We start from the raw sequence: 455,670 nt of genomic DNA on the forward strand, positions 1-455,670 counted from the left end.
CACCTGAGCGAACACGTCAAGCGCTATTACAAGACCACCCTCGTGTGACGGAGTCCGGCATGTTGCTGACCAAGAAAACCGTTGCCGCGCGCGATAGCGCGGTGCAATCCAATTTCGTGCAAAGCCTGCGCCGCGGGTTGTCGCAGGCTTTGCCTACGATGGATCGCCGCACGTTTCTGCGCCGCTCGGGTATAGGCGTCGGCGCTGGGCTGGCAGCTGCTCCCCTGGCGCTGGTGAGGCAGGCGGACGCCGCCGAAACCAAGGAAGTCTTGACCGGCAAAACGAAAACGTCTGTGCACCGCACGGTCTGTTCGCACTGTTCGGTCGGCTGTGCAGTCGACGCCGTTGTGGAAAACGGCGTCTGGGTGCGGCAAGAGCCTGTGTTCGATTCGCCCATCAATCTGGGGGCGCACTGCGCGAAGGGTGCTGCCCTGCGCGAGCACGGCCATGGTGAACACCGCCTGCGTTATCCGATGAAGCTGGTCAATGGCAAGTACCAGCGCATCAGCTGGGACACGGCACTGACTGAAATCTCCGAGCAGCTACTGAAGCTGCGCAAGGACAGTGGGCCGGATTCCATTTACTGGATTGGCTCGTCCAAGCATAACAACGAGCAATCGTATTTGTTGCGCAAGTTTGTCAGCTATTTTGGCAGCAACAATTGCGATCACCAGGCGCGTATCTGCCATTCCACGACGGTTGCCGGTGTGGCCAATACATGGGGCTATGGCGCCATGACCAACTCGTACAACGACATGCAGAATGCCAAAGTCGCTTTGTACATTGGGTCTAATGCGGCCGAAGCGCACCCCGTGTCGATGCTGCACATGCTGCACGCGAAAGAAACCGGTTGCAAAATGATTGTGGTGGATCCGCGTTTTACACGGACCGCCGCCAAGGCCGATCAACACATTCGCATTCGGTCGGGTACGGACGTGGCTTTCTTGTTTGGCCTGCTGTATCACATCTTCAAGAACGGATGGGAAGACCAGGCCTACATCGATGCGCGTGTCTACGGCATGGATCAGGTCAAAGCCGATGTGCTGGCAAAATGGACACCGGACAAGGTTCAGGACGTATGCGGTGTCGACGAAGCCACGATGTACGGCGTGGCCAAGTTAATGCACGAAAACCGGCCCGGCACGTTGGTGTGGTGTATGGGGCAAACGCAGCACTCCATCGGCAACGCCATGGTGCGCGCATCCTGTATTGTCCAGTTGGCGTTGGGAAATATCGGCAGATCGGGTGGCGGAGCCAACATTTTCCGTGGCCACGATAACGTGCAAGGCGCCACGGACGTGGGGCCCAACCCGGACTCACTGCCGGGGTACTATGGCTTGACTGAAGGCTCGTGGAAACACTTCGCCAACGCGTGGGGTGTGGATTACGAATGGATCAAGAGCCGGTATGCCTCACCGGAGTTGATGACCAAGCCGGGCATTACGGTGTCGCGTTGGATCGACGGCGTGTTGGAAAATCCCGAGGTACTGGATCAACCCACGAATCTCAAGGCGGTCATCTATTGGGGTCACGCACCCAACTCGCAGACGCGCGGGCTGGAGATGAAACGGGCCATGGACAAGCTCGATCTGCTGGTCGTCGTGGATCCTTATCCGTCGGCGACAGCGGCCATGGCGGCCATGCCTGGCAAGCCCGAAGAGCTCAACCCAAATCGCGCGGTTTATTTGTTGCCGGCTGCGACGCAGTTCGAGACCAGTGGTTCCTGTACGGCCTCGAACCGCTCACTGCAATGGCGCGAAAAGGTCATTGAGCCGCTGTGGGAAAGCCGCAGCGATCACATGATCATGTATCAGTTCGCCGAAAAACTGGGCTTTGGCAAAGAGTTCGTCAAGAACTACGCGCTGCAAAAAGTCAAAGGCATGGACGAGCCGGTGATCGAGGACGTCCTGCGCGAGATCAATCGCTGCTGCTGGACAATCGGGTACACCGGTCAGAGTCCCGAGCGCTTGAAAGCGCACATGCGCAATATGCACGTGTTCGATGTGAAGACCCTGCGCGCCAAAGGCGGCAAGGACGCCGAAACAGGCTATGACCTGACGGGCGATTATTTTGGCTTGCCGTGGCCGTGTTGGGGCACCCCCGAGATGAAGCACCCGGGGACGGCGAACCTGTACGACACCAGCCTGAATGTGATGCAGGGCGGCGGGAATTTCCGTGCGAACTTCGGTGTCGAGCGTGGTGGCGTGAGCCTGCTGGCCGAAGACGGCTCGCATTCGAAAGGCGCGGATCTGACGACAGGCTATCCCGAGTTCGATCATGTGCTGCTCAAGAAACTGGGTTGGTGGAGCGAGCTGACCGATGCGGAAAAGACCGCAGCCGAAGGCAAGAACTGGAAAACAGACCCTTCTGGCGGGATCATCCGTGTGGTGATGAAGAACCATAGCTGCTATCCATTCGGCAACGCCAAGGCCCGTGCCGTGGTGTGGAATTTCCCGGATCCGGTCCCGCAGCATCGCGAGCCCATCTATGGCACGCGCCCGGACCTGGTCGCGAAATATCCTTCGCACAATGATCTGAAGACATTCTGGCGCGTGCCGACGTTGTATACGTCGCTGCAGCAAAAGAACGTCGCGGACAAGCTGTACGAAAAATTCCCGATTATTTTGACGTCGGGCCGCTTGGTCGAGTACGAAGGTGGGGGCGAAGAGACGCGTTCCAATCCATGGCTGGCCGAGTTGCAGCAGGAAGCTTTCGTCGAGATCAATCCAAAGGCGGCAGCGGATCGCGGCATTCAGAATGGCGATCGGGTATGGGTGCATACCCCCACGGGTGCGCGCCTGAATGTTCAGGCGTTGGTCACGCCGCGAGTGGGTCCCGACACGGCGTTTATGCCATTTCACTTTTCGGGTCATTGGCAAGGACAGGACATGCTGGCCAGCTATCCGGAAGGCGCAGCCCCGATTGTGCGTGGCGAAGCCGTCAATACGGGCACCACGTACGGGTATGACTCCGTCACGATGATGCAAGAAACCAAAACCACGATCTGCAATATCGCAAAGGCTTGAGGAGAGCGTTATGGCGAGAATGAAATTCGTCTGTGATGCAGAGCGTTGTATCGAATGCAATAGCTGCGTCACGGCCTGTAAGAACGAACACGAAATCCCGTGGGGCGTTAACCGCCGCCGCGTGGTGACCTTGAACGATGGCGTGCCCGGTGAAAAATCCATCTCGGTTGCCTGTATGCACTGCAGTGATGCGCCGTGCATGGCAGTCTGTCCGGTGAACTGCTTTTATCGCACCGAAGAAGGTGTGGTGCTGCACAACAAGGACACCTGTATCGGTTGCGGTTATTGCTCGTATGCGTGTCCGTTTGGCGCGCCGCAGTTTCCGTCCGAAGGGGCGTTCGGCGTGCGTGGCAAGATGGACAAGTGCACGTTCTGTTCGGGTGGTCCCGAAGAGCACGGCAGCGCCGCCGAATTTGAGAAGTATGGCCGCAACCGATTGGCTGAGGGCAAGCTGCCTGCGTGTGCCGAGATGTGTTCGACCAAGGCGCTGTTGGCTGGCGATGGCAACGTGGTGGCGGATATATTCCGCACGCGCGTCTTGCATCGCGGCAAGGGCGCCGAGGTCTGGGGCTGGGGTACGGCCTATGGCTCGCAACAGGCTGATCAGCCGCCCGCACAATCGCAGCCTGCGACGGACACAAAGGGTAAATCATGAGCTTACGTTTTGCCTTTGCCGTGATGGGTATCCTGGCGCTATCGGCCTGTACAGAGACGCCACAGGAAATGCATTCCAACGCCGGTCACGGCGTCCCCGAGTATGCGGGCACCGGCAGTAATTTTGTGGCGCCGGGCTGGACGCAGGGTGACAAGACCAGTTGGACCAGCGAGATGACCGCACGGACCCAGCGCGGACAGAACGAGTACAACAAACTTAACTGACCGGAGATCGCCATGTTACGGTCATTTTCCCAAGGTAAAACACGCCTCCTGGGGGCTTGGGGAGCGCTGTGCGCGGCGATGCTGACGGCTGTCGTATTGCTCGCGCCTGCCGCAGCACAGCAAGCCGCACCCGCCAGCGGCGGGCTGGGTGGCATCCAGAGCGCCAATATTTTTGAGGTCAAGCCTGATGCCAATGAGCAGCCAGGTTATGCCGAACAGACCAATGCCGAGCGCGCCAAAGTACAGCCCGGTAATAACGCACCCATGTGGCGCCAAGTCAATTCCGGCGAGCCAGGGTACAGCAGCTTGCCGCATAGCCAGGCGCCTGAAGCCGGCGTGCTGATTCAGCGCTTTGTGCAATATCCGGGATCGCAATACACCACGGCTGGCGAAGCCTGGCGTCAGGTGCGCAACAATTGGTTGATTCCCTATGGCGGCGCATTGCTGCTGATTGCATTTGTGGCGATCGCACTGTTCTATTTGGCCAAGGGACCGATCAAGGTCCATGGTGCGGAAACCGGCCGCAAGATCGAGCGCTTCACGTATTTCGAGCGCGCCGCGCATTGGGTGAATGCGACTGCGTTTGTCATCCTGGCCTTGTCCGGCATCGTGATGGCGTTCGGCAAGTTTTTCATGTTGCCGTGGATGGGGCCTGCCATCTTTGGCAAGCTGACCTGGTTCCTGAAAACGGCGCACAACTTCGTCGGCCCCGTGTTTGCCGTGTCCTTGATCGTCGTGTTGTTGACCTTTGCCAAGGACAACATCTGGCGCCGTTACGACTGGACGTGGTTGCGCAAGGGCGGTGGTTTATTGCGGCCCCAGCATGTGTCGTCGGGACGTTTTAACGCCGGTGAAAAAATCATGTTCTGGGGTGGCATGCTGTTCCTGGGCATGGTGGTGGTGGTGTCGGGCCTTTTCCTGGACCATGTCGTGCCCGGGCTGGCATATACGCGTGGCAATATGCAGATTGCCCATATGGTTCACGGTGTGTCGGTTATCCTGATGATGTGCATGCTGCTGGGGCACATTTATCTGGGTACGATCGGTATGAAAGGCGCATACAAGGCCATGAAGACCGGGTACGTCGACGAAACGTGGGCGCGCGAACACCATGACGTCTGGTACGACGATATCAAGTCGGGCAAGGTCCCGGCGCAGCGCACTGCCGATCGGGCGTCGAAACGGCGCAGCCATGCGATGGTACGTCCGACATCGGGATCACATTGAACCAGCGAGTGCCTGCGCAAGCGGGTCTTGCGCAGGCAGGTCCGAGCCATGCACGACATGGGAAGGAGGACAGTTGACTGTTCCCTTCCCTAAAGGAAAGGGATTCCCACTTCACAGAACCGAGCCGTTGTACATCATATGCACTCAGGTCTTACCGTTTCTCCATGGGCTAACACCGCCAGCCTGGCGGCTAATGGTTTGCATGCCCGAGATACTATCCAAGCCAAACCAGAAAACTGGATATTTATCCAGATGCCAACTCAAATCAGACCAATCTTGCAGCCTTGCGGCTGCGCCCTTTCCTCCCCGGCATGAATGCCGAGGTTTCTCGGAGCAATGGATGAAGACGAGATTCGCAGCATGGTCACTGGTGTTGGGTGTGTTGAGCACTCAGGCCGCTTGGGCTGCCGTCAGTGCTCAAGACGAAGCCAAGGCCGCTGAAGCCAAAGCTAAAGCCGCCTGGAGCACCAAGGTGACCGCCTATCAATTGTGTGCGGCTCAGGATAAGGTCGCAGAGGAATACCGCGCGCATATGAAGGCGAGCGGCAAAGATGCGCCCGCACCCGTGGCCACGCCTGCCTGTTCGGATCCGGGGCCGTTTGCGTATGCGCCTCAGGCCCGGGAGGGCTCTGGTGCGCACTCTCCCGCAGAAACGGCAACGCAACCGCCGAGTTCCGCCCAGCCTGATAGCGCCGGCAAGCCGTTAGCTAAGTGAGCGTAACCCCGTTGTTGCCCCGACTGACTCAGGCAAGTGCGCCGTTGACCCGTGAGGTGACGGTCGTAAACGAATTTGGCGCTGCCGAGACGGTGTCTATTCCGGCAGAGCGTCCGTTGACGATTTATGTCGATCGGCGCGAGATCGTGACCTTGATGACGTTAGGCGCCATGCCTGAATTATTGGTGCTGGGGTACTTGCGTAATCAACGGTTGATCCGTGAGGCCAGCGACGTACTGTCCATCATGGTCGACTGGGAGGTCAATGCCGCAGCGGTGGAAACGCGCCACGGTATTACGGATATCGATGCCCGGACTGCTCAACGAGTGGTGACGACTGGATGCGGGCAGGGCAGTGTATTCGGCGGCCTGATGGAGGAGCTGGATCAACTCCAGTTGGCGCCGCATGCACGAGTGACACAGACGCAGTTATATGGTCTGCTCAATGCCATTCGTTTGCAGGAAACCACCTATAAATCGGCAGGATCAGTGCATGGCTGCGCGTTGTTCCGTGGCGCCGATATGCTGATGTTTGTCGAGGACGTCGGGCGTCACAACGCAATCGATACCTTGGCTGGCTGGATGTGGATGCAGCCCGAGTCCGAGCAGCGGGGAGACGACAAGATCTTCTACACGACGGGGCGGTTGACCAGTGAAATGATCATGAAATCCGCGCAGATGGGCGTGCCGGTCGTGGTGTCGCGCAGCGGCATGACGCAGATGGGATACGAAATCGCACGGGACCTGGGATTGTGCACCATTGGCCGTGCCATCAATCGGCGTTTTGTTTGTTATACCGCGCCGGAACGCTTGGTGTTGCAGCCTGAATTGGCGGCGTCGCGCGTGGCTGCCGATAGCGTGAGCGTCGCAAGCGGATCCTGATCGCCAGCAACGCTGGCGCCTTACAGAGCAAAGGTGCGTCAGCCTGGCCTGTGCGCAGCGCTTTTTGTGGGTCGGCGTTGCCGGGTGGTTTTTTGGGTCGTGAACGTCCACCACGGCAATACCCGTTTCATCGAGAGTACTTGACCGCTTTGCAACGGGCCGTAGCCTGGCATCGAGGACAGCGCGGCTTGCCATTGCGGGCTGCGCAGAATGGCAAGCAAAGCCTGCGTAGAGGGCTGATCCAGGGTCGATTTCAGGCAGACCAGGAAATAGTTTTCCTGCACCAGCGGAACAAAATCCAGTGCATGCCCGAGCACGGCGGGCTCGATGCCGAGACCGGCATCTGCATGGCCACTCGCAATAGCGTGAGCTACTGCGTTATGTGAGGGTTCCGTGCGTTCGTATCCATTGATCGCCGCCGCCGGGATGTTCGCCTGTTCGAGCAGCTCGTCAAACAGCACACGTGTACCCGTACCGAGGGCGCGATTCACATAGCGCACCTCTGCGCGGCGCAGATCGGCCAGGGCGCTGATGCGTTTGGGATTGCCTCGCGCCACGATCAGCCCCTGGCTGCGTTGGGCAAAGCCGATGATCTTGTGCAGCCCCGGCTTGAGCAGGGGTTTGTAAATGCGTTCGGTCAGGGAGCCTGGCACGGGGTCCTGGCGGGTATGAAAGCCTGCGATGACGCAACGGCCCTCGTTGAGTCCGCGAATCGCATCGACGCTGCCGGCATAGCTGATGTCGAGATAGAGCTTGTCGCTGGCCACGGCGTGCTCGCGCAACGCGCCCAAGGCATCGTCATGACTGGCGTACAGCGGCACAACGTGGGCCGCGTCGTCAAATGCCATGGCGAAAGCGCGCTCCAGATCGGCGCGTAGCGCGTTGATTTGCGGGGCCAGCCGGGCTTGGGCCTGGCGTTCGGCCCACAGCAATTTTTCACCGAATTCGTTCAGCTGTGCGGGCTGCCCCTTGTCCCAGACGATCAGGGTGCGGCCCAGTGTCTGTTCCCATCGTTTGAGCTCACCCCATACATGGCGGTACGACAAGCCTAGCGCCTTGGCGGCGCCCGAGATTGAGCCGTGTTCGCGCACGGCGAACAGCAAGTCCATCAGCGCGTTGCCGATGATCGAGGGGGCGGCCGACGTGGAGCCCAATTGGTAGGAGAGGTCGATACGATGCACGGCGGAAGTATGCCCTAAATGCGGGTTGGGGACGTTCCTCTGCAGATAGTAAGTCATCCCTATGCAAAAGTATTCATATGGTGGGCCGCGTTTTGGTGAGATACCCTCAGCACATTGTGCAGCGGACGAGTGAGTTTTCGCTCTGAAGGCATGGGGCTGAATTCGCGGTTCGGCTCAGAATGCGTGGCGCCGCACGGATCGTAAATCCAGATAGAAAAATGACACTTTGCTCTCTGCTCGTCTTCCATGAATACCGTATCTGAAAGCGTATTGACGGCTTTTGAACTGATCGTGTCAGTTGATCCGGTGTTGCTGTCCATCGTGTTGCGTTCGCTCGCTGTGAGCGCCTGTGCCTGTGTGTTGGCGTGCGCAGTGGGGATGGTGGCCGGTGCATGGCTGGCGGTCGCACGATTTCGTGGTCATGGATTCGTGTTGGTGCTGTTGAATACCTCGCTGGCATTGCCATCCGTAGTGGTGGGGTTGGTGGTGTACTTGCTGCTGTCACACTCCGGTCCTTTGGGATTTCTGGGCTGGTTGTTTTCGTTTCAAGCCATGGTGCTGGCCCAAGCGGTGCTGGTTTGCCCTGTCGTAACGGCACTGGTGCGTCAAACGATTTCCGATGCCGAGCGGCACCACGGTGAGCAATTGCGCTCGCTGCGCGCGCGTGAATGGCTGCGCGGCCTCTTGCTGGTCTGGGATGAGCGTTTTGCGTTGTTGACGATTGTGATCACGGGCTTTGGCCGGGCGATTTCAGAGGTCGGTGCGGTGATGGTGGTGGGCGGCAATATCGAGGGTTACACGCGCGTGATGACCACTGCCATTGCGTTGGAAACCAGCAAGGGCGATTTACCGTTGGCACTGGCATTGGGATTGTTGCTGTTGTGTGTGGTGTTGCTATTGAATATGTTGGCTGCGGTGGTGCGGCGTTGGCGCGAGCGGCGTGATGCGGGATTGTCCGGTTTGTTTGACCGGGCGGGAGCCGGTGCATGACCTGTACAGCGCCTTTCGAGACCTTGTTTGATCTGCGCGATGTTGACGTGGATTTCGGCAACGTGCAGGCCCTGCGTGAGGTGTCGTTGACGATACGGCCGGGTGAGTGCGTGGCGCTGGTGGGCGCGAATGGCAGTGGCAAGAGCACGCTGCTGCGCGTGTTGCATTGCCTGCTGCAACCCTCGCGCGGCCAGGCCTCATGTGTGGCGCGCAAGCACCAGGCCATGTTGTTTCAGCAGCCGTACATGTTGCGCATGTCAGTGTTGAACAATGTGGCTTTGGGGCTATGGTTGCGCGGCATGCGTTGGCGCGATGCTCGCGCGCAGGCTGGGCCTGCATTGGCGAGAGTCGGTATGGAGGATCTTGCCACCCGCAGTGCCAAGGCCTTGTCCGGCGGACAGCAGCAACGATTGGCGATGGCGCGTGCCTGGGCCCTGAAGCCGGATGTGTTGTTGCTGGACGAGCCAACGGCCAGCCTGGATCCCCATGCCAAGCGTGAGGTCGAGCAGATGATGCATGACTTCGTGCAACCGGTGATAGCGAGTGAGGGGACGTCTGACGCTCGATCCGAGGCGAATCGCCGGCCTGCGATGGTGTTCAGCAGCCACAATCTGGGCCAGGTCAAACGGCTGGCGCAACGCGTGATTTATTTAGAACGGGGTCGCGTGGTGGTCGATCTGCCCGTTGACGATTTCTTTTACGGCCCGCTGCCCGAAGCAGCCAGTTTTTTCCTCAAAGGAGAACGCATCCTATGAAACTCTCGACTCTCTTGCGGCGCGTAGCGATGCCGGCTTTGCTCGTCGCCGCCACGTGGGCAGCGCCGGCGGCCCAGGCAGAAACCATTGTCATGGCTTCGACCACTTCTACTGAGCAGTCTGGCTTGTTCGCGCATTTGTTGCCTGCTTTTAAAAAGGCCAGCGGTATCGATATCAAAGTCGTCGCGCAGGGAACCGGTCAGGCACTGGATACTGCACGCCGTGGTGACGCCGACGTATTATTTGTGCACGATCAAGTGGCTGAAGAAAAATTCGTGGCCGAGGGCTACGCTACCAAGCGTTATCCCGTCATGTACAACGATTTTGTCTTGATCGGCCCGGCTGACGATCCTGCAGGGATAAAGGGCAACGATATCGTTCAGGCCTTGAGCAAGTTGGCCAAGGACAATGCGTCTTTTGTCTCGCGCGGCGACAAGAGTGGCACGCACGCCGCCGAGCTGCGGTTCTGGAAAGCTGCGGGTGTTGAGGACATGGGCAAGGGCTATAAAGCCTGTGGTTGCGGCATGGGGCCGGCGTTGAATATGGCCTCGTCGATGGGCGCTTATGTTTTGTCGGACCGTGGCACGTGGCTAAGTTTCAAGAACCCCGGCAAGCTGAAGATTCTGGTCGAAGGCGACAAGCGTTTGTTCAATCAGTACGGCGTGATGGTGGTCAATCCCGCCAAGTTCCCGCACGTCAAGGCCAAGGAGGCTCAGCAATTCGTGGACTGGGTGACGTCGTCAGCGGGGCAGGACACGATTGCCAGCTACAAGGTCAACGGGCAACAGCTGTTTTTCCCGAACGCGGAAAAATAAAGTCGAGCGTATGCTGTTTGCGTCATGTCAGCAGCGGGGAATGATTTAACGCTGCTGGGCTCGCATCGCGGATAGACGGCATATCAGTCAAATCAGGCTCGATGAATTCGAGCCTGATTTTTTTGCTGTCGTTTATTCCTTGGCGCTTTGCACCACCATGTCCAGCACATACACATAACGGGATGCGTCAGCTGGCACCGGGTTGCGTTCATAGCGTTTTACGCGCAGCACGTTACGTATGCCCGGTTGATGGGTATAGCCTTCGATTTCGCTATAAAAAGCCTGCCATTCGCCTTGGCCGGTCTGGATCCCGTTGGCATCGTATTGCACCTCGCGCACCTGCAGGCATTGCATATTGGGGATGCCAGGATGAGAACAACGTACTCGCTGCGAGGCGATTTCCAGGAACTGGGTTTCGCCTGCGCCACCATAGCGAGTCTCGTCAGTGGGCGTGCCTGTCAGCGTCCATTGCGCGCCGTCGGCGAAGCCCAGCGTCAATAGCGGTCCCGTCGGGCTCTGCGTGATCTGCCAGGTGGACGCTTGTGGCAAACGTTGGCCGAAGGCCTGTTCGTATTGCATGAGCGCATTGTCGTTGCAGGCCATCATCGTGCCGACGGCACCCGAGATTTTGATCTTGTTCGCGTCGAGGCTATAGCCTGCACCCAGCCGGTTGCACAGGCCGGATACGGACAGGCGTTGATCCTTGAAACTCAGACGCAAAGGCGCGCCATCGCGTGTTTTGGGTGGCGCCCATTCTGTTTGTGCGGTGCCGTTGGCGTCACGGGCTTCGCTTAAGTCCCAGTGATACGCCGATAGCGTCGAGGCGGCGGTGTTTGTGCCCGTCGTGGGCGCATCGGTAGTAGACGTTGTATTCGTGTTCATCGCGCAAGCACTCAGTACGCTGACCGTGGCGGTAAGTAGTAGACGAGAGAGCAAAGTGTTCAATGGCATGGCGCGTGGTCCTGATAAAGCAAGTTCAAGGCTTGATTATGGACTGAATTGATGCGGCGAGCTGTCATTGACGAGAATGCCGTGTGAAGAAGCGCTACGTAGTGACGATTTGTGTAATACGCTCGTGATTTATGTAACGTGTTCACGTTGTCCGCCAGACGCCAGAGCTGCCACGGCGATGGCTGTCGATCAAATGCGTGTCGATCATTCCCGTAGCCTCCATCAATGCATGCATGGTGGTTGGCCCGACAAAGGAAAAACCGCGCTTGCGCAGGGCTTTGCTCAGTGCAGTGGAGGCCTCGGATACGGTGGGGATCTCCGCCAGCGTACGGGGAGCGGGGGTTTCGGCCGGTTGAAATGACCAGATGAAATCCACCAGCCCGCCGTCGGCTCGCAGTGCGATGGTCGCAGCAGCGTTGTTGATGGTAGCCAGGATTTTGGCCCGGTTGCGTACGATGCCGCTATCGGCCATCAGGCGTACGATGTCTTTTTCACTGAACGTCGATACGACATCGGGATCGAACTGGCGAAACGCAGCACGAAAAGCCTCGCGTTTGCGCAGGATCGTCGCCCACGACAAACCCGATTGAAAACACTCCAGGCTCAACCGTTCGAACAACCCGTGTTCATCGCGCACGGGCATCCCCCACTCGGTATCGTAGTATTGGCGCATTAAGGGGTCTTGCGCGGCCCAGGGTGGGCGCGCCAAGCCGTCTTCACCGATGATGACGCCGGTGGGTGAGTTCATCTGTTGCTCCGGGAAACTTCGGCATGCATGCCGGAAAAAAAGGGCAGCGGTCATGCTGCCCTCACGGAATAATAAAACGTCTATGCGGCTGTGGCGCCATGCTCGAGGCCCAGCAGCAGTTCCTTCGCCGGTAATCCGCCGGCAAATCCAGTGAGAGCTCCGGATGCGCCAACAACGCGATGACAAGGCGCGATGATCGAAATCGGATTGCGTCCATTGGCGGCCCCAACGGCACGCACGGCCTTGGGCCGGCCGATCTGTGTCGCGATGTCGCGATAGCTGCGCGTCTGGCCGTAGGGAATGGTCAAGAGCGCAGCCCAGACCTGTTTCTGGAATTCAGTGCCAACAAAATCCAATGGCAGGTCAAAGCGTTCGCGTCGTCCCGCAAAATATTCCGTCAATTGCTGCTCGGTTTTTAACAGAGTGGGATGGTCGGCATCCTCTTGCATCGGCCCCAGGCGAACACGGCCTGGCCGGTCGTTTTCCCACAAAATGGCAGCCAGCTTGGCGTCCTTGGCGACGAGCGTCAATCGGCCCACGGGAGAGGCGATGGTCTTGCAGGCATAGGACATGATGGTTCCTTTCACAGATGGAGCGGATCTAGGTTTGTGGTGATGCCGGTTGTGCCGGTGCAAAGCATCGCCCTGCTGTATCACCATGTCTGTAGTCTAGGGATCACGCCTGAGTGGCGCACTCGTATTCTTGCCGTTGAACTGGGTTTTCGTGGGGAGCTATCACCCTCGAGGGCGAGGCGTCATTGCGTTTTATACAAGAAAACCATGGAAATAAATAATTCTCATTTATAAAATGGATGTTCCTTATCGAATCAACCGGAGACGCGGATGGACAGTGTGATCAATACGGTCGAGGCTCTGGAGTCTCAGGTGGGAGCGCGTGCAGGCGCTGTGGACCTGAAAGTGATCGATCATCTGGATGCCCATGCTCAGCGCTGGCTGGCCGTTTCGCCATTGGTGTTTGCGGGGTTCAGCGACACACAGCAGATCGAGGTGACGGTGGCTGGCGGCCGTCCGGGTTTTACGGTGGCATTGGATGCGAGCCAGTTGCGTATCCCGCGTGTGGCGCTGGATGATCCGCATTATGCCCAGGTGGGACGCGGGGCTGGCTTGTTGTTCCTGATCCCGGGGCTGGGAGAGACCTTGCGGGTGAATGGCGCGGTGGAGGCGGTGTCCGATGATGACATAGTGATTGCGGTGCATGAGTGCTATGCCCACTGCGCAAAGGCATTGCTGCGATCGGCATTCTGGTCATCTGACGAGCCGGTTGCGCGAACGGGTACCGACGATCTGCCAGGATTTCTGGCGGTGTGCCGTTTTATGGCCTTGGCGACAGCCGATACCGAATTGCGCACCGATTTGAGTCCCAAGGGCGATCCCGCGGGCTTGCTGATGCAGGGGGACTCAACGCAGCTTTGTTTTGCCGATCGTCCCGGTAATCGCCGGACGGATAGCATGCGCAATATGCTGGTGCGGCCACAGGCAGCCATCATGTTGCTGGCGCCTGGGTCTGCGCAGGTTGCCGTGGTGAGAGGACGTGCGCACATGACGGCAGACGAAGCATTGAGACAGCAGTTCGAAGTGCAGAGCAAGATTCCAAAGGTCGTGACGGTATTGGAATCACCGCATGTTGTCTTGCGGGAGAGTGCCGCGTTGCTGCGGGCACGGCCTTGGATGACCGCATCGGCGCCAGAGGACATTGATCCTGCTGCTGTTTTTGCCGCACACGTCAAACTGAATAAGACAGGGGGTTTGAGCGCGGCGATTGCGCGCGGGATGGTGTCGATTCCCGGGCTGATGCGTAAAGGACTGGATCAGGATTACAAACGGAATATGTACTGATCTGCACTTGGCTATACGTAGAACCCGCAGTGTGATAACTGCGAATATCGTGGGATGACGATGATGTGTACGCTTGTTTTTTTTCATGCGTATACAGGAGTCCCTCTTGCGTGAAATCTTCGATTGCGCCGTTCTGATGACCCCCGGCCATGAGGGCTGGGTACGGGATTGGGTAGATAGCCATCACGGACAATTCGGCCGTTTGCGGCTGTACGTGCTGGACGTCACCAGTGAGGCGCCTGCCGACGCTCAATGGTTGTCGCGCGCTCACTTGGCATTGCGGCGCTTTGATGGCTGTATATTGCCGGTGGCGCCTGAGTCGCTGTCCTGGGTACGTACCGTGCTGGCTAATGCCGAGGCGAGATTGCGCATCCCATTGGTCGCCGTCGTTTTCGATATCACTGCTCCAGGGATGTTGGACTTGTTGTCGCTGGGTGTTGCCGATTTTGTGCGGGCGCCTGTTTGTCCCGATGAGCTACGGGCGCGCCTGGTGCATTGGCATCGCCAGGCGCGGCCACATGGTCTGACAGAGGCTGCTACGGCGCTATCGTTGACATCATCGCCTGCTTCTGTGTCGGAGGGGGATCAGGCCCTTCGGCCTCGCAACAGGCGCCCCGGCGGGACCATACAGGAGCCTTTGCGCGCCTACGGCGGACTGCCAGGCAGCAAACACCTGTCACCCAGAAAGAAATCGCCTCGGCCGGCTGCCGCAAACGATGTTTTTGATATCGGGGCGATTGACCAGCCGTTTCGTCAAGCCAAGGCCCGGATGGTCGAGGATTTCGAGTGTGCTTATTTGCGTCATGCCTTGTCACGCCATTCCGGAAACGTCGCTCAGGCTGCGCGCGCCTCCAGCAAGCACAGGCGCGCGTTCTGGGCACTGATGCGCAAGCATCGTATTGACGCTGCTCATTATCGCGATAACGCTTCTTTGCCTGAGCCACCAGCCTGATTCGGGCATAGCGCACTGCCGGGGGGCGGGCACACCCAGGGGCAGGCGCCCGCTATGCGTTTGAGGCAGTAAAATCACGGCTTCCGAAATCGAAGGATCGCTGTGTCCGCTGCTTCCCTGAAGAACGATGTGTTTCTGCGCGCCCTGTTGCGCCAGCCCGTCCCGTATACCCCGATTTGGCTGATGCGCCAGGCGGGGCGCTATCTGCCCGAGTACAACGCGACACGTGCGCGGGCGGGTTCGTTCATGGGGCTGGCGCAAAATCCCGATTACGCCGCAGAGGTCACGTTGCAACCCTTGGCACGCTACGATCTGGATGCGGCCATTCTGTTTTCTGACATCCTGACGGTGCCGCACGCCATGGGCTTGGGGCTGGATTTCGCACCGGGCGAAGGGCCGCGCTTTGAGCGGCCGCTGCGCACCGAGGACGATGTGGCGCAGCTCGCGGTGCCCGATATGGACTCACTGCGTTACGTTTTCGATGCTGTGACGGTCATCCGCCGGGAATTGGATGGCAGGGTTCCTCTGATCGGTTTTGCAGGCAGCCCCTGGACCATCGCGTGTTACATGGTCGAGGGGCGTGGCAGCGCCGACTACCGCCTGATCAAGACCATGCTGTATTCGCGCCCGGATCTGTTGCATCGCATCCTGGATATCAACGCGCAAGCGACCCAGCAATACCTTAATGCCCAGATCCAGGCGGGGGCGCAGGCCGTCATGTTGTTTGACAGCTGGGGGGGAGTGCTGGCCGATGGCTTGTTCCAGCAGTTTTCGCTGGCCTATACCCGCAAGGTCGTGTCGGGCTTGATCCGTGAGCACGAGGGACGCCAAGTCCCCGTCATTGTCTTTACCAAGGGCGGCGGGCTGTGGCTCGAAGATATCGCCGCCTGCGGCTGTGATGCGGTGGGGCTCGACTGGACGGTAAACCTAGGACGCGCGCGCCAGCGCGTCGGCGATGCCGTTGCATTGCAGGGCAACCTCGATCCGATGACATTGTTCGGCAGCAGTGATGCCATCCGGGCCGAAGCCCGCCGGACGCTGGACGCTTTTGGCCCTGTCGGCGGGGCCGGGCATGTCTTCAATCTGGGACATGGCATTTCGCAGCATACGCCGCCCGAGGCTGTCACGGACCTGGTGGACGAAGTGCACGCCTACAGCCGCTCGTTTCACGCCTAAGTAAGTGTCCGCTAGCGTGCTGAAGGCCTAGTCTGTGTGCTGGTCACCCAGACTTGTGCACAGCAGCGAAATCGCTCCCAGCAGCACCGGCAATCTAGGATAAATTCTGGGATATTTTTATAAGTCATTGATTTTAAAATAAAAATACAATGTCAATAGTATTCGGGCATTTATTTTTATATTAAGCACCTTGACAGGAAATCAGGTTATTGAATGTTTTTCCCCAAAGTTATCCACAGGCTGTGTTGCCGTGGATATTTCGCGCAGATTTGACAGCCTGTTAGCTCAAAAATCGAGAATTCACTTTAACTTGTCCACGCCGACTACCATGCTTTTGATATCCACTGCCCATGTCTGACGTACCCGATGGCCTCCGTCCCAGCGTGGGGTGCTGGGTGCGCGTGGCACTGGATGTCCCGCTGCCGGGGCCTTTTGATTATCGGGCTCAGGCTGCTGTACCTGTCGGTGCGCGGGTGATTGTGCCGTTTGGCCGTCGCAAATTGGTGGGCGTGGTTGTGGATAACCCGGCCGAGCCGTCCATTGATCCAGCGCAGGTACGCGAGGTGGAGCAGGTCCTCGAGGATTTGCCCGCATTGCCTGCTGATTGGCTGCGTTTGGCACGGTTTGCAGCCGATTATTATCAGCGGCCGCTAGGCGAGGTCATGTTGCCCGCCATGCCACCGCCATTGCGCAAGCCCTCGGCTTACCAAGGCAAACGGTCGGGGCAAGGCCCGGTAGCACGTCTGGACGCACGCAAGGCCAAGCACGTTGTCGCGGCGGCCACGCCCGATCAGGCACCTGTACTGAATGAGGCCCAACAGGCGGCGGTAGATGCCGTTGCAGCGCTAGATGGGTTCAAACCCGTTTTGCTGCACGGGGTGACCGGTAGCGGCAAGACCGAAGTCTATCTGCATATTGCCGAACGCGTGCTGGCGGCGGGACGCCAGGTCTTGTTGCTGGTGCCCGAAATCAATTTGACGCCGCAGCTCGAGGCAGCGGTGCGGGCGCGATTGGAATCAGTGCTGGGGGTTGACGGCCTGGCCGTGATGCATAGCGGCCTTTCGGACGGCGAGCGCGTGCAGGCGTGGGCCCGGGCGCAGCGCGGCCAGGCGCGCATGTTGCTGGGCACGCGGATGGCGATTTTTGCGCCGCTGACCGAGCTGGGCCTGATCGTGGTCGACGAAGAGCACGATGCCTCGTACAAGCAGCAGGACGGCCTGCGTTATTCCGCCCGCGATCTGGCGGTATGGCGGGCGCGCGATCAAAATGTGCCGGTGGTGCTGGGCTCTGCCACGCCTTCGCTGGAGAGCTGGTATCACGCCGGGCGCAACCACTATTTGCGTCTGACGCTGCCGGGCCGTGCGCGGGCGAGCAGCTTGCCGGCGATCCGCTTGATAGACACTCGCCGTCTGGCGATGCGTCAGGGGATGTCGCCTCAGTTGATCGATGCGATCAGTCAGCGGCTCGAGCGTGGCGAGCAGTCCCTGGTGTTTTTGAATCGTCGTGGCTATGCACCCGTGCTGCATTGCGCCTCTTGTGCCTGGGTCAGCCATTGCCCTCGCTGCTCGGCCTTTACCGTGTTGCATCGAGCCGTAGGCCGCGGCAATCGATTGCACTGCCACCACTGCGGTTATCAGGCGCCTGTGCCACGGGCGTGCCCGGAATGCGGCGATCAGGACCTGGAGCCCATGGGGCGCGGGACGCAGCGCGTCGAAGAACACCTGGCAGAGCTATTTCCTCAGGCACGGATTTCACGTATCGATGCGGACAGCACGCGGCGTAAAGGCAGTGCGCAAGCCTTGTTCGCCGCCGTGCATGCGGGCGAGGTCGATATCCTGGTGGGCACCCAGATGGTCGCCAAGGGACACGACTTTGCGCGATTGGGTCTGGTCGGCGTGTTGAACGCGGACTCGATGTTGTTTGCCCACGATTTTCGGGCGCCTGAGCGGTTGTTTGCTCAACTGATGCAGGTCGCGGGCCGCGCCGGCCGCCACGCCAATGGGGGCGAGGTCTTGATTCAGACCGGCTATCCCGAGCAGCCCGTGTATCAGGCCCTGCTGCGTCACGATTATGCGGGCTTTGCTCGCCATGCCCTCGAGGAGCGCGAGACGACAGGGCTGCCGCCGTTTGCGTATCAGGCGTTGTTGACGGCCGAGGCACGCGAGTTGGCACAGGCACTGGCGTTTCTGCAAGAGGCTCGTGATGTCGCCGAGCAGGGCGGTTTCTCAGGCGTGTCATCGTTGACGTTGTACGATCCTGTACCGCTGCGCGTGGTGCGTGTGGCCAATGTCGAGCGTGCGCAGTTGTTGCTGGAAAGCACGAGCCGGCCCGCCTTGCAGGCGTTTTTGACGGAGTGGTCGGCACATCTGCCGACGCTTGCGTCACAATCGCGTGTCCGTTGGCAGTTGGAAGTCGACCCTCTAGAGATTTGAGTTTTCGTTTTCTATGTCTGATAGCGCACCCATAGGCCACGGCCTGAATCCCGCTCAGAAAGAGGCGGTGTTGTACCTGGACGGGCCATGTCTGGTCCTGGCAGGTGCAGGCAGCGGCAAGACGCGCGTGATCACGCAGAAAATCGCGTATTTGCTGCGCGAGTGCGGCTATATGGGCCGCAACGTTGTGGCATTGACGTTCACGAACAAGGCCGCGCGCGAAATGGACGAGCGTCTGCACTCCTTGGTCGATCGGAAGCTGGCCAAAGGCCTGACCATCAGCACGTTCCACTCCCTGGGTGTCAAGATGCTGCGCGAAGAGGCCCGCAATGCGGGACTCAAACCACAGTTTTCTATTCTGGATGCGGACGATGCCATGGCTATCATCCAGGAACTGCTGGTCACTACGGATCGTGGTCGTCTACGCACCGTGCAGTCGACGATTTCGCTGTGGAAAAACGCCTTGCTCAGTCCGGATGATGCCGCACGCGTCGCTGCGACCCCGGCCGAGTCAGAGGCTGCGACGGTATATCGCCATTACGCGGCGACCCTGGCGGCCTATCAGGCAGTGGATTTCGATGACCTGATTCGTATCCCCGCACAATTGCTCGATAGCAACGAGGAAGTCCGTACGCGTTGGCAAAACCGCGTGCGCTATTTGCTCGTCGACGAATACCAGGACACCAATGCCTGCCAGTATCGCCTGGTGCAGTTGCTGTGCGGCGACCGGGCGATGTTTACTGCGGTGGGCGATGATGATCAGGCCATTTACGCGTGGCGCGGCGCCACCATGGAAAATCTGGCCAAACTCACGACCGATTACCCTCAGCTCAAGCTCATCAAGCTAGAGCAAAACTATCGTTCGGTACAGCGTATCCTGGCAGCAGCCAATACGGTGATCGAAAAAAACCCAAAGCTATTCGAGAAAAAACTCTGGTCGGATCTGGGTGTCGGCGAACCGATTGTGGTGTCGCCGATGGATAACGATGAACACGAGGCTCAATCGATCGCAATGAAGATCTCGGCATCGCGTTTTGAACGTCAGGCGCAATGGAAAGATTTCGCGATTCTGTATCGGGGCAATCATCAGTCGCGTATTTTGGAACAAGCGCTGCGCAATCTGAAGATCCCGTACACGATAGCGGGTGGCCAGAGTTTTTTTGACAAGGCCGAGATTCGCGACATCCTGGCGTATCTGCGGTTGGTCGCCAACGATGATGATGATCCGGCTTTCATTCGCGCCGCCACGACCCCCAAGCGCGGCATTGGACAGGCAACATTGCAAGTCCTGGGCCAATACGCCGCGCAGCGCGAGGTCTCTTTGCTGGCGGCTGCGGCGGAGTCGGGGTTGGAGACTTTGCTGCAGCCCCGTCAGTTAGAGTCGTTGCGAACCTTTGCGGAATACATTCGGCGCCTGCAATGGCGTGCGGGGCGTGGCCGCACGGACGGCACGGGCTCTCCAGAGCCCGCTGGCGCGATTCTGGACGACATGCTGGGCGCGATTCAATACGAGCGCCATCTGTACGACACGCTAGAGGAAAAGCCCGCGCAGACGCGTTGGGAAAACGTGCTGGAACTCACCGGTTGGCTTAAACGCAAAGCCGAGGAGGACGGCATGTCGCTGTTTGATCTGGTGCAGCACGTCGCGTTGATCACCATGCTGGAACGCGGCGAGGAAGAAGAGCCCGACGCCGTCAAAATGTCGACGCTGCACGCGTCAAAGGGATTGGAGTATCCGCACGTTTATCTGGCAGGTGTGGAAGAAGGGTTGTTGCCTCACTTGGGTAAAGACGACGAGGATGGCGACCCCGCACGCGCTGCGGAAAACCTGGCCACACGGATCCAGGAAGAGCGTCGCTTGATGTACGTGGGGATCACGCGCGCGCAACGCAGTTTGAATCTGAGCTGGTGCAAAAAACGCCGCCGCGCACGTGAGGATCTGATTCGCGAGCCTTCGCGCTTTATCGAGGAGATGGGGCTGGGCGATGTGCGCGTCGAAGAAGACGACGCGACACGTGCGATGAGCCCTAAAGAGCGCTTGGGAATGCTGAAGGCGCTACTGAAAAAGTGAGCGCCGCGTTAAATCAGGCAAGCCCGAGCGATTACTCCAACACCCGGCCTTTGGTTTCAGGCAGCAGCAACGCGGTCAAGATCACGATGGCGTAGGCGCCCGTAGCAAAGGCGCCGATGGCCCAGGCCAGGCCATGGCTCTGGCTGAGAAAACCCACCAGACTGGGAAACAGCGCGCCGATTCCCCGGCCAAAGTTGTACGCGAACCCTTGGCCCGAAGCACGCACCTCTGATGGAAATAGCTCCGTCAGATAGGCTCCGATACCGCTGAAAATCCCAGAGGCGGCGAACCCTAGCGGAAAGCCCAGTATCAGCATCTGAGTATTGGTGAGCGGGACCAAGGTGTACACATAAACGCTCAGGGCTGATAACACCGAGAAAATCAACAGGTTGGCACGGCGGCCGAGTTTATCCGCCATATAGGCGCCTACGATGTAGCCGACAAACGATCCCACAATGATCACCATCAGATAGCCGCCGGTATTCAAGACCGACAGTTGGCGTTCGGTTTTCAAGAAGGTCGGCAACCATGTCGTGATGGCGTAATAACCGCCTTGCACGCCGGTGCAAAGAATCGCGGTCACGATGGTCGTCTTGAGCAGGCCGGGCGAGAAAATCGTCCAGAACGAGGGGCGCTCGCCGGAGGCTTGCGTTTTGGCTCGCGTACGTTGAAAGACCTCGGGCTCGGGCACGTGTTTGCGGATATACAGCACTAGAAATGCTGGCAGCACACCGATCCAGAACAAGGAGCGCCATGCCCATTCTGGTGGCAAGACCGAGAATGCCAAGGTGTACAAAATGGCGGCGGTTCCCCAACCTACTGCCCAACCGCTTTGTACGGTGCCCACGGCTTTGCCGCGGTGTTGAGCGCGGACAATTTCCCCCATCAATACTGAACCGACTGCCCATTCGCCGCCAAAACCCAGCCCCTGCAAGGCACGCAGGATGAAGAGCTGCTCGAAGTTCTGCGCAAAGCCGATCGCGACCGTGCATACCGAGAACCATAAAATCGTGATCTGCAGTACACGTACGCGACCATAGCGGTCAGCCAAAATTCCGGCCAGCCAGCCGCCTACTGCGGAAAACAGCAGCGTGACCGTACCGAGCATCCCTGCCTGGCCTTTGTCGATGCCCCACAGCTGAATCAGGGTAGAGATGACAAACGTAAAGACCATGAAGTCCAGCGCATCGATTGCCCAGCCACCGAATGCGCCGATAAAGGTCCGGCGTTCTGTTTGATTTAACTCTCTATACCATTGCATGGTTGTCTCTTAGAGGGAAGGGAAGCCGTAAAGGACTTGAGGATTCGTGACCAGGATGCGATGCCGAGTTTGTGCATCGGGTGCCCAGTCCGCGAGTTGATTACGCAGTTTGCCCGTGTTGACCATGGGCGATGTATGCACATGCAGCCAGTCACTGCCCCAGACCATGCGATCGGGAGCGGCAGCGATCAAGGCCTGAGCCCACGGGATGACGTCGGTGTAGTGATCGAATTGATCGCTGATGCGGTATGAGCCAGATAGTTTTACCCACCAGCCGTGATCCTGCACCATGTGCAGCAAGGCCTGGAATCCAGGGCTTTGCACCCCCTCGGCGACGGGCATGTGTCCCATGTGGTCCACCACGCCGGGCACCGGTAGCTTGCGCATGCGCGGCAGCAGTTCCGGCAGTTGGCGTGCGTCCATCAGGAATTGCATGTGCCAGCCCAGATCCTTGATACGGTGCGCCAGGGTTTCCATCGCATCAAAGCCGATGCCGCCGCCAAACAGCACATTGATGCGCAGACCGCGTACCCCCGCTTCGTGCATGTCTTGCAGTTCGCGATCGGTGATCGTCGGGGCGACGACACCGATGCCACGTAAACGATCCGGATTGCGGCGCAGGACTTCCAGCATGTAGCGGTTGTCCGTACCGTACACGCTGATTTGCACCAATACCCCGCGCGACATGCCGTTGGTGTCCAGCATGGCCAAATACGAGCTTTCTGTTGCGGGGTGTGGCGTGTAGGTGCGCTCTGGCACCATGGGGTACGCTATCGCGTCGTCAGCGACGACATGCGCGTGCGTATCGCAGGCACCGGGCGGGACTTCGAACCGTGCGGGTTCTTGTTCGGACAGGGGGAGGGGAGGAAGGCAGAACGGCACCTCTTGTTCGGGGTGCGCAGAGGGACTAGGCATGCAACGTGTCTCCGGAAGTGGTGCTTGCGATATTCCGGCGTTGCCGGATCACGCAAGCATCCGCACTACCGCGTCACGCCAGTTGACGCAGCAGCAATTCCCAGAATTTTACGCGCGTCTGCAGCGTGGAGATCAAGACGTACTCATCCAGTGTATGAGCCCCGTTGCCGTCGGCGCCCAGACCGTCCAGCGTGGGCACGCCCATTGCCGAGGTGAAATTGGCATCGCTGCCGCCCCCCGTCATGGGTGCTTCCGCCAACTCAAAGCCGGCCTCGCGGGCGTAGCCCTGTGCCATTTCCAGCAGGGCGACCGCAGCATCGCTGCGCACCATGGGCGGGCGGTTCAGTTCGACATCGATGTCCAGCTCCACATCGGGGCCGACCGCGCACAAATTGCGCATGCGGCGCAGCACGTCTTCGGCGGCCCCCATATCGGGAACCCGGAAGTCCACGACGCAGCGGCATTGTGCGGGTACGGTGTTGGTCACTGTGCCACCGGCGATAGTGCCGACGCTGACCGTGACGCCACGTTCGTAGTCGGTCATCGCTTCCAGGGCCAGCACCTGGTGTGCCATTTCGCGAATCGCGCTGCGGCCTTTCTCGTGTTGCATACCTGCATGAGCGGGGCGCCCCTTGACGTTCAGTCGCAGCATGCCGGTGCCTTTGCGCGCCGTGACGCAGCCGCCTCCATTGGGGCGGGCAGGCTCGCACACCAAGCCATATTTCGCATTGGCGGCATAGTGTTCAATCGACGCGCGCGAGGCGTGGCTGCCGGTTTCTTCGTCGGGCACCATCAGAAAATCCACGGGCAATTGTGTCGAGCCCGGTTTCACCAAATTCGACAAAGCCGTCAGCGCCAGATAAATGCCGCCCTTCATGTCGTAGCTGCCGGGGCCATATAGACGGTCGCCGTCGATGCGGCAGGGATTCTCCTGCAGCGTGCCGATCGGATGCACCGTGTCCAGGTGCGCCAACACCAGAATGCCTTTGCGGGTATCATCCGCCGCGCGGTTTGTGGCGTACAGCAGGGGGCCGGTATCAGCGCCCAGCGACGTCACTTCCACAGTCAAGCCCGCGGCGCGGGCCTGTGCCTCGACCAAGGCCGCCATCTTGGTCACTCCCTCAGGCGAGTTCGACGGCGACTCGCAGCGCACCCACGATTGGATGCCGGCGACCAGGGCTTCAGTAGACGGGAGGGCGGACATATCGGTATTCCAGATAAAGAATGAACAATAAGAAACTCAGGCGACGTGCTGGCCAGCCAGTTTGGCCAACTCTGCTTCGCTGGGCAGCTTGCCCTCGAACCACAGGCTCGCGCACGCGGCCGACATGACCCGGCCGTCGTGACCTATGCCAGGGACGACTTGCAGGGTCCAGTTAAATGGCACACCACGGCGTGCGGCCTCGCGTTGACCCGCCTCGAAATAGTGATGCGCGCGGGCAAAGCGATGCGGCCCTTGACGTAATGCCGCTGGTTCCGACGGCAGGTTGGGGTCGTTGGTGCTGATGTCTTGATCGCCCGCCAGGATCGTCATCGGATAGGCCAGCAGACGCACCAGGTGGTCTTCGGTCAGGCCCACGCCGTCCAGTCCCTCGGGAAAGCGATGCTCGAACGTGGGAAGGGTGTACCAGCCGGGATTGCCGGCGGTGACTGCGCAAAATGGTGCATGGGATTGGCTGCTCATCAGGCGATGCACAAACTGACCCCCGGCGGAATGACCGAATAAATGGGCCTGCTCTACCTCGGTGATGCCGGCTGCACGCAGGTCGGCAAATATCTTGCCGATCAATGCATAGGTCCAGCCGTCCACATGGCGCGGATTTCCGCCAGGGCTGAATACGCGGCCGTTGTTGTAGCTCTCGACGCCCGGCCAGATATCATTGGAAAACGTAGGCGCCACAATCAGCACGTTGTGCTTGTCGGCAGTGGGGATCCAGAAATCGCGATAGTCATCACCATTGCGCAGCACACCATGCTGCACGATCACGACGGGCCGATCGGGCGTATAGCCATAGGGCCGATAAGTTTGCAATGTGAATGGGCGATCGGCATTGCGATCGTCATCGACATAGACAAAGGCATTGCGGCCGGCATGGCCGAGTTCCAGCCCAATACGATCGACGTTGGTGAGTTCTGCTTTCATGATGATTCAGGCGTTCAAGTGGCAGGCCGACCAATGGCCGGGTGCGATTTCTTTGAGTTCGGGGACGGCTTCGCGGCAGCGCGCCGTGGCGTGCGGGCAGCGCGGATGAAAGGTACAGCCCGACGGGGGATTCAACGGCGATGGGATCTCACCCTGAATCGGCGTGAATTTGCGGCCGCGACGGCCGACGTCCGGTACCTCGGCCAATAGCGCTTGGGTATAGGGATGATTCGCACGCGCAAATATCTCGGATGCGGGGGCGCGTTCGACGATCTTGCCCAGGTACATGATGGCCACGCGATCCGAGATGTGTTTGACCACGCCCAAATCATGGCTGATGAACAGATAAGTAAAGCCGTGCTGTTCACGCAGATCCATGAACAGATTGATGACTTGCGCTTGAATCGAAACGTCCAGCGCTGCAACCGGTTCGTCACACACCAGGAACTTGGGCGACACCATCAGTGCGCGTGCGATCCCGACACGCTGGCGTTGCCCTCCAGAAATCTGATGGGGAAAACGGTCGCGATATTCGCGATCCAGGCCAACTTCAGACAAGGCACGGTCAATGCGCTCGGGGACCTCGGTAGCCGGCGCAAGCTTGTGTACTTTCAAGGCCTCGCCCAAAATCTGGCGCAGGCGTTGGCGTGGATTTAGCGAGGCTTGCGGATCCTGGAAAATCATCTGCACGCCCAGCGTATAGGCCAGGCGTTCGGCGCCGCGCAGCGTGGCCGTGGACTGTCCTTGGTACAGCAATTCTCCTTCCGTTTGCCGATGCAACCCGGCGACAACCCGGCCCAACGTGGATTTACCACAGCCGGACTCGCCGACCAGGCCAAGCACCTCGCCGCGCCGGATCGACAGGTCTACGCCGTTGACGGCATGGACGGTGCGGCGATCAATGGGTTTGCCGGTCAGCGCGAGGATGCGCTGGGCCAGATCGGGATGTTGCTCGAAACGCTTATGGACGTTGCGTAGCTCGATAACAGGCGTGTCTTGCGGGGTCATGCGGAGGCAGTCTCTAGGGCAATCGGGGCGTAGCAGCGGTAGCTGCGCGGGCCTTCTTGCAGGATGGAGGGAGCTTGTTCAGCGCAACGGGTAACGGCGCGGGAGCAACGCGGACGGAAAGCACAGCCCACGGGTCGGCCCGCGAGGCTGGGCGCCATGCCGTCGATCTGATGCAGCCGTTCGCCTGGCGCGGTATTCGCTGGCATGGAATCAAGCAGCCCTTTGGTATAGGGGTGACGCGGTGCATCCAACACCTGATTGACTGGACCTGCCTCGACGATGCGGCCCGCGTACATCACGGCTACGTGGTCGGCCAGCTCGGCGACCACGCCCAGATCGTGAGTAATCCAGATCAGCGCCGTATCGTACTGGCGACAGATTTCCTGCATGCGATACAGGATTTGCCCCTGAATGGTCACGTCCAACGCGGTAGTCGGTTCGTCGCAAATAATCAGATCGGGGCGATTCAACATGGCGATGGCAATCGCCACGCGTTGACGCATACCGCCGGAGAACTCGTGCGGATAGTTATCCAGCCGCTTTTCCGGCGAGGGAATGCCCACCATTTCCAGGGCTTCGCGGCAGCGTTCGCGTGCCTGGGCCACGGGCACGTTTTCGTGCGTCAAGATGGCTTCCATCATCTGCTCGCCAACGCGCAAGACCGGGTTCAACGTCATCAAGGGATCTTGAAAGATCATCGCGATGCGGTTGCCGCGCAGGCGCCTCATGCTTTCTTCGTCGAGTTTGCGCAGGTCTTGGCCTTGGAACAGAATCTCGCCCGAGACGACTTCCCCCGGCGGATCGATCAGACCCAGCAAGGAAAACCCCGTGACGGACTTACCAGAGCCGGATTCGCCGACCAGACCCAGGATTTCGCCGCGGCGCACGGTCAGGTCTACGCCATCAACGGCCGGCCAGGCGCCGGCTTCGGTATGAAATGCGGTGCGCAGGCCGCGCACCTGTAGGATGGTGTCGTTCATTATCGGCGCGGGTCCAGGGCTTCGCGCAGGCGGTCGCCCACGATGTTGATGGTCAGGATCAGCAGCAACAGTGCAACGCCGGGGAACATGCTGATCCAGTAATCGCCTGAAAGCAGATACTGAAAGCCGTTGGCGATCAGCAGACCCAGCGAGGGTTCTGTGATCGGCACCCCTACGCCCAGGAACGATAGCGTGGCTTCCAGCGCGATCGCAGTGGCGATCTGAATGGTGGCGAACACCATCACCGGCCCGATACAGTTGGGCAGCAGATGGAACACCATGATGCGCCATGCCGGAAAGCCCAGATTTGCGGCTGCCTCGACGTATTCCTTGCGGCGTTCCTGCAATGCGCGGCCGCGCATGATGCGGGCATAGTGCGCCCACTGTACGACGACCAACGCCAGGATGACCTTGTCGACGCCGCGGCCCATCATCGCCAGCAATACCAGCGCTACCAGAATCGTCGGGAATCCCAGGATAAAGTCGACGATCCGCATGATGAGCGTATCGACAAAACCGCCAACGTAGGCTGCGATCAGTCCCGCCATGCTGCCGATGGCCGTCGACAGCGCGACGGCCGACAGGCCCACCATCAGGCTGATGCGCAGGCCATACAGGATGGCACTCAACATATCGCGGCCCTGATCGTCCGTGCCCAGCAAATAAACCATGCCGTCCATCGAGGTCGAGCGCGGTGCGAGGCGGCCGTCCAGCAGATTCAGATTAGCCAGATCGTATGGGTTCTGCGGCGCAAAATAGGGCGCGACCAGTACGACGACCATCAGGATAGCCAGCGCAATCACCGATCCCGTGACGGTGGGACGGCCACGCAGTTTTTTCAGAATGGCGGCGCGGCGCGGCGTGTCTTCCAGCGGCTGGATGGTCCGCATGCGGGCGTTTTGAGTAGGATGAGCCATAGCGTTAATGCGAAGGAGCGACGAGTTGCACGCGCGGATCGAGCGCGGCATACAAGATATCGACAACAAAATTGACGATCACAAAGATGAGCGTGACCAGCATCACATAGGCCACGACGACCGGGCGATCCAGTTGGTACACGCTATCGATCAAGAGCTTGCCCATGCCGGGCCAGGCGAACACGGTTTCGGTGATGGTGGAATAGGCGATCAGGCTGCCGAACTCCATCCCGACTACGGTCACCACAGGGATCAGGATATTGCGCAGAATGTGCCGGCGCACAATGCGTCCCGGCTTCACGCCTTTGGCGCGTGCGAATTTTACGTATTCCTGGGTTTGCGCCTCGGCGACTCCCGTGGCGGTCAGGCGTAATACCAAGGCGATATTGGCGAGCGCCAAATTGATGGCAGGCATGATCACATGCGACCAGCCATCGACGGTCAATATCGACAGTGGGACACCCAGCACGCTGACCGTGTCGCCGCGCCCGGATGCCGGCAGCCAGCCTAGCCAGACGGCAAACAACAGGATCAGCATCATGCCCTGCCAGAAATTGGGCAGCGAAAAACCCAGCACCGACGTGGCCATGATGCCGCGCCCCAATGGCCGATCGCGGTATAGACCTGCAACCAGGCCCAACGGGATCCCGATAATACAGGTCAGGGTAATGGCGACCACCACCAATTCAAACGTGGCCGGCATGCGTTGCACGATCAGCTCGATCGCGGGGATACCATGTACGAACGACGTGCCGAGATCGCCGTGCAGCGCACGTTCCAGAAAGGTGAAGTACTGATGCCAGATGGGCTGATCCAGCCCCAGGCGGGCGATGGTGGCGGCGCGTGCTTCCACCGTGGCTTCAGGGCTGACCAGCAACTCGATCGGATCCCCCACGGCATACACCGCGAAAAACACCACGACCGAGACGGCCAGCAGGACGAACAGGCTTTGAATCAACCTGCGTAGGGTAAACAGAACCACGTTAGGCGTTCCTTACGACTTGCAAAAAAAGTCCTCATGCCGGGCCATCGATTGGCTGTCCATGAGGCGTGGCGCGGCGCGGGAACATGTCTCACGCTGCGCCTGGGGGCTCACCGTTCCAGAGGGGCGTTGTTACAGGCGACCTTAGGGAACGGATTTCACTGACGAAGCGAGAGTGTACTGGTCTGCGCGCCCTTCGTAGGTCAACCCCTTGCGAAATGCCCAGATGCTGCTCTCGAAATGCAGGGGAATACTGGGCAGATCGGCCAGTGTCAGTGTCAAGGCCTGCTGCAACAGTTTTTCACGTTGCGCGTCGTCTACCGTGGTGACCGCCTGGCGGAATATCTGATCCAACTCCGGATTCGAATAGCGGCCGTAGTTGCTGGTACCCATGCCCAACTCGGGCGCAAACGAGGTCACCCAGTACTGCAGGAAAGATGATGCCTCACCGGTTTCAGATGACCAGCCTCCCATCGAAAAGCTGAATTCCCGCTTGGCGCGCCTCGGGAAATACACCGAGCGGGTCATGGTGTCGACATGTGTCTTGATGCCTATGCGCGACAGATATTGCGCCACGGCCTGGGTGATCTGGCCATCGTTGATGTACCGATCATTGGTTGATGACAGGGTGAGTTCAAAACCATTGGGATATCCTGCTTCGGCCAGGAGTTTTTTCGCCCCCGCAGGATCGTAGGTCAACTGCGGCGGATGAGGCAGCGTTCCAAACATCCCGTCAGGCAAGAACTGATTGGCAGGCATGGCCATTCCGTCCATGATCCGGTCGACTATGGTCTTGCGGTCGATCGCCATGCTGATGGCCCGCCGCACGCGGGCATCCTGCAGGGGATTCTTGCCATTGCCGGCTTTCACGAACGGGCTGTTTTCGCGGCCGACGTCCGCCTGGAAATACACGACGCGCACCGAGGGCGTGACGACATAACCAAAGCCTGGCGTGCTCTTGATACGTTGCACGTCACGAGCAGCAGGGCTTTCGACGACATCGAAATCGCCGGCCAACAAGCCCGTCAGTCGAGGGCCGGCGTTCGGCACGGGTACAAACTTCACGTTGCGCCACTCGGGTTTTTGGCCCCAGTAATCCTCGTTGCGTTCGAGTTCAATCCCGCTGCCTTTCACGTACGATTTGAGCTTGTACGGGCCCGTGCCGATGGCATGCTTGCCATTATTGAAATCCGCGACTCTGGGCCAGCCGCCGGTGACGCCGCATTTTTTCTCCAGATCGAACGTAATGGGGCCGTGTTCGGCGATGCCGTTCCATATGATGCCCATCCGCGTGAGATCGTTGGGTAGCAGGGGATACGGTTTTCGCGTTTTGATGATCAGCGTATGGGCATCCGGCGTCTGGACATCGGCGAATTTCTGCACGACGGCTTCATACGAGCCCGCGATCGACTCTTCGTTATTCATGGCACGGCAAAACGTGAAAATCACATCCTGCGGCGTCAGCGGCTGACCGTTCGAAAACTTGACGTCTTTCTGCAGCTTGAATTCCCAGGTCGTGTCGTCCAGCGTTTTCCACGATGCAGCCAGGCCGGGAATCAAACTCATCTTGGCATCCTGAGCCACCAAGGTCTCGAAAATCTGCGACGCCATGGCATTGTTCGGCGTGGCTTGGTGGTAGTGCGGATCGATAGCGGTTGGCTCCGAGGCCAATGCGATGGTCAGGGATTGGGCGTGAGCGCCGGCAGCCAAGCCGAGCAGTGCAGTCAGGGTGGCCAAGCGAAGGCGAGAGACGATCATGGTGTGTTCTCTGGGCGAGGTTCTTGGGCGAATGCAAAGCGGGGAATACAGGGATCAGGCGTAGGCACGACAGCTACGTCTGGAGGAGGGGGACAATGAGGGAACGCTGAGGCGAGCACAATTCACCGGCTCTGTATCGAGCTGCTCGTGTCAAACCATGCGCGTGTGCCGGACACAATGGCCGGATTCGTGCCAGGATCACCGTTTTCCCCCTGGGAAAGGCCGCTGGCCTGAGGCTCGTGCGGCGCTGATTCTTATCTTGAGGCTGATTCTAGGGGCCTGTCAGCTTTCTCGACAATTAGAATATTTGCCACAGCATTTGCTTTTTTGGCAAAGCTGCAGGGAAAATACAGCCGTTCTAGCGCTCGGATCCCGACCCATGAGCAGAGGTTAAGCAGCCATGCACGGCATCGCATTGAAGTACTTTGTGGCTGTCGCCCAAGCAGGCAGTCTGAGCGGCGCGTCCAAGCAATTGCACGTCGCGGTGTCGGCCATCAGCCGCCAAATCGCCGGCTTGGAAGAAGAAGTCGGCTCCCCGCTATTCGATCGGGCGCCTCGGGGCATGGTCTTGAGCGAGGCTGGCCGGCTTCTGCTGGCTCATGCACGCCGTACGCAATTAGAGGCAGATGAAGTGCTGCGGCAGATCGCGGGGCTGCAAGGCGCGCCGCACGACGAAATCCGGGTCGGAGCATCAGAAGGCCCCGCACAGGGGTTTTTGCCCGTCGCGATGGTCGATTTTCGAAAGCAATATCCGCGCACGCGCTTTGCACTGCATGTCTTGACCCCGCCCGAGGCGATGCGCGCCATTGCCAACGGCGATATCGACGTCTCGGTATCCTTCAACGTCGAGCCCGCCCAAGGGGTGCAGGTATTGCACTCGTGGCGTGCACCCGTCTACGCCGTCATGGCCGTGAATCATCCCTTGGCGGCTCGCAGTCCGCTACATCTGGAGGAGGTGTTGGCTTATCCTTTGGCGTTGACTGACGACAAAAGCACTGCCCGGCGTCTCTTGAACCGCACATGTGCCCTGGAGGCTGTGCCTTTGCACGCAGCCCTGGTATCGAATTACTCGCCAGCGCTGCATGGTTTCGTACGGCATTCCAACGCCGTGATGTTCGCTGGATATATCTCTGTAGCGTGGCGATTGGTTCAGGACGGGCTGGTCGCGCGTCCCGTCGTCAGCGCCGAGCTGCAATCGCGTAATTTGCAGATCCAGACCATGGAAGGCCGTTTGCTGCCGATCGGGGTGACCCGTTTCATCGACCACCTGAAGGCGCGTATCGATGCCCTGGAGTCAACGTTGGAGTCATCACCGGGACGCTGACGTGGCGGTGCTGCCCTCACGGGCACTGTGGGTTGCCTAGCGAGAAAGCCCAAACGATAAAAACCTCATGCCACGCCGCCGGCGTGCCGTCTTCCGGGAGCTTTATCTTGGGAGCGGCCCAGCGATAAAAAGCCCCTCGAAACCGGATCGGAATCCCATTTTGAGGGGCAGATGCGCGATCGCTCGCGCACTCAGCCGCGTTATGCGACCAAGTCAGGCTTACTTGCCCTTTGCCGAATGCACCGACATGGCCAGCGTGTACTGGTCGCGGCGGCCTTCATAGTCCAGGCCTTTGCGGAACGCCCAGATGCTGCTTTCAAAGTGCAGCGGGATCAGCGGCAGCGTATCCAGCGCGATTTGCGTGGATTGCTGCAGCAGTTGCTTGCGCTTTTCCGGGTCGATCGTGACGATAGCCTGTTCATAGACCTTGTCGAAATCGGGATTCGAATAGCCACCGTAGTTGCTGGTGCCCAGACTGCGGTTCGAATCCAGCGAAGCCACCCACAATTGGAACAACGCCGAGGCCTCGCCCGTTTCCGCCGGCCAGCCGCCCATCGCGAAACTGAACTCACGCTTGGCGCGCTTGGGGAAATAAATCGAAGCCGTCATCGCATCGACATGCGCCTTGATCCCGATGCGCGACAGGTATTGCGCCACGGCCTGGGTAACCTGAGCATCATTCACATAGCGGTTGTTCGTGGATGACAGCGTCAGTTCAAAACCGTCCGGGTAGCCAGCTTCAGCCAGGAGTTTCTTGGCGCCTTCCGGGTCGTACTTGATCTCGGGCGCTTTGGGCAGGGCGCCAAACATGCCATCGGGCATGAATTGGTACGCCGGGGTGGCCAGCCCATCCATGATGCGCTGATTGATGGTTTTGCGGTCGATCGCCATATTGATTGCCTGGCGCACGCGCAGATCCTGCAGCGGGTTTTTGCCATCGGAGCTTTTGACGAAGGGGCTCGGGTTGCGGCCGACATCAGGCTGGAAAAACACCAGGCGCGTCGATGGGGTAGCGATAAAGCCGAAGTTGCTGTTGTCTTTCAGGCGTGGCAGATCTCGTGCCGCCGGGTTTTCGATGACATCGAAATCACCCGAGAGCAAGCCCGTCAGGCGCGGGCCGGCGTTCGGCACGGGGACGAACTTCACCGTTTTCCATTCGGGTTTCGTACCCCAATAGTTTTCGTTGCGTTCCAGCTCGATCCCGGTGCCTTTGACGTACGACTTCAACGTGTACGGCCCGGTGCCAATGGCATCTTTGCCATTATTGAAATCCGCCACCGTCGGCCACGGACCGGTCACGCCGCAGCCTTCCTTCGGCGCGAATTTCAGCGGGCCGTGTTCCACGATGCCGTTCCAGATGATGGGCAATTGCCGGGCCAATTCGGCCGGCATCAGAGGAAAGGGCTCTGCCGTCTTCAGAATGACGGTGTGCTCGTCGGGTGTCTGCACGTCCGTCAGCAGCTTGGTGACCGTCATGTACGACTGCGAGATGTTGGTCTCGTTGTTCAGCGTGCGGCAGACCGAAAACAGCACATCTTGCGATGTAAACGGCTGGCCATTCGAGAACTTCACGCCGTCGCGCAGCTTCAGCTCCCAGGTCAGATCGTCCAGGTTTTTCCACGATGTCGCCAGACCGGGGATGAGCTCCATGTCGGCATTGCGATTGATCAGCGAGTCATAGACATGCGCGGCGAACGCATCGTTCTGGGTCTGCTTGTGATAGTGCGGATCAGCAGAGGTGGGTTCGGACGACAGGGCGATCGTCAGCGACTGGGCCAGGACAGTCGGCGCGGCAGCAAGGCTGGCGGTCGCGGCCAGCAAGGCCAGGGAAGTACGCAATTTCATTGGGGCTCCGAATCGGCGAATGACTGCGCCACGATCAGCAGGGGGCCGAAAGTAGTAATCAATCATTGCAAGGGGGCGATTATCGGAAGCGATTTCGTGCGTTGTCAATGCGCACAGTCCGCTATTGCCGACCCAGATTTCCGTGCTCGCGACCCAAAAGCCCCGCGCTGTGCCTTTGGTGTTGTCTGCAAGGGGGAGTTTTATTTTGGGTGTCCGGGCAACAAAATATAAAGGCGCCGCGCCCCGCTTCGGGGTGCGGCGCCTTGGGGCGCATCGTGTGATACCGCTAGGGCATTGCCGGACTGCTACCGGGTTGCCTCAGTGTGCAAAGAACAGTGTTCAGCGGACTGCATCGCCACAGCATCGTGGCACGCGTGCGAAAGCCTTTGCGAGGCAACGGGCAAAGCCAGCGGATATCACCGCAAACGGGCAAGACTTTGCCGCCGGCCTCTTTTCAGAGGGGGGCGGCAAGTTGCCCGCGGATTACCACTGCGAGCCAGTGTAGTGGGCGCTGGCGGCGCGCGCGCGGTTCATAGCGTCATGGACTTCAGTGACGTAGTCGGCAAAGGCACCGACAGCGCGGGCGATCGCAGAGCCGGCTTGCTTGAGCAGGGCTTGCGGTTGGATGTTCTGTTGGCTTTCCATTGCGCCACGGAGCAGGTCGCGCTCGAGGGCATCGGTCAGGCGGGCGTTTTGGTTCAGGGTCAGTTCAGTCATGGTATTTCTCCAGTCCGTTTCGTCATGGGGTAAACCATTATAGGGATAACCCTAAGTGCATTGCAACATAAAACTGTGGATAAGTTGTAACTCCCTCTAACCGTGGTGGTTTCGCAACTGGCGTGCAGCGTTCGCCAGTTCTCCCGCTGTCAGTCCTATAGGGCCGACGCCGGCCGATACCAGCGCGTCGGCAGCCGCGCCGTGTAGCCAGACCGCGCCCGGCACGGCCTGATCCAGCGTGATGTTCTGGGCAATCAGACTGCCCATCATGCCGGCCAGGACATCTCCCGTCCCGGCCGTGGCGAGGCCTGGATTACCTGTGCGATTGATCCAACACCGGCCATCGGGCCGGCAGACGAGCGTGCCTGCCCCTTTGAGAACGACCCAGGCCTGATGCCGTTGAGCCAGGGCTCGGGCCGCATGCTGACGATTGGCCTGAATTTCCCGGCTGGTGCAATTCAGCAGCCGGGCAGCCTCGGCAGGGTGAGGGGTCAAAATCACCGTGCCGGGTCCCCACGCGGGCAATAGCCCTCCCGCCAGGAGGTTGAGCCCGTCGGCATCCAGGATCAGAGGGGTATTGCCCCGCAGCGCAAATAACCTGTTGAGGGTGTTCAATGCCTGTGTACCCGTTCCGAGTCCGCAGCCTGCCACCCAGGCGTCCACAGGGAGGGCGGCCTGAAAAAGCGAAGCGGCATCGCGCAACATCAACTCTGGCTGCAGCAAATCGCACGCGATCGGGCAGTCTGTTTGAGCAAATCCAATCAGTACCTTGCCAGCCCCGGTTTTCAGCGCAGCTCGTCCGGCCAGTAACGCCGCTCCCACCATGCCGGGGCCGCCGCCGATGATCGCCACGGTGCCAAATGTGCCTTTGTGAGCCTCGGTAGGGCGCGCCGCAAACAAAGAGGGCAAGTTCTCGGGACAGATCGAGGTGGGTTCCCCCTCTGACGCCGAGAGATTGGGAAGGGGACGGATATTGGTCTGGTGGTCGGGCATAGTCAGGCGGTATTCGCTAGGTTGAACTCCCGCTTGCTGCCCGAGAGCAGCGGCAGGCGACTATCCACTATAGTGCCCGGAAAGCATTCACATCGCACGGAGGAGATCATGTCCGATACATCGCTCGCGCATTACGCGCGTTACCAATCCCTGAAACTGCGCCGTCATCCGCAGGGCGTCCTGGAAATCATCATGGGGTCCCGAGGTGGCGTGGCGGGGAAACTGTCTACGGCCGACGAACATCTACATCGAGAGCTGGCCGATATTTGGCGCGACGTGGATACGGACCCGGATACCCGGGTCGTGGTGCTTCGTGGCGAGGGCAAGGGCTTTTCCGGCGGTGGGGATCTGGAATTGGTCGAGCAGATGGCCGATGATTTTCAAGTGCGGTCCCGCGTCTGGCGCGAGGCACGCGACCTGGTCTACAACGTGATCAACTGCAACAAACCCATCGTGTCCGCCATGCACGGCGCAGCCGTGGGGGCTGGTCTGGTCGCCGGGCTGCTGGCCGACATTTCCATTGCCGCTCGCGATGCCCGCATCATTGACGGGCATACCCGGCTCGGGGTAGCTGCCGGCGACCATGCCGCCATCGTCTGGCCGCTACTGTGCGGCATGGCCAAGTCGAAGTACTACTTATTATTGTGCGAAACCGTCAGTGGCGAGGAAGCCGAACGCATCGGCCTCGTCTCGTTGTGCGTGGATGAGGCAGAGCTCATCGCCAAGGCTTTCGAAGTCGCAGGCAAATTGGCCAACGGTTCTCAAACCGCCATCCGCTGGACCAAATATGCGCTGAACAACTGGCTGCGTATGGCGGGGCCCAGTTTCGATGCCTCACTGGCATTGGAATTCATGGGCTTTGCGGGGCCGGACGTGCGCGAGGGCATACAGTCCTTGCGCGAGCGGCGTCCGCCGAATTTCAGTGCGGACGCGCCGTTCTGAGTGGACGAGCCCGCGCAGACTGCGCGAACGGGTGTCGGTAGCCGGCGCTTGTTGCCTTATGTGGCGCTGCGTGGCGCCATCAACGTTTGTTCAAAAAGCGCGCGAAAGCGTCCTGCGCCTCTTGGGTTTTCAGGCGTGCCCGAAACTGCGTGGCTTCAAATTCCAGCGTTTCCGCAATGGCCTCGCGATCAGCGCGCTTGAGCATGTTCTTGGTCAGGCGCAGCGCTTGACGTGGTTGTTCGGCTAGTACCGCGGCGACTTGTTTCGCCATGGCCAACGCGTCGCCAGGGTCGGTGACAGCGGTGGCCAGCCCCGCATCTTGCGCCTCGTCGGCGCTGAACGCTTTGCCTTGCAGCAGCCATTGCGCAGCCTTACGCGCACCGGCCAGACGCGGCAGCAACAGACTGGATGCGCCCTCTGGACACAGGCCGAGCGCGACAAACGGAATCCGCAAGGTCGCATTGCGGGCAACATAGACAAAATCGCAATGCTGCAGCAGTGTCACACCGATCCCGATGGCATAACCCTCTACCGCCGCGATGACCGGCACGTCCGTGGCGATCAGGGCCCGCAGAAAGGTCATTCCCGCGCTGTCGCCCTCGGGACGGTCGGCCTGAAAATCATGCAAATCATTGCCGGCGGTGAAATGTTCGCCTGTGCCCGACAAAATGATGGCGGACAAGCCAGGATCCTCGGTTGCCTGACGCAGTTGATCCGCCAATGCATAATAGGTCGCGATATCCAAGGCATTGCGGCGTTCGGGCCGATTGAGCGTCAGTTGCAGAACCGAGCCGGCGCGTTCGACGATGAGGCTATTTGGCATGGTCTCAATCCTCAGTGACTCAATTGGCCAGTGTTTTGCCCGCCAGGCGGTCCTGACTCTGTCGATATTCCTGCCGCAGTGTCGCCACGATCTCGGCCGCTGGACGCACGCTGTCTATACCGCCTACTCCTTGTCCCGCGCCCCAGATGTCTTTCCAAGGCTTGACGCGGGTTGATCCAAAATTGGACGCGCCCGTATCGGGAACGGGCAGGTTGGCAGGATCCAATCCTGCCGCCGCGATGCTGGCCTTCAGATAGTTGCCGGGTATCCCGGTAAAGAACGGCGTGTACAAAATATCCGACGCACTTGCATCCACGATTGCCTGTTTATATGCCCCTGAGGCGTTGGCTTCGGCGCTCGCGATAAATCGGGTACCCATATAGGCAAAATCCGCCCCCATCGCCAGCGCACCCAATATCCCTGCACCCGAGGTGATCGCGCCCGACAAAATAATCGGACCGTCATAAATACGCCGCACCTCGGACAACAAGGCGAACGGGCTGAGCGTGCCAGCATGGCCGCCTGCACCCGCGCACACCAGAATCAGACCATCGACCCCGGCTTCCAGCGCTTTCTCGGCATGGCGCAGCGTCGTCACATCATGGAAAACCTTTCCTCCCCATGCATGAATTTCCGCGACCAGATCCCCGGGCGCCCGCAGGCTGGTGATGATAAAGGGCACTCGATGTTTACCGCAGCTCTGCAGATCGTGTTCCAACCGATCGTTGGACTGGTGAATGATCTGATTCACCGCAAACGGCGCTACCACCGCCGACGGATTGGCCTGCCGATAATCGGCCAGCCCCGCTTGTACCTCCGACAGCCAGTCGTCCAGCAGAGTCTGGGGGCGGGCGTTTAGCGCAGGAAAGGACCCCATCACGCCGCTCGTGCACTGCGCCACCGTCAATTTCGGATTCGACACAATAAACATGGGCGAGCAGATGACCGGCAACGTCATCTGCGCATAGAGCTGATTGACCAGGGAATTGGGCTGAGCTTCGTCGCGTGCGTTCATGATGAGGAGACGTAGTGGTTGAAAGAGGGGAGAACACGTGCTTATAATTACCTACCGGCTGTCCGGTAATTAATTTTCTTTCATTTAACGGCATGCGTCGCGGGCCTGTCAATGCAGGTTTATCGGTGTAGCCGGCCACGCCAGATTCAGGTCGCCATGTCTACTAGCCCGCTCGCTGCCAAACGCCCCCGTGCTGGCCGGCCGCCCACGATGGCCGCTCCTCGGGAACGCATCCTGGAAGAGGCTGCCCGGCTATTCGCCCGTTGCGGCTACGAGAGCAGCTCGATCGCCGATCTGGCCGCCGCCATTGGTGTGTCCAAGGCCGCCATTTATCACTACTACACGACCAAACAAGATATCTACGACGCCATCATTCTGGATGTGCTGGCTGGGCTGACCGCCGCCGTGTCGCATGCGGTCTCCCAGGCCACGGCAGCTCCAGAGCGTCTACGTCAATTCATGGTGGCTCACGCCCGTTATTTTGAAGACCACCACGCCCAGTTCGTCACCATGCTGATTGGCTATTCGGGGATGGCCATCACCGAACGCGAGGATGCTGCCCGCCTGCGCGATGGTTACGAACGACTGCTGCGCCAGATCATTGCCGATGGCATCGCGCGCGGTGAGTTCCGTTCCTTGGACGTCGCGGCCAGCGGCCGTGCGGTGTTGTCGATGTTGAACTGGATGGCGCGTTGGTACCAGCCAGGCGGTGCGCAGACCGCCGAGGCCATCGCCGCCGGCTATTTCGATTTACTGAGTGGAGGAATGAATGCGTAACGACCGCAAGCCTCGCGTTCACCAGACGGCTTTTTCTTTCTTATTCTTTTTGCGTTAACAGATCTCATCATGGCCCTCGATACTGAAACCTTGAACTTGTTGCTGGACGCGGTCCGCCGCTTTGTGACCGATCGGCTCGTTCCTGCCGAAGACGCGTTGGCGCATAGTGGTGAGATTCCCGACGACATCGTCGCCGAGATGCGAGATTTGGGCCTGTTTGGCTTGTCCATTGCTCCCGAATACGGTGGCCTGGGACTGACCATGGAAGAAGAAGTCCGCGTCGTATTCGAGCTCGGACAGACGTCTCCCGCTTTTCGCTCGCTGGCCGGCACCAATATCGGTATCGGCTCACAATCCATCGTTCTGGCCGGGACCGACGAGCAGCGCAGCCATTACTTGCCCAAGCTAGCCAGCGGCGAATTGATCGGCTCTTTTGCGCTGACTGAGCCCGATGCAGGCTCTGACGCGCTATCGTTGCGCACGACTGCCGTGCGCGATGGCGATCATTACGTCTTGAATGGCACCAAGCGCTTCATTACCAACGCCCCCATCGCGGGTCTGTTTTCCGTGATGGCTCGTACCGCGCCCGAACGCAAGGCCTCATCCGTCTCGTGCTTGCTGGTCGATGCCGGAACCCCAGGCGTGACCTTGGGCAAGCCCGACAAGAAAATGGGCCAGGCGGGCGCGCTGACCTGCGACGTGATTTTCGATAATTGCCGTGTTCCTGCGTCGGCCTTGTTGGGGGGCGAGGAGGGCAATGGTTTCCGTACGGCGATGCGCGTGCTCGACAAAGGCCGTCTGCACATTTCAGCGCTGTGCGTAGGTATCGCCGAGCGCCTGATCCGCGATGCCGTCCAATACGCCACACAGCGCAAGCAGTTTGGCCAGCCTATCTCCGAATTCCAACTCATCCAAGCCATGATTGCCGACAGCCAGGCCGAGCTCTACGCCGCACGCTGCATGGTCCTGGATGCCGCGCGCAAGCGCGATCGCGGCGAGAACACCACACTGGAGGCCGCATGCTGCAAGCTCTACGTCACCGAAATGGTCGGTCGCGTGGCTGACCGCGCGGTACAGATCCACGGCGGTGCGGGCTATATCTCTGAATACGCTGTCGAGCGCTTCTATCGTGACGTGCGTCTGTTCCGCATTTTCGAGGGGACGTCGCAGATCCAGCAGTTGGTGATTGCACGCGAGACAATCAAGGCATATTCGTAATGCCCATGGTCGGCGCGGCGCACGCGATACGATGCAAGCGGCAGTGCACAGCGTTTCATGTGCGCTATCGAACGCTTGCACCCTACCGCGCTGCGCTCCATGTGCGAAATACGCACAAGAACGTGCGGAAAACAGAATACGCCTTGACCGCGGCAGGGGCTAATATCCAAAGGCTTTTCCCTCTGACCGCTTGATCACGCAGCTACTGCATTTACCTATCGCTCACATGTCACAACGACCCGCTCCCCTGACCGGCATTCGCGTTCTGGATCTGACTCGCGTCCTGGCCGGCCCCTGGTGCACTCAGAATCTTGCCGATCTGGGTGCCGAAGTCATCAAAATCGAGCGCCCAGGCTCGGGTGACGATACCCGCGCCTGGGGGCCTCCCTACCTGCAAGACGCCGACGGCGCAGACACCACAGAGGCCGCCTACTACCTGAGCGCCAATCGCAACAAGTACTCGGTGGCGCTGGATATCGCCTCGCCGCGCGGCGCCGAATTAGTGCGCCAACTGGCTCGCCAGAGCGACATCCTGGTCGAAAACTTCAAGGTCGGCGGTTTGCGTAAATACGGCCTCGACTACGAGAGCCTGAAAGCCGAGAATCCGGCGTTGATCTACTGCTCGATCACCGGCTTCGGCCAGACCGGTCCCTACGCCAGCCGTCCGGGCTATGACTTCATGATTCAGGGCATGGGCGGCTTGATGAGCATCACCGGCGAGCGCGACGATCTGCCCGGCGGCGGCCCGCAGAAAGCCGGCGTTGCCGTTGCTGACCTGATGACCGGCATGTATTCCACTGTCGGCATCCTGGCCGCTCTGCATGAGCGTAGCCGCAGTGGTTTGGGCCAGCACATCGACATGGCCTTGCTGGACTGCCAGGTCGCCATGATGGCCAATCAAAACTTGAACTTCATGACCTCGGGCAAGGCCCCGCAGCGTGCCGGCAACGCGCACCAGAACCTGGTGCCTTATCAGGTCTTCGCCGCGGCCGATGGCCATTTGATCGTGGCTGTGGGCAACGATAGCCAGTTCCGCAACTATTGCCGCGTCATTGGCACGCCCGAGTTGGCCGAGGATCCGCGCTTTGCCACCAACCCGCAGCGCGTGAAAAATCGCGAAGCTTTGGTGCCGTTGCTCAGCGAGCGTATGGCAACGGGCAAACGCGACCATTGGCTGGCCGAGCTCGAGTCCGCTGGCGTTCCCGCCGGCCCCATCAACACGCTGGATCAGGTGTACGAGGATCCTCAGGTGCAGGCCCGCCAAATGCGGCGCGAACTGCCTCATCCCACGGCTGGCGTGGCCCCCATCGCCGCCAGCCCCTTGAAATTCTCGGATAGCCCCGTGCAATATCGCCGCCCTGCGCCCTTGCTGGGCGAGCACACTGAGCAAGTGCTCTCAGAGCGGCTGGGCTTGTCCGAAGCAGAAATCCAGGCACTAAAAACATAGGAGTAGACACGATGACAAGCGATATTCAAACCATTGCCGTGGTAGGTGCGGGCGCCATGGGCCGAGGCATTGTGCAAATCGCTGCTCAGGCAGGCGTGCAGGTCCGCCTGTACGACACGAGCGCCGATGCCGTGGCCGCCGCGCGCGAGTCCCTGCGTCAGTTGTGGGACAAACTCGCGAAAAAGGGCAAGCTCAGTCCCGAGCAGGCCGACGCCGCATTGGCACGCGTCGTGCCCGCCGCCAGCTTGCAAGATCTGGCAGACACGCAGCTCGTCATCGAGGCCATCGTCGAGCGGTTGGATATCAAGCGCGACCTGTTTTCTCAACTCGAAGCCATCGTCGGCGCTGACTGCATCCTGGCCTCCAACACCTCGTCGTTGTCGATCACTGCGATTGCCGCTGCGTGCAAGCATCCCGAGCGCGTAGCGGGCTTTCATTTTTTCAACCCCGTCGCGTTGATGAAGGTCGTCGAAGTCATCGACGGCCTGCGCACCGATCCGGCAGCGGGTGATGCCCTGGCCGCTTTGGCGCGCCGCATGGGCCATACGCCTGTCCGTGCCAAAGACATGCCCGGCTTTATCGTCAACCATGCGGGCCGTGGGATGAACATCGAGGGTTTGCGCGTCGCACAGGAAAACGTCGCGCCCTTTGCGCAAATCGACGCCATCATGCGCGAACAGGCGGGCTTTCGGATGGGGCCCTTCGAGCTGATGGATCTGACGGCGCTGGACGTTTCGCATCCGGTGATGGAATCCATCTACCGCCAGTTCTTTGACGAGCCGCGCTTCCGGCCGTCGCCTATTACCACCGTGCGCTTGGCAGGTGGCCTCATCGGCCGCAAAGCCGGCGAAGGCTTTTACGCCTACCCAGACGGTCAAAAGCAAGTCCCGGCCGAGCCACCCGTGCCAGCGGCCCAGGCAGGCCTGCAAGTCTGGATCAGCCCAGCGCATGCCGAGGGACACGCCCGTGCCCGCGCCTTGCTGCAAAGTCTGAACGCCAATCTCGTCGAGGCCGCCGAGCCGCCCGCCCAGGCCTTGATCATCGTGACGCCGTTCGGCGAAGACGTCTCCACCAGCGTTTACCAACAGCGACTGGACGCGGCTCGCACCGTTGGTCTGGACACGCTGCATCCCTTGGAAAGCGGCAAACGCCGTACGCTGATGCTTTCGCCAGCCACCCAAGCAAATTGGCGTGATGCTGCGCATGCCTTGCTGGCTGGCGACGGCGCACCCGTCAGTGTGATTCAAGACTCCCCGGGTTTTGTTGCGCAACGCATCGTGGCCGCCATCGTGAATGTGGCGGCGGAGATTGCCCAGCAGGCCATTGCAACGCCTGCCGATATCGATCGTGCTGTGACGCTGGGTCTGGGCTATCCCGCCGGCCCGCTCGCCATGGGCGACGCCTTGGGCGGTGAGCGCATTCTCGAAATCCTGCGCAATCTGCAACGCGTCACGGGCGACATGCGTTACCGCCCCAGCCTGTGGCTGCAGCGCCGCGTGCAACTAGGATTGCCGCTGCTGGCCGAAGCAGTTGCGTAAACCACAATGAGACGAGGCGCCTCTATCGGGTGCCTCGCCGTCTGGTTCTGATTCGACTGACTCTCAATGGCGTGATCGATCGCGAAACCGCCAGTCTTCAATGCCGCTTGCTGATTACTTAGCGGCATTCACCATATATTCGACCGCGGCCCGGATATCGTCTTCAGAGGCATTTGCCGCTCCGCCCTTTGGCGGCATGGCACCTTTGCCCTGCATGGCAACCTTCACCATCGCGTCGATGCCTGTCTTGATATAAGGCTCCCAGGCTGCTTTGTCAGCAAACTTGGGTGCGCCGGCGATCCCTGCGCTATGACAGGCGAAGCAGGTGCTTTTATAGAGCTTTTCCCCGGCCGGATTGACTGCAGCCTGTGCCTGCTGAGGGGCTGGCGCCGGGGCGGGGGCTGCAGCGGCTGGAGCCGGAGCAGGTGTATTACCGGCCGCTGGAGCAGGGCTTGGTGCTGCGGCGGCCGGAGCCGCTGGCGCTGCAGCGGGCTGTGAGGCTGCTGCCGAGGCCCCTGCTTGCTCAGGTGCCGCCGGTTCGTCAAACGACCCGCCTGACTGATTCGCCATGTACACCACGGCGTGAGCCACTTCGTAGTCGCTTAGTGCAGGGTTGCCGCCTTTTGCGGGCATGGCGCCTTTGCCATGCAACGCGACGTTCAACATGGTGTCGTAGCCACTCTGGATAAATGGCCCCCAGGCTGCCTTGTCTCCGAGTTTGGGTGCGCCAGCCACACCCGCGGTGTGACAGGCCGTACAGACAGCTTGAAAGACCTGTTCTCCGGTCTTGAAGACCTTGGGTGCATTGGCGTCGACGAGCTCGAAACCCGATACTGGGGCAATACGCTTATTAATGGCGTCTGTGGTTAGTGTGTCGGAGCCCGCACCCACTTTAGTGCCCGATGTGACCATATTCACGAGCAAAATAATGATGAGGATGGGGAGGACAAAAGCCAGCACGACCGTGACGATCAGCTGTTTGGGGGTCTTGATGGGCGAGGCGTGTTCTTCGTTGTGTTCCTGCTCGTTGCTCATAACCTATATCCTGCAAATCGGGTACCGGGGCGCCTAATGGCGGCAACAGACGACGAATCAACTACTACGCAAGGAGTGGTCGCAAAGCAAGACCGACCCCGCATGCAAACGCCCGATTATATAACGCATGTGAAACAAAAACAGGGACGGCAGGACATTCCATATGTCGCACCACCGCAAGAAGCAAAAACTTAGGTACAATACCGCCTCTTTGCGCCCGTAGTTCAATGGATAGAATGAGAGTTTCCGAAGCTCTTGATACAGGTTCGATTCCTGTCGGGCGCGCCAAGAATTCAACAGCTTGCTGATTTTTCTTATAAAAATTAATGGAATCGGCTGGTTCATCAGAACGATGACGACGGCCAATGCGTCGCCATCATCGTCTGGTCAGAGCTGTACACGCTAGGCTCTCATGCGAACTTATCTATCCTCTTTGCCTTCACCTCTCCCGGCGTTGGGCTAACGGTATTCGCTTGCTGGTCTTGCATTTTTTCAGTACGTTCTGCATCACTTAGTTGAGCGTAGGAAATCGTGTCTTTGAGATAATCGCGGCTCGGTCCCGCTGGCGACTCTTTTACGATATCGAGGGCACTTTTTCCGGTATGGTCCTTTGCGTTGACCAAATCGAGCCGTTGTCCAGACTTATTGGCAACGCCGATTAGCATGTCCACTTCCTCCTGGTTTCCGCTCGCGGCAGCCACATGCAGCAGCGTCTGCCCGTTTTTATCGGTAGCCATGACGTCGAATTTTTCGTCAGTGATAAATTTGTTGAACTCTGCCGGATTGTGCTCCTTGATCAAGTCAGATGCTTGCTTGAAAGAGTCTTTCTGTGGACTAATTAAATTGCCGATCGCACGGCCGACAGCGGTGTGTACAGGAAACCAATAGGAAAGTGCAGTCTTAACGCTTATGCTCATAGTGTGCCTCACCGTATAGAGAACTGACTGAATGGGAAAATTGCTGCATAAGCCCGCCAAGTCCACGAATCCCTGCTAATGGCACAACGGCAGCTACTACTGCTTAGTGAAATAAGTAGCCTGTCTATGTATGTGTATTCCTCGCAAAAATTCCTGCATGGATGGCCAGCGCGGTGAGTTCTGCCTCTGCCGCCCACGGCAGGGCAGATAAATTCCTGGTCTTGTCCGCTTCTTTTTCAATGCTTTTCGCGAAACCGGCCAGCGCTGATAGGGATTTGGAGCCGGGACGCTGCTGGGCTTCTATCGCACCCCTGGGTAGATCAATACCGCTGCGCTGCGCGCGCGTAATGAGCTCGCTGAAGTCTTCCTGAATGTGTTGCGGTACTGGGTGCTTCCTGGCAGATGTGTTGCGTGGCTTCAGGACGCGGCTCTTCGCGATGCCGGTGCCGTTCGGCTTTTCATGACATTGTTCGGGCCCACTAGAGAAACAGAAATCATGGATTGGCGATAGCTTCATGGAGAATCCTCAGTGTCACGACTCGCAGACAACGTACACCGCCATTTCTGATCAACAATGCTGACGGTGAATTGCGTCAGGTCATGATCGTGGCGTTAGCCGTTATTCAGCGCTGTGCTCGAGATGGCCTTTCGTGAATGATGAGTGCTCCAACCTCAGTGGCCTGCTGTGTCAGCGTCGTTCGTCCGGCCTGCCGTGCGCGTCAGGCCTTGTTCCGGTCACCTAGTAAAGGAGCCTTTCAAGCATGCTCGCTGCCGCGTGTCATTGAGGGCTGGTTTTAAGCCGGTTTGTTTTTGATTGCCGGACTGGGAAGCACGCTGGGCGGATGCTGATTTCCCCCTGGTTGCAGCGCGTAGAGCTTTGCCTGAAGGTCACTCATCACTCCACTGAGCGTCTTCAGTGGCTCTCCGACCGTTCCAGAGCGGTCTACGCCAGGATTCAGTTTTTTGCTTTGTTCGCCTCGGGCATTAGACGGATCAGAATTCAGCAAGGCGTCAAAGCGATCTTGCGCACTCTTGTCTGGCACGCTGGGAAGTGTTTGGAGTTGTGTGTGGGGCAGAGTGGGCGAAGAAGCCGGATTAATCGTCATGATAAGCACCTCGAAAAACAAAAAATACGCGGAAAGAACCGTCATTTAGAAAGGCTTGCTTGCAGGCCAAAATGATGATTCCAATATCCTCGACGGATTGAGATGACGCTAGAAAGTAGACCTACGGTGTAGTCGGGCTAGTACCATACCCTTTGATGAATTCCGAGGCTGTGCGGTGCACCCAACCAGCCGTACCTATTCGGGATTGCGCCGATGATGTTCTCACGTTCCGTATTGCTTCCAGTTCTTCTGCTGCCTCGTTGTGAATTTTTTTGGCTACGTTGACGAGATCAGCGATTTTTTTGGGCTCTGAGCTATCTCCAGCCTTAACGGAGCGCTCCGATAGCCCAAACCCAAATCTATGGGCACGCGAAATCAGTTCGTTGTAGTCGCGGGCGACTCCCTCAGGTAGACCCCGGTGCACCCCCGATGGTCTTGGGCGTAGTGTTTTCCCTGTGTGCGTTGTATTCGCCCTGGTTTCGTTAGAATCCTCGGTACGCTTTCCAGGCAGAATACTCAGCAGTGCGCTGACTGTGGCGTCACCCGCGGCGATCAAATTCGAAGTCACTGCGTTGAACAATGAGACCGGCAGCGTGGCGACATACCAGCCATACGTGGCTAAGCTCGAAAGGAAGCCTGCTTTGTGATTGGATGCGTTTTCTTGAGCTTTGCTGCCGTGCTCACCGTCCCCGGGTTCAATTCTTTTTCCGTGCAATGGGCCCATTCCGTCTACCGGGCCGTTCGTGGCGGCACCGCCATGAACGGGAGATGACGTTCCTGCAATATCATCGAGCGCCTCATGAGTAAAACGAAGCTCGGGGTATTGCACAGAATTATTGTCAGTTTTCATCATGATAGTTTTCCCCTGCTAAGGCTTGTTAGAAAACGCCAGGCGTTGCTCCAGGTCGCCTGGATGAGCAACCCGCTCCAGCGCGCCGTTGGTATATCGCCGCCAGAATGTGGCGGTTTGGGTAAAGGCACCGGCCACGTTGGCCAGCGAATGTGCATCCAACAAGACCAATGGGATACGTAACGACATGGCCAACGTGTTGCCGCTCACCCCTAACGTGGCGCCGCCAGTAGCGGCCCAGAGATAGTTGGCCTCCATAGCGACTTGCAGAATCTCGGCGGTACGTTCGGCCAAGATTTCGCCCAGCGCGGAAAACAGAACGACGTCTCCCGCCTGATCGTCTCCTTCGTAAAACAAACTGATGGTGATGCCATCGTTGATGAGTTCCTTCGTTTTCAGAAATTGCTCGATCGATGGCAATCCGATTTCGCCTGCGAACGCGGTCAACAAAGCCACATAACGGGAAGACATGGCACAGTCCTTTCAGTTTTAAGTAAGCTTGACGTCTTAGGTGTTGGCGGCCAGTAAGTTGGCAGCGATCGTGTTGTTATCCGTGTCGTTACGAGTGGCAGCAGGGATGGCCACCGCCGTCTCATCAGGCGCCGCAGCGAACGGACTGAGTCTGTTCCATAGCCCCGCCACGAAACCGCCAGTGGTCGTAGCGACCGATACTGCAGGGCTGAGCAATGCATTCGCGAGACCGCCCGCCGCCATGATCTGGTTGCTGGCCGACTGAAACTGAGTTCCTACAACTTCGGCGCCTGTTTGTACCGCGCTGCTTGCATAGCCCACCGCAGCACTGCCCAGAGACTGCGCGCCGCTTGACGCGCGGGTGACCATGTACTGAGCTACGATGAGCGCGCTATTGCGTGCGATCTGCACATACGAAATGTTGCCACCGAGAGCTTCCTGATTGTGATGAAGCAGTGCGGCTACGGCCTTATACTCGGGGACGTCGGGGTGCTTGAAATCACCCTTATCGATATAGGGACGCAGATGCTGGATGGCAAGCTTGACCGCTAATGTCGGGATGGCCCGTCGAACCCAGGAGCGTTCCTTGTTATCGGTTTGCGGGTCGCTCTGTGCCAGCGATTTTTCTAGGCCGTTTGCCGCCGCTGTCCCTGTCTGCGCCGTGTCCTGTTCGGGTTGTGGGTCAGGGATTCTTGCTGCCGCATTTTGGGTGTTTGGATTGTCCTTATCCCGTTGTATCGCATATTCGTCCGCCCGTCGTTGCGCGAGCTCCTGCAACTTCAGCGCTTTTTCGGCTTCTTCCGCCGCCTGTTTTACAGCCTCATTCTCCAGGCGTTCCAGGTTCTTCTCAACGGTATTAATCAGCAACGCTTCCAGACCATCCCAGCCGCCATATTCTGGAATGGCGACATACGTGCCAATAATACTCTGCGCAGGTAACTCAGTCGTTCTGGACAGGGTGGAGGCTAAAAGATGCTTGAGACCAAAGTCGGCCGGAATGGCTTTTAACAAGACATTCAAAGCATTCTCGATACGCTCAGCATTTCTTGTGTCCGGGTCGGTCATGAGCACCATGCCGATTGCTTCGCTTAACGCTTTGAATCGCACGGCATTTTCGCGGGCCTTTTCGATGCCCGCCTGGGCCTTCTCGTAGGCTTCCTGAGCATCTTTTGCATCTATCTGCTCATTGGTATCCATTATTACAAAGTCGCTGATATCGACGTCCTGCTTGGGTAAGTCAGTCAGCAAAACTTTGCTCTGAGTATCCGCTTTCGATGAGCCGACCAGAGCCGCTTTATTCTCGTCCATACCGTCATCCGATGCATCGACTAGCACGAAATCATCCTCGTCGTCCGCGATTGCATCGACCAGCACAAACTCGTCTACCTCCTTGTCTATTTCATCTTGCGCCGCGGTGGGTTCGGCCTCCTGCAGGGCAAGTTTGGCATTCGCTTGCTCTAGCGCGTTGCCGGCCTTGGCCAGAACTTTAACTGCGTTGAGGTGAACTTGCGCAGCCAGCGCCGTGGTCAATTCGGCCACGTTGCGGATGAATGGCTCATCGACCAGCGGCTTCGTGGGCGTGTAGTTGGTCAACGCTTCCGTACAATTCTCATCGTTAATCAGATACGCATGCAGGCACCCGGCTGCAAGTTTCAATTCCGGTTTCGTGTAGAACTCCTCCTTCAGCTGAAATGACGGGCTCTCCACGATTGCCCGGTCGACCAGGATTCGCAGGAAATCAGTGCCCACACCTACGCCGGCCAAAATCAAGCGATTGGTGTAAGTGAAGTCTCTGTCTGGAACGAGGGCATTTTGGATTCTGTCGGTGAGCGTATCCCAGCCATGATCGTGGGCATACGCGCCCAGGAGCTGGTGAATGGCTTGTTTGCCGATGTAGTTGTTGATCAGATTCTGCGCAAGATTAATGGCAGGTTCTTTGGCTTCATCAGGAATCTTGCCGGCGGTCGCTTGCTTGTCCAAGGTATGCGTCAGCAACTCTTTGACACTGGCAGAAAACTGCTCATCATCAGTGCCGCGCAGAATTTGATCAGCATATCCAATCAGCTGGGCGCCGGTGATGCCCGCAATGGACTCCGCATACTTGTCGACGGCTTTGTGGGTTCCAGCGATACTCAATCCCAGTCCGATCGCTTGGTGGAGAACGGCTTCGGCGAGCGTGTTGCGGGTGACTCGACCGCCAGTGATGCGTGAGACCAGGTCATTCAGGTTGTCAGCGTAATTCAGAGCACCGAACGCAGCGGTGTTCACCACGAGCGAGATAGATTGGTAGACAGGGATGTGCATGATAATTAACCAAAAAAGAAGTTAAAACCCCGACTGCGTCACGATGAGCTGGAAGGCAGCATTGCTGCGCCGAGATCAAACGCGTGAGTACTCAAGGCATGCGAACGAGCAAGGCTTATCCATGGACAGGCAGAGCCTGAGCGACGTTGACTGCGGCCTGTACGACTTTTTGCTCCCAGTCCTCGATCAGATGGGGCAAATAGGCAGCCCAGCGGCCAGCCTGATTAACGAGGGCTTCCAGTTGTGCAATCGCCGCGTGACTATCCAGATCCGCGAGTGAAATGGTCTTGAACAAAATCACCTGATCCTGCTGAGGTTCGAAGCCAAACATGCAGCCGTCTGTTGCGGCACCGAACATATGGGCTTGCAACAGCATGGCAAAGAACGCATCCCGATGCGTCGCAGGAGCATTGCTTAAGAAGCAATAGGCATGTGTGATGTCTTTGCTCTTGTCGTGATGGATGTTTTCCCGCAGCTTGCTGTCCATGTACATAAAGGCCGTTGCGAGCCGGCCCACTTCGTCCCTGTGCTGATCTGGCAGGGCGGCGATGTGATGAGGCACGTTTCCCTCGACCCGCAGTGCCTGATCAGGGAGTTGTCGTGCATACGATGTCAACCGTTTGAGAGGCTGTACGATGCGTGCGGCGAAAAACCATGCGCTCAATAGCGCAGCCAATGACATGGCGCCGAAGATCAGGGCCTGGCTGCGCAGCAGTTTGCGGGCCGGGGCGCTCAAGTCATTTTCAGGGACCGCCGCTACGATGGTCCAATGCAGTGGCGCATAGTGTGCGCTGTCAATTTTCCAAGGGCCTCGTGATCCGTCGACCTGCAGGCCGTGGAGATTTGCGCGAGTGGGGGCATTCAGACGTTGGCGTAATGTCTGGCCGTCGTCGAAGCGATTATCGAGAAAGCCATGATGTGTATCTGGGGGGGCGACGACGAAGCGCCCGTCATCGGCAACAATAAACACAAAACCGGAATGCGCCAGTTTCATTGGTAATAACGTCGTCCGCACGGCGTTCTCCATCTGTGTGCGGTATTCCTCAATCTGTTCGATGACATCTGCAGCACTGTCGCTGACGGCCAAGACCCAGTTCCACGGACCAAAATAATCGAAATAAGCGTAGCGTGAGTTGTCGTCGTCCCCAACCAGCGCCTGAAAGTCTTGCTGAATACGGCCGGCAGGCTCAGTCGAGGTCGGCCTGCGGTAGATCGCAAAGCTATAACCGGAATCGCGGCTTTCTTCGAGCGAAGACTGTGCAAGCGGCCGATTCTTGTAGTCATTTATTGACGAGAGATCGCGGCCTCTCATCGCCGGATATCCGCTGGCCAGCACGATGTATCGAGTATCAAAGACAAAGGCATAGCGATCGCCGTCGAAATGCAATTGGTTGATCCATTCCCGTGCCAGATCTTGAGCCATCGCTTTTGTGATGAAGCCCTCGTCGGCTAGCCTTGCATACGATTCCAGCGTAGCTTCAATGAGTTTGCCGGTTTGCATCAGCTGGCGTCTACCATTGCGTACGATAGATACTTTGTTGTTGAGCATGGCGCCCCAGCGTGCTGCTGCGTCGTGCTGGATGAGGTCAAGCACGTTGCTGATGGCGTGCTGCTCGCTGGTCATGACGGTATCGGTCACATTGCGTTGCGACGTCAGCATGACCACAATGGCGATCGCTGCCAGAATCGCAGTTACCAGCGCGAAAATCTTGCTATGTAGCGATTGGAATGACATGAATCGGTAAGTTAGCGCTCAAGCCGGTAAACAGCGCAGCGGCGATCGTGCCAGCATGGCGGGCGATTTCTTCGGCTGGTAGTTCGGCGGTGCCCCAAAGCGTGACGGGCATGCCCGGCTCGGCATGAGGAATGGGTGTGAGATCGACGGCCATGAGATCCATGCAGACATGGCCACACAATGTGGTTCGTATTCCATTAACCAGAACTGGCGTTCCTGTGCCGGCCTGCCGAGGGTAACCATGGACGTAGCCGCAAGCGACGATGCCTATGGGCATTGCGCGCGGGGTGACGAACGCGCCGCCATAGCCCAGAGACGTGTTGCCGGGTAAGGTCTGGATAGAGATCAGTTCGGACTGTAATAGCAAGGCTGGCCGCAATCCTAATTGGGGGCCGGCGCGATGCGCCAACGGGCTTGCTCCGTAAAGCATAAGGCCCGGGCGTACCCAGTCGTTTGTCGCGCTATGTTCCTGATGCAGTAGCAGCGCTGCAGAGTTGCTCGTGGAGACAGGGCCTGACAGGCCGCGAATGGTCTTCATGAACTGTTGGCTGGCACGGCGGATGCCGTCTACGCTATCTGATTGCGCGTAATGATTGAAATGGCCGACCATGCGAATCTGACCGGCTCGGCGCATGGCTTCAGCGATTTCATACGCCTGACGATACGTGCACGTATTCATGCCGGTGTAGTTGAGATCGCCCACATAACGCAGCCATACCGACGGAGGGTGATCAGGTGAGTGCGTTCGTAACCAGGAGAGTTGTGACGGATGATGAATGACTAGATGTAGTTCAGGGTCATGCAATGGCTGCACGTCGTCTATTGAAGCCAGGCCGTTCAACATGAGAATGGGGCCTCGCCATCCAGCACGCCGGCAGGCTTGCCGTTCGGCGTCGTTCGATACGGCCAGTCCATCAACCTGCGCCAGCCCCGCTATCACGTTGGCGATGCCGTGGCCGTACGCATCGCCTTTCACCGTTGCCCAGATACGCGGCGGATGATTACCCCGCAACACTGTACGTAAGCAGGCAGCGTTGTGTGCAACGGCGTTGAGGTCCACCTGCACACGTGTCAACCGGCTTTTCGAGGTCTCGGAATGGGGGGGGGAGTTCATGCAACAGGAACGGACGATCAATTGGCAATGCGAAATTACGGTTGGGCAATGAGCCTGAGTAACTTCAGACAAAAATTAGTTCCATGCGAGCAGACGCCAAGAATGACTGCTCATTGTTTACATCATGGGGCGGTTCATTAGGTCTGCCAGCAATGTCATGCAGTTTTTTTGATCGCGACGCACATAAGACATGCCTGATAAATAGTGGCGCATGAGACGCAAGCCATGTCCGCCTAAATGTGCTGCGTCCAGCGAGGTGGCCAATGGCGGGGTGATGGGTTGAGTGGGGTCATATGGTTGGCCATTGTCGATGATTTCGAGACGAACCTGGGCGGGCGTCAACGTGCAACGTAAGCGAATGGTGCGTGGTGTTGAATCGTCATTCGTGCGATGATTGCCATCGGCATGGTCAGTGGTCTGAAACGCATAGGAAACGATGTTGGTGAGCGCTTCATCCAGGCTGAGTGTCAGGGCAAACGCCACTGCTGATGGCCAGTTTTCACGACGACAAATGGTCTCCAGCCACTGAGTGGCCGACTTCACAGTGTTTCCATCGGGAATGAGGTCAAGCGTATCGGTCTGCGGGAACATGTTGACGTACCATCCGTCCCATGAATGATTGGTGGGCTTGCACTTAATGCGCATTTACGAGGCAATGAAATGGCGCTTGCAATCGAAAAAATCGAAGACACCGTGGTGATATCTGCCGAAGGGCAGATCAATAGCGGCAATGCGTCGGCGATCGAGGCAGAGTTGTTATCACAGGTCGATAAAGGTGAGCATCGGATCGTATTGGACCTGGCTCTGCTCAGCTATATTTCCAGCGCTGGATTACGCGTGGTGCTGTTGTTGGCCAAGCGTCTCAAACAGGTAAATGGAAAATTGGTCTTGTGTGCGTTGCAATCACGGGTGCGCGAGGTGTTTGATATCAGCGGGTTTCTGTCCATCCTGGCGGTGGTGGAGACACGTGAAGAAGCCTTGCGTACTACTGCTGTGGACTGAGCTTGTCCGTCGTTCCGTTCACGGCTGGTGAACGGACTGGCCAGGCGATGGCGCTCGTATGTGTCCGGGTAGATAGCGTCATGCAAAGGCAGGCTCAGCAGCAGTGCCGGGCGAAGACGGCGCTGCTAATTCGACGGCTGCCGTTCTTTCGATGAAGGGCTTCCACCGCAGCGCGATATCCACAAAGGCGCCGATCATGTCGGCGAAGCCTTTGGCGTGGCACAAGGGCAGTGGCGTACGGCCTGCGAGCAACACGGCGCCGGTGCCATATTGCAGACCCAAGGTACAACCTCCCGTACCTGTCCATAGCGCGTTGGCTTGCAGCATGAGGACGTGAAGCGATTCACTGTGGTCCGGAACGCCCAGATTGGTACAGAACACGATATCCCCGATATCGTCGTCGCCATCCAGCATCAGGCTGACAGTGATGCCATTGATCACTATTTCTTGTGTAGCCAGCAGCCACTGCACAGGTTCCAGACCCATGATGGCGGCGTAGTTTCTGAGTAGATGTTCGTAGCGTGACATGACGACCTCGATGGTGGCGAAAGGACGACGAGCGCGAGCCGCTCGGGAATGACAGCGAACGTTGGTAACGCCTGGCGGGTTCCTGGTTCCAATGACACGCTTGTGGGGAAAATTGCCGAGACGCTTGATGGTTCGTTCGCCGTGTACACATCGGAGGGGTGGCGTCGTTGTCTATTTGTACTGATTATGTTCGTTTAATAAAGGGTTTACCCTCATAAATGTGCAATATTGGCTGGAGTTACATATTGAATTGTTTTTTTATTGTATTTTTATGCGTGTTTAGATTGGATCAGCCGGAACAAAATGAAGATCGCGTTAATTGGTTGTGGTGAGGTGGGGCATTGTTATGCCCAGGCTTGGTTAGCTGCGGGGCACGAGATCGCCGCCGTGTGCGAATTGCGGCAGGATGCCGACATGCAGGCCCGTGTGCAGAGCTATGGAGCGGCGTTGCATGCGACGCCGGGGCCTTGGTTGGCCGATGTGGATCTGGTGGTATCGGCTGTGTTTGGCTACGCGGCTCAAGAAGTGGCTGCGCAGGCGTTGCCATATCTGGGCAGTAATGCACTGTTTGCGGATTTCACGACAGCCAGTGCGGCAGACATGCGTGCGGCTGCGGCGGTTGCTGCCACGCACGGCGTACCCTTTGCAGACGTCGCGATCATGGGGGCCATTGCCCTGCTCGGGGCGCGTACCCCGTTGCTGACGGCCGGGACGGGCGCCGCTGCCGTCGTCGAGTTTGCCCAGGCCTGCGATATTCCCGCCCAAGCGATCGATGGGCAGGCCGGCGATGCCGTGCAGTTGAAGCTCCTGCGCAGCATCATGACCAAGGGCATGGAAAGCCTGGCGGTCGAGTGCCTGGTCGCTGCGGAAAAGCTCGGTCTGCGCAACGCCTTGTATGACGTATTAGGAGATATCGACCGTACGCCGCTGACAAAATTTATCGATTCGTTTGTGCGTTCTCATGTGCTGCACGCGCCGCGTCGCCTGGCAGAGGTGCGAGAGGCGCGCGAACAATTGGTCGAAGCGGGCTTGCAGCCTTTGGTGCTCGATGGCGTCGAACGTTTATTCGCCCGTACGACACAAGGGATCAACGACGCCCGCGCGGCGCAAGGTGGCGCGCCGTTGGAGTTACCCGATACCGTGCAGGCCCGCTTGGCTTGGTTGACGCCTTTGGCCCAGGAAAAGTGATTTTACCGCCGCGCCTTGATGTAGCGCGCGGCGCAATGGATACTCACGCCAAGGTCGGCGCTACGCAAAGAATTACTACGCAAGGCCAACGCCGTGTTGGCGTGGCCCTGCTTACGATAGAAAGAGGAAGACAATGCAAGTCCTAAAGAAAATGATGGCAGCTGCCGTGCTGGTATCGTGCTCGGCCGCTGCTGTGGCAGCCGATATGGCGGGTTCACCTATTACGTTCATTTCGCCGTTCCCGCCGGGAGGCGGTACCGACACACTGACCCGTATGATGGCAACGGCCATCGGCCAGGATCAGGGTTGGAACATCGTCGTCGAGAACAAGCCGGGGGCGGGCGGCAATCTGGCGTTGGACGCCACGGCACGTGCAAAGCCCGACGGCCATACGCTGGTCATGGCGCAGACTGACAACATCGTGCTCAATCCGTGGCTATATAAAAAGCTGAGCTATGACACGTTCAAGGATTTCAAGCCGGTAGGATTGGTGGCCTCGTCTCCCAGCGTGTTTGTGGTGCTGCCCGATTCGCCCTATAAAACCCTGGACGATGTGGTGAAAGCAGCCAAGGCCAAGCCGGGGGAGGTGTCTCTGGGTATCCCCGGCATTGGCGGCAGCGGTGATTTGATCGGTTATCTGTGGCGCAGCGCCGCCGGTATGGAGTTGATGCATGTCCCATATCGTGGCTGGTCGCAGGCCTTTCCCGATTTGATGAGCGGCCGGATCGCGCTGTACACCGGATCCGTCGCGTCGCTGTTGCCGCAGATCAGCAGCGGCAAAGTGCGTGCGCTGGCCGTAGTTGCCGATGAACGTTCGCCAGCACTGCCCGATGTGCCGACGTTTGTGGAGAGCGGGTTCAAGACCATTAACCAAACGATTTGGTGGGGCTTGATGGCGCCGGGCCAAACGCCCGATGACGTGATTGCAACTTTGAATGGTGCGGTCAACCAGGCGTTGGGCAAGCCCGAGCTGGTCAAGAAACTCGAGCAGGCTGGTTATAGTGTCATGAAGGGCACACCCGAGGATCTGGCGAAACGTCATCGCACCGATCACGATGTCTTTGGCAAAGTGGTGCAGCAAGCCGGTATCCCGCAGCAATAACGATATTCTTCCCTATTTGGAGCGCTTTCATGATCGGTTTTGAAATTCTTTCCCGCAAGCGTGCTGTCAGCGCCGAGCTCGTCGAGAAATTTCGCAAGTTGCCGGTGGCAAATATCAGCGACTGCATGTCGCGTATGGCTGCAGGTGGTGCGCGCCTGCGGCCCATGCATGACGGTACGTTGCTGGCCGGCCCCGCGCTGACGGTGCGCACGCGTCCGGGTGACAACCTGATGGTGCACAAGGCGTTGGGTCTGGCTCAGCCCGGCGATGTGATCGTGGTCGATGCCGGCGGCGATCTGACCAACGCCATCATTGGTGAAATCATGACCTCGTATGCCGAGTCGCGCGGTATCGCGGGCATCATCATCAATGGTGCCATTCGTGATTCGGGCACCATCCGCCGGAGCGCCTTTCCGGTGTATGCCGCAGGTGTAACGCATCGTGGCCCCTACAAAGATGGCCCGGGCGTGATCAACGGCACGGTCGCGCTCGATGGCATGACGATTGAGCCGGGCGATCTGATTCTGGGTGACGAGGATGGTCTGCTGTGCATTCCGTTCGATCAAGCCGAGGAGATCTACCAAAAGGCCTCTGCCAAGCACGCGGCAGAAGAAGTCACGCTGGCAGAGATCGCCGCGGGCAAGCTGAACACGTCTTGGGTTGATGCGCGGTTGCAGGAATTGGGCTGCGCGCTGCCTGCTCAGAAATAAGCAGGCGGGTAGTCCGTCACGACGGCCTCGAAGTCCGCTATGCGGGCTTTGGGGCCGTTTTGCGTTGGTTACGGAACAGGCGATGGGTGGCAGCCAAGTGCAACCGCATCGCGCTTTCCGCATAGTCCGGGTCGCGCGCACGTATGGCAGCGATGATCTGATTGTGCTGTTCCACGCTGCTCAGCATATCGTCCCGGCTATAGAAATAGAACGATCCGATGATGATAGGCATGTCCAGCAGGCTTTCGACCAAAGTGCGTACGCGAGCGGATTGCGCAGCGGCCAGCAAGGCGTGATGAAAGCGATTGTTGTAGTGCTGTACTTCGGCGACGTGGTCTTCGTCTTGGGACTGGACCGCGTGCAGCATGCTGGCATTGATGCTCGTTAGGTCATTGATCTGCTCGGCACTGGCGCGCAGGGCCGCCGAGCGCGCGGCATAGGGCTCCAGCAGCAGGCGCAGCTCGAACGCCTCAGTGATGTCGCGATCCAGCCAACCCAGGACGATGGCGCCACGGCGTTCCTCGCGAGTGACCAAGCCATCATTGATCAGCCGTTCGATTGCACTGCGTACTGGCGTGCGGCTGACGTCGAGCTCGCTGGCGATGTGTTCCTCGCGTAGCCGCTCGCCGGGCAGAAAAGCGCCGGACATCAAACGGCGGCGAAGCTCTGCATAGACCAGATCGCTGGCGCTAGGCATGCTCGAAATCTCTGGCGGTGAAGGGGGGGCTCATGATCGTTGGTGCTTCTGTCGCGGCATGGGGGGGGGGTGATATGTGTGATGACGGTGATTATGACCTGCTCGTGCAGGCAAGAAAAGAGGCGTCTGCTTCGTCCTGTGTGCTTCTGCCTGTCTGAATCCCGTTGCTATGAATACCCTTTCGTCACGTCGAGGTGAAGGTGTACCAAGATAGCCAGCATGGCAATACCGTTTGCGCCCGTATCACACCATCAGCTGTCTGAAGTTCGGGTGTTCCCAGTTTTCCAGCTGCTCTAGCTGTTGCCGTTCGCTGTGGCCGAGCTTGGCATGGCGTGCGAGTTCTGCGATGACAGACGCACGTGCGGCGGCCAATGCTTCTTTTGACATGTTTTGATAATCGTCAGCCGCGAGGATGGAGCGATCCGCCTGGTGTACGCGGTGGGTGGCATGCAGGCGATTGGCGATATGATCGTCGTCTCGCAAGGGAATGATTGCTGGCTGTATGCCGAATGTGCCTGGGTCTTTTACCAAACGGATACGCAATGCAAAGGCGCCAGTATTTTCGTCTATGGTGCGTTCGAACTGTACGCCACGGCAGCCGCGCGGAAAGCCGGCATAATAGTCATGCAGCTGAAAGACACCTGGTTTCATGGCGTCATTCTGTTCTGTAGCATCGACCATGCTGACCGTATAGGTCGTCGGTGCCTGCATGAGGAAGTCATAAAAATGGCTGTGAGGATCGTCGATCAACAAGCTGTTGTCCGGCAAGCGGCGCACGGTCGGCGCAGCTGCGTCGCGAGCGACCTCTGCTGGATGGTCCGCCGCGGCATCGAGGTACCACGTCAAGGCGCGCGTGGTGGTTAGGTTGGAACTCACTGCCATCGATCCGAGGTCGCTTGAACATACGACAGTCCCTGGCGTGGGATCGTCGCTGATCACCAGCGCGTGGGCGATGTGCTGACCCATGTGGAGCTGATTGCGAACCTCAGCTTGCGGAGGGGAAAAACCGCAGGCTTGGCGGTACTGTTCTTGCGAGTTGCGAAAGCTGGCATTGACGATACTGGGCCCCTCGATGGGTGTAGTAAGGGCCCGGATCAGGGATTTGCCTTCTCCATTTTGATAGGCGGTCTCTGCCCGGTAGGCGGTATAGCGGTCTAACAATGTGCCGGGAATCGCGATGACGCGATGGATCGTTTGGCCCACACTAGATAGACCGTATCCGATGGCATTGCCGACAGTCGAGAGGTTGGCATTGACGGCGGCAAAGAGCTCTTGAAATGCCTGCTGGGCGCTGGCGAGCATGGACAGGGATTGTTGACGTTGTTCGCCATCGCCCATATTCAAGGAATCGATGCAGAGGCCGGCGGCATTGGCGTACTCAGTGCTTGCCGGGGCCGCGGGAGCGGTATTAATGGCCTCGGTGAGTGCGGTGAGTTTGCTTTCGAGCGTCCGGACGCGTTGTTGGCGTTCCGCTGCCACGGCGATCACACGGTCCATCGCATTTTTGCGTAGGGCTTCGTGTTGGATAAGCGGCTGGAGTTTGCGTTGACGTTGCTCGACTGCTTGCATGGCGTCTTGAATGGCCAGGTTGATGGCATTTTGACGCGCCTGATCGGGGAGGTTACGCACAGTGTTGAGACCGATATAGCCGCCTCCGAGCAGGGCTGCCGTTTGTGCAAAAAAATTCCCCGTCAGACCGGCGGCATAGGGCAGGCCTGCAGCCACGGCGCCCCAACCCACGGCAGAGGTCGCAGCGGCGCCGCCGCCTCGCAGAAAATAGCCCCAAGAGCGGACATATTCGCTATTGGTTTGTGCGTGTCCCGGCTGCAAAGACGGCGGCATGACGGGCTGGTGCTGAGGGTCTTGGTTGTGTAGTTCCCTGTCGAGCTCGCGTAGTACACCGTCGATCTCGTTGAGCAGCTTCTGGATCTCGGCACAGTTGCGCTCATAGAGCGACGGACGCGGGGCGGGGACCGCTGAGGTGGCTGATAGTGTCGCGTCTTCTTGGGCGGCATAGGGGGCTGCTGACCATAACCATTGAGCCCCCTGGGCGGCGTGGCGCGGAAGCGCGGCCAGACCGCTAAAAAGGAAGGCAATCCCGTTTGATACGTCGGATGCTTCTGGCGACGGCGCGGCTGCCGTGTTGGCGGCTACGCTGGATTCCTTTACCGTTGCGGATGGACGGCCTTCGACGGCGGCTTGGTTTTCTGGCTGACTAGAAAGATCGTCGCCATTCAAATCGAAGACGTCTGGCTCCAGGCTGAAGGTTGGGAACAGGTTGAGGATAGGGAGGACCACGTTTGCCTCGCTCGTGACAGAGGGAACCCGCGATCGGGCTTGTCGAGGAGCTCGGCCCGGCCGGTGAGGGATGCAATCCTTGGTAACTGTCAGCGAGCGTTTGGTTCCGGCCGCTGGCGGGCTAAGACAATGCGCTCAATATTTCCGAGGCGCTTTCGCGCAGATGCCAATCAGCATAGGCCTCACTGCTCAGTTGGCTGGAGAGTTCCGCAGCGCAATGCTGCAGGACTTCTACCTGGTGTCTGCGAGGCGGATTCGGAATATTTTGAATCGATCCCACGATGGACAGTGCTCCTGCCAGCTGATCGCCATTACGAAATATCGGCACGGCAATGGTGTTGACGCCGATCATCATCTCTCCGTCGCAGACCTCGTAGTACTGGCGCCGGATGAGTTCCAAACGCTGGCGGATCCGTGTTGGATCCGTGAGCGACCGGTCCGTTTCCGGGGGAAGCGATTCCGCCAGGCGGGCTTCTATGAGTGCGGGGGGCTGAAAGGCCAGGGTGAGCCGCCCCAGCGCCGAGCAATGGGGAAGCGGCCGGTTGCCGGGTTTGACACTGATCAGAATGCGGCCGTAGATGTTTTCCACGGTGGCAATCACCATGGGCGTGCCATTGATGGGCACCGCCAGCACGGCCGTTTCTTTCAGTTCATCTCGTATGCGGACCATATAGGGTTCGGCCCGAGCTCTCAGGTCGAACTGGTTCCCCGCGGCTTCGCCCAGTTGGAATACGCGCCAGCCTAGATGGTAGCGGTCTGTGGTGCGCTCCTGTTCGATCAGTCCCATCTCTTTCAGGGTGGAGAGATGACGGTGAACACGGGGCTTGGTTTCGCTCAGGGCGTCTGCGAGCTCTGTGACACCCATGGGTCGCTGTTGGGCAGCGAGCTCATCCAGGATGCGTACGGCGACTTTTACGGCTTCGACGGAGTTGGGGTTTTTTTCAATCATGTGGCGGTCTGAGCCGGGACTTAGCAGAGGATAGCGAGAATTTTGACGCATTTGAGCTCCGGAAGGGGGATCAGGCTGCAAGACAGTGTTTTGTTATGAACAGCGATATTTAATTTCTTCTAGCGTAACCGTAATTGCTTTGTTATGCTTGTTGAAATTAAATTTCGCTTGTCGTTATGGCTGGGTGAGATGGGCCAAGGCAGGCAAGATGCGTTTCAAGGGAGCGCGGTGCGTGTCTATGCGTATTGATTGCGATCTGCTGACGGGCTATTTGGGCAGCGGCAAGACCACTTTGCTCAATGCATGGCTGCGTTCGCCGCTATCGGCTGGCACGGCAGTGGTGGTCAATGAAGTCGGTGAGATCGGTATTGATCAACTCGTGCTGGCGCAGGTGACCGATAACGTCATGTTGCTGGAGTCGGGATGCCTGTGCTGCACCCTGAGCGGCTCATTGAGAGAGACCTTGTTGGATGTGTGCGCTACCGCGCGTGCGCACGGCGCGCCGTTGCGTCGCATCGTCGTGGAGACGACGGGGTTGGCGGAACCTCTGCCGATTTTGCATTCGCTGTTGGGCGACAAGATTCTGACTGAAACTATCCGTCTGAATCAGGTGGTGGTGACGGTCGACGGGCAGCAAGGGTTGCGGCAGTTGGTGACACAGCCGGAGTCCGTGCGGCAGCTGGCTGCCGCCGAGTGTGTGGTGATCACTAAGAGCGATCTGGCGCCTGAGCAGGATGTCCGTGAGCTGCGCGCGCTGATTCGTCAACTGAATGTGACCGCGGTAGTGTGCGACTCGGTGGCGGGCAGCCTCGCAGACGAAATCTTTACCGCATCGGCGGGCAGCCTCCAGCGTCAGGCTGTGTTGACTGCCATCGCCAAGGAGCGGGGAGGGCACCCGTCGCATCACTGCGATCATCACGGTGAGCATCGGCATGGTGCCGGACACGATGGTGCGCATCATGGCGATGATCAGGAGCACAGTCACGGTCAGGACCCGGATGCACATCGAGCCGATTCTGCTGTGACATCGCTGTTTCATTCCCGTGTTTCAACGCTCGGCTTTCATATTGACCATCCGATCTCATGGCCGGGGCTGGCTGCCTGGTGGCATTTGGTCTCGAGTCACTATGGCGATCAGCTATTGCGCAGCAAAGGCCTGCTGCGCATGTTGGATGCGGTCAGACCGTTTGTATTCATGCAGACCGTTGGCAAGGTTTTTCATACGCCAGACGTTTTGCAAGCATGGCCTGATGCGGATGAGCGTTCGCGCTTGGTCTGCATCGGTGTTGATCTGGATCGCGATTGGCTGGAGCAAAGTCTTTCCGCGCTTTTGATTGATGAGCCTGGGCTTTTACCCAGCTCGCTGGCTGAACTTTCTCATTTTGTTCCCTCTCATTCGGAGTAGCTGATGTCCCATGATTTCGTCTTGCGGGGTGGCATCGTCGTCGATGCGCAGCATGGCGAGCGCCCCTTGGACCTGTTGATTCAAGGCGGCCGTATTGCTGCACATCTGGTGCCGGGCACCCCTGTCGGGTCGGGCGTGCCAGAAGTTTCCGCACAGGGCTTGCATGTTTTTCCTGGTTTGATCGATGCGCATATCCATTTCGGCTTTGGCGAAAAAATTACCGAATACGAAACCGAGACGATCTATGCCGCGCAGGGTGGGTTTACGACGGTGCTGGGCTATTTTCTGAATAACGAGGATTACACGGACGTCTATCGGCGCGAGCAGGAATATGCCCGCACCCGTGCTCACGTTGATTATGGATTCCATTTCAGTGTCGCCAATGAAATGCATGTCCGGGAGCTGGCGGAGTATGTAAACAAATATGGTGTGACGTCTTTCAAGTACTTCATGAATTTCAAGGGGGAAGAGGGACGTTATCTCGGCCTGGATGGTACTGACGACGGCTATTTTTATGATCTGCTGGCTCAGGCCGCGCGATTGGGCGATGTCAAGGTCGTGTGCCATACCGAGAACATCGAGATTGTGAATCGCTTGCGCAAACGGTTCCAGGCGGAAGGGCGCGACACGCTTAAAGACTGGTCGGCCTCCAAACCCGCGTTTACCGAGGCGGAGAACTGTGTGCGGGCGATGATGTTTGCCGAGCATTTGAATGCCCGCATCTACATCCCCCATTTGAGTACGCGTATGGCGTTGGACGAAGTGCGCAAGTGGCGCCAGCGCTATGAGCATGTCTATGTCGAGACGTGCCCGCATTATCTGACGCATGATGAGAATGCCGATATCGGGCCATTGGGCAAGGCGAATCCTCCGTTTCGCTCGAGTGATGACGTGCAGGCGATGTGGGAAGGGCTAAACGACGGCAGCATCGATGTGGTGGCGTCCGATCATGTGCCTCGAAAAAAGTCGACCAAGGAACGTCCGCTCTGGTTGGCGTCGCAGGGGTTCCCCGGAACGGCCACGATTCTGCCGGTGCTGTTATCGGAGGGGTATCACAAGGGCCGGCTCAGCCTGGCGCGTATTGCGGCGCTGTTGACACAGCGCCCCGCCGAGATTTTCAACCTGGATCCGGACAAGGGCTCGTTGCAGATTGGTGCGCATGCGGATTTGACCTTGGTCGATTTGAATAAGGTTCGCACGGTCAAGGCAGAGGAGTTGGGGTCTTATTCGGATTACAGCCTATATGACGGCTGGGACCTGAAGGGTTGGCCGGTGCGCACGATCGTGCGTGGCGAGACGGTGATGCAAGACGGAAAAATCGTCGGGAAACCAGGCTATGGCCAGTATCTGATGCGCACATTGAAATCGAATCAAGGGAAGTCGCAATGAAACCGTGGGACAACATTATCAGTGACGAGGAACAGCGTGCCTATCGGGCAGCGGGTTTTGGGCGGCCATCTGGCATCGGCGTGCGCCCAGCGTTATTGATTATCGACGTGCAGTACCGCACTGTGGGGACAACGCCGCAGCCTTTCTGGGATTCGATCAAGGAATTCCCCACTAGCTGTGGTGAGGTGGGTTGGAAAGCGGTCGCGAATATTCAGAAGCTGCTGGCGGCCTTTCGCGAAAAAAATTGGCCTGTTTTGTATCCGCACGTCGCGCCGAAGAAGGCTACGGATGGTGGTCGTCTGGCCGAGAAAGTCCCTGCGATCATGAATATCCCGGCGCATGGATACGAGTTTGTGAAAGAGGTGGCGCCCCGCGAAGGCGATGTGCTGTTGCCGAAAAAACATCCCAGCGCCTTCTTTGGCACCGCGCTGGCCAGTCATTTGATCGATCTGCAGGCGGATACCTTGATCGTGACGGGCTGCACGACCAGCGGCTGTGTGCGAGGCAGTGTGGTGGATGCGTTTTCGTTGAATTTCAAAGTGATCGTTCCTGAGGATGCGGTGTATGACCGCAGTCAGGTGTCACATGCCGTGAATCTGTTTGATATGTCTGAAAAGTACGCCGATGTCGGTACGACGGCAGCGGTCATTGAAAAGCTGAACACAATCGGCGGTTGAACCGCCTGCACTCTCCCAAGGGGAATGACATGAAATACGCACGCAGGAAGATCGTTGCTGGACTTGCCTTGACCGCGACATGTTTAGGTTGGGCTGGTATGGGTTGGGCGCAAGCGGCAAATAAAGAACCGTTGAAGTTTGGCCTGGCAATGCCTCTGACGGGCTCGCAAGCGCTGTTTGGCGCGGATCAAGCGAAGGCCGCGCAATGGGCGGTGCAGGACATCAATGCGAAGGGAGGTGTCGACGGCCATCCTCTGGAGATGATCTTGCTGGATACGCAAGCGGATCCTCGATTGGGCATCAATGCGGTGAACCGTCTGGTGAATGTGGACAAGGTGCCCGTGTTTGGCACGGCGTGGAGCGCTGTTGTCAAAGCCGTGGCGCCCATTGCCAATCGCAGTCAGGTGCTGGGATTGAGCGTGGGAGCGAATTCGCCCGAGATCGCCAAGCTGGGTGACTACGTTTACACGACCTATCCGCTGGCCGATGTGGACGTGGTGGCACAGGCCCGCTATGCACGCGAAACGTTGAAAAAAGAACGAGCCGCGGTACTGTACATTCACAACGATAGTGGCGTAGAGGGCGCGAAAATTTACCGCGATGCCTTTGAATCGCTGGGCGGAAAAGTAGTCGCGTACGAGGCATATGACGCACAATCGACCGACTACACCGGGGCCTTGTTGAAGGTCCGGACCTCTAATCCGGACATCATTCATATCCAAGGCCTGGTCTCTGATCTGCCGCAAGTGATCGCGCAGATTCGTCAGTTGGGGATCAAGCAGCCCATCTCGACGTACTCCGCCGGCTATAACCCCAAAGTCATTCAGCAATTAGGCGCTGCTGCCGAGGGCTTGATGGTATCTGCTCTGGCGCCGTCGGCTGAACAGAATCCGCGTATTGCCGAGTTTGTTGAGCGCTGGAAGAAAACGGAGGGGCGCATTCCCAATGGTCTGCCGTACACCCAGTATCTGTATGACATGCCTTATTTGATCGCCGATCTGTACGGTCATCTGCTGAAAAACGGCAAGCCGTTGACGGGCGCCAATATGCGCGAAGCTTTGGTAGAGGTCGCGAACTTTGACTTGCCCATGACCGGGAAGCTGCAGGTCAGCGCTGACCATAGAGTGAAGAAGCCCGTTTATCTATTCGAAGTCAAAAACGGCGCGTTCGCGCCCGTGGCGACCGTCGAGTAAGCGGATAGGAACTGCGTCGATAAAAAAGGGCGGCGCGGGCCGCCTTGCTAGGAGCAGGAATGCTGGACTTCCAGACCTTATTGCAGATTTTCTGGACCGGCCTGGCCAATTCAACCTATGCGGTGCTGCTGGCAGCAGCGTTTGCATTGGTGCTGAAAGTGGTGAAGGTATGGAACTTCGCCCAGGCCGGCATGATGGGGATCGCGTACTACACGATGTACTGGGCCATTCAGAAGTTGGGGTGGCCCGCCTATGCGGCGCTGGCGCTGGGCGCCGGTGCCGCGATTGTTGCCGCGTTGGCGATGGAGATATTCGGGCTACAGACTTTTCGCCGTCGTCATTCGCCGCCGTTGACGTTCTTTATTTTCACGTTGGTGATCTCCGAGCTGGTGCAGTATGTGCTGGCGATGATTGCCGGCACGGAGCCGGTGTCGCTCGCCGCGAGCATCATGTCGACTTCTTATATTGTGGACGGTGTGGTCGTCAGTGAATGGGATTTGAAGGCTATTGCGGCAACCGTGGTCTTGATGTCGATGCTGTTCTTCGTCATGAGGCGGACTCGCCACGGACAGTACATGATCGCAGCAGCAGACAATCCGCATCTGAGCCGTCTCTATGGGGTCAATGTGCGTAAGGTCTATGCGTTGACCTTTGTGCTAGCCGCCATTTTGATCGCGGCAGGGATGTACTTGTTTGGTACGCGAGCCTCCATGGTGCCCAATACGCCTCTGGAGATGATGTTGTTCGCGGTGATCGCGGCATTGTTGGGCGGGATGGGAAATGTATTCGGCGCGGCGATTGCTGCGGTATTCCTGGGGCTGCTGCGTGCGTTCAGTATTCTGGTCATCCCGTCGGCGTGGCAGAGCCTGATCCTGTACGCGCTGCTTTTTATCACCATCCTGTTTTTCCCGAAGGGGGTGCAGTTGACAGGTTTGATGCGCAGAAAGCCGGCGGCCAAGTCCGCGGCATCTGGCGCCTGAGACACGGATCGGAGTCATACATGGAATATGTTGCATCGTTATTGGTTCTGATCGGGCTGTATATCGTTCTGGCATCCAGCTTTAATCTGATCATCGGTTTTGGCGGATTGATCAGCATTGCGCATCCGATTTTTTTCGCGCTGGGAGCCTATACGGTCGGCGTGCTGAGCACGCAGTTCGGTTTGCATCCGGTGCTGAGCATTGCTGCGGGATTTGTCGTGGCAATGCTGGCCTCGTTCATGTTGTCGCTGCCTTCGTTGCGCATATCAGGAGACTATTTGCTGATTACCAGCATCGGATTTCAGCTGGGACTGCTGGAGATCATCAAGAACCTGGATTTTGTCGGTGGGGCCAGTGGGTTGGGCGGGATTCCCAACGTTGTGCAGGAGAATCGCAGCTTGGTGTTCGCGGCCATTACGCTAGGGGTTTCTGTGGTTGTGGTAGTGGCTTTACGGGCGTTGGTGCGAGGCCCCTATGGCAGGGCGATTCAGGCCATGCGCGATGATGAGTTGGCTTTTCTGGCATTGGGTCGCAATGCCATGAATATCAAGATCGCCATTTTCGCGGTGGGCTCCGGTATCGCGGGGGTCGCGGGCGGACTCTATGCCTACTATTACCAATACCTGACGCCAGATCAGTTTCAGATCTTGCAGTCGGCCATGATTCTGACGATGGTGGTGGTAGGCGGTATGGGCTCGGTATATGGGCCGGTGGTGGGGGCGGTGTTGCTGCTCTTGCTGCCTGAGGCGATCACGTTCCTGAATTTGCCATCGGCCATCATGGGGCCGCTGCAAGGGGTGATCTTTACTTCGTTGGTGATTCTGTTCCTGTTCCTGAGACCTCAGGGATTAGTGCCTGCGAGCAAACGTCTTTCAGCCGAGGGTAGCCATGAGTAACGTACTCAGTCTGAATGGAGTATGCAAGCGTTTCGGCGGGGTGGTGGTGGCGGACCACATCACGTTGGAACTCAAGGCAGGTGAAATCCTGGGTCTGATCGGACCGAATGGAGCAGGAAAGACTTCACTTTTCAACTTGATATCCGGGGTGTTTCCGGCCGACAGCGGCTCGATGATGCTGGATGGGAAATCGTTGTCCGGGCTGCCTCTGTATGCGCGAGCCCGGGCCGGTGTGGCACGTACTTGGCAGCACATGCGTCTGTTTGGTTCGTTGAGCGTGCTGGAAAACCTGTTGGTTGCGCCAACTGATTATCCTGGGGAGTCGCTGTGGCGGTTGCTCACGGCGGGGCCATCGGTGCGGCGTGCCGAGCAGCAAGCGAAAGAGCGCGCCATGCATATCCTGCAGCGTATGAAGTTATCCGCCATGGCTGACGTGAGCGTCAATGACATCACATTTGGCCAGCAGAAACTCGTGGGGTTGGCACGCGCATTGATGAGCCAGGGACCATTGTTGCTGCTCGATGAGCCGATGGCTGGTGTGGAAGGTGCTGCCTACGAGACGATGCGCGAGATTGTGCGTGAGGAAGCCGCCTCAGGACGTGCGGTGTGTGTTGTGGAACACAATGTCTCGTTCATCAAGGATCTATGCAATAGCGCCGTGTTCATGGCACAGGGAAAAATCCTGGAGCGTGGCGATGTGGCGACCCTGCTCGAAAGCAAGACATTGGCCGAACTGTACTTCGGCCAATGATGGCCGCGCTTGGGGATATCGAATGCTGGAATTGAAAGATCTGAATGTGCACTACGGCAAACTGCATGTGTTGCACGACCTGAGTATTCAGGTGCCCGAAGGTCAGCGGGTCGGCATTTTTGGCCACAACGGAGCGGGTAAGACGACATTGCTGCGCGCCTGCATGGGTGATCTGGAACATATGCAGGGAAATGTGCAATACCGCGGGAACGCGATCCGGACCAATGAAGTGCATGTGAATGTCAGCTATGGCATGGCCTTTGTGCCGCAGGGTCACAATGTTTTCCGGGATCTGCAGGTGCAGCAGAATCTGAAAATTGCCGGCATGCGCCATGAGCCGGATGCTCGCAAGCAGGCATTTGACGAGGTGTATGCGTTATTTCCATTGTTGGCAGAGCGTAGCGAGCAGATCGCAGGGTCGTTGAGCGGCGGACAGCAGCAAATGCTGGCGCTGGGTATGGCGCTGATGACGCAACCGTCGATCTTGTTGCTGGACGAGCCCACAATCGGTTTGGCACCAGTGATTGTGCGGGATGTGTTGGCCAGTGTCAGCGAGATCAACCGCAGTCGCAAGACAACCATCGTCATCGTCGAGCAGAACGTTCAGGCGACCTTGCAGAACGTCGACCGGGCCATTGTGATCAAGTCCGGGCGGATTATCTACGACGGGAAAAGCGCCGATTTATTGAGCCAGGAGAGCTTGTGGGACCTGTTCTGAATCCAACAGTACCCGCTGATGCACGGCAGCAGGCTGCGGAGGGCTTTGAAGCGTGTGTGAGACGTGTTGTCTCAGTGGAGTGGCGAGACCTATCCGACATGGTGCGCCAGCGCGCAGCCATGATCGTCGCGGATAACGTCTCGGCCGCATTCAGCGCACTGGAAGAACCGCAGATCGAAAAGGCTCGCAATGCGGTCTTGGCGCGGGAGCAGGGCGGTCCTGCATCACTGCTTGTGCCGCATGGCAAGCGTGTCAGCGTCCATGCGGCGGCTACCCAGAATGCATTGGCGATGGGTTGGAACGAGTTGGACGAAGGCTACCGCAAGGCGGTTTGCCATGGCGGCTTGTATGTGCTGCCCGCTCTGATGGCCGTGGCCGAGCAAGAGGGCGCGGTAGCGCAGGATGTGTTACGGGCGTTGACGCTGGGATACGAACTGGTGACTCGGATTGCGCGAGCATGGAGTTTTGTACCTATGCGGATTCATCCGCATGCGTTGTTGGCTCCGGTAGGGGCCGCGGCGGGTATCGCCATACTGCGGCGCTTGCCTGTTGACGAGGCGCTCAGCGCTGTGGCAGGTGCTTGTGCGATGGGAATGGCCGGGCCTTTCAATCAAGCGCTGCAGGGCGTATTGGTGCGAAATACGTGGGCGGCGCAGGGGGCTGCCATGGGTATCCTGGCGGTTGAGCAGGCACAAGCCGGCATTGGAGGATGGGCGTCGACGCCGTATGACGTGTACGTTACCGCGTTGGGTGGCAGCACAAACGTGCCGGCTTTGACGGATGAGGATGAATGGGCGGTTGCATCCGGCTATCAAAAGATCAACGCCTGCTGCCAGTATGCGCATTCGGCAATCGAGGCGGTGCAGGCGCTGTTGTCGCGTGATGCGTCGTTGTTAGGCGGAGAGCAGGTCAGTGAAATTCGGGTGCATGCGCATCCCTTGGCCTATCCGTTGGACAACCGTTCACCCAGTACCACATTAGGAGCCAAGTTTTCCGTACCACATGCCGTAGCTGCGGCGCTGGTGCACGGACATGGCGGGGCAAAGGCTTTTGACAACGCATCGTTGTCCGATCCTCGCATTGCGCGGTTGCGTAACAAGGTGGTCCTGGAACCGTTTGCGGACGTGCGGGATTGGCCACAGGATCGCCCAGCGACCGTGACGCTGACCACGCCTGATGGGCAGATGACTGAGACATGCTGGAGCGCACGTGGAGGTCCGGACCTCCCGCTGGCGTCGCAGGATGTCTGGGACAAAATCCGCTCGCTATGCGATCGGCATACGCCGCACGCGATGTCGACGTTGCAGGCATTGGTGAGCTTGGCCGGTGGCTCCTCAAGTGGACGCACGGAAACACTGGATTTGCAGTGTTCGTGGAGTGATTGGATGCAGGCTCTGACGGCGGCGTAGCTGCCGCCGTTTGGCTCGCCTTCCACGCGCGGCTCATTAAGCGAGCGCGTATCGATAAGCCGTACCGGTGATGGCCGGAAATTTAGAGGAAGAACGCAGGTGATTCACGCTGTCATTGAAAAATCTCATCCCGATTTGGCATGGGATATGGAAGTCGATGTGTTGGTGGTCGGTGCTGGTGGATGCGGCTTGGCGGCGGCCATTGCCGCGCATGACGCCGGCGCGAGCGTGGCCATCCTGGAAAAACGCGAACGGCCGGGTGGCAATTCGTCGTTGAGTACGGGATCGGTGCCAGGAGCCGGAAGCCGCTTTCAGCGAGAGGCGGGGATTGAGGATTCGGCCGAGCGCATGGTGGCTGATCTGGAGCGCACCGCCGGTCATAGCGAGCTGCCCGCGTTGACGCGCCGTATGGCCGGCATTTCTGCCGGCTTGTGTGAATGGCTGGTGGATGTTGTGGGTGCGCGTATGGCACTGATCACAGATTACTGCCATGTGGGTCACTCCGTTCCGCGTTTGCATGCGCCGGTGTCGCGCCGTGGGCAGGATCTGGTGGACGATTTGTTGGCGGCCGTGTCAACGCGCGATATTCCGCTGGCAGTGAATAATGCAGTGTCCACGCTGTATGTCGATGAATCTGGCACAGTGGTCGGCGCAGCGGTGACGGGACCCGGCATCGAGGCATCGAAAATCGGTGCACGCAATGTGATTCTGGCCACGAACGGCTTTGCCGCCAATCGGGATCTCGTCAAGAAATACTGCACCGAGATTGCGGGCGCCGAGTATTTCGGTGCACTGGGCAGCGAAGGTGAAGCCATGATCTGGGGGGAACAGCTGGACGCCCAGTTGGCGAATATGCGGGCTTACCAGGGGTATGCAGCGGTCGCGTATCCGCATGGGTCGCTATTGTCGTGGACGACGATCGAAAAGGGCGGCATTCTCGTGAATGCGGCGGGCGAGCGCTTTGGCAATGAGGATTTAGGATACTCGGGCTATGCAAAACGCGTGCTCGCGCAAGCCGGACCTGTCTACGCGATCTTTGATGATCGAATCAAAGCGCTCGCCAGCAAAGAAGAAGAATTTCAAGAGTTGGTCGATCACCATGGAGTCAAAGGCAGCGACACTGTGCAAGGTCTGGCTGCGGTTTTCAACCTGCCAGAGGCTGCGCTGACCCGCACGCTGACTGATTACAACCAGGCTGCAGAAAATCAGCAGGACAGTGGTGCTAAAGACCCGCAGGGACGTCGGCATTTCGGGATGGCGCCGCTGACGGGAAAACTCTGGATTTGCCGCGTGACGCCCGGGTTGTTTCATACGCAAGGCGGTTTGGCCGTGGATGATATGGGCCGCGTGTTGCGTGCGGACGGTTCGATCATTCCTGGCTTGTATGCCGGGGGCGGTGCAGCGGCCGGTATCAGCGGCAGCGCAGGGGCCGAGGGGTATTGTTCGGGGAATGGCTTATTGACCGCAATCGGCCTGGGCTATCTGGCTGGACGCAGCGCAGCAGGGATATCTGCATGAGTACTGCAACGACTGCTGCCGCTTGGCGTATGGCGCAATTTGCGCGCCTGCTGACCCTGCAGGCTATTCCTCATGATGTGCAGATGCTGGCGCGTTTGCATGTGGCGGATGCAATCGGGGTGGGATTGGCAGCATCGAATGTGCCATCGCACCGCGAGTTCATGGCAAAGCTGTTGGCACAGTGTCCGCGTGGCGGAAAGTCCACGGTACTCGGTGCCAAGGACGCTGTATATGCCGACACGGCAGCGCTGCTCAACGGTACGTCCATACACTCGCTCGAATATGACGACACGCATATGCGTTCGATTGTGCATGGCAGTGCAGTGATTGTGCCGCCGGTTCTGGCAGTGGCGCAGGAGCAAGGGCTGCCGTTGTCCGAAGTGTTGCGCTTGACTGTTGTCGGGTGGGAGTTGCTCGTCCGGGTCGGACAAGCGGCGGCAGGCGCGTTTCAGCGGCGAGGATTTCAAGTCACCTCGGTTGGCGGCGCTGTCGTCGCCGCGATACTCGCAACGGCTGCCCGAGGGGCCGATGTGCAGACGATCGCGCGTGCGGCGGGGATAGCAGGCAGTCAGGCCAGCGGTATCTTTGAATTCTTGAGCGATGGGTCTAACGTCAAGGCCTTGCACCCCGGATGGGCCGCTCATGCTGGGGTGTGGGCAGCCAGCTTGGCTATGTCGGGTATGACGGGACCTGCGTCTGTATTGGAAGGCAAACACGGGATATACGCAGCCTATGCCGACGATCGCTCAGCGGGGGACCGTCTGTCGAATGAGCTGGACAGTCTGGAGGACGTTTGGACATTGCGTGAGGCGGCATTCAAGTTTCATCCCTGCTGCCACTACATTCATCCCTATCTCGAGGCCGCAGGCCAGTTGCGTGAACAGGCCGCGGGGATGGGATTGCGTATCGTGGGTGCGCATTGCCTGGTGGCCGCTGGTGCGGGATTGGTGATTGCGCAGCCCTGGGAAAGAAAGCAAGCACCACGCGATACCAATGATGCGAAATACAGTCTGCCTTATTGTGTGGCGTTGGCGCTATTGAATCTGCCCACCAATGTTGGAGCCATGACGACGGGGCCGTTGAATGAGCAAGCGCTGAATTTGGCCGCCCACATCAGCGCTGCGTCTTGGGAGGAGAGCGGTTTCCCTGAGCGTTTCGGTGCGGATGTGTCCGTCACGTTGGAGAACGGTGCGATCTTGCGTGCGAGTGTCCCTCAAGTGATCGGCAGTGCGCAGCGGCCTGCCACGGTTGAGCAGATTCAAGAGAAATTCTTGAACAACGCAGGTTCGGTGATGCCGCCGTTGCAAGTCCGGACATTGTGGGACGCTTTATTGAATGACGACGCTTTGCCTTCTTTGATACCGGCTTGAGCGTTCAGGGTGGCGGTCTGGCCCGCCACCCTGAACGGAGCGTTACTCGACCGATGCGCCTGAGGCTTCCACGAGTGCCTTCCAGCGTCCTACGTCTTGCTCGACGTATTGCTGAAACTCGGCATGTTGGTTGCCAATCGGGTCGGCGCCCATTTCTTTCAACTTGGTCTGCACCGCGGGCGTAGCGACGCTTTCGGCAATCGCTTTGGACAAACGTTCTACCGTTTCGGGGGGGGTGTTTGCGCGGACGAACAATCCGAACCAGGACCGTGCCTGCATGTCGGTGAATTGCGTTTCGGCAAAGGCAGGCACGTTCGGCAGGGCTGTATGTCGATTTTGGCCCGTGACGGCGATCGGGATCAGGCGGCCTCCCTGGACCTGGGACAGGACCTCCGGCAGGTTGGCGAACATGAACTGAACCTGGCCTCCGATGAGGTCATTCAATGCCGGAGCGCCCCCCTTGTAGGGCACATGAGTGGCTTGCCCGTGCGAAAGTGAGTTGAATTGGGCGCCCGCCAGATGGGCCGCTGTGCCGGTCCCCCCAGATGCGTACGCCATATGATTGCCGTTGTCTCGAATATAGGCGGATAGCTCTACCGCCGTACGGGCAGGAACTTGGGGATTGACGACGAGGAGCAAGGGCACGGATGCGAGGTTGGACAGGCCCGTGAAGTCCTTGGTCAGGCTGTAATCGAGTTTGCGGTACAGCGTGGCATTGATGGCGTGGCTGGAGGTCGCCATGAGCAGCGTGTAGCCGTCGGCGTCGGCGCGTGCGGCAGCTCCGGCGCCAATATTACCGTTAGCCCCTGCACGATTTTCTACGATAACGGGCTGCCCCAATTTACCGGCCATGGCTTGGGCGACGGTACGGGCGATGACATCGGTGGCGCCGCCCGCGGCAAACGGCACGATGATCGTGACAGGGCGTTCGGGAAAGGCGGCCGTGGCGATGTTGCACGCCAAAGCGAGCGGGGCGGCGCAGAGCAGAGAACGCCATAGGCGTGTGCGGAGCTTGGACATGAATGTCTCCTGAGTTATCGGTTTTCCGAAACTGTACGCAGAGACTGGACACAACCGTCAGGACAGATACGCGCTTGAGTTGTACTTTTTGGCGCAGCGAAGGTATTTGGCCCGCCTGTGGCCGGTGTGCTGCGCGGGTGGTTTGATGCGGGGCAGAGCCGTTTCCAGCAACGTTCAGGCGCGCAGGCTGAGATCGACCTTGCGGAATTCGCCGGGCGTCATTGCTGTGTGTTTCTTGAAAAATCGCGTGAAATAGGCGGGATCCTCGAAATTGAGCTGAAACGCAATGTCGGCAATGCCTGATTCGGTATTGCTGAGCAGCCGTTTGGCTTCCAGCAGTATGCGATCCTGAATCAGTTGGCTGGCCGTGCGTCCTGTGGCGCGTTTAGTGGCTTCGTTGAGCTGACGGGCGCTGACGTAGAGTGCGTTGGCATATTGCTGAATACTGTTGTACGCCAGATATTGCGTTTCGATTAATAAGGCAAAGCGCTTGACCAGAGGGTAGCTCGGACCGGCAGTACGTGTGCGGTCATCGATCGGATACACGCGGCGCAACTGGGTCAATAAGATCAGCAAGTACGATCGTATGACGTCGTAGCGGCCGGGTTGCCTGCCTTGTTGTTCCTGTTCCATCGCTTGGAGCAGGGGCAGCATGTCATCGTGCTGATCGCGTGTGAGATAGAGCACGGGATTGCCGCTGGTGGGGTGAAAAAACGGGAACTTGGCGATATCGTCCGCCCGCGGAAACATGTGCGTGAAGAAGGCTGTGCTGATATTCATCACATAGCCTTGCGGTGCAACCGATGAGGTCCAGGCGTGTAGCTGACCAGGGGTCAAGAAGAATACGGCGCCGTCACGGACTTCCAGGTGTTGAAAGTCCAGCATGTGCGTGCCCTGCGCTCGGGACATCCACAGGATGTGGTAGTAGGTATGGCGATGTGGAAAACCCCGTGGAATGCCTGGCTGATCCTGCAATCGCACCAAATCAAAATAAAACGATCCCTCGCCAGCGAAATCCGTGGATTCGAAGGTGGGGAAATCCGAGGCTGAGACGATTGCACCCGTCTCTGTGGCATGCGCCGTTTTCATGCTGAGCGGTTCAAAGGTCATCGGTAGAGGGACAGAACAAAAATTGTACGCCATGGGCATTTTCCCTGGCCTTGTTCTTGGGGCGACCCAGCGTGCCGAGGAAGCGGATATCCCGATAGTGACGGAGATCACCACTCCGGTTGACTTGAAATTTTTGATTCGAAGTGGGAACTCACCGTGTCGAATCGTTACTCATGCCGGTATTTGCAATGATTTCAACCAGATGTTGCGCGATCCGGATCGTGTGACACACCTTTACGGCCGGTACTCATGATGATTGCTAATTCTTTTGTCGCTGCCACCGATTCCGTCTCTGATCTGTTTGCCCGGTCGGGCATCGGGATGATCCCAGATGACAACGCCGAGATGGAGCGCGTACAGGCGCATCTCATGGTGTGCGTCTACGCCAAGGATGCATCCGGTGTGAGAGCCATATTTGCGAAGAACGATACCGAAAAACTAATCGCCAGCCTGAGAGCGCCCAGGTATTTCCCAGTGCATGCAGCGTCGGCCTCAGACAGTGGCGCGGTATTGAGTGCTTTGGTCGATATTCTGCCGGCAGAGGCACTGGATGTCCGGGATGAAAATGGACTGACACCGCTGATGTGTGCCGCGCGGCATGGCCACGTCGCGGCCATTCATACGTTGTTGGCAGGCAAGGCGTCCGTGGATGCGACGGATCAATCCGGCTACAGCGCTTTGATGTGGGCGGCCATGTCCGGGTTTGTGGATGCAGTCAAGGTCCTGTTGGGGTACGAAGTATACGCAGACGATAGTGCCCAGCCCGTGGGCGTCGACAGACAGGACAACAACGGCGACACCGCTCTGGTGCTGGCGATTCGTGCAGGGCATTACGACGTTGTAGAGTCGCTGGTGGCTCGCCGGGCAAACATCAATACTGCAAATGCTGAGGGGGAATGTGCACTGAGCGTGGCCGTGGCACTGGGGCGCCGCCGGGCGATCCGGCTCTTGTGTGAGCAAAGGGATATTGATCTCAACGCCATAGACCGCGCGGGCCTGACGGTCATGATGCGCGCTGCAGATTATGCAGACCGGACCTACGATTCGTCCATTTTGAATCTCTTGATCGGGCAGAACGCCCGGACCGATTTGAAAGACCGCGACGGATGTTCGGCGCTGCTGCGGGCAGCAAAAGGGCAATCGGATATCGCTATCGAACACCTGATCGCAGGCGGGGCGGATATCCATGCAACGGATTCCAACGGATGTTCTGCCCTGGCGCTCGCTGCGAAGCACAATAATCTGTATGGGCTGAGATTCCTGCTCAAGCAGCGAGGTGTGTGGGTAGATGCGCGCGACCACAGTGGGCGAACGCCGTTGTTTCATGCTGTCGAGAATGAAAACTATGACATGGTCAATGAGTTGATCATGCACGGCGCAAATAGCTGTCTGTCCTATACCGTCATCGACGGCACCGTGCTGACGCTGGCGCAGCGCCGTGGGGACCGGCGCATGGTGAAGCTCTTGTTGGACAAGGGCGCTGGCAACGATATCAAGGATATGGCTGCCCTGCCGGGTTAGTGCACTATTTCACGGATTTAGGCGCCTTCAATGCCGCGTGGTAATGCGCTACATAGGTATCAAAGTCGACCGTGTCGCTTTGTTCGAGGTGCGTTTGCTCAGCATGTGACTGCCGTGCCGCCTCGGCATAGGTCGCGGCGATGTCGGCAGGCAGAGGTTGTGCACGCAGAGTGTCTGCATGTCGGCGGCTGAGCTGCAGCGAGTAGTCGTGAAACGACAGGCCGCTGTCGTGCAGGTCGCTGAGCAGGCGTGCCGAGGGTGTATCGTCGGCGCGGTCGAGTTTGTCTCGTTGAGCTTGCAGGGCGCGCGTATAGGCGTCTCCACCTAAGGACTGGTCGTAGAGCGCCGCAAAAGGAGCGATCTGATCGAGCAGCTCGTGGCCCCAGACGGGTAATTCGATGGCCACGCCGTCGCGGTCGAGTTGCAAGCCGGGTTTGCGGCCTTCTTTGACGACGACGGAAAAGTTGTCTGCGCTACGTTGGCAGTAGCCGTTCTGCGGGAAATACGGGCTGTCCGACGCGGCACAGAACAACAAGAATGCGTCCATGAAGCGAGCCGTGTCCGCGGCGATGCCTACGGGCTGGCTGGGATCGATATCGAGGCAGCGGACTTCTACGTATTGCACGCCGCGCTCGGCCAGTGCGGTGATAGGCCGCTCGCCGCGGCCGGTAGCGCGCTTGGGGCGAATGCTGGAGTAGTACTCGTTTTCGATCTGCAGCACATTGGTGTTGAGCTGGATCCATTCGCCGTTGCGATGTGTTCCGATGGCTTGGTAGTCGGGCCAAGGTTGGGACACGGCCTCGTACAGGCGGCCCAGAAAGGTATCGAGATCGTTGTAGCAGAGCTTGAGCTGAGATTGGGCCTTGTTCTGATAGCCCAGGTCGCTCATCCGCAGGCTGGTGGCGTAGGGCAGGTACAGCGTGTCGTTGCCCAGGGGCTGCAATTGCTGAGCGTTGTCGCCCATGAATTGGCGCGACAGGGCGGGGGCGGCGCCGAACAGATACATCAGCAGCCACGAGTAGCGCGTGAAGTTACGGATCAGGCTGATGTAGCCGCGCGAACGCTGGTCTTGCGGATCAGGCGTGCCGGGATCCAGAACGCCCCACAGCGCATCGGGCAAGGAAAAGTTGTAATGCACGCCGGCGATGCATTGCATGGCTTTGCCATAGCGTTCGGCCAGGCCGCGACGGTAGACGTGCTTGAGCATGCCGGTGTTGGACTTGCCATACCAGGCGATGGGAATATCGGCCTCGACGGGCAGAACCGCCGGCATGGACTGATTCCAGATGAGCTCGTCATCCAGCACGCTATAGACAAAGCGATGGGTATTTTCCAGCTCGGTCAGCAGAGGGTCGACACGGTCATGCGTGCCAGTGATCAGCTCGAGCAGGGCCTCGGAATAATCGGTCGTGACATGTTGGTTGGTCAGCGCAGCACCCAGCCCGGCCGGATGGGCGGTACGGGACAGGCGCCCCTGGTTGTCGACGCGCAACCCTTCTTTTTCGATGCCACGCAGGGTCTGGGCAAGCAGGGCGGTATGGGCCTGTAGGCGGGCCAGGCGGCTGGCGGTGGTATCGGTCACAGTCATATGAATATTCGGATATTGAGGCCGGATTTTACGAGGTGTGGGCGATTCCTGCCGAGGTAACCTCTCTGAGAGCCGGGGATCGGTGACAATTCATCCATATCATTATGCGTGAGGGAGGGCATAACATGATGATTTTTCGGTTGTTTTGTCGTCGTGGGCCGCGTTCCGCGGTGTTGCAGCTGTGTTGTATGGTGCTGTTATTGGCTGGCGGGTGCACGCCGAGTTACAACTGGCGCGAGATGGTGGTGGCCGACGGGCATGTGCAGGCGGCTTTCCCGGCCAAGGTCGAGACGGAAACGCGTAACATTTCTCTCGGGGGCCAGGCGTTGGCATTTTCGCTGACTACGGCGCAGGTCGATCAAGCGATGTTTGCGGTGGGGTCTGCGCCGTTGCCCGCGGCGATTGCAAAGGATCGGGCGGCGCGGGAGGCATTGGGTCAAGCGTTGATGCGGTCTCTCTATGTGAACATGGGGGCTCCGGTGCCGTCGCCGCTGCCGAATTTTGGGGACGAGATCGTGGCACGGGGCCGTGCGGGGCAACAGCCGGCTTGGCTGATGGCCCGGGTATGGGTGACCGATACGATGTTGATCGATGCGGTAGCCGCAGGGACCGAGCAGAGTTTGCCTGTGGATCCGGCTCAGGAGTTCGTGCGGGCGGTGAAACTGAAGTAGGCGAGTCAGTGCGCGGAGATTCAGGGATGCGGCGTACGGTCGATGCGGTCCGCGTGGGTCGGACGGTTTTTTCTGGGCGCAAAGGCTGAGGCTCGGTGACTAGGACGGGCAGCAGGCGTCGTCTGACGGCGATGGCGATCGCAGCGCCTCGGTTGTTGACGCCGAGTTTGTGACAGGCATTGCCGATGTGGAAGTTGACGGTGCGCTCGGTGACCCCCAGGATGAGGCCGGTTTCCCGACTGGTTTTCCCCAGCGACGACCAGTGCAGGCACGCGACTTCGCGGTCGGAAAGATGACGTCCTTGCATAACATGTGCGGTGGCGCAGAGCTGCCGAAATGGTGAATTGCGAGAATTAGGTCGCGCGATTTTCCATGTGATACGCAGGATTTATAGCTAAGACAGGATCTGCGATGAGTTATCGGACTCATCTGAGCGTGTATCGGCCCGTTGATGCGCTGGCGCGGGGATGTCCCGGGAGCATCAGCCGCAGGGCTCCTGTCGTGTGACAGGCTGTGACTCGGCTTGAGAGTGCTAGAATCTCTGCTTCAAACCGGCGCCGATTTGCCTGATCCGCTTGCGGGCGCCTCTATAAATCCAGCTAAAGAGGTCGGTATGACCGCTCCTGCCTTGCATTCTGCCGAGGGGATTGCCCCCGGTTCCATCCAGCCATCCACTGAGCCGGCGCCCGGTTCGGTCGGTATGGTGACTCCGCAATTCATCCGATTTGATGAGCCGCTGCCATTGGCCAGTGGTCAGTCGCTGCCGTCCTATGAGCTGGCGGTCGAGACCTATGGCACGTTGAACGATCAGCGCACCAATGCGGTGTTGGTGTGCCACGCGTTGAACGCTTCGCATCATGTGGCGGGTATCGCTCATGACAATCCCAAGGATGTCGGTTGGTGGGACAACATGGTGGGGCCCGGCAAGCCGCTGGATACGAACGTTTATTTTGTGATCGGGGTGAACAATCTCGGTTCGTGTTTTGGGTCTACCGGGCCGGCCAGTATCAATCCCGAGACGGGGCAGCCCTGGGGCGCGGCGTTCCCCGTGCTGACGGTCGAGGATTGGGTTCACGCCCAGGCCCGCCTGGCGGATTATTTCGGGATCGAGCGTTTCGCTGCCGTGATGGGTGGATCTCTGGGCGGGATGCAGGCGCTCAGTTGGGCGATTACGTGCCCCGAGCGGGTGGCGCATTGCATTGTGGTGGCCAGTACGCCGCGGTTGTCCGCCCAGAATATCGGCTTTAACGAGGTGGCGCGGCGCGCCATTATCACGGACCCAGATTTTCATGGGGGCGATTATTATGCGCAGCATACGGTGCCCCGGCGCGGGCTGTCCGTTGCGCGGATGATTGGGCATATCACCTATTTGTCGGATGACGACATGGCCGAGAAATTTGGCCGTACGCAACGTGAGCCCGCCGAGGGGGGGGCGTATCGCTATGGCTACGATGTGGAATTCGAGGTCGAGTCGTATTTGCGGTATCAGGGCGAGAAATTTTCCCGGTATTTCGACGCCAATACCTATTTGTTGATTACGCGTGCGTTGGATTATTTTGACCCCGCTCGTAACACAGGGGGGGATTTGGCACGTGCCTTAGCACCAGCCACGGCAGATTTTCTGTTGGTGTCGTTTACGACAGATTGGCGTTTTCCGCCTGAGCGGTCGCGCGAGATTGTGCGCGCATTGCTTAAAAATGGCAGCCCCGTCACGTATGCCGAGATTGATGCGCCGCATGGGCACGATGCGTTTTTGCTGGATGACTCGCGTTACCACGCAGTCGTACGAGGGTATTACGAACGTATTGCGCGCGAGTTGGGGTTGGCGCAGGCGACGTCAGGCGAAAATGCCGCGTCGCCGGCACACGCTTTGTCCTCCACGGAGGACGCAACCCCGTCAGGAAGGATTGCAGAGGAGCCAGTATGAGTCCCGTGTCGGTAAAACCTGGGCGTACGCAAGGTATGCGTCCTGATCTGGTCAGGATTGCCAGTTGGATCGACCCAAGCAGCCGGGTCCTGGATCTGGGGTGTGGCGATGGCGCGTTGCTCGCGTATCTGCGTGACGAGCGTTCAGTGCGAGGTGCGGGAGTCGAAATCGACGATCAGCATGTGATCGCCTGCGTGCAACGGGGAGTCGAGGTCATTCAGCAGAACCTCGAAGATGGCCTGGCCCTGTTTGATGACAAGCAGTTTGATACGGTGGTGCTGTCGCAGACGCTGCAGTCGATGCATCGCACCGAGCACATTTTGCGCGAGATGGCGCGGGTGGCGCGCTATGGCATCGTGTCGTTTCCGAATTTCGGTTATTGGCCGCATGGGTGGTCGATCTTGCGGGGGCGGATGCCTGTGACGGGGCAGATGCCTTATCAGTGGTACAACACGCCGAATATCCATCTATGCACCTTGCGCGATTTCGAGCGGCTGGCGGCTGACCTGGGACTGCGGATCTTGGAGCGAGCGACGTTCCACGAGGGACGAGAGATCAAGGTATTACCCGGGTGGCGCAGTACCTTGGCGGTTTATCGTTACGCCGCGGAGTGAGGCGGGTGTTGGCTGGCTGATGGCGGTTGATGTCGACATTTGAGGTGGTGCGCGTCTAGGCGGCGCCGGGGAGCGGGGCCGCTATGTTTGCGATGTCCGTGTACGTGTGCACGCGGATGGCAACCGGGCTGCTATTGGTTAATATGCCGGATGTTCGGCGCTCGCAGCGCCATCGCCGTCAGGAGAGCCTTTATTACTGCCGCATCCCATATCTATTTCAGTCGTCGGGTGGCGCCGTTGCTGGTGTTGGGTTTTGCCAGCGGATTGCCGGTGGCGTTGACTGGAGGCACGTTGCAGGCGTGGGCCACGGTCGAGCAGGTTTCGCTAGAGGAAATCGGTTTCCTGACGCTGGTGGGTTCGGCATATACGCTGAAATTTCTGTGGGCACCCCTGCTGGATCGTTATGTGCCGCCTATTCTGGGCCGGCGGCGCGGCTGGATGCTGATCACGCAATTGTTATTGGCCGTGGCGATCATGGCGATGGGGCTGCTGTCGCCCGGATCGGCTTTGTTGCCATTGGCGTTGTTGGCCATGATGGTGGCGTTTTTGTCCGCTACGCAGGATATTGTTTTTGATGCCTATAGCACTGACGTGTTGCGTCGCGACGAGCGAGGGGCAGGGGCAGCAATCAAGGTACTGGGGTATCGGCTGGCGATGGTGGTGTCCGGTGGCTTGGCCTTGATTTTGGCGGACCAAAGGTTGGGTTGGGGGCCGATGTATGTCTCGATGGGCGTGTTGATGCTGTTATGTTCTGCAGCCACGCTCTGGGCCCCTGAGCCTGAGCAACCCGTGACCGCGCCGCGCTCGCTGCGTGTTGCGGTGGTGGAGCCGTTTCGCGAATTTTTTTCTCGGCGCGGCGCTTATACGATCCTGGCACTAATCGTGCTGTACAAGCTGGGCGATGCTTTTGCAGGGGCGCTGTCCACGACGTTTTTGATACGTGGCGCCGGATTCGATCCCACTGAGGTAGGCACCGTGAACAAGGTGCTGGGTCTGCTGGCGACGATTGTGGGGGCGCTGGCGGGTGGTTCGTTGATGGCCCGGTGGGGCCTGTATCGCTCGCTGATGGCCTTTGGTATTTTGCAGGCGATTTCCAATCTGGGTTATTGGGTGATTGCGGTCAGTCCGAAGAGTCTCTGGCTGATGGCTACGGCCGTCGGGGTGGAAAACTTGTGCGGCGGCCTGGGGACGGCGTCCTTTGTGGCATTGCTGATGGGGCTGTGCCAGCAACGGTTTTCTGCGACGCAGTTTGCATTGCTGTCGGCTTTGTCGGCGGTTGGGCGGATTTATCTGGCTGGTCCGTTGACGCCGCCGTTGGTGCACTGGCTAGGCTGGCCCGGATTTTTCTTGTTGACGGTGGCGATTGCCTTGCCGGGCTTGGTGTTGCTCTGGCATCAACGCCGGATAATCGATGCGCTGGAGTCGCCGGCCTGATGCGCTGACGGCTGTGCGCGGGCCGGCTGGGCTGCGAGCATCGCGCGGGTACGCAGCGGGATTTTGTTCGTAAGGTGCGTGAAATAACTATGCCTGTTGAGACGTCTACCGTGTTGTTGCACATCTTGTATCTGATCGCGATCGTGGCCGAGGCGATGACGGCGGCGCTGGCAGCCGGACGTCGCGATATGGACTGGATGGGCGTGTGCATCATCGCGTGCGTGACGGCACTGGGCGGTGGATCGTTGCGTGATGTGCTGTTGGGGCACTATCCGCTGACGTGGGTCGCGCATCCCGAGTATTTAGCGATGACTGCCGGTGCGGCATTGGTGACGGCGTTCATTGCGCCGTTGATGCGGCGGCTGCGTCGATTATTTCTGTGGCTGGATGCTGTGGGGCTGGTGGCGTTTACGGTCATAGGCTGCCAGGTCGCGCAGCAGATGGAGATGTCGACCAGCGTAGTGTTGATCAGCGGCATGATCACGGGTTGTGCGGGTGGGGTGCTGCGCGATGTGCTATGTAACGATGTGCCGCTGCTGTTCCGCAAAGAGCTGTATGCCAGCGTGTCGATTGTGACTGGGGCGCTTTACCTGGGTCTGCTAAAGCTGGACTGGGGCCTTAGTGCGGCAGTGCCGGTGGCGTTAGTGGCGGGATTGACGTTCCGGTTGTTGGCGTTGAGGTTCAACTGGCAAATGCCACGTTTTGTGTACCGTGATGATTGGCATTGATACGCGGTATCAACGGGCCAAACCCTGCTAGTGGACCCATCCCCATTGGCGATGTGCTTGCCAATGGGGATGCAGAGATTATTAGTCCACTACTTTAGCCAATTCAGGCGCGTCGCGTGAATGTCGGATTTTCCCATTGGTTCAATGCGGCCAACTGACGATAGTCGTCGTGAAGCAGCTGCGCCTGCTCTTCGCAAACAAGCGCCATGTCGTCCAGATATGCCTCTACCTCTGCAAGAGACATACCGGTGAAATCCGATGTTTCCACGGGCGTTTGCTCTTGTTCCGTCGCCAGCCTCTTTCGCTGATTCTTGATAATGTCCAATGCCGTAGCTTGATGGGGCCTGAACAGGGATTCGTCAGGTTGGTTCAAAAAGCGTACCGTCAAGACGTGGGCGCCGCTTTTGTCGATCTTGGGCTCGAACTCCATTTGGTTCGCGCCACCAGGGAAGGTGCGGCTATAGTCGGCAATGGTCATGCGTCCAATACCGGCATCGATCAGTTTTGCTGAGGGGCCTACGTCCGCAGTATCGGAGAAATTGGCGCGGGCCGTGGGGGCGCTTGCCAAGAAGCTGTAGAGTTTACGCTCCGGATCCGCAATGGTGTAAGAGCCGTCCTGGCCTTGCGATAAAGTGGGTGCCGTGGCTGCAGCAGATGGATTTCGAGCATTTGAAATGGCCTGCGCATCGATATATCGGGCAATCGACCTCACCGTCGTCAAATTGCTAGGAACGGCATAGTTGCGTTCATGCGCGCCTATTTTTGCCGCGTATTTGACAGCGCCAAAATTCGGGCCCGATGAGAGAATCGTACGAGTGAGATTTTGGCCAATTGCGATATCGGCCCGCAAAGCGGTGTCCGTCACCTTTGTCGAGGTACCGCTGTTTTCCAGGTTCTGGAGCGCGATCACGTCAACGTCAGCAGCGAGAGTACTGTTCTTGATGGTGGATAAGTCCAGGAGCAGGGCTCTGTGTGCATTTTTAAATGCCTCTTCGGCATTTTTTTCCGCTTTGGCATGAGCAGCTGCTTCGCTTACATGAAGCGTGAACAACATTCGTTCGCTCAGGGCATTGAATTCTTGGATGAGCGAGGCAATGAAGTTGTAGAGTGCATCACGCGTTTGTGCGAGCTGTGTAAGGACGGCGTTACGCGTCGGGTCGTCGCGGTGAGCTACTGATACGGGCATGCCATTTTCCAATTCGCAGGCCATTTCGATACGTGCTCGTGCTCTTACGGCTCCTATTATCTGCCGTTCCAGCGCGCCGCAGTGGTCATAGCGCTGCGAAATAGTCGCCATAATACGTTGTTGCATTGCCCAGCGATGTTGCTCTTGACCGATGATGGCGTCCAACTCGTCGAGGTCCTTTTGGATCTCGGGTAGTCGGTCGTTTAACACGTTTTGTACGCCACGGCTCTGAGCTCGCTCTGGAAATTTTCGCATCTCTGTCAGAGCGAGGATGGTTCCACCGCTCAACGCAGCGGCGCCGAAACCTATTCCCAATATGCCAGTCGCACCTACGCCTCCGATGGCCACGCCGGATGCGACGCCTACCGTAGTATCGAGAATTGCGGTGACAGCTCCTTGCGTACGCGCCGAGAAGTTTTGGAGAGAGTCCCACGTAGAGAGCTGGACCGAATCAATGCGGGCTGCGTCGGGAGTCGATAGTTTGATGCCGTGTGTTTTGCAAATACTCTCATCCAAACGTTGCAGCTTCACCTCGATTTGGTAAGCCAACTCTGCGGCACGTTCTATACGCTGACCCGGGGTGAGTTGTTGTATTGATTGTGGTGCATTATTTCCCACCCACCCCTGGACCGTACCAGTCGCTGCGTTATACATTCCAACCAAGGGGGCAGTGAATGCTGAGCGCCAGGAGCGGGGCGACTCAGCACTTATTTGAGTCGGATCGGTTTGGCCCTCCAGGCCTTTTCGGGTGGCCGTGCGCAGGGCGTCGAACGGCTGTTCTAACGTGCCGTGGGAGTCGATTTCAGTCGCTACCCAGCTATCTAATAGGGACTGTTCTTTAATCTCTACCCAGCTATCCAATAGAGACGGCTCTGCATTGTCAACCACCGCGGCTGCACACATTTTGACGGGGGAATAGTCCTCGCGAACAAAACTATCAAGGTTTGGGCGCAACGTATTGGCAGAGTCTTGAGACTTTTTGGATGCCTTGGGTGGCGCGTAGTTTTCGTGGAAATCAAAGGGCTTTAGAGCAGTAACAACAGTCATAATATGGGTTCCAGGGTTAGGGCGGCAGGCGGTTAGGGGCTCGGGATTTCTGAGCACCGTCGATGTTAGTGATCGGGCTGCCAATAGCTGCCGCTTTTTTGCAGGAGACCGTGTTTTCGGACCAATTTCCCTGGCGCCGCTGCCTTCTTCGGCAAAAAAATGTTAGTGCTTACCGCGGAACAACAAGGCGGCTCAGCATATCTACTACGCCTGCGGCGGGCAGCCGTTATCCCGCCTCCATGGCGAGCTCCGCTCGTGTGAACACCTCGACGATAGTCCGCACGTGCAGGCGTACCCTTGTGACTGGTTTTTAGTTAGCTCAGTCCGATTTTGTATAAGTTGTGATTGCTGCGGTAGGGCAATTGTTATGCTGACCAGCATATCGATTTTGAACTAGTGCGTCGTTGCCTATCGGCCGATGGATTCGTACCGTGTGGCTGCCCTGTCAACAGTGAGGTTTAAAAGATAATGATTAAAGTGTCTAGTGGTGTCGCATCCTATGTCAACCCGATCCCGCCAGAGTGCACGTACCTGGATCAGACCCCGATGGAGAGTTTGAAAAAGTACGTGGAGCAGGATGACGACGCGGCGATCAATAGCTTGCTCGATCATCAGGAAAACGTCGCGTTGATCGTAAAAGGGCTTAAAAATTCACCATACTCGTTGTTGCATCAAGCCGCGGCACAGCGAAAAGATAACGCGTTGATGGCGATGATGGAGAAGCTGCCCATCGAGGTGTGGAATTTTCGTACTAAAGAGGACCTTACCCACACGCCGCCCATCATTGGTGGGCGTACGCCGATCATGTTTGCGGCAGAGAGCAATAATGGTGAGCTTATCTCTAAGCTTTTCTACGCTGTGACTAGCTATATATATGATCGTCAGGATGCGTTCAGCATGTATGGCGCCTTGCCCAGCCAGGCGTCGCTTGAGGAGCTAGATGCAGTGAGGAAGGAGTTCAAATGTATGTACGGAAAGGTGGAATCTAACGAAATATGGTTGAAGATTCTCAACGCTCAAGATTACGAGGGAGACACCCCGTTGCTGCTTGCTGTCAAGAAAAACAGGTACGACAGCTTTTACCAGCTATGCATATTCGGTGCCCAGCCTGATATCCCAAACTGCCTGGGAGACAGCGCGCGAAGTGCCATTCTTGCCTTGCCTGCAAAATATGCCATACGCACGCGTTTTGAGGAATTTGCGGCGCCGCAATCGCGCTGTACCGTTTTATAGGCGCGTGTCATTCCTGAGGTGTTCAGTTTCTGGTTTTTGGGGGGCGTTTAAAACGCCCTGAAGTTGGACTGAGCTCCGCCATTCAAAAGGGCGTCAGAAAATGCGATGCTGCCGATCATCGGCAGCATCGCATCTAGTGCCTTCAGGCAGTGTCCACTCGAATGCGGTGCCTACGGATTGAGGGACTGCGCTATTCAACCAGCTAGCGTGTTGAGCGCAGGCCTGTTGTGTGCGGAGCGCAGGAGCTTGCTGCGCTCGGGAAGGGGTAACGAAAAAAAGCCCGCTGAACAGAGAGCGGGCTTCGGGGCTGTATGGGAACAGAGGTTCAGTACAGGCCTTGCTGGATCATGGCGTCGGCGACTTTGACGAAGCCGGCGATGTTGGCGCCATCCAGATAGTTGACGGCGGTGCCGCGACCTTGGCCGTGACGCACGCAGTTTTCGTGGATGTCGCGCATGATGGAGTGCAGGCGCTGATCGACCTCTTCGCGGGTCCAGGCCAGGCGGATGGCGTTTTGGCTCATTTCCAGGCCTGACACGGCCACGCCGCCAGCGTTGCTGGCTTTGCCCGGGGCGTACAGGACGCCGGCTTCGATGAAGGCCTTGGCGGCTTCCAGCGTGGACGGCATGTTGGCGCCTTCGGCGACGCATTTGACGCCATTGGCGATCAGCGTGCGTGCGTCGTCGATTTCGAGTTCGTTCTGGGTCGCGCAGGGCAGGGCGACGTCGACCGGCACGTGCCACGGGCGCTTGCCTGCGACGTAGGTCAATTTGAATTGGCCTGCATATTCGGCCAGACGGCCGCGCAGGTCATTTTTGATGTGCATCAGCGCGGCCAGCTTTTCGTGCGTGAAGCCGGCTTCATCGACGACCGTGCCGTCGGAGTCCGATACGGTAACGACGCGTGCACCCAGGCTCATGGCTTTTTCGATGGCGTATTGAGCCACGTTGCCCGATCCTGAGACGGCGACCCGCAGGCCGTCAAACGACAGGCCGGTGCGCTTGAGCATTTCTTCGGCGAAGTACACCGTGCCGTAGCCGGTGGCTTCCGGACGGATCAGGCTGCCGCCGAAGGTCAGGCCCTTGCCGGTAAAGACGCTGGCGGCCGAGTTGGAGATTTTTTTCATCATGCCGGCCATGAAGCCGACTTCGCGTGCACCCACGCCCATATCGCCTGCAGGTACGTCGGTGTCCGGGCCCAGGTGGCGATGCAGTTCGAGGATCAGTGCCTGGCAGAAACGCATGACTTCGGCGTCGGATTTGCCTTTGGGGTCGAAGTCCGAGCCGCCTTTGCCGCCGCCCATGGGCAGGGTGGTCAGCGCATTTTTCAGGGTCTGTTCGAAACCCAGGAACTTCAATACCGACAGATTGACCGACGGGTGAAAGCGCATGCCGCCCTTGTAAGGGCCGATCGCCGAGCTGTGTTGCACGCGAAAACCGCGGTTGACGTGGGGCTTGCCTTGATCATCCGTCCAGCAAATGCGGAACTGGATGACGCGCTCGGGCTCGACCAGACGCTCGAGCAAGGCGTGCTCGGCGTAATGGGGATGCTGCTCGATAAAGGGCCACAAGCTGGACATGACTTCGTGCACGGCTTGCATGAATTCGGGCTGATGCGGGTCGCGCACAGCGACCTGACGCAAAAAGTCGTCAAGACTTTGCAGTTTCAATGGGGTCTCCTGGGGTGCCGCAGACCGGTGCATAAATGCCCGGATGTGGTGCTATTCGGTCCAAAATAGTGCGCAATGGCACTGGCTCGGTGCGCAATTGTAGGGGTATCGGCGGGGGCGTGCAAAACGAATCATTCGCCGGAAACCCGCGCCAATATTGGGGCTGGATGTCTAGAAAAATTGGGGACGCAATGTATCAAAGGGCTCGTTCCAGATATTGTGAATTGCTCCTTTTACGCTGGTCAGGATATTTCTACCTGCGAGAGTTAATGCGTCACCATTTATTGTGGTGAAAGTTTCGCCCAGGGTTTTTTCGTTAATACATGCACTTGGGGACAAATCAGGGCCTGATAAATAGAGGAACAGGCAATTTTAATTATTAATGCGTCCCTATTTATTTTAAGGCCCTGGCAATCAGTTTTATGCGTGCTTTACAACGTTATGTCGTAGTCGATGGTCAGCGGCGCATGATCGCTGAAGCGTTCGTCTTTATAGATGGCTGTATTGCGCGCACGCGCAGCGATGCCCGGGGTCGCAATCTGGTAGTCGATACGCCAGCCCACGTTCTTGGCCCAGGCTTGGCCGCGGTTGCTCCACCAAGTGTATTGATCGGGGCGCTCGTCCAGTTTGCGAAAGACGTCGACAAATCCGCGTCGATCAAAGACCTCGGTCAACCAGGCACGTTCTTCGGGCAAAAAGCCCGAGTTTTTCAGATTGCCTTTCCAGTTTTTCAGGTCGATCTCTTTGTGCGCGATATTCCAGTCGCCGCAGATAACAAACTCGCGGCCGGTTTTCTTATGCTCGTTCATCAGTTCGTCGATCCAGGGGCCGAACACGTCCAGGAACCGGTATTTGGCCTGTTGGCGTTCGTCTCCGCTGGAGCCCGAGGGGAGGTAGGCGCTGATGACGGACAGATCTTTCCAGTCGGCGCGGATGATACGGCCCTCGGCATCGAATTCCTCGCAGTTCAGGCCGATCTGGACGCGTTCCGCCGCATTGCGCAGGTAAATACCGACGCCGCTGTAGCCTTTTTTGATAGCGTGGGAAAAATGCCCGGTGTAACCAGGGGGATGCCGCAGGTCTTCGGTCAGGTCGGCATCGGCGATCTTGATTTCCTGCAGGCAGAGGATATCGGCACTGTGGGTTTGCATCCAAGGTTGCAGGCCTTTGCGAAAGGCGGACCGGATGCCGTTGAGATTGAGTGAGGTGATACGCAGCACGACGAAGACTCCTGTATAGCGGTTGGCCATCCGGCCTAAAGACGGACTTTAACCGACTGAGGCCGGCTTGCCATGGACGAATGGCGTCGGTAGCGTTGCAGGGGACACGTTAAAATGCGTCCGATCTCCTATTGGAAGTCTCTAATCATGGCCGCTATTTCTACCGACTTTGTCCGTTTTGCCCTCGATGAGGGCGTGTTGCGTTTTGGCAGTTTCAAGGTGAAGTCAGGCCGTATCAGCCCTTATTTCTTTAACGCGGGCTTGTTCAACAGCGGCGCATCGGTGGGTAAGCTTGCCCAGTTTTATGCTCAGGCGTTGCTGGATTCCGGTGTCGCGTTCGACATGTTGTTCGGACCGGCTTACAAAGGTATCCCGCTGGCGACGGCGACGTCGGTTGCCCTGGCTGGGCATGCCGGCATGCAGGGGCGCGACGTGCCATTCGCTTTTAACCGGAAAGAAGCCAAGGATCACGGCGAGGGCGGTACGCTGGTGGGCGCGCCGTTGCAGGGCAAGGTCGTCATTATTGATGATGTCATCACCGCAGGCACGTCGGTGCGCGAGTCGGTAGAGATCATCCATGCCGCGGGAGCGGAGCCGGCGGCGGTGTTGATTGCGCTGGATCGTCAGGAACGTGCGGGCGCGGACGATGCGCTGTCGCCGCATTCCGCCGTGCAAGAGGTTGCGAAAACCTACGGTATTCCGGTCGTCAGCATTGCATCGTTGGCCGATATTCTGACGTTACTGCAGGACGATGACCAATTTGCGAGCCACCGTGAGGCGGTGTTGGCGTATCGGGCGAAATACGGGATTTTGTGATGAGTGGCGGGCTTGTCGCCCGTCATCGGAAGGAAAATGGGCCAGTTTGCACTGGCCCATTTTTTTTGGGGCGCTTTTAGCTATCCAGCTTTTGCTTGAGCAACTCGTTGACCTGCTGCGGGTTGGCCTTGCCCTTGGCGGCTTTCATGATCTGGCCGACCAGTGAGTTAAAGGCTTTTTGTTTGCCTGCACGGTATTCCGCCACGATAGCCGGGTTGGCGTTGAGCACGTCGTCGATCATGGCGCCGATTGCGCCCGTGTCGCTGATTTGCTTCAGGCCACGCGCCTCGATGATGGCGTCGGGCTGGCCGCCTTGTTCGCCCGCCCACATGGCAGAGAACACGTCGCGTGCGATCTTGTTGGAAATCGTGCCGTCGATGATGCGGCCGATGAGTGCCGCGAGAGCAGGAGCCTGGACCGGTGCGTCCGCGATGTCTTTTTCTTCGCGGTTCAAGGTGGCGGCGACCTCGCCCATGATCCAGTTGGCGGCCTGTTTGGCTTGGCCTGCGGGCAATGCCTGGGCGACGGCCTCGAAATAGGAGGCCATGCCGCGGCTGGCGGACAGCTGGGCGGCGTCATAGGCTGACAGGCCGTATTCGCGCACGAAGCGCTCGCGCAGTGCTGCGGGCAACTCGGGCATCTCGGTGCGTACCTGCTCGACCCACTCGGGCGATATCACGAGCGGGGGCAGGTCCGGGTCCGGGAAGTAGCGGTAATCGTGTGCGTCTTCTTTGCTGCGCATGCTGCGCGTTTCGTCGCGATCGGCGTCGTACAGGCGGGTTTCCTGGACCACGGTGCCGCCGTCCTCGATGAGCTCGATCTGGCGGCGAGCCTCGAACAAAATCGCGCGTTCCAGAAAGCGGAACGAGTTGACGTTTTTGATTTCCGTGCGGGTGCCGAATTCCTTTTGGCCTACGGGACGGACGGAGACATTGGCGTCGCAGCGGAAGGAGCCTTCTTGCATGTTGCCATCGCAGATGCCCAGCCAGACGACCAGGCTATGCAGCGCACGGGCGTAGGCGACGGCCTCGGCGGCCGAGCGCATTTCGGGCTCGGTCACGATTTCCAGGAGCGGGGTGCCGGCGCGGTTCAGGTCGATGCCGCTGGCCGGATTGCCGTTGGACAGGGTGAAATCGTCGTGCTGCGATTTGCCGGCGTCTTCTTCGAGGTGGGCGCGCGTCAGGTTGACGGTTTTTTCCTCCTCGCCGACAAAAAACGAGAGCGATCCCCCCAGCACGACGGGCAATTCGTACTGGCTGATCTGATAGCCCTTGGGCAGATCGGGGTAGAAGTAGTTTTTACGGGCAAAGACCGAGCGCGGTGCAACAGTGCCGCCGACGGCGAGCCCGAATCGGATGGCGCGTTCGGCCGCGCCGAGGTTCATGACGGGCAGGCTGCCCGGCAGTGCCAGGTCGACGACGTTGGCTTGTGTATTCGGAGCCGCGCCAAAGCGCGTGCTGCTGCCCGAAAATATCTTGGCGTCGGTGGAAAGCTGGGTGTGCGTTTCCAGGCCGATGACGATTTCCCAGTTCATTGCTCACTGCCTTGCTGGCCGGGCACGCGGCGGTGCCAGTCGGTGACTTGTTGATAACGGTCGGCGACGGCCAGCAGGCGGCCTTCGTCGAAATAGTTGCCGATGATTTGCAGGCCGACGGGGCGACGCTGGCCGTCGCCGCCGAAACCGCAGGGGACGGACATGGCGGGCAACCCTGCCAGGCTGACGCCGAGCGTGTAGATATCAGCCAGCCAGTCGGCGGTGGGATCGTCGCGGTTGTCGCCGAGGTTTTTGGCCACGGTGGGCGACACCGGCCCCATGATGACGTCGCATTGGTCGGCGTAGGCGCGCTGGAAGTCCTGGGCGATCAGGCGGCGCACGCGCTGGGCTTGCAGGTAGTACGCGTCGTAGTACCCGTGCGACAGCACATAGGTGCCGATCAGAATGCGGCGCTTGACCTCATCGCCAAAGCCCTCGGCGCGCGAACGGGCGATCATTTGGTTCAGATCGGTGTATTCCTGGGCGCGGTGGCCGTAGCGCACGCCGTCATAGCGGGCCAGGTTGCTGGAGGCCTCGGCAGGGGCGATCACGTAATAGGCCGGAATGGCCAATTCGGTGCGCGGCAGCGAGATCGATACGCGTTGTGCGCCCAGGGCCTCGAATTGCACCAGCGCGGCTTCGACCGCAGCGGCGACATCCGGGGCCAGGCCCGCGCCGAAGTATTCCTGGGGGACACCGATGCGCAGGCCCTTCAGGGGCAGGCTGCCGGCGGCGGCGTAACTTGCCTGCGCCGCGTCGTAGGCAGCGCGGATGCGGCCCGGGACGTTGGGCGCGCCGTCGCAGCTTTCGAGGCTGGTGGCGTCGCTGGGATCAAAGCCGCTCATGGGATCGAGCAGCTCGAGCAGGTCGCGGCTGCTGGGGGCCAGCGGGCCCGCCTGGTCCAGGCTGGACCCGAAGGCCACGATGCCAAAGCGCGAGACGGTGCCGTAGGTGGGCTTGATGCCGCTGACGCCGCACAGCGCGGCGGGTTGGCGTACCGAACCGCCGGTGTCGGTGCCGGTCGTGGCGGCGACCAGGCGGGCGGCTACCGCAGCGGCCGAGCCGCCCGACGAGCCGCCAGGCACGGCATTGGTGTCCCACGGGTTGCGAACGGCGCCGTAAGCGGAGTTTTCATTGGCCGATCCCATGGCGAACTCATCGCAATTGAGTTTGCCGATCGAGACGGCGCCGGCTGCTTGCAGGCGCTGGACGACCGTGGCGTCAAAGGGACTGGCATAGCCCTTGAGCATTTTGCTGCCGGCAGTAGTGCGCCAGCCGCGGGTGACAAAGGCGTCTTTGTGGGCAATGGGCACACCGGCCAGCGGACCCGCCGTGCCGGCGGCCAGGGCTGCGTCGGCTGCGTCGGCTTGGGCCAGGGTGAGAGCCTCGTCGATGTGCAGAAAGGTATTCAGGCCGCTGGCGGCTTGGGCGGCAGCAAGGGCGCTTTGCGCCAGCTCGCGGGCGCTGACCTGGCGCTGCACGAGCGCAGCGCGCAGTTCGGCGATCCCGCCGAATTGGGTGTGGAGGGCAGAAGTCGTCATGATTTATTCGATGACCTTGGGGACCAGGAACAAGCCGTCGCGGGCATCCGGCGCATTGGCCATCAGTTCGGCGCGATTCGCCTCGGAGGCGGTTTCGGTCACGGCGTCCGGCCGTAGACGCAGGGCGATGTCCTGATGGGCCGACAGCGGGTGCGCCAGCGGCTCTACACCCTGGGTGTCGGCGGCTTGGAGCCGCTCGATCAGGTGAAGAATGCCGTTGAGCTCGCCCTCGGCGAGCTTGAGCTGATCGGGGGTCAATTCAATTCTGGCCAGCCGGGCAATCCGGGCCACGTCTTGTTCGTTGAGCGCCATGTAGGGAGACTATGAGAAATCGAAGGGGCAGGCTGCTGGGCTCAGGTGCGGGTTTGTACGGTATCCGTCCCTGTGACAAAGCATGAATTACCAGCATTTTTGCGCTATTTTCAGGGAAATTATAAGTTATCATTCACGGTTTAATCGCTGCAGCAATGCGGCGGGCTCGTGTTTACCAGTCCGTCACCTGCAGCCCGGCATTATTTCTGAATCTCGCTGAGCCCTCATGTTCGGATTCCTGCGCAGTTACTTCTCCAGCGATATGGCGATCGACCTCGGTACCGCCAACACGCTGATCTACGTCCGGGGCAAGGGCATCGTGCTCGACGAGCCTTCGGTCGTCGCCATCCGCCATGAAGGCGGCCCCAATGGCAAAAAAATCATCCAGGCGGTTGGCCAGGAGGCCAAGCAGATGCTGGGACGGGTCCCAGGCAACATCGAAGCCATCCGCCCCATGAAAGACGGCGTAATTGCCGATTTCACGGTGACCGAGCAGATGCTCAAGCAGTTCATCCGCATGGTTCACCCGCGTAATATGCTGGCCCCCAGCCCGCGTATCATTGTCTGCGTCCCCTGCGGTTCGACCCAGGTCGAACGACGCGCCATTCGCGAATCTGCCCTCGGCGCCGGCGCCTCGCATGTCTATCTCATCGAAGAACCGATGGCTGCTGCCATCGGTGCCGGCCTGGCCGTCTCGGACGCCAGCGGTTCGATGGTGGTGGATATCGGTGGCGGCACGACCGAGGTCGCTGTGATTTCGCTGGGCGGGATGGTCTACAAGGGCTCCGTGCGCGTCGGCGGCGACAAGTTCGACGAAGCCATCGTCAACTACATCCGCCGCAACTACGGCATGCTGATTGGCGAGCCCACCGCCGAATTCATCAAGAAAGAAATCGGTTCCGCCTTCCCGGGTTCCGAAGTCCGCGAGATCGAAGTCAAGGGCCGTAATCTGGCCGAAGGCGTGCCGCGCAGCTTTACGGTGTCGTCCAACGAGATTCTGGAGTCGCTGACCGATCCGTTGAACCAGATCGTGTCCGCCGTCAAGATCGCATTGGAACAAACCCCGCCCGAGTTGGGCGCCGACATCACCGACAAGGGCATCGCTCTGACCGGCGGTGGGGCATTGCTGCGCGATCTCGATCGCTTGCTCCAAGAGGAAACAGGGCTGCCCGTCGTCGTGGCCGAGGATCCGCTGACCTGCGTGGTCCGTGGTTGCGGCGAAGCGCTCGAGCATCTGGAAAAACTGGGCGCGATTTTCATTAACGAATAAGTCTGTCCCGCCAGCGGGCGTCGCCATGCCGGCGATGTCCGGCGCAGTGGCTGCGGGCTGACGCCAAAGCTGGGTATTCATGCAACGACAAGGGTCTCCACCGCTGTTCAGGCGCGGCCCGCCGGTAGAAATCCGGTTGGCCGTCATGGTCGCCTTGTCGCTCGCCTTGCTGGTCCTCGACTCTCAGTTTCATCTGCTGGAGCCGTTGCGACGCGCAGTTTCCATTGGGTTGTATCCGTTTCAGCGCACCGTGATGGCGCCGCGTGATTTTGTGCGGCAGTTCAACGAGTGGGTCGATGCGGCCAACAATAACCGCACCGAAAACGAGGCCTTGCAGCGGCAGCGTATCGAGTTGTCCCAAGTCACGACGCATGCGGCTCAGCTAGCGGCTGAGAATGCACAGTTGCGCCGGTTGTTGGGTGTGACCGATACCGTCGATCAGACTGCGGTGGTGGTCGAGGTGCTGTATGAGCCGGCCGATAGTTTTCAGCAACGGCTGGTCTTTAACAAGGGCAGTCAGGCGGGGCTGGCGCCCGGCATGCCGGTGATTGACGAAGGCGGTGTGGTAGGGCAGATCGTACGTGTGACGCCACAGGCGTCCGAGGCCGCGCTGGTCACCGACGAACGAGTGTCTGTACCCGTTCAGGTGTTGCGCAACGGCCTGCGTTTGATTGCCTTTGGTTCGAATTCGCCGGGCCGCATCGAGGTACGCTTTCTGGCGGCTAATGCCGATATCCAGGAAGGCGACACGATCGTCACGAGTGGCGTGGGAGGCTTGTTCCCCGCAGGCCTGCCGTTGGCCAAGGTGTTGACGGTCGAACGGGATACGGCGTCCGGGTTTGCGCGAGCCGTATGCGAGCCTTTGGCGCATCCCGAGCGGCATCGCCATTTCCTGGTGCTCCAAGTCGATGTCGCTCGCGCAGAGTCTGATCTTCAAGAGGCCGAATCCGGTGGATCGCAATAACTCGTCGGCCCAGCAACCCCCGCGCCGTTTGGGCACGCCTCGCAACGTCCCTCCCGAGCATTTGTCGCGCCCGGCCAATGTGTTTTTTGTGTGGGGCTCAATCGTGGCGGCGTGGTTGCTGTCATTGTTGCCCTGGCGCGTCTGGGAAGGGGCACCCGATATTCTGGTGCTGGTCCTGGCCTTTTGGTGCGTGCACGAACCGCGCCGGGTCGGGCTGGTGGCGGCATTCTGCTTTGGCCTGCTGATGGATGTGCACGATGTCAGTGTGCTGGGTGCGCATGCGTTGTCATATACCTTGGTGGCATATGGGGCGGTGGCGTTGCATCGCCGGTTGCGGCATTTTGATCTCTGGAGCCAGGGCATACACATGTTGCCCGTGTTCTTTGTCGCGCGCTTGGTGCAACAACTCGTGCTGGCGTGGCTGGCCGGTCGATGGTCCGGCTGGGATTGGGGCCTGAGTGTCTTGCTGACGACGGCGATGTGGCCGTTGATAGGTTTCGTGCTGCACTTGCCGCAGCGAGGCACCGACGACGTTGAGTCCTCGTCGGTCTAGCGCCGGGTTGGATAGCGGCGCGCCATGTTTGAATTCAAAAAAATCGGCCAACAGCAAAAGCAGCGCTTTGGGCTGCGCGCCTGGGTGGGCGGTTTGTTTGCGCTGGCCTGCTTTTGCGTGTTGGCTGGGCGTTTCTGGTTTTTGCAGGTAGACCGCTACGAGGGGCTGTCCGAGCGAGCCGATCGTAATCGCATTGCCGTGGTTCCCATTGCGCCACGCCGTGGAGAGATCCTGGATCGCAATGGTGTGGTGATGGCGCGCAATTACCGGACCTACACGCTAGAGGTGGTGCCGGGCCAGGTCGGTGATATTGATGCCATGCTGGCACGCCTGACGCCTGTGGTGTATGTCAGCCCAGGCGATCAGCGTCGATTTAAACGCCGGGTGCAGGAATCGGGGCGGTATGCCAGTCTGATACTGCGCAACAACTTGAATGACACCGAGGCATCCTGGTTCGCGGCCCATGCTTTTGAGTTTCCTGGTGTGGAGTTGCGTGCTCGTTGGGTGCGCGAGTATCCGCAGGGCGCCACGGCAGGGCATGTGGTGGGTTACATCGGCCGTATTGCGGAAAACGATATCGAAGCGTTGGAAAGCTCTGGCGAGCTGGGCAATTATCGCGGCACCGATGTGATCGGTAAAAAGGGTATCGAGAAAAGCTGGGAAAAGGCGCTGCATGGCCAGACCGGGATCGAAGAGGTCGAGGTCAATGCGAGCGGCCGTCCTGTGCGGACGTTACAGCGTACTGATCCGGTGCCTGGCGTGGACGTCATGCTGTCCATTGATCTAGGCTTGCAGCGTGTGGCCGAAGAGGCTTTTGGAAATCACCGCGGCGCGCTGGTTGCCATCGATCCCAACACGGGCGAGGTCTTGGCGTTTGTCTCTAAACCTGCGTTCGATCCGAATCTGTTCATCGATGGTATCGACGTGGAAAACTGGCGCTTGTTGAACGAGTCGCCGGATCATCCGCTGATCAATCGGCCGTTGTACGGTACTTATCCGATTGGCTCGACCTATAAGCCTTTTGTGGCGTTGGCAGCGCTGGAACTGGGTGTGCGCGACGCCAAGACACGTATTCCCGATCCAGGCTTTTTCGAATTCGGGGGGCAGCGTTTTCGGAACGCTGGCGGTGCGGTTTATGGCATGACCGATATGCACAAGGCTATCGTCGTGTCTTCGGATACGTATTTCTATTCGCTGGGGCCGGAAATAGGCGTGAACCGGCTGCATGACTTTACCAAGCAGTTTGGGTTCGGGCAGATCACTGGTATTGACCTGGATGGCGAACGCAAGGGCGTGTTGCCCTCGACCGAGTGGAAACGCCAGGCATACAAGGACCGCAGGCAACAGCAATGGTATGCGGGCGAGACGATTTCGGTGGCGGTGGGGCAGGGGTATAACTCGTTCACATTGCTGCAGTTGGCGCAGGGGACATCGACCTTGGCTAACAGCGGCGCCTATCGGAAACCGCATTTGGTGCATGCGACGCGCGATACGCATACAGGCGTCGTGACGCCGACACCGTCGACACCGGAATATCGCATTCCGTTAAAGCAAGAGAATGTCGATTTCGTCAAGAGCGCGATGGTCGGCGTGGTGCGCTCGGGGACGGCACGACGAGCCTTTGCCGGTGCGGCGTACCAGGCGGCGGGCAAAACTGGCACGGCGCAGGTGTTCAGCCTGCGTGGATCCCAATACCGGGCGCATGAGCTGGATGAGCGTTTACGCGATCACGCGTTGTTCATGGGTTTTGCGCCGGCCGATAAACCGCGTATTGCCGTAGCGCTATTGGTGGAAAACGCAGGGTGGGGGGCGAGCGTTGCGGCGCCCATTGCCCGTACGGTGTTCGATTATTGGTTGTCGCGGCCTGCCAAGCCGACGGCTGGCTCGCGCATCATGCTGCCCTCAGACGTGGCGCCGTTGTCTGTGCCGGCGCAAAGCGAGACTCCCGTTCCTACGGGTGTGTCGGCGCCTGTGGTGCCTGGCGCGACGAGTTCAGACGATCTCGTGGAGCCGCCGCCGGGGGTAGTGCTGGATGATGCGCCGCAGGACGAGCCGCTGCCACCGCTCATTCCGGGCTCGGATAAGCCTCCCCCAAGCATGAGGCCCCGATCTGCACCCAAAGCGGCGCCCGCTCAGCAAGCACCAAGGGCGACGCAGCGCCCCTCTACCGCGCCAGCGCGGTCCGATTTGAACGACTTGTTCGAATCGTCTGGATTCGGAGTCAAGCAATGAAACGTCTGGGCGCTATCCTGGTCCGCGTCTTTCTCGCCTTTGACTGGCCGTTGCTGATCATTCTGGCGTTGTTTACCGCGTTGGGTCTGACGGTGATGCATTCGGCGGTGGGTAGTACCGACTGGCGTTTTGCCGATCAGTCGCGCAATTTTCTGATTGCGTTCTTTGCGATGTGGGTGGTGGCCTTGGTGCCGCCGCATATGTTGATGCGTCTGGCATTGCCGTTCTATATCGTCGGCGTTGCACTGTTGCTGGGGGTGGAGTTTTTTGGGGAAACCAGCAAGGGAGCCACGCGTTGGCTGAACCTAGGCATCACGCGTATTCAACCGTCTGAAATGATGAAAATCGCTGTGCCGCTCATGTTGGCATGGTATTTCCAGCGGCATGACGGCGATGTGCGTATCCGCGATTTTCTTGTCGCTGCGGCGATGCTGGCCGCGCCTTTTGGCCTGATCGTGTTGCAGCCTGACTTGGGCACGGCGTTGTTGGTGTTTGGCGCGGGGTTTTGCGTCATTTATTTCGCCGGGTTGTCCTTTAAATTGCTTGCCCCGATTGCGATTGTCGGTATCTTGGGGATAGGGACGCTGATCTATTACGAAGATACGTTATGTCAGCCCGGTGTGGATTGGGTGGTCTTGCATGATTACCAGAAGCAGCGGGTGTGCACGTTGCTCAATCCCAGTTCTGATCCATTGGGCAAGGGGTTTCATACGATTCAGTCGATGATCGCCGTGGGGTCGGGGGGGCTCTATGGCAAGGGGTATATGCAGGGGACGCAGACACACTTGGACTTTATTCCCGAGCGTACGACGGACTTTATTTTTGCGGTGTATGCGGAGGAGTTCGGGCTGTATGGAGGCGTGGCGATGCTGTTGTTGTACGCCTTGCTGATCGCTCGAGGGTTGACGATTGCGGTGCGGGCTACGACGCAGTTTGGACGCTTGATGGCGGGGGCGTTGACGATGATGGTGTTTATCTATGTGTTCGTTAACGTGGGGATGGTGACGGGGATCTTGCCTGTGGTGGGGGTGCCGTTGCCGTTCATGAGCTATGGGGGGACGGCGTTGTTGACGATGGGGATTGCTTGCGGGATTTTGATGAGTATTTCGCGGTATCGGGGGGATAAGGCCTGACGTGGGTAATTGCGTCGGGTGTCTCTAGATCGCGTCGGGTGTCTCTATTAAGCCGTCCGTGCCGCGTGCCTGGGTGCCGCGCCGGCCCTATCGCCGCGGCTCGGCCCATGAGCAGGGGCCTCGGCCTCGCTGCGCGAGGCTGAACCGCGGCTCAACGGGCCGGCGCGGCACCCAGGCACGCGGCACGGACTCACAGTAATGGCATGCGTGCGTCGCTGTTAGATTAGATTGCAGTAGTGCGTGTCTGCGCTGCCGGCGGGTGAGGTTGCAGTAGGAGTGGCTGCCTGCGTTGCTGTGGCATATCTAATGCGGCAATACCAGGATGCGGTTGGGCATGGTGGGGTGGGGCAGGATGTCGGTTTCGATGTCGTAGACGGTTCGCAGGTTGTCGCGGGTCAGTACGTCTTTGGAGGGGCCGTTGGCGATGACGGTGCCGTTGCCCAGCATGATGAGTTGGTCGCACCAGCGGGCGGCCAGGTTGATGTCGTGGACGATGATCAGGACGCCCAGGCCTTGGGTATGGGCTAGGTCGGCGGTGGTGCGCAGCAGTTCGATCTGGTGTTTGGGATCCAGGCTGGAGATGGGCTCGTCCAGCAAGAGGTAGCGCGAGAGGTTGGGGTCATGCTGGGCCTGGCACTGGGCCAGGACGCGGGCGAATTGCACGCGTTGTTGTTCGCCGCCGGACAGGTCGGGATAACGGCGTTGTGCCAGGTGGGGGACGCCGGCCAAGGCGAGCGAAGATGCGGTCAGTTCCTCGACTTCGACGGGGTCGAGTTCGGGGAAGGGGTAGGCACCCATGGCGACGACTTCTTGTACACCCAGATCAAATGTCAGTGAGGGCTTTTGCGGCAGGACTGCGCGTTGCCGGGCCTGACGGCGTGGCGGTATGCGGGTCAGCGGTGAGCCGTCTAATTCGATATGACCACGGGCGGGCGACAGCTCGCCGGCGAGGGCTGCGAGCAGTGTGGATTTGCCGGCGCCGTTGGCGCCCAATAGGCCCAGTACTTCGCCAGGCTCGATGCTGAGCGAGACATTGGAAAGTATGCGGGTCGAACCGCGTGATACGTCTAGGTCTATCGTACGCAGGCTCATCAGAATCGTCGTCCTCGCGCGAGCAACCACAAGAAAAAGGGTCCGCCGACCAGGCTGGTGACTAAGCCTATGGGCAGCTCGGCCGGGATCACGACGATGCGAGCCAACCAATCGGCCAGCGTGAGCGCCAAGGCGCCGGTCAGCATCGAGGCTGGCAATAGCCAACGATGATCGGCTCCCAGGGTCATGCGTACGAGATGGGGCACGACGAGTCCGACAAAGCCGATGCCGCCCGTGGCGGCCACGAGTGGACCCACGATGAGTGCGGTGGCCATGACGAGTTTGTAGCGGACCGTGACGAGGGCGAAGCCGAGATGCTGGGCTTCGCGTTCTCCCAGCAAGAGGGCGTTCATGGCGCGCCACTGGCGCATCAGCCAAAGGGACCACACGAGTGTCCACGGCGCCAGAAAGGCCAACAATGACCAACTGGCGCCCGCCAGGCTGCCCATGTTCCAGAACGTCAGGTCGCGCAGTTGCGCATCGGAGGCCATGTAGGTGAGCAGCCCGATCAAGCTGCCGGCGACGGTGTTGATGGCGATCCCTGCCAACAACAGGCCGGCGACGCCCGGAACGCGTCGCCCGACGGCATAGGCTGCCGCTGTGGCCAGCAGGCTGCCGGCAAAGGCAGCAGGTGCGGTGACGATGAAGCCGCCCGTGGTCAGCACGATGGCGGCAACGGCGCCCAGCGCGCCGCCTGCGGAGATTCCGACCAAGCCGGGCTCGGCCAGCGGATTGCGAAACAGGGCCTGCATCGCTGCACCGGAAATCGCCAACGCCGCGCCCGCCACGACGGCAAACAAGACGCGTGGTAATCGAATGTCCAGCAGCACGTTGCGCCATAACGTGTCATTAGGCTGCGAGGCGCCGGTGGTCAGCACGCGCAACGCGTCTGCCAAGGGAATATGGACGGCGCCGCTCAAGGCGGCTAGCAAGGCCACTGCCAATGCCGCAATACCCAGTCCGATCAGTACAGTGGGAGGATGCGCCCGCCTGGTCGGCGGTGCCAGGCGATCAGCCTTGGCGAGCGACACAAGCGGTCTCCTTGAGTGAGCGTATGGCTTGCGGCAGCCGCGGCCCAGTGCCTAGGGCAAGCAGGTCGTCCATGACGACGATGCAGTGATTTGTTGCTGCCGGCGTGGAGGCGATGCCCGGCGTAGCGCGGAATTTTTCCATGCCGCCCGCTGCCTCCAGCGACATGCGGGGGACGACGATGACTTGAGGGGCCAGTGCACTGAGCGCTTCGGCTGAGATGGGTTTGTAGCCTTGTTGGTCGGCGAGCACATTGACGAGTCCGGAGAGTTCCAGCACGAGTGCGGCTGCTGTGTCGCTGCCCGCGCCCAGGGGCGTGCCCGTGCGGTTCATCAGCAGTACAGCGCGCGCGTGGGACTCGGGCAAGGCTTGCGCTTGGCGCAATGCGGTCGCGACGGATCCAGCTAATTGCTCGCCGCGCTCTGGTACGCCCAGGGCTTTACCGATTTGCAGAATGCGATCGTTGAGCGATTGCACGCTGGGCTTGTCAGAGATGATTTCAAGGGGGACGCCGATTTCCTTCAGGCGCGCGAGTGCCGTGGGGGGACCAGATTGCTCAGACGCCAGCACCAGGTCCGGATTCAACGCGAGTACGCCTTCGACGGGCACGGCACGGTAATACCCGACGCGCGGTAACTTGGTCGCCGCCTCGGGATACAAGCTCGATTGATCGTCGCCGACGAGACGATCTCCTTGATCCAGGGCATAGACGATTTCGGTGACCGTGCCGCCCAATGTGACAACGCGTTGAGCGGCAGAAGGGGGATCATTCGCGGCTTGTGCGGCGCTGGTGACCCAGACTGCAGCGATTGCAGCGGCGATCGTCTTGGCTAGACTTGCGGCCATGGTGCTTCCTTGATGAGGCGTCGTGTTTCCGTACGGCGGATAAAGGGTCGACTGATCAGAGCGTCTTGGTGCTTAAGCTTAGCCGTTCTTGGCGGTGCTGAGTACGCGACACACTGATCATGTAGGGTGTTACGCCGCTAACGGCTCGGCGCAAAGGCTGCTCAATAGATTGCGCCATTCGGCAAGTTCTGGTTTGCCAGGCTTGCGTTCACCAAAGAACTGCACGATGAGATCCCCATGGGCGTTGTAGACCTCGAGCGAGGTGACCCAGCCATCGCTGGTGGGTTTGCTGACCACCCACGCCGAGTCGATAGCGCCGGTGTTCAGATGCAGATTGAATCGCGGATCGAGCACGTTGAACCAGGGGCCTGTGCGCAATAGTTTGGTGATCGGACCTGTGTGGATCTGGATCATGCCGGGGTTGCCTACAAAACACATGATGGACAGGCCTGACTGCGCAGCGGCCTCCAACATGCGTTCGGCGGTATCGGTCTCAACCTGCTGCGCCAGATCGGATCCTGCCGCCCTCAGCGCGGCCAGGCGGGAGACTTTGAATTTACGCAGCAGAGGAAAGAACTCGTGCGTATCTTGCATGGCCAGCCAGGCGGTACGCAGCGCGTCAGGATCACTGACGGTGTCGGATTCGTCTTTGGACGCATAGGGTTTGGTCTGCGGCCAGACAGGCTCGCCTGCGAAGCGTGCGACAAGCGCATCATAGGCAGCGACATCCGTGGCATCGGTACGATAGACCTTATGCACGGCAGCGCCTGCACAGTCAAAGAACTGCAGGCTATGCCGGCCGTCTTGTTCGACGGCCCAGGCTGAATCCCAGGTGCTGAAGAACACACGCAAATCAATGTCAGGTCCCAGGACGAGGCCGACAGGGCCTTCTGCCTGGATGGACTCGTAGCGCCCGTGGCGCTCATGGACACACCAGTCGTTGCGCGTCAACGCCATGACCTCACCCAGCGATCCCAGTTCGCGGAATATCGCTTGCGGGGACGCGGCGCCCGTCAGCGCGGTGGCGCGCAGCCCGTTGCATTCGGCGGCGACCCATTGGGCCTCGGATACGTTCAATGCTTGGGCGAGATTGCGCGCGCGTTGGCCCGGTTGCTCTGCGACCAGGGCGTCGTTACGAGCGCGCAATTCGGCGGCCAGTTGGGTGAAAGAAGTGTTGCTCATGGATGACTCCTCTGTCCGGGTACGGCGGGCGACCCATAGTCCCGGGCCGCCGCCTGGCAGGCCCGTGGTTCAGTATTGATAGGTTAGTGAGACGCGCACACTGCGCCCAGGTTCGGTGTACCAGTCTACCGGATGGGGCAGGGCAGATGCTCCTGCAGTGGGAACGTTGATGGCTTCCCAGTATTTTTTGTCGAACAGGTTGAACACCCCCGCACGGACTTGCAACCCCTTGACCGCAGCAGGTTTCCAGTAGGCCATCAGGTCCACGACGCCATAGCCGGGGGCGCGAAAATCGGGATTGGGCGCATCGGTGGTCGCGTCGGGATATTCGACTTTGTTGCGTTGTGCGGATAGCGTCCACATGGCGCTCGCGCCCCATTCGCTTCGGTCGTAGCCCAGGCCCAGAATCGCCTTGAAGGGCGGCACCGAATTCAGATATTGGCCGGTGCTTTGGTCTTTGCCGACAGTCCAGGCCAATGATCCCCAAGTGCGCCAGTTCGGGGTGAAACGCCAATGTGCCGAGGCCTCGGCACCGTAGATACGCACTCGGGCGCGGTTGGCTGCGGTGGTGACACCCAGCGGATACTGTTCGTCCCAACTGCCTTGCCATTGCGGATCGCCGGCCGTCACCGGTATTTGGGTATCGATGAAGTTTTGATAGCGTGTATCAAAGAGCGACAACGCCCCGCCGAGGTCATCGTTGCCCAGGCGAGCGCCTAGTTCCCAGCCGCGGCTGGATTCCGGTTTCAAATTAGGATTGCCGGCACGCAGATACGTGCCTGGTGCGCCGTAGTTCGTGTAAAGCTCGGTCGCGCTGGGGGCGCGATAGCCATACGCATATTGTGCGTAAAACGTGACCTGCTCTTGTGCTTTCCAGGTTCCCAGCAAGCTCGGCGAAAACCTGCCGCCACTCGATGAAGGCGGCAATGCGCCGGCATTGGGATTGCTCTCGTAGCTGCCGGTGTCTTGTGGTTTTTGCTCGTAATGGTCGTACCGGATCGAAGGCGTCAGCGTGTAGTGGCCCTGGGCAAAGGAAAACTCATCCTTTGCCCATAGAGCCCATTGGCTGCCTTTGATGCGCGGCATGTCCGCCTGGTTGGTGTGCAGCATGTCGCAGGAACGCGGGCCGAAAAGCGCGGGCAAGCCCGTTGGTATATCGGGGCAGTTGTCGTAGCCGTCAGAATATTGTTCGGTGCGATTACCCATCCATTCGGCCCCCACGGTCACGATTTGCGATACCGATCCCTCGATTCGCCGCGTGGCTTCACCGCTGAACCCGAACAGCGTTTCCTGAATCGAGTTGTCTCGGCCATAAGCCCCGTTGGGATAACCGTACATGAATGGGTCGCCAGGGATAATCGATGCACGCGTATCTGTGGTGCGTTCCCCGTCCAGCCCCTGATCGAGTCGCAGGCGCTGCCAGTACACCACGGCCTTGGCACTGTCGATCAACCCACCCGCATTGGGCGCCTGGTATTCGTAGTCCATCGAAACGCGTTCACGCTTGATCGTTTCGCTGGCTGTGTTCTCGCCAATTTCGTAGCTGGTGCCTGGGCCCTGCAGGTACTTGCTGTCGGTATCCGAATCATAGTGAAAGTATTCGCCCGTCAAACCGAAACGGTGGCCGCCTTCGATGCGTTGTTGCAGTTTCAGCATGACGCTGCGTTGTGTGTAATCCTCGGGATCGGGCTTGTCACGATTGTCGCCGTAGCCGCCATGGTCTGCGCGGTTGTCCAGTTCATGGCCTTTACGTATCCCGGCTTGCAATAACCATGTGGTGTTTTCGGCCAGCCGGCCCGCCAAGGCGGCATTAGCGGCCCGGCTGTTGTCCCCTGAGTCGTAGTCGCCTTTGACCAGTGCGCCAAAGTTGCGTCCGTCTTGCAAGAGATCGTCGGGATTGAGTGTGTGTAATTCCGCTGACCCTCCCAGCGCACCCGATCCGACAGAGGCAGAGTCCGTGCTGCGCACGATATCCAGGCTCGATAGCGAATTGAAATCGACTGCATTCAAGCCGCCTTTTACGCCGCGCGCGCCGTCGTCCAGCCACGGCAGGCGAATGCCATCGATGCGCGTCAGAACACGATTGCCGTCCATGCCGCGAATATTGATGCTGTTGTTCTGGCGATTGAAATTGACTCCGGCATCCATGCGTTTGCCTACGTCGTCCCAACTGCGTACTTGCAGGTTATCCAGGTCCTGGCGCGTATTGGTGCTGACCCAGGCCGGATCGGATCGCAACGCGTCGGCTTGCACCGTCACGGGTGTGAGCTGTGAGACGGCATCTTGGGGTTGCAATACGAATGCGCCGTTGCCGTGTTCGCGTGCGGCGAGTCCCGTTCCCGCCAACAGGCGCCGCAACGCTTCGTCGACAGGGTAGGCGCCCTGCAGGCCTGCACTCTGGCGGCCTTGGACCGTTTGAGGTTGGAACAGTACGGTGATCCCGGCCTGATCGGCAAAGCGCGATAGCGCCGCGCCCAGTTCGCCCGCGGGGACGTGATATACCCGTTGCTGCGTCACCGTCGCGGCAGATTGTGCCCAGGCGGGGGCGCAAAGCGCACCCAGGCTGCCAGCGATGGTCAACCCCAGCAGTGCACGGCTGATGGCGCACGCCAACGTGGTTCGTCGGGGAGAGAAACGGATATCAGGCAAAGCGGGCGCGTACAGCGTGTCCATGAGGTTCCTTTCGGACAGGGTCTTTGGATACAGGCCATGACAGCCTTTGACTTCCATGACCCCGCACGACACGAAACCGGACATTCACATCCAAAATTAAATGCAACAAAATAAAACTACGTCTGCGTTGCTGCCGGTCCGAGCGTGACCCAGTACGAGGTCCGGTAGTTCACTTGCACGGGCAATAGCGCTGGCAGGGCCTGCAACACCGCATCGGTATTGCTCAGCTGAAAAGTCCCGGAAATCTGCAGTGCGGCAATGGCCGGATCGCAACGTACGATGCCGGATCGATAGCGAGCCAATTCCGCCGCAAACACATCCAATCGCATCGCATCCGCGTGCAAGGTGCCTCGCAGCCAATCCGGGTCGCGCGTGTCCGAGGCCTGCCATGGGTAGACGGTATCGGCATCGAATGCCGCTTGTTGCGCCGCGCTCAGGCGGACACGGTGCGTTGTTGCCCTGGCGGGCAGGACTTCTACCTGACCGGTTATGACATTGACCTGGCACCGTTGGGCGTCGAGCCGGACGGCAAAGCGCGCCGCGGCGTCCGCGTGGATGGCGCCCAATCGGGTTTCGACGTGAAGTGCAGGGCGGCGTTGCGGCGAGGCTTGTACGTAGATTTCGCCGTCACGCAGCCATAGGGTGTGGTCGGTGTCGGTGAATGCTTCGTCGATTGCCGTTGCGGTGTTGAGCCAGACCCGCGATCCATCGGCCAGCACGACCTCGCGCCGTTCACCCACTGCCGTGCGGTAGTCGGCCCGCCAACGCACGGCGGGCGCTGCATTCCAGGTCGACCAGGCCACAGGCGAGGCCACTAGCAGGGCCACGAGCGTCTTGAGCGCAGCTCGGCGCGATTTGGCTGCCGGCCGGCCTAGTGTTGCCATGCCCACTTCGGCGGGGATCAGGCCAAATGTTCGACTTAATGCTTGCGCGCGTTGCCAGGCGCGTTCATGCTCGGTGCTGTCAGCGCGCCATCGGTCGCACGCGCGTACATCGGCGGCCGTGGCATGACCCGATCCCAGCCGCATCAGCCAACGCGCTGCTTCGCGCGCTACACCGCGATCCAGCGGCGCCTCGGCGGGAGTCACGAGCTCGCGAGCAGGCATTGTTCGTATCCTTGCACGATGTAGCGCTGTACCGTGCGTACCGATACCTGCAGACGCTGTGCGATCTCCTCGTAGGGCAAGTGTTCCAACTGCGCCAGCAAAAACGCCTGACGGGCGCGCGCCGGTAAGGCATTTAATGCCGCATCAATCTCGTGCAATGCCTCGAGTATCAATAACTGCTGTTCGGGCGAGGGGGCCAGCGGCTCCGGCATCGCAGCCAGCGCTTCTTGATAGGCTTGCTCCAGCGATTGACGCCGATAGTGATTCAGCACCAGGCGCTTGGCGATTGTGGTCAGGTATGCACGTGGTTCGCGAACCATTGCCAATTCGGCACGGTGCCGCAGCACGCGGACGAATGTATCCTGGACCAAATCCGCCGCATCGCAGGCGTTGCCCACCTTGCGCCGCAACCAGCCATCGAGCCAGCTTTGGTGGTCGCGGTATAGGCCGTGGACGGCGTCTTGCGAGGCGGGGAGGGAACGCAACATTAATGAATCTTAATGTAAATGAGAAATACTCGCATTTTAAATAAATCAGCTGAAGATGCAACCAGTTACCGATAATCGAATGTGAAATGAAGCGTTCGCTCTGGGCTACTATGGCTCCGGCTTTTCTATGAGGGTGTTACGTCGATGGGGCAGTCCCAAGAGCTGCAGTTGTTGGTCGAGCTGGTCCGTGCGGGCAGTCTGTCAGCGGCTGCGCGCGAACTGGGCGTGACCACGGCCGCTGTCAGCAAGCGCCTGGCTCAGATCGAAGACCGCCTCGGCGTGCGCCTGCTCAACCGCAATACCCGGCGCCTCAGCCCGACGGCCGAGGGCGAGCTGTATCTGGAAAATGCGCGGCGCATTCTGCGTGACATTGATCATCTGGACCAATTGATCGCCAGCCGGCAGGCGCAGCCGCGGGGATTATTAAAGGTGAACGCACCGCTGGGGTTCGGGCGCAGCTATATTGCGCCGGCCATCGTGCTGTTTGCGCGCCGCTATCCCGAGGTCGAGGTACAGTTGCAACTGACAGACACACCGGGCGATTTTGTGCAAGATGCGTTTGATGTCGCGATCCGCTTTGGTGACATCCCGGATGGACGTCTGATTGCCCGGCCTATTTCGCCGAACCGTCGTCTGGTCTGTGCGTCGCCCGAGTATCTGGAAAAGCATGGCCGCCCGCAGGTGCCGCAGGATCTGGCGCGCCACCAATGCATCGTGCTGCGCCAGAACGATGATACCTATGGCCTATGGCGCTTTACGCGGGGTACTTATGGTGAAACGATCAAAGTCCGTGGTGCGCTGAGCAGTAACGACGGAGAGGTCACATTGACCTGGGGCCTGGCCGGGCTGGGAATTTTGCAGCGCGCAGAATGGGATCTGGCGCGCCACTTGCGTGCTGGCAGACTGGAATTGCTGCTGCAGGATTACGCCTTGCCGCCCGCCGATATTCACGCTGTTTTTCCCGAACGTCATCACCTGTCGGCCAAGGTGCGCGTGTTTATCGATTTCCTGGTGGAATATTTTCGGGACAGGCGTAAAACCGGCAAGGGCGACTCTTGGTAATCAGTTGACCACGACGTTCGCTTGCTTGACGAGTTTGGCGTAGTCAGTGGTATCGGTCTTGATGCGTTCGGCCATTTGCGCGCTGCTATCGCCTATCGGTACGGCGCCGATCTCCGCCATCTTCTTGCCGAAATCCGGCGACTGGATGATTTTGACCATGTCGGCATTCAGGCGCGCGACGACCTCGGGCGGTGTCGTGGCAGGGGCCAGGACGCCGAACCATGTGCCCATATTGAAGCCTTTCAAGCCGGCCTCCTGCATCGTCGGGACATCGGGTAATGCCGCGGAACGTTTATCCGTCGTGACAGCCAATGCACGCAGTTTGCCTGACTTGATGTGAGGCAATACAGGGGTAATCGTGTCGAACGACATGTCGATCTGGCCGCCCAGCAGATCCGTTGTTAGCGGGCCGCTGCCCTTGTACGGCACGTGCAGCAGCGAGACGCCGCCGATCTCCTGGAACTGCGCGCCGATCAGATGTTGTCCTGTGCCGACGCCATTGGAGCCAAAGGTCAATTTGCCGGGCGTCTTGCGGGCCAGGGCCAACAGTTCCTGCACATTTTGTGCAGGAACCTTGGGGTTGACGACCAGTATGTTCGGCACCAACGCTACCGTGGTGACGGGTGCAAAACTTTTCTGAAAATCGTACTGCAGGTTGTTGTAGACGCTGGTCGCAATCGTATGATGGACTGCGCCCATCAGCAGGGTATAGCCGTCGGGGGCGGCCTTGGCCACGTAATCGGCGCCGAGCGTGGCACCGGCGCCAGGTTTGTTTTCGACGATCACGGGCTGGCCCAGGCTTTTGGCCAACTCTTGGCCGAGCGTACGCGCCAGCACATCGGTGGTGCCGCCCGCCGGGAAGGGCACGATCAAGTTCACGGGGCGCGTGGGATAGTTTTGTGCTGCCGCACTGCTTGCCAGTGTGATGCCGGCTGCACATAGCACGCCGGTCAGCGCGATGCGCAGACCATGCTTTGCAGTTTTCATGATGTCTCCTCGTCGTGGTTGTCGATCTGTGGTGATCATTTTTTTTTGGGCGCACAAGTTGTGCTGCTATGCATATGTCGCGCTTGCCCGTGCGCCGGCGACTGCACGCAGTGCCGCGACCGATGTCCGGTCACGGCGTTCTGCTTGTATTACGCAGCCTGGGCTTGCGTGGATGCCTGCTTCAGGTGGTGGCACACCGCCTCAGTGACTTGTGCTGTCGTGGCTTTTCCACCCAGATCGCCCGTATGCAGTGCGGGATTGGCGGTCACATGTTCCACGGCCTTCATGACACGCTGGGCTGCCTGATGTTCGCCGAGATGTTCCAGCAACATCACCACGGACCAGAACGTGCCGATCGGGTTCGCCAGGCCTTTGCCCATGATGTCGAAAGCCGAACCATGAATCGGCTCGAACATCGAGGGGTAACGGCGTTCGGGATCGATGTTGCCGGTGGGGGCAATTCCCAGGCTGCCGGCTAATACTGCGGCCAAGTCACTCAGAATATCTGCGTGCAGGTTGGTCGCGACAATCGTGTCCAGCGTCGCGGGTCGATTCACCATGCGGGCGGTCGCAGCATCGACCAGCTCTTTATCCCAACGTACATCGGGAAACTCGCGGCTGATTTCAAGGGCAATTTCGTCCCACATCACCATGGCATGGCGTTGTGCGTTGGACTTGGTGATCACCGTCAGTTGTTTACGCGGACGAGATTGCGCCAAGCGGAAGGCGAAACGCAGAATGCGTTCGACGCCCGCTCGCGTCATCATGGAAACATCGGTCGCGGCTTCGATGGGCTGGCCCTGGTGTACACGGCCGCCGACACCCGAGTATTCGCCCTCCGAGTTTTCGCGCACAATCACCCAATCGAGTTGCTCGGGCGTGCAGCGTTTCAGCGGTCCATCGATTCCGGGCAGAATGCGCGTGGGGCGCACGTTGGCATACTGATCCAGGCCCTGGCAGATCTTTAGCCGCAGACCCCATAGCGTAATGTGATCGGGGATGTCTGGATCGCCCGCCGAGCCAAACAAAATAGCGTCTTTGTCGCGCAAATCGTCGAGCCCATCGGCAGGCATCATGACGCCATGTTTGCGGTAGTAATCGCCGCCCCAATCGAAATCCTGAAACGCAAAGGCGAACGAGCCATCTGACTCGGCCAATGCCTGCATGACCTGTTGGCCGGCCGGGATGACTTCTTTGCCGATGCCGTCGCCGGGAATGGTTGCAATACGGTATGTTTTCACGTGCCTGACTCCTGCCGGCGCCGATCGCCAGCGTGTGTCAGGCACTGTACCCATCCCCGCACCGTATGGGTGCAGGAGCGATTCAAAGCATTATTAACTTCAGGTTAACGATGCGCCGCTCTCATCAAGTCACCGCGCCGCGCCGCGAAAACTCGGGCTGTTTCCAGATCTCGCTATCGAGCACGTCCGTCAAAATCTCTACCGCATCCCAAACATCGGCGTAGCCGAAGTAGAGTGGTGTGAATCCGAAACGCAGCACCTCGGGCTCACGATAATCGCCGATGACCCCGCGCGCAATCAGCGCCTGCATCACGGCATAGCCATGTGGATGCCGTAGGCTGACATGACTGCCGCGGTGGGCGTGCTCGCGCGGCGTGACCAGGGTCAGGGGATGGTGGGCACAACGGCTTTCCACGAGCGCAATAAACAAATCGGTGAGCGCCAGCGATTTCCTGCGCACCTCGTTCATGTCTGCCTGCAGAGAGATATCCAGGCCGCATTCCACTAACGACAGCGACACCATGGGCTGCGTGCCGCACAGATAGCGGCGGATACCGCCTGCGGGCTCATAATCGACGGCCATATCAAATGGCCGCTGATGGCCCCACCATCCTGAGAGCGGTTGCCAGAAATGATCGGTGTGATGCGGCGCTACCCAGATAAACGCCGGCGCGCCCGGGCCGCCGTTCAGATATTTATAGGTGCAGCCCACGGCGAAATCGGCATTGGCGCCGGTCAGGTCCACCGGCACGGCGCCCGCTGCATGGGCCAGATCCCAGATGGTCAATGCCCCGTGTGCATGCGCCTGCGCTGTGACGTCTGCCATATCGTACATATGGCCCGTGCGGTAATTCACGTGCGACAGCAGCAATACTGCGACGGAGTCGTCCAGCGCCTGCTCCAACGACAGATTCTCATCTACCAGGCGCATCTCGTAGCCTTGTTGCAGCAGATCGATCATGCCCTGGATCATGTACAGATCGGTCGGAAAATTATCGCGTTCCGACACGATGACTTTACGCTGTGGTGCGGCCTGCTGTTGAATGCGGATCGCGGCTGCCAGAGACTTGAAAAGATTCAACGAGGTGGTGTCCGTGACGACGACCTGGCCTGTTCCGGCGCCAATCAACCGGCCCAGCTTGTCGCCCAGCCGCGAAGGCAGCTCAAACCATCCCGCATCGTTCCAGCTGCGGATCAGCCCCTGGCCCCATTCCTGTTGGATGACCTGCGCGCTGCGTGCGATAGCGGCTTTAGGCAGCACACCCAGCGAATTGCCGTCCATGTAAAGCACGCCTGCCGGTATGTCAAACTGCGCTTTCAGTGGGGCGAGCGGGTCTTGTTGATCGGCTTGCAGGCATGCTTCACGGGTATGCATAGAAACTCCTTTATCGTCCTTGAATACTACACTGCCTGATCGGCAGAAAGCGGTATTCGCACCTCGACCGACAGTCCTCCACCATCGCGGTTGCTCAGCACCAATTTACCTCCCAGCACGGTGACCAGTTGCTGTCCGATCGCCAGGCCCAGTCCTGTGCCTCCGGTATCGCGATTGCGTGAGCCCTCCACGCGGTAAAACGGCTGCAGTACGGCGTCGAGTTCGTCAGAGGGGATACCCGGGCCACGGTCCAGTACAAAAATGGACACGCCCTGGGATCCATGATTTTGTACAGCGACTTCGGCTGCGTTGGCGAATTTCAGCGCATTGTCGATCAGATTGCCCAAGATGCGCCGCAACGCGTGCGGACGGGTCTGTATCAACCCGGACGACTGGTCAGCCGGGCTCGGCAACGTTACCTCGCGGCCCGTGTCTTGGTAATCACATACCAGGCTGTCCAGAAAGTCGTGCAAATCGATGCGAGCAGGCCTTTCCTGGGTGCCGTGTGCACTGCGCGCGTACTCGATGCCTTCGCGCACCAGCCGCTCGACTTCGCCGAGGTCTTGTGTCAGCTTGGTTTTATCCGTCGATTCGTCCATGAATTCCGCTCGCAGCTTCATTCGGGTAATCGGTGTCTGCAGGTCATGCGAAATCGCGCCCAGCAATTGCATGCGTTCTTGCAGATAGCTGGCGATACGCTCCTGCATGGCGTTGAACGCGGCAGAGGCTTGTGCGACCTCGGCGGGGCCACGCTCGTCCAACGGGGGACTCGTGTTGTTGGGGTGCAGCGTATCGGCGGCTTTTGCCAGCTGCGTCAACGGGCGAACGGCCAGGCGTACTGCCAACCAGGCGCACAGTGCCAGCAGCACCAATTGCAGGCCCAACACGACGGGTAGCCATACGGCCAGGGGGGGCATGGCCAAATGGATGTCCAGCACTACGGGATGGCCGTCCTGCAGCGTGATGCGAGCCTGAATATGGTGGTCGTTGCCCGCCATGGCGTGCACAACGACGGGATACCGGCCGCGTAACGTGTCTTCAATGGACTGGGCTGCCGTGTGAGCCTCCGCCAGGCGCAGTGGCTGGTCGGCGGTGCCGGGACCCAATAGATACTGGCGATGTCCGCTGGACAGGCGCGCCAGCCAATCGGCGCGTTCGTCGGCTGGCAGGCGGTTGAGGATATTGACGGCAATCGAGACATCGCGCTGCAGATCGTTCAGCATCATCGATTTGGTCGCGTCGTAGCGTTCATAAAACAGCAACGCAAACGACAAAGTGTGAGCCAGCACCAAACCTACCAGAAAGATCAGGAATAAGCGCGCGACCAGAGTTCGCGGCCAAAGGCGTATCGGAAATCGGCGGCGCGGCATTTTTTATTCTTCCTGGACCTCGACCGCGGCCGAAAACACATAGCCTTCGCTGCGTACCGTCTTGATATACATCGGTTCGCGCGCGTCTTCGCGCAGACGCTGACGTACGCGGCTGACCAGCAGATCGATGGATCGGCCAAACATGTCGGCATCGCGTCCCTGAGTCAGGTTCAGTAATTGATCGCGATTCAGGACGCGTTGTGGATGATCCAGAAAGACGCGCAGCAGCCGGTATTCGGCGCCGCTCAACGATACGATCGTATCTTCTTCGTCCAGCAGGTGGCGGGCGGTTGTGTCTAACCGCCAGGTGCCAAATCTGATCTGACGCCCCGGCTCGGTGATCTGAAAATTCGGGGGCAACATGCGGGTACGGCGCAGGATGGCCTTGATACGCGCCAGGAGCTCGCGGGCGACAAACGGCTTGACGAGATAATCATCAGCACCCATTTCCAGCCCTATCACACGGTCCATGTCGTCACTGCGTGCGGTCAACAGCAATATCGGGATTTTGCGATGCTTGCCGCTACGTAATTCGCGGCATAGCACCAGACCATCGTCACCGGGCATCATGATATCCAGCACGATCAGATCGACTTTCGTGCTTTCCAGCAGCGACTTCATGTGCCTGCCATCCGCGGCCAAGGTGACCTCCAACCCATTCCTTCGCAGGAAGTTGGCTGCGAGCTCGCGAATTTCTCTATCGTCGTCGACGATCATGATGTGGTCGATTTGGTCCATTCTTAGATGCCTTACGCCGTATATAGCAGGTTGGGGATCGGTATGAAACGGGGTTGCAGGATGAGACAGGGCAGTTTCGTCACGATCAGAAGTGTAGTCAAAGTACGGCTCAGTGAAAGCCGCGCATGTGTCGTAGTGTGTATAGCTCTGGACACGATACAAGAACTCAAAAAATGACGGTGCCGGCGGCACAGACCAGATACCTGGCACGGGCGAAATGGCGTTTCCTGACAACGGAAACACTCAACATGAATGCTATCAACGCTCCTATTGCGCTACTGGCTGGCGTTCTGACGATTGCCTCGCCCTGCGTATTGCCCCTTTTACCCATTTTGCTGGGTAGTTCTGTCGAACGCTCCAACCGCCTGCGTCCCTTGTTCATTGTTGCCGGTTTTGTCTGCTCCTTCGCCGGGTTGGGTATCGCGCTCAGCCTGCTATCCAACTTGAATGAAACCGTCCACGAGGCGGTGCGGTCTACCTCGATTGTGTTGTTGATGCTGTTTGGCCTGGTCCGTATCTGGCCGCGCCCGTATGACTGGCTGATCGCTCGTATTGGCGGGCCGATACAGCGCATCGCAATGCTATCGGGAAAGGCTGATAACGGTAATTCAGGCGGGTTCCTCCTGGGAATTTCGCTGGGTGCTGTATGGACGCCATGTGCAGGTCCGGTGTTGGCGTCAATCCTGGTGCTGGCCGCCAAGGCCCAGAACCTGGGGCAATCCAGTGTGCTATTGATCTTCTATGCCATCGGCGCGGGTATTCCCATGCTTGCCATTGCGTACGGCGGCAAGGCTATTGCCTCTCGTGTGGGCTGGTTGACTCGGCATACCCATCGTCTGCAGCAAGGGTTCGGTGTGTTGTTGGTGCTGACCGCATTGGCCATTTATTTCCAGTACGACGTTTTGTTTTATGCCTGGCTAACGGGGCTGTTTCACTGACCCGTGCCTGGATGACATCCCGTGTTTTCTGTTCGTGCTGGTTCTCTCTGACGCGATTCTATTTACTTCGCCAGCACTCTTTTTTGCTTGTTGATAAGGAGCTCATCATGTTCAAAATGTTGAAATCATTCGCAGCCGCCTCGGTATTATTGGTTTCAGCCGTACACGCGGCGCCTCAACCCGCACCGGTCCCCGCTCCGGAGTTTACGGGTATTGAAAAGTGGCTCAACAGCGAGCCGCTTACGCTGCAGTCGCTGCGTGGCAAAGTGGTGCTCGTCGATTTCTGGACCTATACCTGCATCAACTGCATCCGCACACTGCCGTATGTGACCGACTGGTATCAGAAATACAAAGACCAAGGATTGGTCGTCGTCGGCGTGCATACCCCCGAGTTTCCATTCGAGCGTTCCACTACGAATGTGACAAAGGCGCTGGATCGATTCGGCATCAAGTACCCCGTTGCACAAGACAATGGCTATGCGACCTGGGACGCCTACCGAAATCAATACTGGCCTGCGGCATACCTGATCGATAAGCAAGGGAACATCGTGTATCGCCACTTTGGGGAAGGGAAATACCAGGAAACCGAGGCCGAAATTCAGCGTCTGTTGGCTCAGCCGGGTTGATGCTGTTGGTGTTTGCGGCCGTTTTCCCGATACGTATCGGCTCGTTGGCATCCAGATTTGTCTCGCACTGTATCTAACCGTTCTACAGATACCTTGGGTACTAAAACCCCAGTCCCCGTGACATATCCGAGATACGCGACAGTCTTCTAATAACACTCATGGATAGACGGCACACGGCAGCAACCACGACACAATGCCTTGCTGACTATTCAAAGCGTGTTTCGTCGTTCATTCACCCATCAATCATTACTTTTTATCGAGACTTACTATGAAAACCCAATTCGCCATCTTTGCCATCGCTTTGTCCGCTTCGTTCGCCGGTACGGCCGCACACGCTGCAGAGGAAACCTATGTGCCGCCGAGTGTCTCGACGTTGTCGCGTGCTGAAGTCACGGCCGATCTGGCAGCTGCCAAGGCTGCGGGCAATGTACAGCCGGGCGATCAGACTTATATTCCGGTGTCGCCATCGACGCTGTCTCGTGCCGAGGTCAAGGCGGACTTGGCGGCATGGAAGCACGCCGGTTTGTCTAGTGAATGGCGCGGCAATGCGACGCCCGATATCTACAGCACAGCATACAGAACCAAGCTGGCTGTTTACGAGTATTCGGTGGCCTCACAGGCGAGCCGTGTCGCTTCTGTTTCGTGATGTCTTCTAAGAGGTTCTCGGATTCAGCACCGTCTGAAAACATCGGTCTGGCCGCGAATCCCGGGTTGTCAGCATATTGCTGCAGGTCGGTGGGGGGGGGATTCCACCCACCGACCTTGTCCTGATTAATCTTGACGATCAGTCACTTCGACCAGGTGATACCCGAATTGGGTCTTGACCGGGCCTTGCACCACGTTCAACGGCGCGCTGAACACGACTTGGTCGAATTCACGCACCATTTGGCCCGGGCGGAATGTGCCCAGGTTGCCGCCGTCGCGGCTGGACGGGCAGCTGGAGTTTTCGCGGGCGACTTGGGCGAAATCGGCACCGCCTTCGATAGCGGCCTTCAGTTCGTTGCATTTGGCTTCGGTGGACACCAGGATGTGGCGTGCGCTGGCTTGGGCCATGGAGTGCTCCTTTAATAAAAAATGACTACCAGCCAGATGATACTCGCTCGTGTGTGACCTACCAGCGATAGGTCGTACTCAATGTAACGAGACGTCCCGTGCCGTACGAGCAAGACCCCCACTCGGTGCACTGGCTGAAATACTCCTTGTCGGTCAGGTTGCTGGCGTTCAACGCCACGCGCCAGTGGCGATTTTCCCAGGCCACCATGGCGTCAAAGAGCGTGACAGATGGCGTTCTGGGCACATAGGAGCCGTCGTTGGGCTCGTCGACAAAGCCGCTCGCGTAATGCACGCCGGCGCCGGCGGTAAAACCGTCCAGATTCCCGATCGCGAACTTATACGTTCCCCAGAAAGCGGCCTGCCGCTTCGGCACCCCGGTCAATTCGCGGTCGACATTCAAATAAGTGAAACTGGCGTTGATGTCCAATTTGGGGGTGATCGAGCCCACCCATTCCAGCTCCAGCCCGGTGTTCCGGGTCTTGCCGCGTTGTGCAACCTCCGTCTGGGAAATTTCCACGGTACGGTTGGTCTCGCGTAGCTCAAATATGGCCGCCGATGCGCGCCAGTCTTGCTCTGGAGGCTGATATTTGAGGCCCGCTTCCCACTGTTTGCCGCGCAGCGGGCGCAGCTGTTGGCCATAATCCGTATTGGCCTGGGGCTGGAACGACTCGGCATAACTGACGTAGGGCAGCAGGCCTGGCACGATTTCGTACATCAGGCCCACTCGCACCGTGTTGGCCCGATCATTGCGGTCCGCCGCACCGTCTTCCCAGTTAGTGGATTCATCGTGCCGCCAGCCCGCCAGCAGGATCCATTGCCTCCAGCGCATTTCGTCTTGAATATAGACGCCTAGCTGCTTGACCCCATTCGCGGCAGTCGGCTCGAGATCCGGCCGCGTATAGCCGCTGTTATAAATAGGATTGAAGACATCGATCGGGGGAACGCCGCCGCCATCGGCCAGGCCGTAGTCATCGATGCCAGAACCCCTGACGCGATAGCGCATGATATCCAGGCCCACCAGCAACTGATGGTCGACGGAGCCCGTCGAGAATTTGCCCAACAGGTTCTGATCGGCGGCAAAGATGCGCGTATGTTTTTTCCAGAAATACGCGGCGCGATTCAGCACGCGCTCTTCGGCATCCAGATAGGGCGCATAGACGTCAAACGCCCCGTAATCGGTCTTGTTGTCTGTCCATCTCGTGTTCTGGCGAAACGTCCATTGCTCGTTAAACGCATGGCGGAACGACCAGCCGGCTTGCCAGCTGTCGGCATCGAAATAGTCTAAACCCGGCTCACCCACGAACGTATGCCGGGAAATCTTTCCATTGGGATTCGACAGGATCGTGCCGTTCCAGGGCAGCGTGCTGCCCGAATCGCCATTGGCCCGGTCTTTCTGCCATTTGAACCGTAACGTCAGCTCCGTGTTGGCGCTGGGAGCCCACGTCAGCGAGGGGGCAACTACCTGCCTGTCGTCCTGGCCGTAGTCGAGTTGCGTGCCACTTTCCCGGCCCAACGCCACCAGCCGATAGAGCAGGGTGCCGTCTTCATTCAACGGCCCGGTCAGGTCCGCCTGGATTTGTTTTTTGTTGTGATTTCCGACTTGAATACCGACTTCGCGTTGGGTTTCGGCCTGGGGCTGTTTACTCACGTTGTTGATCAGGCCGCCCGTGCCGCCTTGGCCATACAGCATCGAGGCCGGTCCGCGCAGGACTTCCATGCGTTCCATCAGATAGGGTTCGACACGCGCCGTGCTGTTCCAGTAATTCACCCGGTCTTTCAAGCCATCCAGGTAGATGTCTTCAATCTCGACCCCACGTGCTTGCACCGCATCCAGCCGGGAACTCGTGCCATACATCGACGTGCGTACGCCTGCCGTATAGGTCAACGCCTGATCCAGGGAGCTCGATCCGGTATCGCGGATCTGTTCGGCAGAGACGACCGAAATCGACTGCGGGGTCTCCACAATCGGCGTGTCGGTCTTCGTGGCAGTTTCGCTATTTCGTGCCATATAGCCGATCACCGGACCGGTACCGCTTTCAGTGCGGCCTGTGATCGTGACCGTGGGGAGTTCACTCACACTGGAGGCCGGCAGGGCCTTGAGTATGTACCGGTTATTGGCATCCGGTGTCGCCTGCAGGCCCGTGCCAGTCAGCACATTCGCCAAGCCTTGCGAGACCGTATAGTTGCCTTGCAGACCGGTGCTGTTTTTTCCATTGGCCAGCTCGATCGAGCCCGCGAGGTAAATGCCCGACTCGCTGGCAAAGCGGGTCAGCACGGTGCGCAGCGGGCCGGCGGGGATGTTGTAGCGGCGCTGTGCGGGCGCCGCCTGTGCGATGACGCCGTCGGCGGCATAGACGTGTCCCGGCATGCCGGTCCCCACCGCGATGACAGCGGTGAGGGCGCCCAACTCCATCCAGACCGCCCAGGGCTTGCGGGCAAATCGATTCTGCCGCGACCGTTCCGTGCCGAGACCCAATGGGGTCGATCGGGCCGAGCGGGACTGCGGACGGCGGAGAGCATGCGACGAGCGCCAAGGCATGAGAATTCCTCTTCACAAAGTGGGTGCAACAGGGGCCTTGTCTGTGCGAACACCTATCGCGACCTGAGACGTGCGGCCCTCTCTATCTCTAAATCAATCGAGAGGGCAAAAAGCGGAACTCACGCGGTAAAAAAAAATCAGGGGTGCTTTGTGCCCGGATAACAAAACGCTCAACGGGATTGAGCAGGAGCCGGCGTGGCGTCGCGGCTACTGATTGAAATCCACCATGGCAGCGGTTTACGCACCTGTAGCGACGCCACGTCCGCGAGCATGGCCAGCGCGCCATCCACATCGCGCAACGGAAATGTCCCGAATACACGGCGCCGTGCGACGGCCGGATCCAGTGCGATATGTCCTGTGTAATAGCGATTGAGTTCATGCACCACAGCCGCCAGCGACAAATCCCAGGCAATCAAATCTCCACGGCTCCACGCCTCTCGCGCGGGGTCGGCCTCCGTGGCATCGGCGATGTGATCCAGACTGAACCGCGTCTGTTTCCCCGCGGCAATGATGGTGGTCGTGTCGTTGGCCGCGGTTCGGATTTCGACTGCGCCGTCGTAGACGGCCAGAAAGGTTTGCTCAGGCTCGCACCGGACTGTGAAGCGTGTGCCCAGCGCGCGCAATTGCCCCTGCGGCGTCTCGACAATAAACGGACGAGTATCTCCGTGGGCTGTCGATACCAGGACCTCCCCGGCGATCAGCGTGAGCTTGCGCAAATTCGCCGACATATCGGCGTTGACCGCACTGCCCGCATTGAGCCAGATGCGCGAGCCGTCGGCCAACCTGATTTCGCGAATGTCTCCGGTGCCGGTGCGATAGTCTGCAGTCCAGGCTGCCAGGACCCCAGCGATCGGTGTGTGTGTCCAGCCTGTCCAGCCGATCAGGCCCAGCCCTGCCACGGTGCCGAGTCCTGCCAATACGCGTCGGCGGGATCGCTCGCGGGTATGCACGTCGTGGACCTTGGAGGCCAATAACGTCGGGTCGGGCGCATTCTGCAGAGGAGCCAGCACGCGTTGGCTGACTGCTTCCACGTAGGCCCAGGCGTGCCGATGTTGCGAGTTGGCCGCCAGCCAGGCCTGCCAGCGGGCACGGTCAGCCGCATCAGCTTCGCCGGAAATCAGCAGGGCATACCAGTGCGCGGCCTGTTCCATCGCCGCGTGCGAAGGGTCTTTATCTTGGCCGTGGCTGCCCGGTTGCGCAGAATCGATGGAGGACGTTGCAGGCATGGGGTTATGGCAGGTCGGTGAACACGCGCATCACACCGCGGGTGAGGTCCGCAGTTCAGCCGCGGTCTGGACTGCATGGGCCTGCATACAGCGCAGCATGGCTTGTGCGACGTACTTGCGCACCATGCGCGAGGATACGCCGAGTTCGCAGCCCACCTCCGAGGCCGTCATGCCGCATATGGTCGACATCAGAAAAGCCTGGGCCGCCTTGGCGGGCAAGCCTTGCAACAGCGTTGCGATCTCGTGCAGCGCCTCCAGCACGATTGCCTGCCGCTCGGCCGAGGGCGCGACATCCTGTGGCTGCGCAGCCAGTGTATCGAGCCATGCCTGTTCGATTTCTCTTCGACGCCACAGATTGATGCACATGCCTTGCGCCATGGAGCGCAAATAGGCGCGGGCCTCCAGCGGGCTATGAAATCCCCGCGGCGCGGGCTTCATGATCAATCGTAAAAAGGCTTCGTGTGCCATGTCGGCCGCGTCGGCGGCGTTGCCCAGGCGCCGTTGCAGCCACGTCCTGAGCCAGGAGTGGTGCTCGGCGTACAGCGTATCCACCGATGGTGGCGAAACGTAAGGGAGGGACGCGGCACTCACGGGCGGATTCCGGGGGTAAATTGCCAGGTGGAGGAATAGCAGAACTGATGATATTAATAGAAATCGTTCTTATCTTGAATTCGGGCTGACCCGTGGTAACGACAACGGCAGCAGATCGATTCGTGTCGTGGTCAAAATGTGGTCAAACTGCGCAGTGATCGGGCCTGAAGAAGCCGCAATGTGCTAGGGGATTTCCCGCATCAAGGGTCCATAATGGTGCGGTGCCGCATGAACAATGCGTTCTTTGATGGGTTTTTTATAAAACGATATAAGCCATTGTCATAAAAGAATAAAAACTCCACATTAGTGGACTGCGGTGTGACTCATGCCGGCTTATATTCATAAAAGGAATAAAACCATAGGCTTTTAATTCCCTTTTGGCGTGTCCGTGTTTTTTGCATGATCCAGTCTTCTGGAGACCGAACCCCATGCAAAACGCTTCGCCATTTACCCTCAATGCTGCCGCTCCGGTGCTTAGCGCCGAGTTGGCAAATGCCCTGCAGTCCATCGTGACCCCGCATCTGAGCGACAACATGCACCGCCAGAGCGGCGTTGTCGGTTTGAACCGCTACAACCGCAGCGGCAAGCTGGTCGGCAGCGCGCTGACGGTCAAGACACGTCCCGGCGACAACCTGTTCATCTACAAAGCCATGACCTTGATTCAGCCGGGTCACGTGCTGGTGGTGGACGCCGGTGGCGATCTGACCAACGCCTGCGTGGGCGAAATCATGAAGCGTTATCTGCAGCAGCGTGGCTGCGTTGGCCTGATCGTCGATGGCGCAATTCGCGACGTGGCGGCTTTCGAGAATGATTCATTCCCCTGCTACGCCCGTGGCCACGTGCACCGTGGCCCCTACAAAGACGGTCCTGGCGAAGTCAACGTGCCGGTCACCATCGGCGGGCAGGTCATCCAGCCTGGCGACGTGATTGTGGCCGACGAAGACGGCATCGTGTCGTTCCCGGTCGCTCAGGCTGACGCTTTGGTAGAAAAAGCCCGTGCTCACGCTGCAAAAGAAGAGCGCATCATGGCCGAGATCGACAGCGGTGCCGAGCGCCAAAGCTGGTTGCACGCCGTATTGGAATCCAAGAACCTCCTGTAAATCGCATCATGACTGCCAGCAACACGAATCAAGCCGTTTCTTTCCTCGCGCAACGCATGAGCGCGATCAAGCCGTCGCCCAGCATGGCGGCCAAACGCAAGGTCGATCAACTGCGCGCCGAGGGCCGGGAAATCGTCGACTTCACCATCGGCGAGCCAGACCTGAAAACGCCTGCGCATATCGCACAGGCTGGTATCGCTGCGATCAAAAGCGGCGCAGTGAAATACACCTCGTCCGCCGGTATCCGCGAACTGCTGGTGGCTATCCAGCAAAAATTTCAGCGCGAAAACAAGCTGTCCTTCGAACTGGATCAATTGGTCGTCGGCACCGGCGCCAAGCAACTGATTTTCTCGGCGCTGCAAGCAACATTGAACGCGGGCGACGAGGTCATCATCCCCACGCCGTACTGGGTGTCATATCCGGACATGGTGTTGTTGAACGACGGCAAGCCAGTCATCCTGCCGACGACCGAAGCACAGGACTTCAAGGTCACGCCCGAGGCCCTCGAGGTCGCGATCACGCCGCGTACCAAATGGCTGTTGCTCAATGCCCCCAACAACCCCTCAGGCGCGATCTACACCGAAGCCGAGCTCAAGGCCTTGCTCGCCGTGATCGAACGCCATCCGCAAGTCCTGCTGATGGTCGACGAGATCTACGAACACTTCTGCTACGACGGCAACTACATTTCGCCGCTGGCCGTGAATCCCGGCCTGGCATCGCGCGTCATGTTGGTCAACGGCGTCTCCAAGGCTTACGCCATGACTGGCTGGCGCATCGGCTATGCGGCTGGCCCTGCCTGGCTGGCAAAAGCAATCTCGACACTGATTTCGCAATCCACCTCGTGCGCCAGCCAGATTTGCCAAGTGGCCGCAGCCACGGCACTGACCGCAGACCAACAATGCGTGGCCGATACCGTGGCCATCTACAAAGAGCGTCGCGACACGATCGTCAGCCTGCTCAATGGCATCGAATCGATGAGCTGCCCCAACCCGGCCGGCGCATTCTATGTGTTTCCCAACATCCAGGGCTTCATTGGCAAGAAAACGCCAGATGGCAAGACCATTACCAACGACCTGGAGTTTGTGCATTACCTGCTGGACGCCGCCGGCGTTGCCGTTCTGGACGGTACCGCTTATGGCAACCCCGGCTATCTGCGTATGAGTTTCGCCACCGATCTGGAGACCATCAAGCTCGGCTGCGAAAAACTGGCGCAAGCTTGCCGCCAACTTCAATAACACTCAAGGAAGGAAATCATGGTCTTCAAAAATATTCTGAAGTGCCTGCCCCTGGTGGCTTGCCTGGGCATGGCAAACGTCGCGCACGCTGACGCGCTGTCCGATATCAAAGCGCGCGGCACCCTGGTGTGCGGCACGCTCGGCACCTCCGAGCCCTTTAGTTTTCAGGATCCCAAGACCCGTCAGGTCGTGGGCTACGAAATCGATCTGTGCAATAAAATTGCCGCCGACCTGGGCGTCAAGCTTGAAGTCAAAATGATCTCCGTGGCAGCCCGGATTCCCGAGCTGGCCGGTGGCCGCGTCGACCTGGTGGCCGCCAATCTGGGTTGGACTCCCGAGCGCGCGCAGCAGATCGACTACAGCTACCAGCACTACGTCAGCCCGCAAAAGATCCTGATCCGCCGCGACGATGCCGGTACACTCAAAACGAATGCCGATTTGGCGGGCAAGCGCGTCAGCGCCGTTGCAGGCTCCTCCTCGGAGTCGGGCGCCAAACGCCTGATCCCGGATGTCACCACCGTGACGTTCAAAGATCCTCCGACCGCCTTTGTCGCCCTGCAACAGCGCAAGGTCTCCGGCTTTGTCGGCTCGGAACTCATGCTGTTGAAGTTCAAGCAAGACGCCGAAAGCTCGCCCGTCAAACTCGATATCATCGAAGAGCCGTTGTTCGTCGAGCCGTGGGGTATCGGCATGCGTAAAGGCGAAGACGGCCTGCGCAATGAGGTGAACAAGGTCCTCACCAAGCTGGAGACTTCCGGCGAGCTGCAAACCATTTTCGACCGTTGGTTTGGCCCGGACACCAAGTTCCCGACCAAGCGCGTGTTCAAAGTCGAAGAAATCAAAGGTTGATCCCGGCAGGGCGGGTAGCTTATGAACTACACATTGGATTTCGGTGCGTTACTCAGTAACGGCTACCCGACGTTGATCTTGGGTGGATTGCTCACCACCCTGAAGATGACCTTGCTTGCCTGGGTGTTGGCGTTCGCGCTGGGCAGCGTGCTTGCCGTGTTGCGCATGCTCAACATCCGGGTCTTGAATTACCTGATCATTCTGTATGTGGCCTTTCATCGCAACGTGCCGATGCTGGTCCATATTCTGTTGTGGTATTTCGGTGTCGCGGCCCTCATGCCGGTCGCGGCGGACGACGTGATCAATGTCGTCGGCGGCGAGTTCTTTTACGCCACGATTGCAGTGGGACTCGTGACCGCTGCCTACGTCAGCGAGGATCTGCGCAGCGCGATTCGCGCCATCCCGCGCGGCCAGATGGAGGCCTCGCGCAGTCTGGGGCTGAGCTATCTGCGCACCATGCGCAAGGTCATCCTGCCCCAGGCCTTCAAGATCTCCATCCCGCCACTGACAAACCAGACCCTGCTCTTGTTCAAGAACACCAGCCTGGCGATGGCCATCGGCCTGATAGAGCTCACGGGGGCGGGCCGGGAAATTGAGTCCGCAACGTTCAAGACATTCGAAATCTACACTGTCGTGACGGTGTTGTATCTGGTGATCTCGCTATTGCTGATGCTGGCGGGCGCCTATCTCTCTAAACGGGTCGCGTACGTGGCCAAGACCCGGTAAGGCCGTCATGCTCGAGATACTTTCCGATAACTGGTTATTGCTGCTGGTGGGCCAATGGCCCAACGGCCCGATGGGCGGCCTCGTCGCAACCGTAGGCCTGGCGCTGGTCAGCCTGGCATTGGCGTTTCCGCTAGGCGTGTTGCTGGCCCTGGGCCGGATCAGCTCGCACAAAATATTCTATTGGCCCGCTACGGCGGTGGTGTATCTGGTGCGCGGCTTGCCGCTCATCATGTTCATTTTCTGGGCCTATTTTTTCCTGCCGCTGGCCATCGGCACCTCGGTCAGCGGTGTCGTGACCATGGCTGCCGCATTGATTTTGTACGAGGGTGCCTACCTGTCCGAAATCATCCGCAGCGGGATCCAGGCCTTGCCGGCTGGCCAAATGGAAGCCGGCCGCTCGCTCGGATTGAGTCATATGCAGACCATGCGCAAGATCATCTTGCCGCAGGCCCTGTACAACACCATTCCCAGCATGCTCAGCCAGTTCATCTCCACGGTGAAAGAAACCTCGCTGGGTTTCGTCATCAGCGTGCATGAGCTGACTTTTGCTGCCTCGCAGGTCAACAATATTCTGCTGACCAAGCCGTTTGAAGTCTTCGCGTTGTTGGCGCTGACCTATTTCGTGCTGAACCTGATTCTTACCGGCGCCGTCAAACTCGTTGAGATCCGCATGAGCGGGACCCGACCCGTCGCAGCCTAGGCTTACCCATGATCGAATTCAAGAACGTCAGTAAATGGTATGGCGAATATCTCGCCCTGGACAACATCAATGCCCAAGTGCAAAAAGGCGAGGTCCTGGTGGTGTGCGGGCCCTCGGGGTCAGGCAAGTCCACGCTGATCCGCACCGTCAATCGCCTGGAGCCGATCCAGAAAGGCAACATCGTTGTCGATGGCGTCGACGTCTACCACTGTGGATCGATCGACGATATGCGCAGCCATATTGGTTTCGTTTTCCAGCAGTTCAATTTATTCCCGCACATGAGCGTGTTGGAAAACCTGATGATGGCCCCTGTGCTGCTCAAGCGGCTGAATAAAAACCAGGCGCGCGAACATGCGGTGGCGTTGTTGGAGCGTGTAGGCATGGGGCACAAGGCCGATGCCTATCCGGGCCAGCTATCGGGTGGCCAGCAACAGCGTGTCGCGATTGCCCGCGCCCTGGCCATGAAGCCGCGCATCATGCTGTTCGACGAGCCCACCAGTGCCTTGGACCCGGAAATGGTCAATGAAGTCTTGCTGGTCATGAAATCCCTCGCCGCCGAAGGCATGACCATGGTGTGCGTGACTCATGAAATGAACTTCGCTCGCGACGTTGCCGATATGGTCTGGTTCATGGACGCCGGCCGCATCGTCGAACAAGCGCCGCCCAAGCAGTTCTTTGAGCAACCGCAGACTGATCGCGCACGCAAGTTCCTATCCGATATCAAGCATTGAGCCTCAGGCACCGAGTCCCGAGCGACAAAACTTCGATATCAAACCGTTGATGCCGACGGCCTGGCGTTATGCGCTGAGCCCGCCATACGGCTGAGAAAAATCGCACACCTCGCGCGCAATGCGCGCGATCTCCTGATAGAACATGGTGTTCGATTGCTTTGCATACATGGCGCAGTACAGCGACGAAGGCATGGCCTTCGTCGTGCGGGCGACTATCAGTTTGCGGCTCGCAAACAGCTCTGAAAAATAGTCCTCCGGCATGCACGCCACGCCAAACCCCGCCACCGCCATGCCCACCATCGCCTGCAGGCTGTTGATGGTGAACAAATTCGACTGCGGCGTATACGGGGCAAACCATTCGTCATAAATCGCATTCAGACCCGAATCCGGGTCCTGGCGAATAATGTTCAGCCGGGACAGGTCCTCCGGGGTATAGACCTTGGTCGGGGAGATCACATCCGGACTGCCTGCCCATGAAAAATTCACCTGTGCAATCGGCTCGGCCTCCAGAAACGGATTGCGTAACTCCCGGTGCAGGATCGCCATGTCCAATTGCCCTTGCAGCAAGCTCTGCTGCAATTGCCACGCCAAGCCGATTTTCGGCAATACGACCAGTTCGGGAAACAGCGTCCTCAGTTCCGTCATCAGCCTGGGCAGCCAGGTCATCGCCGTGATTTCCGTGATGCCCAGGCGCAGCGAGCCCGAGAAAGGCTTGAAGCCTTTCATCTTGAGCAGCATCTGATCGCGCCGTCCCAGCAGATCCGCCGCCATATCCAGCAGCTCTTCGCCCATGCGCGTCAATGTGGCCTTTTGGCCGCTGCGGTCAAAGATCTGGATACCGAAATTCGTCTCCAGTTCCTGAATCCGCTTGGTGATCGCCGATTGGGTGGTGTTGAGCCGCTCTGCCGCATTGGCAAAACCTCCCAACTGCACCACCCAATACAGGGCCTCGATCTGCTTGAAGGTCAGCATGGCAGAGCGTCAGTCAACCGACGCGCCCGATTTCTTGACGGCATTGCCCCATTTTGCGACCTCCTGGTCGACAAAGCGTTTGCCCTCATCGGGGGTGTACACCAACGGCTGGCCGCCTCGGTCGGCCAAGGCTTTTTGCATCTCCGGCGACTGCAGAATTGTGTTGATTTTTTGATTGAGGTACGTCACCACATCGGCAGGCGTCTGTGCGGGGGCAAACACCATGGCCCAGCCTACCGCCTCAAATCCCGGCAAACCCGACTCTGCAACGGTGGGCACATCGGGCAACTGAGGCACGCGTTTGCTCGTCGTGACAGCCAGTGCCACGGCGGCATGCGAACTGATGTGCGGCAACGCGGCCGTGACCGAGTCCACCATCAACGGGACATGATTGCCCAGAAAATCGGCTTGCGCAGGGCCGCTGCCTTTATAGGGAATGTGGCGGATCTCGACGCCGGCGTCGGCTTTGAACATCTCTGCCGACAGGTGCTGCGTGCCGCCGATCCCCGCACTGGCATACGCCAGTTCGTTCGGTTTGGCCTTGGCTTTTTCTATCAATTGCGGCAATGACGTGATGTCGCTTTTGGGGTTCGCCAAAAAAACCAGGGGAACGGTAAAGATACCGCCTACTGGCGTGAAGTCTTTCTGCAGCGAGTAACCGGGATTGCTATATAAGGTCTGGTTTACCGCAGCGGCGCTGCCGCCGACCACCAGGGTGTAGCCATCGGGCTCGGCGCGGTGCACAAACTGCATACCAATGTTGCTGCCGGCGCCGGCCTTGTTTTCGACCACCACGGGCTGGCCGACTTCTTTGGCCAGCTGCTCGGCCACCATACGCGCAAAAATGTCAGTCGCCTGACCCGGCGGAAAGGGCACGACGAGATTAATGGGGCGTTCAGGATAGGCCGCGTGGGCCGCTCCGGCGGCCGAGAGAACGATGCCTGCCATCAACGCGGCAAAGCGGGGAAGTCGCTGCGACATAAAAAAACCTATTTCTTAGAGGATTTAGAGGATTGCTGGGAGGTGTCCAACCGGCGCATATGTTCAGATAATAAAGCCACAAACGCAGAAGCCTCGGCGCTCAATGCGCGGCGAGGGTGAGTGACCCGGGCGATTTGGCGAATGAGCCGCGGTGAAACCACCTCATGGCATTTCAGCCGGCCCCGCTGTACTCGATTGCTGATCGCGACACGGGGCAGTAGCGTAACAAGTCGGGTGCGCTCTACGAGCTTGATGATGGACACAATGGAGTCGAATTCAAAGACTGGCGTCAGATCGATGTCCTCTGCCTGGGCGAAACTCTCCAGGATCAGCCGCAGCCCATGTTTGCGCGTTGGCAAGGCCAGGTCCAACGCAATGACATCACGTAACGGCACGCTCGCCGGCAGATGCTGGTGATAGTCGGCCCCCGTCACCAATACCATGTCCTCGTCGACCACATGTTCCAGGTTCAGTGCCAGAGGGCGGCGCGGTTTGTTGATGAACGCGGCGTCCAGCTCCCCTCCGGCGACGCGATCTGCCAGCGTAGCGCTATAGCCGTCGGTCACGGTCAATGTGACCTTGGGATGCTGTGCTGTGAATTCCTCTACGGCATCCGACAAAACACCTTGGGCCACAGAAGCGATGATGCCGATGTTGACGTGCCCATGCAGCTCGCCATCCTTGCGCAGGACTTGTTCACGGGCGTGCGTGAAATCACGCAATATCGGTAGGAACAGCCGGTACATCTGGCGTGCGGCCGATGTAGGCTGCATGCCTTGTTGGCTGCGCTCGAACAGCTGCTGCCCCAACTCGTCCTCCAGGCGCGCGATCTGCATGCTCAAAGCCGGCTGCACGATGTTGAGCCGGCGTGCAGCGCGCGTGACAGAGCCTTCTTCAAAGAGGCAGATGAAATATTGAATTTGCCGGAATTCCATAGGGTCCCCAAGACACGGTGTGCTCATGCACTGCGCAAAACTCAGATGCCTATTTCATCATAAATAGTGATTATTGTGATCATTAAAAATTAATTGACCTGATATAGGCCCATTTCTAGACTCTCCGCACAAATAAGGCAGGCGGCGCCGACGGTGTCGTCTTGCGCATTCTTTAACGGAGGGGGCACATGTTTCGAAAACTCAAACGTATTGCAGCCGTCATGGCGGCTGCTGGGGTGATGACTTGCGGCGCAACTGCGCAGGCGCAAGACTATCCGCAAAAACCTATCCATATCGTCGTGCCGTATCCGCCAGGCGGATTCAATGACACGCTGGGCCGCGTGGTGGCCAACAAGCTGAGCGCGGCGTGGGGGCAGCCGGTAGTCGTAGACAATAAACCCGGGGCGGGGACCATCATCGGTACCTCGATCGCGGCCAAGGCCGCGCCGGATGGCTATACCCTGCTGGTGGCGCAGTTTCCCTTTGCCGCCAATCCGGCGTTGTACCGATCCTTGCCCTACGACACGGCGAAGGATTTCGCTCCAGTGATCCTGGCAGGGCAATCTCCCATGCTGTTGGCCGTGCATGCCGACTCATCCTTGAAGAGTGTCGGTGCCGTGGTGGAGGCCGCGCGCGCTCGCCCGCGCCAGATCAATTATGGGTCCTCGGGCAGCGGGTCTTCGAATCATTTGGCCATGGCATTGTTCGAACGCATGGCATCAGTGGAAATGACCCAGATTCCCTACAAAGGCAGTACCCCAATGTTGACGGATCTGGCGGGCGGTCAGGTTGAGCTGGCCTTTGATGCGTTTCCGCACGTCTTGCCGTTCATCCAGTCAGGCAAGGTGCGCGCCATCGCCATTGCTGACGAGCATCGGTCACCGTTGATGCCAGATCTGCCCACCGTCGCTGAAGCCGGCGTTCCCGGGTATCACGTTTCGTCCTGGCATGGCTTTGTTGCACCTGCGGGGACTCCCGAACCGATTCTGCAGAAACTCAATACTCAGATTAACGCCATCCTGGCGACAGAAGAGGTCAAGAAAATATTTCGGGAGCAGGGTGTCGTCCCCACAGGAGGCACCCCAGCGGATTTTGCTGCTTTCATCACGGCGCAAATGGGCAAGTGGCGTCAGGTCGTCGTGGACGCTGCTATTCCTCTGCAATGAGGGCGTTGTCTTGTATCCATGCCCCGGTCGCAATGATCGGGGTTCATGCTGCCCGGAATCATCAATGGCAGCCAAGTCATCACTATATGTGATGAACTTAATAATTAAATATTAATTGACCTGATATTTGCCGCTATCTAGACTGCCCTCCTGACAAAACGAGGTTCACAAACCCGTACTTGATGGAGGCAGCAATGGCGCAACCCGCACACGAATCACAGACCCGTAGCCAGCAGCAGACCGCACAAGCGCTGAATCTGATCGCCGGTCGTTGGACGCCGGCATTGGGCGGGCGAGTGGGGGTCAGGCACGATCCTGCCACCGGTGCTGTCGCCGGGTACTACGCCGACAGTGACGCTCAGGATGCACACACGGCCATTGCGGCGGCACACCAGGCTTTTTATGGCACCGCATGGGCACAGAGCCCGCGCCGCCGTCAGATGGCGATGTTGCGCTGGGCCGATCAATTGGAATCGCAATCCGAATCGCTGGCACAGTTACTGACCCTGGAAAATGGCAAGGTCCTGGCGCAGTCGCGCGGTGAAATTGCCGCGGCGATTTCCGAGATCCGTTACTACGCTGGACTGACCCGCCACATTCCGGGCCATGTCTTTGAAGTCGAGCCGGGCGCTTTCGCGACGCTCTTAAAAGAGCCGGCCGGCGTTGCCGGTTTGATCATTCCGTGGAATGCGCCTGCGGTACTGCTCATCCGCGCCTTGACGCCCGCGATGGCCGCCGGGTGTACGGTGGTCATCAAGTCTGCATGGCAGACGGCGCGCTTGAGTGCCGCCTTGGTCGCGCCGTTGGTGGGCGACCCTGATGTCCCTGCAGGCGTGGTGAATCTACTGACAGAAAGTGGGAGCGAGGTGGCTCAAGTGCTGGTGTCCTCATCCGATGTGGATGTGATCAGCTTTACGGGATCTAACGCGGTAGGACAGCGCATTATGGCTGCCGCCGCGCCAACCATGAAAAAGCTCTCGCTGGAGTTGGGTGGCAAATCGTGCTGTGTGGTGTTCGATGATGTCGATGTGAAATGGGCTGCGCCGCGCTTGGCTGCGGCAGCCACCATCATCTCGGGCCAGCAGTGCACCGCTGCACGGCGTGTGTTGGTGCATGCCTCGCGCTACGAAGAAATGAAGCTCGCGCTGCGTGATGCTTTGGCTGCCCTGAAAGTCGGGCCAGGCGACGCACCGGGTTCCCAGATCGGGCCGTTGATCGACCCCAACGCGTTGCAGCAAGTACAAGCAGGCATCGACGCGGCTCAGCAGATCGCCGACGAGGTGGTGCTGGCGGGACATCGACTGCAGGGGGAGCTTGCCTCGGGCTGCTTTATGTCGCCCTCGTTGGTTGCTCATCGAGATACCAACGCCTTTTTCGTGCAGGAAGAGATCTTCGGACCCCTGCTGGTGCTGGAACGATTCGAAGACGAGGCCGAGGCTGTCGCGCGTGCCAATCACACCGAATATGGCCTGTCAGCCAGCGTGTGGACACATGACGGCGCGCGTTCAATGCGTGTGGCTCGAGCACTGCGCAACGGCACCGTGTGGATCAATGATCACAACAAACTGTTTGCAGAGGCCGAGACCGGCGGCTATCGACGCAGTGGCATCGGCCGTCTGCACGGCTTTGATGCGCTGATCGACTTCATGGAAATCAAGCACATCTACCAAGAAGCGGGCGTCGTAGGGCAATAGCGCTACCCGCGATCCGCACATTAAGAAAGGGCGAAAAAGCCCGCAACACGGAGACTATTGATGATTAAAACGATAGGGCGTTATGCCGCGGCAGCAATCTTGGGGTTGACGGCTGGGCATGCCACAGCGGTCCAGGCCGCCTATCCCGACAAAGCCGTACGCATCATCGTGCCGTACACGCCAGGCGGTTTCAATGACACGATGGCGCGCCTGTTCTCAAAGAAATTGCAGGAGGCGCTGGGGCAACCCTTTATTGTCGAAAACAAACCCGGAGCAGGCACGATTGTCGGCACCGAGCAAGGCGCTCGCGCCGCACCGGACGGCTATACGCTGACCGTCGTCGGCTTTCCTCTGGTCGCGAATACGTTCTTGTACCAAAAGCTGCCCTACGACGGGCAGCGAGATTTCTCTCCCATTATCGTCGGCGCCCAGACACCTAATTTTCTGGTGGTAAAGGCAGATTCACCGATCCAAACCCTGGCTGATTTTGTCAAACGGGCGCAACAGAAGCCTGGGCAGATGAACTACGCTACCGCAGGGATCGGAACGTCAAATCATCTGACCATGGCGTACTTCGAAGAGGTCGCCAAGATCTCGACCATGCACGTGCCCTACAAAGGCAGCTCGCAAATGGTCACGGCATTGCTGGGGGGCGAGGTGGACGTCATGTTCGATAACGCGCCCAGCGCTTTGCCGCAAATGAAAGCCGGTAAAGAACGAGCCTTGGCCGTGACGAGCAATAACCGCTCGCCGCTCGCGCCTGACATCCCCACTGTGGCCGAGCAAGGTTATCCCGGCTTTGGCGTATCCGTCTGGTACGGCCTGGCCGCCCCGGCAGGCACACCTGCACCCATTGTCGAACGCTTGAACGAGGTCTTGAATCAAGCCTTGAAATCGCCGGAGATTCAGAAAATCTTCGCGGATCAGGGCGTTGAGCCGGTCGGCGGTTCTGTGCAGAGTTTCCACGATTTTTACGCTCAGCAACTGAAGACCTGGGGCGCCGTTATCGAACGCGCCGGGATCAAGGCAGAGTGACACGTATGGAACATCTCCACGCTTGGTAACAGCAATATGGACGCAAGCAATCAATCGACGCTCGACGCGACACGTACGCATGTCGGAACGCGGCGGCAACGGGTAGAGGACCAGGCTATCCTGACCGGACGAGGTCTGTATGGCGACGATGCCGCGTTACGCCCAGGCACTCTGCATGCAGCCATCGTGCGTTCGCCGCATGCTCATGCGAAATTGACCGGCATTGACAGTACAAACGCCCTGGCCTTGCCTGGCGTGCGTGCCGTGTTGACCGGGCAGGATCTTGCGGCATGGTCACGCCCGTTTGTCGTCGGGGTAAAACAACCGATGGAGCAATGGTCGCTCGCCGTTGATCACGTGCGTTACGTGGGTGAGCCCGTCGCCGTTGTGATAGCGGAAAACAGGTACCTCGCAGAAGACGGCGCCGATCTGATCCAGGTCGCTTATGAGCCGCTAGGCGCAGTCGTTTCGATTGATGATGCCATTGCTGACGATGCGCCAGTCCTGCACGAAAAAGTCGGCAGCAATGTCGTGAGCGATCGATCCTTTCGTTATGGCGATCCGGAAGCCGCCTTTGCTGCTGCGGCACATCGGATAGCGTTGACGGTACGTTATCCCCGCAACTCCTGCACGCCCATCGAGTGTGCTGTGGTGGTGGCCGAGTATCTGTCGGTGCAGGACGGCTACGACGTGCAGTCCAACTTCATGGGGCCATTCTCGCTGCATACCGTGATGGCGTTGGCCCTGAAAGTCCCCGGCAATCGGCTGCGGCATCGCACCTTCGCGGATTCGGGCGGCAGTTTCGGTGTGAAGCAGGCAGTGTTTCCGTACGCGGTATTGATGTGCCTGGCGTCGCGCAAGGCGGGGGCACCGGTAAAGTGGGTTGAAGACCGGCTGGAACATTTGGCGGCCGCGACCTCGGCCACGGGGCGTCTGGCGCATATCGAGGCAGCAGTTAACGCGGATGGCCGCATTACCGCATTGTCCTTCGATCAATTCGATGACTGTGGCGGCTATCTGCGAGCGCCCGAGCCTGCTACGTTCTATCGCATGCATGGCTGCCTCACGGGAGCCTACGATATTCGCAACCTGGCCGTGCGTAACCGCGTGGTACTGACCAACAAGACGCCTGCCGGATTGGTGCGCGGCTTTGGTGGCCCGCAGGTGTATTTCGCGCTCGAACGCTTGATGCAGCGTATCGCACAGCAGCTGAGTATCGACCCACTCGTGCTGTATCGCCGAAACTTCATTGCGGCCGATGCCTTTCCCTATAGGGCCGCGGCTGGTGCCTTGATCGATTCGGGGAACTATCAGGGAGCGCTCGATTTGGTCCGCAGCGAAGGTGGATTGGATCAGTTGCTGGCGCGTCGTGATGAGGTACGCGCTCGTGGCGGGTTGTACGGTATCGGCTACGCGGCGATCGTCGAGCCATCGATCTCCAACATGGGCTATATCACGACGGTGATGCCGCGCGAGGCCCGCGAGAAAGCCGGTCCCAAAAATGGCGCCATTGCCGCCGCGACGGTGGCGGTGGATCCTCTGGGTGGCATCAGCGTGGTGATCGCGTCGGCGCCGGCGGGGCAGGGGCATAAAACGGTATGCGCGCAGATCGTTGCCGATGCGTTTGGTGTGGATCCGGATAACGTCACCGTCAACGTTGAGTTTGATACACAGAAGGACGGCTGGTCCGTGGCGGCAGGCAACTATTCCAGCCGCTTTGCAGGCGCCGTGGCTGGTACCGTACATCTGGCGGCGTGCCGGCTGCGAGACAAGCTGGCCGGCATCGCCGCATCGCAACTCGGTTGCCAGGCCGACGAGATTATTTTCTCCGAAGGAAAAATTGCGCCGCGCAATCGTCCCGAGGCGGCTCAGCCCTTTACCCGTCTGGCCGCCAATCCGCATTGGGCTCCGGCACTGCTACCCGAGGGAGTCGAGCCAGGTCTGCGCGAGACCGCGTTCTGGACACCGCCGCAGCTGACTGCGCCAGACGATCAGGACCGCGTCAATACCTCTGCCGCTTACGGTTTCGCTTTTGATGTATGTGCAGTTGAAGTCGACCGTATCACCGGACGCGTACGTATTGACCGCTACATCACCACGCATGACGCCGGCCGCATCCTCAATCCTGCATTGGCAGACGGCCAGATCCGCGGTGCATTTGCGCAAGGCCTGGGCGCAGCATTGATGGAAGAGTTCCGCTACGGTCAGGACGGCAGCTTCCAGTCCGGAACCTTTGCGGATTATCTCGTGCCGACGACCTGCGAAGTTCCAGAGCCAGTGATATTGCACATGGAAACGCCTAGCCCGTTCACCCCGCTGGGCGCAAAAGGCCTGGGCGAGGGCAACAACATGAGTACGCCAGTCTGTGTCGCCAATGCCGTAGCCGATGCGCTAGGCGTCAGTGATGTGACCCTGCCGTTGACGCCCTCTAAAGTCATGGCATTGATCGGTATGGCAGACCCGCCACCCTCCGCAGGGGCGCAGACAATACCAAAAGCCTCAGGCAAAGGCGGTAAATCTCTGTCGGCCCGCGGCGAAGTGAAACTGGCGGCAGCGCCCGAAGCTGTCTACGCCGTGATGATGGATCCCGCAGCGTTGGCCAAGGTCATTCCCGGCTGCAATGCGCTGACTCCGAACGGCGATAACCGCTATCGCGCAGATGTCACCGTGGGTGTAGGAATGATCAAAGCGCGTTATGCCGCCGAGGTCGCCTTGTCCGATCTGAATCCGCCGCATAGCCTGCGCCTGTCCGGGACGGGTATCTCCAGCGTGGGTACCGCCAAGGGCAGCGGCCTGGTGACGTTGACCGCCGACGGCGCCGGCACCTTGCTGAGCTACGACTACGAAGCTGAAGTCTCAGGCAAAGTCGCCGCAGTGGGCGGACGGATGCTCGAGGGCGCTGCCCGCATCGTGCTGCGCCAGCTTTTCGATCAATTGGGCCGGCAGGCCGGTGGCGAGACCCGGCTCTCCTGGTGGCGGCGGTTGCTCGGCCGTTGGGGGCGCAAATCATGAAGCCACAAGCCTTTGATTACCTACGCGCCGACAGCGCACAAGATGCCGTCGATGCCTTGGCCGAACTGGGTTCCGATGGCCGTATTCTGGCCGGCGGCCAATCGTTGATGGCGGTGTTGAACATGCGCCTGGCCCAGCCGGGTGCGTTGATCGATATTTCCCGCGCCGCCGATCTGGACTATGTCAAGGCGGAAAACGGTTGGTTGACAGTAGGCGCTGCCGCGACGCAGGCAAAGGTAGAGTGGCGTCCGGACCTGCATAACGAAGTGCCCATGTTGGCGCAGGCGATCCCCTTCATCTCGCATTTCCAGATTCGCAATCGAGGAACGGTCTGCGGATCCGTTGCGCACGCCGACCCCAGTGCGGAACTGCCACTGGTGTTGGCCGCTCTGGGAGGCGAGGTGTTACTACGTACGCGACGCAAGCAGCGCGTGCTGTCTGCGGAGGAGTTTTTCCAAGGCATGCTGATGACTGCGCGGGCCGCCGATGAAATCGTGGAGGCCGTGCGCTATCCCATGGCGCGTCCAGGCACACGCTACGCCTTTGACGAGTTCTCTTCACGACATGGCGATTTCGCCATTGTTTCCGTCGCGGCGGTAGCCGACGATAAGCAACTGACACTGGCGGTTGGGGGTGTTGCTGACAGACCTACCGTGCAGCGATGGCCAAGACTGCAGGGGGGCGATCTGGAGGCTGCCCTGAATGACTTTGCTTGGCAGCTGGATGCGCAGGACGATGCACACGCTTCTGCGATATTCCGCCGCCATTTGGTACGTACGCTGGGCGCACGTGCGTTGCAGAGAGTAGTCGAGCGTGGTGATGACGTGAGCGGGAGAAAACGATGAAACGATTAAGCAGCGCAGAGACCCACGTCGTGTCGTTCATTTTGAACGGCCAGCCACGCCGCGCAGCCTGCGAGCCGCGTACCTTGCTGTCCGATCATCTACGCCACGGATTGGGGGCGACAGGCACGCACGTAGGCTGCGAGCACGGCGTATGCGGGGCTTGCACGGTGCTCATTGATGGGGTGGCCGGGCGCGCATGCATGACGTTGGCCGTGCAGGCCGAGGGTCGCTGTATTGACACCGTCGAGGGACTAACCAGCGATGAACGGGGCCTGAATGATCTGCAGCTCGCATTCCGCCGGAACCACGCTCTGCAGTGTGGTTTCTGTACCGCAGGGATCCTGATGTCCTGCCAGGATTACTTGAAACGCAATCCCGACCCGACCGAACAAGAGGTGCGCGACATGTTGTCGGGCCATCTATGTCGATGCACGGGGTACACGAATATCGTCAAGGCGGTCCTGGAAACGGCGACCGAACGACGCGAAGCCTCACAGAAAGCGGAGTGAACATGCTGGATCTCGGAAGGACCTTTTTGCAAAGCGTCGAGCGCAGTCCCGGCGCGTTGGCTGTTGCCGATGGCGACAGAGTATGCAGCTATGCCCAATGGCACGACGATATTGCTGCGTTGGCCGCCGGCCTGAAGGGAATGGGTTTGCGCCAAGGCGATCGCGTCTTGGTCGTGCTGCAGAATCGCTATGAGATGGCTACGCTGCATTGGGCTTGCCAATTTCTCGGCGTAGTGGTGACGCCGCTGAATTGGCGCGCCAAAGAAGACGAGGTCGTCTATTGCATTCAGGATGCAGAAGTCCGCGCCGTATTCTTCGAGCCGATCAGCGCCGAGGCTGTCGTGCCGGCCGCCGCTCAAGGTAACGTGCCGATTGTGGCCGTCGGCGAGGTGGCGGCAGACTGCATTCGTTTCACGTCCCTGATCGAGGAGCATCGGGGCGCGGCATTAGTGCCAGAGGCGAACGCAGACGATTTCTCCCTGATGTTGTACACATCAGGTACGACTGGAAAGCCCAAGGGCGTGCCTCGTCGTCATCGCCACGAGCGTGCCGCGGCACTGGCTCATGTCGCACAGAATCTATATGGCCGCGGTGAACGCACATTGGGTGTCATGCCGCTGTATCACACCATGGGTGTGCGTTCGCTGCTCGCCATGGCGCTGGTGGATGGGCTATTCGTGTGCATGCCGAAATTCGATCCTGCCTTGACCTTGCAGGCGATTGAACAACATCGTCTGAGTTGTCTGTATTTGGTGCCCACGCTGTATCACGACATGCTGACCTGCCTGGAACAGCGCCAGACAGACGTCTCGTCCGTCAGCAAGCTGGGCTTCGCGGGTGCGCCGATGCACGACGCGTTGCTCCAGCGCCTGAACCGTGTTTTCGAGCCGAAGCTGTTCGTCAATCACTACGGTTCCTCCGAGGTTTACACCTTTGCCGTCGATGCCGATGCGACACGTAAACCGGGCAGTGCCGGCAAGGCCGGCATCAATACTCGGCTGCGTGTGATTACCTTGGGTGCCGACGACCCGGATACGCTCGCTGCCCCAGGAGAAGAGGGCCAGATCATTGCAGATCTCGCGGGCGATGAAGCGTTCGAGGGCTATTGGAATCGTCCCGACGCCGATGCCAAATCCATTCGCAATGGATGGTATCGCACGGGCGACACGGGCTACATCGATAAGGACGGAGATCTGTTCGTCACGGGACGCGTGGACGACATGATCATCAGCGGCGGGGAAAACATCTCGCCTGTCGATATCGAGTCGGTGCTGTCATTGCATCCGGCGGTTGACGAAGTGGCGGTGGCGGGCATGCCGGACGAGCGTTGGGGGCAGCGCGTCGTCGCCTTCGTCAAGCGCAAAGCTGCGGTAGACGCTACGGAGTTGGACGCGCATTGCCGCAGCTCCGATCTGCTGAATTTCAAGCGGCCGCGTGAGTATGTGTTCGTCAATGAAATTCCAAAGTCGCCCGTAGGCAAGGTGCTGCGCCGCAAGCTGACCGCGGGTGAGTACGTGGCGGATGCCACTGCCGAGTCCGGATCCAAATAATCGGGCGGCCAATCCCGTCCATGACAACGTCGAATTGAACATCATGATTTCTGAAGCTCGCAAAACCGTACACACTGACCTGCGTGGCTGGCTCAGTCACTTGTCCACTACAGACCGGTTGGCCGTCATCAAGCCGGGAGCTGCCCTCGAACATGAACTCGTGGCGATCGCCAAGCTCCTGGACGGCCGGCAGGCGGCCTATTTTCCGCAACCCGATGGTCACAGTGTTCCCGTCGTCTCTGGCTTCATGGCGCGCCGTTCATGGATTGCAGAAGCCATGGGCGTAGCGGAATCCGAGCTGTTGGCCACCTTCCGCGAGGCTGCCGAGCAACCCTTGCCCAGTCAGTTAGTGCCGCAGGCAGAGGCTCCGTGCCAACAGGTTGTGCATCGGCAGCCCGATGTGCGCGCAGTGCTGCCGATTCCGACTCACAGCGAACACGACAATGGCCCGTACATCACGGCGGGTATGGTGATCGCGCGCAATCCCGCGACGGGCGTGCAGAACGTATCCATCAACCGTATCCAGGTGCACGGCAAAGATCGCATGGCGATCCTGATGCTGCCCCGCCATCTGTATGCCTTCTACAAAGAGGCCGAGCGTCGCGGAGAGGACCTGCCGATTGCGATCGTCATCGGTGCCGATCCTTTGACGTTGTTGGCCTCGCAGGCGATTACGCAGATTGACTACGACGAGTTGGACATCGCCGGCGCATTGCATGGCAGTCCGTTGCGCGTGGCGCAGTGCCTGACCAACGATGTGCATGTGCCTGCCGATGCGGAAATCGTCATCGAAGGCCGCATTCTATGTGACGAGCGCGAGATGGAGGGCCCGTTCGGCGAATTCCCCCGCTACTACAGTGCACGCGAACAGCGCGAAGTCATCGCCGTCGATGCGATTACCCATAGACAGGCGCCGATATTCCATACCATCGTGCCGGCAGAAATGGAGCACCTGTTGCTGGGTTCCATTCCGCGTGAAGCCACATTGCTCGCCCATCTGCAGCGCAGTTTCCCGAACGTCCTGGACGTCCATCTGTCGATAGGCGGAGTAGGGCGTTATCACCTCTACGTCAAGCTGCGTAAAACGCATGAGGGACAACCCAAAAATGTCATCTTGTGCGCCTTTGGTGCCCACTATGACATCAAACAGGTGATCGTCGTGGACGAGGATGTCGAGGTCCACGATCCCCAGCAAGTCGAATGGGCTGTGGCAACACGGTTTCAGGCGGACCGCGATATGGTGGTGATCAGCGGCGCGCAAGGTTCCGCGCTGGATCCTTCGACCACCTTGGGTGCAGGCGACGGCGTTGCACCCGTGCACGAACAGGGTGTGAGCGCAAAGCTCGGCCTGGACGCTACGCGACCCGTGACCTATCACGAGCACACCTTCACTCGGGTGCGCGTGCCCGGCGAAGACTCGATAGATCTCGCGGCCTGGATTGAATCAGGGCGGCGAGTCGATTTCAATTCGTTGGCCCAATCATGACCGAATCTATTCGCAGGCGCTTGATCGTCGCCATTACCGGCGCCAGCGGCGCGATCTACGGCGTGCGGATTCTGCAGGAGCTACGTCGCCACCCAGAATGGGAAAGCCATCTGGTGATGTCCAGTTCAGGGGCGCTGACCGCTGCGCAGGAGTTGTCGATGAAGCGTTCCGAGATAGAAAGCCTGGCCGACGTGGTGCATAGCGTCAAGGACATCGGTGCGTCAATATCGAGTGGATCGTTTGCCACCGACGGCATGGTGATCGCACCTTGCTCGATGAAAACACTGGCCTCTGTCGCACTGGGAATGGCGGACAACCTGGTCAGTCGCGCCGCGGACGTTGCCCTCAAAGAGCGGCGCCGCGTGGTGCTGCTGGCGCGCGAGACGCCATTGAATCTGGCGCATCTGCGCAATATGACCAGTGTGACCGAAATGGGGGCGATCGTTTGCCCTCCCGTTCCCGCTTTCTATAACCAGCCCAAATCCCTGGACGATGTGGTGAATCACACGGTAGGACGTGTGCTGGATCTATTCGGTATCAAACACACCCATCTGTTAGAGCGCTGGGATGGGCTGCGCAAACCCTTAGTTAACCAGGAAGCCTGACATCTTTCCGATCGACGGCATGTTTCGATCAGTGCATTACGGAATTCATTTCGAAGGAGTTTTACTGCCATGACCACTTTGCGACATCCCGCTCAAGACTTGCTGGCGAATATCGACGGTTTTCGCGTTGAGATCAACGAGGAAAAACAGCGCGCCGACATCATCCTGAGCCGGCCTCCATTGAATGTCATCGCCATGCCGCAACGTGACCAACTGCGCGTGGTCTTTGAGGCATTGGACGAGGACGAGCGTGTGCGCGTCATCGTTTTGCGTGCCGAGGGCGAACACTTTTCCAGTGGCGGCGATATCAAGGGATTTCTCGAGGCATCCCCGGAACACGTATCGAAACTGGCCTGGAACATTGCTGCGCCAGCACGTTGCAGCAAACCTGTGATCGTCGCGAATCGCGGCTATTGCTTCGGCGTCGGTTTCGAAATCTCGCTGGCATGCGACTTCCGTATCGCCAGCGAGACGACGCTATATGCTTTGCCTGAGCAAAAGCTGGGTCAGATTCCGGGCTCGGGCGGATCGGCGCGGCTGCAGAAAATGGTCGGCATTACGCGCACCAAAGACGTGGTCATGCGCTCCCGCCGTATCAGTGGGCAGCAAGCCTACGATTGGGGGCTGGCGACTGAGGTGGTGCCCGATAGTGAACTCGAGGCTGCGACCGACAAACTAGTGGCCGAGTTGGTGGCGTTTTCTCCTATCGCTCAACGTACCGCGAAAAAGCTGCTCAATGACACTGAGGATGCATCACTATCGGCCTCTATCGAGCTGGAGGGCCATTGCTATAGCCGCCTGCGCAGCTCGGACGATTTCCGTGAGGGTGTCGAGGCATTCCATGGCAAGCGTGCACCGAAGTTCCGCGGCAGCTAAGCAAGGAACATCGAGATGGACACCGTCATGGGCGAGTTCGATTATGTGATTGTGGGCGGCGGTTCGGCCGGTTGCGTATTGGCTCGCCGGTTATCAGAGCGCCCCGATTGCCGTGTCGCCTTGATCGAAGCCGGCGAAGACACGCCGCCCGGCGCCGAGCCGGCTGAGATTCTGGATAGCTATCCCATGCCGGTGTTCTGCGGCGATCGTTGGATCTGGCCTGAATTGACTGCTGCTGCGACTCGCGATGCAACACGCCGAGTCTATGAACAAGGGCGCGTGATGGGCGGCGGCTCCAGCATCAACGTCCAGTCAGCCAATCGCGGCCTGCCGCGTGATTATGACGGCTGGGCGCAAGACGGTGCGCAAGGATGGGCGTGGGACGACGTGCTTCCCTACTTTCGCAAACTGGAGCGTGATCTGGATTTTCCCGATCATCCTTTGCATGGCGGTGACGGCCCCATTGCGATACGCCGCATAGCGCCGGCTCAGTGGCCGCCATTTTGCGAGGCTTTTGCCAAAGGCCTGCGCAGTCAGGGCCTGCCGCTGATGCAGGATCAGAATGCGGAATTCGGGGATGGATTTTTTCCGGGCGCGTTTTCCAATGAAAATGACCGCCGTGTCTCGGCGGCCGCAGGCTATCTGGATGAGGCCACGCGGTGCCGTCCCAATTTGCAGATATATGCCAAGACCCAGGTTCTGCGTTTGTTGATGGAGGGCGTCAGGGCCAATGGCGTAATCGCGCGGGATGCTGCCGGACAGCGTTTTACCTTGCGGGCACGCGAGGTCATTGTCTGCGCCGGTGCGCTGCAGTCCCCGGTCTTGTTGATGCATGCGGGTATCGGCGACGCTGAGAGCCTGACGCGCTTGGGTATTTCCAGCACGGTGCATCTACCTGGGGTCGGTCGGCAACTACAAGATCATCCCTCACTGACGTTCTGCCATTTTCTTGCCCCGCAATTTCGTGTGCCGCTGGCGCGCCGGCGCGCCAGCATGATGGCTGCACGCGTGAGTTCGGGCGTTGCCGGTTGCGAGGACTCCGATCTTTACTTATCGAGCGCAACGCGAGCTGCCTGGCATGCGCTGGGCAATCGCCTGGGCTTGTTTTTTCTATGGTGCAACCGGCCCTATTCGCGTGGCCAGCTCGCACTGACGTCGCCAGATCCCCAAGTGCCTCCCCGAGTCGATCTGAACCTGTTGGACGATCCTCGCGACGTGGCGCGCTTGATCCAGGGGGTGCGCTTGCTGGCCAACACGGTCCAGGCCAGCGGCCTGGGGCAGGACGAACGCGATTTCTTTCCCGCCGCTTTTTCGCCGCGAGTCAAAGCGCTCAGCCGTTATACCCCGGCCAATGAGCGCTTGACCCGTGTGTTGGGCCTCGCGCTCGATGCTCCTGCACCGTTGCGCCGGGCGCTGATCAGCCGTTCATTCAACGGCGGACGCAAGATGTCGGACCTGCTGGGCAATGAGCAGGAGCTGGCTGCTTTCATCCGCCGCCAGGTGTTCGGCGTGTGGCATGCCAGCGGCACGTGCCGCATGGGATTGGCTACTGACGCTCGCGCCGTGACCGATAACCAAGGCCGAGTGCATGGCACGCAGGGGCTGCGCGTCGTCGATGCGTCATTGATGCCGCGTTTGCCGTCGGCCAATACCAGTATTCCAACCATTATGATCGCCGAAAAGATCGCCGACGCAATCCGCTGAAGGCACATAGAAAAAATTTTCGTCGCCACGAATCCAATTATCCGAAGGAGCAAGAAATGTCGACAAGCGTGCAGCAGCCTGCATCGCAGAGCGGGGCAGGCAACAACAGGCAAGTGGCGGGAGCCGTGATCGCCTCTTGCATGGGGTGGGCCCTCGATCTGTTTGATCTTTTTGTCTTGTTGTATGTGGCGCCGGTAGTGGGACGCCTGTTCTTCCCCTCGGAGCACGCCATGCTGTCTTTAGCTGCCGTGTATGCCTCTTTTGCTGTGACATTATTGATGCGGCCATTGGGGTCAGCATGGTTCGGTTCCTATGCGGACCGAAAGGGACGCAAAGGCGCCATGATCGTGGCCGTGGTGGGTGTCGGTTTCTCCACCGCTGCATTCGGCCTGTTGCCGACGGTGGCTCAGGTGGGTCTTTTGGCGCCGGTATTGTTCATTGTGTTGCGGTTGGTGCAAGGCGTTTTTGTCGGCGGCGTGGTCGCATCGACGCATACGATCGGTACGGAGTCGGTTGCGCCTCGCTATCGCGGCGCGGTGTCGGGCTTGGTCGGCGGCGGCGGCGCGGGTATTGGTGCGCTGTTGGCGTCTCTCGTCTATATGGCGATGTCGCACATCTTTCCGGGAGATCAGTTTGATGTCTGGGGATGGCGCTGCATGTTCTTCACGGGCATCATCAGTTCGGTATTGGGCCTGTTTATTTTCAATCGCCTCGAGGAATCCCCGTTGTGGAAAAAGGTGGCTGCCGAGAAAGCTGCGCGCGCGCAGCAGGCCCGTCACGATGTCACGGCAGGCACTGTGCGATCACCCGTGCGCACGCTGTTTTCCAGTGAATACCGTTCGGTGCTGTTCGTCAATTTGCTGTTGACCATCGGTGGCGGCAGCGGCTATTACCTCACCTCGGGCTATTTGCCGACCTTTCTCAAAGTCGTCAATCAGGCGCCCAGTGATGTCGCCGCCAACATCCTGATGGCATGCTCTGCAATCGTGGTGGTGGTGTCGATCATTGTGGGTCATTTGAGTACGTTCATAGGCCGCAAGCGTGCATTCCTGGCCGTCGGCGTGCTGCAGATCTTTGGTTTGCCTGCCCTATATTCCGCGATGCACACGGCGCAAACGCCTATGGAGTTAGGGGTCTATGCCGTGCTATTGGCCGGATTGGGGTGCGCCAGCTTTGCGCCTATCCTGATTTTCCTGAACGAACGCTTTCCGACATCGATTCGCGCCACCGGTACCGGCCTGTCGTGGAATATCGGTTTTGCGATAGGCGGCATGATGCCGACATTCGTTTCGCTGGTTGCGGCCACGCCTGCTGATTTGCCCTCGACCCTGGGCATATTCGCCGGCGCCATCAGTGTACTGTTTGTCATCGGTGCGTTGATCATCCCCGAGACCGTGGGCCGGCTGGAGCACGCTACGCCCACCCAGGCAAAGGCTTGACATGTGGTGCAGGCCCGCGGCATTGTCCATTGCAGATCTGCAGCGTGCCGCCCAGCGGCGCCTGCCTCCCAGTATTTACGGCTATGTGCATGGCGGTAGCGAAGATCAAACCGCCATGCAGGCCAATCGTGATGCGTTTTCCCGTTGGCGATTTTTGCCCCGGCCGCTGGTCAACGTTTCACAGCGGCGCTTTGGCGTCACCTTGTTTGGCCGGCGATACAACGCCGCTTTGGGGATCAGCCCTATGGGCGTTGCCGGCTTGTGCGCTTTCGAAGGAGACCTGGCGCTGGCTCGTGCATCATATGAAGCGGGGATTCCGTTTGTATTGAGTGCCGCCTCTACGACGCCATTGGAAAAAGTGGTCCAGGCGAATCCGGACATGTGGTACCAAGGCTATTTGCCTGCCGATCACCACGTCATTGAGCCGTTGTTGCATCGAGTATGGAACGCAGGCGTCAAGGTGCTGGTAGTGACGGTAGATGTTCCCATTGCCTCGGCGCGTGAGAACGAATTGCGCAATGGCTTCAGCATTCCACTCCGGCTATCGCCGCGCCTGGTCTTTGGCGGCATGATTCGGCCTCACTGGCTGATGTCGACCTTTGCGCAAACACTGGTAAAGCGCGGCATCCCGCATTTCGAGAATTTCACCGCACAACGTGGCGGCCCCATCATCGCCGCTGCCAAAGGCGATCACAGAGCTGGCCGTGCTGCGATGAGCTGGAATGATATTGCCTTGATCCGGGATCGTTGGCCGGGCACGTTGTTGGTGAAGGGAATCTTGCGTGCGCAGGATGCTCAGCGTGCTCGTACGTTGGGCTTGGATGGGATATTTGTATCCAACCATGGGGGACGCCAGTTGGATGGTGCCGTTGCCCCGTTGGACGCGCTGCCGGAAATTGTGGCCTCCGCACCGGGGCTGACTGTCTTGCTCGATGGCGGCGTGCGCCGCGGCACAGATGTGCTGAAGGCGGTGGCGCTGGGCGCGCATGCCGCGTTCATTGGCCGCCCCGCCATGTATGGGTTGGCAGCCGACGGGCAGAGAGGCGTCGCTCAAGCATTGGCCTTGTTGACCCGCGAAATTGATGTAGACCTTGCGCTGTTGGGGTGTCCCGATATCGCTGATTTGAATCCAGCCTATTTGTGCCGTGCTGACCTGCCTGTAAGCACCGAGCCGACGCAACTGAATGCATTGACGCCTGGCGTTGCGGCGACGGCTTTTTAAAAATTAAGGAAATACTATGAATGTTCCTGCCAGCGAAACCGTATCCCGTACGGGCGGACAAGTTTTGGTTGATAGTCTGCGGATTCACGGCGTAGACACGGCGTTTTGCGTGCCAGGGGAAAGCTTCCTCGCCGCTATCGATGCATTCTATGAACGCCAGGACGCGATGCAATTGGTCGTTTGTCGCCAGGAAGGGGGCGCTGCCCATATGGCAGAGGCCTACGGCAAACTCACTGGCCGTCCTGGCATTTGCTTTGTGACGCGCGGGCCGGGGGCGACCAATGCCAGCATCGGTATTCACACTGCCCGGCAGGACTCCACACCGTTGATCGTCTTTGTCGGGCAGGTAGCGCGAGATTGTTTCGGACGCGAGGCGTGGCAGGAAATCGATTATCGCCACATGTTCGGCCATATTGCCAAATGGGTCGAGCAGATCGACGACCCGCGCCGTATTCCAGAATACATTAGCCGAGCCTTTCATATCGCCATGTCGGGGCGGCCGGGGCCCGTGGTGTTGGCGTTACCTGAGGACATGTTGGCAGAACAGGTCGTGGTGGCGGACGCGCCCGCCTATCGTTTGGCGCAGGCGGCTCCTTCTGCGCAAGCGATGACTGAACTCAATGCCATGCTGATGCGCGCACAGCGACCTCTCGTGCTGTTGGGCGGCGGCGGCTGGACGGCCGAGGCCAGCACACAAGTCGCCACGTTTGCTCAGGCTTTTCAACTGCCTGTCGCCTGCGCATTTCGCCGCCAGGATCTGATCGACAATTGCCACGATCGTTATATTGGCGAAGCCGGACTGGGCATGGATGCCAAGCTGGCCAAACGTATCGTCGATGCGGACTTGGTGCTTGCCATCGGCCCGAGATTGGGTGAGACCACGACAAACGGCTATGCCTTGTTTGAGGTGCCACGGCCGCGCCAGCGGCTCATCCATGTCCATGCCGATGCTGAGGAACTGGGCCGCGTCTATCAAGCAGATCTGGCCATCAACTCCGGCATGGAGCCTTTTGCCATGCAATTGGCGCAGTTGCCTGCCCCTGTCGATTGCCGCTGGTCATCCTGGGCGGAGGACGCTCGCGCGGATTATCTGCGCAATCTCGAGCCTACGCCCATGCCGGGCGACGTGAACCTGGCAGAAGCCGTCAAGTATCTGCGCGATACCTTGCCCGCAGATAGCATCATTACAAACGGTGCAGGCAACTACACCCTTTGGGTGCAACGCTTTTATCAGTATCGCGGTATACGTACCCAACTGGCGCCTACCAGCGGAACCATGGGCTACGGGGTGCCGGCAGCTATCGCGGCCAAACTGTGCCATCCAGAACGGACGGTGGTTTGCTTTGCCGGAGACGGGTGCTTTCTCATGAACGGCCAAGAGATGGCGACAGCGGTGCAGTATGGCCTGAACGTGATCTTTATCGTGGTCAACAACGCCATGTATGGCAGCATTCGCATGCACCAGGAACGCCACTACCCGGGGCGAGTGTGCGCCACGGATTTGCATAATCCGGATTTCGTGACCTTGGCGCAAGCCTATGGCGTTGCGGGCGAGCGCGTCGAGCGCACCGAGGATTTTGCCGCCGCGTTTGAGCGGGCACAGGGGGCAGGACGGCCGGCGCTGATTGAGCTGTGCATCAGTCAGGATGCCATTTCGCCTCGTACGACTCTGACAGCTTTGCGGGCTCAGTCGCAAAAGTAGAAGCCCCTGCGAGGGCTTTCGTCTGGCGAATTAGCGCTCGAAAAGCCCTCGGACGTCCTCTTTTTTTCAAGCCATATATGTCAATACATGTCGATGTTTCATTTTGAAGTCATCGAATATGTGTTCATTTTGGGCGACGTTTAAGAGAAATAGGCAATTTAAGGCGCTTTGCAGCCATGTTTGGCTTGCGTCGCCGTATTACAACGTTTCAGCCGTTGTTCAGATTAATGTAAATCATTTTTATTTAGCATTCGATTCGCTGTTCGATGTAATCCATAGTAACGGCCGCGCCCTCAGGCACGGACGGGTCGTCTATTCCCACGAGAAGCCGAATGCAATACATAAAAAACCGAAAATGCGCTCCGGTGCGTCCGTTGAGCCAGGGCTCCCTAGCGGGCAGCGCTGCCGCCTCTGTCCTGGCGACGCTCATGCTGAGCCAACCGGGCGCCGCCATGGCCCAGACCGCGGGGTCTGACGTCAAGACGCTGTCCCCTGTGAAAGTCATTGGTGAAGACACCAATTCCTACAAAGCCAACAAACTCGAGTCCGCAAAATTCACTCAACCGCTGGTCGATACGACGCAGACAGTGCAGGTGGTGACCGAGCAGATGATGAAGGACCAGCAGGCCACGACGCTGACCGAGGCCATGCGCAACGTCGCGGGCGCCGGTACGTTCTACGCAGGCGAGAACGGTAATACCTCGACGGGCGATGCGATTTATCTACGTGGATTTGATACGTCTAACAGCATCTACGTCGATGGCATTCGCGATATTTCCAGCACGGCTCGAGATATGTTCAATACCGAGGCTGTGGAGGTGATCAAGGGGCCGTCCGGTTCGGACTATGGCCGTAGCGCGCCCAGCGGCTCGATCAACCTGGTCAGCAAGCAGCCTCGATTGGATAACAGCTTTGATGCGAGCATTGGCATCGGTAGCGCACGGTACAAGCGAGGGACGATCGACTGGAATCAAGCAATTGGCGAGACGTCTGCGTTCCGTTTGAACGTCATGGGGTTAGATACCGATGTTGCTGGCCGTGACGAAGTCCAGAACAAGCGCTGGGGTATCGCGCCGTCGCTTGCTTTTGGTCTGGGCACGGATACTCGCGTCTATATAGATTTCCTGCACGTCAAACAAAACAATGTGCCTGATGGTGGTGTTGTGACAATAGGCTTGCCTGGCTATCACTCACCGGGTGGCGCAATGTCATTTTTGGAGGAGGCCGACAAGGTAGATACGAATAATTTCTACGGTACCCAGTCGGATCACGATGACGCGACGACAGATATGGCAACGTTGCGTTTGGAGCACGACATTAATGACAACGTGACGGTGCGCAATGTGACGCGTTGGTCGCGGACCAAGCAAAACTATCTGTTGACGTCTTTTATGGCGGGCGGCACGAGCGGTACGCCGCCCACGCCTAACGTAATCGGCGATCCGAATGATCCGTCTACCTGGGAGATGTACCGGTCGGCGAACCTGAAGAATTCCAACAATCGTATTTGGACCAATCAAACTAACCTAACCGCCAAATTTAATACGGGTTCGTTCAAGCACGATCTGAGCACGGGTTTCGAGTTTACAAGTGAAATGCAGGACAATTTCGGAATGACGTCTCCGACGTATCCGAAGGTCAATATTTATCATCCGGATAACAGCATTCACGCCGAAGGTATTCACAATAACGGCGCAGATGCCCACGGCAAGACTGACACATTTGCCGTCTATGCTTTTGATACCGTCGAATTGACTGATAAGTGGCAAATCAATGGCGGCATCCGTCTAGATCACTACCGCACGAAATACGATAGCGCCACCGCATGCGGCGGCTCGGGCCGTACCGCGGTGGCGTGCAACGGCGCCCCGACGGGTACGCCCATTACCACGGTCGATGAGCGTATTTCCGGCAACCTCGTGAACTGGAAACTCGGTGCTCTGTATCGCGTCGCGCCTAACGGCAACGTCTACGTGAACTATGGTGTATCGCAGCAGCCTCCCGGTGGATCGAACTTTCAGCTGGCCGCCGAAGGCAGCGGCAATAGCGCCAACCGCATTGACTTCGCGCCGCAAAAAGCCAAGACGGCCGAGTTGGGTACTAAATGGGAGCTCTTTGATCGTCAACTGCTGCTCAGTGCTGCCTTGTTCCGCACCGAAGTCGACAACGAAGTCCAGCAAGACGTCGATGGCACCTACAGCCAGACCGCCAAGAAGCGAGTACAAGGCCTGGAGTTGGGCGCCAGCGGTCAGATCACAGACAACTGGTCGGTGAGCGCGGGCTACACGATTCAGAATGCGACAGTCGAAGACGGTCCCTCGGTGACCAACAACGGCTCGAACAACCTGACCTACACACCGAAACACGCTTTTTCGATGTGGAGCACGTATCGCTTGCCCGGCGGCTTTACCTTGGGCGGCGGCGCGCGCTATATCGGCAGCATGGAGCGCGGCTCCGACGGCGCCGTGGGCACGCCGGAATACGTTCGTTCGTATTGGGTCTTTGACGCCATGGCGGGCTATGAGGTCAACAAGAACCTGGATTTCCAGTTCAACGTCTACAATCTCTTTAACAAAGAGTACGTTGCGGCGATCAACAAGAGCGGCTACCGCTATTTCCCCGGCGCACCGCGTACGGTATTGCTGACGGCCAACATCCATTTCTGATTCGCGCAGGCGGATGTTGAACGCCGCCGCGGCGGGTGGAACTACGGTTCTGCCTGTTGCGGCGGTTATTGCATTCTTAGCGGGACATTCATCATGCTGCATATTCCCCAGATCCTGACACAGGATGAGGTTCGAGACATGCGTCGCCGTCTGGACGCGGCCGAATGGGTGGATGGCCGCGCCACCGTCGGCAGCCAAGGCGCTAACGTCAAACGCAATCGCCAATTGGCCGAATCGTCCGATCTGGCTCGAGAGCTGGGTGAGACTGTATTGCGTGCTTTAGCCCGCAACCCGCTGTATTTTGCGGCCGCGTTGCCGCTGCGCACCGTGCCGCCGTTGTTCAATCGTTACGAGTCTGCAGAAACCTACGGCTTTCATGTCGATGGTGCGGTGCGCAGTTTCCCGGCGGCGCCGGGCTGGTTGCGCACCGACTTGTCGGCAACGCTGTTTCTGTGTGACCCCGATGACTATGAGGGCGGCGAACTTGTCGTGAAAGACACGTACGGCGAACATCTCGTCAAGCTGCCCGCCGGCGACATGATCCTGTATCCCGCCAACAGCCTGCATTGCGTCACTCCCGTGACCCAAGGAGCACGCGTAGCATCGTTCTTCTGGATTCAGAGCATGATCCGTGAACATAACCGGCGGCAGATGCTGTTCGAACTCGATCAGACCATTCAGCAACTGCGTACTCAGTTAGGGGAAAACGAGCAGACGCTATCGCTGACGAATTGCTATCACAATTTGTTGAGGGAGTGGACTGAGCTTTGAGCCTCCCGCTTGTAGACTCGCACCGCGGCGTCCAGAAAGGCTTCTATCAAACGCAGGCGCGGTGATGACCGGAGCCAGATCAATCCAAATCGGCGCGGTTTGCATGGTGTTTTCAACGGAATTCCGACAACGTTCAGGCCGTTCTGCCATTGATGCCACGCGCTAGGTACGATCGACACGCCGAGGTCTTTGTGCACCAGGCGGGTGATGGCTTCGGTCGAGGCGAGTTCGAATCGCTCTTTGGGGACGATGCTGTTCTGGCGCAGATAAGTCTCGATCTGTTGGCCCGCCCAGCTTTCGCGGTGATAGCGGATGAATGGTTCCCGCTCCAGCAACAAGTGCGGGTCAGCACCCTCATGCTTGCGCGAGGCAATCAGGACGAAAGGCTCATCGCAAAGCAAATGCCACCCCATGACCTTTGACGGCGTAAAGGATGGCTCGATGGCGATCGCTGCATCCAATGTGCCTCGTTCGACTTGGGTGTGAAAGTCGGGGGACTGCCCGGACATGATCCGTACTCGGATCTCGGGATATTGGCTGCTCAGCGCTTCGAGAATGTCGGGGATCTTGCCTGCCAGGACGGTATTGCCTGTTCCGAGGCTGAGTTCGCCTCTGAGTTCGTCAGTATTGGCCAACGCCGCCAAGGAGTCGACTTCGTCGATGATTTTCTGCGAGGCGTCCAGAATCCGATGAGCCGCCTGAGTGAGATGCACGACTTTGCCTGCGCGGCGTACCAGCTCGACGCCCAGGTCGCTCTCTAGTGTGCGTATCTGCTGGGCAATTGCGCCATGTGTCAGGTTCAACCGTCGAGCGGCCTCTGCCATGGAGCCGTAGCGATGAACGGCCAGCAGCGTATGTAGTAGTTTGGTGTTCATCCGTTGCGCGACGGCTCGGTTCGGGGCAGGAGAAATCCCCTTCTCTTCAAAAGGAGGGCAAAAGATAGGATAGCTATCTTTTGATCATGCTGGCAAGCGCCCTAAAACCATCGGCGTCCCGATAGCATGAATGCTCATGGATATGAGAGGGACCTATGCGCAGCAAGTTATTTGTACCTGCTTCCCGGCCTGAGCTATTCGCCAAGGCGCTCAAGAGCGCGGCGGACGCGATCTGTTTTGACCTCGAGGATGCCGTACTGGAAAGCAAGAAGGCGTACGCGCGGGAATGCCTGGCGAGTTTCTTCAGTACTGATGAATTTCACTCGCTGCGTCACGAAGGCAAGAAGAGCGTCATCGTTCGCGTCAACGCGCTTGAAACAGGCCATACTGAAAACGACCTCATTGTGGCCTGCGTCGCGGGGGTCGATATCCTCAACATTCCAAAAACCGATACGGTCGAAGATGTACTTCGTTTCACTGCCATGTTGGATGCGCGCGCCGAACAGACGGCCCGAGCGGGAGAGAAACTCGGCATCCGTGTGCTGGCGAACATCGAAACCCCTCGGGCCCTCTTGAATGCGGCCGAGATCGCAGCGGCTCATCCACAGGTCTGGGGGCTTCAGTTGGGACTGGGAGACTTGTTCGAGCCTTTGGGCATCACCCGCGAGGACGCCCAGAATGTCCATGCGGTGATGATGCAGATGCGCATCGGGGCTGGAGCCGCAGGCAAGATTGCCTACGACACGGCCTACACCAATGTCGCCAATGCCGAAGGCTATAGGCAGGAAGCCTGGCGGGCACGCCAAGTGGGATTCCTGGGCAAGACGTGTATCCATCCCAATCAAGTCGCCATTGCCAACGACGTTTTCAGCCCTACCGAGGCGGAGATCCGCTGGGCCGCGAAAGTGGTGGAATCGGCCGAGCAGAACGACGTCAACGGCGCCTACATGCTGGAGGGGAAGATGATCGACGGCCCATTCATTGAGCGTGCGCGGGTCATTCTCGCGCAATCCGGCGGCCAGTGAGCATAAGGCAACTCGTTGTAGAGGATCGTTGTGAATATGTCTATGACTAAAAGCTTTCCGTTATCCGGCTTCAAAGTGTTGGACCTCAGTGCGTACATCGCCGGGCCGTATGGCTGCAATCTCCTGGCGGACATGGGCGCCGAGATCATCAAGGTCGAGCCCCCAGAGGGCGACAATCTGCGCAAGTATCCTTCGACGCTTTTGGGTGAAAGCCGTGCTTTCCTGGGTGTGAATAGGGGAAAGCGAGGCGTTTGTCTCGACTTGAAGAGTGCATTCGGCTACGACGTCTTTCTGCGCCTGGTCAAGCAGGCCGATGTAATTGTCCATAATTTTCGGCCATCGGTTCCCCCGCGCTTGCGTATCGACTACGACACGTTGCGCGCCCACAATCCAAAGCTCATCTATTGTTCGTTGACGGGCTATGGCCAAAGCGGGCCGTTGGCGAACCGGGCGGGATATGACCAAGTACTGCAGGCGAGAACCGGTATTTGTTCGTCGCAGGGAACCCCGGATGATCCCAAGATTGTCTATGGTTCAGTCGTGGATTACTACGGGGCCGCCATGTTGGCCAACGGTGTGACGGCGGCGTTGTTGCATCGCGAACGCACCGGAGAAGGCCAACACGTTGCGGTGTCGCTATTGGGCAGCGCTTTGGCCATGCAGGCGGCCAGATTGGTCGTGGCCGAGAACGAGCCGCGCAGCATCAACCGCGATATGAGATCGGGCGGCATTACGGGGATTCATCCCACTCGCGCCGGACATCTATACATTTCCGCGAACACGCCGCATTTCTGGCGATCACTGTGCACCTTGGTCGGCCAACCGGCACTGGCGGACGATGAGCGCTATGACTCTGTCAAGAAACGTGCGGCTCACGTGGACGAATTGCTTCCCATACTGCGCGAGGCCCTGTTGAATCGGACGGCCGACGAATGGGAAGTGCTTTTCGGCGATCAGGTGCCATGCTCTGTTGTCCGGAACGTCGAGGACGTTTTTGAGGATGCTCAAGTGCTGGAGCAAGGGTTTGTCGGTGAGCATCAGCATCCCGCTCTGGGGGCGTATAAAACCATTGCCAATCCGATTTCGTTTGGAGCTGCAGGCAGTCGGCGCGAGCTTCGTAGCGCTCCTGGCTTGGGCGAGCACACGAACGCGATTCTGCGAGAACTGGGGTATTCAGATAGCGAGATCGAATCCGGCAATGGCAATCAGTCAGACTGACCTCCGGCGATACGAGGTGTCCGCCGCGATGTAAACGGAGCAGTATTTACTTCCATCCATGTTGTTGGTATTACCTTGCTAGGAGTCCAGCATGTCCAAGCGCCGTACCCTGAAAATACTATCGAGTTTTGTGTTGACTGGCACCTTGGGTGCAGCCGCCGGGCTGCCGGTCAGCAGTGTGGCGGCCGCTGCGGATTGGCCGCAACGGCCTGTCCGGCTGATCGTTCCGTTTGCGCCGGGCGGCAGTAACGATGTCATTGCCCGCAAGCTGGCCGACAGCATGAGCAAAAACACTGGCCAGTCGTTCATCGTCGAGAACAAAGGCGGCGCGGGCGGTGTGGTGGGATCAGGTTACGTGGCGACGTCTGCTCCGGACGGCTATACGTTCCTGTTTGTCTCCGGCTCTCTCGCAACCTCGGCGGCAGTCCAAAAGACACCGTACGATCCCAAGACGGCATTTGATGCCGTGTCCATGGTGGCGAGTGCGCCGTTCGTCGTGCTGACGCGCAAGGACTTCCCGGCAAAGGACATGAAAGGGCTGCTCGCCTACGCCAAGGAACACCCTGGCCAGATCAATTTTGGCAGCGCGGGTCTGGGGGATAGCTCCCAGATGGCGACAGAGTTGCTCGCCAATAAGGCAGGCGTAAAAATGCAAACCGTGGGCTACAAGGGTATCTCGCCTGCTCAACTCGACCTGGTCGCCGGCCGGTTGGACATGATCATTACCACCATGGCATCGATCAACGGGACGCCGACAGATCAGCTGCCCAAGCTTGCTTTCACAGGGGCCGAGCGCGAGCCGGACTACCCCGATATTCCGACCGTAAAAGAGGCAACGGGGCTGGATTACGTGGTTAATGTATGGTGGGGAGTCTTTGCGCCAAAGGGCGTGGATGGTGCGATCCGGGATCGGCTGAATGCCGAAATCAAAAAGGCCATCTCCACCGAGGAGTTTGCCAAGTTTCTTCATACAGCAGGCGCGCGTCCGCAATCCTCGACACCTGAGGAGTTGCAAAAATTGCTCGAATCCGACGTGGATCAATGGACTGAAACGGCACAAGCCGCAGGCATACGTCCGCAGTAAATCTGCTTTTGGATATTCCGACTTTATTGGAGCGGCGATGACTACAGAATCAAGGGGCGGGGAGAAGCAGGGAATGGAGAGCGTCAAGCAAGCTATCACACAGTACCTGGTGGCTAGTACTGCGCACATGCATGGAACTCCCTCCCGCACCGATCCAGCAATAGTCGCGTCGGAAGTAGAGCGCTTGAACTCCTCGGTCCGAGCGAGTGTGAGTGAGGGCATCAGTCCGTACGGCCAGCCGGCAGATTTCCAGATAGCACAGCTGCGGGCGAGCGATTCCAGCAATGCATTACAGCGAAAAGCGGATGGCCATGGATCCCGATCCCCCCAGGCTGTCGAAGGTCCGAGGGGTTTACCGGCGGGCCAGTATTTGACCCTGGCACAAGCGATACAGAAAATGGAAAACGGCGAACTTAACGCCGAGACATTGACTGCACAGAGTATCGCCCGCGCCACTGAGAGCCAACCGTCCCTGAACGCTTTCATCGAAATCTGGGCCGATCGCGCGATGGCTCAGGCCCGAGCCGCCGATGCAGAGCGTGCGCAGGGGAAAATCCGCGGCCCGTTGCACGGAATCCCGCTGGCACACAAAGACTGTTTTGAAATCGAAGGGCATGCCGCGACCATAGGCTCTCGGGCACGCCCCGCTGTCACCGCCTCGCGTGACGCCCATGTTATCCAGCGCTTAAAGGCGGCAGGGGCTGTCACAATAGGCGCATTGAATTTGAACGAGATGGTCGCAGGTCCGACGGGGCAGAATCCCTCGTTCGGCGACTGCTGCAATGCCCTGGATCCAGCGCGAATCTCCGGCGGTTCATCCAGCGGGTCAGGGTCGGCCGTAGCGTCGGGGGCGGTTTTCGCGTCTCTGGGTAGCGACACCGGCGGCTCGATACGGTTGCCTGCATCCGTGCAAGGGTTGTTCGGATTGAAACCGACTTATGGCCGTATCTCGCGCAGTGGATGTTTTCCCCGCGCCTATTCATTGGACTGCGTCGGTCCATTGGCGCGGACCGCAGAAGACTGCGCCATCATTTTGCAGGCGGTGGCAGGACACGATCAAGAAGATCCCTCTTCCTTGAATGCGGTGGTTCCCGATTATCCCGCTTTGCTGGACATTGCTGCGGAGAAGAGCCGAATCGCTATCTTGACTCTAGACGGCGCCGAGGCCTGTGATCCGGAAATCGATTCGGTCTTCCGCACTTTCGTCGGCCATGTCGAACATCTCTTTGGCACTGTGAGCGCCGTGGATTTTCCGCAACTCTCAGCCTGCTATGCCATGGGTGACGTCATTTCCAAGGTCGAGGCAGCGACGTTGCACGGCCAATGGATGCGAAGCCATGCCGACGCCTATTCTCAGGCGGTGTATTCCCGAACAGAGCCAGGACTGCATGTGCCTGCTGTACGGTATCTGGAAGCCATGATGGTTCGCGCGCGGATACTGCGGGAATTCCTGGACGGTCCGATGGCGAACGTGGATCTGATCCTGTGTCCGACTGTCCCCATCCCTGTCCCGTTGCGTACCGACGCAGATATGGAAAAAGCGGGCAGTGTGTTCAATGTCGTGAGCGCCATCACTCGGCTCACTCGACCGTTCAGTTATTTAGGCGTGCCGGTACTGACCATGCCTGTGGGGCGAGATGCGAACGGCATGCCGGTTGGAGTCCAGGTCATCGGCCGGCCGCTGGCCGAGGCCAGGTTGTTATCGTTTGCGCATCAGATGTCTGTTGCCTGAGCCAGCATCTGGCGCACAATTTACTTGATATGGCGTAGAGCAATGAACAGCAAACCGTGGGAAAAATATCTGGTTGACAGTGACAGGGCCGTTCTGGAGCGTGGCCGCTTCGCCCGCCGCATGGGCTACGGCGAAAAGCCGGCTGTCGTCGTTATTGACGCGCAGCGCTATATGGTCGGCGAAGAAGGCAACGACCAGGCATGGCCCTCCAGCTGCGGCGCTATTGGCCGTGAGGCAGTACGCCAGATTCAGCGCGTAGTCGAGCAGGCACAGAAAAGCGACGTGCCGTGCTTTTTCACTACCTTTGAGCTCGACCCCAATGGGAACGATATTGGGGTATACGGCCGTAAGCGCGATTTGCTCGACAGTGAGCATTGGTGTTTGGCTGGCACCTTGGGCGCGGAGCTTGTTCCCGAGTTGAAACCGGGAAAGAACGACGTCACGTTTGTCAAAAAGAAGCCCAGCGGGTTCCATGGAACGCCGCTGCTGGGCTATCTCGTCGAACGAAAAATCGATACAGTGATCGTCGTAGGTGGGGCCACCAGCAACTGCATCCGAGCGACCGTGTTCGATTCGTCTTCCTACAATTTCCGCACCATCGTTCCTCACGAGGCTGTCTTTGATCGCATTGCGATTTCGCATGCGATCAGTCTCTTTGACATGGACAGACAGTTTGCGGATGTCGTTGCTGTTGATGATCTCATCCCGTATTTGCAGGAGATTGACCGCTCTCGCTAAGTGGACGCTGAGTGCCGTATCAATCAGGCTGCATATGTGCAGCCTTTACCACCTTGCCCAATCGCACACGCTCGTCCTGAGTAAATTTGGTGAACTCTGCGCGGTCCATCGTGCCGGGTACGATGCTGCTCGCGTTCAATGTATCCAGGACCTCTTTGGATTGAGAGGCCTTGCGAACGGCGGCATTCACTTTATCCAGGATTTCTGGCGGCGTACCGGTGCGGGCGTACAGGCCTTCCCAGTGGCCGATACGTATATTGGGGAATCCTAGCTCCGCAGTGGTCTTGATCTCGGGTGCCGATGGCATTTTGTCCCAGGTCGTGGCCAGCGCTTTGAGTTTGCCCGCCTTGATCAGCGGCAACGTCACGATACTGGCTTCGGACGTCATATCAGTCTGGCCGCCGACGACAGCGGTGACGCCTTCCGAGCCGCTCTTGTACGGAATTTGCTGCACGTTGAGACCCGTCTCCAGCTTGACCATGGCGCCGACAAAATCCGGCGTGCTGCCCATGCCTGCTGTAGAGAAGGTAATGCGTTGATCCGCTGCTTTCTTCGCACGTTCGACCAGATCCTTCAGATCGGCCGCCGGATTGGACGGGTTTGCAACGATGACGGAGGGGACGATGGACAACAAGGCTACCGGCTCGATTTCCTCGTCTTTATACGGTTGGTCCGAGCGTATCAGACTGTTGGTGACGGTGCCGTTGGAGGCTGCCAAAAACGTATAGCCATCAGGTGGCGTACGCGCCACATAGGCTGCACCAACGATGCCGCCTGCTCCTGCGCGGTTCTCGACGATGACATTGGCTTTGAGATCGTTGGCGATCTGCTTGGCATATAGCCGGGCCACCAGATCGTTGGCACCTCCCGGAGAAAATGGGACAACGATGGTGATCGGCTTGCTGGGCCATGTGTCTGCGGCGTGCGCATTCAATGTGCATAGGGCAATCGCCGATAGGGCGAATGTGCCAAGAATTCTGCTAGGCATGATGTCTCCTTGATGTTCAGAGCGGTGTCGCACCTGCCTAGGATGCCTAGAAATGCTGAATACAAGCTGATAGTGAGATTTTGGGCCGGGTTTTACCATTCGGTATCGTGAGACTCGGCATCAGTCTTGGGTCGACCGTGGCGCATGCATCCGTATGAATTCACATAATCGATGCACCGTCGGCGTTTGCGTAAAGCCAGCGCGCATCACGATGCCATAAGGCTCGGCCGTGGATTTGATCTTCAGGTTCAGCCGCCGCAATGTCTTGGATTGTTCGAAAAAATCGATGGTTTCGCCCGAGAACAGCGCAATGATCTCGTTGCTTTTATGCAGCAACAACGCGGTGGCGAACGTCGACGATGTTTCGATGAAGCTGCGTATGGCGACATTCTGGCTCGCGGCTTCACGCTCCAGCAACGTACGCAAGGGCATATGGCCAGGAAACAGGATCCACGGGTATTGGGCGGCTTGCGCCAACGTGACGGTTTCCGCATTGGCCAAGGGGTGAGAGGGGGATGCCGCGACTCCCACGACCTCGTCGCACAGCCACTCAAAATGAAACGAACCCGGATGCGTTGCAACGGATGTCCGGCACAGCGCCATATCGATGGCGCCGCTCTGCAATTGTTCCAGCAGGTGTGCGCTCGTGTCTTCATACAGATCAATGCGCACCGTAGGATAGGCTCGGCGAAAGGCGACCAGCGCGTCGGCCAGCACGGCAGCCAATGCGCCCGCGACTGTCCCGACGGCGATGCGCAGGCCGCCGCCACGCGACAGCGAGCCCAGCTCATCATGCATGTGCGCCAGGCTCGCACACATCAAGCGTGCATGGCGAATCGCGCAGCGGCCCATATCCGTTGCCAGCAGCCCCTGAGGGGAACGGGCAAACAGCGTCGCGCCGATGGCGTCTTCGATTTCCTTCAGCGCTTTGCTCACTCCTGGCTGAGACATGTGCAACAACTCTGCCGCCCGATGGACAGAGCCCATGTCTTCGATCGCGATCAGAAGCTTCAGCTGTCGAAATTTCAGGCGGGAGCCGATTTCATGCAGGCTCGCCAATTCGGGTAAACACTGATGGGGTTTGTCCGGAGATTCCATTTTGTATTTTGAGTCCACCAACTCGCATAACGATAGCGCACTGCGGGGAGATAGACTGCTGCAGGTTCAAATTTTGCATCAACCAGGAGACAAGAATGAAGCTGTTGCGCTATGGTCTGCCGGGCCGCGAGGCCCCCGGTGTGTTGGACGCCCAAGGGCAGATCCGCGATATTTCCAGCCTGACCCAGGACGTAGACGGCGCTTTTCTCGCCAGCGACGCTTTCCGCGCACTGCAGAAAACCGACCTGAGCCAATTGCCCTTGGTCTCCGGCCAGCCGCGTCTGGGCCCCTGCGTGGGCGCGATCGGCAAATTCGTCTGCATCGGCCTGAATTACGCGGACCATGCCGCAGAATCCGGCATGCCCATCCCCGCTGAGCCAGTCGTATTCAACAAATGGACTTCGGCCATTGTCGGCCCGAACGATGACGTCAAGATTCCGCGCGGATCTGAAAAGACCGACTGGGAGGTCGAGCTGGGCGTGGTGATCGGAAAAACCGCTTCCTATATCGAGGAAGCCGACGCCTACGACTATGTGGCGGGTTACTGCGTCGTGAACGATGTGTCCGAGCGGGCCTATCAGATCGAGCGTGGCGGTACCTGGGACAAGGGCAAGGGTTGCGACACATTCGGCCCTACCGGCCCGTGGCTCGTGACCAAGGACGAAGTGCCTGATCCCCACAATCTGAAACTCTGGCTCGAAGTCGATGGCAAACGCTACCAGGACGGCAATACCTCGACCATGATTTTCAATGTTCCTCAGATCGTCGCGTATCTCAGCCGGTTCATGACGTTGAATCCAGGTGATGTGATTTCCACAGGCACCCCTCCCGGCGTAGGCATGGGTATCAAGCCCGAGCCCGTGTATCTGCGCGCTGGGCAAACCATGCGTCTGGGTATTGACGGCCTGGGCGAACAACAACAGAAAGTCGTCGCGGCTTGACGTACGCGACGAAGACAACCCCCACGTGATGTGCGCGGCAGGCTAGTCCCGAAAGGGAGCTTGCGCGCATGTAGGGGGTGGTTCGGCGATAAAAATGGAGACTTAAAATGAATCAGTACGACCTGAAAGGCCGTGTAGCCGTGGTTACCGGCGGTGCACAAGGCATTGGCTACGCAGTTACCCAACGGCTGTTGGCTGGCGGCGCCAAAGTCGCGATCTGGGACATCGACGATGCGGTGTTGAACCAGGCAAAGCAGACCTTGGGTGCGGGCGAGAATGTCCTGACCGTCAAGGTCGATATTGCGGATCTGGCAGTCGTGCAGTCAGCTGCCGAAACGACCGCAGCCACGCTGGGCGCTGTCGATATCCTCGTCAATAGTGCCGGCATCGCCGGAGCCAACGCGACCGTTGTTGACTACCCTGAGGCAGAATGGCATAGGGTGATGAATATCAATTTGAACGGCACCTTTAACGTCAACAAAGCACTGGTGCCCGGCATGATCGCCCGCAATTATGGACGTATCGTGAACGTGGCATCGATCGCGGGTAAAGAAGGCAACCCCAATGCTTCTGCCTACAGCGCATCCAAAGCCGGTGTGATTGCGCTGACAAAAAGCCTGGGCAAGGAAACTGCTGGCAAGAATATCGCCGTCAACGCAGTGACCCCCGCTGCGGCCAGAACCCGGATTTTCGAGCAGATGTCGCAGCAGCATATCGACTACATGCTGTCGAAAATCCCTCGCAATCGATTCGTCGAAGTCGACGAGATCGCCTCCATGATTGCATGGCTGGTCAGCGAGGAAAACTCCTTTACCACTGGCGCCGTGTTCGATCTATCTGGCGGCAGGGCGACATACTGAACTCGATAAATAAAAACAGAGGAGACACTCCATGAGCTACACCGCGCCTGTCGGTGGTATGCCGGCGTCCGCGTCTTTGCCTGCGACGACAGCCGAGAGCATTTATAGCAAGGTCTTTTGGCGGTTCATCCCGCTGCTGGTGATCTGCTGGGTCATCGCCTATCTGGATCGCGTCAATATCAGTTTTGCCAAGCTGCAGATGCAAAGCGAGCTGGGCCTGTCCGATGCGGCCTATGGTCTGGGTGCCAGTATTTTCTTCATTGGGTATTTCTTATTTGAAGTGCCCAGCAACATGATTCTGCATCGAGTCGGCGCACGCATATGGATCATGCGCATCATGGTGACATGGGGACTGGCCTCAGCCAGTGCCATGTTCGTGACAACGGAACTCGGGTTCTACGTGACGCGCTTTCTGGTCGGTGCCTTAGAGGCTGGCTTCGTCCCGGGGGCGCTGTATTTCTTTACCAAGTGGTTCCCGGCAGACCGGCGCGCACGTATTAATACGATCTTTATGTCCGGTATCGCCTTTTGCGGCATCATCGGCGGCCCGATTTCGGGCGGCATCATGAAGTTCACCGACGGCAGTCTGGGACTGTCTGGATGGCAATGGCTGTTCTTGCTAGAGGGGCTGCCTGCGGTCATTCTGGGTTTGATCGTGTGGAAATACCTGGATGACGAGGTACACGATGCCAAATGGCTGACCGAGGCCGAGAAAACCACCTGGAAAGCCCAGATCGATCGCGATGCAAAAACCGCCGAAACGCATAACTTTGGCGCGGCCTTGCGCGAGCCGGCGACGTATGTGCTGTCAGTGGTGTATCTGTGCCTGGCTGGCGCGATTTATGGCCTGGTGTTCTGGATCCCCCAGTTGATCAAAACGGCCGGCACCCAAGACCCCTTTGTCATAGGCATGATTTCGTCCATCCCCTATATCGTTGCAGGGATCTCCATGATCCTGCTGGGCAAAAACTCCGATCGCACCGGTGAGCGGCGTTGGCACCTGGCGCTGACGACCTTGGCAGGTGGCGTAGGGTACTTCATCAGCGGGCTATACAGCGATAACACGGTTGCGTTGCTGATCGGATTGACCATTGCCGCCACCGGCATTATTTCGGCCATCGGTCTTTTCTGGGTGTTCCCGCAACGTTTCCTGGGTGGGATGGCTGCCGCAGGCGGTATTGCCTTGATCAACTCCATTGGTCAATTGGGTGGCGTGATCACGCCGTACATGGTCGGCAAAATCAAAGACGTGACAGGCCAGACGACCTGGGGGTTGTACGCGATTGCTACGGCATGTGTGGTGGCCACCGTCATCATCGCCTGGGGATTGCCGAAGCGTTTCTATCAGCGTTCGGTTACGCCTCAATAGGCAGATTTGCTCACGCTTTGGATTGGACCCACGAGGCCGCATGAGACCGGCTTTCGTGGGGGACGCGACATCGCGCATGATAAGAAAAATCTCTCAATACCCGGACCATTTGTGATTACTTCGTCCGAGTGATCGCGTGCTAATTTTCCCTTGCAGTTCAACGACTAATTCTTAATGCAAGGGAATCACATTCATGAGCGCTGTTCACAGCAAGCGGCATTTTTTGTCGTCGTCCACGCGCCGCCGGATCCTTCTGGCGGCGTCCGTATCCGTATTATGTGCTGGCTTGTTCGGGCATGGGCAGGCTTACGCTGCAAGTGATTTCCCGGCCGATAAGCCGATCAACCTGGTGGTGCCTTTTCCGGCGGGCGGTGGCACGGATTTTATTGGCCGTTTGCTCGCATCCGAGCTTGGGAAAATCCTGCAGACCACCGTGGTGGTTGAAAACAAGGGCGGCGCCAATAGCAACATCGGCACCGCCTATGTGGCACAGGCCAAGCCCGACGGTTATACATTATTGCTATCGGGCGTAGGGATTGCGACCAATCAGTCCTTGTATAGCAAACTGCCATATGGACTGGATCAACTCGATCAGATCGCGATCCTGGCCTACGGGGCGGACGTGCTCGTGACCGCGCCTAATTTTCCGGCAAAAACGTTTGCCGAATTTCTGGAAATGGTGCGCAAGGAACCGGGAAAATATTCCTATGCTTCGTCAGGCAACGGCACCTCGGGTCACCTGGGTATGGAGATGCTCAAGATGCGTGCCAACCTGGATATGATGCATGTGCCCTACAACGGCGGCTCTGCGGCGATCAACGATGTGTTGGCGGGGCGAGTGGATACTTTGTTCTTGAACCAGGACACCGTACTGCCACACGTGCGAGCTGGCAAGCTGCGCGCATTGGCTATCGGCAGCACCGAGCGCAATCCTGTTTACCCGGACACGCCCACATTGGCCGAAAGCGGGCTGCCAGGATTCTCGTCAGAGTATTGGTTCGGCCTGAGTGCACCGGCGGGTTTGCCAGACGACGTTTTTCAGAAACTATTCGAGGCGACACGTACGGCGATGCAGTCCCCTGAAATCAACGAAAAGCTCGGCGCTGTCGGTTTGGTGATTCCGACGTTAACGGACCGGAATCAATACTCCAAGCTGGTCAATAGCGAAGTTGAAAAATGGGGAAAAGTCGTTCGCGCTTCGGGCGCGAGGATTGATTGAGCAGTACTGCTTGCTGCAGGAATCACACATTGCTCCACGATGAACTGACATGGCGGAGCAATGTGGTCAGCCGTTCTGATTCGAATCGTGGTCTGGCGTCAGGAAATTCAATCGCGTCAACGTATCGCGCGTAATATCAACCACAGAATCGATGTGTGCCCCATGTGAGGCCGTCAGGTACGAAATATAAAAGCGGGCAGGCGGAATCGGCGGATCGCAGGGAAGGGCTTGCAACATGCCCATGGCTAGCATGTCATGCAACAGTGGCACCGGCAGGATGCCAATGGCATGGCCCGCACCGATCAGACGAGAGATGAGGGCCAGCGAATTCGTCGTGCTGAGTCCCGCCATATCCACGCCACCGGAGGACAGCCATCCCTCCACCACGGTATACAACGTAGAGGGCGGCGAATGAGTCGCGATATGGTGCCCGCGCACATGTTCCGGGCGGAACGGTTCGGCATTGATACGCAGAGAAGGTGACGCCACCCAATAAAAAGGCATCCAGCCTATGAAAATGTCGCTGACGTCGTCACCTGTCGCGGGATTTGTGAGCAGCGCCATGTCCAATTCGCCGGCATTGAGTTTGCTGTTCAGCACTGAGCCGACATCCACGGTCATTTCCAGGGCCAGCGAAGGATAGTGTTCTTTGAGTTGTGCGATGACGGCGGTCAGGCCGACATTTGCGGAACACTCATCGGCCCCCAAGCGCAATTTTCCACCGAGCGTGCGGTCCTTTCCAAAGTGCTCCAACTGCCGGCTGCTGTGCAGCGTGGTTTCGGCATGGCGCAGGGCGGACTGTCCCACATCGGTCAACGTAATGCGTTGGCGTGACCGATCGAACAACTGCACGTCCAGAGTGTTTTCCAGTTCTCTGATGCGCGCGGAGACGGCCGGCTGAGTGACGTGCAGGTGCCGTGCGGCGGCATGAATGCTCCCGAGTTTGGCCGCCCAGTAGAACGCCTCGATCTGACTAAGGGTTATCCGCATGATAAGAATTTGTTGTCAAAGTAGGCCGAAATTTTGATTATTTGGTGCTGATAGCCACGTGCTACCTTTTTATTCATCGGGTTTTCGCCCTTTTCCATTGTAGTGAAACAAGTCGATGTATCAGATCAATCCGTTGCCCGAGCAGGTGGCGCCCGAGGATTTGGCGCTATTGCTGCAGGCCGAGCCGGCCACGATTGGGCACTTTCAGGCTAGTGGTATTTTGCGCGCGGATATCCGCGCGCATCAGCAGGACACGCGTGTAGCAGGGACGGCCGTGACGGTGCGTATGCCCGGTGTTGATGGCGGCATTTTGCACTACGCGATGGGGTGCGTGCGCCCTGGGGATGTGTTGGTGATTGATCGTTGCGGTGAGTCCGTGACGGCGGCACTCGGAGGTGCCATGGCGTTCGCGGCACGTCAGGCTGGTGTGGCGGCGATCATCGTCGACGGATTGGTCACGGATCTGGGAGAGCTGCGTCAACACGGGGTGCCCGTGTGGTCAAAGGGCCCTTCGGCCGTGACGACCCGTGTGCTGGGGATAGAGGGCGCATTCTGCGACACGATCAGCTGCGGAGGTGTCACTACGCAGCCGGGCGACGCGGTGCTGGCAGACGAAAACGGCGTCCTGATCCTGCGTCCGCATGCCTTGCGCGCTGCCGCCCAGCGCGCCGTTGCATTTCAGTTGCAGGAGCAGACCACTCTGACTCGTCTGCGTAGTGGCGAGAAATTTCCCGACGTCGTGGGCTCGCGCGCCGTGCTGGATCAAGCCATTGCCGCAGCCACCGCCGCACAACATTAACGAGATCAGTCATGAGTATTGACTTGAATGTAGCCAAACTGGCGCAGCGTATTGAACGTCGCGAGATCAGCGTCGAATCCGTGGTGCAAGCCTATCTGTCGCGCATCGATGCATTAGACGGCTGGCTGCACGCGTATGTCGATGTCTATGCCGACGAGGCGCTGGATGCTGCTCGCGCGGCAGACTTGCAGTTGCGCGCGGGCGTCTATCTGGGGCCTCTGCACGGTGTGCCGATCGCGCTCAAGGACATCATCGACATTGCCGGTCGCCCGACGACGATAGGTTCGCCGATTCATGCGCAGAATGTCGCGCAAAAATCCGCACGATTAGTCCAGCAATTGCGCCGAGCGGGCGCCATTGTGTTGGGAAAAACGCATATGGTGCAGTTCGCGATGGGCGCTTGGGGGCCCAACGAGCACATGGGCACGCCGCGTAATCCTTGGGATGACGAAGTGCATCGTATTCCCGGCGGCTCGAGCAGTGGCTCGGCCGTGGCGGTCGCAGGCCGTCTGGCACCTGTGGCGATCGGCACGGATACTGGCGGCTCAGTGCGTGTGCCGGCCAGCTATTGCGGCATTACGGGATTCAAACCCACCGTGGGCCGTGTTGCGACCGATGGTGTCGTGACCTTGAGTCATACCCTGGATAGCGTGGGTGTGTTTGCACATAGCGCAGCCGATGCGCGTGTTGTGTTTGACTGTTTGGCTCCGGCACGGCCTGGGGAATGGGTTGAGCCCCTGGCCGCGTTACGGTTAGGTGTGGAGGGTTTGACATTAGGTCGCTTGCCCGACGCTTTTCTGGTGGACGTTCAGCCTGGCGTCCGCCAGGCCTACGAAGACGCGCTAGGCGTGTTTCAGTCATTAGGGGCAAAAATCGTCGTCGTGACGCCGCCCGCCAGCCTCGATCAATTCAAGGCTGTCACAGGCGACATCATGATGACGGAGGGTGTTTTCTCGTTTGAACGCGAGATCACGGACCTCGATTTACCCGTAGACAGTTCGGTCCGCCCGCGCCTGCTCGCTGGGCTGGAGGTGTCTGCCGTACGTTATCTGGCGGCATTGCGCGAACGTGATCGGCTCCAGGCCGACATGTTGCGGCGACTGCATGGTATTGCGGGGTTACTCACGCCCACCACGCTGACCACTGCCGTAGCCCTGACGTCTGTGGATCACGGCCAGGCGCCTGTACAGTACACCCGCATCGGCAACTTGCTGCAGCTGTGCGGCGTCTCCGTGCCCAATGGCCGTGACGAGGCCGGCTTGCCCACAGGTTTGCAAATATTGTGTCCCGGCGGTGACGACCGATTGGCATTGTTCCTGGCCGAGACTTATCAACATCACACCGATTGGCATTTAGCCAGGGCGGAGCCGCAGCCTCCGGAGACGGCTCGCTGATTTGGCGTACGCAACCAACAAGGGGAAAACATGAAACGGATATTCATGGCGGCGCTGATGGCGGCCATGGCGACTGCTGCTGTCTCGGCGGACCTGCCCGCGACGCATTTCAGGGTCATCGGCGGTGGCAGCCACAACTACACGTATTCAGCGGTGGAAAAGCCATTCTGGGAAAAGACCTTGCCCGAGGCTTCGCAGGGGCAAGTTACCGCGGAGCTGGCGGGCCTCTCCGAGAGTGGGCTGAAGGGACCCGAGATCATTCGCCTGATGCGTGCGAACGCGTTGGACATCGGCATGGGTGTGTTCGCCTTTGTGAGCGGTGACGATGCCATGTTCGAGGGCGTCGACCTGCCGGGCATGGCGCCTGATATCGCCACGGCGCGCAAGATGGTACAAGCCTATCGTCCCGTGCTCGAGCAGCGTATGCGAGAGCGTCATGGCGTGCATCTGTTAGCGACGGTGCCCTATACCGCACAGGTGTTTTTCTGCCGTGAGCCTGTGAAGAGCCTCGCAGATCTCAAGGGACGCAAAGTGCGCACCCGAGGCAGCAACATGGCCGACTTTGTCAGTGCATTGGGTGCCGCGCCTGTGATGATCGCGTTTGCCGAGGTGATTCCCGCGCTGCAGACTGGCGTCGTGGATTGTGCCGTCACGGGCATCGGTTCCGGCAACGCGGCCAAGTGGTATGACGTTGCCAAGTATCTCTACAACCTGCCTATCGATTGGTCCATCGGTTTCTACGCTATCGGCGAAAAACGCTGGCAGCAGTTGGATCCGGCAGTACGGCAGCTGTTACAGGATCAAGCCTCGATACTCGAAAATCGGCTGTGGGAACAGACTGCACTGGAAAACGATTACGCGATGGCGTGCAACACCGGCCAGGGCGAATGCCGCATACATTCACCCGCCGATATGCAGGCGAGCAGTCCCGTGGGGCCGGAGCGTGAGGCACTGCGCGTAGTCGCCTCTCAGGTGGCGGGTCAATGGGGTAAACGCTGTGGGCCAGATTGTGCAAAGGCTTGGAGCGACTCAGTAGGACACGCTTTGGGCGTCACGTTGCCTTGATGTCCGTCAAACAGGGAAATTCCATGTCATCTTCATCTCATGCTTCGGTGCGCTTGCTAGAGCGCATCGCCCGCGGCGGTGCCTGGATCAGCGGGCTGGGTCTGTTGGGCGTTTCGTGGTTGATAGTCGTCGATTTGATTGCGCGCAAACTATTGGGCGTATCGCTGGGCGGTGCTGACGAGATCGCCGGCTATGTGCTGGCTGTGGCGAGCGCCTGGGCCTTTCCGATTACGCTGCTGCGGCGCTCTCATATACGGGTCGACGTGCTCTACACCCATCTGTCATCCAAGGCACGTGTGGCGCTCGATTTTTTCGCGTTGGCTTGCTTGAGCGTGTTCGTCGGCGTGTTGACGTTTCACGCGTGGACGGTGCTGTCCGATTCGATCAGCTTTCACTCCGTTTCCAATACGCCATTACGGATCCCTCAGTGGATTCCGCAATCTTTATGGTTCGCCGGCTATGCCTTTTTCTCGCTGACGGTAGTGGTGTTGGGCGCTTGCGCGTTGGCACGTGTCGTGTCTGGGCGTTGGCAAGACGTCAATGGGCTGATTGGTATTCATTCGCTGGACGAGGAAATCGAAGCCGAAATGAAGTCATCCGATCTGCACGTTACTCCCTCACAACCCCAACGCTAAGAACCTGCCATGTTGACTGTGACGATTTCGATGTTGTTAGGCCTGCTGGCGCTGAGCGTGACTGCTGCGGCTACGGTCGCGTTGCTGGGCCTGACATTGGCCGAGGCCTACTCCCCGCTGTCGCTCGCCAATGCCATGGGCGAATTGGCGTGGGGCACCAGTTCCGAGTTTCTACTGGTCGCCATTCCCCTCTACGTACTGATGGGAGAGCTTTTGGTCAGCTCCGGCGTCGCCGGACGGATGTATGGTGCTGTCACGAAATGGGTCTCGTGGCTGCCTGGGGGATTGATGAACGCCAATATTGGTGCATCCGCTTTGTTTTCAGCGACCAGTGGATCCAGTGTTGCGACGGCGGCGACCATTTCGACATTAGCCTTGCCGGAGCAGCGCAAGGCGGGCTACAACGCGCCGCTTTTTCTCGGGTCGATCGCGGCCGGTGGGACGTTGGGAATTCTGATACCGCCATCGATCAATATGATCGTGTATGCGCTAATCGCTAATGTCTCGGTACCGAAACTCTATCTGGCCGCCACGTTGCCCGGTATTGTGTTGGTGATCCTGTTCATTGCGCTGATCGTCGGCCTATGCCTGTGGCGTCCCGGCTTGGCCGGCAGACGGCTATCGATCAGCTGGGCAGAGCGGATTGCCGCATTGCCTCATTTGTTGCCGCCGCTTGCGATCTTTGCGTTGGTGATCGGCGTCATCTACGGCGGTGTCGCGACCGCCAGTGAATCCGCAGCACTGGGCGTGGTCGCCGCGACATTGTTGTGCTGGGCCAAAGGCGCCATGAGCTGGGAAATGCTGAGCCGCGCGTTTGAGGCCACATTGCGCACCACTGGCATGATCATCTTGATTACGTTGGCTGCCTTCTTTCTGAATTTCGTTCTGTCCTCTATCGGCCTCACCACGCTCCTGGTGGATCAGGTGACAGGGCTGGATCTGCCGCCGCTGGGCATGATGTTGGCGATCATCGCGTTCTATATCTTGCTGGGCTGCTTCATGGATACCCTGGCGATGTTGGTGACGACTGCGCCGCTGACCGTTCCTATTGTGGTTGCGCTGGGCTATGACCCTATCTGGTTCGGCGTCATGTTGATTGTGTTGTGCGAAATGGGCCAATTGACTCCCCCCTTTGGCATGAACCTGTTCGTGGTTCACAGTGTGCGCGGCGAGGGGAAGTTCATGGACGTGGTAGTGGGAGTGCTACCCTTTCTGCTGATGTTGCTGGCGATGATTGCGCTGCTGCTGGCTATTCCCGAGCTCGCGATGTGGTTGCCATCGGTGGTATCCGGCAAATGAGGACCGGGCCGGTCGATAGACCGGCCTTTTTCTTTAAATGGCCGACGCGTTTTAAAATCACTCCTGGTAATATGCATAGATTGAAAATGCATATTGTGTAATGCCCAGGCCATCTCCTGGGCATCGCTACCTCCAGACCCATGAATCGCAACCTCTGGCTGTTATCCATCCTGCAGGGCTTGTTCCTGACCAATAACGTCACGTTCATGGCCATCAACGGCCTGGTGGGATTTTCCTTGGCGCCCTACGGATGGTTGGCGACCTTACCCGTGATGGGATACGTCGTCGGGGGTGCGATCTGTACCGGCCCGGTGGCGTGGACGCAGCGGCGCTTCGGGCGCAAGACCAGTTTCGTGTTGGGATTGGTTGTGGCGGCAGGGTCCGCGTTGCTGTGTGCTTTTGCCGCCTATATCCAGAGTTTCTGGCTGTTGTGCACCGCTACGATGATCGCGGGTTATTACTCCGCCAATGGGCAGCTATATCGTTTCGCATCTGCCGAGTTCGCAGCGCCAGAGGCGCGCGAGAAAGCCGTGTCGATGGTGATGGCCGGTGGTTTGCTGGGGGCCGTCTTGGGACCTAATCTGGCCTCGTATTCAAAAGCCTGGCTTGCGACCCCGTTCATGGGGGCGTATCTCGCTTTGGTGGTGGTGGCGTTGGTCGCGATGGTGCTGCTGTTCTGCATGGATTTTCCCGAGGCGCCCAAACGCGCGTCGGTATCCGGCGGGCGCCCTATGTCGGTGATCGCGCGGCAACCCGCATTTCTCGTTGCAGCCGGGGCGGGTGCATTGAGCTATGGCGTCATGAACCTGCTGATGGCGGCGACCCCATTAGCCATGCAACATCATGGTATGCCGTTTGACGATGCAGCATTCGTGCTGGAATGGCACGTCATCGGGATGTTTGCGCCCGGCTTTTTCACGGGATATCTGATCAAACGATTCGGCGCGCTGTCTGTGATGGCCTGCGGCGGTTTGCTGAATCTGTTGTGTATTGCCGTTGCGCTGTCGGGCACGGATCTGCATCATTTCACGGCATCGCTGTTCATGCTTGGCGTCGGATGGAATTTCCTGTTCACTGGCAGCACGACCTTGTCCCTGTCAACCTACACTGCCGAAGAAAAAGACAGAGCGCAAGGCACGATGAATTTCTGCGTATTTGCGGTGATGGCCTTGAGTTCGTTGACGTCGGGAATGTTGGTCACCACGCAGGGGTGGACGATATTGAACGTTGGATCTCTCGTGCCCATGCTCGCGATTTTGGTTGGGTTGGCATGGTTGGGATATCGCCATAAAAAAGAGCCTAGAGAGGTAGCCGTAGGGTGAGCGAGGATGCGATGACCGATTTCGCTGCTACACGTCGTCCTCAGCAGGTCGGTCAACTCATTCGCTTCTGGCCCTCACCGAGCGGTTGGATGTTCCTCTGCGTGAGCGTAATCGAAAGGCGCGATTTTGCTGATCGACGGCGTGCCGACAGATTATTCGGCGACGACGCTGGTCGAGAAATGGCAAACAACGCTTGACGAGGGCAATTGGTGGCATTTAGTATATGTTCGAACAAATGGACAAATACGCATGGCCACCGAAAAAATAGACAAGGGGACAAAGCCATCCAGGTCTCCAGCGAGGGGTAAACCAGCACGCAATGCGACGAACACCGTCGATGCGTTTGCGGAGTTACAGGAGTTGCCTGCGCCACGTCATCAGAACCTGACGCGGACGCTTGCTGCTGAAATTCGCAACGGCGTTTATCCCGTCGGTAGCAAGTTACCCCGCGAGTTGGATCTGTGCACGCAGTTTGGCGCGAGCCGGCATACAGTACGCATTGCGCTTGATCGATTGACCCGTGCTGGTTTGATCAAGCGCACACCGCGCTTGGGGACCGTCGTTATCGCCACTGTCGTGCAACGGGAGTTTCAACTGGCGGTGAGTCAGATCTCGGATTTGATGCAGCATGGCGCACAGACCCGAATGAAGGTCCTGACTCGCCAGATCGAAACAGTGGATGCCGATGCGGAACCGGCATTGATGCCCTACGAAGGCCAACAATGGTTATTCGTGACGGGGCTGCGCTACGAACATAATCAGACGGTGCCTATCTCCTGGCACGAGGTATGGGTGCACCCCGATTATCGTTCGGTCGAAGGTGTGCAGGGGTTCATTACCCGTTCAATATTTCGCTTGGTCGAGCAACAATTCAATGTCTCTGTCGCGCGTGTGCGCCAGACCATACGGTCCGCCACGTTGCCTCAGGACGTTGCACGCAATCTGCAGGTGGACTCGAGCACGGCATGTCTGTGGGTGCGCCGCGAATACTACGACGCACATGACCGCATGATTGAGTTATCGCTCAGTGTCCATCCTGGCCATCTTTTCTCGTACGAGATGACGTTAGAAAGGAATACATCGGGTCCCAGAACGGACTGATCTTTTTGGAGTCGGGGCGCCTCCTGCTCACATTCATAAATAACGCGCCCGAGGAGACAAGCATGACCATGCATCGAGTCGCCTGTATTGTTGCGGGCGGGGCAGCACTCGCCCTGAGCACTTGTAACGCCCTCGCGCAATATGATTATCCCAACCAGCCTATTCGACTGATTGTTCCCTATTCGGCAGGTGGCGGGACAGATACCGTCGCCCGGAAATGGGGGGAACGAATAAGCCAACGGCTGGGGCAAAACGTGATTGTCGAGAATCGTCCCGGTGCCAATGGGATCATTGGTACGCGTGTGGTCGCAACGGCGAAGCCCGATGGCTACACCCTGGTCTTGGTCGTCAACAGCCATCTGATTAATCCTCTAGTGCAAAAGGACATGCCGTACGACACGTTCAAGGATTTCGTCGGTGTCACAATGGTTGCCCGCTCGCCTCTCGCTTTTCTGGTGAGTTCGACGTTGCCGTTCAAAACGATGAACGAGTTTATGGACGCGTCACGCAAACCGAACGCACGATATTCGTATGGCAGCTCCGAAAATATGACGCGTCTAGTCGGAAACATGCTCGACTATTACGGAAAACTCAATATAGTCAGCGTCTCGTATAAAGGTGGGGCGCCGTTGATGACGGATGTCGCGGGTGGCATCGCGACGATAGGCACAACCAGCATTCTGACATCAAAGGCGTTCGTAGACGGCGGGCGAGCTCGTCCCCTCGCTATTACCGGATCGAAGCGTACGCCAGTGTGGCCCGATGTACCGACGATGAAAGAACTCGGAATGCCAGAGTTCAATGAGGTCTATACGTCATACAGTCTTTTTGCTCCTGCAGGAACGCCCAAACCGATACTGGAAAAACTGCAGCACGAAACAAAGGCAGTGGTATTCGATTCGTCCATGCGCTCGGTTCTCGCCGAGCAGGCTGCCGAGCCGGTCGCAGATACCGTGGATGAATTCAATGCTGCGAATGAGCGCGCCTTCAAATTCTGGAAATCGCTCGCCGACGCTATCGATCTCAAACCCATCTGAAAGGAGTGTGCATCATGATTGAGGCTATTACTCAACCCCGTGGTTGGAACCGCACTGATCTGGAGCAGGATTCTTCATGGATCTATCGGCTGACGTCGGATGATATTGCTCAGTTGCGCGGTGCGTTGAGTCATGCACTGGCAAGCGGCCGATCAAAGATGGAAATGTCGCGCGACGATTTTCCCATCAATGAAGCATTGAGGCGGAAATTAAAAGACCTCATCGCCAGCACGCAGACCGAGCATGGATTCAAACTGATGCGTGGCTTTCCTGTCGGGGACTATTCCGAAGAAGAGCTTCGGATATTTTATTGGGGGCTCGGATTGCAATTAGGCGTCCCACGCCCTCAAGGAAAGGCGAGTGCATTCATGTCTGATGTGCGAGATGCGGGGGGAACCTATAGAGCAAAGACAGGGCGCGGCTATAACACGAGCTCGCGGTTGGATTTTCACGCCGATGGTTCCGATATGGTCGGATTGCTGGTAGTGCGTGTGGCTAAATCAGGAGGTGAGAGCATGATTTCGAGCTCGATTCGTGCTCACAATGAAATGCTGGCCATGAGACCGGATTTGGTCCATGTGCTCTACCAACCCTTTGTTTTCAGCCGTCAGGGCGAACATGCGCCAGAGGAGCCTCCTTACTACGAGGCGCCAATATTCGGGATGCAAGACGGACACTTTGTTTGCCGCCACATTCGGAATCACATTAATTCCGCACAGTTATCATTTCCCGAAGTTCCGCGACTCACACCCTTGCAGATCGAGGCGCTGGATATGCTCGATGCGACGCTGGCGCGTCCTGACCTTTGCTTTAGCATGAACTTTGAGCCTGGCGATCTGCAGTTCATTAATAACCACATCGTCTTGCACGCTCGCACTGAGTATGAGGATGAACAGGAGCCCGAGCGCAAGCGGTTTCTTTTACGGCTTTGGCTGGCGCTTCCGGAGGGGCAACCATTGCCAGAAGGGCTGCGTGCGGCCTACAAGGACGTGGCCCCGAAATCGGTGAGGGGAGGATTTCGCGGAGTGAACGTTACGCCGGAAGTGCAGGCGTTCGAGCAGCGTATCGCCAGCGAGCATGGTATGAGGTTCGACATCTATCGCGATCGCCAGAGATATGCGGAAGGGTCCATTCATCAGACCTCAGCATGATCGACGGAGATGGCAGAAAGGATGCTGTGTCCTCGCATGGACAGTGAATGGCGCGAATATATGTTGAGAACCTGATAAAGGGATTACGTTCATGAATCCAGGTAAAGAGTTTCGTAAACGCTTGGAGGCAGGGCCCATCGCTTGCTTGGGCGCGTATGACGCCTTGACGTCGCGTCTCGTGCAACAGACAGGTGCTCGCGCCATGTATATCAGCGGCTATGCGGCGGCGGCAGCGGCACTGGGGTATCCTGATCTGGGGCTGGTGAGCCAGACGGAAATGGCCGAGCATATCCGTCGCATCTGCCGGGTGACGGATCTGCCGGTTATCGCAGATGCAGATACCGGATACGGCGGCATTCTTAGCGTGCAACGCACGATTGAACTCTGGGAGGCTGCCGGCGCGGCCGGCTTGCATGTAGAAGATCAGGGATTTCCGAAGAAATGCGGCCACATTGCCGGAAAGACGGTGATTCCCGTCGAGGAAATGACGCAGAAAATCAAGGCCGCCATTGCTGCGAAAGAAAATTCGGATTTCTACATCATTGCTCGTACCGATGCCATTGCCGTCACAGGCTTGTCGGATGCGATCGAGCGATGCAAACGTTTTGCCGATGCAGGGGCAGACGCATTGTTTGTCGATGCGCCAGAATCCATCGATCAAATCCAGAAAATTGGCGAGGCGCTAAAAGGCTGCGGCAGACCTCTAGTGTTCAACTCTGCCCGCACAGGGAAAAGTCCCTTTCTGTCGGAAAAGGCGTTGCAGGAACTGGGGTTCACCATCGTGCTTTACCCGATCGAGGCGATGACCGCCGCTCATCACGCTGTCAAAGAGATTTTCGAAGTCATCGTGCGTGAAGGCCGCACGGACACCATCGCCGATCGGATCTCGTCATTTAGCGAGATCAACGAGTTAGTACAGTTGCCGCAGTATGTACGGCACGAAAGTTCCTTTGGATAGTGTTGCTGCGGACCGGTTGCATGTTGTTCAAGAGGTCTGGTCGCGTGCCCAGCTCCGTTCGAAATCCCAGACTTCTTCAAAGCCTATCAGTTTGCAGAACTCTCCAAAGTCGAACATGTCGATGTCGGGTGTCTGGCTCAGTCCGTCATTTTTGAGTATGCGCAACGCTTTTTCCATGGCTGCAGCGGCCACGAGACTCGTCATCGCGGGATAGATGGCTAGCGCATATCCGATTTCCTGGAGTGTTTTCGCTGGCAGGATAGGGGTCTTGCCGCCATCTGCCATATTGGCCAGCATGGGCACGTCAAATGCATCGCAAGCGCGGCGCATTTCATCTTCTGATTGGGGGGCTTCAAAGAACAGAATGTCGGCGCCTGCTCGGGCATATGCCTCCATGCGTCGCATCGCTTCGTCGACGCCCAGCGATGCTCGGGCGTCTGTGCGAGCAATGACGAGGAAGTTCTCTTTGTCCTCCCTTGCCTCGACAGCAACTTTGATCTTGTCGACCATGTCCTCTATGGGTACACATCGCTTGTAGGGGGTATGGCCGCACTTCTTTGGAAACTCCTGGTCTTCGAGTTGAATGGCAGTCACCCCCGCGGCTTCGTAGCCGCGCACAGTGTGATGCACATTAAGCAAGCCACCGTAACCGGTATCGGCATCGGCGATCAGTGCCGAGCTAGTGGTTTGCGTCACGGTACGCATGCGATCAACCATTTGGGTGTAGGTGGCGATGCCGGCATCGGGCAAGCCCAGAGAGGATGCGGTCAACCAATAGCCAGAGCCATAGACGACATCGAACCCGACTTTGCGGGTCATGAGTGCGGCGATCATGTCTTGTACACCAGGGACGATCAGGAATTCGCCCGCATCGAGTTTCTTACGCAGAATGGGATTGGCCATAGGAACGGTTTTTGGTGAGTTAATTGGGAGACAGTGCTTCAATCGAGTTTCAAATTGGCAGTTTGCGCGATTTTTTTGTTTTTCTGCAGATCGTTTTCAATCTGTTTATAGAAGTCTTCGGGAGTTCCGGGCGTTGTGACCACTCCGAGATTGATTAGCCGCGCCTTGGTATCGCTGTCGTTGAGAACGGCCTGTAGCTCCGTATTTAGACGCGCGATAATCGTTTGAGGCGTACCGGCAGGAGCCATCAAACCGACCCAGGAATTGAAAACGTAGTCTTTTACGCCTTGTTCGTCGAGCGTGGGTACGTCAGGCAGCGAAGGGGCTCGTTCTAGCGACGTCATGGCGATGGCTCGCACCTGATTGCCTTGCAAGAATGGCAGGGCGCCTGCGACCGAGGAAATGGTCATGGGCAGAACTCCCCCAGCGACATCGACAACGGCCGCGCTGCCTCCCTTGTACGGAACCGCTTGCAACGGAATGCCTGTGCGCTGGCTCAACATGGTGCCCGCCAAATGAGGAGTGCTGCCATTGCCCGCAGTGCCATAGAACAGCCCTTCTTTGCTTTGTTTGGCTTGCGCCATCAACTCACTGAAATTGTGTATCGGCAGTTTGGGGTTGACCAGGACGACGAGTAAAGCGTCTCCGATCTTGCCGATGGAAGCGAAGTCTTTCAGCGTGTCGAACGGGACCTTGGTGTAGACATTGGGATTGATCACCAACGTCCCGTCATATCCCAGCAATAGGGTGTAGCCGTCGGGAGTGGCACGAGCTACCTCGGCGGTGCCGATATTGCCCCCTGCGCCGGGGCGGTTTTCTACAATGACTGTCTTCCCCAAGCGTTGACCCAGTCTCTCGGCGACGATCCGAGCGGCGGCATCGGTGACCCCCCCGCTGACAAAGGGAACGATGAGACGAATGGGTTGTGTGGGATAGTTGTCTGCCGCGTTGGACGTGCTCCAACTACCTAGCGTCATGGCCAATGATGCGGCAGCTGCCAGCAAGGTGCGTCGGAACGGGGAGGGTGTGGCGATCTTGTACATGGGCTGTCTCTACAGGATGTGATTTTGTCTGTTACACGATGCGGTTGAAGCACGTGCATTATTTATTTTCCGTCAAAAATGTCTGACACTTTTATGTGACTTTAGTGTATGATTTTTATCGGGTCAAATAGAATTACGCCATCTATAGGATTAATTTGGTCGTATTTATGAACTTGGCAGATAACCGCGCGAATGCCGCCGTGGACGAGTCCACAGGCCGCTCCGGCGAAACCGTAGAGCGCGTGGCAAATGATCTGAAGATGGGCATCCTCGAGGGCCGCTACGCACCGGGCCAGCGCTTGATCTCGCGCGACATTGTTGAGCAGTTAGGCGTCAGCCGCAGCTCGCTGCGCGAGGCGTTTCGCCGGTTGGAGGCGGATGGTCTGGTTCATCTGATTCCGAATAGGGGCGCGGTCGTGCGCCGCTTGTCGCCGGACGAAATACGGCACATGTATCAGATTAGAGAAGCCCTTGAGGGCTATGCGGCGCAGTTGGCGGCGCAACGAATCGACGAGGGGGCGAACCGCCAGCGCTTGATCGATGTCGTGGCGCGCGGCCGCAAGCATCGAGAAAGGCCAGTATTTCAGCAGTTCGCCATCGACAACCAGGATTTTCACCGAGAGATTGTCCGTATTACCGGCAATCCGTTGCTCGCTGATCTGATTGAAAAGCATCACCAATCCGTATTCATCAGCCAACTGCGGCAGGTCATCAGTGAAGAGGAAGTGATCTATCAGGCACTCGACGAGCATGAGGTCATCGCCGACGCAATTTTGGCGGGTGACGCCGACGCGGCATATGCCGCCATGAAAAAGCACTTGTGGCGTTCTGCAGATCAATTGCTGGAACGTTTGAATAATTCGTTAGACCGCTGATCAGGGCGTCGTCCTCGGGCTTCGTACTGCGGCGTTGCATACCCAAAGGGATGACGCATGAGCAAAGGAACTATGTTCGACAAAATCTGGGATGCGCATGTGGTAACCCAGATTTCGGAGGACGTCGCGTTACTGCACATTGACCGGCATTTGGTACACGAGTTGACCACCGTGGAAGCCATACGCGTTCTGGAAGGGCGTAGCCTGAGTCCAAGAAATCCCGGGCTGACGTTTGCCACGTTGGATCATGTCATAGGAACCGAGCCAGGCCGTGTCGAAAACGGCCCGCCCAGCGCTCGTCATATGATGCAGGGGCTGCGTGAGCAAACGGCTCGGCTGGGCATGCCTATGTTGGACATTACCGATGGCCGGCAAGGTATCGTGCATGTGGTCGGGCCGGAACAAGGGCTGAGCCTGCCGGGTACGACTATTGTTTGTGGTGACAGTCATACCTGCACTCACGGCGCATTCGGCGCACTGGCCTGGGGGATCGGTTCGTCAGAACAAGTGCACGTGTTGGCGACGCAGACCATCAGGCAGCGCCGCCCACAGACGATGCGGATTTCGATAACAGGACAACCGTGTAGCGACACGACGGCAAAGGACGTCATTTTGCACGTGATCGGTGTGCTGGGAACTTCCGTTGCGACCGGATACGCAGTCGAGTTTGCAGGTGAATGTGTACGTGCCTTTGATATGGAGGCGCGTATGACATTGTGCAATCTCGCTATTGAAATGGGAGCTCGCGTGGGGATGGTGGCTCCAGATGAGGTGACTTACGCCTATCTGTCAGGCCGCCCGTATGCGCCTCAGGGACAGAATTTCGACAAGGCTGTGCAGTACTGGACCACCTTGCCGTCGGACTTAGACGCTGTATTTGACCGAGAGCTTAGTGTCGATGTGGAGGGTCTCGAGCCCATCATTACCTGGGGGACCAGTCCAGAGCACGCGATGGCTATTACGGGAGTGATTCCAGATCCGGAAAATACAAGTGACGCTGCGAAACGGCAGGGTATGCGTTCCGCGTTGGAGTATATGCGTCTGAACCCGGGCCAATCGTTAGCAGGTACGCCCGTTGACCACGTATTTATTGGGTCTTGCGCCAACAGCCGTATCTCGGATCTACGAGCCGCTGCCCACGTCGTGCGCGGCAAGAAAGTGGCTGCCAGTGTCGAGGCGTGGGTGGTGCCGGGCTCTCTGCCCGTCAAATTCCAGGCCGAGCGAGAGGGCCTGGACGAGATCTTTCGTGAGGCGGGTTTCCAGTGGCGTGAACCCGGATGCTCGATGTGCGTAGGAGCAAATGGCGACATGGTGTCTGCGGGCCGGCGCTGCGTATCGACATCAAATCGAAATTTTGTCGGGCGGCAGGGGCCCGGGGCGCTGACGCATCTGGCTAGTCCGGCAACGGCCGCAGCTTGCGCCATCGCGGGCTGCATCACCAGTTCATCATCGTTGCTGGAGAGCGCAGCATGAGACGCTTTGTGACGTTTGATAGTGTGGCGGCCGTGATTGATCGCGACAATGTTGATACGGACATGATCATTCGTATCGAGCGTATGACAACGCTAAAGCGAGGACAGTTTGCGCCATGGGCGTTCGAGATGTTGCGCTATCAGCCGGACGGTCGGGAGAATGAGGCCTTTGTCTTGAACCAGGAGCCATTTCGACGGGCAAAAATCCTCGTCTCTGGAGAAAATTTCGGCTGCGGAAGCTCGCGAGAGATGGCGGTGTGGGCGCTGGATGATTTTGGCGTTCGTTGTATCGTTGCGCAAAGCTACGGCGATATTTTTTATAACAACTGTCTGCAAAATGGACTGTTACCTATTCGGCTATCCGCGAGCCAGATAGAAAAAATAGTACCGCTGGCCAGGCAGGGGCAAACCTTACATGTCGATTTGGGCGACAGTGCGATACGCGTCGGCAATCATCTCGAGATTCCATTTGTTGTTCCTGCGCACCAACGTGAAGCCTTGTTGAACGGCTGGGATGACATTGATCAAAGCCTGGTGCTCAGCGAAGACATTTCCGCATTTCAGCAGCGAGACCGACTGGTTCGCCCCTGGATCTACGACATCGCGCAATAGGGGAGCGTACGATGCTCGTACGAGATGAGCGGCACACAGTGGAGTAGATATGAATGGTTTTGAGTTTTCGACGGTCCCTCATTTGATCGTTGAACGGGGGGCTGCTCGCCATTTGGGCGAGCGGCTGCGCGGCCGGTATGCAGCGAGTCGTTTGTGCCTGATCACCGATCAGTTTCTGCATGCTAGCGGTCTGCTTGATTCTGCCTTGGCGGATTTGCATGCTCATGGATGGAATGTCACGGTCATTGACGATGTGGTGGCAGATCCACCTGATGATGTTGTATTAAAGGCCGCCGAGCGTGCTCGAGATTTCGGGGCGGAGGTCGTGTTGGGGTTAGGGGGCGGATCGTCCATGGATGTCGCCAAGCTTATTGCTGTGCTTTGCGGGTCGGCGCAACCTTTAGGCGAAATGTATGGCATTGGCAAGGTCACGGGACCTCGCCTGCCACTGATCCTGATACCGACAACGGCTGGCACGGGATCTGAGGTGACGGCGATTTCTATTGTGACTACCGGCGAAACCACCAAGAGCGGTGTCGTGTCGCCATTGTTGACGGCCGATCTGGCGATCCTCGACGCTGACCTGACATTGGGCCTGCCTTCAGCAGCCACTGCAGCGACGGGTATTGACGCCATGGTCCATGCGATCGAGGCGTACACCTCGGCGCGGCTGAAGAATCCTTTGTCCGATATGCTGGCCAAGCAGGCTATGACGCTACTGTCGAGAAATATTCTGCAGGCCTGTCGTGAGGGGACGGACATAAATGCCCGCGAAGCGATGTTGCTTGGTGCAACGTTAGCGGGACAGGCATTCTCCAATGCTCCTGTCGCCGCGGTTCATGCATTGGCCTACCCGTTGGGTGGACATTTTCATGTCCCGCATGGACTATCCAATGCCCTGGTATTACCTCATGTGCTGCGCTTTAATCTTCCGTGCGCGCAGCCGTTATACGCGGAACTTGCCAGGACGCTGCCCGCAGAAAATTGTCCCGCGGACCAAGCGGGCGCCGCGGAGTATTTTATTGATCAGATACAAGCTCTGGTTATAGAAACCGCGATTCCGCGTACGCTACGCGAGGTTGGGGTTCGCGAAGGCGATATTGCGCTTTTGGCTCAGGAGGCAATGCAGCAGCAGCGCTTGCTGGTCAACAACCCGCGTACCGTGACGCAGGCTGACGCTTTGGCGATCTATCTGGCAGCGTTCTGAGAGTTTTCTTGTTTCCATGGGGGCGATTCAGTGTGCTGCTGCCATGGCATACTCAGTCGCCCGGCGAGGAGGAGCCGGGCGATTCAGGGGTATTAGCTTGAAAACGCCAATTCCTCTCTCTCGATTTTCCGAAAGCCTCTATTGAAGTAGAGCAGCGGCGTCGCGTCACACCGCTCGATATCGTCTACCCGACCTATAAGCACTGTATGGTCTCCGGCCTCGTGGCAATCCTGTGCCACGCAATGCAACGACGCCAATGAGCCTGGCAGAACAGGGGGGTGGGGCTTGCTCTTCGTGCCGAATCTGAAGGCATGCTGTCCGAATTTGTCGGCATTTTTTCGTGAAAATTGCAGTGCGATCTCTTGCTGTTCTTCTGAAAGAATATTGATTACGTATCGTTTGGCGCGTACAAACGCGGCGTGTGACTCTGCGGTCTTGGCGAGGCAGACGAGGACTAACGGCGGATCCATGGATACGGATGAAAATGAGCTCGCGGTGAATCCCCAATGACGACCTTCGTGGTCAGTGGTCGACACAATGGTGACTCCGCTCGGGAATGCGCTGAGCGCATCCCGGAACGTCTTGATATCGTGCAGGGCCATGCTGTTTATTCCTTGATTCGTCTCGGTTGCGAATAGTCGACTGCCGTCGTGCAGGTTCAGGCTTTAAGTCTATTTATCCGTCGATACGAGAACAATTTCGATATTGCAATGAATCTATCAAGGAAACCGATAGATGGCCTGCGATGGCACCATGTGGCGCTATGGCGCATTGACCACGATGGATTCGAAGTTATCTTGCAGAAACTTGATAAAACTATCGACTGCCGGCGTCGGCTCGACATTACGGTTGCGCAAAATGCCGAAGCTTCGAGTCAGGTGGATGTCCTCGATTTCTAACGTACATCGAGTATCGATCGCATAGCGCTGTGCCATCGAGCGTGGCAAGACGGTTGCGCCTAACCCTGCATCGACTAGGCCTAGCAGCGTACTGAGATTGATGACCTCGCGAGTCGGCTGCATGGCAAGGTTGCGCTGCCGCAGTTCGCTGGCCAGCTTATCGCGCAGCATTGAATAGCGACTCAACATGACCAGGGGGACTTCGGCCAACTGCGATAGCGACACCTTCCCTGCGTGAGCCAGCGGGTGTCCCTGGGGCACGATCAAGAGGATGTCTTCCTCGGACAAGGGTTCGAAATGCAGTTTCTTCGAGTCGTTGTCGAAGGCGACGACGGCAAAATCCACATCTGCACTCTCCACTTTTTGGATGACATCTTCGTACTGTAGGTCTCGCAGGTGAATCTCTATATCCGGATAGCGCACCCCGAAATCATGAATCAGGGTGGGCAGCATCATGGCCGAGATCATAGGCGTCGAGGCAATGGTGACGCGTAGGCGAGCAGCCTGGGCGTCAGCCTGGAACTCCTGAAGCAAGTCTCGCAGTCCACGCAACGTGATCTCTGCCCGCTCTTGCAGACGCTTCCCTTCGTTTGTCGGTTCGACATGGCGCGTAGTACGAACGAGAAGTTTTGTTTTTAATAGAGATTCAAGTCGCTGCACACGGCTGGTGACCGACGGCTGGGAAATGTGCAGACGGCGCGCGGCCAGGCTAAAGCTGCCGAGCTCGACGACGACCAAAAAGGTCTCCAGCTCGACCAGATCGAATCGCATGGTCATGGATGCAGGGGCGGCAGCCGTTGCTGTCTTTCCCTCAGTATCTGGCGCAGCCATTTTCTTGGTCCCACTCCTGCTTTTATTAGGAATGCCTATTAGTCTATCTCATAAAGAAAATAGTCTTTGATCCCTGGTGTCCGGATAATTCTCACAACGAAACGCAACGACTATATCGCTCGCGAACACTTGCCGAGACGAGTAACGGAGACTTGATTTGAAAGACGAGATTAGGATTCTTACGCCAAATGGCATTCTCGGATATGGCATTCCCGAAGCCGATTTTTGGCGCGGGATCGATAGGAATCCCGACGCGATGATCGTCGACGGAGGATCGACGGACCCCGGGCCATATTTACTGGGCTTGCCAAAAACCATCGTGTCTCGGGACGCATATAAACGCGATCTGTCCCTGATGCTGGATGCCTGCGCAAATCGAAAAATCCCCGTTTACATCAGTTCGGCAGGAGGGGCCGGCATTCGTGAGCAGGTGGATTTGCTCGTCAGCCTCATTCAGGAGATCGCGGTTGACAAAGGCTATCACTTCAAAATCGCCAAGATCTATTCGGATATAGCCCCGGGCGTCGTGCGCCAGGCATGGGCAGATGGCAAGATATCGCCCTGCGCCTCTGCACCTGTACTGCAAGAAGACGACATCGACATGGCTTCGAACATCGTGGCTCAGATGGGAGCCGAGCCGTTTGTCAACGTGCTGCGCGAACATCCCGATGTAGATGTCATTGTGGCTGGCCGATCTTATGATCCAGCACCCTTTGCCGCGCTTTGCATGATGCACGGCATCGAGCCTGGCATTTATTGGCATATGGGGAAAATCGTCGAATGTGGGGCCAACTGTGCAGAACCAAAAGGAAAGGTGATTCTGGCTACAGTACGACGCGACAGCTTTGACCTGGAACCCATGAGTCCGAAGGAGCGTTGCACGCCCGCTTCCGTAGCCGCTCATACACTTTATGAAAAAGCGCGCCCGGACCTCCTGGTTGGACCGGGCGGCACTATAGATTTGCGCGAGGCAAGCTACGAGCAGATCAATGATAGAGCGGTGCGGGTGCGAGGGAGCCGCTTCATCGAGTCGGCAGACTATACGGTGAAGTTGGAAGGGGCGGGCATTGTCGGTATGCGCACGATTTTTATCGGCGGAATACGGGATCCCATACTGATCGGTCAAATCGACGATTATCTCAGTCGTATCAAGGCTGACGCCTGCAAAACATATCCAGAAATCCGCTCAGGCGCTGCCCAGATCATCTTTCATGTCTATGGCATGAACGGGGTGATGGGTGAATTCGAACCCATGGCCGACGCTCTGCCGCATGAAATCGGATTGTTGGGCGAGGTGACGGCTCCCACGCAAGAGTTGGCCAACACGATATGCAGCAGCGTTCGAATCGACGTGCTGCATACCGCCTACGACGGTCAGCTGGCGACCGCCGGGAATTTCGCAATTCCTCTGAACCCTCCCGAAAATCCTATCGGTCCTGTATGTAAGTACACGGTATATCACTTGATGAAAATTGACTCGACGGACACCTTGTTTCCTTTCGAGATCGTGGAGATTTGAACCATGAGCATGGAAAAAAACGGGGTGCGTACGAAGACCTTGCGTCAACTTGCGAAAGTCGTTCGCAGCAAGAACTCGGGCCCGTTCGAGATTACCTTTGACGTAATTTTCGATAGTGATGAGGTTTATGAAAAGGTGAAGTCGAGCGGTGTTTTGACGGAGGCGCTTATTTGCCGGCTATACAGCGTGACGAGCGATGACATTGTTACGTTGATGTTCTTCGACCCTGCACGCGCTTTCAAGTTGACATTGAAGCGAGCCTGGGAGCAAGGCACGGTAGGCGAAAGGGATACCTTCGGCGCGCAACAGCATGCGCCCCTTTTGACCGTAGAGATTCCCGATTTCTGAACATTGAAAAGTACGATCAGTAAGGAGACGAAGTATGTCCATTACCAGTTCTCGTCATATGACGATGATCGGTTTTATGCAGGCCCAGAATTGTTCCACTTATCCTGGGTCGTGGCGGCATAGTGCTGCGATGCAGGATTTCATGACGCCCGAGTATTACCAACGTATCGCGAGGACTTTGGAGGAGGGCAAGTTTCATCTGGCGTTCTTCGATGATCGCCTGGCGATGCCAGATATTTATGGGAACGACCATCGCAAGACGATCGAATATGGTGTGCGCGCCGTCAAGATGGACCCTACAGCCATCATGATGGCCATGGCGATGGCTACCAAGAACCTGGGTTTGGGTGCAACCTATTCCACGACCTATTACGAGCCCTATCACGTCGCGCGCCTGTTCTCGACACTCGACTTGATGACGCATGGCCGTGCCGCATGGAATGTTGTCACGTCTTTGAATGACTCCGAGGCTGCGAACTTCGGTGCCTCTGGTCATCTGCAGCATGATTTGCGATACGACCGCGCCGATGAGTTTCTCGAAACTGTGATGGGCCATTGGGATTCGTGGGATGATGATGCACTGGTGCTTGATAAGCATAGCGGCAAATTTGCCGATCCGGACAAAGTCCGCCGGCTTGATCACAAAGGGCGGTATTTCAGCTCCCGAGGCCCGCTCACGGTACCGAGATCGGAGCAAGGGCATCCCGTACTGATTCAGGCGGGTCAGAGCGGGCGGGGCAAGGCTTTTGCCTCACGCTGGGGAGAATTGGTATTCGTGGTGTATCCCAATCTCGAAGCCGCCAAGAAACAATATGCGGAATTCAAACAGTCTGTCGCATTGGCCGGACGCAATCCAGACCATGTCAAGGTCGCTACGGCGATTTACACGATTGTGGCTGAATCCGATGAGATTGCACAGAAACAGAAAGCGTATATCGATTCTCTCGCGCAGCCGATCGATTCGCTCACGCTGCTCTGCGAAATTTTAAATACCGACTTTTCAAAACGTGACTATGATGAGCCGTTTACCGATGCGGAGATGCAGAGTATTTCCGGCTGGACGGGCTTTCGCGATCGCGTGGTGATGCTGTCAGGCAAGAAGAATCCGTCAGTACGCGATTTCGTCGAGTTTTCCAATCGTGCCCGCATTAAGGAGTTTCCCGTCTTCGCTGGGACTGCCAAAAGCGTGGCGGATCAGCTGGAGCAATGGTTTGTCGAGCGGGGATGCGATGGGTTCGTGGTGTCCCCGACTCACATTCCTGGCAGCTACGAGGACTTTGTGCGCTATGTTGTGCCGGAGCTGCAACGCCGAGATGTATTTCGTAAGACCTATGCAGGCTCGACATTGCGCGAGAATCTCGGCCTGCCGATTCCCCGCGCGGGCGACTGGCGTAATCAAGCCTATGCGGGAGTGAATGAGGAATTGCTCAGAAGACCCGCGTAAGGTGTTGCCCGACTAGCAGGTATCAGCTGGGCATTCTCGCTAAACGTTCCGCCGCCTGCTCCATTCCATCTCGTATTGCTGTAAATACGTCCTCGGGAAATTCGGCTGGCAGATCGTTTGCGGCAGTGTCAAGAATGCCAGGCAATTGATCCAGCACTGCTGTGATCACGTCTTCCATATTGGGACCCCAACCACACAGCGCAGCTGTGTGGTTGAAGTGCCTTCGTTGTATGTCTCGCAATCGGTAATGTGTGTTTTTACCCTTTACTGCCATCGCCAGGCGTAAACGGTTGGCATCTAGTTTGTTCGGCCCTTTTCCTGTCACTGGCCAGGCCGACAGCACATCATAGAGCGGGGTCAAGCGATACCGAGCGCCAGGAAGCAAGAAGATAGAGAAATTCTTGGCGTGTCCGTCAGTCGCCGCCATTAACCAAAAGAGTAATTGTGCTGTCAACAGGACACGCAGATCGTGTTTGCTAGTTTCCGACTGTTGTAGAAGACGAGCGATTTGAATAATCCCAGGGCCTCCGTCAGACTCATATTTTGCATCGGCTGGTGTCCCTGTTGCCTGGCAAAAATCCTCTTGTGGCATTCGTAACCAATAGCCTTGCCCAGACATGTGACGATCAAAGCGCTCGACGATCAAGACTTTCTGGTCTTCGAAATGAGCGATATCGCACCCAGCTACCGGCAAGCCGAACCGTCGCAAGATATTGGCGCACAACCATTCATTTTCCACCGATGTCCGCATGTCCGCCTGGCGATTCCCCACCAAGCCCAAGGGCAGTTTGAATATATGCGTCGTTGGTGTGGCGCCCAATGGCCGGCACCATTGTCCCTGATGCCGGAGTAATGCGGTCTTTTCCTGAGCCCCCGCAATAGAAATCCGAAAATCTTCGTCTGAGTCGTCGTGTTGTCCTATCGCAGTGGGCATAGCCGCTGTCAATCGCAATAAGTTGGCGATTTGCGCATCGTCCAATATTTCTGCTTCGATCGTCTGGACGTTTTCGGGTGTTTGACCTTCGGGCAATAGCTGAACGGCGCCTACGCAATCACGTCCTATTTCTGCCAGTAGGTCAAAAGCTGTTGTGCTCAGGGTGTGAAACCGCTTCTGTATCCGGCGTCGAATGGCGTCGCTGTCGGGCAGCAAATTGTCAAAGTAGTTGCGCACCATCGCACCACGTAGCGGTGCGTTATCGAGTGTGAACGGCATGGATAGCGACAAAGGCCGCCCCTGTGGGGAAGCGATCCAGTGTGGATCGTAGGTCAGCGTGTCATTGCCGTTCGTGGGCAATTGCCATTGCCCCACCCGCAGTCCATTCGCCCAGATGTTCAGACGGCGGGTACTAGATTGGCGTGCCATGACTACCACTCACTCGAACTGGGCGCGGTCTGCGTACGTTCTTGTAGCGTCAGCTCGATTCCCAACACGCCCGTTATGGCCAGCAAGCGATCAACAGTTAATTGGCCGGGTTGACTCTCGAGTTCGGAAAGCCTGTTTTGGCTAATGTTCAATCTCGCCGCAACGTCGGCTTGCGTCAGTCCCAGCGCCTTGCGACGGGCGATGAGTATCATACCGATCTGCTCACTGGTGGAAAGCTTGTGCATGAGAACAAATATCGAGGTTGCCGATATTTCTACTGTATCGGTAATCTCGATATTTGGCAATTATCGGTATTGGCGATAATTTAAAAATATCGACAATATCGATATTTACCAGTGGCGTTTCTTCAGTCAGATGCAGAATTGCACATCAAAAACATAGTTTGATGCGTAATTCTGCATCTTAGACATGCAATAGCGTCGGCTTGAGGCGTAGTGGATTGCACGGCCACTACCGTCAGCCAGCTAAATCACACCCAGCAACATGCTCCGCAATCGCGCGGCCGATGTCTTCGGTCCGCGCGTCGCCGCCCAGGTCCGGCGTACGCGGCCCTGATTTCAAGCAGTCTTCAATCGCACGCAAGATGGCATCGTGGGCGTCGTCACTGCCCAGGAATTGCAGCATCAACGCACCTGACCAGATCATGGCGATGGGGTTGGCGATGCCTTTGCCATAGATGTCTGGCGCGGATCCATGCACGGGTTCGAACAGTGAAGGGAACTTGCGTTCCGGGTTCAGGTTCGCCGACGGTGCGATGCCGATCGTGCCTGCGCAGGCAGGGCCCAAGTCCGACAGGATGTCGCCAAACAGATTCGATGCCACCACCACGTCAAAGCGCTGTGGCTGCAGCACAAAGCGTGCTGCCAGGATATCGATGTGCTGCTTGTCTACCGTGACATCCGGATAGTTCGCCGACATCGCATTGGCGCGGCCATCCCACCAGGGCATGCTGACGGCAATGCCGTTACTCTTCGTGGCGACCGTCAGGTGTTTGCGCTCGCGGCTTTGGGCCAGATCGAATGCATAGCGCAGCACGCGATCCGTACCGTGGCGCGTGAATACCGATTCCTGGATCACAATCTCGCGATCGGTGTCGGGGAACAGGCAGCCGCCCAGATTGGTGTATTCACCCTCGGTGTTTTCGCGCACGATATAGAAATCGATGTCGCCTGCCTTGCGGCCGGCCAAGGGGCAAGGTACGCCATCAAACAAGCGTACATGGCGCAGATTGATGTACTGATCGAACTCGCGCCGGAATTTCAGCAGCGATCCCCACAACGAGACATGATCGGGCACCGTTGCGGGCCAGCCCACCGCGCCAAAGAAAATCGCGTCGAATTCCTGCAACTGTGCTTTCCAGTCTGCCGGCATCATTTCGCCATGCTTTTCGTAGTAGTCGCAGTTGGCCCAGTCGAAATGGACGATCTCTAGCGGCAGGCCGAAACGTTTGGCGGCGGCGTCGACGACGCGCAGGCCTTCGGGCAGGACTTCGTTGCCGATGCCGTCACCGGCAATGGCGGCGATTTTGAATGATTGGGTCATGAGGGCGGGCTCGATAAAGGTAGGGAAGCAGGCCCCATGGTAGAAGGTGCACGAAGTATCTACAATGGGCCATATTGTGAAATTAATATGCACGAATCATGAATAATGATGTTCTGCCCGCTGATCTGCGCGTCTTCTGTGCTGTCGTGCGTTCGTCCAGTTTCTCTGCCGCCGCCGCAGGCCTGGGTATGTCACCGGCCTATGTCACCAAGCGGATCCGGGTGCTGGAGGAGGCGCTGGCAACGTCGCTGTTTCATCGCACCACCCGCCGCGTGGTGACTAGCGAAGCGGGCGAGCGCATCTACCACTGGGCGCAGCGCATTCTGGATGACGTCGACCATTTGATCGAAGAGGTAGGCGTGACCCGCGGCGAGCCCCAGGGTTCGTTGCGAGTGTGCAGCAGTTTCGGGTTCGGGCGGCGCGTGGTCGCGCCTGCGTTATCCGCATTCTCGGCACAGCATCCCTCGGTCCAAGTGCACCTGGAGGCGTTTGACCGATTGATCGATGTCGCGGCAGAGGGCTACGACCTGGACGTCCGTGTGGGCGACGAGATCGCTCCACATCTGATTGCGCGGCCTTTGGCTGACAATCATCGCGTGCTGTGCGCCTCGCCTGCGTACCTGCAAACCCATGGTACGCCCAAAAATCTGGATGACCTGGCCGCACACGATTGTCTCGTGATCAAAGAGCGCGATCATCCCTTTGGGGTGTGGCGGCTACAGCGGGGACGTCGCGAACACACAGTAAAGGTGCACGGCCCCTTGTCGACCAATAATGGCGAAATGGCGGTGAACTGGGCCGTGGACGGGCGCGGCATTATCCTGCGTTCGACCTGGGACGTGAATCCGCTGATCGAGCAAGGGCGTTTGGTGCATGTGCTGCCGCAGTATCGACAACAGGCCAATATCTGGGCAGTGTATCCGTCGCGGCTGAACGCCTCGGCCAAGGTGCGGGTATGCGTGGAGTTTTTGGAGACCTATCTGCGAGAGCAGGGGATATCAGGCCGGTAGCTCTCGGTATTCGTTAAGATACGGCCCGTTCTTTGACGACGCGATTCCTGCTTGACCGATCGGGACAATACCGGACAGAGTCCGACGCCCTGAATGAGCAGGGCGAGATGGCCTCGGCAGTGGTTCAGCAAGCCGGTTGTCCTTATTGGAGTTGCGCTCGATAGACACGGGTGCGTGGATGCGATCTTGATGTCGCATGGTCAATTTAGCAAGCGTCATGCACGCACGGCATATCTACAATGGGATATCGATTTCCCGCGACTGTAGGCGATCCCCGCCATGCGGGCTTCAGCTTGAGGACGACATGAAGATTTGCGTATTCGGCGCAGGTGCGGTCGGCAGCAATGTGGCAGTGCGACTCGCTAGTGCAGGGGTGGGAGAGGTAAGTATCGTGGCGCGGGGCCCGCATTTGGCGGCCATCCGTTCGCATGGTTTGTCCTTGCGCCATATCGATGGAGAGCAATGGCATGCCCATTTTGATCATGCCACTGACGACCCGGCGACGCTGCCGCCCCAGGATATCGTGCTCGTCGCGCTAAAGGCCGCGAGTGTGCCTGCACAGGCTGACGCATTGCGCCAGCTATTGGCGCCTGATGGTGTCGTCGCGTTTCTATCGAATGGCATTCCTTGGTGGTGGAACTATGGTTGGAACAAGGGGGAGGGGGCGCTGCCGTTGCTCGACCCTGATGGTGCACTGTGGAATCGTCTAGGCCCAGAGCGTGCGCTGGGGACGGTGATCTATTCCGCCAACGAGGTCGAGGCGCCCGGGCGGGCGTTGCATCGCGGCGTGAATCGCTATATTTTCGGCGAGCCGGATGGCAGTTTGCCGGGACGGGCGGGCAGGCTTGCCGAACTGTTCAGCAGCGCTGGACTGGGTGGCGAGACCACTGCCGATATCCGCTACGAGATATGGCGCAAGCTGTTGCGTAACGCGGTTGGCAGTCCGTTTTGTGCGTTGACGAGGCTCGCATCGGCCCATTGCTCTCAAATTCCAGGCTTGCCTGACATTCAGCGCGGGTTGGCGTTAGAGGTCGCCAACATTGCACGTACGCTTGGATCCCCGATTACGGATGATCACGCTCTAGGAGCAGTGAGCACGCAATTGGCATCCAATGGCCGACCCTCGATGCTGCAAGACGTGCTGTTGGGCAGACGGATCGAGGCGGATGCACTATTGGGGCAACCACAGCAGTTCGCACGAGAACTGGGCCTTGCGTCCCCATATCTGGACACCGTGGTGGCGCTATTGCGGGGCGTGGATCAGGCGCTCGCACTGGGCGCGCAGAAATAGCCAAAAATACATTACCGTTTGTTCATGATTTGTGCGATGCGATAGGTCGAAGAAACCTGATTCTCCTATGAAATCTAATATTTCATGAGCTGGCTCAGGCCGTAAAAAATCTAACCATTTATTCATAAACCAGCAGACTTTCAAGCCCACCCACAGCTAAAATCGGCCGCGTGATGTTCCCCGCAGGGGTTATTCGGTACGCATGAAAGAGATCGCTGTTTATATTCGCAGCCGGGACAAATTCGGTGATCAGATCGCCTCGTTCCCAGCGCTTTATCAATTAAAGCAATGGTGGCCACAGGCCACGCTGCGGGTGGTTGGGCAGCATGCGGTGTCTGGCTACTATTTGCCCTTGCCGTGGGTGGACGAGTTCGTGCAGGTCGATAGCCTGTATGCGGCCGCACGCGCAATGCCGTGGCGGGCGGACATGACAGTGTGTCTGCACCATACCAGCGAGCGCTACGCCATCGTCAATATGCTGCGCATGCCCAAAGTACGGTTGGGCTTCCAGAATAACCGTTTGCTCGATTTCATCTGGACGCATGGCTGGCGTAAAGACATCAACGAATACATCGGCCTGGCTAATTTATCTCTTTTAGGTACTTATCGTGCCGTGCAGCCTGAAATCACTGCACGCGATTGTTTTGCGAGCATCGCTGCATCGGCTCCGCAGCCTGGCGTTTCAGCGGATATCGTGCTGATTCCAGGCGGCGGTGATGGTGAGTTCAAGCGTTGGGGCGTGGATAACTTCGTCGCGCTGGCTGACCTGCTCAAGGCTACGTTAGGGGCGGATACCCGCTTCAGCTTCGTTCTGGGCCCTGCCGAGGCTGCCGAGCAGGCTGCTCTTCATGCATTGAATCGGCCGGATTTTCAACTCGTCGTCGGTTGTACCGTGCCGGAATTAGCGGCGCTGATGCTCAACGCACGGCTGATCGTCGCCAATGACTGCGGCCCGTCGCACATCGGGCAGGGCGTATGCGTGCCTTATGTCGGTGTATTCAACGAAGCCAACCCCGAGTGGTTCTGGGCACGATCCTATACCGAGGCCGTGTATCCTGAGCCGGGAAGTGTCGGCATTCAATTGGTATCGCCGGGCCAGGTGGCCGCGGCGTGTTTTCGAGTGTTGCACACGCCGCGTCCGCTTTGGCTCAGTGGTCAGGAGAGCCGCACGGCGGGACCCGCCGGTACTCTCGAGGCTGGGTCAGTGCTGCGAGACCGTGTCGCGGCCTGATTTACGCACCAGGCGCCAGAGCAGGGATATCAGCGGCCAGAACAGCATGATCAGCGCCAGCGTTGTGATCGTCCCGACCAAGCCGTTGGACCAGAACACATGCAGGCCGGTGCCTGGGCCCAGCATGGACTGCCGGAAAGCGTCCTCCATGCGATCGCCCAGAACCAGCGCCAGAATCATGGGCGCCAGCGGGTACGACAGCTTTTTCAGCACATAGCCTATTACCCCGAACAGCAGCATGAACCACACATCGAGCATGGCGTTATTGACCGAATACGCGCCAATTGCACATACGACGATGATGATGGGAGCGACGATGGCAAAGGGGATGCGCAGTATCGCGGCAAACAGCGGTACCGTGCTCAGCACGATGATCAGGCCCACGAAATTGCCGAGATACATGCTGGCGATCAAGCCCCAGACGAAATCTTTTTGTTCGGTAAAGAGCAGCGGGCCGGGCTGCAGGCCCCAGATCATCAAGCCTCCCAATAGCACTGCCGCCGTGGCCGAACCCGGAATGCCCAATGCCAGCATGGGCAGCAAGGCGGATGTACCCGATGCGTGAGCGGCTGTCTCGGGCGCAATGACGCCCTCGATTTCGCCGGTGCCGAATTTATGGCCGTTGCGCGAAAACCGCTGAGCTAATCCATAGCCCATGAATGATGCTGCCGTGGCACCGCCCGGCGTCACGCCCATCCAGCAGCCGACTAGCGTGCTGCGTATCAGCGTCATCCAGTATTTGGGCATTTCCTTCCAGGTTTGCAGCACTACCTTGAGATTGATGCGGCCGCTTTTGCCCTCGAATTTCAGGCCTTCTTCCATGCTGACCAGAATTTCGCCGATACCGAAAAGTCCGATCACGACGACCAGAAAATCCACTCCGCGCAGCAATTCCGACCAGCCGAACGTCATGCGCAACTCGCCGCTGACAGTGTCCATGCCTATTGCTGCCAAACCAAAACCCAACATCATGGAAATGATGGTCTTGAATGGTGTCTTCTTGTCCGTGCCCACAAAACTGCAGAAGGTCAGCAGGAATACCGCAAAGAATTCCGGTGGGCCAAAGCGCAAGGCGAATTTGGACACTAGGGGCGCCAGAAAGGTGATCAACAGCACCCCTGACAGCGCGCCCACAAACGAACCGGTGAACGACGCGGTCAGTGCATTGCCGGCACGGCCCTGTTGCGCCAGGGGATAGCCATCGAAGGTGGTGGCCACCGAAGACGTTTCCCCTGGGATGTTGAAGAGAATCGACGTAATCGCGCCTGCGAATAACGATCCCCAATAAATACACGACAGCATGATGATGGCTGAGGTGGGCGGCATGGTAAAGGTCAGCGGCAGCAGGATCGCCACGCCGTTCGGTCCGCCCAGGCCGGGCAGCACGCCGATGATGACGCCTAGCACCAGGCCGATGAACATCATGCCCAGGTTGTACCAGCTGAGCACTGTAGAAAAGCCATGGAATAACGCGGTCAGTTCATCCACTTGAGGTCTCCTGTTCCTGGTTTCAGTAGCCGAACAAGGCTTCTAGCGGGCCTTTAGGCAGGGGAACCATGAACTGAACTTCGAACATCCAGAACAGCACCGCGTTTACGCCAACGCTGACCAGTATCGTCTTGAGCCAGCTGATCTTGCCGAGCAATCGCATGAAGGCAGCGATGAACAGCACCGACGCCACATAAATCCCCACCATTTGAATAAACAGAACGTACAAGGCAGTTGGCAGCAGTACCAGCAGCACCAGGCGGAATCGCGCCCAGCTGACAAAGATTTCCTGATTACGGTGCTTGCCGAACATTGCCTTCAGGAACACCGCAACACTGGCAATGCAGATGATGAGCCCGATGTGAAACGGGAAGTACCCAGACTCAGGTCCGTCAGCGGCCCAGGTGATACCTATGCGGTAGTTATCCACCATCATGACTACGCCCACGGCAAAAAATACGACCGCGGTGATTGCGTCGACGGCACTATGCGACAGCCCGCCTCCCGACGGGCTCCCCTGTGTTTGCGGTTGATCCATCCTGATTCCTCGGGCTTATTTCTTGGCGGCTAGACCGGCTTCTTGCATCAAGGCTTTGTGCTTGGCCTCGTCCTGCTCCAGGAATTTCACGAAGTCTTCGCCGGTCCGGTAGTCACCCTTGAGCGCCTGTTTGGCCAGGTAGTCCTTCCATTCGGGTGTCTCGCTGACTTTCTTGAGGAGGTCGGCGTAGTACGCGGCCTGTTCGGCCGTGCTGTCCGGCGGCAGGAAGAACGCGCGCAGCATCTGATATTGCACGTCGTAGCCGGCTTCTTTGCAGGTCGGGATATCGGCCCAGGATTGGGTCTTGGTGACCTTTTCGGTGTAGACCATGCGCTTGTCAGAGAACACGCACAAGGCATTGACCTGGTCCGCACGCCACTGCGCAATGTTTTCGCTGGGGTTGTTTACGTTGGACTCGGTATGCTTGCCCACGAGCTGCGTGGCGGCTTCACCGCCGCTTTTGTAGGGGACGTAGGTGAACTTTACGCCGGCGGCTTTTTCCAGCGCTACGGTGATGATCTGATCTTCGCGCTTGGCGCCTGTGCCTCCCATTTTGAACTGTCCGGGAGGCGCTGCTTTAACGGCCTTCAGATAATCGGCAGCGGTTTTGTAGGGTGCTTCGGCATTGGTCCACAACAGAAATTCATCCTGCGCAATCATGGCCACGGGTGTCAGGTCGCGCCAATTGAAAGGCAGGTTCACCGCGAGAGGTAGGGTGTAGATGGCTGAAAACGCCACCATCAGCTTGTGTGGATTCTTGGGAGAAGCCTTGGTATCCATGATGCCTTCGGCTCTGCTGGCACCGCCTTTGTTCAGCACCAGCGTGGTCTGCTTCATCAGCTTGTGCTTGAGAATGATGCTCTGAATCGTGCGCGCCATTTGATCGGACGCACCGCCCGCACCTGCAGGCACGATGATTTCCACAGGACGCGTGGGTTCCCATGCGTGAGCGGGTAGCGCAGAGAGGCTGGCCAGCGCGCCCAGCGATGCGATGAAAAGCGATGTTTTGGCCAGTCGAGGCCGAGCGGTATTTGCCGCTGGTACGGCGTGGGAATATGGCGTTGATGGTCTGTGAGTCAGGTGCTTCATGATGTCTCCTCCGGGTCGTACCACGGGAGCGTCCTGTGTCGGTACGCTTAGTTTGTGAGCCTTCCTGTCTGTACAGCGAGTCCTGTTGTTGTTCCCCTGTGTCGGACTTTGTATTCGATGGTGTTGCTTGACCTACTTGATTCGTGTGCCGGTGGCGCGGTCTAGGATGGGTATGCCTTGCAGGTTTGCGACAGATAATCCAGCGCTGCCTGTACACCGCCGGGCTTATGCGGCACACCGGCTTTGCTCAATCCCATTTCCACGCCGGACAGCGTGCCGCATAGCGTCAAATCATTGAAATCGCCCAGATGGCCAATACGGAAAATCTTGTCCGAAACTTTACTCAGGCCTTGGCCCAAGGACATATTGAAGTGGGTCAGCACCGTCTTGCGGAACGCATCTGCGCTATGCCCCTCTGGCATCATCACGGCCGTCAACGCCGGACTATATTCTTCAGGCTTTCGGCACAGGATCTCCAGCCCCCACGCATGCACGGCACGGCGGGTGGCTTCTCCATGCCGCTTGTGCCGCGCAAACACATTTTCCAAACCCTCGGCAAACAGCATCTGCAATGCTTCGTACAGGCCATAAAGCAAGTTGGTCGCGGGGGTGTAGGGAAAGTATCCGCTTGGATTGATCGCCAGCATTTCCTTCCAGTCCCAGTAGGAACGCAGCAGCGCAGCGGTCTCGGAGGCCTTCAAGGCCTTGGCGCTGATCGCGTTAAACGACAGTCCAGCTGGCAACATCAGCCCTTTTTGCGAGCCCGCGACTGTGACATCGACACCCCATTCGTCGTGCCGATAGTCGATCGATGCCAGGGAAGAGATCGTATCCACCATCAACAACGCAGGATGGTTGGCATCATCGATAGCTTTGCGCACTGCCGCGACATCGCTGACGACGCCGGTGGCCGTCTCGTTGTGCACTACGCATACCGCTTTGATTTCATGGCCGGTATCGGCAGCCAGGCGTTTGCCGATCTGTTCGGGATCTGCGCCATGCCGCCAATCGCCCTCCTGGAACTCCACGCGCAGCTTCAGCCTTTCTGCGACCTTTTTCCACAGCGTTGCAAAGTGGCCGGTTTCTGCCATCAAGACTTTGTCGCCGGGCGACATCGTATTGACCAACGCGGCTTCCCAACTGCCGGTGCCCGAGGCCGGGTAGATGATCACATCCGATTCGGTCTTGAATACCTTTTTCATGCCTGCCAGCACGGCTTTGCCCAGTTCGCCGAATTCCGGGCCGCGATGGTCGATGGTGGGGTTGTCGATAGCGCGCAGCACACGATCAGGCACGTTCGTCGGGCCCGGGATCTGGAGAAAATGACGGCCGGAAGGGTGGGAATGCAGTGGCAGCATGTGTAGGGCTCCTCATGAATTTGTATACAAAATACAAATCTTGGTGAAGAATACGCATCAAGACTGCGATTTCGCAAGCAAAACTTATGCGGCACCACAGCAATTTCGGGAGACACAGGGGCCAGTAAAATAGGGAACTCATCCGATCGGCCGGGCATGGCAGCGGACGGACAACGCCGATGACGTGCATGCCTCTTGAATTTGTATACAAATGAAAATCGACTCCGTGAGCCTACCTCATCATTCCTCCTCGCTGACGGCCGAGCCTGCACAGGCGCCAGAGGCCGTCGACCGACGCACGCTGCCAGCGACCATCGCCGACCGGCTGCGCGAGATGATCATCGAGGGTGAACTGGCCGCAGGTGCGCGCCTGAATGAACGAGAGCTGTGTGATCGGCTGCAGGTGTCGCGTACGCCGTTACGCGAAGCATTTCGCTTGCTCTCGGCAGAGGGGCTGGTCCGCATTCAGCCTAATCGTGGCGCGCATGTGGTGGCCTTGTCCGAGAAGGACATCCGGGAAAGCTTTGAAGTCATGGGTGCGCTCGAGGCATTATCCGGCGAATTGGCCTGCCAGCACATCACCGAGCAGGAAATCGCAGAGATCCGGGCGCTGACTTTTGAAATGCAGGCCTGTCATGCCAGGCAGAATCTGTCGTCGTACTACCACGTCAATCGTGCGATTCACGACCGCATCAATGCCGCGGGCCAGAATCATCTGCTGTCGCAGGTCTATCAGAACATCAACCTGCGCCTGCAGAACCTGCGCTTTCGCTCCAATCTGAACCATGAAAAATGGGACAGGGCCATGCGCGAGCACCTGGAAATGGTCGATGCGCTGGCGTCACGCGATGGTCCCCGACTCGCGCAGATCATGCGCGACCATTTACGACGCAAAGGCGAGGCCGTCCTCGAGAGTCTGAGGCTGCACGCCGATACCTTGAGCACTACCCATAACGCGGATATCCCTGACGACCCAGGCGAATCCTGATATCCCTCAATCGATCTGATGCAGGACAACCATGAACGCGCCGTTATCCTCACAAGCACAAGCCGAATTGAATCCATTGCATCTAGAGCTGGCCGCTCGCCTGCGTCGTGAAACACAAGGTGAGGTGTTGTTCGAGCGTGGCCCACGTGGACGCTATTCCACCGATGCGTCCATCTATCAGATCGAACCCGTTGGCGTGTTGATTCCCAGGACAAGCGCAGACGCCGCAACAGCGCTGAACGTGTGCCGTGAGCTGTCTGTACCGGTGCTGGCGCGCGGTGCTGGTACCTCGCAATGTGGCCAGACTGTCGGGGCGGCACTGGTCATTGACAACAGTAAATATCTCAATCGCGTCCTCGATTTCAATCTGGCTGCCATGACTGTCACGGTAGAGCCGGGTATCGTGCTGGATCATCTCAATGCATGGCTGAAGCCGCATGGTGTGTGGTTTCCGGTGGATGTCAGCACGTCGGCCCAGTGCACACTGGGTGGCATGGCAGGCAACAATTCCTGTGGTTCGAGATCGATCGCCTACGGCAACATGGTGCATAACGTGCTGAGCATCGATGCATTGTTGTTGGACGGCACGGCGGCGACTTTTACTGACGCCAGCCGCATGGGCAATGCGCCGCCTCGCATACAGGCCCTCATGGAAACGCTGCAGGATATCGCTGCCCGCGAGCGCGACGAGATCGAGCGCATGGTGCCCGACGTGTTGCGCCGCGTGGGCGGCTATAACCTGGATATTTTTCATCCGCAGAGTTCGCGCCCCTATACGGCCGATGGCCAGGTCAATCTCGCCCATATGCTGGTGGGCAGTGAAGGTACGCTGGCCTATACCCGAAGCATCACGCTCAAGTTGTCGCCTTTGCCCGCCGCCAAAGCGCTGGGCGTGGTCAATTTCCCCACCTTTTATCAGGCCATGGATTCGGCCCGTCACATCGTGGGGCTAGGTCCGTGCGCGGTGGAGTTGGTCGACAAAACCATGATCGACCTGGCCCGCAGCAACCCCGCGTTTCGCCCTGTCATCGAGAAAGCGCTGATCGGTGAGCCCGAAGCCATTCTGCTGGTCGAATTCGCAGGCGAATCGCAGGATGAGCAATTGGCCAGCCTGGCAAAGCTGGTCGAGTTGATGGGCGACCTGGGATTGCCTGGCTCGGTGGTGGAAATGCCGGAGGCAGCAGCCCAGAAGGCACTATGGGACGTCCGCAAGGCAGGGCTCAACATCATGATGAGCATGCGCGGAGACGGCAAGCCGGTTTCTTTCATCGAAGACTGTGCGGTGCCGCTGGAGCATCTGGCCGAATACACCAGTCAGTTGACCGATGTGTTTTCCAAGCACGGTACGAAAGGGACATGGTATGCGCACGCCTCTGTCGGCACGCTGCACGTCAGGCCCATTCTGGATATGCGCCGGGACGGCGCGGCAAAGATGCGCGCGATCGCCGAAGAGGCCGGAGAGCTGGTGCGACGATACAAGGGTGCCTTTTCCGGCGAGCATGGCGATGGCCTGGTGCGCAGCGAATGGGTAGCATGGCAGTTCGGACCTCAGCTCACGCGTGCGTTCGAAGCCATCAAGGATGCTTTTGATCCAGACAGGTTGATGAATCCGGGCAAGATCGTGCGCAGTACAAAGATGGACGATCGAGCCTTGTTTCGTTTCAAGCCCGACTATCGGATCATTCCGCTCACGCCCGTACTGGATTGGTCCGCCTGGAACGTGAGCAACGATCCTGCCTCGGAAACTGTCGGCGATCCCGGCACGGGCGGTGATCCCGCTCAGGGCTTGGCCAAGGCAGTGGAGATGTGCAACAACAACGGGCATTGCCGCAAGTTCGACGCGGGCACCATGTGCCCCAGCTATCGCGTCACACGCGACGAACAGCACCTGACCCGCGGCCGCGCCAACACGTTGCGACTGGCGCTGTCAGGCCAACTCGGAGAGGATGCATTGACCTCTGATGAGATGCGCGCCACCATGGATCTGTGCGTCAGTTGCAAAGGCTGCAAGCGCGACTGTCCCACCGGCATCGACATGGCGCGCATGAAAATCGAATTCATGAGCCAATGGCGTCAAAAACGAGGGCTGGCGCTGAAAGACAAACTCATTGCCACGCTGCCGCGCTGGGCGCCTTGGGCCGCCCGTTTTTCGTTCTTGTTTAATCTGCGCAACACCTTGCCGGGGGCGGCCTGGCTATCCGAGCGCCTGTTGGGATTTTCATCAAAGCGGACGCTGCCGACCTGGCGCAATGACGTTTTCACCGATCGGTCTACGTCGGTCGATGCAGACACGGCCGACGTCGTGCTGTTTGCCGATACGTTTAACAACTACTTTGAATCCGAGAACGCCCATGCGGCGCTCGCCGTCCTGCAAGCCGCTGGCTGTCGGGTCTACGTCGCAAGTCCTGCGGCGAACGACGCCGAACCCGATCGTCCATTATGTTGCGGCCGGACCTATCTGTCGGCAGGCATGGTCGATCAAGCGAAAGCCGAAGCACGTCGTGTGGTGAATGCCCTGCAGCCGTTCGTCGCACGGGGCGTACCCATCGTTGGCCTGGAACCCTCCTGTCTGCTGTCGCTGCGCGATGAATTTTTGGTGATGGGCTTGGGTGCTGATGCCCAGGCACTGTCTCGGCAAGCCTATCTGTTCGAAGAATTCCTGGCCAACGAACTGAAGGCTGGCCGCCTCGACCTGAAACTGAATCCCTTGCCGGAAAAACGTGCATTGCTGCACGGCCATTGTCACCAAAAGGCCTTCGACGCCGTCAAACCTGTCCAGCAGATACTGGCGCTGATACCAGGGTTAAAGGTGGAATTGATCGAGTCGAGTTGTTGCGGTATGGCGGGCAGCTTTGGCTACGAGGCGTCGCACTACGAGACTTCCATGAAAATGGCCGAGCTGTCGTTGTTGCCTGCTGTGCGTAAGGCGGGCGCTGACACGTTGCTGGTTGCGGATGGCACCAGTTGTCGTCATCAGATTGCCGATGGCACTCAAAAGGAAGGCGGCCTGCGGGCTGAGCATGTAGCATGCGTATTGCAGAGGGCATTGGCTGCACCTTGACCGAGTCAGTCACATCCCGGCTTCTGTCGTACTTTTCTCAGGAATTTCAAAATTTACGGAAATTTTAGGGAAAGCCAAGGCGTCTTAACGGCGTCTTTACAACCAAGTTCTTACACTGAAAGTGATCGATGCAGTTAATCGATAGATCCATTTCGCTGACAAGATATGGTTGCCCTGAGAAAAATGCTGCCCCGAAACGTAATGTCAGAGTCCCGGCCACGCCCGCGTCCCCCGCAGGGCAGCCCGAGTGCCGGCAAAGTGTTTATTTTCATTCGCGTGGATTCGAGATATGCGCTACTGGCGCATCATGAGTTGAGCCGATGTCACGTGTCATCGATCGACATAGATTCCGCCGACACCGTTTGTCATTCTCAAAGCATCACCTATCGAGTTGGCCTGCATGGCCAATTTATCGACGAGCTCATGTGCGGGGTAATGGAACATATTCCTGCAGCGCAGTTCGGCAGGATAATCATCGACCCTTCGGAGCTGCCGGAATGTTGACTGCGAATAAGGAGGCGGCGCTGACTGATACGAGCGTCAATTTCGATGGGCTGTGGTTACCACTGATCACCCCTTTCCGCGACGGCCAACTAGATATTCCCGCTGTGCAGTCGCTGGCCTGCTATTGCTCGGCGTCCGGAATCTCTGGTCTTGTCCTGTTTGGTTCCACAGGCGAGGGTAATCTGATTACGCTGGACGAAAAGTCCCGTATTGTGAGTGCGGTACGAGAGGCGGCGCCGCAGATGCCTATCGTTCTAGGCGCGGGTGCCGTCGATACGCGAACGATGTGTCTAGGTATTCGGAAGCTGGATAGATTAAAGCCGGATGGATGGCTCGTTCCTCCGCCTTATTATCTCTGTCCCGCCGCCGACGGTATCGTATGGCACTACAAAGAAGTGGCCTGGGCGACAAAACGGCCAATCATTATCTACAACATCCCCAAGCGAACGGGCACGGTGCTGTCGGTCGAATTGATGGAGCATCTTTGTCAATACACCAGCTGTGTCGCTGTCAAGGAATGCGACCCTATTGTGCTTTCCGCCATGAACGCCCGTAGAAAAATCAATGCGCTCTGTGGGGAAGACATGGCCTTTTTCGATCACTGTCTGCAGGGCGGAAGTGGTGCCATTTCTGCATCTGCTCATATACGGCCGGACATATTTGTGGCGGTGATGACTCTCACAAAATTAGGTCATCATGACGACGCTGCGATGCTGTTTGCATCGTTAAAGCCGATGATCAGATTGCTGTTCCAAGAGCCGAACCCAAGTCCTATCAAACAGGTATTGGCTTCTTTAGGCGTCAGCACGAACGAGGTGCGCTTGCCGATGACGCCAGTCAGTGAGGCGTTGGCCAAGCGACTGGGGCAGGTGCTAGCGAGATTGCCGTCCACGGAGGACGTTGCTGCGCATCTGGCGCGCAGCCGGGCGGATGCGCGCCTTCAGACAGAGTAGGTTCTCGCGGGGCGGGCTTGCTCAGGCTGTTTCGGCCATGGCGACCGGTACGTATGTCGGCGCAGGGTGCATGGATCCCGTGCGCTCGAAACGGGTATGCCAGGCAAAGGCCTCCGATAACAGATGCGGTGTCTGACCGCCTCGCGCGCAGGCGCTGTCGAAATAGCGCTGGAGCTCGTCGCGATACGACGGATGCACGCAGTTGGCGATGACGGATCGGGCGCGTTCGCGCGGGGAGAGACCGCGCAAATCGGCCAGGCCGCACTCGGTCACGATGATGTCCACATCATGCTCGTTGTGGTCTACGTGGGCCACCATGGGCACGATGCTGGAAATATCGCCTTGCTTGGCCGTGGATTTCGTCACAAAAATGGCCAGACTGGCATTGCGGGCAAAGTCGCCCGACCCGCCCACGCCATTCATCATGTGGGTGCCCCCCACATGCGTGGAGTTCACGTTGCCATAGATATCGCATTCCAGCGCGGTATTGATGGCGATGACCCCCAGGCGCCGCACCAATTCAGGTGCGTTGCTGATTTCCTGCGGACGCAGTACCAGGCGCTCGCGATAGTGTTCCAGATTATTCAGAATACGGTGGTATACCGGAGTCGACACGGTAATCGACGACGCTGATGCGAAAGCCAGTTTTCCGGAGTCGAGCAGCTCTATGGCGCTGTCTTGCAGGACCTCGGAATACATGGTCAACTGCTCGAAATCGGACTCGCCAAAGCCATGCAGCACAGCGTTGGCAATAGTGCCTATGCCAGCCTGCAAAGGCAGCAACGATTTGCTCAAACGGCCCAGTTCGACTTCGTGGCGCAGGAAATTCACGATATGTGCCGAGATCGCATCAGTTTCCTCATCGGGAGGTAATGCATTGGACGGGCTGTCCGGCTCATGGGTAATGACGATGGCGGAAATGCGCTCTGGATCGACCTGGATATACGTCTGACCCATACGATCTTGAACTTGGGTCAACGACAAAGGCGCGCGGCCGGGGCGCGGACCGGGTACGTAGATGTCGTGCAGCCCCTCAATGGCTGCAGGCACAGCGACGTTCAGTTCGACGATGATGCGCTTGGCCTGCTGCACGAACGATGCAGAGTTGCCGACTGACATCGTGGGTACGATACCGCCATCTTCGGTAATCGCCGCGGCTTCGATGATGGCGACATCTACAGGCGCCAGGTGTCCGGCGCGCAATTGTTCCGCTGTCTCAGAAAGGTGCTGGTCGATGAACGCGATTTCACCGTTATTGATCTTCCGGCGCAGGGTGGTATCCACCTGAAAGGGCATGCGACGCGCTAGCGCGCCAGCCTGCGCCAATTGCTTGTCGGTATCGTGGCCGAGCGATGCACCGGTGATCAGGGTAATTTGCAGCGATTCGCGGGAGGCGCGTTCGGCGATCGCGGCCGGCACGGATTTGCAGTCTCCGGCGCGCGTAAATCCGCTCATGCCTACCGTCATACCGTCTTGTACGAGTCGCGCGGCCTCATTGGCGCTGACGATGCGTTGTTGCAGGGCAGGGTGGCGGATTCGATCGGAATGCATGCTTGTCTCCAGGCACAGGGTGCGGCCGGGGGTGTCGGGATGGGCTCGTAGCCTCAGATCCAGGACACCGTCTATCGCGGCGTTTTGAGTTGAGCTGTGCTCCCAGTTGTGTCGGGGGCACGAAGTTTTCCGCAGTATAGAAAGCATCACAAAAAATGAATAACGACTTAAAATCATAGAAATAAGTCGTTTTTTTCATGATTTGGGCTTAAGGAAACTTTGCCATGGACGTTCGCGCCCTGCGCTATTTCGTGGAGACGGTGCGTACAGCCAGCTTTACGCGGGCAGCGCAAGCCTTGTTCGTGACGCAATCCACCGTCAGCAAGATGATCCGCCAACTGGAAGACGAGGTCGGCACGCCGCTGTTGATACGCGAAGGCCACACGGCGCGTCCCACGGATACCGGCCGTATCGTCTATGAGCGGGGGCTGCACATCCTCGGTGCGATGCAGCAGCTGAACGCCGAGGTCCGCGAGGCCGTGGAGTTGCGTCGAGGCGAGTTGGTCGTGGGTATTCCACCCATGATCAATATGTTGTTTACACCGGTGGTCAAGCGCTTTCGCGAGCAGTACCCCGAGATCCGTCTCACTCTGCGCGAAGACACCGGGCAGGGCGTAGAGCGGCTGGTCGTTGCCGGTGAACTGGAGGTGGGCGCAACGGTGTTGCCTGTGTCTGACCAAGGACCATTGCAGAGCGAGCGCTTTGGCAGTTATGCGCTGTGGGCAGTAGGTCCGCCCAAGGCCAGCTGGCACGGCAAGACGGCCGTCCCTCTGGCTGCCTTGCGGGATGTTCCTTTGCTGATTCCGACCGATGATTTTGCATTGACGAGGCGGCTGCGTGCTGCCTGTCTGCAGCATGGATTCACGCCGACGATTGCCGCGCAGAGTGCGCATTGGGATTTTCTGGCGTCCATGGCCTCGGCCGATCTGGGGGTGGCCCTGCTGCCCGAGCCATTGATGCGGAAATTGAACGTCAGAGGCGTGAGTACTGCGCGCCTGGCGCGGTCAGGCGTGCAATGGGAAATCGGGCATGTCTGGGTACAGCAACGATATCTGTCGTATGCCGCGCGCGCGTGGCTGGACGTGGCGCGCGAGGTCCTCGGCGCAGGCAAGCCGCCACGAAAACGTAAATAGCCTTAGCCTGGGGAAAATCGGCTCGTGCGCCGGCTATTTCTACGGTATCAGCGAGCACACCCCATGTAAAATCAAGAAAGATTCGCGTGCCACGCGTATAAGAGAAGACTTATCCCCAATGATCATCCTCAAGAACGTGACCTTGCGTCGCGGTAGCAAAGTATTGCTCGACAAAACCTCCGTTACGCTCAATCCCGGGGAAAAAGTGGGCCTGGTTGGCCGTAACGGTGCAGGAAAATCCTCGTTATTTGCAGTACTCAACGGCACTTTGCATGAGGATAGCGGCGAGTTTTCCATTCCCACGCAATGGCGCATGTCGCAGGTCGCGCAAGACATGCCGGAAACCGAACAGAGTGCGACGGACTTCGTCGTGGAGGGCGACACCCTTCTGATGGCGGCGCAAGCCGAAGTCGCCGCCTCCGAGGCCAGCGAGGACGGCATGCGCATGGCATATGCCTACACGGCGTTGCACGACGCCGGGGCGCACGATGCGCCGGCTCGCGCGCAGGCGCTCATTTTGGGGCTGGGTTTCAGCGTGGCCGAGCTCGATCGGCCCGTAAACAGCTTTTCGGGCGGATGGCGTATGCGCCTGCAGCTGGCGCGCGCGCTGATGTGCCCGTCGGATTTGCTGCTGCTTGACGAGCCCACCAACCACTTGGACTTGGATGCCTTGGTGTGGCTGGAAGCCTGGCTCAAAAACTACGCGGGTACGATGGTGGTGATCAGCCATGATCGTGAGTTCCTCGATGCCGTCACCGGCGTCACGCTGCATATCGACCACGGAAAACTGGTGCGCTACGGTGGTAATTACAGCAAATTCGAGGACATGCGGGCAGAGCAAATGCTGCTGCAACAGGCCGCGCATGCCAAGCAGCTGGAAAAAGCCGCACATCTGCAAAAATTCATCGATCGTTTCAAAGCAAAAGCCAGCAAGGCCAAGCAGGCACAGAGCCGTGTCAAGGCGCTCGAGCGCATGGAAAAGATCGCACCTGTCCTGGCGGATGCCGAATTCCAGTTCGAATTCAAAGAGCCCTTTAGCCGGCCCAACCCTATGCTGGCCATGTCCGCGACGAGCTGTGGTTACCCGCCGCCCGCAGAGGCGTCGGCCGACGCAAAGCCCATCGTCATCGTGCAGAACATCAATCGTTCTGTGTTGGCGGGACAGCGCATCGGTATTCTGGGTGCCAACGGACAGGGCAAATCCACACTGGTGAAAACCATCGCCGGCGCATTGCAGCCGATCGCGGGCGAGATCATTACCGGAAAGGGCTTGAATATCGGTTATTTCTCACAACAAGAGTTGGATGTCTTGCGACCCGCCGATAACCCGCTGGAACACATGATCCGCCTGGTGCGCGACACACCCGCCAGCGTCCGCCCCAGCGCCATGGATTGTCGCGAACAAGGCCTGCGTAATTTCCTGGGGACCTTCAATTTCAGCGGCGATATGGTCAAGCAGCCTGTCGGCAGCATGAGCGGAGGCGAAAAAGCCCGCCTGGTCTTATGCATGATCGTCTGGCAGCGACCCAATCTGTTGCTGCTCGACGAGCCGACCAACCATCTGGATCTGGCGACTCGCGAGGCGCTGGGCGTCGCCTTGAACGAGTTCGAAGGCTCGGTGATGCTGGTCAGCCATGATCGCGCGTTACTGCGTTCCGTTTGCGACGAATTCTGGATGGTATCGCGTGGCGGGGTGACGGATTTTGACGGTGATCTGGATGATTACCAGGTTTATTTGCTGGAAGAAGCCAAGCGCCAACGAGAGGCAGCAAGCTCCCGTGCTGCTGTTTGATCTGCTGGGCATGTCCCGCGGTAGGCCGGAATCGCGTTGTCCCGCGTTGGCTCCGAGCTTCCTTTACCACCGCAGCAGACGTGGCCCCAGCAACGCACCCAACGCGGCGGGAATCAACATGCCGATCAGATACCACACCGCCCAGAATGCAACCTCCATTTCGGGGCAATGCAGACAATAGGCAATTGAGGCGACCGAACTGGCAAGCAGACCCGCGATGGCTCCGGCCTTTCGCAGGTGTGTAGGGGCCAGGCCTTTCATGGCCCAGAACACCCCAATGAACGTGGGCACCGACAACACGGTGATGTTGAACGGGCAGCTACGCCACGAGCTGCCAAGAACCATGGGCAGGCGTTCGGGCGACGGTGCAACGACCAAGGTGTATGCCGCGGCCAGCCATACCAGCGCAATTGGCATGGCCAGTAGCAGCCACGTGCGCCCCATCAGCATGCCAGGCCGAGAGAGGCGGGCAGCGCCTAATAATGCTGCCGCTGCCACACAGACAGGAAACGCGACTTTCGCCCAGAACAGGGGAGTCACCAGCATCGTGTCGATATCAGGCCGCATGCCAAAGGTCGCCAGCAGCAACAGCACAGAGCCGAGTCCGCCCGCCAGCAGCGCCCAGCGATAGCGTCGAGCCAGCGCGCCGTAGTCTATTGGCTCGACGTTAGCGGCCAGCATCGAGATCATGTCGTTCGTTTTCACAGTGCACCTCGTATCATTGTGGCCAGGGCTTTCAGCCCGCGGTGTATTCCTATTTTGACTGCTGATTCCGATAGGCCGGTTAGTTGGGCCGTCTCCGCCACTGTTAATCCCTGCAGCTTCACATGCACGATGGGCAGTCTATGCCGATCAGGCAATTGAGCCAGTAATTTGTCGACATCGCGTTTGGCTTGGGCTGCTTGCTCGTCAGAGTCGGCAAAGATCTCATGTTGTTCATCCAGGGGCTCATTGCGCCGTTCGTGACGAGACTGGCTGCGCAGGTAGTCGGCGATCTTGTACCGCGCAATCGCATGCACCCAAGCCGTCAGCGGTTGGCTGGGTAGATAAGTATGGCGGCCATTGTGGACAGCGATCAGTATTTCCTGGACGAGGTCCTCGACATCGGCCGGCTGGTTATGCAAGCGCTTGCGCAAGAACGCCCGCAGGTGCGAGCCCAATGCCTGCAGAAATGCATGATAAGACGGTGCGTCACCGTCCAGGCCCTGCAAAAGCAGAGCCCTGAGCCGAACCTCGGCGGCTTGCGGAGGCGTTGCCTGATTCATGGGTCGGCAGGACCGTCAAGGGCGAGCCCACTAAACAGAGCCATGCGGCTATGCCGCATGGATAGAGGAGTGTGGCGCGGCATATTACCAGCGCAGGTAACGCGGCGCGCAGACTGCGCCAATGCCTGCGGTGATGAGAATGGCAGAGACATGCCAGATACTCCAGAAGGGTACAGGCGTTTCCGAGCAGTACAGTGCATAAACCAGCAATCCTTGCGAACCGCCCAGCAAGCCCGCCGCGGCGCCCGTCAGCGTCAGGCGGGTAGGCGCGAGGCGTTTCAGAGCATGCATGACGGCGGCTAGCGACGGCAACGACAGTAATACGACGGCGGCCGAAGCAGTCCATCCGGTCGTGCCAAAATCCCATTGCAGTCGGTAGTGAGGAGGCGTTGCGAGCCATAGTGTAGCGGCAACCAATAGCATCGCTGCAATGGGCAAGAGGGTGGCGAGCCAGGCAAGGCCAAGCGAGACGCCTGGGCTGGCCAGGCGCTCGGCCAGTTTTAGCGCTGCTGCGACGCTTGCTAATGGGAACGCCAGCCGGAACCAGAACATGGGCGTCAGGATCTGTTGCGGCATGTCGCTGCTGATCCCATACAACGCCACGAGCAGGACGGCGCTGCCGCCAAGGCCCGTTGTCAGTGCGTGAGTCAGCCGCTTTTGAACGGCATCGCGTTCGACTGGCGGCACGTTCCAGGCCAGCCGGGAAACCAGGTCTTGTGTTCTCATTGCCATGGCAGCCTCACGGCCCGGGCCTGGGGGATCGGTCCCCCAGCAGATAATCGATGGAGATCCTGCCCGGACCCCATGCCACAATGGCCCAGGCCATCGCGGCCCAGGTGAGGTGAATAGGCCAACCGTCGGGCACGGTCAACTGGATGACACATGTCATCAGGAATAGGCCCATCGCGGCAAACCGTGTTCCCAGCCCCAGTACCAGCAGCACGGGAAAGAGGACCTCGCCGCAGCCTGACAGAAAGGCAAACACAGTGGGCGCGGGAAACGCATAGGGGCCGCCCGGCAGATGTAATCGGAACTCGTCCGTGAACAGCGTGACGGCGATATCGTTCAACTGCAGGAAGCCCTGCCATTTGAGGATGCCAGATTTCCAGAACGGAACGGCCAGCGCGATGCGCAGCAGCAGTTGTACGAACCAGGGCTGGGCAAGCCTTTGCAACCATTGCCCGGTTATGGAAGGAAGCACTGGAAAGCCTTTGCTGGCTGAGGACTGATTTGCTTGCAGGGCTGACATTTCGTTCAGTCTCCGTAGTGAATAGTCGAGAACACGCCCGCCGCTATCATTCCGCCCAGATTAGCGGCGAGATTGAAAGAGGGAGAGTCTGCGAAGGCAGTGGTGGCGGCCTCGGCAAGCGTGGCGCCTCGGAGCAAGGACATCAGAAAAACTGCGCCACCGGCGGGTAAGCGAGACACGATCACATCGGCGTCGGGCCTCGTGATGAGCGCGTCTTCGGCGTCGTTGGAGCGCAGTGGCGAGACGGGACCGTCGGCCTTATTCATCGTGAAAATGGCTACTGCCGGATATATGGACTGCAGCACCCGAGCAGCGGGGTGAGGTGTGAAATGCAGGGTCGCCAGCAGGGAGGGATCGACCGTCGCCAGTGCATCAGCGGCGAGCACTGGAACGTCCGCGGCATGATAGGCATCTAGCCACGCGCGCTCGATACGGGCGATGTCGGCGAGCCAGGGCATGTCTCGCGCATACTCATAGGATTCGATAAAGTCTGGAAAATCCCGGCCGTATTCGAACAGCAACACGGACGTGGGAGGTGTCGCCCTCACATGGAATCGTGCCATCGCACGAAAGAACTCAACCCCTGTAATGCGTTGCACGGCGGGATAAATCGCGGCCAGCGCGTCGATGAGGCTGACGGTCACGTTGTTGCGGTATACGTTATATCGCTGCGTCACGCCTTTGCCGGCGCGGGCTATTACCTCGTCTGGGGGCTCGTGTGCCGGATTCATCAGGCCCATCGCGAATGAGGCGGCGTAGGGAGGATGGCAGGTCGGGAATTCATGCGACATGATGGGCTCGCGGTTGCGATGCACGGTGTGCCGCCATGATCTGGCGGGCCCGGAATGCCTGGTCGCGCAGGATCGGCCAGTCAGGCAAATCGCTGTCCCATTCAATCAGGGTAGGTTTTGACCCGCCCCGCGCGATGACGCTGTCATAGAGATCCCAGACGACATCGGCCACGGCTCGATCATGCCCGTCTATCAGCAACGCATCGCCCTCATCATCGACCTGTGCGCTATGTCCCGCCAGATGTATCTCACCCACCTGTTCGAGCGGAAACTCGGCGAGATAGGCGCTCGCGGAGAACCCGTGATTGGCGGCGGAGACGAAAACATTATTGATGTCGAGCAATACTCCGCAACCGGTGCGTTGCACCATCATCTTGATGAAGTCGATCTCGCTCATTGTCGAGGAGGCAAAGGCGACATACGTCGCCGGATTTTCCAGCAGCAGCGGCCGTTCAATGGCATCCTGTACTTGGTCGATGTGCGAGCACACGCGCGCCAACGTGTCTTGGTTGTAGGGCAATGGCAACAAGTCATTAAAAAACGTGCCCCCATGCGAGGACCACGCGAGATGCTCCGACACGAGCGAGGGTTCATAGCGACGCACCAGATCCCGAAAGTGCGCCAGATGGCCGGTGTCCAGCTCATCCGGGCCGCCGATCGACATGCAGACGCCGTGCAGGGACAGCGGATAGTCTTGCCGTATGGCCGTCAGCATGCGATGCGGTGGGCCGCCCATGCCCATATAGTTCTCGGCATGGACCTCAAAGAAACCCTCTACCAGCGCATCTGCCAGAATGTCGTGCAGATGGACGTGTTTGAAGCTCACGCCGGCCAGTTGTTGCGCTGCGGAGACCGACGGCCAGGGATGGCCGGGCGTGCGTGTCGCCTCGAGCTCGATCGGAGCACCCATGGCCATCCCCGTTTGCATTGCAGGACCGATATCAGGACTTGATCGGGGTGAGCGAGCCGTGGCCGCCAGCCGGGGTCATGATGCTGGTGCACGTGCCGCCCTTGACGAATTTCCAGGCATTGCCCTGGAAGTCCATGGTCGAGGTGCCTTGGCAGGTCGTGCCAGGGCCCGCGGCGCAGTCGTTTTGACCTTTTAGCGCGACGCCGTAGCACTTTTCCTTGTGTGCAGCCGCTGCCGCATCGGCCTCGGCCTTGCTCAGCGGGGCAGCATGAGCGAGTGAAGCAAAGACGGTGGCGACGGCGCTCGCAAGCAGTGCGGACGTGACGGTGGTTTTTGCGGACATGTGAATCTCTCCATTGGTTGGATCAGTGGTATCCATAGCGGATACATAAGCTAATTCGCTGCAATGGGAGATTGGGTTACAGGGTGAGCGTTTTTTTTTAAGTCGGATGCTCAGGTCAGGCCGTTACATCGTCAGCTGGGGCGATCGCCTTTTAGCGTGATACGGTGCATGACGCGGCGAAACCCATGATAGTCATTGATAGGGTTATGCATGGTGCAGCGATTGTCCCAGAACGCAATCGCATTAGGCGACCAGACAAATCGACAGGTGAATTCCGGCTTGACCTGGTGTTCGAACAGGAACGCCAGCAGCGACGCGCTTTCCTGATCGCTCATACCCTTGATGCCCGCAGTGTGAGCAACGTTCACATATAGCGATTTGCGGCCTGTTTCCGGGTGCGTGCGCACAATGGGGTGCTCGGCAATGTAGTTTTGGGGGGCTTCTTTTTTGCCGTCGGACTTGATGCGGTCTTCGCGTGTGCGGGATACGTCTGCCTTGGCAGATGTACTGATGCCTTGCAATCCGTCCAATAGACGTTTCATCGTGTCGGATAGGGTCTCGTAGGCCAGGTATTGATTGGCAAACAGCGTATCGCCTCCATAGGGTGGGATCTCGCGCGACAGCAGCATGGAACCCATCGGAGGCTCTTCCAGATAGGTGGTGTCCGAGTGCCAGATTCCGCCGAAATTCGATCGCTCGTCCTCCAGCTTTTTGACTTCGATGATTTGGGGAAATCCGTCTAGCCCGTTGACGAACGGATACTCGATCGGCGTACCCATGGCGTTGGCGAAGTCCAGAAACTGCTGTTGAGTCAGGTCCTGGTCCCGCAGAAAAATGACCTGATGCTCAAGCAACGCCTGGCGCACAGCGCGGGCTTGCGAGCTGTCGAGCTTTTGTCGCAAGTCGATTCCGCTGATCTCTGCGCCCAACGCGCCTGCAATTTTCCGGGTTTCCATAGTGTCTCCGTATTTGACGTGCAGGTTCCGAACGACCGCTCGCCATGTGTATGATTGATAGCACAACGATAAATCATACGGAGACAAGATGCGAGTGATCCTAAAAATGGCGAGTTCGGCGCTGGCTGCCGCCTGTATGCTGGGGCCGGCTATCGCCGCCGAGACCTTTCCCGACAAGCCGGTCCATCTGGTCGTGCCGCAAGCACCCGGCGGCGCATCGGATACCCTGGCCCGCATCATGGCGCAGGCGTTGGGACAGAAATGGAAACAGCCGGTTGTCGTGGAAAACCGGGCAGGCGCTGGCGGCAATATCGGTATGGAATATGTGGTGAACGCCGGCGACGACGGGTACACCTTGTTGATGAGCTATGAGGGCTCTCACGCGATCAATCCGGCGCTGTACAAGAGCTTGCCGTTCGATGTGAAGAAAGACTTCACGCCCGTTGCGACCTTGGCAACCTTGCCATTCGTTGTCGTGACCAGCCCCAAGTCCGGCATCAAGAGCCTGCCCGATCTGGTCGAGGCCGCAAAAAAAGGCCGTGTGACCTATGGCTCGGCCGGCAATGGGTCGGTTAATCATCTGCTGGGAGAAATGTTCAATTCCGCCGCCGATGTCAAAATGGCGCACGTACCGTATCGAGGCGCGGCACCTGCGATTCAGGACTTGCTGGGCGGCCAGATCGATGTGGTATTCACCAGTCTGCCTTCAGTCAAGGGCTATATCGATTCTAAGACGCTGGTGCCGTTGGCCGTGACCAGTGCAAAGCGATCAGCCAACGCTCCTGATATTCCCACGATTGCGGAGCAGGGCTATCCGTCATTCGACGTGAATCCTTGGTTTGGGTTGTTCACGGCGTCTGGTGTCAGTGCGGACAAGATTCAGTTCATGAATCGCGATATCAGTGCGTTGTTGAATACCCCGGAGATCCAGCAAAAATTTGCGGCGCAAGGCGCTGTCACCTACGTCTCTACGCCGGAGGATTTTGGCCAGCAGGTCGACGCGGCTTTGGAGCGCTGGGCAGAGGTGGTAAAGGCGTCCGGCGCGCGGGTAGAGTGATCCCGGTGCCTGGCTACCCGTCCTGCTCGCAGTCCGACGAGCACAGCAGGGACATACTCATTGCTGCCTAATTGTTGATTGTTTTCGAATTAACAAGGCAATTTCACGCTATTTAATCATTTTTGGCCAAATGACATCATGCCCCCATGGTGCAAACGGCCTCGTCCGTTTGAGCTCTCGAATCGTTGACTACAAGACTGAGCGCGTCTCAGGGAGGCTCCAATGGCAAATAGCGGGACATCTACCCATCTGAAAGTCGTGATTGGCGAGGCCGTCATCGCGTCATCCGCGGCGACGCTCAGCACGGCAGCGCTGGAAGTGCCCGTATGGGCCATGTTCGTAGGCTGGATTTCTTTTTTCACGCGGGGCGTGAACCTGAAACAAGGCGCAATCAATCTGGCTTGCGTGTTGATAGGCCTGGCCCTCGGTATTGGTGCCGCACATGCAATGGCCGTACTCACTCCTCTGCTGGGTGGCTACGCAATCAGTGCCGTTGTTTTCGCGGTCACCGGCATTGCCCTCTCGTTGGCAAAAGTGCCCGTGTTCAACAACCTGCTGGGTTTCTTTCTCGGCCTGGTTGCCTATTTCGCCTCGCATCAGCCGCCTTCGATGTCGGCATTCACCATGTTGACCGTGGCAGCCACCCTGGGGGCGACCGCAGCGTTTCTGGCGCATGCACTGCAAAAGCGCATTCACCAGAATGCAGGTCAACCGAAATTCGTTCCTTAAGGCGGCGACATGCAAATCTCTCGTTCTACTGCCCCTGTTCCTGCCGAAAATCCATCGCTTTCTGCCGATCGACTGCTATTTCCCGCACTGGGCTCGCTCTACAGCCGAGCAGAACCTGTGCTGTACGCAGTACTGCGTGTGGCCTTTGGCATCGTCATGCTCACACACGGTCTGCCCAAGGCCCTGGGCACTTCTCACGGGTCCATGGCTGACCCCATGGCGGGTTCGATCAACCTCATCCAGAACGTAATGGGGCTGCCGTTTGCGCCGCAGTTAGCGTTTCTCGTCATGTTGCTTGAGACCATCGGTGCGGTGATGCTGGCCATCGGGTTATGGACTCGTCCTGTTGCGTTAGCTATCGCCGTGCAGATGGCGGGAATCAGTTATGCACTGGGCCCCACCTGGCCGTGGATTGACCGTGGCATAGAGTTTCCCATGCTGATGTTGTTTCTAGCGCTGTATATTGCAGTGCGTGGCAGTGGCAGTTTTGCCGTGGATCGCAAGCTCAAAGTTTCCATTTGAGTCGTGTGACATTCGGCTTGCGGCTGCCCCTACCGTAGCGCCCTGCATGCATAGGGAATGTCATCGTGAAAACAACCCGTCGTCGGATATACGTGCTAGGCCGTGCAGCGCTCGGTATTGCCGCTTTGCTGATCACCGCCGCATGTGCTGTGACAGAGCGTCCAGATGCTTCCCTGCGTCAGATTTCCTTTGACACATATCGGCAGGACACTGTCCAGCTGCTGCAGCAGCGGCGCGCCTTTCAGGGCGCGGACCAGGTTGCGGAAATCGAATGGAATGCGCCTCATGAATGGCGGCCGACAGGGCAACCCCATAAAGGGATACTGCTTGTTCACGGGCTGGGCGACTCGCCGTGGTCCTTTCACGATATAGGCCAGCAGCTGGCCGATCAGGGCTTTCTGGCGCGCACGGTATTATTGCCGGGGCATGGTACGCGTCCAGAGGACATGTTGGATGTGACACTCGAGGACTGGCGCCGAGTGGTGGCAGAACAAGCGCAGGCCTTGAGCCGTGACGTCGATCAGGTCTATCTGGGTGGGTTCTCGACCGGCGCCAATCTGGTCCTGGATTATGCTTACGCGCATCCCGACATCCAAGGGCTGCTGCTCTTTTCGCCCGCCTTTATGTCGAACAGTTCCTTTGACTGGTTAGCGCCTCTCGTCAGTTGGGCCCGCCCCTGGTTGCTGGCGGCGGATAACGGCCGACCGATGCAGACTGTTGTACGGTATATGAACGTGCCAACGAATGGCTTTGCGCAGTTTTACCGCAGCAGCCGCTCGGTGCGGCAGGCAATGCGCGGCACGCCTTATGGCAAGCCCGTCCTGATGGTCGTGGCCGAGAACGATTCGGTGCTCGATAGCAATTATCTGTCGAACGTATTCACCACGCAGTTCACCCATCCGGCGAGTCGGTTGATCTGGTATGGAAAAGATCGGGACCTATTCCAGCAGGATCAACGAGTCTTGGTGCGGTCGGATTATCTGCCGGAATTGCAGATCAGCCAGTTTTCCCATATGGGCGTACTGTTTTCTCCGCGCAATGATTTGTATGGCGCCAACGGCAGCTTGCGTATGTGTTGGAATGGGCAGGCCGAAGCGGCGCGTACCGAATGCCAACAAGGGGCGCCTGTCTGGTTCTCTGACTGGGGCTATATTGAGCCAGGAAAGATTCACGCGCGGCTTACCTTCAATCCTTATTTCGATTGGCAGAATCAGATCATGGCCCAAGTGCTGGACGAATCTGCCAAGGAGTTCGCCCAGCGCCCATCGGTGCACACGGCGCTGGATTAGCGTGCTTTTACTAATGTAACGACTGGCGCTCCATGGATCGATTTCTCACCCTGCAACTGTTCAATCGAATCGTCGAACTTGGCAGCTTTACAGAAGCCGCAGAAATGCTGAATCTGCCGCGTGCGACCGCGACACACGCTATCAAGCAGATGGAGAGCCGATTAGGGGCGCGATTGCTGGATCGCACGACCCGTCACGTCAAGCCGACCTTGGATGGGCAAGCTTTCTATGAGCGCAGCAAGCGTGTCTTGGCCGAGCTCGAGGATGCCGAAGCCTCGCTCAGCACGCACGTCGCCAATCCACGCGGAACGCTGAGGCTGGACGTGCATGGCGTACATGCGACGATGATCCTGTTGCCCCGTATCACCGAGTTTCGAGAGCGCTATCCGAATATCGATGTGGTGCTCAGCAGCGGTGATCGCCTGGTCGACTTGGTCAAGGAGGGTATCGACTGCGTAGTGCGGGCGGGCCAGCCGCGTGACTCTACGCTGGTCGCCAGAAAATTGGCGGACCTGCCAGAGATCATCTGCGCCAGTCCGGAATATTTGGACCAATTTGGAACACCGGAACATCCTCGCGATCTGGAACAGCATCAAGGGATAGGCTTTTTCTCTCGCGGAAATAGCTACCGTTACCCGTTCTCTGTGATCATGGACGGAGAGGTACAAGAATTCGAAGCCAGCGGTTGGATTTCGGTCAGTGATGCCGAATGCTATACAACTGCTGCGCTGGCCGGCTGCGGATTGATCCAGGTGCCGCGGTTTCGATTGGAAGAACACCTGAAGGCCGGCCGGCTGGTCCAAGTCCTGCCGGAATGGCGTTGCCCCGATTTGCCAATTTGCGCCCTCTATCCGTTTCACCGTCAGCTTTCGCCGCGGGTGCGCGTATTCATTGACTGGGTTCGCGAACTGTATGAGGAGAGGTTCGGGGCATCCAGCGATCAATGACCGCTGAGATGCGTTGGCGTGTTATTCCACTTTCCCGATATCCTGCACCGCTTTTCTCAATAACGCATCGTCTTTGTCCCAATACGCCTGGAACGCATCGGCATCCAGGTAATCGATAGGACTGCCTGCCGCCAGGATTTTTGCCTGTACATCCGGATCATTTGCCACGGTCTTGGCTGCATCGCGCAGTCGTTTGATCACGTCGGCGGGCACATCTTTTGGCACAAAGATGCCTGACCACTGGACAAACTTCACGTCATATCCCTTGTCGGCCAAACTCGGGGTATCGGGCAATGCGTCCAGCGGCTTGTCGCCCCAATGCGCCAGGGGCCGTACCGTGCCTGCCTTGACATGCTGCAGAATGCTGGAGGGGCCCGTGGATATCGCATCGACCTGGCCGCCCAGCAATGCCGCTACGGCCGGGCCCGCGCCGGTGTAGGGGACATGGGTCATCTTGATGTTCGCGTTTTTTTCCAGCATGGCCATGGGCACATGCATGGAGCCATAGATTCCCGAACTGCCGTAGTCGACTTTACCCGGCGCCTGACGGGCCGCTGCGACAAATTCATCGACTGTTTTCCAGGGGGATTTGGCAGACACTACCAGCACGGTGGGATCTGCGGTGATACGTGCAATGGGTTTGAAATCCGTGGTGTTGTATGCCGCTTTGCGGCCCAGTATTTTGTCCGCCTCCGGCAAAATCGAGATGGACGAGAGCATCAGCAAAATGGTGTAGCCATCTGGCTTGGCGCGCGCTGCCTCACCGGTGCCGATGGCGCCGCCTGCTCCTGCCTTGTTCTCGACGACGACTTGTTGCCCTAGCGCTTTGCCAAGCGCATCGGCGATGGGGCGTGCGACCGTATCGGTCACGCCGCCGGGAGGAAAAGGCACGATCATGGTGATCGGGCGGGTTGGATAATCGGCCCAAGCGATGCTTGAGGCCATCAGGGTCATGCCGACTGCGAGTGTTTTTAATGTCGTCGTTTTCAATGTTGTCTCCTTCACCGAAGCCTACTGCGGGCTTTTTTCTAATACATTGCCACTCGCACGGCCTATCTAAAGGTGTTTTCGAGTGTGCCGATGCCATCGATCTGAATGCGAACGCGGTCACCGGATTTCAAGTAGCGAGGCGGATTGAACCCCATGCCCACGCCGGCAGGTGTGCCAGTCGCGATGATGTCGCCCGGGTAAAGCGATATCCCGCGCGAGCAGGTCTCGATTAACGTAGGCAAGTCGAAAATCAGGTCGCGTGTCTGACCGTCTTGCCGCAGTTCGTCATTGACCCAGCAGCGCACACGCGTATTGGTGGCATCGAACGCGTCAGCCGTGATCAACCATGGCCCCATGGGGCAAAAAGTGTCGAACGACTTGCCCAAGTCCCATTGTTGATGCCGCATCTGCACATCGCGCGCGGTCACATCGTTGACGATGGTGTAGCCCCACACATGGCTCATCGCGTCGGCCTTGCTGATGTTCTTGCCGCCTTTGCCGATCACGATCGCCAACTCAGCCTCGTAGTCGATTTGCTCGGTGATACCAGCGGGCAGGATGACATCCTCACCGTGCGCGATGACCGTTTCGGGCACCTTGGTGAAAACGATGGGCCATGCTGCGGGATCCGCATTGTTGGCCTTGAATACCGAGCCAGAGAGCTCCTTGGCATGTGCATGGTAGTTGCGGCCGACGCAGAAAATATTGCGCCGGGGGCGCGGCACGGGGGCAAGCAGCTTTACCGACTCCAATGGCACTGCGGCGGCACGGTTCACGGTAGCGAGCCTGGCGGGGTCTGCGAATGCCTGTATCAGGCCGAGCACACCATGCTCGGTCGTTCCGGGAGGGATATCCAATAATGCCTGCACCGTCAGCGCATCGTCGCTGACAACGCCGACATAGCGTTGTTGATCTTTCGTGTAAGTGGTTATACGCATAGATTTCCTTCGATGGGTGATGCCGGTGGTCGCGGTAAGAATATGGACCATTTATGTACCAATTGGATTTATTGGTACTGAAAATTGAGTATATGGTTCTGCAGGTGGCCGCGCAATAACCCTGATTTTGGAAAAATTTGGAGAATCGGCGTTCTCGTTATTGCAGTACCAATTGGTATAGGAATGCTATGCTGTCAGCATTGTTTTTTTGTCGCCGGGCCGCCCCAAGGCAAAAACGCCCCCTTGGGGGGCAGCAAGTCGAAGGCGCGGCGTGGGGGCTTTTTTTATCCATCCAGCCATTCATGACATCAGACGTACTTGTATCGGGTTTGCGTAGTGCCGGGGCACAAGCTTTGGCGGCCTATCTGCAAGCAGAGATTCGCTCGGGAAAGATCCCTGTTGGTGTGAAACTACCCGCTGAGCGAGAGCTGAGTCAGCGTTTCAATACATCGAGAGGTTCTGTACGACGCGTACTGGCAGCGTTGAGAGATCGCGGCTGGATTACGCAAACGGTCGGCAGCGGCACATTCGCCGCGCGTCCTGCACTAGAGGAATCGGTAAGTGCTGGTGGTGATGATCTTGTACTGGATCAAACCAGTCCCGCCGAGCTCATGGAGGCCCGCCTGTTGATCGAGCCGCTCATGCCGACCTTGATCGTGCGCCATGCCTCGCGTAGCGATTTTTCCCGCATGCATGAATGCCTGGTCAACGGTGAGCGCGCTCAGACCGTCGAAGAGTTCGAGCGGTGGGACGGTGAGCTGCACCAGGCATTCGCACTCGCCACGCACAATCACTTCTTTCTGCAAGTACTGGCGCTCAGTAATCGCGTCCGGCAGCAGGACGATTGGGGCAGGCTCAAACGTAATTCGCTCACCCGCGAGCGCCGCGCCGAATATGAGCGCCAACACCGTGTCATCGTTGCCGCGTTGGAAGACCGGGATGCGGAATCGGCGCGCGAGGCGTTGGTTGCCCATTTAGTGCAGATTCAGAAAAATCTGTTTGATCCGCCAGCGACGGAATGAGATAGGGGTATGGCAGTGATTAGCTGAGCACAAGCAAAAGGAGTACCGTGTATAGCGAGGGTGAGCCTATTGCCATCCTCAAAGCATCCCGGAGGGCCCAACTCATGGTCATCACTCGACCCCAGAGTCCAACGGCCGGAGCGCGATCGACGTTCCGTATGGTGTGCGGTATTGCATTGTTATGGGCGGTCGCCATCATGAGCGCTTGGGGCCAGCCCCTGCCTGAGAACGATCGCCAACGATCCGCCATCGTGTTATCACTGGACGGTGTCGTCGGTCCCGCCACCGCGGATTACCTTGTTCGAGGCCTGGCCGTCGCGCACGATCAGAATGCTGCGGTGGTAGTGCTGCGCATCGACACGCCGGGCGGGCTCGATACGTCGATGCGCGAGATCATCCGCTCGATCCTTGCTTCGCCTGTGCCCGTGATTTCGTACGTGAGTCCCAATGGATCGCGCGCGGCCAGTGCTGGCACTTATATCCTTTATGCAAGTCACATCGCGGCCATGGCGCCCGCGACGAATCTGGGGGCCGCTACGCCGATATCGCTCGGCGGCGACTTTTCCAAACCGACCGACAAGCCTGCTGACTCCGCACAAAAACCCGATGAGAAACCATCGAAAGACCGTGTCGATCGCCTCCCGCCTGCGGGGCCTAAGGACGCAAGCGAATCCAAGGCGATCAACGACGCCGTAGCCTATATCCGGTCATTGGCTGCGCTGCGCGGTCGCAACGCCGATTGGGCGGAACAGGCGGTTCGCTCCGCCGCGAGCCTGTCCGCAGGCGAAGCACGCCAACAGAATGTGATCGATCTGATCGCCGACGACATTCCGGATCTGCTCCAAAAGGTGGACGGACGCACCGTCAAGGTCGGCAACAGCGAGAAGATCCTGCATGGCAAAGCACTCCAGATCCAGCACAGAGAGCCCGATTGGCGCGCACGTCTGCTGGGCGTCATCACGAATCCCAACCTGGCGTTGATACTCCTGATGATCGGCGTCTATGGGCTTATCTTCGAGTTCATGAGTCCTGGCGCGTTTTATCCTGGCGTCATAGGCGCGATCTGTCTGTTGGTTGGTCTTTATGCCCTGTCCGCCTTGCCGTTGACCTATGCCGGGCTCGGCCTGGCTTTGTTGGGAATGACCCTCATGGTGGCGGAAATTTTTACTCCATCAGTCGGAATCCTGGGCATAGGGGGGGCGATTTCATTCGTGCTCGGCTCGCTTTTGCTCGTGGATACGGAGTCTTCCGCCTATGAAGTATCGCTGCCGCTGGTGGCGGGTATAGCGGTTGCGAGCCTGGGCATGACGTTCCTGATCGGTCGACTGGCATTGCGTTCGCGACAGGCGCCTAATGTCAGTGGGGCCGATGCGTTGATCGGCCAGCGCGCCAAGGTGCTGAGCTGGGAAGGGGAGCAAGGCTACGTGTCAGCGGCCGGCGAGCGGTGGCGCGCTGTCGGTCCCACGGACGTGATGCCTGGCGACACGGTAGTAATTGCCGCTGTGCAAGGTTTGACCTTGCACGTTCGGGTGGACATCAGCTTTTCTGCTCATCTCCCGCCGGTGAGGCGGTGAAGCGTTTTCCCGAGGCCGAACCCTTTTATCTTGGAGCTTGCCATGTTGACGCAACTGACCTTTTACGGACCCGTCATCGTTTTGATTGTTGTGCTGGTTGCATTGTCAATCCGTATATTGCGCGAGTACGAGCGCGGCGTGATTTTCACACTGGGACGTTTTACGGGCGTGAAAGGCCCGGGGCTAATTTTGATGGTGCCGGTCATCCAGCAAATGGTGCGCGTAGACCAGCGTGTGATGGTATTCGACGTTCCCAGCCAGGACGTGATTTCGCGGGACAACGTGTCGGTCAAAGTGAACGCTGTTATTTATTTCCGAGTCATTGATCCGGGACACTCTGTGATCCAGGTCGAGAATTTTCGCCAAGCCACCAGCGAGCTGGCGCAGACGACACTGCGCTCGGTGCTGGGAAAACACGATCTGGATGAAATGCTGTCCGAGCGCGACAAACTGAACAACGACGTGCAAGAGATCCTGGATTCGCAGACTGACGCGTGGGGTATCAAGGTGGCAAACGTGGAGATCAAGCACATTGACTTGGACGAGAGCATGATCCGCGTCATCGCGCGCCAGGCCGAGGCAGAGCGCGAAAGACGTGCCAAAATCATTCATGCGGAAGGCGAGGAACAAGCAGCGCAAAAGCTACTGGATGCCGCGCGAATCCTGGCACAGCAGCCGGAGGCGATGCAACTGCGCTACTTGAGCACACTGGCCATCATCGGTTCGCAGAATAACTCGACCGTAGTCTTTCCTTTTCCGACTGAGCTCGGACAGGTGCTAAAGGGTATGGCAGAAAAAACCTAGGCGGCGTTAAAGGCATCGCTATAGCGCGCGGTGCCAACAGGCACGGGGCCGTGCAATGCCAATGCCATGAAATACGCCGGCGGTACGTCTGGTAGTTGCAGACCCGTATGGGGCTGAAAGCCAAAGCGCATGTAATACGCCGGTTCGCCTAGCACTACGCAGCCAAGGGCTCGTTGCGAACCGAGTTCGGCCAGCGCTAGTTTGATCAGGCGGGAGCCGATGCCTTGCCCTTGTCTGGCCGGCAGCACAGAGATTGGCCCCAGGCCATACCAGCCGAGTATCTCGTTGCCGTGTCCGTCAGTGATGGTGATGGGCGACAGCGCTACGTGGCCGATGACCTGTCCCTGTTCTTCCGCAACCAACGAGAGTGTCAATTCATTGTTTACCCGCAAACTACGCACGATAAATTGCTCGGTATGGCTGGTATGGGGAGCCTCGGCAAAGGCCGCGACAGTGACCGCTTCGATGGCGGCGGCGTCGTCTGGGGTTTCGTGTCGGAATTGTAGCGGCATGGGTTCATCCTTTGGGGTTTTCCGGGAATATAGAGCGAACCGAGAGGGCACCACAACAATTCGGCGGCACAGCACTTGCTGCTTTGGAGATGCAGCTATGTCACCATGCCCATACGCGGCGTGGTATTTAATGACCTATCGTGCAGACGTGCGAGGCGCTGGGGATAACGTTAAAAATTCATCGTTGCTGAGAGCATCAATGTGCGCCCCTCGCTCACATTCAACGTCCCTGCTCCAGGGTATGTGGTCCAGAAACTTTTGTTGAACACATTGCGCACGTTCGCTCTCAGCGTGATCGGATACCCTCCTGAATGCTCCAGCACGTAGCGTGCGCCGAGATCCACTGTGGTCCATGGTTTGATGGACTGGGTATTGGCGGCATCAACATATTGCCGGCTGGCATGCATCACGCGCGAGGTCAAGGTCAGTCCGGTGACAAACGGTGTATCCCATTCCACCCCTAACGTGAAGTGATGGCGCGATGTACCGGGCGCTGTTTTGCCATCATTGACGCCGCCTGCAGTGTGGGTGAGTTTCGCGTCCAGCAGCATGTATCCCCCCAGCACACGCAGGCCATGCCACGGCTCGCCTGCCACGTTGAGCTCTATGCCGCGATTGCGTTGCTCGCCATCGTCGGTCAATGTATTGGAGATGGGATCGGCAATGGCAGACGCTTGTTCGATCTGGAACGCAGACAGTGTTGTACTGAGATTTCCCCAATCGACCTTGACGCCAGCCTCGTATTGTTTTGAGAGGTACGGTTCCAGCACTTCGTTGGCATTGGCATAGCTCGCGCCAACGACGGCACCCTGTTGCATGCCCTCGATGTAGCTCGCGTATAACGAAACGTCTTCCGTCGGTTTGACAACCAAGCCAACCATGGGCGTGTACGCTGTCTTGTCATAGCGCGACGTGCGCTCGTTGGTCGTGATGTTGTAGTTGTCCGCCATGATTCTTTGCTTGCGCACGCCCACCGTCAATTGGGCGCGTTCATCCAGAATCGAGAGCGTGTCGGACAGCGCGTAACCTGATAGCACCGTTCTGCTGATGCGGTTGCGTGATGGGGGATCCATGTCGGGTTTGTCCAGGAAAACAGGATCATAGATGTTGGAATTGATCGAGCCCAGCGTCATTGTCCCCGCACTCGTGCGATCCGCTTTGTAGCCATTCACGCTGAAGCTGATATCGTGCCGCACGGGCCCCGTATCCACCCGTGCGCGCAGTCCGGCTTCGCCGACAGTGCGTTCGATGCCGGTGAAATTCATGCGGCTGGTACTGAGAAAATCCCCGTTCTCTTGCAATTGCGTGCCGAAATCGAGGGCTTGTTTCCAGTCAGTATTACTGCGGCCGACGCTGGCGTATGCGGTCACTCGTGTATTGATGTCGAACTCGCCGCGCAGCATGCCGTAGAGATCCTCGGTATCGACGAAATTCCATGGCGACATAAAGCTCTTGTCGGCTGATGGCGGATTCGGGATGGACTGTCCGACGGCTGGCGCAATGGTGCTGTTTGCCCGGTCAGTGTGCATATTCTGGTAGCCCACATCCGCCGACAGACGGAACCGATCGCCGCGATAGTCCACGCCTAGAGTAAAGGTACCGAGCCGTTGCGATTGCTGATCGACCGAGGTATCACCGTCTCGATACATGGCGTTCAGGCGAATGCCGACGCGATTTTCCGGCCCGAAACGCCGGCCGATATCCAGATGGCCGCCGAACTGCGAATCGGATAGATAGCTGGCCGTGAATGACGTCAACGGGGTATCCCCGGCGCGCTTGGACACCAGATTAATCGCTCCGCCCGTTCCGCTGGGCGACATGCCGTTCAGAAACGCGGTCGGTCCCTTGATGACTTCTACGCGTTCGATACCTGTCAGCGTGGTTTGGTTATTCGGCGCCAAACCAAACAAGCCGTTAAATCCGACTGATCCGTTACCCAGCAAGAGTCCGCGCACCGTGAATGTGTTGGCGTAACTGGCATTCGTCGGATCGACATTCAGAATGGCTGGGTCGTTGGTGACGATGTCGGCTACGCTCTGAGCTTGTTGGTCCTCGATCGTTTGCAGGGTATAGCTGTTCACGGAGAACGGGATATCCATGATGTCCCGATCACCCAGCACACCCATCCCGGCGCCTCGTGCTATCTGCCCGCCGGCATAGGGTGCGGGCAAGTCCGGACGGTCACCGCTGGCGCCGACGACAGTGACGACCGGCAGTTCTGCTGCCCCCCCAGTAGTGGGGCGCTGGCGCAACGAGTAACTGCCGTCCGGGCGCGCAACCGATTCCAATTGCGTACCCGCCAATAACACCGACAAGGCCTGCGGCACGCTATAGCGACCTTGTAACCCTGCCGTCTGTTTGCCCGCGACCAGCGCGCTATCGAACGTCAATAGAATCCCCGCCTCGTTACCGAAACGCGTGAGGGCCGGTCCCAATTCACCAGGCGGCAGGTTGTAGGCGGCCTCGGCGGCTTGAGCATATCCCGGGACCGCCAGCCACATCGCCGCAAGCCCGGGAACGGTCCCGGTGAGCATCGCGCAGTATGAGCGACGGACGAGGTGCCGCCCGACAATGGTGCGGGGTGTGCGCAATAGCGATCTGTTCAGCTTGCCTGGGGTCATTCGACGTCCTTGAATCAGGTAGAAAATGAGGCTTCTATCTGTAAGGCCGGACGAAAAACGCAAACAGCTCATGTAACTCAAAAAAAGCCCCCACGCTGCGCCTTCGGCTTGCTGCCCCCCGAGGGGGTGTTTTTGTCTGGGGGCGGCCCGGCGACAAAAAAAAGCGTCACGACGGACGCGCCCGCAGCGTGACCCAGTAATTCGTGTAGCGCCGCACGTCGACCGGCAGCTCATACTCCAGCGCGCGCAGGATCCGATCCGTGTCTGCGAGCGGAAATGTTCCCGAGACCGGGAGCGACGCGATCTCGTCTTCGCAACCCAAATGGCCTCGCCGATACCGGGATAATTCCTGCAGGAATTGGCGCAAGGGCATTTCCGTGGCCACCAGCATGCCGCGCGTCCAGGTGGCACTGGTTTCCTGCGCAGGGCCGGCAGGGGTGATACGCATGTCGTCAAAGCGCACGCGAAAACCAGCGTGTATGACTTGCGCAACGGAATCGTTACGCGTGGCGCGAACCTCTACCGCACCCTCATACACCTGCAGTTCGCTATCGTCGCCATCTTGCCTTACCAGGAAACGCGTCCCCAGGGCACGTAATGTCCCATGGGCAGTTTCCACCAGAAAGGCGCGGCCGTGAGGTGCGGCATCCGCGGCAGTCGTCACCAGAATTTCGCCATGCAACAGCACCACCCGGCGCTCATTTGCGTCATATCGCACGTTGATGGCCGTGCCAGTATTCAATACGAGCCTGGACCCGTCTGGCAGTGTCACGTGACGAGACTCACCGATCCGCGTGGACTCGTCGGCACGCCAATCGACCCAAGGCGCTAAACGCACTGTGGCTATGCCCGCGCCGGTGACGCCTGCCAGCAGCAATAGTGTCTTGATGGCTTGGCGTCGATTCGTGCGCCGGGGTGTCAGTAACGTTGCTTGAATCAGCGGTTCAGGGACGCCGTGCAGCTGTCCCGTCACTGCCTGCACGCGTTGCCACGCGCGCTCGTGTTCCGGATTTGCTTTGCGCCACTCTAGACATGCCTGACGCAATGACGCTGTAGCCCCATCGGACTGCAGATCGACCCACCATTGGGATGCCTGGCGTACGAGGCGCGGGTCCAGGGTGGAGTGAGGGGATGAGGTCATCATCGCATCACTGCAGCAGGCAGCATTGCGTCAACCCACGCACAATATGGCGTTTCACCGTCGCGACGGAGATGCCCAGTTCGGTGGCGATACGTGCGTGTGTCCATCCACTGAGCTGCGACAGCAGAAAAGCCCGCCGCACCGCCGCCGGTAATTGGTCAAGTAACGCGTCCAGGGCGTTCAGCGCCTCTAATTGCAGTGCGCGTGTTTCCGGCGACGGTTGCAGCGGTTCCGGCAATTGCTGCAACGCCTCCAGATAGCGCTGTTCCAAAAGCTGACGCCGGCGAAAGTCATACACCAATCCGTTGGCGATGGTCGCGAGATACGGCCTCGGTTCACGGATGTTTACCGGTTCGCTCTTGCTCAGGACTCGGACAAACGTGTCCTGAGCCAAATCCGCTGCATGGTGCACGCAACCCAGTTTGCTGCGCAGCCACTTTTGCAGCCAGAGATGATTCTTGGCGTACAAATCCTCGATAGCGTGGATATCGGGTAGGGGTCCGGCGGACATGGTGCAGTGAACGGTAGATGAAAATGTTAATAATAACCATTTTCATAAAAATAGGATGCAAGAGCTTTCCTGGATGCGAGGCAGGTCGCCTCCCTGAGGCGGATTGCCGTATCTGCATGGCAACGAACGCTCGACGCCGAGGTCGGTATACACTCGATCGAAAGCCAGTCGCCCTGACTGCTGTCGGGTCGGCCCTAGTACAACATTTAGGAGAGAAAACATGCCCAGTCTGTTGCCCGACGTCGATCCGGACGGTTTGCTGGAATACTCGGTGGTGTACACCGATCGCGCCGTCAATCACATGTCGAACGCTTTCCAGGGCGTGATGAAAGACATTTCCAGGGTATTGAAGCAAACCTATAACGCCTCGGCGGCTATTGTTGTGCCGGGCAGCGGCACCTTTGGCATGGAGGCGGTCGCCCGTCAATTTGCGACCAACAAGCGTTGCCTGGTCATTCGCAATGGTTGGTTCAGCTATCGCTGGACGCAGATTTTTGACATGGGCAGCATCCCGTCGGAATCGGTCGTGCTCAAGGCGCGTCCCGTGAGTGATGGCAGACAGGCACCTTTCGCGCCCGCGCCAGTGGACGAAGTCGTGGCGGCCATCAAGCAGCACAAACCCGACCTGGTATTCGCTCCGCACGTCGAGACAGCATCAGGCATCATCCTGCCCGACGATTATTTGCGCAAAGTGGCCGATGCCGTACATGCCGAGGGCGGGCTCTTTGTGCTGGACTGTATTGCAGCGGGCACCATATGGGTCGACATGAAGGCGGTCGGCGTTGACATTCTGATCAGCGCTCCGCAGAAGGGCTGGTCGGCATCGGCATGCTGCGGTCTGGTCATGTTGAGTGAGACGGCGCGTCAGCGTATTGGCGATACGGTCAGTACCAGCTTTGCAGCGGATTTGCGTAAATGGCTGCAAATCATGGAGGCATATGAAGGCGGTGGACATGCCTACCATGCGACCTTGCCTACGGATTCATTGACGGTCTTGCGCGATGCGATGTTGGAACTCGAGGCCTATGGCGTCGATAAAGTACGCGCGGAACAACAGGCGCTAGGCGATGCCGTGCGTGCGTTGTTGCGGGAAAAAGGTTTTAAGAGTGTCGCGGCTGACGGCTTTGCTGCGCCCGGCGTGGTCGTGAGTTATACCGATGATGACGGCATACATTCGACTCGAAAATTCGCCGCGCTAGGGATACAGGCGGCTGCGGGCGTGCCGTTGCAGTGCGACGAGCCCAGCGATTTCAAGACCTTTCGGTTAGGGCTGTTTGGCTTGGATAAGCTGCACAATCTGGACCGTACCGTGGGGAATTTGAAGCGAGCGTTGGATGCCATGTCGTGATGGTGCATTAGCCCTGCGTTGACGGTCGCGGGCGTGTGACGATCCTGCTGGAATGCTACTTTTCAGCAGGATCGACTAGCTCGTTTTAGTTCACTTGAACGTCGCCCAGCTTCTTGTACAGATGCGATCGCGAAATCCCCAGGTACTCTGCTGCCTTCTTTTTGTTTCCGTCGAATTTTTCCAATGCGTCGCGGATCAGGTCCAATTCGACCCGTGACTTGGCCTGACGTACATCGGCCGATTCCTTGGGAGCAAACGGGAGGGTGTCAGACGGTGCCGCGATGTCTTGCAGCGCGGTATTCAACGGATCGAGGCTGACGCTCGTGTTCATTTCCAGAGGGACTTCGCAGTCCGAGCAGGTGATTTCGTTTTGCTCCGAAAAAATGGCAGAGCGTTCGACCGTGTGCTGCAGTTGACGCACGTTGCCGGGCCACGGCAATGATTGCAGATAAGCGATGACGCCCGGTCCGAAATACTTGCCCCTTACATTGTGGCGTTGCATGAATCGTTCGAGGAAGGTCTGAGCCAGCAATGGCACATCCTCAAGGCGTTCGCGTAGCGGCGGTACGCGGATAGTGACCGCACTGATGCGGTAGAACAGATCGAGACGAAAATCACCATCGGCCAGCATGCGCTGAAAGTCGCGGTTGCTGGCCGATATCAGGCGAAAATCCGACCGGCGTTGCGTGCTACTGCCCACGCGCTGAAAAGTACCGTCTTGCAGCGTGCGCAGCACCTTGACCTGTATGTCCAGCGGCATGTCGCCGATCTCGTCCAAGAACAAGGTGGTGTGATCGGACTCTTCGAATTTTCCTGTGCGGCCGCGCTTTTCTGCGCCGGTAAAGGCGCCGCCTTCGTAGCCGAATAGTTCGGCCTCCACCAGATTGCCCGGAATGGCTGCGGCGTTGACCAGCACCATGTCTTTGCTGCCGCGCGGACTGAGTTGATGGATGGCATGGGCGACGAGGTCTTTGCCTACGCCGCTTTCACCGACCAGCAGCACGGACACATCGAGGGCGGCGATTTTTTTGATGCGGTCTTTCAGTTTGCGGATGGCATCGCTCTCACCGACGATGGAATCCATGCCGTGTATATTGCCGCGCAGACGCGGTAACTCACGTTCATAGAAACTGATCTCCTGGCGCAGGCGTCTGATTTCCTCGCCCAGGGCCTCGACGGCGGCGGGGCTTTTGAACATGACCTGGCCGATGGCACCGACAATGCGGCCTTCGGGGTTGACGATAGGTGTGCGGCTGACCACCCGGCTGGTCCCGCGCATGCGCTGAATTTGGCCGATTTCGGTTTTGCCGCTGCGCAGCACGGCGGGCAAACGGCTGTTTTCAATGACGGTATTGACATCCGCACCCCAGCTTTGCCCCCGCTGAACGCCGAAGAATTTTTCGTGCACCGGGCTCATGTATTGGATGCGAGCCTTGTCGTCGATGACCGTGATGGCCTCGTACGGGTCGGTCACGAAATGGCGCAGGATATCGGCCGAAAAATCCACACTGCTGACGAACTCGTAAAGCGCATCGCCGCTATCGTGGCGATACAGCACAAAACAGCCTGTCCCCGCCGATACGAACGATACGACCGTGATGGGTTCGCTCGTGCCTTCGAGGGTGAACATGGGCGACACCGCTCGCAGGTCTCGATCCTTCCACAGGGAAGTGAGTTTTTCCTGGATGTGTTTATCCAACCCGGTACCGGAGGCGAAAACGGCGCTACCCTCGGAGTCGAGTACCAGAACGCCCTTGCGTGTACTTTGATTTTGTCTGCCTTCATCCATTTACATGTCCTTGTTCGATACATGGTGGACAATTTTTGGACACTTTACCACTCTGGCCGGTGCGGCAGTAGAGGGAAGACACACTTGGCATGAATTGTGCTTGAAATGGGAAGGAGAACCAGGACAAGGTAGCTGACACATGCAAAAAGAAGTGCTTGAACCCCCGTTTGCCGAGTTGCCGATGGTGGACAAAGAGGGGCACGACCTGTTGGGAGGGATGTGCGTGGTCGACCTGAGCACGTCGGTCGCGGGACCATACGCCACTCAGCTGCTGGCCGATTTCGGCGCCACGGTGATCAAGGTAGAGAAATCGGGCGCGGGCGATGATGCGCGCCAGTGGGGGCCGCCGTTCCTGCATGGCGAGTCGCCCTGGTTCCTGAGCGTGAATCGCAACAAGCATAGTGTGATGCTGGATCTGACCCGCCCCGAGGGCCTGGCCGTACTGGAAAAACTATTGGCCAAGGCCGATGTGCTGGTACTGAACATGACCGAGCCCGTGCAGAAGAAGCTGGGCATCGATTATGCCCGCCTCGGGGCTAAATTTCCGCGCCTGATCCATGCGTCCCTGACCGGGTTCGGCCTACGGGGAGCGCGCAGTCATCTGCCCTGTTATGACCTCATCGCCGAGGGATACTCCGGCGTCATGGACCTGACGGGTGAGGCTCAGAATGATCCTCAAAAGGTAGGCACGCCCGCGGCCGATCTCCTGGCGGGACAGGATGTGGCCATGGCGGTGATGGCCGCGTACGCCGCACGCCAGAACACCGGGCAGGGCGCGCAAATCGATGTGTCGATGCAGGCGAGCATGACGCGCTTCATGGCACCGCGCCTGGTGTCTTACTTGAGTTCGGACGAGCTGCCCAGGCGATCTGGCGGCAAGGACTCCGTCATTGCCATTTATCAGGTGTTTGACACAGCGGACCGGCAGATTTCGCTAGGGTTGGGCAATGATGCGATCTGGCGTCGTTTCTGGTCGGCCGTCGGACAGCCAGAGATAGGTGAAAACCCCCGTTATAAGTCGAATGCCGATCGCCGCCTGCATCGCGAAGAGATCGTTGCGAAGATCGCTGAAATCCTGATTACCCGCACCCGGGACGAGTGGCTAGACATCCTGGGCGAGCACCGTATTCCTGCTGGCCCTATCAATGGGTTGGACGACGTGGCACGCGACGAGGAACTGCTGCAGCAGCGATTCCTGTATCAGGCCCAGGCTGCCAACGGGCCGGTGCCGCAGGTTGGCCTCGGGATTGCCATCAATGGCAAGACAGCAGTACATCGTAAGGCACCGCCGGTATTGGGTGAGGACACGGAAGCGATTCTGAGCGGCATGCTCGCGCTGACGTCCGCTGACATCAAACGATTACGAGAAGCCGGTGCGGTGTGACCGCGCCGCTCGTGCATAGAAAGATTCATGGAGGAGTGTTGTGAACACCATACTGACGTTGCATGATCCACAGACCGCCAGGGAAAACTACCTGAGCGGTGTGTGGCACCAGGACACACTGTATTCGTTGACGCGCGAGCACGCCCGGGTACGGCCCAACGCCTGCGCGGTGCGCGACCCGTACCGCCGCCTGACGTGGCGAGAGGTCCTCGCTAATGTAGACATCATCGCCGAGCACTTATATCAGGGTGGCCTGCGGCGTGGCGACCGCGTGGCGATCTGGTTGCCTAACCGCATCGAGGCGGTGCTGATTTTCCTGGCATGTTCGCGCAACGGCTATGTATGTTGTCCGTCTTTGCATCAAAATTACACCAACGCCGAAATCGTCAAATTGCTCACGCGCATCCGCTGCAAGGCATTGTTCGCGCAGCCGGGTTACGGCGCCGACTCGGATCGCTATTCGATCTTCAAGGAGTCCGCGGGCATTGCGACGCTGAAGCAACTGTATGCCTTGGCTCCGCAAGGCTCCGAGCCCGCGAGCGGTTGGCTGCCCGAGGGAGCGTTGTCGTTTCCTGATCATGTCAGCAGCATCGGAATCAGCAGCGCACCGGTGCTCGATCCGGACAAAGTGGTATACCTGGCGTTCACCTCGGGCACCACCGGCGAACCCAAGGGTGTGATGCACAGCGACAACACGCTGCTCGCCAACGGGCGCGCGTTGGTCGCGGACTGGAGGCACGATGCGTCGACGATTCTGCTCGCGCTCAGCCCCATGAGCCATCACATCGGTACGGTGGCGCTGGAGCAATCTTTGGTCGCGGGCATTGAACTGGTGTTGTACAACCCGGCCGCCAGCCGCTCGACGCTGGATTGGGCGCTGGAAACCGGCGCCACGTATGTCATGGGCGTGCCCACGCACGCCATGGATATGCTGAGCGCACTGCGCGAGCGTGGCCTGAGCCAGCTGGGCAACGTCACGGTGTTCTATATGGCGGGGGCTCCCATTCCACGCGAGGTGGCGCAACGCTTTTTGGATCTGGGCGTCAAACCACAGAACGTGTATGGGATGACGGAAAACGGCTCGCATCAGTACACGCTGCCTACAGATGACAGCAATACGATCGTGTCGACATGCGGGCGTGCTTGCAAAGGCTATGAAATCAGAATCTTTAGTCCAGAAAACTCGGACGTTGAAGTTGCGCCGGGCGAGACGGGCGAGATTGGCGGCAAAGGCGGCGTGTTGACGCTGGGCTATTACGACAACCAGGATGCGACCGAGAAATCCTTTAATTCCTCGGGCTGGTTCCTGAGTGGGGATCTGGGCATGCTGGATGAAAACGGCTGCCTGCATGTGATGGGCCGCAAGAAAGATCTGATCATTCGCGGCGGCCACAACATCTATCCGTCACAGATCGAAGATCTGGCGCATCGGCATGCGGGCATCGTCAAATCTGCGGCTTTTCCAGTGCCCGATGATCGCTTGGGAGAAAAAGTCTGTCTGGCAGTGATTTTTGCGTCCGGCGTTTCGCTCGCTGCTAACGAAGTCCTGCAACACCTGCATGACGCAGGGCTGTCCAAGTACGACATGCCCGAGTATTTCTTGGCGATGGAGGCGTTCCCGCTCACCCCCAGCGGCAAGATCCTCAAGCGAGAGCTGATCGAGTGGTTGAAAGACGGCCGTCTCGTGCCTGAACCGGTACGCTGGAAAGCAGCATCTACATCCCATGACGTCAAAAATGCTATCAAGGAAGGGGTATCGCTATGAGCGTGAAGCTGGAGTATGACGGCGAGTTTGCGCATATCTCGCTCAATCGCCCTGAAGTTCTCAATGCATTGAGTTTCGAGATCTTGTCGGAACTGGGTAACGCGTTGACTCGGGTCGCCGAATCAGATGCGCGAGCATTGATTTTCACCGGTGCCGGTGAAAAAGCGTTTTGCGCCGGCGCAGACATCCCCGAGTTGATGAACCGGCCCTTGATGCAAGAGCTAGAGGGGGCTGCCAAAGGGCAAGCCGTGTTCAACCAGATTGCTGCGTTGAAGATTCCGTCCATCGCGGTGATTCACGGCTATGCCTTTGGTGGCGGCCTCGAGCTCGCTCTCGCGTGCACCTTCCGGGTCGCGACAGAGCGTGCGAAAGTCGGATTGCCCGAGGTCAAATTGGGCCTGATTCCTGGATACGGCGGCACTCAGCGGTTGCCGCGGTTGGTGGGCGAGGGACGCGCGCTGGACATGATCATGTCCGGCCGAACCGTCGCGGCGGAAGAGGCCGAGCGCATTGGCCTGGTCAACCGTATCGACAACGAGGGCAGCCCGTTGGAGATCGGCAAGCGGTATCTGGAGCCGTATCTGAAGCACAGTCTCTGCGCGCTGTTTTTCGCGCGCGAAGCGGTGCTGCGAGGTGGACGCACTGGTCTCGAAGACGGCCTGCGCATCGAACGCGATCTGTCGACGCTCGCGTACCGCAGCGATGATGCGGCTGAGGGCCTGCGCGCCTTTGTGGAAAAACGGCCCGCCAATTTCAAGGACTGCTGAAGCATGGACTCCGGACTGATTTACGTAACGGGTGCGAGTCGCGGTATCGGGGCGATGATCGCTTACGAGCTGGCCCGCCGTGGCTACGAGGTGGGATGCCTGTCACGCTCGGGTGACAAGCCACATGTCGCAGACGTACCTGACGATGTCGCTGCACGCTGGCATGCAGTGGCCTGCGATGTGACCGATGGCGAAGCGATGAAAGACGCCATGGCGGCGTTGCATAGCAAGCTGGGCGTACCTGTCAGGGGGCTGGTGAACAATGCCGGCCTGCATACCGAGGCACCCACTATCGACCTGCCGATGGATGAGTTTCGCAAGCTGATGGACATCAACGCGGTATCCCTGCTGCAGGCGTGCCAACTCGTGCATCCGCTGCTGAAGAACCAAGGTGGTGGCGTGATCGTCAACATTGGGTCTTTCTATGACAAGCTGGGCGTAAAGCGCAACGTGTCCTATTGCGCGTCGAAGGCGGCAGTGGGCGCGATTACGCGCTGCCTGGCGGTCGAGTGGGCCAAGGACGGCATCCAGGTGATCGATGTGGCCCCGGGCTACATCATGACGGACCTGAATCGCGAGGCCATGGAAGCCGGCCCCTTGCGCGCCTATCTGGACAAGCGCATTCCCCGCAAACAGCCCGGCGAAGCGCGAGACGTAGCCGTACTGGTGGCGTCGCTGTTCCAGGAAGGCATGGGCTTTCTCAGCGGGGAAACGATTTACATCGATGGCGCACAGAGCGTGTCGGTCTGAAGCCGCGCGACCACGCATGAACAGTGAAATGATCAAGGAGAAAGCATGAACGTACTGGAACGCCTGGACCAGGCGCTGGCGTTCTCGGAAGAAGAGGGCATGCTGCTCGATTCCGTCCGTGAGTTGGCCAAGAACGAATTCGCACCGCGCGCCGCGGCCTATGACGAGAAAAGCGAGTTTCCCTGGGAGAACATCAAGGCCATCAATGCGCTGGGTCTGAACGCCATGTTCATCCCCGAAGCCTATGGTGGAATGCCCTTGTCGTACCGGTGTTACCTGGCCTGCGTACGCGAGATATCCAAAGCCTGCGCCTCCACCGGCATTATCTGGGCCACCAATTTTCACGCGATCAAGCCGGTGATCCAGTATGGATCGGAGGAGCTCAAGTCTCGAATTCTGCCGCGTATGGCCGAGGGCGCGCTGGCATCTCTGGTGATCACCGAGCCATCAGCAGGCTCGGACGCAACGGGCATGAAGACGCAGTTCCGCGAAGACGGCGACGACATCGTCGTGGACGGACAGAAGATCTTCATCAGCAACGGTGATGTGGCGGACGTGTATGTCGTGTTCGGCAAATGGGCGGGCGCGGAGAACGCCAAGGAAGCCATTGGCGCCGTCGTGATTGAAAAAGATACGCCGGGACTGACGGTCACTGGCACCGAACATAAGATGGGTACGCGCGCCTCTGGTACGGCTTCGTTGTCGTTCGAAGGCTGCCGCATTCCGCGCGGCAATATTCTCGCGCCCGTCGGCAAGGGACTGAGCGTGCTGCTTGGCTCGCTGAACAAGTCGCGCCCCAGCGTGGCGGCGCATGCACTCGGCATTGCACGCGCAGCATTCGAGGACGCCACTGCCTATATCAATGACCGCAAGCAATCGGGAAAACGTATTCTCGAATTCCAGGGGATTCAGTTCATGGTGGCCGATCTCGCAGCGGAACTGGCACTGTGCGAAAGCTGGCTCTGGCACGTTGGCGGGCTGGTGGATCAGGGCGTGGACGACATGGGCATAGAGGCGTCCATCCTCAAACTCAGGGCGACCGATCTCGCCATGCGCATCACCACCGACGCGGTGCAACTGCATGGCGGCTATGGCTATTGCCAGGATTTTCGCGCTGAACGCCTGATGCGCGACGCGAAGATCACGCAGATCTGGGAAGGCACGAACCAGATCCATCGACAACTCATCGGCCGCAGCTTTTTGAAAAAGGAAGGAAAATGAGCGAGATAAAGACGGTCGGTGTCGTCGGCAGTGGCACCATGGGAACGGGCATCGCCATCGTGGCTGTACGAGCGGGATTCAGGACCATCGTGCTCGATGCGCGCCAGGATGCCCTGGACAATGCTCGCAAGCAGACCGCTGCATTTCTGGCGAAGTCTGTCGCCCGCGGCAAACTGGCAGCGGGGCAGGACGAGGCCATCATGGCGCAGTGGAAAGGCACCACGCGAGCCGAGGATCTGGCCGAGTGCGATGTGATTATCGAGGCCGTGTTCGAAGACCTGAAAGTCAAACACGCGCTGTTTTCTCAGCTTAACGACATCTGCCCGCCTCACACGCTGTTTGCCTCCAATACGTCAACCATCTCGATCACTGAGATCGCCGGTGGCAGCGGTCGCGCGGATCGCGTGGTGGGCATGCATTTCTGCTTGCCCGCGCAACTGATGAAGCTCGTCGAGATGTCGCCGGGGCTGTCCACGTCGGATGAGACCTTTGCCAAGGCCTGGGCTTTTTGCGAAGCGCTAGGGCAAAAGCCTGTCAAGACACGCGACACCCCGGGATTCATCCTCAACTATTTCCTCATCCCCTGGCACAACGATGTCATCAACATGGTGGACCAAGGTGTGGCCACGCCGGCGGACATTGATCTCGCCGTGAAAACGGCACTTGGCTATCCGCTCGGTCCGCTGGAATTGCTGGACATGGTCGGTATGGACACGCAGAAGCTCTTGTCAGACGCCATGCACGGGCTCACCAATGAGCCTCGCGCGGCTTGCCCGCCCCTGGTCAAACGCATGATCGGTGCTGGGAAACTCGGCAGAAAGTCCGGCGCCGGTTTCCACACCTATGACAGCAACAAGATTTTCGGAGCTTGAGAACATGAGCTATCAAATTATCAAGCGTGGCGAGAGCCTTTCTTTTCCTGATGCCCATGCGTTTATTGAAGCCGCTGCCAGCCAGGGCGACGGTGTCGTGTTGATCGGTGACGGCGCAGGCAAGGGATGGAGCGAAGGTGTCGAAGGGGCCGCAAGCAAAGCTTTCGTCGCCATCGAGCTCGATATGGAATGCCTTGGCGTGCACACCGGTGAAGACGAGGGCCCAGCCAATGTCGTGGGCTTTGCCCGCTTTAGATTGGGCGACGACGCGCCCACCAATCTGATCGAGTTGGTGAAGAAGCCCTACACAGACGAGGCTGCCGTAAACGCTGCCAAGCAAGCGTTCGAGGCTGCGGGCCTGAAAGTGGCCGTGTGCAACGACTTTCCCGGCCGCATTCTCAATCGCCTGGTGCGGCCGTACTACAACGCTGCCTTGCGCCGTCTGGACGACGGGTTAGCCAGCGCGTCGGACATGGACAAGACACTATGTCTGGGGCTGGGCTACCCAGAGGGCCCGATCTCATTGCTCAAGCGCAGTGGTCTGCACCATCACTATCGCGTCACACAAGCGCTGTACGAGGCGCTGGGTCAGGAACCCTACGCACCCGCACGCCGCGCCCAGGTCGCATGGGCACGCCACAACAAGGATGCGCCATGACGCAACCCCTGAAAGGGATAAAGGTGCTGGACCTGAGCACCTTGCTGCCCGGACCGATGTGTACGTTGATCCTCGCTGAAGCGGGGGCGGACGTGATCAAAGTGGAGCGCGACGCCGGCGACGAGATGCGCAGCTACGAGCCGCGTTTTGGCGACGATAGCGTCAATTTCGTATTGCTCAATCGCGGTAAGCGTTCGGCTTGCTTGAACCTAAAGGCCGAGGCGGATCGCGCGCAGCTGCTGGAGCTGGTGCGCGATATAGACGTCGTGGTGGAGCAATTCAGGCCGGGCGTCATGAAGCGTCTAGGGCTGGACTACGAAACCCTGTCGCAAATCAATCCTCGGCTGATTTACTGCTCTATTACCACCTACGGGCAGCATGGCCCCAAAGCGCTCAGAGCCGCCCACGACCTGAATTTTCAGGCTGAAACCGGCATGTTGGGCCTGTCTGGAGACGCGGGCGGCGTGCCCATCGTGCCGCCCACATTGACGGGCGATCTGGCGGGCGGAACGTATCCTGCGGTCATCAACATTTTGCTCGCCCTGCGCCAGCGTGATCTGGACGGCAAGGGGCAGCATCTCGATGTTTCCATGACGGATAACCTGTTCACACTGATGTACTGGGGCTTGGGCAACGGTTGGAGCCAAGGGAAATGGCCACGCGCAGGCAAGGAGCTCGTCAGCGGGGGCTCGCCGCGTTATGCCATCTACAAAACGGCCGATGGCAGATTCTTGTCGGCAGCACCGCTCGAGGACAAATTCTGGGCTACCTTTTTGTCACTCATCGAAGCCCCTCAACTGGCTGACGAGAAAGACGACGAACGTGCTTTTGCAGAGGTGTCACGTATCATCGCGTCGAGATCGGCGGACGAATGGATGCAGCGGTTTGACGGGCATGACGTCTGCGTTTCTGAAGTCGTCAACCTGGAGCAGGCGCTACAGGACCCGCATTTCAAGGCACGCGGCCTGTTCGAGCGCGAGGTATTGAACAGCAGTGGCGTGTTCATGCCCGCGCTGCCCGTGCCGGTGTGCGCAGCGTTCAGATCAGACGAGCGCCGCGTCGCGGCGCCAGCGCTAGGCCAACATACACAACAATTATTCGATGTCGCCACAGGAGACAGCGCCAAATGAAAGCGGTCGTTATTCATGAATTTGCTGAGCCCGAGAACCTCAGCGTTGAGGACTTTTCTGAACCCGTACCTGGCGAGGGAGAGGTTGTGATCGCCGTTACCCATGCCGGGGTCAACTACCCAGATCTGCTGGTGATGACTGGCAAATACCAGAATCTGCCCGCACGCCCGTTTGTGCCTGGCAAGGACGCTGCAGGCACGATCGCTGCGGCCGGGCCGGGCGTACAGGGCCTGAAAGTGGGCGACCGTGTCGTGGCGCAGGTCGAGTTTGGCGCCTTTGCCGAACGTACGCTCGCGGCCGCCGCGTCCTGCTATCCCTTGCCCGATAGTATTTCCGATGCAGATGCCGCAGGCATGGGACTGGTGTATCAAACGGCCTACTTTGCGTTGGTGGAACGCGGACAGTTCAAAAAGGGCGAGATCGTCCTGGTCAATGGCGCCGCGGGCGGCGTGGGCGGTGCGGCAATTCAACTCGTGAAGGCGCTGGGCGGAACGGCCTTGGCCGGCGTGGCGGGCGCAGAGCAGGCCGAGGCTGCACGCGCCCTGGGTGCCGATCACATCATTGATCTGTCGGCACCAGACCTGCGCGAATCACTGCGAGAGCAGGTATTTGCCTGCACCGGCGGACACGGTGTTGATGTCGTGCTCGATCCCTTGGGTGATGAAATTTTCGACGCTGCCATTCGTGCGGTGGCATGGTGTGGGCGGTTGGTGTGTATTGGTTTTGCTGCGGGCCGTATCCCGACACTTAAAGTGAACTATCTGCTGGTCAAGAACATCGCCGTTTCCGGGTTGCAGTGGAGCGACTATCGCGATCGTCAACCGGAAAAAGTACGCGAGGTGCAACGAGTGTTGTACGAGCTGCATGCCAAAGGCGCCTTGCGTCCACACATCGTCGAAGTGCTGCCTTTGGCACGTTTCGCCGAGCCGCTACGTGTGCTTGCGAATGGCAAAGCAAAGGGCAAGTACGTGTTGCGACTTTCTTGATCGATAGAAGGTTGAGCGAGCGGGCTGTGGCGGGCAGCGAGGATCTGCATTGCCTCGCGAGCGCTGAAATTTTTATGTGACGAACACAGATATATTGCCCAGAAAAAAACGCCGGCCTCGTGAGCCGGCGATTTTCATGGCGCGTCTACTACGTATCAGAACGGGCAGTCGGGATTGAAGCTGGGGCTGCGCTTTTCAAGGAACGCGTCAATGCCTTCCTTGCCTTCCGGCCCGGCGAAGCCTGTGAATTCAAATGCGAGCGACGCATCGAAAATCGGCATGGCCTGTTTGATCCAATGATTCAGCATCATCTTCGTCCATCGCTGTGCGGCCGGAGCGCCTTGCGCCAGGCGGTTGGCGATCTCCAGCGCGCGTGCTTCTACTTCCTCGTCCGGCAAGGCCAGCGACACCAGATTCATGCGCTCGGCCTCTTCACCGGTAATCGTATCCGCCGTGAGCAGGTAGTACTTCGCCTTGGCCATCCCGCAGAGCAGGGGCCAGATGATCGCAGCGTGATCGCCTGCGGCTACGCCGATCTTCAGATGGCCGTCAGAGAACTTGGCGTCTTTCGCCGCAATCGACACATCCGCCAGCAGCAGCGTCGCCAGACCGGCGCCCACCGCCCAGCCGCGCGCCGCCGTTACGATAGGCTTGCGGCAATCCAGCATATTGGTCACCAGATCACGCGATTCCTTCATCGCCCGCATGCGCAGCGCATAGTCGTCGCATACCTTGCGTTCATGCTTCAGGTCACCACCGGCGGAGAACGTCTTGCCGTCGCCTGTGAAGATCACCACATTCACGCTGTCGTCGGCGTCTACATCGCGCCAGATCTCCGACACCTCGCGGTGCATCTGGGCATCCATGGCACCCATCGTCAGCGGCGAGCGCATGGTGATGCGTAGCACCTTGGGGCCGGGACGATCAAAGGCGAGGCGTTCGTAGCGTGCGTAGCGGTCAGTCATGTCTTGTGTCTTCCTTCTGATTGAGAGAGGCGGGCGTTGTGGGGCACCCGAATTCAACTGTTAAAGATACATATGCAAAAGGCGTGCCAGGTATGGGAGGCTTGCTTTTGTGAGGGATTTCCCTAGGTGGATGCCGGGGAGTGACCGGGCCGCGGGGCGAAATATGTAATCGACAAGACCAGGGAGAGGCGCGATGTGTCCTCAGAGTGTCTTTATTTTGGGCACATGGCATAAAACGACGCAAGTTTGTCCAATTTCGCTGTGACGTGTTCGTTGTGGAGCACAAGGCCGAGTGATGAAATGAACATCTGTCGTCAGGCTACTAACTCACTCGGAGCATTCATTCGTGGCTGAAACCATCGCCGGTATCCACATTCCAGACAGTGCCATCGCACGCGCTGCCACTCAACTCGTTCGTGACACGGAGGACGATCTGCTCTATCACCACAGTCGCCGAGTGTTCTGTTGGGCGGCACTGACTGGAGAGCGTCGTGGCCTGGACTTTGACCCAGAGCTGCTGTATCTAGGCGCCATGTTTCACGATATGGGGCTGACAAAAACATACTCCAGTCGCGACTTGCGCTTTGAGGTTGATGGTGCGAACGCCGCTCGCGAATTCATGCGGGGCTATGGCGTTGCCGAACGCGACATCGAAGACGTTTGGACGGCGATCGCATTACATACGACACCAGGGATCCCCGAGCATATGCGACCCACCGTTGCGCTGGTAACGGCTGGGGTAGAAATGGATGTGCTGGGCATTGCTTATAACGATTTCACTCATGGCCAGCGTGAGCACGTATGCAAGTGCCATCCACGCGGACTGAACTTTAAAGAAAACATCATTGATCATTTCGCGGACGGCATACGTCATAAGCCGCTGACGACATTCGGCAACGTAAAAGCTGACGTGCTCGAGCTCAAGGACCCGGGCTACCAGAGGATGAATTTCTGCTCAATCATTCGAGGCTCAGCCTGGCCAAGTTGACCTAATAGGCTAGGTGCTTCTGGAACGCCGCGTGTATACCGAGAATCAGGGCGCGCGGCGGACCTGCTTTCTCCATGACGCGTTCGACGCAGGCTCCACTCATTGTCTGAAGCTGGCGCGATACTGCGCAGGCGTCACGCCTAGCCGTTCCTGGAAAACAATGCGCATGCGATCCGCAGCGCCGAAACCGCAGGCGTAGGCGACTGACTTCAGGGGACTATCGCTTGCTTCCAGCATTGTGCGCGCAGCGTCGACACGTATGCGTTGTACGAATTCGTGTGGCGTAACGCCGGTTTCCTGTATGAAGTGCCGAGTGAGATTACGGGGGCTCATCGATACTTCAACCGCCAGCGACGCCAGGGTGTGCCGTTTTTCAATGTCCGCCGTGATCAACGCCTGTATCCGTGCCACGGGCGAGTCGGGGTCCTGAACTGCAGTCAGGTAGGGACTGAATTGCGATTGACCGCCCTGGCGCTGTGCTACCACGACCAGCCGCTTGGCCACTGCCAGTGCAATGTCGCGTCCGTGGAGTTCGCGGACGAGCGCAAGTGTCATGTCTATCCCGGCCGTGACACCAGCGGATGTGATCAGGCGGCCATCGCGAATGTAGATGGCATCAGCTTCGACGTTGGCTCGGGGGAACATGGTTGCCAATTTCGCTGCGTTCTGCCAGTGTGTCGTGACGCGACGTTGTTCGAGCAGTCCTGCGTGGCCCAAGGTAAAGGCGCCGGTGCAGATAGAGCCATAGAGATCGGCATGGCTTGCCGCCCATTGCAGCCACTCGTTGAGCTGAAGATCCGGCGTCGCGTCTGGTAATGCAGGTCCGCCGGCGACGAGCACGATATCGAACGGTCGCGAGGTTTCGCTAAACGTCATATCCGCGATCAACCTCATTCGATTGGACGCATGAAGCGGAGCTCGCCTCGGCGCCACGAGGACTGTTTCATACCGGTCCCCTTCCTTCAAATGGCCATTGGCCTCATGGAATGTGTCGACCGGGCCTGCAACATCCAACGCCTGTACGCCCTCGTGAATGACGATAGCGACCGATCTGTTCTTCATCTTGCGCTCCTTGCGTTGAATATTTTTTTAGGCCGCACAGCTTTTCCGGGATGCCCTTACGTACCGCGCTTACTTACTACGCTTGACCATCGCCCGGATGGTTTCTGCCAACTCGTCCTGTGCTTGCTGTTCGCTGATATCACCGACAACGGTCGCCTGCGAAAGCGCATCCGCAGCCCCCAGCATTGCCCACAGGCTTGTCTGCGACACGCCCTGTGCGCCAGCAAAAGGTGCAAGGATCTGCTTGCACTTTTCGATGAAGGCCAACTGGTACTGGCGCTTGACCGCAGCCAGTTCCGCAGAGCCGCTGAGCGCTGCGAGCAGTTCTGGGATCTCGCGCCCCTGGGTCAGCACGCAGTTGACGTAGCTGGATGCGATGACGCGCGCCTTTTCGTTCAAGCTTGGCTTGCTCGCGGCAATCGCCGCATCAATCAGCGCGGTCTGGCGAATATCGTAATCCTCATAGAGCGCTGCCAGCAGTCCATTGCGCGTGCCGAAATGATCATAGGCCACGGGCTTGGTGACGCCAGCTTCTGCGGCAAGCCGTCCCAGTGTTAACGCGTCTGTGCCTTCATCGCTGATCAGTTTCCAAGACACATCCAGCAGTTGGCGCAGCCGCTCTTCCTTGGATAGGCGGCGAGGCGAAGCGGCCGCGGCCGCGCGTGAGGAGACTACCTGTGGACGATTTTTCATGCTTCGATTGCCTCTGCCTGTGTAGCAGCATGGGAAGCAAAAATCCCGCTACCGATTTCTCGTGCCGTATCGAGGTGCGCGTCGGGAAATCCGGCATCCGACGCAAGCAGCAACTCCGACGTCGCAACACGCGCGCCACAATAGCCGAAGATTCCGTGGTCGATTTGCGTCTTCATCGCATCGGAGTAACCATGCCGGACATATGTGCGCTGGCTGGCGCCACCCAATCCGATCAGATGTATTGGCAGGCGATGCAGTTTCTTGATGAGCTTGCCGTCTGCATCCTCCTCGTACGCCCAGCCCTGGGTGAATACCCGGTCGATCCATCCTTTGAGCAACCCAGGAAAAGACCACCAATACACCGGATAGACCAATACCAGGGCATCCGCGCGGTCGATGCGCGCATGCTCTGCCGCGACATCGGGCAATGGCTCCGCTTCCTTCAAATGCAGGGCCACGTCGGCCAGGGTAAATCGCGGGTCGAAACTCTCTGCAGCCAGGTCGGCGATTTCGAACGTGTTCTGAGAGCCCGATGCGGCTATCCCCTCTGCTATCTGGGCGGCAACTGCATGGGTCAGCGACGTTGGGTCAGGATGTGCGACGACGATAAGTGCATGCATGATTCGTTTACTCCATCGGAAGTTTTACCTACCAATGGTAACCTACTAATGGTAAGTTGTGTTTTTAATTTGATGGGGCGCGAAATTGATCGTTGTATTGACGGGAACAGAGCATGGGATCATCCGCTAGTTTCTGCTTGGTAGCAGGCCTGGCGTTTCGTGTTGTTCTGGGCACATCGCATTTCATCGGGTTTTGACCTGATCTGAAAAAAGCCTGTCCCGTTTTGTCAATCGACTTTGACCAGGGCTCCTAAAGTGTTCGCAACTGGTGTTCGCAACTGAGCCAACACTTTGCACTACGCTCAAAGGAGTCCGTTATGAACGATAAAAGCACGATCCAACCCTGGCAATGGCCAGAACAGGAATGGCGGCGTTTAGTCAGCCGTGTCAGAGCAGGGCGGCGGCTGCGTCCGCAGAAATGGAAAAACGGTGCGCAACTCGCTATCGCGTTGGCCTTTGACTCGGATCATGAGACCAACGAACTGCGCGACGGCGGCCGTTCGATCAATCGTCTTGCGTGGGGCCAATACGGCCACCGAGTTGGTGTCCCTCGTATCTTGGATTTGCTGGAGAAACACGCGGTCCCAGCCAGTTTCTATGTCCCAGCCGTGACAGCCTTGCTATACCCCGAAGAGCAGAAAAAAGTAATCACTGCTGGACATGAAATCGGCATCCATGGCTGGATTCACGAGCTGAATTCCAACCTCAGCATCGACGATGAGCGGAATTTGATGCTGCGTTCGCTCGACACGTTGGAAAAGGTGACGGGCAAGCGGCCCACGGGTTTTCGTTCGCCCTCGGCAGATTTCTCCGAAAACACGTTGCATCTGCTGCGTGAGCTGGGCATTTCGTACGATTCGTCGTTGGGGGCCGATGATGATTGCTACGAGCTGGAGATGCACGGCGAAGCCACCGGCATAGTCGAGATCCCCTTCGATTGGGTGCGCGATGACGCAGTCTATTTCCTGATGCACAGGTTCCAGGGGTTGCGTCCCTACACGCCGCCGACAGATGTGTTTGACATCTTCAAGCGCGAATTGGACGCTGCCTATACGGAAGGCGGTCTGTTCGAACTCACCATGCATCCGCATGTGATTACCAACCGCTCTCGGATTTGGATCCTGGACGAGTTAATACAGTACGCCAAGACGCTGCCGGGCGGAGTCTGGTTCGCGCGGCATGACGAGATCGTTGCCTATGTATTGGCGCATGGGGAAGAACAATGACATTACCTTTGCGAGTCTTTGTAGCGGGGTTCAAGCACGAAACCAACACTTTTGCCGCGCACCTGGCCGATTGGGCTGCGTTCGAACGCGGAGAGAGTTTTCCCCCTCCCGTTCACGGTCAGCCCATGCTGGATATGGTGATGAGGGTCGAGATTTCGGCGACGGGCTTTGCGCGTCAGGCGCAGCAGCGTGGCTGGACCCTGGTGCCTAGTCTGTGGTGTGGGGCGGTGCCTTCTTCCTATGTTACCGACGAGGCATTCGCGCGTATTTGTGAAACAATCGTGGCCGACGCGCAGCGCCTGGAGTACGACGCAATTTACCTCGAACTGCATGGTGCTGCGATGGCGCAATCGTTTGACGATGCCGAGGGTGAGCTGTTGACACGTATCCGTCGAGTGGTAGGGCCGTCAGTTCCTATTGTGGTCAGTCTGGATCTGCATGCGAACGTCACAAAAACCATGCTTGAACAGGCGGATGGCCTGGTTGCGTTTCGTACCTATCCGCACATCGATTACGTCAAAACCGGAGAGCGGGCCGCCGATTTACTCGAACGATACTTGCATAACGGCGGGCGTGAGGCGCTCAGCGTTGAACGGCTGCCGTATCTGATTCCGGTTAACTCTCAGGGCACCGCGTCCGATCCGGCAAAAGGCGCCTATGAGTTGTTGAACGAGATAGACGAACGCTTGGGCACGATGACCAGTTTCTGCATGGGATTCCCGTCTTCGGATTTCGATGAATGCGCTCCTGTATTGTGGTCTCACGGCGATCGTGCGGAGGAGGCCGTTGCCACCTTGCTAAAGCGGGTCGCGGAACCCACGCAATGGCGACTGAAGGCGCTGAAAGCAAGGGAGGCGGTCCTCTCCGGCCTGGAGCGCGCCGCCTCGACCCATCGCGCCGTTGTGATCGCAGATACACAAGACAATCCCGGCATTGGAGGCACCAGCTCGACAACAGGAATGTTGCACGCGTTACTGGATGCCAAGGCGGGCCAAGTATTCCCAGAGCGGGTGGCCCTAGCCGTACTTTATGATCCTGAGGCCGCTGCTGCCGCGCACCGTGCAGGAGTCGGGCAGACTTTGGAAATCCAGATCGGAGAATCGATCGAGACACCGACAGGGCAGAGTGAATCCCCTGTTTTTGGGACTTTCCGCGTCCTTGCTTTGTCAGATGGCGTGACGACGTTCAAGGGGCCCAAAATGACGGGCTTTCAAACCCGACTCGGTCCGAGCGCCTGTCTGGAAATCGATGGCGTGTTGATTGTCGTGGCGAGTGGCCGGATCGGAGCCCAGGACCGCGAGCTTTTCCGGATGGTGGGTATCAATCCGGAGGAAATGAAGATCATTGTCGTCAAGAGCACACAGCATTTCCGTGCCGATTTTGAAGCAGTCGTGGAAACCCCTGACACCGATATCCTGTATGCGTTGGCGCCCGGTATGCTGGCGGCCGATCCGGGCGACCTGCCGTGGAAAAAGCTTTCGCCTGCTACACGGGTTCGCCCCTGAAGCATTGACGTAGTCATTCGTCCCATGGACCAGGTTCTTGACCCCTTGCGATACCGATATCGTACCCATCCGAATCAGTGATTCCCCCAATATGTCTTGTCCCAATATGACAAGTGTATGTCCCATTTTGACAAAGTAGTTTTGGCGACTGGATCACTATGACGGTCAGGGCAGCTCATCATCACAGACTGATACGAAGCACAAATCGGGAGATGGGTTGTGCCCTCACAAGAAACAAGAACGCTGGTCCTAACCAACCTTTCGAGGGCGAAATGTCTACACAAATACCCGCGGTCAACGCTGCCGCTCACCCAGGGCCGTCTAACGCGACTACGAGGCCCAGCATAGCGAGCGTGCGTACGATCCTGGCACCGGTGATGGGCAATGTATTGGAGTGGTACGACTTCGCAGTCTATGCATTCGTTGCGGGTTTGATTGCAAAGAACTTCTTTCCCTCCAGCGATCCGGCGACGGCCTTGTTGGCGTCGTTTGCAGTATTCGGAGTTGGGTTTGTCGCCCGCCCTTTGGGCAGCATTGTGATCGGTCGAATTGGCGATACCCGGGGCCGCAAGGCTGCCTTGTTATTGACCGTCTACATGATGGCAGCGGGAACGCTGCTATTGGCAATACTGCCTACGTACGCAAGCGCGGGCATCATCGCGCCAGCATTGCTGGTGTTGGCGCGTCTGCTGCAGGGGTTCTCCGCTGGTGGTGAATGGAGCGGGGCGATCAGCTTCATCGTCGAATGGGCGCCCGAACGGCGCCGCGGCCTGTACGGCAGCCTGCACATGGTCGGTGTCGTCGGTGGCTTGTTGCTGGGATCTGGTGTGGCCGCCGTGCTCAATTCACTGTTAACGCCCGAAGAAATGCTTCAGTGGGGATGGCGCATGCCCTTTATCATCGGCTGCGTCATCGGACCCTTTGCACTGTGGATGCGCCGATCCATCGACGAGACGCCCGCTTTCGAGCAAGCGGCTGCGTTGCAAGAGCGTCCGATCCCCATGCTGCAGGACGGTGCGGGGTTCAAGCTGGCGGTCAAAGCATGCGGCATGTCAGTGCTGTCCAATGTCAGCTTCTACATACTGTTGTTCTACATGCCTACGTGGGTGACGTCGAATCTGCAGGTGACGGCATCCGAGGCATTGTGGGCCAATACCGTGGGACTATTGCTGCTGGCGGTGCTGACGCCAGTGTTTGGCCAGATATCTGACCTGATAGGCCGCAAGACCGTCCTGATGTTTTCCTGCGTGTTTGCATTGCTCGCTTCTTACCCGGCTTTTAACCATCTAGTGTCGTTGACGCCCGCAACACTGAAAGACCTGCTGTTGGTGCAATGTGTATTCTCGGTGATCCTCGCAGCTATCGCGGGTGGATTGCCAACGACGTTGGTCGAGATGTTCCCGACTCGCAATCGGACGACCTGGATGAGCATCGGGTACGGTGTTTCGGTGACGTTGTTTGGGGGCTTCGCGCCATTCGTAGCCGTGTGGTTGATTCAAAAATTCGAGACGCCGATTGCACCGGTGTATTACCTGATGGGTGGTGCGCTGTTGTCAGGCATAGTCACACTGTTTGCGCGAGAAACTGCCTTTGCCAAATTGAAGTAATCGCCGGCGGGACCATGCCCGTGCGGCGCAGGTCGAACGCAGCAGCAGATCTATTACTATTCGTACTGCCATCGGCCGCGTCGGTTGGGGAATAAGCAATGGAAGCGCGAAACAGAAGAACGATCCGAAGCGCCACGCTGGTAGGTTTCCCGGAGGCTGCCAGGGCTGTGGGATTAGATCCCGTAAAAATGTTGGCCGGCGTGGGCCTGGATATCGCCTGTATGGAGGATCTGGAAACTCAAATTTCCTTCGACGCATTTCTGAGACTCCTGGCCGAATGTGCTCGAGCGGCCGGTTGTCCAGACTTTGCGACACGCGCCGCGATTCAGCGTGGCATGCCCAACCTGGGAGAGGTCACGCTGTTAATGCGCGAGGCTGAAACCGTTGAGCAAGCGATCAATTTCTACACGTCCCATTTGACACTGCATGCCGACGGAACCTTTATCCAGTTGGATAAACGCTTTCAGAATCCTCTGGTAGTGATCGAGATCTCGGCACGCACACGAGAAGAATCCTTTCAATGTACGCAATTTGCATTGGTGGGTATAACGATGTTGGTGCGCTGGCTGCTGGGCGAAGATTTTCAACCCGATATGATTGCGCTCGCATTCGCCAAGCCCCCCAACATGCGAGTATTTCAGCGATTTTTTAAGTGTCCGGTTCAATACAAGCAGGTCTTGTCTGGGTTGGTCATCAACGAAAGCATCCTGCAGCGCACGCCGGTGACGTCATCCCCGTTTCTCAGACGCCTCGCCATGCAGCAGCTGACTCCCATCATGAAGCGCTCAGTGACCAGTTTCTCGAACAAGGTCGAGCGGCAGATGAGAAAAATGTTGGATGAGGGCGGTTGTGATGCGGAATCGTTGGCGGCCCATTTCAACATGGACCGCAGGACGGTGAGTCGGCATTTGTCGAGCGAGGGGGTGACGTTCTCGCGGATTCTCCAATGCGTGCGAGCGGATATTGCGACTCGTGCGTTGGCAGAAACCACCAGTTCGCTAGCCATGATTGCCGACCAAACAGGCTTTGAAAGCCTGAGCTCATTTTCTCGTTGGTTTCAGCAATCGTTCGGTTGCAGCGCTACCCACTGGCGCAGTCAACAGGCCGCACGAGATTCTGCGGAAGCTGGCGCCCTAATGAGCCTGGATAAACAACGCTAGCCGATGTATGTTGTAGTGCAGCCGCTGTAAGAGGGCTTGACCGTCTCTGCCTCAATGGAACCGCTCGCCGCGCTCAAGCTGGGCAAGGATTTTTGACAACCGCCTGGCGCGTGTCTCGGGACGCTTGGCCGTGTGAAGCCGATAGTAGATCGAATAGAGGTTCTTGCGATCCAACGTCTGGAAAAAGGCCAGAGCGGCAGGTATTGCCTCCAGAGCATCCAGAAAGTCTTGCGGGATGGTCATGGCGGCGGAGCCTTCGTAGGCGCTATCCCATTGACCACCAGCCTTTGCCGCCTCGACATGAGCGAGGCCCGCAGGCGTCATTCGCCCCTCTGCGATGAGCCGAGTCGCATGCTCGCGGTTCTTGGCAGACCAGTTTGACTTCTGCTTTCGAGGCGTTAGACGTTGCATAAACGAAGCCTCATCTAGCGGCAGCTTTTGCCCATCGATCCAGCCAAAACGGATAGCTTCGATCACGCAGTCTGTCCACGTGACCGATTGCTTGCCAGATCCTTTCTTGAATATCTGCACCCACACCTCGCTGCTGTGCTGATGATGACTCATCAACCACTCGCTCAATTCTGCAGAGTTCCGGAAGGCGATTGTTTCGTGTTTGCTCTGGGACATGCCATGAGGTTAGCAGAACTGAGAGCACGGCTGGTTATGTTGAATCCTGGGGGTGCCCAATGATAGAGGCGTTCGACTTCGTCGGATCGTCGTCAATCGAAATCCGTGGCGATGGACATCTCGCGCCACGCATCAATATCTCGACGGAACATTTCCAACTTGCGTTCTGCCTGTGAGTGCGCATGTGGGCCGATCGGTAAGTGCAGTGGCGGATCATCGGCATCGATCGCCCGAATCATCACGGCGACAGCTTTGCTCGGGTCCCCCAGTTGTCGTCCGTCGTTGCTCTCGCGATAGATGCGGGCGGCGCCTCCGCTTGCCGCATAGGCCTCGAGCTTCTGTCTGGCGACCGCGATAGAGCGCCCCAGGAACTCGGTGCGAAACGGCCCCGGCTCGACGATCAACACCCGAATATCCATAGGCGCTACTTCTTGCGCGAGTGCCTCTGACAAGCCTTCAACCGCAAATTTAGTTGCGTTGTAATAACCACGCCCACCCGTGCCGAGGATGCCGGCTCCAGATGAGAGGTTCACGATCCGACCTCCTTTGGTGCGACGCATTAGTGGCAGCGCGGCACGTGTCACCTCAATCAGGCCAAAAACGTTGACCTCGAACAGAGGGCGATATTCGTCTGACGTAGCCTCCTCAATCGCTCCCATGAACCCATGTCCGGCATTGTTGACCAGTACGTTCAGTTTGCCAAAGGTCTCCTCTGTCATCGCTATGGCAGCCCGTATCGTCTCTGGCCTGGTGACGTCCAGAGAAGCAAGGCGCACCGTATTGGGGTAGCGCTGCGCCAGATCTCTCAGGGTATCCAGGTTCCGTGCCGTTGCTACGACCTCGTCTCCGCGGGCTGCTGCCTCCTGAGCCAAATGCCGCCCGAAGCCGCTCGAACAACCGGTTATCAACCAAGTCTTTTTCATGCCTTTTCCCTTTCGCTTAATCGTGCGCTCAACAGTTCATTCCAACGCTAGGGTGGTATGTTGATATCAACAGAATTGTTTGAGAACTGCCATTTTTGTATATTGGTTGTACATTTTTGAACGCACAGGGTCTATGGCATGGAATGGAGCGATGTTCGAATCTATCTGGCAGTCGTCCGCTGCGGATCTTTCGGCGAGGCTGCCCGCAGCTTAGGCGTGAGTCATCCAACGGTCGGGCGCCGGATAAAGGCACTCGAAGACGAGGCAGAGCAGCCGCTCTTTCGCAGAACGGGAGATGGACTGGTGCTCACGGACGCCGGAGACACTGTACTCGCGTTGGCGGAGTCCATGGAGAACTCCGCCTTGGCAATGGAAAGGCGTCTGGCAGGCAATCACGAGCGACTCGAAGGTATCCTGCGGATATCTTGCGCAGAGTGGTTTGCCGGCTATGTGCTGGCCCCTGTCCTGGCCGAACTGACGCATCGCCATCCAGCCGTTGTGCCAGAGGTGATCGCGAGCTATCGATTGCTCAACCTATCGCGCCGTGATGCCGACGTGGCCTTTCGCATCGTTCCCTTCACCGAGCCGGACATTGTTCAACGCCGGCTGATGACGATGTCATATGGTCTTTATGGCTCGGCCGAAACCGCGCGTGCAATGCGGGACGATCCGAGTTCTGTGGGGCTTATTCTGATGAATACGGCGCAATCCCATTTTCCTGATGTCGTCTGGCTACTCGACAGGTTTCCACATTCACGGCGTGTCTTCACAAGCACGAGCCGAGCTGTTCAGGCGCAGATGTGCCTGCGCGGCATGGGCGTTGCCGTACTGCCAAGGCCGCTTGGCGATGCAATGTCCGGGCTGCAGCGTGTCGAAACACCAGATGAGATTCCACCCCGAGATATATGGGTGGGCTACCATCACGATCTGCGACATATGGATCGCTTGCGAGCGATGCTGGATATTGCCGATGCGATGCTCGCGGATTCGGCGATTGCAACACAATGGCCCCGTGCGTAGTCGGACCGTTTATTGCCACTGATGGGGCCTCGTCTGCGCAGGACTATTGATGCTTTTGTAGACAACAGTCTGTAGCTCTTGTTGCTATTTATCTATCTTCCTATCACCCCTAGAGTAGTGCTTCCAATGCACTATTCGGAAGTTAGAAAGCAAATGAAGATCGGTATTTTGAATGCAGGCAATGTCGGCAGTCGCCTGGCGAGAGCCTGGGCAGCCGCAGGTCATGACCTCGTCATTGCGAAGGACGGCGAGGATCGAAAGATCGCCCCGTTGCTTGCAGAATTGGGTGACAGGGCCCGGCTCGGCACGATTCGCGAGGCCGCCGAATTCGGCGAGGTCGTTCTGTTCTCCATCTACTGGCCGAGAGTCGATGCGATCGTCAACGAAGTGGACGATGCGCTCGATGGCAAGGTCGTGATCGAAACGATGAACCCGCTCGGCGTTACTGCCGAGTTCGTGCATTTCCACGATCTGGACTTTATGCGCGACAACTCGACCTCCGAGGTCTTGCAACAGCGCTTGCCGAAGGCTCGGATCGTCAAGTCATTCAACCTGTTGGCGGCGCCGCTGCTTGAGGCCGCTGCGTGGTCGAAGTCGCTGGTACAACCGAATGTCTTCTATGTCAGTGACGACGCAGCGGCTGGGCTGCTGACGCGCGGTTTGATCGCTGATGCCGGCTTCAAGCCTGTCAACGCCGGCCCGCTCAAGGGCGCCCGGCAACTGGAGCAGGCCGGCGTTCTGTTGCACCACGTCGTAGACCATGAATATGGCGGGAACGCCGACGACTTGATCCGCCTTGGCCTTTCGGTAATCGAGGCGAGTGGCGGCTACAAGCTCTGATCCCGCCTGGGAGGAGCTAGCTCCTACAACAATGAAAGATGGTATGACAAAGACTGGCAGGTGCTCGACGTTGTGCTAAAAAGTAGTAGAGCGAAACCCAACGAAAAGCGGAGGCTTTGCATGTACTTCATCGGCTATCACGGCACGAGCGAGGCGTCGGCCGTCAACATTCTCACAGTAGGAGTCCAGGAGCGGTTTCTGCCGCCGACGGGGCAGATCGGCCGGGGGTTCTATGTCGCAAAAATGAATGGCAAGCTGCCGAACTGGGGGGCTGAACAAGCGACTGCGCCCTCCCGCGCGCGTCAGCCACGATTTGTTCAAATCGTCAGCTGGCTTACCGGCGAGGCGAGGAACCCATGGCTCGACAGCAGTGCCAAGCGAACGATCCTGAAAATCTATGCCACGCGTCCGTTGTTGCGCTGCAAGTGGAACATAATGAATTCCGGTGATTTGGGATTCTTGAAGGCCGCGCTGTACAACAATGGCGGCCCGGGTTTGGATCTGGCGGGCGACGGCCAATGGCTTCAGATGGTGATACCGCCAGAGGAGCTTCAGTACCTGCGTGCGAGGCGAGATGATGGACTGTTCGAGATGCCGCAGAATTGGCATTCGAAAGAGGCGAGAACCTGAAGGGGCTGATGGGAATTGGGGTTGCGTGACAAGGGGGGGCAGCGGCCTCGGGCGGGCCGGTGGCCCGGGAGGGAAGATGAGCTGCCCTCCCGCTAGAGGTTGTGACCTCGCCGGCTTAATTAATTCGTCGTAATGTGGCCGACTTCGATCACGCGTTTCCAACGATCATATTCTTCTGCCTGGAATTTCTCGAACTCGGCGGGGGTGTTTCCGACGATCTCGAAACCCAGCTCCAACAACTTGGGTTTGATGGATGGGTCATTGAGGCTTTCGACGATCGCGTTACGGAGCTTGTCGCGGATAGTGACCGGCAGCCCTTTGGGTGCAGCAAACGCTTGCCAGGATGTGACCGTGACACCTTTCAAGCCCTGTTCTTCCATCGTCGGTACGTCAGGCAGCAGGGGAGAGCGCTTGGCGCTGGTGACAGCCAGCGCACGCAACTTACCAGACTGTACGTGCGTAAGGCACGTATTGATATTCGAGAACGACGCATCTACCTGACCACCTAGCAGATCGACGATCGCTGGTGCGCCACCCCTATAAGGAACGTGCGTGCCTTCGGTCTGCGTTTCCTGCCAGAACAGCGCCGCAGTCAAGTGATCCGAGGTGCCGTTGCCCGCCGACGCGAACGTCATCTTGCCTGGATTGGCTTTGAGATACTCGATGACGTCTTTCAACGACTTGAATGGTGAGTTCGCATTAACGACCAGAACGTTGGGCGCTTGGACCGCAACGGTGATGAAGTCGAAGTCCTTGCGTGCGTCGTAGCCAGGATTGGATACCAGATGAGGCGAGATGACGAACGGGCCGAGCGACGACACGAGGATGGTGTCACCATCGGGCGCCGCTCGCTTCGCATAAGCAGCCCCAACTGTGCCCCCCGCTCCGGGCTTGTTCTCGGTCAGGAACGTGCCGCCCAGCTTGTCTCCGACCTTCTGAGCGACGGTTCGAGCGATGAGGTCTGTCGAACCGCCCGGTGGGAACGGGACCAAGAACGTAACGGGCTTGTTGGGCCAAGCGGCCGCAGTGTCGGCTGCCGTGGCGACCGCTGGCGCCACCATCGCGACGCTGAAGGCAAGCAGAGTGGAAAACAGGCGTCTCATCATTTAGATATCTCCTCAGTATTGGTGTCAGCACTTGAATAGGTATGAGTCCCCGCAGGACGCGGGGGCTGGGCTGGTCGTGATGCGTCTAGGCGCGCTTACCCACCTCGACTTGCTCGCGGGTCCAGGTGCGTGCCTGGTCCGTCAGCGTCAGGCCAAGGCCTGGCCGGTTGGGCACCAGCATGCGGCCATTGCTCGTCTCCAGGCGTTCGTGGAAGAGAGGTTCCAACCAGTCGAAGTGTTCGACCCACGGTTCGGTCGGATAGATCGCAGCAAGGTGGACATGCAATTCCATCGCGAAGTGGGGAGCGAGCATCAAACCCGCGCTGTCGGCTTGCGAAAGAATCTTGAGAAAGGGCGTAATTCCACCGACGCGAGGCGCATCGGGCTGGATATAGTCGGCGGCGCGGTGGCGGATGAGGTCGCCATGTTCCGCTGCACTCGTCAGCATTTCACCGGTGGCGATAGGTGTGTCAAATGCAGCAGCTAGAGCCGCGTGCCCTTCATGATCGTAGGCGTCCAAAGGTTCTTCGATCCACACCAGGTTGAACTGTTCGAAGATTCGGCACATGCGTTGGGCGGTAGGGCGGTCCCATTGTTGGTTGGCGTCGACCATCAGCGGCACGTCGTCACCCAGATGTTTGCGTACGGCTTCCACACGACGGATGTCCAACTGGCGGTCTGGCTGGCCAACCTTGAGCTTGATACCGCCGATTCCTCTTTCGCGGGACGCCGAGGCATTCACCAGCAACTGCTCGGTCGGCGTATGCAGAAAGCCGCCTGAGGTGTTGTAGCAAGCCACGGAGTCGCGATAGGCGCCCAGCAATTTTGCCAGCGGAAGGTTGGCGCGGCGAGCCTTCAGGTCATAGAGTGCGACGTCGAAAGCCGCGATGGCCTGGGTCGACAGCCCACTACGGCCGACGGATGCCCCCGCCCAAGCCAGCTTGACCCAGAGACGGCCGATATCGCTGGGATCCTCGCCCAACAGGACCGGCGCGATTTCCTTGGCGTGTGCGAATTGCCCCGGACCACCCGCCCGTTTCGAGTAGCTGATACCCAGACCTTCATGGCCATCTTTGGTCTGAAGCTCGACGAAAAGCAGCGCTACTTCGGTCATGGGCTTTTGCCGGCCAGTCAATACCTTGGCATCGCTGATCGGGGTCGCCAGTGGCAGGTAGCATGAGGAAATACGTATCCAGCTGATGCTGTCGGCTGCTAGGGGTGAGTTCATTTTGTGTCTCTTGAGGTCGGAACTATTCACGTCGTCGGATCAATGGACAACGTTGTCATTTTTGGGGAAAAAATGTGCACTGAGCCATATCATGATTAAAAAGAGGACCCTGTTTGATCCCTGCATCACTAATGTTCAGTGCGTCATCGGAAAAAATGATAACGTTGTCCAATCGCTCCATCAAACCTTTTTTTACTGGGGTTTACCCTGGTTCTCAGTTCAATGCCTTCCGTCAAACAAAAGTCGATAACCCTGCGTGAAGTCGCCCGTGAAGCCGGTGTCTCCCTCATTACTGCGTCGCGTGCATTGGGCAATCCTGGCCGCGTTTCAGCCAAGACAGTGGAGCGAGTACAGGCCGCTGCTGAGGCGGTCGGGTATATCCCTAATCTGCTAGCGGGAGGGCTCAAATCGCGCCGTAGTCGAACGGTGGCTGCGCTTGTTCCAATCATCTCAGTCCAGCAGTTTCTGCCAACGATAGAAGCGTTGACCCAACTGTTGGACCGGGAGGGGTATCAACTATTGCTGGGGCAGACGGGCTACGACAGGGCACGCGAAGCGGACCTGCTTAACTCCATGGTTGGACGGCAGGTCGATGGCATAGTGATGGCTGGCCTTCTGAGTGACACGCCGGCAAGGGAGCGGGTTCGAGCGGCGGGAATTCCACTGGTGGAGACATGGGATATCACCGATGAACCGTTCGACATGCTTGTCGGTTTTTCCCACCTGAATGTAGGCCGCGCCGTCGCGGATTACTTCCTGGGCAAGGGATGGACGCGGGTTGGCGTGGCGACCGGAGACGATCAACGGGCCTTGATACGCCAACAGGGCTTTATCGATCGAATCGGGCATGATGTGCCCACCGCGTTCGTGCCGGCACCGAGTAATGTTGGATCGGGCAGGCGAGCTGCTGCTGAGCTCCTGGAGAAATATCCGTCGATGCGGGCGATCTTTTGCAGTTCCGACACGCTTGCAGAAGGTGTGCTGATAGAGGCTCGCGCACGTGGTTTGCGAGTGCCCGAGGACCTGGCTGTGTGCGGCTTTGGCGGTACGAGTTTTTCAAGCTATCTGATGCCCACGCTTACGACGGTGCACGTCGATGGTTCCCGGATCGGCGCAGAAGCTGCCCGCATTCTCCTTGCCCGCTGCAGGGGGGAGACACCCAAGGAACAATTTATCGATGTCGGGTTTGGCATCATTGAAAGGGAGTCAACGGCGGGGCGATGACGAAATGTTGGTGGGGCAATTCAGACGCGCCCCATCGACGAACAGAGCAACCACCATATCGAATTCCTGGCGTAGATCGAGACGAGGCTCTGTGAGCCAGCGCATCAGCGCGCCGAGATACAAGTAGTGGAAATAAGTCCCAAGCTGCTCTGCTGGGCGCTCAGCGCGTAGTTCTCCTCGTTCTTGCGCTGCGGCGATCAACATCTGCCAGACGGGCAAGAGGCCTGTGTCTTTCTCTGCTGCTGCGCTCGGATCGAAAGTCGCAAACTTGTGCCGGATATAAGGCAGCAAGTAATCCGTGTGCTGCTCGCACCACTGCGCAGATCCGTGCAACAAGTCCAAGACACTACTGCGGAAGCTGGCTTGGCTATCAATGTGGAAATCCTGCTGCGCCAAATCCTTTGCCAATTCATCCTCCAGCACGCGCTCCAATAGCGTCTCCTTTACAGGGAAATATTTGTACAAGGTGCGTTTGGACACGGTTGCCTGGCCGGCGATCTGTTCCATCGTCACATGCGTATAGCCATGCGATTGGAACAGTTGCTGAGCAACACGCTGGATGTGCGTAGGGATCTCTGCGCGGCGGTCGGGTCGTATGAGCTTGCGTGGCATGCGTGATGATGTTGCGGCGGGTGAAAAATGATATGCTAAAAGTATACGTCGTTTACTTTAGCGTTGAAAGCCCATGAAAATAGTCGTCCTGACATACGGCACCGACGGGGATACGCGCCCATTGGTTGCGTTGAGCCACGCCTTGATTCAAGCCGGGCATGAGGTTTCCTTGCTGGGAGAGGCGCGATCACTGGGATTGGCGCATCGCCTCGCAGTGCCGGCCGCGCCGTTGGACGGGGATATTCGAGCATTGTTTACCCGATGGAGCCAGTCGGGCGCACGAGGCACAGCGAAGGCGCTCGTAGCGTTGACCAATGCGAACGCCGCAGCGTGGATGGCACAGACGTTCGAGGCTACACAGGGCTGCGATGCCATTGTGGTGTCAGGGCTGGCTGGCTTTGTCGGATTGTCCGTTGCGGAACGTTTGGCGGTGCCGGCCATTGGCGCCGGGATGATTCCGCTGACGCCGTCGAGAGAATTTCCATCTCCGTTTCTGCCTTCCGCTTGGGTTCCTGCCCGATTGAACAGAGCCAGCCTCGCCCTGACGAATCAGTTGCTGTGGTTGGGTCTCAGGAAAGCACTCAATCGTGCCAGGGCCGATGTGCTGGGGTTGCCGCCCAGAGTAAAGCTTTGGACGGAGCATCCGATGCTGTATGGCATTTCACCCACGCTATTGCCGCAGCCTAAAGACTGGCCGGATAACGCCGTAATGTGTGGTCAATGGGTGCCGCCGCTGAGTACCGATTTCATCCCGCCCGCGGAGTTGACGCAGTTTCTCGATGCGGGCCCTGCGCCGATCTACGTGGGCTTTGGCAGCATGACTGGCATCCATCTGTCGCGCATGCTTGAAACTGTCATCAAAGCATTGAACGGTCGTCGTGCCGTGGTTTGGCCGGGGTGGAGTGATACGGGATCGATGACACTTCCGGAAAATGTCTTGCGCATTGATGCTACGCCGCATGACTGGCTGTTCCCCAGAGTGACGGCTGTGATCCATCATGGCGGTTCGGGGACGTCGCATTCCGCTGCGAGGGCAGGCAAGCCATCCATTGTCATGCCGTTTGCGGGGGATCAGTTTTTCTGGGCGGATCGGCTGTATAGGCTGGGAGTAGCGGCGCCTGCAGTGTCGCCTGTTCGCTTGAATGCTGCGGTTCTTGGCGATGCTATTTCATTTGTGGAGCAGCCCGCCGTTGTCGATTGTGCTGGCGTTGTGGGGCGGGCTATGGTTAGCGAGGACGGACTGGCTATGGGAGTAAGGATGATCGAGGAAATTCTCACTGGCAATTGACGATCACGTTGCCAAAAACCCCGTTCTCTACCGCTTGGTGGGCTTTGATGATGTCGGATAGTGCAAAGTTCGGGCCGATATGGTGTTGCAGCGTTCCGTCCTTGAGCAAGGCCTGAACGCCTTGCACCGCGCGATCGCGCTGTGCAGGCGTGAGCAGATACACCAGGAAGAAATGCAGCGATAACGAACGTGGCAACCAGGTCGCGTAGTTGACGGGCACGGCCCCGCGGTTGTTCGAGCCAAAGCAGACGAACTTGCCGTGCGATGCCAGCACGTCCTCATCGACCAGCGCCGCGGTCGTGGAGAAGTCCATATCGATGATGGCGTTTACGCCCTTGCCGTCGGTCAAGGCGAGGACGCGCTCGGCGACGGACTCTTTTTTGTACAGCACCGTATCTGGCAGTCCCGCGTCATGCATAAATGCTGCTTTCTCTGCAGAGCCTACCGTCGTGATGACACGCGCGCCGCGGGCACGCACCAACTGCGTGGCATAGTAGCCCACGGCGGACGAGCCTCCGATGACGAGCACGGCGTTGCCGGGCTCGAGGTCCGCGAGTTCGACGGCGCGATAGGCGGTCAACGCAGGGATGCCCAAGCAAGCACCGGCTTCGAACGACACGTCTTGCGGTAAGGGCACGGCCTGGTTGGCCGGCAGCGTGATGTATTCCGCCGCTGTCCCGTAGGGGCGGTTGTATTGCGCATTCCACACCCAGACGCGGTCGCCGACTCGATGAGTGCTGACATCGGGTCCCACTTGATCGACGATACCGGAGCCATCGCTATGCGGAATGATGTAGTCGTCGCGCACGGGACGGCTGCCGGCGCGGGATTTCACATCCGACGGGTTCACGCCAGAGCATACGACGCGGATCCTGACTTCGCCGCGGCCGGCCTCGGGGGTGGGCTTTTCGCCGAATTGCAGGACATCCTGTGCGGCGCCGTTTCTTTCGTACCAAGCTGCTTGCATCACGTAAGCCCCTCTTTGACAAAACGATTGCTCAGCGTCCCAAGCCCCGTCAGCGTGACATCGACCTGATCTCCAGGCTGCAGATTGGGCGAATGGCCGTCGGTCCCCATCCAGACGATGTCGCCCGGATAGAGCGTGAGATAACGGCTCATGGTGCTGATGAATTCCTCAACACCAAATAGCATATCCGCAGTTTCGAAACGTGTGGACTCTGTTCCATTGACGGACACGACGGTTTGCATTGATGGAACATCGGCCTCAGTGGAAATCCAGGGGCCCATGGGTTTGAACGTATCGGCGTTCTTGGCGCGCCAGAATGTGCGGTCCGAGGCTTGCCAATTGCGCTCGCTGACGTCATTGCCGATCGTGTAGCCGAGGATGCAGTCTTTGACTTCCGCCACCGAGATATTGCGTACCTTTTTGCCGATCACGACAACTAGCTCGCCCTCATAATGCACGCGGGTTGCATCGGCCGGCATAATGACGTCCTCACCATGCGCGATGAGTGCATTGTTCGCACGGTAGCCGACGTCGGGCTTTTTCGGAATGGACATGCCTTCTGTGCTGATGTGCTTGGTGTAGTTCAGGCCCACGCAATAGAACGTGGGCGGTACGACGGGCACCTCGATCTTGACGTCTTCCAGGCGCAGGCGTGTGGAGGTCGTTTCGTAGCCCTGAAAGGGGCAACCGTCTACCGCCGTGATCCGGTCATTCTCATCCAGCATGCCATAGCGGGTCTTGCCTTCCAGGCTGTAGCGTAACCATCTCATTGCGTCTGCTCCTTATGCGTCCATGGCAAAAATAATGTCTTCGGCCGACAGTTCGCTGATCAGCCATTTTCCGTCGTGGCGTTCCAGACTGACTCGCAGGTCCCGAATCGATTCGATTCCTTTGAGTGGCAGTGGGCCTGCGACGGCGGGCCCGGGATCATGACGCACCACCAGCATATATCCGCTGACCGTACACCGATGATCGTCCTGCAGTTTGCACGCCAGGTTGGTGATCAGATGGGCGATGCGCATGGTAGGCGAGCGCTGCGCCAGCGCTGCCCGAGCCTGTCCAGGGCCGGTGAGCACCTTGCCCTGGCGCCGCCACACGCCTTGCGGGGCAATCAGCTCCGCCAATGCATCGTATTGCCGATCGTCCAGGTACCTGAAGAACAGCATCACCTGGTTTTCGCAGAGTTTCAATTCAGTTGCCATAAAGGAAGTCCGGTCGGGAGTTTTGAGGGATAGCCAGCACCGAGCCGTCGATCTCGGAAACGGATGCGGTCGCGCACAGCTGCATAGTGCGGGTCAGTTCATCGCGCAGTATCGTCAGCGCGCGATCTACGCCGGCATAGCCGCCCGCCAGCACGCCATACAGCGTGGCGCGGCCAAGCAGTACGGCGTCAGCACCGAGCGCGCGTGCCTTGAACACATCGCTGCCTCGGCGGATACCACCGTCGAGCATTACGGGAACACGTCCATTCACCGCGCGCACGATCCCGGGCAACGCGTCCAACGTCGCCACACAGGTGTCCAGTTGCCGGCCACCGTGGTTGGATACGACTAATGCGTCGACGCCGATTTCCAGAATGGCGTTCACGTCGGCAGGGTTAACCACGCCTTTTACGATGAGCTTGCGTGGCCAGCGGTCGCGCAGGGCGCGCAGCGCGTTCAAGTCGAACGACGGGTCGTAATTGCGCCCGGCCACGCCTTGCATTTTGGTCTTGTCGGTGGCCAGCGACGCCAAACCTTGCAGGCTGGGCATCACGGGCGGTTTGTGCAGCAGCATGTCCAGCGACCAAAAAGGTTTGCGCACGAACTGACAGATGTTGCGATGCGTGAGCTTCATGGGAAAACTCAGTCCATTGGCCAAGTCGCGTTCACGTTTGCCACCGACAGGGAGATCCACGGTGATGACCAGCCCTTCGTAGTCGGCCGCCAACGCGCGATCGATGAGGGCATGCAGGCGATCTTTGTCTTGCAAGATGTAGGCCTGGAACCAGTGGCGGCCTGGCGCCTGGTTGGCGATTTCTTCGATGGAGGTGGTGGCCGATGTGGATAATGTGTAGGGAATACCGTGGGCGGCTGCAGCGCGCGCCAAATCGAGATCACCACCACGCCAGCCAAAGCCCACCGCGCCCGTAGGGCCGATGGCCATGGGTATGTTTAGAGGTTGACCAAAGAGCTCCGCGGACAAGTCAACCTGGGCTACATCGCGCAGTACCCTGGGGCTCAGACGCACCCGCTGAAAGGCGCTGCTGTTGTCGGTAAGTGTCACTTCGTCTTCAGCGCCACCGTCATAAAAATCGAATACCCCGCGCGGCAGCCGTCGCCTCGCCATCACGCGCAGACGTTCGATGGAGTAGCTGTCATTCAATTTCGAACGCATTTTTTGCTATATCCGCAATGCTGGTCGGCCCTTGCTTATTGCTTGAGCTCGACGATGTTTACCTCTGCCTCCGGCAGATCATTCCGGCTTAACGTTGCCCAGCTTGATCACATTGGCCCAACGCTCCTTGTCGGCGATCAGGAACTGGCGAAACTCCTCGGGCGAGTCTCCAATCACTTGAGCGCCCAGCTTGTTCAACTGCTCTTTGACTTGCGGGTCCGACAGCGCGGCGACGGCAGCTTTATTGAGTTTGTTGACAATCTCGGGTGGTGTGCCAGCGGGAGCCAGCATGCCGACGAACGGGGCGCCCTCGTCAAAGCCTTTCAGGCCTAGGCTCTCCAGCGTCGGCACACCGGGAAAGTCAGGATGCGGTTCGCGGGTGCCCACGCCCAGCACACGCAGCTGTTTGTCGGCCACATAGTTCGCGATGCCGATGCTGGGATAGAACATGAACGAGATACGGCCGGCGATCATTTCCTGCAGCGCCGGGCCATTGCCTTTGAACGGCACGTGGGTCATTTTCAGGCCTGCTTGCACACCCAGCATTTCCGCTGCGAGGTGAGCGGATCCGCCTACACCCGAAGAGCCAAACGTCAGCTTGCCCGGGTTGGCCTTGCCATCAGCAATGAGGCTCTTGAGGTCTTTGTATGGTGAGTCATAGTTTGTCACTAGCACCATCGGCAGGCTGGCGAAATTACTGACCGGCTCAAAAGCCTTGGTGGCGTCGTAGTTGTAGCGGTCCGGATAGAGCAGGGGGTTGACGTTCAGTGTCAGTGACGTCACGAGAACTTTATAACCATCCGGAGGTGAGTTCATGATGTCGTTGGCTGCGATGTGAGCGCTGGCGCCGGGCTTGTTTTCGACGATCACGGATTGGCCTAGATGCTCGCTCATGCTTTTGGCGACCACGCGCGCAATGACGTCGGTGGGGCCGCCAGCCGAATAGCCCAGCACCATTCGCACTGGATGCTCGGGGTATTCCGCTTGGACCGCGCCGCCTGCCATGCAAAACATTGTCGCGGTGGCGATGGCAAACTTTTTGATCAGTTTCATGCTGTCTCCTGTTTGGGTTTGTTATGTACATAGCTGCCTGCACGGCAGCATCGCTCAATAGAGATCGGGGAAATACTTGTCTGCCATGACTTGGCATCGCTTGATGAGTCGGTGCTCGTCGGGGCCGTAGTCGGCCACCGCGTTGTGGATGGTGCCCATGTTGTCCCACATCAGCACGTCGCCCTGGGCCCAGCGATGACGATATTGGTACTTTTCCTGTAGCTGATGCTGGAACAGAAATTCCAAGACTTCGTTGCTGCGGGCTTCGGACAATTCGTTGATGCGCATCGAATAACCGGGGTTGGCGTAGAGCACCTTGCGGCCGGTGATAGGGTGCGTCAGGAAAACGGGATGCGAGACAGGAGGCTTGCGCTTGCGTTGCTCCTCGGTCAGCGGGGGGCGCGTACTACCTTTTTCTCGCCGCATCATTTCCCAGAACTTGTTGAAGTCATGCGTGATGGTCATGCCCTCGAGCTCGAGCTGTAGTGTCTCAGGCAGTCCTTCGTATGCCGCATGCATGTTGCAGAACTCGGTGTTTCCCAGGGGTTCGCCATCGCGCATGGGGATTTTGATGCCATAGAGGATGTTGCTGAAAGCGATCGTCTTGCTATAGGACATGTCGGTGTGCCAGTCCTGGCCGGCGTCGCTCAGGCCAATAGGCTTGCCGTCTTCCTTGATGTTCGAGAGGATCATGACCTCGGGATATTCGGGGTCATGGAACATATTGGCGACGTTGATTTCCAGTGTGCCGAAATTTTCGGCGTAGTCGCGCAGTTGCTTGGCGGTAAGCGCCTGTTTGGGGAAGCTGATGACGCCGTAACGGCCCAGGGCCTGTTCGATGGCCCGATAGCGTTCTTCGGTCAGCGGTTGAGACAGGTCGATGTCGTAAATCGTGGCGCCCATGCCGCCGATTTTGGGTTCTATTCTCATAGTTTTTTCCTTGATAAGCATTACAAGGCCTGGCGCAGAATGGCCAGAACCTCGTCAGAATGAGTGACGGGACGCGGATTAACAGCGAGGCCGCGCTCGTGCATGGTTTGTTCAGCGATGGCGGGCAGATCTGCGCCTGTCAGGCCGAGTTCGGACAGCCGCATGGGCAGACCCCGTTGCTGGCTCACCTGTGCGAGCCAGTCCGCGACGTTGCGATGGGCCGTGCCTGATACGCGGGTCAGGATCTGGAGGGCAGGCGTCAGCATGTCGTGCGATGCGGGCTCGTTAAAGCGCAGCGCGTGGGGCAGTACGACGCTGTTGACCTCCCCATGTCCTACCTGATGTCGAGCGCCAATCACATGACAAATCGCATGATGTAGACAGGTCTTCGCCATCGAGAGCACGACGCCTGACAGATGGCCGGCAGCCATCAGTGTGTCGCGCTCATCGTCCACGCTTTCGGCTTGGCCGGTCAGCGCTTGTGCGAATAGTTCAATCGCTTGAAGCGCAATCGCGTCAGCCATCTGCGAGCGGTTGCGCGAATACATGCCCTCAAAGCAGTGGGCCAGACCATTCATGGCGGTGGCGTGCATGCGCTGCAGAGGAATGTCGCGACTGAGTTCGGGATCGATGATTACCGTGGTCGCGGCGAGGTGACGGTTCCAGAACAGCAGCTTGCGCGAACCGCTGCGTATGCCAAACGACGGCGTGATTTCCGCGCCGGATGCTGTGGTGGGCAGCGCGATGATCGGTAGCTTGGACTGTGTGCGCACTGGGATGTCCACAGTGGCCGGCGGAGTAAAACGCGTGGCATGGTCTGCCAGGCGGCCGCCTTCGGCAAATAGCATCGCGAGCGCTTTGACCGAATCCGACACGCTGCCGCCGCCCAGCGCCACGATGCTGTCGCAGCCGCTGTCTTGCAGGTCGTGAACAACCGTTTCGATCCATTCGACACTACCGTGCGTGGGCACCGATGTGTACACATGGAGATTCAAGTGGCGCAGTGTGCTGCGCAGATGGGACCATACCGCTGATTCAGCCATACGCCGCTGCATGAGGACAACCGGACGCGTGCAGCCCAGTGCCGCCAGCTCGTCGGCCAGGCCATTGGCTGCACCCCGGGCGAATCGGACATGCGTGCCGTACAGGTGATAGTCGAAGTCGGGAAGCGCCATAATCAGAGCCATCGGTCAAGTTGGTGACGATTCTAGGGACCGCGGCGCCATGTGAATACGCAGAGATGGCAAAATGAGTGTTTCCGTTTTGAGAACACTATGCGGAGCTCCCGATGAACACCGTTGAATGCATCGAAGTTTTCGTGGAGGTCGCTAAAGGGCTGAGCTTTACCCGGGCGGCGGAGCGTCTGGGAACAAGCCGATCGGTGATTACGAAGAAAGTCGCCTGGCTGGAGCAGACCTTTGAGACGCAACTGCTACAGCGCAATACGAAACGGGTCAGCCTCACCGAGAGCGGCGAGATTCTGCTGCGTAATGCCGACAGCGTCACGAGGACATTGAACGACCTGAGGGATATGGTGCGCAGCTCGGTGCAGCGGCCCGAGGGGCGTATCCGTGTCGGCTCGCCGCCTTCATTCGGGGCAGTGCATCTGGCGCCGGCTATCCAATCCTTTCTGGAGTCTTATCCAGATGTGCAGGTCACCATGCAGTTGGATGACGGACGCAGCGATCTGATCGCCGAGAACATGGATCTATCGGTGCGTATCGCGCCGCACTTGCGCGATACCAGCCAGATTGCCTACAAGTTGGCAGTGGTGCCGCAGGTGCTGGTCGCCACGCAAGAGTATCTTGAGCGTGTGGGACGCCCGAAGCGACCGTCAGATCTGAAAAACCACAACTGCCTGATTCACACGCTGAAAGCGCCCATGGGCCAATGGCAGCTGACCGACAAAAAAGGTCAAGTTCACACCGTTCAGATCAGCGGCAGCTTTAACTCGAATCTGGGCGAATCCATTCTGCATCTGGCGCGCCGTCACTACGGCATCTCGATGCATCCGCGTTATATGGTCGAGGACCTGATTTCGCAGGGGCAGTTGCAAATCGTGCTGCCGGACTTCAAGTGCCAGGGGTTGGATATTTACGCCATGGTGCAGAGCAAGCGTTATCTGCCTTACAAAGTCCGGCTGTTTGTCGATCATCTACGTACGCATTTTCAGAACGTCAATTGGGCGAGCTCCGCGGCGATATAGTGCACGAAGGTCGTGATGCCGTAATGTGCCTCATGGATGCCCGGATTTCTTCGAAATCAGGCGCCGGGGTTGAACCCATGCCCCATCAAGGGCTAAGCTGACCCCTGGCTATCGAGAGCGGCACCTGCGGATCCACAACAGCAGCAATACCGGAACCGCCCGTCGCAAGGAGAGCACTATGCGGCATGGGGTAGATCTGTCCGGGCGCGTGGCTATTGTCACGGGAGCCAATTCAGGGATTGGGCGTGGCATCGCCCTGGAATTGGCGGCAGCGGGAGCGCGCGTAGTCGTCAACCACCGTCCCAACGAAGACTCCGAGCGACGCGGTGTCGAGGTCGTGCAGGAAATTGCCCGCGCGGGCGGCCAGGCCATCCCAGCTGCCGCCGACGTCAGTCGCGAAGAAGACGTCGAGCATTTGTTCCGGGTAGCTGCGGATCATTACCAAGGCGTCGACATCCTGGTCAACAACGCCGGCATCGAACAGCCGGCGGCCATTCAGGACATGACACTGGCTCAGTGGCAGAAGGTCATCGACATCAACCTGACCGGCCAATTCTTGTGTGCCCGCGCCGCGGCCCGGGCCTTCCTGAATCGCGAACCCGCACCCCCGAACAACGCGGCCATCGGCAAGATCATTTTCATCAGTTCGGTCCATGAGGTCATTCCGTGGGCATTCCAAGCCAACTATGCCGCGTCCAAAGGGGGCGTGTCACTGTTGATGCAGTCGTTGGCGCAAGAGCTCGCTCCGATGAAGATTCGCGTCAATGCCGTGGCACCCGGCGCAATACGCACGCCCATCAACGCGCCCGCCTGGAACACACCGGAAAGCATGGCGTCGCTGCTCAAGCTGATTCCGTACGGGCGTATCGGCGAACCAGAGGACGTGGCGCGTGCCGTCGCCTGGTTGGCCAGCGACGATTCCGACTACGTGACCGGTTCCACACTATTCGTCGACGGCGGCATGACCTTATATCCTGCGTTTCGCGGTGCGGGGTGAACATCATGTCAAAGCCCATTGAAGACTATGGCCTGATCGGCAACATGCTGTCCGCGGCGCTGGTGGCACGCGATGGTTCCATCGATTGGCTCTGCTTGCCGCATTTCGATTCGCCAGCGTGCTTTGCCGCCTTGCTGGGTGATGAGAGCCACGGCCGCTGGCTGGTGGCGCCCAGCCAATCAGGATACACCACCACGCGTCGCTATCTGCCGGATACTGCAGTACTGGAAACCCGCCATGAGACGCCCTCCGGCGTTGTGCTCGTGTACGACTTCATGCCCCTGAGCGATGAAGAAGAACGGGTAGATGTGGTGCGCATTGTTCGAGGCGAGTCGGGCCAGGTCGACATGAGAATGGAATTGACGCTGCGCTTTAACTACGGGCAGGCGGTTCCCTGGGTGCGGCGGCGCGATTACGGCCTGAGCGCCATCGCCGGGCCCGATGCCGTCGAGCTGCATACGCCCGTGCCGTTGGAAGGCCGCGACATGAAAAGCGTGGCCTGCTTCACCGTGCGGGAAGGCGAGACCGTACCCTTTACCCTGTCGTACCACCGCTCGCACAAGACCCCGCATTTTGTGCCCGATCGCATGGAGAGCATGGACCGCACCATTGCGTGGTGGCACGAATGGGCCAAGCGATGCCACTGGGACAACGGACCAGACGCACGGCGTGACGCGGTGGTGCGATCGTTGATCACGCTGAAGCTGCTGACTTTTCAGCCGACCGGCGGCATCGTGGCGGCGCCCACGACTTCGCTACCCGAACAACTGGGTGGCAGCCGTAACTGGGACTACCGCCATTGCTGGCTGCGAGATTCGGCTCTGACTCTGTATGCCTTGTTGAATGCCGGCTATCGGGAAGAGGCCGAGGCCTGGCGGCAATGGTTGCTGCGTGCAGCTGCCGGTCACCCCAATCAGCTGCAGATCATGTATGGCATCGCTGGTGAACGCTGGCTGCCCGAGCACGATATTCCCTGGTTGCCGGGCTATGAGGGCAGTGCGCCGGTACGCCTGGGCAATGGCGCGGCCGGGCAGATGCAGTTGGATGTGTATGGCGAACTGATCGAGACCCTGCATGCCGCGAGAGTGGCCGACCTGGCACCGCTGGCCGAGGCCTGGCGTATGCAGAAGGTATTACTCAAGCCGCTCGAAGATCTATGGCGACAGCCGGATCATGGAATCTGGGAAGTACGCGGGCCGCCCCGGGCCTTCACGCATTCGCGGCTGATGTGCTGGGTGGCGTTGGATCGCACCGTGAAGTCTTGTGAACGCTTCGGCCTGGAAGGCCCGGTGGACCGCTGGCGTGCCTTGGCCGCCGAGATCCGCGAGGACATATGCACGCATGGCTATGATGCGGGGCGCAACACCTTCGTGCAGTATTACGGTGGCACGGCGCTGGACGCCAGCTTGCTGTTGATTCCGCAAGTAGGCTTTCTACCGCCAGACGATCCGCGCGTGGCGGGTACCGTGCAGGCGATCGAGCGCGAGTTATTGCGCGACGGTCTGCTGCTGCGCTATTCGACCGAGCATAGCGACGATGGCCTGCCAGGAGACGAGGGCGTGTTCCTGGTATGCAGCTTCTGGCTGGCTGATGCCTACATCATGCAGGGCAGACTCGATGATGCGCATCGCTTGTTTGATCGCCTGCTGTCGCTGCGCAATGATCTGGGACTATTGGCCGAAGAGTACGATGTGGTGCGCAAGCGCCTTGTCGGCAATTTCCCGCAGGGTTTTTCGCATATCGGTTTGGTCAATACTGCCTATAACCTGAGTGCCGCCGACGGCCCGGCGCGCCAGCGCTCATCGAGCGACGCGCCTCAGGAGTGAGGATGTATAGGCTCAGCCGCGAGGGCAGATCGGCTATAGGCGTAAGAATGATCGAGAAACTCCTTGCTCTTGGAAGCGATGGAGCGCCGGGAAATTAGTTTCTCGTTGATGTTCGGTCAAATGGTGATAGCAGGTATTTACGGTGCCCTCCCGACCGAAGGAGTGGCGCGCCACACGCTGGCCAACCATGGTTGTTGGTCCCTGGGTAAACCGGCGGGACGGTAGTAGTGCGTGATTTCCGTGAAGCCGGCGTTTTCCACATAGCGGCGCCACCTGTCGATGTCGTGATATGCACCGTAGCGGCCGCGATTCCAGCCTTCCTCATTGGTGCCGCGGGGATTGGAAGCAAACAGGACGCCGCCCGTTTTCAGCGCGGCACGTAGATCGGCGAGCACGCGCGGTAGCTCCTGGCTCGGCACATGAAACAGCGATGCATTGGCGTAGATGCCGTCGAAGGAGGCAGTCGGCAGATTGAGCGCTAGAAAGTCTTGATGCCATACCTCGCAGCCTGAAGTCTCGCGCGCCATTTCTGCGAACCGGCTTGCACCTTCCAGCCCGATGGCATGATGGCCGCGCGCCGCGAAGACGCGGAGGTCCCGTCCGGGGCCACAGCCGAAATCCAGGATGCGATACGGTGGCGGGCCCTGAATATTGTCCAGTAGTGCAGCGATGTTTTGGCTGACGTCGTGATCGAGCGTAGCGGCGCGGAATTCTTCGGCACGATCTTCGTAATGGCGCAGCGTCTGTTGTGAGATTAGATTCAGGTCTTCGGCGCTCAGGGGCATGCGGGGGCCTCGCGGTAGAAAGGGAGCCTGAGGCAATTGTTGCACGACTGGCTAGGCGGGACCGGGTGCCAAGCTGCTATACCCGCCTGATGTAACGTGAAAAAAAGCATCGTTTTCTTTACAAGTGCACCGATATTCAACGGGACACAGTAAGCGTTTTCCGTTTTGGGGTTAGTCCTTATATAAAAAATCCGCAAAAAATTTCAGAATTGTGAAAATCAGATCCGTTTTCCAGGTGGTGCAAGTCTCTTTACGGAGCAACCCGTGGTACCGATCGCAGCCCCGCTACAGCCAGAGCAGGACAGCCATACCGACTCGTCGGCGTGGCTGGGCAACGAAGTCAAGAATCTGCGCAAAGCAAGAGCTTATTCGCTGCAAATGCTGGCGCAGCGGTGCGGAAAGTCGATTGGCTATCTCAGCCAACTGGAGCGCGGCTTGGCAAAGCCCACCATCGGCGCAATGCAAGAAATTGCTCGGGCGCTCGGTGTACAGATCAGTTGGTTTTTTCCCGAAGGCAAGCCAGAAGACCCTTCCGATGACGGCATCGTCGTGCGAGCCGAATGCCGCAGGCGGCTGTCCTTTGCATCCGGCGTAGCGGACTATCTTCTTTCTCCCAATCTTTCCGGCCAGCTCGAGTTGCTGGTTTGCGTTCTAGACCCAGGTTCGGACAGCGGTGATGCGTACAGTCATCGCGGCGAGGAAGCTGGTGTCGTCATTCGCGGCACCCTGGAACTGTGGGTGCAAGGTAAGCATTTCGTATTGAACCCAGGCGATAGCTTTTCGTTCCTGAGTACTGAACCACATCGCTACTGCAACCCGGGCCTGGTACCTACTGAGGTGGTTTGGGCTATTACCCCACCAACGTATTGACCTGAGTGTGATGCCCGTCACACGGGCATCACACATTCAGAGCATGCGTGACGGCTTGCCGCATATTTGATCGATCACATATTTATGGGAAATCTATGCTGAGGCAAACATTGCTACGCCTTTTACTCGCCATCCCAGTGATGTTCGGCGTCTTGCTGATTGGCTTTTTGTTGATGCAGGCCGGTCCAGGTGATGCAGCGATCGTGCGTGCTGGACCTAATGCGACACAAGACGTGATCGAAGCCATTCGCATTGAAATGGGCTTGGACAAGCCACTATATGTGCAATTCGCGATTTATGTCTGGCAGCTCCTGCAGGGTAATTTCGGTGTGTCACTCATTAATAACGTGCCTGTCATCAACGAGTTGGCCAATACGATCGGGCCTACGCTGGAACTGATGTTTGCCTCGTTGATATGGGCCATTCCTCTGGGTATTTTGTTGGGCACATTAGGCGCGCGTTATCAACGCACATTGTTCGATCGTTTCGTGATGGCGTTCTCTACTGCGGGCGTGTCCGTGCCGGTATTTTTTGTCGGGCTCTTGCTGGTGTGGGGCGTCGGTTTCAAATTGCAGTGGCTACCGTTTACCGGGCGCGCCGGGCCACTGTGGACGCTTGAGGGGTTCAGAGCAATCATTCTGCCGGCGTTGACATTGGGTGGGGTATTTGTCGGACCGGTCGCCCGCATGACGCGCACAGCGGTGATTGATGTGCTTGGCGCAGATCATGTCCGCACCGCGCGAGCCAAGGGTTTGGCCGGCCACGTCGTGATGATGCGCCATGCTCTGCGCAATGCGCTGATTCCAGTGGTGACTTTGCTTGGCTTGCAGATTGGATTTTTGCTGGGCGGAGCGGTGGTCACCGAGACAATCTTCAGCTGGCCGGGCGTAGGCAGGTTAGCCGTAGGCGCGATTCTCTCCAGCGATTTTCCAATGGCGCAGGGCACGATCATTATTCTGGCTCTCGGTTTTATTTTCATCAATCTGACGGTCGATATCTTGTACACCGCACTCGACCCGCGCCTGCGTACTTGAGGAGACGAGATGAACCCTTTCCTCAAACTCGCAAAGCGCGATGCCGCGGCGGTCAGTTCCGCCGTACCTGGTGGTAATGCACAGCCCGTCCCCAATGTTGCCGATCCGGCCATTGCCGCCGCTCCCTCGACATTCAGGTTGCTGATGCGAGATCCCGCTGGCGCGATTTCTTTAACAGTAGTTATTTTGATTTTTGTCGTGGCCGTGTTCGCACCCTTGATCGCACCTCAAGGGCACTGGAGCGGCGACATGGCCAATGCGCTCAAGCCGCCTGGCGAAGCGGGTTGGCTGGGCACGGACTCGCAAGGTCGCGACATGGTTTCCCGTCTGATCTTTGGCTTGCAAACGACCATGCTCATGGCCGTGACAGCCGTGATCGTGGGCTGTGCCACCGGTGCGGTGATTGGATTAGCCGCGGCTTACTATCCGCCGGTCTCCGGGCTGTTGATGCGCTTGATGGATATTTTATTGTCGTTTCCAACGATTCTGTTCGGGCTTGCAATCGCCGCGATTCTGGAGCCTGGGTTGTGGGCGGTCGTGGTGGCCTTGTCCATCTCTTCCGTGCCTTTGATGGCACGCGTTGTACGTGGCGCGGCATTAACCGTCATGCAGCAGGAATATATAGAAAGTGCGAGAGCCCTGGGTGTGAGCGATCTCCATCTTTGGCGGCGCCACCTGTTGCCCAACTGTATGTCCTCGATCATGGTGTTTGTCACGCTGCGCTTCGGTCAGGTCATTTTGCTTGGCGCCGCACTTTCTTTTATTGGCTTAGGCGCTCAGCCGCCGAGTGCGGAGTTGGGTTCGATGGCTTCCGAAGGGCGGACTTTCTTGTTCTTTGCGCCACATGTTTCTGTGTTGCCAAGTCTGCTCATTTTTATCGTTGTGCTCGCCTTTAACACGCTGGGTGACGCACTGCGCGATGTACTCGATCCAAAGCTACGCAGCTAGTTTTCTTCTATCCAAGAACTATAGACTAAGGGGTTTGGCAATGCATTTTTCGAGTCGTTTATCTATTGTATTGAGCACCATGATGGTGGCCGGCGCAGCACTGCCCGTGATGGCGCAGCAGCCCTCGGTCTTGACTGTGCTACGGGTAGCGGACGCAGACACCTACGACCCGATTCGCACCACGTCCACTCGAATGGGCGAGGTGATGTTCATGCTGGGCGATACCTTGGTCAGTATGGATTACGACCTAAAAACTGTGAAACCCGGATTGGCCGAAAAATGGGAAATCTCTGACGACGGCTTGAGGTATCGGTTCACCTTGCGTCAGGACGTCAAATATTGCGATGGTCGGCCAATGAAGGCCGAAGACGTTGCCTACAGTTTGAAACGTCTTGCCGATCCCGCCAATAAGTCTCCGATCAGAAACAAGGTCGGGCCGATCAAGGATGTCGTGGTCGTCGATGACCATACCATTGACTACATCCTGTCTGCGCCTTTCAGCGATACCTTGTATCAGCTTGCTCTACCGTTCACGTCGATCGTTGACAAAAACGCGGTAGAAAAATTGGGGCCCAATTTCGGTACACAGGGCTTTAACGGCACGGGACCTTATTGTTGGCAGAGTTGGACGCCGCGTCAGCAACTGGTGTTGACCAAAAATCCCCATTACAACTGGGGGCCTTCCATCTATAAAAACCCATCGCCTCAGGTCGACCAGATCATTTGGAAGGTGGTGCCGGAATCCAACACGCTGATGGCTGCGATTCAGTCACGCCAGGGCGACACCAGTCAGAACGTACCGACTTTCGCTTTAGAGAGTATGAAGCGCGTACCGGGGATGCAGTTGTCCCACCAGGCCGCCGCCATTGATGATTATTTTCTGGGGTTTCGTGTTAACAAACCGGTGATGCAGGATCTGGTTGTTCGCCGGGCAATTAACGCCGCTATCGATCGAGACACGATTGTGAAGGCGATCTATTTCGGACGCGCCGATTCTCGGCGAACGATGGCTAATCCGAACGCCGTAGATTACGACCCCGGTTCAGAAGGCCTGTTGCCTGCCTACGATCCTGCGGCCGCCATGGCCATGCTGGACGAAGCTGGCTGGAAACCGGGCGCCGACGGTGTCCGAGAAAAGAACGGCGTGCGCGCATCTTTTCTGGTGTATGGCAGCCGCAATGATGTGACGTCACGTCTGGCCGAAACGATCCAGGCCAATCTGCGTAAGGTCGGCATCGATATGCGGATTCAGCTCTGGGATAACACGGCGGTATGGGGCAAGCTCGCGACGCAGGAATTTGATGCGTTCATTATGAACCTGCCGTACATCACAGTCAGCGAGTGGGCCAATTTCTATTTCCGCAGCACGCAGATGCCTACCCCCAACCGAATGAATTGGAACGATAAAGAGACGGACGAATTGGCGGCGCAGGCGTCAGCCGCGACCACGGACGAGTCCCGCGTGGCTGCTACGAAGGCGCTGCAAAAGCGTTTGTCGGAACAGGCGGTGTGGGCGCCATTGGTCAATGTGCAGTTGTGGAACGTGTCGAATGATCGGGTAGAGGGGATCAAGCCCCACGGACTGTACGGCGCAGCGCTCTACAAGGGTTTGGACATTCGAGTCAAAAACTGAAAAGGAAATAGGCAACCTATCATGACTATTACCGTTATAAAGAATGCAGAGTTTGTCGTTGGTTGGGATGCGGCAGCAGCTCAGCACGTCTATCTGAACGACGCTGATGTGGCGTTCGATGGCAACGTCATTGTGCATGTGGGACCGGGCTACGTTTCCAAAGCCGGCGAGCGGGTGGAAGAGGTCGATGGTCGGGGCAAGTTGGTGATGCCAGGGCTCATCAACATTCATTCCCACCCTGCCAGCGAGCCGCTGAACAAGGGGTACACAGACGAAGTGGGATCGCCGGGGCTATACAACTCCGGACTCTACGAGGTGATGCCGTTGATGCGCGGTGATGCAGAGGCTGCCCCGCATTGCCTGAATCAAGCGCTCGGGGAGCTATTGCTTAGCGGGGTCACCACGCTGGTCGATATGTCCGGGACGCACGAAACATGGATCGATGTCATGGCGGCCAGTGGAATTCGGGGCTGTATTGCGCCGCTGTTCAAATCGGCAAAGTGGTACACCCGCAACGGACATCTGGTGGAGTACGACTGGGATGAAAAGGCAGGGGAACGCAGCATGGAGGCTGCCTTGCAATTGGTCGATAAAGCCTGCTCGCACTCGAGCGGGCGGCTGTTCGGGATGGTCACGCCCGCGCAGGTCGACACCTGCACGCCTGAGCTGATCAAAGCGAGCCGGCAGGAAGCCGAGCGCCGCAATTTATCGTGGCAAATTCATGCGGCGCAATCCGTGCCCGAGTTTCATGAGATGACCCGTCGGCATGGCGTGACGCCCATACAGTGGTTGCATTCTCTAGGGGTACTGAAACCGCGCAGCATCGTCGGTCACGGAATTTTTCTGGACGATCATCCTCGGGCGGCCTGGCACACCAAAACGGACCTCTCTATCTTGGCCGACACCGGCTCGACCGTTGCGCATTGCCCGACCATTTTCATGCGTAGAGGCATGGCTTTACGTGATTTCGGTCGTTATCGCAGGGCCGGGGTCAATATGGGCATCGGTACCGATTCTTATCCCCACAACATGACCGACGAGATGCGTCACGTTGCATATCTGGCGCGATTGATGGCGGATGATCCACGCACCACGACCACAACGGAAATTTTCAATGCGGCCACGATAGGCGGGGCGACGGCGTTGGGACGTGACGATATCGGGCGTCTGGCAGTGGGCGCGAAAGCGGATGTGGTGCTGGTTGACCTCAAGCATCCCATGATGAGCCCGTATCGTGATCCCGTACGCAGCCTGATCTATGCCGCCGGAGAGCGTGCCATTGATACGGTGTACGTCGACGGCGCAAAGGTGGTCGAGAATGGAGAGGTGCTCACGATTGATCGTGCGGCAGCGGCGGCCGGGGTCCAGGAAGCACAACAGCGCGCGATCGAGAAATTCCCTGGGCTGGACTTGGTGGCCAACCGCTCTATCGCCGATGTTGCGCCGCTGACGTTTCCCCTCAACTAGGAGGCCGATATGGCTACACCCGTTCTGGAATTACGGGATCTGGTTACGGCTTTCGATACCCGTTTGGGACAGGTGCGTGCGGTTGACGGGGTCAGCCTGACGCTGGAGGCAGGACGCACCTTGGGTATCGTTGGCGAAAGCGGTTCGGGTAAAAGCATGCTCTCGCTGTCCATCATGGGCTTGGTTCCGTCGCCAGGACGGGTATGCGAAGGGCAGGTGTTATTGGAAGGCGTGGATCTGCGCACACAGTCTGAACGGCAGATGCGCAGCGTACGTGGCAATCGTATCGCGATGGTTTTTCAAGAGCCCATGACGAGCTTGAATCCGGTGCATACGGTGGGCTTTCAGATTATGGAAGCCGTACGGGCGCACCACCATTTACCGGCGAGCGAGCTCAAGACGATGGCTATCGAGTCGCTTCGCAAGGTGCGTATCTCTGCACCAGAGCGACGTTTTAGCGAGTATCCGCATCAGTTGTCCGGCGGTATGCGCCAGCGTGTGATGATTGCAATGGCGCTGGCTTGCAAGCCCACTGTGCTGATTGCCGATGAGCCCACGACGGCGCTGGATGTGACCATTCAAGCGCAGATTCTCAGTCTGTTGCGCGACCTGCAGCAGGACACCGGCATGGCCATCATTCTGATCACGCACGACCTCGGGGTGGTGGCACAGTGTGCGGACGACGTGGCGGTCATGTATGCGGGAAAAATCGTCGAGTCGGGATCAGCGGCTGCGATTTTTGAGGATTCTCAGCACCCGTACACCTTGGGGCTCATGGCGTCGCTGCCGCGGATGGATGTGGACGTGGAGAGGCTGTTGACGATCTCCGGCACGGTGCCGCCGCCGTTCAATTATCCCGCCGGGTGCCGATATAACCCGCGCTGCTTATTCGCTACCGATCAATGTCGCCACGACTCTCCGGTGCTCGAGTCGTTGGGTGACTCGCACCGCGCGTCCTGTTGGAATATGCCCTTGGAGCAACACGTATGACGACGCCTTTGCTGGAACTCAGAAGTGTGTCCAAGCGCTATCCCGTATATGACGGCATGGTGCTGCGCAGACAGGTAGGTGCCGTTCAAGCGGTGGACAATGTCAGCATGACGTTGATGCGTGGCGAAACGCTGGCGATTGTCGGGGAAACAGGTTGCGGTAAGTCGACCACGGCCAGATTGGCCATGCGATTGATTGAACCCACAGAAGGGCGGGTGCTCTTCGAGGGGCGGGACATTACCCGTTGTACACGCGCCGAGATGAATCCCTTGCGAAAAAGCATGCAGATCGTTTTTCAAGATCCCTACGCGAGTTTGAATCCCAGAATGACGGTAGGTGAGATTTTGTCTGAGCCGCTCAATGTGCACCGGGTGGGCGATGCTGTATCGCGCAAGCGTCGAGTAGAGGAGTTGCTGCGTCTGGTGGACCTGGCCCCCTATCACGCAGAGCGATATCCCCACCAGTTTTCCGGAGGGCAACGTCAACGGGTCGGTATTGCGCGCGCTCTCGCTTTGTCGCCCAAACTGATCGTGTGTGACGAACCCGTATCCGCGTTGGACGTGTCCATTCAGGCGCAGATCGTCAATCTGCTCAAAGACCTGCAGCATCGATTCGATTTCTCCTATCTATTTATTTCGCATGGCTTGGCCGTGGTCCGTCACATTGCAGATCGTGTCGGCGTGATGTATCTCGGACAACTGGTTGAAATAGGTAGCAAGCAGGACATTTATCGCAATCCTCGTCACCCGTATACACAGGCGTTACTGGCTGCGGCACCCGACCCGAATCCCGCCGCACGTCATAACGTTGCCCCGGTGGCTGGCGATATTCCCAGCGCGATCAACCCGCCCTCGGGTTGTCGGTTTCATACGCGTTGCCCCATGGCACAAGACCGCTGCAAGGCCGAAACACCCACACTGCGCGAGATGTCCACCGGCCATCAGGCGGCCTGCCATTTTGCGGAAGATGCGCCTGTGTACGAGGCCGCCCGGCACACGCAACACCCCACGCCGGGGTTGTTGATGCGCCAGGCGATATATGCGAATAGGCGGGCGGCTGCCTAGTCCTTTCAACATGTCGACGCCGCGCCTTTCTGCACCTATTGCCCAAGCCCGTCCTGTTGACGTGCAACTGAGTCGGGGCATCATCAGCATGTTGGTGGCCATGGGCGCGTTTATGCTGATGAACGCGTTCGTCAAATTGGCCATCGAAGCCTATCCGTTTGGCCAAGTGCTGTTCTTGCGCAGTGCCTTTGCGCTCATTCCCGCGTTTTGCGTGCTGCGATGGCAGGGTGGGTTATCCACGCTGCGTTGCGGCCGAACGAGCACTATGTGCTACCTGTCCGCCTTGGTAGTCGGGTCTATGGTGACCTCGTTCTGGGCTTATCATCTGCTGCCATTTGCTGATGCAACGTTTTATTCGTTTGTCGGCCCCTTGATGATCACCGCATTGTCGGCACCGATGTTGGGTGAGCGCGTGGGCGTGAACCGTTGGAGCGCTGTACTGCTGGGGTTTGCCGGTATTGTCCTGATTACGCCGCCAGGCCAGGGGGCGTTGAGCCTGGGGGTAGCCATTGCGCTATTGAGTGCCTTTTTATATGCAGTGGGTATGGTCATGATTCGCCGATCAAGCGGCAGCGAACATCCCTTGGCTATCGTGTTCTATTTCACATTATTGGCTACGGTCGTGGGCGCACTGTGGCTGCCGCTCGGGTGGCGGCAACCCGATTGGTATGGTTGGGCACTGATGGGCGGCGCCGGTATATCCGGCGCCATTGGCCAATATCAGCAGACGCAAGCCTTCCGGATGGCGCCTCCGTCGTTATGCGGCGCCGTCAGCTATGTTCGGATCGTCATGGCCGTTGCGCTCGGCTATTTGATCTGGGGCGAAGTGCCGCTGCCCATCACCTTTCTGGGAAGCACCATTGTGATTGGCAGCGGTCTCTATCTCACGTATTACGAATGGCGTTTGAGGCGGAGTAGCCAATAGCGTGGCATGGGATTTTTGAATGGTGCGGGGCCTGGCATCAACCGAATTTTTGGTTTTCGGTGAATGGTGCCTCTTTGCGCAGCATCACGAGAGCCGGTTGCATGTGTCTGGCCCCCACGCTCATGGCCCGCCGCAAATAAAGACCTGCATCATGTTCGTCAGCAAAACCGATGGCGCCGTGAAATTGCACCACTTCCTTGGTCACCCGCAGCGAGGTCTCTGCCGCCCGGTGTATCGCCGCCGCGGCAGCCCAAACACCCTGTGGGGTTTTCCATGCGCGCGCGGCCTCGTTCACCAGTGCGCCTGACGCTTTGACGTCGACATAGCAATCTGCCGCTCGGTGCTGTAGCGCCTGAAATGAACCAATTGGCACACCAAACTGCTTTCGCACTGACATGTACTCAACCGCGAGACGTAAGGCCGAGTCGGCCAATCCAGCCAGATAAGCTGCCTCAGCGATCAATAACAGCGACCGCGCACCTAACCAAACGGCATAGTCGGCCTCGCCATCGAGCAGCAAGGCGGATTGATCCCAGATAACTCGCTCCACGAGTGCGTTGGCGAGATGCGAGCCGTCAACTGCCATTCGTGCGGACAATCGCAGCTCACGCTGATCCGCTCGTATCAGGCGTACCTCGAAACCGGGACCTTCTCCACGCGCCACTAGCCACCACTTGGCTGAATCACCGTCCGCCACCAGGGTTATTCGCACGTGATCGCCTGCCGGTGCATCCTGTGCCTCGGCAAATGCCACACACTCATCGCCGTTCATGAGTGACTCAAATGCGCGTGCGGCATCTGGGGATTTCCCCGACACCTCAGCCAATAGGTATGCACCGGCCAATGCAGCAGCAATGGGTGACATTAACAGTGCGCGGCCACACTCCGCGGCAACGGCGCTGATGGCTGTCGCGTCCAGCCCCAGACCACCAGCCTCTTCGGATACCGCCATGCCGAGCCATCCCAATTCCACCATGGCTCGCCAATCTTCCAGATCCCAGACAGGGGCACCATCGCTCACCTTTCGAGCATGGCTAGCCCCTCCCGTTGCCTGTGCAAAATCCGCGGCGCTTTGTGCAACCATACGCAGTTGCTGATCATGTTCTTCAATCACGCTTTGCTTCCCCCTTTTGCCGCCGAAACAGGTAAACCCAGCACGCGTGTGGCAATCAGTGTGCGCTGCACCTCGCTGCTGCCCCCGTAAATGCCCAATCTGCGCGCCTGTAGAAACATTTCGGTCGAATCGAGCATGTCTACCCCGTTACGCTCCGCCAGACACAAAGCGGCGGCGGGTCCGGAAACCGTACGTACCAAGTCAAGCAGGCGATGCACCGTATTCGTTCCCAAGAGCTTCAGATAGGAACTGTCGGCAGCGATGCCTTTCTCCTGTGCTTCGGCTGCGTCCAGATAGGCGGCAATCAGTGTCTGTACCTCAATCTCGGCAAGAGCAACCGCATCACGTATCACAGGATCGCCGGCGACATCGGGATGCGCCCGAAGCATCATCCGAAGCCGCTCCCGCGCTCTCAACGCCTGGCCAGGAGCGCCAATGCGCAAGCGCTCCTCGCTGAGTACTGCCGTTGCTACCTGCCATCCAGCGTTGATATCGCCGACCACGTTTTCGATGGGGACCACCACATCGTCAAAGAAAACTTCGGCAAACTCGTCATCGCGTGCAATAGTGGTAATAGGACGCACGCGTATACCTGGCGTTTTCATGTCGATCAGTACAAAGGTAATGCCCTGCTGGGGTTTACCTTCAGTTGATGTGCGCACTAGCGCAAACATCCAGTCCGCGTGATGCCCCCAAGTCGTCCAGATTTTCTGGCCGTTGATGATCAAATGATCGCTACGAATGTCTGCTCGCGTGCGCAGGCTTGCCAGATCCGACCCTGAACCGGGCTCGGAATATCCCTGGCACCAGATAGCATCTCCGGAAAGGATCGCAGGAAGATGGCGATGTTGCTGTTCAGGCGTCCCTCGAGCAATCAGCAAGGGGCCGATATGGTTAAGGCCTTGCGTAGGAATGTCCGGGGTTCCCGCGGCGGCCATTTCCTCCATGAGAACGACCTGCTCCACGGGCGATGCGCCCATCCCCCCGTGCGACTTGGGCCAGTGCGGTGCAATCCAACCACGATGGGCCAGCGCACGATACCAGGGCATACCGTCCCTGGGTGGAGGGCGAAATGTCTTGTGCTTCAGTGCGGCAGGTACATTGGCCTCCATCCATTCACGCACCTCCGTTCGAAAAGCCGCGATCTCGGCGGTTTCAGGTCTCAGCATGATCTTCTAGATCCGTTCGAGCGCAAGCTCGCGTAATTCGGCCTTAAGTACTTTGCCCACGCCGTTGCGGGGGAGCGCGTCCATAAAGACCACATGTTTGGGTTTTTTATAGCTGGCGATACGCGTGCGCGTGTGCTCTATTAGATCTTCAGGTCTGACGTTCATGCCGGGGCGCAATTCGATGAATGCGGCAACGGCCTCTCCGAATAACTCGTCGGGAACACCAACCACCGCGGCATCACTCACGGCCGGGTGCTCTTGGAGAGCCTGCTCGACTTCTTTCGTATAGATATTGAAGCCGCCGCTGAGCACCATGTCCTTCTTGCGATCAACGATATACAAATATCCATCGGCGTCAAAACGGCCCATATCGCCGGTATGCACCCAGCCATGAACAATGGTGCTGGCCGTCGCATCGGGGCGTCCAAAATAGCCCTTCATCGTGGTAAAGCGGCCCGCTTCGCCAGAGCGCACCAGAATCTCCCCCACGTCATCGACGGCAACCTGATGCCCGTTTTCATCAACGAGCTTGACTTGCACGCCGGGCGTGACGCGGCCCACCGATGCAGGATGCGTGAATTGTTCTTCGTGATTGAGAACGGTGACCGAGCCCACTTCGGTCATGGCAAAGAAGGAATGCAGGCGTACATTCGGCAGCATGCTGATCATGCGGCGCTTAAGTTCCACAGGAAAGGCCTCGCCTGTCACGATGATATGACGCAGGCTAGCGCAGCTGCCGGGCCGTTGCTCCAATACCGGCATGAGCATTCTGCCTACTGTTGGCACCATGCCTAGCGCACTGACCTGTTCCCTGTCTATCACCTCCACGGCGGTTTTCGGATCAAAGCGCTTCATGACGACGAGCTTGGCACCGAGGCACATGGAATTCATCAAACGGGCAAGCCCTGTACGATGAGCCAAAGGGGTTGTCACAAGAAACACCTCGTCCGCCGTTACCCCCCATTCCACCGCATTGACGAAGGCATTGCTGATAACGAAATTCGCGTGAGTCAGTACGGCACCCTTGGGCTGACCCGTTGTGCCGGACGTGTAAAGAATCATCGCGTCATCCAGCTCCAGCGGCACCTCGGGGGTACGCTCATCCGAAGGAACCAAGAGATCGGAGAACGACTCCGCGCCGGGAGTATCGCCTCCCACCGCAAATTTCCGAATGCCAGCGAGATCGGCATCGACGTCGTTCAGGTCCTGTGCCGAATCCATGTGAAACACGAGCACGCGGGCCTGGCTGTCTTGTGCGAAATAGACCAATTCGCGGGGGGTGTTGCGCGTATTTACCGGAATGACGACCGCACCTATGGAGAACGCGGCGTACAGGATTTGCACGAACTCCAGGCAGTTCGGCAAATACACGACGATCCTGTCTCCGGCTTTGACGCCAGCCCGCGCGAGACCGGCGGCAAGCGAGTGTGAGCTCGCGAGCAAGGCCCCATAGGTGAGCGACGCTTCGCCCACGACTACCGCAGTCTTGCCGGGCGTGCGCAGCGCATGTGCTGCCAGGAAATGTTCTAGACGCATGGTGATATCAGGCGAGTTCGAAGGCCGGGTATGCATGTCCCGGGGCGAGCTGATCGACGGCCAGCTTGACGCGCTTTCCCACCGCGATATCAGAGGGAGAGCAATTCAACACGTTGGCAATCATGCGCACGCCCTCGTCCAATTCGACGGTGGCGACACACAAGGGAATGCGTCCCTCTACCCCTGGTCCTGGAATACGCACTACCGTGCAGGCGTAGATAAAGCCTTGACCCGACACCTCACGCCACTCTAGCGTGCGCCGACCGGTATAAAGACTGACTGGGCGTGGATAATGCTGAAAACGCTCGGCTTCTGTGCAGTATTGCAGCACCAGCTTGCCTTCAGCGATGCCATCCCAAAACGGCTTGGTGTCTACATAAACGGACTGGCGTGGAACGGGACGCACAGGTGCCGCGTTGACTACATTGTTTTCGCTCATGATATTCAAGCCTCCAGAACCATGGCCGAGCTGGTTCCCCAGTTGCGACCGTAAGGAATAACGCCAATACCGGTGACCAACGCATTGCGTGGATCATTGACCTGACGGCCGCCACCTTCGCCGAACATCTGACGCACGGCTTCCGCGAGATTGAGGCCGCCACTGGCCAGCCCTGGCTGACCCGCGGAGATCTGGCCACCACCGGTGTTCAGCGGCAGGTCGCCGCTGAACGAGAGATCTGTCCGTTTCGTGAAATCAGAACCCTCACCCATGCCGCAGAAACCGAATGCCTCGAACTGCATCATCACGGCAATGGTGAAATCATCATAGGGCTGGAACATGCGCACGTCCTTCGGCGCCAGCCCCGCTTTACGCAGCACCTCGGGACCTATCTTTGTGAAACCCGACAGTGTGATGTCCGCCAGCGGATCGCTACCATTAAAGTTCGTCACCTCACCATAAGCCACCGGATAGACTTTCTTCTTGAGCCCCAGACGCTTTGCGTTTTCTTCGGTAGTCACGATAAATGCATTGGCCCCATCGCAAAACATGACGCTGTCGAATACACGAAGCGGATCGGAAATGACCCGCGAGTTCATGTAGTCGTCCATGGTCAGTTCTTTCTGGAACTTCTTGTAGCCGTTCTGGTTATGCAGTGCGTGTTGTCGTTGCGTGACAGCAATCTTGCCGAGCGCCTCTGAATCCAAACCGTATTGATGGATATAGCGGCTCATCAGCAGGCCGAAGCTCGCCGGCGGTCCTTGCACTCCGGGAGGGTCCTGGAACTCGCCACGATAAGCGCCGTAGTTCGAGCGCCAGTCAGAACTGGGAGCATCCGCCGACATCACCACGGCCAGCTTGCACATTCCATCACGAATAGCCGACATAGCCCGGGCAATGCCTCCCGTAGCAGAGCAGCCGCCGATTCCTCCGTAATTCAGCCACGTCGGCGTGATGCCGAGGGCCTCCGTCATATACACGGCAAAGAAGGGATTCTGCGCCTCAGACAAGGCCGTCGTCACCGACAGGCCATCAATCTCGCTTTTGTCAATGCCTGTGCTTTCCAACAATAGATCGAGTGCCTCACCGGCCAGGTCATAGGCACTGCGCCCCGTCTTGAAATCAATCGGCGTTTCGGAATAGCCCGCAATGGCGATTTCTCTTTGCTTCATCACTCACTCTCCTTTGAATCCAGGTGTGCGCTTCTCACGGAACGCGTTGAGACCCTCTTGACGGTCTTTCGTGAAATACAACATGAAGGACACGTCCCCCTCGGCCGCCATGCCTTCAGCCAAAGGCATATCCATGCCCCGGTCGATGACGGCCTTGGTAAACATCACCGAAAGCGGTGCATTGCCCGCAATATTGCCGGCTATCTCCCGGGCCTTTTCTATGGCCTTGCCGGCGTCCGTCACGTGGTTGACCAGCCTGAATTCGAGCGCCTCTTGCGCCGTGATGCGCCGGCCGGTCCACATCAGTTCCTTTGCCAGAGCTGGCCCGACCAAGCGGGGCAGCGTTTGGGTGCCGCCACCACCAGGCATGAGGCCCAGTTTGATTTCCGGGAGGCCGAATCGCGCGTTGGCGCCTGCGACAATGATGTCGCCGACCAACGCCAGCTCCAGGCCGCCACCCAGCGCAAATCCCTCGATCGCGCTGATCACCGGTTTGGTAAAGCTGGGCAGTTCGCGAAACAGTTGATTGACCTTGCGCGAACGCTTGCGCTTGCGATAGAAGTCGAAGTACTCGTTGTCACCGATGGTGAACTCGCTGGTGTCGATACCCGTGCAAAAGGCTTTTTCGCTTCCCTGCAGAATCACTGCAGTCACTTCACGCTGGCCTTCCACTTCGTGCAGCACGTCCAGGATCTCCTGGGCCGTGGTTTCGCGAAGCGAGTTCAGTTTTTCTGGCCGGTTGATGGTGATTTCCACCCAACCTTCTTTCTTTTCAAGGATGATATCTTCGTAACTCATCTTCAGACTCTTTCTGCTCGTTTAATGGGTGAGTAATCAAGCCAGTTGTGGCTGCAGCGTAAGCGGAGAATGGGTTTCATCCTCCAGCGGATCTTCGTTACCGATGGCGCGCTCGATCTGTCGATGCATGCGCCGCATGCAATCGCCGTCCAGGCGCTGTTGGGCACTGATCGCCAGCTCAAGGCAAACCCGTGCGGGCGCAGCCAGCACAAGCACGCGATCGGCGATCTCTAACGCGTCTTCGATACGATGAGTCACGAACACGCAGGTCTTGCGTTGCTCACGCACGATCTCGGCGAAATCTCGTCTCAAGGTCTGAGAGGTCACATGATCGAGTTGACTGAACGACTCGTCCAAGAGCACCAACTCAGGATTGACAGCCAACGCTCTCGCCAGAGACACCCGCTGGCGCATTCCGCCCGATAGCTCCGACGGATACTTGTGGCCTGCATTACCCAGCTTGACGCGAGCAAGCCATTCGCGTGCGCGTGCCTGGGCCTCTGCTTTAGGCCGATTGAGTAATAGCAGACCCAGCTCTACGTTTTCCTGCGCAGTACGCCAGGGCAACAGGCGGTCCGTCTGAAAGCTCACGGCCAATTTACCTCTGAGCGCTGTGAAATCACGAGATGGATCAGCGCCTGCGACACGGACCACGCCTTCGTCAGCCGTAGCCGATCCCATGAGTAACGACATGACGGTGCTCTTGCCTGCACCCGTTTGCCCCAGCAGCGCCACGGTCTCACCTTCACGCACTACCATGGTCAGCTGGTCTATGGCGGTGTAGTCCCCGAAACGCTTGGTGACGTCGCGCAGTTCAATGATTAATTTTTCGTTGTTCATTTCAACGCACCTTTGCTTCTTTACGCCAGGAAAGCACTCGTGCTTCGACGACGTTCGCCAACCACTGAATAACGAGATTCAGTACGACCAGAAGAAAGGTCCAAGCCATTACCTGGTCGATGTGAAAGGTCGACTGTGCAAAGCTCATACGTGAACCAATACCAAAAGCCGAAGCGACCAGCTCTGCAAAGATCACCATACGAATGGCATAGCCGATCACCGATTTGGTGGTCAGAAAGATGTAGGGAATGATGTGCGGCGCAACAAGGTATCGCAGCATCTGCCAACGTGTTGGCCTGAAGCTTTCAAGCATGTCGACCCAGTCACTTGAAAGCGAGCGCACACCCTCATATACGTTCAGTGCGTAGAACGGAAGCAGAATTACCGTGAGGATAAAGAAGATGCGCGCCTCTGGGTCTTTGAACCAGAACACAGCCAGCAGCATCCAGCTCAACGCCGGTATGCCAGTATCGACCACAACGAGCGCTTTCAGATAGGGGCCGAATTTCTTCGACGTGCCCATTATCAAGCCGATTGCCACGCCTGCCAGAGCGGAGAACACGATAGCAACCACCAGTCGCCCCAGTGTGATCGCCACATGCATAAAGTCATTAGTCAGCAGGCTCACCAGCGCGTTACCGATGGCCAGCGGCGACGGCATGATGTAGTCGGGCACATACAGACTCGCGACTTGCATGACGGCGCAAATCACGACCACGACGACAAGTAGCGCCTTGAATTCGCTGAGATCCTTTGCCGGTGCCGCTGTATTAACAGCACGCCCTCCATTTGCGTTAGATGCTTGAGCCCGGTTCTGGGGGTTGACGGTAGCGGTCATGTTTCCCGTCTCCCTTACGCCGCGAAGAAACCGTCATCGACGGCCTTCGACAAGGCACCGTTGCGCACCATGAATTCGCTGGCAGCGAGAATAGTTCGACGCCCGTCCTCCTTTTGCATGGAGGTGTGCTTGAACTCGAGACGTTTTGACTCGATTGCGGCCTTCAGCACATCAGGAGACATCCCTGAATTTGCTCCGGCAATCGTTACCGCCTCGTCGGTGTTGCCAACGATGCCGGCGATGCATTGCGCGAATGCGGTGTTCAAGCGTGTGACTACCGACGGATCGCGCGCCACGACGTCCTTGCGAACGGCCACGCCAAAATACGGCAGATCAAGCCCCACCTTGCGACGATATTCCTCCCCTACGTTATAGAGGACACGCATATCCGGCGCGCGTTTCAATCCCGCCGAGACGTTCGGCTCCCACGTCAGCCCTGCATCGGCGCGGTTGGCCATGACCAGTGTGGCCGACGCGGCTGGGTTGTCCACGTTCTGCACTACGGCGTAGCTCTCGATATCCAACCCCGTCAGTTCCTTTAGCACGGCTCGCGTCATGCGATACGTGCCTGTGGACTGCGGCGCAGCAAGGGTTTTTCCCTTTAGATCCTGGATACTGTTGACGCCCTGAGCCTGGGTGATGAGGTTGATCATGTTGCCGGTCGTCACGGAGCAGACGTATTGCACCGGCACCGACGAGAGGTACCTGGACGCGAACGTGTCCCAACTGCCAATACACACGTCATAATTGCCCGCCACGAAATCGTTGTAGTAGGTGGTGACCGATGTGTAGGCCGTCGGTTTCCCTAGCTGCAAGTCGTTGGCCTTGTCGATGCCCTTGGCCACCATATAGTCGGTCAATAATGTCGTGAAGCCAGGGGTCAAATTGGCCCAGCGCAATCTCGCCGCTGCAGCGCGGGCTGGCTGAGGCACGGCAAGAAGCCCGAGCATTGCGCCGGAGGTCAGTGCCGTTGCGGCGCGCAGCAACGAGCGCCTGGAAAGTCGTTGGTCAAGCACGTTTGTCTCCTAATTCTCGATGGACTGTCTGTTTCACACCAGAGATTGCCGTTTGTGTCTCGGCTTGGTTGTGGAATGAATTCTAGGAACCCACGCGTATTACGAATAGGGACATATCTGGTCCGCCCGTTCCACTGGTGGAACGTTTAGCCAGCGGCACCGCCCGCCCCAGGGACAAACCACCATTGCGTGCGGGCTGTCCTCTGGTACGATGAATTTCATCCGGTAGAAACTAAAATAAGTCCGCTCTGTTCCATGCATGGAACCTGTGCGCCGCCTAAGAGATTAGGGCCTCCCCGAACCGCGTTTGGTCTACGCGAAAAAAATGTCCGAGAAAATCGATCTCAACTCATTGCGCCTCTTTTTTGAGGTAATCAATGCGCAAAGCATCACTCGCGCATCCAAAGAAACAGGAGTACCGAAGTCGACGATCAGCAGAAAGCTCTCGGCTTTGGAAAAACAAGTCGGCACCGCATTGCTAAAGAAGGGCAGCCGCAAGCTTGGAACCACCGAGGCCGGTTCACAGTTCTACGAACACTGCCGTCGCATTGTCGATGAAGCCGAACTGGCTCAAGCCGCCTCCACGCAGGTACAGAACCAACTGCGAGGGATCTTGCGAATCAGCATCCCCGTGGACTTTGGTATGTCTTGGATTGGACGCGCGCTGTCAGAATTCATGCTGGCGTATCCGGACATTGTCTTAGAGGTCGATGTCAACAGCAGAATCATTGATCTCCGCGAGGAAGCCTACGACCTCACAATACAGTTGGGACCATTGCAGGATACGGATCTGACTTACCGCCGGCTCACGACGTTGACGAGAGGCGTTTACGCCAGCCCCGAGTATCTGCAACGACGCGGGATTCCCTACGCAGTGGATGATCTGCACAAGCACGACTGCATTGTCACGGCACAACAGAAACATGATGGAATATGGACGTTGCGAAACAGTGCCTCGCACCGCTTTGCCACCATCCACGGAAAAGTCGTTGTCAACAACATATCAATCGCCAGGGAAATGGCGATCGCGGGCGTCGGAATGTGCATGCTGCCGAATGTCATGTGCACCAATGACCTCAAGGCAGGCAGGCTTCACCGCGTATTAGAAGACTGGCGCAGTCCATCAATGCATGTGACGGCCATGGTTCTGAGTCGTCGTGGCATGCCGAAAAAGATCCGAACTTTCTTGGATTTCTTTTCTGAGAAACTCAATGTGGATGAGTCACTTCTGAGTGCGTAGTGAAGACGTTGACGCGCCAGAGCGCTGGGTGGCGCAGCAGCTCAGGCTGATGTCCTCCTAAAGATCAACTAGCCTGAGGTTGATGGCTTATGGTCACCTGCCGACTTCTCTAGTGTGAGACGGCCCCCTTCAAGGAATGAGATCAATTGCTCAAACCGGTAGAAACAGACCCTCACCGATGCAAACGGCCGTTTGCGCCTCAATGGCGCCACGGAATGCTTTCGCGGCTAAGCTCACGGGCCGTCCCTCGGCGACAGCAAGCATGCGCGTAACGGAAAAACTTCGAATCGGCACGGCGACGAGATCCTTCCAAATCGTCGATGTCCGTGCGACGGAACTCGGCATTACCACCACGCCAAGCCCAGCGTGGGCGAGCTGCGCGGCACCTTCGCCGCCATCGATCTGGATGATAGGCTCCACTGCGCCGTGCTGTGCTTCAAAGCTATTGCGCAGGCCGAGGGAAATGATGATCGGAAGCTTGCGCAGCTCTCTCGCGTGCACGCTGGCGCGAGTGGCCAGTTTGCTGCCACCGGGACAGAAAACGGAGATCTCCTGCTCCAGCAAAGGCGTAAAGCGGATGTGCTCCCGGTTGCCTGGATCAGAGACAATGGCCATGTCGATAGTGCCGGCAGAGAGACGATGTAACGCATCCTCAGTCGGGCTCTCGGTCAACTCAAGCCGGATCAAGGGGAACCTTTCCCGGAAATCCATCGCGGTCCGCCCGTACAGAGCTTGCCCCACCGTCGGTGCTGCCGACATACGGACCGTGCCGCGCACATCGTGATTGAACCCGCGCATCCCGCGGTTGAAGTCGGATACGTCCTGAGTCGCGCTCTGCACTTCACGCAGGATGAATCTGGCCCGCTCCAGGAACATGAGGCCACTATCTGTCAGTTCCACGCCCGCAATACTGCGGATGAACAACGGGCCGCTCATGTTTTCCTCTAGCAAGCGTATCTGTCGGCTGACGGCGGATTGAGCCACGTGCAGCACGGCGGCGGCCGCGCTGATGCTGCCCTTGTCCGCCACCGCCAGAAAATATCGTATCTGTCGCAGATCCATTCCAACCCCTTGATCGATATCCATGCCTATTTTCGCTAGAGAGTATCTGAAATATATTCTTTTTAGTTGGATTTGTATGGCTCAGAATCGATACCGCTAACCAAAAGAATGGAGACCTTCATGACCACCCTACATGTTGCACCCAGTGCTATTCGGTCTATTTGGGCACGCTTAAGAACACAATCGCTTATACCCGTGCCTTTGCACTCGCTGCCATGCTGTTGTGCAGCGTAGCGAACGGTCAATATCCAGAAAAGCCCGTGCGCGTCGTCGTGCCCTTCGCAGCAGGCGCAGGTGCCGACATTGCTTCGCGCTTTATGGCAGATAAGCTGAGCGCGATGTGGGGCGAGGGCGTGGTGGTCGAGAACATGGTCGGGGCCAACAGCATCATTGGTGCTCAGCAGGTTGCGCGCGCCCGCGGCGACGGCTATACGCTGCTCGTGCCCAACGACACTACCCTGGCGGCGAACCCATGGTTGTATGCCAAGCTTCCCTATCGCCCGCTGGAGGACTTTGCGCCTATCGCACTCATTGGAGAAACTCCCTTCGTGCTAGTCGCATCGCCGCAGTTCTCGGCGCGATCGGTCAAAGAATTGGTCGACTTGGCCCGAGCCGAACCGGGCACGATCAATTTTGGCTCCAGTGGTGTCGCCAGCGCGCAGCATCTGCCGATGGAGATGCTTATGCACGACGCGCATATCAAATTGACGCATGTTCCGTACAAAAGCGCGTCAGATGCGGCAATAGGAGTGGTGGGCGACCAAATACAAGTCATGTTCGCAGGAGTGTCCGCAGTATTGCCGTTTCTGCAGTCCGGCCGACTCGTTCCTCTGGCAGTGAGTTCGGCAGAGCGGCTCGCTGTACTTCCTAACGTGCCCACAATGGCCGAGTCCGGCTTTTCCGGCTTTCGATACGGCGCATGGCTGGGCTTTGTCGCGCCCGGTGCCACGCCAACGCCAATCATCAACAAGATCAATTCCGACATTGACAATGTCCTGAGGCAGCCCGATACACGTGAACGACTTGTCGCCTTGGGCTTTCTTCCCGCCGCGCCGGCCACGCCAGAAGCATTCCGCAAGCATATCGACGACGAGACCGTACGCTACGGCAAGCTGATCCGAAGCGCCGGCATTGAGCGGTCACGCTAAGCAAACCAAATGTCCACGAATCCGAGCTGAACTATGCGTATCATCGCCCTTCATGAAGCCGCATTTCCGGTGCAAAGCACCATGCGCAATGCCGTATTCTCCTTTGCGGAGATGACCACCTCGATCGTCTCCGTGAAACTGGACCCTGGGGCCGGCGGAGTCCCGGTGACGGGTTACGCCTTTAACTCTACCGGCCGCTACGCGTGCGGCCAATCCATGCGGGAACGCTTTTTCCCGCGTCTGCTGCGTGCTACGCCTGAGTCGTTGCTCGATGCTGCCGGGGTGCTCGACCCAACAAAGGCGGTGGCGACGATGCTTATCGGTGAAAAGCCGGGTGGCCACGCCGAACGATGTATCGCCATCGGCACAATCGAGACCGCTCTGTGGGATGCGATAAGCAAGGCGCAAGACTTGCCCACTGCGGAAGTTCTGGCCCGTCGCTATCTCGACGGCTCGATGCAACAAAAGGTCCCCGTGTACGTAGGAGGCGGTTGGTATCGCCCGGGCGGCGTGCCGCAAGACGTGGCCGACGAGATCCGTTCACACCAGGACAACGGCTACACGCATGTCAAGATCAAGGTCGGTGGAGTCCCGCTGGACGAAGATCTGCGGCGCATCGAATGCGCCCTCGGTGTGCTGCCTGACAGCGGGCATTTGGCAGTCGATGCCAACTGCAAATTCGGGCGTGACGATGCGCTGGCCTATGCTGCGGCGCTGGCGCCATACCGGCTGCGCTGGTTCGAAGAGCCCTGCGACCCGAACGATTTCTCGTTGATGGCCGAAATAGCGTCCGTCTACGCGCCGCCACTGTCGGCAGGCGAGAACCTCTACGGCATGCAGGACGTTGTGAATCTCATCCGGCTGGGCGGGTGGCGCAGTGGGCAGGATCTGATCCAGGTCGATCCTCCGCAGTCCTATGGCCTGGATGCCTTCTCGACTATGGTGCTGGATCTGCAAGCGCAGGGTTGGCAGGCGACGAGTCACTTCCCGCACGGTGGCAACCAAATGTCGTTGGCCTTGGCAGCCGGTCTCGGCCTGGGAGGCTGCGAGGCCTATCCCGGTGTATTCGGTTCCTTCGGTGGCTTTGCGGACAGTACTGTGGTGGAGGATGGCTATGTGCAGCCGCCGCAACTGCCTGGCATCGGCTTCGAGGGCCACACTGCCTTGTACGCATTGATGCGTACGGTTGGCGCGGACTGACGGCCCGTGGCTCATTCAGAGTCAAGCCGACGTCATACGTGCGGCACGACTTAATTTTTTACTCTGAGAAATGCACATGAACTTTGTCACCTTCCGTACTGCAGCCGATGCTACGCCACACCTCGGTGCAATCGTGGGCGAATCAGTCGCCATCCTTCCTGGCGACATGATCGGCCTTTGCGAAAAGGGTGCTGCCGGCATTGCGGCCGCCGCCGAGATGGCTGCTGAGATACCCGCTGCAGAACGCCAACCCCTGGCCGCCGTTGAACTGCTGCCGGTAGTGCCGCGCCCCGGTAAGATAATCTGCATGGGGCTCAATTACGCCGATCACGCACTCGAGGGCGGCAACGACAAGCCAGAGTATCCGAGCTTTTTCTTGCGTTGCCCTTCGTCCCTAACCGCTCATGGCGCGCCCCTGAGGCGGCCACATGTCTCCACCAGGCTGGACTTCGAGGCCGAACTCGCCGTGGTTATCGGTAGGACCTCTCGCCACTTGGTCGCCACCGACGCCCTGGAAGCTGTGGCAGGTTATTCGTGCTTTAACGATGGCACGCTGCGCGACTATCAGCGCAAGTCCGCGCAGTGGACAATCGGCAAAAATTTCGACGAGACGGGCTCCTTTGGTCCCTGGCTGGTTCCGGCTTCGACATTGCCCGCGGGTGCCCGCGGCTTGAAGATCGAGTCTCGTTTAAATGGAACAGTCATGCAGCGCAGTAACACGGCGCACATGCTCTTTCCAGTGGTGGAAACGCTCTGCCTCATCACAGAGGTCATGACCCTGGAACCTGGTGATGTGATCATCATGGGAACGCCGGCAGGCGTCGGGTATGCTCGCACACCACCGGTATGGATGAAGGCCGGCGACACCATCGAGATCGAGATCGAAGGGATCGGCATTCTGTCGAATCGGATCGAAGACGAGGTTGACGGCAACGTTAAGATCGTGGCTGGAGCCGATACATAGAAGGAGGGAGGGCCATGGTAACTACGCCCGCTGTTCAGTCATCGGTGTTTACGAGTTCCGCTCGGTTGCCAGCTCTCGTCGCAGAGCATTCCATTCCTCAGCGCCGAATCGACGGAACACGGATGTAACATCCTCTGTCGAGGGAGGTAGCTTCCCGTCGATTCGCAATCGCGCTAGCGCGGCATCGCCAGCGGCCAGCATGGTGGTGAGTAGCAGGCCGGGCGCGATAGCGATGCGGTAGCCCATCTCTTGCACTTGATGCATGGGCAATATAGGAGTCCGGCCATTTTGCACCAGGTTCAATAGACAGGGGCCTTTTACACGCCGCGGAATCTCGCGGACCTCGTCGAGCGTCTGTGCCGCTTCTACGAACGCCACGTCGGCGCCGGCATCTAGCGCTGCGTTGGCACGCCAGATTGCCTCGTCCATGCCTTCGACGGCACGAGCGTCGGTTCGGGCGATGAGTGCCAACTCTGCTGAGCGGCGGGCTCGCACTGCTGCCCGGATCTTCGCGATGAATTCCTGCCTGGGTACGATTGACTTCCCATCGAGGTGACCGCAGCGCTTGGGCGAAACCTGGTCTTCTAGTTGTATCGCCGTCACTCCGCACGCCTCGAACTCACGCGTGGTTCTGGTGACGTTGAGGTCATTGCCATACCCCGTGTCTGCGTCGGCTATCAGAGGGATGGCGATAGCGCGCGCCATGGATGCTGCGTTGTTTACCATCTCGTCAAGCGTAAGCAGGCCGAAGTCGGGATATCCCCGGGCGGCGGACGTGCCCGCACCAGTCATATAGACCGCGTCAAAGCCGGCCTGTTCGATCATGCGCGCACCGATCGCGTCGTAGGCGCCAGGCGCGACGATGAGCGATTCGGATGTTAGCTGCTCACGTAGTGTGGTGGTTGTCTTCTTCATTCGGATTCCTTCAATGCAAACTCATTGAGGTGACCGGAAGGCAACGCATGGATTCCCGGGTCGGGGGGCAGCTCCACGCCGAACGAGCGCTTCAGAACATCCGAAATCAGTTCGTAGTAGGCGCCGATTCGAATGACCTCGAGCGTATTGAAGTTGATAACTGTGCCGGCCCGCTGGTAGATATGGGCACGACGCAGACCGTAATCGATGGTGATGTCGGCCAGATCACGAAGTACTTGCGGGACGTCCTCGACACGGTATCGAGAACCCGTACCCGTCAAATTGGCCGAGGAACCGAGCAGTGGTACGCACTCCGCATAGGCGAGTGCGCACAGTGCTTCGTGAAAAGGACCCGCGTTCAATAGCAGCGCGAGCGTGTCTGAAGCGGTGCTCGCACGTACCAGATCAGGATCGAGTTTACGCATCACAGGATGGTCAGTTCGGAATGTGCCGACTACGGCGACGGGGAGATTGTGATCGACGACGAGCGCTTCGACCATTTCTTGCGCTCTTCGATCGAGCGTGTGTAGTTCGCGCTGGGTGTCCAGATTTGCACCCATGGCGTTGCGTTTATGCGTGCCTCGCTGCTTGCTGACGAAGATTTTTTTTAGCGGATCCAGACTAGAGCCACACAGCGCATAGCCGGTATCGTTAGGCACCAGCGCGATACCACCCCGCTTGATGACATCAATAGTTCGGCGGGCGTCGCCCGCAATATCTAGGGTGGGCATGTCAAGTCTCCTGGTGAATGGGTTTAAGCCCAATGTCTGCGGATCGTACGTTGATGAGTTGCTCTACTGTGGGACGACGCCCGCCGCCTTGATCAGATCGCGCCAGCGTAGCCTTTCAGCGGCGATGAAATCACCGAACGCCGGTCCTGTGAGTCCTTTGACAACGACGGAGTTCTGGTTTTCTATTGCCTTCTCGAATTCAGGGTCGTTCAGTGTCATTTGCAACGCCGTCTCCAGTTTTGTCACCGCGTCGCGTGGTGTTCCTGCCGGCACCAGCAGTCCGAACCACGCTCTCAGGTTGATTTCCGGGTAGCCCAGTTCGGCGAAAGTCGGCACGTCGGGTAGTTCATGCAGCCGCTTGTTAGCCGTCGTGGCCAAGGCAGCAAGCGAGCCGCTCTGAACTTTGGGTGCAACGGAAACGGCATAGTCGAACATGAAGTCGATGTTCCCTGATAGCAGTGCAGTCATCCCGTCTGTACTACCTCGGAACGGAACATCGGTCATTTTCGTTTTCGTCATCTGTTGTAGAAGTTGATTAGCCAAATTCATTGCGCTTCCCGGACCTGCACTACCGACGTTGAGGTCCCCGGGATGTTGGCGGGCGTAGGCTAATAGCTGCTCGAGATTCCGGAAGTCATGATGCTTTCCGAGGGCAAGCACGAGGGGACTTTCCGAAAACGCACCGATCGGTTCGAAGGACTGTTCGGAATACGGCAGTTTTTTATATATCCACGGGTTGGTGGCTAGCGTGCCAGATGCGCCAAATAGCAACGTGTATCCATCAGGCTTCGCGTTGGCGACGTACTGTGTACCTACGATGCCAGAAGCCCCTGCCTTGTTTTGCACAATGACCGTAGCGCCGAGATGATCGGTCAAATTTCTTGCCAGCGTACGGGCAGCGAGATCAGTCGCTCCACCGGGAGGAAATGGAACAACGAAAGTGATAGGTCGCGCCGGATACTGCTCTGCGGCATGCGCAGCACCGAACAAAAAAGGAACGATCAGGGCTAGTAAAGCGATTTTTTTCATGGCTATCTCGATGTCAACGAGTGAATGTTCGGCGAATCAGTGAGACGACGTCTTCGTAGTCATCCTCTGTGACGAGTGGGGCAGCGTCGGCCTCTAGGCAATGAATGACGATCACGGCGTCTACATCAGGCAGGACGCCAATAAAGTGGCCACGTGCGCCAAAGGCGGTAAATGCGTGTCGACCATTCGATGAAGGCGCTACCCACCACATGCCGCCGTAGTGGGAAAACATTCCTTTCAAACCCGTCGTGGATATCGGTTGGGTGATCGACTTTAGCCATTCTGCCGGCACAAGGCTCTGGCCTTTGAATTCACCCTGATCGAGGCAAAGCTGACCAAACGCCGCCAGGTCATCGGCGGTCATCGAGAACTGATAGTACGGCGCTCGAATGCTGGCGCCGAGATAATCGTCTCGATACAAGTAGTTTCCGTGCTCAAACGGATCGAAGTGTTTCAGTCCCATTGGTTGAGCGATCAGGCGATCAAACGCTAGAAAGACACTTTTCCCCGTCAATTGTTCGAAAAGCAGGCCGGCAACATTGAAATCCCAGTTGTTGTAGAACCACTTCGAGCCGGGTTCAAAGGCTCCTCGTAGAGGGCGTGGATCATGAAGCCAATGACGTTGGCCAGGACGGCTGCGCAGCGGCGGGTAGTCTGCGGTATCTCCAGGTTGCTTGGGCGTTGGCAGATAGATTCCCGATCGGGCACAGAGCAGTTGCCATAATGTGGCTTGTCTCTCGTGCTCTGTCAGGCCGGGCATTTCATCAAAGCCCGTTGCCCGCAGCGTCAGGTTGGTGTCGATATCTCCCTGTCGAACGGCGACGCCATAAAGGGCCCCGAGTAGCGATTTACGTACGGAATTGACCGGGCCGGGCCGGTCGCAGGGGCCGAGCCGTAACACGGGCTTGCCTTGATGGTGCAGCACCAGCGCAACTGAATCGCCGCGCGATGTGGCCCAATGCGCAATGTCATGGAGATTCGTCGCCATGTCGGCTGACTGTGTTGTCATATGTCTCCTCCGGGATTTTTCCTTTCAGCTGTTAATCCCTGTTAGTTTGAATGGCGTAATGCGTTCCACTCGTCCGCGCCGAATCGCTGAAAGCCCTTTTGTAAAGCGTCTTGCCCTGTTGCGACCTTTGGAAGCCTGGTGTCGGCCAGGTCGGCCAATACTTGATCGAACGTGGCAATGGCTGAACGGAGCAATATTCCTGGGAGAATTGCCAACCGATATCCCATCGCCTGAACGTCATCAAGGCTAACCACAGGTGTCTTTCCTCCTGGAACGATGTTCAGCATGCATGGACCTCGCACCTGCTCGGGGATGGCCGCCATCTCATCGACAGTTTGAGGCGCCTCTACGAACACCATGTCGGCGCCCGCGGCGAGAGCGTCATTGGCGCGGCCGATAGCCTCGTCAAGTCCGTGTGAGGCGCGTGCATCGGTCCGCGCAATGATAAGAAAGTCTGGATCACGCCGCGCCTGTACTGCGGCGCGGATCTTGATCAGAAATTCTGCTCGCGAGACGATTTCTTTACCGTCAAGGTGGCCGCATCGTTTCGGTGACACTTGATCTTCAATGTGCAGTCCCGCAACCCCTCTTGCTTCATACTCGCGAACGGTTCGGGTGACGTTCAACTCGTTACCGTAGCCCGTATCGGCATCGGCGATAAGCGGTATCGAGACGGAACGCGCAATCACGCCGGCGTTTTCGGCCATTTCAGTCATCGTCACCAGACCGAAATCGGGAAACCCTCGTGCGGCGGAGGTACCCGAGCCGGTCATGTAGACCGCCTCGAAACCTGCCTGTTCGATGGTACGTGCTGAAATAGCGTCATAGGCTCCAGGCGCGATAAGCAGTTTGCTGCGTTGGAGTAATAGCTTGAGACGTTGCGGATGGCTCATTGGTCGCTTCAGTTCGTGTTGGCTTGATATGGGTTGGCGGGCAACTCCACGCCGAAGCGTTCACGCAATACGTCCGCAATCTGGTCGTAGCAGATCCCAAAGCGGACGACCTTGAAGTCACGGAAGTCAATCTGCGTACTTGACAGGCTGCGTGTCTGGCTGTGTTTCGATGGACCGTAGTCGATGACTAGATCGGCGGCGGCCAGGACCTCGGGTTCGATGTCTTCCACTCGATACTTGGTGCCTTTGAGCGAGGCATTGGCCGACGACCCGATGAGGGGAAACTGGTGCTCCCAGCTCAGTTTGGCAATTTCGTCGCGAAGTGTTCCCGCATTCATTAGAAAATTGACGGTCCCGTCGCGGGTGGCCATGCCACGCAGGAACGGTGTCAATTTACCCATGAAAAGGTCATCCTCCGCAAACGGGGCGATCACGGACAGCGGTAGGTCATGTTCTTGCACGATGACCCGAATCATTTCCTTTTTTTCGTCCGACAGAACGTGCACTTTGCGATGTATGTCGTAGCTGCCACTCACACCGCTGGCGCGATCATAGCTACGGTTTTTCGCTGCATAAACTTTGTGCAAGGCGTCGTCTGTAGCGCAGAGTACGGCGTACGAAACGTCGTAATGAAGGATGACGACACCGCCAGAGTGCAGGCATTGGAATGCCTTCTGGGCATCCTTCTTGATGGTGTCGATGTCAGGGATTTGTTTGGTGCTCATGAAGCATTCCTTTCCATACATTGAATAATTGTTTTGGTGTCTCAGGGGAGGGTGCCGAAACCCATTTCTGGCATCGGTTTATCAAATCATATTAACGTTATACCATTATGTCAATATAGAAAAAAATGAGACGAATTCGTGTGCAACGTAGCTCGGCTGTCTGAGAGGTACCTGATGGGGTAGGAGTGCGACGCATCGTCTGATGCGTGCTTATTCGCCCGCGATCATCATGATGGGGCGGGAAGATATAGAACGGAGATTGGCTGTTGACCCGTTATTGGCGGTTATCGATGGGTCGGTGATAGATGAGAAACTGAAGTGATCGTCGCAAGATCACTTCAGTGTGGCGTCGCGAGCGAGCCACGTGTCGTTCGGACGCTGCGGGGATCGTGGGGACCGAGGAATCTCTCGCGGCGAGGCTGCCAGGGTTCTATGATCCCTGTTGGTCGTGCACCAGTCTGCTGGCGATGCTTTTTTGCATCTCCGGAGGTGAATTCAATAACACGCGGCTTCGTTCCGGATTGGCATGGATGGTGAGGTGTTCCACGGGCCGTTCATTTTGGTCATACACAAGGCGCGTGACCCGCAAAAGCGGCGCCCCTACCTCGGCGTTGAGTAGTTTGGCGAATTGTGGGTTCGCTGACACGGCAGTGATTTCCTCGATCACTCGCCCGAATTCGACGCCTTGGTCGATCAGAAATTGATAGAGCGGCCTACGTTTCAGGCGTGCCAGAGTGACGGTCTTGCCCAAGTCTAATGGTACCCAAGCCTCTGTCACCATCAGCGGGACCTCGTCGGTATGGCGCAAACGGGCTGCGTAGACAGCTTGCTCGCCACTGTGCAACTGCATCTGAAACGCCACGATGCCAGGGGGGGCGGCAGTTCGAACCTCGAGCACATGAACCTGAGTTTCTTGCCCTCTTTCCTTGATCGCATCCAGGAAGCTGACGGCGTTGAACGAAGGTGGGTCCGGAAGATTAGAGCTGACAAAAGTGCCTCTACCTTGCTGGCGTTCCACGAGCCCTTGCTGGCTCAGATCGGACAGTGCCCGTCGTACTGTGATTCTGGAAACGCCAAAGTAATTGCACAACTCATCCTCGTTAGGCAACAACGCTCCTGGCGCATACACCCCTCGCATGATCTGCTCGCGCAGGACCAGGTACAGCTGGCGGTGCAGGTTGGTGCCGGGTGTTTTGACGAGCTTTTCTTGTTGGATGGTCACGTTAATCGCCTGCATGGGGAGGGTTCACACGCCACATTGTATCGTGACTGCCAAGTCATTATAATGTTATCGTGTTATGATGTTTTCAGTTTAAATCGTCACTTCGATCATCATGAAAACCGCGCTCATCCTCCTCGACTACATCGTCGACATCATGCATCCCTCGGGCAAAGTGGCGCGTTCGGCCGCACAGGCGGTCGAACGCGGCGTCGTCCAGAAAGCCAACATGGCCTTGGCGCATGCCAGGGCCAACGGATGGCTGCCCATCCTGGTAAAGGTGGGCTTTCGCAGCGGCTATAACGAGCTGTCGCGACAGTCCCTTATGTTTGGTAAAGCTGCCGATTTTGGCGCCCTGCAATTGGGCGGGCCAGGCACGGCGTTTCATCCCGATCTCCAGGTCCAGAACACCGATTGTGTGATCGTAAAACCGCGCATCAGCGCTTTTTACAGCACCGGGCTCGAGGCGCTATTGCGTGCGCAGCGGATCGAGCGCCTGGTGATTGCTGGGGTCAGCACGACATGGGCCGTGCAAGCTACCGCGCGCGACGCACACGACAGGGATTATCAGGTGGTTGTTCTCGAAGACGCTTGTGCGGCGGCACACGCCAGCGAGCATGGCGCCTCCATTCATCAGTTAGCTACCATCGCACAGATCATCCGGACCACGGATATAACCGAGCTCTAGGTCTTAGAACTCGCCACGCACACCAATACACTCCATCCGATTAAACATGTCGCAGCCCTTCACCCCGAAAACCTTGTTTGACAAGGTCTGGCAGCGCCACGCCATCCTGGAAAGAGACGGCGCGACGCTGTTACACGTCGGACGACATCTGGTCCATGACGGTTCTCGCAATGCCTTCCAACAACTCCATGATCATGGTTTGCTGTTGCGACGGTCCGAGCGCACGTTTGCGACTCCAGACCATTACGTTCCATCAGCCACTCGAAACTTGAGTGACGTGGTGGATGAGAAACGTGAGATGGTGGTGGCATTGAGCCGCAATGCCAAGGCGTTCGGCATACCCATTTTCCCTCTCGGCAACGAATATCAAGGTATCGTGCATGTGATGGGCCCGGAGCTGGGCATCACGCTCCCTGGTCTGGTTATCGTGTGTGGTGATAGTCATACCGCTACACATGGGGCGTTCGGTGCGCTCGCATTTGGTATAGGGACCTCAGAGGTCGCCCACGTGCTGGCGACACAGACACTTTGGCAGATCAAACCCAAGTCGCTGCGCATCCATGTTGCAGGAGAACTCGCCACTGACACGACAGCGAAAGATTTGATCCTGCATATCATCTCTCAAATTGGGGCTAATGGCGCAGGCGGCTACATTGTTGAATATGCTGGCAGCGCAGTGCGGGCCTTGAGCATGGAAGGGCGCATGACACTATGCAACATGTCGATCGAGGCGGGCGCGCGTGCGGGAATGATCGCACCCGATAGCGTGACGTTTGATTACCTGCGTGGCCGGCGATACGCGCCTGATCAAGATTTCGATGCCGCAGTCCAAGACTGGCAGACGTTGCGTACCGACGTGGGGGCCTCGTTCGACCGCGAAGTGCAGTTCAATGCTTCTGCCGTTTCGCCCATGCTGACTTGGGGAACGAGTCCACAGGACGGCGTGCCTGCAGCCGGCTGTGTTCCGGATCCGAGCTCCTTCAGTGACCCTATGCGTCAGGCGGCGGCCCGCAATTCACTTGCCTATATGGGCCTTGAACCGGGGCAAGCCTTGCGTACGCTGGCGGTGAACCGTGTATTCATTGGATCATGTACGAACGGACGGATTGAAGATCTGCGCGCCGCCGCGAGCCTATTGAAAGGCAGGAAGGTGCGCGTTCCTACACTAGTTGTTCCGGGATCGACGAAGGTGAAAACCCAGGCCGAACAGGAGGGCCTGGCGCGGATCCTGATAGAGGCGGGAGCAGAATGGCGCGAATCCGCGTGCTCGATGTGCTCCGGCACCAATGGCGACATCGGCAATCCAGGCGAGCGCATCGTGTCTACCACCAACCGAAACTTTGTTGGCCGGCAAGGCAAGAACGTACGTACCCATCTTGCTAGCCCCCTGACCGCTGCAGCATGCGCGATCGTGGGGCGGCTCATCGACCCGCGTGAACTTCAATGAAACCATTCAGCATCGTCCGCTCTCGACTCATCCCGTTGGATATCAGTAACTGTGACACTGACCAGATCGTCCCTGGTCGGTTTCTGTCTCGAAAGCGCGCTGACGGTTTTGGGAAGCAGCTATTCCATGATCTGCGCTATGAAAATGGTCTCGAACGGCCAGATTTTCCTATGAATAAGCCAGAATTTCGTGGTGCTGAGCTGCTGATTGTCGGGCCAAATTTTGCATGCGGCTCGTCGCGTGAGAGCGCGGTGTGGGCTTTGGTCGACTCGGGCATCCGTGCGGTTCTCGCGCCCAGCTTTGGCGACATATTTTCTAGCAGTGCCTTTAAGAACGGATTGCTTCCCATTGTGTTGTCGACGGCAGAAATTGAGTACCTCATGCGCGAGGCCCGCCTGCATCCAGACCAGGAACTCGATATCGATCTTGCTCACCAGATAGTTCGATGTGCCGATGGCCGGACGCTACCATTCGACGTCGATCCACTACGCAAGCAGATGCTGCTCCTCGGGATGGACGAGATCGCTTTTACGTTGACTCATGAAGATCAGGTGGCGGCCTATGAGCGTGGCTACGACACCCGCCATTCGTGGCTGCGACAGTGAGGGTGTGAGTGTCATTCGCATCGACAGCCCACAACAATAACGACGGAGTAGACAATGCAAGCAAAACGAAGAACGCTGCTGGCCGCGATGGCTAGCCTGCCTCTGGCGGCACGGGCCGCGCCTAGTCACGGTTGGCAACCGCGACGGCCCGTCGATATGTTGATCAGCTATCCCGTTGGGGGAGGTGCCGACAACATTGGCCGTGCACTGGCTAGCCAGATCACCACACAGCAAAAGGGATGGGAAATCATTCCGATGAACAAGCCCGGAGGCGGAGGCTTGATATTTTTGCGTGCGTTGAGTGAAGCGCAACCAAATGGAGGTACCATCGGAATATGTCTAAGTTCTCAACTGACGTTTCCACCTGACGGCGCTCGGACACAGGCCTTCGAACTCGCTAACTACACGCTACTGGGGGCCGTCGCCACCAGTTACCTGACTATCATCGTGAAGAGCAAAGGTCCCATCACGTCGATAGATACCTTTCGGGCGTTCGCCAAGAAAAAGGGGGCAGTCTCGATCGCGGTGAGTCCCACTTTCTCCTGGATCAGCAACGCATTAAGCGACAGCTTGGGCGTACCGGTGATTGGAGTCGTCTATAAAGGCGCCGGCGAGTATCTGCCCGCACTGGTAGGCGGGCATGTGGACTTGGTGCTATGGGCGGGTGGGACTCAGCAGCTCGAGGCAGCGGGCACCATCGACGTCATCGCGACGGTCGCGCCCCAGCGTATGCCGGGTGCGCCGTCTGTATCGACGCTGAAAGAAAGTGGAATACCTGTCGAAGTGGAGTCGCATTTCATTATGCTGGCGCCCAAGGGAATGGATACGAACATCGCCGATGTGTTGATAGATGTCGTGGCGGAAGCAGCACAGAACGCCGTTTTTCAAAACCGTATGGAAGCTCTGCTGGGACGACCCGCGCGATACATCCCACCGAACGAACTTGCACCGCTCATCGAGGCACAGCAGAAGGTAGCGGTTGAGTACGAGTCTCAGTATAGAGAGCGGTGAGAGGTGTAGCTCATTACGACCCCTAGAACCCACATCAAGCGTTTCACCAAAGCGCCTTTTCCTCACCTAAATTCCAATATAGGCCCGCCATCATTTCCAATCCTTGACGAGCGACCCGGGCTAACAGGTGCTCGTTCGGGCCATGTTGCCCGCAGGCGGGGCACGAGTGCGGTATCCATAATGTCGGCAAACCCAATATGTTGCTAATGGCGGCATTGGGGATAGACCTCGCCAAGTTAGGCATAATGACGACGTCTGGCTCGATCGTCTGCCTAACCTCCAACTGCGTGATGAGCCGCCCCGTACGGGACAATTCCTGAAGGTGGCTCATCTTTGGAAAATCGCGTCGAAAACCAAAAAAAGGTTAAGCCAAATACAAAAATTTTAATGTTGTCAGGCTAGGCCACTTGTCACATCATCCTCCTCACTTATCTGGAGGTTCGATCGTGAGAATAATACCGAGTGCCACGGGGTTTGGCGCGGAAGTCATTGACTGCCCGGCCGGACTAAAAGTGACGGATGACGAGCTGAATCAGTTTGTCCGCGCCTGGACGGACCATTCAATTCTGTGTTTTCGAGGCGTGGAAATGACGCCCGCCGAACACGTCGCATTCAGCCGGCGTCTGGGCGAGCTGCATATCATGACGCCCCTCAAATTCAACCTTGAAGGCTATCCCGAGGTGTTCGTCGTATCGAACGCCAGCAAAGCCGACCCATCCAGACCGGTTGAAGGAAACGCTGAAGGTGACGCGGGTTTGCGCCGCGCGGGCGAAGGCTTTCACACGGATGGGGAAGATAAAGCGATTCCCAACACCGGCTCGTTCCTATACGCGCGCCAGGTCCCGCCCGAGCGCGGCGACACGCTTTTTGTCGACATGTATGCAGCGTATGAAGCTCTGCCGGACAGTATCAAGACACTCATTGCCGGGCGGCGTGCGCGATACAGCCGCATCGACCTGCACGCTACCCACTACCCGTTGATGGCGCCTCTCACCGATGACGAAAAGCGCGCACGGCCTGATGTCTACCATCCTTTGGCGCGACGGCACCCGGTCAGTGGTCGGACTTCGCTCTACATCGGGCGCTGGGCCTGCGACGTAGATGGGCTCCCCGCCGAGGAAGGCCAGGCATTGGTCAAGTTCCTTCAGGATTTCGCCAAACAGCCTCAATTCATTTACACGCATAAATGGAAAGTGAGGGATGCCGTGCTCTGGGACAATCGCTGCACCCAACATTGCGCGACCGGCTTTGACGACACGAAATACGTCAGAACGATGCACAGAACCACGCTTGAGGGTGAGCTGCCCATCATGGCACGGTCGAGCGCAGATATCTCGTCGGCGGTGCTAAATGAATATTCGATTTCTTGAAACGGCGCTTTGGCTGGCAAAGCTCAAGAGCATCAAGGCGACCGCCGAAAAGCTCTGCCTGACACAGGCCGCTGTCTCCAGCCGAATCGCCAATCTCGAGCAGGATCTCGGCGCATGCCTTTTCACTCGCGGAGGCGACGGCTTCGAACCGACCTCCGCCGGGATCACGTTTCTCGAGCATGCCGAACGTATTGTCAGCGCACACCAGGCGCTACGAGCATCCATGTTGGACTCGAGCAAATTGTCTGGCTCGCTGCGTATCGGCATGACGAGCACCTTGATTCCGACGATTTTGCCTGGCCTCGTTGATACATTACGAAGAGGCTACCCCGGTATCTCGATCAGCCTCAAAACCGAACTGACCGAGAAATTGCTGAAGGAATTGGAGATCGGACGGGTCGATCTGGTACTGGGCGCGGACAATGAGGCTGTGCACGAACGGTTCGAAGTGGTTCCCCTGTGCTCATTCGCGATGATCTTCGTGGCCAGTCCGAAGCTGGGCGTGGACCTTGTCGATGCCTTGCCTGAAGACCTTGCCCAGTACCCCATCATCGGGTACCCGCCAGGCACCAGATCGCAAGCGCGGCTCGATCGCTATTTCGAGAGCTGTGGCACACGACCTCAGATCATTCATGTCTCTCAAGCCGTGCCTACCAATCTACAGCTCGCCACTTCGGGTATAGGCCTGGCAGCTGTTCCTGAGGCCATCGTCCAACGAGAAATTGCAGCGGGCGAATTAGTGCCCGTCAAACTCAAGCATCCCTTCGTTTCGGTGAACTACCAGGCTGTGTTCCTACGTGATCAAGGGCAAGGCCTGGCCCGAGCGGTAGCCGCCCTCGCGCGCGACGTAGCGGCAAATTATTGCGAATCCGTCGACAAGCGGATCGCGTGGCAATAAAGAGAATCCCTGATGAAAATATCCGTTATCCAGATGAACTCCGTCTCCGACAAGGCGGCTAACCTCGCCACCGCGGAGCGATTGACGCGCGCTGCAGTCATGCAAGACGCTCCAGACATGGTCGTGTTTCCCGAGCACTTTGACTGGGCAGGCGGCAGCGTCGCAGACAAGGTCGCGGCTGGCGAACCGCAAGCCGATGGTCCGGCATATCGTCTGTGCGCACGCATGGCAACCGAATACGGTATCTATGTGCATTCCGGCAGCTTCTATGAAAAAGTGCCCGGGCAAGACCGTGTGTACAACACGACCGTAGTGTTTGACCCGCATGGCAAAGAAATCGCGCGCTATCGCAAGATTCACATGTTCGACATTTTCACGCCAGACGGTCTGCGGTATGGAGAGTCTGATGCCGTCGCGGCAGGGGCTGAACTCAGCACCGCTGACGTGGGCGATTTTCGTCTTGGACTCGCGATCTGCTACGACCTGCGATTTCCCGAACTATTCCAACGTCTGGCTGGTAAGGGTGCCAATGTCATCGTCTTGCCTGCCGCTTTCACACTGCAAACGGGCAAAGACCACTGGGAAGTGCTATGCCGCGCCCGGGCAATCGAAACACAGTCCTATGTCGTGGCCTGCGGCTCTCACGGTCCGTTCAGCCAGGGCGGTGAGACCCGCTATACCTATGGCCATTCAATGATTGTCGATCCCTGGGGCCATGTGATCGCCAAATGTTCAGACGGCGACGGCTTTGTCACCGCACGCCTGGATATTCAGCTGATTGATCGAGTACGTAAACAAATCCCGTTAGCCAAACACAAGGTGCTGCAGTGAACAAGTTTGATATCAATCCGATGCCGGCGCCGCTGGATTCGAAATACGTAGACCTGCTTTCCGAGGTTGAAACCGCGACGGTCGGGCACTTTCGTCACTGGGGCTTCATGGCTCCCGAAATCAAGCCGATCAACCATTCGCGCAAGATTATCGGCACAGCCGTGACCTTGTCCCTACCGGGCCAGGATTCCACTTTGTTGCATCACACGTTGAGTCTGCTACGCCCGGGCGACATCCTGATCATCGATCGCCTCGGGGATCAGAAGCATGCCTGCCTCGGTGGTGGCGTGGCACTGGGCGCGTCGCTGGCTGGCGCACATGGCGCGATCGTGGACGGCATGTGCACGGACCCATCCGAGCTGGAAGCGTTCAACTTCCCCGTATGGGCGCGTGGCGTCTCACCGATCACCACCCGCATCTACAACATCGGCGGTCAACTGAACAAGCCTGTCGCATGCGGTGGAGCGGTCGTCAGCCCGGGCGACATCATCCTGGCAGACGAAAACGGCGTGTTGGTACTGCCCGCGGACGAAGTTGCCGAGGTGTCAAGACTGGCATTGGATAAACAAGCGCGCGGAAACGCTAATGGTGAGCGCATGCGCCGTGGCGAGCGGCTGGGCGATCTGTCGGGCGCCAGCAAGTACATCCTCGAACAAGCGTAAAGAGCACTCTTTGGAGAATCGCATGAGACTCTGTCAGATTATTGCTGTTGGTATTGCCTCTAGTTGTCTGGCTTTCATGGCGACCGTCGCCCACGCCGCCTGGCCAGAGCGCCCGATAAAAATCGTGGTTCCGTTCCCTCCCGGCAATTCCTCTGATGTCTCTATGCGTTTGCTGGCGGAATTGCTGGCGCCACGCTTGGGGCAGGCTGTCGTTGTCGAAAATAAAGTCGGCGCAGGCGGCACGATAGGTACGGGTTACGCCGCCAAGCAGCCTGCGGACGGCTACACCCTCGCCATGGGATCGACGGGGCCTCTGTCAATCGGACCGTGGCTGCGTCCGGATACCATGACATACGATCCGCTCACAGATTTGGAGCCCATCGCCGCGGTCGCTTGGGCGCCGCAAGTCATGGTCGTGCGTACAGACGAGCCGTACGACAACATCGAGGGGCTGATCCAGCATACGAAGAAAAGTGGTAGTCCCTTAAAGTATGGAACGCCGGGAGTGGGAACAACCCCGCATCTGGTGATCTCGAAATTCCTGCGTGATGCCGGCATCCAGGGCCAGCACATTCCCTACAAAGGAGGCATGCAAAGTCTCGCTGATCTGATCGGCGGGCAGGTCAACTTCATGTCCGATAACGTGCCGGTTTTCAGCGCAGCCCTGGACGGCAAGCGCGTAAAACCCATTGGCGTGACTTCTGCCGAGCGCATTCCCAATCTGCCCAACGTTCCGACGCTCGCGGAGCAGGGTTTGAAGGGCTTCAGCATGCAAGGCTGGATTTTGCTCATGGCTCCCGCCGGGGTACCCGATGAAGCAAAAAAACGCCTCGAAAAGGAAGTCGCCGCCGTCATGCAGGATAAAAACATGCAGCAACGTCTGCTGGGTTTCGGTTTGGTTCCGATGAGTATGCCTCAGTCAGAAATTCCCGCTTTTCTGAAAGACGAGTCGCAAAAGTGGAAAGAGGTCGTTGAGCTCTCTGGAGCGCAAAACTAGTGCGCAATAACTTTCTGGAATAGAACGAATGAATTTATATCGCTTGTGTTCGTTCCAGCAATGCTGCCATGATGAAAGAAAGGAACTTTAGCCAAGTCAGTACTCCCTGCGCCACACAAACCTACAACGAGGAGACAACGTGGACGTTGCAGCACCCATGACTAAAGAAAACTCGGCGGAAACACTCGACAAGCGTGCCTTGACCCGGCGCAGCCTACTTGCCCTCGCCGCGCTCGCGCCGATTGCACGCACAGCGGCCGCCGAGTCAGCGTATCCGTCCAAACCCATACGATTAATCATCCCATTCAGCCCCGGAGGCGCCACCGATGTCGCAGGCCGGCTCGTCGCGGACGGCCTCGCCGCAGCGCTAAAAACAACGGTTGTAGTCGAGAACCGCGATGGTGCAGCCGGCGTTATCGGATTACAAGCGGCCGCAAAATCCCCTGCCGATGGCTATACCATAGCCATCGCGGGCAACTCGCTCTTGACCTCGCATCGCACGTTGTACCCGGCGTTGCCCTACGACCCACCGAAAGACTTTCTGCCTATTGCACGTTTAGTCGCGGGTTCCCACATTCTGGTCGTCAAACCCTCGTCACCGTTCAAAAACGTTCAAGACCTCATACAAGCAGCAAAGAAGAACCCGGGCCAGATTACCTACGGGTCCGGCGGCAAAGGCACTAGCGTTCATTTGGCGGCGGAATTGTTCCAGATCCAAGCGGGCATCAAGCTGCTGCATGTACCGTACCGCGGCACATCGCTGGCCCTCAATGGCTTGTTGTCGGACGATACGGATCTGCTGTTCGACACAACCCCTTCCGCATCCCCACGAATTCTGTCGGGACAACTGAGGGCCTTGGGTATCGCTTCCTTGCAGCGCGATCCAAATCTGCCGGATGTCCCCACCATCGCAGAACAAGGCTTGCCGGGATACGAAGTGCTGTTCTGGTTAGGCATGTATGCGCCTAAAAATACACCGGCACAAGCACAACAGACCCTTGAACGCGCCGTTCACGAAGTCGTCACCAGCGCGGAATTCGAGCGCAAATTAAAGACGTTGGGAATGACTTCCTACTTTGCGACAGGTGCTGATCTGTCTGATCAAATCGCTCGGGAAACGAACGAGTGGCGCGACGTTATACACAAAGCTGGCATAACCATGGAGTAACGTAGTAATGACCGCACTTAATTCACTGGGATTGCGCATCCGCGCTGAGTTCAACCGACCCGAAAAATCCTGGATAGACCGCGCCCGAGCCATCCCTGTGGCCGTTATCGGAGATTGCGCGCAACGGCTACAAGCCTTGCCATCAGGGTTCAGCCATTATGGCGGGCGTCAACAGTTTGCGGGCCCGGCCCTGACGGTCAGGGTGCGGCCGGGCGACAACCTTTTCCTGCATAAAGCGCTCGATCTCGCGCAACCAGGTGATGTAATCATGGTGGATGCAGATGGCGCGACGCGATCCGCCATCATAGGCGCGATGATGACGAACTACGCCAAGAGCCGTCACATCGAAGGCCTCGTCGTCGATGGCGCCATACGTGACGTCAAGGAATTGGCACAGATTGATCTTGCGGTACTCGCGCGAGGCGCCACGCCAAATGGTCCCTTTAAATCGGGCCCAGGAGAGATCGGGCAATCGATCTCATGCGGAGGCATATCCATCGCAGCCGGTGACCTCATTGTGGGTGACGAAGATGGTGCCTTGGTCATTCCCCTGGCTGAGATAGAAACCGTCATCCTCGCCGCGGAGGAAAAGCACCGGCTCGAACAAAGCTGGGAAAAGCAGATCGCCAGTGGCACGTGGGATCGCAGTTGGGTCGACGAGGCTTTAGCAAAACTTTGATCGTTTCGTCGTACGTGCCGTGAGGATACATCTGGATTCTCACGGCTCGCTAGGTCTCCCCATTTGTGGCGACGCCAGCCCTTATTTCCAGGTACATCGGCAACGTCGAGCAATTAAACAAGACAAGAAAGCTCGATGCGAGTATCATGCACAGGTTGTTTATCAATAAAACGGCTCAAAAAGCCGGCCAAAAGCCGTGTACGCGGCGCCCTTGTTGTTCAAGATTATCTACGTACCTGGCGCAGAGTTGCGAGATCGCTTTAATCACGCGACTGTGTCTGGGTAACGCTGGAATGCGTAATCCGACTCGATTTGTCTGAAGTACATCCGGCATTCTGAACCGTGTGGTTCTACTGTGTTGGCGACGTGTTTGCCAACGCCATTTCTATTGGCGCGCGCCCATGAGCAGCGCTTGTTTTTGCTGGCCAGAAGGCCTCGCAGCGCGATAGAGGTAGTAGTCATTCTGATGAATGCATTGGCATTGCCATGGGCTTTACCAACGCACGCATCAAAACCTCGAAGGGGTGACTCGTCATCCTTTCACACATGGAGGAAATTTCCCGTTGTCCATCACTAAAAAAATCAGCGCTGGCATGTTGGTGCTCGCCGTTGTGATCGGTGCCCCTGCACATGCATTCACCCCGGAATCAAGCGACCCGATAAAAATCGCGGACAATAACTGGTCGAGCCAAAAAGTGCTCGCTCGTGTCGCTCAACAATTGCTTGAAAAGCTAGGCTACCAAACCAAAGTGGTGCCAGCCGATAGCCAAGGGCAATATGCGGCAATGGGCCTGGGCGATCTGGATTTACAGATGGAAATCTGGGAAGGGACCATGCACAACAGCTTCATGAAAGAAGTCAAAGCTGGACGCATGGTCGACGTGGGCAGTCACACAGCGACAACGCGCGAGGACTGGTGGTATCCGGAATACATGGAAGAAATCTGCCCTGGTCTGCCAGACTGGAAGGCATTGAACGCATGCGCAGAGAAATTTGCCGTGCCCGAGACGGCTCCCAAGGGCCGCTATCTGGCGGGTCCGGTAGACTGGATCAAGCACGACAAAGAGAAAATCGAGGCCTTGGACCTGAACTTCACAGTGGTCAATGCCGGCTCCGCCGCAGCGTTGTTCGGCGAACTGAAGTCAGCCTATGCACGCAAAGAGCCGATCGTGTTGTTCAACTGGGCTCCGAACTGGGTTGGGGCAGAATTCGCCGGTAAATTCGTCGAGTTTCCCGAGCACGAAGCCGCTTGCGTCGAGGATCCGAAATGGGGTGTCAACCCCGATAAGACCTACGATTGCGGCTCACCCAAGGGTGGCTACCTGAAGAAAGGCGCCTGGTCCGGCTTTGAGAAAAAATGGACCTGCGGTTATCAGCTGATCAAGAACATCAACTTTACCGGCCCGATGATTGATCAGGCTGCGGCACTCGCAGATGTCAAAGGTTTGACGCACGATGCAGCCGCCACCGCATGGATCGAGCAGCACCCACAAGAGATCGCAGCCTGGATGCCAGATTGCGCTAAGTAATCTCCCTGCGTGCGCGCGACACGATCAACGTGGCCGCGTGCACCGTCCTGTGGGTCTTCGCACCATGATGTGCGTCATCTCAGATCCGTCCCGTACTTTCCGACACTATCGTTTTTTTGCGCTGAATCAGCCTTGATATCGCCATACCGCTGATCTTGTCGGAAAGTGACCGCGCAGTGTTGCGCGCTATTCGACAGGAATAGTTATGAGTGACTCGGTAAAAATTTCATGCCAAAACCTATGGCACCTGTTTGGCAAGCGCGCCACGGGCTTTCTGGAAAAACATCAGTATCAGCCCACCGACGAGCAGCTCGCCGCAGCGGGGTTGGTCGCCGCCGTCCGTGATGTCAGCTTTGATGTCCACAAGGGCGAGATCCTCATCATCATGGGCCTGAGCGGCTCGGGTAAATCGACGCTGATCCGCTGTTTGACGCGACTGATCAAGCCGCATGCGGGGAAAGTACTGTTTGATGGTGTCGACTTGCTGCAAGCCTCGCGCGCCAGCTTGACAGATATTCGTCGACGCAAGATGGGCATGGTTTTTCAGAACTTCGGTTTGCTGCCGCATCGTACCGTGCTCGAGAACGTCGCGTTTCCGCTGGAGATACAGAACGTTCCCGAAGCGACGCGGTTGGCCAAGGCGCAGGAGTTGATCGCCACGGTAGGCCTGGAGGGGCGCGAGCATTATTTCCCCCGGCAACTGTCGGGCGGGCAGCAGCAGCGTGTCGGCATCGCTCGCAGCTTGATCGGCGAGTGCGACGTGTGGTTTTTGGATGAGCCATTCTCCGCGCTGGATCCGCTGATCCGCCGCGAGATGCAGGACGAGTTCATCAAGCTGCAATCCAAGCTGCACAAATCCATCGTGTTCGTGACGCATGACTTCGATGAGGCCGTGCGCTTGGGCGACCGTATTGCGATCATGAAAGACGGACGTCTAGCGCAGATCGGGACAGCCGAAGAGCTGCTGCTGGCGCCGGCCAACGATTACGTCAAACAATTTGTGCAGCATGCACCGCGGGCCAAACTCATTACGACGCAGCGGATCATGACACCGGCTGACCCGGCTTATATCACGATCGCCTCCGATCAGGATGTGATTCGGACGACCGATGTATTGGAGAAAATCGCCAAGCGTGTCATCGCATCAGAGCGTGCCTTGCCCGTCGTCGACGCGTCGGGGGCGTTGGTCGGACAGGTCAGCCGCGAACAAGTGGCGGGAGCGCTGTTCCAATGAGTCAGGCTGCCATGCTATCGAAAAAGGACGTGGCGCAGGCGCTCGACTCGCCCCGATCGGCAGCGCCTGCGACAACGCGCAATGCTGTCGTCGCGCCGCCGTCAGGTCGTCGACCACAGGCATCCTGGCATCGCGGCATGTTTTACTGGATCGCCGCTCTGGCGATCATCCTACTGGGACAAGTGGCTGCAGGACGAGTGAGTTGGGTCGCGAAATACCCCTCCGATTGGATGTTGCCGCTAAAAGACTGGATCGACGCGTTCTTTGAGTGGGTCGTATACGGTGCGCGTTTCTTCGAAGGCACAGCGTTTGAATTCACCGCACGCAATGTGACGCGCGGGTTTTCTTCCTGGCTGTCTTATCCGTTGAGCTTCAGCGAATCGCTGTTCTTCAATGGCTTTGCCGGCAGTGTGCCTGCGTTGCCGTGGATCACGGTGATGGGGCTCGCTACGATAATGGGCCACTGGCTCGGCGGATGGCGTACAGCACTGCTCGCTGCAGTGGCGTTCACGTACCTGGCGCTGTTCGGCGTCTGGCAGCCGTCCATGCAAACGTTCGCGCTCGTGGTCATCACGGTGCCCATGGTGTTCCTCATCGGTCTGGTGTTGGGGATATTCATGAGCAAGAGCGCGCGCTTCAAGAGTCTGGTGACGCCGTTATTCGATATCCTGCAGAGCATGCCGCCTTTTGCGTATCTGGTGCCCATCGTGGTGCTGTATGGCGTCGGCAACGTGTCTGCCATGATTGCGACGGCGTTGTTCGCGGTGCCCCCAGTCGCGCGCTGTGTGGCGCTCGGTCTGGAAACGGTCAGCAGCGGTGTGCTCGAGGCGGGGCGCATGATGGGCTGCACGCGCTGGCAATTGTTGTGGCGAGTGCAGGTACCGGCCGCGCGGTCGCTGTTGCTGACAGGCTTGAACCAAGGCGTCATGCAAACCCTCGCCATGATCGTGCTGGCGGCATTGATCGGCGCCGCGGGGTTGGGCAGTGAGCTATTGACGTCGCTACAGTCGTTGCGCCTGGGCCAGGCATTGGAACAAGGTTTGGCAATCGTCGTGATCGCTGTGGTCTTGGACCGTCTGAGCCGGGCCTACGCGTTGAAGGCGCCGGTCTATGTGGATCCTGACCTCAGCTGGCGGCAGCGTCATCCTTATTTGGTGATGGGGCTGGTATTCCTGGTGGCCAGTGTGTTGCTGGCTCGCGTGGTGCCAGACCTGGCGCAGTTGAGCGGTGAACACACCATTACCTCGGCTGCCTACTGGAATGCGGGCATCGACTGGATAAACTTGAATCTGTATGACTCGGTCCAGGCGTTTCGCAATTTCGCGCTGCTCGAGGTGTTGATCCCGATTCGCACATTTTTTCAGGCGATCCCGTGGGTAACATTTGTCGCACTCGTGGCGTTGGTTGGCTATCGCTTTGGCGGTTGGTCGGTGGCGCTCGTCGCTGGACTGCTGATCTGGTTTCCTGCCGGTACGGGGCTGTGGACCGAAGCCATGACTACGCTGTATATGATCGGCACGGCTGCTGTCGTGTGCATCATCGTGGGCTTTGTGCTGGGTCTGCTGGCGTCGCGTACCGCCAACTGGTCACGTTTTGCGGCGGGCGTATGTGATTTTTTCCAGACCTTCCCGTCGTTTATCTACCTGATTCCCGTCGTGATGCTGTTCAAAGTCAGTGATCTGTCTGCCATCATTGCCGTGTTGCTGTTTGCCGTGGTGCCGATGGTGCGCTACACGATGTTGGGTTTGCGTAGCGTACCCGCTCCCATTATGGAGGCCGCGACACAACAAGGTACGACACGACTGCAGCGCTTTACGAAGGTGGAGTTGCCGATTGCGTTGCCTGAAATCATGCTGGGCGTGAACCAGGTGATTTTCATGGCTTTGTTCATGGTGGCGATTACCGCATTGATCGGCACTCAGGATCTGGGGGCGCAGATTAATGCTGCACGTTCCGGTAATGAGATTGGCAAGGCGCTAGTGGCGGGGCTGTGTATTGCCTTTATGGGGATTGCTGCCGATCGGTTGATCGGAGCTTGGGTCAAACGCAAGAAAGTCGAGTTGGGCTTGGTAGTGGCTTGACCCGTCGTTGTACTGGGTCGCCTCGGGTTCTCGAGGCGACCCAGTACGGCACCTGTTGTCCCTTAAGTTAAAACGGCTCAATGGGTTTGAAAATGCCCGTTTTTGTCATTTGTCGCCGTATATCAAATTGCGCGAGTAACTCCACAACATCGACCATGGCGAGTTGCTTGAAATCCATACGCTCCCAATCGTCTCGCGCCACGCTGACAGAGTATAGGTAGTCATCGCGTGCTTTGCCGGTGGCGGCGTCGTGACGCTGAGAAAAGCCCGATAACGTGACTCGACGGGCGCAGGGAAGGGCGGCGAATGTTTCGCCGATGATCCGGAAGCCCACCCCGTGTACATGTGCCATATAACGCTTGCGTACTTGTACGGCTGGCAAATCCTTGACAGAGAGTTTTAAGCCTCGACTCGGAACTGCTGCGGTCTTGGACGGCATATCTTCGATTTCAGGCAGATCCACGTCGAGACGGATATGTTGGCCTTGCTCTACGATGTCCAGCGATATCAACGTTTCCCTTGGCCAGGTGATGTCCTGCAGATTCTCCTCCAACCAACGCTCCATGGCGGCAGGGTCCTGATGAATCTCATGTTCGAGGAAATGGCGTCGTTGAGTCTGATTTTGCTCATGTTGATTCTTGTTTTTCTGCCATGCGTCGAGTTGGCGTCGATAGTTAGCCATAGCCTGTTGGTGGGAGGCCTGCAACGTCGCTAATCGCTTAGAGAAGAGTTTTTCCCACCAGCGTGGGGTTGGTGGCGCGGGCTGAGACGGGGCTGGGTGTGGGTAGGGCTCAGGCGAAAAGGTAGGTGAAATGTGGGGTGAAGGTGTATCTAGATGGATGTTAGCGAGAGCATCCAGCTCCCCATTGATCTGATCACATTTGCGCTGAATCAAATCCAAAATAGCCTGGCGGTTTTGCTTCTTTGCCTCCTCAACCACGGATTCGCTGACGAGCTTGCCGTCCTTGTCGTGGAACGTTAGAACACCATCATCCGTCACGCCGCAGGTTAGGGCGACGTAGCTGCGCGGTGATGCGGGCTCAGGCGCGGCAGATCGTCGTGGAGAGGGAGTAGGCTTATACAGGCTCTGACTGGATGAAAATCCCATCATGCTGGTGTTGAGGCGTGCTCCGCGCTTACCAATTCCGACCGTAGAGCCGCGTGGCCCGACCGTCCAGCTCACACCGGATTTGCTCAAATTCATACGTATGCCCGGCGCCAACTTGATGGATCGACGAAAGCGCAATGCCATAACTTCGCTCCCTGCTCCCTTACGGGACATGATGTCGTAGTACGGCTGTATATCACAAATAGTTACTTGGAGTGTCCTTTTGCTTGTTTGCTTATTTTCTTTGGGGGTACAATTAAATGCGTACTGTGGCCGAAACTCCCACGTTCCAGAAACAAGCTGCTGAAATTTGGAACGAGGATGAGCGTCATGCCTTCATCGCCTGGATTGCGGAAAACCCCGACGCGGGCGACGTCATTCCTGGGGCTGATGGAGCTCGAAAGGTGCGCTGGGCGCGTAAGGGCATGGGCAAGCGTGGCGGAGCGAGAGTAATTTACTTTCATCTGGTCGATGACGAGGTCGTGTTGTTGGTCATGGTGTATGCCAAGGCTGAGCGTGAGAACGTGATGCCCAAGGAAATCAAGCGGAGGAAAGCATGAAGACCCTGAAGAAACTGGATATGGAGAAGGTGGCCAAGGCCGTCGAAGCCGACGCTGGGCAGGCACTTCCTGGTCTGCGCGATTCTTTGGCGGAAGCCAGGGCTGGGAAGTTTGCGGAGGTGCACACGCCGGAGAAGATTAAGCGGCGTGGGCGTCCGGCGGGCAGTACTCAAGCCGTGACGAAAGAGGCAGTAAAGCTGCGTCTCGATGCCGACATTTTGGAGGCGCTTCGCGCCAGCGGGGAGGGATGGCAGACCCGCACCAACGATATGCTGCGCGCGTCCCTGGCTTTGGCTGGCAAGGTCGCTTCTGCTCGTTGAGAGTTCAACGAACTCCCTTATCTTTGGCCCCCTGGCTGGGAATGCTCTTGAGCAGTTCGCTGTCTTGCTTGACGTCAAAATGATGATCGATATGGTCCCTGATCACCGGATCGCAGTGAAAGATGGCATAGGCCAATCAAACAACATTGGAAACCCGCCTGCCAACATCTCCTCGGAGCAACTCCGCCAATCGGGTCAGGCCGTGCGTCAGGCGAGTTCGATCAATCGCGCCACCCAATGACACACGCAACGCTGCGGGGCTGAAAGACCCCGTGGCAAACGCCTCCGAATCAGTGACTCCCAACCCTTGTTGTAGCGCCGTTTGTGTGAGTCGGTACGGGTCGATATGACGCGGCAACTGGAGCCAGAGGTGTAGCCCATGCGGGTCGGCTTGGATATTTCCCGGCAGGATCGATGCTGCGATAGTTTGTCGATGCTGCATCTCGCTCTTGATCCGTGCCAGCCATTGAACGGCGGCTCCCGACTCTATCCACGTCGTCGCCAATTCAGCCATCCAAGGCGTGGGCATCAGAGCCAGCGAGCGCAGGGCGTCAAGAACCGGACTTAACGGCTCACCTGAAGGTACAACCAGGTAAGCCGTTCTCAGGCCCGGTGCTATACATTTCGATAGCGTCGAGACGTAATAAACCGGGACCGTAGATGTGTCGGCAGCCAATGAAAACATTGTGCTCGGTGGACGTTCGCTCAACAGCCAGTAAGGATCATCCTCAATGACTGGCAGCGCATATTTCTCTGCAACACGTAAAAGCTCCGCTCGTCGCGCGACCGAGAGCGTCAGCGCAGTTGGATTTTGAATCGTCGGATTCAAGTACAACGCCGCGGGACGATGTTGTTCGCACACGCGTTCGAGATCGGCAGGATCCATTCCGTGTTCATCTGACTTCACCCCTAGGGCTACGCGCTGGAGCAAGCGGGCTGCGGCCAAGAAGCCCGGGTAAGTCAACTCATCGCAAGCAATGGCATCCCCGGACTGGCTCTTGGCCAGCAGCAGTGCCGCGATCGCGGTTTGCGCACCAGAGCAGACCACGACCCGCTCAATGTCCGTGTTGCCAATCATCGGCTGCAGCCATTTTGCCCCTGCGGCACGATGCCGATTCGCCCCTGCGCCCACGTGATAGCTCATCAGATCCATCGGGCTGGCTGTTGTCGGGGTTGTGCCACCGCCTTGCGCGAGCATGTGCGCAAACTCTGCACTGTTGAGCAAGGGAGGGATATTCATTCCCAGATCAATCGTCCCGTTTGTTCCCGATTCGGAATAGGCGACATAGGTCCCACCTGCGCCGTGAGCCTCCAAAAGCCCTTTCTGGCGAACTTCCGTGTAGGCACGAGTGACGGTCGTGAGATCGACTCCCAATGCCTGGGCGAGTTCGCGTTGAGGGGGCAGGCGATCGCCCGGTTTGAGAACGCCATCCTCCACCGCGGTAACGATTTGCGCGGCGATTTGCTGGTACCGAGAGCCCAAGCCTGCCGTCAGGGGGCGCACCCAAGACAGGTTTACTTTCTTAAGGCGGCGCGTGGGAGACGAGTCGTCCGGCGATGTATGGATTTTTGGCAATTTTGTTGGGGACAAAAAAGCCATATAATACAAAAAATCTGGTTATTTGTATGGATTTAAGGCGTTTGGATTGAACACTTGTATGGATTGTGGTGTCCGGCCAACTCGCCACCAGGTGGTAACTGAAGCTGCTGAAGCAGCGTTTTGAGAAAAAGATGCAGTGGGTCCCTATAGTCTTCGGTTCGTTTAAGTTGATCGTGTTAGTCGTCGCCATGTACTTCGGCATTAAGTCGCATTACGACGGAGAGAAGGCAGAGAAAGCGAAAGAGAAGGAGAGAGAGTCTTCCGCAGATTCAGGAGGCTCCGTCGGGCCTCAAAAGTAAGGCTCAATAGGAGGGGTGTCACTGATCACCATCAGCTCACTGCTGGTCGTGTTTTTAGAGTTTCTTGATCATCAGATCAGTGATATCGGAAAGCGCCGTCGATTGGGCATCTTCGCCACAAGTAGAAATAAATGCACGGTAGTCAGCTAGCAAGCTAAGGCTTTCATCTTCCATCCAATCCTGATAACGGCCTTCTCCATCGAGCTTGTTGATCGCAAAACCGATGACAATTAGCAGTGTTGCGGTTGCCGCGTCGCAAGGGCAGGCCGTGCCGCCACCTGCAATCAGCGCCTCACCTTTATCGGTTTCTTTTTGCAGACGGGTATAAATGGCCTGCAAATCCGACAGCGACCGGGCCTCTAGAGCACGAGCCGCGCTACGGTCTATGTCCAATGTAGTGGGTAGGACCGCCGTCGAACGGCCCGCATGAGGTACTGCCAGTTTCACCGTTTCTGCTTCTTCGTGGGCCGTCGGGCTTTTTTGAAGTCCATCGAGGCGAAGCTTGAGTGCTTCGAATGCATCGCCTGCATCCTCAATGCGCTGTAAGTCCCCACTTTTCGATGCCAAGTCCAGACGTCTCTGCATCAAGGCCTGGGCATCGTCGAGGCGCCCCTGTTCGAAGGCCAGTACGCCAAGTTGAAACAAGCAGTCGTCGATGTGTGCCGACTCGTCATGTTGGAGTGAAAGCGCCAAACGGCGTTCGAGCAAGGTGCGTGCCGTATCGTAGTCGTGCAGCATGTAGGCGTTTTGAGCCAGATTGGTCAGTACAACGTTCAGCTTGTTGCTGTTTGCGCCGTACAAGCGCTCGCCCGTGGCTAGAACTTGCTCATTGATTTGCCTGGCACGCAAGTATTCCCCCGCCTCATGCAAGCAGTAGGCGAGGCGCTCTTGCGTGCCCGCGCATTGATTTTCATCTACCTTGGGGACGGTGTCGAAAAGAGCGATGGATTTCTCGTAGTATCGGATGGCATCTGACCAATGGCCCATTTGCTCGGCGTGAACGGCGAGTAAATAGACGGGTGGGACAGCTGAGCCAGATTGCAACGTGAGATCGACGGGCGAGTCTTCGATTGACTGTAAATACTCTTGAGCGAGCTCATAGTCTTTATGCGCCGCCAGACTGATCAGACGCAGTCCCTCCGAGATATTTTTTTCGATTCCCCGTCCTTCGTAATACGCTTTTCCCAGAAAATAGTTCGCGCCGACATGATCGGGGCCGGCCTTGAAAAATAGCGCAACGGCTTTGCGCTCGTTGCGCAGCACGATATCTCCGGCCCAGTATGAAAGCCCCAAATTGAAATAACCTTTTGGATATTGAGCCTGTGCCGCTCGTCGAAACCAGTAGAGAGCTCTCAACGGACTAACCGATACGCCCACTCCATTGTCGTATGCGTAACCTAGAGAAACCATAGCGTCGTTGTCACGCAGGCGAGAGCCTTTTTTGAACCACCGAACCGATTGAGGCAAGTCTTTGCGAAGACCGCCTCTACCCTGAGTGAAGAAATGGCCGAGATTGTTCATGGCCTTGCCGCAACCTGCGGCGGCACCTTGTTCGTAGTAATGCCGCGCTTGCTCATCGTCCTGGGGCAGTCCGTCACCGTGCTGGCTCATGCTCCCCAGATTGTTGAGCGCGTCGCCATCTCCACGCTCTGCCGCATAGCGGTACCACCAAACCGCAAGCGATAAATCTTGATCGACCCCATTCTGGCCTTGGTCATAGATATCGCCTAATACGTAGGCGGCCTTGGCATCGCCGTCGTTCGCGCGTTGCTGCAGATCTGCCAAGGGCAGGCGATACAGAGAATCCCACCATGGACGTTCTGACGGGCGACGAGTGAGTCGTTCGAACAGGTGATCCACCAGGCTATTCAGGACCTTCGCGGCGATGACTGTCATGATCGTGTCGGAGATAGATTGGTTGTATCAACACTGTACAACAGGGGCATTCAGACATTGATGAGGAACGATCGATGACTTCGCTACAATCAATTCTCAATGAGAGATGTCGTTGCGAGAACGGCACCGTTACAGATTTGAAACACGGGGTGCGCTCATGCGAATGATTGGATTAATAGCGGGCTTTGCGCTGATGTGCAGTGTTGCGGCCCATGCAGAGACAGTACGGATACCTGTCCAGAGTGCTGCTGTTGCACATGATGATGTGACGAATCAGGACTTCGTCGACGTTAAGCTGACGGCGGAGGGCCAACGTAACCTGGCAGCGTTTACGCGTGACCGTGTCGGCAAGATGATTCATATTCGTGCCGACGATGTGATGTTGGCGTCGCCGACGGTAATGAGTCCGATCGAGGGCGGGGCGTTACGCTTGTCTCCCGGTGTGGATGGTTTTGGCGGGATGTCTGCTCAGGAGATTGTGAAACGGCTCAGCACGGGTAGCACAATTAACGTTTCCGACGATAAGTAGACTTGGCTGCTTCGCCGCGATGATCACCACTGCCCAAAGTAGATGCCCGCCCGCTTGTGCGCGTTGGTAGACCTCTCAACCGCCTCGTCGGACATGGTCGTGCGCCGCTTGCTACGCAGCGACCAGTCCAGCAAATGCTGCCGCATCTCGGCGCGCACTGCGGCGTGGGACTGGCTGGCGCCCAGATCCTCGAACTCGTTGGGGTCGCTCTGCAGGTCGAACAGTTGCTCGGGCTCGTCGCGCCAGTACACATAGCGCCATCGATCGGTGCGCACTGACCATGCGCGGCACTGCTGCGGCGTCTTGCTCAGTGTGAGCCGAGCCTGGCGGAAGCTGTAGTCCAGTTCGGACACCGCCGCGGCACGCCACGGCATGCCTTCCGGTGCGCCATGCAGCAGCGGCTGCAGGGCGCGCCCCTCGAGCAGGTGGCCGGCTTGCGGCACGTCCAGCGCCTGCAGGATGGTCGGCGTGATGTCCACGCTTTCCACCAACTGCCGGGACACCTGACCGCGCGTGCCCTCGGCCGCGGCGCTCGGGTCCATGATGATCAGCGGCACCCGCTGCACAGTGTCGTAGAACAGCTCTTTCTCGCCGAGCCAGTGGTCGCCCAGGAAATCGCCATGGTCGGCAGTAAACACCACCAGCGTGTTGCGCATCAGCCCGGCGCCTTCCATGTAGTCAAACAGCCGGCCCAGGTGGGTATCCAGTTGCGTGATCAGCCCCTGGTAGACCGGCCGCACGGTGCGCACGCATTCCTCACGCGCGAAGCTCTGGCTTTCTTCATGCTGGCGATAGGCCTGCAGCACTGGATGCGCGCCGGCCAGCTCCTGCTGGTTGCGCACTACCGGCAGGCATTGGTCGCTGCGATACATACGATGGTAGGGATCGGGCGCCATGTAGGGCCAGTGCGGCTTTACATAGCTCAGGTGCAGGGCCCAGGGCTGCGAGCCGCGCTTGCGCATGAAATCCAGGGCGCAGTCGGTGGTGTAGGCGGTTTCCGAATGCGGCTCGCGGACGCGCGCGGGCAGGTGCGTATTGCGCATATGCCACCCGCTGACCACTTGCCCGTCTGCATCCATCGCGGAAATGACATAGTCCGACCACGGATCGGGCGAATTGTAGCCATGACGGCGTAGGAATGCCGGATACCCGCTTTCATCGCCCGGCTCGTGGTGGCCGTCATAACGGTCGGCCTCGCGGAAACTGCCGCGCGCCAGCAAGGTGCCCAGTTCTGAGCCGCCATCGATGGCCAGCCGCTGCATGCCGGCCTGGTCGGGAATGACGTGGCTCTTGCCGATCAATACCATATCGCGCTCGCGGCTGGCCAGGTACTCGCCCAGCGTGACCTCGCTAACGGACAGCGGCACGCGGTTCCAGGTCGTGCCGTGACTGGATGGATAGCGCCCGGTGTAATAGCTCATGCGTGATGGCCCGCACACGCCCGAATTTACGAACGCCTGCTCGAAGCGCATGCCGCGCGCCGCCAGCGCATCCAGGTTGGGTGTGCGCAGGTAAGGATGCCCGTAGCTGCCCAAGTGGTCGGCCCGCAACTGGTCGGCCATGATGAACAGCACGTTCTGGATCTTGCTCATGGAATGCATGCCCCTGTTACTGAGTTGCCTTGAAGCTGGATTCGCGCACCACTGGCTCCCATTGCTTGCGATAGGCCGCCAGCGCTTGTGTCGTCTGCGCTGCGTCGGCCGAGATCGGCTCGAGGTTGATGGCGCGCACGGCCTTTTGCAGCGTCGGATCGCTCATTACCGCGGAGATATCGCGCGCCAGGCGCTCGACCTTGTCCTGCGGCATGGCGGCCGGCGCAAAAAATGCGTTCCAGCCATCCGCCGCCAGGTCGATGCCGGCCTCGCGGAAGGTCGGCACGTCCGCCAGCTCTGCCTCGCGCTCGGTGCCCGAGGTGGCCAGGATGCGCACGCGGCCGCCCTGATGTTGTGGCAGTAGCGTATCCAGGGTATCGATTGCCTGCGGCAGGATGCCGCCAACCAGTTCGCTGATCAGCGGCGCCGAGCCGCGATAACCGACCACTTCAGCCTGCTGGCCGATCTCGTCGCCCAGCATCAGCGCGAAGAAGTGCGGCAGGCTGCCGGTGGCCGGCACGCCCAATGTGAAGCGCTCGGGATGTTCCTTTAGCCATGCTCGCAGGGCCTTCATGTCTTTCATGGGCGAATCGGCCGACACCGCCAGTGCGAATTTGTAGCTGCTGACCAGCGACACGGGCTTGAAATCGCGCTGCGCATCGTAGCCGGGATCGGCATAGACCAGCGGGGCGACCACCATCACGGCGGGGTTGCCGAGCAACAGCACGTTCTGGTTCGCGTCGGCGTTGTGCAGGAGTTGCGCCGAAATGCGGCCACCTGCGCCGGTCTTGTTCTCGACGATGACAGAAACGCCCACTCGATCTTTCAGGCGCTCGGCCACCAGCCGGGCGATGCGGTCCGAGCCGCCACCGGGCGGATAGCCCACCACGATGGTCAAAGGGCCGCTCAGCGGTGCGGCCGCCCATGCCGAGGTGGCCAGCGCACATGCCGCCAGGGCGGCCAGTATCATCCGTTTGATCATGTTTTCCTCTTGTCTTGCCGTCTTTTGATGGGTTGTGGTCAAGATGGAGAGACTGTAGCAACGGACGTGTTTCTTGATCTAATCCAATATCGGCATAAGCAAACGTACAAAATCCAGGTAGGAGAGCCTCTGATGCCTTCTGTGTCCGTACAGCGTCCCTTTCATCTGGCGGAGATGCCTATGTATTGCCTGTACCAGGCTTGGTCGCAGGCCAGTCCGATGTTCGTGCGGCTGTGCGAGGGCCGCTTTGGTATTACACGGCGTGAGTGGCGCCTGCTGGCGGCGGTGGTGGAATATGGCCCGCTGACGTCGGCGGAGCTGGCGGCTACTGCAAAACTAGACCTGGTGCGGACTTCGCGTGCCCTGGGCTCGCTGTGCGGCAAGGGCTGGGTCGACAGGGGGCGCGATACAGACGACAAACGCATCACGAATGTCATGGCAACGGAGTCTGGGCAGGCGCTGTATCACGCCATGTTGCCGGAGATCGCCCATCTGAATGACTTGCTGATGGCGGACTTGACTCCGGATGAAGGACGTCAGCTGCTGCATTTGTTGCAGCTGGTGGCGCAGCGTGGCGAGCGTATGTCTAATGAGAATGTCGTGGCGGATAAGGCTAGCCGTCGGCAGGGAGGTACGCGCCGCTCGCGGGCGCGATAGCCATGTCAGCGTAAAGTCGCCAGGCACGGGGCGCCTGGGTTTCACTTATTTTCTTCTAAGGCCGATCATCAACTGATTGATCTGCCGGATCGGGTCGAAACTGCTATATCTCATTGATGCGAGATCGAAAGTACTCGGCGGTTTCTTTGTCAGTGCAATACACATAGCATCCCTTCATCCCACGATAGAAGAGAATTCGCCTTCTGTGCCCCTCCAGAATTGAAGGTCTCGTTTCCTAAGTGTTCGGAGCACGGCACGGAGATGCTTGTCCCGGACTGCAAGTCTTGCAAATATAGCCCCGCCCAGTGCGGGGCTTTCGCTTATCTCGGTTGCTTGGGCAGCGGGTGCCCGCTTCGGAGAGTTGGCGCTGCTGCACAGGGTCTATGCTGAATGCATTCGTTGCAAGCGGCGACCGTCCACACTGAATGCGACATCTTCGCTTATGCAGTTCAGGCCACAGCGGTCAAAGCCTTGTCCCCCCAGGAAATAGGTGTACGCGTCGGCAATGCGCCAGCTAAATTGCTGACTGCGTCCAAATGCGCAATGTGGTCGGCGGAGAGCTCCACCGCCAGCGCTCCAAGGTTGTCCTGCAACTGCTCGGGCGTACGAGGGCCGATGATCGGAACGGAGCCATGCGTACCGGCCCAAGCGATGGCAACCTGGCTGGGCGGGACGCCCAAGTCACCGGCAATGGCCAGGACGGTATCAAGCACTTGAGTGCGCTGTGGCGAGTTTTCTGGTTGGAACACCTTGCCGCCAAAACCCTCGGCACGTCCCTTTACGCCCTGGCGGTACTTGCCCGTGAGCATGCCGCCGCCCAGCGGCGACCAAGTCACGACCCCAAGCCCCAACGCGTTCGAGGCCGGAAACAAGTCGGCCTCGGCTTCTCGGCGCACTAGGCTATGTTCAAACTGCGCGGCTGCGATGGGTACGGCCCCTGTGAGTTCGGCCAGTGTCACAGCACGGGCCAAGCGCCAGGCGGGGAAGTTGGAAAGGCCCGCGTACAGGATCTTGCCCGACCGCGCCAGATTCTCGAAACCGCGGACAATCTCTTCGGTAGGCGTGACCTGATCTGGCCAGTGCGCCCAGTAAATGTCGATCCGATCCGTCTTCAGCCTTTTTAGGCTCGCTTCGACCGACGCGATAATCGCCTTGCGGCTGTTCCCGGTGACCAGGCGATTGGCGTTGGGCGCTGCGCCACGGGTGAATTTTGTGGCCAGCACGAAATCCTCGCGCCGTCCCTGCAGCAGCTTGCCAAGCAGTTCCTCGGATTGGCCGAACTGGTAGACATCAGCAGTGTCGATGAAATTGCCGCCTGCTTCACTGTAGGCGTTCAAAATGGCCTCGGCGATATCAGGGTCAGCCCCGTGCCCCCAGCCTGTGCCGAAGTTGCCCGTGCCCAACGCGACCTGCGACACCTGCAGGCCGGTTTTGCCGAAAACGGTGTATTTCATTTTGGCTCCGATTGAAAGGTTGTATTCATGACTTCTATGCTGGTTTCGTCCGGCGCAACACGACAAGATTGCTCACCGACGTCTGCACTACCTCGTCGTCCTGGTTGAACGTGGTGGTGCATACCTTCACCAGTCCTTGCTCTGGTCTGGACTTCGACGGCCGGACTTCGAGTACTTCGCTCTCTACGCGCAGCTCATCGCCAGGCCGTACCGGTCGCGGCCAGCGCAATTCATCAACGCCTGCACCCACGATGCCGCCCGCAGGTTTGAATTCGCTGTCGACCAGCAGGCGCATGGTCACCGCGGCGGTGTGCCACCCACTGGCCGCAAGACCCCGAAAGATCGAGGCCCGGGCCGAGCGCTCATCGAGATGGAAAGGTTGGGGGTCGAACTCCGCGGCGAAAGCTGTGACGCGGCTCTCCTCAATGCGGATACGCGTCGTTCCAGGAAATCGCTGCCCCGGCTCCAGGTCTTCCAGGTAAAGGAGAGTCATGGCTATTTCCGTTGCTTCAAAGCACTTCAAGCGCCAGGGCAATGCCCTGACCGCCGCCAATGCACAATGTCACGACTCCGCGCCTGAGTCCGTCACGGCGCATCGAATGCAGCAGCCGTGTCGTCAGTACCGCTCCAGTGGCTCCAATGGCATGACCATGTGCAATGGAGCCGCCTTCGACATTGACGATGTCCTCCGGCAACCCCAGCTCGCGCAGGCATGCCAACGTGATCGCGGCGAATGCCTCGTTGATCTCGACGCGCTCGATGTCAATGTGCGTCCAACCTGCGCGCTCCAGGGCCAGTTTGACCGCCGGTATCGGCCCCAGGCCGAATAAACCTGGCTCGACTGCAGCGACGCCATGGGCGACTAGCCGCGCCCACGGCTGCAAGCCTTGGGATTCGGCGTACCCCCGATCGGCGACGATCAGCGCTGCCGCGCCGCTGTTGAGTCCCGGTGCGTTGCCTGCTGTGATCGTGCCGTCCTTGCGAAAAGCCGGCTTGAGCTTGGCCAACGTCTCCACGGTCGTCTCGGGGCGATTGGCTTCGTCGCGCTCGAACCGGACAGGGCCCTTGCGGCTGGCAAGCTCCACACCGACGATCTCTGCATCGAACTTCCCAGCGGCTTGCGCCGCGCTGAAGCGCTGCTGAGAGCGTGCTGCCCAGCGGTCCTGATCTTCCCTGGTGATGCCGAACTGGCTGACCAGGTCTTCGGTGTGCCAGCCAGAATGCTGGCCGCTGAATGCATCATTTAGGCCGTCGCGCAGCATGCTGTCGATCATCACCGCATCGCCCATCCGGTTGCCCCAACGCCCGCCAGGCACGAGATAAGGTGCCTGATCCATGTTTTCCATGCCGCCAGCGATCACCGCGTTGGCATAGCCCGCCAGGATTTCGAGAGCCCCCGTCGCGATGGCCTGTGCCCCCGAGCCGCAAACGCGGTTGACGGTCAGTGCCGGCACCTGGACAGGCAAGCCCCCGCCGATGGCGGCCTGCCTGGCAGGGTTCATCTTCACACCGGCCTGAATGACGTTGCCCAACACGACAGCGTCGACCTTATCCGCGGCTAGGCCCGAGCGGCTTAGCGTCTCACGCACGACTGCGGCACCCAGTGCGGGCGCGGGAGTGTCCTTGAGTGCGCCGCCGTAGGTACCGATGGGCGTGCGCACCGGGGCGCACAGGACGATTTCAGGTTTGCTCATGGGAACTCCTTTTGATGTGAGCGGGAACATCGAAAACCAGGCAAGTCGTCGTAGCATGGGCATACAGCTTGCCGTCGGGGCCCACGATGCGGCCTTCCGCGGTGGCTACCTGTCGCCCTGCATGGATCATCTTGCCCTCGGCGCGTACCGGTGGCACGCGGTCGTTGAGCGGGGGGCGCCATGTTCACCTTCAGTTCGAGCGTGGTGAAACCTTTACCCGCAGGCAGCGTGGCATGGGTCGCACCCGACTGCGGAATCGATCAACGTCGCGAACCAGCCGCGCCAAGTCGCGCTCTTACGGCTTCTTCCTCTCCGCGCCAACGCGCGGTGATCTCTTCGGCCTCCATTCGTCACGCCTTTTGCTGTATGATTGTATCTACAATAGTTGTAGGTACAATATATAGCATGGATAACGCCATCAAGCCACAAGGCTGCACCAACCTAAAACTGCGCCAGCTCGATCGCGTGGTGACAAGGCACTACGACCAGTATGTCGCCAGGACGGGGCTGAAGAACACGCAGTACGCCTTGCTATCGCACGTGGTCAGGCTTGGCCCTATCCGGCCGGGGGACTTGGCGCGTCACATGCAAATGGATGCCTCGACGCTCACCCGCAATTTGCAGCCTTTGGCAGCGCAAGGCTTGCTCACGATCGGTGCCGGGCCCGATGCGCGCAGTCGCCTGGTCCAGTCGACAGAAGCTGGTGTGGCCAAGCGCGCTGAGGGTCAGCGCGCTTGGAAGCTGGCTCAGACAGCCTTGAATGAACGCCTTGGCGAAGCGAGTGTTGTTGAGCTGCATCTGCTTTTGGATGCCTGTATTGCCCGCCTTGCCGAGGACGCGGAAGAGGATGTGGGCTGAGCAAATCATTGGATGGCGTCTGTTCCATATTGCGCCCCTGGCGTCCTTCGGCCTGACCGAGCAGCAGGCCATCGACGAAGGCCATGGGGTCAAGGTGGCCACGTTCCCGTTCACCGCCAACGGCAAAGCCCTGGGCGTCGGCGAACCCTTCGACTTCATCAAGCTCATCGCCAACGCGAGTGACGGCAAGCTGCTGGGCTGCCGCTTGGTCGGTCACGACGTCGCCGAACTGCCACCGGAACTTACGCTTGCTCAGAAGTGGGGCCTGACCGCAGATCAACTGGCACGCAACGTCCACCCCCATCCGACACTCGGCGAAGCCCTGCTGGATGCATTTCATGGCCTTTCCGGGCACATGATTAACTTTTGAACCATCACTAGATTAAGGAAGAAGCTGATGACCCAAGCACTGTTCTCGCCTCTAAAGCTCGGGGCCGTACAACTTACCCACCGTGTGGTCATGGCGCCGCTGACCCGGATGCGTGCGACCCCTCCGGGCAACGTGCCCAACGAGCTCAACGTTGAGTACTACCGCCAACGCGCTTCCCAGGGGGGGCTGATCATCACCGAAGGCGCGCAAATCTCGCCGCTTGGCCAGGGCATGCCGGCGACGCCCGGAATTCACAGCGAAGCGCAAATCGCTGGCTGGAAAGTGGTCACCAAAGCGATCCATGACAAAGGCGGTTTTGTGTTCCTGCAGCTATGGCATGTTGGCCGTATTTCACATTCGTCGTTGCTGAACGGTCAATTGCCCGTCGCGCCGTCGGCCATCGCCGCGCCCGGCAATGCCTTCACCGCGGACTTCGGCCGGGCACCCTTCGAGACGCCGCGAGCGCTCGAAACCGCAGAGATCGCGGCGGTCGTCGAGGATTACACGCGCGCCGCGTTGAGCGCGCAGCGGGCAGGCTTCGATGGCGTCGAGATCCACGGGGCCAATGGCTACTTGCTGGAGCAATTCCTGCAAAGCCGCAGCAACCAGCGCACAGATGACTATGGCGGTTCGATCGAGAACCGCTGCCGACTGATGCTGGAGGTGGCGCGCGCTGTATCGGCCGTCTTCGGCTCGGATCGGGTCGGTATCCGCCTGTCCCCCTTCGGCGTGGCCAACGGCAGCGGCGAGGGTGATCCGCTGCTTCTGTACACCTATCTCATCGATCGCCTGGCAGAGCTGGATCTGGCGTATCTGCACCTGATCGAGCCCCGGGCCAGCGGCGCGGGACAGGCCGACGTCGATCATCAGAACGTACCTTTTGCCTCGGAGCTGTTCCGACCCCACTGGCCCAATGCCCTCATCGCTGCGGGCAACTACAAACCCGACACGGCCTCCACCGCTATTGACGCCAATCGCGCGGACGCCGTTGCATTCGGACGCCTGTTTATCGCCAATCCCGATCTGCCCGAGCGGGCTCGTCGGCGCGTAGGCCTGAATCCCTACAACCGCGCCACTTTCTACGGTGGTGGGGCCGAAGGTTATCTGGACTACCCGACCTTTGAAGCATCGAAGCTGCCAGCGGGGCAGCAGTGAACAACATGTCATCTGTCGAACGTTCCCCGTCAGCGCTGTCGCGCGCCCCACAAACGCTGACGGCGGGCGTGTTGTTCCTGCTCGCCGCGCTGGCGGCATTGGGCGCGCTGGCCACGAACATCATCCTGCCGGCGTTTCCAACCATAGGCCAAGACCTTGGTGTTTCAGTCCGGGATCTTGGCGCAACGCTCAGCAGCTTCTTTCTGGCCTTCGCCGTAGGGCAGTTGTTCGTCGGACCTCTGTCCGATCGCTTCGGCCGTCAACGGCTGGTGGTGATCGGGCTGGCCATTTTTATGGTGGGCAGCGTGATCTGCGCTCTGGCGAGTACGCTGCCGCACCTCATCAGTGGTCGGGTGGTGCAGGCGCTGGGCGTTTGCGCGACTTCGGTGCTGTCGCGTGCGATCGCCCGCGACCTCTTTGATGGCCAGGAACTTGCTCGTGCGCTTTCATTGACGATGGTTGCGATGGCGGCGGCACCTGGATTCTCGCCGCTGTTGGGTGGTGCCCTAGAAGGGCTGCTGGGCTGGCGAGCCACCTTTATCGTACTTGCAGGGATTGCGCTGCTTCTGGGGCTGGGGTACGTGACCGGGCTAGGTGAAACCCATGCACCGGACAAGCGTTCCCCGCTATCCATTCGCGCTGTGCTGCGCACCTATGGATCACTGGCGCGAGATCGCAGGTTGATGGCGCCCGCCGTGGCAGTTGGTATGGTCATCGGTGCGCTCTATGCGTTCTTCTCGATGGCGCCAGCTATACTGCTGAGCGGCTTTGGGCTCACCTCGTTGGCATTCGGGCTGTTTTTTGCATCCATCGTGTTCGTCGTATTTGGGGCAGGCCTGTTGGCGCCACGACTGGCGCAACGCTGGGGTACAACAAGAGCCGCGTGCGCCGGCCTTTTCGTCGCCCTGGCGGGTAGCGCACTCCTGCTGTTTGGTCCGGAAGAGTTTTTCGTTTTCTGCACGGCGTTGAGCATCTTTCTGTTTGGGATGGGACTGTTCAACCCGCTGGGCACATCGGTTGCGCTGCATCCTTTCGCGCGACAGGCGGGGGCCGCCTCAGCCATGCTGGGTTTTCTTCAGATGGGATTCGCTGCACTGGCAATTGCCGTCGGAACCATGCTGCCTTTGCCTGCCTATACGGTGCTTGGCACGATCCTGTTTGTCGCGCTTGGCGGTGCATTTCTAAGTTTTTTGTTAGCCCGTTAGTTCGGCTGCATCTGAGCAAGCTGCGGAGGGTTGGATCCGCAGCCCACGACACTTCACGTTCAATGCGGTGTGGTGCCAACACGCTGTTGTCGCAGCCGCAAGGCACTGCCGACGATGGAGGCCAAGCTCAGGCTCATGGCCAACGCCGCGATCGTCAGGGTGTCGACCTTGCGCACGCGCTCGATGGCGGCCGCGTCACGAAACGGGATGCCCTGGGGCGCTTCGCGTCTGGTCGCCACCATGATAGACATTGGCGTGGCCAGCCGTAAATCGCACGGGCAGGAGATGATCAACACGGACGAACATAGGAGCATCTGTTCCTGACCACACCGTATTCACTCTGCGTCGTTCTGCGAGTCAAGCCGGAGCACGCGGAGGAATTCGTCACGAAAACTCAGCGTCGTGGAGTGGCCCAATTGCCAGAGGCGACTGAGGCCAGCACGCAAAGTCCGTACGCTGTCATAGCCACGGCTCCGGTGACGAAAAACGCAGTCAGAGATCCTGTCACGTGTAGGATCAACCAACCTATGCCGGCGTAAAGCACCAGTCGCATCGCGCCGGCCAATAGCGGCCATTTCAATTGCCGCGCGCCCTGGGAGGCGAAGTAGAGCGCAAAACCCATTGCGAAAAATCCATAGAAGGGACCGGCAATGCGCAGATATTGCGCGCCGGTCTTCAGGAGTGTTTCGTCAGTGCCGAACAGCGTGAGCCAGGTTTCAGGCCAAATGGCAGCTGCCAAACCAACGGTTTCGGCAACAGCGAACGCCATGGCTCCACCAACCAAAGCAATACGTCGAGCACGCTCTGGCTGCCCAGCGCCAATGTTCGAGCCCACCAAGGCCACCATGGGGCCGCCGAGGCCGAAGGCCAATGGGATCAGCAGATACTCCAGCCTGGCTGCCGTAGCGTAGCCCGCCAGCGCCTGGGTTCCCGCGTAAGCACCAACGATTGCAGCCGTGGACGCGATCAATCCGTTCGTCAGCAAGGGGTTGATGCAAGCTAGGCCGCCCACGCCCAGGATGTTGCCCATCGGTGCCCAGTGAAGGGGGCCGAGGCGCAACCTGGCCGCGTTTCGCCCGCTCAAGCAATACCAGCCGAGGGCTAGCGTTCCGAGTGCCTGGTAGGCTACCAACGCCCAGGCACCGCCGGCTACGCCAAGCGGTGGCACGGGTCCAAAACCGAAGATCAATCCCGCGCAAATCGGGATCAGCAGTATGGCTCCGCCGCAAATGACTGCACTGGGTAGCAGCATGTTTCCCGTGCCACGTATCACGCTGGCCAGCGCACTCATCACCCACGTCAACATCAGTCCCCCGAACACGATATGACCGTATTCCTTTGCCGCTACCAGCGAGGCGCCTTCGGCACCCAGAAAGCGCAGCAAGGGCGTGTTGAACGACAGGAGCACCAACGTGAACACCAGGCCGATCGAGGCACTGAGGACGACGGCGTGTCGTGCCAGGGAGTCTGCCAATGCCTTATCGCCAGCGCCTAACGCTCGCGCGATAGCTGCGGAAATTCCTCCACCCATGGCACCTTGCGACATGTTCTGCATCAACATCAAAACGGGCACGACCACGGCTACACCCGCCAGTACATCCGTGCCGAGTTTAGCCAGAAACCACATCTCGATCAGGCTGGTCGAGGCAAGGGCCAGCATCATTACTGTGTTCGGCCCGCTCATTCGAAGCAGAGTCGGCACGATAGGATCATTCAGCATCCCCCGCAGACGCGGATTGGCCGCCCGTTGCACTGTTGCTTGTGCTGGTACAGAGGGAGTCACTAGTTTCATCGCTTGCCTGTGCTCTGGGATATGTAGAAGACCTTGATACGTCCGACCAAGTACGTGTATATGCAACTATCTAGATTGGGAATCTAGTTGCATATACCCCTAATGGTCAAGGATAATTGAACGATTGGACGCGTGGCCTGATGTTCATATCAAGGTTCACGCACCATGGTGACTATGGAGGTGGAGATGTCTTCAGCGACGCGTCTGAAAGACCCCCTGATTTGCAATGGCGCCGCCTTACGCAAGGCGACGCGACGCATCACCCAGCTCTATGATGGAGTGCTTGCCCCGTGTGGGCTCACCGTTTCACAGCGCTCTGTGCTCGTTCACATTGCGCGCGCTGAATCTGCGACAGTAAGCGAGCTGGCGCATGCGATGGTGCTTGACCGCTCATCGTTGGGTCGTAACCTCGAACCACTGACGCGTGAGGGCTATGTCGCAGTGCGATCAGACACTATTGATCGCCGCAGTCGGCGAGTGGAATTGACCGACAGCGGCAGATCGAAACTGGCAGAATCCAATCGCTTGTGGCGCAAGGCACAGGATCGCTTTGAATCTGTCTACGGTGCTGAACGGGCAGCTGCTTTGCGCCTTGCCTTGGCAGAAATTTTCTCGGATGAATTTGCCGAAGCATTCAAGCGGCCTACCGGCTCTTGCTAGAACCCACTGAGCCGCGCCAAGCTTGGTTTTCCGGAGGGTCAGCTCAATTTAGCATTACGCTGTAATTGGACGATTTTGGGTGAGTTTCGCTCCCCCTTGGCTCCTATTTGGCTCCTAGAAATCGTCATTTAACAGGAGGCGTTATGGCTATTTTGAAGCTGACCAAAACCGTTTTGGAAACTGCCACGGCCGCGGGCAAGCGTGGAGCTCACGCCCGGTCTCGCAGACTGGCCTTCAACCATCGACAGAATTCGCCCGCCGTCTGCGCATGCGCGCTATGTGCATGGACATAGGCGACGTAGCTCGCGCCCGAGCCGATGCGTTGATCGTCAAAACTAACCAATGAGCCATCCTGCAGTTGCTGCAGCACCAGCCATTGGGGCACCACCAGAAACCCAGCACCACCGATAGCTGCCGTCGCGGCCAGAAACAAGTGATCGTAGGTCGCCACGACGTGCAAGCGGTCGGGCGAGACCTCGGCAGCCACCGCCCAGATCGCAATCACATCGGGACGGGATCGGGCCGCAACCATAGGCATGCAGATCTCCGGCTGGGCGTTGAACCGCTCGATCACAGCAGGTGAGGCCACGCAGATCAACTCTTCGCGCACCAACTCCCAGCACTCCGTTCCTGGCAGGCTGAGGTCGCGTGAAATCAGAACATCGAAATCGTCGGATGTCTGAGGAGGCGACAGAGAGGTGATCAGATCGATCTGCACACCGTGCTTGGCGGTGTAAGTGCCCAGCGACGGGATGACGACGGTCATCGCGAAACTGGGCAGTGAGGTTCTGACTTTCAGCCTGTCATGGCGTTGGCCGCGCTGAGCCAGTAACTGCATGGTGAGTTCAATGGTAGACAACGCGTCTTTCACCGCCTCGAACAGCTGCAAGCCGGGCGGCGTGAATTCGATCGTGGAACCCCTGCGCACGAACAGCCGACAGTCGGCGAAGGTTTCCAGCGTCGAGATGTGCCGGCTGACCGCGCTTTGGGTGATGCCCAGCGAGTCGGCCGCACGAGTGAAACTGCCGTGGCGACCTACCGCCACGAATGCGCGCAGTGCGGTCAAGGGCGCATCGGGCGCTCTAGTATGCAAAATACTCATGTTTTCCCCGGGTATAGGAATACTGTCACGGAAATCGCATTGAACAGATTGAGCTGATCTATAGAATGAAAATCTTCCAAACAAGAAAACAAAAGGGGTTCGAATCATGTTCGGTCGCATGTTCAAGTTATGTATTTTACTCATCGCGCTGCCTCTCTCCATGAGTGTGACACGGGCCGCCGATGTCGTGCTTTATTCCTCCAACAATGTCGAGACGGTCAACCGTGTGCTGGACGGCTTCGCCAAGGCTCACCCGGATATCAAGGTGTCGGTTGTGCGTGCGGGAACGGGCGCACTCATGCAACGCATCAAGGCCGAAGCCAACAATCCCCTGGGCGACATTTTCTGGTCGGGTGGGCTATCCACCATCAGCGAGTTCCGCGACCAGCTCGCACCCTACGCTTCACCGCAAGCCGCCGCCGTACCCGCAGCCTATCGCGGCCCGGACAATCTGTGGCTCGGCACGAATACCCATGTGACCGTGCTGATGGCCAATCTCAAGCAGGTGCCGCAAGGCCAGTTACCCAAGGGTTGGGTGGACCTGGCTGACCCGAAATGGAAAGGCAAGATTGTCATTCCCGATCCTGAGCGCAGCAGCGCATCGTTCGTTGCGATGTATGGCCTGCACAAGCAGCTGGGGCTGGAGACGCTGACCAAGATTGCCCGCAACGCCGTCATCGTGGGCACCACATCAGCTGCGTATGAAGGCGTGGCCAAGGGCGAGTTTGCCGTCGCGGTCACCATGGAATATGCCGGATATGAATACATCGCCGGCGGCATGAAAGAAATCAAGCTGATCTATCCGACAGAAGGCACGTTCCTGTCGCCCGAAGGCATGGCCATCATCAAGAACGGCAAGAACCCGGAACCGGCACGCAAGCTGTACGAGTACCTGGCATCCAAGGAAACCCAGACCGAGGTATTCAAAAGCGCCTACCGCCGCCCCTTGCGCCAGGACATCGACGTCAGCGCACTGGCTGCCTTGCCCAAGCTGTCGGACGTGTCGATTGTCCAGCTGGACGACGCGGCCATGGGCGCGCAACGCGCAGAATTCATCGCGCAATGGCGCCAGATCATCAGCGCCCGCTGATCCTCTTTCTGATCAGCGAGCACAAGCCATCATGCAAGTTTCATTTGAATCCATAGTCCAGAGCTATGGTGGACAGAACCTGTTCAACGACCTGGATCTGACCCTGCCCAGCGGCAAATTTTTCACCCTCCTTGGCCCCTCGGGTTGCGGCAAGACCACGCTGCTTCGCATGCTGGGCGGCTTTGTTCGACCCGATTCCGGCAGGATTCTTTTCGGGGAAGACGATGTGACCCATGTGCCCGTGCACCGGCGTGGCGTGGGCATGGTCTTTCAGGACTACGCCTTGTTTCCGGACCGCTCCATCCTTGCCAATGTCTGCTATGGGCTGGCGGCGCGCAAGATTCCGCCCGCCCAGGCACGCGAACGCGCCATGGTCATGCTCGACCGCGTGGGACTGGCTGCGTTCGCCGATCGCTCCCCGGCAGCGCTGTCCGGCGGCCAACGGCAACGGGTGGCGATGGCGCGCGCACTGGTCATCCAGCCCAAGCTACTGCTGCTGGACGAACCGCTGTCTGCGCTGGACGTGAAGCTGCGGGTCGAATTGCGCGCCATGATTCGCGACTTGCAGACCGAGGCCGGCATCACGACGGTATTCGTGACGCACGATCAGGAAGAAGCGCTGGCCATGTCCGATCTGATCGCAGTGCTGGACCGAGGCCGCATCGTGCAGATAGGAGCCCCTCGTGACATCTATGCTTTTCCCCGTACGGCGTTTGCCGCGGATTTCGTTGGCAGCGCCAATCTCATCGCCATCGAGCAGGAGCTGCCGGGGTCTGAGGCCGGACTGCGTCGACTGAAAACTGCAGCAGGCGTGCTCATCACCAGCCACGACGCGCCGGTTAAGCCCGGCTCATCGCTCGCCATCAGAAGCGAAGAAATGCTGTTCAGCAATGCAGCGGTGGCAGATGAAGGGAATTTGGCGGGTGTGATCGAGCATGTTGAATTTCGCGGAAGTCTGACCGGTTACGCCGTGCGCACAGCGGCGGGCATCATTCGTATCGACGTGCGCACGATCCACGACGGTGCAGTACGCCGTACTGGCGATCCGGTGGTCTTGGCGCTTCCCCGTAACGCGCCCATCGTGGAGCCCTCATGATGCTCGGCTCACTCAAACGCGATCCGACCTGGCTCATCGTCGCTGTCATGGCTATCGGGCTGCTTGGCATCTTCCTGATCTGGCCGTTGATTGGCATGCTGGGCAAGTCCTTCATGGGCGCAGACGGGCAGATGGATCTGGGTGGATATGTTCGCTTCTTCTCCGACCCGTCCTATCGTGATGTGTTCTTCAACACGTTGATTCTGGGTGTGTCGGTCACCATCACCTCGATGCTGGTGGGAACTGCCATGGCGGTGATGGTCGCACGGTTCACCTTCCCGCTTGCTGGCCTGGTCACTGCATTGCCATTGATCACGTTGGTCATCCCTGACGTGGTCGTGGCCGCAGCCTGGTTGCTACTGCTGGGCAAGCAAGGCCTGGTCAACACGCTGATCTCGCCGCTGGGCCTTGAACTGCCGTCACTGTATTCCTGGTGGGGCCTGGTCTTCGTGATGACCTTGAACAACTATGTTTATGCGTTTGTCGCTGTACTGGTCGGATTGAAATCGATCGATCGCAATCTGGAAGAAGCCGCATGCAGTCTGGGCCAGCCCATCGGACGGGTGTGGAGCGGCGTGACCTTTCCCCTGTTGTTGCCCTCGATATTCGCGGGTGCGTTGATCGTCTTCACTCACGTGATCGGCAGCTTCGGTGTGCCTGCCATCCTCGGCGCGCGAACGCCAGTGCTGGCTGTGAAGGCGTACAACGAGTTCGTCAGTGAAATGGGCGGAAATCCCCAGATGCAGACCACGATGGCGTCAATACTTGTGTTTCTGGGTGCAGGGCTATTACTGATTCAGAAATTCGTCGTTGAACGTCGACAGTTTCAGATGGAATCAGGACGCAGTCCGTTGCCAATGGGTATATCCGGCGGCCGTGCAATCTTTGCCAGCACACTCGTGCTGTTCATGGTAGGGCTATCCATGCTGCCCGCCGTCGTCGTGATCATCACGGCCTTTACTCCGTCCATCGGCCCCGTGTTGCGTTATGGTGGCTTCACCTTGGCGCATATCCAGCACGCGTTGGTACGCGCACCAGAGCCCTTGTACAACTCCCTCTTTCTGGCTTCGATTGCCACAGCTGTCGGGCTGGTGTTCTCGGTTGCCTCGGCCTATCTCATCGTCAAACGCCGTTCGGTGCTGACCCACATCCTGGACGTGATGGTGATGCTGCCACTGACCATCGCGGGCACCGTGCTGGGCATTGCCTTGATTAACGCGTTCAACGCAGGCCCGATAGTGCTGACGGGCACCTGGGTGATCATGGCATTAGCGTACTTCTTGAGACGCATGCCCACTAGCGTGCGTGCGGCAGCCGGCCCGCTGCATAACCTGAAGGACTCCGTCGAAGAAGCATCAATGAGCCTGGGCGTCGCGCCCTTGCGCAGCTTCATACGCGTTGTGCTGCCCGTCATCATTCCATCAGTGATTGCTGCAGCCGTGTTGATGTGGATCACCACGTTATCGGAACTCTCCGCAACCGTGGTGCTGTATTTCGGCGGGATGAACACCATGCCCATCGAAATCTTTCAGCAGATCGACAGTGGTCGTATCGCGCTGGCATGCGCCTACAGCCTCGTCCTGCTGGCGACTATTTTCATACCCCTGGCGCTGGCGCGCTGGTTATTCAAGCTTAAAGTCGGAACGATAGAATGAACAACGACATAGACAATGTAGGTAAGGGGGCCGACGTAGGTCGTCCCTTCCTTGCTGATCGCGTGCTCGGCGCAAAACCTTCGGCGACCAAAGAAATGACTCGCATGGCCAACCAGCTCAAGCGCGATGGCCAGCACGTCATTACGCTCAGCCAGGGCGAGCCCGATTTCCCCACGCCGCAACACGTACGCGATGCGGCAAAAGCCGCCATCGACCGCAACGAATCGCGATACACAGATGTAGCTGGCACCTTCGCCTTGCGCGAGGCCGTCGTCCGCAAGTTCGAACGCGACAACCAGCTTCACTTTACGCCCGAACAGATTCAGGTCGGCTGCGGTGCCAAACAGTTGCTCTACAACGCGCTGCAAGCCACCATCAACCCAGGCGACGAGGTTGTCGTGCCGACCCCCGCGTGGGTGTCCTACCCCGAGATGGTGCTGCTCGCCGGTGGAAAGCCCGTCATCGTTCGCTGCGGCGCAGAGACCGCGTTCAAAATTACGCCTGCCCAATTGGAAGCGGCCATTACGCCACGCACCAAATGGCTGATGCTCAACTCGCCGTCCAACCCCAGCGGTGCCGTGTATTCGCACGATGAGTTGGCCGCTTTGGCCGAAGTGCTCGTACGCCACCCCCATGTGTGGCTGATGGCCGACGACATCTACGAAAAAATCCGCTATGACGACACCCCCTTTGCGACTCCCGCAGCCGTCTCGCCCGAGCTCGCCACGCGCACCCTTACCATCAACGGCGTGTCCAAAGCCTACGCTATGACGGGATGGCGGGTCGGGTTCGGTGCCGGGCCCGTCGAACTCATCAAGGCCATGAACCTCGTGCAATCGCAGTCGACATCGCACACCAGTTCCATCAGTCAGGCCGCATCGATTGCCGCGCTCGATGGCCCGACGGACTTCCTGCCAGGCTTCGTGGCCGCGTTCCGATCGCGCCGAGACAGCGTGGTCAGAAAACTCAACGCCATCGACGGCCTGTCCTGCGACCTGCCCCCCGGCGCCTTCTACGCCTTCCCCAGCTGCGAAGGCCTGCTCGGCAGACGCGACGCCGACAATACCGTCATCGCCACCGATAGCGACCTCGCGCTCTATCTGTTGCGCATGGCCGGCGTGGCCATCGTGCCCGGATCGGCATTCGAACTCCCCGGCCACTTTCGGGTGTCCTACGCTGCGTCCGACGAAGACCTCGAGATCGCCATGACACGCATCGCGCAAGCCTGCGCAACATTGCGCTGAATGGATGCAGGTTGCTCAAAGAGAGCAACCTGCGGCAATCAATATAGATAGAACGAGATCAACTCAAATGACCAAGAACCAGATCCTGCGCAATGCACTAAACAGCGGCAAGCTATTCACAGCTATGGCCGCACATAACCCCTTGAGTGCAAAGCTTGCCGAGCAGGCGGGCTTTGGCGGCATCTGGGGCAGCGGCTTCGAACTGTCAGCCAGTTACGCCGTACCCGACGCCAACATTCTGTCCATGGGCACCCATCTTGAGATGATGCGTGCCATGGCCTCCATCGTGTCCATCCCCATCATTGCCGACATCGACACCGGATTCGGCAACGCGGTGAATGTGCACTACATCGTGCCGCAATACGAAGCCGCCGGTGCATCGGCCATTGTGATGGAAGACAAGACCTTCCCCAAAGACACCAGTCTTCGTGCAAATGGCCGACAGGAACTAGTTCGAATCGAAGAGTTTCAGGGAAAGATTGCAGCCGCTGCAACATCACGCAAGGACAACGACTTTGTGGTGATTGCACGGGTCGAAGCGTTGATTGCAGGGTTGGGGCAGGAGGAGGCGATCAAGCGCGGGCTGGCCTACGAAGAGGCGGGTGCGGATGCGATCTTGATTCACTCCAAGCAGAAGACGCCGGATGAGATTCTGGCTTTTGTCCATGCCTGGCCGGGCAAGGTGCCACTGGTGCTGGTGCCTACGGCCTATCCGGCATTGACGGAGGCGGACATCAGTGCGCTGGGGAAGGTCGGGGTGGTGATTTATGGCAATCACGCGATTCGTGCGGCGGTAGGGGCGATGCAGAAGGTGTTCGCGCAGATTCGTCGTGATGGTGGCATTCGAGAAGTTGATGCGGAGTTGCCTACGGTGGGGGAGATTATTGGGCTGCAGGGGGATGAGGCGATGCGGGGGGTGGAAAGGAGGTTCTTGCGGTAGAGGTGGGCTGCTCGAGTGGTGTTCTTGGTGAACGCATGACATAGACGCACGCAATAACATCAATAAACTATTTCCTGCTACTCACTGGACGCCTCAAACGACGAACTGAAAGACAACGGCGGAAATACGGATTTAACGCTACGGTATTTGGCAGCACATGTCATACATGGTCGACATTAAAGTGTATGTGCTCAGCCTCCGAGGCCAGCCCACTCAGTTCTTCATCACCGACTGCTGGCTGATCGACTACAACGAGCATGGCCTACATGAAGCGCTGGGCGGCATCCCGGCGGTGCGAGCGCTGATCGACTTCCTGGTCGAACGATTCGCGGTACTGCACGCCGAGTAAGCCGTCCTAGGACCTGTACAGTCGGCTGGCGCGCAGCTGCCGCGCGGCTTCGCGCGGGTCGGGCCGGTCCAGGTATGGCAGCGTGCCCAGCAAGGGGGCCGGCAGGCGCTGTTCGAGCGCCTGTATGTTGGCTGGTGCCTGTTGCATTGCCGGGTCGACCTGGTTGGCTACCCAGCCTGCCAGGCGCAGCCCGCGTGCGGCAATCGCCTCGGCGGTGAGCAGGGCATGGCTGATGCAGCCCAACCGTATGCCCACCACCAGGATGACCGGCAGGCCGAGCCGCTGCGCTAAGTCGGCCGTGTCCTGATGGTCGTTCAGCGGCACGCGGAAGCCCCCCACCCCTTCGATGATGATGGCGTCCGCATGTGCGGTGGCCTGCCGATATGCCTGCACGATGGCCTCCGTCTCCAGCGCCACGCCCTCGGCGGCGGCGGCGATGTGTGGTGCGGCCGCGGCGCGCAGCACGTAGGGGCAGTGTCCCGCGCCGGGCAGCGCCACGGTGCTGGCCTGGCGCAGTTGCTCTACGTCCTCGTTGAGCCAGCGGCCGTCGGCCGGCTGCGCGCCGGCCGCCACGGCCTTCAGGCCGGCCGCCGACCGGCCGTGCCGCGCCGCCGCGATCAGCAGCGCGCAGGACACCAGCGTCTTGCCGATCTCGGTGTCGGTGCCGGTGACGAAATAGTCGTGCGGGCGTGGCATATCAGGCATGGCCGAGCTCATCTTCCAAGCGGTTCAGGGTATGGACCAGCCGGTCCACGTCGGCGGGCTGGTGCGCCGCCGAAAGGGTCACGCGAAGGCGCGCGGTGCCGGGCGGCACGGTGGGCGGCCGGATAGCGGGCACCCACAATGCCGCGCGTTCCAGCGCCGCCGCTGCGCGCAGGGCCGCGGCGTTGTCGCCCAGCACGACCGGCTGGATGGCGGTGGGGGTGGGGTCGTGGCGCCAGCGCCGCAGGCGCAGGCCGGCCTGCAAGCGGCCGGTCAGGGCGCGTAGATGCGCACGGCGTCGTGCGCCCTCCGCGCCTTCGATGAGGTCGAGGCTGGCCAACAGCGCATGGGCCTGCGCCGGCGCTGCGGCGGTGCTGAAGATATACGGCCGGGCGCGGTTGACCAGCCAGTCGATCACGGTCGTGTGTGCGGCCACGAAGGCCCCGCCCACGCCGGCGGCCTTGCCGAGCGTGCCGATCATCACCAAGTGCGGCGAGCTCAGGCCCAGCTGCTCCAGCACGCCGTGGCCGCGTTCGCCCAGCACGCCGAAGCCATGCGCATCGTCCACCACTAGCCAGGCGCCATGGCGCTCGGCCAGTGCCAGCAGCTCGCGCAGCGGAGCAATGTCACCGTCCATCGAAAATACTCCGTCGGTCACGATCAGCCGGGTACGCGCCCGGCTGTCCGCCAGCAGCCTGTCCAGCATGCCGGTATCGCGGTGCGGGTAGACTTGGACGCGCGCGCGCGACAGCCGCGCGCCGTCGATCAACGAGGCATGGTTGAGCGCTTCGGAATAGATCTCGGCGTCCTTGTCGGCGAGCGCGCCCAGCACCGCCAAGTTGGCCATGTAGCCGGTGCAGAAGTACAGCGCCCGGACCTGCTCGATATGCGGCGCCAGCATGGCCGCCAGCCGCTCTTCCAGTTGCGCATGGGCGCGGCTGTGGCCGCTGATCAGGTGCGAGGCCCCGCTGCCCGCGCCGTAGCGCGCGGCGCCATCGGCCAGGGCGGCGATTATCGCCGGGTGGGCCGCCAAGCCCAGGTAGTCGTTGCTGCAGAAGGCCAGCATATAGCGGCCATCGACGCGCACTTGGGGCGCGCAGGGAGTATCGGTGGTGCGTCGGCGGCGGCTCAGATCACGCGCCTCGAGATCGCGCAGGCTGGTTTCCAGGGAGTCGAGCAATTGCATCATCGGGCCTCCAGTGCGTCGTCGAGCGTGGCCAGCGTCTCGCGCGCCAGCCAGGCGGTGGTTGCCTCATCCAGCACGTAGGGCGGCATCAGGTAGACCGTGGCGCCGATGGGGCGCAGCAGCAGGCCGCGCGCCAGCGCCGCCGTCGCATAGCGCTGCGCGAAGCGGGCATCGGCCGCCACGTCGAACGCCCAGATCATGCCGGTGCGCCGCCAGTGGCGAACCGCGGGGTGGTGCCGCAGTGGCGCCAGGGCCGCATCGAATTGCGCCACCCAGGCGCGGTTGCGCGCCAGGATGTCGTCTTCGTCGAAAATGGTCAACGTCGCCAGCGCCGCGCGGCAGGCCAGCGGGTTGCCGGTGTACGAGTGCGAGTGCAGAAAGCCGCGCGCCACGTCGTCATCGTAGAAGGCGTCGTAGATGGCGTCGGTGCTCAGCACCAGTGACAACGGCAGGTAGCCGCCGGTGATGCCTTTGGACAACGTCATCAGGTCGGGCCAGATGCCGGCCTGTTCGCACGCGAAAAATGAGCCAGTGCGCCCGCAGCCGACCGCGATCTCGTCGGCGATCAGGTGCACCTGGTAGCGATCGCACAGCGCGCGCACGTGGCGCAGGTAGGAGGAATCGTGCATCGCCATGCCCGCCGCGCATTGCACCAGAGGCTCGATGATGACCGAGGCGATCTGCCGATGGCGGGCTTCGAGCAAGGCCTGCAGGTTGGCAGCGGCGCGTTGCGCGACGGCGGCAGCGTCTTCGCCGGGGCCTGCTTGGCGGGCATCGGGCGACGCCACCACGTGGGCATGGCGCAACAGGGGATCATAGGCGTCGCGGAACACGGCCACGTCGGTGACGCCCAACGCGCCCAGCGTCTCGCCGTGGTAGCTATGGCGCACGCAGACGAATTCGCGCTTGTTGGTGTGACCCTCGTTGCGCCATGCGTGGAAGCTCATCTTCAGGGCGATTTCCACCGCCGATGCACCGTCCGAGGCATAGAAGCAATGGCCCAACGCGCCGCCAGCGAGCGCCGACAGCCGCTCGGCCAGCTCAACGGCCGGCGCGTGCGTGCAGCCCGCCAGCATCGCGTGCGGCAGCCGGGCCAGTTGGTCGTGCAGCGCGGCGTTGATGCGCGGGTTGGCATGGCCGAACAAGTTCACCCACCACGAGCTGATGGCGTCGAGGTAGCGGCGGCCATCCATGTCGACCAGCCACGGCCCTTCGCCACGCGCCAGCGCCAGCAAGGGCATGGTGGCTTGGCGCTTCATCTGGGTGCAGGGATGCCAGACGTGGCGCAAGCTGCGGGCGCGCCAGTCGGCGGTGCGGGAATCAGGTGCGCGATCGTGCATTGCCGGCTCCAGAACCAAGCCGGGCCCGCCTCGCGGTGACAGCCACCGCGAGTATCAGGCACCGGCCGAACAGTAGAGCGGCGGATAGTAGGAACAGCCGGGCGGGCTGGCAATCCCCGCGACTTTGCAGATATTGGGGGCCGGAAGCGTGCAGAAGGCGGGAATTGGCTGTCCATTCACCGTATCGCGTCGGCATCCCGCGGTGATCTGCGCGGGTGCCGGATGTGAAAAAAATTGTTTCACGATGGTTCCAGCACGCAATTCGCGGACAGATACAGCAGGTTTATCAATCATTTAGGCGAGTCCAACATATGCAGGTGCTTTCCGAAATTTGACCCGGCTTCCCTCGCGTGGCTCCCATGCGGCTCTTCGAAACCGGGCTTTCCGAGGAGTCATCATGGCGAAAATCAAGCTCACCAAGTCCGTAGTCGACTCGGCATAACCTCAAGCCAAGGCCATCGAACTCCGGGATACCGTGGTGTCCGCGGATAGCGCGTGATCCTGGCGCGCAACCTGCTGGGCACGCTGCGCAATCGGGAACTGACGCAGGCCACCAAGGACATTGCCGCCGACACCGGACTGGAACATCGGCTCGTCGCCGATGGTCAGCGCGTGGCCGGCATTTACCGGTGCTCGGTCATGCTCGCCAGCGGTCGCTACGCGACGCTCGATAACGGCATGGGATTCAGCCTGGTGCCGTGGCGGCCCGTGATCGAGCAGCGACTGGGGCAGCAGATCGCCGCGATGGTGCGCGGGGGTGGGGTGTCGTGGGAAACTGGACGCCGACAGGGGCTATCAGTTGGGTAAAAGAACCAGCGCCTTAGATGAATTACGGACTTGCACCGTGATTAGCATCGCCAAGTCAACCCCGCAGCTCAGGCTTCAAGTCTGCAATAAGTCGCGCAGCATCCCTCATGGGGGGGCGACCGAATGCGCGAGCGTACTCCCGGCTGAATTGAGTTGGGCTCTCATAACCCACCTCATGAGCAGCCGAAGTAACGTTATAGCCGGCAGCGATAAGCAGCGTGCGTGCTTGAAGTAGGCGAATCTGCTTTTGGTACTGCAAGGGGCTGAGCGCAGTCACGGCTTTGAAGTGACGGTGGAACGCCGACACGCTCATGGCTGCCCCCTCGGCGAGTTCTTCCATCCGCAAAGGAAGCGCATAGTCCTGGCGGATGCGTTGGATGACACGGCTCATCCGCTCCAGGGCGGTGTTCGGCGTTGCAATGTCCCTCAGCATCCATCCCATTGGGCCTTGCAGCACTCGATACAGAATTTCTCGCTCGTAGGCAGGGGCCAGTGCGGGGATGTCGGTCGGATGTTGCATTAAGCGCAACATGCGTACCCAAGCGTCCAAAAGCTCCGGGGTTACCGCCGCGACGGAGAAGGCTGTTTCCTGTTCGACTCTGCCGGCTGCACTGGGCAAATCCGAGAGCAAATGCGAAATAAGGGACGCGTCGAGGGTCAAGCTTACCGCCAGGTAGGGTTCCCCGGAATCAGTGTCATGCACCACGCCAGCCGCAGGAAGGCCAATGGACATGACGAAGTACGTGGCAGGGTCGTAGTGCAGGGTCTGCCCGCCTACGGTCATGGACTTGCCCCCTTGCAGGATCAGGTTGACCATCGGGTCATACACAGCGGCAAGCTGATGTTGCGGAATTTCCCCCTGAACCATCGCTACACGCGGAATGCCCGTCTCAGTTCGTTGATTTCGAGCGTGGGCAGTCAGGCTTCGGAGTTCGTTCAGTTGTTCTTCCATAGCGATCATTGAACGTTAGGCCCAGTCCAATGACAAGGTAAAAAGCAGAAATAGGCAGAAATTAGACAGGAACAGGTGGGTCAAGATATGAGCGAATGTCTATCGTGTGCGGACACTGCATTTTATTGGAGCCGCACATGGGTACCGTCATCATTAGGGGAGGCAGCCGGGGCATCAGGGCAAAGCAGTTGCGTTGCCGTTGGATGTTTGCGATGTCGGCACCTTCGCGATCTTCCGTTCTGCGGTGGAGCAAGCTTTGGCATCGGAGTTGGGGGCAGAATAGGCTGGACGGCTTGGTAAACAACGCGGGCTACGGGTTATACAACCCAATCGAAGCTGTCACTGAGTCACAGCTTGAAGGCCTGATGAATGTGCATCTGAAAGGTCCGTTCTTCCTGACCCAGACGTTTCTGCCGTTGCTGAGAGATGGCGCGAGTATTGTCAATGTGACCAGTGCGACCACACGAGTGGCGACCGCTGGCGTTGCACTGTATGCGACGTTCAAGGGCGGCTTGGAAGTGTTGACACGCTACATGGCCAAGGAATTTGGCGAGCGCCGCATCCGGGTCAATGCCGTGTCGCCTGGCCCGATCCGCACCGAGCTCAGCGGAGGCTTAACCGCCGAGTTCGAGGCAGTTCTGGTATCGCAGACAGCCCTCGGGCGTGTGGGCGAACCGGAAGAAGTCACCCGTGTAATCGCCTCGCTGCTGACGGGGGATGGTGGCTGGATTAACGCCCAGAGCATCGAAGTCGCCGGCGGCTACATCATTTGAAAGGAGTTTCTTATGCTCGATCATATCTTTCTCACGGTCAGCGACACGGCCTGCTCGATCGCCTTTTACGAAAAGGTATTGCCCATCCTCGGGATCACGAATCGCCACGATTATGACGGCAAAGACGGCCCGACGGGCCATCCTGACCTCAAGGGTTTTGGGGCAAAGGGTCGTATGTTTTTCTGGCTGAGGCAGGGTGTGGCTGCGCCGAGTGCGGTGCATGTCGGCTTCGTTGCCGACTCCGAAGAGATGGTGAACTCCGCCTATACCGAAGCATTGGCGGCTGGCGCGACCGAGATCCATCCACCGGGGCCGCAGCTTCACTACGATCCCCGCTATTACGCGGCACAGGTGCGAGATCTGGATGGCTACAGCCTTGAGTTCGTCTACAAGAGCTGGCAGCACGAGGGTTGATGTGATGATTCGGCAAAATGATGACCTGCACGGGATCGCTGATGCGCTGATCGCGGCAACGAACGCTTTTGATGTCGAACGTGCGCTGGCCTTGTTTGCACCGGATGCCGTAATTGACGATCCGTCCACGGGGCACCGCTTCGACGGCCACGCTGGCATCCGAGACTATATCGAACGGTACTTCGTCGGTTATCACACGGCCACTCGCATCTTGTCGATCAAAAAATCGGGCAGCCGCCGTGCGAGCGTGCGCGTCGATTTCACCGGGGGTTTCGGACATGAGATCGGCCTGCTGAAGATCTCCGCAGATGACCATGGGCTGATCGAGCGCATTGACGCCGGTCTCGAATAACCGGCCTGAGAGCAGAAGCACAATGAAAAAACTGATGATTTATGGCGCTGCTGGCTACACCGGCGGCATGGCGGCAGAGCACGCCGCCTCCGCAGGCCTCGACCTGGTTCTCGCAGGCCGTGCCCGAGACAAAGATGCACTTGAAGCGTTGGCTGGATGCCTTGGTGCCAATGTGCGGCTTTTCTCGCTCGACGATCCCGACGCAATCGGAAAGGGGCTTGAAGGTGTCGCTGTCCTACTCAATACCGCTGGGCCGTTCATGAATACAGCGGGTCCGCTTATGTCTGCCGCGATCCGTGCCGGTGTTCACTACCTCGACTTCTCAGCCGAACTCAGCACCTATCAGGAAGCGTTGGCGCTGGACGCGCAAGCCCGCGCCGCAGGCGTAATGCTTCTGCCGGGTAGCGGGGGTAGCGTCGCAATGCTCGGAAGCCTTGTCGGGCACACGGTAGCGAGAGCCAGGAACCCGCAAAAGATCAGCATCGCCCTTCATGTGTCAGGTTCGATTTCACGGGGCTCGGCGGCCAGCGCGAGTCAAAATGTCGTAACGGAAACACTCCAGCTCGTGGACGGAAAACTCGTCGAGCGTAGCCCCGAGGAAATCCGCGACTTCGATTTCGGCCAAGGACCGCAGCCCGCGTTTCCCGTGACTCTTCCCGACCTCGTGACCATCCACCAGGCGACCGGCGTACCTGACATCGAGACGTTCGTTCACGTCTCCGCGGGTGCGTTTCCGACTGGTGACATCAAAGATATTCCTGTCGGCCCCAGTACCGAAGAACGGACGGCGAATCGGTACTACGCGACCGCTGAAGTCACTGATGTTGATGGCACAGCGGTACGTTCAATACTTAATGCGGTGAATGGGTACACCTTTACCTCTATGGCGGCTGCTGAAGCAGCCCGCCGAGTGCTTGCCGGTGAAGTTCGCACGGGTTACCAAACTCCCGCTGGCCTGTTTGGTCACGGCTTTGCCGAGACTATTGCGGATACTCAGATTATCGACGCACATTAACCATGACACTACGCAGGTGGATACGCGATTAGGACGGTCGCTGACAGACCACCTCCACATTAACGCCATCCGGGTCGAGCACGTAGGCGGCGTAGTAGTGGGCATGGTAGCGCGTCCGAACACCAGGCGGCCCGTTGTCGGTTCCACCTGCGTTCAGTGCAGCTCGGTAGAAGGCATCGACGATGGAGCGATCTTCCGCTGAAAAAGCAATGTGCGTCCCCGTCCCGGGGGATTCGTTGTCATGAATCCAGAGGCACGGATACCCATCCTTGCCGAATCCATGACGAGTGCCTCCCATGCGGGTGTGCTCGGGGCCGACCGCGATGACCCAGGCAATATCCAAAGGTGCAAGGGCACGTTCATAAAAACGTCGCGATGCTTCGGCATCGCGCACGGCGAATTCAATGTGATCAAGGATAGTCATGGCGATGTGTCACTCAGAAGGGGGGCAAGAAACATCCCGAAAGACTGGCCGGCGAGGTTGGCGACCGCCAATAGACGCGCCTTGGATAACCCGGCGCGTGCTGCTGCCGACAAGCCCTGGAGGGTCGTGACTACATAATCGGCGAGTTCCCGCGCCCGCTGGGGCTCCGTTTCGCTTATGTAATGCTCGATAAAATGAGCAGCAGCTTCCCCGTAGGCATTGGCCAGAGCGCGAGCCTGTGGATCGTCGGCGCGCATGCCCTCCGCCACCATGCAGCCACGCTTGGTTTTCGACTTCGTGTAAAGCTCGGCCCCTCGTAACAACAAGTCGTTGATTGCTTCGGGAAGTGGTCGGCCGGGTGTCAGAATCTTGTTTGCTGGAAGATTGGCCTCTTCGACATAGACTGTCAGGCAGTGTGCATAAAGTCCTGCCTTGCTGCCGTAAGCGGCATAGAGGCTAGGCGGGTTGATGCCGAGGACGCGCGTAAGTTCGGCGACCCCTACGGCGTCATACCCCCGTTCATGGAACAGTTCCTTCGCAATGGAAATTCCGGCTTCACGGTCGAAGGCGCGCCGCGATGGGCGGGCTGGCAGGCGTCCGGCATCGCCCTTGGGCGATGCCGACTGTCTCTGTTTCATAGTCGATGGGCTCATCCAGTATTCGTGGGAAATTTCAAAAATGGCCCGAAAACAACAAGGGCCCGGCCAATATTACGTTGGGCCACCTTGGGCGTGAAGCAGGCATCAACTGTCCGGAAGCCCCTCGGCCCAGGACGTGCGCGATGGCATACCCGATGCCCTTGTTTGCTCCCGTGACAACCGCTGTCATTGAAGCGGCTTCGGGGCTCGTCATAGATGTACCTCTGCATTCTGACCGCTGACGTGGAATCTCAGATCCCCCATCAGGTGGGGCACGACAGCTCGCCGAACAAAGCACCAACTGCCATCTTGCTTAACAAACCTGTCGTGGTAATGGCCGGTGCAGATCGCCTGCAACGGAAACCCCGAAACTTCCTGATGAACCGTGAAATAGCAGATCGAAGTGGCTGATTCCTTATCCAGATCGACTTCGATAAGAACGTTTGAGACGGAGTGCCATGTACGCGGCGTTCCGTCGTCATGTCGCTGTAAGCCAGACACCAGGAACTGTTCGATCGCCGCCTGGCCTTCGGCGCTCGCACCGGGAACCTCCAGCGTTGCATGCTGCAAGAGCTCCGCTACCTCGTCAAACTTCCCTGCGTCGAGCAGGTGTGGGTAGGTGGCGATTAAGCGACTGATCTCACGTTCGGCGATCAACAGAGCAATGTAGCCAAGATCATTTTCGGAAAAATTCATTGTGTTCTTTGTGTAGTTTCGGCTGAACGTTGAGGGACAAAGCAGCCCCCGGTCGATGGTTGTGAAATGCTGTATCCGAGCCACCTCAAGGAGGTCGTGGCGTGCATGAGCATTGCACTATCATTGCTTTAGTGATCACTATACTCTACTATAGCGATCACTACAAATAGAGGTGTGAAATGTCTAATTTGAACCGAAAAATTGTCGTCGTGACCGGCGGCGGCAGTGGAATCGGCCTGGCGATTGCTAAGAGATTGGCAAGCGAAGGAGCCAACGTGGTGATTACTGGCAGGCGGCAGGCTGTGCTGGACGAAGCGGTAGCCTTGCTAGGCGACCGTGCGGTAGGGATCGTTGCCGACGTGAGCAAGACGTCCAGTCTCGAAGCACTGTATGCCGATGTGCGGCGGCGATTCGGTCGAATCGATGTCCTTGTGGTCAATGCCGGCGGCGGCGTGCATGCGCCGCTTGGACAGATCACAGAGGCTCAGATCGACCAACAGTTCTCTACCAATGTGAAGGGCGTGGTGCTGACGATCCAAGGGGCGTTGTCTTTGTTGTCCGCCGGTTCCAACGTGGTAATCATTGGCTCCACGGCATCTATGGACCCTGGCCCCACAATGAGTATCTATGGTGCCACCAAGGCGGCCGTGCGCAACATGGTGCGCAGTTGGGTTGCCGAACTCAAAGGCTCGGACATACGGCTCAACATCGTAAGTCCAGGGCCGACCAATACGGACTCTCTGCGTGAGGCTTTCGGAGACAAGGCCGAAGAAGGTCTGGCGTTTCTGACTGCGAAGAGTCCATTGGGACGCATAGGCGAGCCGGAGGAAATCGCGTCGGCAGTGGCGTTTCTGGCCAGCGACGAGGCGAGCTACATCAATGGCGTAGAACTGTTCGCGGATGGTGGTGCATCTCAGACCTAATTGATCCGGCCGACTAGGGTCAATCATCGACACTGTGTGGATAAAAAAGGCGACGAACATCGGGCATCACTGAGGCTGTCCGTCAATGACCACTGTAAACCCAGTAGATCATGCTTATGGAGATGCGTCATCTCAGGTGCTTCTTGGCAGTGGCCGAGGAGCTCCACTTCGCTCGTTCTACGGAGAAACTGCATATCGAGCAGTCGTCATTGTCGCGAACAATCAAGGAGCTTGAAGAAGACCTAGGCGAGCAGTTGTTCGTTCGCACCAGCCGCGGTACGCGGCATATCGACCGCTACATCATTCCGATCTTGGGCCGCATCAAAGTGCCAGATCTAACACGCGCCGATGTGAGTGAAATGATGCATGCCTATTCGCATATACCTTCTGCGATAAATCGGGCGTTTGCGTGCCCGCGCAAGATGCTGAACATGGCAGAAGTGTGGGGCTATTGTTCGGACGGCTCGAAACTTTGTCGTCATGTACCGGTGTACCCGGAGAACGGGAAAACTCGCTTCATCACCGACGAAGAGCTGGTGCGCATCTATGAGTATCTGATCGTGCGGATGAGGAAGGCCTGGAACATCCGCTACTGACTCTGGGTATACGTCTGCAGTTTGCTTTCGCAGCATGTATGTCCGAGATCAGGCTGCTGGAGTGGGCGTGGGTGGATTTTGACAATCGTCGCATCGAATGGCCAGATAGCAAGACGGGAAAAATTTCCAAGCCTATGAGCGAAGACGCATATCAGCTTCTGTCTTTGGCGCCCCGCATTGAAGGGTCACCTTACGTCTGCCCAAGTGTATTTCGTGCCGATCAACCGATGTTCGAGGGAACCTATAAGAACGGTTGGACGCGTATTTTGGAGCGTGCCGAGGTACCTCACGTCGGCACCCATGGTATTCGTCATCGGGCAGCTACTGACATTGCCAATTCGGGGGTATCAGTCAAGATTGGCATGGCGCTGACAGCGCATAAAACGGCAACAATGTTTATGCGATACGTCCATGCAGAAGATCATCCTGTTCGGGAGGCGGCCGAACGCGTGGCAAATTTGCGTAAGGGGCTGGTCGGAGCATGTCTAGAGGGGAGTGCGCCACAGGTTGCTCTAGGCCCAACCGATCAGGAAAGAGGGCACACCAGCTTGGGGAAGTACCGACCGTATCGACATCGTCGAGTGTTGGATCGCGCTATTCCGCCCGGGACCAAACACGCAGGTTCGTTGAAGGTGGAGCAGTCATGACAGATGAAAGATCTAAGACGGAAGAACAGCTCATTGAGCTCTACGGTGTCCTCTTATCGCTGGATGAATTGTCCGCGGTTCTTAAACGCAGTCGGGATGGCGTAGCGTAGCGATGTTGGGTGGCTCGGAGTTTGCTCGGACCTGGGGGCCACTCAAGAGAAAGATTGGGCGGCGTATATATTTTCGAGCGAGCGATGTCGCTCGAGTGATTGACGATAGTCATTGATGTTGAGCTAGAACTGTAGCTTACGCAGTTGTTGACCAGGGGTTCTCGGAGTTACTTGGGGGGCTGGTCTTGCGCACATAGTCCTCGATCAAGGCCTTGGCTTTTACCGAATCAATAAGCGATGGGGAGTAGGGGCGCGCTGTCATGATGCTGCGTAACTGATCTGGAGTAATGCTGTCGAAGGTGGCCTCCACTATGACGCTCATGCCTTTTTTCAGTTCCCATGTCATGCTTTTGACGACTGCGCAGCAGTCCATGCAAATTCGTGGAATATGGCGCCATGCAGAGCTACTACGAGTGGGCGCGTGAGTTTGAAATCCCACCTTTCCATTCTGGAACTTGACAGTTTGATGCTTAGGGCGTGCGCAGGTGGGGCAGTGCCAACAATCCTCTAATTCCTTCCACATTCGGGCCGAGCCCTCCTGAGATAAGAGGATCGCTTCGTAGTTCTTGGGAGGGGTACAGCGTGGCTTTTTGTTCACTGTACGCCAACGACTCCAGTCTGATTGGTGGGAGATAGTCTTTTCTTTAAAGGCGCGTTGCAACGCATCGGCTGATAGCCATTCAAAGCCAGACTGCGTTCCACGGTTATAGGGGTTTCCCAGGGTAGGCACTGGTACGAAGCCCAGGGGGTATCTTTCGTACCAGTGGTCTTGCATGACGGCGGCCTTGGCCACCTCAAGGATCAGTTTCATTCGCGCGCGATAAGTGGGGCGAACGTCGATCCAGAGGAGGCGTAACTCGTTCTCGTCGATCTGATGGGGCGTGTGAGGCTGCGACCGGATGAACTGTTGGATTTGGCCGATCGAAAATGATTGATGCGTGAGGTTTATCTTGTCGTGTTGCGATAGCAGAGCTTTGGCGTGTGCATCTGCATTATTGCAGTCCTCGCACACCAGCACCGGATCATATGCAGCGAAGGCGGTGTCCATGCGTTCCACCAGAGCCAGGCCGGTATTGGTATGCCGGTTTGTCTGCGTATCTATGAACACCTTCCTGAACGCCGCTTTGAGTGCATCGCTCATGTGGTCATGATGGATAACGAGTTTTGCCAAAATCTGTTCTTTATTTCCCGCTCGGGAGATTTCGAACTTGTTTCGGTCGCAGCACGGACATCGCCAGTCTTGCGAGGAGCCGATCCAGTTGCTATTCATTTCCAAAGTCCCCAGACCGTGATGCGATTTTATCTGACGAGACAATGGCGAGTCAGGACCATCCAGTAATGTCGGAGTCCCATCGTTGATGCACTGAATGGCTAATTCCACGGCATGTACGTGACGGGCGGCCATTTCTTCATAGTCCTCCCGATGCTGCTGCGCCCATTGTGCCAGTGCATTGAACGTGATGCCTGGTGCATCAGGTGTGGTATCTCTGACGCTCATCAAGATTGCTTCTCCTCGTTGCGTATTCTGTATATCGGTCTTTTGGCAATGTCGATGTCACCCAGACATCTGATAGGAACAATTCTACGTTTCAAGCTGCGGGTACCGGACGGTGTTGCCCGATGCTAAGTTGCGGCAAAAAGAGCTGGAGAACATGCGGCGTCTGCTCGAATCTCGCGAAACGCTGTCCCTCAAGGGCGACAAACCATAGTCGTGCGTCCCGGAGTACCGCCGTTGGGCTCGCGGGCTGCGCCCTATGCTTCGTGCCGAATCGCAGCCATTCGGCGCTGATCCCTGATGCCTCCGGCCTGGATCGTTGATCCTGGCCTGCGCGTGCTGCGCACTTGCCAACAGCGGGTGTGTGGCTGTTGGAGGTGTAGGCGGCTTGCTGTTCCCTTCACGGTATCACGGCGATCGCAACCGTAAAGGACTGCGCGTGCTCGCACGCTTGCGGCCTGACGGCCGTCTTCGATCCCTGACTGCTTGCGCTGCGCCGTGCTGGCCACGGTTCCGGGCAATTCCGCCTGAGCAACCGGAGCACGATCATGTCGCAACTGTCCTTTTCCTCATCCGATGACACTTTGCTGGTGCGTGATGCCCAGGGGCGCTACCTGCCGGCATCGGTGGATCAAATTATCGAAGCGGCACGCCAGGCCATCGAGCTGAAGATGCAGCGTGGTGTTGAGTTCACTTCCCCGGCGCTGGTCAAAGAGTACCTGCGCAACAAGCTGGCAGGCTTCGATCATGAAGTCTTTGCTGTGTTGTTTCTGGATACGCGCCACCGACTGATCGAGTACCGGGAGATGTTCCACGGCACCATCGACAGTGCCTCGGTGTATCCGCGTGAAGTGGTCAAGGAGGCACTGCGGCTCAATGCCGCGGCAGTCATCCTCTCGCACAACCATCCGAGCGGGAATCCTGAGCCGTCGCAGGCCGATAAGGTGCTAACACAGCGGCTCAAGGAAGCACCGGGGCTGGTGGAGGTGCGCATGTTGGATCACGTCATTGTGGCGGGAGCCAATACGGCGTCGTTTGCCGAGCTAGGGCTGATCTGATTCTTGGGGCTTCGGCCCCTTTTTTACTTTGACTTTTTATTGTGCAGCGTCTGATTTCGACCCAAAGCGGCCTGTAGCTCGGTGATGAAGCAGCCACTCAATGTTTTGGCTTGACTTCCTGTCTCAGAATAAATCTTGATAGTATGATGGTTGCAAATAGACTAAAAAAGTAGAAGAGCAAGTGTTCAACAATAATCAGCAATTCGGCGACGGACCTCGCCAGCTGTTCGACATTGGGGACTCTGAGGGTGTCAATGAGTCCGAGCGTATCTTGACCTCTTTATGCCGGCACTCGTTTCTCTGTCTTTGGTCTCACACCAACATTTACACTGATGAAGGCTTCAAAGACGGCAAGGGAGGAACAAAGGAACTCTGCGATGCCCTCGTTGTTTTCGGAAATGACATAGTCATTTTTTCGGACAAGCACATTAAGTTTCAGCAGAACAAGGAACTTAAGGTAGCTTGGCCTCGCTGGTATAAGCGGGCTGTGCTCGACTCGTGTCGTCAATTGCATGGAGCAAAATCCTGGCTCACCCGTTTCCCGAAAAGAGCATTTCTTGATGCGAAGTGCCTTCGAGAACTTCCGATACCTGTACCAATTGGGGAAGATGTTCGATTTCATCTTGTAGCTGTCACGCGCGGTAGCAGAGATGCAGCATTAGCAGCTCATGGTGGAGAAGGGTTAGGGTCATTTGGCGTTTGTAGCAGCCTAGAAGGTGACGGCCATTTAACTGCGCCGTTCCTGATTGGACTGCCTGAGCCAAATAAACAGTTCGTACACGTTTTCGACGAAGTTAGCATTGAGCTATTGATGAAAGAGTTCGATACAGCAGTTGACTTCATAGACTACCTCAAGGCTCGCGAGGCTCTGCTGGGGCGCCGCGGAACGATCGTGACCTCCTCCGGCGAAGAAGATTTGATGGCTGTGTACCTGTCTAACATGGACGAGTCAGGAATGCAGCATGTGTTCTTCAACTTGCCCCAAGGAGAATCTTCGCCGGACATGGTCCTTTTTAACGGCTCTCACTACAAGGAACTCAGCACTAATTCGAGCTATAAGCGGAAGAAGCTTGCCGACAAAATCAGCTACGAATGGGATGCGCTGATTGAACGTTTCGTTGAATACGGTGACCCAGGTCTGCACGAACACTTCGTGGACCAGAGCGCGTCAGAAACTGAGGTTGGTCTCCGTCTGCTCGCCGCCGAGTCCCGCTTTAGGCGACGGCAATTGGCTGAGGTATTTATTGGAGCATTGCATCGGGTAAAGTCGGGAGAGCGACTAGGGCGGCTTGTCTACGGTGGTATTGCTAATGAAACGGTTTTTGTCTTTGTTGTAGTTCCAAAGCGCCCTGACGAGTCATATGTTGAGTACCGAACGTACCGAATGAGTATCCTTCATGCCTATGTGCAAACGGCACGACTCAAGGCTGAACTGGCAACGACTTTTGTAGGCATCGCCTTTGATAACCCACACAAAGACTATGAAGGCGGCTCCGAAGACTTATTTGTTCTGTCTAAGGATGTTTGGACCGAAAAGGAACTGGCAGAACTGGAGCAAAAGCGTCAAGAGTTTGGTCTGTGGGGAGCCGCAATGGAATACTGGCGGTATCGTCAGGACGAGTTTCCTCAAGAAAACCAAGCAGTCGCGCTACAGCGAGTAGAAGTAAAAGACAAACAGCCGGCACATTCACTTACCGCCAAGAAACTAAATGCCGTGAAAAATCGCAAGAAGATGCAGCAAAAATCAAAGCGCCAAAATCGCAGGAGATAAGCTAACCCAGCATAAATTGACTCCGGGAGTGTCGGCTTTGGAAGGACATGGTTCAAAGTCAGCTTCTGGCCGAAAACTGCTGGAGGAATTATGGAGAACCTAACAAGGAATCAACATTTTATCTCTCAGTCCGAGCAGCGCAGTAACTGCATAGACGAGAGCAGACCAAAGGATAAGCAGCGAATCTACAAATTTGAAATTGCCGATCGCGAAAATAGCGTTGTTCGCCTGTCCAATCCTGACGGCGTCAAGATCAAGAAGAATCTATCTTTTGATGATCTTTTTAGTTTTGATGTAAAAAGCTCATCTCTAAGAAGAAATCTAGAGGATTTCTTTCAGAAATTTGAAATGGATCTGGCTCCAGCCGCTGACCTTCTTATCTCCGAGTCAAAGGTCAATTCTGGGGGCGATGTTTTGAAGGGCGCCGCTGAACGAGTATTCAAAGCAAAGCTCATGGGATGGATTAGAAACCCATATTCTATTGCTCGAACAATTAATATGTATAAGGGGCTGGTGGGAATGTATCCGACTGATCCTTTTTTGCTAGGCGACTTCTCCGACATTCGCGCGGGAACAAAGCCTCACCTAGCTCGTGTTTGCGCAGAGTTTGGGGTGACGATTGATCAGTACCTCCAGTGGCTGGAAATTCTTTTTCTGGCGTTAATGACCCCACCTGACGATACAAAAAGTATTTTGGAATCGTCCGTTGAGAAGATTATTGAGTCAAAGGGTCACATGGGCCATGTGATAGTAGCAACCTTTGACGACGTTGCGGGCTGTCGAGTCGCTATACCTGATACAGGTTACCTTCAAGGAACTCAGGACCCCAACCACAATATGTTTCTTTTTAATTTGAGCCGGAGTGCGTTTGCTTCATTCAATATCCTAGACTTGTCAAAGCAGACCCTTGTAAAGGTCCCGTCGCATATGAAGAAGCAAGTAGAGTCGTTCAATATTAAATTTTCGGCACAGCATCACCACAATAATACGGGGTTACTTGAGAGATTTAACGTACTTGCTGCGTATCAAGCCCATTCTCATATTTTTTGTGCCGACCCTCAAGTCTTCGGAGTTACCACTATTCAATGAGTGCTATTGCTTTATGCTATGGGTCACCCGTCCGGTCGCAATGGGTAAGGAAGCGCCAGGATGGATTGGTTTGAGCCGATTAGAGGTTTATTCGGCCCAGTGCTGGAAGGCTACTCTTTACCTTTGGCGGTTGAAGGCAAGATCGCAACTAGACGGCCTCGGTAGCCAGAATGCTTGCTGCCAGCTCCAAGAAAAGACGACAGAATTACTTATTGAACTGACCGTCCCCTTCTGGCCGGGAGCTGTCTATGGCGACAGACGCTTCCGACCCAAAGCGGTCAGTCAGTCGTCTCCTCGAAAAGAAGCATCGAAATCTAACGCCTGAGTCAAGCCGTGCCGCGAAGCGGCGTCGGCCTGAATGAATTGTTAGGCATGCGCACTATTGCGCCTGCCAATTAACCGCCACGCAGGTGGAGACTGCATCCGCTTGCTGCGCACGACACGGCCAGTTGTGAGATGAACGAAAGCGATAAGCATAGGGCAAATCAAGTTGCTGCTGATTCAATCTCCGTCCTTGTATCTTGTTCTGCGCTTTAGCCACTTTTTGTGATGCCCCAGCGCTCAAAGATTGACCACCTTCAGGCCGCTGCTGTTGTCTGGGTCCGATAGAAGTCCTTCGAGCTTTTTGACTTGAGTATGCGGCGTAGCAATTGCCAGCAAGCGCTGGGCACGTGATGCACCCACGTAAAGCTTGCGAAGATCCTCTGCCATAGAGGCGGGGGCGCCGGTTTCAAGGTGCTCGATAATGCCCTTCGCCTTTGCGGTTGAGAGCACTACACATACCGCTGGGAATTCGGCCCCCTTGACGCTATGGATGGTTCGAGCTGAATGACCATTTAATAGGGGCGGCCGCAAGGCCTCTGCCAGCTTTTCATGACGCTTTAAAACCTGCTTGATTGATCTGTCTCCACCTGGGGGCAGTTTTCCTCTCAGAATTTCCCGCGCCTCGTCCAACCAGCCGTCCGCGTCTTTGTGTCTCTCTTGTTCAAATCGCAACTGCTTGCCAAGCCTGAGCATATTAGGACGCCAAGATTGATACTTGTCATCAACAGCATCCATGTGCTGACGATAGGTCTTCCGTGCGAGATGGCCCTCCAGGGTTAACACGACGCGATGCATTTCCTCGAGTGCATCTTGCCGGCCGCCTAGTTCGAATGATGAATGTAAGTCGCCGATGGCAGCTGCCAAGCGGCAGGCCAGATGTCCGGACCCATTGTCGACAGGCAAGCCCAGCGCACGGGACGCGCTGAGGCGGGTCGCCGCGACTACGGGGCAGTCCTTCGCTGAAATCTTCATCTGGGCCACGAGCGATCCGAAGTATTCGCCGACGGCCGAAGGGACACTCTGCCCTTTATAAGCCAGCAAGTAGACCGGACTGAGTTCAGCGCGATGCTCGCCTAGTGCTTCTTCGTAGGGACGCCCGGGCTCCGGCCTCTTTAGGCGCGAGATCGCACTCACGATGTGCTGACTCGACCGGAAATTCCCCGTAAGCGACAAGCGTCGGTCTTTCCCAAATTTTTCCGCAAAGGCTCTCAACTCCGTGGATACCCCACCTCGAAAGCCATAGATCGACTGCTGGGGGTCACAGATGACCTTCACAGGGATGCCAGCGCTGAGGAACCATTCAATGATGCGGAGATCATCGGGATTACAGTCTTGAGCCTCGTCGACAATGATCTCGCCGAACCTTGCGACTAAGGCTTTCGCTAGAGGCGAGTCATTATTTAGTGCCTTGAGACGCCCCAGCGCCAACAGGCGCGCATCCTGGTAGTCAAGCTCACCACGCGCCCTGAAGCGCGCTCGCATGGATTTTGCCGCAGTCAAGTGTGCCTTCGACAAAGAGTCGATCCCCAACTCTTTCAGTTCTTTAGGGATAGCCTCTCCAGTCTCTCGGTCGAAACACTTCAACGGAATCGGCCTAGCCTTATCAAACGGTTTAACCTCCCGGAGCTCCAGATCCGGGATTAGCCTTGGCCGGGCCAGCGAACCTGGGATACCAAATGGCGCCACGAGAACTCGCCACAGGAAGCTGTCGAAGGTTCCGATGAAGTGCGGCATGACTGGGGATGGCAAGAGCCCTTCACGGCGCAGGCGAACATCCAACTCTGACACTGCAACTTCAGTGAATGACAAAAACGCGATGCCGCGCTTCCATCCCTTCCTGTCCAGCAGATGGCGCGCTCTTTCGATCAGCACCCGGGTTTTTCCCGCACCTGGGCACGCCGTAACAAACGCTGAGCCATCGAAGGTGATGACCGTCGCTTGCTCAGCGGTCGGTTTGAATGCCTTCGTCATCGGACCAGCGCCTCAATGGCGACCCGCAGGTAGTCCGGAACCTTGAAGTCCTTAGCCTCCCGCAGACTCTCGGCCAGAGTCTGTGCAAAATCGCCCTTCGGGGTGTTGACAAAGAGCCGCTGGATAGCACGAGCTTTGGCCTCACGGTCAGCGTTCGCCAAGGCGTTCGTCCAGTTGGATTCCGATCTGGGGTGAGCCTTCAGGTAGGCAGCCTTCAGCAGCTCCTCATTGCCCGTTAGCGCAAGCTCGGACTCCAGCGAAAAGTCGTTCACCGATACATCAAGGAAGTCGCCAGCACCTTGCTCGGCCGCAAATGCCAAGAGTTCCGCCCTTCGGCTTGCGCCAGGGCTGAGCTGACCACTCTTCAAGTCCCATCCGTCACCATCAGTGATCGCAACCACGCGATCAGCAATTCGAGCGCCCTGGTGATGCGTGAGCAGCAGTTGCGCATAGGGCATGAAGTCCACGCCCTCAATGGGAACGAAGATGGCCGAGCGGAAGAGTCGCAGCTTCTCGACTTGGTCGTTCAGGACAAACTTCCTGGCAATGACAGGAAGCAGGAGTGCTTCGGCTATACCCTCGACAAGGACGACGCGCCCTCCGAATAGCAAGGCCGATTTGGTGACATCCAGATAGCGGTCGACTTTCCTCCGAGAAATGCCGTCGAGCGCGAGCTCACCGAGCGGCACACAACGGGATGCGCGTCGCTGCACTACTGACATCTTGAATTGCACCTCCAACGGAGCTGCCGGCGCAGCTGCTATTGCCGGGTGAACAGCCTTAGGTAACTCTGTCTCCGGTTGCCTGGACGCAGAGGGAGATGCGGCAATCGGCTTAGGCAATTCGCCGGTAACGCTCACAACAGTTGTGGGCACATCCGCCTGCATCGTAGGCAACTGCACAGAAGCAACTGCGAGGGCATCCGCCGCATCTGGCACGTCGTCCCAGTCTGCTTCGGGAACTGCGGACTCATCTGCAGCCGTCGTCTCAAGCACTGCCGCCGTGCGAAAGACGACGATTTTCTGGTTCTGCACCCAGGCAGAGAGGTTTGGAGAATGTGTGGCGACGACCACCTGTACCCGGCCGGCGGGCGCATCAAGCGGAACCTTCCGCGACTTAGACTTCTCGGCTTGGTCCTCAAGGAAGCCAAGCACCGCGGCCTGAAGCTGGGGATGAAGATGGGCCTCCGGCTCCTCGACCAGAAATAGCGTCAGGTCCACGTCATGCGAGCGCTCCAGCTCGATGGCGATCGTCGCCATGAACAAGAGATTGGCGTAGCCGTGACCCGAGTACCGCAGGTCCTCAGGCTCTAGCCCATGGTCTGCCAACTTGAATCGCAAGTCGCGCGCTATGTCGATCAGGTTTTCGTCGTTTGCGAAGCCCAATGCACTGCCCTGTCGACGCACACCGCCAGTCAACGCCTCCAGATTTCCGTCTACGGCACTTCCAACCCGGGTCAGTATGTCCGATGAGGTTGTTCGGCGAAGCTCTGCCGCGACGTCCTCTGCCTTCTGATTTCCCATGAAGTGGTTCAGAAGCGCATGAATTCGAGTCGGATTACCAGACGCCAGAGCGCGCTTGGCATCCCGCAGCGGAGGCAGATAGACATGTCGAATGGTGTCATGCGCACCAGGCTCCGGTGTCTCTCTGTGCGGACCAGCCCAAAGCCGCGGCCGTACTACTGACTTCCCGCCCGACGCGGCGTACTGCAAGCCGAATTTGCATGAAGACATAGAGTCATCGGTAACGGCGCTGAGAAGGCGACCCGCTTGACCAGGGCTCAGGTCTTCAAAGAGTGCCTCGAGTTCGAAGTCGGGGCGGACGCTGCCAAACCTAACATCTGTTGACTCGCAATACAGCTCACGACGGCCGCTCAACGGGAGCGTTAGAAGTCGCATTGCGTCAATCGCATTGCTCTTGCCACCGTTGTTTTCGCCTACGAAGACAGTTAGGTCCTCATAAAGCGGTATCTCAATCTGATCGAACGAGCGAAAATTCTTCGCCGTCAGCTTCCTCAAGTACACCGGTTCTCCCCCAGAGGCCCTTAAGCCCTTTGTGTGTTCGTAGTTATTCCATGGTCGGTCTATCTTCCAGTCGACTCGCCGCCGAGCCAGATGCCGAGAACATGACTACCTGCCGCGCCTCGAGGCAGCAAGGCTTAGCACGCGGCATCCGCATCGTTCCCCTCCCACCTGCATGACTGGTTCGCCATCGACGGCGGTCGTCACTGCTGCCGCGCCGACCGGTGAGCCAATGACGGCTTCCTGCAAGGAACCGTGAGACCGGTAAGTTGCCGCGAATGACGGCAAGCGCTGCAAAGCAAAAATTTAACTGCGTCAAGCGAACTTCCGATCTTGGTCGAAAGAAGCCGGTAACACATATGGATAATAAACGAAACAAATAATTGCGTCTCCGCTTCGCGGACCGCACTGCTCCAGGTTCGCTATCCACTCATCCCTGACGGGACTGGCATTCGCCAGCCTTCCACATCCCTGACGCCTACGGCCCGGCTTCCAGCTTCGGGCCTGCGCGCTTGCGCTTGCGTGCGGTTTGCACATCGTGGCGGCCGTTGCCATGTCCAGCCGTGTCTCCTGACTCCATCACCTTGCTCGCGACTGTAGCCCGTGGCCGCGTGCCGTCAAGGCGCGCCAGGCCGTGTCCTCGGCTGCGCCTGCGGGCCGCTCCACCCTGACGCTTTTCTCCTTGACGGCCCCCGTCCGTGGGCTCCTGACCGTCGCGGGCGATGAACTCAGGAAAGACGGTGGCAACAGGGCCAACCGGGTTCTTCGTGCCAACCGCACCGAACAGCCACAAAGGCTGGGCTCCGAATCTTGGAATCCGGTGTGCGGTGTGAACAGCAAACCCTTTTCGTCAGGAGTAAAGACCATGCTTGCATCCCGTTTCGCTTCCCATTCCCCGGTACTGCGCAGCGATTCCCCGCTGTCCGACGACCAGATTCACCGCGTGGCCCCGTCCATCTTCGCGGACGCCCCGCATGAGAGCCGTTCCGAGCGGTACAGCTATATCCCCACCGCCGCCGTGCTGACCGAACTGCGCAAGGAAGGGTTTCAGCCCTTCATGGTGGCGCAGACCCGCACCCGCGTTGCCGACCGGCGCGACTTCACCAAGCACATGATTCGCCTGCGCCATGCCAGCCAGATCAACGGCGCGGAAGCCAACGAAATCGTGCTGCTCAACTCCCATGACGGCACCAGTAGCTATCAGATGCTGGCCGGCATGTTCCGCTTTGTCTGCGCCAATGGCCTTGTCTGCGGCGACACCGTGGCCGATGTGCGCATTCCCCACAAAGGCGATGTGGCCGGTTCCGTTATCGAAGGCGCTTATGAGGTATTGAGCGGCTTCGAGCGGGTGAAAGAGAACCGCGAAGCCATGCGGGCCGTGACGCTCGACGATGGCGAAGCCGAGGTATTCGCCCGCGCCGCGCTGGCCTTGAAATACGACGACCCGGACAAGCCCGCGCCGGTGTCCGAATCGCAAATCCTGATGCCGCGCCGCTTCGTCGACCGCCGCCCGGACTTGTGGAGCGTATTCAACCGCGCCCAGGAGAACCTGACCAAAGGCGGCTTGTCCGGGCGCAGCGCCAACGGACGCCGCCAGCGCACCCGCCCCGTACAGGGCATTGATTCCGATGTGCGCCTGAACCGCGCCCTGTGGCTGCTGGCCGATGGCCTGCGCCAGTTGAAAGCCTGATTCCCCTACGCGGCAGGGGCAGGCAGCAACCCTTGCCGCGTCATTCGCTGCTGCATTCCATCCTCGCAAGGAGTCATCACCATGAACGCCACCAACCACACCGAGACCCAAGCCATCCACGCCGCCGCCAGCGCCGCACCTGCCATCCCGCTCGAAGCCGCCGACCCCACCAAGAACCTGATTCTGGTGCCGCTGTCGCGGCTGGTATCGCGCCCCAAGGGCTGCAACGTGCGCAAGAGCCCGCGCATGTCCATTCCCGAACTCGCCGCCAGCATCCAGCGTGTCGGCCTGCTGCAAAACCTGATCGTCACCGCGACCGCTGACGGCGAGCAATACGAAGTCGTGGCCGGTGGCCGTCGCCTTGCCGCCTTGAAGCTGCTGGCGAAGAAGCGCCGCATCAGCAAGGAATGGGAAGTGCCTTGCCTGCGGGTGGCCAACGCCACTGCCCGCACGGCGAGCCTCACCGAGAACGTGCAGCGTGAAGCCATGCACCCGGCAGACCAGTTCGAAGCCTTCGCCGCGCTGGTGATGGATGGCCGCAGCATTGAGGACATAGCGGCAGATTTCAGCGTCACGCCGCTGGTGGTGCAGCGTCGTTTGAAACTCGCCAACGTGTCGCCGCGCCTGCTGGCCGACTACCGGGCCGAAGCCGTCAGCCTTGACCAGTTGATGGCCCTTGCGATTACCGACGACCATGCCGCGCAGGAAGCCGCGTTCTACGATGCGCCGACATGGCAGCGCCATCCCTCGTACTTGCGCGAACGCCTGACCGAGCGGGAAATGGATGCCCATCACCATCCGCTGGTGCGCTTCGTCGGGCTGGACGCCTACGAAGCCGCAGGCGGTGGCATCCGTCGCGACTTGTTTGCCGAAGGTGATACCGGCGTGTATCTGACCGATGCGGCGCTGCTGGAACGGCTGGCGCAGGACAAGCTGGCAGGTATTGCCGCCGAGGTGAAGGCCGAGGGATGGGCATGGGTGGATGCCACGCCTTCTGTCACCCATGCCGACCTTCATACCTTCCAGCGCGCCCCGAGGGAGCGCCGCGAACCGAACAAGCGCGAAGCCGCCCGCATCGAGACGCTGCAAGCCAAGCTGCACGCACTGGCCGAAGCCGTGGATGCCGCGCTGGACGCCGACGACGAAGACAAGGCCGACGCCTTGCAGGAGGAAGGCGAACGCCTGGGCGAGCAGTTGCAGGCGTTGGAAGATGGCTTGCAGGACTACAGCGCGACCGTGAAGGCCGCAGCCGGTGCCATCGTCACTATCGACCGCAACGGCGCAGCCGTCGTGCATCGTGGCCTGATGCGGGAAGCCGAAGCCCGCGCACTGCGCACGCTGGAACGCTTGCGGCAGGGGTTCGGCAGCGAAGGCGAAGCCGGGAACGACGACGAGGAAGAAGCCGACGGCGCACCCAAGACCGCCTCTATGTCCGACCGGCTGGCGCAGCGCCTGAGCACCCACCGCACCGCCGCGCTGCAAATCGAAGTCACCCGGCATCCGCAAGTGGCACTGGCGGCGCTGGTGCATGGCATGGTGCAGACCGTCTTGCAGGAAAGCCGCTACGGCCTGAACCGTGACAGCCTGCCGCTGGGCGTGCGCCTGACCGTGCAAGACAGGCTCGAAGGCATGGCCCCGGACTGGCCGGAATCGCCTGCTGCCGTGGCGCTGCGCGAACTGCAACAGGTGGCAGGCGATGCCTTGCCGCAGGACAGCGCCGAACTGTTCGCCGCATTGCTGGCAAAGCCGCAGGATGAACTGGTGCGGCTGCTGGCCGTGTGCGTGGCGTCCACGGTGGACGTAGTGACGCCACGCGCCACGGCGCAGCAACCGGGTGCGGAACTGGCGCAGGCCGTGGGGCTGGATATGGCCGCATGGTGGCAGCCGACCGCCGAAGGCTACTTCAAGCACGTTTCCAAGGCCGCGATTCTGGACGCCGTGGGCGAGTTTGCGCCAGAGCATGTCACCCGGCTGGCGAAGTTGAAGAAGGCCGACATTGCCAGCGAAGCCGAACGGCTGGCCGATGGCACTGGCTGGATGCCTGCCATCTTCCGCGCCGAAGGCCCGCAGCAGGATGCGCAGGCCGTGGCAGATAATGAAGACGCCGAAGCACCGGAAGTTGCCGCTATGGCGGATGAATCGACGCAGCCCGAGCGACAGGCCGCGTGATCTCTCCATCCATGCAAGCAAGCGCCTTGGTTTCGGCCAAGGCGGTTTGCTGCCCAATCAGCACCGGCCCCAAGCCGTGCCGCCTTGGGGCCGGTGGTCAAAAATCCGGGCACGGCAGTGGCCACGCCCGGTTCCAAGGCCCAGCGATAGCATGGCAGGTCAACGACCTGCCAGAGTGTTAAGCACAAAGTCGGCGCGCTGCGCTACGCCGACCTTGGGCAGCAGCGATACCGCATAGCCCAGCGCCGGATAAGCGTGCTGGAGCCGCTCGAATTCGATCAGGGCGGCATCCATGTCGTGGCGGCGCTCCGCATCCTGCACATAGATGTCGGGCCAGGGTGGCGCGAGGAAAACGCACGGGTGGTAGCGGTACTGCTGACCGAGAGTGTCCAGCACAGGTTCGCCGGTCAATGCCTGGAGTGCTGCCGCCGCGTCGATCAGGCCACGGTCAAAGAACACCCATTGCGAGCCGTCGCGTGATGCATGGGCATGGTCATCCAGCGCCATGTCGATGGCCCGGCGCAGGAAGGCCGTCATGTCGAGCCACGGCAGGGCTCGGCCGCCTGTGCGGGTTTGTTCCTGCACGATGCGCCGTCCGGGTTCTTCGACAACGGCATGGCCGCGTTGCTGGAGTTCGGCCAGCAGGGTTGATTTGCCGCCGCCCGAGCAGCCGGAAATGATGACGAAGGGGTTCATGGTGTCGGTGTCCGATTAATAAGTGGGTTTAGCTGTGCTGGCCAGCGGTGGGGAACGTCGGGCGTGTCGGCGCATCGCGCCGCCGGGCTTTCGGGCTGCGCCCCGTTCCGCCAAGCCGTCACGGCCATGAGGCATCAATCCCTCACGCCTTCGCGCCTGCGGCGCTGCGCGCTACCGCTTGCGAGATAAGGGCCTCGCCGCATTGGGCAGGGCTGGTGGGGCTACGCCCCGGCTTGCCGCAGCAGGTTGTGCAAAAGCGTCTCGTGTCCGACGCTGGCGGTTCGTTGCCTGTTCGTCACGAAGGACGGTTCACGGACACGTCGCCCGGCCTTGCTATGGGGATTCCACGCCACGCCTCAAGCATGTGCCGCGAGCGGTGGCAGGGGGGCGCTCTGGCCTTGTCGTCGGCGCATTGACCTGGCTCGTGTCAGAGCGCAAGTCGGTGAAGCCGTCGCGCGGGGATGCCGAGTCGGCCATGTCTCCATTCGGGAGCGGTCGGCCTGTACGTCCTTGTCCTTGTCGTGAATCCTGGCGGTGGCGCGGCTGCGCCTTGGGCTTCATGGCCGCAACCTTGCAGCGCAAACAATTTCCCCTGCGCTGCGCGCATTCCTCGCGGGCCAAATTGTGTACGCTTCCAGGTTCTCCACGGTGTTGCGACCGCTGCGCGGTGCGGCCCGCCCATCCCCCGCCGGGCGGATCACAACAAGGACGCACTGACGCGACCTTGATTCACCCGAAAGGAGAAAACATCATGGCTAACATCGGCACCTTCACCGCAGACAAAGACGGCTACACCGGCACGCTGCGCACCCTAACGCTCAACGTCAAGGTCAAGCTGGTTCCCAACGACAAGGGCAATACCGAGAGCGCCCCCGACTTCCGCCTCCAAGCGGCAGGCCACGACTTCGGCGCAGCGTGGAAGAAAACCACCGAGGCCGGGCGGGATTACCTGTCGGTGGCCATCGACGATCCTTCGTTCCCGGCGACGGTCTATGCCCGCCTGATCGAAGGCGAGAACGGCACGCACGACCTGATCTGGTCGCGCAGCAAGCCCAGGGCGGCCTGACGGCCGCCGCGCCCCGCCCATAGTGGCGGGGCACAGATCTATGCACGCATGACCTTATTCCAGTCGATGCTATGACCAGCAGCTTCAAGCTCACGCGCAAGCGCCTGTTTCCAGCCTCCGCCGCTATCCATCGTCTCCCAAACAACACCGGCAAAATCGCTTGGAATCTCCACTGCGCCGCGCTTGAGAGCACATACCTTTTCTCTGCCCAGGCGACCAATAAAATATCCCAACTCCAAAAGCACATTTTGTCGTGCCCTGGGTTCAGGCGTTCCTCCTTTTACGCAGCCCTCATCGTCAGGTGTAAGCAGGACTACTGCGAAACCAACGTCACTGTGAGCAACTACTTTTTCGATAATTGTTCGTCCTTGGTTAGCCTGTTCGTGCAAGATGATGGCTTCAAGTCCAATGCGCTCAAGAAATCGCGCCACTGTTTCACGAGCGCCATCATCGTGGCCATGCACAATAAATACCTTGCGCGAAAACTGAGCTTTTAACATGGTCTCTGTGTTTCCCTTGGCCTGGATATAATTCTTGTAATCGCGCACAAATGGAATGATTAGCTGGCCAGTAAGTGCGTGGATTCCAGCAATGATCTTCTTGCCAGAATAGAAAAAATGGTGCCCGAAGTCGGTAGCATAACTAGGGTCTGCCGCCAGCTTCTCAATCAAAAGCAACGTCAACCCCAACACCTGTCTGGGCTCATCTGGCCAAACAAGCCGGGCGCTCCCAACCATGCTGCCCCCGGTTTTTTCGCTTTCAGCGATGAACGCTTCTACGTCGAGGCCTTCCGTGAGCTTGGCGTTGTACGGCTCAAGGTCAGGATGTCGTAGCAGTTGAGCAATTTTCTTGAGAGGTCTTTCGTAGGTTTGAAGCTGCGACGCCTGCAAATCTAGGACTGCATTATTTATTTCCGAGAATATGTCTTGAGCCATTACTCATCCTCACCCGGCTTCAATCTGGCTTCGGCCGCTTTTTGAAGGATGCTCTCTCGATACTTTTCCTTCATTTGATCTGCAAGAGGCCCGACAATAGGGTTTGCAGAATATTCTCCTACGCGCTCGTCGATCATTCGATTGACCGACTGAATTGCAGCCTCAATGCTGGCGGGATCATTTGGATCAAAGTTTACGACCCCCAGTTCGCCGTCTAACTCGCTCAAGGCGCGCTGCGCATCTTTCAGATTCTTCTGGAGTTTATCCAGTCCAGTAATTTTGAACATGACTCACCTCCAGTTAGTTTTTCGAAGCTTCGGAGAATGATGAGATTTCCTGGGCAACATGATCCATTAGTTCTCGAGCGTTTTGGTGATCACTACCTGCATACGTCAGGACTAGCAACGTAAGTGGATGAACATTCAGCAAGGCACATAGATCTTCTATTTTATTCAATGTTGGGCTTTTCAGTCCTCGCTCCAGAGAGCTGAGGTAGGTGCGGCTGGACACATCTGAGAACGCCTCTTGGCTCAGGCCACGCGCCTTCCTGATCCGCCGCAGTGCATCGGGCAACGATGGCTTGCGCGTTGTCATTCTGGACTCTCCCCAAAATCCAGAATGACAACTCGTTGCGCCCTATAGGGCTACAATCTATAGTATTCATTTTGATGCGTTTGTGCCTTTACGGAACTCCGTATCGGCGGGTTTCCTCCAAACCGGAGAGCTTGAATCGTGTCTTTCCTGACTTCCGCACATACGCCTTCGTGCCTTTACACTTCTGTGCATGCGTGGTCATGCGCTTGTGTGCTTTCGTGGGAAGGCCGGAAAGCGTCTTGGCGGTTTTGCGCATCCGTGGGAGTGCAGCCATGAAGCCGCTCATCACCGCCGACGAGCGCACGCGCTTGCTGGCCAACGGCCAGGCCCGCGCTGCCGGCCAAGTCATCGACCCATTGCCTGTGGTGCGGCTGTTCACGCCGGATGCGCACGCGACCTGGCTGCTGGCGTCGCTCGATCCTGCGGATGGCGACACCTGCTATGGATTGATTGACCTCGGCATCGGGATGCCGGCGCTGGGCACGGTCAAGCTGTCCGACCTGGCCGGCATCGTCGGGCCGCGCAAGCAGCCCGTGATGCGCGATTGCTACTTTCAGGCGACGCGGCCGCTGTCGGAGTACGTTCGACTGGCTCAGGAAGACGGTTCGACACCGGACTGATGCAGGCCCGCGCGGCGAGGCCAAGCGCAGCGCATTGTGACTATTTCCGTCTCACTCAAGACCCATCTGGTCTGAATCCACACTCTTGCACCGAAGCGGTGCAAGCCTGCTATAAACAGTCATGGTCTTTGGCCCGGGCTGCGGCACGGTATCGGCTGCTGACCGTCAATTCCAGGCGGCGCAGCCGTCGCATTCAGACGATTTTCGCAATGCACCGGAGCCAATCGGACTTGATACCCGCAGTTTCAGCTTAACCCGATCACGATGACGTTTTGATGTTGAAACGGTGGCTCCCGCACGCCGAAAGCCGCAGCGACGTTCCTGCTGACTGACAGGAGGTTGCGTCATGGCTGGCCCGAGTGCCGTACATCGAGAACATTGGTATCCGACCGCCGCGTATCTCTACACGCTGCACCTTGATGGCCCGGCCTTGGCCTGGGAGTACCTGCGCCGCGATCCCAACTACCGGCTCGACTGGCTGCGCCGTCGCCGCCGCCCGGATGCAGCGCACGCCTGGGGCCTGCGCCTGCTGGAAGACCCGGCCCTGGACGCGCGCGACGCGCATCCGGCCTGGTTCCCCGATCACGGCAGCGTGGTGCAGCTTTATCCCGATGCCGACCCGCCGCCCGAAGCCTACGCCTTCGAGTTCTGGCGCCTCCCCGGCCGCAAGCACCTGATCCACGACGGCGAGCGCCTGGTGCTGGTGTCACGCTGGCCCGGCTGCTGCCTGCGGCTCGCGCTGGCGCCGGGCCTGGAAGACGGCATGGCTTACCTCTACGCCACCCGCGCCTGCGCCACACCTTGCGCGCGCTATCAGGCACTGGTGGCCGAGTTGGATAAGCTGGCGGCGCTGCCGGATGCCGTGCCTGCGGCAGCGGCCCGTTCCCGGCCCACGCTCGCGGCGGTGCAGGAACTGCACACGCTCCAAGCGCTCGACGCGACCCTGGCGGGCGCGTCTTTGCGTGAGGTGGCCGAAGGGTTGTTCGGCGTGGATGCCGTGGCCGCCGACTGGCACGCCGACAGCGCCTTGCGTGCCCGCGTGCGGCGGCTGGTGCGTCGCGGCGAGGCGCTGATGCGCGGCGGCTATCGCAGCCTGGCGCAGCTTGCGCCAGTTGCATCGTAGTGAGGGGGGACGTTTTGCAGCCCCTGCAATTCGTCCCTTAGCAGGAAGCCTGAATTTCTCGAAAGTGCCTCCATCCGGTCGCGTGGTGTGGCCGGGCTTGATGGAGGTAAATCCCATGCGACCCGCTCCCTTGCGGCCCTCTGTAACCGCTCCTTCCGCTGTTGTCGCTGCGCCCGCGCAGCCTCAACGCTACCTGACCAACGACGAAGCCGCCGACTACCTGCGGCTGTCGCCCCGCACGCTGGAGAAACAGCGCGTGATCGGCGGCGGGCCGAAGTTCCGCAAGTTCGGCCGGCGCGTCATGTACGCCGTGGCCGACCTGGATGCCTGGGCCGATGCGCGCAGCTTCGATGCCACCTCCGACCCGGAGTACGCCGAGCGTCATGCGGGTGACTACCGTGACCGCCGCTGATCGCAGGTTCACGGGTAGCCGCCGTCATGTCCAGTTCCGCGCTGCTGTCCTGGCAGCCGCCGATGCGGGAGCGCGAACAGCTCGACCTGTTCCGCGCCTTGCCGGGCGACATGGCGCCGCGCGACAGCCAGGACTTGATGGCCTATCCGTTCTTCTCGCTGGCGAAATCCAAGCGGGTCAAACCCATCGACTTCCGGGCGGGAAACGTGACGATTCGCGTGGAAGGCACGCAGGAGCATGGCATTGCCACCATCTGGGATGCCGACATCCTGATCTGGGCCGCCAGCCAGATCGTGGAAGCGAAGGACGCGGGCCTGCGGCCGTCGCGGCTGATGCACGCCACGCCTTACGAGATCCTGCGCTTCATCGGGCGCGGCACCGGCTCACGCGACTACCAGCGACTCAAGGCGGCACTCGACCGACTGCAATCGACCACGGTGGCCACATCCATCCGCGAGACGACCGGAAGGCGCTTGCACCGTTTCTCGTGGATCAACGAGTGGAAGGAACTGGCCGACGCCAGCGGCACGCCATTGGGCATCGAACTGATCCTGCCGGACTGGTTCTACGCGGGCGTGCTCGATGCTGCCCTGGTACTGACCATCGACCCGGCGTATTTCCGGCTCACGGGCGGCATCGAACGCTGGCTGTACCGCCTGGTGCGCAAGCACGGCGGCAGGCAGGAATACGGCTGGCAGTTCGACTTCCGTTACCTGCACCAGAAATCGGGCAGCAGCACGCGATTCTCGGATTTTGCCTACGACTTGCGTGCCCTGGTCGCCCGGCAATCCCTGCCAGGGTACGAGCTGGGCATCGTGCGGATTCCCGAGGACGACGTGGAATTGCTGACCTTCCGGCCCGTGCCGTCCACGGCACGGGGATAACTGGTGGACAAGCTGTGAATAGTGTCGTGCTATCAGGAGTAAGGGGTATCGTGCTATCGGGAGTACGACTATCGTGCTATCAGGAGTACGAAAACGCCGGAAAGCCAATAACGGCGCGGGTTTGCGCGCCCTCTAACATACCTAACTTAAATTCTCTAACTTTTAGTAGAGAAGCGCCGTTGCGGTGGACAACTGGCGAAAGGCAAAAAGCGCCGCCAATCCGAAGGCAAGACCAGCCCCAACACCAACCCCATTCGGCAAGGCAAAACCGCGCCGGCTTTCCAGATCGGAGGGCTGCGCCATGATCGTCGCCTTGCTCAACCAGAAAGGCGGCGTCGGCAAGACGACGCTCGCCACCCACATCGCGGGCGAACTGGCGATGCGTGGGCAGTCGGTTATCCTGCTGGATGCCGACCCGCAGGGCTCTTCGCTGGACTGGACGCAGCGCAGAAGCCAGCAGGGCTTGCCCCGGCTGTTCAGCGCCGTGGGGCTGGCAAGGGAAACCCTGCATCAGGAAGCGCCAGAACTCGCCAGGAGGGCCGATCATGTCGTCATTGATGGCCCACCCAGGATTGCCGCCTTGGCGCGCTCCGCGCTGCTGGCAGCCGAGCAGGTGCTGATCCCGGTCCAGCCCAGCCCGTATGACCTGTGGGCCAGCGCCGAAATGGTGGCACTGATCCGTGAAGCGCAGGTGTTCCGGCCGCAGCTAGCAGCGGCCTTTGTCATCAACCGGCGCGTCAGCACCACGGTGATCGGTCGGGAGGCACGGCAGTCGCTGGCCGAACAACCGCTGCCGGCGCTGCGTGCGGAGGTTCGGCAAAGGATCGTCTTCGCAGACAGCGTGGCCGCTGGCCGGCTTGCACGCGAGACGGCGCCCGACAGCGCCGCCGCACGCGAGATCAACGCACTGGTGGACGAACTGCTGCGGTGGCCGACATGACAGCGAAGCTGCCACCGAACAGCAAGCGCAGGGCAAAGCGTGTCGGCATCGGTGCGCGCCCGCCTGCGAATCCGCACGCCGAGGCGTGGATTCGCCAGGGCGATGCCGATGCGCTCAACAAAGGCGACCTCTACACCGCACGCCTGACGCTCGACGTGACGCCCGCGCTGCGCGCGCGCGTCAAGGTGTCGGCCTTCACGCGGGGCGTGACCGTGGCCGACCTGCTGCGCGGCCTGCTGGAACGAGAGTTCCCCGACAACCGCACGGAGACCACGCCATGAACGTAACCGCTGCACCCGCCGCGAACACGGCTACGGATCCCACATCGACCACGCCAGCGCCTTCGCCTTCGACACTCGCTGGCCAGGCCGGCAGCGTGCCGCTGACCCGCGTGTCGCTCGCCTACATCGAGCCGCGCTTCAAGCTCTATCTGCGTTTTGGCGTACCGGCGCGCACGCTCCTGCTCGACCGCTGGCGGCGCTGCGCGGTGTTCCTGCCTGGCGCGACGTTCTGCCGCATCCGCTGGCACGCCAACGACTACGGCACGATCCGCTGGCAGCTCATGGTGATGCAGGCCGGCACGCCGCTGGACGACGTGCAGCGCATTCCTGGCGTACAGCCTGGTGCGCGTCTGCTGCTGCACGCCGAGGGTGACGCCAACGTGCGCGCCGTGCTGGAACGTATCGACCGCATTGAGGCATTGGGTATCGCCACCATCGACGTGTCGCCCGCGTACTGGCGCACGCTGGGCAACCGTCTGGCGGCCCGCCTGCCGCTACCCGAATACACCACCGAACGGCATGCCGCCTGGCTGGCTGGGAGGATGCTGCCATGACCGCTGACGCCGCCACCGCGCGCGCACCCGAAACCGCGTCGCATCCTCTCTCGCGCCTGCGCGCTCGCATCGTGCTGGCGGGCTTCGCCGCTGTCGGCCTTGCTGCGCTGGCCTGGGCGGCGTTCGTGCAGCCGCCGCCACGCCTGATCTACAACCCATCCGACAGCGTTCCGGTCGGTTGGTATCGCGTGCAGCCGGTCGACCATCGGGTCGCCTCGCTACCGCGTCCCTTGTCCGTGGGCAGCATCGTCCTGACCCGATTGCCCGCCGACGCTGCCGCGCTCGCAGCGCAGCGCGGCTACCTGCCGACGCGCATTCCGCTGCTCAAACGTGTGGGGGCGGTCGCCCCGCAACACGTCTGCATCGTTGCCGGGCAGGTACGCATCGACGGCGTGCCTTCGGCCACCGTGCTGCCTGCCGACCGACTGGGCCGGCCGCTGTCATTTTGGCCGCAATGCCGCCACCTTGGGCCTGGCGAACTGTTCTTGTTGAGCGCGACCAATCCGGCATCGTTCGACAGCCGCTATTTTGGGCCGGTCAGTGCATCCGCCGTGATCGGCGTCGCGCATCCGGTCTGGCTGGAGACACGCCCATGATGGCCGCCGATTCGCTGCACGTTGTCGTGCATCTCATCGTGCCATCGGGCATGTCGATCCAGTGGCTTTCCGCATGTCGTCGCGTGTGCAGTGCGAGTGCATCTGCACCGCACGTCGCGCTGTCTCCGGCGTAGCCGTCCAACGTGCAGGCGTCTTGCCTCGAACGCGCCCGGTCTACGGCCATCGGCATGCCCATCTGCGCGTTCGCCGGCGGGCTGGCTGCAAGCAGCGCAGCGCCGCCGGGCCGCCGACGCCTGGAGCACCAGCGACAGGCAAAGGCGGAAGGCAAGACAAAAGGACGCGGCACCGGGCCGCGTCGAAAGCCAGTCTGCACGTGGGGGTGGCGCGGCACGGAGCGGCTTCGCCGCCGTGCCGCGTGGGGTGCGAGGCCCGCGCCAATGCAGGCATGTCCGCGTGCTCCGCACGACCGGACACGCCATAGCTTGCAGGGACCGCAGCCATGACCGACCGCCGCGACGACGATTTCCGCGTGCGCCCCAGCGCCTTGAAGGACCGGAGCAAAGGCCAGGGCCAGAGCTTCGTTTCCAAGGTGCTTAAGCAGGCTGGCAAGGCCAGCGGCGGCAAGTCCACGGTGCGCCGTCCGGTATCGGCGCGTGGCACCGGCCAGCGCCCCGGCTCGCGCCTGGGGCGTGGCCACACGGCAGCGCGCTTCGCCGGGGCGAAGCTAACGCCCATGTCGCGGCGCGTGACCATCAAGACGCTGCTGGTCAATCACCAGGGGGCCAGCCCGCAATCGCTCGCCAAGCACCTGCGCTACGTCGAGCGCGACGGCGCAGGCCGCGATGGCGAACCCGGCCGGGCCTACGGGCCACAGGCCGACGAAGCTGAGCTGGACGCCTTCAAGGAACGCTGCGCCGACGACCGGCACCATTTTCGCTGCATCGTTTCCCCGGAAGACGGCGCGGAACTGGACGACCTGCGCACCTACACCCGGCATCTGGTGAACCGCATGGAAGCCGACCTGGGCACGCGGCTGGATTGGGTGGCGGTGGATCACTGGAACACCGACAATCCGCACACCCACCTGATCGTGCGCGGGCGCGACGACACCGGCAAAGACCTCATCATCGCGGGCGACTACATCGCCCACGGCTTCCGCCATCGCGCCGCCGAACTGGCGACCGAATGGCTGGGGCCGCGCACCGAGCTGGAGATTCAGCAGGCCTTGGGGCGCGAGATGGATCAGGAACGGTGGACGAGCCTGGATCGCACGTTGCAACGTGAGGTCGGCGAGGACGGCCGGGTGCAGGTCGAGCGCTTCAACGAACCTCGACTGCTACGCCAGCGCCTGCTGCTGATCGGCCGCCTGCAACGCTTGCAGCGCCTGGGCTTGACCGACGAGGCGCAGCCCGGCTCCTGGGTCATACATGCCGATGCCGAGAAGACCTTGCGCGCCCTGGGTGAGCGTGGCGACATCATCCGCACCATGCAACGGGCCATGCGCGGCCAGCAGCGCGAGTTAGCGGTGTTCGAGCCGGGCGACGACGGCCGCACCATCATCGGCCGCGTGGCTGCCAAGGGGCTGGCCGACGAACTGCGCGACCGAGGCTATCTGGTCATCGACGGCACAGATGGCAAGGCCCACTACGTCGCACTGAACGCCCGTGACGAGCTGGCGAACTATCCCACGGGCGCGGTGGTGGAGGTGAAGGGTTCGGCCGACGTGCGCGCCGCCGACAAGAACATCGCCGCGCTGGCGAGTGATGGCCTGTACCGCGCCGATCACCACCTGGCCATCGAACAGGGCCGGGCCAAGCCCGGACGCGACCCGCAGGAGGTTGTCGCCGCCCATGTCCGGCGGCTGGAAGCGTTACGCCGGGCCGGCATCGTCGCGCGCGTGACCGAAGGACTATGGAAGGTGCCCGACGACCTGGCCGAGCGTGGCCGCCAGTACGATGCGCAGCGCCTGGGCGGCGTGGCCGTGGAACTGAAATCGCACCTGTCCATCGAGAGGCAGGCGCGCGTGATTGGTGCCACCTGGCTCGACCAGCAGTTGATCGGCGGTGGCTCGGGCCTGGGCGAGCTGGGCTTTGGCGGCGAAGTGAAGCAGGCGATGCAGCAGCGCGCCGATTTCCTGGCCGAACAGGGGCTGGCCGAGCAGCGCGGGCAGCGCGTGATTCTCGCCCGCAACTTGCTGGGAACCCTGCGCAATCGGGAACTGACGCAAGTCGCCAAGGACATTGCCGCCGACACTGGCTTGGAGCATCGCCCGGTGACTGACGGGCAGCGCGTGGCCGGCATCTATCAACGCTCCGTCATGCTCGCCAGCGGGCGCTACGCGATGCTCGATGACGGAATGGGATTCAGCTTGGTTCCGTGGCGTCCGGTGATCGAGCAGAGGCTGGGGCAGCAGCTTGCCGCGATGGTGCGCGGTGGCGGCGTGTCGTGGGAGATTGGACGGCAGCGTGGGCCAACTGTTGGTTGAAACGGCATGCATTCATGAGAAGCTCGAAGGTATGCGCTTGGAGCCGCCTGAGGAGACGCTTCGCGATCATCGAACCAGCGAGCAACGCAATGCCGATGGTGAGTCCTCGCAATACAACAGGGGGAGTGAGCGCGCCGGATGCGTCGAAGGTGCCGAGCTTGCCCGCGTATAGAAGGATTGCGCTTGCCGCCTCCGATCCGAGGAATGCGCCACTGCTCATGCCGTAACCAGAGAAGACCGGCGCGCTGAGCGGTCCGGTGGACAATACTAATCCGGTAAGAAATCCGACCAGCGCCCCAGCGAGGGCTCATATGCCAGATGCGCAGGTGGACATGAGCGCGCCTGATGATGGGGCGTAGCGGGATCATCGCGAGGAAGAAGGCGGCTAGGAATACGTCCACGATGGCGGGTGGAATCGTCAGCAGCGTTGGGGGGCGCCTAACACTGCTGCTGGAACACCGGTCAGCGAGTAGCAAGCACCCGTCGCCAACGAAATTCGTGCCACCAAGCGATCGCTCATCCGATATTGCCGAACAGAGAGGCGATCGCCATGATGGGCACAGCGCTCCGTCGCCCGTACAAGCTCACAAGGACGGGCAGCATGATCAGTGACGAGCCTGTGCAAATCATACCGCTGAGGACGCCTGCGCCAAGTGCGAAGAGGAAAATAAGCGATAGTGAGAGCATATGCCGTAACGTCAGCCTGGACCGTCGCTCGCAGCCGCGAGCAGCGGCACCAGGATGTCGCTGATCGGCGTCGGAACACCGTGAGCCCGGCCGCGACGCGCGATGATGCCGTTGCGGATATCCCATTCCAGTGGTCGGCCAGTTTCCCGATCCGTGAGGATGGAGGTGCCCATGTCCGCAGGGGCCGACTGGAATTTGCCGAGGATCTCTTGCGGCACTTCCACACCGAGTTCAATGCCCTCTGCGTTTGCCACGGCCAGGCATTCCCGCAAATAGGCCAGCGCCAGCCCGGCGATGTCAGCGCGGCTGAACATGCCCGAACGACGATGTGTGAGTGCCATGAGGCCTGCTACCGCGTTCTGCAACAGCTTGCGCCAGGCCAGGGAACTGAAGTTTTCGGCCAAGTCCGCGGCGCACCGCGTGCCTTGCAGTGCCTGGGCCACGACACGCGCGGCAGCCGTGTCTGGCAGAGTCAGGCGCGCCTCGCCGCGCAGGCGGACCGAGCCATCGGATTGCGTCTGCGCAGGAAACCACACGACAGCGGGGACGATGTGCCCGCCTGGCGCGTGCGGGCGCACCATCTCAATCTGTTCGATCCCGTTCTGCAAGACGCACACGACGGTTTGCGGGCCGACCAGCGCCGAGAGCCATTCTGCTGCCGCATCGATCTGCGTGGTCTTGACTGCCAGAAACACAAGATCAGCCGCGTGTGTGATCTGCTTCTGGCTCGTCCGAACCGGGCCGGGGACAGTCATGGGACGGCCATCTTCCAGCAGCGTCAGGTGATCGCGGGGAGTCCGTCCACACAGCAAGGGTGTGCGGCCGACCTCATGCAGCATCGCCGCGACCGTGGTGCCGATCGCGCCGGGCCCCACGACTGCGACAACAGGGATGATTTTAGTGGCCATGAAAGTGGATTCCTTTAAGGGCATCTATCCAAGGGCAGGTTGTGTCCCTCGTACGGTGAATGTAATATATTACATATGCATAAGGATGTTGGTAATTTAATTACAGAGGCCGAGCAACGATTGCGGCAATGGATCGGCAGTATTCAAGCACGAAGCGGCGACCTCGCCGCGAGCGAGGCTAAGGTTGTCGATCTGCTGCTCAGCGATCCTTTGTTTGTTGGGACCAGCACGACCGTCCAGGTTGCTGTCCGGGCCGGTGTTTCGCCGCCTACGGTGATCCGCGCGGCGCGTGCGCTTGGGTTCAGCGGCTTTCCCGAACTGAAGATCGAAATTGCCCGTGCTCGCGGCACAGCCCGGTTCTTCGCTCCGCCCGAAGTGCTCAGCGCGGATGCGACGTCGGCCTCCGTGCTGGAAACCTCCATCCGTGCCGGCACCGATGCATTGACTGCGCTGGGCGGGGCCATCGAACTCTCTTCGCTTGATAAGGCCGTCGGTTTGATACAGGACGCGCGGCAGGTCTTTGCGTTCGGTGCCGGTCCTTCCTCGACGGTTGCTGCCGATGCGGTCTTCCGTCTGCGCGCGGTCGGCGTGATGACCGTGAGCATCCCGGATCACTTGTCGGCCATGATTGCAGCACGGCTCCTGGGCGCCGAGGACGTCGTCATCGCCGTCAGTTCGACTGGCCGCACGTCATCCACGCTTGCCGTCGCCGATGCAGCGTCATCGGCCGGCGCCTCGCTGATTGCCATCACCAACCAGTACGACACGCCTTTAGCAACCCTCGCGGACGTCGCACTTGTCGTCGGCGGCGCGCCGCTACCGGCACAGATGGCCGCTGCGGGAAGTCGGCTGGCGCAACTCGTCGTTCTTGATGCGCTGGTCGCCACCCTTGCGCTGCGCGATCCAGATCGCAGCCGCTTGGCGGAGCGGGCAGGCATTGATCTGCCTGACATTTCCTGATGCCCTGATGCAGCCCGACACCATTGCCATGGTCCTTGCCGCAGCGGTAGCGCATGCGGTGTGGAACCTGGCCTCGAAGTACAAACGAGGCAACACCTTGCTGTTCGTCTGGGCCTACAGCTGCGCTTCGACGCTGTTGTGGATCCCTATCGCGGTCGGTCTCATGGTGCAAGGGCAGCAGACGATGGATGGGCAGTTGGCGGTGGCAGCGGTTGTTTCGGCGGCATTGCACATCGCGTACTCGCTGACCTTGCAGGCTGGCTACGATCGCGCCGACCTTGGGGTGGTTTATCCGATCGCTCGTGGCACGGGGCCGGTGCTGACGATGCTGTTCGCGATTCTTGTTCTGGGCGAGTGGCTAAATTTCGTCGCGTTGTTCGGAGCACTCCTGGTTGTCTCAGGCGTGCTTGTCGTCGCAGGCAACCCGTTCCGAAGCGGCAGTCGCCGCCCGCTCCAGGGCATGCTTTGGGGGGCCGCCACAGGTGCCACCATCGCCAGCTATACCGTCTGGGACAGCTACGCGGTCACGTCGCTGCATGTGGCGCCAGTGGGCTACTACGCGGGAACGCTTCTGCTGCAAGGCCTGACCCTGACACCAGGCGCACTGCGGCAGCGACGGCACATCCCCGCAGCACTTCGTGCCAATGCCGCGCCTATTCTCATCGTGGCCATCTTCTCCCCACTGGCCTACATCCTGGTGTTGAACGCCATGCAGGCGGCGCCTCTTGCGCTTGTCGCCCCCTTGCGCGAGTCGTCCATCATCATCGGTTCCCTCTTCGCGTATCTACTCTTTCGTGAGGACCATCTCGCGCGCCGCATCGTGGGTGCGGTCGTCGTGCTGATCGGAATCGCGGCAATCAGTCTGTGATGCTTTTTGCCGCGCTGGTGCGCATTCATTAGTTGATGATGGACTGAATGCAGGCTTGCCGTTGAATGCTTCGTTCGCTATACGAAAGAGCCTATGATTGCATGAAGGTAAATCATAGGAGGGCCAGCCATGTCGCGTCCTGATCTCAATCTCCTGCTGGCGCTGGATGCGCTGCTCGACGAGGGCAGCGTCATCGGCGCCGCACGCCGCATGCATCTCAGCGCGCCGGCGATGAGTCGCACCTTGAGCCGTATCCGAGAGGCGCTGGGCGATCCGGTGTTCGTCCAGGTTGGCCGCAAGCTCGTGCCCACGCCCAGGGCGCTGGCGCTGCGTGAGCAGGTGCGGCTGGCGGTCGAACAGGCCTCGCAGGTGTTCGCCTCCGATGCTGAGATCGACCTGAAATCGCTGGATCGGCGTTTCAACGTCCGCGCCACCGATGAGTTCGTGAGCATCCATCTGGGCCATCTCCTGGATGCGATGGCGCGTGAGATGCCTCGAGCGATGCTGCGTTTTTCGCCAGAGGAAGACGACGTGGACGATGAGGCGCTGCGCAGCGGTCGCATCGACCTGTTCATCAGCGCCTCGCGCAAGCTGGGGCCGGAGATTCGCGTGCAGTCCCTGTTCACCACGACGTTCGTGGGCGTCGCGCGCGCCAACCATCCGATCTTCGACGAAGAAATCACGCCCGAGCGCCTCACGCGCTGGGAGCACATCAACGTGTCGCGGCGTGGCAAGGCCGTCGGGCCAGTCGATGCCGCGCTGGAGGCGCAGGGGCTGCGTCGACACGTCGCCTTGGTACTGCCCAATCCGTACACGGCACTGTTCGCATTGCAAGATTCGGATCTGCTGTTGCCCTTGCCCCAGCATCTGGCCACTACCGCGCTGTCCGCGGGCCTGCGTATGCGCGTGTTCGATTTGCCGACACCGCTGGAAACCGTGCTGCTGACACAAGCCTGGCACCCGCGTCTGGAGGGCGACCCGGCCCATCAATGGCTGCGACAGACCATCCATACGCTCTGCAATGAGAGCCAAGCGCAAGCGGCAATGCGCGCCAAGCCCTAACTAGGTGACTGGCTCTATGAATGCGTTTTACGCAGTCATCTGAATGCAATAAATTCACTTTTCGTAATGATCGACCCTGCCTACAGTGATGCGTATTGATCACTGTAGAAGGGTTGCATCGTGCATTTGGCGAACGTGCCTGACACGGATTCAGGCGTCTCCTTACGCCTATCCCGGTTGCGGGAGCGGTTGGCGCGTGGCCTGCCTTATCTCGACCTGAGCACCCCACGCGCGACCTATGTGATGCGGTCGATCCTGGCCGCGTGTCTGGCCTTGGTGGTGGCGTATCTGCTGGAACTGCACGGTCCCTATGCAGCGGCTTCCAGCGTGCTGCTGGTCATCAACCCCGTCCAGGGCGGCGTGGTCGGCAAGGGAGTGTGGCGAGTGCTGGGTACGCTGGTCGGCATGCTGGCGGCCTTCGTGCTGATGAGCGCCTTCGGCCAGATGCCCTGGTTGTTCCTGCTCGGTTTCGGCCTGTGGCTGGGGGCGTGCGTGGTAAGCATGACCCTGCTGCGTCATTTCCGGGCCTATGGCGCCACGCTGGCAGGCTATACCGTGGGCCTGGCGGCCTACGGCGCCATGCAGCATCCGGAACGCACCTTCGACCAAGTAATGGGACGCGGGGCGTCCGTGATGATCGGCGTGGTCTGCCTGGCGCTGGTCTCGGCCCTTTTCAGCAGCCGCAGCGTGCACAGCCGCCTGGCCTCGCTGCTCGACCGCCTTGCGGCCGCCACGGCGGGCATGCTTGCGACGCATCACCAGGCCATTCAAGGAAGCGGCGGACCCGATGCCAAGCCGCTCGATGCCGGACGGCGCTCCCTCATCACCGAGGTCTACGGCGTGGACGATCTGCTGGCGCTGGGCAAGGCCGAATCCGCCGACCTGGCCCATCGTGCCGGCACTGTGCGGCACACCATGGTCTCGCTGTTTTCCGCTCTGGTGGGCGGTGCGCCGCCCCTGCACGGACACAGCGCCAGCCTCGCTGTACTGAGCGCGTTGCAACCGGACTGGGAAAAGGTATGGCGGGAGGTGGGCCAGTCGCTAGGGCAGGAACCCGGCCAGGCCGAAAGAGCACATGCCATCCAGCTTTTGACCGACCTGCGCACCCGGCTGAGGGACGCGCTCACGGTCACCTCGCTCGACGACGCCTCCGAGCAAGCCACACTGATGATCGCGGGCGACCGCCTGGTCGAGCAACTCGACGATTACTTGCAAGCCCTCGAAGGCATCGAACGTTTCCACCAACCCAGGCCGACGCCGGCGCGCGTGTCCGTGCCGTTCCACCGCGACACCGCGGCAGCCCTCCAGAACGGCGTACGCGCCTTGTTGACCGTGGTGATGGGCGGCGCCTTCTGGATCGCCACCGGCTGGACGGAAGGCAACATGATGCTGGCGGGGTTGGCGGCGGCCTGCGCGCTGCTGTCCACCGCGCCCAATCCCGCGCTGGGTGCGGTCGAATTCATCAAGGGTACGGTGGCCGCCGTGGTGATGGCCTTCCTGTGCACCTTCATCGTGCTGCCTCACGTCTCGGGCCTGCCGCTGCTGCTGGTGATCCTGAGCCTGTTCTGGCTGCCCGGTGTGTATGCCACCACGATGCCGCGCTATGCCCTGGCGGGCGTGGCCTATCTGGTGGCGTTCACGACGCTGGCGGCGGCGGACAACCCGATGCGCTACGACTTTGCGCTGTTCCTCAATGGCGCCGTGGCCTGGATCCTGGCGACGTGTTTCACGCTGCTGGGCTTCAGGATCGTGCTGCCACGCAACGGAGCGCGTGACGTCACGCGCTTGCGCCAGCGCATCCGCGACGCGGCGCTGGGCACCTTGCGCGGCGAGCCGACGGATGCGTCGGCCTGGCAATGGCGCCAGCAGCATCGCATCGCGCAACTCGGCGCCTTGCTCAGAACGCAGCCGCAGGCGATGGATCGCGCCGTCGCCCAGGCGCTGACCAGCCTGCATCTGGGCCGGGAGGTGCTGCGCCTTCGCCGGTGGCTACGCCAAGCCTCTCCGGATGCCGAGTGGGCGCGCGTGGCGGCGCGCACCCTGCGTCATATGCGCCAGCGGGCCGGTGAACCCGCGCGGGCCGCACGCCATGCCCGCCGCGCGGCGTCCTCCTTGGCGCGATTACCGGCGCGATCCAGCGCCGCGATGGATGACGTGCGGCGCGTGACCGCCGTACTGCTCGATATCGCCGCGCTGCTGGAACGCCATGAGAACGACGTTCCGTCCCCCTCTGGAGGCCAAATCCATGCTCAGTGAGTTCTCGTTGGCCGGCATCTACCTGCCGCCGTTCTTTGCCTACGCCTGCCTGACGCTGCCGATCTATCTGGGCCTGCGCTTCGTGCTCGCGCGTAGCGGGGTGCTGCGATGGGTGTGGCATCCAGGCCTGTTCGAGTTCGCCATCTCCCTTTGCCTTGTTTCCCTGTTGGTGCTTTATGTCTGAACGCTCCTTTCCCGCCCAGCGCCTGCTGCGGGCAGGACTCACTCTCGCGGTGGTCGTTGCCGCCGGGTTCCTGGTCAGCGCGCTGTGGCGCGCCTACGTCATCGCCCCCTGGACCCGCGATGGCCGTGTCAGCGCGCAGATCGTGCGTATCGCCCCCGAGGTGTCAGGCACCGTCGCCGAGGTCTCGGTGGCGGACGATCAATACGTAAAGCGCGGCGAGGTGCTCTATCGCATCGACAATGCCAGCTTCGCGCTGGCGCTGGCCCAGGCCGAGGCGCAGTTGGCGGCGGCCGAGGTGTCTCTGCGCCAGAAAACCGAGGAGGCGCGGCGGCGCCGGGGCATGGAAAGCCTGGTGCCCGCTGAGGACATCCAGCGAGCGAATCAGGCCGTGGCCATCGCCCAGGCCGAACTGCGCGGTGCGCGGGTCACCGTGGACAGGGCGAAGCTGGATCTGGCGCGCACCGAACTGCGTGCGCCAACCGATGGCTACGTCACGCGCCTGCGCTTGAACAAGGGCGACTACGCCGTGGCGGGCCAGCCGAACCTGGCCCTGATCGACGCCCATAGCTTCTGGATCACCGGGTATTTCGAGGAAACCAAACTGCGCGGCATCAAGCCCGGCGCGGCGGCGCAAATCCGCCTGATGGGCTTCGACCAAGTGTTGCCAGGGCGGGTGGCCAGCATTGGGCGCGGCATCACCGACAGCAACCAGCAAGCCGACGCGCAGGGGCTGCCGAGCGTGGAACCCAGCTTCAGTTGGGTTCGACTGGCGCAGCGCATTCCCGTGCGCGTCGAGTTCGAGCATGTCCCGCATGAGCTAGTGCTGGCCGCCGGCATGACCGGCAGCATTGAGGTCACGCCTTCGGCAGGCACGCCGGTACCGCAGGGCCGACTGATTTCGCTGTTACACCGCTGGATGTGAGGACAAAGCCATGCATGCACCCATCCCCTGCACACAGCCGCGCCTTCAGCAGGCAATGCTGGCCTCACTGTTGGCCGTCCTGGCCGGCTGCACCACCGTGGGCCCGGACTACCGCACGCCGACGCTGGATGTGCCCGCGCACTGGATCGAGGCCGACGCCACCATGTCCGATGGCGACCACGATGGCCTGCGCACCTGGTGGCGCGCCTTCCAGGATCCGTTGCTCGACCGCCTGGTCGATCAGACCCTGACACATAACCAGGACCTAGATATTGCCTTGGCACGCCTGCGCCAGGCACGCGCCGAACGCGTGCAGATCGCATCAGCCGCCATGCCCGAAGTCTCGGTCGGCGCCGCCGGCGAGGCGGTGCGCAGTAGCAAGGCACTCAGCGCGCAGCCCGGCGGGCGGGCACGAACCTGGCACCTCGGATTCGATGCCAGTTGGGAACTGGACTTGTTTGGCGGCACGCGCCGCGCGGTCGAAGCCGCTGACGCCGGCATCCAGGCGCTCGCCGAAGACCATCGCGCGCTGCAAGTGAGTCTCGTGGCCGAATTGGTATCCGACTACGCCGGGCTGCGCGCCGCGCAATTGCGTCTGGCCATTGCGCAAGACAATATCCGTACGCTGGCCGAAGCCGAACGCCTGGCCGAACAGGCACACCGGGGCGGCTTGGGCACGCTGGCCGACGTCACCCAGGCCCGCGCTGAGCGCGAAACGGCCGAGGCGCAACCGCCTTTGCTGGAAGCGGACATCGCCCGTTTCAGTCATGCCATCGGCGTGCTGGCGGGCGGCTTTCCCGGGGATTGGCATGCCGACCTCGCCACGTCCGCACCGGCATTGCCCATGCCGGCCGACTTGCCGCTGTCACTCCCTTCGGAAGTTATTCGCCAACGCCCCGACCTGCGTGCGGACGAACGACGCCTGGCCGCCGCCACCGCGCAGATTGGCGTGGCCGAGGCCGCACGCTTTCCCGCGTTCCGCATTCCCCTGGGGTTCGGTACCACCGCCAGCGTCATCCACGACCTGTTCTCAGGCGCCAGCCTGGCGTGGTCGGCGGCGATGCAGGGTAGCCAGTCCCTCTACGACGCGGGCCGCGCGCAGGCAGGCGTGACCGCGGCGCAGGCCAACGCCGACGCCGTGCGGCGCGTCTACGAGCGGGACGTGCGTTCGGCGTTGCGCGACGTGGAAGACGCCTTGACCGCATGGACCAGCGAACGCCAGCGGCAAGCCTCGTTGCAGAAGGCTGTGGCCGATAGCCAACAGGCCCTGGGGCAGGCGACCCGACTCTATGCGCGTGGGATGAGTGCCTATTTGCCGGTGCTGGTGGCGCAGCGCAGCCTGAACCAGACACGCGATGCGCTCGCCCTCAGCCAACTGGCGCAACTGCAAGGAGGCATTGCCTTGTACAAGGCGCTGGGTGCGGGAGGGGCGGACACGGCATTGGACCCTGAGTCCGATTAACCCGTCAATGCAGAAACAGTGGCGACGCGGAGTTTCATTGCGCCGATCCGTCATCAACTCCAAAAAGCTAATGTCATGGACCGAACGGGACCAAGCCTCGACTTTGATTTCAACGATATTGCAGTTTTTGTACTAGTCGCCAAACAACGCAGCATTTCCTGCACTGCCGAGTTGATAGGGGTGAGCGCCTCGACAGTATCACGCCGTCTGAGCTCGCTTGAGGAGCACCTGGGCGTGCAGCTTATGTCGCGCAGCACTCGGCGAATCCTGTTGACCGAGGCGGGCAAGCTCTATTACGAACACTGCCATAAACTCATCGAACAGGCACACGACGCTCAGGATCTATTACTGGAGCATACCGCGCAACTACGCGGCACACTCAAGGTATTGCTTCCAGATACGCTGGACGCGATTCAATTGCCAGCCTTTATTCCGCAGTTCGCGCGTGCCTGGCCTGATTTACAGATCCACTACGACTGCCACCAAGACCTTCAATGGGAGCAGCATCGCGATTTTGATGTCGCGTTGCGCTGGGGAACACAGAGCAACAGCGATCTGATCTTACGCAATATTGCTCAAATCGAATTCGGTCTCTATGCCAGCGAGCAATATCTAAAAACACGCGGTATGCCTAAACATCCCGGCGAGTTGGCCCGACATGATTGTGTGTATGCCGACCTATGTAAAGAGCTCGCCAGTTGGACCTTTCACCACTCGGAGCAACCGCTCGTCGTCAAACCTCAAAGCCACCTTGTTCTCAATGACCTGGACCTGGCTTACCGTCTCGCATGCGAAGGCGCGGGCATCGTAGCGCTGCCCCTCACGACGACGAACAGCGAATCACTGATACCGGTATTACCCACATGGCGCCTTGCCCCAGTCACGTTGCATGCCGTGTATTCGGGCCGCACACCGCCTGCCCGTGTGCGGGTCTTCATCGATGAGTTGATCCAGCATGCAAGCGCACTGAAATTAAATATCACCAGGCTGGGTTTGTGCTCTGTGGATCTCACGCACACTGGTTTACAACGGTAATTAATAGAGCCATGCAATGGAAATTCGCCACTTACGCTGTTTTCTGGCTGTAGCAGAGGAGCTCCATTTCGCCCGTGCTGCTGAGCGGTTGCACATGGAGCAGTCGCCGCTGTCTCGGGCTATTAAGGAGCTGGAAGAAGAATTGAGTGTGGTGCTGTTCGCACGTACCACCCGCAGCACGCGGTTGACTCGAGCGGGGAAGCTGTTCCTGGATCATGTGCCGCGTGTCTTTGCCGCTTTACAGCAGGCGCGCGACAGCGTGGATGCGGCCGCCAACGGTTTTTATGGTCAGTTGCGCATCGCACTGTCAGACGGCATTACGCCATCGCGCCTACCTGCTTTGCTGGCTTTGTGCCGGCAGGAAGAACCAGAAATCGAAATCCGCTTGACTGAAGTTCCTCTGGCACAGCAGATCAAGGGGCTGCATGATGACCTGTACGACGTGGGCTTTGCCTGCGCCGATGAAGTCGGAGATGGCGTCGTGACTTTGCCCGTCTGGAGTGATCCGCTGATGGTGGCCGTGCCCGCGAGGCATCCCTTGCTGGCCCACAAGCGCATCCCGCTCGAAGAACTGCTGCGTTACCCACTGGTGCTATGCGATCAGCAAGCGTGCGAAGGCCATGCGAGGCAGGTCGAGCGCGTGCTGCGCCGTGTGGACACAGAACCGTTGGTTGCCGAGCGGGTCGCGTCCTGCGACCTGATGATGGCGTTGGTTTCAGCCGGTTTCGCCCTGGCGCTGACCGGCGCCACATATATCGCGGCTAGCCGAGAACAAGGCGTCATCGCGCGGCCACTGGCCGCTCGCTCGCCCCTGCTTACAACCTATCTCCTACGCCTGGATAGGGAACCTTCGGAAACCCTGGCTCGTTTCATTGAGCGCGTACGGACTATCGAGTCACCGGTAGACACTGGGTCAACATTGGACGACGATCCCGATTCCCTGGAGGAGTTCGGGCCATGAAGAGAACCATTCGATGCTTGTTGATTGCGATATCGACAGTCTGCTGTCACACCGAAACGCCAGAGAGTAAAAAACGTGTCGACTGTTTAAGAGCTGGCGTCTGATCCCATGCAGTTGATTACGTTCGACCCGTCTACAAATTTCCATTTTTCTCTCGTTACGTCGTAGTGTGCCCTTGCTGGCTATGACTGTCCGTACTGTGCTGTTACTGGAAATCTTGCTTTTTTCTCGACCTTTCTGTCGATAACAGTCTTTGACCAGCGATTGACCTGAGCCCGATCCTCGCCTGTACGGCACGCTTTTGTGCCGCGTGTTGTATAGGAGAGAACGGAGGCCAGGATGCAAGGTCAAGGCGTGCTGTTCGGGCAGATTGCCGTGGTTTCCGGCATCGTGATCGCCGGCGTGTGGGCTGCCACACAATGGACGGCCGCTGCTTTGGACTACCAGCTACGCCTGGGCGCGCCCTGGTTCGCCGCCTTCGATACGCCGGTCTACTACCCGTGGCGGTTGTTCGAGTGGTGGTTTTTCTATGGCGCCTATGCGCCCAAGACCTTTGACGTCGGTGGTGCCATCGCCGGTGGTAGTGGCCTGCTGGCTGTCGTCGTGGCCATCGCCATGTCGGTGTGGCGTTCACGCCAATCCAAGCTGGTCACGACTTACGGGTCGGCTCGCTGGGCGCAAATGGCCGACATCCGCAAGGCGGGGCTGGACAAGCCGGCCGGGGTTTTCCTCGGCGCATACCGCGGGCAATACCTGCGCCATGAAGGCCCGGAACACGTCCTGACCTTTGCGCCGACGCGCTCGGGCAAGGGCGTGGGCCTGGTGGTACCGACCTTGCTGAGCTGGCCGGCATCCGCCGTCATACACGACATCAAGGGCGAAAATTGGCAGATCACCGCCGGCTGGCGTTCACGCTTTTCGCATTGCCTGCCGTTCAATCCGACCGATGCCAAATCAGCGGCCTACAACCCGCTGCTGGAAGTGCGGCGCGGCGTCCATGAGGTGCGCGATGTGCAGAACATCGCCGACATCCTCGTCGATCCCGAAGGCGCACTCGAACGCCGCAACCATTGGGAGAAGACTTCGCACGCGCTGCTGGTTGGCGCCATTCTGCACGTGCTCTATGCAGGCACGGACAAGACGCTGCGCGGCGTGGCGAATTTCCTCTCCGATCCGGCATGTCCGTTCGAATTGACGTTGCATCGGATGATGACCACCTGCCATCTGGGTGATGCGCCGCACCCGGTTGTCGCCTCCGCCGCGCGGGAAGTGCTCAACAAGTCCGAGAACGAACGCTCCGGCGTGCTGTCCACGGCCATGTCTTTTCTCGGCCTGTACCGCGACCCTACGGTGGCCGAAGTGACCTCGCGCTGCGACTGGCGCATCGCTGACCTGATCGCCGCCGAATCGCCCGTTTCCCTGTATCTGGTGGTGCCGCCTTCGGATATCAGCCGCACCAAGCCACTGGTGCGCTTGATCCTCAATCAGATCGGCAGGCGCTTGACGGAATCATTGGATGGTAGCGACGGCATCGCGCGTCGCCACAAGCTGCTGCTGATGCTCGACGAGTTTCCCGCACTGGGGCGGCTGGATTTTTTCGAGACGGCGCTGGCGTTCATGGCCGGCTACGGCATCCGCAGTTTCCTGATCGCACAGTCGCTCAATCAGATCGACAAGGCCTATGGCCAGAACCATTCCATCCTCGACAACTGCCATGTACGGGTGACGTTCGCCACCAACGATGAGCGCACCGCCAAGCGCATCTCCGAAACTTTGGGCACGGCGACCGAGCTGCGTGCGCAGCGCAACTACGCCGGTCATCGGCTGGCGCCGTGGCTGGGGCATCTGATGGTGTCGCGCCAGGAAACTGCGCGTCCACTGCTCACGCCTGGTGAGGTGATGCAGCTGCCGCCGACCGAGGCGGTGGTGATGGTCAGCAGTCTGCCGCCGATCAAGGCCAAAAAGCTGCGCTATTACGCCGACGCTAATTTCAAGCGCCGTGTGTTGCCACCGCCCGTGCTGGCGCAAGGGCGCTACGCCGATGCGCCGCCGTCACGCCCGGATGATTGGCATGGCTTGGCGATGCCGGCGATCCCTGCTGCGCCTGTCACGACAGAAGTCCTGGACACGGGCAATGCCGATGACGATGGTCCGCGCCGTCAACCGGAACTGTCGGAGGTCACCGAATACCGACCTGAAGAAGGCTTGGCGAGCAATGACCTGGCGCTGCTCGATGACGACGATGCGCCGTTGCCACTTCCTCGCCAGCTAGATCCCGCTCTGCAGCGCACGGCGCGGCTGGCTTCTCTCGACCAACACGACGGGATCGAACTATGAGCCAGTACCGCCTGAACCTGTTCATTGCCCACGAACACGCCAAGCGCCTGGACGAATTGGCGGCGAAGAAGGGCGTCTCCAAATCCAGCATCGTCGCGGCGGCGCTGGCCTCCTGGCTGTCGCCGGATGCTGGCGATCAGCGTGAAGCGGCCATCGCCAAGCGGCTGGATCGGTTGACGCGCCAGTTCGAGCGGCTGGAGCGCGACCAGAACATCGCCATCGAAACCCTGGCGCTGTTCGTGCGTTATTACCTGACCGTGAGCGCGCCGGTACCGGAGGCGCATCAGGAAGCGGCGCGCGCGCAGGGCAAGGCGCGCTTCGAGCAATTCGTCGAGCAGCTCGGCCGTCATCTACTGCGCGGTCGCAGCCTGGTGCGTGACGTGGTCGAGGAATTGCAACCGGATACCGCCAGGCTGGATGACGCGGCGGCACTGGCCGAGGCTCAGGAGCGTGCTTCATGAGCGCCGTGCCGCAATCGCTGACGATCACGTCCCTGGATCGACGTATCCGCATGCTGCGCACGGCCATGGGGCCGCTGATTGCCGCAGCGCTGGAAGACCCGGACGTGGTGGAAATCATGCTCAACCCCGACCGCAGCCTGTGGGTGGATCGGCTCTCCAGCGGACGCGCGCCGATGGGCGCGGAGCTGACCGAGGAGGAGGGCGAACGCATCATCCGGTTGGTGGCGGCGCACGTCGGCGCCGAAGTGCATCGCAGCCAGCCCTTGTTGACGGCAGAGCTGCCGGAAACCGGCGAGCGTTTCGAGGGCGTGTTGCCGCCTGCCGCACCAGGCCCGGCCTTCGCGCTGCGTAAGCGCGCCGTCGGCGTGATTCCGCTGGAACGCTACATCGCCGACGGGATGATGAGCGTAGAACAGGCTGAGTTCCTGCGCGATGCGGTGCGGCAACGCCAGAACATCCTGATTGCCGGCGGCACCAGTACCGGCAAGACCACGCTTGCCAATGCCTTGCTCGCGGAAATCGCCGCCACGGGCGACCGTGTGCTGGTGCTGGAAGACACGGTGGAGCTGCAATGCGCCGCACGCGACCACGTGCCGCTGCGCACGCGCGCCGGCGTGGTGTCCATGACCGAACTGGTGCGCGCCACCATGCGCCTGCGCCCGGATCGCGTCGTCGTGGGCGAAGTGCGTGGCGGCGAGGCGCTGGATCTCATCAAGGTGTGGGGCACCGGCCACCCCGGCGGCATCGCCACCATTCATGCCGGTTCCGCGCAAGGCGCGTTGCTGCGCCTGGAGCAACTGATTCTGGAAGTGGCGGTGAACCCGCCCCGTGCGCTGATCGCCGAGGCGGTCAACGTCGTCATCCATATCGCCGGTCGAGGCCGACGCCGGCGCATCGCGTGCATTGCCCGCGTCGCCGGTTATGACGGCGCGGGTTATCGCCTGACCGATGCACTGACGCCGGCCATATCCATGCCACTGCCATTTTCTTCCTCTTCACCTTCCCCCGACCCCGTTGGAGACTCGCCATGACCCCGTTGCATGCCCCTGTTTTGCGCTTTTCCGTAAACCCGGTTTCGATGCTGACGCGACTGCGTCGGCTGGCCGCGCCCGCGCACCACGGCCTGCTGATGGCCGCCGTGATGCTGCTGAGTATCGGCACGGCCAAGGCCTCCGGTTCGTCGATGCCGTGGGAGAGTCCGCTGCAGTCGATTCTTGAGTCCATCCAGGGGCCGGTGGCGCGCATCGTGGCGGTCATCATCATCATCGCCACCGGCCTGGCGCTGGCCTTCGGCGATACCTCGGGTGGCTTTCGTAAGCTGATCCAGATCGTGTTCGGTCTATCCATCGCCTTTGCCGCATCCTCGTTCTTCCTGTCTTTCTTCAGCTTCTCCGGCGGGGCGATGGTATGAGCGCCGGCCATGATCTGCCGGGCTTTGAGGTGCCGCTGCATCGCTCGCTGACCGAGCCGATTCTGTTGGGCGGCGCACCGCGCACCGTGGCCATTGCCAACGGCACGCTGGCCGCTGCCGTCGGGCTTGGCCTGCAATTGTGGATTCCCGGCGTGGTGCTTTGGATCGTCGGCCATTCGCTGGCCGTGTGGGGCGCACGCGTCGATCCGCAGTTCATGCAGGTGTTCGCCAAGCACCTCAAGCACAAACCCTTGATGGACGTGTGAGGAAGCGCCGCGATGCTGCACCTTGCCGAATATCGCCAACGCCCGGCCTTGCTGGCTGACTGGTTGCCGTGGGCAGGACTGGTCGCGCCAGGCGTGGTGCTGAACAAGGATGGTTCCTTTCAGCGCACGGCGCGGTTTCGCGGGCCGGACCTGGACAGTGCCACCCAAGGCGAGCTGATCGCCACGACCGCGCGCCTGAACAATGCGCTGCGCCGACTCGGCGCGGGCTGGGCCTTGTATGTCGAGGCCGATCGCCGACCGGCCGCGGATTACCCGCATTCGAACTTCCCGGAGCCCTTATCCTGGCTGGTGGATGAGGAGCGCCGCGCCACCTTCGCCGAATCCGGCCACCATTTCGAGAGCGGCTACCACCTCACGCTGCATTACCTGCCGCCGGAAGAATCGCGGGCGCGCGCCGCCAAACTGCTGTACGAAAACACGCCGACTCAGGGCGTCGATTGGCGCGAACGCCTCAATGCCTTCATCGCCGAAACCGACCGCATCTTCGACCTGCTCGATGGGGTGATGCCGGAAATCGACTGGCTCGACGATGCGCAAACCCTGTGCTATCTGCACGCGACCGTCTCGACGCGCCGCTATCCCTTGCGAGTGCCGGACGTGCCATTTCACCTGGACTCGCTGCTGGCTGACCAGGTCTTGATTGGGGGCCTGGCGCCGATGCTGGGCGATGCGCACCTGCGCGTGGTGACGGTGCGGGGATTTCCAACCTCGACTTGGCCGGGGATTCTGGACGACCTCAATCGGCTGGGTTTTGCCTACCGCTGGAGCACACGCTTTTTGTGCATGGACAAGTCAGAGGCCGAAAAGGAGCTGGGCCGCTTGCGCCGGCAGTGGTTCGCCAAGCGCAAGAACGTGTTGGCGCTCCTGCGCGAAACGATCTTCCAGCAGGAGTCCCCGCTGGTCGATACCGATGCCAGCAATAAGGCCTCCGACGCGGACGCGGCCATGCAGGAGCTGGGCAGCGATCAAGTCGCCTTAGGCTTCGTCACGGCAACCGTCACGGTGCTGGACGCCGACGCTGATACGGCAGACGAAAAACTGCGCATGGTGGAACGGGCGATTCAGGGCAGGGGATTCGTGACCATTCCGGAAACCCTCAATGCGGTTGATGCCTGGTTGTCCTCGATTCCGGGCAATGCCTACGCCAATGTGCGTCAGCCCATTGTTTCGACCTTGAATCTGGCGCACCTGATGCCGGTGTCGGCGGTCTGGGCGGGTCCGGAGAAAAACGCCCATCTGGAAGGTCCACCGTTGATCGTCACTCGAACTGAAGGGGCGACGCCGTTCCGGCTGGTGACGCATGTCGGCGATGTCGGCCACACCCTGATCGCCGGCCCGACAGGCATGGGCAAGTCGGTCTTGCTGGCGACCTTGGCCATGCAGTTCCGCCGCTATCCCGGCTCGCGTATTTTCGCCTTCGACATGGGCCGGTCGATGCGTGCCACGGCGCTGGGGCTGGGCGGCGAGCATTACGACCTGGGCGCGGATGGCAGCATTGCCTTCCAGCCGCTGGCGCGCATCGACCAGGCGGGGTATCGCACCTGGGCCGCCGAATGGGTGGAGGGGCGTCTCGCGCACGAAGGCATCACGGTGGGTCCGGATGAAAAGGCGACGGTCTGGTCAGCGCTGGGCAGTCTGGCCGGCGCGCCGGTGGAGCAGCGCACCATGACCGGTCTATCGGTGTTGCTGCAATCCAATGCCTTGCGCCAGGCCTTGGCACCCTATGTGCTGGGGGGGGCACACGGCAAGCTACTGGACGCCGACCACGACCGGCTGGGCATGGCCGACGTCCAGTGCTTCGAGATGGAAGAACTGATGCATAGCCGCGCCGCCGTGCTGGCGGTGCTGGGCTATCTGTTCGCCCGCTTCGAGGAACGCTTCGATGGCGCGCCGACCCTCTTGATCCTCGACGAGTCCTGGCTGTTTCTGGACGATCCGGTCTTTGCCGCACGCATTCGCCAGTGGCTCAAGACGCTGCGCAAGAAAAACGTCAGCGTCATTTTTGCCACGCAGTCGCTGGCGGACATCAAGGATTCGAGCATCGCGCCGGCCATCATCGAAAGCTGCGCCAGCCGCATCTTCTTGCCCAATCCACAAGCTACCGAACCTCAGATTCGCACGATCTATGAAGGTTTTGGCCTCAATAGCCGGCAAATCGAAATCGTCGCCACTGCCCAGCCCAAGCGCGACTACTACTACCAGTCCCGCGCCGGCAATCGCCTGTTCGACCTTGATCTCGGGCCGGTCACCCTGGCGTTTGCCGGAGCTTCGACCCCGCAAGACCAACGTGACATCGACCGGGTGCTGGCACAGGCCGGCGCGCCAGGTTTTGCCGGTGCCTGGCTGCGCCATCGCGGTCTGGACTGGGCGGCCGACCTGCTGCCGTCCGCGCCGTCGGCCGCGTCCTTTCTCGCTTCCCAACTGCAGGAGATTTCCTCATGAAAACGCGCGTGCTTTCCGCGACGCTTGCCGCCGCACTGTCTCTTTCGCTGCTTGTTGCGCAACCGGCAACAGCCATCACCGTGTTCGATCCGTCGAATTTCGTGCAGAACACGCTGACCGCCGTGCGCACGCTGGAGCAGATCAACAACCAGATCAACCAGCTGCAGAACGAAGCCCAGATGCTGATGAACCAGGCGCGCAATCTGGCTTCGCTGGACTTCAACATCGTCAATCGGCTGCGCACCACGCTCGCCAACACCGAGCGCCTGATCGGAGAGGCACAAGGGCTGGCCTACGACGTGCAGACGATGGATGCCACGTTCTCGCGCCTTTACCCGGAGCAGTATGCCGCCACCATCAGTGGCAACCGCATGGCGCAGGATGCCCGCGAGCGCTGGCAGAACACCTTGAATAGCCTGCATACAGCGATGCGGATGCAGGCGCAGGTGTCGCAGAATCTGATCCAGGATGAAAGCGCGCTGGCTGACCTCGTGAGCCAGAGCCAGTCAGCTACCGGCGCGCTGCAAGCCCAGCAGGTAACCAACCAACTTCTGGCCTTGCAGGCCAAGCAGTCCATCCAGGCCCAGCAGCTCCAGATCACGCAAGATCGCGCGGCATCACTGGAGTTGGCGCGTCAGGCGGCAGCTACCGAGCGCGCCCGCGAGGTACGGCGACGTTTCCTGGGCACGGGAACGCCTTACACGCCGCAGACCGTCAATTTCTACAACCACTGACGGAGGCAGCCATGCGATGCGCTTGCCTCCTGCTGGCTGTGCTGTTGGCCGCGTGCGACCAATCGACAGATGTACAGCAGGGCAAGAACCTGATTGACGCCTTGGCCGCCGATCCTGTGCGGCTCAAGGCGCTGCGCACGCAATGCGCAGCCGATCAGCCGGCGGTAGGTCAAGACGCTTGCCGTGCAGCAGCCGAGGCTTTTCGGCGATGCTTCTTCGCCGGTGACACCGGGCCGGATGAATATGACTCGCTGGCTGAACTGCCACCGATTCCAGCCAGTTTTGATGTGCCCGTCGATGATGTGCCAGAGGATGGTGCCTCGCTCATTTCTCCGGAGGTCACGCCATGAACGACGTGACCATCATTGACCGATTTCTCGATACGTTCTCGCGCTATATCGACTCCGGTTTTGGGTTGCTGCAAGGCGAAGTAGCGTTTCTGACAGCCACGCTCATTGTCATCGACATGACTATCGCGGGCCTGTACTGGGCCATGAGCCATGCTACAGGCCAAGGCGAGGACGTGATCGCCAAGCTGCTGCGCAAGGTGCTCTATGTCGGCGCCTTCGCCTACATCCTCAACAATTTCAACTGGCTGGCCGGCATCGTCTTTCGTTCCTTCGCCGGTCTGGGCCTGGCTGCCACTGGCTCCACCCTGACGATGGACAACTTCCTGAAACCGGGCCGGCTGGCAAAAACCGGTATCGATGCGGCCGCGCCGATCCTGGAGCAGATCGGCGACATGGCCGGCTTTCCCGAAGTCTTCGTGAACCTCGACCCCATCGTGGTGATGTTCCTCGCCTGGTTGGTCGTCATTCTCTGCTTCTTCATATTGGCGGTACAGCTTTTCATCACGCTGATCGAGTTCAAACTCACCACGCTTGCGGGCTTCGTACTGGTGCCGTTCGCGCTGTGGAACAAAACTTCATTCTTGGCCGAGAAAGTTTTGGGGAATGTGGTGTCCTCGGGCGTCAAGGTTCTGGTGCTGGCGGTCATCGTCGGCATTGGCTCGGGCCTGTTTGCAGATTTCCAGGTGCATCCCAGCGAGGCTTCCATCGACCACGCGTTGGTGCTGATGCTGGCCTCGCTCGCCTTGTTGGCGCTTGGCATCTTTGGCCCCGGCATCGCTACGGGTCTCGTCTCTGGCGCGCCGCAGCTGGGCGTGGGTGCCATGGCGGGTGCGGCGGTTGGCGCCGCTGGCACAGCCGTGGCGATCGGCGCGGCGGCAACAGGTGTGGGTGCCGCCGTGGCGGCGGGTGCGCGCATGGCCCCGGCAGCGGCAAAGATGGCAGCCGGCGGCGTGCGTGCCGCGACCTCGGCCGCGAGCGGTGCACGTTCGGCCGCCCAGGCCGGTTCCGCTGCGGCGGGTGGAGCGGCGGCAAATAGTGCCAACGCAGCACAGCCGGGTTGGGCTAAGCGTATGCATCGCCGCCAGCAGATGACCCATGCCGCCACGACTGCCGCACACACATTGCGTGGCGGCGATGGCGGCGCTTCGACACAAGGTCCGAGCCTGGGACAGAAAGATGAATGAGCGATTCTGAGGAGAGACCGATATGCGATTCAAGCGACCGCAGGTGCGCTACGCCAACACCCCACAACCCACCACGCCATACCAAGCCGCAGCACAAGCCTGGGACGAGCGCATCGGTTCGGCCCGCGTGCAGGCGAAAAACTGGCGGTTGATGGCGTTCGGTTGTCTTGTTCTGGCGCTATTGATGGCCGGCGGCTTGGTGTGGCGTTCGGCGCAATCCATCGTCACGCCTTATGTGGTGGAAGTGGACCGGACCGGTCAGGTGCGCGCCGTCGGCGAAGCCGCCACGCCATACCAGCCGGGTGATGCGCAGATCGCCTTCCACCTTGCGCATTTCATCACCTTGGTGCGTTCGCTCTCCATCGACCCCATCGTGGTGCGGCAGAACTGGCTGGATGCCTATGACTACACCACCGATCGCGGTGCGTCTGTGCTCAATGACTACGCCAGCAAGAACGATCCTTTCGCCCGCGTCGGCAAGGAGTCGGTCACGGTGCAGATCACCAGCGTCGTGCGCGCCAGCGATGCCTCGTTCAACGTGCGCTGGACCGAGCAGCGTTTCATCAATGGCGCGACGGCTGGCACCGAGCGCTGGAACGCGGTGATTTCGACCGTGCTGCAAACCCCGCGCACCGAGCAGCGCGTGCGCAAGAACCCGTTGGGCATCTACGTCAATGGTCTGTCGTGGAGCCGCGAACTGGATGCGACCGAAGGAGCCAAGCCATGAAATATTCCAATCCGTCTCTGCGTCTTTGTGCTTTTACGCTGATCGCAACGGTCCTGTCCGGCTGCGCGTCACAGGGCAAGCCGCCGCCGCGTATCTCGCTCGATGAGCCGGTGCAGGCCCAGCCGTTGCCCGAGCCGCCCAAGCCGGTGGCAGTGGTCGAAGTGCCGACGGTGCTGCCGATGCCGGACCAGATGAAACCGCTGCCGGAGGCAGATAACGCCAAACTCGCGCCGGAGCCCGCCGACGAAACCGTGCGCGTCTCGCGTGCGAATGCCGAGGCGCGCATCGCACCCACGCGAGATGGCTACGTCAATGCCATTCAGGTCTGGCCATTCACTGACGGCGCGCTGTATCAGGTCTATGCCGCGCCGGGCCGGGTGACCGTGATTTCGCTCCAGCCCGGCGAGGAGCTGGTGACCGTCGCCGCTGGCGATACCGTGCGCTGGATCGTCGGCGATACATCCAGCGGCGCCGGCATTGATCTACGCGTCAACGTGCTGGTCAAACCGATTCGCTCGGGGCTGAAAACCAACCTGGTCATCACCACCAGCCGGCGCACCTACCTGATCGAGCTGACCTCGACCGCCAAGGCCTGGATGGCCTCGGTTTCGTGGGAATACCCCAAAGACCAGATCCTCGCCTTGCAACGCCAAGACCAGGCTGCGCAGGCCGCAACGCCTGTCGATGTCGGCCTAGCACTGGAAAACATCCGTTTCCGCTATGCGCTCAGTGGCAACAATCCGCCGTGGAAACCGCTACGCGCTTTCGACGATGGCCAGAAGGTCTATATCCAGTTCCCGCCGGGCATCGCCCAAGGCGAACTGCCGCCATTGTTCGTGATCGGCGCGCAGGGTGACGGCCAGCTCGTGAATTACCGCTTCCGCCCGCCGTATTACATAGTGGACCGCTTGTTCGGCGCGGCCGAGCTGCGCCTGGGCGGGGAGGGCGGTGACGTGGTGCGCATCGAGCGCACGGATGGCACGCGGGGGTACTGACCATGAGCCAGGAAGAAACCCCGGGCATGCCTATCCCAGAGGCCGCGCCCAAGATCGCGCCGGAGGACGTGACGCTGCGCGCGCAGCCGCGTCCGGTGACGCGCCTGAACCGGCGCACGTTGACGCTGCTGGCGGGCGGTCTTGCCGTTGCCGTGCTTGGCGCGACCTTGTGGTCGTTGCAGCCGAAGCGCTCACGCAGCACCGACCCGGCCGAGCTTTACAACGTGGATCGCGTGTCCAAGTCGGATGGACTGGACCAACTGCCTGCGGATTATTCCAAGCTACCCAAGGTGCCGGAACTTGGGCCACCACTGCCTGGCGATTTGGGGCCGGCCATCGTGAATGCTCAGCCTCCGGCCACGCCCAATTACGTACCGCCAGGCCAGAATGCGGCGGATGCCGAGCGTGATGCATTGCGAAAGGAGGCCGAAGCTGCCGCCAGTTCCTCGGTGTTTTTCCGATCCAGCAACCAGCGTGCCGCTGCGGTAGCGGGGCAGGCCGCTGCGGCGACGCCAACATCGGCCTTGGCCGGCTTCGATCCGCAGGCCGCTGGGCCGGCATCGGCGGCGCCACAGCCGGCCGACCCGACTGCCGTGCAGAATCGGCAAGACCAGAAAGAGGCGTTCCAGAAAGCTGGAACCACGGAAACCCGTAATTCCGGCAATCTGCAAATGCCAACCTCGCCCTATCAGGTCATGGCCGGCACGGTCATCGCGGCGGCGCTGGTGACAGGGATCAAGTCGGACCTGCCGGGCGACGTGATCGGCACGGTGACGGAGCCGGTGTACGACACCGCCACGAGCCACTATCTGCTGATTCCGCAGGGCTCACGCATCTTCGGCAAATACAACAGCCAGGTCGCTTACGGGCAGAGCAGGGTGCAGGTGGTGTGGAACCGCATCATCCTGCCGGATACGTCCTCGCTGACGCTGGACAACCTGGCCGGCACTGACCCAGCCGGCTATGCCGGCCTGGAAGATGACGTGGACTGGCATTGGAATCGGATTCTGGCTGGAGCCGTCATGACAACCCTGCTGGGCGTTGGCGCCGAACTGGCCGCACCCGAGAACCGCCAGGATGGAGATCGCGTCATCATCGCCGGGCGTGACGGCCTGCAGGACAGCGTGAACCAGGTCGGCCAGGAAATGACTCGGCGCAATCTCAACATCCAGCCTACCTTGACCGAACGACCCGGCCTGCCAGTGCGGATCATCGTCAACCGCGACTTGGTACTGCGGCCGTATCAGCCCTTGTTCTTCAATCGGGGGACTTCACGATGAGTACGCCCAAGAAGCTGCGGCTGGGGCCGTTGCCCAAGCACGAGAGTGTGAAACTTACCTTTGTCTGCCCGGCTAGCCTCAAGGCTGATCTTGATCGGTATGCGGCGCAACATGCGCAGGCCTATGGCGAGGTGGTGGATGCTGTGGCCCTGATTCCGCACATGCTGGAAGCGTTCATGTCGGCGGATCGGGGGTTCAGGAAAAGCCGGAAAGGGGAGGTGAGCCGTCTAGCCTGAGGTCTTACTGTCAAGGCACGATAATTGATTTGAATTTATGTTGATTGTCGTAGTTTGGCTACGATTTATAATTCTTGTATTAAATTGATCCATTTTTTCGGAATGGTAGAAATCGTAGGATGTCTACGGCTATGTCAAGCAAGCTAAATGCCCTTTATACCCAGTTGCCACCGGGAACACCGATGACTTCGAAGGATTTGGCGGGCTTGGGTATTTCTGCTGACTTGGCCGTCCACTATGTTCGGGCCGGTTGGCTCACGCGCCTGGGGCGTGGGGTGTTTTGCCGTCCAAATGATCCGTTGACCCTTGGTCTCTGCTTATTACTGTTGCAACGTAAATTCGAAGGCCTTCACGTCGGCGGAAAGTCGGTGCTGGACTGGTATGGTGTACGACAGTATGCATTACAGAAACCCGTGCTGCACCTGTATGGGTTGGCAGCAGCACGTCTGCCGGGTTGGTTCACTGAACGTTTTCCTGCCAACTACCACCGCAAGCGTTTGTTCGATGAACAGCCGGGGGCTTTGCTCCATGTGGGTGAGTTCCGAGAACATGACGGTAGTGGGGGGCCGAAAGTGTCTGGGCCGGAACGTGCACTGCTGGAACTGTTGAGTGAGGTGGGTGTTTGTCAGCCCTTGCAGGAAGCTCGTGAACTGGTTGAAGGTAGTCATGGCCTGCGAGCGGACGTGCTGCAGGAGCTCTTGCGATGTTGCACGAGCGTCAAGACTGTACGTCTCTGCCTCCAACTGGGTCGTGAAGTGTCGATGCCCTGGGTCGAAAAGCTCGATCCCGCTACGCTACCGACTGGAAGCAATCGGCCCTGGGTTTCCCAATCGACAGATGGCTTATTGGTGCTCAAACCATGAGTAATAGTCTCTCAATCATTGCAAATACAAAGAAGGCACGGAATGCCAGTCCCAATAATTGATCTCTTCGCGGGGCCGGGAGGGCTCGGGGAGGGATTCGCCTCGCTCAAAGGCCACAAACAACAGCCATTCTTTGAGATCGGGCTTTCGATTGAAAAGGATGAGGTCGCTCACCGGACGCTGACACTTAGAGCTGTGTTCCGGCGCTTGCGCGGCACCAAAAGTATCAGGCATTACTACAGCTATATACGAGGAGAGATTGACGAGCGCACTTTTCGCGAGATTCCCGCTGTTGCCAGTGCTTTCGAACATGCAGCCAAAGAGGCAAGGTGTCTGGAGCTTGGTAAGTCAGACGAATCCAGCATAGATGAGGAAATACAGGCTGCGCTAAAGGGGCAGAAGACCTGGGTGCTGATTGGTGGCCCCCCTTGTCAGGCCTATTCCCTGGCGGGCCGCTCTCGGCGTGTCAATGACAAGAGTTTTCATAAGGACGAAAAGCACTTTCTTTACAAGGAATACTTGAGGATCATTCGTGTGCACAGACCTACCATCTTCGTGATGGAGAACGTCAAGGGTCTACTCTCGTCGAAGCACTCTGGCGATTCAATGTTCGAGAAGATCATTGCCGATCTGTCGTCACCGGGTGAAGGGCTGGAGTATGAAATCCGGTCTTTTACCAAGTGTGGGGATGGTGAGTCGCTGAAGCCCTCGGACTACATTATCCAGGCGGAAGACTACGGGATCCCGCAGAGCCGTCATCGTGTGATTCTGCTCGGCGTAAGGAAGGGGGAAGGAGTTCCGCAGCAACAGTTGCTGATACGCAAATCGAAGCCCGCAACAGTAAGACAGGCAATCGACGAACTTCCAAGGATTCGCAGTCGACTGTCCAGGGGTGATTCGCTGGAAGCGTGGCGCAAGGCCGTTCAGTCAACCCCTGCGTACATCAAGGGGTGGGGGGTAGGAATGGAGTCCGAGATGATTGAAGCAACACGGGCCTTTGCTGCGTCAGCAACCAGTATTACCACCGGAGGAGCGTTCATCCCTCGGATATACAAACGGCCGAAGAAACCCACAGAACTTCAGCAGTGGCTGCACGACCGAAGTCTCGGCGGCGTTTGTCAGCATGAGGCACGCGCGCACATGGCCTCCGATTTGGCCCGTTACTTATTCTCGGCCACTTTTGCACATTTGAATGATTATTTTCCCCGGCTGGATATTTTTCCTCCGAAACTGTTGCCGGACCACATCAATGCGCGCGTCGTAAGCGAATCCGACACCATTCCGTTCCGTGACCGATTTCGTGTGCAATGCAGAAACGAGCCAGCAACGACAATCGTGGCACATATTGCCAAGGACGGTCACTACTACATCCATTACGATCCCTCGCAGTGTAGGAGCCTCACTGTGCGGGAGGCAGCACGTCTTCAGACGTTTCCAGACAATTATTTCTTCGCCGGTAACCGCACGGAGCAATACACCCAGGTCGGTAATGCTGTTCCTCCGTTGCTGGCGAACAAGCTGGCCAAGATCGTGCGAAGTCTGCTGAACGAGATGAACAGGAGAAAGCGTAGGCTGGGCAATGACCATGTGAACAGTAAACCGATGGACAGTTCGAGACGTAGAGTTACAGAGCAGGCTCAGGTTCCATTGCTTGCCGAGACCGACTGACCAATCATCAAGCTCTCTTCATTGCCATGCAGCCAGTCCTCAACCAGTCGTGCTGTTTCCTGGGCAGAACGCCTCATCGCGCATTCCCAGACAATGGCCACACGCCAGCCAAGAGACCGAAGTGTTTCTACATGCCGTTTGTCGCGGGCAACATTACCCTGGAACTTTTGCTGCCAGAACTCTTCGTTGGCCCGCGGAGTGGTGGTGTAGTGGCAACCCTCGTGTCGATGCCAGAAACAGCCGTGGACGAACACCACTGCTCGGTATTTAGGGAATACAAGATCTGGGGAGCCCGGCAGTTTTCTGACATGAACTCGATAGCGGAATCCTCTGGCGAAAAGAAGCGATCGCAGTGTTCGCTCCGGCAAAGTGTTCTTTCCGCGAATGCCCGACATCATTCGGCTGCGCTGAGGTGTGGTCGGAATTCGCATGGCCTTGGACACATTCAGTCTGGAGGTTTACTGCAGTAACCGGTCGCTTTGCACATCTGTCAGTTCCTTCTGCGGATGAAAAGTAACCTTAGGTAAGTTAGTATGCAGTTGGTTAGTGAGAAATAACAAAGGGAATCATGATGGCAAGGGAGTACGTACATCCCCCCAGTGCAGCCTGCCTTTCTGCCTCGATGAGAGATCTTGGGTATTCGCTCGAAACGGCCATCGCAGACCTGATCGACAATAGCATTTCTGCCGGCGCAGACAAGATCGACATTATCTGCGACGTTTCCAACAAACAGCCTGTTGTAGTCATTCTCGACAACGGCAGAGGGATGACGGAGTGTGAGCTGCTGGCTGCGATGCGTCATGGAACCGACAATCCCCGTCGGGATCGCTCACCAAAGGATCTCGGACGCTTTGGTCTTGGATTGAAAACAGCGTCTTTCTCTCAATGCCGTTCCCTGACGGTGGTCAGCGCAAGCAATGCTTCCGTCTCTGGTGCCGAATGGAATCTGGATCGCATTGATGCTGCAGACGATTGGATTCTGAGTCTGCTTGACGAAAGTGATATCGAGGTCTTGCCTTACGTCGATCGTCTTGATAAGCAGGGGACAGCAGTCATCTGGCGAGAGCTTGACCGCTTGCTGGAAGACGAAACTGGAGAGCGTGGGCAGGAGATAGTCAATGAGAAACTTGAGGCGGTGGGGCGACATCTTGCACTCGTCTTTCATCGTTTCCTTTCGGGCGAGGTCAAGGGGCATTCCAAAATCGCGCTGACCGTAAATGGTCACCCCATTACGGCATTTGATCCCTTTTGCAGAAAGAATCCAGCCACCCAGGTACTTCCGGAGGAAATCGTCCGCATTGGTGACACAGAGGTACGGCTGCAACCCTATGTCTTGCCACATCACAGCCGTCTTTCCGCGTCCGAGTATGACTACTATCAGGATCGCAGCGACTTCATCTCCAACCAGGGCGGCTATGTCTATCGAAGCGGACGTCTGATGGCGTGGGGAGATTGGTTCCGGTTGGTGCCAAAGGGGGAAGCCACCAAGCTGGCGCGCGTGCAGATCGATTTTCCAAATAGTCTAGACGAAGCTTGGACAATCGATATCAAGAAGTCCCGAGCGCGTCCACCACATGCGGTGCGTGAACGCCTGCGTCAGATCATCGCCAAAATAACCAACCGTAGCGTGACGGTACATCGAGGGCGAGGTCAGAAGCTATTTCAGGAGAATCAGGCGCCGTTCTGGGAGCGTTATGCAGACCATGGCGGTATTCGGTTCGCGATCAATGAACAGCATCCAATCGTCGAGTCCCTGGCAAGAAAGCTTTCGCCTGAGGATGTAGACCTGCTTCGAACATTGCTTGATTCAGTTGCTGCCTCGTTGCCAGTCGAGATGATTTATTCCGACTATTCAACTCATCCACGTGAGATCAATCAGCGGCCGGGGGATGAAAACGAAACCATGGAACGCCTGAGGAGTTTGCGTCAGGCTCTGTATGGAGACGGGCCGGGTGATGCGAAGGCCTTTCTTCAGATCGTGCGCTCCACGCACCTTTTCGATGGTCAGATCGAACTGACCGAAAAATTCATCAGTGAGGCCTTTGCATGAGCATTACAGCCATGACCGAAGAACGGAACATTGCCAACGCACTCATTTCGGGTCTGGCCAATATGGCGGAACCGCCAACCCGTGAACAGGTGGAGGAAAAGGCAATACAGATTGCGGGAATCTTTGGTTATACGGGGGATCTTCGTAATATCGTCACGGAGGCGATGGAGTCAGTTGTGACCCGCATGGGGGCTGGGGTATCACTGGTTGATGTCAATGCGAAGCATGATGATCAATGGATTCACAAGCGAGATGACATTGATTGGACCTATGCCGAGGCATACGAGGAATTCCTGCGAAACGAGGGTTGGCCACCTCAGATGGTTCAGTCTCTGGGCGATGTGACGGGCCGCATTCTTGGCCATCTTCAGGATCCGTTGAGCGAAGGCACGAGCTGGAACCGTCGAGGCTTGGTCATTGGTCATGTGCAATCAGGAAAGACGGCCAATTACACGGGGCTGATAGCCCGTGCAGCGGATGCCGGTTACAAGTTCATCATTGTCATTGCTGGCATTCACAATAATCTCCGCAGACAAACGCAGCAACGTATCGATGAGGCTTTCATCGGACGATCGAGTGATCCAGAGGATCGCCGCAAAATTGGCGTCGGTCTTGATCCAGGTTATCCCGGTGCGGCGACACTCACCAACATCAACGAAGACTTCAACAAGAATACAGCAGCCAAGAGCGGTTGGAAGATAAACGACTTCAGCAAGCCGATCATCCTGATCATCAAGAAGAACGTCACGACGCTCACGGCTCTGCACAAATGGTTGAAGGAACTGAACGCTGAAGGGAATGACCGTATTTCCGATGTGCCCATGCTGTTGATTGATGACGAGGCGGACAACGCATCGATCAACACGAACAAGGAGGACCTGGACCCGACCCGGACGAATGCGATGATTCGCCGCATCCTGGGGCTGTTCGCAAAGTCCTGTTATGTAGGATATACCGCTACTCCTTTCGCCAACATCTTTATTAATCCGGACGCGTATGGAGATGATGTCAGGGAAGAGCTTTTTCCTCGTGACTTCATCTATTGCCTGGATGCACCTACCACCTATTTCGGTGCGGAGAAGGTGTTCCTCGACGAAGCGACAAGCGAGTCGATCGTCAGGCCAATCGATGATTGCGAGGATCTGATCCCTTATTCGCATAGGCGCGACGATCCAATCCCAGAGTTGCCACCCAGTCTCTATCGAGCCCTTGACACATTCGTCGTCGCTCGCGCCATCCGGAACTTGCGTGGACAGGCAAGAAAGCATTGCTCGATGATGGTCAATGTCTCGCGCTTTGTGCCGATACAAAAGGCTGTGCGCGACTTTCTGAGCCTCAGGGAGAAGAAGATCAGGGAGGCGGTGCTGGCCAACTATGCGATGCCGGAAGAGGTTTCTTCAAGAAACATGTACATGCAAGGTCTGAAAGAAGCCTTCTATACCGAATATGCAGATGCTGGTGTTACTTGGGAAGAGGTGAAAGTCGGTCTTAACGGTGTCTTCGAAAACCTTCACCTGTATGTGATCAACAGCAAGAGTGACGAGGTGCTTGATTACAGCCGGTACGAGAAGGAAGGCATTGGGCTGACAGCAGTTGCCGTTGGCGGTCTGAGTCTTTCGCGAGGTTTGACGATCGAGGGGTTGACCGTCAGCTACATGTACCGTAATACGAAGATGTACGACACGCTCATGCAGATGGGGCGCTGGTTTGGTTACCGGCCTGGATTTGAGGATCTCTGCCGAGTCCATTTGTCACGCGATTCCATCAACTGGTATTCCCACATTGCCGAAGCAGCGGAAGAGCTTGTCCAACAGGTAAAGCGCATGCGGCGAGATCGCCTCAGTCCGGAAGATTTTGGTTTTTACGTGCGCTCGCATCCAGACAGTTTGCTGATCACGGCTGCAAACAAGATGCGATCCGGCAAGGAAGTCACCGTAGAGCAGAGTTTCAGTGGGCGACTGCGTGAAAGCTATATTGTCCCCATAGATCCAGATGTAAATGCCAAGAACTTTGCACTGATCGCTGACTATTGGCGGAGTGGCTTTGGCGGGCAACAGGAGAAGGCTACCGATAAAGGTGTGATCTTCAGAGATGTCCGAGTCGAGGTGATCGGTGATTTCCTCACACGCTTCGAATGTCATGCGAAGTTTTCAGGAATGAAATCGGATGTAGTGAGCTATCTTGAACGGATTGCAGCGAAGCATCCGCTGGCAGATGTCCTGCTGATTTCTCCGAAGGGAGGGTCGGGTGGGGAAGCTCCATTCGCTTTGAAGAATCAGGAGCGCGTCGTCGGGATCGGTCAACCGGACGGTAGCGCATGGCGTCTGAACAAAGACAGAGTCGCTTCGCGTGGTGATGAGAAGCTAGGGCTCAGTGATCCCCAACTTGCTGAGGCGAAGGCAGAGGCTGATCGTGACGATAAGTCAGGAGCTGTGTCCGACACCCATTACCGCATGGCGAGGAAAAGGCCACTCCTCATGATTCACAGTCTGGAACCCAAGGGCGATGCAGTGACGGGGCCGATTGCTGCCTTTGGCATGAGTTTCCCTTATGGAGACTATTTGACGACCATTAAGGTCGTTGTGAACAAGGTTTGGCTTGAGCAGATGCAGGGCTATAACGATGATCCCGATCAAGAGGAGGATCACGATGACTGAGTCTTCTCCTTGGGATGAAATCGCTGTTCCCAGTAAGGACTTCAATGTCCGTCAGGTTGCAGTGACTACGGCCGTCCCTTGCTTCTGGGGACGCGATGCCGGTGGCTCTTGTCTGTTCATTGTAGAACTACAGGGTGATCATACAGAACAGTATCGGAAGAACATGGTCACGGCAAAAGGCATTGACGTCGATCTTCGTGCAGGTGGCACTGGGGAGCAACACTTGGTTCTTGCTCTTGAAAAACAGGTGGATCGTGATCTTTTCGCGGGTCTGTGCCGTACTCTGGTATCGGCTCTGGAGCACTCCACCGATTCGGCGAGTTCTCTGGCAGTTTCGCTGGTGCATATCCGTCGTTGGAAGACTTTCCTCTCGGGCCGGAGTCAGCATCTTTCCATCGAGGCCGTTCGAGGCCTTTTTGCTGAACTTATTTTTCTGTTGGAACTGGTCGAACAGGGAATGTCTATTCATGAAGCAGTGGATGCCTGGCTTGGTCCGGAACGGTCGCATCAGGATTTCATCTTCGGCAATACGGCTGTCGAGGTTAAATCCCTATCTGGCGCTGAACGCAGCAGTATCCGCATTTCATCGGAAGACCAGCTTGAATCCCTGAACGATGCGTTGTTCTTGCGCGTGTACCGCCTAAGCAGTTTGGCTGGCGCCGAAGGGGCTCGGTCTCTCAACGAGATTATCACTGCAGTCCAGGCCCTGCTCGACGAAGCCGAGGCCGCCGAGGCCTTTGATCGAAAGCTGATGGCGCACGGTTATGCGCCTCTTCCTGAGTATGATGAGCCGCGCTTTGTCGTCAGTGACGTGCGCAGCTATCGAATCAATGACGGCTTTCCGTGTCTCATGCGATCTCAGCTGCCGCCAGGGATCGCCAACGTTGCCTATGACATAAGGCTGGAAGCGATTGCTGAATACGAGTGTGACGGGGCGGTTATTTTCGGAGGAGAGTGATGGAGCAGACCAGCGAAGAGTTCTTCCACGACTTTCGGCAGGAACTGCTGGCGGGGGCCGAGGCCAATGGCAGGTTTCAACTCGACGAGTTCATGGAAACCATCGCTGCAGAACTTGTCGAAACAGGCTTTACGGAAGGCTTCGAACTTTGTCATTTTCGGGCGTTACGCGGAGTGCGTGTGGACGGCTATTGGTTCAATGATGAGGGCGCCCTGGACCTCTTCATCGCAGATTTTGAGTCCCGCAACGAACTGATGTCCCTGACAAGGACAGACGTGGATGCGGCATTCAAGCGCGTTGCCAACTTCTTCGACGCGAGTATCGACAGAAATTTGGCCGACGATCTGGAAGTCACGTCGCCGGAATATGGCCTTGCCAAACAGATTGACGATCGCAGAGGTTCTTTCAGTTCGCTCAACCTTATTCTTTTCTCGGAGCGTACGCTCAGCGGGGCGGTGCAGAGCCTTCCAGATGGAGAGGTTGCTGGTGTTCCCACGAGTTATCACGTATGGGATATTTCACGACTTCAGCGTCAGCGAAGCTCACGCAGTCACAAGGAACCACTCGATCTCGACTTCGAGCAGATGTTCGGGCAAGGCATCGCCTGCCTTCCTGCTCACTTGACAACCGATGCCTACCAGTCCTATCTCATGGTCATGCCAGCAGATGTGCTGGCAACCTTGTACGGAAGTTTCGGAGCGCGCCTGCTGGAACAGAATGTCCGGACATTCCTGCAGGCTCGCGGTAATGTAAACCAGGGTATACGGGCAACGATCCTGAACGATCCAGGAATGTTCTTCGCCTACAACAACGGAATTACGGCCACTGCGCAGAGTGTAGAGACAGAGGAAACGGATTCCGGTCTGGCGATTACAAAGATTGTCGATCTTCAGATCGTCAATGGTGGACAGACAACCGCATCCTTATTTCACACGAGAAAGCGAGACAAGGCTGACCTTTCCCAGATATTTGTTCAGATGAAGCTGTCCGTCATCAACAGCCAGCAAAGCGAGATGGTTGTGCCGAAGATATCGGAGTATGCGAACACCCAGAATCGAGTGAATGCTGCCGACTTCTTTTCGAATCATCCATTCCATGTTCGGATGGAGGGGTTTTCGAGACGCATCTGGGCACCGGCACAAAAGGGATCCCCACGTGAAACTCGTTGGTTCTACGAACGCGCACGTGGCCAGTATGCTGATGCACAGTCAAAACTCACCTCGGCAGAACAGAAGCGCTTCAAGGTCGAGCATCCCAAACCTCAGATGTTCACCAAGACGGATCTCGCGAAATTCGAGAATGTCTGGGATGAGCATCCAAGATGGGTAAATCTAGGCTCCCAGAAGAACTTTGCACGCTACGCCGCCCGAATTGGTGCCGAGTGGGAGAAATCGTCCGATGGTTTCAATGAGTTCTATTTTAAGAGAGCTGTCGCTCGTGGTCTGATCTTCCGAGCCACGGAACGTATCGTGTCCGCGCAGCCTTGGTACAGCGGCGGGTATCGGGCAAACATCGTGGCCTATACCTTGGCGGTACTCGGCGATATTGCGAAGCGTGAAAAGCAGAGTATCGATTTCCTAGAAATATGGAAGGCGCAGATGGTCGATTCTGTACTAGAGAGTACTATCGCTGTGGTGTCGAAGGTGGTGAACGATGACATCATCAGCCCACCTCATGGGATCTCCAATATTTCGGAGTGGTGTAAGAAGGAAGCGTGCTGGACGAGGATACAGTCGCGTGCCGAAGCCATCGCGGATATCCTTCCGAAGGAATTCTACGATCAACTCGTTTCGTACGAAGAGCAGATTGCGACAGTGCGGTCCGCGAAGCAAACCCAGCGGATCGACAATGGCATCGAGACGCAAAGGAAAGTGCTGACTGTGCCAGCAAACGAATGGGCTCGCATTTACCAAGCTCTTCTAGACAGAGAGTTTCTTACACCCAAGGAAGCTGGGATTTTCAAGGTGGCAATGCAGATTCCTGTAAAAGTACCTACTGAGAAGCAATGTGCAGTTCTTCTCGACGTGCTCGACAGAGGACGCACGGCAGGTGTTCTTGTTGAGAAGTGATAATGCCGCCATGTAATTCGTGGGACTGGGCCAAGATATGTGTGTTCGCTGCAAGTCATATGTCCAGATGGAGGGTGAACGGTTCAAGGTGAGTAATAAGCGTGACGAAGGAGCGCTTCTTGATGATCGAGCGGCCCGGTGCCTATTCTCAGCAAGGTTCGATACCAACGCTCAAGTGAATAGTATGGTGAACAGACTGTTTTGAAAAATATTGTTACCATGCCTGATATAATCGTGCGAAAACATCAAGCTGGGAGAGCCAATGCCGCGTTTGAGACCTCGAGCAAGGATAATCAGGACCATCGGGGACCAGCTCATCAGTGGTCCCGAGGCGGCTCTCATCGAACTGGTAAAGAACGCTTTTGATGCTGACTCGCCCTCCGTACACATCGCGATCGTTCCGCCGGGGGACGGGCGCTGGGAGGGAGATGTAGGTCTTATCACGGTGACGGACGCTGGTCATGGCATGTCGGCCGCAGACTTGGTCGACAAGTGGTTCGAGCCTGCGACCAGCGACAAGGTGGAGCGACGTCTCAGTCCCGGCGGCCGCACTATGCTCGGTGCCAAGGGCGTCGGCCGCTTCGCCACAGCTCGGCTCGGGCGGCTGCTTCATCTCCGGGCTGCTCACAAGGCATCGGGGCGCCGGCTTGAAGTCAGTGAAGTTGAGATCGACTGGAGGCGCTTTGAGCAGTCCAAGTACCTCGACGAGGTGGACATTGACCTGGCTACCAAGCCTGGTGAGCGTGGTGAAGTGCCTGGGGTTACCCTGCAGATCAGGGCACTGAGAGACCTTTGGACGAAGAAGCAACTGGAAGCTCTGGTGCGCGAGCTGCGTCGCATGGTGTCACCCATAACGACCAAGGAAGGGGACTTTCGGATATACCTCGACTTGTCTGGGTTCAAGCATGACGTACACGGCTTCGATGGCCCGCCGCTGGTTTCTGGCACACTTGACCTGATTGAGAGTGGGGATTCTGGCTCGCGGGATCCCACTGAGATCCGGCCGTTCAGCATTGACCGTGTTTTCCATTACATGGTGAAGGGCACGTTCGATGCGAAGGGTCGTTTCAAGGGGTCCTTCGTTAACCAGCGTGGAGACGCCAAACCCCAGTCGATCGATATTCCCGCATCGGAGCTGACTGCGGAAGAAGAACCTTGTGGCAAGGTCAGTCTGAGATTGAACATCTACGATCGCGAAGGCGATGCGATCGTGGAGTTGTTCCAGAAGCTGGGTTTGGGTTCTATCGGCCGCCTTGATGCAAGACGAGTGCTCGATGAGAACATCGGGATAGGCATCTATCGAGGAGGTTTCCGAATCCGTCCCTACGGCGACGCTGAGACTGATTGGCTCGAACTGGAGCGCATGAGGGTCCAGAATCCCTCGCGAAAGCTAGGTCTGAACCAAGTCTGGGGCGTCGTCGAGATTCCTGATGAGAACGCGTCAGGTCTTGTCGAACGGAGCAGCCGGGAAGGTCTTGAACACAATGGCTCATTCGTCCGACTCAAGCGCTTGATAGCCGACGTGCTTGCTCATGTTGAGTCGGTGCGACAGGATTTTCGGCAAAACGCTGGTCTCAGTAGGAAGACGACCGTTGATACCGGTGAAGTCAGAAGCAAGGCTAATTTGCGTGCGACGAGTAGGGTGGTAGCGGGTCTACCACTCAAGTATCGGGAGAAGATCGAACGCGCGATTAAGCAGGACAGTGCTGCATTGAAGACATCGATCGACGAACTTGAGACCTATCAGCAAGCCCTGGCTTCCAGGTCGGCGCTCGGTTTGGTCGTTGCCCAAGTGCTGCATGATGGGCGTCGATTCCTGTCCGACATCTCTACACGTTCCAAGAGGCTCGTCGACGGAGCGCCTCGGCTTGAGGAGCAAAGTGCCTTCGGGAAACACTTTAGAGCTTCATTCGGAAAGGAGGCCGGTTCAATCAGTCAGTCGGCCGGACATCTGAGCAAGCTGTTCAAGTCGCTTGATCCCATTTCAGGGAAAAAGCGTGGACGTCCCAAGGTATTCAGCGTCCAGGAGGTCCTGGATCGATGCGTGGCACTCTTTGGCGATGCGATCACCGACACGGCTGTTGATGTGACCTATGACCTGCCTGAACCGGTCGCGCTGGTTGTCGGCTATGAGTCCGATCTTATGGCTGCGGTTCTCAACATCGTCGACAACGCCGTGCATTGGCTCGGAACGAGCCCTACAAGGCCGAGAAGGTTGGTCTTTTCTGTCAACCAGTCAAAGAAGTACGTCCGTATTTCGATTTCGAACAATGGACCTTTGATCGACGAGCGGTTCCATGCGCGGATGTTCAGCCCTGGCTTTTCCCTAAAGACGGAGGGCTCTGGGATTGGGCTCGCTATTGCCAGGGAAGCAATGCGCGCGAGCAAGGGGGATGTCGCCTTTGACGCTGGGGCCGATCAGACAACTTTCGTGATTGAGATGCAGAGGGCTCCACAGAAATGACATCTACAGTTCCAGAATTGAAGATCCTCGTTGTTGAAGATGAGGACTCGAAGATATGCGAATGGGAGGACGCCATTGCCGCCCATAATGCAGATGAAGAGAACAATGGTTTTCGCATCCAGATGACGACGTCCAAGAATGTCATGGATGCCAAACGGCAACTTGATTTGCATCGGCTTGATGCCGTGGTCGTGGATCTGCGGTTGCAGGTTGAGCCAGGTGTCACTGACAATAACAGTCAGGGCAATGATCTGGTTCGCCACATCATCGAAGTCCAGCCGCTCGGCGTAGTGGTCTATACGGGGCAGCAAGCTGATGCGGACACTGCCAGCTACGATTGCCCGCAGGTCCGTGTCATGGATAAGGCCGATGGCATGGAGCAGGTCTTCACCTGGCTGAGGGAGCACAAGGATGTCTTCCTGCGCTTGAGAGATGCAAAGAGTGCATACAACCGTGAGACGGCCAAGGTGTTCTTTCGTTCTATCTGGCCGCGTTGGCGTCACTGGACCAGTTCGAGCGTAGAGGGATCGAGTCTGTCCGACGTTGTTGCGCGCCATATAGTCGCGCATGTACACGACTCCTTGCTGAATGCAGGCGACGATGCGACCCATCCGGAGGAGGCCTACTTCGTCCCTCCCTTGAAGACGAGACTGGATACAGGTGACCTTGTTCAATACGAGGGAGGCACATGGGTCGTCGTTACCCCGCGCTGTGACTTGGCTCATCGCAGTAAGGTCTCCACGATCCTACTTGCGTCCTGTGACGATATCTCCAATAAGTGGAACGACATGGCTGCCCAAGATAAGGTTGAAAAAGCTGAGAGAGCAATCAAGAAGCTTATACAGCATGAAGGTATGCCCAAACAGCATTTCCTGTATCCGATGCGGGATGAGGCTGGTCAGCCCAGAGGACCATGGATGGTCAAGTTTCACCATTTGAAGGCTATTGCAGCCGAGCAGGCATTCGATGAGTTGACGCCGCTTCGGTTCGCCTCGCTGTCACCGCTGTTCGTTCCTTCCCTAGTGGAGCGCTTCGGAGCTTACTTCAGCCGGATTGGAACCCCAGACTACTCGAGTGATTAGTCTGGAATTGGACTTCCCTAGTCTGCTCTCCGGCTTCTTTATCCGGGCTATCCTGGCGCTGATTGATCCAATCGCCAGCGCCATCACTCGGAGTTTGCTGGACTACTCTTGAGTTGTCCAGCACTCACAAATTGACGGTAAAAGTGTCCTGCTCATTTCACCCTCGCATGTCACATCTCAAGTTCTCGAAAACTGGTTTTTTGACTTGATCGCGACCCGCCTCGTTGAGGTATGTTAACGCTGATTGGCAATACAGTTGCCTGCCGTTGTTGGTCTGCAAATCGCCCGGAATCTCTTGTGACGCAATGCTTTCGCCAGCGCACGGTAAAAACGACGGTAGTAACAAATGTCAGTCGTTTTAAATCTCTTTAATCACAAAGTCTTGCAGGACTCGTTGATGACCGAATGGGCACAGTCCAGGCGGACAGCGGCACCGCTTCAGAGCGGTATCTGCCAATTTCGTGAAGCTCATGTGTTCCTGCATTGGCTCGATCACATTGCGTTCGGAAGTGCCTGTCCGAGTACATTCGCGCACCTGCCCGTCGATAAGATCAGCGACGCACGCGAGATGCGCGTTCAGTGAACAACTGAGCAATGCGGGTATGAGCTGCGTCGATGATCTCGTCTTGGCGGCGCTCGATGTGCTTCCTTAGCCGCGCCGTGCAAGACTTGATGTTGCCGTCCTTCAATGCTTGCACAATCGCCTTGTGGTCATGGTGCGTGGCCCGGCGAGTCGGCGTACCCACATCGATCCAGCGCACGAATTGTATGCGCGCATTGATGTTGTCCAGTAGGCGGCACATCTCAACGTTTCCGGCCAATGCAACGAGGCGCTCGTGAAACTGCTCGTCCTGCGCCACTAACTCTGCTGCCGAACATTCCTCTCTGGTCGCGTCGTCGCCCACCATTGCCGCGAGTGAATCAATTTGCTCAGTACTCGCGCGCGTGGCAGCCAATTGCACCGCCGCTAGTTCAACCGTCAAACGCAATTCGTACAGATCAAAAAGCTCCTTTGGGTCGAGCTCCCTAAAGAAGAAACCTTTCCCAGATACAGAGCGCAAAAAGCCTTCTGTAGTCAGCCGGTTGAGCGCTTCCCGTAACGGAGTACGCGAAACGCGTAGTTCGTTAGCCAGCACGCCTTCGTTCAGGCGTTCGCCAGGAAGAAAGGAGTGGGTGATTGCTTTTGCACGCAGCGCTTCGTAAACCGTTGCACCAATTTTTTCAGGTATTGCGCGATCGTCTACAGCAGAGATAGAGGCGTTCATTCGATCAAAGGGTGAGTCTTCTCGGAAGGGCGGTCGCAAATGCCCCTGGGGTTGGGGGTCGAAAGACACCAGCGTATATCCATTCTAACCCTATTGCGCTTTTTCTGAACTTAGGACAGAATTCAGTCCTGAATACAGAACGATATTCTGTTCAGCAGAATATTTCGACAAATACAGCACGGACTATTAGCACGGAGCCTGCTGGACAGCTCCACAAATGGCGCCGTCTCATTCGGAAGTCTTCTCATGACCATCAAGGGAAAAGCGTGCATCGCGGGCGCCTTCGAACACCCGCTTCGAAAAGCAGAACACCACTCGGTTGCCCAGTTGCATGCCGAATGCGCGCGAGGCGCACTGGCTGATGCGGGGCTTTCCATCAAGGACGTCGATGCTTACTTCTGTGCCGGAGATGTGCCGGGGCTGGGGCCTCTCTCAATGCTGGACTACCTAGGACTGCGGGTGAAGCACCTGGACACCACGGAGACGGGCGGGTCGTCCTACCTCGTCCATGTCGCGCACGCGGCTCAGGCTATCGTGACGGGCAAGTGCAATGTCGCCCTGATTACATTGGCCGGTAAACCACGCACCGATCCGTCAATGGCCAAGCCCCGCGAATATGGCGCCGCCTCGCCGGACGCCGCCTTCGAACAACCTTTCGGCATGAACACCCTAGCCGGTTACGCGCTTGTCGCGCGCCGCCACATGTACGAACACGGGACGACGGCCGAGCAACTGGCCTGGATCAAGGTTGCAGCCTCTACGCATGCACAACACAACCCCCATGCGATGCTGCGGCAGCTCGTGACAGTCGAGGACGTCATCAACTCACCGTTGGTTGCGAACCCACTCCATCGGCTCGACTGCTGTGTGGTTAGCGACGGAGGCGGTGCGCTGGTGGTCACCCGTCCCGAGATTGCGCGTAGCCTGGCGCGCCCAGTGGTGAGCGTGCTTGGCGCGGGCGAAGCGGTGCGCGGCGTTTACAGCGGCTGGGAAGACCTACTGGTCACCGGCGCGGCGCAGTCGGGAGCGCAGGCCTTCACCGAGGCCGGCGTGAAGCCGGCAGACATCCAGTACGCGTCAATCTACGACAGTTTCACTATTACGGTGCTGCTCCAGCTAGAAGATCTGGGCTTTTGCCCCAAGGGCGAAGGTGGGCGCTTTGTGCAGGACGGCAATCTCATCTCCGGCGTTGGCCGGCTTCCCTTCAACACCGACGGCGGAGGACTATGCAACAACCATCCGGCCAATCGCGGCGGAATTACCAAAGTGATCGAGGCGGTACGTCAGTTGCGCGGCGAAGCCCATCCCAATGTGCAAGTGCCCGAATGCGAGATCGCCTTGGCGCAGGGCACGGGCGGCAACCTAGGCGCCCGCCACGGCAGCGCCACACTCATTCTTGGACGGAATTGATCACATGTTTCTCTCAGATGACCGCGAGTGGCCAGCTCCTGCCACCAATCCCGAAAACGAAGCCTTCTTCGTCGCCGCCGCGCAGGGCCGTCTCCTGTACGGTCGTTGCCGCGTCTGCGGGCGCGCTCACTACTACCCTCGCTACAGTTGTCCGCATTGCTTTTCGGCGGAAGTGGATTGGGTCGAAGCCAGCGGCCGGGGTCACATCTATACGTACACCGTGACTGGTGCGGCCTCGGACCGGCAGGTGTTGGCCTTCGTTGAGCTGGAGGAAGGCGTGCGCATGCTCAGCAATATAGTGGATGCGGCACCCGAGGAGGTTGCCGTCGGCGCCTTGGTGCAGGTTGCATTCGGCCGTGCTGGCAGCGTCAGGGTGCCGGTCTTCGTGCTGGAGCAAGTGGGAGAGCGAACGTGAACCTCGATGCTGTCAGTGCCTGGACCCGCACAGTCGTCCACGACTACAGCGCGCGTGACTCGGCGCTCTATGCGCTGGCTGTTGGCGCCGTGTCCGATCCTCTCGACGCACGTCAACTGCAACTGGTGGACGAGACCAACCAGGTGGCCGTTCCTTCCATGGCCGCCGTTATCGCCTCTCCAGGTTTCTGGGCGCGTGATGAGAAGTCGATGGAGATCGATGCCGCGCGCCTCGTCCATGGCGAGCAGCGGATTGCGTTGGAGCGTCCCCTTCCTGCACAGGGCCGCGTCGTTGGTATCTCGCGTGTGTGCCGCATTGTCGATAAGGGGGCGGGAAAGGGTGCACTGATAACAGTGTGCAAAACGCTGCAGTCGGAGAGCGGCGATCGCTACGGGCGCGCTTGGCAACTGTTCTTCTGTCGCGGCGATGGGGGGTTTTCGGCGACCGGGGCAGACGATCTCGTCTTGGGCGACGAACCGCTGCCGGCGCTGGTCGCTTCGCCGGCGCGCGAGCCGGACCTGCGCGTGCAGTACTCCGTGCGTGCCGATGCCGCGTTGCTGTATCGGCTTTGCGGCGACAACAATCGACTGCATATCGACCCGCAGGCGGCGCAGCAGGCAGGCTTTCCCGGACCCATCCTGCATGGGCTAGCGACCTATGGCTTCGCGACCATGGCGGCCATCCGGGCCTTCGCCGCGAGCGACGCACAACGGCTGACCGGTCTGGACGCACGCTTTTCGGCGCCGGTCTACCCGACCGAGGAGATCGAATTCCGAATGTGGGACGAGGGTAGCCACGTGGCACTCGAGGGCCACGTGGTTGCGCGTGGCGTCGTGGTGATCAGCCACGCGCAGGCGCGTTTTAAATGATTAAAGGTGAATTCATGAACGAATCCATGTTAGGCAAGGTAGCTGTGGTCACAGGAGCCGGAGGCGGTATCGGCCGCGACATCGCACTTCAGTTGGCGCAAGCTGGCGCGCGCGTGGTGGTTAACGACATCGGTGTGTCACTCAGTGGCGAGGGAAGTGATGCAGGGCCGGCAGCGGCGGTGGTGGCGGAAATCTGCGCTGCGGGCGGCGATGCTGTCGCCAATACGGACTCCATTGCCACGCGCGAAGGCGCGCAACGCCTGATCCAACAGGCGGTCGACAGCTTCGGTCGAATCGACTGCGTCGTCAACAATGCCGGTATTCTGCGAGACCGCTTCTTCCATAAGATGAGCGAAGAAGAATGGGACGCCGTCATGAAGGTGCATTTGTACGGCTCCTTCTATACCAGCAGAGCAGCAGCTGGGTTCTTCAAGGAGCAGGGCGGAGGGTCCTTCGTCCACATGACGTCGACTTCGGGGCTAGTTGGCAACCGCGCGCAGGCCAACTATGCGGCTGCCAAGATGGGCATCGTTGGTCTATCGCGCACAATCGCCATTGATCTGCAGCGTTCGGGAGTGCGCTCCAACTGCATCGCACCGTTCGCCTGGGGACGCATGGTCGCGTCAGTGCCCATCACGACCGACGCCCAGAGGTTGGCAGCCGAGCGCAAGCAGCAATTGATGACCCCGGCCAAAGTTGCGCCCCTAGCGGTCTTTCTGGCCAGTGACTTGGCCGCGGATGTCAATGGCCAGGTGTTCGCCGTACGTGGCAACGAAATCATGCTCATGAGCCAGCCGCGCCCGGTCAAGTCCGTACACCAGTCCGAAGGCTGGACGGTGCAAAGCATCGCCGAGCATGCGCTGCCAGCGGTGCGCAGCGCGCTCACGCCACTAGAGGAGACGGTGGACGTCTTCAACTGGCCGCCCATCTAAGCATCGGCGTAATGCTACCGGTTGGGGTACCTGCGACATAGCGATGCCACTGTGTCGCGAATGGCGGTGTGCCTTGTCCCCTCTTTGAGTCGAAATAGTCATAATTGGAGATAACGTGGACCTGACATATAGCCCGCAGGACCTGGCATTCCGCGATACCGTGGTGGCATGGCTGCAGCAGAATTTGCCAGAGGATCTACGAGACAAGGTGCTCAATCACAGGCGGCTGAGTCGTGAGGATTTCGTGCGTTGGCACAGAATCGTGGCCGCTCAAGGATGGGTGGGGAGCAGTTGGCCAGTTGATTACGGTGGAACCGGTTGGACAGCAGTGCAGCGCCACATCTGGGACGAGGCGTGCGCTGTGGCCGGTGCTCCGATCATCATGCCTTTTGGCGTCAACATGGTGGCGCCAGTCATCATGGCCTTCGGCAGTGAAGCGCAGAAGCGCCATTACCTGCCGCGTATTCTGAACTGCGACGACTGGTGGTGTCAGGGCTATTCGGAGCCGGATGCTGGCTCCGACCTGGCTGCGGTTAAGACCCGCGCCGAACGCATCGGCGATCACTACGTCGTGAATGGCCAGAAGACTTGGACGACGTGGGCGCAGTACGCCAACATGATCTTCTGCCTTGTGCGTACCGATTCGAAGGCGCGCAAGCAGGAAGGAATTTCCTTCTTGTTGATCGACATGAACAGCCCCGGCATCACGGTGCGACCCATCATTATGCTCGATGAGGAGCACGAGGTTAACGAAGTGTTCTTCGATAACGTCCGGGTGCCGGTGGACAATTTGATCGGCGAGGAGAACCGGGGGTGGACCTATGCCAAGTACCTCCTGGGACATGAACGCACCAACATCGCCGCCGTTGGGCGCTCCAAGCGAGAGTTGCGGTTGCTCAAACGGTTGGCACACAAGCAGCGCAAGAATGGTGAGTCGTTGATGAGGGATCCGGTGTTCGCCACCAAGGTGGCCTCCTTGGAGATCGAGTTGATGGCGCTTGAAATGCTCGTACAGAAGACCATCTCTCAGGAGAGTCACCGGACGTCGCCGGCTCCGGAGGCTTCCATGTTGAAGATCAAGGGTAGTGAGATCCAACTGGCTATCACCGAGCTGATGCTCGAGGCGGTGGGGCCCTATGGTGCACCCTTTGATCCTGCGTTCCTCGCCGGGGAACGAGCACACTGCATCACGCAGAACGATGACGCGGCGCCCCTCGCGTCGCTGTACCTAAACCATCGAAAGATCGCGATCTACGGCGGCTCTAACGAAATCCAGAAGAACGTCGTCGCCAAGCTCGTACTGGGCCTGTAAGGAGAGTCATCATGAACTTCGACTATACGCAGGAACAACAACAATTCGCCGACGCGCTACGCCGCTGGATTGAAAAGGACTACGGCTTCGAGCAGCGCCGCACTACCATCCATGGCGAGCTCGGCACATCCGAAAAAGCGTGGCGCGCGCTGGCCGAACTCGGCGCTATGGCATTGGCCTTGCCGTCGTCCGTGGGCGGATTCGACGGCAGCGCCGTGGACATGTTGATCGTGATGGAGGAGCTAGGGCGCGGTCTGGTGGTCGAGCCTTGCTTCTCAACGGCGATGGGCGCGGAGATCCTCAAACTGTCGGGCGGACATGACGCGCGGCTGGAAGAGGTCGCGGCAGGCCGGCTCAAGCTGGCTTGCGCACTAGGAGAACGGCAATCTAGGCACGACCTGTTCGACATCGCGACAACTGCTAGGGCGAGCGAGGGCGACTACGTGCTCGACGGCATGAAAACGGTCGTGACACATGGCGCGCAAGCCGACCACCTAATTGTGTCTGTCCGCACTTCGGGCGCGCAGCGTGAAACGAGCGGCATCTCCCTTTTTCTACTGCCGACCGACACGCCTGGTGTCTCCATGCGCGAATACCGAACCATCGACGGCATGCGCGCGGCCGACGTCGAACTATCGAATGTCCGCTTGCCGGCGTCGCTCTTGCTATGCCCCGAAGGCGCTGGATGGGAGCTTCTGGAGGCCGGGACTGACTACGGCATCGTGCTGTTGTGCGGTGAAGCCCTCGGGGCCATGGGTTCCCTGAACGCTGCGACGCTCGCGTACTTGAAAACGCGTCAGCAGTTCGGTGTGCCAATTGGCAGCTTTCAGGTATTGCAGCACCGCATGGTAGACATGGCTATCCATCTGGCCCAGGCGCGCGCCATCGCCACGCTGGCAGCAGCGAAGCTGTCGGCTGCCACCGATGCGCAGAATCGTAGGCGGATGGCATCAGCCGCGAAGGCGCGTGTCGGGCAGGCCCTGAAGTTCATCGCTCAGCAAGCTGTGCAGTTGCATGGCGGGATGGGGCTTTCGGACGAACTGCCCGTCGCCCACTACGTCAAGAGGCTTACGGTAATCGAACTGATGTTGGGGGACACGGACCATCACCTGGCCCGGTTCTCTGCGCAGCCTTTTTTTGACGATAGCGCCGTGACTTGAACTGGTATGGGCTCATTTCCTTCCCCACGGTAACCGACTGGTTTCCTTGTTCGATACAGCAAAGGAGTCATCATGAAGCGTCGCATTTTTTCCTCGTGTTGCAGGAGTCTCATTATTGCTGCTGCGCTGACATCAGCGGGTACCTTGGCTGTCGCACAATCCGACTTTCCCACTAGGCCTATCAAGCTTATCGTGCCAACCAACCCGGGAGGCAGCATTGACACGATCACGCGAATCCTCGGTGACGAACTCACCAAGGAGTTCAAGCAGCCAGTCGTTGTGGAGAACAGGACCGGTGCAGGCGGAATGATCGCTGCTACAACCGTGTCGCAAGCGGAACCCGATGGGTATACGCTGCTTGTCACGCACACGGGCGTCCTGCAGGCCGATCTGCTGCACAAGAAGCCATCCTACCGGTTGAGCGATCTCGCTCCTGTTGCAGAAGTGTCTAATACGCCGGTCGTGTTCGGGGTGGGCAGCAACGTGCCGGTGACCGATTTGAACTCGTTCGTCGCACTTGCGAAGACGGAGCCTGAGACGCTGAGCTACGGTTCTTACGGAAAAGGGACTTCGGCGCACATCTGGGCAGAGCAGTTCTCCCAGCATGCCGGAATCAAACTGCTGCACGTTCCCTATAGCGGGGAGATGCCTGCGTTGCAGGACGTTCTCGCAGGCCGCGTCACAAGCGGTTGGGGCGCCGTCGGCACATACAAGCAGTATGCCGATGCCGACAAGATTCGCATACTTGCTGTGGCGAACCCCACGCGGTCAGTTCTGCTTCCAAACGTGCCCACCTTTATCGAAGCTGGCTTCCCCGAAATGAATGCCAGCGGATGGTGTGGCGTCTTCGCCCCTGTTGGCACCCCTAAAGCTATCGTGGCGCAGCTATCGCGAGCTATCACCAGAGCCGTGCAGCGTCAGGATATTGCGCAGCGTATTTTGGCGACCGGACAGGAGCCGACCGGAGCCGATGAAGAAGCCTTCGGCAAGCGCGTGGCCCACGACCGGCAAACCTGGGCTAAGGCGATCGCCGATTTCAATATCGCCCTCGATTGACCGCCTTCCAATGAATGTGGAGAAGGTTCCATGACGAAACCGAAAAATATCCGTGCTTGGCCTCAGCATCTTCCGTATCAGTTGACGACGCCAGCCACGAACCTTTACTTCAACTTGGTCGTATCGGCGACCCGCTTCCCCGAAAAAACGGTCTTAATAGACGCGTTTGGCTCCTTGACGTACCGTGAGCTGCTCTGTCAGGTTGACTGGGTGGCAGGCTTCCTGGAACAAGACCTGGGCGTCCAAGGCGCGGAGCGGGTCATGGTGTACATGCAGAACTGCCGCGAGTTCATCATCGCCTACTACGCGATCCTGCGCGTCGGCGCCGCGCTGGTACCCGTGAATCCGATGAACAAGCGTGGGGAGATCGGGCACTATCGAGCCGACAGCGAGGCGCGTGTCGCCTTCTGTAGCAAGGAGAACCTGGACGAACTGTTGGCCATGGACGGCGCCGCAGATCTTGTGGCGGTGATTGTCGCCAACAGACAGGCGTCGACGGGCGACACCCCAGCTCGACTGCCGCCCGCTGCGGCGCCAGCAGTGTATGACTTCGAGTCTGCCATGACGGCCAGGCGCGTGCCAAGCTATCCTGTCGCGCATGACCCTGCACAATTGGCGGTGATCCTCTACAGCTCGGGGACCACCGGCAGTCCCAAAGGTTGCATGCATACGCATCAATCGATGATGGCGAGCACCAACACAGTGGCGCATTGGATGGGCATGCAGTCGGAAACGGTAGTCTTGGCGGCGCTACCTTTCTTTCATATCACGGGCATGCAGAACATGATGAACGTTCCTATTTACGTTGGCGGGACGCTGGTCCTTCTGCAGCGCTGGAATCGGGACGCTGCCGCCGAACTGATTGCTAGGCACAGGGTGACGCATTGGAATACGATGCCGACCATGCTTATTGACTTCCTGGCAAGTCCGCAGATCGCCAACTATGATCTGCGCTCGCTTAGACGTCTTGGCGGCGGCGGGGCCGGCATGCCCCAAGCGGTGGGGGAACGCATCAAGGCGCTGATGGGAGTCGATTTTCTGGAAGGCTACGGCCTCTCCGAGGGCATGCCCTTTATGGGCAACCCGGCGGCGCACTTTAAGCATCAATGCTTGGGTGTACCTCTCTTCGACACGGATGCGCGCATTGTGGATCCCGAGAGCCTACGTGAGCTTCCGCAAGGGGAGGTGGGCGAGATCGTCATTTCCAGCGATAAGATGTTCAATGGCTACTGGCAAAACGAACGGGCGACGCGCGAAGCATTCATTGAGCTGGACGGGGAACGCTTCTTTCGCAGTGGCGATCTAGGCTATGTGGACGAGGATGGCTATTTTTTCATCGTCGACCGGCTCAAGCGCATGGTCAATGCGTCCGGCTACAAGGTATGGCCGACGGAAATCGAGGCATTGCTTTACGAGCATCCGGATGTGCGCGAAGCGTGCGTGATAGCTGCCAGCGATGCGTATCGGGGCGAGACGGTGAAGGCGGTGATAGTGCTGGATGAAGCAGCAAAGGAGCGTGTATCGGCTGCGGACATAATCCTTTGGTGTAAGGCGAGGATGGCAGCCTACAAATACCCCCGGCTGGTGGATTTCGTGGACGAGCTCCCAAAATTGGCCACTGGGAAGATTGCATGGAGGCAACTTCAGGAGGCCGAGCGAGCCAAGGATCGAGCCGCGGCTGTGCAGATTGACGGCCCTGCCATATCCAATCGCGCAGTGTCTGTAGAACCATCCGATTAACGGCCTGCATTCTTCGGATCAGGGCTCCGAAATGGAAAAGGGTTGCCAAAATAGGCAACCCGATCTCCTTGGCGCGAAGTTAACCGCCAGCCTGCAAAAGGCTTACCAAATCCACTGTAGGCATTACATCGGCGTACTTGCTTGCCATGTCGAACAAGTTCACCGCGTGAGATATCTGCGACCGATCATAAACGGCGTCCTGGGGTACCACCACCTTATAGTTCAGTGCGCAAGCATCAACCACGGTGGCCCTGACACAACCGCTGGTTGTGCAGCCCGTGACTACCACCGTGTCCACGCCAAGGCCAACTAGGTAGCTTGCAAGTGCAGTACCGTGAAAGGCGCTTGCCTGGTGTTTTGGAATCTGGATGTCGCCTTCCTGTGGACTGACTTCTTTGACGAAGTCATAGTCAGGCGCCGACACGTTCATGACGCCGGGTACCTTGGCTTCGAACTGGCCACGATCGTGGGATCGTTTCGGGGCGACATGCGGATACAGCACGGGTGCGCCTATTCTTCGGAACTCGGCTAACAGTTGGGCGATATGTGGTACGGCGCGCCAGCCGTGCTCACCGCAACTGGTAGGCATGGTCTTGATGGCCTGCTCAATCGGCATAGGCTCGTAACCCATCGAACGATATTGCACATCGATAACCAGCAGTGCGGGGCGCTGGCCTATACCGGTCTGCGCTCCCCAGCCTGCCTTCCGGTATATGTTGAGCTCCTCGTCTGGGATGACCCCATCCCAGGGGCGTACACGTTGTCCCTGAACTTCATTCATGGTGTCAGATCTCCACAGAGGTAGCGTCGTACTGAAGCAGCCAGTCGTAGCGCTCACTGACGGCCTGCTCTGACCAGTGCTTATGGATGTACGGCCAAGCGGTGGCGCTTTCCGCCAGATCGGGGCTATGGAATATGCCGAACATGTTCAGCGACTCGGCCTTGGTGCGGTTGGCGCGGTCGATCCGGGCGCGATCGTATCTTTGCAGCGCTTCGGGAATATTGTCCGCATTTTGCTCCAGGCAACGTGACAGAACGAAAGCATCCTCCATGGTCAGGTTCACCCCCATCCCCAGGTAGGGTGTCATGGAATGGCAGGCATCCCCAACCAGGGTCACATGCCCCTTCGACCATGATTCAAGCGGATCACGGACGAACAAACCCCAGCGGAACAGGTTTTCCGATCCGACGAACAGATCGATGATGTCCTGGTGCCAGCCCGCGAAATCGTTCAGTGCATCGGCGAGATCGCCTTTCTCGGACCATGACTCGGTGTGCCAAGTATCGCTATCGACCTGGGCCGAGAAACTGACAAACATTTCGCCATCGCGCTGGACCGGGTACGTGGTGACATGCGCTGTGGGCCCTACCCATGTGGAGGCCAGGGCCTCGCGGTGCTGCGGTTTCAGGTTTCTCATCGGCGCCAACCCGCGCCAGGCCAGCGCACCGGTATAGCGGGCGGGCGCGGGACCGAACATCGACTGACGGACCCGGGAGTGCGCGCCATCGCAGCCGACGACCACATCGCCATCTACATGGCGGCCATCGTCGAGCAGCAGCCGGGCGCGCCCATTGACGGTTTCAGCGCCGAGCGAGCGAGCCCCAAAATGAACCGCATCTGGCTTGATGCTGATAACCGCTTCATACAGTACGCGCTGCAGTTCTGCCCGCAACACTTGAATCAGCGTATGGTCTGCCTTGGACGTACTGGCTTGCCGGTGGTAGACTGATTTTCCCTCACCGGTCCTCCAGTACCGGATAAGCCGGTCCTTCGGCGGAAGATTGATGCGCTGCAGTGTTTCGGTCAGGCCAAGCGCCGCCATGACCCGCGCGCCATTCGCGGAGATCCACAATCCCGCGCCTACCTCGCGCAACTCGGACGACTGCTCATAGATGTCGACGTCGAACCCTTTTTTCAACAAAGCGATTGCGAGGGTGAGCCCTCCCATTCCGGCACCCGCAATAATCACGTGCGGCCGAGGGCGAGTGTTTTTAGAATCAGACATTGGTTCCTCTATTGGTAATGCGATGGGTTTTGGATGAGGTCCATGACGGCCTCAAGAATCTTGACGTAGCCGGTACATCTGCAAATGTTGCCGCGCAGATAATGGCGTACGGTCTCTTCGGATGGTTTCTTGTGGCGCTCCAACATCGCCTTGACAGACAGGATCATCCCCGGCGTGCAGAACCCGCACTGCAATGCACCGTGCGCGATGAATGCGCGCTGGACGGGATCCAGCTCTTTGCCATTCGCCAGCCCCTCGATGGTCCTCACGTCGCGTTCGTGCGCATCGGCACATAGCGTGGTGCAACTAGAGGTAGGGTTCCCGTCGACAAGAACCGTGCAAGCGCCACAGACCTGGACGTCACACGATCGCTTGGTTCCCTTCAGCTGCAAGCGATCACGCAGCACATCGATCAACATCTCGCACGGTTCGACGTCCACGGAAGTGGCTTTGCCGTTGAGGTTGAAATCCACGCGCATCATGGGAAATTCGTATTCGGTCTGGCTCATGGCAAGCACGCTTTAAGAGCCCGTTCGGCAAGAACGGATACAAGATGACGTTTGTAGTCGGCGCCGCCGTGGAGGTCGTCATGGGCGTCGATGTCTTCGGCATCTTCGGCCACGGCAAGCTGCAGGTGATTCCATATCTCGTCGGCGTGCAGGTCGGGGGAGAGGCCGGCCGCCACTTGCTCCGCGCGCCCCAGCCGAGTAGGCTTGGCGGATATCGCACCGGCCCACAGGCTCAGGCGTTGCGGGTTGTCTATGGACCAGACGGCGGCCACCCCCACGGCGGGCCGCTCGGTATGCCCGAACGCCCGGTAAGCCGACCGGGTGCCCGATGACTGAGGCGCGATATCGATCGACGTCAGTATCTCGTCTTCTTTGCGGGCCGTTGCGAACTCGCCAAGATGAAAATCCCTGGACATGACTTCGCGTTGCCCCTCCGGGCCAGCCAGGACCAGCCAGGCGTCCAGAGCACAGAGCATGGTCGGCGCGTCGGCGTGGGGCTCGGCAAAGCAAAGCACACCTCCCAGGGTACCCGCGATCCGGACTCGGATATTGGCAACATGCTCGCTCAGCTCGGCATACCCTGGCAGCGACTCGCGCACGATCGGGTCATTCGCGATCTTGTCGTGCGTAGTCAGCGACCCGATTGCTATCGTACCGTCGCTTCTTAGCCGCACGCCTTTTAGCTCATCAATCTGCTTGAGATCTATTACATGCTCGTAACGCAAGACATGGGCTTTCAATGCGACCAGCAGCTCTGTCCCGCCAGCATGGAACGTGGCGGCGTCGCCGTACTGCTTCTTCAGCGCAATGGCTTCTTCGAGACTGCCAGGCCGGTGCAGAAAGAATTTCTTGGCACGCATTCAGCCACCTCGCTTGCCCAGGCTCGCAGCCGCGCCCAGCAAAGGAGCGACCAGCCACCACCACGGCGATTGGCCAAATGCGACCGCGCCGTGTGCGACTCCGACGGCGACGGCTACGTTGACACCCAGCCTTGGCCAAAGAAAAACCAGTTCGGTGCGGCCCTTTTCAGGTGAAGCCGGCGCAGGCGAGAAATGCCTGGGCTCCTGTTGTCGTGCCGCGGTGCCGGAAGGCGGGGCCTCGATCTGCACTGCAGATTCGGCGGCATGCGGCTTTCTGTCTGGTGCCGGCTTGCCCGGTGCACTGGGCTGCGGTTCCGGCGCTACGGCTCGGACGCCATCCAGGTTCGACAGTTCGGCCCGCAAGCGTTGCTCGAACTCGGCGAAAAGTTGCTCTGAACGCTTGCGCACAATCGGGTAGCCCAGGGATGCAAGACGGCCTGCGACCTGCATGCTGGCGTTGACGTCGAGCTTGCACAGCACATTCTTGCCGTCGCGCTGTTCCTCGAGATTGACAACCATGCCTACGTCGATGGTCGTGCCCGTAGCCTTATCCTTGCCGGCAGCCTTCAGGGAAACCTGCCGCTCTATATCGTAGGACTCGATAATGATGCGGGTCGGCACTTCCAGCTTGAAAGGCCCGATCTTCTGCCGCATGACCGCGGCGAACTCTTTGAGTTTTTCTACCTCGGCAACGTCCTCGCAACCCGGAATGAGGGTAGCAACCCGCTGTACATCGAAGAAGATGGCCCACAGTTGTGCAGCAGTGGCCGGTAATAGTGCGTCGATTCTGAAATCCATGGCGTCGCTTTATTTGTCGTTTAGGGGTTTGTCTCTTAACGCGCGCCAGACGCGCTCTGGAGTCAATGGCAGTTCCTTCAACCGGATTCCCCAGCCTTGGAACAGAGCGTTGGCCACGGCGGGCGCCGCAGGCAGGATTGCTCCTTCGCCGCCGCCACGAGATCCGAATGGGCCGGGTCCGTCACCGCTCTCTATCAGGGTGGTTCCAACCTGATCGGGCAGTTCTTCCATCGTGGGCACCTTGTAGTCAAAGAGTGTCCCGTTCACGACCTGGCCGTCTTCGTAGATGTATTCCTCTGATAGTGTGTGGCCCAGCGCCATTACCATGGCGCCTTCATCCTGGCCTTCGGCGGCCTTGGGATTAATCACGTGGCCTAGGTCGGCGGCACCGCCCGCCCTCAAGACCTTGATGGCACCGGTTCCTTCATCAAGGGCTATTTCAAACGCCCCGGCCCCCGTCTCCCAGAACAGCGGCTGCAGTTTGAAACTGCCGTCCTTGGTGTTGGGATTGACGCGGCCGACACCCAGGAACTCGCCCGCGGCCATGCCGTTGAAGCGCCGCAGAAGCTCCATCAATGCCATAGAGCCCTGCGGCCCTTCGATTGCGCCGTCCACCAGTTTGTAGTCGTCCGGGTTTCCACCCAGCACTTGGGCAGCGGTGTCGCGCACTTGGCGCACGATGTCTTCGCATGCCATTTGCACGGCCAGGCCTATGATGACTGTCGAGCGGCTGGCTCCGGTGCCCCAGTCATATGGAGCCTGCAAAGTGTCCGGCTGCGCGACAGAGATCATGCGCAAAGGCTGGTTCAGGGTCTGGGCGGCAATAATGCGAAGCACGCCACGGCTTCCTTGCCCGATTTCAACCGTATTCGCCGAAACATTCACGGAGCCGTCAGCGCGCAGGCGAACGATAGAGCCGCCGATCGGCATGATTCCGGGATCAGTCGCTCCCACAGCCACACCGACCCCGCGCCGCCCTTCGTGACGGGACTCGGGCAAATTCTTGAGCGTGTCGAGCGCCGCGCGCAGCGACCGCCGCATATCGACGTCGATCGGCCGCAGATCGTGCTTCAGGGTCTGGCCTTTTTCAGCCAGGTTGCGCATCCTGAATTCGACCGGGTCATAACCCATGGCATCGGCAATGATGTCCATCTGCGACTCGGTAGCCCATACAGCCTGCGGGCCCCCGATAGACCGGAATGCGGCGCCCGGTACCGTGTTCGTGTAAACGCCTACGGCCTCGAGTCGAAGATTGGGTATGTGATACGGCCCGATCGCCCGGATCGCGGCCTTGACGGCGATGGCGGGCCCGGTATCCGCGTACGCGCCCCCGTTCAGCACGGCGCGCACCGACTTCGCAACGATTCTGCCGCTTTTATCTACAGCCGTCTTGAGCGCCACCTCGGCGTCAAGGCGGCGGCAGGTCAGCATCGACTCGGCGATCGTCAGGCAGACCCGAACGGGCGCCCGTGCCTTCCATGACAGTGCCGCCACCAGGGGATCGATCTTTACCGATGCCTTTCCGCCGAACCCGCCCCCGACATAAGGAGAATGCACCCTGACGCAGGCCAACGGTATGCCCAGGATTTCTGAACAGACACGCTGGATAGCGGTGGGGGTCTGGCCTCCGCTCCAGATCTCCAGCGAGTTGGGCTTCCAGTCTGCGATGCAGACGTGCGGCTCCATCGCATAGTGGAAAACCATGGGAAAAGTGAAAGTATCCTCAAAGATCCGGACGTCGCCCTGGAACACGCGATCGACGTCGCCACTTTCATAGGCCCATTGCTGGAACTGGTTGGTTCCCTCGACTGGCGTGCAATGCCCTCGAAAATAATAGTCCTTGAGGACATCCATATCCTCGTGGACCAGTGCGGCGCCTTCGGCAAGCGCCTCTTGCGCCGTTGTCGAATGCGCCAGCGTCTCATAGGTGACAACGATAGCATCGACGGCTTCTTCTGCCGTGGCCTCGTCGATCGCGGCCACCGCGGCAACAGGGTCGCCGACGTAACGTACTTTTTCCAGCGCAATGACCGGACGATCGCGCAACGATAGTCCCCACCGGATCTCGGCACCCGGCAGGTCTTTGAGGTCGTCGCCTGTCAGGATGGCCACAACGCCCGGAATTGCAAGTGCCGCGCTCAGGTCCAGCTTCGCAATGCGAGCGTGCGGCACGGTGCTGCGCAGGATCTTGCCGTGCAGCATGTTCGGTATGGCGATGTCGCTCGCGTAGACTGCCGCGCCCGTGACTTTTTCAAGATAGTCTGAGCGGGGCTCGGTGCTGAGCGAAAACAGAGGCTTGGAATGCATGAGAAGGCCGGGGTTTTAGTTTTCGAGCGAGATCTTCGAACGCGCGATCACGTCCGTCCACAATGCGGTCTCGGCGGCTTGCCGCTTTACAACGTCTTCGGGCGTGCTGGACGCGGCTTCGACGCCCACAGCGCCCAAGCGCTTCTTGACCTCTTCCGAAGCCATCGTCTTGGCGATTTGCGGCACGACCTTGTCGATGACGTTCTGCGGCACACCCTTGGGCGCATAGAGGGCAAACCAGGTAACAACGTCGAAGCCCGGAAGCACGGTTTCAGCCAACGTGGGAACGTTGGGCAAGGCTTCGGATCGCTTTGCCGTCGTGACGGCAAGCGCCTTCAACTTGCCGGACTTGATGTAGGCCAGCACCGCAGGCCCCTGCTCGATCGCCATGACGACCCGATCAGCGATCAGGTCGATCACCATGGGGCCGCTACCCTTGTATTGCACCGGGAACACATCGACGTCGGCGCGCTGTTTGAAGAGTTCCATGAACACGTGCTGCGAGGTGCCGGCTCCGGCGGACCCGTAGCCATATTTGCCGGGGTTCTTCTTGAGGTAGGCAATTAATTCCTGGATGGAGTTGACTGGCAGCGTCGCGGGCACAACCACGTACGACGGATTGAATCCAAGAATGGAGATAGGCTCGATCTTCTGGTAGACGCCGCTCATTCGTTCGCTGAGCAGCGGCAGCACGGAAAACATGGAAGACGCGCCGATCAGCATCGTGTAGCCATCAGGCGCCATCCGGGCTGCGTAGTCCGCACCAATGATCCCCGACGCGCCTGCGCGATTCTCGACCACGACCGACTGGCCCAGCTCGTCTAGACCTGCCGCGACCGAACGGGCGTACAGATCAGTGGCTCCACCCGGCGGATAGGGTGCGATGAGTGTGATGGGCTTGTCCGGATACTGCTCGGCGTTGGCTGCGCCCATCAAACAAAGGCCGCCAAAGGCCAGGCTTGCGAAAAGCTTCTTCCAGCTTACGTTATGCATCTTGGGTACCCCTGGGAAGTTATAGGACGCAGCTGACGAGTTGCAGCCTCGTGTTCTGTTAAGAGGAACCATATTCTGCCTAGCAGTACGATACAATGTCAACTAGGATATGCACTAGATTGAGTGAACAAATGTCGGAAGCTCCGGATAATGATGTAAAAGCGGGAGGCGTTGCCGCAGTAGAGCGGGCGATTGCTATACTCAACGCCTTTCGTGCGGGCGACAGTTCCTTGTCGCTGAATGAAATCGCTCGCCGAACCAAGATGTACAAGAGCACTATCCTGCGCCTCTTGGCAACGTTGGTGCAGGAGCATTGCATCGTGCGCTTGGACGACGGAAACTATCAACTAGGTTCGATGCTGTTGCACTGGGGCGGGCTTTACCAGTCTGCGCTGCGTCTGGACGATCATGTGCCACCGATTTTGCGTCGGCTTGTTCAGGAGACTGAAGAGGGGGCGTCTTTTTTCACTCGCGAGGGCAACCACCGCGTCTGTCTTTTCCGGGTGGACTCGCCGCGATCGATCCGGGACCATATCCGAACCGGCGACCTTGTGCCGCTCGACAAAGGAGCGGCAGGCCGGGTGCTGATGGCGTTCGACCCGGCGATCACTCCTCGATCACAGGCTCCCGTGCAGCCCTACATTATTACTATCGGCGAGCGCGAGCCAGATATTGCTGCAATCGCGGCACCCGTATTCGGCCCTCAGAAAAATCTGCGCGGGGCCCTAGCCATCTCCGGGCCGGCTGCCCGATTCTCTGCGGAGTTGATTTCGGCCATGTCCGTGCGCTTGTTGGCAGCCTCGGCCGATCTGACGCGCCGACTGGGTGGTGATGCCACTATATTCGATAGTTGGCGTCCGGCGGACAGCTCCGTCGCATTGGGTGAGTCGGCAGACTAGGGCGATCCCACCGGTCGTTCAAGCGTGGTGAGCGACCCGCATTGCTGGGTGAATGACGTCGCCGTCTTTCAGAATCTGTGTTCCGTCTAACCAAAGGTTGCATCGGCGCATAGGCAAGTCCAGGTGGCAAGCCGTGTCGTTGTCTCCTCCCACTTCCAGGTTTGGCCCCAGAGAAAAAAGTACATTGCCATAGAACGACAACGCGTTCATCACATGTTCGGCCGGCAATTGGCGTGTCACCGAGAACTGGTACCAACACGCTTTCTCGTTGAGCCCCCAGCCTATGTGTGAAATCGCATAGGCCCGGTCATCACTGAAGCTCTTGATGTAGCTATCGATCAGTTGTGCATCAACGCCCGCGCCTGATATGTCCACGACATTGCCATTTCTTATCTTCAATGTCACCGGCGACTCAACATACTTCTTGAACGCGCAAAGAATATCGCCTGGCTGCAACACGACCGTGCCGTTGACGCCGCCATCATTACCCTGTGTGAAAGAAAATCCCGACGGGAAGTGATCCCAACGGCCAGGCTCATAGGTGTAGCCATATTCTGAAATCACAGGGTACTGGCCCAACTGGTAGGTGACGTCTGTGCCCGCATCAGAGGTGAACCGAAGCTCTCTTGCTTGCTCCAGCATTTCCTTGGCGTATTCGACGCGACGCCGCAAATCTTCGGTAGGGAACATCTGCTTTAATATGTGAAAGGGTTCCATTACGCGAAGAATACGTACGCCGGCGGCCTGGATTTCCGCCTGCTCGCGCGAGAATAAGAGGCCAACCATATCGATTACCATGTCCGCCGACTTGAGCGTCCGCATCGCGAGTTCATTTCCCACGACAGGATGCCGCCCTTGCACACCCACCGCGTTTTGCTGACCGCGGCGGACATTCAGATTGAAGGTCGTTGCTTCCAGACTTTGGGCCGCGGCCATAAAGGCATTTGCGTTCTCTTGCCATTCATCGTCGGCGGTCAGTACTACGACCGTTTCTCCCGATTTAACGCCGCATAGCCTCAATTCTTTCGTGAACAGATCCAGTACTTCCGCGTCCAGTTTCAATTGCTGTTCCTCTCGATAGTCTGATGATGCTGGGCAAGAATATGGCCCAACGCCTGTTTGAATGCTTCAAAGTTCTCGGCCTGCATCTGGTGGCCTACGCCGGATAGGCGCGCGACCGAGATATCGCTGCGCAACTGATGCATCTCCGTGACATCTGCGTCGGAAACGACCCCACCTTCGCCCGCACAGAGCATCGAAAGTGGTTCTTTCGTTTGCGCGAGATCAGCGAAAAGATCTTCATTATGAAAATCGTCGTAGGCAATGTGCACAGCGCGCTCGTCACAAGTAGCCAGCCATTCCGCACGCAGCTGCTGCAGTTTGCCTGGCCATGGGGCGGCTCCACTTTGTTGCATCCACTCGAGCGCTTCACCACGATGGGCCGCGCGTAACAAGGCCAGGGTTCTGGACTTCGGCACTGGATAGGCTCTCCGACCAGGGCCGCTAGTGGGGGGGTCAATCAGCACGAGTGCGCCGAAAAGCCCAGGTGATAGCGTGGCAGCGCGGAGCGCGATTCGTCCACCCATGGAATGACCCACCACGATGGGTTGTTTCATACCCGTGGTCTGAACGAACGCGACTATATCGTAGGCGCAGGCAGTTACGCCGTAATCCAAATGTGGGCCGCTTTCGGATAGTCCACGTCCTCTTACGTCTAGGATACGGCAGTCATATTCTTCACAAAGCCGTTGCCCAACGTGACGCCAGAGAGCGGCCGGACTGACGATGCCCGGGATAATGAGCACGCTGCGGCCAGCGCCGGCGAAATGCAAATAGTGCTGGCGAATACCGTTCGCACGCACATGCGCTCCTGTTCCCGTATTCACGTCACCCTCCTTTTTGGCTAGTTGCCACCGTTGTCTGTCTGCCTTCGACCGGCCACCTTGTCACAGCGAAAAAAGAATAGTGGTGCGTCAGGCAGAATCATATTCTATCAGCAGGAATTTTCAGGTCAATCCGGATATTCGCACCAATGAGTAGGTGAATCATGTGATGTACTGGAATAGCGGGTGCAACCAAGCACATGCGGCGTCGGTGCCGACTCGTGCGGGCGATGCAGATGCGCTGTTTCTGCCCGCCAGGGAGAGGGGAGGCGATGGGCGAAGAGGTCGCGGGGTCGAGTCCCTCCTGATGCAACAGCGAGCCTACACGTTCACGCAGCGCGGCACCACGCTGTTTCACAAAGAACACTAGCGGCCGCGCGACGGTTTCGAACATCGTCTGCTGGGGGTTGAGGGCAAGATCGGGATTCTGGTGGATCTACTGCAGGCGTCGGCGTTGGTCGGCGTTGCGGTGTAGGACATCAGCGCTGGCGCTTTCTCCGGCGATCCGAAACCGCCCCTGGCTCGGTTGGACGAGGCCGCAGATCACCTTGGCGAGTGTGGACTTGCCGGTACCCGAGGGCCAGGTCAGCGATACGCCTTCAACCTGCAGGGCGCGGGCTGCGCGGCAGGACTGGGCAGCTTGGTGCGCGTTGGCGCCTGGGCCTGGAACAACTGGCGAGTGTAAGGATGTTGTGGATCGGCTAGCAGGGGCGCGGCTTGGTCGCTCTCTACGACTTGGCCGTGACGCAGGACGAGCAGGTAGTCGGCCAGTCCAGCCATGGTTGGCAGATCGTGGCTGATGTAGAGCGCGGCGGTTCTCATGGCCGTCAGGGCGTGGTGGACGGCGGCAAGCACCTGTGTTTGTGTTTGCGGGTCCAGGGCCATAGGGGGTTCGTCGAAGACGATTAGGGTGGGCTAGCTACACGAAGCCATGGCCGTCATCATGCGCTGAAGCTGGCCGTCAGAGACTTCGTGTGGATAACGTTGGCCCAGACCTTCGGCGTCTTCCAGGCCGAGCAGGCGCATCAGGTTCCAGGCGCGTTCCCTGAGCAAGCGCGCCCCGGCAGGGGTAAGGTGCAGTTTGGGCGGTATACGCATGAAAAGCAGCACACCAAGTTGATCCTCCAGATCGCCGATGGTCCGCGGCAGCGGAGTGGAGTCGATGGGGACACGCTCGGCAGCGCGTCGAAAACTCAACTCCTCAGCGACCGCAATGAAGTATTGAAGATGGTACAGCTTCATCATTCGAGCTTTCTGCAAACCAGAGTTGGCCTTTGAGAACCGCCAAAATAGACATCGTGATGAAACTCCGTAACTCATCGAAAAGCACGTCGTGGCCCCTACGAACGAGAAACTCACTGTGACATCAAGAGACCACCTGCCGCCTGGTTTCACTAGTACATTTCGGTTGGCAGCGCATTCACGCTCTCGGCACCGTCCACGATGCTGTCGCGAACGCCAGGGGCGCGGCTGAGGATGTGGTCGGCGTAGAAGCGTGTGGTGGTGATCTTGCTTTGCATGAAGCCGGCGTCCGTGCCCTGGGCCAACTGGTCTTCCGCCACGATCAAAGTGCGCGCCATCTGCCAGCCCGCCACCAGGTTGCCCGCGAGCATGAGGTAGGGCACGCTGCCGGCGAAGGCGGCGTTGGGGTTGGACTTGGTATTCTCGGCGATGAATTCGACCACGTCGACAAAGGCTTCGCGTGCGGCCTTCAGGCGCATGTGAACGGCCTTGGCGTTCGCGCTGCTGCGCTTTACCAGTTCGGCCTCGGTCTTTTCTATCTGTGCAGCGATGGCCTTGGCGCCGGTACCGCTGTCGCGCGCGGTCTTGCGGCCCACGAGGTCGTTGGCCTGAATCGCGGTCGTGCCTTCGTAGATGGTGAGGATCTTGGCATCGCGGTAATGTTGCGCCGCACCGGTCTCCTCGATGAAGCCCATGCCGCCATGCACCTGCACGCCCAGGCTGGTCACTTCCAGACTCATCTCGGTGCTGTAGCCCTTGATCAGCGGCACGAGGAACTCGTAGAACGCCGCGTTCTGCTTGCGCATGTCGGCATCCGGGTGGTGGTGCGCGGCGTCGTAGGCCGCAGCGGCCACGCTGGCCATGGCGCGGCAACCTTCGGTGAACGCGCGCATCGTCATCAGCATGCGCTTGACGTCGGGGTGGTGGATGATCGGCGCCGCGGTGCTCATCGAGCCATCGACCGGGCGGCTCTGCACGCGATCCTTCGCGTAGTCCACGGCCTTCTGGTAGGCACGTTCGGCGATCGCGATGCCCTGCACGCCCACCGCGTAGCGCGCGGCGTTCATCATGATGAACATGTACTCCAACCCACGGTTTTCCTGGCCCACGAGATAGCCAACGGCCCCGCCATGGTCACCGTACTGCAGCACCGCCGTCGGGCTGGCCTTGATGCCCATCTTGTGTTCGATGCTCACGCAGTGCACGTCGTTGCGCGCGCCCAGCGAGCCGTCCTTGTTCACCATGAACTTCGGCACCACGAACAGGCTGATGCCCTTCACGCCTTCCGGCGCCCCTGTCACGCGAGCGAGAACGAGGTGCACGATGTTCTCGGCCATGTCGTGCTCACCGTAGGTGATGAAGATCTTGGTGCCGAACACCTTGTAGCTGCCATCGGGTTGCGGTTCGGCCCGGCTGCGCACCGCCGCGAGGTCGGAGCCGGCCTGCGGTTCGGTGAGGTTCATGGTGCCGGTCCACTGGCCACTCACCAGTTTATGGAGGTAAGTGGCCTTCAGATCGTCGCTGCCCGCCGTCAGCAAGGCTTCAATGGCACCATCGGTCAGCAGCGGGCAAAGCGCAAAACTCATGTTGGCGCTGTTGAGAATTTCACCGCAGGCTCCGCCGATGGTCTTGGGCAGGCCCTGGCCGCCGAAGTCCACCGGGTGCTGCAACCCCTGCCAGCCGCCTTCGGCGTATTGCCGGAACGCGTCCTTGAAGCCCGGCGTGGTGGTGACCACGCCGTCCTTGAAGGACGAGGGGTTTTTGTCGCCTTCGAAGTTCAGCGGAGCAATCACGCCCTCGTTGAGCTTGGCGCACTCTTCCAGCACGGCTTGCGCGGTGTCCAGTCCGGCGTCCTCGAAGCCCGGCATCAGCGCGATCCGGTCAATGCGCGCGAGGTGCTCGATGTCGAACAGCATGTCCTTAAGGGGGGCGACGTAGTTCATCCAATTTTTGCTTCTAGAGCAACTCCAAAATAGTGTGTGAAGCGCGGCCCCGCATATCAGCACAAGCCGGCCGGCTAAAAAGTCGGGCGTCGGGTATGGCCTCTAACATCCTACTGGCAGTCAGAGCAGTTCAACTCAGCAGGGTTAGCTCAGCTTGCCCATCTTTTCATGTGCATCCACCAACTGCGCTAGAAGCCTCATAAAAACGACGCGATCTTCTGGCGATAGCGGTTCGACGAGCAGTTCTTGAGAGCGATGGATGCTCTCTTGCAAGTCATTTATCAGGTTTAGTCCCTCCTTTGTGATGACCGAAAGTCTTGACCGACGATCGTCAGGATTTACTCTGGTTTCGACCAACCCTTTCTCGACCAGCCGTTTGAGTACTTCCGCTGTCGTTGTCCGGTCCAACGAAAGCTCTCGGCCAATGGTTTTCTGATCAAGCCAAGGGTTCATCGAAAGCGCCGTCAGCATGCCGACCTGTAGGGGCGTGATGCTCTCGGACTTGCACAGATCGAAAAAAATTGCCTGCCCAATCTGGGTCAACCGACGAATCAAAAAGCCCGGGCGACGCCACATGACATGGCGCAATGGGCTGAAAGTCTCGGGGCCAGGGAGTTTTGTCGCAACGTTGGAGCCGACTGTCTGCTTGTTCTGAACGGGAGAACGCTTTTTCATCATCTCGATATCGCCGATAGTGTCATTTGGCGAGTTTAACGATTCTCTCCATAGTGGCTGGAAAACCAAGCAGCATTCGAAGTGCAGCTACAGAAAATCGACCTGCAGGTACTCTCCCAGTAGGCGATAGAAATTCTCCTCGTCATCCCACGGGATCATGTGGCCGGCAGCAGAGACCGTGCATTGCTGCAGGTCAGGCGCGAGTACTTCGATTTCGGCCAAGTCCTCCGGGAGTAGGACACCGCCTTGCCCCGCCGTCATGAGAAGTCCAGGTGTCCGCAGCTTGGGCAGATCTGCGTGTATATCGTCTTCGTGAAAGCCCGCGTGTGCTTGGACGATCGCCTCCTCGCTGCACGTGTGAAGCCATTCGGCCCGCAGTTGCAGGTGCTCCTCTTTCCAGGCCGGAGCATAGGGGCGAAGCTCTTCTGCCGTGACTCCCTTGATAGCCAACCGGATCGACTCTACGTACCATGACAGCGGCACTGGGTACGCCCGGCGACCTGGACCAGACATGGGGGGATCGATAAGCAACAGCTTATCTATGCGCCGTGGGTCGCGCGCCGCGGCGCGAATTGCAACGCGAGCTCCCATAGAGTGCCCTAGCAGCAACACGGATGACCACCCCAGAACGTCCATCAAATCAAGCACGTCAGTCGCCATCGTGTCGAGGTCTGCGTCCATTCCTGGTGAGCTGAAGGACAAGCCACGACCACGAAAGTCAAGCACATGGACGTCGTACTGCCGAACAAGCCTCTCGGCGACGAAACCCCAAGTGACCGCAGGGCTCGTGATCCCGGGCAACAATAGCAAGCGAGGGCCCTGCCCTCCATAGCGCAGAAGGTGCAGACGCACACCGTTGGCGCGCACGTGATACCCATGAAGAAAGGAACTCATTCGGACTCCTAGGTGGTCCACTCGCCTGGGCCTTTTGATATCAGGCAAGCCTTGGGACAGATGTAATGAAGCGCTGGACCTTCGTACCAAGAGGGTGCCTCCTCCTGCACCCGGCACGTGTCGCCCTAGCCTCGTGGAGGCATTCCAAACCAGCCACGGATGTGATTCCAGAGCACGCTCAACATCATTCCCGCGATCGAGACCGTAGGCTGCGGCTCGTTGGAAACAACGGCTTCGCCACCCAGCCTGCGGGTAATCTGCTTGCCAAAGTCCGCCACCATACGGCGCACGAAGTCCTTGACGAGGCCAGAGCGGGAGAACTGGGCAAGCGGACCCTGCAACGCATAGACCATGTCCACGTGAACTCGGGTGTTGTCGGCCGACAGAGCTTCCAGGCGATAGGTGATATCCCCTTGGGTGCGCGACTTGCTCAGACTGTCCTGGCCTGCGCCGCGAAGGACGGCACGCTTGGCGGCGTCGTCACGCTGCAGGCGCGCGGCGCCAACAAAAGCGGCCGACATCGGACCAAACTTGATGGAGATGCTCCCCCGGACCTTCTCCTCTTCGTGCGAATCGACGGTTGCGCCGGGCAGACACGACGCGACTGCAGGCAGGTCGCCCATGAACGCCCAGACCTGGTCCACGGCATAAGGCACATCGAAATGGACTTCGATCGCGTTGCCCTTGGCTTTGGCTTTGGCCATCGCCACCGGATCGACTTCCGCCAATTCCGCAGAAGTGGCCCCGTTCACAGAGGGTGACTTGCCCGGAGCGTGCGTGGGCACGTCGTTCGACACAGCAGCCGCGAGCGGTTTCACCGTGGCCATTCGCGGCGCACTCAATCTTTGCCGCAGTTGTTCAAATTCCACATTTGGCGCATCGCGCTGCTGTTGCAGCACGTCCAGAATGGCATCCACGATGCCCTGGTACCCGGTGCAACGGCACAGGTTCCCGGACAGTTCCAGGCGCACCCGCGCTTCGTCGGCGTCGGGCAGACGAAGCACGATGTCGCGGGCCGTGGTCAGCATTCCGGGTGTGCAGAAACCGCACTGCAGCGCGTGATGGCGAGTGAACGCTGGCCGCAGCAGCCGCATGACCGGATCGTCGTCGTAGCCCTCGATGGTGGTGACTTCCCTGCCTTCGCATGCCACGGCGAACGTGATACACGAGCGCGTGGGCTGGCCGTCGACAAGCACCGTGCACGCGCCGCAGACGCCGTGCTCGCAACCGAGATGGGTACCGGTCAACCGCAGTTCATCGCGCAGGAAGTCGCCGAGGTGCATCCTGGGCTCGGCCTCCCGTCGGAAACTGCGGCCATTTACGTGGATGGAGATAGGGTCCAAGTCTCTTACTCCGCTTGCTTCAGATCGGCAAAGATGCCGGACTGCTCGAGGGCACGCTCTACGCAGGCCGTGAAGAGCTTCAGATCGATGGCATCGCGTTCGGGGAGAGCGGTGCAGACAGCGGCCCGCAGTTGCTCACGCCCCGCGGCGGCGCTGCCCTTGGCCGCGATGTTGGCCGCGAGCCCTTCCAGCAGAAGAGGAGGGCCGTCGGCAGCCCCCAGCACGATCCGTGCACGCGCGTGCGATGCATCGAAATAGACCGCCGCACTCGCTTCGGCAAATTCGCCCGGCTTGCGGCAGACCTTGTGATAGCCCCAATGCGACGTCGGCGTCTCTGACGGCACGGAGACAGAGACGATCAACTCATCGGACTCCAACACGGTCGTGTACGCGCCGAGCATCAGCGCATCGGCCTCGATCGTGCGTTCACCGCGCGGCGACTGAGCCACGATGCGTGCACCGAGTGCCGAGAGCGTGACAACCCAGTCGGCGGCGGGATCGGCATGCGCCAGACTGCCGCCGACGGTGCCGCGGGTGCGGATCGCCCGGTAGGCGATGCCGCCTGCGACCTGGCGCATGGGGTGTGCCGCCAGCGGCTCGTGTACGCCATCTTCTATCTCGGCGTGCGTGACGGCGGCACCGATCTCAACCCAGCCAGCCTTACGACGGACGGTGCGCAGACCTGGGATGTCAGAAACGTCGACCACCTGCGCGGGGCGTGCCAACCTCAGGTTGAGCATGGGCCCGAAGGACTGGCTTCCGCCCATGGCTTTGGCGGTGCCACCTCCCGTCGCCAGCACCGCGAGGGCGTCACTCACTTCGAGAACCCGGGTGTATGCAAAACGAGGAGCTTTCATTGGGCGCTCTCCTGTCCCAGCGTCGATTTTTCAAGGGCCTTGAGCAAGCGGCGTGGCGTCAGCGGTGTCATCAGTACTTCGGCGGCGCCCGTGCCGATCAACGCATCATTCACGGCGTTGAAGATCACCGCAGGCGGCGCGATCGCCCCCCCCTCGCCCACACCCTTCGCACCAAAGTCCGTGTGAGGCGAAGGGGTCTCGAAGTGTTCGATGCGGATGCGCGGCACTTCCGTAGCGCCGGGAAGGATGTAGTCAGCAAGGGTGGAAGCCAAAGGCTGGCCTTGCTCGTCGTAAGGACTCTCTTCGTACATGGCCGTGCCGATGCCCTGTGCGATGCCTCCGATGGTCTGTCCCTCCACGATCATCGGGTTGACCATGGTGCCGCAGTCTTCGACCACCACATAGTCCAGGATCTCCACCTCGCCCGTCTCCGTGTCGACGGCGACCACCACGGCATGCGTGGCATAGGTAAAGGTGCCGGTGTCGACGTTGGGCTTGTACGCACGAGACACTTCCAGCCCACCCAGATGAACGTTCGCCGGCAGGTCTTGGGGCGTGAGGTACCACACCCGCCCGACCTCGGAAAGGGGAATAGACTTCTCGCCAGCGACGGCGCACCCTTCGATCAAGGCAACCGCGCTCGGCTCCACGCCCATGAGGTATGCCGCAATCGACTGGATGCGGGGCAACAGCTCCTTGCACGCGGTCGATATGGCCCCACCGGACATGACCGTTGCGCGAGAGGCATAGGTTCCAGAGGAGAACGGTGTCAGCGCCGTATCACCATGCACGACCCGGATTCTGGCGACTGGAATGCCGAGCACGTCGTTGGCAATCTGCGCAAAGCTGGTCTCCATGCCCTGCCCATGCGAATGCACGCCGACGCGCACTTCGAGCCCGCCATCCGCAGTCATCCTGATCATCGCTTGATCAAAACCGGGCACCACAGGCAGCCCCCAGTTGGCGAACACCGTGGTGCCGTGGGCAGACTGCTCGGTGTATGTAGCCGTGCCGAAACCGATTCGGCGTCCGTCGGGCTCTCCACGCGCCTGCCGCTCGCGGACGGCCTCCAGTCCGATCATCTCCACTGCGCGCCGCAGGCTCGCAGGAAAGTCGCCGCTGTCGAAGTGTTTGTTGGCCACGTTGACGTAGGGCATGGCAGCGGCCGGGACCAGATTCTCCATCCGGACTTCCCAGGGCTCGCGACCGACTTCACGCGCCACCGCGTCCATCAGCAGTTCGATTGCGAAGCAGACACCGGTGCGCGCCACGCCGCGATAGGCCATAAACCCCGGCTTGTTGGTTGCGACACATAAGGTTTCGCAACGATAGCCGCGAAAGGTATACGGACCGGGCAAGTTGCCGATCGCTTGGCCAGGCTCCAGGCCGACGAAAAAAGGGTAGTAGGAATAGGCGCCGCCATCGATGGTGATGACCGCGTCCAATGCCAGGAGTTTTCCTTTCCGATCGGCATAGGCCGTGAGCTGGTAGTGGTGCTGCCGCGTGTTGGCACCGACGATCAGATGCTCGCGCCGATCTTCGAGGTAGCGGAACGGCGTACGATACGTCTTGGCCAGCCAGGCGATGCAAAGATCTTCCGGGTAGAGCTGCCCCTTGTAGCCAAAGGCACCCCCGACGTCAGGTGACACTACCCGCACAGCCTCTTCATTCATCGAAAGATGCTGTGCAATCCCTATACGCAGCAAATGCGGCACCTGGGTCGCGCTGACCACCACAAGCTGCTCGGTCTGGAAGTCCCAGTAGGCCAACACCGACTTGCCTTCCAGCGGCACGATGCACTGGCGCGACAACTCCACCGTACGGCTGACCTTTACCTCGGCCTTCGCGGCCAACTCATCGAAGTCGCGATTCGCTCGGAGCGTGAGAAATCGATTGTCTTTCCACCCGGGGTGCATAAATTCTCCGGTGGCTGCGAGGGCCGAATCCACATTGTGATAGACGGGCAGCTCTTCATACGAGACCTGAACGTCTTCGAGTAGGTCTTCCGCCACGGCTCGGGTGGGGGCCACCGCCATCGCGATGGCCTCTCCGACGTGGCGGACCCTGCCAGAGGCCAGCGGCGGCAACGCCGAGTACTGATACGTGGGTATTGAAGAGGGGGAGCCGATGTCTGTCGCGTCCGCCATCATCTCGCGCAGGAACACCTTACCGGCGAGCGCTTCCGGAATCTCAACGCCGGTGATGGAGGCGTGCGCCAGAGGACTGCGCAGAAATGCTACCTCCTGCATGTCGGGCAACACGAAGTCCCCCACGAAGTTGCCTTTGCCCACCAGATGGCGCGCGTCTTCTTTGCGAGGTACCCGGGCACCTATGCCCTCCCGCTTCAACAGCCTCGCCGGAATGTCTGCTTGGTCCATGTGTTTCCTTTCCTTCACCAATGTCCTTGTGTCGGCCGGCACTGAATGGGTCACCTGCGCAACCACCCTGCGGGACCTCTGACGCTGCATCGGGATGCCCTCTTGAAGTGATCAGCCACAGAAGGCCCGGACACTACACGCAGCCCCTTCGATGCAAGCTCGATTTTCATCGAGAAAGGCAATATATGTAAGTTCACTTTCATAAATATATGCCTGAAGGCCGTACATGTAAAGCAGGCGGATGCTAATAGCAATTTAGCCTCATACCGATCTCCATAGTGGGACTACTTGTCTATGAAAATCGCAAATATTTAGGCACAAGAAAGAACCTAGTTGCTCAGTATGGTGCATCGCATCACAGTACAAACCCGCACTTGAATACATAAAGAAATCACATTAATGTGCAAGCACACTGACTAGTTTTTTTGGTGCTTTAATTACGGGAACAAAGTCATGGATTGGATCAAGGTCGCCTGGGCGCAGGAGCTCAGCAACGATGAAGCGAAGACTGTCAATGTGGCCGGTCATGGCATCGCGCTGTACCGCATTGACGACGAGTTCTTCGCCACGGACAGCATGTGCACACATGCCACGGCGTTGCTGTCAGAGGGGTACGTGGAAGACGGTTGTGTGGAATGTCCCCTGCATCAAGGTCGATTCGACATTCGCACCGGTAAGGCCATGTGCGCGCCGGTCACCGTGGACCTGCGCATCCACACCGTGAAACGAGAAGGCGACGACATCTACGTGTTGTCGCCCGCAAGCAAATGACGTCGCCAGGCGTTGTCATCGTCGGCGCGGGCCAGTCTGCGGCAGTCGCGGCGCACACCCTGCGCGAGCAGGGCTACCGAGGTTGCATCACGATGCTCGGTCGTGAACGCCACAGACCGTACGAGCGGCCACCCTTGTCCAAGGCTGTCCTGACAGACATAGAAGAGCCCAGGCTCGAGGTGCTCACGGAAGACGCCTGGGTGCGCAGCGATATCGAACTTCTGAGCAACAGCGAAGCGGTTGCCTTGGATCTGCGGCGTCGCCATGTCTGCCTCGCCGACGGTCGGGTGCTCGGGTACGAAAAGTGCCTGATCGCCACAGGCGGGGAAGCCCACACACTGCCCTTTGTCCCCACCGCTCATCCCCGCGTACATCACATCCGTACGCTCGATGACGCACGCCGGCTACGTGCGTCCCTTCAGCTCAGGCCCGAGGTCGCGATTCTGGGTGGTGGCTTCCTGGGTCTCGAGGTCGCCCACTCTGCGCTCTCTGCAGGCGCATCGGTCACGGTTTTCGAGCGCGCGGCCTCTCTGCTAGATCGCTTTTTGCCATGCGAGGCGTCAGCTTGGCTGGAAGCCCGTATGCGGGATGCCGGTGCAAAACTCATGCTCGGGGCCTCCCTCAGCGACGTCCGTGCGTCGCCCAGAGGTCGCATGCACTTGATCACAGGCGCCGGGGCTCTGGAGGTGGACGACTTGATCGTAGCGGTCGGCCTCTCGCCCAACGACTCGCTGGCTCGCGAAGCGGGGCTTGAGGTAGCAGTGGGGGGTGGGATTCTGGTAGATGCGTCCTGCCGTACCAGCGACGAACACGTATTCGCATGCGGCGATTGCACCAGCCAGCAACGCCCGGGCCAGACGGTGCCAACGCGCCTGGAGTCCTGGCAAAACGCGAACGAGCAGGCGCGCACCGCCGCTGCCGCCATGCTCAGCGCCCCTCTTCCCGTGCCCGCAGTGCCGTGGTTCTGGACCGACCAAGGACAACACAACATTCAGGTACTCGGTCTGCCCGCTCCCGATCTTGAATACGTGCGCCGCGGAGACCTGGCCAGCGACAAGGTGATGTGGATCGGCCACCGGAGCTCGGTTCCTCTGCACGGCGTGGCCATTAATGCTGGCTCCGATCTGCGAGCCATCCGCCCTCTTTTCGAACGTGGCCAGCCTTTGCAGTGGGAGGACTTTCCACTGGACACAACCAACCTGCGCGCATGGGTCAAGCAGATGCAAGCCCACGCCAGCGCGACCGTTTAACCCTCTCTCATCGCCAAGGAACTTCCATGTATCAATCGCAGGCGGTCATCGGCATCACGAATGCCCGTAAGAACCCGCCACTGGAGCAGTGTGTCTGGCCCGCGGATGCCCTGAACAACATTCCAGACTGGGTCTACACCAGCCAGGCCATCTATGACCAGGAGATCGAACGCATCTTCCGCGGAGACACCTGGAACTTTGTCGCTCTGGAAGCAGAAATTCCAAACCAAGGCGACTACAAGCGCGGTTACGTCGGCGCCACGCCCGTCGTGATCGTCCGCGCGGAGGACAACACGATCTCTGTTTTCGAAAACCGGTGTGCCCATCGCGGTGCCGAGTTCTGCCGTTCCAGCCAAGGAAATACGAAGGAATTCGTCTGCCCCTATCACCAGTGGTCGTACGACCTCAAGGGGAACCTACAAGGCGTCCCTTTCAAACGCGGCATCAACAAGGTCGGCGGCTTGCCGGCGGATTTCGAGAATGCAGACCACGGCACCCGTCAGTTGCGTGTGACGACACGAAACGGCGTGGTGTTCGCCACGTATTCCGACAAGACGCCTCCGTTGGAGGAGTACATGACCAAGGAGATCGTCGAGGAGTTCGATGTCGCCTTCTCGGGCAAGAAACTCAAGATCCTCGGATATTGCCGCAACGAGCTTCCGTGCAACTGGAAGATGTACCACGAGAACCTCAAGGATCCGTACCACGCGACGCTGCTGCACTCGTTCCTCGTGGTGTTCGGCCTGCTGGTGCCTGGCATCAAATCGACTGTGGTCGCAGACAAGGTTCATGGTCGCCACGGCTTCATGGCCTCGTCCAAACCCGACGAGATCTATGCAAAGGTGGCCGAGGACGACAAAGCGGAGATGCGATCCTTCAGCGACGACCTCAGGTTGCGCGACGAACGTTTCCTGGACTATGTGCGGGAGTTCAAGTCGCCCTGGTCCGCCAACATGATGACTCTGTGGCCGAACCTGATCGTACAGCGCCAGATGAACACCATGGGCGTGCGCCAGATAATTCCGAACGGCCCCAACAGCATGGTGATGCAGTGGACCATGTTCGGCTACGAAGATGACACACCGGAAATGACGCGACACCGCCTGCGCCAGGGCAACTTGATGGGTCCTTCGGGTTTCCTCGGTCTTGAAGACAACGAGGCTTTGAAGTTCGTGCAAGAGGGTCTGCGCAACTCTTCAACAGACAACAACGTCGTCAAGCTTGATGCCGGCCACGAGGGTTCGGCGCGCAACCTGATCTCGGAGTCCTGCATTCGGTCCCTCTACCAGTACTACCGGGAAGTCATGGACATCCGTGTCGCGGAGAAAGCAGCATGAAACAGCGGCTCGCCTACGCCAGATCCATGGTGTCACCCCAGCGCGCGTCAGAGCTGCGCGCCGAGATCGATTCCTTCCATGTCGAGTATTGCGCCGCCCTCTACGCGAACGATGTCGAATGCTGGCCCGACTTCTTCACCAAGGAAGCTACCTACCGCATCACCTCGCGCCACAACGCCTTGCTGAACATGCCCGTGGGTCTCGTGTACTGCGAAGGCCTGGACATGATCATCGACCGCGCCCTGGCCGTAGCGCACTCGCAGATGTTCGCACCGCGGCACATGCTGCATGTGCTCGGCATCACGCGGGTGCTGAAGGAAGCCGACCACACGGTCAGCTCGCAGACGCCGTTCATCTTGATGCAGACCCTTGTCGAAGGCCCCTCCACGGTGCACCTGTCAGGCATTTATCACGATCGTTTCGTACGCGAGGATGACCGGCTGCTCCTTGCCAGCCGCGAAGTGGTGTACGACACAGAAATTCTTGACACCGACTTGGCCTATCCAGTCTGAACCTACCTAGGATTACCATGAACAAAACTCCGAAAATCGCGCTGGAAGAGCACTTCTCCGCTCCAGGATTCGGCGAGTACTCTGCTAAATACACGGGAGCACTGCCGACTGAATTGGTCGCCAAGCTCGACGCCAAGTTGACCGATTTCGATGATCAGCGCCTTCAAGATATGGACGCGGGAAATATCGAATACGTCGTTCTGTCGCAAACGATGCCCGGTGTGCAGGCCGAGACAGATCGCGACACCGCCGTCCGGCGAGCGCGCGAGAACAACGAGTTCCTGGTCGAGCGCGTGGCACGCCATCCGCGACGTTTCGGAGCCTTCGCCCACGTGGCACTGCAGGATCCCACCGCCGCAGCCGACGAGCTGGAACGCACCGTCGTCGAGTATGGTTTCAAGGGCGCAATGATCAATGGTCACACCTTGGGGCGCTACTACGAAGGTGCAGAATTCGATGTGTTCTGGGAGCGCGCACAAGCGCTCGGCGTCCCTATCTACCTCCACCCCAACGCGTTCAGCAAGCCGCCAGCACTGCTGGAGGGCATGCCGGTACTTCAGGGAGCCGCGTGGGGATGGGGCGTGGAAACGGCAGGTCATGCGTTGCGCCTGTTATTCGGAGGGGTGTTCGACCGATTCCCGCACCTGAATCTTCTTCTTGGCCACATGGGCGAGGCTTTGCCGTACCAGCGATGGCGTCTCGACAGCCGTTTTGCCGCGTATCCGTCGGGCATCAAGCTGGCACGCAAGCCCAGCGAGTACATCGGCACCAACATCCTTATCACCACGTCTGGCGTGTGCTCTGCTTCGGCATTGGCCGGTGCGATAGGCGAACTCGGGGCTCAGGCAGTGTTCTTTTCGGTGGACTACCCATACGAGTCGACCGCCGAAGCCTGCACCTTTATCGAGGAAGCACCGCTGACCGACCGAGTACGTGCATTGGTGTGCCATGGCAATGCGCGCAAGCTCTTCAAGTTGGGCAACATGGAGGAGCTTGCGCTCCTGCAGGTCTAACACTCCAAACTAAAGGACGAGAAAATGCCAGTCAGCGATTATCAATTGATCAAGGCTTGGGACGAAGTTCTGAAGCTCAGCAAGGTGGAACGTGGGCAGAAGGTTTCGATCCTGTGCGGCCCCCACACGCACCCGCAGACGCTGCAGACCGCGACGATTGCCGCGCAGGCAGCCGGCGCGGTCGTCACCAAGATCGAGCTGCAGCCCATCAACGCGGAGAAAGCAACCAGCCGCGACCGGATGAACTACTTGGGTGAAACACCCCTCACGAACAATCCAGTTGCACTCGCAGCAATGAAAAATAGCGATCTCGTCCTTGACTTGATGGTGCTGTTGTTCTCTCCCGAGCAGCTGGAAATTCTTGAGTCCGGAACAAAGATTCTTTTGGTCGCGGAGCCACCCGAGGTGCTGGTGCGGGCGATTCCGACTGAGGACGATCGCAAGCGTGTGTTGGCTGCATCGACGCTCCTCAGAAAGGCGAGAACGATGCACGTGACGTCGGCGACTGGCACGGATGTGACTTTCCAGCTCGGAGATTTCCCGACCATCTGCGAGTACGGATTTTGCGAGAAACCCGGGCGCTGGGATCACTGGCCAAGCGGCTTCCTTTTTACCTTCGCCAACGAAGGCGGCAGCGACGGCACCATCGTGGTCGATCGCGGCGACATCCTTCTGCCACAGAGGAACTACGTCTCGGACAAGATCACATTGAATTTGCGGGACGGTTTCGTGCGAAGCATTGAAGGTGATGTCGATGCTGCCATGCTGCGCGAATTCATGGAGGCCTACAACGATCCCGAAGCCTACGCTATCGCGCACATCGGCTGGGGGATGCAGCCACGCTGCTACTGGCACACGCTGTCGCTGATGGACCGCGAGGCGACAACAGGTCAGGACGCGCGCGCGTTCGAAGGCAACTTCTTATTCTCGTTAGGTCCAAACAACGAGGCAGGTGGACCTCGCACAACGCCTTGTCACCTCGACATTCCCTTGCGCAACTGCACAGTGAGGCTCGATGACATCGTCGTGGTTCAAGATGGCAAAGTCATTGACGAGGCCTTTCAATGAGCCCCGATCAGGACATCTACCAAAAGCAAGGTTTCGGCAACGCCCTCGCGCTTAAGGCGCCGTTCGGCCTGCTGATAGTCGACTTCGTCAATGGATTCGCCGATCCGCTCACGTTCGGCGGAGGCAACATAGCCCCTGCCATCGAACGCACTCACGGCCTTTTGATGGCGGCAAGAGACCGCAGCTGGCCGGTCGCGCACACGCGAGTTGTGTATCAAGACGACGGAGCCGACGCAACCATCATGGCGCTCAAGGTCCCGTCTCTCCTAACCCTGCGTGAGCACGCACCAGAAAGCCAAATCGTCTCACAGCTTGAACCTATCAGTGGCGAGTTGGTGCTGCGCAAGACTAATCCTTCTGCATTTTTCGGTACTTCGCTGGCGGCCTGGCTGTCTCAACGCGGCGTGAAAACGTTGTTGATTGCGGGCTGCACGACCAGCGGCTGTGTCCGCGCCAGCGTGGTTGACGCTATGTGTCACGGATTCCGCCCTCTCGTTGTCACTGACTGCGTGGGCGATCGATCCCTACAGGCTCACGAAGCCAATCTGTTCGATATGAAACAAAAGTATGCGACCTCGATGCCCCGCGATGTCGCTTTAGAGGCGACTAGCACGAAAGAGCAAAGCGTGTCGCCCTGACACCCCGCCTCTCACCCGTAATTCCCGCCTGCCAGAACCTCGGCGCACTCCGTGCCGGCCCCCCCCTACCTCATGGAGGATCAGATGACCATCAAGCTCGTCGCCGCAGTTGCGGTATCCCTTGCGACCATCGCGTTCCCAAGTTGGGCCGACGTCATCAAAGTTGGTGTTATCGCCCCCATGTCGGGACCATTCTCCGCAGTTGGCCAAACGTGGGAAGGTGCAATCAAGGCGT

At 58.8% G+C, this 455,670-nt stretch carries 421 protein-coding genes, 1 tRNA gene, 6 pseudogenes and 1 riboswitch (2 of these 429 running past the window's edge); of the genes and pseudogenes, 251 read left to right on the forward strand and 177 right to left on the reverse strand.

The window, feature by feature from the left end:
- The 7 genes from ACYVI2_RS16710 to ACYVI2_RS16740 all read left to right on the forward strand — a co-directional run.
- On the forward strand, positions 1-48 hold the final stretch of the coding sequence (locus tag ACYVI2_RS16710) for a twin-arginine translocation signal domain-containing protein (RefSeq protein ID WP_415815593.1). The gene continues 159 nt to the left of window position 1, outside the view; 48 of the gene's 207 nt are visible here — the last part of the coding sequence; its start codon lies off the left edge, out of view; it ends in the stop codon at positions 46-48.
- A gap of 11 nt (positions 49-59) precedes the next feature.
- Positions 60-3,026, forward strand: coding sequence for a formate dehydrogenase subunit alpha (locus ACYVI2_RS16715; RefSeq protein WP_415815595.1), 2,967 nt, complete (start codon positions 60-62; stop codon positions 3,024-3,026).
- Between the two features lie 10 nt (positions 3,027-3,036).
- Positions 3,037-3,681: a formate dehydrogenase FDH3 subunit beta gene (gene fdh3B, locus ACYVI2_RS16720; protein WP_415815597.1), complete on the forward strand. Its 645-nt coding sequence runs from the start codon at positions 3,037-3,039 to the stop codon at positions 3,679-3,681.
- Positions 3,678-3,905, forward strand: coding sequence for a hypothetical protein (locus ACYVI2_RS16725; RefSeq protein WP_415815599.1), 228 nt, complete (start codon positions 3,678-3,680; stop codon positions 3,903-3,905). The genes fdh3B and ACYVI2_RS16725 overlap by 4 nt, the downstream gene beginning before the upstream one ends.
- Positions 3,906-3,983: 78 nt before the next feature.
- Positions 3,984-5,132, forward strand: coding sequence for a formate dehydrogenase subunit gamma (locus ACYVI2_RS16730; protein WP_415816487.1), 1,149 nt, complete (start codon positions 3,984-3,986; stop codon positions 5,130-5,132).
- A gap of 340 nt (positions 5,133-5,472) precedes the next feature.
- Complete coding sequence (locus tag ACYVI2_RS16735; protein ID WP_415815601.1) at positions 5,473-5,847, forward strand: hypothetical protein; 375 nt, start codon at positions 5,473-5,475, stop codon at positions 5,845-5,847.
- Positions 5,844-6,728 carry a formate dehydrogenase accessory sulfurtransferase FdhD gene (locus tag ACYVI2_RS16740; protein ID WP_415815603.1) on the forward strand — a complete coding sequence of 295 codons (885 nt, stop codon included), beginning with the start codon at positions 5,844-5,846 and terminating at the stop codon, positions 6,726-6,728. The genes ACYVI2_RS16735 and ACYVI2_RS16740 overlap by 4 nt, the downstream gene beginning before the upstream one ends.
- 38 nt (positions 6,729-6,766) lie before the next feature.
- Here the strand turns inward: ACYVI2_RS16740 and ACYVI2_RS16745 are convergent, their stop codons facing one another.
- The gene (locus ACYVI2_RS16745) at positions 6,767-7,909 is read right to left on the reverse strand and encodes a substrate-binding domain-containing protein (protein WP_415816489.1); all 1,143 of its coding nucleotides are present in this window, start codon (positions 7,907-7,909) and stop codon (positions 6,767-6,769) included.
- A gap of 246 nt (positions 7,910-8,155) precedes the next feature.
- Between ACYVI2_RS16745 and ACYVI2_RS16750 the strand changes: the two genes are divergently transcribed.
- The 3 genes from ACYVI2_RS16750 to ACYVI2_RS16760 are packed head-to-tail and all read left to right on the forward strand — an operon-like array spanning position 8,156 to position 10,469.
- Entirely contained in the window at positions 8,156-8,899 is a 744-nt protein-coding gene (locus tag ACYVI2_RS16750) for an ABC transporter permease (RefSeq protein ID WP_415815605.1), read from the forward strand.
- Positions 8,896-9,654, forward strand: coding sequence for an ABC transporter ATP-binding protein (locus tag ACYVI2_RS16755; RefSeq protein WP_415815607.1), 759 nt, complete (start codon positions 8,896-8,898; stop codon positions 9,652-9,654). Before ACYVI2_RS16750 ends, ACYVI2_RS16755 begins: the two co-directional genes overlap by 4 nt.
- Positions 9,651-10,469, forward strand: coding sequence for an ABC transporter substrate-binding protein (locus ACYVI2_RS16760; protein WP_415815609.1), 819 nt, complete (start codon positions 9,651-9,653; stop codon positions 10,467-10,469). The genes ACYVI2_RS16755 and ACYVI2_RS16760 overlap by 4 nt, the downstream gene beginning before the upstream one ends.
- A gap of 132 nt (positions 10,470-10,601) precedes the next feature.
- Here ACYVI2_RS16760 and ACYVI2_RS16765 read toward each other — a convergent pair whose 3' ends face one another.
- The 3 genes and pseudogenes from ACYVI2_RS16765 to ACYVI2_RS16775 all read right to left on the reverse strand — a co-directional run.
- A complete protein-coding gene (locus tag ACYVI2_RS16765) occupies positions 10,602-11,420 on the reverse strand; it encodes a DUF4377 domain-containing protein (protein ID WP_415815611.1) in 819 nt (272 codons plus the stop codon).
- 142 nt (positions 11,421-11,562) lie between these two features.
- A complete protein-coding gene (locus ACYVI2_RS16770; RefSeq protein WP_415815613.1) occupies positions 11,563-12,168 on the reverse strand; it encodes a DNA-3-methyladenine glycosylase I in 606 nt (201 codons plus the stop codon).
- A gap of 86 nt (positions 12,169-12,254) precedes the next feature.
- Positions 12,255-12,740: pseudogene (locus tag ACYVI2_RS16775) on the reverse strand (methylated-DNA--[protein]-cysteine S-methyltransferase); the annotation flags it as partial.
- A gap of 270 nt (positions 12,741-13,010) precedes the next feature.
- Between ACYVI2_RS16775 and ACYVI2_RS16780 the strand changes: the two are divergent.
- The 5 genes from ACYVI2_RS16780 (at position 13,011) to ACYVI2_RS16800 (ending at position 20,655) form a co-directional block, all read left to right on the forward strand.
- Complete coding sequence (locus ACYVI2_RS16780; protein WP_415815615.1) at positions 13,011-14,024, forward strand: pyridoxamine 5'-phosphate oxidase family protein; 1,014 nt, start codon at positions 13,011-13,013, stop codon at positions 14,022-14,024.
- Between the two features lie 106 nt (positions 14,025-14,130).
- Positions 14,131-14,976, forward strand: coding sequence for a helix-turn-helix domain-containing protein (locus ACYVI2_RS16785; RefSeq protein ID WP_415815617.1), 846 nt, complete (start codon positions 14,131-14,133; stop codon positions 14,974-14,976).
- A gap of 102 nt (positions 14,977-15,078) precedes the next feature.
- Complete coding sequence (gene hemE, locus ACYVI2_RS16790; protein WP_415815619.1) at positions 15,079-16,152, forward strand: uroporphyrinogen decarboxylase; 1,074 nt, start codon at positions 15,079-15,081, stop codon at positions 16,150-16,152.
- Positions 16,153-16,502: 350 nt separating this feature from the next.
- Positions 16,503-18,584, forward strand: coding sequence for a primosomal protein N' (locus ACYVI2_RS16795; RefSeq protein ID WP_415815621.1), 2,082 nt, complete (start codon positions 16,503-16,505; stop codon positions 18,582-18,584).
- Positions 18,585-18,597: 13 nt separating this feature from the next.
- On the forward strand, positions 18,598-20,655 hold the full coding sequence (locus ACYVI2_RS16800) for a UvrD-helicase domain-containing protein (RefSeq protein WP_415815623.1): 2,058 nt from the start codon (positions 18,598-18,600) through the stop codon (positions 20,653-20,655).
- A 31-nt stretch (positions 20,656-20,686) separates the two neighbouring features.
- On the opposite strand, the gene ACYVI2_RS16805 is transcribed toward ACYVI2_RS16800, so the two are convergent.
- The 9 genes from ACYVI2_RS16805 to ACYVI2_RS16845 form a co-directional block, all read right to left on the reverse strand.
- Positions 20,687-21,916 carry an MFS transporter gene (locus ACYVI2_RS16805; protein ID WP_415815625.1) on the reverse strand — a complete coding sequence of 410 codons (1,230 nt, stop codon included), beginning with the start codon at positions 21,914-21,916 and terminating at the stop codon, positions 20,687-20,689.
- A gap of 9 nt (positions 21,917-21,925) precedes the next feature.
- Positions 21,926-22,831, reverse strand: coding sequence for an amidohydrolase family protein (locus ACYVI2_RS16810; RefSeq protein WP_415815627.1), 906 nt, complete (start codon positions 22,829-22,831; stop codon positions 21,926-21,928).
- A 73-nt stretch (positions 22,832-22,904) separates the two neighbouring features.
- Positions 22,905-24,035 carry a M20 family metallopeptidase gene (locus tag ACYVI2_RS16815; protein WP_415815629.1) on the reverse strand — a complete coding sequence of 377 codons (1,131 nt, stop codon included), beginning with the start codon at positions 24,033-24,035 and terminating at the stop codon, positions 22,905-22,907.
- Between the two features lie 36 nt (positions 24,036-24,071).
- Positions 24,072-24,977 carry an alpha/beta hydrolase family protein gene (locus tag ACYVI2_RS16820; RefSeq protein WP_415816491.1) on the reverse strand — a complete coding sequence of 302 codons (906 nt, stop codon included), beginning with the start codon at positions 24,975-24,977 and terminating at the stop codon, positions 24,072-24,074.
- A 3-nt stretch (positions 24,978-24,980) separates the two neighbouring features.
- Positions 24,981-25,982, reverse strand: coding sequence for an ABC transporter ATP-binding protein (locus ACYVI2_RS16825; RefSeq protein WP_415815630.1), 1,002 nt, complete (start codon positions 25,980-25,982; stop codon positions 24,981-24,983).
- Complete coding sequence (locus ACYVI2_RS16830) at positions 25,979-26,962, reverse strand: ABC transporter ATP-binding protein (protein ID WP_415815632.1); 984 nt, start codon at positions 26,960-26,962, stop codon at positions 25,979-25,981. The genes ACYVI2_RS16825 and ACYVI2_RS16830 overlap by 4 nt, the downstream gene beginning before the upstream one ends.
- A complete protein-coding gene (locus tag ACYVI2_RS16835) occupies positions 26,962-27,879 on the reverse strand; it encodes an ABC transporter permease (RefSeq protein WP_415815634.1) in 918 nt (305 codons plus the stop codon). The genes ACYVI2_RS16830 and ACYVI2_RS16835 overlap by 1 nt, the downstream gene beginning before the upstream one ends.
- Before the next feature lie 4 nt (positions 27,880-27,883).
- Positions 27,884-28,861, reverse strand: coding sequence for an ABC transporter permease (locus ACYVI2_RS16840; protein ID WP_415815636.1), 978 nt, complete (start codon positions 28,859-28,861; stop codon positions 27,884-27,886).
- A 144-nt stretch (positions 28,862-29,005) separates the two neighbouring features.
- Complete coding sequence (locus tag ACYVI2_RS16845; protein ID WP_415815638.1) at positions 29,006-30,619, reverse strand: ABC transporter substrate-binding protein; 1,614 nt, start codon at positions 30,617-30,619, stop codon at positions 29,006-29,008.
- A gap of 400 nt (positions 30,620-31,019) precedes the next feature.
- Between ACYVI2_RS16845 and ACYVI2_RS16850 the strand changes: the two genes are divergently transcribed.
- Entirely contained in the window at positions 31,020-31,943 is a 924-nt protein-coding gene (locus ACYVI2_RS16850; RefSeq protein ID WP_415815640.1) for a LysR family transcriptional regulator, read from the forward strand.
- A 219-nt stretch (positions 31,944-32,162) separates the two neighbouring features.
- On the opposite strand, the gene ACYVI2_RS16855 is transcribed toward ACYVI2_RS16850, so the two are convergent.
- From ACYVI2_RS16855 to ACYVI2_RS16865, 3 genes are all read right to left on the reverse strand, one after another.
- The gene (locus ACYVI2_RS16855; protein WP_415815642.1) at positions 32,163-33,788 is read right to left on the reverse strand and encodes an ABC transporter substrate-binding protein; all 1,626 of its coding nucleotides are present in this window, start codon (positions 33,786-33,788) and stop codon (positions 32,163-32,165) included.
- 483 nt (positions 33,789-34,271) lie between these two features.
- Positions 34,272-34,505 carry a hypothetical protein gene (locus ACYVI2_RS16860; protein WP_415815644.1) on the reverse strand — a complete coding sequence of 78 codons (234 nt, stop codon included), beginning with the start codon at positions 34,503-34,505 and terminating at the stop codon, positions 34,272-34,274.
- A 96-nt stretch (positions 34,506-34,601) separates the two neighbouring features.
- A complete protein-coding gene (locus tag ACYVI2_RS16865) occupies positions 34,602-35,498 on the reverse strand; it encodes an NAD(P)H-hydrate dehydratase (RefSeq protein ID WP_415815646.1) in 897 nt (298 codons plus the stop codon).
- Between the two features lie 108 nt (positions 35,499-35,606).
- Between ACYVI2_RS16865 and ACYVI2_RS16870 the strand changes: the two genes are divergently transcribed.
- Positions 35,607-36,440, forward strand: coding sequence for an enoyl-CoA hydratase/isomerase family protein (locus tag ACYVI2_RS16870; RefSeq protein WP_415815647.1), 834 nt, complete (start codon positions 35,607-35,609; stop codon positions 36,438-36,440).
- 79 nt (positions 36,441-36,519) lie between these two features.
- Here the strand turns inward: ACYVI2_RS16870 and ACYVI2_RS16875 are convergent, their stop codons facing one another.
- Positions 36,520-37,263: an enoyl-CoA hydratase-related protein gene (locus ACYVI2_RS16875; protein ID WP_415815649.1), complete on the reverse strand. Its 744-nt coding sequence runs from the start codon at positions 37,261-37,263 to the stop codon at positions 36,520-36,522.
- Positions 37,264-37,282: 19 nt separating this feature from the next.
- A complete protein-coding gene (locus tag ACYVI2_RS16880; protein WP_415815651.1) occupies positions 37,283-38,278 on the reverse strand; it encodes an NAD(P)H-dependent flavin oxidoreductase in 996 nt (331 codons plus the stop codon).
- A 156-nt stretch (positions 38,279-38,434) separates the two neighbouring features.
- Here ACYVI2_RS16880 and ACYVI2_RS16885 point away from each other — a divergent pair, with 156 nt between their 5' ends.
- From ACYVI2_RS16885 to ACYVI2_RS16900, 4 genes are all read left to right on the forward strand, one after another.
- A complete protein-coding gene (locus ACYVI2_RS16885; protein WP_415815653.1) occupies positions 38,435-39,055 on the forward strand; it encodes a TetR/AcrR family transcriptional regulator in 621 nt (206 codons plus the stop codon).
- Positions 39,056-39,124: 69 nt separating this feature from the next.
- Positions 39,125-40,273, forward strand: coding sequence for an acyl-CoA dehydrogenase family protein (locus tag ACYVI2_RS16890; RefSeq protein WP_415815655.1), 1,149 nt, complete (start codon positions 39,125-39,127; stop codon positions 40,271-40,273).
- Positions 40,274-40,499: 226 nt separating this feature from the next.
- Positions 40,500-41,720 (forward strand): CaiB/BaiF CoA transferase family protein, encoded by a 1,221-nt coding sequence (locus ACYVI2_RS16895; RefSeq protein ID WP_415815657.1) that lies wholly within the window; start codon positions 40,500-40,502, stop codon positions 41,718-41,720.
- An 11-nt stretch (positions 41,721-41,731) separates the two neighbouring features.
- Entirely contained in the window at positions 41,732-43,258 is a 1,527-nt protein-coding gene (locus ACYVI2_RS16900) for a 3-hydroxyacyl-CoA dehydrogenase (RefSeq protein WP_415815659.1), read from the forward strand.
- 114 nt (positions 43,259-43,372) lie between these two features.
- Here ACYVI2_RS16900 and ACYVI2_RS16905 read toward each other — a convergent pair whose 3' ends face one another.
- Complete coding sequence (locus tag ACYVI2_RS16905) at positions 43,373-44,293, reverse strand: c-type cytochrome (RefSeq protein WP_415815661.1); 921 nt, start codon at positions 44,291-44,293, stop codon at positions 43,373-43,375.
- Between the two features lie 213 nt (positions 44,294-44,506).
- Between ACYVI2_RS16905 and ACYVI2_RS16910 the strand changes: the two genes are divergently transcribed.
- Positions 44,507-44,581: transfer RNA gene (locus ACYVI2_RS16910), tRNA-Arg, on the forward strand.
- A gap of 122 nt (positions 44,582-44,703) precedes the next feature.
- On the opposite strand, the gene ACYVI2_RS16915 is transcribed toward ACYVI2_RS16910, so the two are convergent.
- From ACYVI2_RS16915 to ACYVI2_RS16955, 9 genes are all read right to left on the reverse strand, one after another.
- Positions 44,704-45,210, reverse strand: a complete 507-nt coding sequence (locus tag ACYVI2_RS16915) for a hypothetical protein (protein ID WP_415815663.1) — start codon at positions 45,208-45,210, stop codon at positions 44,704-44,706.
- A gap of 124 nt (positions 45,211-45,334) precedes the next feature.
- The gene (locus tag ACYVI2_RS16920; protein ID WP_415815665.1) at positions 45,335-45,727 is read right to left on the reverse strand and encodes a hypothetical protein; all 393 of its coding nucleotides are present in this window, start codon (positions 45,725-45,727) and stop codon (positions 45,335-45,337) included.
- A gap of 277 nt (positions 45,728-46,004) precedes the next feature.
- Positions 46,005-46,361, reverse strand: a complete 357-nt coding sequence (locus tag ACYVI2_RS16925; RefSeq protein WP_415815667.1) for a hypothetical protein — start codon at positions 46,359-46,361, stop codon at positions 46,005-46,007.
- A 76-nt stretch (positions 46,362-46,437) separates the two neighbouring features.
- Entirely contained in the window at positions 46,438-47,169 is a 732-nt protein-coding gene (locus ACYVI2_RS16930) for a hypothetical protein (protein WP_415815669.1), read from the reverse strand.
- A gap of 15 nt (positions 47,170-47,184) precedes the next feature.
- Positions 47,185-47,637: a type III secretion system chaperone gene (locus ACYVI2_RS16935; RefSeq protein ID WP_415815671.1), complete on the reverse strand. Its 453-nt coding sequence runs from the start codon at positions 47,635-47,637 to the stop codon at positions 47,185-47,187.
- A 36-nt stretch (positions 47,638-47,673) separates the two neighbouring features.
- Positions 47,674-49,941: a hypothetical protein gene (locus ACYVI2_RS16940; RefSeq protein ID WP_415815673.1), complete on the reverse strand. Its 2,268-nt coding sequence runs from the start codon at positions 49,939-49,941 to the stop codon at positions 47,674-47,676.
- 115 nt (positions 49,942-50,056) lie between these two features.
- The gene (locus ACYVI2_RS16945) at positions 50,057-51,676 is read right to left on the reverse strand and encodes a cache domain-containing protein (protein ID WP_415815675.1); all 1,620 of its coding nucleotides are present in this window, start codon (positions 51,674-51,676) and stop codon (positions 50,057-50,059) included.
- Entirely contained in the window at positions 51,654-52,790 is a 1,137-nt protein-coding gene (gene alr, locus ACYVI2_RS16950) for an alanine racemase (protein ID WP_415815677.1), read from the reverse strand. The genes ACYVI2_RS16945 and alr overlap by 23 nt, the downstream gene beginning before the upstream one ends.
- 117 nt (positions 52,791-52,907) lie before the next feature.
- Positions 52,908-53,381 (reverse strand): ATP-binding protein, encoded by a 474-nt coding sequence (locus tag ACYVI2_RS16955; protein WP_460490327.1) that lies wholly within the window; start codon positions 53,379-53,381, stop codon positions 52,908-52,910.
- Positions 53,382-53,450: 69 nt separating this feature from the next.
- Between ACYVI2_RS16955 and ACYVI2_RS16960 the strand changes: the two genes are divergently transcribed.
- On the forward strand, positions 53,451-53,792 hold the full coding sequence (locus ACYVI2_RS16960; protein ID WP_415815681.1) for an STAS domain-containing protein: 342 nt from the start codon (positions 53,451-53,453) through the stop codon (positions 53,790-53,792).
- 78 nt (positions 53,793-53,870) lie between these two features.
- Here ACYVI2_RS16960 and ACYVI2_RS16965 read toward each other — a convergent pair whose 3' ends face one another.
- Positions 53,871-54,320, reverse strand: coding sequence for a type III secretion system chaperone (locus ACYVI2_RS16965; protein WP_415815683.1), 450 nt, complete (start codon positions 54,318-54,320; stop codon positions 53,871-53,873).
- Between the two features lie 303 nt (positions 54,321-54,623).
- Here ACYVI2_RS16965 and ACYVI2_RS16970 point away from each other — a divergent pair, with 303 nt between their 5' ends.
- The 3 genes from ACYVI2_RS16970 (at position 54,624) to ACYVI2_RS16980 (ending at position 57,320) form a co-directional block, all read left to right on the forward strand.
- Positions 54,624-55,508, forward strand: coding sequence for an NAD(P)-dependent oxidoreductase (locus ACYVI2_RS16970; protein ID WP_415815685.1), 885 nt, complete (start codon positions 54,624-54,626; stop codon positions 55,506-55,508).
- A 133-nt stretch (positions 55,509-55,641) separates the two neighbouring features.
- A complete protein-coding gene (locus ACYVI2_RS16975) occupies positions 55,642-56,610 on the forward strand; it encodes a Bug family tripartite tricarboxylate transporter substrate binding protein (protein ID WP_415815687.1) in 969 nt (322 codons plus the stop codon).
- A 29-nt stretch (positions 56,611-56,639) separates the two neighbouring features.
- A complete protein-coding gene (locus tag ACYVI2_RS16980) occupies positions 56,640-57,320 on the forward strand; it encodes an RraA family protein (protein ID WP_415815689.1) in 681 nt (226 codons plus the stop codon).
- 37 nt (positions 57,321-57,357) lie between these two features.
- Here ACYVI2_RS16980 and ACYVI2_RS16985 read toward each other — a convergent pair whose 3' ends face one another.
- From ACYVI2_RS16985 to ACYVI2_RS16995, 3 genes are all read right to left on the reverse strand, one after another.
- Positions 57,358-58,017, reverse strand: a complete 660-nt coding sequence (locus ACYVI2_RS16985) for a GntR family transcriptional regulator (RefSeq protein WP_415815691.1) — start codon at positions 58,015-58,017, stop codon at positions 57,358-57,360.
- Between the two features lie 243 nt (positions 58,018-58,260).
- Positions 58,261-60,315, reverse strand: coding sequence for a hypothetical protein (locus tag ACYVI2_RS16990; RefSeq protein WP_415815693.1), 2,055 nt, complete (start codon positions 60,313-60,315; stop codon positions 58,261-58,263).
- Between the two features lie 121 nt (positions 60,316-60,436).
- The gene (locus ACYVI2_RS16995) at positions 60,437-61,315 is read right to left on the reverse strand and encodes an IclR family transcriptional regulator (RefSeq protein WP_415815695.1); all 879 of its coding nucleotides are present in this window, start codon (positions 61,313-61,315) and stop codon (positions 60,437-60,439) included.
- A 187-nt stretch (positions 61,316-61,502) separates the two neighbouring features.
- Here ACYVI2_RS16995 and ACYVI2_RS17000 point away from each other — a divergent pair, with 187 nt between their 5' ends.
- From ACYVI2_RS17000 to ACYVI2_RS17050, 11 genes are all read left to right on the forward strand, one after another.
- Positions 61,503-62,669 (forward strand): CobW family GTP-binding protein, encoded by a 1,167-nt coding sequence (locus tag ACYVI2_RS17000; protein ID WP_415816493.1) that lies wholly within the window; start codon positions 61,503-61,505, stop codon positions 62,667-62,669.
- A 3-nt stretch (positions 62,670-62,672) separates the two neighbouring features.
- On the forward strand, positions 62,673-64,058 hold the full coding sequence (locus tag ACYVI2_RS17005; protein WP_415815697.1) for a dihydroorotase: 1,386 nt from the start codon (positions 62,673-62,675) through the stop codon (positions 64,056-64,058).
- Positions 64,055-64,735: an isochorismatase family protein gene (locus ACYVI2_RS17010; RefSeq protein ID WP_415815699.1), complete on the forward strand. Its 681-nt coding sequence runs from the start codon at positions 64,055-64,057 to the stop codon at positions 64,733-64,735. The genes ACYVI2_RS17005 and ACYVI2_RS17010 overlap by 4 nt, the downstream gene beginning before the upstream one ends.
- A gap of 29 nt (positions 64,736-64,764) precedes the next feature.
- Positions 64,765-65,928, forward strand: coding sequence for an ABC transporter substrate-binding protein (locus ACYVI2_RS17015; protein ID WP_415815701.1), 1,164 nt, complete (start codon positions 64,765-64,767; stop codon positions 65,926-65,928).
- A gap of 59 nt (positions 65,929-65,987) precedes the next feature.
- On the forward strand, positions 65,988-66,908 hold the full coding sequence (locus ACYVI2_RS17020) for a branched-chain amino acid ABC transporter permease (RefSeq protein WP_415815703.1): 921 nt from the start codon (positions 65,988-65,990) through the stop codon (positions 66,906-66,908).
- A gap of 20 nt (positions 66,909-66,928) precedes the next feature.
- Entirely contained in the window at positions 66,929-67,804 is an 876-nt protein-coding gene (locus ACYVI2_RS17025) for a branched-chain amino acid ABC transporter permease (protein WP_415815705.1), read from the forward strand.
- Positions 67,797-68,555 (forward strand): ABC transporter ATP-binding protein, encoded by a 759-nt coding sequence (locus tag ACYVI2_RS17030; RefSeq protein WP_415815707.1) that lies wholly within the window; start codon positions 67,797-67,799, stop codon positions 68,553-68,555. Before ACYVI2_RS17025 ends, ACYVI2_RS17030 begins: the two co-directional genes overlap by 8 nt.
- Positions 68,556-68,577: 22 nt before the next feature.
- On the forward strand, positions 68,578-69,273 hold the full coding sequence (locus ACYVI2_RS17035) for an ABC transporter ATP-binding protein (protein ID WP_415815709.1): 696 nt from the start codon (positions 68,578-68,580) through the stop codon (positions 69,271-69,273).
- Positions 69,274-69,329: 56 nt separating this feature from the next.
- Positions 69,330-70,682: an MmgE/PrpD family protein gene (locus ACYVI2_RS17040; RefSeq protein WP_415815711.1), complete on the forward strand. Its 1,353-nt coding sequence runs from the start codon at positions 69,330-69,332 to the stop codon at positions 70,680-70,682.
- 99 nt (positions 70,683-70,781) lie between these two features.
- Complete coding sequence (locus tag ACYVI2_RS17045; RefSeq protein ID WP_415815713.1) at positions 70,782-72,200, forward strand: FAD-dependent oxidoreductase; 1,419 nt, start codon at positions 70,782-70,784, stop codon at positions 72,198-72,200.
- Positions 72,197-73,570: an MmgE/PrpD family protein gene (locus ACYVI2_RS17050; RefSeq protein WP_415815715.1), complete on the forward strand. Its 1,374-nt coding sequence runs from the start codon at positions 72,197-72,199 to the stop codon at positions 73,568-73,570. Before ACYVI2_RS17045 ends, ACYVI2_RS17050 begins: the two co-directional genes overlap by 4 nt.
- A 42-nt stretch (positions 73,571-73,612) precedes the next feature.
- Here ACYVI2_RS17050 and ACYVI2_RS17055 read toward each other — a convergent pair whose 3' ends face one another.
- Both ACYVI2_RS17055 and ACYVI2_RS17060 read right to left on the reverse strand, forming a co-directional pair.
- Positions 73,613-74,590, reverse strand: coding sequence for a tripartite tricarboxylate transporter substrate binding protein (locus ACYVI2_RS17055; RefSeq protein ID WP_415815717.1), 978 nt, complete (start codon positions 74,588-74,590; stop codon positions 73,613-73,615).
- A 174-nt stretch (positions 74,591-74,764) separates the two neighbouring features.
- Positions 74,765-75,679, reverse strand: a complete 915-nt coding sequence (locus tag ACYVI2_RS17060) for a helix-turn-helix domain-containing protein (RefSeq protein WP_415815719.1) — start codon at positions 75,677-75,679, stop codon at positions 74,765-74,767.
- A gap of 270 nt (positions 75,680-75,949) precedes the next feature.
- Here ACYVI2_RS17060 and ACYVI2_RS17065 point away from each other — a divergent pair, with 270 nt between their 5' ends.
- Positions 75,950-77,221: an ankyrin repeat domain-containing protein gene (locus tag ACYVI2_RS17065; RefSeq protein ID WP_415815721.1), complete on the forward strand. Its 1,272-nt coding sequence runs from the start codon at positions 75,950-75,952 to the stop codon at positions 77,219-77,221.
- A 4-nt stretch (positions 77,222-77,225) separates the two neighbouring features.
- Here ACYVI2_RS17065 and gshA read toward each other — a convergent pair whose 3' ends face one another.
- Positions 77,226-78,803 (reverse strand): glutamate--cysteine ligase, encoded by a 1,578-nt coding sequence (gene gshA, locus ACYVI2_RS17070; RefSeq protein WP_415816495.1) that lies wholly within the window; start codon positions 78,801-78,803, stop codon positions 77,226-77,228.
- Between the two features lie 194 nt (positions 78,804-78,997).
- Between gshA and ACYVI2_RS17075 the strand changes: the two genes are divergently transcribed.
- Positions 78,998-79,480: a hypothetical protein gene (locus ACYVI2_RS17075; protein ID WP_415815723.1), complete on the forward strand. Its 483-nt coding sequence runs from the start codon at positions 78,998-79,000 to the stop codon at positions 79,478-79,480.
- A 139-nt stretch (positions 79,481-79,619) separates the two neighbouring features.
- Here ACYVI2_RS17075 and ACYVI2_RS17080 read toward each other — a convergent pair.
- Positions 79,620-79,787, reverse strand: a pseudogene (locus ACYVI2_RS17080) (helix-turn-helix domain-containing protein); the annotation flags it as partial.
- 237 nt (positions 79,788-80,024) lie between these two features.
- Positions 80,025-80,104: riboswitch (SAM riboswitch) on the forward strand.
- On the opposite strand from ACYVI2_RS17080, the gene metX reads away from it, so the two are divergent.
- From metX to ACYVI2_RS17100, 4 genes are all read left to right on the forward strand, one after another.
- On the forward strand, positions 80,094-81,407 hold the full coding sequence (gene metX / locus ACYVI2_RS17085; RefSeq protein ID WP_415815725.1) for a homoserine O-succinyltransferase MetX: 1,314 nt from the start codon (positions 80,094-80,096) through the stop codon (positions 81,405-81,407). Its footprint overlaps the riboswitch before it by 11 nt.
- Positions 81,404-82,021, forward strand: a complete 618-nt coding sequence (gene metW, locus ACYVI2_RS17090) for a methionine biosynthesis protein MetW (protein ID WP_415815727.1) — start codon at positions 81,404-81,406, stop codon at positions 82,019-82,021. The genes metX and metW overlap by 4 nt, the downstream gene beginning before the upstream one ends.
- Positions 82,022-82,171: 150 nt before the next feature.
- Entirely contained in the window at positions 82,172-83,455 is a 1,284-nt protein-coding gene (locus ACYVI2_RS17095) for a muropeptide transporter (protein ID WP_415815728.1), read from the forward strand.
- 89 nt (positions 83,456-83,544) lie between these two features.
- Entirely contained in the window at positions 83,545-84,183 is a 639-nt protein-coding gene (locus ACYVI2_RS17100; protein ID WP_415815730.1) for a trimeric intracellular cation channel family protein, read from the forward strand.
- A 103-nt stretch (positions 84,184-84,286) separates the two neighbouring features.
- Here ACYVI2_RS17100 and ACYVI2_RS17105 read toward each other — a convergent pair whose 3' ends face one another.
- Positions 84,287-86,416: a hypothetical protein gene (locus ACYVI2_RS17105; RefSeq protein ID WP_415815732.1), complete on the reverse strand. Its 2,130-nt coding sequence runs from the start codon at positions 86,414-86,416 to the stop codon at positions 84,287-84,289.
- Positions 86,417-86,962: 546 nt separating this feature from the next.
- Between ACYVI2_RS17105 and ACYVI2_RS17110 the strand changes: the two genes are divergently transcribed.
- Positions 86,963-87,649 (forward strand): hypothetical protein, encoded by a 687-nt coding sequence (locus ACYVI2_RS17110; RefSeq protein ID WP_415815734.1) that lies wholly within the window; start codon positions 86,963-86,965, stop codon positions 87,647-87,649.
- A 325-nt stretch (positions 87,650-87,974) separates the two neighbouring features.
- On the opposite strand, the gene gdhA is transcribed toward ACYVI2_RS17110, so the two are convergent.
- Entirely contained in the window at positions 87,975-89,318 is a 1,344-nt protein-coding gene (gdhA, locus tag ACYVI2_RS17115; RefSeq protein ID WP_415815736.1) for an NADP-specific glutamate dehydrogenase, read from the reverse strand.
- A gap of 431 nt (positions 89,319-89,749) precedes the next feature.
- Positions 89,750-90,538: an exodeoxyribonuclease III gene (locus tag ACYVI2_RS17120; RefSeq protein WP_415815738.1), complete on the reverse strand. Its 789-nt coding sequence runs from the start codon at positions 90,536-90,538 to the stop codon at positions 89,750-89,752.
- A gap of 147 nt (positions 90,539-90,685) precedes the next feature.
- On the opposite strand from ACYVI2_RS17120, the gene pyrE reads away from it, so the two are divergent.
- Entirely contained in the window at positions 90,686-91,354 is a 669-nt protein-coding gene (gene pyrE, locus ACYVI2_RS17125) for an orotate phosphoribosyltransferase (RefSeq protein ID WP_415815740.1), read from the forward strand.
- Between the two features lie 76 nt (positions 91,355-91,430).
- Here the strand turns inward: pyrE and gatB are convergent, their stop codons facing one another.
- From gatB to gatC, 3 genes are read right to left on the reverse strand one after another with little or no spacing between them, the layout of a single operon-like run.
- Entirely contained in the window at positions 91,431-92,888 is a 1,458-nt protein-coding gene (gene gatB / locus ACYVI2_RS17130) for an Asp-tRNA(Asn)/Glu-tRNA(Gln) amidotransferase subunit GatB (RefSeq protein WP_415815742.1), read from the reverse strand.
- Positions 92,885-94,429 (reverse strand): Asp-tRNA(Asn)/Glu-tRNA(Gln) amidotransferase subunit GatA, encoded by a 1,545-nt coding sequence (gene gatA, locus ACYVI2_RS17135; protein ID WP_415815744.1) that lies wholly within the window; start codon positions 94,427-94,429, stop codon positions 92,885-92,887. The genes gatB and gatA overlap by 4 nt, the downstream gene beginning before the upstream one ends.
- A 3-nt stretch (positions 94,430-94,432) precedes the next feature.
- Complete coding sequence (gene gatC / locus ACYVI2_RS17140) at positions 94,433-94,741, reverse strand: Asp-tRNA(Asn)/Glu-tRNA(Gln) amidotransferase subunit GatC (RefSeq protein ID WP_094823632.1); 309 nt, start codon at positions 94,739-94,741, stop codon at positions 94,433-94,435.
- Positions 94,742-94,967: 226 nt separating this feature from the next.
- Between gatC and ACYVI2_RS17145 the strand changes: the two genes are divergently transcribed.
- The 5 genes from ACYVI2_RS17145 (at position 94,968) to rodA (ending at position 100,893) form a co-directional block, all read left to right on the forward strand.
- Positions 94,968-96,011, forward strand: coding sequence for a rod shape-determining protein (locus ACYVI2_RS17145; RefSeq protein WP_094823631.1), 1,044 nt, complete (start codon positions 94,968-94,970; stop codon positions 96,009-96,011).
- A gap of 79 nt (positions 96,012-96,090) precedes the next feature.
- Positions 96,091-96,975 (forward strand): rod shape-determining protein MreC, encoded by an 885-nt coding sequence (mreC, locus tag ACYVI2_RS17150; protein ID WP_415815747.1) that lies wholly within the window; start codon positions 96,091-96,093, stop codon positions 96,973-96,975.
- A complete protein-coding gene (gene mreD, locus ACYVI2_RS17155) occupies positions 96,962-97,528 on the forward strand; it encodes a rod shape-determining protein MreD (RefSeq protein WP_415815749.1) in 567 nt (188 codons plus the stop codon). The genes mreC and mreD overlap by 14 nt, the downstream gene beginning before the upstream one ends.
- A gap of 24 nt (positions 97,529-97,552) precedes the next feature.
- Entirely contained in the window at positions 97,553-99,760 is a 2,208-nt protein-coding gene (gene mrdA / locus ACYVI2_RS17160) for a penicillin-binding protein 2 (RefSeq protein ID WP_415815751.1), read from the forward strand.
- Positions 99,757-100,893, forward strand: coding sequence for a rod shape-determining protein RodA (rodA, locus tag ACYVI2_RS17165; protein WP_415815753.1), 1,137 nt, complete (start codon positions 99,757-99,759; stop codon positions 100,891-100,893). Before mrdA ends, rodA begins: the two co-directional genes overlap by 4 nt.
- A 303-nt stretch (positions 100,894-101,196) precedes the next feature.
- Here rodA and ACYVI2_RS17170 read toward each other — a convergent pair whose 3' ends face one another.
- The 7 genes from ACYVI2_RS17170 to ACYVI2_RS17200 all read right to left on the reverse strand — a co-directional run bounded on the left by ACYVI2_RS17170 (position 101,197) and on the right by ACYVI2_RS17200 (position 109,309).
- A complete protein-coding gene (locus ACYVI2_RS17170) occupies positions 101,197-101,985 on the reverse strand; it encodes a heme ABC transporter ATP-binding protein (RefSeq protein WP_415815755.1) in 789 nt (262 codons plus the stop codon).
- Complete coding sequence (locus tag ACYVI2_RS17175) at positions 101,985-102,923, reverse strand: FecCD family ABC transporter permease (RefSeq protein ID WP_415816497.1); 939 nt, start codon at positions 102,921-102,923, stop codon at positions 101,985-101,987. Before ACYVI2_RS17175 ends, ACYVI2_RS17170 begins: the two co-directional genes overlap by 1 nt.
- Positions 102,924-102,996: 73 nt before the next feature.
- On the reverse strand, positions 102,997-103,860 hold the full coding sequence (locus ACYVI2_RS17180) for a heme/hemin ABC transporter substrate-binding protein (RefSeq protein ID WP_415815757.1): 864 nt from the start codon (positions 103,858-103,860) through the stop codon (positions 102,997-102,999).
- A gap of 129 nt (positions 103,861-103,989) precedes the next feature.
- Positions 103,990-105,042 (reverse strand): hemin-degrading factor, encoded by a 1,053-nt coding sequence (locus ACYVI2_RS17185; protein WP_415815759.1) that lies wholly within the window; start codon positions 105,040-105,042, stop codon positions 103,990-103,992.
- 69 nt (positions 105,043-105,111) lie between these two features.
- A complete protein-coding gene (locus ACYVI2_RS17190) occupies positions 105,112-107,715 on the reverse strand; it encodes a TonB-dependent receptor (RefSeq protein WP_415815761.1) in 2,604 nt (867 codons plus the stop codon).
- A 116-nt stretch (positions 107,716-107,831) separates the two neighbouring features.
- On the reverse strand, positions 107,832-108,821 hold the full coding sequence (locus ACYVI2_RS17195; RefSeq protein WP_415815763.1) for a FecR domain-containing protein: 990 nt from the start codon (positions 108,819-108,821) through the stop codon (positions 107,832-107,834).
- Entirely contained in the window at positions 108,800-109,309 is a 510-nt protein-coding gene (locus tag ACYVI2_RS17200) for a sigma-70 family RNA polymerase sigma factor (RefSeq protein ID WP_415815765.1), read from the reverse strand. The genes ACYVI2_RS17195 and ACYVI2_RS17200 overlap by 22 nt, the downstream gene beginning before the upstream one ends.
- A gap of 144 nt (positions 109,310-109,453) precedes the next feature.
- Between ACYVI2_RS17200 and ACYVI2_RS17205 the strand changes: the two genes are divergently transcribed.
- Entirely contained in the window at positions 109,454-110,371 is a 918-nt protein-coding gene (locus ACYVI2_RS17205) for a LysR family transcriptional regulator (protein ID WP_415815767.1), read from the forward strand.
- On the opposite strand, the gene ACYVI2_RS17210 is transcribed toward ACYVI2_RS17205, so the two are convergent.
- The 5 genes from ACYVI2_RS17210 to ACYVI2_RS17230 all read right to left on the reverse strand — a co-directional run bounded on the left by ACYVI2_RS17210 (position 110,372) and on the right by ACYVI2_RS17230 (position 116,082).
- Positions 110,372-111,358 (reverse strand): Bug family tripartite tricarboxylate transporter substrate binding protein, encoded by a 987-nt coding sequence (locus tag ACYVI2_RS17210; RefSeq protein WP_415815769.1) that lies wholly within the window; start codon positions 111,356-111,358, stop codon positions 110,372-110,374.
- 149 nt (positions 111,359-111,507) lie between these two features.
- A complete protein-coding gene (locus ACYVI2_RS17215; protein WP_415815771.1) occupies positions 111,508-112,599 on the reverse strand; it encodes a tartrate dehydrogenase in 1,092 nt (363 codons plus the stop codon).
- A 124-nt stretch (positions 112,600-112,723) separates the two neighbouring features.
- Positions 112,724-113,974 (reverse strand): kynureninase, encoded by a 1,251-nt coding sequence (kynU, locus tag ACYVI2_RS17220; RefSeq protein ID WP_415815773.1) that lies wholly within the window; start codon positions 113,972-113,974, stop codon positions 112,724-112,726.
- 26 nt (positions 113,975-114,000) lie between these two features.
- A complete protein-coding gene (locus ACYVI2_RS17225) occupies positions 114,001-115,344 on the reverse strand; it encodes an ATP-binding protein (protein ID WP_415815775.1) in 1,344 nt (447 codons plus the stop codon).
- Positions 115,345-115,347: 3 nt separating this feature from the next.
- The gene (locus ACYVI2_RS17230; RefSeq protein ID WP_415815777.1) at positions 115,348-116,082 is read right to left on the reverse strand and encodes a response regulator; all 735 of its coding nucleotides are present in this window, start codon (positions 116,080-116,082) and stop codon (positions 115,348-115,350) included.
- Between the two features lie 248 nt (positions 116,083-116,330).
- Between ACYVI2_RS17230 and ACYVI2_RS17235 the strand changes: the two genes are divergently transcribed.
- The 3 genes from ACYVI2_RS17235 (at position 116,331) to ACYVI2_RS17245 (ending at position 118,292) form a co-directional block, all read left to right on the forward strand.
- Complete coding sequence (locus ACYVI2_RS17235; RefSeq protein ID WP_415815779.1) at positions 116,331-117,020, forward strand: cytochrome c biogenesis CcdA family protein; 690 nt, start codon at positions 116,331-116,333, stop codon at positions 117,018-117,020.
- Positions 117,021-117,127: 107 nt separating this feature from the next.
- The gene (locus ACYVI2_RS17240) at positions 117,128-117,646 is read left to right on the forward strand and encodes a thioredoxin family protein (protein ID WP_415815781.1); all 519 of its coding nucleotides are present in this window, start codon (positions 117,128-117,130) and stop codon (positions 117,644-117,646) included.
- Between the two features lie 268 nt (positions 117,647-117,914).
- Entirely contained in the window at positions 117,915-118,292 is a 378-nt protein-coding gene (locus tag ACYVI2_RS17245; RefSeq protein ID WP_415815783.1) for a DUF4148 domain-containing protein, read from the forward strand.
- A gap of 125 nt (positions 118,293-118,417) precedes the next feature.
- Here the strand turns inward: ACYVI2_RS17245 and ACYVI2_RS17250 are convergent, their stop codons facing one another.
- From ACYVI2_RS17250 to ACYVI2_RS17265, 4 genes are all read right to left on the reverse strand, one after another.
- On the reverse strand, positions 118,418-118,699 hold the full coding sequence (locus tag ACYVI2_RS17250) for a peptidylprolyl isomerase (protein ID WP_094823610.1): 282 nt from the start codon (positions 118,697-118,699) through the stop codon (positions 118,418-118,420).
- Positions 118,700-118,757: 58 nt separating this feature from the next.
- The gene (locus ACYVI2_RS17255; RefSeq protein WP_415815785.1) at positions 118,758-121,238 is read right to left on the reverse strand and encodes a TonB-dependent siderophore receptor; all 2,481 of its coding nucleotides are present in this window, start codon (positions 121,236-121,238) and stop codon (positions 118,758-118,760) included.
- A gap of 170 nt (positions 121,239-121,408) precedes the next feature.
- Complete coding sequence (locus ACYVI2_RS17260) at positions 121,409-122,464, reverse strand: FecR domain-containing protein (RefSeq protein ID WP_415815787.1); 1,056 nt, start codon at positions 122,462-122,464, stop codon at positions 121,409-121,411.
- Between the two features lie 30 nt (positions 122,465-122,494).
- Complete coding sequence (locus tag ACYVI2_RS17265) at positions 122,495-123,055, reverse strand: sigma-70 family RNA polymerase sigma factor (RefSeq protein WP_415815789.1); 561 nt, start codon at positions 123,053-123,055, stop codon at positions 122,495-122,497.
- 428 nt (positions 123,056-123,483) lie between these two features.
- On the opposite strand from ACYVI2_RS17265, the gene ACYVI2_RS17270 reads away from it, so the two are divergent.
- The 6 genes from ACYVI2_RS17270 to ACYVI2_RS17295 are packed head-to-tail and all read left to right on the forward strand — an operon-like array spanning position 123,484 to position 128,396.
- On the forward strand, positions 123,484-124,155 hold the full coding sequence (locus ACYVI2_RS17270) for an RraA family protein (protein WP_094823606.1): 672 nt from the start codon (positions 123,484-123,486) through the stop codon (positions 124,153-124,155).
- An 8-nt stretch (positions 124,156-124,163) separates the two neighbouring features.
- Entirely contained in the window at positions 124,164-125,390 is a 1,227-nt protein-coding gene (locus ACYVI2_RS17275) for an aminotransferase class I/II-fold pyridoxal phosphate-dependent enzyme (RefSeq protein WP_415815793.1), read from the forward strand.
- Between the two features lie 18 nt (positions 125,391-125,408).
- Entirely contained in the window at positions 125,409-126,239 is an 831-nt protein-coding gene (locus ACYVI2_RS17280; RefSeq protein WP_415815795.1) for an ABC transporter substrate-binding protein, read from the forward strand.
- 21 nt (positions 126,240-126,260) lie between these two features.
- Complete coding sequence (locus tag ACYVI2_RS17285) at positions 126,261-126,965, forward strand: amino acid ABC transporter permease (RefSeq protein ID WP_415815797.1); 705 nt, start codon at positions 126,261-126,263, stop codon at positions 126,963-126,965.
- A 7-nt stretch (positions 126,966-126,972) separates the two neighbouring features.
- Positions 126,973-127,665, forward strand: a complete 693-nt coding sequence (locus tag ACYVI2_RS17290) for an amino acid ABC transporter permease (protein WP_415815799.1) — start codon at positions 126,973-126,975, stop codon at positions 127,663-127,665.
- A gap of 8 nt (positions 127,666-127,673) precedes the next feature.
- Positions 127,674-128,396 (forward strand): amino acid ABC transporter ATP-binding protein, encoded by a 723-nt coding sequence (locus tag ACYVI2_RS17295; protein WP_415815801.1) that lies wholly within the window; start codon positions 127,674-127,676, stop codon positions 128,394-128,396.
- 66 nt (positions 128,397-128,462) lie between these two features.
- On the opposite strand, the gene ACYVI2_RS17300 is transcribed toward ACYVI2_RS17295, so the two are convergent.
- Genes ACYVI2_RS17300 through ACYVI2_RS17310 form a run of 3 tightly spaced genes read right to left on the reverse strand, consistent with a single transcriptional unit; the run spans position 128,463 to position 131,284 of the window.
- Positions 128,463-129,368 carry a LysR family transcriptional regulator gene (locus ACYVI2_RS17300; protein ID WP_415815803.1) on the reverse strand — a complete coding sequence of 302 codons (906 nt, stop codon included), beginning with the start codon at positions 129,366-129,368 and terminating at the stop codon, positions 128,463-128,465.
- 9 nt (positions 129,369-129,377) lie between these two features.
- Complete coding sequence (locus ACYVI2_RS17305) at positions 129,378-130,349, reverse strand: Bug family tripartite tricarboxylate transporter substrate binding protein (protein ID WP_415815805.1); 972 nt, start codon at positions 130,347-130,349, stop codon at positions 129,378-129,380.
- A gap of 8 nt (positions 130,350-130,357) precedes the next feature.
- On the reverse strand, positions 130,358-131,284 hold the full coding sequence (locus ACYVI2_RS17310; protein ID WP_415815807.1) for a LysR family transcriptional regulator: 927 nt from the start codon (positions 131,282-131,284) through the stop codon (positions 130,358-130,360).
- A 188-nt stretch (positions 131,285-131,472) separates the two neighbouring features.
- Between ACYVI2_RS17310 and ACYVI2_RS17315 the strand changes: the two genes are divergently transcribed.
- The 16 genes from ACYVI2_RS17315 (at position 131,473) to ACYVI2_RS17390 (ending at position 153,566) form a co-directional block, all read left to right on the forward strand.
- Entirely contained in the window at positions 131,473-132,450 is a 978-nt protein-coding gene (locus ACYVI2_RS17315) for a tripartite tricarboxylate transporter substrate binding protein (RefSeq protein WP_415815809.1), read from the forward strand.
- Positions 132,451-132,644: 194 nt separating this feature from the next.
- Positions 132,645-134,144, forward strand: coding sequence for an aldehyde dehydrogenase family protein (locus ACYVI2_RS17320; protein ID WP_415815811.1), 1,500 nt, complete (start codon positions 132,645-132,647; stop codon positions 134,142-134,144).
- A gap of 60 nt (positions 134,145-134,204) precedes the next feature.
- Entirely contained in the window at positions 134,205-135,179 is a 975-nt protein-coding gene (locus tag ACYVI2_RS17325) for a Bug family tripartite tricarboxylate transporter substrate binding protein (RefSeq protein ID WP_415815813.1), read from the forward strand.
- A gap of 36 nt (positions 135,180-135,215) precedes the next feature.
- Positions 135,216-138,191, forward strand: coding sequence for a xanthine dehydrogenase family protein molybdopterin-binding subunit (locus ACYVI2_RS17330; RefSeq protein WP_415815815.1), 2,976 nt, complete (start codon positions 135,216-135,218; stop codon positions 138,189-138,191).
- Positions 138,188-139,036, forward strand: coding sequence for an FAD binding domain-containing protein (locus ACYVI2_RS17335; RefSeq protein ID WP_415815817.1), 849 nt, complete (start codon positions 138,188-138,190; stop codon positions 139,034-139,036). The genes ACYVI2_RS17330 and ACYVI2_RS17335 overlap by 4 nt, the downstream gene beginning before the upstream one ends.
- Positions 139,033-139,545 (forward strand): (2Fe-2S)-binding protein, encoded by a 513-nt coding sequence (locus tag ACYVI2_RS17340; RefSeq protein WP_415815819.1) that lies wholly within the window; start codon positions 139,033-139,035, stop codon positions 139,543-139,545. Before ACYVI2_RS17335 ends, ACYVI2_RS17340 begins: the two co-directional genes overlap by 4 nt.
- A gap of 2 nt (positions 139,546-139,547) precedes the next feature.
- The gene (locus ACYVI2_RS17345) at positions 139,548-141,095 is read left to right on the forward strand and encodes an AMP-binding protein (RefSeq protein WP_415815821.1); all 1,548 of its coding nucleotides are present in this window, start codon (positions 139,548-139,550) and stop codon (positions 141,093-141,095) included.
- Positions 141,096-141,138: 43 nt separating this feature from the next.
- Positions 141,139-142,581: a UbiD family decarboxylase gene (locus tag ACYVI2_RS17350; protein WP_415815823.1), complete on the forward strand. Its 1,443-nt coding sequence runs from the start codon at positions 141,139-141,141 to the stop codon at positions 142,579-142,581.
- Entirely contained in the window at positions 142,578-143,186 is a 609-nt protein-coding gene (locus tag ACYVI2_RS17355) for a UbiX family flavin prenyltransferase (RefSeq protein ID WP_415815825.1), read from the forward strand. Before ACYVI2_RS17350 ends, ACYVI2_RS17355 begins: the two co-directional genes overlap by 4 nt.
- A gap of 69 nt (positions 143,187-143,255) precedes the next feature.
- Complete coding sequence (locus ACYVI2_RS17360; RefSeq protein WP_415815827.1) at positions 143,256-144,062, forward strand: enoyl-CoA hydratase/isomerase family protein; 807 nt, start codon at positions 143,256-143,258, stop codon at positions 144,060-144,062.
- A 27-nt stretch (positions 144,063-144,089) separates the two neighbouring features.
- The gene (locus ACYVI2_RS17365) at positions 144,090-145,766 is read left to right on the forward strand and encodes a GMC family oxidoreductase (protein WP_460490340.1); all 1,677 of its coding nucleotides are present in this window, start codon (positions 144,090-144,092) and stop codon (positions 145,764-145,766) included.
- Positions 145,767-145,822: 56 nt separating this feature from the next.
- The gene (locus ACYVI2_RS17370; protein ID WP_415815829.1) at positions 145,823-147,205 is read left to right on the forward strand and encodes an MFS transporter; all 1,383 of its coding nucleotides are present in this window, start codon (positions 145,823-145,825) and stop codon (positions 147,203-147,205) included.
- Positions 147,206-147,227: 22 nt separating this feature from the next.
- The gene (locus ACYVI2_RS17375; RefSeq protein WP_415815831.1) at positions 147,228-148,427 is read left to right on the forward strand and encodes an alpha-hydroxy acid oxidase; all 1,200 of its coding nucleotides are present in this window, start codon (positions 147,228-147,230) and stop codon (positions 148,425-148,427) included.
- Between the two features lie 16 nt (positions 148,428-148,443).
- Positions 148,444-150,129, forward strand: a complete 1,686-nt coding sequence (locus tag ACYVI2_RS17380) for a thiamine pyrophosphate-binding protein (protein ID WP_415815833.1) — start codon at positions 148,444-148,446, stop codon at positions 150,127-150,129.
- A 332-nt stretch (positions 150,130-150,461) separates the two neighbouring features.
- The gene (locus tag ACYVI2_RS17385) at positions 150,462-152,795 is read left to right on the forward strand and encodes a catecholate siderophore receptor Fiu (protein ID WP_415815835.1); all 2,334 of its coding nucleotides are present in this window, start codon (positions 150,462-150,464) and stop codon (positions 152,793-152,795) included.
- Between the two features lie 90 nt (positions 152,796-152,885).
- Positions 152,886-153,566 carry a Fe2+-dependent dioxygenase gene (locus ACYVI2_RS17390; protein WP_415816500.1) on the forward strand — a complete coding sequence of 227 codons (681 nt, stop codon included), beginning with the start codon at positions 152,886-152,888 and terminating at the stop codon, positions 153,564-153,566.
- Here ACYVI2_RS17390 and ACYVI2_RS17395 read toward each other — a convergent pair.
- Positions 153,533-154,441, reverse strand: a complete 909-nt coding sequence (locus tag ACYVI2_RS17395; RefSeq protein WP_415815837.1) for a LysR substrate-binding domain-containing protein — start codon at positions 154,439-154,441, stop codon at positions 153,533-153,535. The two genes, ACYVI2_RS17390 and ACYVI2_RS17395, sit on opposite strands and share 34 nt — an antisense overlap.
- Positions 154,442-154,596: 155 nt before the next feature.
- On the opposite strand from ACYVI2_RS17395, the gene ACYVI2_RS17400 reads away from it, so the two are divergent.
- The 5 genes from ACYVI2_RS17400 to ACYVI2_RS17420 all read left to right on the forward strand — a co-directional run bounded on the left by ACYVI2_RS17400 (position 154,597) and on the right by ACYVI2_RS17420 (position 160,238).
- Complete coding sequence (locus ACYVI2_RS17400; protein ID WP_415815839.1) at positions 154,597-155,466, forward strand: HpcH/HpaI aldolase/citrate lyase family protein; 870 nt, start codon at positions 154,597-154,599, stop codon at positions 155,464-155,466.
- Between the two features lie 36 nt (positions 155,467-155,502).
- A complete protein-coding gene (locus ACYVI2_RS17405; RefSeq protein ID WP_415815840.1) occupies positions 155,503-156,684 on the forward strand; it encodes a CaiB/BaiF CoA transferase family protein in 1,182 nt (393 codons plus the stop codon).
- A gap of 91 nt (positions 156,685-156,775) precedes the next feature.
- Positions 156,776-157,768: a Bug family tripartite tricarboxylate transporter substrate binding protein gene (locus tag ACYVI2_RS17410; RefSeq protein WP_415815842.1), complete on the forward strand. Its 993-nt coding sequence runs from the start codon at positions 156,776-156,778 to the stop codon at positions 157,766-157,768.
- 37 nt (positions 157,769-157,805) lie between these two features.
- Positions 157,806-159,500 carry an amidase gene (locus ACYVI2_RS17415; RefSeq protein ID WP_415815844.1) on the forward strand — a complete coding sequence of 565 codons (1,695 nt, stop codon included), beginning with the start codon at positions 157,806-157,808 and terminating at the stop codon, positions 159,498-159,500.
- Between the two features lie 42 nt (positions 159,501-159,542).
- A complete protein-coding gene (locus tag ACYVI2_RS17420; RefSeq protein ID WP_415815846.1) occupies positions 159,543-160,238 on the forward strand; it encodes an isochorismatase family protein in 696 nt (231 codons plus the stop codon).
- A gap of 19 nt (positions 160,239-160,257) precedes the next feature.
- Here the strand turns inward: ACYVI2_RS17420 and ACYVI2_RS17425 are convergent, their stop codons facing one another.
- Both ACYVI2_RS17425 and ACYVI2_RS17430 read right to left on the reverse strand, forming a co-directional pair.
- Complete coding sequence (locus ACYVI2_RS17425; RefSeq protein WP_415815848.1) at positions 160,258-161,226, reverse strand: Bug family tripartite tricarboxylate transporter substrate binding protein; 969 nt, start codon at positions 161,224-161,226, stop codon at positions 160,258-160,260.
- Positions 161,227-161,346: 120 nt separating this feature from the next.
- Positions 161,347-162,324 (reverse strand): LysR substrate-binding domain-containing protein, encoded by a 978-nt coding sequence (locus ACYVI2_RS17430; protein ID WP_415815850.1) that lies wholly within the window; start codon positions 162,322-162,324, stop codon positions 161,347-161,349.
- A gap of 95 nt (positions 162,325-162,419) precedes the next feature.
- Between ACYVI2_RS17430 and ACYVI2_RS17435 the strand changes: the two genes are divergently transcribed.
- The 4 genes from ACYVI2_RS17435 (at position 162,420) to ACYVI2_RS17450 (ending at position 166,713) form a co-directional block, all read left to right on the forward strand.
- Positions 162,420-163,265, forward strand: a complete 846-nt coding sequence (locus ACYVI2_RS17435) for a fumarylacetoacetate hydrolase family protein (protein ID WP_415815852.1) — start codon at positions 162,420-162,422, stop codon at positions 163,263-163,265.
- Positions 163,266-163,372: 107 nt separating this feature from the next.
- A complete protein-coding gene (locus ACYVI2_RS17440; protein ID WP_415815854.1) occupies positions 163,373-164,125 on the forward strand; it encodes an SDR family NAD(P)-dependent oxidoreductase in 753 nt (250 codons plus the stop codon).
- A 31-nt stretch (positions 164,126-164,156) separates the two neighbouring features.
- On the forward strand, positions 164,157-165,494 hold the full coding sequence (locus ACYVI2_RS17445) for an MFS transporter (protein WP_415815856.1): 1,338 nt from the start codon (positions 164,157-164,159) through the stop codon (positions 165,492-165,494).
- Positions 165,495-165,687: 193 nt separating this feature from the next.
- Positions 165,688-166,713 (forward strand): Bug family tripartite tricarboxylate transporter substrate binding protein, encoded by a 1,026-nt coding sequence (locus tag ACYVI2_RS17450; protein WP_415815858.1) that lies wholly within the window; start codon positions 165,688-165,690, stop codon positions 166,711-166,713.
- Between the two features lie 66 nt (positions 166,714-166,779).
- Here ACYVI2_RS17450 and ACYVI2_RS17455 read toward each other — a convergent pair whose 3' ends face one another.
- On the reverse strand, positions 166,780-167,703 hold the full coding sequence (locus tag ACYVI2_RS17455) for a LysR family transcriptional regulator (RefSeq protein ID WP_415815860.1): 924 nt from the start codon (positions 167,701-167,703) through the stop codon (positions 166,780-166,782).
- 115 nt (positions 167,704-167,818) lie between these two features.
- Between ACYVI2_RS17455 and ACYVI2_RS17460 the strand changes: the two genes are divergently transcribed.
- The 10 genes from ACYVI2_RS17460 to ACYVI2_RS17505 all read left to right on the forward strand — a co-directional run bounded on the left by ACYVI2_RS17460 (position 167,819) and on the right by ACYVI2_RS17505 (position 178,464).
- Positions 167,819-168,502, forward strand: a complete 684-nt coding sequence (locus ACYVI2_RS17460; RefSeq protein ID WP_415815862.1) for an RraA family protein — start codon at positions 167,819-167,821, stop codon at positions 168,500-168,502.
- A gap of 11 nt (positions 168,503-168,513) precedes the next feature.
- Positions 168,514-169,896 carry an amidase gene (locus tag ACYVI2_RS17465; RefSeq protein WP_415815864.1) on the forward strand — a complete coding sequence of 461 codons (1,383 nt, stop codon included), beginning with the start codon at positions 168,514-168,516 and terminating at the stop codon, positions 169,894-169,896.
- A gap of 30 nt (positions 169,897-169,926) precedes the next feature.
- Positions 169,927-170,961: a TRAP transporter substrate-binding protein gene (locus tag ACYVI2_RS17470; RefSeq protein ID WP_415815866.1), complete on the forward strand. Its 1,035-nt coding sequence runs from the start codon at positions 169,927-169,929 to the stop codon at positions 170,959-170,961.
- A 23-nt stretch (positions 170,962-170,984) separates the two neighbouring features.
- Positions 170,985-171,596: a TRAP transporter small permease subunit gene (locus tag ACYVI2_RS17475; RefSeq protein ID WP_415815868.1), complete on the forward strand. Its 612-nt coding sequence runs from the start codon at positions 170,985-170,987 to the stop codon at positions 171,594-171,596.
- 9 nt (positions 171,597-171,605) lie between these two features.
- Entirely contained in the window at positions 171,606-172,895 is a 1,290-nt protein-coding gene (locus ACYVI2_RS17480; protein ID WP_415815870.1) for a TRAP transporter large permease, read from the forward strand.
- A gap of 140 nt (positions 172,896-173,035) precedes the next feature.
- Positions 173,036-174,217, forward strand: a complete 1,182-nt coding sequence (locus ACYVI2_RS17485; protein WP_415815872.1) for an MFS transporter — start codon at positions 173,036-173,038, stop codon at positions 174,215-174,217.
- A 249-nt stretch (positions 174,218-174,466) separates the two neighbouring features.
- A complete protein-coding gene (locus ACYVI2_RS17490; RefSeq protein ID WP_415815874.1) occupies positions 174,467-175,318 on the forward strand; it encodes a GntR family transcriptional regulator in 852 nt (283 codons plus the stop codon).
- Positions 175,319-175,380: 62 nt separating this feature from the next.
- Entirely contained in the window at positions 175,381-176,355 is a 975-nt protein-coding gene (locus ACYVI2_RS17495) for a Bug family tripartite tricarboxylate transporter substrate binding protein (protein ID WP_415815876.1), read from the forward strand.
- A 14-nt stretch (positions 176,356-176,369) separates the two neighbouring features.
- Positions 176,370-177,506, forward strand: coding sequence for a TauD/TfdA family dioxygenase (locus ACYVI2_RS17500; RefSeq protein WP_415815878.1), 1,137 nt, complete (start codon positions 176,370-176,372; stop codon positions 177,504-177,506).
- 91 nt (positions 177,507-177,597) lie between these two features.
- The gene (locus ACYVI2_RS17505) at positions 177,598-178,464 is read left to right on the forward strand and encodes an isocitrate lyase/PEP mutase family protein (RefSeq protein ID WP_415815879.1); all 867 of its coding nucleotides are present in this window, start codon (positions 177,598-177,600) and stop codon (positions 178,462-178,464) included.
- 27 nt (positions 178,465-178,491) lie between these two features.
- Here ACYVI2_RS17505 and ACYVI2_RS17510 read toward each other — a convergent pair whose 3' ends face one another.
- Together ACYVI2_RS17510 and ACYVI2_RS17515 are read right to left on the reverse strand one after the other, a co-directional pair.
- Positions 178,492-179,367 (reverse strand): isocitrate lyase/PEP mutase family protein, encoded by an 876-nt coding sequence (locus ACYVI2_RS17510; RefSeq protein ID WP_415815881.1) that lies wholly within the window; start codon positions 179,365-179,367, stop codon positions 178,492-178,494.
- 38 nt (positions 179,368-179,405) lie between these two features.
- On the reverse strand, positions 179,406-180,410 hold the full coding sequence (locus tag ACYVI2_RS17515; RefSeq protein WP_415815883.1) for a Bug family tripartite tricarboxylate transporter substrate binding protein: 1,005 nt from the start codon (positions 180,408-180,410) through the stop codon (positions 179,406-179,408).
- A gap of 167 nt (positions 180,411-180,577) precedes the next feature.
- On the opposite strand from ACYVI2_RS17515, the gene ACYVI2_RS17520 reads away from it, so the two are divergent.
- From ACYVI2_RS17520 to ACYVI2_RS17535, 4 genes are read left to right on the forward strand one after another with little or no spacing between them, the layout of a single operon-like run.
- A complete protein-coding gene (locus ACYVI2_RS17520) occupies positions 180,578-181,285 on the forward strand; it encodes a GntR family transcriptional regulator (protein WP_415815885.1) in 708 nt (235 codons plus the stop codon).
- A gap of 57 nt (positions 181,286-181,342) precedes the next feature.
- Positions 181,343-182,758 (forward strand): 3-isopropylmalate dehydratase large subunit, encoded by a 1,416-nt coding sequence (gene leuC, locus ACYVI2_RS17525; RefSeq protein ID WP_415815887.1) that lies wholly within the window; start codon positions 181,343-181,345, stop codon positions 182,756-182,758.
- Complete coding sequence (gene leuD, locus ACYVI2_RS17530) at positions 182,755-183,369, forward strand: 3-isopropylmalate dehydratase small subunit (RefSeq protein ID WP_415815889.1); 615 nt, start codon at positions 182,755-182,757, stop codon at positions 183,367-183,369. Before leuC (ACYVI2_RS17525) ends, leuD (ACYVI2_RS17530) begins: the two co-directional genes overlap by 4 nt.
- A 49-nt stretch (positions 183,370-183,418) precedes the next feature.
- Positions 183,419-184,576 (forward strand): iron-containing alcohol dehydrogenase, encoded by a 1,158-nt coding sequence (locus ACYVI2_RS17535; RefSeq protein WP_415815891.1) that lies wholly within the window; start codon positions 183,419-183,421, stop codon positions 184,574-184,576.
- A gap of 92 nt (positions 184,577-184,668) precedes the next feature.
- Here the strand turns inward: ACYVI2_RS17535 and ACYVI2_RS17540 are convergent, their stop codons facing one another.
- Both ACYVI2_RS17540 and ACYVI2_RS17545 read right to left on the reverse strand, forming a co-directional pair.
- Positions 184,669-185,178 (reverse strand): flavin reductase family protein, encoded by a 510-nt coding sequence (locus ACYVI2_RS17540; protein WP_415815893.1) that lies wholly within the window; start codon positions 185,176-185,178, stop codon positions 184,669-184,671.
- Between the two features lie 159 nt (positions 185,179-185,337).
- Positions 185,338-186,306 carry a LysR family transcriptional regulator gene (locus ACYVI2_RS17545; RefSeq protein WP_415815895.1) on the reverse strand — a complete coding sequence of 323 codons (969 nt, stop codon included), beginning with the start codon at positions 186,304-186,306 and terminating at the stop codon, positions 185,338-185,340.
- A 157-nt stretch (positions 186,307-186,463) separates the two neighbouring features.
- Here ACYVI2_RS17545 and ACYVI2_RS17550 point away from each other — a divergent pair, with 157 nt between their 5' ends.
- The 3 genes from ACYVI2_RS17550 to ACYVI2_RS17560 are packed head-to-tail and all read left to right on the forward strand — an operon-like array spanning position 186,464 to position 189,617.
- The gene (locus ACYVI2_RS17550; protein WP_415815897.1) at positions 186,464-187,825 is read left to right on the forward strand and encodes an acyclic terpene utilization AtuA family protein; all 1,362 of its coding nucleotides are present in this window, start codon (positions 186,464-186,466) and stop codon (positions 187,823-187,825) included.
- A gap of 3 nt (positions 187,826-187,828) precedes the next feature.
- Positions 187,829-188,173, forward strand: a complete 345-nt coding sequence (locus ACYVI2_RS17555) for a DUF4387 domain-containing protein (protein WP_415815899.1) — start codon at positions 187,829-187,831, stop codon at positions 188,171-188,173.
- A gap of 34 nt (positions 188,174-188,207) precedes the next feature.
- Positions 188,208-189,617 carry an LLM class flavin-dependent oxidoreductase gene (locus ACYVI2_RS17560; protein WP_415815901.1) on the forward strand — a complete coding sequence of 470 codons (1,410 nt, stop codon included), beginning with the start codon at positions 188,208-188,210 and terminating at the stop codon, positions 189,615-189,617.
- A 22-nt stretch (positions 189,618-189,639) separates the two neighbouring features.
- Here ACYVI2_RS17560 and ACYVI2_RS17565 read toward each other — a convergent pair whose 3' ends face one another.
- From ACYVI2_RS17565 to ACYVI2_RS17575, 3 genes are all read right to left on the reverse strand, one after another.
- Positions 189,640-190,980: a type II toxin-antitoxin system HipA family toxin gene (locus ACYVI2_RS17565; RefSeq protein WP_415815903.1), complete on the reverse strand. Its 1,341-nt coding sequence runs from the start codon at positions 190,978-190,980 to the stop codon at positions 189,640-189,642.
- A 2-nt stretch (positions 190,981-190,982) separates the two neighbouring features.
- On the reverse strand, positions 190,983-191,225 hold the full coding sequence (locus tag ACYVI2_RS17570; protein ID WP_415815905.1) for a helix-turn-helix domain-containing protein: 243 nt from the start codon (positions 191,223-191,225) through the stop codon (positions 190,983-190,985).
- Between the two features lie 232 nt (positions 191,226-191,457).
- Positions 191,458-192,543, reverse strand: coding sequence for a tartrate dehydrogenase (locus ACYVI2_RS17575; RefSeq protein WP_415815907.1), 1,086 nt, complete (start codon positions 192,541-192,543; stop codon positions 191,458-191,460).
- 98 nt (positions 192,544-192,641) lie between these two features.
- Between ACYVI2_RS17575 and ACYVI2_RS17580 the strand changes: the two genes are divergently transcribed.
- The 3 genes from ACYVI2_RS17580 to ACYVI2_RS17590 all read left to right on the forward strand — a co-directional run bounded on the left by ACYVI2_RS17580 (position 192,642) and on the right by ACYVI2_RS17590 (position 196,075).
- A complete protein-coding gene (locus tag ACYVI2_RS17580) occupies positions 192,642-193,553 on the forward strand; it encodes a LysR substrate-binding domain-containing protein (RefSeq protein ID WP_415815909.1) in 912 nt (303 codons plus the stop codon).
- A gap of 304 nt (positions 193,554-193,857) precedes the next feature.
- A complete protein-coding gene (locus ACYVI2_RS17585) occupies positions 193,858-194,844 on the forward strand; it encodes a ketopantoate reductase family protein (protein ID WP_415815911.1) in 987 nt (328 codons plus the stop codon).
- Positions 194,845-195,046: 202 nt separating this feature from the next.
- Positions 195,047-196,075 (forward strand): glycosyltransferase family 9 protein, encoded by a 1,029-nt coding sequence (locus tag ACYVI2_RS17590; protein WP_415815913.1) that lies wholly within the window; start codon positions 195,047-195,049, stop codon positions 196,073-196,075.
- Here the strand turns inward: ACYVI2_RS17590 and ACYVI2_RS17595 are convergent.
- The 4 genes from ACYVI2_RS17595 to ACYVI2_RS17610 form a co-directional block, all read right to left on the reverse strand.
- The gene (locus ACYVI2_RS17595; protein WP_415815915.1) at positions 196,046-197,563 is read right to left on the reverse strand and encodes a tripartite tricarboxylate transporter permease; all 1,518 of its coding nucleotides are present in this window, start codon (positions 197,561-197,563) and stop codon (positions 196,046-196,048) included. The genes ACYVI2_RS17590 and ACYVI2_RS17595 overlap by 30 nt on opposite strands.
- A gap of 22 nt (positions 197,564-197,585) precedes the next feature.
- Complete coding sequence (locus ACYVI2_RS17600) at positions 197,586-198,101, reverse strand: tripartite tricarboxylate transporter TctB family protein (protein WP_415815917.1); 516 nt, start codon at positions 198,099-198,101, stop codon at positions 197,586-197,588.
- Positions 198,102-198,116: 15 nt separating this feature from the next.
- Positions 198,117-199,190 carry a Bug family tripartite tricarboxylate transporter substrate binding protein gene (locus ACYVI2_RS17605; RefSeq protein WP_415815919.1) on the reverse strand — a complete coding sequence of 358 codons (1,074 nt, stop codon included), beginning with the start codon at positions 199,188-199,190 and terminating at the stop codon, positions 198,117-198,119.
- Between the two features lie 161 nt (positions 199,191-199,351).
- Entirely contained in the window at positions 199,352-200,548 is a 1,197-nt protein-coding gene (locus ACYVI2_RS17610; RefSeq protein ID WP_415815921.1) for a pyridoxal-phosphate-dependent aminotransferase family protein, read from the reverse strand.
- Positions 200,549-200,759: 211 nt separating this feature from the next.
- Here ACYVI2_RS17610 and ACYVI2_RS17615 point away from each other — a divergent pair, with 211 nt between their 5' ends.
- From ACYVI2_RS17615 to ACYVI2_RS17625, 3 genes are all read left to right on the forward strand, one after another.
- Positions 200,760-201,536 carry a GntR family transcriptional regulator gene (locus ACYVI2_RS17615; protein ID WP_415815923.1) on the forward strand — a complete coding sequence of 259 codons (777 nt, stop codon included), beginning with the start codon at positions 200,760-200,762 and terminating at the stop codon, positions 201,534-201,536.
- 31 nt (positions 201,537-201,567) lie between these two features.
- Complete coding sequence (locus tag ACYVI2_RS17620) at positions 201,568-204,597, forward strand: FAD-binding and (Fe-S)-binding domain-containing protein (protein WP_415815925.1); 3,030 nt, start codon at positions 201,568-201,570, stop codon at positions 204,595-204,597.
- A 497-nt stretch (positions 204,598-205,094) separates the two neighbouring features.
- Positions 205,095-206,054, forward strand: coding sequence for a dihydrodipicolinate synthase family protein (locus ACYVI2_RS17625; protein WP_415815927.1), 960 nt, complete (start codon positions 205,095-205,097; stop codon positions 206,052-206,054).
- A gap of 21 nt (positions 206,055-206,075) precedes the next feature.
- Here the strand turns inward: ACYVI2_RS17625 and ACYVI2_RS17630 are convergent, their stop codons facing one another.
- Entirely contained in the window at positions 206,076-207,605 is a 1,530-nt protein-coding gene (locus tag ACYVI2_RS17630; protein WP_415815929.1) for an acetyl-CoA hydrolase/transferase family protein, read from the reverse strand.
- A 224-nt stretch (positions 207,606-207,829) separates the two neighbouring features.
- Here ACYVI2_RS17630 and ACYVI2_RS17635 point away from each other — a divergent pair, with 224 nt between their 5' ends.
- Positions 207,830-208,738, forward strand: coding sequence for a LysR family transcriptional regulator (locus ACYVI2_RS17635; protein ID WP_415815931.1), 909 nt, complete (start codon positions 207,830-207,832; stop codon positions 208,736-208,738).
- Positions 208,739-208,856: 118 nt separating this feature from the next.
- Complete coding sequence (locus ACYVI2_RS17640; protein ID WP_415815933.1) at positions 208,857-210,530, forward strand: ABC-F family ATP-binding cassette domain-containing protein; 1,674 nt, start codon at positions 208,857-208,859, stop codon at positions 210,528-210,530.
- A 63-nt stretch (positions 210,531-210,593) separates the two neighbouring features.
- Here the strand turns inward: ACYVI2_RS17640 and ACYVI2_RS17645 are convergent, their stop codons facing one another.
- The 8 genes from ACYVI2_RS17645 to ACYVI2_RS17680 form a co-directional block, all read right to left on the reverse strand.
- Positions 210,594-211,235 (reverse strand): DUF1109 domain-containing protein, encoded by a 642-nt coding sequence (locus ACYVI2_RS17645; protein ID WP_415815935.1) that lies wholly within the window; start codon positions 211,233-211,235, stop codon positions 210,594-210,596.
- Entirely contained in the window at positions 211,232-211,795 is a 564-nt protein-coding gene (locus tag ACYVI2_RS17650; RefSeq protein ID WP_415815937.1) for a sigma-70 family RNA polymerase sigma factor, read from the reverse strand. The genes ACYVI2_RS17645 and ACYVI2_RS17650 overlap by 4 nt, the downstream gene beginning before the upstream one ends.
- Positions 211,796-211,879: 84 nt before the next feature.
- The gene (locus ACYVI2_RS17655) at positions 211,880-212,521 is read right to left on the reverse strand and encodes a DUF1109 domain-containing protein (protein WP_415816502.1); all 642 of its coding nucleotides are present in this window, start codon (positions 212,519-212,521) and stop codon (positions 211,880-211,882) included.
- 13 nt (positions 212,522-212,534) lie between these two features.
- Positions 212,535-213,044, reverse strand: a complete 510-nt coding sequence (locus tag ACYVI2_RS17660; protein ID WP_415815939.1) for a DoxX family protein — start codon at positions 213,042-213,044, stop codon at positions 212,535-212,537.
- Positions 213,045-213,049: 5 nt separating this feature from the next.
- A complete protein-coding gene (locus ACYVI2_RS17665) occupies positions 213,050-213,835 on the reverse strand; it encodes an HvfC/BufC family peptide modification chaperone (RefSeq protein WP_415815941.1) in 786 nt (261 codons plus the stop codon).
- Positions 213,825-214,745, reverse strand: a complete 921-nt coding sequence (bufB, locus tag ACYVI2_RS17670; protein ID WP_415815943.1) for an MNIO family bufferin maturase — start codon at positions 214,743-214,745, stop codon at positions 213,825-213,827. The genes ACYVI2_RS17665 and bufB overlap by 11 nt, the downstream gene beginning before the upstream one ends.
- Before the next feature lie 31 nt (positions 214,746-214,776).
- Entirely contained in the window at positions 214,777-215,088 is a 312-nt protein-coding gene (locus ACYVI2_RS17675; protein ID WP_415815945.1) for a BufA1 family periplasmic bufferin-type metallophore, read from the reverse strand.
- 131 nt (positions 215,089-215,219) lie between these two features.
- Positions 215,220-216,044, reverse strand: a complete 825-nt coding sequence (locus tag ACYVI2_RS17680; protein ID WP_415815947.1) for a TauD/TfdA dioxygenase family protein — start codon at positions 216,042-216,044, stop codon at positions 215,220-215,222.
- 88 nt (positions 216,045-216,132) lie between these two features.
- Here ACYVI2_RS17680 and ACYVI2_RS17685 point away from each other — a divergent pair, with 88 nt between their 5' ends.
- The 5 genes from ACYVI2_RS17685 (at position 216,133) to ACYVI2_RS17705 (ending at position 220,588) form a co-directional block, all read left to right on the forward strand.
- On the forward strand, positions 216,133-217,101 hold the full coding sequence (locus ACYVI2_RS17685; RefSeq protein ID WP_415815949.1) for a Bug family tripartite tricarboxylate transporter substrate binding protein: 969 nt from the start codon (positions 216,133-216,135) through the stop codon (positions 217,099-217,101).
- 222 nt (positions 217,102-217,323) lie between these two features.
- Entirely contained in the window at positions 217,324-217,830 is a 507-nt protein-coding gene (locus ACYVI2_RS17690) for a DUF1097 domain-containing protein (RefSeq protein ID WP_415815951.1), read from the forward strand.
- Positions 217,831-217,839: 9 nt separating this feature from the next.
- On the forward strand, positions 217,840-218,352 hold the full coding sequence (locus ACYVI2_RS17695; protein WP_415815953.1) for a DoxX family protein: 513 nt from the start codon (positions 217,840-217,842) through the stop codon (positions 218,350-218,352).
- 65 nt (positions 218,353-218,417) lie between these two features.
- Complete coding sequence (locus ACYVI2_RS17700) at positions 218,418-219,641, forward strand: alpha/beta hydrolase (protein ID WP_415815955.1); 1,224 nt, start codon at positions 218,418-218,420, stop codon at positions 219,639-219,641.
- Positions 219,642-219,673: 32 nt separating this feature from the next.
- On the forward strand, positions 219,674-220,588 hold the full coding sequence (locus tag ACYVI2_RS17705; protein WP_415815957.1) for a LysR family transcriptional regulator: 915 nt from the start codon (positions 219,674-219,676) through the stop codon (positions 220,586-220,588).
- 21 nt (positions 220,589-220,609) lie between these two features.
- On the opposite strand, the gene ACYVI2_RS17710 is transcribed toward ACYVI2_RS17705, so the two are convergent.
- Together ACYVI2_RS17710 and ACYVI2_RS17715 are read right to left on the reverse strand one after the other, a co-directional pair.
- Positions 220,610-221,578 (reverse strand): Bug family tripartite tricarboxylate transporter substrate binding protein, encoded by a 969-nt coding sequence (locus ACYVI2_RS17710; RefSeq protein WP_415815959.1) that lies wholly within the window; start codon positions 221,576-221,578, stop codon positions 220,610-220,612.
- 62 nt (positions 221,579-221,640) lie between these two features.
- Positions 221,641-222,516: a fumarylacetoacetate hydrolase family protein gene (locus ACYVI2_RS17715; protein WP_415815961.1), complete on the reverse strand. Its 876-nt coding sequence runs from the start codon at positions 222,514-222,516 to the stop codon at positions 221,641-221,643.
- A 302-nt stretch (positions 222,517-222,818) separates the two neighbouring features.
- Here ACYVI2_RS17715 and ACYVI2_RS17720 point away from each other — a divergent pair, with 302 nt between their 5' ends.
- The 3 genes from ACYVI2_RS17720 to ACYVI2_RS17730 all read left to right on the forward strand — a co-directional run bounded on the left by ACYVI2_RS17720 (position 222,819) and on the right by ACYVI2_RS17730 (position 225,916).
- Positions 222,819-223,538, forward strand: a complete 720-nt coding sequence (locus tag ACYVI2_RS17720; RefSeq protein ID WP_415815963.1) for a FadR/GntR family transcriptional regulator — start codon at positions 222,819-222,821, stop codon at positions 223,536-223,538.
- A gap of 197 nt (positions 223,539-223,735) precedes the next feature.
- Positions 223,736-225,112, forward strand: coding sequence for an NfeD family protein (locus ACYVI2_RS17725; RefSeq protein ID WP_415816504.1), 1,377 nt, complete (start codon positions 223,736-223,738; stop codon positions 225,110-225,112).
- Positions 225,113-225,154: 42 nt separating this feature from the next.
- A complete protein-coding gene (locus ACYVI2_RS17730; RefSeq protein WP_415815965.1) occupies positions 225,155-225,916 on the forward strand; it encodes a slipin family protein in 762 nt (253 codons plus the stop codon).
- On the opposite strand, the gene ACYVI2_RS17735 is transcribed toward ACYVI2_RS17730, so the two are convergent.
- The 4 genes from ACYVI2_RS17735 to ACYVI2_RS17750 all read right to left on the reverse strand — a co-directional run bounded on the left by ACYVI2_RS17735 (position 225,913) and on the right by ACYVI2_RS17750 (position 230,701).
- On the reverse strand, positions 225,913-226,428 hold the full coding sequence (locus ACYVI2_RS17735; RefSeq protein WP_415815967.1) for a GNAT family N-acetyltransferase: 516 nt from the start codon (positions 226,426-226,428) through the stop codon (positions 225,913-225,915). The genes ACYVI2_RS17730 and ACYVI2_RS17735 overlap by 4 nt on opposite strands.
- Positions 226,429-226,598: 170 nt before the next feature.
- The gene (locus ACYVI2_RS17740; protein ID WP_415815969.1) at positions 226,599-229,049 is read right to left on the reverse strand and encodes a TonB-dependent siderophore receptor; all 2,451 of its coding nucleotides are present in this window, start codon (positions 229,047-229,049) and stop codon (positions 226,599-226,601) included.
- Positions 229,050-229,215: 166 nt separating this feature from the next.
- A complete protein-coding gene (locus tag ACYVI2_RS17745; RefSeq protein WP_415815971.1) occupies positions 229,216-230,193 on the reverse strand; it encodes a FecR domain-containing protein in 978 nt (325 codons plus the stop codon).
- Positions 230,194-230,197: 4 nt separating this feature from the next.
- Entirely contained in the window at positions 230,198-230,701 is a 504-nt protein-coding gene (locus ACYVI2_RS17750; protein WP_415815973.1) for a sigma-70 family RNA polymerase sigma factor, read from the reverse strand.
- A 220-nt stretch (positions 230,702-230,921) separates the two neighbouring features.
- Between ACYVI2_RS17750 and ACYVI2_RS17755 the strand changes: the two genes are divergently transcribed.
- A complete protein-coding gene (locus ACYVI2_RS17755; RefSeq protein ID WP_415815975.1) occupies positions 230,922-232,049 on the forward strand; it encodes an aminotransferase class V-fold PLP-dependent enzyme in 1,128 nt (375 codons plus the stop codon).
- Between the two features lie 85 nt (positions 232,050-232,134).
- Here the strand turns inward: ACYVI2_RS17755 and ACYVI2_RS17760 are convergent, their stop codons facing one another.
- Entirely contained in the window at positions 232,135-233,838 is a 1,704-nt protein-coding gene (locus ACYVI2_RS17760; RefSeq protein ID WP_415815977.1) for a sigma-54 interaction domain-containing protein, read from the reverse strand.
- A gap of 139 nt (positions 233,839-233,977) precedes the next feature.
- Between ACYVI2_RS17760 and ACYVI2_RS17765 the strand changes: the two genes are divergently transcribed.
- From ACYVI2_RS17765 to ACYVI2_RS17805, 9 genes are read left to right on the forward strand one after another with little or no spacing between them, the layout of a single operon-like run.
- Entirely contained in the window at positions 233,978-235,222 is a 1,245-nt protein-coding gene (locus ACYVI2_RS17765; RefSeq protein ID WP_415815979.1) for a CaiB/BaiF CoA transferase family protein, read from the forward strand.
- Positions 235,223-235,262: 40 nt separating this feature from the next.
- On the forward strand, positions 235,263-236,987 hold the full coding sequence (locus tag ACYVI2_RS17770) for a class I adenylate-forming enzyme family protein (RefSeq protein WP_415815981.1): 1,725 nt from the start codon (positions 235,263-235,265) through the stop codon (positions 236,985-236,987).
- Positions 236,984-237,754, forward strand: coding sequence for an enoyl-CoA hydratase/isomerase family protein (locus ACYVI2_RS17775; RefSeq protein ID WP_415815983.1), 771 nt, complete (start codon positions 236,984-236,986; stop codon positions 237,752-237,754). The genes ACYVI2_RS17770 and ACYVI2_RS17775 overlap by 4 nt, the downstream gene beginning before the upstream one ends.
- Before the next feature lie 3 nt (positions 237,755-237,757).
- Entirely contained in the window at positions 237,758-238,504 is a 747-nt protein-coding gene (locus ACYVI2_RS17780) for an SDR family NAD(P)-dependent oxidoreductase (protein WP_415815985.1), read from the forward strand.
- A 45-nt stretch (positions 238,505-238,549) separates the two neighbouring features.
- Entirely contained in the window at positions 238,550-239,725 is a 1,176-nt protein-coding gene (locus tag ACYVI2_RS17785; RefSeq protein WP_415815987.1) for an acyl-CoA dehydrogenase family protein, read from the forward strand.
- Complete coding sequence (locus ACYVI2_RS17790) at positions 239,722-240,597, forward strand: 3-hydroxyacyl-CoA dehydrogenase family protein (protein ID WP_415815989.1); 876 nt, start codon at positions 239,722-239,724, stop codon at positions 240,595-240,597. The genes ACYVI2_RS17785 and ACYVI2_RS17790 overlap by 4 nt, the downstream gene beginning before the upstream one ends.
- A gap of 4 nt (positions 240,598-240,601) precedes the next feature.
- Entirely contained in the window at positions 240,602-241,255 is a 654-nt protein-coding gene (locus tag ACYVI2_RS17795) for a 3-hydroxyacyl-CoA dehydrogenase family protein (RefSeq protein ID WP_415815991.1), read from the forward strand.
- Positions 241,252-242,385, forward strand: a complete 1,134-nt coding sequence (locus ACYVI2_RS17800) for a CaiB/BaiF CoA transferase family protein (protein WP_460490328.1) — start codon at positions 241,252-241,254, stop codon at positions 242,383-242,385. The genes ACYVI2_RS17795 and ACYVI2_RS17800 overlap by 4 nt, the downstream gene beginning before the upstream one ends.
- The gene (locus tag ACYVI2_RS17805) at positions 242,382-243,371 is read left to right on the forward strand and encodes an NADPH:quinone oxidoreductase family protein (protein WP_415815995.1); all 990 of its coding nucleotides are present in this window, start codon (positions 242,382-242,384) and stop codon (positions 243,369-243,371) included. Before ACYVI2_RS17800 ends, ACYVI2_RS17805 begins: the two co-directional genes overlap by 4 nt.
- 155 nt (positions 243,372-243,526) lie before the next feature.
- Here ACYVI2_RS17805 and ACYVI2_RS17810 read toward each other — a convergent pair whose 3' ends face one another.
- On the reverse strand, positions 243,527-244,336 hold the full coding sequence (locus ACYVI2_RS17810) for an enoyl-CoA hydratase/isomerase family protein (RefSeq protein ID WP_415815997.1): 810 nt from the start codon (positions 244,334-244,336) through the stop codon (positions 243,527-243,529).
- 346 nt (positions 244,337-244,682) lie between these two features.
- On the opposite strand from ACYVI2_RS17810, the gene ACYVI2_RS17815 reads away from it, so the two are divergent.
- On the forward strand, positions 244,683-245,324 hold the full coding sequence (locus ACYVI2_RS17815; RefSeq protein ID WP_415815999.1) for an HD domain-containing protein: 642 nt from the start codon (positions 244,683-244,685) through the stop codon (positions 245,322-245,324).
- A gap of 99 nt (positions 245,325-245,423) precedes the next feature.
- Here ACYVI2_RS17815 and ACYVI2_RS17820 read toward each other — a convergent pair whose 3' ends face one another.
- The 3 genes from ACYVI2_RS17820 to ACYVI2_RS17830 form a co-directional block, all read right to left on the reverse strand.
- The gene (locus ACYVI2_RS17820) at positions 245,424-246,386 is read right to left on the reverse strand and encodes a GlxA family transcriptional regulator (RefSeq protein WP_415816001.1); all 963 of its coding nucleotides are present in this window, start codon (positions 246,384-246,386) and stop codon (positions 245,424-245,426) included.
- Between the two features lie 69 nt (positions 246,387-246,455).
- The gene (locus ACYVI2_RS17825) at positions 246,456-247,079 is read right to left on the reverse strand and encodes a TetR/AcrR family transcriptional regulator (RefSeq protein ID WP_415816003.1); all 624 of its coding nucleotides are present in this window, start codon (positions 247,077-247,079) and stop codon (positions 246,456-246,458) included.
- Positions 247,076-247,699, reverse strand: a complete 624-nt coding sequence (locus ACYVI2_RS17830) for an NAD(P)H-dependent oxidoreductase (protein WP_415816005.1) — start codon at positions 247,697-247,699, stop codon at positions 247,076-247,078. The genes ACYVI2_RS17825 and ACYVI2_RS17830 overlap by 4 nt, the downstream gene beginning before the upstream one ends.
- Before the next feature lie 317 nt (positions 247,700-248,016).
- On the opposite strand from ACYVI2_RS17830, the gene ACYVI2_RS17835 reads away from it, so the two are divergent.
- From ACYVI2_RS17835 to ACYVI2_RS17850, 4 genes are all read left to right on the forward strand, one after another.
- The gene (locus ACYVI2_RS17835; RefSeq protein WP_415816007.1) at positions 248,017-248,925 is read left to right on the forward strand and encodes a polysaccharide deacetylase family protein; all 909 of its coding nucleotides are present in this window, start codon (positions 248,017-248,019) and stop codon (positions 248,923-248,925) included.
- Positions 248,922-250,430, forward strand: a complete 1,509-nt coding sequence (locus tag ACYVI2_RS17840; RefSeq protein ID WP_415816009.1) for a M81 family metallopeptidase — start codon at positions 248,922-248,924, stop codon at positions 250,428-250,430. Before ACYVI2_RS17835 ends, ACYVI2_RS17840 begins: the two co-directional genes overlap by 4 nt.
- A 353-nt stretch (positions 250,431-250,783) precedes the next feature.
- Positions 250,784-252,037, forward strand: a complete 1,254-nt coding sequence (locus ACYVI2_RS17845) for an MFS transporter (RefSeq protein WP_415816011.1) — start codon at positions 250,784-250,786, stop codon at positions 252,035-252,037.
- Positions 252,038-252,204: 167 nt separating this feature from the next.
- Positions 252,205-253,197 (forward strand): AraC family transcriptional regulator ligand-binding domain-containing protein, encoded by a 993-nt coding sequence (locus tag ACYVI2_RS17850; RefSeq protein WP_415816013.1) that lies wholly within the window; start codon positions 252,205-252,207, stop codon positions 253,195-253,197.
- Between the two features lie 51 nt (positions 253,198-253,248).
- Here ACYVI2_RS17850 and ACYVI2_RS17855 read toward each other — a convergent pair whose 3' ends face one another.
- Both ACYVI2_RS17855 and ACYVI2_RS17860 read right to left on the reverse strand, forming a co-directional pair.
- A complete protein-coding gene (locus tag ACYVI2_RS17855; protein ID WP_415816015.1) occupies positions 253,249-253,761 on the reverse strand; it encodes a YdeI/OmpD-associated family protein in 513 nt (170 codons plus the stop codon).
- Between the two features lie 155 nt (positions 253,762-253,916).
- The gene (locus ACYVI2_RS17860) at positions 253,917-254,747 is read right to left on the reverse strand and encodes an oxidoreductase (RefSeq protein WP_415816017.1); all 831 of its coding nucleotides are present in this window, start codon (positions 254,745-254,747) and stop codon (positions 253,917-253,919) included.
- A gap of 138 nt (positions 254,748-254,885) precedes the next feature.
- Here ACYVI2_RS17860 and ACYVI2_RS17865 point away from each other — a divergent pair, with 138 nt between their 5' ends.
- From ACYVI2_RS17865 to ACYVI2_RS17875, 3 genes are all read left to right on the forward strand, one after another.
- Positions 254,886-255,767, forward strand: a complete 882-nt coding sequence (locus tag ACYVI2_RS17865) for a LysR family transcriptional regulator (RefSeq protein WP_415816019.1) — start codon at positions 254,886-254,888, stop codon at positions 255,765-255,767.
- A 153-nt stretch (positions 255,768-255,920) separates the two neighbouring features.
- On the forward strand, positions 255,921-256,607 hold the full coding sequence (locus ACYVI2_RS17870; RefSeq protein WP_415816021.1) for an NADPH-dependent F420 reductase: 687 nt from the start codon (positions 255,921-255,923) through the stop codon (positions 256,605-256,607).
- Positions 256,608-256,727: 120 nt separating this feature from the next.
- Entirely contained in the window at positions 256,728-257,237 is a 510-nt protein-coding gene (locus ACYVI2_RS17875) for a hypothetical protein (RefSeq protein WP_415816023.1), read from the forward strand.
- A gap of 119 nt (positions 257,238-257,356) precedes the next feature.
- On the opposite strand, the gene ACYVI2_RS17880 is transcribed toward ACYVI2_RS17875, so the two are convergent.
- Both ACYVI2_RS17880 and ACYVI2_RS17885 read right to left on the reverse strand, forming a co-directional pair.
- Positions 257,357-258,340 carry a Bug family tripartite tricarboxylate transporter substrate binding protein gene (locus ACYVI2_RS17880; RefSeq protein ID WP_415816506.1) on the reverse strand — a complete coding sequence of 328 codons (984 nt, stop codon included), beginning with the start codon at positions 258,338-258,340 and terminating at the stop codon, positions 257,357-257,359.
- Between the two features lie 88 nt (positions 258,341-258,428).
- Positions 258,429-259,571, reverse strand: a complete 1,143-nt coding sequence (locus ACYVI2_RS17885) for an L-talarate/galactarate dehydratase (protein WP_415816025.1) — start codon at positions 259,569-259,571, stop codon at positions 258,429-258,431.
- Positions 259,572-259,793: 222 nt separating this feature from the next.
- On the opposite strand from ACYVI2_RS17885, the gene ACYVI2_RS17890 reads away from it, so the two are divergent.
- Positions 259,794-260,795 carry a LacI family DNA-binding transcriptional regulator gene (locus ACYVI2_RS17890; protein WP_415816027.1) on the forward strand — a complete coding sequence of 334 codons (1,002 nt, stop codon included), beginning with the start codon at positions 259,794-259,796 and terminating at the stop codon, positions 260,793-260,795.
- On the opposite strand, the gene ACYVI2_RS17895 is transcribed toward ACYVI2_RS17890, so the two are convergent.
- On the reverse strand, positions 260,778-261,407 hold the full coding sequence (locus ACYVI2_RS17895) for a TetR/AcrR family transcriptional regulator (protein ID WP_415816029.1): 630 nt from the start codon (positions 261,405-261,407) through the stop codon (positions 260,778-260,780). The two genes, ACYVI2_RS17890 and ACYVI2_RS17895, sit on opposite strands and share 18 nt — an antisense overlap.
- A 73-nt stretch (positions 261,408-261,480) precedes the next feature.
- On the opposite strand from ACYVI2_RS17895, the gene ACYVI2_RS17900 reads away from it, so the two are divergent.
- Positions 261,481-262,695: a glycosyltransferase gene (locus tag ACYVI2_RS17900; protein WP_415816031.1), complete on the forward strand. Its 1,215-nt coding sequence runs from the start codon at positions 261,481-261,483 to the stop codon at positions 262,693-262,695.
- On the opposite strand, the gene ACYVI2_RS17905 is transcribed toward ACYVI2_RS17900, so the two are convergent.
- From ACYVI2_RS17905 to ACYVI2_RS17935, 7 genes are all read right to left on the reverse strand, one after another.
- Positions 262,682-263,662 carry an NADPH:quinone reductase gene (locus ACYVI2_RS17905; protein WP_415816508.1) on the reverse strand — a complete coding sequence of 327 codons (981 nt, stop codon included), beginning with the start codon at positions 263,660-263,662 and terminating at the stop codon, positions 262,682-262,684. The genes ACYVI2_RS17900 and ACYVI2_RS17905 overlap by 14 nt on opposite strands.
- Complete coding sequence (locus ACYVI2_RS17910; protein WP_415816033.1) at positions 263,662-264,432, reverse strand: fumarylacetoacetate hydrolase family protein; 771 nt, start codon at positions 264,430-264,432, stop codon at positions 263,662-263,664. The genes ACYVI2_RS17905 and ACYVI2_RS17910 overlap by 1 nt, the downstream gene beginning before the upstream one ends.
- Positions 264,433-264,444: 12 nt before the next feature.
- Positions 264,445-264,864: a nuclear transport factor 2 family protein gene (locus ACYVI2_RS17915; protein WP_415816035.1), complete on the reverse strand. Its 420-nt coding sequence runs from the start codon at positions 264,862-264,864 to the stop codon at positions 264,445-264,447.
- Positions 264,854-266,038 (reverse strand): alpha-hydroxy acid oxidase, encoded by a 1,185-nt coding sequence (locus tag ACYVI2_RS17920; protein ID WP_415816037.1) that lies wholly within the window; start codon positions 266,036-266,038, stop codon positions 264,854-264,856. Before ACYVI2_RS17920 ends, ACYVI2_RS17915 begins: the two co-directional genes overlap by 11 nt.
- A 78-nt stretch (positions 266,039-266,116) precedes the next feature.
- A complete protein-coding gene (locus tag ACYVI2_RS17925; protein WP_415816039.1) occupies positions 266,117-267,091 on the reverse strand; it encodes a Bug family tripartite tricarboxylate transporter substrate binding protein in 975 nt (324 codons plus the stop codon).
- Positions 267,092-267,145: 54 nt separating this feature from the next.
- Positions 267,146-268,021, reverse strand: coding sequence for a TauD/TfdA dioxygenase family protein (locus tag ACYVI2_RS17930; protein ID WP_415816041.1), 876 nt, complete (start codon positions 268,019-268,021; stop codon positions 267,146-267,148).
- A gap of 20 nt (positions 268,022-268,041) precedes the next feature.
- On the reverse strand, positions 268,042-269,196 hold the full coding sequence (locus ACYVI2_RS17935) for an iron-containing alcohol dehydrogenase family protein (protein ID WP_415816043.1): 1,155 nt from the start codon (positions 269,194-269,196) through the stop codon (positions 268,042-268,044).
- 113 nt (positions 269,197-269,309) lie between these two features.
- On the opposite strand from ACYVI2_RS17935, the gene ACYVI2_RS17940 reads away from it, so the two are divergent.
- The 3 genes from ACYVI2_RS17940 (at position 269,310) to ACYVI2_RS17950 (ending at position 273,050) form a co-directional block, all read left to right on the forward strand.
- Positions 269,310-270,227 carry a LysR family transcriptional regulator gene (locus ACYVI2_RS17940; protein WP_415816045.1) on the forward strand — a complete coding sequence of 306 codons (918 nt, stop codon included), beginning with the start codon at positions 269,310-269,312 and terminating at the stop codon, positions 270,225-270,227.
- A gap of 178 nt (positions 270,228-270,405) precedes the next feature.
- Complete coding sequence (locus ACYVI2_RS17945; protein WP_415816047.1) at positions 270,406-271,224, forward strand: glucose 1-dehydrogenase; 819 nt, start codon at positions 270,406-270,408, stop codon at positions 271,222-271,224.
- A gap of 5 nt (positions 271,225-271,229) precedes the next feature.
- On the forward strand, positions 271,230-273,050 hold the full coding sequence (locus tag ACYVI2_RS17950) for a glycoside hydrolase family 15 protein (protein WP_415816049.1): 1,821 nt from the start codon (positions 271,230-271,232) through the stop codon (positions 273,048-273,050).
- A gap of 137 nt (positions 273,051-273,187) precedes the next feature.
- On the opposite strand, the gene ACYVI2_RS17955 is transcribed toward ACYVI2_RS17950, so the two are convergent.
- Positions 273,188-273,835: a class I SAM-dependent DNA methyltransferase gene (locus ACYVI2_RS17955; RefSeq protein ID WP_415816051.1), complete on the reverse strand. Its 648-nt coding sequence runs from the start codon at positions 273,833-273,835 to the stop codon at positions 273,188-273,190.
- A 264-nt stretch (positions 273,836-274,099) separates the two neighbouring features.
- Here ACYVI2_RS17955 and ACYVI2_RS17960 point away from each other — a divergent pair, with 264 nt between their 5' ends.
- The 8 genes from ACYVI2_RS17960 (at position 274,100) to ACYVI2_RS17995 (ending at position 282,766) form a co-directional block, all read left to right on the forward strand.
- On the forward strand, positions 274,100-274,705 hold the full coding sequence (locus ACYVI2_RS17960; RefSeq protein WP_415816053.1) for a cupin domain-containing protein: 606 nt from the start codon (positions 274,100-274,102) through the stop codon (positions 274,703-274,705).
- Between the two features lie 95 nt (positions 274,706-274,800).
- Positions 274,801-275,739, forward strand: coding sequence for an ABC transporter permease (locus tag ACYVI2_RS17965; RefSeq protein ID WP_415816055.1), 939 nt, complete (start codon positions 274,801-274,803; stop codon positions 275,737-275,739).
- Positions 275,740-275,883: 144 nt separating this feature from the next.
- Complete coding sequence (locus ACYVI2_RS17970) at positions 275,884-276,687, forward strand: ABC transporter permease (protein WP_415816057.1); 804 nt, start codon at positions 275,884-275,886, stop codon at positions 276,685-276,687.
- Between the two features lie 40 nt (positions 276,688-276,727).
- The gene (locus ACYVI2_RS17975; protein ID WP_415816059.1) at positions 276,728-278,320 is read left to right on the forward strand and encodes an ABC transporter substrate-binding protein; all 1,593 of its coding nucleotides are present in this window, start codon (positions 276,728-276,730) and stop codon (positions 278,318-278,320) included.
- A gap of 21 nt (positions 278,321-278,341) precedes the next feature.
- On the forward strand, positions 278,342-279,787 hold the full coding sequence (locus tag ACYVI2_RS17980; RefSeq protein ID WP_415816061.1) for an amidohydrolase family protein: 1,446 nt from the start codon (positions 278,342-278,344) through the stop codon (positions 279,785-279,787).
- 9 nt (positions 279,788-279,796) lie between these two features.
- The gene (locus ACYVI2_RS17985; protein WP_415816063.1) at positions 279,797-280,777 is read left to right on the forward strand and encodes an ABC transporter ATP-binding protein; all 981 of its coding nucleotides are present in this window, start codon (positions 279,797-279,799) and stop codon (positions 280,775-280,777) included.
- Positions 280,774-281,841: an ABC transporter ATP-binding protein gene (locus tag ACYVI2_RS17990; protein ID WP_415816065.1), complete on the forward strand. Its 1,068-nt coding sequence runs from the start codon at positions 280,774-280,776 to the stop codon at positions 281,839-281,841. Before ACYVI2_RS17985 ends, ACYVI2_RS17990 begins: the two co-directional genes overlap by 4 nt.
- 10 nt (positions 281,842-281,851) lie before the next feature.
- The gene (locus tag ACYVI2_RS17995; protein WP_415816067.1) at positions 281,852-282,766 is read left to right on the forward strand and encodes a DMT family transporter; all 915 of its coding nucleotides are present in this window, start codon (positions 281,852-281,854) and stop codon (positions 282,764-282,766) included.
- Between the two features lie 37 nt (positions 282,767-282,803).
- Here ACYVI2_RS17995 and ACYVI2_RS18000 read toward each other — a convergent pair whose 3' ends face one another.
- Genes ACYVI2_RS18000 through ACYVI2_RS18040 form a run of 9 tightly spaced genes read right to left on the reverse strand, consistent with a single transcriptional unit; the run spans position 282,804 to position 291,688 of the window.
- Positions 282,804-283,880: an acyl-CoA dehydrogenase family protein gene (locus tag ACYVI2_RS18000; protein ID WP_415816069.1), complete on the reverse strand. Its 1,077-nt coding sequence runs from the start codon at positions 283,878-283,880 to the stop codon at positions 282,804-282,806.
- A complete protein-coding gene (locus tag ACYVI2_RS18005; protein WP_415816071.1) occupies positions 283,877-285,049 on the reverse strand; it encodes an acyl-CoA dehydrogenase family protein in 1,173 nt (390 codons plus the stop codon). The genes ACYVI2_RS18000 and ACYVI2_RS18005 overlap by 4 nt, the downstream gene beginning before the upstream one ends.
- 6 nt (positions 285,050-285,055) lie before the next feature.
- Positions 285,056-286,585 (reverse strand): class I adenylate-forming enzyme family protein, encoded by a 1,530-nt coding sequence (locus ACYVI2_RS18010; protein ID WP_415816073.1) that lies wholly within the window; start codon positions 286,583-286,585, stop codon positions 285,056-285,058.
- Between the two features lie 7 nt (positions 286,586-286,592).
- A complete protein-coding gene (locus ACYVI2_RS18015) occupies positions 286,593-287,024 on the reverse strand; it encodes a Zn-ribbon domain-containing OB-fold protein (RefSeq protein WP_415816075.1) in 432 nt (143 codons plus the stop codon).
- 5 nt (positions 287,025-287,029) lie between these two features.
- Positions 287,030-288,196, reverse strand: a complete 1,167-nt coding sequence (locus ACYVI2_RS18020) for a thiolase family protein (protein WP_415816077.1) — start codon at positions 288,194-288,196, stop codon at positions 287,030-287,032.
- Positions 288,197-288,199: 3 nt separating this feature from the next.
- Positions 288,200-288,994, reverse strand: a complete 795-nt coding sequence (locus tag ACYVI2_RS18025; RefSeq protein WP_415816079.1) for an enoyl-CoA hydratase/isomerase family protein — start codon at positions 288,992-288,994, stop codon at positions 288,200-288,202.
- Positions 288,995-289,030: 36 nt separating this feature from the next.
- A complete protein-coding gene (locus tag ACYVI2_RS18030) occupies positions 289,031-289,834 on the reverse strand; it encodes an ABC transporter ATP-binding protein (protein ID WP_415816081.1) in 804 nt (267 codons plus the stop codon).
- Between the two features lies 1 nt (position 289,835).
- Positions 289,836-290,672 carry an ABC transporter permease gene (locus ACYVI2_RS18035; RefSeq protein WP_415816083.1) on the reverse strand — a complete coding sequence of 279 codons (837 nt, stop codon included), beginning with the start codon at positions 290,670-290,672 and terminating at the stop codon, positions 289,836-289,838.
- Positions 290,673-290,686: 14 nt separating this feature from the next.
- Positions 290,687-291,688 (reverse strand): ABC transporter substrate-binding protein, encoded by a 1,002-nt coding sequence (locus ACYVI2_RS18040; protein WP_415816085.1) that lies wholly within the window; start codon positions 291,686-291,688, stop codon positions 290,687-290,689.
- A 325-nt stretch (positions 291,689-292,013) separates the two neighbouring features.
- Between ACYVI2_RS18040 and ACYVI2_RS18045 the strand changes: the two genes are divergently transcribed.
- Positions 292,014-292,928: a LysR family transcriptional regulator gene (locus tag ACYVI2_RS18045; RefSeq protein ID WP_415816087.1), complete on the forward strand. Its 915-nt coding sequence runs from the start codon at positions 292,014-292,016 to the stop codon at positions 292,926-292,928.
- A 150-nt stretch (positions 292,929-293,078) separates the two neighbouring features.
- Here ACYVI2_RS18045 and ACYVI2_RS18050 read toward each other — a convergent pair whose 3' ends face one another.
- Positions 293,079-294,014: a LysR family transcriptional regulator gene (locus ACYVI2_RS18050; RefSeq protein ID WP_415816089.1), complete on the reverse strand. Its 936-nt coding sequence runs from the start codon at positions 294,012-294,014 to the stop codon at positions 293,079-293,081.
- A gap of 191 nt (positions 294,015-294,205) precedes the next feature.
- On the opposite strand from ACYVI2_RS18050, the gene ACYVI2_RS18055 reads away from it, so the two are divergent.
- From ACYVI2_RS18055 to ACYVI2_RS18065, 3 genes are all read left to right on the forward strand, one after another.
- On the forward strand, positions 294,206-295,138 hold the full coding sequence (locus ACYVI2_RS18055) for a Bug family tripartite tricarboxylate transporter substrate binding protein (protein ID WP_415816091.1): 933 nt from the start codon (positions 294,206-294,208) through the stop codon (positions 295,136-295,138).
- Positions 295,139-295,171: 33 nt separating this feature from the next.
- Positions 295,172-296,338 (forward strand): enolase C-terminal domain-like protein, encoded by a 1,167-nt coding sequence (locus ACYVI2_RS18060; protein ID WP_415816093.1) that lies wholly within the window; start codon positions 295,172-295,174, stop codon positions 296,336-296,338.
- A 76-nt stretch (positions 296,339-296,414) separates the two neighbouring features.
- Positions 296,415-297,302 carry a fumarylacetoacetate hydrolase family protein gene (locus tag ACYVI2_RS18065; RefSeq protein WP_415816095.1) on the forward strand — a complete coding sequence of 296 codons (888 nt, stop codon included), beginning with the start codon at positions 296,415-296,417 and terminating at the stop codon, positions 297,300-297,302.
- Between the two features lie 48 nt (positions 297,303-297,350).
- Here the strand turns inward: ACYVI2_RS18065 and ACYVI2_RS18070 are convergent, their stop codons facing one another.
- The 7 genes from ACYVI2_RS18070 to ACYVI2_RS18100 all read right to left on the reverse strand — a co-directional run bounded on the left by ACYVI2_RS18070 (position 297,351) and on the right by ACYVI2_RS18100 (position 303,826).
- On the reverse strand, positions 297,351-298,217 hold the full coding sequence (locus ACYVI2_RS18070) for an isocitrate lyase/PEP mutase family protein (RefSeq protein WP_415816097.1): 867 nt from the start codon (positions 298,215-298,217) through the stop codon (positions 297,351-297,353).
- A complete protein-coding gene (locus ACYVI2_RS18075; RefSeq protein ID WP_415816099.1) occupies positions 298,214-298,948 on the reverse strand; it encodes a Sua5/YciO/YrdC/YwlC family protein in 735 nt (244 codons plus the stop codon). Before ACYVI2_RS18075 ends, ACYVI2_RS18070 begins: the two co-directional genes overlap by 4 nt.
- Positions 298,949-299,011: 63 nt before the next feature.
- Positions 299,012-299,977 (reverse strand): Bug family tripartite tricarboxylate transporter substrate binding protein, encoded by a 966-nt coding sequence (locus ACYVI2_RS18080; protein ID WP_415816101.1) that lies wholly within the window; start codon positions 299,975-299,977, stop codon positions 299,012-299,014.
- Between the two features lie 13 nt (positions 299,978-299,990).
- Positions 299,991-300,986 (reverse strand): serine hydrolase domain-containing protein, encoded by a 996-nt coding sequence (locus tag ACYVI2_RS18085; protein ID WP_415816103.1) that lies wholly within the window; start codon positions 300,984-300,986, stop codon positions 299,991-299,993.
- Positions 300,987-301,027: 41 nt separating this feature from the next.
- Complete coding sequence (locus ACYVI2_RS18090) at positions 301,028-301,879, reverse strand: isocitrate lyase/PEP mutase family protein (RefSeq protein ID WP_415816105.1); 852 nt, start codon at positions 301,877-301,879, stop codon at positions 301,028-301,030.
- Between the two features lie 8 nt (positions 301,880-301,887).
- Positions 301,888-302,604: a Sua5/YciO/YrdC/YwlC family protein gene (locus ACYVI2_RS18095; protein ID WP_415816107.1), complete on the reverse strand. Its 717-nt coding sequence runs from the start codon at positions 302,602-302,604 to the stop codon at positions 301,888-301,890.
- Positions 302,605-303,034: 430 nt separating this feature from the next.
- Positions 303,035-303,826: a GntR family transcriptional regulator gene (locus ACYVI2_RS18100; RefSeq protein WP_415816109.1), complete on the reverse strand. Its 792-nt coding sequence runs from the start codon at positions 303,824-303,826 to the stop codon at positions 303,035-303,037.
- 112 nt (positions 303,827-303,938) lie between these two features.
- Between ACYVI2_RS18100 and ACYVI2_RS18105 the strand changes: the two genes are divergently transcribed.
- The 4 genes from ACYVI2_RS18105 to ACYVI2_RS18120 all read left to right on the forward strand — a co-directional run bounded on the left by ACYVI2_RS18105 (position 303,939) and on the right by ACYVI2_RS18120 (position 307,574).
- Entirely contained in the window at positions 303,939-304,511 is a 573-nt protein-coding gene (locus ACYVI2_RS18105; protein ID WP_460490329.1) for a cysteine hydrolase family protein, read from the forward strand.
- A 73-nt stretch (positions 304,512-304,584) separates the two neighbouring features.
- The gene (gene leuC, locus ACYVI2_RS18110; RefSeq protein ID WP_460490330.1) at positions 304,585-305,958 is read left to right on the forward strand and encodes a 3-isopropylmalate dehydratase large subunit; all 1,374 of its coding nucleotides are present in this window, start codon (positions 304,585-304,587) and stop codon (positions 305,956-305,958) included.
- Positions 305,955-306,563 (forward strand): 3-isopropylmalate dehydratase small subunit, encoded by a 609-nt coding sequence (gene leuD, locus ACYVI2_RS18115; protein WP_415816113.1) that lies wholly within the window; start codon positions 305,955-305,957, stop codon positions 306,561-306,563. Before leuC (ACYVI2_RS18110) ends, leuD (ACYVI2_RS18115) begins: the two co-directional genes overlap by 4 nt.
- Before the next feature lie 54 nt (positions 306,564-306,617).
- Positions 306,618-307,574, forward strand: coding sequence for a Bug family tripartite tricarboxylate transporter substrate binding protein (locus ACYVI2_RS18120; protein ID WP_415816115.1), 957 nt, complete (start codon positions 306,618-306,620; stop codon positions 307,572-307,574).
- A gap of 43 nt (positions 307,575-307,617) precedes the next feature.
- Here the strand turns inward: ACYVI2_RS18120 and ACYVI2_RS18125 are convergent.
- Positions 307,618-307,821, reverse strand: a pseudogene (locus tag ACYVI2_RS18125) (M20 peptidase family dipeptidase); the annotation flags it as partial.
- A gap of 199 nt (positions 307,822-308,020) precedes the next feature.
- Here ACYVI2_RS18125 and ACYVI2_RS18130 point away from each other — a divergent pair.
- From ACYVI2_RS18130 to ACYVI2_RS18175, 10 genes are all read left to right on the forward strand, one after another.
- Positions 308,021-308,944, forward strand: coding sequence for a TauD/TfdA dioxygenase family protein (locus ACYVI2_RS18130; protein WP_415816510.1), 924 nt, complete (start codon positions 308,021-308,023; stop codon positions 308,942-308,944).
- Positions 308,925-309,842 (forward strand): LysR family transcriptional regulator, encoded by a 918-nt coding sequence (locus ACYVI2_RS18135; RefSeq protein WP_415816117.1) that lies wholly within the window; start codon positions 308,925-308,927, stop codon positions 309,840-309,842. The genes ACYVI2_RS18130 and ACYVI2_RS18135 overlap by 20 nt, the downstream gene beginning before the upstream one ends.
- 12 nt (positions 309,843-309,854) lie before the next feature.
- A complete protein-coding gene (locus tag ACYVI2_RS18140; protein ID WP_415816119.1) occupies positions 309,855-310,673 on the forward strand; it encodes a carbon-nitrogen hydrolase family protein in 819 nt (272 codons plus the stop codon).
- The gene (locus tag ACYVI2_RS18145; protein WP_415816121.1) at positions 310,670-311,335 is read left to right on the forward strand and encodes an RraA family protein; all 666 of its coding nucleotides are present in this window, start codon (positions 310,670-310,672) and stop codon (positions 311,333-311,335) included. The genes ACYVI2_RS18140 and ACYVI2_RS18145 overlap by 4 nt, the downstream gene beginning before the upstream one ends.
- Before the next feature lie 22 nt (positions 311,336-311,357).
- A complete protein-coding gene (locus ACYVI2_RS18150) occupies positions 311,358-312,332 on the forward strand; it encodes a Bug family tripartite tricarboxylate transporter substrate binding protein (protein ID WP_415816123.1) in 975 nt (324 codons plus the stop codon).
- A gap of 157 nt (positions 312,333-312,489) precedes the next feature.
- The gene (locus ACYVI2_RS18155; RefSeq protein ID WP_415816125.1) at positions 312,490-313,500 is read left to right on the forward strand and encodes a Bug family tripartite tricarboxylate transporter substrate binding protein; all 1,011 of its coding nucleotides are present in this window, start codon (positions 312,490-312,492) and stop codon (positions 313,498-313,500) included.
- A gap of 7 nt (positions 313,501-313,507) precedes the next feature.
- Positions 313,508-314,179 carry an RraA family protein gene (locus ACYVI2_RS18160; RefSeq protein WP_415816127.1) on the forward strand — a complete coding sequence of 224 codons (672 nt, stop codon included), beginning with the start codon at positions 313,508-313,510 and terminating at the stop codon, positions 314,177-314,179.
- 563 nt (positions 314,180-314,742) lie between these two features.
- On the forward strand, positions 314,743-315,708 hold the full coding sequence (locus ACYVI2_RS18165; protein ID WP_415816129.1) for an ABC transporter substrate-binding protein: 966 nt from the start codon (positions 314,743-314,745) through the stop codon (positions 315,706-315,708).
- 205 nt (positions 315,709-315,913) lie between these two features.
- Entirely contained in the window at positions 315,914-316,942 is a 1,029-nt protein-coding gene (locus tag ACYVI2_RS18170; RefSeq protein WP_415816131.1) for a quaternary amine ABC transporter ATP-binding protein, read from the forward strand.
- Positions 316,943-316,953: 11 nt separating this feature from the next.
- Positions 316,954-319,023: an ABC transporter permease gene (locus ACYVI2_RS18175; RefSeq protein ID WP_415816133.1), complete on the forward strand. Its 2,070-nt coding sequence runs from the start codon at positions 316,954-316,956 to the stop codon at positions 319,021-319,023.
- A 67-nt stretch (positions 319,024-319,090) separates the two neighbouring features.
- Here ACYVI2_RS18175 and ACYVI2_RS18180 read toward each other — a convergent pair whose 3' ends face one another.
- Complete coding sequence (locus ACYVI2_RS18180) at positions 319,091-320,275, reverse strand: DUF4236 domain-containing protein (protein ID WP_415816135.1); 1,185 nt, start codon at positions 320,273-320,275, stop codon at positions 319,091-319,093.
- A 116-nt stretch (positions 320,276-320,391) separates the two neighbouring features.
- On the opposite strand from ACYVI2_RS18180, the gene ACYVI2_RS18185 reads away from it, so the two are divergent.
- Positions 320,392-320,691 carry a DNA-binding protein gene (locus ACYVI2_RS18185; protein WP_415816137.1) on the forward strand — a complete coding sequence of 100 codons (300 nt, stop codon included), beginning with the start codon at positions 320,392-320,394 and terminating at the stop codon, positions 320,689-320,691.
- On the forward strand, positions 320,688-321,011 hold the full coding sequence (locus ACYVI2_RS18190) for a BrnA antitoxin family protein (RefSeq protein ID WP_415816139.1): 324 nt from the start codon (positions 320,688-320,690) through the stop codon (positions 321,009-321,011). Before ACYVI2_RS18185 ends, ACYVI2_RS18190 begins: the two co-directional genes overlap by 4 nt.
- Positions 321,012-321,147: 136 nt before the next feature.
- Here the strand turns inward: ACYVI2_RS18190 and ACYVI2_RS18195 are convergent, their stop codons facing one another.
- Together ACYVI2_RS18195 and ACYVI2_RS18200 are read right to left on the reverse strand one after the other, a co-directional pair.
- A complete protein-coding gene (locus ACYVI2_RS18195; RefSeq protein ID WP_415816141.1) occupies positions 321,148-322,515 on the reverse strand; it encodes an aminotransferase-like domain-containing protein in 1,368 nt (455 codons plus the stop codon).
- 449 nt (positions 322,516-322,964) lie between these two features.
- Entirely contained in the window at positions 322,965-324,806 is a 1,842-nt protein-coding gene (locus tag ACYVI2_RS18200; RefSeq protein ID WP_415816143.1) for a tetratricopeptide repeat protein, read from the reverse strand.
- A gap of 157 nt (positions 324,807-324,963) precedes the next feature.
- Here ACYVI2_RS18200 and ACYVI2_RS18205 point away from each other — a divergent pair, with 157 nt between their 5' ends.
- The gene (locus tag ACYVI2_RS18205; protein WP_415816145.1) at positions 324,964-325,335 is read left to right on the forward strand and encodes a SecDF P1 head subdomain-containing protein; all 372 of its coding nucleotides are present in this window, start codon (positions 324,964-324,966) and stop codon (positions 325,333-325,335) included.
- A gap of 23 nt (positions 325,336-325,358) precedes the next feature.
- Here the strand turns inward: ACYVI2_RS18205 and ACYVI2_RS18210 are convergent, their stop codons facing one another.
- On the reverse strand, positions 325,359-326,927 hold the full coding sequence (locus tag ACYVI2_RS18210; protein ID WP_415816147.1) for a sulfatase-like hydrolase/transferase: 1,569 nt from the start codon (positions 326,925-326,927) through the stop codon (positions 325,359-325,361).
- Positions 326,928-326,943: 16 nt separating this feature from the next.
- Complete coding sequence (locus ACYVI2_RS18215) at positions 326,944-327,909, reverse strand: Bug family tripartite tricarboxylate transporter substrate binding protein (protein ID WP_415816149.1); 966 nt, start codon at positions 327,907-327,909, stop codon at positions 326,944-326,946.
- 132 nt (positions 327,910-328,041) lie between these two features.
- On the opposite strand from ACYVI2_RS18215, the gene ACYVI2_RS18220 reads away from it, so the two are divergent.
- The gene (locus ACYVI2_RS18220; RefSeq protein ID WP_415816151.1) at positions 328,042-328,566 is read left to right on the forward strand and encodes a MarR family winged helix-turn-helix transcriptional regulator; all 525 of its coding nucleotides are present in this window, start codon (positions 328,042-328,044) and stop codon (positions 328,564-328,566) included.
- 449 nt (positions 328,567-329,015) lie between these two features.
- Here the strand turns inward: ACYVI2_RS18220 and ACYVI2_RS18225 are convergent, their stop codons facing one another.
- The 4 genes and pseudogenes from ACYVI2_RS18225 to ACYVI2_RS18240 all read right to left on the reverse strand — a co-directional run.
- The gene (locus ACYVI2_RS18225; RefSeq protein ID WP_415816153.1) at positions 329,016-330,020 is read right to left on the reverse strand and encodes an aldo/keto reductase; all 1,005 of its coding nucleotides are present in this window, start codon (positions 330,018-330,020) and stop codon (positions 329,016-329,018) included.
- Positions 330,021-330,054: 34 nt separating this feature from the next.
- Complete coding sequence (locus ACYVI2_RS18230) at positions 330,055-330,513, reverse strand: MaoC family dehydratase (protein ID WP_415816155.1); 459 nt, start codon at positions 330,511-330,513, stop codon at positions 330,055-330,057.
- Positions 330,514-330,529: 16 nt separating this feature from the next.
- The gene (locus ACYVI2_RS18235) at positions 330,530-331,714 is read right to left on the reverse strand and encodes a thiolase family protein (protein ID WP_415816157.1); all 1,185 of its coding nucleotides are present in this window, start codon (positions 331,712-331,714) and stop codon (positions 330,530-330,532) included.
- A pseudogene (locus ACYVI2_RS18240) lies at positions 331,701-331,993 on the reverse strand (PaaI family thioesterase); the annotation flags it as partial. The pseudogene ACYVI2_RS18240 and the gene ACYVI2_RS18235, both read right to left, overlap by 14 nt.
- 126 nt (positions 331,994-332,119) lie before the next feature.
- Here ACYVI2_RS18240 and ACYVI2_RS18245 point away from each other — a divergent pair.
- From ACYVI2_RS18245 to ACYVI2_RS18260, 4 genes are read left to right on the forward strand one after another with little or no spacing between them, the layout of a single operon-like run.
- The gene (locus ACYVI2_RS18245; protein ID WP_415816159.1) at positions 332,120-332,572 is read left to right on the forward strand and encodes a MarR family winged helix-turn-helix transcriptional regulator; all 453 of its coding nucleotides are present in this window, start codon (positions 332,120-332,122) and stop codon (positions 332,570-332,572) included.
- Positions 332,562-332,942 carry an NAD(P)/FAD-dependent oxidoreductase gene (locus tag ACYVI2_RS18250; RefSeq protein ID WP_415816161.1) on the forward strand — a complete coding sequence of 127 codons (381 nt, stop codon included), beginning with the start codon at positions 332,562-332,564 and terminating at the stop codon, positions 332,940-332,942. Before ACYVI2_RS18245 ends, ACYVI2_RS18250 begins: the two co-directional genes overlap by 11 nt.
- A 27-nt stretch (positions 332,943-332,969) precedes the next feature.
- On the forward strand, positions 332,970-334,097 hold the full coding sequence (locus ACYVI2_RS18255; protein ID WP_415816163.1) for an alkene reductase: 1,128 nt from the start codon (positions 332,970-332,972) through the stop codon (positions 334,095-334,097).
- A 5-nt stretch (positions 334,098-334,102) separates the two neighbouring features.
- Positions 334,103-335,302 carry a multidrug effflux MFS transporter gene (locus ACYVI2_RS18260; RefSeq protein WP_415816165.1) on the forward strand — a complete coding sequence of 400 codons (1,200 nt, stop codon included), beginning with the start codon at positions 334,103-334,105 and terminating at the stop codon, positions 335,300-335,302.
- A 59-nt stretch (positions 335,303-335,361) separates the two neighbouring features.
- Here ACYVI2_RS18260 and ACYVI2_RS18265 read toward each other — a convergent pair whose 3' ends face one another.
- Together ACYVI2_RS18265 and ACYVI2_RS18270 are read right to left on the reverse strand one after the other, a co-directional pair.
- Entirely contained in the window at positions 335,362-335,553 is a 192-nt protein-coding gene (locus ACYVI2_RS18265) for a hypothetical protein (RefSeq protein ID WP_415816518.1), read from the reverse strand.
- Positions 335,554-335,696: 143 nt separating this feature from the next.
- Complete coding sequence (locus tag ACYVI2_RS18270; protein WP_415816512.1) at positions 335,697-337,022, reverse strand: MATE family efflux transporter; 1,326 nt, start codon at positions 337,020-337,022, stop codon at positions 335,697-335,699.
- A gap of 258 nt (positions 337,023-337,280) precedes the next feature.
- Here ACYVI2_RS18270 and ACYVI2_RS18275 point away from each other — a divergent pair, with 258 nt between their 5' ends.
- Entirely contained in the window at positions 337,281-337,754 is a 474-nt protein-coding gene (locus ACYVI2_RS18275; protein ID WP_415816167.1) for a MarR family winged helix-turn-helix transcriptional regulator, read from the forward strand.
- A gap of 208 nt (positions 337,755-337,962) precedes the next feature.
- Here ACYVI2_RS18275 and ACYVI2_RS18280 read toward each other — a convergent pair whose 3' ends face one another.
- Positions 337,963-338,856, reverse strand: a complete 894-nt coding sequence (locus ACYVI2_RS18280; RefSeq protein WP_415816169.1) for a LysR family transcriptional regulator — start codon at positions 338,854-338,856, stop codon at positions 337,963-337,965.
- A 160-nt stretch (positions 338,857-339,016) separates the two neighbouring features.
- On the opposite strand from ACYVI2_RS18280, the gene ACYVI2_RS18285 reads away from it, so the two are divergent.
- The 6 genes from ACYVI2_RS18285 (at position 339,017) to ACYVI2_RS18310 (ending at position 345,230) form a co-directional block, all read left to right on the forward strand.
- Positions 339,017-339,946, forward strand: a complete 930-nt coding sequence (locus tag ACYVI2_RS18285; RefSeq protein WP_415816171.1) for an ABC transporter substrate-binding protein — start codon at positions 339,017-339,019, stop codon at positions 339,944-339,946.
- A 31-nt stretch (positions 339,947-339,977) separates the two neighbouring features.
- A complete protein-coding gene (locus ACYVI2_RS18290; RefSeq protein ID WP_415816173.1) occupies positions 339,978-341,042 on the forward strand; it encodes an ABC transporter ATP-binding protein in 1,065 nt (354 codons plus the stop codon).
- Positions 341,039-342,697, forward strand: a complete 1,659-nt coding sequence (locus ACYVI2_RS18295) for an ABC transporter permease (protein WP_415816175.1) — start codon at positions 341,039-341,041, stop codon at positions 342,695-342,697. Before ACYVI2_RS18290 ends, ACYVI2_RS18295 begins: the two co-directional genes overlap by 4 nt.
- On the forward strand, positions 342,694-343,941 hold the full coding sequence (locus ACYVI2_RS18300) for a pyridoxal phosphate-dependent aminotransferase (protein ID WP_415816177.1): 1,248 nt from the start codon (positions 342,694-342,696) through the stop codon (positions 343,939-343,941). The genes ACYVI2_RS18295 and ACYVI2_RS18300 overlap by 4 nt, the downstream gene beginning before the upstream one ends.
- Before the next feature lie 67 nt (positions 343,942-344,008).
- A complete protein-coding gene (locus ACYVI2_RS18305) occupies positions 344,009-344,881 on the forward strand; it encodes a phosphonopyruvate hydrolase (RefSeq protein WP_415816179.1) in 873 nt (290 codons plus the stop codon).
- A gap of 166 nt (positions 344,882-345,047) precedes the next feature.
- The gene (locus ACYVI2_RS18310; protein WP_415816180.1) at positions 345,048-345,230 is read left to right on the forward strand and encodes an integrase core domain-containing protein; all 183 of its coding nucleotides are present in this window, start codon (positions 345,048-345,050) and stop codon (positions 345,228-345,230) included.
- Between the two features lie 6 nt (positions 345,231-345,236).
- Here ACYVI2_RS18310 and bioD read toward each other — a convergent pair whose 3' ends face one another.
- The 4 genes from bioD to ACYVI2_RS18330 are packed head-to-tail and all read right to left on the reverse strand — an operon-like array spanning position 345,237 to position 348,752.
- Positions 345,237-345,926 carry a dethiobiotin synthase gene (gene bioD, locus ACYVI2_RS18315; protein ID WP_460490341.1) on the reverse strand — a complete coding sequence of 230 codons (690 nt, stop codon included), beginning with the start codon at positions 345,924-345,926 and terminating at the stop codon, positions 345,237-345,239.
- A 1-nt stretch (position 345,927) separates the two neighbouring features.
- On the reverse strand, positions 345,928-347,118 hold the full coding sequence (gene bioF / locus ACYVI2_RS18320) for an 8-amino-7-oxononanoate synthase (RefSeq protein ID WP_460490342.1): 1,191 nt from the start codon (positions 347,116-347,118) through the stop codon (positions 345,928-345,930).
- Entirely contained in the window at positions 347,118-348,458 is a 1,341-nt protein-coding gene (gene bioA, locus ACYVI2_RS18325) for an adenosylmethionine--8-amino-7-oxononanoate transaminase (protein ID WP_415816184.1), read from the reverse strand. Before bioA ends, bioF begins: the two co-directional genes overlap by 1 nt.
- A 54-nt stretch (positions 348,459-348,512) precedes the next feature.
- On the reverse strand, positions 348,513-348,752 hold the full coding sequence (locus ACYVI2_RS18330; protein WP_415816186.1) for a hypothetical protein: 240 nt from the start codon (positions 348,750-348,752) through the stop codon (positions 348,513-348,515).
- Positions 348,753-348,950: 198 nt separating this feature from the next.
- Here ACYVI2_RS18330 and ACYVI2_RS18335 point away from each other — a divergent pair.
- A pseudogene (locus ACYVI2_RS18335) lies at positions 348,951-349,265 on the forward strand (DUF3363 domain-containing protein); the annotation flags it as partial.
- Positions 349,266-349,320: 55 nt separating this feature from the next.
- On the opposite strand, the gene ACYVI2_RS18340 reads toward ACYVI2_RS18335, so the two are convergent.
- A complete protein-coding gene (locus ACYVI2_RS18340) occupies positions 349,321-350,217 on the reverse strand; it encodes an AraC family transcriptional regulator (protein WP_415816188.1) in 897 nt (298 codons plus the stop codon).
- Between the two features lie 137 nt (positions 350,218-350,354).
- Here ACYVI2_RS18340 and ACYVI2_RS18345 point away from each other — a divergent pair, with 137 nt between their 5' ends.
- Genes ACYVI2_RS18345 through ACYVI2_RS18360 form a run of 4 tightly spaced genes read left to right on the forward strand, consistent with a single transcriptional unit; the run spans position 350,355 to position 352,771 of the window.
- Positions 350,355-350,990, forward strand: a complete 636-nt coding sequence (locus ACYVI2_RS18345; RefSeq protein ID WP_460490331.1) for an SDR family NAD(P)-dependent oxidoreductase — start codon at positions 350,355-350,357, stop codon at positions 350,988-350,990.
- A 12-nt stretch (positions 350,991-351,002) separates the two neighbouring features.
- Complete coding sequence (locus ACYVI2_RS18350; RefSeq protein ID WP_415816190.1) at positions 351,003-351,404, forward strand: VOC family protein; 402 nt, start codon at positions 351,003-351,005, stop codon at positions 351,402-351,404.
- A 4-nt stretch (positions 351,405-351,408) separates the two neighbouring features.
- Positions 351,409-351,756 (forward strand): nuclear transport factor 2 family protein, encoded by a 348-nt coding sequence (locus ACYVI2_RS18355; protein ID WP_415816192.1) that lies wholly within the window; start codon positions 351,409-351,411, stop codon positions 351,754-351,756.
- A gap of 22 nt (positions 351,757-351,778) precedes the next feature.
- On the forward strand, positions 351,779-352,771 hold the full coding sequence (locus tag ACYVI2_RS18360) for a saccharopine dehydrogenase family protein (RefSeq protein ID WP_415816194.1): 993 nt from the start codon (positions 351,779-351,781) through the stop codon (positions 352,769-352,771).
- A 28-nt stretch (positions 352,772-352,799) separates the two neighbouring features.
- Here the strand turns inward: ACYVI2_RS18360 and ACYVI2_RS18365 are convergent, their stop codons facing one another.
- The 3 genes from ACYVI2_RS18365 to ACYVI2_RS18375 form a co-directional block, all read right to left on the reverse strand.
- Positions 352,800-353,195 carry a VOC family protein gene (locus tag ACYVI2_RS18365; RefSeq protein ID WP_415816196.1) on the reverse strand — a complete coding sequence of 132 codons (396 nt, stop codon included), beginning with the start codon at positions 353,193-353,195 and terminating at the stop codon, positions 352,800-352,802.
- On the reverse strand, positions 353,192-353,833 hold the full coding sequence (locus ACYVI2_RS18370) for a TetR/AcrR family transcriptional regulator (RefSeq protein ID WP_415816198.1): 642 nt from the start codon (positions 353,831-353,833) through the stop codon (positions 353,192-353,194). The genes ACYVI2_RS18365 and ACYVI2_RS18370 overlap by 4 nt, the downstream gene beginning before the upstream one ends.
- Positions 353,834-354,043: 210 nt before the next feature.
- A complete protein-coding gene (locus ACYVI2_RS18375) occupies positions 354,044-354,529 on the reverse strand; it encodes a nuclear transport factor 2 family protein (protein WP_415816200.1) in 486 nt (161 codons plus the stop codon).
- Between the two features lie 179 nt (positions 354,530-354,708).
- Between ACYVI2_RS18375 and ACYVI2_RS18380 the strand changes: the two genes are divergently transcribed.
- The gene (locus ACYVI2_RS18380) at positions 354,709-355,452 is read left to right on the forward strand and encodes an SDR family NAD(P)-dependent oxidoreductase (RefSeq protein WP_415816202.1); all 744 of its coding nucleotides are present in this window, start codon (positions 354,709-354,711) and stop codon (positions 355,450-355,452) included.
- Positions 355,453-355,568: 116 nt separating this feature from the next.
- Positions 355,569-356,695: pseudogene (locus ACYVI2_RS18385) on the forward strand (LysR family transcriptional regulator).
- 246 nt (positions 356,696-356,941) lie between these two features.
- Here the strand turns inward: ACYVI2_RS18385 and ACYVI2_RS18390 are convergent.
- Entirely contained in the window at positions 356,942-358,303 is a 1,362-nt protein-coding gene (locus ACYVI2_RS18390) for a hypothetical protein (protein ID WP_415816204.1), read from the reverse strand.
- A gap of 545 nt (positions 358,304-358,848) precedes the next feature.
- Here ACYVI2_RS18390 and radC point away from each other — a divergent pair.
- The 3 genes from radC (at position 358,849) to ACYVI2_RS18405 (ending at position 362,218) form a co-directional block, all read left to right on the forward strand.
- On the forward strand, positions 358,849-359,358 hold the full coding sequence (gene radC / locus ACYVI2_RS18395) for a RadC family protein (protein ID WP_415816206.1): 510 nt from the start codon (positions 358,849-358,851) through the stop codon (positions 359,356-359,358).
- Positions 359,359-359,539: 181 nt separating this feature from the next.
- On the forward strand, positions 359,540-361,129 hold the full coding sequence (locus ACYVI2_RS18400) for a hypothetical protein (protein ID WP_415816208.1): 1,590 nt from the start codon (positions 359,540-359,542) through the stop codon (positions 361,127-361,129).
- 90 nt (positions 361,130-361,219) lie between these two features.
- Entirely contained in the window at positions 361,220-362,218 is a 999-nt protein-coding gene (locus ACYVI2_RS18405) for a hypothetical protein (protein WP_415816210.1), read from the forward strand.
- Positions 362,219-362,779: 561 nt separating this feature from the next.
- Here the strand turns inward: ACYVI2_RS18405 and ACYVI2_RS18410 are convergent.
- From ACYVI2_RS18410 to ACYVI2_RS18420, 3 genes are all read right to left on the reverse strand, one after another.
- On the reverse strand, positions 362,780-364,513 hold the full coding sequence (locus tag ACYVI2_RS18410) for a UvrD-helicase domain-containing protein (protein WP_415816212.1): 1,734 nt from the start codon (positions 364,511-364,513) through the stop codon (positions 362,780-362,782).
- Complete coding sequence (locus tag ACYVI2_RS18415; RefSeq protein ID WP_415816214.1) at positions 364,510-366,531, reverse strand: ATP-dependent nuclease; 2,022 nt, start codon at positions 366,529-366,531, stop codon at positions 364,510-364,512. The genes ACYVI2_RS18410 and ACYVI2_RS18415 overlap by 4 nt, the downstream gene beginning before the upstream one ends.
- A gap of 481 nt (positions 366,532-367,012) precedes the next feature.
- Positions 367,013-367,327, reverse strand: a complete 315-nt coding sequence (locus ACYVI2_RS18420; protein ID WP_415816216.1) for a hypothetical protein — start codon at positions 367,325-367,327, stop codon at positions 367,013-367,015.
- 72 nt (positions 367,328-367,399) lie between these two features.
- Here ACYVI2_RS18420 and ACYVI2_RS18425 point away from each other — a divergent pair, with 72 nt between their 5' ends.
- Both ACYVI2_RS18425 and ACYVI2_RS18430 read left to right on the forward strand, forming a co-directional pair.
- On the forward strand, positions 367,400-368,224 hold the full coding sequence (locus ACYVI2_RS18425; RefSeq protein WP_415816218.1) for a DUF932 domain-containing protein: 825 nt from the start codon (positions 367,400-367,402) through the stop codon (positions 368,222-368,224).
- Between the two features lie 81 nt (positions 368,225-368,305).
- Positions 368,306-370,393: a ParB/RepB/Spo0J family partition protein gene (locus tag ACYVI2_RS18430; RefSeq protein WP_415816220.1), complete on the forward strand. Its 2,088-nt coding sequence runs from the start codon at positions 368,306-368,308 to the stop codon at positions 370,391-370,393.
- A 159-nt stretch (positions 370,394-370,552) separates the two neighbouring features.
- Here the strand turns inward: ACYVI2_RS18430 and ACYVI2_RS18435 are convergent, their stop codons facing one another.
- On the reverse strand, positions 370,553-371,089 hold the full coding sequence (locus tag ACYVI2_RS18435) for an AAA family ATPase (RefSeq protein ID WP_415816222.1): 537 nt from the start codon (positions 371,087-371,089) through the stop codon (positions 370,553-370,555).
- 751 nt (positions 371,090-371,840) lie between these two features.
- On the opposite strand from ACYVI2_RS18435, the gene ACYVI2_RS18440 reads away from it, so the two are divergent.
- Complete coding sequence (locus tag ACYVI2_RS18440) at positions 371,841-372,155, forward strand: DUF736 domain-containing protein (protein ID WP_415816224.1); 315 nt, start codon at positions 371,841-371,843, stop codon at positions 372,153-372,155.
- A gap of 38 nt (positions 372,156-372,193) precedes the next feature.
- Here ACYVI2_RS18440 and ACYVI2_RS18445 read toward each other — a convergent pair whose 3' ends face one another.
- Genes ACYVI2_RS18445 through ACYVI2_RS18455 form a run of 3 tightly spaced genes read right to left on the reverse strand, consistent with a single transcriptional unit; the run spans position 372,194 to position 373,684 of the window.
- Positions 372,194-373,090, reverse strand: a complete 897-nt coding sequence (locus ACYVI2_RS18445; protein WP_415816226.1) for a TIR domain-containing protein — start codon at positions 373,088-373,090, stop codon at positions 372,194-372,196.
- Positions 373,090-373,377, reverse strand: a complete 288-nt coding sequence (locus ACYVI2_RS18450; RefSeq protein ID WP_415816230.1) for a hypothetical protein — start codon at positions 373,375-373,377, stop codon at positions 373,090-373,092. The genes ACYVI2_RS18445 and ACYVI2_RS18450 overlap by 1 nt, the downstream gene beginning before the upstream one ends.
- A gap of 13 nt (positions 373,378-373,390) precedes the next feature.
- Positions 373,391-373,684 (reverse strand): helix-turn-helix domain-containing protein, encoded by a 294-nt coding sequence (locus ACYVI2_RS18455; RefSeq protein ID WP_415816232.1) that lies wholly within the window; start codon positions 373,682-373,684, stop codon positions 373,391-373,393.
- 272 nt (positions 373,685-373,956) lie between these two features.
- Here ACYVI2_RS18455 and ACYVI2_RS18460 point away from each other — a divergent pair, with 272 nt between their 5' ends.
- The 4 genes from ACYVI2_RS18460 to ACYVI2_RS18475 all read left to right on the forward strand — a co-directional run bounded on the left by ACYVI2_RS18460 (position 373,957) and on the right by ACYVI2_RS18475 (position 376,723).
- Positions 373,957-374,304, forward strand: coding sequence for a DUF2958 domain-containing protein (locus ACYVI2_RS18460; RefSeq protein WP_415816234.1), 348 nt, complete (start codon positions 373,957-373,959; stop codon positions 374,302-374,304).
- A gap of 346 nt (positions 374,305-374,650) precedes the next feature.
- Positions 374,651-375,427 (forward strand): DUF2285 domain-containing protein, encoded by a 777-nt coding sequence (locus tag ACYVI2_RS18465; RefSeq protein ID WP_415816236.1) that lies wholly within the window; start codon positions 374,651-374,653, stop codon positions 375,425-375,427.
- A 115-nt stretch (positions 375,428-375,542) separates the two neighbouring features.
- Positions 375,543-375,839, forward strand: a complete 297-nt coding sequence (locus ACYVI2_RS18470) for a helix-turn-helix transcriptional regulator (RefSeq protein ID WP_415816516.1) — start codon at positions 375,543-375,545, stop codon at positions 375,837-375,839.
- Between the two features lie 26 nt (positions 375,840-375,865).
- Complete coding sequence (locus ACYVI2_RS18475) at positions 375,866-376,723, forward strand: replication initiator protein A (protein WP_415816238.1); 858 nt, start codon at positions 375,866-375,868, stop codon at positions 376,721-376,723.
- 162 nt (positions 376,724-376,885) lie between these two features.
- On the opposite strand, the gene ACYVI2_RS18480 is transcribed toward ACYVI2_RS18475, so the two are convergent.
- The gene (locus ACYVI2_RS18480) at positions 376,886-377,026 is read right to left on the reverse strand and encodes a hypothetical protein (protein WP_415816240.1); all 141 of its coding nucleotides are present in this window, start codon (positions 377,024-377,026) and stop codon (positions 376,886-376,888) included.
- On the opposite strand from ACYVI2_RS18480, the gene parA reads away from it, so the two are divergent.
- The 5 genes from parA to ACYVI2_RS18505 all read left to right on the forward strand — a co-directional run bounded on the left by parA (position 377,025) and on the right by ACYVI2_RS18505 (position 381,540).
- A complete protein-coding gene (parA, locus tag ACYVI2_RS18485) occupies positions 377,025-377,663 on the forward strand; it encodes a ParA family partition ATPase (RefSeq protein ID WP_415816242.1) in 639 nt (212 codons plus the stop codon). The two genes, ACYVI2_RS18480 and parA, sit on opposite strands and share 2 nt — an antisense overlap.
- On the forward strand, positions 377,660-377,944 hold the full coding sequence (locus ACYVI2_RS18490; RefSeq protein WP_415816244.1) for a chromosome partitioning protein ParB: 285 nt from the start codon (positions 377,660-377,662) through the stop codon (positions 377,942-377,944). Before parA ends, ACYVI2_RS18490 begins: the two co-directional genes overlap by 4 nt.
- The gene (locus ACYVI2_RS18495; RefSeq protein WP_415816246.1) at positions 377,941-378,498 is read left to right on the forward strand and encodes a DUF2840 domain-containing protein; all 558 of its coding nucleotides are present in this window, start codon (positions 377,941-377,943) and stop codon (positions 378,496-378,498) included. Before ACYVI2_RS18490 ends, ACYVI2_RS18495 begins: the two co-directional genes overlap by 4 nt.
- Positions 378,495-379,094, forward strand: a complete 600-nt coding sequence (locus tag ACYVI2_RS18500; RefSeq protein WP_415816248.1) for a S26 family signal peptidase — start codon at positions 378,495-378,497, stop codon at positions 379,092-379,094. Before ACYVI2_RS18495 ends, ACYVI2_RS18500 begins: the two co-directional genes overlap by 4 nt.
- A gap of 460 nt (positions 379,095-379,554) precedes the next feature.
- The gene (locus ACYVI2_RS18505; protein WP_460490332.1) at positions 379,555-381,540 is read left to right on the forward strand and encodes a DUF3363 domain-containing protein; all 1,986 of its coding nucleotides are present in this window, start codon (positions 379,555-379,557) and stop codon (positions 381,538-381,540) included.
- Between the two features lie 698 nt (positions 381,541-382,238).
- Here ACYVI2_RS18505 and ACYVI2_RS18510 read toward each other — a convergent pair.
- A complete protein-coding gene (locus tag ACYVI2_RS18510) occupies positions 382,239-383,135 on the reverse strand; it encodes an oxidoreductase (protein WP_415816250.1) in 897 nt (298 codons plus the stop codon).
- A gap of 75 nt (positions 383,136-383,210) precedes the next feature.
- Here ACYVI2_RS18510 and ACYVI2_RS18515 point away from each other — a divergent pair, with 75 nt between their 5' ends.
- The 24 genes from ACYVI2_RS18515 to ACYVI2_RS18630 all read left to right on the forward strand — a co-directional run bounded on the left by ACYVI2_RS18515 (position 383,211) and on the right by ACYVI2_RS18630 (position 407,820).
- The gene (locus tag ACYVI2_RS18515) at positions 383,211-384,095 is read left to right on the forward strand and encodes a MurR/RpiR family transcriptional regulator (RefSeq protein ID WP_415816252.1); all 885 of its coding nucleotides are present in this window, start codon (positions 383,211-383,213) and stop codon (positions 384,093-384,095) included.
- Positions 384,096-384,102: 7 nt separating this feature from the next.
- Positions 384,103-384,963, forward strand: a complete 861-nt coding sequence (locus ACYVI2_RS18520) for an EamA family transporter (RefSeq protein WP_460490333.1) — start codon at positions 384,103-384,105, stop codon at positions 384,961-384,963.
- Between the two features lie 129 nt (positions 384,964-385,092).
- Positions 385,093-386,025, forward strand: coding sequence for a LysR family transcriptional regulator (locus ACYVI2_RS18525; protein ID WP_415816256.1), 933 nt, complete (start codon positions 385,093-385,095; stop codon positions 386,023-386,025).
- Between the two features lie 120 nt (positions 386,026-386,145).
- The gene (locus ACYVI2_RS18530; protein ID WP_415816258.1) at positions 386,146-388,281 is read left to right on the forward strand and encodes an FUSC family protein; all 2,136 of its coding nucleotides are present in this window, start codon (positions 386,146-386,148) and stop codon (positions 388,279-388,281) included.
- Positions 388,271-388,465 carry a DUF1656 domain-containing protein gene (locus tag ACYVI2_RS18535; protein ID WP_415816260.1) on the forward strand — a complete coding sequence of 65 codons (195 nt, stop codon included), beginning with the start codon at positions 388,271-388,273 and terminating at the stop codon, positions 388,463-388,465. Before ACYVI2_RS18530 ends, ACYVI2_RS18535 begins: the two co-directional genes overlap by 11 nt.
- Positions 388,458-389,387 (forward strand): efflux RND transporter periplasmic adaptor subunit, encoded by a 930-nt coding sequence (locus tag ACYVI2_RS18540; protein ID WP_415816262.1) that lies wholly within the window; start codon positions 388,458-388,460, stop codon positions 389,385-389,387. Before ACYVI2_RS18535 ends, ACYVI2_RS18540 begins: the two co-directional genes overlap by 8 nt.
- Before the next feature lie 10 nt (positions 389,388-389,397).
- Positions 389,398-390,849: an efflux transporter outer membrane subunit gene (locus ACYVI2_RS18545; protein WP_415816264.1), complete on the forward strand. Its 1,452-nt coding sequence runs from the start codon at positions 389,398-389,400 to the stop codon at positions 390,847-390,849.
- Between the two features lie 75 nt (positions 390,850-390,924).
- Positions 390,925-391,884: a LysR family transcriptional regulator gene (locus ACYVI2_RS18550; RefSeq protein ID WP_415816266.1), complete on the forward strand. Its 960-nt coding sequence runs from the start codon at positions 390,925-390,927 to the stop codon at positions 391,882-391,884.
- 16 nt (positions 391,885-391,900) lie between these two features.
- Entirely contained in the window at positions 391,901-392,845 is a 945-nt protein-coding gene (locus ACYVI2_RS18555) for a LysR family transcriptional regulator (RefSeq protein ID WP_415816268.1), read from the forward strand.
- Positions 392,846-393,184: 339 nt separating this feature from the next.
- The gene (locus ACYVI2_RS18560; protein ID WP_415816270.1) at positions 393,185-395,182 is read left to right on the forward strand and encodes a conjugal transfer protein TraG; all 1,998 of its coding nucleotides are present in this window, start codon (positions 393,185-393,187) and stop codon (positions 395,180-395,182) included.
- Positions 395,179-395,643: a CopG family transcriptional regulator gene (locus ACYVI2_RS18565; protein WP_415816272.1), complete on the forward strand. Its 465-nt coding sequence runs from the start codon at positions 395,179-395,181 to the stop codon at positions 395,641-395,643. Before ACYVI2_RS18560 ends, ACYVI2_RS18565 begins: the two co-directional genes overlap by 4 nt.
- Complete coding sequence (trbB, locus tag ACYVI2_RS18570) at positions 395,640-396,674, forward strand: P-type conjugative transfer ATPase TrbB (RefSeq protein WP_415816274.1); 1,035 nt, start codon at positions 395,640-395,642, stop codon at positions 396,672-396,674. Before ACYVI2_RS18565 ends, trbB begins: the two co-directional genes overlap by 4 nt.
- Positions 396,671-397,054, forward strand: coding sequence for a TrbC/VirB2 family type IV secretion system protein (locus ACYVI2_RS18575; RefSeq protein WP_415816276.1), 384 nt, complete (start codon positions 396,671-396,673; stop codon positions 397,052-397,054). The genes trbB and ACYVI2_RS18575 overlap by 4 nt, the downstream gene beginning before the upstream one ends.
- A complete protein-coding gene (locus ACYVI2_RS18580) occupies positions 397,051-397,320 on the forward strand; it encodes a VirB3 family type IV secretion system protein (RefSeq protein WP_415816278.1) in 270 nt (89 codons plus the stop codon). Before ACYVI2_RS18575 ends, ACYVI2_RS18580 begins: the two co-directional genes overlap by 4 nt.
- A 12-nt stretch (positions 397,321-397,332) precedes the next feature.
- Entirely contained in the window at positions 397,333-399,783 is a 2,451-nt protein-coding gene (trbE, locus tag ACYVI2_RS18585) for a conjugal transfer protein TrbE (protein ID WP_415816280.1), read from the forward strand.
- Complete coding sequence (trbJ, locus tag ACYVI2_RS18590) at positions 399,780-400,517, forward strand: P-type conjugative transfer protein TrbJ (protein ID WP_415816282.1); 738 nt, start codon at positions 399,780-399,782, stop codon at positions 400,515-400,517. The genes trbE and trbJ overlap by 4 nt, the downstream gene beginning before the upstream one ends.
- 11 nt (positions 400,518-400,528) lie before the next feature.
- Positions 400,529-400,867, forward strand: a complete 339-nt coding sequence (locus tag ACYVI2_RS18595; RefSeq protein ID WP_415816284.1) for a hypothetical protein — start codon at positions 400,529-400,531, stop codon at positions 400,865-400,867.
- A complete protein-coding gene (gene trbL, locus ACYVI2_RS18600; RefSeq protein WP_415816286.1) occupies positions 400,864-402,051 on the forward strand; it encodes a P-type conjugative transfer protein TrbL in 1,188 nt (395 codons plus the stop codon). Before ACYVI2_RS18595 ends, trbL begins: the two co-directional genes overlap by 4 nt.
- A gap of 22 nt (positions 402,052-402,073) precedes the next feature.
- Entirely contained in the window at positions 402,074-402,778 is a 705-nt protein-coding gene (gene trbF, locus ACYVI2_RS18605) for a conjugal transfer protein TrbF (RefSeq protein WP_415816288.1), read from the forward strand.
- Positions 402,775-403,773 (forward strand): P-type conjugative transfer protein TrbG, encoded by a 999-nt coding sequence (trbG, locus tag ACYVI2_RS18610; RefSeq protein WP_415816290.1) that lies wholly within the window; start codon positions 402,775-402,777, stop codon positions 403,771-403,773. Before trbF ends, trbG begins: the two co-directional genes overlap by 4 nt.
- Positions 403,774-403,775: 2 nt before the next feature.
- Positions 403,776-405,053: a TraB/TrbI/VirB10 family type IV secretion system protein gene (locus ACYVI2_RS18615; protein WP_415816292.1), complete on the forward strand. Its 1,278-nt coding sequence runs from the start codon at positions 403,776-403,778 to the stop codon at positions 405,051-405,053.
- Complete coding sequence (locus ACYVI2_RS18620) at positions 405,050-405,289, forward strand: DUF2274 domain-containing protein (RefSeq protein WP_415816294.1); 240 nt, start codon at positions 405,050-405,052, stop codon at positions 405,287-405,289. The genes ACYVI2_RS18615 and ACYVI2_RS18620 overlap by 4 nt, the downstream gene beginning before the upstream one ends.
- 119 nt (positions 405,290-405,408) lie before the next feature.
- Complete coding sequence (locus tag ACYVI2_RS18625) at positions 405,409-406,152, forward strand: type IV toxin-antitoxin system AbiEi family antitoxin domain-containing protein (RefSeq protein WP_415816296.1); 744 nt, start codon at positions 405,409-405,411, stop codon at positions 406,150-406,152.
- A gap of 42 nt (positions 406,153-406,194) precedes the next feature.
- Positions 406,195-407,820, forward strand: coding sequence for a DNA cytosine methyltransferase (locus ACYVI2_RS18630; protein ID WP_415816298.1), 1,626 nt, complete (start codon positions 406,195-406,197; stop codon positions 407,818-407,820).
- Here ACYVI2_RS18630 and ACYVI2_RS18635 read toward each other — a convergent pair.
- Positions 407,790-408,251: a very short patch repair endonuclease gene (locus ACYVI2_RS18635; RefSeq protein ID WP_415816300.1), complete on the reverse strand. Its 462-nt coding sequence runs from the start codon at positions 408,249-408,251 to the stop codon at positions 407,790-407,792. The genes ACYVI2_RS18630 and ACYVI2_RS18635 overlap by 31 nt on opposite strands.
- 137 nt (positions 408,252-408,388) lie before the next feature.
- Here ACYVI2_RS18635 and ACYVI2_RS18640 point away from each other — a divergent pair, with 137 nt between their 5' ends.
- The 6 genes from ACYVI2_RS18640 (at position 408,389) to ACYVI2_RS18665 (ending at position 419,100) form a co-directional block, all read left to right on the forward strand.
- Positions 408,389-409,870, forward strand: a complete 1,482-nt coding sequence (locus tag ACYVI2_RS18640) for an ATP-binding protein (RefSeq protein WP_415816302.1) — start codon at positions 408,389-408,391, stop codon at positions 409,868-409,870.
- Positions 409,871-409,881: 11 nt separating this feature from the next.
- Positions 409,882-412,527: a Z1 domain-containing protein gene (locus ACYVI2_RS18645; RefSeq protein WP_415816304.1), complete on the forward strand. Its 2,646-nt coding sequence runs from the start codon at positions 409,882-409,884 to the stop codon at positions 412,525-412,527.
- Positions 412,520-413,485, forward strand: coding sequence for a PD-(D/E)XK motif protein (locus ACYVI2_RS18650; RefSeq protein ID WP_415816306.1), 966 nt, complete (start codon positions 412,520-412,522; stop codon positions 413,483-413,485). The genes ACYVI2_RS18645 and ACYVI2_RS18650 overlap by 8 nt, the downstream gene beginning before the upstream one ends.
- On the forward strand, positions 413,485-415,554 hold the full coding sequence (locus tag ACYVI2_RS18655) for an AIPR family protein (RefSeq protein WP_415816308.1): 2,070 nt from the start codon (positions 413,485-413,487) through the stop codon (positions 415,552-415,554). The genes ACYVI2_RS18650 and ACYVI2_RS18655 overlap by 1 nt, the downstream gene beginning before the upstream one ends.
- Before the next feature lie 262 nt (positions 415,555-415,816).
- Positions 415,817-418,018 carry a sensor histidine kinase gene (locus ACYVI2_RS18660; RefSeq protein WP_415816310.1) on the forward strand — a complete coding sequence of 734 codons (2,202 nt, stop codon included), beginning with the start codon at positions 415,817-415,819 and terminating at the stop codon, positions 418,016-418,018.
- Positions 418,015-419,100, forward strand: a complete 1,086-nt coding sequence (locus ACYVI2_RS18665) for a DNA-binding transcriptional response regulator (protein WP_415816312.1) — start codon at positions 418,015-418,017, stop codon at positions 419,098-419,100. Before ACYVI2_RS18660 ends, ACYVI2_RS18665 begins: the two co-directional genes overlap by 4 nt.
- Positions 419,101-419,651: 551 nt before the next feature.
- Here the strand turns inward: ACYVI2_RS18665 and ACYVI2_RS18670 are convergent.
- Entirely contained in the window at positions 419,652-420,365 is a 714-nt protein-coding gene (locus ACYVI2_RS18670; RefSeq protein WP_415816314.1) for a GntR family transcriptional regulator, read from the reverse strand.
- A 246-nt stretch (positions 420,366-420,611) separates the two neighbouring features.
- On the opposite strand from ACYVI2_RS18670, the gene ACYVI2_RS18675 reads away from it, so the two are divergent.
- From ACYVI2_RS18675 to ACYVI2_RS18710, 8 genes are all read left to right on the forward strand, one after another.
- Positions 420,612-421,775 carry a thiolase domain-containing protein gene (locus ACYVI2_RS18675; protein ID WP_415816316.1) on the forward strand — a complete coding sequence of 388 codons (1,164 nt, stop codon included), beginning with the start codon at positions 420,612-420,614 and terminating at the stop codon, positions 421,773-421,775.
- 4 nt (positions 421,776-421,779) lie between these two features.
- The gene (locus ACYVI2_RS18680) at positions 421,780-422,190 is read left to right on the forward strand and encodes a Zn-ribbon domain-containing OB-fold protein (RefSeq protein ID WP_415816318.1); all 411 of its coding nucleotides are present in this window, start codon (positions 421,780-421,782) and stop codon (positions 422,188-422,190) included.
- Positions 422,187-423,059 (forward strand): MaoC family dehydratase, encoded by an 873-nt coding sequence (locus tag ACYVI2_RS18685; RefSeq protein ID WP_415816320.1) that lies wholly within the window; start codon positions 422,187-422,189, stop codon positions 423,057-423,059. Before ACYVI2_RS18680 ends, ACYVI2_RS18685 begins: the two co-directional genes overlap by 4 nt.
- Positions 423,060-423,073: 14 nt before the next feature.
- On the forward strand, positions 423,074-423,991 hold the full coding sequence (locus ACYVI2_RS18690) for an SDR family NAD(P)-dependent oxidoreductase (RefSeq protein WP_415816322.1): 918 nt from the start codon (positions 423,074-423,076) through the stop codon (positions 423,989-423,991).
- 115 nt (positions 423,992-424,106) lie between these two features.
- Complete coding sequence (locus ACYVI2_RS18695; RefSeq protein WP_415816324.1) at positions 424,107-425,303, forward strand: acyl-CoA dehydrogenase family protein; 1,197 nt, start codon at positions 424,107-424,109, stop codon at positions 425,301-425,303.
- 11 nt (positions 425,304-425,314) lie between these two features.
- Complete coding sequence (locus ACYVI2_RS18700) at positions 425,315-426,463, forward strand: acyl-CoA dehydrogenase family protein (protein ID WP_415816326.1); 1,149 nt, start codon at positions 425,315-425,317, stop codon at positions 426,461-426,463.
- 72 nt (positions 426,464-426,535) lie between these two features.
- A complete protein-coding gene (locus ACYVI2_RS18705; protein WP_415816328.1) occupies positions 426,536-427,519 on the forward strand; it encodes a Bug family tripartite tricarboxylate transporter substrate binding protein in 984 nt (327 codons plus the stop codon).
- 30 nt (positions 427,520-427,549) lie between these two features.
- Complete coding sequence (locus ACYVI2_RS18710; RefSeq protein ID WP_415816330.1) at positions 427,550-429,259, forward strand: long-chain-fatty-acid--CoA ligase; 1,710 nt, start codon at positions 427,550-427,552, stop codon at positions 429,257-429,259.
- Positions 429,260-429,338: 79 nt separating this feature from the next.
- On the opposite strand, the gene ACYVI2_RS18715 is transcribed toward ACYVI2_RS18710, so the two are convergent.
- The 7 genes from ACYVI2_RS18715 to ACYVI2_RS18745 are packed head-to-tail and all read right to left on the reverse strand — an operon-like array spanning position 429,339 to position 436,732.
- On the reverse strand, positions 429,339-430,040 hold the full coding sequence (locus ACYVI2_RS18715; protein WP_415816332.1) for an isochorismatase family protein: 702 nt from the start codon (positions 430,038-430,040) through the stop codon (positions 429,339-429,341).
- Positions 430,041-430,044: 4 nt separating this feature from the next.
- Complete coding sequence (locus ACYVI2_RS18720) at positions 430,045-431,265, reverse strand: FAD-dependent oxidoreductase (RefSeq protein ID WP_415816334.1); 1,221 nt, start codon at positions 431,263-431,265, stop codon at positions 430,045-430,047.
- Between the two features lie 8 nt (positions 431,266-431,273).
- Positions 431,274-431,774 carry a (2Fe-2S)-binding protein gene (locus ACYVI2_RS18725; RefSeq protein ID WP_415816336.1) on the reverse strand — a complete coding sequence of 167 codons (501 nt, stop codon included), beginning with the start codon at positions 431,772-431,774 and terminating at the stop codon, positions 431,274-431,276.
- Positions 431,771-432,634: an FAD binding domain-containing protein gene (locus tag ACYVI2_RS18730; RefSeq protein ID WP_415816338.1), complete on the reverse strand. Its 864-nt coding sequence runs from the start codon at positions 432,632-432,634 to the stop codon at positions 431,771-431,773. The genes ACYVI2_RS18725 and ACYVI2_RS18730 overlap by 4 nt, the downstream gene beginning before the upstream one ends.
- Positions 432,635-433,432 (reverse strand): CoxG family protein, encoded by a 798-nt coding sequence (locus tag ACYVI2_RS18735; protein ID WP_415816340.1) that lies wholly within the window; start codon positions 433,430-433,432, stop codon positions 432,635-432,637.
- Between the two features lie 9 nt (positions 433,433-433,441).
- Positions 433,442-435,739, reverse strand: coding sequence for a xanthine dehydrogenase family protein molybdopterin-binding subunit (locus ACYVI2_RS18740; RefSeq protein WP_415816342.1), 2,298 nt, complete (start codon positions 435,737-435,739; stop codon positions 433,442-433,444).
- Positions 435,740-435,754: 15 nt separating this feature from the next.
- Positions 435,755-436,732: a Bug family tripartite tricarboxylate transporter substrate binding protein gene (locus ACYVI2_RS18745; RefSeq protein WP_415816344.1), complete on the reverse strand. Its 978-nt coding sequence runs from the start codon at positions 436,730-436,732 to the stop codon at positions 435,755-435,757.
- 131 nt (positions 436,733-436,863) lie between these two features.
- On the opposite strand from ACYVI2_RS18745, the gene ACYVI2_RS18750 reads away from it, so the two are divergent.
- Entirely contained in the window at positions 436,864-437,631 is a 768-nt protein-coding gene (locus ACYVI2_RS18750; protein WP_415816346.1) for an IclR family transcriptional regulator, read from the forward strand.
- Positions 437,632-437,649: 18 nt separating this feature from the next.
- Here ACYVI2_RS18750 and ACYVI2_RS18755 read toward each other — a convergent pair whose 3' ends face one another.
- The 11 genes from ACYVI2_RS18755 to ACYVI2_RS18805 form a co-directional block, all read right to left on the reverse strand.
- Positions 437,650-438,693 carry a M29 family metallopeptidase gene (locus tag ACYVI2_RS18755; RefSeq protein ID WP_415816348.1) on the reverse strand — a complete coding sequence of 348 codons (1,044 nt, stop codon included), beginning with the start codon at positions 438,691-438,693 and terminating at the stop codon, positions 437,650-437,652.
- Positions 438,690-439,493 carry an alpha/beta fold hydrolase gene (locus ACYVI2_RS18760; protein WP_415816350.1) on the reverse strand — a complete coding sequence of 268 codons (804 nt, stop codon included), beginning with the start codon at positions 439,491-439,493 and terminating at the stop codon, positions 438,690-438,692. The genes ACYVI2_RS18755 and ACYVI2_RS18760 overlap by 4 nt, the downstream gene beginning before the upstream one ends.
- 457 nt (positions 439,494-439,950) lie before the next feature.
- Positions 439,951-440,061, reverse strand: a complete 111-nt coding sequence (locus ACYVI2_RS18765; RefSeq protein WP_415816352.1) for a hypothetical protein — start codon at positions 440,059-440,061, stop codon at positions 439,951-439,953.
- Positions 440,062-440,099: 38 nt separating this feature from the next.
- Positions 440,100-440,399: a hypothetical protein gene (locus tag ACYVI2_RS18770; protein ID WP_415816354.1), complete on the reverse strand. Its 300-nt coding sequence runs from the start codon at positions 440,397-440,399 to the stop codon at positions 440,100-440,102.
- 30 nt (positions 440,400-440,429) lie between these two features.
- Positions 440,430-440,759, reverse strand: a complete 330-nt coding sequence (locus tag ACYVI2_RS18775) for a LysR family transcriptional regulator (RefSeq protein WP_415816356.1) — start codon at positions 440,757-440,759, stop codon at positions 440,430-440,432.
- Between the two features lie 149 nt (positions 440,760-440,908).
- Positions 440,909-442,699 (reverse strand): acyl-CoA dehydrogenase, encoded by a 1,791-nt coding sequence (locus ACYVI2_RS18780; RefSeq protein ID WP_415816358.1) that lies wholly within the window; start codon positions 442,697-442,699, stop codon positions 440,909-440,911.
- A 144-nt stretch (positions 442,700-442,843) separates the two neighbouring features.
- A complete protein-coding gene (locus ACYVI2_RS18785; RefSeq protein WP_415816360.1) occupies positions 442,844-443,377 on the reverse strand; it encodes a MarR family winged helix-turn-helix transcriptional regulator in 534 nt (177 codons plus the stop codon).
- Between the two features lie 84 nt (positions 443,378-443,461).
- Entirely contained in the window at positions 443,462-444,268 is an 807-nt protein-coding gene (locus ACYVI2_RS18790) for an alpha/beta fold hydrolase (RefSeq protein WP_415816362.1), read from the reverse strand.
- A 125-nt stretch (positions 444,269-444,393) separates the two neighbouring features.
- Positions 444,394-445,551, reverse strand: a complete 1,158-nt coding sequence (locus ACYVI2_RS18795; RefSeq protein ID WP_415816364.1) for a xanthine dehydrogenase family Fe-S subunit — start codon at positions 445,549-445,551, stop codon at positions 444,394-444,396.
- A 65-nt stretch (positions 445,552-445,616) separates the two neighbouring features.
- Complete coding sequence (locus ACYVI2_RS18800; RefSeq protein WP_415816366.1) at positions 445,617-446,468, reverse strand: FAD binding domain-containing protein; 852 nt, start codon at positions 446,466-446,468, stop codon at positions 445,617-445,619.
- Complete coding sequence (locus ACYVI2_RS18805; protein ID WP_415816368.1) at positions 446,465-448,846, reverse strand: xanthine dehydrogenase family protein molybdopterin-binding subunit; 2,382 nt, start codon at positions 448,844-448,846, stop codon at positions 446,465-446,467. Before ACYVI2_RS18805 ends, ACYVI2_RS18800 begins: the two co-directional genes overlap by 4 nt.
- Before the next feature lie 453 nt (positions 448,847-449,299).
- On the opposite strand from ACYVI2_RS18805, the gene ACYVI2_RS18810 reads away from it, so the two are divergent.
- The 8 genes from ACYVI2_RS18810 to ACYVI2_RS18845 all read left to right on the forward strand — a co-directional run.
- Positions 449,300-449,617, forward strand: coding sequence for a non-heme iron oxygenase ferredoxin subunit (locus ACYVI2_RS18810; RefSeq protein WP_415816370.1), 318 nt, complete (start codon positions 449,300-449,302; stop codon positions 449,615-449,617).
- Positions 449,614-450,867, forward strand: a complete 1,254-nt coding sequence (locus ACYVI2_RS18815; protein WP_415816372.1) for an NAD(P)/FAD-dependent oxidoreductase — start codon at positions 449,614-449,616, stop codon at positions 450,865-450,867. Before ACYVI2_RS18810 ends, ACYVI2_RS18815 begins: the two co-directional genes overlap by 4 nt.
- Positions 450,868-450,893: 26 nt before the next feature.
- The gene (locus ACYVI2_RS18820) at positions 450,894-452,204 is read left to right on the forward strand and encodes an aromatic ring-hydroxylating oxygenase subunit alpha (protein ID WP_415816374.1); all 1,311 of its coding nucleotides are present in this window, start codon (positions 450,894-450,896) and stop codon (positions 452,202-452,204) included.
- Positions 452,201-452,716 carry an aromatic-ring-hydroxylating dioxygenase subunit beta gene (locus ACYVI2_RS18825; protein WP_415816376.1) on the forward strand — a complete coding sequence of 172 codons (516 nt, stop codon included), beginning with the start codon at positions 452,201-452,203 and terminating at the stop codon, positions 452,714-452,716. The genes ACYVI2_RS18820 and ACYVI2_RS18825 overlap by 4 nt, the downstream gene beginning before the upstream one ends.
- Before the next feature lie 17 nt (positions 452,717-452,733).
- Positions 452,734-453,729, forward strand: coding sequence for an amidohydrolase family protein (locus ACYVI2_RS18830; protein WP_415816378.1), 996 nt, complete (start codon positions 452,734-452,736; stop codon positions 453,727-453,729).
- 24 nt (positions 453,730-453,753) lie between these two features.
- A complete protein-coding gene (locus tag ACYVI2_RS18835) occupies positions 453,754-454,797 on the forward strand; it encodes a M29 family metallopeptidase (protein ID WP_415816380.1) in 1,044 nt (347 codons plus the stop codon).
- A complete protein-coding gene (locus ACYVI2_RS18840) occupies positions 454,794-455,435 on the forward strand; it encodes an isochorismatase family protein (RefSeq protein ID WP_415816382.1) in 642 nt (213 codons plus the stop codon). Before ACYVI2_RS18835 ends, ACYVI2_RS18840 begins: the two co-directional genes overlap by 4 nt.
- A gap of 84 nt (positions 455,436-455,519) precedes the next feature.
- On the forward strand, positions 455,520-455,670 hold the 5' end (the start) of the coding sequence (locus tag ACYVI2_RS18845; RefSeq protein ID WP_415816384.1) for an ABC transporter substrate-binding protein. 1,028 nt of this gene lie beyond the right edge of the window; the window shows 151 of its 1,179 coding nt (coding positions 1-151); the start codon lies at positions 455,520-455,522; its stop codon lies off the right edge, out of view.

This window comes from Bordetella tumbae (assembly GCF_054780995.1).

What these genes read in the sequence shown, in the direction of transcription:
- ACYVI2_RS16715 (WP_415815595.1), top strand. Translation starts at nt 60, where the DNA reads ATGTTGCTGACCAAGAAAACCGTTGCCGCGCGCGATAGCGCGGTGCAA.
- fdh3B (WP_415815597.1), top strand. Translation starts at nt 3,037, where the DNA reads ATGGCGAGAATGAAATTCGTCTGTGATGCAGAGCGTTGTATCGAATGC.
- ACYVI2_RS16725 (WP_415815599.1), top strand. Translation starts at nt 3,678, where the DNA reads ATGAGCTTACGTTTTGCCTTTGCCGTGATGGGTATCCTGGCGCTATCG.
- ACYVI2_RS16730 (WP_415816487.1), top strand. Translation starts at nt 3,984, where the DNA reads ATGCTGACGGCTGTCGTATTGCTCGCGCCTGCCGCAGCACAGCAAGCC.
- ACYVI2_RS16735 (WP_415815601.1), top strand. Translation starts at nt 5,473, where the DNA reads ATGAAGACGAGATTCGCAGCATGGTCACTGGTGTTGGGTGTGTTGAGC.
- ACYVI2_RS16750 (WP_415815605.1), top strand. Translation starts at nt 8,156, where the DNA reads ATGAATACCGTATCTGAAAGCGTATTGACGGCTTTTGAACTGATCGTG.
- ACYVI2_RS16755 (WP_415815607.1), top strand. Translation starts at nt 8,896, where the DNA reads ATGACCTGTACAGCGCCTTTCGAGACCTTGTTTGATCTGCGCGATGTT.
- ACYVI2_RS16760 (WP_415815609.1), top strand. Translation starts at nt 9,651, where the DNA reads ATGAAACTCTCGACTCTCTTGCGGCGCGTAGCGATGCCGGCTTTGCTC.
- ACYVI2_RS16765 (WP_415815611.1), bottom strand. Translation starts at nt 11,420, where the DNA reads ATGCCATTGAACACTTTGCTCTCTCGTCTACTACTTACCGCCACGGTC.
- ACYVI2_RS16770 (WP_415815613.1), bottom strand. Translation starts at nt 12,168, where the DNA reads ATGAACTCACCCACCGGCGTCATCATCGGTGAAGACGGCTTGGCGCGC.
- ACYVI2_RS16780 (WP_415815615.1), top strand. Translation starts at nt 13,011, where the DNA reads ATGGACAGTGTGATCAATACGGTCGAGGCTCTGGAGTCTCAGGTGGGA.
- ACYVI2_RS16795 (WP_415815621.1), top strand. Translation starts at nt 16,503, where the DNA reads ATGTCTGACGTACCCGATGGCCTCCGTCCCAGCGTGGGGTGCTGGGTG.
- ACYVI2_RS16800 (WP_415815623.1), top strand. Translation starts at nt 18,598, where the DNA reads ATGTCTGATAGCGCACCCATAGGCCACGGCCTGAATCCCGCTCAGAAA.
- ACYVI2_RS16805 (WP_415815625.1), bottom strand. Translation starts at nt 21,916, where the DNA reads ATGCAATGGTATAGAGAGTTAAATCAAACAGAACGCCGGACCTTTATC.
- ACYVI2_RS16810 (WP_415815627.1), bottom strand. Translation starts at nt 22,831, where the DNA reads ATGCCTAGTCCCTCTGCGCACCCCGAACAAGAGGTGCCGTTCTGCCTT.
- ACYVI2_RS16815 (WP_415815629.1), bottom strand. Translation starts at nt 24,035, where the DNA reads ATGTCCGCCCTCCCGTCTACTGAAGCCCTGGTCGCCGGCATCCAATCG.
- ACYVI2_RS16825 (WP_415815630.1), bottom strand. Translation starts at nt 25,982, where the DNA reads ATGACCCCGCAAGACACGCCTGTTATCGAGCTACGCAACGTCCATAAG.
- ACYVI2_RS16830 (WP_415815632.1), bottom strand. Translation starts at nt 26,962, where the DNA reads ATGAACGACACCATCCTACAGGTGCGCGGCCTGCGCACCGCATTTCAT.
- ACYVI2_RS16835 (WP_415815634.1), bottom strand. Translation starts at nt 27,879, where the DNA reads ATGGCTCATCCTACTCAAAACGCCCGCATGCGGACCATCCAGCCGCTG.
- ACYVI2_RS16845 (WP_415815638.1), bottom strand. Translation starts at nt 30,619, where the DNA reads ATGATCGTCTCTCGCCTTCGCTTGGCCACCCTGACTGCACTGCTCGGC.
- ACYVI2_RS16850 (WP_415815640.1), top strand. Translation starts at nt 31,020, where the DNA reads ATGCACGGCATCGCATTGAAGTACTTTGTGGCTGTCGCCCAAGCAGGC.
- ACYVI2_RS16855 (WP_415815642.1), bottom strand. Translation starts at nt 33,788, where the DNA reads ATGAAATTGCGTACTTCCCTGGCCTTGCTGGCCGCGACCGCCAGCCTT.
- ACYVI2_RS16860 (WP_415815644.1), bottom strand. Translation starts at nt 34,505, where the DNA reads ATGACTGAACTGACCCTGAACCAAAACGCCCGCCTGACCGATGCCCTC.
- ACYVI2_RS16865 (WP_415815646.1), bottom strand. Translation starts at nt 35,498, where the DNA reads ATGCCCGACCACCAGACCAATATCCGTCCCCTTCCCAATCTCTCGGCG.
- ACYVI2_RS16870 (WP_415815647.1), top strand. Translation starts at nt 35,607, where the DNA reads ATGTCCGATACATCGCTCGCGCATTACGCGCGTTACCAATCCCTGAAA.
- ACYVI2_RS16875 (WP_415815649.1), bottom strand. Translation starts at nt 37,263, where the DNA reads ATGCCAAATAGCCTCATCGTCGAACGCGCCGGCTCGGTTCTGCAACTG.
- ACYVI2_RS16880 (WP_415815651.1), bottom strand. Translation starts at nt 38,278, where the DNA reads ATGAACGCACGCGACGAAGCTCAGCCCAATTCCCTGGTCAATCAGCTC.
- ACYVI2_RS16885 (WP_415815653.1), top strand. Translation starts at nt 38,435, where the DNA reads ATGTCTACTAGCCCGCTCGCTGCCAAACGCCCCCGTGCTGGCCGGCCG.
- ACYVI2_RS16890 (WP_415815655.1), top strand. Translation starts at nt 39,125, where the DNA reads ATGGCCCTCGATACTGAAACCTTGAACTTGTTGCTGGACGCGGTCCGC.
- ACYVI2_RS16895 (WP_415815657.1), top strand. Translation starts at nt 40,500, where the DNA reads ATGTCACAACGACCCGCTCCCCTGACCGGCATTCGCGTTCTGGATCTG.
- ACYVI2_RS16900 (WP_415815659.1), top strand. Translation starts at nt 41,732, where the DNA reads ATGACAAGCGATATTCAAACCATTGCCGTGGTAGGTGCGGGCGCCATG.
- ACYVI2_RS16905 (WP_415815661.1), bottom strand. Translation starts at nt 44,293, where the DNA reads ATGAGCAACGAGCAGGAACACAACGAAGAACACGCCTCGCCCATCAAG.
- ACYVI2_RS16915 (WP_415815663.1), bottom strand. Translation starts at nt 45,210, where the DNA reads ATGAGCATAAGCGTTAAGACTGCACTTTCCTATTGGTTTCCTGTACAC.
- ACYVI2_RS16920 (WP_415815665.1), bottom strand. Translation starts at nt 45,727, where the DNA reads ATGAAGCTATCGCCAATCCATGATTTCTGTTTCTCTAGTGGGCCCGAA.
- ACYVI2_RS16925 (WP_415815667.1), bottom strand. Translation starts at nt 46,361, where the DNA reads ATGACGGTTCTTTCCGCGTATTTTTTGTTTTTCGAGGTGCTTATCATG.
- ACYVI2_RS16930 (WP_415815669.1), bottom strand. Translation starts at nt 47,169, where the DNA reads ATGATGAAAACTGACAATAATTCTGTGCAATACCCCGAGCTTCGTTTT.
- ACYVI2_RS16935 (WP_415815671.1), bottom strand. Translation starts at nt 47,637, where the DNA reads ATGTCTTCCCGTTATGTGGCTTTGTTGACCGCGTTCGCAGGCGAAATC.
- ACYVI2_RS16940 (WP_415815673.1), bottom strand. Translation starts at nt 49,941, where the DNA reads ATGCACATCCCTGTCTACCAATCTATCTCGCTCGTGGTGAACACCGCT.
- ACYVI2_RS16945 (WP_415815675.1), bottom strand. Translation starts at nt 51,676, where the DNA reads ATGTCATTCCAATCGCTACATAGCAAGATTTTCGCGCTGGTAACTGCG.
- alr (WP_415815677.1), bottom strand. Translation starts at nt 52,790, where the DNA reads ATGAACTCCCCCCCCCATTCCGAGACCTCGAAAAGCCGGTTGACACGT.
- ACYVI2_RS16955 (WP_460490327.1), bottom strand. Translation starts at nt 53,381, where the DNA reads ATGTTCCCGCAGACCGATACGCTTGACCTCATTCCCGATGGAAACACT.
- ACYVI2_RS16960 (WP_415815681.1), top strand. Translation starts at nt 53,451, where the DNA reads ATGGCGCTTGCAATCGAAAAAATCGAAGACACCGTGGTGATATCTGCC.
- ACYVI2_RS16965 (WP_415815683.1), bottom strand. Translation starts at nt 54,320, where the DNA reads ATGTCACGCTACGAACATCTACTCAGAAACTACGCCGCCATCATGGGT.
- ACYVI2_RS16970 (WP_415815685.1), top strand. Translation starts at nt 54,624, where the DNA reads ATGAAGATCGCGTTAATTGGTTGTGGTGAGGTGGGGCATTGTTATGCC.
- ACYVI2_RS16975 (WP_415815687.1), top strand. Translation starts at nt 55,642, where the DNA reads ATGCAAGTCCTAAAGAAAATGATGGCAGCTGCCGTGCTGGTATCGTGC.
- ACYVI2_RS16980 (WP_415815689.1), top strand. Translation starts at nt 56,640, where the DNA reads ATGATCGGTTTTGAAATTCTTTCCCGCAAGCGTGCTGTCAGCGCCGAG.
- ACYVI2_RS16985 (WP_415815691.1), bottom strand. Translation starts at nt 58,017, where the DNA reads ATGCCTAGCGCCAGCGATCTGGTCTATGCAGAGCTTCGCCGCCGTTTG.
- ACYVI2_RS16995 (WP_415815695.1), bottom strand. Translation starts at nt 61,315, where the DNA reads ATGCGTCAAAATTCTCGCTATCCTCTGCTAAGTCCCGGCTCAGACCGC.
- ACYVI2_RS17000 (WP_415816493.1), top strand. Translation starts at nt 61,503, where the DNA reads ATGCGTATTGATTGCGATCTGCTGACGGGCTATTTGGGCAGCGGCAAG.
- ACYVI2_RS17005 (WP_415815697.1), top strand. Translation starts at nt 62,673, where the DNA reads ATGTCCCATGATTTCGTCTTGCGGGGTGGCATCGTCGTCGATGCGCAG.
- ACYVI2_RS17010 (WP_415815699.1), top strand. Translation starts at nt 64,055, where the DNA reads ATGAAACCGTGGGACAACATTATCAGTGACGAGGAACAGCGTGCCTAT.
- ACYVI2_RS17015 (WP_415815701.1), top strand. Translation starts at nt 64,765, where the DNA reads ATGAAATACGCACGCAGGAAGATCGTTGCTGGACTTGCCTTGACCGCG.
- ACYVI2_RS17020 (WP_415815703.1), top strand. Translation starts at nt 65,988, where the DNA reads ATGCTGGACTTCCAGACCTTATTGCAGATTTTCTGGACCGGCCTGGCC.
- ACYVI2_RS17025 (WP_415815705.1), top strand. Translation starts at nt 66,929, where the DNA reads ATGGAATATGTTGCATCGTTATTGGTTCTGATCGGGCTGTATATCGTT.
- ACYVI2_RS17030 (WP_415815707.1), top strand. Translation starts at nt 67,797, where the DNA reads ATGAGTAACGTACTCAGTCTGAATGGAGTATGCAAGCGTTTCGGCGGG.
- ACYVI2_RS17035 (WP_415815709.1), top strand. Translation starts at nt 68,578, where the DNA reads ATGCTGGAATTGAAAGATCTGAATGTGCACTACGGCAAACTGCATGTG.
- ACYVI2_RS17050 (WP_415815715.1), top strand. Translation starts at nt 72,197, where the DNA reads ATGAGTACTGCAACGACTGCTGCCGCTTGGCGTATGGCGCAATTTGCG.
- ACYVI2_RS17055 (WP_415815717.1), bottom strand. Translation starts at nt 74,590, where the DNA reads ATGTCCAAGCTCCGCACACGCCTATGGCGTTCTCTGCTCTGCGCCGCC.
- ACYVI2_RS17060 (WP_415815719.1), bottom strand. Translation starts at nt 75,679, where the DNA reads ATGAAAACGGCGCATGCCACAGAGACGGGTGCAATCGTCTCAGCCTCG.
- ACYVI2_RS17065 (WP_415815721.1), top strand. Translation starts at nt 75,950, where the DNA reads ATGATGATTGCTAATTCTTTTGTCGCTGCCACCGATTCCGTCTCTGAT.
- ACYVI2_RS17075 (WP_415815723.1), top strand. Translation starts at nt 78,998, where the DNA reads ATGGTGCTGTTATTGGCTGGCGGGTGCACGCCGAGTTACAACTGGCGC.
- metX (WP_415815725.1), top strand. Translation starts at nt 80,094, where the DNA reads ATGACCGCTCCTGCCTTGCATTCTGCCGAGGGGATTGCCCCCGGTTCC.
- metW (WP_415815727.1), top strand. Translation starts at nt 81,404, where the DNA reads ATGAGTCCCGTGTCGGTAAAACCTGGGCGTACGCAAGGTATGCGTCCT.
- ACYVI2_RS17095 (WP_415815728.1), top strand. Translation starts at nt 82,172, where the DNA reads ATGTTCGGCGCTCGCAGCGCCATCGCCGTCAGGAGAGCCTTTATTACT.
- ACYVI2_RS17100 (WP_415815730.1), top strand. Translation starts at nt 83,545, where the DNA reads ATGCCTGTTGAGACGTCTACCGTGTTGTTGCACATCTTGTATCTGATC.
- ACYVI2_RS17105 (WP_415815732.1), bottom strand. Translation starts at nt 86,416, where the DNA reads ATGACTGTTGTTACTGCTCTAAAGCCCTTTGATTTCCACGAAAACTAC.
- ACYVI2_RS17110 (WP_415815734.1), top strand. Translation starts at nt 86,963, where the DNA reads ATGGAGAGTTTGAAAAAGTACGTGGAGCAGGATGACGACGCGGCGATC.
- pyrE (WP_415815740.1), top strand. Translation starts at nt 90,686, where the DNA reads ATGGCCGCTATTTCTACCGACTTTGTCCGTTTTGCCCTCGATGAGGGC.
- gatB (WP_415815742.1), bottom strand. Translation starts at nt 92,888, where the DNA reads ATGAACTGGGAAATCGTCATCGGCCTGGAAACGCACACCCAGCTTTCC.
- gatA (WP_415815744.1), bottom strand. Translation starts at nt 94,429, where the DNA reads ATGACGACTTCTGCCCTCCACACCCAATTCGGCGGGATCGCCGAACTG.
- gatC (WP_094823632.1), bottom strand. Translation starts at nt 94,741, where the DNA reads ATGGCGCTCAACGAACAAGACGTGGCCCGGATTGCCCGGCTGGCCAGA.
- ACYVI2_RS17145 (WP_094823631.1), top strand. Translation starts at nt 94,968, where the DNA reads ATGTTCGGATTCCTGCGCAGTTACTTCTCCAGCGATATGGCGATCGAC.
- mreC (WP_415815747.1), top strand. Translation starts at nt 96,091, where the DNA reads ATGCAACGACAAGGGTCTCCACCGCTGTTCAGGCGCGGCCCGCCGGTA.
- mrdA (WP_415815751.1), top strand. Translation starts at nt 97,553, where the DNA reads ATGTTTGAATTCAAAAAAATCGGCCAACAGCAAAAGCAGCGCTTTGGG.
- rodA (WP_415815753.1), top strand. Translation starts at nt 99,757, where the DNA reads ATGAAACGTCTGGGCGCTATCCTGGTCCGCGTCTTTCTCGCCTTTGAC.
- ACYVI2_RS17170 (WP_415815755.1), bottom strand. Translation starts at nt 101,985, where the DNA reads ATGAGCCTGCGTACGATAGACCTAGACGTATCACGCGGTTCGACCCGC.
- ACYVI2_RS17180 (WP_415815757.1), bottom strand. Translation starts at nt 103,860, where the DNA reads ATGGCCGCAAGTCTAGCCAAGACGATCGCCGCTGCAATCGCTGCAGTC.
- ACYVI2_RS17185 (WP_415815759.1), bottom strand. Translation starts at nt 105,042, where the DNA reads ATGAGCAACACTTCTTTCACCCAACTGGCCGCCGAATTGCGCGCTCGT.
- ACYVI2_RS17190 (WP_415815761.1), bottom strand. Translation starts at nt 107,715, where the DNA reads ATGGACACGCTGTACGCGCCCGCTTTGCCTGATATCCGTTTCTCTCCC.
- ACYVI2_RS17195 (WP_415815763.1), bottom strand. Translation starts at nt 108,821, where the DNA reads ATGCCTGCTCGCGAGCTCGTGACTCCCGCCGAGGCGCCGCTGGATCGC.
- ACYVI2_RS17200 (WP_415815765.1), bottom strand. Translation starts at nt 109,309, where the DNA reads ATGTTGCGTTCCCTCCCCGCCTCGCAAGACGCCGTCCACGGCCTATAC.
- ACYVI2_RS17205 (WP_415815767.1), top strand. Translation starts at nt 109,454, where the DNA reads ATGGGGCAGTCCCAAGAGCTGCAGTTGTTGGTCGAGCTGGTCCGTGCG.
- ACYVI2_RS17210 (WP_415815769.1), bottom strand. Translation starts at nt 111,358, where the DNA reads ATGAAAACTGCAAAGCATGGTCTGCGCATCGCGCTGACCGGCGTGCTA.
- kynU (WP_415815773.1), bottom strand. Translation starts at nt 113,974, where the DNA reads ATGCATACCCGTGAAGCATGCCTGCAAGCCGATCAACAAGACCCGCTC.
- ACYVI2_RS17225 (WP_415815775.1), bottom strand. Translation starts at nt 115,344, where the DNA reads ATGCCGCGCCGCCGATTTCCGATACGCCTTTGGCCGCGAACTCTGGTC.
- ACYVI2_RS17230 (WP_415815777.1), bottom strand. Translation starts at nt 116,082, where the DNA reads ATGGACCAAATCGACCACATCATGATCGTCGACGACGATAGAGAAATT.
- ACYVI2_RS17235 (WP_415815779.1), top strand. Translation starts at nt 116,331, where the DNA reads ATGAATGCTATCAACGCTCCTATTGCGCTACTGGCTGGCGTTCTGACG.
- ACYVI2_RS17240 (WP_415815781.1), top strand. Translation starts at nt 117,128, where the DNA reads ATGTTCAAAATGTTGAAATCATTCGCAGCCGCCTCGGTATTATTGGTT.
- ACYVI2_RS17245 (WP_415815783.1), top strand. Translation starts at nt 117,915, where the DNA reads ATGAAAACCCAATTCGCCATCTTTGCCATCGCTTTGTCCGCTTCGTTC.
- ACYVI2_RS17250 (WP_094823610.1), bottom strand. Translation starts at nt 118,699, where the DNA reads ATGGCCCAAGCCAGCGCACGCCACATCCTGGTGTCCACCGAAGCCAAA.
- ACYVI2_RS17255 (WP_415815785.1), bottom strand. Translation starts at nt 121,238, where the DNA reads ATGCCTTGGCGCTCGTCGCATGCTCTCCGCCGTCCGCAGTCCCGCTCG.
- ACYVI2_RS17260 (WP_415815787.1), bottom strand. Translation starts at nt 122,464, where the DNA reads ATGCCTGCAACGTCCTCCATCGATTCTGCGCAACCGGGCAGCCACGGC.
- ACYVI2_RS17270 (WP_094823606.1), top strand. Translation starts at nt 123,484, where the DNA reads ATGCAAAACGCTTCGCCATTTACCCTCAATGCTGCCGCTCCGGTGCTT.
- ACYVI2_RS17275 (WP_415815793.1), top strand. Translation starts at nt 124,164, where the DNA reads ATGACTGCCAGCAACACGAATCAAGCCGTTTCTTTCCTCGCGCAACGC.
- ACYVI2_RS17280 (WP_415815795.1), top strand. Translation starts at nt 125,409, where the DNA reads ATGGTCTTCAAAAATATTCTGAAGTGCCTGCCCCTGGTGGCTTGCCTG.
- ACYVI2_RS17285 (WP_415815797.1), top strand. Translation starts at nt 126,261, where the DNA reads ATGAACTACACATTGGATTTCGGTGCGTTACTCAGTAACGGCTACCCG.
- ACYVI2_RS17290 (WP_415815799.1), top strand. Translation starts at nt 126,973, where the DNA reads ATGCTCGAGATACTTTCCGATAACTGGTTATTGCTGCTGGTGGGCCAA.
- ACYVI2_RS17295 (WP_415815801.1), top strand. Translation starts at nt 127,674, where the DNA reads ATGATCGAATTCAAGAACGTCAGTAAATGGTATGGCGAATATCTCGCC.
- ACYVI2_RS17300 (WP_415815803.1), bottom strand. Translation starts at nt 129,368, where the DNA reads ATGCTGACCTTCAAGCAGATCGAGGCCCTGTATTGGGTGGTGCAGTTG.
- ACYVI2_RS17305 (WP_415815805.1), bottom strand. Translation starts at nt 130,349, where the DNA reads ATGTCGCAGCGACTTCCCCGCTTTGCCGCGTTGATGGCAGGCATCGTT.
- ACYVI2_RS17310 (WP_415815807.1), bottom strand. Translation starts at nt 131,284, where the DNA reads ATGGAATTCCGGCAAATTCAATATTTCATCTGCCTCTTTGAAGAAGGC.
- ACYVI2_RS17315 (WP_415815809.1), top strand. Translation starts at nt 131,473, where the DNA reads ATGTTTCGAAAACTCAAACGTATTGCAGCCGTCATGGCGGCTGCTGGG.
- ACYVI2_RS17320 (WP_415815811.1), top strand. Translation starts at nt 132,645, where the DNA reads ATGGCGCAACCCGCACACGAATCACAGACCCGTAGCCAGCAGCAGACC.
- ACYVI2_RS17325 (WP_415815813.1), top strand. Translation starts at nt 134,205, where the DNA reads ATGATTAAAACGATAGGGCGTTATGCCGCGGCAGCAATCTTGGGGTTG.
- ACYVI2_RS17330 (WP_415815815.1), top strand. Translation starts at nt 135,216, where the DNA reads ATGGACGCAAGCAATCAATCGACGCTCGACGCGACACGTACGCATGTC.
- ACYVI2_RS17335 (WP_415815817.1), top strand. Translation starts at nt 138,188, where the DNA reads ATGAAGCCACAAGCCTTTGATTACCTACGCGCCGACAGCGCACAAGAT.
- ACYVI2_RS17340 (WP_415815819.1), top strand. Translation starts at nt 139,033, where the DNA reads ATGAAACGATTAAGCAGCGCAGAGACCCACGTCGTGTCGTTCATTTTG.
- ACYVI2_RS17345 (WP_415815821.1), top strand. Translation starts at nt 139,548, where the DNA reads ATGCTGGATCTCGGAAGGACCTTTTTGCAAAGCGTCGAGCGCAGTCCC.
- ACYVI2_RS17350 (WP_415815823.1), top strand. Translation starts at nt 141,139, where the DNA reads ATGATTTCTGAAGCTCGCAAAACCGTACACACTGACCTGCGTGGCTGG.
- ACYVI2_RS17355 (WP_415815825.1), top strand. Translation starts at nt 142,578, where the DNA reads ATGACCGAATCTATTCGCAGGCGCTTGATCGTCGCCATTACCGGCGCC.
- ACYVI2_RS17360 (WP_415815827.1), top strand. Translation starts at nt 143,256, where the DNA reads ATGACCACTTTGCGACATCCCGCTCAAGACTTGCTGGCGAATATCGAC.
- ACYVI2_RS17365 (WP_460490340.1), top strand. Translation starts at nt 144,090, where the DNA reads ATGGGCGAGTTCGATTATGTGATTGTGGGCGGCGGTTCGGCCGGTTGC.
- ACYVI2_RS17370 (WP_415815829.1), top strand. Translation starts at nt 145,823, where the DNA reads ATGTCGACAAGCGTGCAGCAGCCTGCATCGCAGAGCGGGGCAGGCAAC.
- ACYVI2_RS17380 (WP_415815833.1), top strand. Translation starts at nt 148,444, where the DNA reads ATGAATGTTCCTGCCAGCGAAACCGTATCCCGTACGGGCGGACAAGTT.
- ACYVI2_RS17385 (WP_415815835.1), top strand. Translation starts at nt 150,462, where the DNA reads ATGCAATACATAAAAAACCGAAAATGCGCTCCGGTGCGTCCGTTGAGC.
- ACYVI2_RS17395 (WP_415815837.1), bottom strand. Translation starts at nt 154,441, where the DNA reads ATGAACACCAAACTACTACATACGCTGCTGGCCGTTCATCGCTACGGC.
- ACYVI2_RS17400 (WP_415815839.1), top strand. Translation starts at nt 154,597, where the DNA reads ATGCGCAGCAAGTTATTTGTACCTGCTTCCCGGCCTGAGCTATTCGCC.
- ACYVI2_RS17405 (WP_415815840.1), top strand. Translation starts at nt 155,503, where the DNA reads ATGTCTATGACTAAAAGCTTTCCGTTATCCGGCTTCAAAGTGTTGGAC.
- ACYVI2_RS17410 (WP_415815842.1), top strand. Translation starts at nt 156,776, where the DNA reads ATGTCCAAGCGCCGTACCCTGAAAATACTATCGAGTTTTGTGTTGACT.
- ACYVI2_RS17415 (WP_415815844.1), top strand. Translation starts at nt 157,806, where the DNA reads ATGACTACAGAATCAAGGGGCGGGGAGAAGCAGGGAATGGAGAGCGTC.
- ACYVI2_RS17420 (WP_415815846.1), top strand. Translation starts at nt 159,543, where the DNA reads ATGAACAGCAAACCGTGGGAAAAATATCTGGTTGACAGTGACAGGGCC.
- ACYVI2_RS17425 (WP_415815848.1), bottom strand. Translation starts at nt 161,226, where the DNA reads ATGCCTAGCAGAATTCTTGGCACATTCGCCCTATCGGCGATTGCCCTA.
- ACYVI2_RS17430 (WP_415815850.1), bottom strand. Translation starts at nt 162,324, where the DNA reads ATGGAATCTCCGGACAAACCCCATCAGTGTTTACCCGAATTGGCGAGC.
- ACYVI2_RS17435 (WP_415815852.1), top strand. Translation starts at nt 162,420, where the DNA reads ATGAAGCTGTTGCGCTATGGTCTGCCGGGCCGCGAGGCCCCCGGTGTG.
- ACYVI2_RS17440 (WP_415815854.1), top strand. Translation starts at nt 163,373, where the DNA reads ATGAATCAGTACGACCTGAAAGGCCGTGTAGCCGTGGTTACCGGCGGT.
- ACYVI2_RS17445 (WP_415815856.1), top strand. Translation starts at nt 164,157, where the DNA reads ATGAGCTACACCGCGCCTGTCGGTGGTATGCCGGCGTCCGCGTCTTTG.
- ACYVI2_RS17450 (WP_415815858.1), top strand. Translation starts at nt 165,688, where the DNA reads ATGAGCGCTGTTCACAGCAAGCGGCATTTTTTGTCGTCGTCCACGCGC.
- ACYVI2_RS17455 (WP_415815860.1), bottom strand. Translation starts at nt 167,703, where the DNA reads ATGCGGATAACCCTTAGTCAGATCGAGGCGTTCTACTGGGCGGCCAAA.
- ACYVI2_RS17460 (WP_415815862.1), top strand. Translation starts at nt 167,819, where the DNA reads ATGTATCAGATCAATCCGTTGCCCGAGCAGGTGGCGCCCGAGGATTTG.
- ACYVI2_RS17465 (WP_415815864.1), top strand. Translation starts at nt 168,514, where the DNA reads ATGAGTATTGACTTGAATGTAGCCAAACTGGCGCAGCGTATTGAACGT.
- ACYVI2_RS17470 (WP_415815866.1), top strand. Translation starts at nt 169,927, where the DNA reads ATGAAACGGATATTCATGGCGGCGCTGATGGCGGCCATGGCGACTGCT.
- ACYVI2_RS17475 (WP_415815868.1), top strand. Translation starts at nt 170,985, where the DNA reads ATGTCATCTTCATCTCATGCTTCGGTGCGCTTGCTAGAGCGCATCGCC.
- ACYVI2_RS17480 (WP_415815870.1), top strand. Translation starts at nt 171,606, where the DNA reads ATGTTGACTGTGACGATTTCGATGTTGTTAGGCCTGCTGGCGCTGAGC.
- ACYVI2_RS17485 (WP_415815872.1), top strand. Translation starts at nt 173,036, where the DNA reads ATGAATCGCAACCTCTGGCTGTTATCCATCCTGCAGGGCTTGTTCCTG.
- ACYVI2_RS17490 (WP_415815874.1), top strand. Translation starts at nt 174,467, where the DNA reads ATGGCCACCGAAAAAATAGACAAGGGGACAAAGCCATCCAGGTCTCCA.
- ACYVI2_RS17495 (WP_415815876.1), top strand. Translation starts at nt 175,381, where the DNA reads ATGACCATGCATCGAGTCGCCTGTATTGTTGCGGGCGGGGCAGCACTC.
- ACYVI2_RS17500 (WP_415815878.1), top strand. Translation starts at nt 176,370, where the DNA reads ATGATTGAGGCTATTACTCAACCCCGTGGTTGGAACCGCACTGATCTG.
- ACYVI2_RS17505 (WP_415815879.1), top strand. Translation starts at nt 177,598, where the DNA reads ATGAATCCAGGTAAAGAGTTTCGTAAACGCTTGGAGGCAGGGCCCATC.
- ACYVI2_RS17510 (WP_415815881.1), bottom strand. Translation starts at nt 179,367, where the DNA reads ATGGCCAATCCCATTCTGCGTAAGAAACTCGATGCGGGCGAATTCCTG.
- ACYVI2_RS17515 (WP_415815883.1), bottom strand. Translation starts at nt 180,410, where the DNA reads ATGTACAAGATCGCCACACCCTCCCCGTTCCGACGCACCTTGCTGGCA.
- ACYVI2_RS17520 (WP_415815885.1), top strand. Translation starts at nt 180,578, where the DNA reads ATGAACTTGGCAGATAACCGCGCGAATGCCGCCGTGGACGAGTCCACA.
- leuC (WP_415815887.1), top strand. Translation starts at nt 181,343, where the DNA reads ATGAGCAAAGGAACTATGTTCGACAAAATCTGGGATGCGCATGTGGTA.
- leuD (WP_415815889.1), top strand. Translation starts at nt 182,755, where the DNA reads ATGAGACGCTTTGTGACGTTTGATAGTGTGGCGGCCGTGATTGATCGC.
- ACYVI2_RS17535 (WP_415815891.1), top strand. Translation starts at nt 183,419, where the DNA reads ATGAATGGTTTTGAGTTTTCGACGGTCCCTCATTTGATCGTTGAACGG.
- ACYVI2_RS17540 (WP_415815893.1), bottom strand. Translation starts at nt 185,178, where the DNA reads ATGGCCCTGCACGATATCAAGACGTTCCGGGATGCGCTCAGCGCATTC.
- ACYVI2_RS17545 (WP_415815895.1), bottom strand. Translation starts at nt 186,306, where the DNA reads ATGGCTGCGCCAGATACTGAGGGAAAGACAGCAACGGCTGCCGCCCCT.
- ACYVI2_RS17555 (WP_415815899.1), top strand. Translation starts at nt 187,829, where the DNA reads ATGAGCATGGAAAAAAACGGGGTGCGTACGAAGACCTTGCGTCAACTT.
- ACYVI2_RS17560 (WP_415815901.1), top strand. Translation starts at nt 188,208, where the DNA reads ATGTCCATTACCAGTTCTCGTCATATGACGATGATCGGTTTTATGCAG.
- ACYVI2_RS17565 (WP_415815903.1), bottom strand. Translation starts at nt 190,980, where the DNA reads ATGGCACGCCAATCTAGTACCCGCCGTCTGAACATCTGGGCGAATGGA.
- ACYVI2_RS17570 (WP_415815905.1), bottom strand. Translation starts at nt 191,225, where the DNA reads ATGCACAAGCTTTCCACCAGTGAGCAGATCGGTATGATACTCATCGCC.
- ACYVI2_RS17575 (WP_415815907.1), bottom strand. Translation starts at nt 192,543, where the DNA reads ATGACCCAATCATTCAAAATCGCCGCCATTGCCGGTGACGGCATCGGC.
- ACYVI2_RS17580 (WP_415815909.1), top strand. Translation starts at nt 192,642, where the DNA reads ATGAATAATGATGTTCTGCCCGCTGATCTGCGCGTCTTCTGTGCTGTC.
- ACYVI2_RS17585 (WP_415815911.1), top strand. Translation starts at nt 193,858, where the DNA reads ATGAAGATTTGCGTATTCGGCGCAGGTGCGGTCGGCAGCAATGTGGCA.
- ACYVI2_RS17590 (WP_415815913.1), top strand. Translation starts at nt 195,047, where the DNA reads ATGAAAGAGATCGCTGTTTATATTCGCAGCCGGGACAAATTCGGTGAT.
- ACYVI2_RS17600 (WP_415815917.1), bottom strand. Translation starts at nt 198,101, where the DNA reads ATGGATCAACCGCAAACACAGGGGAGCCCGTCGGGAGGCGGGCTGTCG.
- ACYVI2_RS17605 (WP_415815919.1), bottom strand. Translation starts at nt 199,190, where the DNA reads ATGAAGCACCTGACTCACAGACCATCAACGCCATATTCCCACGCCGTA.
- ACYVI2_RS17610 (WP_415815921.1), bottom strand. Translation starts at nt 200,548, where the DNA reads ATGCTGCCACTGCATTCCCACCCTTCCGGCCGTCATTTTCTCCAGATC.
- ACYVI2_RS17615 (WP_415815923.1), top strand. Translation starts at nt 200,760, where the DNA reads ATGAAAATCGACTCCGTGAGCCTACCTCATCATTCCTCCTCGCTGACG.
- ACYVI2_RS17620 (WP_415815925.1), top strand. Translation starts at nt 201,568, where the DNA reads ATGAACGCGCCGTTATCCTCACAAGCACAAGCCGAATTGAATCCATTG.
- ACYVI2_RS17625 (WP_415815927.1), top strand. Translation starts at nt 205,095, where the DNA reads ATGTTGACTGCGAATAAGGAGGCGGCGCTGACTGATACGAGCGTCAAT.
- ACYVI2_RS17630 (WP_415815929.1), bottom strand. Translation starts at nt 207,605, where the DNA reads ATGCATTCCGATCGAATCCGCCACCCTGCCCTGCAACAACGCATCGTC.
- ACYVI2_RS17635 (WP_415815931.1), top strand. Translation starts at nt 207,830, where the DNA reads ATGGACGTTCGCGCCCTGCGCTATTTCGTGGAGACGGTGCGTACAGCC.
- ACYVI2_RS17640 (WP_415815933.1), top strand. Translation starts at nt 208,857, where the DNA reads ATGATCATCCTCAAGAACGTGACCTTGCGTCGCGGTAGCAAAGTATTG.
- ACYVI2_RS17650 (WP_415815937.1), bottom strand. Translation starts at nt 211,795, where the DNA reads ATGAATCAGGCAACGCCTCCGCAAGCCGCCGAGGTTCGGCTCAGGGCT.
- ACYVI2_RS17655 (WP_415816502.1), bottom strand. Translation starts at nt 212,521, where the DNA reads ATGAGAACACAAGACCTGGTTTCCCGGCTGGCCTGGAACGTGCCGCCA.
- ACYVI2_RS17660 (WP_415815939.1), bottom strand. Translation starts at nt 213,044, where the DNA reads ATGTCAGCCCTGCAAGCAAATCAGTCCTCAGCCAGCAAAGGCTTTCCA.
- ACYVI2_RS17665 (WP_415815941.1), bottom strand. Translation starts at nt 213,835, where the DNA reads ATGTCGCATGAATTCCCGACCTGCCATCCTCCCTACGCCGCCTCATTC.
- bufB (WP_415815943.1), bottom strand. Translation starts at nt 214,745, where the DNA reads ATGGGTGCTCCGATCGAGCTCGAGGCGACACGCACGCCCGGCCATCCC.
- ACYVI2_RS17675 (WP_415815945.1), bottom strand. Translation starts at nt 215,088, where the DNA reads ATGTCCGCAAAAACCACCGTCACGTCCGCACTGCTTGCGAGCGCCGTC.
- ACYVI2_RS17680 (WP_415815947.1), bottom strand. Translation starts at nt 216,044, where the DNA reads ATGGAAACCCGGAAAATTGCAGGCGCGTTGGGCGCAGAGATCAGCGGA.
- ACYVI2_RS17685 (WP_415815949.1), top strand. Translation starts at nt 216,133, where the DNA reads ATGCGAGTGATCCTAAAAATGGCGAGTTCGGCGCTGGCTGCCGCCTGT.
- ACYVI2_RS17690 (WP_415815951.1), top strand. Translation starts at nt 217,324, where the DNA reads ATGGCAAATAGCGGGACATCTACCCATCTGAAAGTCGTGATTGGCGAG.
- ACYVI2_RS17695 (WP_415815953.1), top strand. Translation starts at nt 217,840, where the DNA reads ATGCAAATCTCTCGTTCTACTGCCCCTGTTCCTGCCGAAAATCCATCG.
- ACYVI2_RS17705 (WP_415815957.1), top strand. Translation starts at nt 219,674, where the DNA reads ATGGATCGATTTCTCACCCTGCAACTGTTCAATCGAATCGTCGAACTT.
- ACYVI2_RS17715 (WP_415815961.1), bottom strand. Translation starts at nt 222,516, where the DNA reads ATGCGTATAACCACTTACACGAAAGATCAACAACGCTATGTCGGCGTT.
- ACYVI2_RS17720 (WP_415815963.1), top strand. Translation starts at nt 222,819, where the DNA reads ATGACATCAGACGTACTTGTATCGGGTTTGCGTAGTGCCGGGGCACAA.
- ACYVI2_RS17725 (WP_415816504.1), top strand. Translation starts at nt 223,736, where the DNA reads ATGAGCGCTTGGGGCCAGCCCCTGCCTGAGAACGATCGCCAACGATCC.
- ACYVI2_RS17730 (WP_415815965.1), top strand. Translation starts at nt 225,155, where the DNA reads ATGTTGACGCAACTGACCTTTTACGGACCCGTCATCGTTTTGATTGTT.
- ACYVI2_RS17735 (WP_415815967.1), bottom strand. Translation starts at nt 226,428, where the DNA reads ATGCCGCTACAATTCCGACACGAAACCCCAGACGACGCCGCCGCCATC.
- ACYVI2_RS17740 (WP_415815969.1), bottom strand. Translation starts at nt 229,049, where the DNA reads ATGACCCCAGGCAAGCTGAACAGATCGCTATTGCGCACACCCCGCACC.
- ACYVI2_RS17745 (WP_415815971.1), bottom strand. Translation starts at nt 230,193, where the DNA reads ATGATGACCTCATCCCCTCACTCCACCCTGGACCCGCGCCTCGTACGC.
- ACYVI2_RS17750 (WP_415815973.1), bottom strand. Translation starts at nt 230,701, where the DNA reads ATGTCCGCCGGACCCCTACCCGATATCCACGCTATCGAGGATTTGTAC.
- ACYVI2_RS17755 (WP_415815975.1), top strand. Translation starts at nt 230,922, where the DNA reads ATGCCCAGTCTGTTGCCCGACGTCGATCCGGACGGTTTGCTGGAATAC.
- ACYVI2_RS17760 (WP_415815977.1), bottom strand. Translation starts at nt 233,838, where the DNA reads ATGGATGAAGGCAGACAAAATCAAAGTACACGCAAGGGCGTTCTGGTA.
- ACYVI2_RS17765 (WP_415815979.1), top strand. Translation starts at nt 233,978, where the DNA reads ATGCAAAAAGAAGTGCTTGAACCCCCGTTTGCCGAGTTGCCGATGGTG.
- ACYVI2_RS17775 (WP_415815983.1), top strand. Translation starts at nt 236,984, where the DNA reads ATGAGCGTGAAGCTGGAGTATGACGGCGAGTTTGCGCATATCTCGCTC.
- ACYVI2_RS17780 (WP_415815985.1), top strand. Translation starts at nt 237,758, where the DNA reads ATGGACTCCGGACTGATTTACGTAACGGGTGCGAGTCGCGGTATCGGG.
- ACYVI2_RS17785 (WP_415815987.1), top strand. Translation starts at nt 238,550, where the DNA reads ATGAACGTACTGGAACGCCTGGACCAGGCGCTGGCGTTCTCGGAAGAA.
- ACYVI2_RS17790 (WP_415815989.1), top strand. Translation starts at nt 239,722, where the DNA reads ATGAGCGAGATAAAGACGGTCGGTGTCGTCGGCAGTGGCACCATGGGA.
- ACYVI2_RS17795 (WP_415815991.1), top strand. Translation starts at nt 240,602, where the DNA reads ATGAGCTATCAAATTATCAAGCGTGGCGAGAGCCTTTCTTTTCCTGAT.
- ACYVI2_RS17800 (WP_460490328.1), top strand. Translation starts at nt 241,252, where the DNA reads ATGACGCAACCCCTGAAAGGGATAAAGGTGCTGGACCTGAGCACCTTG.
- ACYVI2_RS17805 (WP_415815995.1), top strand. Translation starts at nt 242,382, where the DNA reads ATGAAAGCGGTCGTTATTCATGAATTTGCTGAGCCCGAGAACCTCAGC.
- ACYVI2_RS17810 (WP_415815997.1), bottom strand. Translation starts at nt 244,336, where the DNA reads ATGACTGACCGCTACGCACGCTACGAACGCCTCGCCTTTGATCGTCCC.
- ACYVI2_RS17820 (WP_415816001.1), bottom strand. Translation starts at nt 246,386, where the DNA reads ATGAAGAACAGATCGGTCGCTATCGTCATTCACGAGGGCGTACAGGCG.
- ACYVI2_RS17825 (WP_415816003.1), bottom strand. Translation starts at nt 247,079, where the DNA reads ATGAAAAATCGTCCACAGGTAGTCTCCTCACGCGCGGCCGCGGCCGCT.
- ACYVI2_RS17830 (WP_415816005.1), bottom strand. Translation starts at nt 247,699, where the DNA reads ATGCATGCACTTATCGTCGTCGCACATCCTGACCCAACGTCGCTGACC.
- ACYVI2_RS17835 (WP_415816007.1), top strand. Translation starts at nt 248,017, where the DNA reads ATGAACGATAAAAGCACGATCCAACCCTGGCAATGGCCAGAACAGGAA.
- ACYVI2_RS17840 (WP_415816009.1), top strand. Translation starts at nt 248,922, where the DNA reads ATGACATTACCTTTGCGAGTCTTTGTAGCGGGGTTCAAGCACGAAACC.
- ACYVI2_RS17855 (WP_415816015.1), bottom strand. Translation starts at nt 253,761, where the DNA reads ATGAGTCATCATCAGCACAGCAGCGAGGTGTGGGTGCAGATATTCAAG.
- ACYVI2_RS17860 (WP_415816017.1), bottom strand. Translation starts at nt 254,747, where the DNA reads ATGAAAAAGACTTGGTTGATAACCGGTTGTTCGAGCGGCTTCGGGCGG.
- ACYVI2_RS17865 (WP_415816019.1), top strand. Translation starts at nt 254,886, where the DNA reads ATGGAATGGAGCGATGTTCGAATCTATCTGGCAGTCGTCCGCTGCGGA.
- ACYVI2_RS17870 (WP_415816021.1), top strand. Translation starts at nt 255,921, where the DNA reads ATGAAGATCGGTATTTTGAATGCAGGCAATGTCGGCAGTCGCCTGGCG.
- ACYVI2_RS17875 (WP_415816023.1), top strand. Translation starts at nt 256,728, where the DNA reads ATGTACTTCATCGGCTATCACGGCACGAGCGAGGCGTCGGCCGTCAAC.
- ACYVI2_RS17880 (WP_415816506.1), bottom strand. Translation starts at nt 258,340, where the DNA reads ATGAGACGCCTGTTTTCCACTCTGCTTGCCTTCAGCGTCGCGATGGTG.
- ACYVI2_RS17885 (WP_415816025.1), bottom strand. Translation starts at nt 259,571, where the DNA reads ATGAACTCACCCCTAGCAGCCGACAGCATCAGCTGGATACGTATTTCC.
- ACYVI2_RS17890 (WP_415816027.1), top strand. Translation starts at nt 259,794, where the DNA reads ATGCCTTCCGTCAAACAAAAGTCGATAACCCTGCGTGAAGTCGCCCGT.
- ACYVI2_RS17895 (WP_415816029.1), bottom strand. Translation starts at nt 261,407, where the DNA reads ATGCCACGCAAGCTCATACGACCCGACCGCCGCGCAGAGATCCCTACG.
- ACYVI2_RS17900 (WP_415816031.1), top strand. Translation starts at nt 261,481, where the DNA reads ATGAAAATAGTCGTCCTGACATACGGCACCGACGGGGATACGCGCCCA.
- ACYVI2_RS17905 (WP_415816508.1), bottom strand. Translation starts at nt 263,662, where the DNA reads ATGCAAGCAGCTTGGTACGAAAGAAACGGCGCCGCACAGGATGTCCTG.
- ACYVI2_RS17910 (WP_415816033.1), bottom strand. Translation starts at nt 264,432, where the DNA reads ATGAGATGGTTACGCTACAGCCTGGAAGGCAAGACCCGCTATGGCATG.
- ACYVI2_RS17915 (WP_415816035.1), bottom strand. Translation starts at nt 264,864, where the DNA reads ATGGCAACTGAATTGAAACTCTGCGAAAACCAGGTGATGCTGTTCTTC.
- ACYVI2_RS17920 (WP_415816037.1), bottom strand. Translation starts at nt 266,038, where the DNA reads ATGCGTTCGAAATTGAATGACAGCTACTCCATCGAACGTCTGCGCGTG.
- ACYVI2_RS17925 (WP_415816039.1), bottom strand. Translation starts at nt 267,091, where the DNA reads ATGAAACTGATCAAAAAGTTTGCCATCGCCACCGCGACAATGTTTTGC.
- ACYVI2_RS17930 (WP_415816041.1), bottom strand. Translation starts at nt 268,021, where the DNA reads ATGAGAATAGAACCCAAAATCGGCGGCATGGGCGCCACGATTTACGAC.
- ACYVI2_RS17935 (WP_415816043.1), bottom strand. Translation starts at nt 269,196, where the DNA reads ATGGCGCTTCCCGACTTCGACTATCACCTGTACGGCACGCATGTCCGA.
- ACYVI2_RS17940 (WP_415816045.1), top strand. Translation starts at nt 269,310, where the DNA reads ATGAACACCGTTGAATGCATCGAAGTTTTCGTGGAGGTCGCTAAAGGG.
- ACYVI2_RS17945 (WP_415816047.1), top strand. Translation starts at nt 270,406, where the DNA reads ATGCGGCATGGGGTAGATCTGTCCGGGCGCGTGGCTATTGTCACGGGA.
- ACYVI2_RS17950 (WP_415816049.1), top strand. Translation starts at nt 271,230, where the DNA reads ATGTCAAAGCCCATTGAAGACTATGGCCTGATCGGCAACATGCTGTCC.
- ACYVI2_RS17955 (WP_415816051.1), bottom strand. Translation starts at nt 273,835, where the DNA reads ATGCCCCTGAGCGCCGAAGACCTGAATCTAATCTCACAACAGACGCTG.
- ACYVI2_RS17965 (WP_415816055.1), top strand. Translation starts at nt 274,801, where the DNA reads ATGCTGAGGCAAACATTGCTACGCCTTTTACTCGCCATCCCAGTGATG.
- ACYVI2_RS17970 (WP_415816057.1), top strand. Translation starts at nt 275,884, where the DNA reads ATGCGAGATCCCGCTGGCGCGATTTCTTTAACAGTAGTTATTTTGATT.
- ACYVI2_RS17975 (WP_415816059.1), top strand. Translation starts at nt 276,728, where the DNA reads ATGCATTTTTCGAGTCGTTTATCTATTGTATTGAGCACCATGATGGTG.
- ACYVI2_RS17980 (WP_415816061.1), top strand. Translation starts at nt 278,342, where the DNA reads ATGACTATTACCGTTATAAAGAATGCAGAGTTTGTCGTTGGTTGGGAT.
- ACYVI2_RS17985 (WP_415816063.1), top strand. Translation starts at nt 279,797, where the DNA reads ATGGCTACACCCGTTCTGGAATTACGGGATCTGGTTACGGCTTTCGAT.
- ACYVI2_RS17990 (WP_415816065.1), top strand. Translation starts at nt 280,774, where the DNA reads ATGACGACGCCTTTGCTGGAACTCAGAAGTGTGTCCAAGCGCTATCCC.
- ACYVI2_RS17995 (WP_415816067.1), top strand. Translation starts at nt 281,852, where the DNA reads ATGTCGACGCCGCGCCTTTCTGCACCTATTGCCCAAGCCCGTCCTGTT.
- ACYVI2_RS18005 (WP_415816071.1), bottom strand. Translation starts at nt 285,049, where the DNA reads ATGCTGAGACCTGAAACCGCCGAGATCGCGGCTTTTCGAACGGAGGTG.
- ACYVI2_RS18010 (WP_415816073.1), bottom strand. Translation starts at nt 286,585, where the DNA reads ATGCGTCTAGAACATTTCCTGGCAGCACATGCGCTGCGCACGCCCGGC.
- ACYVI2_RS18015 (WP_415816075.1), bottom strand. Translation starts at nt 287,024, where the DNA reads ATGAGCGAAAACAATGTAGTCAACGCGGCACCTGTGCGTCCCGTTCCA.
- ACYVI2_RS18020 (WP_415816077.1), bottom strand. Translation starts at nt 288,196, where the DNA reads ATGAAGCAAAGAGAAATCGCCATTGCGGGCTATTCCGAAACGCCGATT.
- ACYVI2_RS18025 (WP_415816079.1), bottom strand. Translation starts at nt 288,994, where the DNA reads ATGAGTTACGAAGATATCATCCTTGAAAAGAAAGAAGGTTGGGTGGAA.
- ACYVI2_RS18030 (WP_415816081.1), bottom strand. Translation starts at nt 289,834, where the DNA reads ATGAACAACGAAAAATTAATCATTGAACTGCGCGACGTCACCAAGCGT.
- ACYVI2_RS18035 (WP_415816083.1), bottom strand. Translation starts at nt 290,672, where the DNA reads ATGACCGCTACCGTCAACCCCCAGAACCGGGCTCAAGCATCTAACGCA.
- ACYVI2_RS18045 (WP_415816087.1), top strand. Translation starts at nt 292,014, where the DNA reads ATGTCCGAGAAAATCGATCTCAACTCATTGCGCCTCTTTTTTGAGGTA.
- ACYVI2_RS18050 (WP_415816089.1), bottom strand. Translation starts at nt 294,014, where the DNA reads ATGGATATCGATCAAGGGGTTGGAATGGATCTGCGACAGATACGATAT.
- ACYVI2_RS18055 (WP_415816091.1), top strand. Translation starts at nt 294,206, where the DNA reads ATGCTGTTGTGCAGCGTAGCGAACGGTCAATATCCAGAAAAGCCCGTG.
- ACYVI2_RS18060 (WP_415816093.1), top strand. Translation starts at nt 295,172, where the DNA reads ATGCGTATCATCGCCCTTCATGAAGCCGCATTTCCGGTGCAAAGCACC.
- ACYVI2_RS18065 (WP_415816095.1), top strand. Translation starts at nt 296,415, where the DNA reads ATGAACTTTGTCACCTTCCGTACTGCAGCCGATGCTACGCCACACCTC.
- ACYVI2_RS18070 (WP_415816097.1), bottom strand. Translation starts at nt 298,217, where the DNA reads ATGAAGAAGACAACCACCACACTACGTGAGCAGCTAACATCCGAATCG.
- ACYVI2_RS18075 (WP_415816099.1), bottom strand. Translation starts at nt 298,948, where the DNA reads ATGCCCACCCTAGATATTGCGGGCGACGCCCGCCGAACTATTGATGTC.
- ACYVI2_RS18080 (WP_415816101.1), bottom strand. Translation starts at nt 299,977, where the DNA reads ATGAAAAAAATCGCTTTACTAGCCCTGATCGTTCCTTTTTTGTTCGGT.
- ACYVI2_RS18085 (WP_415816103.1), bottom strand. Translation starts at nt 300,986, where the DNA reads ATGACAACACAGTCAGCCGACATGGCGACGAATCTCCATGACATTGCG.
- ACYVI2_RS18090 (WP_415816105.1), bottom strand. Translation starts at nt 301,879, where the DNA reads ATGAGCCATCCGCAACGTCTCAAGCTATTACTCCAACGCAGCAAACTG.
- ACYVI2_RS18095 (WP_415816107.1), bottom strand. Translation starts at nt 302,604, where the DNA reads ATGAGCACCAAACAAATCCCTGACATCGACACCATCAAGAAGGATGCC.
- ACYVI2_RS18105 (WP_460490329.1), top strand. Translation starts at nt 303,939, where the DNA reads ATGAAAACCGCGCTCATCCTCCTCGACTACATCGTCGACATCATGCAT.
- leuD (WP_415816113.1), top strand. Translation starts at nt 305,955, where the DNA reads ATGAAACCATTCAGCATCGTCCGCTCTCGACTCATCCCGTTGGATATC.
- ACYVI2_RS18120 (WP_415816115.1), top strand. Translation starts at nt 306,618, where the DNA reads ATGCAAGCAAAACGAAGAACGCTGCTGGCCGCGATGGCTAGCCTGCCT.
- ACYVI2_RS18135 (WP_415816117.1), top strand. Translation starts at nt 308,925, where the DNA reads ATGAATATTCGATTTCTTGAAACGGCGCTTTGGCTGGCAAAGCTCAAG.
- ACYVI2_RS18140 (WP_415816119.1), top strand. Translation starts at nt 309,855, where the DNA reads ATGAAAATATCCGTTATCCAGATGAACTCCGTCTCCGACAAGGCGGCT.
- ACYVI2_RS18150 (WP_415816123.1), top strand. Translation starts at nt 311,358, where the DNA reads ATGAGACTCTGTCAGATTATTGCTGTTGGTATTGCCTCTAGTTGTCTG.
- ACYVI2_RS18155 (WP_415816125.1), top strand. Translation starts at nt 312,490, where the DNA reads ATGACTAAAGAAAACTCGGCGGAAACACTCGACAAGCGTGCCTTGACC.
- ACYVI2_RS18160 (WP_415816127.1), top strand. Translation starts at nt 313,508, where the DNA reads ATGACCGCACTTAATTCACTGGGATTGCGCATCCGCGCTGAGTTCAAC.
- ACYVI2_RS18170 (WP_415816131.1), top strand. Translation starts at nt 315,914, where the DNA reads ATGAGTGACTCGGTAAAAATTTCATGCCAAAACCTATGGCACCTGTTT.
- ACYVI2_RS18175 (WP_415816133.1), top strand. Translation starts at nt 316,954, where the DNA reads ATGCTATCGAAAAAGGACGTGGCGCAGGCGCTCGACTCGCCCCGATCG.
- ACYVI2_RS18180 (WP_415816135.1), bottom strand. Translation starts at nt 320,275, where the DNA reads ATGGCATTGCGCTTTCGTCGATCCATCAAGTTGGCGCCGGGCATACGT.
- ACYVI2_RS18185 (WP_415816137.1), top strand. Translation starts at nt 320,392, where the DNA reads ATGCGTACTGTGGCCGAAACTCCCACGTTCCAGAAACAAGCTGCTGAA.
- ACYVI2_RS18190 (WP_415816139.1), top strand. Translation starts at nt 320,688, where the DNA reads ATGAAGACCCTGAAGAAACTGGATATGGAGAAGGTGGCCAAGGCCGTC.
- ACYVI2_RS18200 (WP_415816143.1), bottom strand. Translation starts at nt 324,806, where the DNA reads ATGACAGTCATCGCCGCGAAGGTCCTGAATAGCCTGGTGGATCACCTG.
- ACYVI2_RS18205 (WP_415816145.1), top strand. Translation starts at nt 324,964, where the DNA reads ATGCGAATGATTGGATTAATAGCGGGCTTTGCGCTGATGTGCAGTGTT.
- ACYVI2_RS18210 (WP_415816147.1), bottom strand. Translation starts at nt 326,927, where the DNA reads ATGAGCAAGATCCAGAACGTGCTGTTCATCATGGCCGACCAGTTGCGG.
- ACYVI2_RS18215 (WP_415816149.1), bottom strand. Translation starts at nt 327,909, where the DNA reads ATGATCAAACGGATGATACTGGCCGCCCTGGCGGCATGTGCGCTGGCC.
- ACYVI2_RS18220 (WP_415816151.1), top strand. Translation starts at nt 328,042, where the DNA reads ATGCCTTCTGTGTCCGTACAGCGTCCCTTTCATCTGGCGGAGATGCCT.
- ACYVI2_RS18225 (WP_415816153.1), bottom strand. Translation starts at nt 330,020, where the DNA reads ATGAAATACACCGTTTTCGGCAAAACCGGCCTGCAGGTGTCGCAGGTC.
- ACYVI2_RS18230 (WP_415816155.1), bottom strand. Translation starts at nt 330,513, where the DNA reads ATGACTCTCCTTTACCTGGAAGACCTGGAGCCGGGGCAGCGATTTCCT.
- ACYVI2_RS18235 (WP_415816157.1), bottom strand. Translation starts at nt 331,714, where the DNA reads ATGAGCAAACCTGAAATCGTCCTGTGCGCCCCGGTGCGCACGCCCATC.
- ACYVI2_RS18245 (WP_415816159.1), top strand. Translation starts at nt 332,120, where the DNA reads ATGGATAACGCCATCAAGCCACAAGGCTGCACCAACCTAAAACTGCGC.
- ACYVI2_RS18250 (WP_415816161.1), top strand. Translation starts at nt 332,562, where the DNA reads ATGTGGGCTGAGCAAATCATTGGATGGCGTCTGTTCCATATTGCGCCC.
- ACYVI2_RS18255 (WP_415816163.1), top strand. Translation starts at nt 332,970, where the DNA reads ATGACCCAAGCACTGTTCTCGCCTCTAAAGCTCGGGGCCGTACAACTT.
- ACYVI2_RS18260 (WP_415816165.1), top strand. Translation starts at nt 334,103, where the DNA reads ATGTCATCTGTCGAACGTTCCCCGTCAGCGCTGTCGCGCGCCCCACAA.
- ACYVI2_RS18265 (WP_415816518.1), bottom strand. Translation starts at nt 335,553, where the DNA reads ATGTCTATCATGGTGGCGACCAGACGCGAAGCGCCCCAGGGCATCCCG.
- ACYVI2_RS18270 (WP_415816512.1), bottom strand. Translation starts at nt 337,022, where the DNA reads ATGCTGAATGATCCTATCGTGCCGACTCTGCTTCGAATGAGCGGGCCG.
- ACYVI2_RS18275 (WP_415816167.1), top strand. Translation starts at nt 337,281, where the DNA reads ATGTCTTCAGCGACGCGTCTGAAAGACCCCCTGATTTGCAATGGCGCC.
- ACYVI2_RS18280 (WP_415816169.1), bottom strand. Translation starts at nt 338,856, where the DNA reads ATGAGTATTTTGCATACTAGAGCGCCCGATGCGCCCTTGACCGCACTG.
- ACYVI2_RS18285 (WP_415816171.1), top strand. Translation starts at nt 339,017, where the DNA reads ATGAGTGTGACACGGGCCGCCGATGTCGTGCTTTATTCCTCCAACAAT.
- ACYVI2_RS18290 (WP_415816173.1), top strand. Translation starts at nt 339,978, where the DNA reads ATGCAAGTTTCATTTGAATCCATAGTCCAGAGCTATGGTGGACAGAAC.
- ACYVI2_RS18295 (WP_415816175.1), top strand. Translation starts at nt 341,039, where the DNA reads ATGATGCTCGGCTCACTCAAACGCGATCCGACCTGGCTCATCGTCGCT.
- ACYVI2_RS18300 (WP_415816177.1), top strand. Translation starts at nt 342,694, where the DNA reads ATGAACAACGACATAGACAATGTAGGTAAGGGGGCCGACGTAGGTCGT.
- ACYVI2_RS18305 (WP_415816179.1), top strand. Translation starts at nt 344,009, where the DNA reads ATGACCAAGAACCAGATCCTGCGCAATGCACTAAACAGCGGCAAGCTA.
- ACYVI2_RS18310 (WP_415816180.1), top strand. Translation starts at nt 345,048, where the DNA reads ATGGTCGACATTAAAGTGTATGTGCTCAGCCTCCGAGGCCAGCCCACT.
- bioD (WP_460490341.1), bottom strand. Translation starts at nt 345,926, where the DNA reads ATGCCACGCCCGCACGACTATTTCGTCACCGGCACCGACACCGAGATC.
- bioF (WP_460490342.1), bottom strand. Translation starts at nt 347,118, where the DNA reads ATGCAATTGCTCGACTCCCTGGAAACCAGCCTGCGCGATCTCGAGGCG.
- bioA (WP_415816184.1), bottom strand. Translation starts at nt 348,458, where the DNA reads ATGCACGATCGCGCACCTGATTCCCGCACCGCCGACTGGCGCGCCCGC.
- ACYVI2_RS18330 (WP_415816186.1), bottom strand. Translation starts at nt 348,752, where the DNA reads ATGATTGATAAACCTGCTGTATCTGTCCGCGAATTGCGTGCTGGAACC.
- ACYVI2_RS18340 (WP_415816188.1), bottom strand. Translation starts at nt 350,217, where the DNA reads ATGGAAGAACAACTGAACGAACTCCGAAGCCTGACTGCCCACGCTCGA.
- ACYVI2_RS18345 (WP_460490331.1), top strand. Translation starts at nt 350,355, where the DNA reads ATGGGTACCGTCATCATTAGGGGAGGCAGCCGGGGCATCAGGGCAAAG.
- ACYVI2_RS18350 (WP_415816190.1), top strand. Translation starts at nt 351,003, where the DNA reads ATGCTCGATCATATCTTTCTCACGGTCAGCGACACGGCCTGCTCGATC.
- ACYVI2_RS18355 (WP_415816192.1), top strand. Translation starts at nt 351,409, where the DNA reads ATGATTCGGCAAAATGATGACCTGCACGGGATCGCTGATGCGCTGATC.
- ACYVI2_RS18360 (WP_415816194.1), top strand. Translation starts at nt 351,779, where the DNA reads ATGAAAAAACTGATGATTTATGGCGCTGCTGGCTACACCGGCGGCATG.
- ACYVI2_RS18365 (WP_415816196.1), bottom strand. Translation starts at nt 353,195, where the DNA reads ATGACTATCCTTGATCACATTGAATTCGCCGTGCGCGATGCCGAAGCA.
- ACYVI2_RS18370 (WP_415816198.1), bottom strand. Translation starts at nt 353,833, where the DNA reads ATGAAACAGAGACAGTCGGCATCGCCCAAGGGCGATGCCGGACGCCTG.
- ACYVI2_RS18375 (WP_415816200.1), bottom strand. Translation starts at nt 354,529, where the DNA reads ATGAATTTTTCCGAAAATGATCTTGGCTACATTGCTCTGTTGATCGCC.
- ACYVI2_RS18380 (WP_415816202.1), top strand. Translation starts at nt 354,709, where the DNA reads ATGTCTAATTTGAACCGAAAAATTGTCGTCGTGACCGGCGGCGGCAGT.
- ACYVI2_RS18390 (WP_415816204.1), bottom strand. Translation starts at nt 358,303, where the DNA reads ATGAGCGTCAGAGATACCACACCTGATGCACCAGGCATCACGTTCAAT.
- radC (WP_415816206.1), top strand. Translation starts at nt 358,849, where the DNA reads ATGTCGCAACTGTCCTTTTCCTCATCCGATGACACTTTGCTGGTGCGT.
- ACYVI2_RS18405 (WP_415816210.1), top strand. Translation starts at nt 361,220, where the DNA reads ATGGAGAACCTAACAAGGAATCAACATTTTATCTCTCAGTCCGAGCAG.
- ACYVI2_RS18410 (WP_415816212.1), bottom strand. Translation starts at nt 364,513, where the DNA reads ATGACGAAGGCATTCAAACCGACCGCTGAGCAAGCGACGGTCATCACC.
- ACYVI2_RS18425 (WP_415816218.1), top strand. Translation starts at nt 367,400, where the DNA reads ATGCTTGCATCCCGTTTCGCTTCCCATTCCCCGGTACTGCGCAGCGAT.
- ACYVI2_RS18430 (WP_415816220.1), top strand. Translation starts at nt 368,306, where the DNA reads ATGAACGCCACCAACCACACCGAGACCCAAGCCATCCACGCCGCCGCC.
- ACYVI2_RS18435 (WP_415816222.1), bottom strand. Translation starts at nt 371,089, where the DNA reads ATGAACCCCTTCGTCATCATTTCCGGCTGCTCGGGCGGCGGCAAATCA.
- ACYVI2_RS18440 (WP_415816224.1), top strand. Translation starts at nt 371,841, where the DNA reads ATGGCTAACATCGGCACCTTCACCGCAGACAAAGACGGCTACACCGGC.
- ACYVI2_RS18445 (WP_415816226.1), bottom strand. Translation starts at nt 373,090, where the DNA reads ATGGCTCAAGACATATTCTCGGAAATAAATAATGCAGTCCTAGATTTG.
- ACYVI2_RS18450 (WP_415816230.1), bottom strand. Translation starts at nt 373,377, where the DNA reads ATGTTCAAAATTACTGGACTGGATAAACTCCAGAAGAATCTGAAAGAT.
- ACYVI2_RS18455 (WP_415816232.1), bottom strand. Translation starts at nt 373,684, where the DNA reads ATGACAACGCGCAAGCCATCGTTGCCCGATGCACTGCGGCGGATCAGG.
- ACYVI2_RS18460 (WP_415816234.1), top strand. Translation starts at nt 373,957, where the DNA reads ATGAAGCCGCTCATCACCGCCGACGAGCGCACGCGCTTGCTGGCCAAC.
- ACYVI2_RS18465 (WP_415816236.1), top strand. Translation starts at nt 374,651, where the DNA reads ATGGCTGGCCCGAGTGCCGTACATCGAGAACATTGGTATCCGACCGCC.
- ACYVI2_RS18470 (WP_415816516.1), top strand. Translation starts at nt 375,543, where the DNA reads ATGCGACCCGCTCCCTTGCGGCCCTCTGTAACCGCTCCTTCCGCTGTT.
- ACYVI2_RS18475 (WP_415816238.1), top strand. Translation starts at nt 375,866, where the DNA reads ATGTCCAGTTCCGCGCTGCTGTCCTGGCAGCCGCCGATGCGGGAGCGC.
- parA (WP_415816242.1), top strand. Translation starts at nt 377,025, where the DNA reads ATGATCGTCGCCTTGCTCAACCAGAAAGGCGGCGTCGGCAAGACGACG.
- ACYVI2_RS18480 (WP_415816240.1), bottom strand. Translation starts at nt 377,026, where the DNA reads ATGGCGCAGCCCTCCGATCTGGAAAGCCGGCGCGGTTTTGCCTTGCCG.
- ACYVI2_RS18490 (WP_415816244.1), top strand. Translation starts at nt 377,660, where the DNA reads ATGACAGCGAAGCTGCCACCGAACAGCAAGCGCAGGGCAAAGCGTGTC.
- ACYVI2_RS18495 (WP_415816246.1), top strand. Translation starts at nt 377,941, where the DNA reads ATGAACGTAACCGCTGCACCCGCCGCGAACACGGCTACGGATCCCACA.
- ACYVI2_RS18500 (WP_415816248.1), top strand. Translation starts at nt 378,495, where the DNA reads ATGACCGCTGACGCCGCCACCGCGCGCGCACCCGAAACCGCGTCGCAT.
- ACYVI2_RS18505 (WP_460490332.1), top strand. Translation starts at nt 379,555, where the DNA reads ATGACCGACCGCCGCGACGACGATTTCCGCGTGCGCCCCAGCGCCTTG.
- ACYVI2_RS18510 (WP_415816250.1), bottom strand. Translation starts at nt 383,135, where the DNA reads ATGGCCACTAAAATCATCCCTGTTGTCGCAGTCGTGGGGCCCGGCGCG.
- ACYVI2_RS18515 (WP_415816252.1), top strand. Translation starts at nt 383,211, where the DNA reads ATGCATAAGGATGTTGGTAATTTAATTACAGAGGCCGAGCAACGATTG.
- ACYVI2_RS18520 (WP_460490333.1), top strand. Translation starts at nt 384,103, where the DNA reads ATGCAGCCCGACACCATTGCCATGGTCCTTGCCGCAGCGGTAGCGCAT.
- ACYVI2_RS18525 (WP_415816256.1), top strand. Translation starts at nt 385,093, where the DNA reads ATGTCGCGTCCTGATCTCAATCTCCTGCTGGCGCTGGATGCGCTGCTC.
- ACYVI2_RS18535 (WP_415816260.1), top strand. Translation starts at nt 388,271, where the DNA reads ATGCTCAGTGAGTTCTCGTTGGCCGGCATCTACCTGCCGCCGTTCTTT.
- ACYVI2_RS18540 (WP_415816262.1), top strand. Translation starts at nt 388,458, where the DNA reads ATGTCTGAACGCTCCTTTCCCGCCCAGCGCCTGCTGCGGGCAGGACTC.
- ACYVI2_RS18545 (WP_415816264.1), top strand. Translation starts at nt 389,398, where the DNA reads ATGCATGCACCCATCCCCTGCACACAGCCGCGCCTTCAGCAGGCAATG.
- ACYVI2_RS18550 (WP_415816266.1), top strand. Translation starts at nt 390,925, where the DNA reads ATGGACCGAACGGGACCAAGCCTCGACTTTGATTTCAACGATATTGCA.
- ACYVI2_RS18555 (WP_415816268.1), top strand. Translation starts at nt 391,901, where the DNA reads ATGGAAATTCGCCACTTACGCTGTTTTCTGGCTGTAGCAGAGGAGCTC.
- ACYVI2_RS18560 (WP_415816270.1), top strand. Translation starts at nt 393,185, where the DNA reads ATGCAAGGTCAAGGCGTGCTGTTCGGGCAGATTGCCGTGGTTTCCGGC.
- ACYVI2_RS18565 (WP_415816272.1), top strand. Translation starts at nt 395,179, where the DNA reads ATGAGCCAGTACCGCCTGAACCTGTTCATTGCCCACGAACACGCCAAG.
- trbB (WP_415816274.1), top strand. Translation starts at nt 395,640, where the DNA reads ATGAGCGCCGTGCCGCAATCGCTGACGATCACGTCCCTGGATCGACGT.
- ACYVI2_RS18575 (WP_415816276.1), top strand. Translation starts at nt 396,671, where the DNA reads ATGACCCCGTTGCATGCCCCTGTTTTGCGCTTTTCCGTAAACCCGGTT.
- ACYVI2_RS18580 (WP_415816278.1), top strand. Translation starts at nt 397,051, where the DNA reads ATGAGCGCCGGCCATGATCTGCCGGGCTTTGAGGTGCCGCTGCATCGC.
- trbE (WP_415816280.1), top strand. Translation starts at nt 397,333, where the DNA reads ATGCTGCACCTTGCCGAATATCGCCAACGCCCGGCCTTGCTGGCTGAC.
- trbJ (WP_415816282.1), top strand. Translation starts at nt 399,780, where the DNA reads ATGAAAACGCGCGTGCTTTCCGCGACGCTTGCCGCCGCACTGTCTCTT.
- ACYVI2_RS18595 (WP_415816284.1), top strand. Translation starts at nt 400,529, where the DNA reads ATGCGATGCGCTTGCCTCCTGCTGGCTGTGCTGTTGGCCGCGTGCGAC.
- trbL (WP_415816286.1), top strand. Translation starts at nt 400,864, where the DNA reads ATGAACGACGTGACCATCATTGACCGATTTCTCGATACGTTCTCGCGC.
- trbF (WP_415816288.1), top strand. Translation starts at nt 402,074, where the DNA reads ATGCGATTCAAGCGACCGCAGGTGCGCTACGCCAACACCCCACAACCC.
- trbG (WP_415816290.1), top strand. Translation starts at nt 402,775, where the DNA reads ATGAAATATTCCAATCCGTCTCTGCGTCTTTGTGCTTTTACGCTGATC.
- ACYVI2_RS18615 (WP_415816292.1), top strand. Translation starts at nt 403,776, where the DNA reads ATGAGCCAGGAAGAAACCCCGGGCATGCCTATCCCAGAGGCCGCGCCC.
- ACYVI2_RS18620 (WP_415816294.1), top strand. Translation starts at nt 405,050, where the DNA reads ATGAGTACGCCCAAGAAGCTGCGGCTGGGGCCGTTGCCCAAGCACGAG.
- ACYVI2_RS18625 (WP_415816296.1), top strand. Translation starts at nt 405,409, where the DNA reads ATGTCTACGGCTATGTCAAGCAAGCTAAATGCCCTTTATACCCAGTTG.
- ACYVI2_RS18630 (WP_415816298.1), top strand. Translation starts at nt 406,195, where the DNA reads ATGCCAGTCCCAATAATTGATCTCTTCGCGGGGCCGGGAGGGCTCGGG.
- ACYVI2_RS18635 (WP_415816300.1), bottom strand. Translation starts at nt 408,251, where the DNA reads ATGCGAATTCCGACCACACCTCAGCGCAGCCGAATGATGTCGGGCATT.
- ACYVI2_RS18640 (WP_415816302.1), top strand. Translation starts at nt 408,389, where the DNA reads ATGATGGCAAGGGAGTACGTACATCCCCCCAGTGCAGCCTGCCTTTCT.
- ACYVI2_RS18645 (WP_415816304.1), top strand. Translation starts at nt 409,882, where the DNA reads ATGACCGAAGAACGGAACATTGCCAACGCACTCATTTCGGGTCTGGCC.
- ACYVI2_RS18650 (WP_415816306.1), top strand. Translation starts at nt 412,520, where the DNA reads ATGACTGAGTCTTCTCCTTGGGATGAAATCGCTGTTCCCAGTAAGGAC.
- ACYVI2_RS18655 (WP_415816308.1), top strand. Translation starts at nt 413,485, where the DNA reads ATGGAGCAGACCAGCGAAGAGTTCTTCCACGACTTTCGGCAGGAACTG.
- ACYVI2_RS18660 (WP_415816310.1), top strand. Translation starts at nt 415,817, where the DNA reads ATGCCGCGTTTGAGACCTCGAGCAAGGATAATCAGGACCATCGGGGAC.
- ACYVI2_RS18665 (WP_415816312.1), top strand. Translation starts at nt 418,015, where the DNA reads ATGACATCTACAGTTCCAGAATTGAAGATCCTCGTTGTTGAAGATGAG.
- ACYVI2_RS18670 (WP_415816314.1), bottom strand. Translation starts at nt 420,365, where the DNA reads ATGAACGCCTCTATCTCTGCTGTAGACGATCGCGCAATACCTGAAAAA.
- ACYVI2_RS18675 (WP_415816316.1), top strand. Translation starts at nt 420,612, where the DNA reads ATGACCATCAAGGGAAAAGCGTGCATCGCGGGCGCCTTCGAACACCCG.
- ACYVI2_RS18680 (WP_415816318.1), top strand. Translation starts at nt 421,780, where the DNA reads ATGTTTCTCTCAGATGACCGCGAGTGGCCAGCTCCTGCCACCAATCCC.
- ACYVI2_RS18690 (WP_415816322.1), top strand. Translation starts at nt 423,074, where the DNA reads ATGAACGAATCCATGTTAGGCAAGGTAGCTGTGGTCACAGGAGCCGGA.
- ACYVI2_RS18700 (WP_415816326.1), top strand. Translation starts at nt 425,315, where the DNA reads ATGAACTTCGACTATACGCAGGAACAACAACAATTCGCCGACGCGCTA.
- ACYVI2_RS18705 (WP_415816328.1), top strand. Translation starts at nt 426,536, where the DNA reads ATGAAGCGTCGCATTTTTTCCTCGTGTTGCAGGAGTCTCATTATTGCT.
- ACYVI2_RS18710 (WP_415816330.1), top strand. Translation starts at nt 427,550, where the DNA reads ATGACGAAACCGAAAAATATCCGTGCTTGGCCTCAGCATCTTCCGTAT.
- ACYVI2_RS18715 (WP_415816332.1), bottom strand. Translation starts at nt 430,040, where the DNA reads ATGAATGAAGTTCAGGGACAACGTGTACGCCCCTGGGATGGGGTCATC.
- ACYVI2_RS18720 (WP_415816334.1), bottom strand. Translation starts at nt 431,265, where the DNA reads ATGTCTGATTCTAAAAACACTCGCCCTCGGCCGCACGTGATTATTGCG.
- ACYVI2_RS18725 (WP_415816336.1), bottom strand. Translation starts at nt 431,774, where the DNA reads ATGAGCCAGACCGAATACGAATTTCCCATGATGCGCGTGGATTTCAAC.
- ACYVI2_RS18730 (WP_415816338.1), bottom strand. Translation starts at nt 432,634, where the DNA reads ATGCGTGCCAAGAAATTCTTTCTGCACCGGCCTGGCAGTCTCGAAGAA.
- ACYVI2_RS18735 (WP_415816340.1), bottom strand. Translation starts at nt 433,432, where the DNA reads ATGGATTTCAGAATCGACGCACTATTACCGGCCACTGCTGCACAACTG.
- ACYVI2_RS18740 (WP_415816342.1), bottom strand. Translation starts at nt 435,739, where the DNA reads ATGCATTCCAAGCCTCTGTTTTCGCTCAGCACCGAGCCCCGCTCAGAC.
- ACYVI2_RS18745 (WP_415816344.1), bottom strand. Translation starts at nt 436,732, where the DNA reads ATGCATAACGTAAGCTGGAAGAAGCTTTTCGCAAGCCTGGCCTTTGGC.
- ACYVI2_RS18750 (WP_415816346.1), top strand. Translation starts at nt 436,864, where the DNA reads ATGTCGGAAGCTCCGGATAATGATGTAAAAGCGGGAGGCGTTGCCGCA.
- ACYVI2_RS18770 (WP_415816354.1), bottom strand. Translation starts at nt 440,399, where the DNA reads ATGGCCCTGGACCCGCAAACACAAACACAGGTGCTTGCCGCCGTCCAC.
- ACYVI2_RS18775 (WP_415816356.1), bottom strand. Translation starts at nt 440,759, where the DNA reads ATGATGAAGCTGTACCATCTTCAATACTTCATTGCGGTCGCTGAGGAG.
- ACYVI2_RS18780 (WP_415816358.1), bottom strand. Translation starts at nt 442,699, where the DNA reads ATGAACTACGTCGCCCCCCTTAAGGACATGCTGTTCGACATCGAGCAC.
- ACYVI2_RS18785 (WP_415816360.1), bottom strand. Translation starts at nt 443,377, where the DNA reads ATGATGAAAAAGCGTTCTCCCGTTCAGAACAAGCAGACAGTCGGCTCC.
- ACYVI2_RS18790 (WP_415816362.1), bottom strand. Translation starts at nt 444,268, where the DNA reads ATGAGTTCCTTTCTTCATGGGTATCACGTGCGCGCCAACGGTGTGCGT.
- ACYVI2_RS18795 (WP_415816364.1), bottom strand. Translation starts at nt 445,551, where the DNA reads ATGCACCTCGGCGACTTCCTGCGCGATGAACTGCGGTTGACCGGTACC.
- ACYVI2_RS18800 (WP_415816366.1), bottom strand. Translation starts at nt 446,468, where the DNA reads ATGAAAGCTCCTCGTTTTGCATACACCCGGGTTCTCGAAGTGAGTGAC.
- ACYVI2_RS18805 (WP_415816368.1), bottom strand. Translation starts at nt 448,846, where the DNA reads ATGGACCAAGCAGACATTCCGGCGAGGCTGTTGAAGCGGGAGGGCATA.
- ACYVI2_RS18810 (WP_415816370.1), top strand. Translation starts at nt 449,300, where the DNA reads ATGGATTGGATCAAGGTCGCCTGGGCGCAGGAGCTCAGCAACGATGAA.
- ACYVI2_RS18815 (WP_415816372.1), top strand. Translation starts at nt 449,614, where the DNA reads ATGACGTCGCCAGGCGTTGTCATCGTCGGCGCGGGCCAGTCTGCGGCA.
- ACYVI2_RS18820 (WP_415816374.1), top strand. Translation starts at nt 450,894, where the DNA reads ATGTATCAATCGCAGGCGGTCATCGGCATCACGAATGCCCGTAAGAAC.
- ACYVI2_RS18825 (WP_415816376.1), top strand. Translation starts at nt 452,201, where the DNA reads ATGAAACAGCGGCTCGCCTACGCCAGATCCATGGTGTCACCCCAGCGC.
- ACYVI2_RS18830 (WP_415816378.1), top strand. Translation starts at nt 452,734, where the DNA reads ATGAACAAAACTCCGAAAATCGCGCTGGAAGAGCACTTCTCCGCTCCA.
- ACYVI2_RS18835 (WP_415816380.1), top strand. Translation starts at nt 453,754, where the DNA reads ATGCCAGTCAGCGATTATCAATTGATCAAGGCTTGGGACGAAGTTCTG.
- ACYVI2_RS18840 (WP_415816382.1), top strand. Translation starts at nt 454,794, where the DNA reads ATGAGCCCCGATCAGGACATCTACCAAAAGCAAGGTTTCGGCAACGCC.